Origin of the sequence: Actibacterium ureilyticum (assembly GCF_002285435.1) — a bacterium.
GTDB lineage: Bacteria > Pseudomonadota > Alphaproteobacteria > Rhodobacterales > Rhodobacteraceae > Actibacterium_C > Actibacterium_C ureilyticum.
The window spans coordinates 223478-670487 of the sequence record NZ_NSBT01000037.1; the positions used below are offsets into that span (position 1 = coordinate 223478).

The 447010-nt window shown below is 65.4% G+C and carries 463 protein-coding genes, 6 tRNA genes, 1 other RNA gene, 1 pseudogene and 1 riboswitch (2 of these 472 cut by a window edge); of the genes and pseudogenes, 202 read left to right on the forward strand and 269 right to left on the reverse strand.

From position 1 onward, the window contains the following. From CLM60_RS13955 to dusB, 4 genes are all read right to left on the reverse strand, one after another. A protein-coding gene (locus CLM60_RS13955; protein WP_095590707.1) for a sensor histidine kinase NtrY-like crosses the window boundary here: on the reverse strand, positions 1-365 show its beginning. 1894 nt of this gene lie to the left of the window's left edge; the window shows 365 of its 2259 coding nt (coding positions 1-365); it begins with the start codon at positions 363-365; its stop codon lies beyond the left edge, outside the window. Between the two features lie 96 nt (positions 366-461). After that, complete coding sequence (locus tag CLM60_RS13960) at positions 462-1835, reverse strand: response regulator (RefSeq protein WP_095589746.1); 1374 nt, start codon at positions 1833-1835, stop codon at positions 462-464. Then, complete coding sequence (locus CLM60_RS13965; protein WP_095589747.1) at positions 1835-2914, reverse strand: two-component system sensor histidine kinase NtrB; 1080 nt, start codon at positions 2912-2914, stop codon at positions 1835-1837. The genes CLM60_RS13960 and CLM60_RS13965 overlap by 1 nt, the downstream gene beginning before the upstream one ends. Beyond that, entirely contained in the window at positions 2911-3906 is a 996-nt protein-coding gene (gene dusB, locus CLM60_RS13970; RefSeq protein ID WP_095589748.1) for a tRNA dihydrouridine synthase DusB, read from the reverse strand. The genes CLM60_RS13965 and dusB overlap by 4 nt, the downstream gene beginning before the upstream one ends. 185 nt (positions 3907-4091) lie before the next feature. Between dusB and CLM60_RS13975 the strand changes: the two genes are divergently transcribed. The 4 genes from CLM60_RS13975 (at position 4092) to CLM60_RS13990 (ending at position 7555) form a co-directional block, all read left to right on the forward strand. Continuing rightward, a complete protein-coding gene (locus CLM60_RS13975; protein WP_095589749.1) occupies positions 4092-5243 on the forward strand; it encodes a bifunctional 2-C-methyl-D-erythritol 4-phosphate cytidylyltransferase/2-C-methyl-D-erythritol 2,4-cyclodiphosphate synthase in 1152 nt (383 codons plus the stop codon). Beyond that, the gene (locus CLM60_RS13980; RefSeq protein ID WP_095589750.1) at positions 5240-5734 is read left to right on the forward strand and encodes a phosphatidylglycerophosphatase A family protein; all 495 of its coding nucleotides are present in this window, start codon (positions 5240-5242) and stop codon (positions 5732-5734) included. The genes CLM60_RS13975 and CLM60_RS13980 overlap by 4 nt, the downstream gene beginning before the upstream one ends. Continuing rightward, the gene (locus tag CLM60_RS13985; RefSeq protein ID WP_095589751.1) at positions 5731-6204 is read left to right on the forward strand and encodes a CinA family protein; all 474 of its coding nucleotides are present in this window, start codon (positions 5731-5733) and stop codon (positions 6202-6204) included. Before CLM60_RS13980 ends, CLM60_RS13985 begins: the two co-directional genes overlap by 4 nt. A gap of 172 nt (positions 6205-6376) precedes the next feature. Then, a complete protein-coding gene (locus tag CLM60_RS13990; protein WP_095589752.1) occupies positions 6377-7555 on the forward strand; it encodes an ammonium transporter in 1179 nt (392 codons plus the stop codon). Between the two features lie 43 nt (positions 7556-7598). Here CLM60_RS13990 and CLM60_RS13995 read toward each other — a convergent pair whose 3' ends face one another. Both CLM60_RS13995 and CLM60_RS14000 read right to left on the reverse strand, forming a co-directional pair. Next, positions 7599-8912, reverse strand: a complete 1314-nt coding sequence (locus CLM60_RS13995; protein ID WP_095589753.1) for an MmgE/PrpD family protein — start codon at positions 8910-8912, stop codon at positions 7599-7601. Between the two features lie 19 nt (positions 8913-8931). Beyond that, positions 8932-9381, reverse strand: a complete 450-nt coding sequence (locus tag CLM60_RS14000) for a type II toxin-antitoxin system RatA family toxin (protein WP_095589754.1) — start codon at positions 9379-9381, stop codon at positions 8932-8934. Positions 9382-9450: 69 nt separating this feature from the next. Here CLM60_RS14000 and hpt point away from each other — a divergent pair, with 69 nt between their 5' ends. Together hpt and CLM60_RS14010 are read left to right on the forward strand one after the other, a co-directional pair. Further along, the gene (hpt, locus tag CLM60_RS14005) at positions 9451-10008 is read left to right on the forward strand and encodes a hypoxanthine phosphoribosyltransferase (protein WP_095589755.1); all 558 of its coding nucleotides are present in this window, start codon (positions 9451-9453) and stop codon (positions 10006-10008) included. Between the two features lie 76 nt (positions 10009-10084). Next, complete coding sequence (locus tag CLM60_RS14010) at positions 10085-10948, forward strand: hypothetical protein (RefSeq protein WP_141246526.1); 864 nt, start codon at positions 10085-10087, stop codon at positions 10946-10948. 35 nt (positions 10949-10983) lie between these two features. On the opposite strand, the gene CLM60_RS14015 is transcribed toward CLM60_RS14010, so the two are convergent. The 3 genes from CLM60_RS14015 to CLM60_RS14025 form a co-directional block, all read right to left on the reverse strand. Continuing rightward, on the reverse strand, positions 10984-11535 hold the full coding sequence (locus CLM60_RS14015) for a regulator (protein ID WP_095589757.1): 552 nt from the start codon (positions 11533-11535) through the stop codon (positions 10984-10986). A gap of 174 nt (positions 11536-11709) precedes the next feature. Beyond that, positions 11710-12660 carry a lipoyl synthase gene (lipA, locus tag CLM60_RS14020; RefSeq protein WP_095589758.1) on the reverse strand — a complete coding sequence of 317 codons (951 nt, stop codon included), beginning with the start codon at positions 12658-12660 and terminating at the stop codon, positions 11710-11712. 109 nt (positions 12661-12769) lie between these two features. Beyond that, entirely contained in the window at positions 12770-13378 is a 609-nt protein-coding gene (locus CLM60_RS14025; protein WP_176473884.1) for a Hint domain-containing protein, read from the reverse strand. Positions 13379-13916: 538 nt separating this feature from the next. Between CLM60_RS14025 and CLM60_RS14030 the strand changes: the two genes are divergently transcribed. Together CLM60_RS14030 and CLM60_RS14035 are read left to right on the forward strand one after the other, a co-directional pair. Next, on the forward strand, positions 13917-14465 hold the full coding sequence (locus CLM60_RS14030) for a peroxiredoxin (protein WP_095589760.1): 549 nt from the start codon (positions 13917-13919) through the stop codon (positions 14463-14465). Between the two features lie 119 nt (positions 14466-14584). Beyond that, a complete protein-coding gene (locus CLM60_RS14035) occupies positions 14585-15301 on the forward strand; it encodes a VIT1/CCC1 transporter family protein (protein ID WP_095589761.1) in 717 nt (238 codons plus the stop codon). 12 nt (positions 15302-15313) lie between these two features. Here CLM60_RS14035 and CLM60_RS14040 read toward each other — a convergent pair whose 3' ends face one another. Beyond that, positions 15314-16426, reverse strand: a complete 1113-nt coding sequence (locus CLM60_RS14040; RefSeq protein WP_176473885.1) for a DUF6456 domain-containing protein — start codon at positions 16424-16426, stop codon at positions 15314-15316. Positions 16427-16666: 240 nt separating this feature from the next. Here CLM60_RS14040 and CLM60_RS14045 point away from each other — a divergent pair, with 240 nt between their 5' ends. Then, positions 16667-16969, forward strand: coding sequence for a DUF6477 family protein (locus CLM60_RS14045; RefSeq protein ID WP_095589762.1), 303 nt, complete (start codon positions 16667-16669; stop codon positions 16967-16969). A 27-nt stretch (positions 16970-16996) separates the two neighbouring features. Here the strand turns inward: CLM60_RS14045 and CLM60_RS14050 are convergent, their stop codons facing one another. After that, positions 16997-18535 carry a trimethylamine methyltransferase family protein gene (locus tag CLM60_RS14050; RefSeq protein ID WP_095589763.1) on the reverse strand — a complete coding sequence of 513 codons (1539 nt, stop codon included), beginning with the start codon at positions 18533-18535 and terminating at the stop codon, positions 16997-16999. A 276-nt stretch (positions 18536-18811) separates the two neighbouring features. On the opposite strand from CLM60_RS14050, the gene CLM60_RS14055 reads away from it, so the two are divergent. The 12 genes from CLM60_RS14055 to CLM60_RS14110 all read left to right on the forward strand — a co-directional run bounded on the left by CLM60_RS14055 (position 18812) and on the right by CLM60_RS14110 (position 30169). Then, on the forward strand, positions 18812-20086 hold the full coding sequence (locus CLM60_RS14055; protein ID WP_176473886.1) for an OmpP1/FadL family transporter: 1275 nt from the start codon (positions 18812-18814) through the stop codon (positions 20084-20086). 98 nt (positions 20087-20184) lie between these two features. Continuing rightward, the gene (locus CLM60_RS14060; RefSeq protein WP_095589765.1) at positions 20185-21405 is read left to right on the forward strand and encodes an MFS transporter; all 1221 of its coding nucleotides are present in this window, start codon (positions 20185-20187) and stop codon (positions 21403-21405) included. 39 nt (positions 21406-21444) lie between these two features. After that, complete coding sequence (gene guaA / locus CLM60_RS14065; RefSeq protein WP_095590709.1) at positions 21445-23010, forward strand: glutamine-hydrolyzing GMP synthase; 1566 nt, start codon at positions 21445-21447, stop codon at positions 23008-23010. Continuing rightward, positions 23007-23294, forward strand: coding sequence for a putative quinol monooxygenase (locus CLM60_RS14070; protein ID WP_095589766.1), 288 nt, complete (start codon positions 23007-23009; stop codon positions 23292-23294). The genes guaA and CLM60_RS14070 overlap by 4 nt, the downstream gene beginning before the upstream one ends. Next, entirely contained in the window at positions 23284-23646 is a 363-nt protein-coding gene (locus CLM60_RS14075; RefSeq protein WP_141246527.1) for a hypothetical protein, read from the forward strand. Before CLM60_RS14070 ends, CLM60_RS14075 begins: the two co-directional genes overlap by 11 nt. Further along, complete coding sequence (locus tag CLM60_RS14080) at positions 23646-24503, forward strand: DMT family transporter (RefSeq protein ID WP_095589768.1); 858 nt, start codon at positions 23646-23648, stop codon at positions 24501-24503. The genes CLM60_RS14075 and CLM60_RS14080 overlap by 1 nt, the downstream gene beginning before the upstream one ends. 124 nt (positions 24504-24627) lie before the next feature. After that, positions 24628-25752, forward strand: a complete 1125-nt coding sequence (locus tag CLM60_RS14085; protein ID WP_095589769.1) for an OmpP1/FadL family transporter — start codon at positions 24628-24630, stop codon at positions 25750-25752. Between the two features lie 128 nt (positions 25753-25880). Continuing rightward, on the forward strand, positions 25881-26741 hold the full coding sequence (locus CLM60_RS14090; protein WP_095589770.1) for an ATPase: 861 nt from the start codon (positions 25881-25883) through the stop codon (positions 26739-26741). A gap of 44 nt (positions 26742-26785) precedes the next feature. Beyond that, positions 26786-27709, forward strand: a complete 924-nt coding sequence (metA, locus tag CLM60_RS14095) for a homoserine O-acetyltransferase MetA (protein ID WP_095589771.1) — start codon at positions 26786-26788, stop codon at positions 27707-27709. Between the two features lie 7 nt (positions 27710-27716). Further along, complete coding sequence (locus CLM60_RS14100; RefSeq protein ID WP_342745127.1) at positions 27717-28646, forward strand: alpha/beta fold hydrolase; 930 nt, start codon at positions 27717-27719, stop codon at positions 28644-28646. A 43-nt stretch (positions 28647-28689) separates the two neighbouring features. Next, positions 28690-29559, forward strand: a complete 870-nt coding sequence (gene ppk2, locus CLM60_RS14105; RefSeq protein WP_095589772.1) for a polyphosphate kinase 2 — start codon at positions 28690-28692, stop codon at positions 29557-29559. Then, positions 29552-30169, forward strand: coding sequence for a TetR/AcrR family transcriptional regulator (locus CLM60_RS14110; protein ID WP_095589773.1), 618 nt, complete (start codon positions 29552-29554; stop codon positions 30167-30169). The genes ppk2 (CLM60_RS14105) and CLM60_RS14110 overlap by 8 nt, the downstream gene beginning before the upstream one ends. 77 nt (positions 30170-30246) lie before the next feature. Here the strand turns inward: CLM60_RS14110 and CLM60_RS14115 are convergent, their stop codons facing one another. From CLM60_RS14115 to pdxH, 8 genes are all read right to left on the reverse strand, one after another. Next, entirely contained in the window at positions 30247-31335 is a 1089-nt protein-coding gene (locus CLM60_RS14115) for an ABC transporter ATP-binding protein (RefSeq protein WP_245848419.1), read from the reverse strand. Beyond that, complete coding sequence (locus CLM60_RS14120; RefSeq protein WP_095589774.1) at positions 31332-32138, reverse strand: ABC transporter permease; 807 nt, start codon at positions 32136-32138, stop codon at positions 31332-31334. The genes CLM60_RS14115 and CLM60_RS14120 overlap by 4 nt, the downstream gene beginning before the upstream one ends. Next, positions 32135-33022 carry an ABC transporter permease gene (locus tag CLM60_RS14125; protein ID WP_095589775.1) on the reverse strand — a complete coding sequence of 296 codons (888 nt, stop codon included), beginning with the start codon at positions 33020-33022 and terminating at the stop codon, positions 32135-32137. Before CLM60_RS14125 ends, CLM60_RS14120 begins: the two co-directional genes overlap by 4 nt. A 247-nt stretch (positions 33023-33269) precedes the next feature. Then, positions 33270-36956, reverse strand: coding sequence for a vitamin B12-dependent ribonucleotide reductase (locus CLM60_RS14130; protein ID WP_095589776.1), 3687 nt, complete (start codon positions 36954-36956; stop codon positions 33270-33272). 586 nt (positions 36957-37542) lie between these two features. After that, positions 37543-37619 (reverse strand) — tRNA-Pro (locus CLM60_RS14135). A gap of 66 nt (positions 37620-37685) precedes the next feature. Next, complete coding sequence (locus CLM60_RS14140) at positions 37686-38183, reverse strand: DUF192 domain-containing protein (protein ID WP_095589777.1); 498 nt, start codon at positions 38181-38183, stop codon at positions 37686-37688. After that, a complete protein-coding gene (locus CLM60_RS14145) occupies positions 38156-38689 on the reverse strand; it encodes a cold-shock protein (RefSeq protein WP_095589778.1) in 534 nt (177 codons plus the stop codon). The genes CLM60_RS14140 and CLM60_RS14145 overlap by 28 nt, the downstream gene beginning before the upstream one ends. Positions 38690-38812: 123 nt before the next feature. Then, the gene (gene pdxH / locus CLM60_RS14150; protein WP_095589779.1) at positions 38813-39418 is read right to left on the reverse strand and encodes a pyridoxamine 5'-phosphate oxidase; all 606 of its coding nucleotides are present in this window, start codon (positions 39416-39418) and stop codon (positions 38813-38815) included. A gap of 174 nt (positions 39419-39592) precedes the next feature. Here pdxH and fabI point away from each other — a divergent pair, with 174 nt between their 5' ends. From fabI to trpE, 5 genes are all read left to right on the forward strand, one after another. After that, positions 39593-40399: an enoyl-ACP reductase FabI gene (fabI, locus tag CLM60_RS14155; protein ID WP_095589780.1), complete on the forward strand. Its 807-nt coding sequence runs from the start codon at positions 39593-39595 to the stop codon at positions 40397-40399. Between the two features lie 25 nt (positions 40400-40424). Then, entirely contained in the window at positions 40425-40931 is a 507-nt protein-coding gene (gpt, locus tag CLM60_RS14160) for a xanthine phosphoribosyltransferase (RefSeq protein WP_095589781.1), read from the forward strand. Positions 40932-40991: 60 nt separating this feature from the next. Then, on the forward strand, positions 40992-42167 hold the full coding sequence (locus tag CLM60_RS14165; protein ID WP_095589782.1) for an aminotransferase: 1176 nt from the start codon (positions 40992-40994) through the stop codon (positions 42165-42167). A 67-nt stretch (positions 42168-42234) separates the two neighbouring features. Continuing rightward, a complete protein-coding gene (locus CLM60_RS14170) occupies positions 42235-44076 on the forward strand; it encodes a peptidylprolyl isomerase (protein WP_095589783.1) in 1842 nt (613 codons plus the stop codon). Positions 44077-44083: 7 nt separating this feature from the next. After that, positions 44084-45601 (forward strand): anthranilate synthase component I, encoded by a 1518-nt coding sequence (gene trpE, locus CLM60_RS14175; RefSeq protein WP_095589784.1) that lies wholly within the window; start codon positions 44084-44086, stop codon positions 45599-45601. Here the strand turns inward: trpE and CLM60_RS14180 are convergent. After that, positions 45598-46074 carry a DUF1203 domain-containing protein gene (locus tag CLM60_RS14180; RefSeq protein WP_095589785.1) on the reverse strand — a complete coding sequence of 159 codons (477 nt, stop codon included), beginning with the start codon at positions 46072-46074 and terminating at the stop codon, positions 45598-45600. The genes trpE and CLM60_RS14180 overlap by 4 nt on opposite strands. Positions 46075-46253: 179 nt before the next feature. Between CLM60_RS14180 and CLM60_RS14185 the strand changes: the two genes are divergently transcribed. Further along, positions 46254-46781 (forward strand): carboxymuconolactone decarboxylase family protein, encoded by a 528-nt coding sequence (locus CLM60_RS14185; RefSeq protein ID WP_095589786.1) that lies wholly within the window; start codon positions 46254-46256, stop codon positions 46779-46781. Here CLM60_RS14185 and CLM60_RS14190 read toward each other — a convergent pair. Further along, positions 46778-47167: a carboxymuconolactone decarboxylase family protein gene (locus tag CLM60_RS14190; protein WP_095589787.1), complete on the reverse strand. Its 390-nt coding sequence runs from the start codon at positions 47165-47167 to the stop codon at positions 46778-46780. The genes CLM60_RS14185 and CLM60_RS14190 overlap by 4 nt on opposite strands. Next, entirely contained in the window at positions 47164-47922 is a 759-nt protein-coding gene (locus tag CLM60_RS14195) for an SDR family NAD(P)-dependent oxidoreductase (protein ID WP_095589788.1), read from the reverse strand. Before CLM60_RS14195 ends, CLM60_RS14190 begins: the two co-directional genes overlap by 4 nt. A gap of 101 nt (positions 47923-48023) precedes the next feature. Between CLM60_RS14195 and CLM60_RS14200 the strand changes: the two genes are divergently transcribed. Then, positions 48024-48914, forward strand: a complete 891-nt coding sequence (locus CLM60_RS14200) for a LysR family transcriptional regulator (RefSeq protein ID WP_095589789.1) — start codon at positions 48024-48026, stop codon at positions 48912-48914. Positions 48915-48925: 11 nt separating this feature from the next. On the opposite strand, the gene CLM60_RS14205 is transcribed toward CLM60_RS14200, so the two are convergent. After that, positions 48926-50758: a divergent polysaccharide deacetylase family protein gene (locus CLM60_RS14205; RefSeq protein ID WP_095589790.1), complete on the reverse strand. Its 1833-nt coding sequence runs from the start codon at positions 50756-50758 to the stop codon at positions 48926-48928. Positions 50759-50899: 141 nt separating this feature from the next. Here CLM60_RS14205 and CLM60_RS14210 point away from each other — a divergent pair, with 141 nt between their 5' ends. Genes CLM60_RS14210 through lexA form a run of 7 tightly spaced genes read left to right on the forward strand, consistent with a single transcriptional unit; the run spans position 50900 to position 56409 of the window. After that, positions 50900-51481: an aminodeoxychorismate/anthranilate synthase component II gene (locus tag CLM60_RS14210; RefSeq protein WP_095589791.1), complete on the forward strand. Its 582-nt coding sequence runs from the start codon at positions 50900-50902 to the stop codon at positions 51479-51481. Then, complete coding sequence (trpD, locus tag CLM60_RS14215) at positions 51478-52503, forward strand: anthranilate phosphoribosyltransferase (protein ID WP_095589792.1); 1026 nt, start codon at positions 51478-51480, stop codon at positions 52501-52503. Before CLM60_RS14210 ends, trpD begins: the two co-directional genes overlap by 4 nt. Then, complete coding sequence (locus CLM60_RS14220) at positions 52503-53171, forward strand: uracil-DNA glycosylase (protein ID WP_095589793.1); 669 nt, start codon at positions 52503-52505, stop codon at positions 53169-53171. Before trpD ends, CLM60_RS14220 begins: the two co-directional genes overlap by 1 nt. Further along, on the forward strand, positions 53168-53980 hold the full coding sequence (trpC, locus tag CLM60_RS14225; protein WP_095589794.1) for an indole-3-glycerol phosphate synthase TrpC: 813 nt from the start codon (positions 53168-53170) through the stop codon (positions 53978-53980). The genes CLM60_RS14220 and trpC overlap by 4 nt, the downstream gene beginning before the upstream one ends. Beyond that, positions 53980-54459, forward strand: coding sequence for a cyclic pyranopterin monophosphate synthase MoaC (moaC, locus tag CLM60_RS14230; protein WP_095589795.1), 480 nt, complete (start codon positions 53980-53982; stop codon positions 54457-54459). The genes trpC and moaC overlap by 1 nt, the downstream gene beginning before the upstream one ends. After that, on the forward strand, positions 54456-55661 hold the full coding sequence (locus CLM60_RS14235) for a molybdopterin molybdotransferase MoeA (RefSeq protein WP_095589796.1): 1206 nt from the start codon (positions 54456-54458) through the stop codon (positions 55659-55661). Before moaC ends, CLM60_RS14235 begins: the two co-directional genes overlap by 4 nt. Positions 55662-55719: 58 nt before the next feature. After that, entirely contained in the window at positions 55720-56409 is a 690-nt protein-coding gene (gene lexA / locus CLM60_RS14240) for a transcriptional repressor LexA (RefSeq protein ID WP_095589797.1), read from the forward strand. Here lexA and CLM60_RS14245 read toward each other — a convergent pair. Then, on the reverse strand, positions 56403-58430 hold the full coding sequence (locus CLM60_RS14245) for a ComEC/Rec2 family competence protein (protein WP_095589798.1): 2028 nt from the start codon (positions 58428-58430) through the stop codon (positions 56403-56405). The two genes, lexA and CLM60_RS14245, sit on opposite strands and share 7 nt — an antisense overlap. Positions 58431-58507: 77 nt before the next feature. Here CLM60_RS14245 and gltX point away from each other — a divergent pair, with 77 nt between their 5' ends. The 3 genes from gltX to CLM60_RS14260 all read left to right on the forward strand — a co-directional run bounded on the left by gltX (position 58508) and on the right by CLM60_RS14260 (position 62532). Further along, positions 58508-59911, forward strand: coding sequence for a glutamate--tRNA ligase (gene gltX, locus CLM60_RS14250; RefSeq protein ID WP_095589799.1), 1404 nt, complete (start codon positions 58508-58510; stop codon positions 59909-59911). Positions 59912-59998: 87 nt separating this feature from the next. Beyond that, positions 59999-61294, forward strand: a complete 1296-nt coding sequence (gltA, locus tag CLM60_RS14255; protein WP_095589800.1) for a citrate synthase — start codon at positions 59999-60001, stop codon at positions 61292-61294. A gap of 182 nt (positions 61295-61476) precedes the next feature. Next, positions 61477-62532 carry a Hint domain-containing protein gene (locus CLM60_RS14260; RefSeq protein ID WP_095589801.1) on the forward strand — a complete coding sequence of 352 codons (1056 nt, stop codon included), beginning with the start codon at positions 61477-61479 and terminating at the stop codon, positions 62530-62532. Here the strand turns inward: CLM60_RS14260 and CLM60_RS14265 are convergent. The 12 genes from CLM60_RS14265 to CLM60_RS14320 all read right to left on the reverse strand — a co-directional run bounded on the left by CLM60_RS14265 (position 62529) and on the right by CLM60_RS14320 (position 74806). Next, positions 62529-63305 (reverse strand): enoyl-CoA hydratase-related protein, encoded by a 777-nt coding sequence (locus CLM60_RS14265; protein ID WP_095589802.1) that lies wholly within the window; start codon positions 63303-63305, stop codon positions 62529-62531. The genes CLM60_RS14260 and CLM60_RS14265 overlap by 4 nt on opposite strands. A 73-nt stretch (positions 63306-63378) precedes the next feature. Next, entirely contained in the window at positions 63379-63834 is a 456-nt protein-coding gene (locus CLM60_RS14270) for a cytochrome c-type biogenesis protein (protein WP_095589803.1), read from the reverse strand. Positions 63835-63837: 3 nt separating this feature from the next. Then, complete coding sequence (locus CLM60_RS14275; RefSeq protein ID WP_095589804.1) at positions 63838-65814, reverse strand: heme lyase CcmF/NrfE family subunit; 1977 nt, start codon at positions 65812-65814, stop codon at positions 63838-63840. Between the two features lie 86 nt (positions 65815-65900). After that, positions 65901-66080 (reverse strand): hypothetical protein, encoded by a 180-nt coding sequence (locus CLM60_RS14280; protein WP_095589805.1) that lies wholly within the window; start codon positions 66078-66080, stop codon positions 65901-65903. Then, on the reverse strand, positions 66077-66610 hold the full coding sequence (locus tag CLM60_RS14285; protein WP_095589806.1) for a holin family protein: 534 nt from the start codon (positions 66608-66610) through the stop codon (positions 66077-66079). Before CLM60_RS14285 ends, CLM60_RS14280 begins: the two co-directional genes overlap by 4 nt. Further along, on the reverse strand, positions 66601-67212 hold the full coding sequence (locus CLM60_RS14290; protein WP_095589807.1) for a holin-associated N-acetylmuramidase: 612 nt from the start codon (positions 67210-67212) through the stop codon (positions 66601-66603). Before CLM60_RS14290 ends, CLM60_RS14285 begins: the two co-directional genes overlap by 10 nt. Before the next feature lie 66 nt (positions 67213-67278). Further along, positions 67279-67725: a cytochrome c maturation protein CcmE gene (gene ccmE / locus CLM60_RS14295; protein ID WP_095589808.1), complete on the reverse strand. Its 447-nt coding sequence runs from the start codon at positions 67723-67725 to the stop codon at positions 67279-67281. Between the two features lie 82 nt (positions 67726-67807). Next, the gene (argC, locus tag CLM60_RS14300; RefSeq protein WP_095589809.1) at positions 67808-68836 is read right to left on the reverse strand and encodes an N-acetyl-gamma-glutamyl-phosphate reductase; all 1029 of its coding nucleotides are present in this window, start codon (positions 68834-68836) and stop codon (positions 67808-67810) included. A gap of 69 nt (positions 68837-68905) precedes the next feature. Beyond that, positions 68906-69496, reverse strand: a complete 591-nt coding sequence (locus CLM60_RS14305) for a hypothetical protein (RefSeq protein ID WP_095589810.1) — start codon at positions 69494-69496, stop codon at positions 68906-68908. A gap of 111 nt (positions 69497-69607) precedes the next feature. Then, positions 69608-70420, reverse strand: a complete 813-nt coding sequence (locus CLM60_RS14310) for a glutamate racemase (RefSeq protein ID WP_095589811.1) — start codon at positions 70418-70420, stop codon at positions 69608-69610. Further along, entirely contained in the window at positions 70420-71295 is an 876-nt protein-coding gene (locus CLM60_RS14315) for a lysophospholipid acyltransferase family protein (RefSeq protein ID WP_095589812.1), read from the reverse strand. Before CLM60_RS14315 ends, CLM60_RS14310 begins: the two co-directional genes overlap by 1 nt. A gap of 109 nt (positions 71296-71404) precedes the next feature. Continuing rightward, complete coding sequence (locus tag CLM60_RS14320; RefSeq protein WP_095589813.1) at positions 71405-74806, reverse strand: indolepyruvate ferredoxin oxidoreductase family protein; 3402 nt, start codon at positions 74804-74806, stop codon at positions 71405-71407. A gap of 157 nt (positions 74807-74963) precedes the next feature. Here CLM60_RS14320 and CLM60_RS14325 point away from each other — a divergent pair, with 157 nt between their 5' ends. From CLM60_RS14325 to CLM60_RS14365, 9 genes are all read left to right on the forward strand, one after another. Then, positions 74964-75869, forward strand: a complete 906-nt coding sequence (locus CLM60_RS14325; protein WP_095590712.1) for a LysR family transcriptional regulator — start codon at positions 74964-74966, stop codon at positions 75867-75869. Positions 75870-76148: 279 nt separating this feature from the next. Then, on the forward strand, positions 76149-78317 hold the full coding sequence (gene purL, locus CLM60_RS14330; RefSeq protein ID WP_095589814.1) for a phosphoribosylformylglycinamidine synthase subunit PurL: 2169 nt from the start codon (positions 76149-76151) through the stop codon (positions 78315-78317). Between the two features lie 68 nt (positions 78318-78385). Further along, the gene (locus tag CLM60_RS14335; RefSeq protein WP_095589815.1) at positions 78386-78622 is read left to right on the forward strand and encodes a BolA family protein; all 237 of its coding nucleotides are present in this window, start codon (positions 78386-78388) and stop codon (positions 78620-78622) included. Between the two features lie 243 nt (positions 78623-78865). Next, entirely contained in the window at positions 78866-79204 is a 339-nt protein-coding gene (locus CLM60_RS14340; protein WP_095589816.1) for a hypothetical protein, read from the forward strand. 164 nt (positions 79205-79368) lie between these two features. Then, complete coding sequence (gene grxD / locus CLM60_RS14345) at positions 79369-79731, forward strand: Grx4 family monothiol glutaredoxin (protein WP_095589817.1); 363 nt, start codon at positions 79369-79371, stop codon at positions 79729-79731. A gap of 101 nt (positions 79732-79832) precedes the next feature. Beyond that, on the forward strand, positions 79833-80381 hold the full coding sequence (locus CLM60_RS14350) for a hypothetical protein (RefSeq protein WP_095589818.1): 549 nt from the start codon (positions 79833-79835) through the stop codon (positions 80379-80381). Positions 80382-80463: 82 nt separating this feature from the next. After that, a complete protein-coding gene (locus tag CLM60_RS14355) occupies positions 80464-80889 on the forward strand; it encodes a MerR family transcriptional regulator (protein ID WP_095589819.1) in 426 nt (141 codons plus the stop codon). Beyond that, positions 80876-81238 (forward strand): carboxymuconolactone decarboxylase family protein, encoded by a 363-nt coding sequence (locus CLM60_RS14360; RefSeq protein ID WP_245848421.1) that lies wholly within the window; start codon positions 80876-80878, stop codon positions 81236-81238. Before CLM60_RS14355 ends, CLM60_RS14360 begins: the two co-directional genes overlap by 14 nt. Positions 81239-81322: 84 nt before the next feature. Beyond that, entirely contained in the window at positions 81323-81733 is a 411-nt protein-coding gene (locus CLM60_RS14365; protein WP_095589821.1) for a hypothetical protein, read from the forward strand. Positions 81734-81737: 4 nt separating this feature from the next. Here the strand turns inward: CLM60_RS14365 and CLM60_RS14370 are convergent, their stop codons facing one another. Further along, positions 81738-82121 carry a cell division protein ZapA gene (locus CLM60_RS14370; protein ID WP_095589822.1) on the reverse strand — a complete coding sequence of 128 codons (384 nt, stop codon included), beginning with the start codon at positions 82119-82121 and terminating at the stop codon, positions 81738-81740. Next, the gene (locus tag CLM60_RS14375; protein ID WP_095589823.1) at positions 82114-82608 is read right to left on the reverse strand and encodes a hypothetical protein; all 495 of its coding nucleotides are present in this window, start codon (positions 82606-82608) and stop codon (positions 82114-82116) included. The genes CLM60_RS14370 and CLM60_RS14375 overlap by 8 nt, the downstream gene beginning before the upstream one ends. Positions 82609-82846: 238 nt before the next feature. Here CLM60_RS14375 and tkt point away from each other — a divergent pair, with 238 nt between their 5' ends. Next, on the forward strand, positions 82847-84862 hold the full coding sequence (gene tkt, locus CLM60_RS14380) for a transketolase (RefSeq protein WP_095590713.1): 2016 nt from the start codon (positions 82847-82849) through the stop codon (positions 84860-84862). 47 nt (positions 84863-84909) lie between these two features. Here tkt and CLM60_RS14385 read toward each other — a convergent pair whose 3' ends face one another. After that, positions 84910-85317, reverse strand: coding sequence for a RidA family protein (locus CLM60_RS14385; protein WP_095589824.1), 408 nt, complete (start codon positions 85315-85317; stop codon positions 84910-84912). A gap of 75 nt (positions 85318-85392) precedes the next feature. On the opposite strand from CLM60_RS14385, the gene CLM60_RS14390 reads away from it, so the two are divergent. After that, positions 85393-85959 carry a TetR/AcrR family transcriptional regulator gene (locus tag CLM60_RS14390; RefSeq protein WP_095589825.1) on the forward strand — a complete coding sequence of 189 codons (567 nt, stop codon included), beginning with the start codon at positions 85393-85395 and terminating at the stop codon, positions 85957-85959. 22 nt (positions 85960-85981) lie between these two features. Here the strand turns inward: CLM60_RS14390 and CLM60_RS14395 are convergent, their stop codons facing one another. Continuing rightward, positions 85982-87220 (reverse strand): cytochrome P450, encoded by a 1239-nt coding sequence (locus tag CLM60_RS14395; protein ID WP_176473887.1) that lies wholly within the window; start codon positions 87218-87220, stop codon positions 85982-85984. A gap of 313 nt (positions 87221-87533) precedes the next feature. Between CLM60_RS14395 and gap (CLM60_RS14400) the strand changes: the two genes are divergently transcribed. The 4 genes from gap (CLM60_RS14400) to CLM60_RS14415 all read left to right on the forward strand — a co-directional run bounded on the left by gap (CLM60_RS14400) (position 87534) and on the right by CLM60_RS14415 (position 91998). Continuing rightward, a complete protein-coding gene (gap, locus tag CLM60_RS14400) occupies positions 87534-88538 on the forward strand; it encodes a type I glyceraldehyde-3-phosphate dehydrogenase (protein ID WP_095589827.1) in 1005 nt (334 codons plus the stop codon). Between the two features lie 124 nt (positions 88539-88662). Then, on the forward strand, positions 88663-88806 hold the full coding sequence (locus tag CLM60_RS20975; protein ID WP_095589828.1) for a hypothetical protein: 144 nt from the start codon (positions 88663-88665) through the stop codon (positions 88804-88806). A 70-nt stretch (positions 88807-88876) separates the two neighbouring features. Next, positions 88877-89878 (forward strand): type I glyceraldehyde-3-phosphate dehydrogenase, encoded by a 1002-nt coding sequence (gene gap / locus CLM60_RS14410; RefSeq protein ID WP_095589829.1) that lies wholly within the window; start codon positions 88877-88879, stop codon positions 89876-89878. 131 nt (positions 89879-90009) lie between these two features. Next, a complete protein-coding gene (locus CLM60_RS14415; protein WP_095589830.1) occupies positions 90010-91998 on the forward strand; it encodes an acyltransferase family protein in 1989 nt (662 codons plus the stop codon). Here CLM60_RS14415 and coaD read toward each other — a convergent pair. From coaD to CLM60_RS14430, 3 genes are all read right to left on the reverse strand, one after another. Then, positions 91983-92474 (reverse strand): pantetheine-phosphate adenylyltransferase, encoded by a 492-nt coding sequence (coaD, locus tag CLM60_RS14420; RefSeq protein ID WP_095589831.1) that lies wholly within the window; start codon positions 92472-92474, stop codon positions 91983-91985. The two genes, CLM60_RS14415 and coaD, sit on opposite strands and share 16 nt — an antisense overlap. A 99-nt stretch (positions 92475-92573) precedes the next feature. Then, positions 92574-93008: a CBS domain-containing protein gene (locus CLM60_RS14425; RefSeq protein WP_095589832.1), complete on the reverse strand. Its 435-nt coding sequence runs from the start codon at positions 93006-93008 to the stop codon at positions 92574-92576. A gap of 49 nt (positions 93009-93057) precedes the next feature. Continuing rightward, entirely contained in the window at positions 93058-93951 is an 894-nt protein-coding gene (locus tag CLM60_RS14430; protein ID WP_095589833.1) for a LysR family transcriptional regulator, read from the reverse strand. Between the two features lie 101 nt (positions 93952-94052). Here CLM60_RS14430 and CLM60_RS14435 point away from each other — a divergent pair, with 101 nt between their 5' ends. After that, positions 94053-95552: a CoA-acylating methylmalonate-semialdehyde dehydrogenase gene (locus CLM60_RS14435; RefSeq protein WP_095590714.1), complete on the forward strand. Its 1500-nt coding sequence runs from the start codon at positions 94053-94055 to the stop codon at positions 95550-95552. On the opposite strand, the gene CLM60_RS14440 is transcribed toward CLM60_RS14435, so the two are convergent. Further along, positions 95553-96506: a glycosyltransferase gene (locus CLM60_RS14440; RefSeq protein ID WP_095589834.1), complete on the reverse strand. Its 954-nt coding sequence runs from the start codon at positions 96504-96506 to the stop codon at positions 95553-95555. A gap of 271 nt (positions 96507-96777) precedes the next feature. Here CLM60_RS14440 and CLM60_RS14445 point away from each other — a divergent pair, with 271 nt between their 5' ends. The 9 genes from CLM60_RS14445 to CLM60_RS14485 all read left to right on the forward strand — a co-directional run bounded on the left by CLM60_RS14445 (position 96778) and on the right by CLM60_RS14485 (position 103273). After that, entirely contained in the window at positions 96778-97197 is a 420-nt protein-coding gene (locus CLM60_RS14445; protein ID WP_095589835.1) for a hypothetical protein, read from the forward strand. An 85-nt stretch (positions 97198-97282) separates the two neighbouring features. After that, on the forward strand, positions 97283-98416 hold the full coding sequence (locus tag CLM60_RS14450) for a carboxylate-amine ligase (RefSeq protein WP_095589836.1): 1134 nt from the start codon (positions 97283-97285) through the stop codon (positions 98414-98416). Between the two features lie 78 nt (positions 98417-98494). Then, entirely contained in the window at positions 98495-99640 is a 1146-nt protein-coding gene (locus CLM60_RS14455; protein ID WP_095589837.1) for an acyl-CoA dehydrogenase family protein, read from the forward strand. Next, positions 99640-100683: an enoyl-CoA hydratase/isomerase family protein gene (locus CLM60_RS14460; protein WP_095589838.1), complete on the forward strand. Its 1044-nt coding sequence runs from the start codon at positions 99640-99642 to the stop codon at positions 100681-100683. The genes CLM60_RS14455 and CLM60_RS14460 overlap by 1 nt, the downstream gene beginning before the upstream one ends. Beyond that, positions 100680-101555, forward strand: coding sequence for a 3-hydroxyisobutyrate dehydrogenase (mmsB, locus tag CLM60_RS14465; RefSeq protein ID WP_095589839.1), 876 nt, complete (start codon positions 100680-100682; stop codon positions 101553-101555). Before CLM60_RS14460 ends, mmsB begins: the two co-directional genes overlap by 4 nt. After that, positions 101552-101878 carry a hypothetical protein gene (locus tag CLM60_RS14470; protein ID WP_095589840.1) on the forward strand — a complete coding sequence of 109 codons (327 nt, stop codon included), beginning with the start codon at positions 101552-101554 and terminating at the stop codon, positions 101876-101878. The genes mmsB and CLM60_RS14470 overlap by 4 nt, the downstream gene beginning before the upstream one ends. Before the next feature lie 31 nt (positions 101879-101909). Continuing rightward, a complete protein-coding gene (locus CLM60_RS14475) occupies positions 101910-102569 on the forward strand; it encodes a Crp/Fnr family transcriptional regulator (protein ID WP_095589841.1) in 660 nt (219 codons plus the stop codon). An 81-nt stretch (positions 102570-102650) separates the two neighbouring features. After that, positions 102651-102854 (forward strand): YgaP family membrane protein, encoded by a 204-nt coding sequence (locus CLM60_RS14480; protein ID WP_095589842.1) that lies wholly within the window; start codon positions 102651-102653, stop codon positions 102852-102854. A gap of 92 nt (positions 102855-102946) precedes the next feature. Beyond that, complete coding sequence (locus tag CLM60_RS14485; RefSeq protein ID WP_245848424.1) at positions 102947-103273, forward strand: excinuclease ABC subunit A; 327 nt, start codon at positions 102947-102949, stop codon at positions 103271-103273. Between the two features lie 3 nt (positions 103274-103276). Here the strand turns inward: CLM60_RS14485 and CLM60_RS14490 are convergent, their stop codons facing one another. The 8 genes from CLM60_RS14490 to CLM60_RS14525 form a co-directional block, all read right to left on the reverse strand. Further along, the gene (locus CLM60_RS14490; protein ID WP_095589843.1) at positions 103277-103657 is read right to left on the reverse strand and encodes a hypothetical protein; all 381 of its coding nucleotides are present in this window, start codon (positions 103655-103657) and stop codon (positions 103277-103279) included. A 65-nt stretch (positions 103658-103722) separates the two neighbouring features. Continuing rightward, positions 103723-106581 carry an excinuclease ABC subunit UvrA gene (gene uvrA, locus CLM60_RS14495; protein WP_095589844.1) on the reverse strand — a complete coding sequence of 953 codons (2859 nt, stop codon included), beginning with the start codon at positions 106579-106581 and terminating at the stop codon, positions 103723-103725. An 87-nt stretch (positions 106582-106668) separates the two neighbouring features. Next, positions 106669-107841 carry an MFS transporter gene (locus tag CLM60_RS14500; protein ID WP_095589845.1) on the reverse strand — a complete coding sequence of 391 codons (1173 nt, stop codon included), beginning with the start codon at positions 107839-107841 and terminating at the stop codon, positions 106669-106671. 40 nt (positions 107842-107881) lie between these two features. After that, positions 107882-109276 carry a dihydrolipoyl dehydrogenase gene (gene lpdA / locus CLM60_RS14505; RefSeq protein ID WP_095589846.1) on the reverse strand — a complete coding sequence of 465 codons (1395 nt, stop codon included), beginning with the start codon at positions 109274-109276 and terminating at the stop codon, positions 107882-107884. A gap of 81 nt (positions 109277-109357) precedes the next feature. Further along, positions 109358-109936, reverse strand: a complete 579-nt coding sequence (locus CLM60_RS14510) for a DUF924 family protein (RefSeq protein WP_095589847.1) — start codon at positions 109934-109936, stop codon at positions 109358-109360. A 104-nt stretch (positions 109937-110040) separates the two neighbouring features. Then, entirely contained in the window at positions 110041-111297 is a 1257-nt protein-coding gene (locus tag CLM60_RS14515; protein WP_095589848.1) for an MFS transporter, read from the reverse strand. A 57-nt stretch (positions 111298-111354) separates the two neighbouring features. Further along, a complete protein-coding gene (gene queA, locus CLM60_RS14520) occupies positions 111355-112443 on the reverse strand; it encodes a tRNA preQ1(34) S-adenosylmethionine ribosyltransferase-isomerase QueA (RefSeq protein ID WP_095589849.1) in 1089 nt (362 codons plus the stop codon). After that, positions 112440-115715 carry a YhdP family protein gene (locus CLM60_RS14525; RefSeq protein ID WP_095589850.1) on the reverse strand — a complete coding sequence of 1092 codons (3276 nt, stop codon included), beginning with the start codon at positions 115713-115715 and terminating at the stop codon, positions 112440-112442. Before CLM60_RS14525 ends, queA begins: the two co-directional genes overlap by 4 nt. 103 nt (positions 115716-115818) lie before the next feature. Between CLM60_RS14525 and bcp the strand changes: the two genes are divergently transcribed. From bcp to CLM60_RS14555, 6 genes are all read left to right on the forward strand, one after another. Beyond that, complete coding sequence (gene bcp / locus CLM60_RS14530; protein ID WP_095589851.1) at positions 115819-116280, forward strand: thioredoxin-dependent thiol peroxidase; 462 nt, start codon at positions 115819-115821, stop codon at positions 116278-116280. Positions 116281-116382: 102 nt separating this feature from the next. Then, positions 116383-117204, forward strand: a complete 822-nt coding sequence (locus CLM60_RS14535) for a ferritin-like domain-containing protein (protein WP_095589852.1) — start codon at positions 116383-116385, stop codon at positions 117202-117204. A 203-nt stretch (positions 117205-117407) separates the two neighbouring features. Next, positions 117408-118724 (forward strand): M23 family metallopeptidase, encoded by a 1317-nt coding sequence (locus CLM60_RS14540; protein WP_095589853.1) that lies wholly within the window; start codon positions 117408-117410, stop codon positions 118722-118724. Then, positions 118714-119238 (forward strand): bactofilin family protein, encoded by a 525-nt coding sequence (locus tag CLM60_RS14545; protein WP_095589854.1) that lies wholly within the window; start codon positions 118714-118716, stop codon positions 119236-119238. The genes CLM60_RS14540 and CLM60_RS14545 overlap by 11 nt, the downstream gene beginning before the upstream one ends. 152 nt (positions 119239-119390) lie before the next feature. Beyond that, positions 119391-120035 (forward strand): MarC family protein, encoded by a 645-nt coding sequence (locus CLM60_RS14550; protein WP_095589855.1) that lies wholly within the window; start codon positions 119391-119393, stop codon positions 120033-120035. Positions 120036-120156: 121 nt separating this feature from the next. Continuing rightward, complete coding sequence (locus tag CLM60_RS14555) at positions 120157-120738, forward strand: LysE family translocator (protein ID WP_095589856.1); 582 nt, start codon at positions 120157-120159, stop codon at positions 120736-120738. On the opposite strand, the gene CLM60_RS14560 is transcribed toward CLM60_RS14555, so the two are convergent. Continuing rightward, on the reverse strand, positions 120735-121526 hold the full coding sequence (locus tag CLM60_RS14560) for a DUF2189 domain-containing protein (protein ID WP_095589857.1): 792 nt from the start codon (positions 121524-121526) through the stop codon (positions 120735-120737). The two genes, CLM60_RS14555 and CLM60_RS14560, sit on opposite strands and share 4 nt — an antisense overlap. A gap of 83 nt (positions 121527-121609) precedes the next feature. After that, a complete protein-coding gene (locus CLM60_RS14565; RefSeq protein ID WP_095589858.1) occupies positions 121610-123226 on the reverse strand; it encodes an acyl-CoA dehydrogenase family protein in 1617 nt (538 codons plus the stop codon). Positions 123227-123366: 140 nt separating this feature from the next. Between CLM60_RS14565 and CLM60_RS14570 the strand changes: the two genes are divergently transcribed. From CLM60_RS14570 to CLM60_RS14585, 4 genes are all read left to right on the forward strand, one after another. Next, positions 123367-123669 (forward strand): FtsB family cell division protein, encoded by a 303-nt coding sequence (locus CLM60_RS14570; protein WP_095589859.1) that lies wholly within the window; start codon positions 123367-123369, stop codon positions 123667-123669. Positions 123670-123774: 105 nt separating this feature from the next. Further along, positions 123775-124770, forward strand: coding sequence for a pyruvate dehydrogenase (acetyl-transferring) E1 component subunit alpha (pdhA, locus tag CLM60_RS14575; protein WP_095589860.1), 996 nt, complete (start codon positions 123775-123777; stop codon positions 124768-124770). Positions 124771-124783: 13 nt separating this feature from the next. Next, positions 124784-126148, forward strand: coding sequence for a pyruvate dehydrogenase complex E1 component subunit beta (locus CLM60_RS14580; protein WP_095589861.1), 1365 nt, complete (start codon positions 124784-124786; stop codon positions 126146-126148). Between the two features lie 12 nt (positions 126149-126160). Further along, on the forward strand, positions 126161-127450 hold the full coding sequence (locus CLM60_RS14585; protein WP_095589862.1) for a pyruvate dehydrogenase complex dihydrolipoamide acetyltransferase: 1290 nt from the start codon (positions 126161-126163) through the stop codon (positions 127448-127450). Between the two features lie 40 nt (positions 127451-127490). Here CLM60_RS14585 and cysE read toward each other — a convergent pair whose 3' ends face one another. The 19 genes from cysE to CLM60_RS20745 all read right to left on the reverse strand — a co-directional run bounded on the left by cysE (position 127491) and on the right by CLM60_RS20745 (position 142839). Beyond that, a complete protein-coding gene (gene cysE / locus CLM60_RS14590; RefSeq protein ID WP_095590716.1) occupies positions 127491-128297 on the reverse strand; it encodes a serine O-acetyltransferase in 807 nt (268 codons plus the stop codon). 214 nt (positions 128298-128511) lie between these two features. Next, complete coding sequence (locus CLM60_RS14595; protein WP_245848425.1) at positions 128512-128793, reverse strand: DUF7742 family protein; 282 nt, start codon at positions 128791-128793, stop codon at positions 128512-128514. 17 nt (positions 128794-128810) lie between these two features. Continuing rightward, positions 128811-132758 carry a baseplate multidomain protein megatron gene (locus CLM60_RS14600; RefSeq protein ID WP_095589864.1) on the reverse strand — a complete coding sequence of 1316 codons (3948 nt, stop codon included), beginning with the start codon at positions 132756-132758 and terminating at the stop codon, positions 128811-128813. A gap of 3 nt (positions 132759-132761) precedes the next feature. Further along, complete coding sequence (locus tag CLM60_RS14605) at positions 132762-133205, reverse strand: NlpC/P60 family protein (protein WP_095589865.1); 444 nt, start codon at positions 133203-133205, stop codon at positions 132762-132764. After that, a complete protein-coding gene (locus CLM60_RS14610; RefSeq protein ID WP_095589866.1) occupies positions 133202-134089 on the reverse strand; it encodes a DUF2163 domain-containing protein in 888 nt (295 codons plus the stop codon). The genes CLM60_RS14605 and CLM60_RS14610 overlap by 4 nt, the downstream gene beginning before the upstream one ends. Next, positions 134089-134721, reverse strand: coding sequence for a DUF2460 domain-containing protein (locus CLM60_RS14615; protein WP_095589867.1), 633 nt, complete (start codon positions 134719-134721; stop codon positions 134089-134091). Before CLM60_RS14615 ends, CLM60_RS14610 begins: the two co-directional genes overlap by 1 nt. Before the next feature lie 19 nt (positions 134722-134740). Next, positions 134741-135403 carry a phage tail tape measure protein gene (locus CLM60_RS14620; RefSeq protein WP_095589868.1) on the reverse strand — a complete coding sequence of 221 codons (663 nt, stop codon included), beginning with the start codon at positions 135401-135403 and terminating at the stop codon, positions 134741-134743. After that, positions 135400-135600: a rcc01693 family protein gene (locus CLM60_RS14625; protein WP_095589869.1), complete on the reverse strand. Its 201-nt coding sequence runs from the start codon at positions 135598-135600 to the stop codon at positions 135400-135402. The genes CLM60_RS14620 and CLM60_RS14625 overlap by 4 nt, the downstream gene beginning before the upstream one ends. Beyond that, positions 135587-135913 (reverse strand): gene transfer agent family protein, encoded by a 327-nt coding sequence (locus CLM60_RS14630; protein WP_095589870.1) that lies wholly within the window; start codon positions 135911-135913, stop codon positions 135587-135589. Before CLM60_RS14630 ends, CLM60_RS14625 begins: the two co-directional genes overlap by 14 nt. After that, a complete protein-coding gene (locus tag CLM60_RS14635) occupies positions 135913-136326 on the reverse strand; it encodes a phage major tail protein, TP901-1 family (RefSeq protein ID WP_036558676.1) in 414 nt (137 codons plus the stop codon). Before CLM60_RS14635 ends, CLM60_RS14630 begins: the two co-directional genes overlap by 1 nt. A gap of 23 nt (positions 136327-136349) precedes the next feature. Beyond that, complete coding sequence (locus CLM60_RS14640) at positions 136350-136760, reverse strand: DUF3168 domain-containing protein (protein WP_095589871.1); 411 nt, start codon at positions 136758-136760, stop codon at positions 136350-136352. Then, on the reverse strand, positions 136757-137098 hold the full coding sequence (locus CLM60_RS14645; protein WP_095589872.1) for a head-tail adaptor protein: 342 nt from the start codon (positions 137096-137098) through the stop codon (positions 136757-136759). The genes CLM60_RS14640 and CLM60_RS14645 overlap by 4 nt, the downstream gene beginning before the upstream one ends. After that, positions 137095-137694 carry a head-tail connector protein gene (locus tag CLM60_RS14650; RefSeq protein WP_095589873.1) on the reverse strand — a complete coding sequence of 200 codons (600 nt, stop codon included), beginning with the start codon at positions 137692-137694 and terminating at the stop codon, positions 137095-137097. The genes CLM60_RS14645 and CLM60_RS14650 overlap by 4 nt, the downstream gene beginning before the upstream one ends. Before the next feature lie 150 nt (positions 137695-137844). Next, positions 137845-139029 (reverse strand): phage major capsid protein, encoded by a 1185-nt coding sequence (locus tag CLM60_RS14655; RefSeq protein ID WP_095589874.1) that lies wholly within the window; start codon positions 139027-139029, stop codon positions 137845-137847. A 38-nt stretch (positions 139030-139067) separates the two neighbouring features. Continuing rightward, the gene (locus tag CLM60_RS14660; RefSeq protein WP_095589875.1) at positions 139068-139634 is read right to left on the reverse strand and encodes an HK97 family phage prohead protease; all 567 of its coding nucleotides are present in this window, start codon (positions 139632-139634) and stop codon (positions 139068-139070) included. Positions 139635-139647: 13 nt separating this feature from the next. Continuing rightward, a complete protein-coding gene (locus CLM60_RS14665) occupies positions 139648-139890 on the reverse strand; it encodes a GTA head formation protein, RCAP_rcc01685 family (RefSeq protein WP_095589876.1) in 243 nt (80 codons plus the stop codon). Next, positions 139887-141062 (reverse strand): phage portal protein, encoded by a 1176-nt coding sequence (locus CLM60_RS14670; RefSeq protein ID WP_095589877.1) that lies wholly within the window; start codon positions 141060-141062, stop codon positions 139887-139889. The genes CLM60_RS14665 and CLM60_RS14670 overlap by 4 nt, the downstream gene beginning before the upstream one ends. A gap of 153 nt (positions 141063-141215) precedes the next feature. Next, positions 141216-142562 carry a DNA-packaging protein gene (locus tag CLM60_RS14675; RefSeq protein WP_095590717.1) on the reverse strand — a complete coding sequence of 449 codons (1347 nt, stop codon included), beginning with the start codon at positions 142560-142562 and terminating at the stop codon, positions 141216-141218. Continuing rightward, entirely contained in the window at positions 142489-142839 is a 351-nt protein-coding gene (locus CLM60_RS20745) for a hypothetical protein (RefSeq protein ID WP_141246528.1), read from the reverse strand. Before CLM60_RS20745 ends, CLM60_RS14675 begins: the two co-directional genes overlap by 74 nt. A gap of 362 nt (positions 142840-143201) precedes the next feature. On the opposite strand from CLM60_RS20745, the gene CLM60_RS14680 reads away from it, so the two are divergent. Next, a complete protein-coding gene (locus CLM60_RS14680; protein ID WP_095589878.1) occupies positions 143202-143855 on the forward strand; it encodes a TrmH family RNA methyltransferase in 654 nt (217 codons plus the stop codon). Positions 143856-143930: 75 nt separating this feature from the next. Here the strand turns inward: CLM60_RS14680 and CLM60_RS14685 are convergent, their stop codons facing one another. From CLM60_RS14685 to fabF, 3 genes are read right to left on the reverse strand one after another with little or no spacing between them, the layout of a single operon-like run. Beyond that, entirely contained in the window at positions 143931-144485 is a 555-nt protein-coding gene (locus CLM60_RS14685) for a pseudouridine synthase (RefSeq protein ID WP_095589879.1), read from the reverse strand. 9 nt (positions 144486-144494) lie between these two features. Continuing rightward, the gene (gene mltG / locus CLM60_RS14690) at positions 144495-145649 is read right to left on the reverse strand and encodes an endolytic transglycosylase MltG (protein WP_095589880.1); all 1155 of its coding nucleotides are present in this window, start codon (positions 145647-145649) and stop codon (positions 144495-144497) included. After that, positions 145649-146911 carry a beta-ketoacyl-ACP synthase II gene (gene fabF, locus CLM60_RS14695; protein WP_095589881.1) on the reverse strand — a complete coding sequence of 421 codons (1263 nt, stop codon included), beginning with the start codon at positions 146909-146911 and terminating at the stop codon, positions 145649-145651. The genes mltG and fabF overlap by 1 nt, the downstream gene beginning before the upstream one ends. Positions 146912-147103: 192 nt before the next feature. On the opposite strand from fabF, the gene CLM60_RS14700 reads away from it, so the two are divergent. Next, positions 147104-147574 (forward strand): GNAT family protein, encoded by a 471-nt coding sequence (locus CLM60_RS14700; protein WP_095589882.1) that lies wholly within the window; start codon positions 147104-147106, stop codon positions 147572-147574. A gap of 6 nt (positions 147575-147580) precedes the next feature. On the opposite strand, the gene CLM60_RS14705 is transcribed toward CLM60_RS14700, so the two are convergent. The 4 genes from CLM60_RS14705 to fabD all read right to left on the reverse strand — a co-directional run bounded on the left by CLM60_RS14705 (position 147581) and on the right by fabD (position 150678). Further along, positions 147581-148324 carry a 1-(5-phosphoribosyl)-5-[(5-phosphoribosylamino)methylideneamino]imidazole-4-carboxamide isomerase gene (locus CLM60_RS14705; protein WP_095589883.1) on the reverse strand — a complete coding sequence of 248 codons (744 nt, stop codon included), beginning with the start codon at positions 148322-148324 and terminating at the stop codon, positions 147581-147583. A gap of 199 nt (positions 148325-148523) precedes the next feature. After that, positions 148524-148757, reverse strand: coding sequence for an acyl carrier protein (locus CLM60_RS14710; protein WP_050602116.1), 234 nt, complete (start codon positions 148755-148757; stop codon positions 148524-148526). A gap of 159 nt (positions 148758-148916) precedes the next feature. Beyond that, positions 148917-149654: a 3-oxoacyl-[acyl-carrier-protein] reductase gene (fabG, locus tag CLM60_RS14715; RefSeq protein WP_095589884.1), complete on the reverse strand. Its 738-nt coding sequence runs from the start codon at positions 149652-149654 to the stop codon at positions 148917-148919. A gap of 76 nt (positions 149655-149730) precedes the next feature. Continuing rightward, a complete protein-coding gene (gene fabD, locus CLM60_RS14720; protein WP_095589885.1) occupies positions 149731-150678 on the reverse strand; it encodes an ACP S-malonyltransferase in 948 nt (315 codons plus the stop codon). Positions 150679-150849: 171 nt separating this feature from the next. On the opposite strand from fabD, the gene CLM60_RS14725 reads away from it, so the two are divergent. Next, complete coding sequence (locus CLM60_RS14725; RefSeq protein ID WP_095589886.1) at positions 150850-152046, forward strand: cytochrome b/b6 domain-containing protein; 1197 nt, start codon at positions 150850-150852, stop codon at positions 152044-152046. Here the strand turns inward: CLM60_RS14725 and CLM60_RS14730 are convergent, their stop codons facing one another. After that, positions 152047-152946, reverse strand: coding sequence for a glycosyltransferase family 92 protein (locus CLM60_RS14730; protein ID WP_095590718.1), 900 nt, complete (start codon positions 152944-152946; stop codon positions 152047-152049). A 78-nt stretch (positions 152947-153024) separates the two neighbouring features. Next, complete coding sequence (locus CLM60_RS14735) at positions 153025-153597, reverse strand: YceI family protein (RefSeq protein WP_095589887.1); 573 nt, start codon at positions 153595-153597, stop codon at positions 153025-153027. Positions 153598-153857: 260 nt separating this feature from the next. Between CLM60_RS14735 and rpsF the strand changes: the two genes are divergently transcribed. From rpsF to rplI, 3 genes are read left to right on the forward strand one after another with little or no spacing between them, the layout of a single operon-like run. After that, positions 153858-154211, forward strand: a complete 354-nt coding sequence (rpsF, locus tag CLM60_RS14740) for a 30S ribosomal protein S6 (protein ID WP_036558643.1) — start codon at positions 153858-153860, stop codon at positions 154209-154211. Positions 154212-154240: 29 nt separating this feature from the next. Beyond that, complete coding sequence (gene rpsR, locus CLM60_RS14745; RefSeq protein ID WP_036558641.1) at positions 154241-154468, forward strand: 30S ribosomal protein S18; 228 nt, start codon at positions 154241-154243, stop codon at positions 154466-154468. 12 nt (positions 154469-154480) lie between these two features. After that, positions 154481-155098 (forward strand): 50S ribosomal protein L9, encoded by a 618-nt coding sequence (gene rplI, locus CLM60_RS14750; RefSeq protein ID WP_095589888.1) that lies wholly within the window; start codon positions 154481-154483, stop codon positions 155096-155098. Positions 155099-155170: 72 nt separating this feature from the next. Here rplI and CLM60_RS14755 read toward each other — a convergent pair whose 3' ends face one another. The 4 genes from CLM60_RS14755 to CLM60_RS14770 form a co-directional block, all read right to left on the reverse strand. Continuing rightward, entirely contained in the window at positions 155171-155779 is a 609-nt protein-coding gene (locus CLM60_RS14755) for a GNAT family N-acetyltransferase (protein WP_425427240.1), read from the reverse strand. 118 nt (positions 155780-155897) lie between these two features. Continuing rightward, positions 155898-157232 (reverse strand): trigger factor, encoded by a 1335-nt coding sequence (gene tig, locus CLM60_RS14760; RefSeq protein ID WP_095589890.1) that lies wholly within the window; start codon positions 157230-157232, stop codon positions 155898-155900. A gap of 122 nt (positions 157233-157354) precedes the next feature. Beyond that, positions 157355-158089: a hypothetical protein gene (locus tag CLM60_RS14765; RefSeq protein ID WP_141246529.1), complete on the reverse strand. Its 735-nt coding sequence runs from the start codon at positions 158087-158089 to the stop codon at positions 157355-157357. 115 nt (positions 158090-158204) lie between these two features. Beyond that, positions 158205-158289 (reverse strand) — tRNA-Leu (locus tag CLM60_RS14770). 132 nt (positions 158290-158421) lie between these two features. On the opposite strand from CLM60_RS14770, the gene CLM60_RS21230 reads away from it, so the two are divergent. After that, a complete protein-coding gene (locus CLM60_RS21230; protein ID WP_095589892.1) occupies positions 158422-158673 on the forward strand; it encodes a Hint domain-containing protein in 252 nt (83 codons plus the stop codon). On the opposite strand, the gene CLM60_RS14780 is transcribed toward CLM60_RS21230, so the two are convergent. Next, positions 158661-160370 carry an NAD(P)H-hydrate dehydratase gene (locus CLM60_RS14780; RefSeq protein WP_095589893.1) on the reverse strand — a complete coding sequence of 570 codons (1710 nt, stop codon included), beginning with the start codon at positions 160368-160370 and terminating at the stop codon, positions 158661-158663. The genes CLM60_RS21230 and CLM60_RS14780 overlap by 13 nt on opposite strands. A gap of 175 nt (positions 160371-160545) precedes the next feature. Here CLM60_RS14780 and CLM60_RS14785 point away from each other — a divergent pair, with 175 nt between their 5' ends. The 3 genes from CLM60_RS14785 to CLM60_RS14795 all read left to right on the forward strand — a co-directional run bounded on the left by CLM60_RS14785 (position 160546) and on the right by CLM60_RS14795 (position 163785). Continuing rightward, entirely contained in the window at positions 160546-160884 is a 339-nt protein-coding gene (locus CLM60_RS14785; protein WP_095589894.1) for a P-II family nitrogen regulator, read from the forward strand. A 77-nt stretch (positions 160885-160961) separates the two neighbouring features. Next, a complete protein-coding gene (gene glnA / locus CLM60_RS14790; protein WP_095589895.1) occupies positions 160962-162368 on the forward strand; it encodes a type I glutamate--ammonia ligase in 1407 nt (468 codons plus the stop codon). Positions 162369-162759: 391 nt separating this feature from the next. Beyond that, the gene (locus tag CLM60_RS14795; RefSeq protein ID WP_141246530.1) at positions 162760-163785 is read left to right on the forward strand and encodes a hypothetical protein; all 1026 of its coding nucleotides are present in this window, start codon (positions 162760-162762) and stop codon (positions 163783-163785) included. 57 nt (positions 163786-163842) lie between these two features. On the opposite strand, the gene CLM60_RS14800 is transcribed toward CLM60_RS14795, so the two are convergent. Continuing rightward, positions 163843-165051 (reverse strand): class I SAM-dependent methyltransferase, encoded by a 1209-nt coding sequence (locus CLM60_RS14800; protein WP_095589897.1) that lies wholly within the window; start codon positions 165049-165051, stop codon positions 163843-163845. Between the two features lie 95 nt (positions 165052-165146). Beyond that, the gene (locus tag CLM60_RS14805; RefSeq protein WP_095589898.1) at positions 165147-166004 is read right to left on the reverse strand and encodes an endonuclease/exonuclease/phosphatase family protein; all 858 of its coding nucleotides are present in this window, start codon (positions 166002-166004) and stop codon (positions 165147-165149) included. 133 nt (positions 166005-166137) lie between these two features. On the opposite strand from CLM60_RS14805, the gene CLM60_RS14810 reads away from it, so the two are divergent. Continuing rightward, complete coding sequence (locus CLM60_RS14810) at positions 166138-167394, forward strand: bifunctional alpha/beta hydrolase/OsmC family protein (protein WP_095589899.1); 1257 nt, start codon at positions 166138-166140, stop codon at positions 167392-167394. Positions 167395-167409: 15 nt separating this feature from the next. Here the strand turns inward: CLM60_RS14810 and CLM60_RS14815 are convergent, their stop codons facing one another. The 30 genes from CLM60_RS14815 to CLM60_RS14960 all read right to left on the reverse strand — a co-directional run bounded on the left by CLM60_RS14815 (position 167410) and on the right by CLM60_RS14960 (position 191869). Beyond that, positions 167410-167949 (reverse strand): VPLPA-CTERM sorting domain-containing protein, encoded by a 540-nt coding sequence (locus CLM60_RS14815; protein ID WP_095589900.1) that lies wholly within the window; start codon positions 167947-167949, stop codon positions 167410-167412. A gap of 61 nt (positions 167950-168010) precedes the next feature. Beyond that, positions 168011-169684, reverse strand: a complete 1674-nt coding sequence (locus CLM60_RS14820; protein ID WP_095589901.1) for a ribonuclease J — start codon at positions 169682-169684, stop codon at positions 168011-168013. Beyond that, a complete protein-coding gene (locus tag CLM60_RS14825; protein WP_095589902.1) occupies positions 169681-170460 on the reverse strand; it encodes a type III pantothenate kinase in 780 nt (259 codons plus the stop codon). The genes CLM60_RS14820 and CLM60_RS14825 overlap by 4 nt, the downstream gene beginning before the upstream one ends. Positions 170461-170471: 11 nt before the next feature. Beyond that, positions 170472-171227, reverse strand: coding sequence for a biotin--[acetyl-CoA-carboxylase] ligase (locus CLM60_RS14830; RefSeq protein WP_095589903.1), 756 nt, complete (start codon positions 171225-171227; stop codon positions 170472-170474). Beyond that, on the reverse strand, positions 171217-172662 hold the full coding sequence (gene nuoN / locus CLM60_RS14835; RefSeq protein ID WP_095589904.1) for an NADH-quinone oxidoreductase subunit NuoN: 1446 nt from the start codon (positions 172660-172662) through the stop codon (positions 171217-171219). The genes CLM60_RS14830 and nuoN overlap by 11 nt, the downstream gene beginning before the upstream one ends. Positions 172663-172672: 10 nt before the next feature. Beyond that, complete coding sequence (locus CLM60_RS14840) at positions 172673-174214, reverse strand: NADH-quinone oxidoreductase subunit M (protein ID WP_095589905.1); 1542 nt, start codon at positions 174212-174214, stop codon at positions 172673-172675. Position 174215: 1 nt separating this feature from the next. Then, positions 174216-176348: an NADH-quinone oxidoreductase subunit L gene (nuoL, locus tag CLM60_RS14845; protein ID WP_095589906.1), complete on the reverse strand. Its 2133-nt coding sequence runs from the start codon at positions 176346-176348 to the stop codon at positions 174216-174218. Between the two features lie 6 nt (positions 176349-176354). Then, the gene (gene nuoK / locus CLM60_RS14850) at positions 176355-176660 is read right to left on the reverse strand and encodes an NADH-quinone oxidoreductase subunit NuoK (RefSeq protein ID WP_095589907.1); all 306 of its coding nucleotides are present in this window, start codon (positions 176658-176660) and stop codon (positions 176355-176357) included. 36 nt (positions 176661-176696) lie between these two features. Further along, on the reverse strand, positions 176697-176894 hold the full coding sequence (locus tag CLM60_RS14855) for a hypothetical protein (protein WP_095589908.1): 198 nt from the start codon (positions 176892-176894) through the stop codon (positions 176697-176699). Further along, positions 176891-177163 (reverse strand): hypothetical protein, encoded by a 273-nt coding sequence (locus tag CLM60_RS14860; protein WP_095589909.1) that lies wholly within the window; start codon positions 177161-177163, stop codon positions 176891-176893. The genes CLM60_RS14855 and CLM60_RS14860 overlap by 4 nt, the downstream gene beginning before the upstream one ends. Further along, positions 177163-177777 (reverse strand): NADH-quinone oxidoreductase subunit J, encoded by a 615-nt coding sequence (locus CLM60_RS14865; RefSeq protein WP_095589910.1) that lies wholly within the window; start codon positions 177775-177777, stop codon positions 177163-177165. The genes CLM60_RS14860 and CLM60_RS14865 overlap by 1 nt, the downstream gene beginning before the upstream one ends. After that, a complete protein-coding gene (locus CLM60_RS14870; protein WP_095589911.1) occupies positions 177774-178184 on the reverse strand; it encodes a carboxymuconolactone decarboxylase family protein in 411 nt (136 codons plus the stop codon). The genes CLM60_RS14865 and CLM60_RS14870 overlap by 4 nt, the downstream gene beginning before the upstream one ends. 24 nt (positions 178185-178208) lie before the next feature. Further along, positions 178209-178703: an NADH-quinone oxidoreductase subunit NuoI gene (nuoI, locus tag CLM60_RS14875; protein ID WP_036558593.1), complete on the reverse strand. Its 495-nt coding sequence runs from the start codon at positions 178701-178703 to the stop codon at positions 178209-178211. Between the two features lie 3 nt (positions 178704-178706). Further along, the gene (gene nuoH, locus CLM60_RS14880) at positions 178707-179744 is read right to left on the reverse strand and encodes an NADH-quinone oxidoreductase subunit NuoH (RefSeq protein WP_095589912.1); all 1038 of its coding nucleotides are present in this window, start codon (positions 179742-179744) and stop codon (positions 178707-178709) included. 15 nt (positions 179745-179759) lie between these two features. Continuing rightward, entirely contained in the window at positions 179760-180182 is a 423-nt protein-coding gene (locus CLM60_RS14885; RefSeq protein ID WP_245848428.1) for a hypothetical protein, read from the reverse strand. Between the two features lie 5 nt (positions 180183-180187). Continuing rightward, positions 180188-182206 carry an NADH-quinone oxidoreductase subunit NuoG gene (gene nuoG / locus CLM60_RS14890; RefSeq protein WP_095589913.1) on the reverse strand — a complete coding sequence of 673 codons (2019 nt, stop codon included), beginning with the start codon at positions 182204-182206 and terminating at the stop codon, positions 180188-180190. A 3-nt stretch (positions 182207-182209) separates the two neighbouring features. Continuing rightward, complete coding sequence (locus tag CLM60_RS14895) at positions 182210-182620, reverse strand: DUF5333 domain-containing protein (RefSeq protein ID WP_095589914.1); 411 nt, start codon at positions 182618-182620, stop codon at positions 182210-182212. 121 nt (positions 182621-182741) lie between these two features. Then, on the reverse strand, positions 182742-183065 hold the full coding sequence (locus CLM60_RS14900; RefSeq protein ID WP_095589915.1) for a pentapeptide repeat-containing protein: 324 nt from the start codon (positions 183063-183065) through the stop codon (positions 182742-182744). Between the two features lie 251 nt (positions 183066-183316). Then, on the reverse strand, positions 183317-183811 hold the full coding sequence (locus CLM60_RS14905; protein WP_095589916.1) for a DUF3291 domain-containing protein: 495 nt from the start codon (positions 183809-183811) through the stop codon (positions 183317-183319). Further along, positions 183808-184203 carry a hypothetical protein gene (locus CLM60_RS14910; RefSeq protein WP_141246531.1) on the reverse strand — a complete coding sequence of 132 codons (396 nt, stop codon included), beginning with the start codon at positions 184201-184203 and terminating at the stop codon, positions 183808-183810. Before CLM60_RS14910 ends, CLM60_RS14905 begins: the two co-directional genes overlap by 4 nt. A 29-nt stretch (positions 184204-184232) precedes the next feature. Beyond that, on the reverse strand, positions 184233-184673 hold the full coding sequence (locus tag CLM60_RS14915) for a DUF5333 family protein (protein ID WP_141246532.1): 441 nt from the start codon (positions 184671-184673) through the stop codon (positions 184233-184235). Between the two features lie 19 nt (positions 184674-184692). Continuing rightward, positions 184693-185991, reverse strand: a complete 1299-nt coding sequence (gene nuoF, locus CLM60_RS14920) for an NADH-quinone oxidoreductase subunit NuoF (RefSeq protein ID WP_095589919.1) — start codon at positions 185989-185991, stop codon at positions 184693-184695. A gap of 10 nt (positions 185992-186001) precedes the next feature. Further along, a complete protein-coding gene (locus CLM60_RS14925; protein ID WP_095589920.1) occupies positions 186002-186232 on the reverse strand; it encodes a DUF5337 domain-containing protein in 231 nt (76 codons plus the stop codon). A 1-nt stretch (position 186233) separates the two neighbouring features. Then, complete coding sequence (locus CLM60_RS14930; protein WP_095589921.1) at positions 186234-186986, reverse strand: endonuclease; 753 nt, start codon at positions 186984-186986, stop codon at positions 186234-186236. Positions 186987-187021: 35 nt separating this feature from the next. Continuing rightward, on the reverse strand, positions 187022-188203 hold the full coding sequence (locus CLM60_RS14935) for an NADH-quinone oxidoreductase subunit E (RefSeq protein ID WP_095589922.1): 1182 nt from the start codon (positions 188201-188203) through the stop codon (positions 187022-187024). A gap of 88 nt (positions 188204-188291) precedes the next feature. Next, entirely contained in the window at positions 188292-189500 is a 1209-nt protein-coding gene (locus CLM60_RS14940; protein ID WP_095589923.1) for an NADH-quinone oxidoreductase subunit D, read from the reverse strand. Positions 189501-189504: 4 nt separating this feature from the next. After that, the gene (locus CLM60_RS14945; protein WP_095589924.1) at positions 189505-190365 is read right to left on the reverse strand and encodes a sulfotransferase; all 861 of its coding nucleotides are present in this window, start codon (positions 190363-190365) and stop codon (positions 189505-189507) included. A gap of 6 nt (positions 190366-190371) precedes the next feature. Next, positions 190372-190983: an NADH-quinone oxidoreductase subunit C gene (locus tag CLM60_RS14950; RefSeq protein WP_095589925.1), complete on the reverse strand. Its 612-nt coding sequence runs from the start codon at positions 190981-190983 to the stop codon at positions 190372-190374. Continuing rightward, positions 190980-191513 carry a NuoB/complex I 20 kDa subunit family protein gene (locus CLM60_RS14955; RefSeq protein WP_176473889.1) on the reverse strand — a complete coding sequence of 178 codons (534 nt, stop codon included), beginning with the start codon at positions 191511-191513 and terminating at the stop codon, positions 190980-190982. The genes CLM60_RS14950 and CLM60_RS14955 overlap by 4 nt, the downstream gene beginning before the upstream one ends. After that, a complete protein-coding gene (locus tag CLM60_RS14960) occupies positions 191504-191869 on the reverse strand; it encodes an NADH-quinone oxidoreductase subunit A (protein WP_095589927.1) in 366 nt (121 codons plus the stop codon). The genes CLM60_RS14955 and CLM60_RS14960 overlap by 10 nt, the downstream gene beginning before the upstream one ends. Before the next feature lie 63 nt (positions 191870-191932). On the opposite strand from CLM60_RS14960, the gene CLM60_RS14965 reads away from it, so the two are divergent. After that, the gene (locus tag CLM60_RS14965; RefSeq protein WP_141246533.1) at positions 191933-192445 is read left to right on the forward strand and encodes a coiled-coil domain-containing protein; all 513 of its coding nucleotides are present in this window, start codon (positions 191933-191935) and stop codon (positions 192443-192445) included. Between the two features lie 20 nt (positions 192446-192465). On the opposite strand, the gene CLM60_RS14970 is transcribed toward CLM60_RS14965, so the two are convergent. The 3 genes from CLM60_RS14970 to CLM60_RS14980 form a co-directional block, all read right to left on the reverse strand. After that, positions 192466-193134: a glutathione S-transferase family protein gene (locus CLM60_RS14970; RefSeq protein WP_095589929.1), complete on the reverse strand. Its 669-nt coding sequence runs from the start codon at positions 193132-193134 to the stop codon at positions 192466-192468. Between the two features lie 76 nt (positions 193135-193210). Then, positions 193211-194422: a DegT/DnrJ/EryC1/StrS family aminotransferase gene (locus CLM60_RS14975; protein ID WP_095589930.1), complete on the reverse strand. Its 1212-nt coding sequence runs from the start codon at positions 194420-194422 to the stop codon at positions 193211-193213. Between the two features lie 44 nt (positions 194423-194466). Continuing rightward, positions 194467-195132, reverse strand: coding sequence for an HAD-IA family hydrolase (locus CLM60_RS14980; RefSeq protein ID WP_095589931.1), 666 nt, complete (start codon positions 195130-195132; stop codon positions 194467-194469). 129 nt (positions 195133-195261) lie between these two features. On the opposite strand from CLM60_RS14980, the gene glmU reads away from it, so the two are divergent. The 4 genes from glmU to CLM60_RS15000 are packed head-to-tail and all read left to right on the forward strand — an operon-like array spanning position 195262 to position 199680. Continuing rightward, on the forward strand, positions 195262-196620 hold the full coding sequence (gene glmU, locus CLM60_RS14985; protein WP_095589932.1) for a bifunctional UDP-N-acetylglucosamine diphosphorylase/glucosamine-1-phosphate N-acetyltransferase GlmU: 1359 nt from the start codon (positions 195262-195264) through the stop codon (positions 196618-196620). After that, positions 196620-198443, forward strand: coding sequence for a glutamine--fructose-6-phosphate transaminase (isomerizing) (gene glmS / locus CLM60_RS14990; protein ID WP_095589933.1), 1824 nt, complete (start codon positions 196620-196622; stop codon positions 198441-198443). The genes glmU and glmS overlap by 1 nt, the downstream gene beginning before the upstream one ends. Beyond that, positions 198444-198995, forward strand: coding sequence for a pyridoxamine 5'-phosphate oxidase family protein (locus CLM60_RS14995; protein WP_095589934.1), 552 nt, complete (start codon positions 198444-198446; stop codon positions 198993-198995). After that, a complete protein-coding gene (locus CLM60_RS15000; RefSeq protein ID WP_095589935.1) occupies positions 198988-199680 on the forward strand; it encodes a DNA alkylation repair protein in 693 nt (230 codons plus the stop codon). Before CLM60_RS14995 ends, CLM60_RS15000 begins: the two co-directional genes overlap by 8 nt. Before the next feature lie 102 nt (positions 199681-199782). Here CLM60_RS15000 and CLM60_RS15005 read toward each other — a convergent pair whose 3' ends face one another. Both CLM60_RS15005 and CLM60_RS15010 read right to left on the reverse strand, forming a co-directional pair. Continuing rightward, positions 199783-201396 (reverse strand): AMP-binding protein, encoded by a 1614-nt coding sequence (locus tag CLM60_RS15005; RefSeq protein ID WP_095589936.1) that lies wholly within the window; start codon positions 201394-201396, stop codon positions 199783-199785. After that, positions 201386-201853, reverse strand: a complete 468-nt coding sequence (locus tag CLM60_RS15010; RefSeq protein WP_095589937.1) for a hypothetical protein — start codon at positions 201851-201853, stop codon at positions 201386-201388. The genes CLM60_RS15005 and CLM60_RS15010 overlap by 11 nt, the downstream gene beginning before the upstream one ends. A gap of 120 nt (positions 201854-201973) precedes the next feature. Between CLM60_RS15010 and moaA the strand changes: the two genes are divergently transcribed. Further along, entirely contained in the window at positions 201974-202981 is a 1008-nt protein-coding gene (moaA, locus tag CLM60_RS15015; RefSeq protein WP_095589938.1) for a GTP 3',8-cyclase MoaA, read from the forward strand. A gap of 6 nt (positions 202982-202987) precedes the next feature. On the opposite strand, the gene CLM60_RS15020 is transcribed toward moaA, so the two are convergent. The 3 genes from CLM60_RS15020 to argE all read right to left on the reverse strand — a co-directional run bounded on the left by CLM60_RS15020 (position 202988) and on the right by argE (position 205838). Beyond that, positions 202988-203419 carry a hypothetical protein gene (locus CLM60_RS15020; RefSeq protein WP_141246534.1) on the reverse strand — a complete coding sequence of 144 codons (432 nt, stop codon included), beginning with the start codon at positions 203417-203419 and terminating at the stop codon, positions 202988-202990. 81 nt (positions 203420-203500) lie between these two features. Further along, on the reverse strand, positions 203501-204667 hold the full coding sequence (locus tag CLM60_RS15025) for a M20 aminoacylase family protein (protein ID WP_095589940.1): 1167 nt from the start codon (positions 204665-204667) through the stop codon (positions 203501-203503). After that, on the reverse strand, positions 204657-205838 hold the full coding sequence (argE, locus tag CLM60_RS15030; protein WP_095589941.1) for an acetylornithine deacetylase: 1182 nt from the start codon (positions 205836-205838) through the stop codon (positions 204657-204659). Before argE ends, CLM60_RS15025 begins: the two co-directional genes overlap by 11 nt. A gap of 235 nt (positions 205839-206073) precedes the next feature. Here argE and CLM60_RS15035 point away from each other — a divergent pair, with 235 nt between their 5' ends. The 6 genes from CLM60_RS15035 (at position 206074) to CLM60_RS15060 (ending at position 213174) form a co-directional block, all read left to right on the forward strand. Beyond that, complete coding sequence (locus CLM60_RS15035; RefSeq protein WP_095589942.1) at positions 206074-207096, forward strand: ABC transporter ATP-binding protein; 1023 nt, start codon at positions 206074-206076, stop codon at positions 207094-207096. Further along, positions 207096-208157, forward strand: coding sequence for an ABC transporter ATP-binding protein (locus CLM60_RS15040; protein WP_095589943.1), 1062 nt, complete (start codon positions 207096-207098; stop codon positions 208155-208157). Before CLM60_RS15035 ends, CLM60_RS15040 begins: the two co-directional genes overlap by 1 nt. Before the next feature lies 1 nt (position 208158). Beyond that, positions 208159-209856: a peptide ABC transporter substrate-binding protein gene (locus CLM60_RS15045; protein WP_095589944.1), complete on the forward strand. Its 1698-nt coding sequence runs from the start codon at positions 208159-208161 to the stop codon at positions 209854-209856. 63 nt (positions 209857-209919) lie between these two features. Further along, positions 209920-210927, forward strand: coding sequence for an ABC transporter permease (locus tag CLM60_RS15050; RefSeq protein ID WP_095589945.1), 1008 nt, complete (start codon positions 209920-209922; stop codon positions 210925-210927). Continuing rightward, positions 210920-211846: an ABC transporter permease gene (locus CLM60_RS15055; protein WP_095589946.1), complete on the forward strand. Its 927-nt coding sequence runs from the start codon at positions 210920-210922 to the stop codon at positions 211844-211846. Before CLM60_RS15050 ends, CLM60_RS15055 begins: the two co-directional genes overlap by 8 nt. A 263-nt stretch (positions 211847-212109) precedes the next feature. Next, positions 212110-213174 carry a YeeE/YedE family protein gene (locus CLM60_RS15060; protein WP_095589947.1) on the forward strand — a complete coding sequence of 355 codons (1065 nt, stop codon included), beginning with the start codon at positions 212110-212112 and terminating at the stop codon, positions 213172-213174. Here CLM60_RS15060 and CLM60_RS15065 read toward each other — a convergent pair. Beyond that, a complete protein-coding gene (locus CLM60_RS15065) occupies positions 213110-214393 on the reverse strand; it encodes a DUF3422 family protein (RefSeq protein ID WP_095589948.1) in 1284 nt (427 codons plus the stop codon). The two genes, CLM60_RS15060 and CLM60_RS15065, sit on opposite strands and share 65 nt — an antisense overlap. 204 nt (positions 214394-214597) lie before the next feature. On the opposite strand from CLM60_RS15065, the gene CLM60_RS15070 reads away from it, so the two are divergent. The 5 genes from CLM60_RS15070 (at position 214598) to CLM60_RS15090 (ending at position 216746) form a co-directional block, all read left to right on the forward strand. Further along, positions 214598-215008 carry an EF-hand domain-containing protein gene (locus CLM60_RS15070; protein WP_176473890.1) on the forward strand — a complete coding sequence of 137 codons (411 nt, stop codon included), beginning with the start codon at positions 214598-214600 and terminating at the stop codon, positions 215006-215008. Between the two features lie 60 nt (positions 215009-215068). Continuing rightward, positions 215069-215371 carry a hypothetical protein gene (locus tag CLM60_RS15075; RefSeq protein ID WP_095589950.1) on the forward strand — a complete coding sequence of 101 codons (303 nt, stop codon included), beginning with the start codon at positions 215069-215071 and terminating at the stop codon, positions 215369-215371. 66 nt (positions 215372-215437) lie between these two features. After that, positions 215438-216028 carry an RNA polymerase sigma factor gene (locus CLM60_RS15080; protein ID WP_095589951.1) on the forward strand — a complete coding sequence of 197 codons (591 nt, stop codon included), beginning with the start codon at positions 215438-215440 and terminating at the stop codon, positions 216026-216028. Beyond that, complete coding sequence (locus CLM60_RS15085) at positions 216025-216333, forward strand: hypothetical protein (protein ID WP_095589952.1); 309 nt, start codon at positions 216025-216027, stop codon at positions 216331-216333. The genes CLM60_RS15080 and CLM60_RS15085 overlap by 4 nt, the downstream gene beginning before the upstream one ends. Then, positions 216333-216746: a periplasmic heavy metal sensor gene (locus tag CLM60_RS15090; RefSeq protein WP_095589953.1), complete on the forward strand. Its 414-nt coding sequence runs from the start codon at positions 216333-216335 to the stop codon at positions 216744-216746. The genes CLM60_RS15085 and CLM60_RS15090 overlap by 1 nt, the downstream gene beginning before the upstream one ends. Positions 216747-216749: 3 nt before the next feature. Here CLM60_RS15090 and CLM60_RS15095 read toward each other — a convergent pair whose 3' ends face one another. Then, on the reverse strand, positions 216750-217274 hold the full coding sequence (locus CLM60_RS15095) for a Crp/Fnr family transcriptional regulator (RefSeq protein ID WP_176473891.1): 525 nt from the start codon (positions 217272-217274) through the stop codon (positions 216750-216752). A 73-nt stretch (positions 217275-217347) separates the two neighbouring features. Here CLM60_RS15095 and CLM60_RS15100 point away from each other — a divergent pair, with 73 nt between their 5' ends. Then, positions 217348-217935 (forward strand): Spy/CpxP family protein refolding chaperone, encoded by a 588-nt coding sequence (locus tag CLM60_RS15100; RefSeq protein WP_141246535.1) that lies wholly within the window; start codon positions 217348-217350, stop codon positions 217933-217935. A gap of 71 nt (positions 217936-218006) precedes the next feature. Here CLM60_RS15100 and CLM60_RS15105 read toward each other — a convergent pair whose 3' ends face one another. From CLM60_RS15105 to CLM60_RS15115, 3 genes are all read right to left on the reverse strand, one after another. Continuing rightward, positions 218007-219449: an NAD(P)(+) transhydrogenase (Re/Si-specific) subunit beta gene (locus CLM60_RS15105; protein ID WP_095589955.1), complete on the reverse strand. Its 1443-nt coding sequence runs from the start codon at positions 219447-219449 to the stop codon at positions 218007-218009. Positions 219450-219462: 13 nt separating this feature from the next. Then, positions 219463-221034 carry a Re/Si-specific NAD(P)(+) transhydrogenase subunit alpha gene (locus CLM60_RS15110; protein ID WP_095589956.1) on the reverse strand — a complete coding sequence of 524 codons (1572 nt, stop codon included), beginning with the start codon at positions 221032-221034 and terminating at the stop codon, positions 219463-219465. A gap of 125 nt (positions 221035-221159) precedes the next feature. Further along, positions 221160-221603, reverse strand: coding sequence for a methyltransferase family protein (locus CLM60_RS15115; RefSeq protein ID WP_095590720.1), 444 nt, complete (start codon positions 221601-221603; stop codon positions 221160-221162). Between the two features lie 106 nt (positions 221604-221709). Between CLM60_RS15115 and CLM60_RS15120 the strand changes: the two genes are divergently transcribed. Both CLM60_RS15120 and CLM60_RS15125 read left to right on the forward strand, forming a co-directional pair. Next, on the forward strand, positions 221710-222207 hold the full coding sequence (locus CLM60_RS15120) for a GNAT family N-acetyltransferase (protein ID WP_176473892.1): 498 nt from the start codon (positions 221710-221712) through the stop codon (positions 222205-222207). A gap of 348 nt (positions 222208-222555) precedes the next feature. After that, positions 222556-225024, forward strand: a complete 2469-nt coding sequence (locus CLM60_RS15125; protein WP_141246536.1) for a Hint domain-containing protein — start codon at positions 222556-222558, stop codon at positions 225022-225024. Between the two features lie 9 nt (positions 225025-225033). On the opposite strand, the gene CLM60_RS15130 is transcribed toward CLM60_RS15125, so the two are convergent. From CLM60_RS15130 to CLM60_RS15140, 3 genes are all read right to left on the reverse strand, one after another. Continuing rightward, entirely contained in the window at positions 225034-225810 is a 777-nt protein-coding gene (locus tag CLM60_RS15130) for a gamma-glutamyl-gamma-aminobutyrate hydrolase family protein (protein WP_095589958.1), read from the reverse strand. Between the two features lie 117 nt (positions 225811-225927). Next, complete coding sequence (locus CLM60_RS15135) at positions 225928-226356, reverse strand: GlcG/HbpS family heme-binding protein (RefSeq protein ID WP_095589959.1); 429 nt, start codon at positions 226354-226356, stop codon at positions 225928-225930. 14 nt (positions 226357-226370) lie between these two features. Beyond that, entirely contained in the window at positions 226371-228530 is a 2160-nt protein-coding gene (locus CLM60_RS15140) for a malate synthase G (RefSeq protein ID WP_095589960.1), read from the reverse strand. 167 nt (positions 228531-228697) lie between these two features. Here CLM60_RS15140 and pepN point away from each other — a divergent pair, with 167 nt between their 5' ends. Both pepN and CLM60_RS15150 read left to right on the forward strand, forming a co-directional pair. Further along, on the forward strand, positions 228698-231250 hold the full coding sequence (pepN, locus tag CLM60_RS15145) for an aminopeptidase N (RefSeq protein ID WP_095589961.1): 2553 nt from the start codon (positions 228698-228700) through the stop codon (positions 231248-231250). A gap of 78 nt (positions 231251-231328) precedes the next feature. Continuing rightward, positions 231329-232204 carry a lysophospholipid acyltransferase family protein gene (locus tag CLM60_RS15150; protein WP_095589962.1) on the forward strand — a complete coding sequence of 292 codons (876 nt, stop codon included), beginning with the start codon at positions 231329-231331 and terminating at the stop codon, positions 232202-232204. A 1-nt stretch (position 232205) separates the two neighbouring features. Here CLM60_RS15150 and CLM60_RS15155 read toward each other — a convergent pair whose 3' ends face one another. Next, a complete protein-coding gene (locus tag CLM60_RS15155) occupies positions 232206-232805 on the reverse strand; it encodes a transglycosylase SLT domain-containing protein (RefSeq protein ID WP_095589963.1) in 600 nt (199 codons plus the stop codon). A 199-nt stretch (positions 232806-233004) separates the two neighbouring features. On the opposite strand from CLM60_RS15155, the gene CLM60_RS15160 reads away from it, so the two are divergent. Then, positions 233005-233532: a hypothetical protein gene (locus tag CLM60_RS15160; protein ID WP_095589964.1), complete on the forward strand. Its 528-nt coding sequence runs from the start codon at positions 233005-233007 to the stop codon at positions 233530-233532. A gap of 19 nt (positions 233533-233551) precedes the next feature. After that, positions 233552-233761, forward strand: coding sequence for a hypothetical protein (locus tag CLM60_RS15165; RefSeq protein ID WP_095589965.1), 210 nt, complete (start codon positions 233552-233554; stop codon positions 233759-233761). A 5-nt stretch (positions 233762-233766) separates the two neighbouring features. On the opposite strand, the gene CLM60_RS15170 is transcribed toward CLM60_RS15165, so the two are convergent. After that, a complete protein-coding gene (locus tag CLM60_RS15170) occupies positions 233767-234069 on the reverse strand; it encodes a winged helix-turn-helix transcriptional regulator (protein ID WP_217983299.1) in 303 nt (100 codons plus the stop codon). A 125-nt stretch (positions 234070-234194) separates the two neighbouring features. Between CLM60_RS15170 and CLM60_RS15175 the strand changes: the two genes are divergently transcribed. Next, a complete protein-coding gene (locus CLM60_RS15175; RefSeq protein WP_095589967.1) occupies positions 234195-234929 on the forward strand; it encodes a hypothetical protein in 735 nt (244 codons plus the stop codon). 51 nt (positions 234930-234980) lie between these two features. Here CLM60_RS15175 and CLM60_RS15180 read toward each other — a convergent pair whose 3' ends face one another. The 6 genes and pseudogenes from CLM60_RS15180 to CLM60_RS21415 form a co-directional block, all read right to left on the reverse strand. Next, entirely contained in the window at positions 234981-236060 is a 1080-nt protein-coding gene (locus CLM60_RS15180; RefSeq protein ID WP_095589968.1) for a glycosyltransferase, read from the reverse strand. Then, the gene (locus CLM60_RS15185; protein WP_095589969.1) at positions 236057-237064 is read right to left on the reverse strand and encodes a glycosyltransferase family 2 protein; all 1008 of its coding nucleotides are present in this window, start codon (positions 237062-237064) and stop codon (positions 236057-236059) included. The genes CLM60_RS15180 and CLM60_RS15185 overlap by 4 nt, the downstream gene beginning before the upstream one ends. 11 nt (positions 237065-237075) lie before the next feature. Then, entirely contained in the window at positions 237076-237999 is a 924-nt protein-coding gene (locus CLM60_RS15190; protein WP_095589970.1) for a glycosyltransferase family 2 protein, read from the reverse strand. Between the two features lie 275 nt (positions 238000-238274). Next, on the reverse strand, positions 238275-240788 hold the full coding sequence (locus tag CLM60_RS15195; RefSeq protein WP_095590722.1) for a hybrid sensor histidine kinase/response regulator: 2514 nt from the start codon (positions 240786-240788) through the stop codon (positions 238275-238277). 34 nt (positions 240789-240822) lie between these two features. After that, positions 240823-241341 carry a putative pterin-binding protein gene (locus CLM60_RS15200; RefSeq protein ID WP_245848429.1) on the reverse strand — a complete coding sequence of 173 codons (519 nt, stop codon included), beginning with the start codon at positions 241339-241341 and terminating at the stop codon, positions 240823-240825. Positions 241342-241416: 75 nt separating this feature from the next. Beyond that, a pseudogene (locus tag CLM60_RS21415) lies at positions 241417-242351 on the reverse strand (WecB/TagA/CpsF family glycosyltransferase). A 158-nt stretch (positions 242352-242509) separates the two neighbouring features. Between CLM60_RS21415 and CLM60_RS15210 the strand changes: the two are divergent. The 5 genes from CLM60_RS15210 to CLM60_RS15230 all read left to right on the forward strand — a co-directional run bounded on the left by CLM60_RS15210 (position 242510) and on the right by CLM60_RS15230 (position 248616). Beyond that, on the forward strand, positions 242510-243124 hold the full coding sequence (locus tag CLM60_RS15210; protein ID WP_095589971.1) for a response regulator transcription factor: 615 nt from the start codon (positions 242510-242512) through the stop codon (positions 243122-243124). A gap of 93 nt (positions 243125-243217) precedes the next feature. Continuing rightward, a complete protein-coding gene (gene gatB / locus CLM60_RS15215) occupies positions 243218-244732 on the forward strand; it encodes an Asp-tRNA(Asn)/Glu-tRNA(Gln) amidotransferase subunit GatB (RefSeq protein ID WP_095589972.1) in 1515 nt (504 codons plus the stop codon). Positions 244733-244874: 142 nt separating this feature from the next. Next, positions 244875-245912, forward strand: a complete 1038-nt coding sequence (locus CLM60_RS15220; RefSeq protein ID WP_095589973.1) for a VPS52 family protein — start codon at positions 244875-244877, stop codon at positions 245910-245912. 106 nt (positions 245913-246018) lie between these two features. Next, positions 246019-248025 (forward strand): acyltransferase family protein, encoded by a 2007-nt coding sequence (locus CLM60_RS15225; protein ID WP_095589974.1) that lies wholly within the window; start codon positions 246019-246021, stop codon positions 248023-248025. A gap of 123 nt (positions 248026-248148) precedes the next feature. Next, entirely contained in the window at positions 248149-248616 is a 468-nt protein-coding gene (locus CLM60_RS15230) for a DUF4177 domain-containing protein (protein ID WP_095590724.1), read from the forward strand. A gap of 3 nt (positions 248617-248619) precedes the next feature. Here the strand turns inward: CLM60_RS15230 and CLM60_RS15235 are convergent, their stop codons facing one another. Next, positions 248620-248877: a BolA family protein gene (locus CLM60_RS15235; RefSeq protein WP_095589975.1), complete on the reverse strand. Its 258-nt coding sequence runs from the start codon at positions 248875-248877 to the stop codon at positions 248620-248622. A 75-nt stretch (positions 248878-248952) separates the two neighbouring features. On the opposite strand from CLM60_RS15235, the gene CLM60_RS15240 reads away from it, so the two are divergent. Next, entirely contained in the window at positions 248953-249585 is a 633-nt protein-coding gene (locus CLM60_RS15240; protein ID WP_095589976.1) for a J domain-containing protein, read from the forward strand. A gap of 156 nt (positions 249586-249741) precedes the next feature. On the opposite strand, the gene msrB is transcribed toward CLM60_RS15240, so the two are convergent. Beyond that, on the reverse strand, positions 249742-250212 hold the full coding sequence (gene msrB, locus CLM60_RS15245; protein ID WP_095589977.1) for a peptide-methionine (R)-S-oxide reductase MsrB: 471 nt from the start codon (positions 250210-250212) through the stop codon (positions 249742-249744). A 228-nt stretch (positions 250213-250440) separates the two neighbouring features. Here msrB and cobS point away from each other — a divergent pair, with 228 nt between their 5' ends. The 7 genes from cobS to CLM60_RS15280 all read left to right on the forward strand — a co-directional run bounded on the left by cobS (position 250441) and on the right by CLM60_RS15280 (position 257430). Continuing rightward, positions 250441-251427 carry a cobaltochelatase subunit CobS gene (cobS, locus tag CLM60_RS15250; RefSeq protein ID WP_095589978.1) on the forward strand — a complete coding sequence of 329 codons (987 nt, stop codon included), beginning with the start codon at positions 250441-250443 and terminating at the stop codon, positions 251425-251427. A gap of 30 nt (positions 251428-251457) precedes the next feature. Next, positions 251458-252165: an aspartate/glutamate racemase family protein gene (locus CLM60_RS15255; protein ID WP_095589979.1), complete on the forward strand. Its 708-nt coding sequence runs from the start codon at positions 251458-251460 to the stop codon at positions 252163-252165. A 101-nt stretch (positions 252166-252266) separates the two neighbouring features. Continuing rightward, positions 252267-252668 carry a hypothetical protein gene (locus tag CLM60_RS15260; protein WP_141246537.1) on the forward strand — a complete coding sequence of 134 codons (402 nt, stop codon included), beginning with the start codon at positions 252267-252269 and terminating at the stop codon, positions 252666-252668. 65 nt (positions 252669-252733) lie between these two features. Beyond that, the gene (locus CLM60_RS15265) at positions 252734-253135 is read left to right on the forward strand and encodes a hypothetical protein (protein ID WP_141246538.1); all 402 of its coding nucleotides are present in this window, start codon (positions 252734-252736) and stop codon (positions 253133-253135) included. A 79-nt stretch (positions 253136-253214) separates the two neighbouring features. After that, positions 253215-255089, forward strand: coding sequence for a cobaltochelatase subunit CobT (cobT, locus tag CLM60_RS15270; protein ID WP_095589982.1), 1875 nt, complete (start codon positions 253215-253217; stop codon positions 255087-255089). An 85-nt stretch (positions 255090-255174) separates the two neighbouring features. Continuing rightward, positions 255175-257001, forward strand: a complete 1827-nt coding sequence (locus CLM60_RS15275) for an aminopeptidase P family protein (RefSeq protein ID WP_095590725.1) — start codon at positions 255175-255177, stop codon at positions 256999-257001. Between the two features lie 84 nt (positions 257002-257085). After that, positions 257086-257430, forward strand: coding sequence for a DUF427 domain-containing protein (locus CLM60_RS15280; protein ID WP_095589983.1), 345 nt, complete (start codon positions 257086-257088; stop codon positions 257428-257430). Positions 257431-257440: 10 nt separating this feature from the next. On the opposite strand, the gene CLM60_RS15285 is transcribed toward CLM60_RS15280, so the two are convergent. The 11 genes from CLM60_RS15285 to CLM60_RS15335 all read right to left on the reverse strand — a co-directional run bounded on the left by CLM60_RS15285 (position 257441) and on the right by CLM60_RS15335 (position 270831). Next, entirely contained in the window at positions 257441-259105 is a 1665-nt protein-coding gene (locus tag CLM60_RS15285; RefSeq protein WP_095590726.1) for a chloride channel protein, read from the reverse strand. A gap of 137 nt (positions 259106-259242) precedes the next feature. After that, positions 259243-260892 carry a DNA repair protein RecN gene (gene recN, locus CLM60_RS15290; protein ID WP_095589984.1) on the reverse strand — a complete coding sequence of 550 codons (1650 nt, stop codon included), beginning with the start codon at positions 260890-260892 and terminating at the stop codon, positions 259243-259245. 32 nt (positions 260893-260924) lie between these two features. Beyond that, on the reverse strand, positions 260925-261770 hold the full coding sequence (locus CLM60_RS15295) for an outer membrane protein assembly factor BamD (RefSeq protein ID WP_095589985.1): 846 nt from the start codon (positions 261768-261770) through the stop codon (positions 260925-260927). Positions 261771-261886: 116 nt separating this feature from the next. Continuing rightward, positions 261887-262810, reverse strand: coding sequence for a UDP-3-O-acyl-N-acetylglucosamine deacetylase (gene lpxC, locus CLM60_RS15300; RefSeq protein WP_095589986.1), 924 nt, complete (start codon positions 262808-262810; stop codon positions 261887-261889). Positions 262811-263030: 220 nt separating this feature from the next. Further along, positions 263031-264650 (reverse strand): cell division protein FtsZ, encoded by a 1620-nt coding sequence (gene ftsZ, locus CLM60_RS15305; RefSeq protein WP_095590727.1) that lies wholly within the window; start codon positions 264648-264650, stop codon positions 263031-263033. Positions 264651-264830: 180 nt separating this feature from the next. Further along, entirely contained in the window at positions 264831-266165 is a 1335-nt protein-coding gene (gene ftsA / locus CLM60_RS15310) for a cell division protein FtsA (protein ID WP_095589987.1), read from the reverse strand. Further along, positions 266162-267040 (reverse strand): cell division protein FtsQ/DivIB, encoded by an 879-nt coding sequence (locus CLM60_RS15315; protein WP_095589988.1) that lies wholly within the window; start codon positions 267038-267040, stop codon positions 266162-266164. The genes ftsA and CLM60_RS15315 overlap by 4 nt, the downstream gene beginning before the upstream one ends. After that, entirely contained in the window at positions 267028-267906 is an 879-nt protein-coding gene (locus CLM60_RS15320) for a D-alanine--D-alanine ligase (RefSeq protein WP_245848435.1), read from the reverse strand. The genes CLM60_RS15315 and CLM60_RS15320 overlap by 13 nt, the downstream gene beginning before the upstream one ends. 83 nt (positions 267907-267989) lie before the next feature. Beyond that, entirely contained in the window at positions 267990-268919 is a 930-nt protein-coding gene (murB, locus tag CLM60_RS15325) for a UDP-N-acetylmuramate dehydrogenase (RefSeq protein ID WP_095589990.1), read from the reverse strand. A gap of 167 nt (positions 268920-269086) precedes the next feature. Then, positions 269087-270316, reverse strand: a complete 1230-nt coding sequence (locus CLM60_RS15330) for a hypothetical protein (protein ID WP_176473894.1) — start codon at positions 270314-270316, stop codon at positions 269087-269089. 92 nt (positions 270317-270408) lie between these two features. After that, the gene (locus tag CLM60_RS15335; protein WP_095589992.1) at positions 270409-270831 is read right to left on the reverse strand and encodes a DNA-binding transcriptional response regulator; all 423 of its coding nucleotides are present in this window, start codon (positions 270829-270831) and stop codon (positions 270409-270411) included. Between the two features lie 169 nt (positions 270832-271000). Here CLM60_RS15335 and hisB point away from each other — a divergent pair, with 169 nt between their 5' ends. From hisB to hisH, 3 genes are all read left to right on the forward strand, one after another. Then, positions 271001-271588 (forward strand): imidazoleglycerol-phosphate dehydratase HisB, encoded by a 588-nt coding sequence (gene hisB / locus CLM60_RS15340; RefSeq protein ID WP_095589993.1) that lies wholly within the window; start codon positions 271001-271003, stop codon positions 271586-271588. Positions 271589-271654: 66 nt separating this feature from the next. Next, positions 271655-272668, forward strand: coding sequence for a GNAT family N-acetyltransferase (locus CLM60_RS15345; RefSeq protein WP_095589994.1), 1014 nt, complete (start codon positions 271655-271657; stop codon positions 272666-272668). A gap of 53 nt (positions 272669-272721) precedes the next feature. Beyond that, entirely contained in the window at positions 272722-273360 is a 639-nt protein-coding gene (hisH, locus tag CLM60_RS15350) for an imidazole glycerol phosphate synthase subunit HisH (RefSeq protein WP_095589995.1), read from the forward strand. A gap of 131 nt (positions 273361-273491) precedes the next feature. On the opposite strand, the gene CLM60_RS15355 is transcribed toward hisH, so the two are convergent. Then, on the reverse strand, positions 273492-273875 hold the full coding sequence (locus tag CLM60_RS15355) for a DUF2147 domain-containing protein (protein WP_095589996.1): 384 nt from the start codon (positions 273873-273875) through the stop codon (positions 273492-273494). 137 nt (positions 273876-274012) lie between these two features. Between CLM60_RS15355 and hisA the strand changes: the two genes are divergently transcribed. Further along, entirely contained in the window at positions 274013-274735 is a 723-nt protein-coding gene (hisA, locus tag CLM60_RS15360) for a 1-(5-phosphoribosyl)-5-[(5-phosphoribosylamino)methylideneamino]imidazole-4-carboxamide isomerase (protein ID WP_095589997.1), read from the forward strand. A 508-nt stretch (positions 274736-275243) separates the two neighbouring features. Here hisA and CLM60_RS15365 read toward each other — a convergent pair. Further along, positions 275244-275693: a DUF302 domain-containing protein gene (locus CLM60_RS15365; RefSeq protein WP_095589998.1), complete on the reverse strand. Its 450-nt coding sequence runs from the start codon at positions 275691-275693 to the stop codon at positions 275244-275246. Between the two features lie 121 nt (positions 275694-275814). Between CLM60_RS15365 and CLM60_RS15370 the strand changes: the two genes are divergently transcribed. The 4 genes from CLM60_RS15370 (at position 275815) to CLM60_RS15385 (ending at position 278924) form a co-directional block, all read left to right on the forward strand. Then, positions 275815-276921 (forward strand): hypothetical protein, encoded by a 1107-nt coding sequence (locus CLM60_RS15370; protein WP_141246539.1) that lies wholly within the window; start codon positions 275815-275817, stop codon positions 276919-276921. A 106-nt stretch (positions 276922-277027) separates the two neighbouring features. Then, positions 277028-277786 carry an imidazole glycerol phosphate synthase subunit HisF gene (hisF, locus tag CLM60_RS15375; RefSeq protein ID WP_095590000.1) on the forward strand — a complete coding sequence of 253 codons (759 nt, stop codon included), beginning with the start codon at positions 277028-277030 and terminating at the stop codon, positions 277784-277786. Continuing rightward, positions 277783-278613: a nucleotidyltransferase domain-containing protein gene (locus CLM60_RS15380; protein ID WP_176473895.1), complete on the forward strand. Its 831-nt coding sequence runs from the start codon at positions 277783-277785 to the stop codon at positions 278611-278613. Before hisF ends, CLM60_RS15380 begins: the two co-directional genes overlap by 4 nt. Next, positions 278610-278924 carry a phosphoribosyl-ATP diphosphatase gene (locus CLM60_RS15385; protein ID WP_095590002.1) on the forward strand — a complete coding sequence of 105 codons (315 nt, stop codon included), beginning with the start codon at positions 278610-278612 and terminating at the stop codon, positions 278922-278924. Before CLM60_RS15380 ends, CLM60_RS15385 begins: the two co-directional genes overlap by 4 nt. On the opposite strand, the gene CLM60_RS15390 is transcribed toward CLM60_RS15385, so the two are convergent. The 5 genes from CLM60_RS15390 to rlmB form a co-directional block, all read right to left on the reverse strand. After that, on the reverse strand, positions 278919-279521 hold the full coding sequence (locus CLM60_RS15390; protein WP_095590003.1) for a GNAT family N-acetyltransferase: 603 nt from the start codon (positions 279519-279521) through the stop codon (positions 278919-278921). The genes CLM60_RS15385 and CLM60_RS15390 overlap by 6 nt on opposite strands. 58 nt (positions 279522-279579) lie before the next feature. Continuing rightward, positions 279580-280059: a CoA-binding protein gene (locus CLM60_RS15395; RefSeq protein WP_095590004.1), complete on the reverse strand. Its 480-nt coding sequence runs from the start codon at positions 280057-280059 to the stop codon at positions 279580-279582. A 177-nt stretch (positions 280060-280236) separates the two neighbouring features. Then, on the reverse strand, positions 280237-280695 hold the full coding sequence (locus tag CLM60_RS15400) for a YHS domain-containing (seleno)protein (RefSeq protein WP_095590005.1): 459 nt from the start codon (positions 280693-280695) through the stop codon (positions 280237-280239). A 96-nt stretch (positions 280696-280791) separates the two neighbouring features. After that, a complete protein-coding gene (locus CLM60_RS15405; RefSeq protein WP_095590006.1) occupies positions 280792-281085 on the reverse strand; it encodes a hypothetical protein in 294 nt (97 codons plus the stop codon). After that, the gene (gene rlmB, locus CLM60_RS15410) at positions 281085-281879 is read right to left on the reverse strand and encodes a 23S rRNA (guanosine(2251)-2'-O)-methyltransferase RlmB (RefSeq protein ID WP_095590728.1); all 795 of its coding nucleotides are present in this window, start codon (positions 281877-281879) and stop codon (positions 281085-281087) included. Before rlmB ends, CLM60_RS15405 begins: the two co-directional genes overlap by 1 nt. Positions 281880-281992: 113 nt before the next feature. Here rlmB and CLM60_RS20980 point away from each other — a divergent pair. The 3 genes from CLM60_RS20980 to CLM60_RS15420 all read left to right on the forward strand — a co-directional run bounded on the left by CLM60_RS20980 (position 281993) and on the right by CLM60_RS15420 (position 284585). After that, positions 281993-282076, forward strand: a tRNA-Tyr gene (locus CLM60_RS20980). Positions 282077-282175: 99 nt separating this feature from the next. Beyond that, entirely contained in the window at positions 282176-283174 is a 999-nt protein-coding gene (locus tag CLM60_RS15415) for a hypothetical protein (RefSeq protein WP_095590007.1), read from the forward strand. A gap of 118 nt (positions 283175-283292) precedes the next feature. Beyond that, positions 283293-284585 (forward strand): O-acetylhomoserine aminocarboxypropyltransferase/cysteine synthase family protein, encoded by a 1293-nt coding sequence (locus tag CLM60_RS15420; RefSeq protein ID WP_095590008.1) that lies wholly within the window; start codon positions 283293-283295, stop codon positions 284583-284585. Between the two features lie 39 nt (positions 284586-284624). On the opposite strand, the gene CLM60_RS15425 is transcribed toward CLM60_RS15420, so the two are convergent. Beyond that, a complete protein-coding gene (locus CLM60_RS15425; protein WP_095590009.1) occupies positions 284625-285320 on the reverse strand; it encodes an SIMPL domain-containing protein in 696 nt (231 codons plus the stop codon). Positions 285321-285482: 162 nt separating this feature from the next. On the opposite strand from CLM60_RS15425, the gene CLM60_RS15430 reads away from it, so the two are divergent. Then, entirely contained in the window at positions 285483-288023 is a 2541-nt protein-coding gene (locus CLM60_RS15430) for a hypothetical protein (protein ID WP_095590010.1), read from the forward strand. A 182-nt stretch (positions 288024-288205) separates the two neighbouring features. Then, positions 288206-290152 (forward strand): monovalent cation:proton antiporter-2 (CPA2) family protein, encoded by a 1947-nt coding sequence (locus CLM60_RS15435; RefSeq protein ID WP_095590011.1) that lies wholly within the window; start codon positions 288206-288208, stop codon positions 290150-290152. A gap of 52 nt (positions 290153-290204) precedes the next feature. Here the strand turns inward: CLM60_RS15435 and CLM60_RS15440 are convergent, their stop codons facing one another. From CLM60_RS15440 to CLM60_RS15460, 5 genes are all read right to left on the reverse strand, one after another. Further along, positions 290205-290714, reverse strand: a complete 510-nt coding sequence (locus tag CLM60_RS15440) for a CarD family transcriptional regulator (protein WP_036558414.1) — start codon at positions 290712-290714, stop codon at positions 290205-290207. Positions 290715-291002: 288 nt separating this feature from the next. After that, positions 291003-291341 (reverse strand): ferredoxin FdxA, encoded by a 339-nt coding sequence (fdxA, locus tag CLM60_RS15445; RefSeq protein WP_095590012.1) that lies wholly within the window; start codon positions 291339-291341, stop codon positions 291003-291005. Positions 291342-291467: 126 nt separating this feature from the next. Further along, positions 291468-291770, reverse strand: coding sequence for a S4 domain-containing protein (locus tag CLM60_RS15450; protein ID WP_095590013.1), 303 nt, complete (start codon positions 291768-291770; stop codon positions 291468-291470). 1 nt (position 291771) lies between these two features. Beyond that, positions 291772-294570 (reverse strand): helicase-related protein, encoded by a 2799-nt coding sequence (locus CLM60_RS15455; RefSeq protein WP_095590014.1) that lies wholly within the window; start codon positions 294568-294570, stop codon positions 291772-291774. A 23-nt stretch (positions 294571-294593) separates the two neighbouring features. Beyond that, on the reverse strand, positions 294594-295154 hold the full coding sequence (locus CLM60_RS15460) for a tetratricopeptide repeat protein (protein ID WP_095590015.1): 561 nt from the start codon (positions 295152-295154) through the stop codon (positions 294594-294596). Between the two features lie 70 nt (positions 295155-295224). On the opposite strand from CLM60_RS15460, the gene CLM60_RS15465 reads away from it, so the two are divergent. Next, positions 295225-295515 carry an SCP2 sterol-binding domain-containing protein gene (locus tag CLM60_RS15465; RefSeq protein ID WP_095590016.1) on the forward strand — a complete coding sequence of 97 codons (291 nt, stop codon included), beginning with the start codon at positions 295225-295227 and terminating at the stop codon, positions 295513-295515. A gap of 6 nt (positions 295516-295521) precedes the next feature. After that, positions 295522-296484, forward strand: coding sequence for an alpha/beta fold hydrolase (locus CLM60_RS15470; protein ID WP_095590017.1), 963 nt, complete (start codon positions 295522-295524; stop codon positions 296482-296484). Here the strand turns inward: CLM60_RS15470 and CLM60_RS15475 are convergent, their stop codons facing one another. Further along, a complete protein-coding gene (locus CLM60_RS15475) occupies positions 296485-297312 on the reverse strand; it encodes a fumarylacetoacetate hydrolase family protein (RefSeq protein ID WP_095590018.1) in 828 nt (275 codons plus the stop codon). A gap of 120 nt (positions 297313-297432) precedes the next feature. On the opposite strand from CLM60_RS15475, the gene CLM60_RS15480 reads away from it, so the two are divergent. After that, the gene (locus CLM60_RS15480; protein WP_095590019.1) at positions 297433-299259 is read left to right on the forward strand and encodes a M3 family oligoendopeptidase; all 1827 of its coding nucleotides are present in this window, start codon (positions 297433-297435) and stop codon (positions 299257-299259) included. Between the two features lie 7 nt (positions 299260-299266). Then, positions 299267-299500, forward strand: coding sequence for a hypothetical protein (locus CLM60_RS15485; RefSeq protein WP_095590020.1), 234 nt, complete (start codon positions 299267-299269; stop codon positions 299498-299500). Between the two features lie 378 nt (positions 299501-299878). Here the strand turns inward: CLM60_RS15485 and CLM60_RS15490 are convergent, their stop codons facing one another. The 3 genes from CLM60_RS15490 to CLM60_RS15500 all read right to left on the reverse strand — a co-directional run bounded on the left by CLM60_RS15490 (position 299879) and on the right by CLM60_RS15500 (position 303047). Then, positions 299879-300844, reverse strand: coding sequence for a Gfo/Idh/MocA family protein (locus CLM60_RS15490; RefSeq protein WP_095590729.1), 966 nt, complete (start codon positions 300842-300844; stop codon positions 299879-299881). 121 nt (positions 300845-300965) lie between these two features. Continuing rightward, positions 300966-301862 (reverse strand): RNA polymerase sigma factor RpoH, encoded by an 897-nt coding sequence (gene rpoH / locus CLM60_RS15495; protein ID WP_095590021.1) that lies wholly within the window; start codon positions 301860-301862, stop codon positions 300966-300968. 156 nt (positions 301863-302018) lie between these two features. Beyond that, positions 302019-303047, reverse strand: a complete 1029-nt coding sequence (locus CLM60_RS15500; protein WP_095590022.1) for a pseudouridine synthase — start codon at positions 303045-303047, stop codon at positions 302019-302021. Here CLM60_RS15500 and CLM60_RS15505 point away from each other — a divergent pair. Next, positions 303046-303354 (forward strand): DUF6476 family protein, encoded by a 309-nt coding sequence (locus CLM60_RS15505; RefSeq protein ID WP_095590730.1) that lies wholly within the window; start codon positions 303046-303048, stop codon positions 303352-303354. The genes CLM60_RS15500 and CLM60_RS15505 overlap by 2 nt on opposite strands. Positions 303355-303417: 63 nt before the next feature. On the opposite strand, the gene CLM60_RS15510 is transcribed toward CLM60_RS15505, so the two are convergent. The 3 genes from CLM60_RS15510 to CLM60_RS15520 form a co-directional block, all read right to left on the reverse strand. Further along, positions 303418-304026 (reverse strand): CDP-alcohol phosphatidyltransferase family protein, encoded by a 609-nt coding sequence (locus CLM60_RS15510; RefSeq protein ID WP_095590023.1) that lies wholly within the window; start codon positions 304024-304026, stop codon positions 303418-303420. A gap of 92 nt (positions 304027-304118) precedes the next feature. Beyond that, positions 304119-304195, reverse strand: a tRNA-His gene (locus CLM60_RS15515). 54 nt (positions 304196-304249) lie between these two features. Then, positions 304250-304621 (reverse strand): GNAT family N-acetyltransferase, encoded by a 372-nt coding sequence (locus tag CLM60_RS15520; protein ID WP_342745130.1) that lies wholly within the window; start codon positions 304619-304621, stop codon positions 304250-304252. A 194-nt stretch (positions 304622-304815) separates the two neighbouring features. Between CLM60_RS15520 and CLM60_RS15525 the strand changes: the two genes are divergently transcribed. Then, a complete protein-coding gene (locus CLM60_RS15525) occupies positions 304816-305013 on the forward strand; it encodes a DUF6324 family protein (RefSeq protein WP_095590025.1) in 198 nt (65 codons plus the stop codon). An 11-nt stretch (positions 305014-305024) separates the two neighbouring features. Here the strand turns inward: CLM60_RS15525 and CLM60_RS15530 are convergent, their stop codons facing one another. After that, positions 305025-306632 (reverse strand): GMC family oxidoreductase, encoded by a 1608-nt coding sequence (locus CLM60_RS15530; RefSeq protein WP_095590026.1) that lies wholly within the window; start codon positions 306630-306632, stop codon positions 305025-305027. Between the two features lie 125 nt (positions 306633-306757). On the opposite strand from CLM60_RS15530, the gene CLM60_RS15535 reads away from it, so the two are divergent. Next, positions 306758-307738, forward strand: coding sequence for a LysR family transcriptional regulator (locus CLM60_RS15535; RefSeq protein WP_141246540.1), 981 nt, complete (start codon positions 306758-306760; stop codon positions 307736-307738). On the opposite strand, the gene CLM60_RS15540 is transcribed toward CLM60_RS15535, so the two are convergent. Further along, entirely contained in the window at positions 307650-308102 is a 453-nt protein-coding gene (locus tag CLM60_RS15540) for an MmcB family DNA repair protein (protein WP_095590028.1), read from the reverse strand. The genes CLM60_RS15535 and CLM60_RS15540 overlap by 89 nt on opposite strands. A 329-nt stretch (positions 308103-308431) precedes the next feature. On the opposite strand from CLM60_RS15540, the gene CLM60_RS15545 reads away from it, so the two are divergent. From CLM60_RS15545 to ssrS, 3 genes are all read left to right on the forward strand, one after another. Then, the gene (locus tag CLM60_RS15545; RefSeq protein ID WP_095590029.1) at positions 308432-308758 is read left to right on the forward strand and encodes an ArsR/SmtB family transcription factor; all 327 of its coding nucleotides are present in this window, start codon (positions 308432-308434) and stop codon (positions 308756-308758) included. Beyond that, positions 308751-309179, forward strand: coding sequence for an SRPBCC family protein (locus CLM60_RS15550; RefSeq protein WP_095590030.1), 429 nt, complete (start codon positions 308751-308753; stop codon positions 309177-309179). The genes CLM60_RS15545 and CLM60_RS15550 overlap by 8 nt, the downstream gene beginning before the upstream one ends. Positions 309180-309251: 72 nt before the next feature. Continuing rightward, positions 309252-309410, forward strand: a non-coding RNA gene (ssrS, locus tag CLM60_RS21420) — 6S RNA. A 22-nt stretch (positions 309411-309432) separates the two neighbouring features. On the opposite strand, the gene CLM60_RS15555 is transcribed toward ssrS, so the two are convergent. After that, entirely contained in the window at positions 309433-309744 is a 312-nt protein-coding gene (locus CLM60_RS15555; protein WP_095590031.1) for a hypothetical protein, read from the reverse strand. A gap of 78 nt (positions 309745-309822) precedes the next feature. Further along, a complete protein-coding gene (locus tag CLM60_RS15560) occupies positions 309823-310458 on the reverse strand; it encodes a DUF2238 domain-containing protein (protein ID WP_095590032.1) in 636 nt (211 codons plus the stop codon). 9 nt (positions 310459-310467) lie between these two features. Between CLM60_RS15560 and CLM60_RS15565 the strand changes: the two genes are divergently transcribed. Further along, complete coding sequence (locus CLM60_RS15565; protein ID WP_245848437.1) at positions 310468-311271, forward strand: endonuclease/exonuclease/phosphatase family protein; 804 nt, start codon at positions 310468-310470, stop codon at positions 311269-311271. Here the strand turns inward: CLM60_RS15565 and nusB are convergent. From nusB to CLM60_RS15590, 5 genes are read right to left on the reverse strand one after another with little or no spacing between them, the layout of a single operon-like run. Continuing rightward, a complete protein-coding gene (gene nusB / locus CLM60_RS15570; protein ID WP_245848438.1) occupies positions 311235-311702 on the reverse strand; it encodes a transcription antitermination factor NusB in 468 nt (155 codons plus the stop codon). The two genes, CLM60_RS15565 and nusB, sit on opposite strands and share 37 nt — an antisense overlap. After that, the gene (locus CLM60_RS15575) at positions 311699-312250 is read right to left on the reverse strand and encodes a 6,7-dimethyl-8-ribityllumazine synthase (protein ID WP_095590033.1); all 552 of its coding nucleotides are present in this window, start codon (positions 312248-312250) and stop codon (positions 311699-311701) included. Before CLM60_RS15575 ends, nusB begins: the two co-directional genes overlap by 4 nt. 1 nt (position 312251) lies before the next feature. Continuing rightward, a complete protein-coding gene (ribB, locus tag CLM60_RS15580; RefSeq protein ID WP_095590034.1) occupies positions 312252-313373 on the reverse strand; it encodes a 3,4-dihydroxy-2-butanone-4-phosphate synthase in 1122 nt (373 codons plus the stop codon). Then, positions 313370-313942 (reverse strand): hypothetical protein, encoded by a 573-nt coding sequence (locus CLM60_RS15585; RefSeq protein ID WP_095590035.1) that lies wholly within the window; start codon positions 313940-313942, stop codon positions 313370-313372. Before CLM60_RS15585 ends, ribB begins: the two co-directional genes overlap by 4 nt. Next, entirely contained in the window at positions 313939-314547 is a 609-nt protein-coding gene (locus tag CLM60_RS15590; RefSeq protein ID WP_095590036.1) for a riboflavin synthase, read from the reverse strand. Before CLM60_RS15590 ends, CLM60_RS15585 begins: the two co-directional genes overlap by 4 nt. Positions 314548-314688: 141 nt before the next feature. Here CLM60_RS15590 and CLM60_RS15595 point away from each other — a divergent pair, with 141 nt between their 5' ends. The 3 genes from CLM60_RS15595 (at position 314689) to CLM60_RS15605 (ending at position 319204) form a co-directional block, all read left to right on the forward strand. After that, positions 314689-315990, forward strand: a complete 1302-nt coding sequence (locus CLM60_RS15595; RefSeq protein WP_095590037.1) for a capsule biosynthesis protein — start codon at positions 314689-314691, stop codon at positions 315988-315990. 75 nt (positions 315991-316065) lie between these two features. Beyond that, positions 316066-317202, forward strand: coding sequence for a polysaccharide biosynthesis/export family protein (locus CLM60_RS15600; protein ID WP_095590038.1), 1137 nt, complete (start codon positions 316066-316068; stop codon positions 317200-317202). Positions 317203-317209: 7 nt separating this feature from the next. Then, positions 317210-319204 carry a capsular polysaccharide biosynthesis protein gene (locus CLM60_RS15605; protein WP_095590039.1) on the forward strand — a complete coding sequence of 665 codons (1995 nt, stop codon included), beginning with the start codon at positions 317210-317212 and terminating at the stop codon, positions 319202-319204. Between the two features lie 32 nt (positions 319205-319236). On the opposite strand, the gene CLM60_RS15610 is transcribed toward CLM60_RS15605, so the two are convergent. Next, entirely contained in the window at positions 319237-320130 is an 894-nt protein-coding gene (locus CLM60_RS15610) for an EamA family transporter (protein WP_095590733.1), read from the reverse strand. Between the two features lie 80 nt (positions 320131-320210). Here CLM60_RS15610 and CLM60_RS15615 point away from each other — a divergent pair, with 80 nt between their 5' ends. Then, positions 320211-320699 (forward strand): MarR family winged helix-turn-helix transcriptional regulator, encoded by a 489-nt coding sequence (locus tag CLM60_RS15615; RefSeq protein WP_095590040.1) that lies wholly within the window; start codon positions 320211-320213, stop codon positions 320697-320699. Between the two features lie 99 nt (positions 320700-320798). Here the strand turns inward: CLM60_RS15615 and ribD are convergent, their stop codons facing one another. From ribD to CLM60_RS21425, 4 genes are all read right to left on the reverse strand, one after another. Beyond that, positions 320799-321914, reverse strand: a complete 1116-nt coding sequence (gene ribD / locus CLM60_RS15620) for a bifunctional diaminohydroxyphosphoribosylaminopyrimidine deaminase/5-amino-6-(5-phosphoribosylamino)uracil reductase RibD (RefSeq protein ID WP_281256707.1) — start codon at positions 321912-321914, stop codon at positions 320799-320801. Next, entirely contained in the window at positions 321911-322378 is a 468-nt protein-coding gene (nrdR, locus tag CLM60_RS15625; RefSeq protein ID WP_095590041.1) for a transcriptional regulator NrdR, read from the reverse strand. Before nrdR ends, ribD begins: the two co-directional genes overlap by 4 nt. 118 nt (positions 322379-322496) lie before the next feature. After that, a complete protein-coding gene (locus CLM60_RS15630; protein WP_095590042.1) occupies positions 322497-322913 on the reverse strand; it encodes a secondary thiamine-phosphate synthase enzyme YjbQ in 417 nt (138 codons plus the stop codon). Beyond that, positions 322867-323124, reverse strand: coding sequence for a hypothetical protein (locus CLM60_RS21425; protein ID WP_095590043.1), 258 nt, complete (start codon positions 323122-323124; stop codon positions 322867-322869). The genes CLM60_RS15630 and CLM60_RS21425 overlap by 47 nt, the downstream gene beginning before the upstream one ends. Before the next feature lie 572 nt (positions 323125-323696). Between CLM60_RS21425 and CLM60_RS15640 the strand changes: the two genes are divergently transcribed. After that, entirely contained in the window at positions 323697-324719 is a 1023-nt protein-coding gene (locus CLM60_RS15640; protein WP_141246541.1) for a glycosyltransferase family 2 protein, read from the forward strand. A gap of 59 nt (positions 324720-324778) precedes the next feature. On the opposite strand, the gene rpoD is transcribed toward CLM60_RS15640, so the two are convergent. The 3 genes from rpoD to CLM60_RS15655 all read right to left on the reverse strand — a co-directional run bounded on the left by rpoD (position 324779) and on the right by CLM60_RS15655 (position 330523). Further along, positions 324779-326773, reverse strand: coding sequence for an RNA polymerase sigma factor RpoD (gene rpoD / locus CLM60_RS15645; protein ID WP_095590045.1), 1995 nt, complete (start codon positions 326771-326773; stop codon positions 324779-324781). 118 nt (positions 326774-326891) lie between these two features. Next, positions 326892-328847, reverse strand: a complete 1956-nt coding sequence (gene dnaG, locus CLM60_RS15650; RefSeq protein WP_095590046.1) for a DNA primase — start codon at positions 328845-328847, stop codon at positions 326892-326894. 245 nt (positions 328848-329092) lie between these two features. Beyond that, positions 329093-330523, reverse strand: coding sequence for a Glu/Leu/Phe/Val family dehydrogenase (locus CLM60_RS15655; protein ID WP_095590047.1), 1431 nt, complete (start codon positions 330521-330523; stop codon positions 329093-329095). 370 nt (positions 330524-330893) lie between these two features. Here CLM60_RS15655 and CLM60_RS15660 point away from each other — a divergent pair, with 370 nt between their 5' ends. Genes CLM60_RS15660 through CLM60_RS15670 form a run of 3 tightly spaced genes read left to right on the forward strand, consistent with a single transcriptional unit; the run spans position 330894 to position 333823 of the window. Then, entirely contained in the window at positions 330894-332663 is a 1770-nt protein-coding gene (locus CLM60_RS15660) for a TadE/TadG family type IV pilus assembly protein (RefSeq protein ID WP_176473897.1), read from the forward strand. Beyond that, a complete protein-coding gene (locus CLM60_RS15665) occupies positions 332660-333229 on the forward strand; it encodes a TadE/TadG family type IV pilus assembly protein (protein ID WP_176473898.1) in 570 nt (189 codons plus the stop codon). Before CLM60_RS15660 ends, CLM60_RS15665 begins: the two co-directional genes overlap by 4 nt. Positions 333230-333232: 3 nt before the next feature. After that, positions 333233-333823: a TadE/TadG family type IV pilus assembly protein gene (locus CLM60_RS15670; protein WP_095590050.1), complete on the forward strand. Its 591-nt coding sequence runs from the start codon at positions 333233-333235 to the stop codon at positions 333821-333823. 6 nt (positions 333824-333829) lie between these two features. Here CLM60_RS15670 and CLM60_RS15675 read toward each other — a convergent pair whose 3' ends face one another. Continuing rightward, positions 333830-334306 (reverse strand): hypothetical protein, encoded by a 477-nt coding sequence (locus CLM60_RS15675; protein ID WP_095590051.1) that lies wholly within the window; start codon positions 334304-334306, stop codon positions 333830-333832. A 148-nt stretch (positions 334307-334454) separates the two neighbouring features. Between CLM60_RS15675 and CLM60_RS15680 the strand changes: the two genes are divergently transcribed. After that, positions 334455-335366, forward strand: a complete 912-nt coding sequence (locus CLM60_RS15680) for a pirin family protein (RefSeq protein ID WP_095590052.1) — start codon at positions 334455-334457, stop codon at positions 335364-335366. Positions 335367-335377: 11 nt separating this feature from the next. Here the strand turns inward: CLM60_RS15680 and CLM60_RS15685 are convergent, their stop codons facing one another. Next, on the reverse strand, positions 335378-335965 hold the full coding sequence (locus CLM60_RS15685) for a TetR/AcrR family transcriptional regulator (RefSeq protein ID WP_095590053.1): 588 nt from the start codon (positions 335963-335965) through the stop codon (positions 335378-335380). 98 nt (positions 335966-336063) lie between these two features. On the opposite strand from CLM60_RS15685, the gene CLM60_RS15690 reads away from it, so the two are divergent. The 6 genes from CLM60_RS15690 (at position 336064) to CLM60_RS15715 (ending at position 341314) form a co-directional block, all read left to right on the forward strand. Then, a complete protein-coding gene (locus CLM60_RS15690) occupies positions 336064-336363 on the forward strand; it encodes a hypothetical protein (RefSeq protein ID WP_095590054.1) in 300 nt (99 codons plus the stop codon). Between the two features lie 82 nt (positions 336364-336445). Then, on the forward strand, positions 336446-337732 hold the full coding sequence (locus tag CLM60_RS15695) for a homoserine dehydrogenase (RefSeq protein ID WP_095590055.1): 1287 nt from the start codon (positions 336446-336448) through the stop codon (positions 337730-337732). Between the two features lie 93 nt (positions 337733-337825). Further along, positions 337826-338791: a class II fructose-bisphosphatase gene (glpX, locus tag CLM60_RS15700; protein WP_095590056.1), complete on the forward strand. Its 966-nt coding sequence runs from the start codon at positions 337826-337828 to the stop codon at positions 338789-338791. A gap of 40 nt (positions 338792-338831) precedes the next feature. Further along, positions 338832-339389: a cysteine hydrolase family protein gene (locus CLM60_RS15705; protein WP_095590057.1), complete on the forward strand. Its 558-nt coding sequence runs from the start codon at positions 338832-338834 to the stop codon at positions 339387-339389. Then, positions 339382-341124 (forward strand): single-stranded-DNA-specific exonuclease RecJ, encoded by a 1743-nt coding sequence (gene recJ / locus CLM60_RS15710; protein ID WP_095590058.1) that lies wholly within the window; start codon positions 339382-339384, stop codon positions 341122-341124. Before CLM60_RS15705 ends, recJ begins: the two co-directional genes overlap by 8 nt. A 115-nt stretch (positions 341125-341239) precedes the next feature. After that, positions 341240-341314: transfer RNA gene (locus tag CLM60_RS15715), tRNA-Glu, on the forward strand. Between the two features lie 152 nt (positions 341315-341466). Here CLM60_RS15715 and CLM60_RS15720 read toward each other — a convergent pair. Both CLM60_RS15720 and CLM60_RS15725 read right to left on the reverse strand, forming a co-directional pair. Beyond that, positions 341467-341542 (reverse strand) — tRNA-Thr (locus tag CLM60_RS15720). A gap of 53 nt (positions 341543-341595) precedes the next feature. After that, positions 341596-343245 (reverse strand): ABC transporter permease, encoded by a 1650-nt coding sequence (locus CLM60_RS15725; RefSeq protein WP_095590059.1) that lies wholly within the window; start codon positions 343243-343245, stop codon positions 341596-341598. Between the two features lie 103 nt (positions 343246-343348). Between CLM60_RS15725 and CLM60_RS15730 the strand changes: the two genes are divergently transcribed. Beyond that, positions 343349-344224 (forward strand): hypothetical protein, encoded by an 876-nt coding sequence (locus CLM60_RS15730; RefSeq protein WP_095590060.1) that lies wholly within the window; start codon positions 343349-343351, stop codon positions 344222-344224. A gap of 9 nt (positions 344225-344233) precedes the next feature. Here CLM60_RS15730 and CLM60_RS15735 read toward each other — a convergent pair whose 3' ends face one another. Beyond that, complete coding sequence (locus tag CLM60_RS15735) at positions 344234-344491, reverse strand: DUF2312 domain-containing protein (protein ID WP_095590061.1); 258 nt, start codon at positions 344489-344491, stop codon at positions 344234-344236. Between the two features lie 114 nt (positions 344492-344605). On the opposite strand from CLM60_RS15735, the gene CLM60_RS15740 reads away from it, so the two are divergent. Then, positions 344606-344833: a hypothetical protein gene (locus CLM60_RS15740; RefSeq protein ID WP_425427241.1), complete on the forward strand. Its 228-nt coding sequence runs from the start codon at positions 344606-344608 to the stop codon at positions 344831-344833. On the opposite strand, the gene CLM60_RS15745 is transcribed toward CLM60_RS15740, so the two are convergent. The 3 genes from CLM60_RS15745 to CLM60_RS15755 form a co-directional block, all read right to left on the reverse strand. Further along, a complete protein-coding gene (locus CLM60_RS15745; protein ID WP_176473899.1) occupies positions 344820-346880 on the reverse strand; it encodes an enoyl-CoA hydratase-related protein in 2061 nt (686 codons plus the stop codon). The two genes, CLM60_RS15740 and CLM60_RS15745, sit on opposite strands and share 14 nt — an antisense overlap. Positions 346881-347080: 200 nt before the next feature. Continuing rightward, positions 347081-347293, reverse strand: a complete 213-nt coding sequence (locus CLM60_RS15750) for a hypothetical protein (RefSeq protein ID WP_095590063.1) — start codon at positions 347291-347293, stop codon at positions 347081-347083. Between the two features lie 81 nt (positions 347294-347374). Further along, positions 347375-347692, reverse strand: coding sequence for a TraR/DksA family transcriptional regulator (locus CLM60_RS15755; RefSeq protein ID WP_095590064.1), 318 nt, complete (start codon positions 347690-347692; stop codon positions 347375-347377). A 152-nt stretch (positions 347693-347844) separates the two neighbouring features. On the opposite strand from CLM60_RS15755, the gene CLM60_RS15760 reads away from it, so the two are divergent. The 4 genes from CLM60_RS15760 to CLM60_RS15775 all read left to right on the forward strand — a co-directional run bounded on the left by CLM60_RS15760 (position 347845) and on the right by CLM60_RS15775 (position 350059). After that, entirely contained in the window at positions 347845-348711 is an 867-nt protein-coding gene (locus CLM60_RS15760; RefSeq protein WP_095590065.1) for an MBL fold metallo-hydrolase, read from the forward strand. Positions 348712-348773: 62 nt separating this feature from the next. Further along, positions 348774-349199 (forward strand): YeeE/YedE family protein, encoded by a 426-nt coding sequence (locus tag CLM60_RS15765; RefSeq protein WP_095590736.1) that lies wholly within the window; start codon positions 348774-348776, stop codon positions 349197-349199. Next, positions 349199-349621: a DUF6691 family protein gene (locus tag CLM60_RS15770; RefSeq protein WP_095590066.1), complete on the forward strand. Its 423-nt coding sequence runs from the start codon at positions 349199-349201 to the stop codon at positions 349619-349621. Before CLM60_RS15765 ends, CLM60_RS15770 begins: the two co-directional genes overlap by 1 nt. Positions 349622-349636: 15 nt before the next feature. Then, positions 349637-350059: a protein tyrosine phosphatase family protein gene (locus tag CLM60_RS15775; protein WP_095590067.1), complete on the forward strand. Its 423-nt coding sequence runs from the start codon at positions 349637-349639 to the stop codon at positions 350057-350059. Positions 350060-350295: 236 nt separating this feature from the next. Here the strand turns inward: CLM60_RS15775 and CLM60_RS15780 are convergent, their stop codons facing one another. The 5 genes from CLM60_RS15780 to CLM60_RS15800 all read right to left on the reverse strand — a co-directional run bounded on the left by CLM60_RS15780 (position 350296) and on the right by CLM60_RS15800 (position 356034). After that, the gene (locus CLM60_RS15780; RefSeq protein WP_141246542.1) at positions 350296-351225 is read right to left on the reverse strand and encodes a FliM/FliN family flagellar motor switch protein; all 930 of its coding nucleotides are present in this window, start codon (positions 351223-351225) and stop codon (positions 350296-350298) included. Positions 351226-351326: 101 nt separating this feature from the next. Beyond that, positions 351327-354017, reverse strand: coding sequence for an ATP-binding protein (locus tag CLM60_RS15785; RefSeq protein WP_176473931.1), 2691 nt, complete (start codon positions 354015-354017; stop codon positions 351327-351329). Beyond that, entirely contained in the window at positions 354017-354292 is a 276-nt protein-coding gene (locus tag CLM60_RS15790; RefSeq protein ID WP_095590070.1) for a hypothetical protein, read from the reverse strand. The genes CLM60_RS15785 and CLM60_RS15790 overlap by 1 nt, the downstream gene beginning before the upstream one ends. After that, on the reverse strand, positions 354289-354657 hold the full coding sequence (locus CLM60_RS15795) for a response regulator transcription factor (protein WP_095590737.1): 369 nt from the start codon (positions 354655-354657) through the stop codon (positions 354289-354291). The genes CLM60_RS15790 and CLM60_RS15795 overlap by 4 nt, the downstream gene beginning before the upstream one ends. A gap of 69 nt (positions 354658-354726) precedes the next feature. Then, on the reverse strand, positions 354727-356034 hold the full coding sequence (locus CLM60_RS15800; protein ID WP_095590071.1) for a helix-turn-helix transcriptional regulator: 1308 nt from the start codon (positions 356032-356034) through the stop codon (positions 354727-354729). Positions 356035-356256: 222 nt separating this feature from the next. Here CLM60_RS15800 and CLM60_RS15805 point away from each other — a divergent pair, with 222 nt between their 5' ends. The 5 genes from CLM60_RS15805 (at position 356257) to CLM60_RS15825 (ending at position 361505) form a co-directional block, all read left to right on the forward strand. After that, positions 356257-357603, forward strand: a complete 1347-nt coding sequence (locus CLM60_RS15805) for a substrate-binding protein (RefSeq protein ID WP_095590072.1) — start codon at positions 356257-356259, stop codon at positions 357601-357603. Between the two features lie 104 nt (positions 357604-357707). Then, a complete protein-coding gene (locus CLM60_RS15810; protein ID WP_095590073.1) occupies positions 357708-358757 on the forward strand; it encodes a branched-chain amino acid ABC transporter permease in 1050 nt (349 codons plus the stop codon). A 4-nt stretch (positions 358758-358761) separates the two neighbouring features. Then, the gene (locus CLM60_RS15815) at positions 358762-359970 is read left to right on the forward strand and encodes a branched-chain amino acid ABC transporter permease (RefSeq protein ID WP_095590074.1); all 1209 of its coding nucleotides are present in this window, start codon (positions 358762-358764) and stop codon (positions 359968-359970) included. A 13-nt stretch (positions 359971-359983) separates the two neighbouring features. After that, positions 359984-360739: an ABC transporter ATP-binding protein gene (locus CLM60_RS15820; RefSeq protein WP_036560381.1), complete on the forward strand. Its 756-nt coding sequence runs from the start codon at positions 359984-359986 to the stop codon at positions 360737-360739. A gap of 10 nt (positions 360740-360749) precedes the next feature. Then, positions 360750-361505, forward strand: coding sequence for an ABC transporter ATP-binding protein (locus CLM60_RS15825; RefSeq protein WP_095590075.1), 756 nt, complete (start codon positions 360750-360752; stop codon positions 361503-361505). Between the two features lie 81 nt (positions 361506-361586). Here the strand turns inward: CLM60_RS15825 and CLM60_RS20985 are convergent, their stop codons facing one another. From CLM60_RS20985 to aptA, 11 genes are all read right to left on the reverse strand, one after another. Continuing rightward, positions 361587-361739, reverse strand: coding sequence for a hypothetical protein (locus CLM60_RS20985; protein WP_176473900.1), 153 nt, complete (start codon positions 361737-361739; stop codon positions 361587-361589). A 150-nt stretch (positions 361740-361889) separates the two neighbouring features. Further along, a complete protein-coding gene (locus tag CLM60_RS15830; RefSeq protein WP_141246543.1) occupies positions 361890-362519 on the reverse strand; it encodes a VPLPA-CTERM sorting domain-containing protein in 630 nt (209 codons plus the stop codon). Between the two features lie 297 nt (positions 362520-362816). After that, positions 362817-363797: an ABC transporter substrate-binding protein gene (locus CLM60_RS15835; protein WP_095590738.1), complete on the reverse strand. Its 981-nt coding sequence runs from the start codon at positions 363795-363797 to the stop codon at positions 362817-362819. A 33-nt stretch (positions 363798-363830) separates the two neighbouring features. Continuing rightward, complete coding sequence (locus CLM60_RS15840; protein WP_095590077.1) at positions 363831-364676, reverse strand: ABC transporter permease; 846 nt, start codon at positions 364674-364676, stop codon at positions 363831-363833. Continuing rightward, positions 364673-365536 carry an ABC transporter permease gene (locus CLM60_RS15845; RefSeq protein WP_095590078.1) on the reverse strand — a complete coding sequence of 288 codons (864 nt, stop codon included), beginning with the start codon at positions 365534-365536 and terminating at the stop codon, positions 364673-364675. Before CLM60_RS15845 ends, CLM60_RS15840 begins: the two co-directional genes overlap by 4 nt. 226 nt (positions 365537-365762) lie before the next feature. Next, positions 365763-366206 carry a GNAT family N-acetyltransferase gene (locus tag CLM60_RS15850; protein ID WP_095590079.1) on the reverse strand — a complete coding sequence of 148 codons (444 nt, stop codon included), beginning with the start codon at positions 366204-366206 and terminating at the stop codon, positions 365763-365765. Next, the gene (locus CLM60_RS15855) at positions 366199-366981 is read right to left on the reverse strand and encodes an ABC transporter ATP-binding protein (protein WP_245848440.1); all 783 of its coding nucleotides are present in this window, start codon (positions 366979-366981) and stop codon (positions 366199-366201) included. The genes CLM60_RS15850 and CLM60_RS15855 overlap by 8 nt, the downstream gene beginning before the upstream one ends. A gap of 28 nt (positions 366982-367009) precedes the next feature. Continuing rightward, entirely contained in the window at positions 367010-368464 is a 1455-nt protein-coding gene (hydA, locus tag CLM60_RS15860; RefSeq protein WP_095590081.1) for a dihydropyrimidinase, read from the reverse strand. Positions 368465-368571: 107 nt separating this feature from the next. Next, positions 368572-369822, reverse strand: a complete 1251-nt coding sequence (locus CLM60_RS15865; protein WP_095590082.1) for a Zn-dependent hydrolase — start codon at positions 369820-369822, stop codon at positions 368572-368574. A 12-nt stretch (positions 369823-369834) separates the two neighbouring features. Next, positions 369835-370122: a cupin domain-containing protein gene (locus tag CLM60_RS15870; RefSeq protein WP_095590083.1), complete on the reverse strand. Its 288-nt coding sequence runs from the start codon at positions 370120-370122 to the stop codon at positions 369835-369837. Further along, positions 370119-371444, reverse strand: a complete 1326-nt coding sequence (aptA, locus tag CLM60_RS15875) for an omega-aminotransferase AptA (RefSeq protein WP_095590084.1) — start codon at positions 371442-371444, stop codon at positions 370119-370121. Before aptA ends, CLM60_RS15870 begins: the two co-directional genes overlap by 4 nt. A gap of 263 nt (positions 371445-371707) precedes the next feature. Here aptA and CLM60_RS15880 point away from each other — a divergent pair, with 263 nt between their 5' ends. Continuing rightward, on the forward strand, positions 371708-372322 hold the full coding sequence (locus tag CLM60_RS15880; protein ID WP_095590085.1) for a TetR family transcriptional regulator C-terminal domain-containing protein: 615 nt from the start codon (positions 371708-371710) through the stop codon (positions 372320-372322). Here CLM60_RS15880 and CLM60_RS15885 read toward each other — a convergent pair. Both CLM60_RS15885 and CLM60_RS15890 read right to left on the reverse strand, forming a co-directional pair. Next, positions 372319-372777: a carboxymuconolactone decarboxylase family protein gene (locus tag CLM60_RS15885; protein ID WP_095590086.1), complete on the reverse strand. Its 459-nt coding sequence runs from the start codon at positions 372775-372777 to the stop codon at positions 372319-372321. The genes CLM60_RS15880 and CLM60_RS15885 overlap by 4 nt on opposite strands. Before the next feature lie 29 nt (positions 372778-372806). After that, complete coding sequence (locus CLM60_RS15890; protein ID WP_095590087.1) at positions 372807-373304, reverse strand: RrF2 family transcriptional regulator; 498 nt, start codon at positions 373302-373304, stop codon at positions 372807-372809. Between the two features lie 171 nt (positions 373305-373475). Here CLM60_RS15890 and CLM60_RS15895 point away from each other — a divergent pair, with 171 nt between their 5' ends. Further along, positions 373476-373802 carry a hypothetical protein gene (locus CLM60_RS15895; RefSeq protein ID WP_095590088.1) on the forward strand — a complete coding sequence of 109 codons (327 nt, stop codon included), beginning with the start codon at positions 373476-373478 and terminating at the stop codon, positions 373800-373802. 18 nt (positions 373803-373820) lie between these two features. On the opposite strand, the gene CLM60_RS15900 is transcribed toward CLM60_RS15895, so the two are convergent. The 4 genes from CLM60_RS15900 to CLM60_RS15915 all read right to left on the reverse strand — a co-directional run bounded on the left by CLM60_RS15900 (position 373821) and on the right by CLM60_RS15915 (position 377803). Continuing rightward, positions 373821-374117: a hypothetical protein gene (locus tag CLM60_RS15900; protein ID WP_095590089.1), complete on the reverse strand. Its 297-nt coding sequence runs from the start codon at positions 374115-374117 to the stop codon at positions 373821-373823. A gap of 65 nt (positions 374118-374182) precedes the next feature. Further along, on the reverse strand, positions 374183-375487 hold the full coding sequence (gene preA / locus CLM60_RS15905; protein ID WP_095590090.1) for an NAD-dependent dihydropyrimidine dehydrogenase subunit PreA: 1305 nt from the start codon (positions 375485-375487) through the stop codon (positions 374183-374185). Between the two features lie 13 nt (positions 375488-375500). Next, on the reverse strand, positions 375501-376337 hold the full coding sequence (locus CLM60_RS15910; protein ID WP_176473902.1) for a class I SAM-dependent methyltransferase: 837 nt from the start codon (positions 376335-376337) through the stop codon (positions 375501-375503). Between the two features lie 116 nt (positions 376338-376453). Next, a complete protein-coding gene (locus tag CLM60_RS15915; RefSeq protein ID WP_176473903.1) occupies positions 376454-377803 on the reverse strand; it encodes an NAD(P)-dependent oxidoreductase in 1350 nt (449 codons plus the stop codon). A gap of 261 nt (positions 377804-378064) precedes the next feature. On the opposite strand from CLM60_RS15915, the gene accB reads away from it, so the two are divergent. The 3 genes from accB to aat are packed head-to-tail and all read left to right on the forward strand — an operon-like array spanning position 378065 to position 380577. Continuing rightward, positions 378065-378565, forward strand: coding sequence for an acetyl-CoA carboxylase biotin carboxyl carrier protein (gene accB, locus CLM60_RS15920; protein ID WP_095590092.1), 501 nt, complete (start codon positions 378065-378067; stop codon positions 378563-378565). A gap of 10 nt (positions 378566-378575) precedes the next feature. Then, complete coding sequence (accC, locus tag CLM60_RS15925; protein ID WP_095590093.1) at positions 378576-379928, forward strand: acetyl-CoA carboxylase biotin carboxylase subunit; 1353 nt, start codon at positions 378576-378578, stop codon at positions 379926-379928. Between the two features lie 4 nt (positions 379929-379932). Beyond that, positions 379933-380577 (forward strand): leucyl/phenylalanyl-tRNA--protein transferase, encoded by a 645-nt coding sequence (gene aat, locus CLM60_RS15930; protein WP_095590094.1) that lies wholly within the window; start codon positions 379933-379935, stop codon positions 380575-380577. Here the strand turns inward: aat and CLM60_RS15935 are convergent. The 6 genes from CLM60_RS15935 to CLM60_RS15960 form a co-directional block, all read right to left on the reverse strand. Beyond that, complete coding sequence (locus CLM60_RS15935) at positions 380541-380906, reverse strand: DUF2155 domain-containing protein (RefSeq protein ID WP_095590095.1); 366 nt, start codon at positions 380904-380906, stop codon at positions 380541-380543. The genes aat and CLM60_RS15935 overlap by 37 nt on opposite strands. Beyond that, a complete protein-coding gene (gene mlaD / locus CLM60_RS15940; RefSeq protein ID WP_095590096.1) occupies positions 380903-381370 on the reverse strand; it encodes an outer membrane lipid asymmetry maintenance protein MlaD in 468 nt (155 codons plus the stop codon). Before mlaD ends, CLM60_RS15935 begins: the two co-directional genes overlap by 4 nt. A 9-nt stretch (positions 381371-381379) precedes the next feature. Next, on the reverse strand, positions 381380-381763 hold the full coding sequence (locus CLM60_RS15945) for an NADH:ubiquinone oxidoreductase subunit NDUFA12 (protein ID WP_095590097.1): 384 nt from the start codon (positions 381761-381763) through the stop codon (positions 381380-381382). Between the two features lie 70 nt (positions 381764-381833). Beyond that, positions 381834-382217: a RidA family protein gene (locus CLM60_RS15950; protein ID WP_095590098.1), complete on the reverse strand. Its 384-nt coding sequence runs from the start codon at positions 382215-382217 to the stop codon at positions 381834-381836. 3 nt (positions 382218-382220) lie between these two features. After that, a complete protein-coding gene (gene clpX / locus CLM60_RS15955; protein ID WP_095590099.1) occupies positions 382221-383489 on the reverse strand; it encodes an ATP-dependent Clp protease ATP-binding subunit ClpX in 1269 nt (422 codons plus the stop codon). 135 nt (positions 383490-383624) lie between these two features. Then, positions 383625-384257, reverse strand: a complete 633-nt coding sequence (locus tag CLM60_RS15960; RefSeq protein WP_095590100.1) for an ATP-dependent Clp protease proteolytic subunit — start codon at positions 384255-384257, stop codon at positions 383625-383627. Positions 384258-384461: 204 nt separating this feature from the next. Here CLM60_RS15960 and CLM60_RS15965 point away from each other — a divergent pair, with 204 nt between their 5' ends. The 3 genes from CLM60_RS15965 to CLM60_RS15975 are packed head-to-tail and all read left to right on the forward strand — an operon-like array spanning position 384462 to position 387998. After that, a complete protein-coding gene (locus tag CLM60_RS15965; protein ID WP_095590101.1) occupies positions 384462-385664 on the forward strand; it encodes an ABC transporter substrate-binding protein in 1203 nt (400 codons plus the stop codon). Between the two features lie 4 nt (positions 385665-385668). After that, positions 385669-387354 (forward strand): ABC transporter permease, encoded by a 1686-nt coding sequence (locus CLM60_RS15970; protein WP_095590102.1) that lies wholly within the window; start codon positions 385669-385671, stop codon positions 387352-387354. Next, positions 387351-387998, forward strand: a complete 648-nt coding sequence (locus tag CLM60_RS15975; protein WP_245848441.1) for an ATP-binding cassette domain-containing protein — start codon at positions 387351-387353, stop codon at positions 387996-387998. Before CLM60_RS15970 ends, CLM60_RS15975 begins: the two co-directional genes overlap by 4 nt. Here the strand turns inward: CLM60_RS15975 and CLM60_RS15980 are convergent. The 4 genes from CLM60_RS15980 to thyX all read right to left on the reverse strand — a co-directional run bounded on the left by CLM60_RS15980 (position 387995) and on the right by thyX (position 390226). Beyond that, entirely contained in the window at positions 387995-388438 is a 444-nt protein-coding gene (locus CLM60_RS15980; protein ID WP_095590103.1) for an ion channel, read from the reverse strand. The genes CLM60_RS15975 and CLM60_RS15980 overlap by 4 nt on opposite strands. Before the next feature lie 67 nt (positions 388439-388505). Then, positions 388506-388988 (reverse strand): SRPBCC family protein, encoded by a 483-nt coding sequence (locus tag CLM60_RS15985; protein WP_095590104.1) that lies wholly within the window; start codon positions 388986-388988, stop codon positions 388506-388508. Between the two features lie 98 nt (positions 388989-389086). Continuing rightward, entirely contained in the window at positions 389087-389233 is a 147-nt protein-coding gene (locus CLM60_RS20990; protein WP_176473904.1) for a hypothetical protein, read from the reverse strand. 78 nt (positions 389234-389311) lie between these two features. After that, complete coding sequence (thyX, locus tag CLM60_RS15990; RefSeq protein WP_095590105.1) at positions 389312-390226, reverse strand: FAD-dependent thymidylate synthase; 915 nt, start codon at positions 390224-390226, stop codon at positions 389312-389314. A 200-nt stretch (positions 390227-390426) separates the two neighbouring features. On the opposite strand from thyX, the gene CLM60_RS15995 reads away from it, so the two are divergent. Then, on the forward strand, positions 390427-390855 hold the full coding sequence (locus CLM60_RS15995; RefSeq protein WP_095590106.1) for a VOC family protein: 429 nt from the start codon (positions 390427-390429) through the stop codon (positions 390853-390855). Beyond that, positions 390849-391604, forward strand: coding sequence for a DUF1194 domain-containing protein (locus CLM60_RS16000; protein WP_245848442.1), 756 nt, complete (start codon positions 390849-390851; stop codon positions 391602-391604). The genes CLM60_RS15995 and CLM60_RS16000 overlap by 7 nt, the downstream gene beginning before the upstream one ends. Positions 391605-391613: 9 nt before the next feature. Here CLM60_RS16000 and CLM60_RS16005 read toward each other — a convergent pair whose 3' ends face one another. From CLM60_RS16005 to CLM60_RS16015, 3 genes are all read right to left on the reverse strand, one after another. After that, positions 391614-392111 carry a MarR family winged helix-turn-helix transcriptional regulator gene (locus tag CLM60_RS16005; RefSeq protein ID WP_095590107.1) on the reverse strand — a complete coding sequence of 166 codons (498 nt, stop codon included), beginning with the start codon at positions 392109-392111 and terminating at the stop codon, positions 391614-391616. An 82-nt stretch (positions 392112-392193) separates the two neighbouring features. After that, positions 392194-392454, reverse strand: a complete 261-nt coding sequence (locus CLM60_RS16010; RefSeq protein WP_095590108.1) for an FAD assembly factor SdhE — start codon at positions 392452-392454, stop codon at positions 392194-392196. Continuing rightward, positions 392451-392858 (reverse strand): helix-turn-helix domain-containing protein, encoded by a 408-nt coding sequence (locus CLM60_RS16015; protein ID WP_095590109.1) that lies wholly within the window; start codon positions 392856-392858, stop codon positions 392451-392453. Before CLM60_RS16015 ends, CLM60_RS16010 begins: the two co-directional genes overlap by 4 nt. Positions 392859-392949: 91 nt before the next feature. Between CLM60_RS16015 and CLM60_RS16020 the strand changes: the two genes are divergently transcribed. The 3 genes from CLM60_RS16020 to CLM60_RS16030 are packed head-to-tail and all read left to right on the forward strand — an operon-like array spanning position 392950 to position 395267. Continuing rightward, entirely contained in the window at positions 392950-394152 is a 1203-nt protein-coding gene (locus tag CLM60_RS16020) for a pyridoxal phosphate-dependent aminotransferase (RefSeq protein ID WP_095590110.1), read from the forward strand. Between the two features lie 28 nt (positions 394153-394180). Further along, complete coding sequence (locus CLM60_RS16025; protein WP_095590111.1) at positions 394181-394825, forward strand: class I SAM-dependent methyltransferase; 645 nt, start codon at positions 394181-394183, stop codon at positions 394823-394825. Positions 394826-394877: 52 nt separating this feature from the next. Further along, the gene (locus CLM60_RS16030; protein WP_095590112.1) at positions 394878-395267 is read left to right on the forward strand and encodes a hypothetical protein; all 390 of its coding nucleotides are present in this window, start codon (positions 394878-394880) and stop codon (positions 395265-395267) included. Here CLM60_RS16030 and CLM60_RS16035 read toward each other — a convergent pair. Beyond that, positions 395264-396634 (reverse strand): MATE family efflux transporter, encoded by a 1371-nt coding sequence (locus tag CLM60_RS16035; protein WP_095590113.1) that lies wholly within the window; start codon positions 396632-396634, stop codon positions 395264-395266. The two genes, CLM60_RS16030 and CLM60_RS16035, sit on opposite strands and share 4 nt — an antisense overlap. Before the next feature lie 167 nt (positions 396635-396801). Here CLM60_RS16035 and CLM60_RS16040 point away from each other — a divergent pair, with 167 nt between their 5' ends. After that, a complete protein-coding gene (locus tag CLM60_RS16040; protein WP_095590742.1) occupies positions 396802-397503 on the forward strand; it encodes a DUF533 domain-containing protein in 702 nt (233 codons plus the stop codon). A 43-nt stretch (positions 397504-397546) separates the two neighbouring features. Here the strand turns inward: CLM60_RS16040 and ppk2 (CLM60_RS16045) are convergent, their stop codons facing one another. Beyond that, positions 397547-398524 carry a polyphosphate kinase 2 gene (ppk2, locus tag CLM60_RS16045; RefSeq protein WP_095590114.1) on the reverse strand — a complete coding sequence of 326 codons (978 nt, stop codon included), beginning with the start codon at positions 398522-398524 and terminating at the stop codon, positions 397547-397549. 186 nt (positions 398525-398710) lie between these two features. Between ppk2 (CLM60_RS16045) and parE the strand changes: the two genes are divergently transcribed. Both parE and CLM60_RS16055 read left to right on the forward strand, forming a co-directional pair. Then, on the forward strand, positions 398711-400669 hold the full coding sequence (gene parE, locus CLM60_RS16050) for a DNA topoisomerase IV subunit B (RefSeq protein WP_095590115.1): 1959 nt from the start codon (positions 398711-398713) through the stop codon (positions 400667-400669). After that, positions 400662-401384 carry a DUF4145 domain-containing protein gene (locus CLM60_RS16055; protein WP_095590116.1) on the forward strand — a complete coding sequence of 241 codons (723 nt, stop codon included), beginning with the start codon at positions 400662-400664 and terminating at the stop codon, positions 401382-401384. Before parE ends, CLM60_RS16055 begins: the two co-directional genes overlap by 8 nt. 110 nt (positions 401385-401494) lie before the next feature. Here the strand turns inward: CLM60_RS16055 and CLM60_RS16060 are convergent, their stop codons facing one another. Genes CLM60_RS16060 through CLM60_RS16070 form a run of 3 tightly spaced genes read right to left on the reverse strand, consistent with a single transcriptional unit; the run spans position 401495 to position 403526 of the window. After that, entirely contained in the window at positions 401495-402301 is an 807-nt protein-coding gene (locus CLM60_RS16060; RefSeq protein ID WP_095590117.1) for a metal ABC transporter permease, read from the reverse strand. After that, entirely contained in the window at positions 402298-403047 is a 750-nt protein-coding gene (locus tag CLM60_RS16065; RefSeq protein ID WP_095590118.1) for a metal ABC transporter ATP-binding protein, read from the reverse strand. The genes CLM60_RS16060 and CLM60_RS16065 overlap by 4 nt, the downstream gene beginning before the upstream one ends. Next, positions 403044-403526, reverse strand: a complete 483-nt coding sequence (locus tag CLM60_RS16070; protein ID WP_095590119.1) for a Fur family transcriptional regulator — start codon at positions 403524-403526, stop codon at positions 403044-403046. Before CLM60_RS16070 ends, CLM60_RS16065 begins: the two co-directional genes overlap by 4 nt. 91 nt (positions 403527-403617) lie before the next feature. Between CLM60_RS16070 and CLM60_RS16075 the strand changes: the two genes are divergently transcribed. Then, entirely contained in the window at positions 403618-404565 is a 948-nt protein-coding gene (locus tag CLM60_RS16075) for a zinc ABC transporter substrate-binding protein (RefSeq protein ID WP_095590120.1), read from the forward strand. A gap of 313 nt (positions 404566-404878) precedes the next feature. Here CLM60_RS16075 and CLM60_RS16080 read toward each other — a convergent pair whose 3' ends face one another. The 12 genes from CLM60_RS16080 to CLM60_RS16130 all read right to left on the reverse strand — a co-directional run bounded on the left by CLM60_RS16080 (position 404879) and on the right by CLM60_RS16130 (position 415280). Continuing rightward, entirely contained in the window at positions 404879-405295 is a 417-nt protein-coding gene (locus CLM60_RS16080; protein WP_095590121.1) for a globin family protein, read from the reverse strand. After that, positions 405295-405714, reverse strand: a complete 420-nt coding sequence (locus tag CLM60_RS16085; RefSeq protein WP_217983300.1) for a c-type cytochrome — start codon at positions 405712-405714, stop codon at positions 405295-405297. The genes CLM60_RS16080 and CLM60_RS16085 overlap by 1 nt, the downstream gene beginning before the upstream one ends. Positions 405715-405755: 41 nt before the next feature. Then, positions 405756-406325, reverse strand: coding sequence for a Tll0287-like domain-containing protein (locus tag CLM60_RS16090; protein ID WP_217983301.1), 570 nt, complete (start codon positions 406323-406325; stop codon positions 405756-405758). A 51-nt stretch (positions 406326-406376) separates the two neighbouring features. Further along, positions 406377-407852, reverse strand: coding sequence for a cytochrome c3 family protein (locus CLM60_RS16095; RefSeq protein ID WP_095590122.1), 1476 nt, complete (start codon positions 407850-407852; stop codon positions 406377-406379). A 12-nt stretch (positions 407853-407864) separates the two neighbouring features. Continuing rightward, entirely contained in the window at positions 407865-409811 is a 1947-nt protein-coding gene (locus tag CLM60_RS16100) for an FAD-dependent oxidoreductase (RefSeq protein ID WP_095590123.1), read from the reverse strand. A gap of 348 nt (positions 409812-410159) precedes the next feature. Next, on the reverse strand, positions 410160-410588 hold the full coding sequence (locus tag CLM60_RS16105) for an RrF2 family transcriptional regulator (protein ID WP_095590124.1): 429 nt from the start codon (positions 410586-410588) through the stop codon (positions 410160-410162). 171 nt (positions 410589-410759) lie between these two features. After that, positions 410760-410933, reverse strand: a complete 174-nt coding sequence (locus tag CLM60_RS20995; RefSeq protein ID WP_176473905.1) for a hypothetical protein — start codon at positions 410931-410933, stop codon at positions 410760-410762. Further along, a complete protein-coding gene (locus CLM60_RS16110; protein WP_095590125.1) occupies positions 410930-411388 on the reverse strand; it encodes a hypothetical protein in 459 nt (152 codons plus the stop codon). Before CLM60_RS16110 ends, CLM60_RS20995 begins: the two co-directional genes overlap by 4 nt. Further along, on the reverse strand, positions 411378-412622 hold the full coding sequence (locus tag CLM60_RS16115) for an agmatinase family protein (RefSeq protein ID WP_245848445.1): 1245 nt from the start codon (positions 412620-412622) through the stop codon (positions 411378-411380). The genes CLM60_RS16110 and CLM60_RS16115 overlap by 11 nt, the downstream gene beginning before the upstream one ends. Beyond that, positions 412603-413370 (reverse strand): ABC transporter ATP-binding protein, encoded by a 768-nt coding sequence (locus CLM60_RS16120; protein ID WP_095590127.1) that lies wholly within the window; start codon positions 413368-413370, stop codon positions 412603-412605. The genes CLM60_RS16115 and CLM60_RS16120 overlap by 20 nt, the downstream gene beginning before the upstream one ends. Continuing rightward, a complete protein-coding gene (locus CLM60_RS16125; protein ID WP_095590128.1) occupies positions 413367-414179 on the reverse strand; it encodes an ABC transporter permease in 813 nt (270 codons plus the stop codon). Before CLM60_RS16125 ends, CLM60_RS16120 begins: the two co-directional genes overlap by 4 nt. Positions 414180-414227: 48 nt before the next feature. Then, on the reverse strand, positions 414228-415280 hold the full coding sequence (locus CLM60_RS16130; protein ID WP_095590129.1) for a putative urea ABC transporter substrate-binding protein: 1053 nt from the start codon (positions 415278-415280) through the stop codon (positions 414228-414230). A 91-nt stretch (positions 415281-415371) separates the two neighbouring features. After that, positions 415372-415483, reverse strand: a riboswitch (guanidine-I (ykkC/yxkD leader). 240 nt (positions 415484-415723) lie between these two features. On the opposite strand from CLM60_RS16130, the gene CLM60_RS16135 reads away from it, so the two are divergent. After that, entirely contained in the window at positions 415724-416803 is a 1080-nt protein-coding gene (locus CLM60_RS16135; RefSeq protein WP_095590130.1) for a PLP-dependent cysteine synthase family protein, read from the forward strand. 22 nt (positions 416804-416825) lie between these two features. Here CLM60_RS16135 and CLM60_RS16140 read toward each other — a convergent pair whose 3' ends face one another. From CLM60_RS16140 to CLM60_RS16160, 5 genes are read right to left on the reverse strand one after another with little or no spacing between them, the layout of a single operon-like run. Further along, positions 416826-417377 (reverse strand): DUF3833 domain-containing protein, encoded by a 552-nt coding sequence (locus CLM60_RS16140; protein WP_095590131.1) that lies wholly within the window; start codon positions 417375-417377, stop codon positions 416826-416828. Beyond that, entirely contained in the window at positions 417374-418594 is a 1221-nt protein-coding gene (locus CLM60_RS16145) for an MFS transporter (protein ID WP_095590132.1), read from the reverse strand. The genes CLM60_RS16140 and CLM60_RS16145 overlap by 4 nt, the downstream gene beginning before the upstream one ends. After that, positions 418594-419091, reverse strand: a complete 498-nt coding sequence (locus CLM60_RS16150; RefSeq protein ID WP_095590133.1) for a hypothetical protein — start codon at positions 419089-419091, stop codon at positions 418594-418596. Before CLM60_RS16150 ends, CLM60_RS16145 begins: the two co-directional genes overlap by 1 nt. After that, entirely contained in the window at positions 419084-420241 is a 1158-nt protein-coding gene (locus CLM60_RS16155) for an SAM-dependent methyltransferase (RefSeq protein ID WP_095590134.1), read from the reverse strand. The genes CLM60_RS16150 and CLM60_RS16155 overlap by 8 nt, the downstream gene beginning before the upstream one ends. After that, positions 420180-421526, reverse strand: a complete 1347-nt coding sequence (locus CLM60_RS16160) for an NAD(P)/FAD-dependent oxidoreductase (RefSeq protein ID WP_095590135.1) — start codon at positions 421524-421526, stop codon at positions 420180-420182. Before CLM60_RS16160 ends, CLM60_RS16155 begins: the two co-directional genes overlap by 62 nt. Before the next feature lie 155 nt (positions 421527-421681). On the opposite strand from CLM60_RS16160, the gene CLM60_RS16165 reads away from it, so the two are divergent. Continuing rightward, positions 421682-422458 (forward strand): DUF1365 domain-containing protein, encoded by a 777-nt coding sequence (locus tag CLM60_RS16165; RefSeq protein ID WP_095590136.1) that lies wholly within the window; start codon positions 421682-421684, stop codon positions 422456-422458. Further along, positions 422455-423180, forward strand: a complete 726-nt coding sequence (locus tag CLM60_RS16170; RefSeq protein ID WP_095590137.1) for an SDR family NAD(P)-dependent oxidoreductase — start codon at positions 422455-422457, stop codon at positions 423178-423180. Before CLM60_RS16165 ends, CLM60_RS16170 begins: the two co-directional genes overlap by 4 nt. Positions 423181-423183: 3 nt before the next feature. Here the strand turns inward: CLM60_RS16170 and CLM60_RS16175 are convergent, their stop codons facing one another. The 5 genes from CLM60_RS16175 to CLM60_RS16195 all read right to left on the reverse strand — a co-directional run bounded on the left by CLM60_RS16175 (position 423184) and on the right by CLM60_RS16195 (position 428666). Beyond that, entirely contained in the window at positions 423184-423819 is a 636-nt protein-coding gene (locus CLM60_RS16175; RefSeq protein WP_095590138.1) for a ChrR family anti-sigma-E factor, read from the reverse strand. Next, entirely contained in the window at positions 423820-424335 is a 516-nt protein-coding gene (locus CLM60_RS16180) for a sigma-70 family RNA polymerase sigma factor (RefSeq protein ID WP_095590139.1), read from the reverse strand. 205 nt (positions 424336-424540) lie between these two features. Beyond that, the gene (locus tag CLM60_RS16185) at positions 424541-425110 is read right to left on the reverse strand and encodes a tetratricopeptide repeat protein (protein ID WP_095590140.1); all 570 of its coding nucleotides are present in this window, start codon (positions 425108-425110) and stop codon (positions 424541-424543) included. A 106-nt stretch (positions 425111-425216) separates the two neighbouring features. Continuing rightward, entirely contained in the window at positions 425217-426044 is an 828-nt protein-coding gene (locus CLM60_RS16190; RefSeq protein ID WP_176473906.1) for a winged helix-turn-helix domain-containing protein, read from the reverse strand. Positions 426045-426143: 99 nt separating this feature from the next. Continuing rightward, positions 426144-428666, reverse strand: coding sequence for an adenosylcobalamin-dependent ribonucleoside-diphosphate reductase (locus CLM60_RS16195; RefSeq protein ID WP_095590142.1), 2523 nt, complete (start codon positions 428664-428666; stop codon positions 426144-426146). 92 nt (positions 428667-428758) lie between these two features. Between CLM60_RS16195 and CLM60_RS16200 the strand changes: the two genes are divergently transcribed. Further along, positions 428759-429190 carry a DUF1489 family protein gene (locus CLM60_RS16200; RefSeq protein WP_095590143.1) on the forward strand — a complete coding sequence of 144 codons (432 nt, stop codon included), beginning with the start codon at positions 428759-428761 and terminating at the stop codon, positions 429188-429190. 63 nt (positions 429191-429253) lie between these two features. On the opposite strand, the gene hisG is transcribed toward CLM60_RS16200, so the two are convergent. Genes hisG through hisS form a run of 3 tightly spaced genes read right to left on the reverse strand, consistent with a single transcriptional unit; the run spans position 429254 to position 432521 of the window. Further along, positions 429254-429952, reverse strand: a complete 699-nt coding sequence (gene hisG / locus CLM60_RS16205) for an ATP phosphoribosyltransferase (protein ID WP_095590144.1) — start codon at positions 429950-429952, stop codon at positions 429254-429256. Continuing rightward, positions 429949-431052 carry an ATP phosphoribosyltransferase regulatory subunit gene (locus CLM60_RS16210; protein WP_095590145.1) on the reverse strand — a complete coding sequence of 368 codons (1104 nt, stop codon included), beginning with the start codon at positions 431050-431052 and terminating at the stop codon, positions 429949-429951. The genes hisG and CLM60_RS16210 overlap by 4 nt, the downstream gene beginning before the upstream one ends. Continuing rightward, positions 431049-432521: a histidine--tRNA ligase gene (gene hisS / locus CLM60_RS16215; RefSeq protein ID WP_095590146.1), complete on the reverse strand. Its 1473-nt coding sequence runs from the start codon at positions 432519-432521 to the stop codon at positions 431049-431051. The genes CLM60_RS16210 and hisS overlap by 4 nt, the downstream gene beginning before the upstream one ends. A 112-nt stretch (positions 432522-432633) precedes the next feature. Here hisS and CLM60_RS16220 point away from each other — a divergent pair, with 112 nt between their 5' ends. Both CLM60_RS16220 and CLM60_RS16225 read left to right on the forward strand, forming a co-directional pair. Then, positions 432634-432861 (forward strand): SlyX family protein, encoded by a 228-nt coding sequence (locus CLM60_RS16220; protein WP_245848446.1) that lies wholly within the window; start codon positions 432634-432636, stop codon positions 432859-432861. Between the two features lie 558 nt (positions 432862-433419). Continuing rightward, positions 433420-433776: a roadblock/LC7 domain-containing protein gene (locus tag CLM60_RS16225; RefSeq protein WP_095590148.1), complete on the forward strand. Its 357-nt coding sequence runs from the start codon at positions 433420-433422 to the stop codon at positions 433774-433776. Between the two features lie 125 nt (positions 433777-433901). Here the strand turns inward: CLM60_RS16225 and CLM60_RS21000 are convergent, their stop codons facing one another. The 3 genes from CLM60_RS21000 to CLM60_RS16235 form a co-directional block, all read right to left on the reverse strand. Then, a complete protein-coding gene (locus tag CLM60_RS21000; protein WP_176473907.1) occupies positions 433902-434057 on the reverse strand; it encodes a hypothetical protein in 156 nt (51 codons plus the stop codon). A 247-nt stretch (positions 434058-434304) separates the two neighbouring features. Continuing rightward, a complete protein-coding gene (dnaE, locus tag CLM60_RS16230; RefSeq protein WP_095590149.1) occupies positions 434305-437808 on the reverse strand; it encodes a DNA polymerase III subunit alpha in 3504 nt (1167 codons plus the stop codon). 51 nt (positions 437809-437859) lie between these two features. Next, entirely contained in the window at positions 437860-438258 is a 399-nt protein-coding gene (locus CLM60_RS16235; RefSeq protein ID WP_095590150.1) for a VOC family protein, read from the reverse strand. 222 nt (positions 438259-438480) lie between these two features. On the opposite strand from CLM60_RS16235, the gene xdhA reads away from it, so the two are divergent. The 7 genes from xdhA to CLM60_RS16270 form a co-directional block, all read left to right on the forward strand. Then, the gene (xdhA, locus tag CLM60_RS16240; protein ID WP_095590745.1) at positions 438481-439860 is read left to right on the forward strand and encodes a xanthine dehydrogenase small subunit; all 1380 of its coding nucleotides are present in this window, start codon (positions 438481-438483) and stop codon (positions 439858-439860) included. Beyond that, positions 439857-442157, forward strand: a complete 2301-nt coding sequence (xdhB, locus tag CLM60_RS16245) for a xanthine dehydrogenase molybdopterin binding subunit (RefSeq protein WP_095590151.1) — start codon at positions 439857-439859, stop codon at positions 442155-442157. Before xdhA ends, xdhB begins: the two co-directional genes overlap by 4 nt. Further along, positions 442154-443182, forward strand: a complete 1029-nt coding sequence (gene xdhC / locus CLM60_RS16250; protein WP_095590152.1) for a xanthine dehydrogenase accessory protein XdhC — start codon at positions 442154-442156, stop codon at positions 443180-443182. Before xdhB ends, xdhC begins: the two co-directional genes overlap by 4 nt. After that, complete coding sequence (locus CLM60_RS16255) at positions 443179-444699, forward strand: ABC transporter ATP-binding protein (protein ID WP_095590153.1); 1521 nt, start codon at positions 443179-443181, stop codon at positions 444697-444699. Before xdhC ends, CLM60_RS16255 begins: the two co-directional genes overlap by 4 nt. A gap of 105 nt (positions 444700-444804) precedes the next feature. After that, a complete protein-coding gene (locus CLM60_RS16260) occupies positions 444805-445890 on the forward strand; it encodes an ABC transporter permease (protein WP_095590154.1) in 1086 nt (361 codons plus the stop codon). A gap of 1 nt (position 445891) precedes the next feature. Continuing rightward, positions 445892-446824 carry an ABC transporter permease gene (locus CLM60_RS16265; protein ID WP_095590155.1) on the forward strand — a complete coding sequence of 311 codons (933 nt, stop codon included), beginning with the start codon at positions 445892-445894 and terminating at the stop codon, positions 446822-446824. Between the two features lie 51 nt (positions 446825-446875). After that, positions 446876-447010: the beginning of a BMP family ABC transporter substrate-binding protein gene (locus CLM60_RS16270; RefSeq protein WP_095590156.1), read on the forward strand. It continues 939 nt past the right edge of the window; 135 of the gene's 1074 nt are visible here — the first part of the coding sequence; it begins with the start codon at positions 446876-446878; its stop codon lies off the right edge, out of view.

Consider the following 447010-nt stretch of genomic DNA (forward strand, 5'->3'; position numbering starts at 1 on the left):
ACCGTCAGCCCGGCAAAGACCGCCACCAGCACCGCCGGCAACAGCGCCAGCAGCGCGAACACGCCGGTCAGCCGCAGGTGCAGCCGCGAGCCGGCGGATTTGCGGCGCCGGGCGGCAATCATGCGGGCGACGCGCTGGAACACCAGCGCCGCCACCACCAGAATATAGACAAGGTCGATCAGCAGGATCAGCCGCAACCCGAAGGTCGAGGCGCCCAGATCCAGCGGCCCCAGCAGACCGAAGGTGACGGCCGCCAGCACTGGCCCCAGGATCACAAGACCCAGGGTTGCCGTGTTCTGAACCCGTTTATGCCGGCTGAAAAGCGCCAGCCGCTCCCAGGTCGCGCTCGGCACTCGGCGTCGCACACCCACCCCTCAATCTGTGGCGCTTTTGCGCCTTACCGCCATATCTTGCGCCGCGATTCCCGGCCTGAGACCGAAGCGACACATATTGTTGCTGTTTTACATCAACTTTCGGCGGCGTGTCACGCGAATATCAAGGTCGGTGATCTTCTTGCGCAAAGTATTGCGGTTGATGCCCAGCAGGTCGGCGCATTTCGCCTGATTTCCGCCGGTGGCATCCAGCGCGATCTCGATCAGGGGCAGCTCGACCTCGCGCAGGATCCGGGCATAAAGCCCCGGCGGCGGCAACACCCCGCCATGCAGGTCGAAGTAACGCCGCAGGTGTTTCGCGACCGAGGCCGACAGCTTCTCGCCCTCGCCCCCGCCGACCAGCGGCTCGATCTCGGGCTGGCTGCCCAGAACGGCCTCGACCTCGGTCCTTGTGATGACCTCTTCGGCGCTGGTGACGATCAGGCGGCGGATGGTGTTTTCCAACTGCCGCACATTGCCCGGCCAGCTATAGGCGCGGATCAGGTCCATCGCCTCGTCCGCGAAGCGGCGCGGGGCCATGCCATCGCGTTCGGCACGGGCCAGGAAATGTTCGGCCAGCAGCGGGATGTCGTCCACCCGTTCGCGCAGCGACGGCACCGCCACGGTCACGCCGCTCAGGCGATAGAACAGGTCCTGCCGGAACGCGCCGTTTTCCATCCGGTTCATCAGGTCGGTCTGGCTGGTGGCCATGACGCGCGGGGCGCTCTGGCCCAGATTGTCCAGCATCCGCACGATTCGGGCCTGGGTTTCCAGATCCAGATCGCTGACCTCGTCAAACAGGATCGAGCCGCCGCGCGCCTTGGCGATCAGCGTGGCGGGGCCTTCCATCCCCTCCATGTCGCTGGCCACGGCGGTGACGAATGGCAGGTTGCGGCGGTCGGAAAAATCGTGGATCGCGCGCGCGATCAGCGATTTGCCGGTGCCGCTTTCGCCGGTGATCAGCACCGCCAGTTCGGTGTTCATCACCCGCGCGACCAGGCGATACAGCGCCTGCATCTGCGGGGTGCGCCCCACCAGCGGCAGGTCGTCGCCGCCCTCGGACGGGATGACCGGCTCGGGCCGGGCAATCGGCGCACGGCGCTTGGTTTCCAGCGCCCGCGCGGCGCGTTTCATCAGATCGGGCAGGTCAAAGGGCTTGGGCAGGTAATCATAGGCCTCGGCCTCGGCGGCCTGAATGGCGGTCATGATGGTGTTCTGCGCCGAGATCACGATCACCGGCAGGCCGGGCCGCTCGTCCGAGATCTTGGGCAGCGCGTCCAGCCCGTTGCCATCGGGCATAACCACGTCGGAAATCACCAGGTCGCCCTTGCCCTCTTCGACCCAGCGCATCAGCGTGGTCAGCGACGAGGTCGCGTGTACCTTGCAGCCCGCGCGCGTCAACGCCTGGGTCAGCACCGTGCGGATTGTGCGATCATCGTCTGCGACCAGTACGGTTCCATCCATCAGTTCTCATCCTCAGTGCTTTTGGGGGCGACGGGCAGGGAAATCCGGAACACGGTGCGCCCGGGCACCGAAACCACCGCGATCCAGCCGTCATGTTCGGAAATGATCTTGCTGACCAGCGCCAGGCCCAGCCCGGTGCCGTTTTCGCGCCCTGAAACGAACGGATCGAACACGTCGCCCGCGATATCGGGCGGCAGGCCGGGGCCGTCGTCGATGATCTCGATCTGCAGCGGCACCGGCAGGCCCGATCCATCGGGATGCCGGCGGCGCAGCGAATGATCGTAGAAGGTGTGAATGCGGATCGTCCCGCCGCCCTCGTCCGCCGCCTCGGAGGCGTTGCGCAGCAGGTTCAGAAACACCTGCAACAGCTGGTCGCCATCGGCCCATGTGGCGGGCAGCGAGGGGTCGTAATCCTCGACGATCTTCATATGCGCGCCATAGCCCACCAGCGCCGAGCGCCGCGCCCGGTCCAGCAGGTCATGGATATTGACCGCCTTGCGCAGCGGCGGGCGCAGGTTGCCGAATTGCTCGACCTGTTCCAGCAGCTTCACGATCCGGCGGCTTTCGGCGACGATCAGGTCGGTCAGTTCCTGGTCTTCCTTGTCCAGGTTCATCGACAGAAGCTGCGCCGCGCCGGTAATGCCCGCCAGCGGGTTCTTGATCTCGTGCGCCAGCATTTCCGCCATGCCGATGGCGGATTTCGCGGCGGCCTTGGAATTGTGGGTCCGGCCCAGCCGCCCGGCGATCTCGCGCGGGGTGATCAGCAGCAGAAGCTTGCCGGAATCGTCGCTCAGCGGGGCGATCTGCACGCTGCAATGCTGGGGCGGGCGCTCGCCGCTGCTGACATCGACATCGTTGATGAACAGCTCGGCGCTGTTCTGGCGCACGCGGGCAAAGGCCTCTTCCAGCGGCGCATCGACCGCCAGCTTGTCCCAGACCGGCTCGCCGCGCAGGCTGCGGATGGATTTGTTGGCGAAAAGCTCGGCCGCGGGGTTGATCTCGACGATCCGGTCGGCGGTGTCCAGGATGAAGGCCGGGATCGGCAACGAGGTCCAGATCGTGTCTTTCTGATAGCTCATGCCGCGGCCCTCGGGGCATCGCGCAGCAGCGCCGGGATCAGGCGCAGCACCTGGCGCGGATCGGTGGCGGTCAGCACGGCGCGGCGGTCGGATGCCGCCACCCCGGCGTCCTCAAGATACCAGCCCAGATGCTTGCGCGCGACGCGCAGCCCCAGTTGCGGTCCATAGAATGTCAACATTGCCTCGTAATGTGTTGAAATCACGTCGATCAGCGCCTCGCCCACCGGGGCGGCGGGGATCGGGTCCCCGGCCAGTTCCGCCGCGATCTGCGCCAGCGCCCAGGGCCGCCCCTGCGCGCCGCGCCCGACCATCACGCCCGCGGCGCCCGACTGTTGCAGCGCCCGCCGCGCGGTGGTCCCGTCGACGATATCGCCATTGGCAATGACCGGCACAGCCACCGCATCGCGCACCGCGCGGATCGCCGACCAGTCGGCCCGTCCCTTGTAGAACTGGCAGCGGGTCCGCCCGTGGATGGTGATCATCCGCACGCCCGCCGCCTCGGCGCGCCGCGCCAGTTCCGGCGCGTTGCGGCAATCGTCGTCCCAGCCCAGCCGCGTCTTCAGCGTGACCGGCACCGAAACCGCGCCCACCACCGCCTCGATCAGGGTCAGCGCGTGGTCCAGATCCCGCATCAGCGCCGAGCCCGAGGCACCGACCCCGCTGCTGCTGGTGACTTTCTTGGCCGGGCAGCCCATGTTGATGTCGATGATCCGCGCCCCGCGATCGGCGACCACGCGCGCGGCTTCGGCCATCCAGTGCGGGTCGCACCCGGCCAGCTGCACCGCCGTGTTGTCGCGGCCAAAGCCCAGTTCGGCCTTTTCGCGGGTGCCCGGGCGGGCCTGAACCATTTCCTGGCTGGCGATCATCTCGGACACGACCAGACCTGCGCCAAAGCCGCCGACCAAGTTGCGGAAGGGCAAATCGGTAATGCCCGCCAGCGGCGCCAAAAGCACCGGTGACGCCAGCGTTCGATCTGCCACCTTTAGGGTCACTTGCCTAATCCTTAAGCATTTCTGCAATTGCCTACGCGTGGGACGGTCGAAAGGCAATCACAACGGCAGACATAACAGGCGCGCAAACATTTTATGATGAATATTTAGGCACATCTGCGTGAAAAACTGCCCTATTGCCCTGCGCGCTGGCAATTCGTACATCGACACAAAACGGATCAGGGCGCATGACAACAGCAGCCATCATCGTTGCAGCGGGGCGCGGAACCCGTGCCGGGGGCGCGATTCCCAAGCAATTCCAGCCACTTCTGGGCACCAGCGTGTTGCAGCGCAGCGCCGATGCGATGCTGTCGCATCCGCGGATCGATACGGTCGTGGTCGTGATTCATCCCCAGGACGCCGCTCTTTTCGCCAGCGCCTGCCCGGATCTGGACCGGCGCGTCACCCTGACCACCGGCGCCGACAGCCGCGACGGGTCGGTCCGGGCCGGTCTGGCCGCCCTGCCCGAAGGCTGTGACCGGGTGCTGATCCATGACGGCGCGCGCCCGCTGGTCAGTGCCGCGCTGATCGACGCGGTGCTGGCGGGGCTGGCGGACCATGACGGTGCCGCCCCGGCCCTGGCCGTGACCGATGCGCTGTGGCGCGGCGCCGGGGGCCGGGTCACCGGCATGCAGCCGCGCGACGGGCTTTATCGCGCGCAAACGCCGCAGGGATTTCACCTGAACGCGATCCGCGCCGCCCATGAAGCCCATCCCGGTGGCGCCGCCGATGATGTCGAGGTCGCGCTGGCCGCCGGGCTTGACGTGGCGGTGGTCGAGGGCGAAGAGCAGAACATCAAGCTGACGCATCCGCAGGATTTCGACCGCGCGGCGCGGCTTTTGCAAAAGAACGGGGACAACGTGGATATTCGCACCGGAAACGGGTTTGACGTGCACGCGTTCGGGGATGGCGACCATGTCACCCTGTGCGGCGTGCAAATCCCGCATGCGCGCGGGCTCAAGGGACATTCGGACGCCGATGTGGGCATGCACGCGCTGACCGACGCGCTTTATGGCGCGCTGGCGCTGGGGGATATCGGGCGGCATTTCCCGCCCAGCGACCCGCAATGGAAAGGCGCCGACAGCCGGATCTTTCTGGATCACGCCGCGGCTTGCGCGCGCGACCGGGGCTATGCCATTTCGAACGCCGATGTCACGCTGATCTGCGAACAGCCCAAGATCGGCCCGCATGCGGTCGAAATGGCCGCCGTGCTGGCCGGGATCTGCGGCATCGACGCGGACCGGGTCAGCGTCAAGGCCACCACGTCCGAGCGGCTGGGCTTCACCGGCCGCGAGGAAGGCATCGCCGCCATCGCAACCGTCACATTGGTATCCGCATGACTCTGACACGCCTGATCGCAACCTTCATCGGCTCTGGCTATCTGAAACCGGCCTCGGGCACCTGGGGCACCCTGGCCGCCCTGCCCGTCGCCTGGGCGCTGGCCACGCTGGGCGGCGCGGGGCTGTTCACGCTGGCCACGGCGGCGGTCTTTGCGCTGGGCTGGTGGGCCACGGCGGCCGAAACCGCCGGCAAAGCCGATCACGACCCGTCCGAGATCGTGATTGACGAGGTCGCGGGCGTCTGGATCGCGCTGATGCCGGTGATCTGGGGCGCGACGATGCGGGGTGTCGATCTGATGGCGCTTTATCCCGGCTGGATCGCGGCCTTCCTGCTGTTCCGGCTGTTCGACATCTGGAAACCCGGCCCCATCGGCTGGGCCGACCGGCGCGGCGATGCGCTGGGGGTGATGCTGGACGATGTGATCGCGGGGGTGTTTGCCGCCATCGGCACCATCGCGCTGGCCGCGCTGGCCCACGGGGTGCTGATGTGACCGACGCGGCGCATGTCCTGGACCTGGCACGCCGGGCGGGCGTGATGATCACCACCGCCGAATCCTGCACCGGCGGGCTGATCGCGGGCGCATTGACCGAGGTTGCGGGATCGTCCGATGTGGTGGATCGCGGCTTCGTCACCTATTCCAACGCCGCCAAACAGGACATGCTGGGCGTGTCGCCCGCCACGCTGGACGCCCACGGCGCGGTCTCTGAACAGGTCGCGGCCGAAATGGCCACGGGCGCGCTCAGCCGGTCGCAAGCCGGGCTGGCGGTGTCCGTCACCGGTATCGCGGGCCCCGGCGGGTCCGCGCTGAAGCCCGAGGGGCGCGTGTGTTTCGGGCTGGCGCAAGCGGGGCAGCCGGTGCGGACCGAGACCGTGGATTTCGGCGCTTTGGGCCGGGCACAGGTGCGCCAGGCGACGGTGGCCCACGCGCTGGGGCTGTTGGCGGCGGCCCTGTCGGATTGAATCGCATTTTGATTACTTTTTGAACATACAGGCGCAATATGCGCGCATTTACTATGCAGATTGCACTATGCATAGGTTTTAATCGACTTGAATCCACTTTGCCTCTTTATTTTGCGCAAACCCACCGCTTGAAGCCCTTCCACAAAATCAAGAACCGGAAGGATGTGGGACAATGAATGGCGCAGATACCGCCTGGATCATCGTGGCAACGGCCCTTGTGCTGTTTATGACGCTGCCGGGGCTGGCCCTGTTTTACGGCGGGCTTGTCCGGGCGCGCAACGTGCTGAGCGTGTTTATGCAATGCTATGCCATTGCCTGTCTGATGAGCGTGCTGTGGCTGGTCGCGGGCTATTCCATCGCCTTTGGCGACGGCAACACGCTCTGGGGCGGGTTGGGCAAGATGTTCCTGTTGGACATCACCGCCGACAGCCTGTCGGGCACCTTGCCCGAGGTTCTGTTCTTCGCCTTTCAGATGACATTCGCCATCATCACGCCCGCGCTGATCGTCGGCGCCTATGTCGAACGCATCGGCTTTGGCTTCGTGCTGCTGTTTTCGGGGCTTTGGATGCTGCTGTGTTATGCCCCGGTGGTGCACTGGATCTGGGGCGGCGGGATGCTGGCCGATGGCGGCATCTTCGGCGAGACCGGCGTGCGCGATTTCGCGGGCGGCATCGTGGTGCATGAAACCGCCGGGATCGCGGCGCTGCTGATTGCCGTCTTCCTGGGCCCGCGCCAGCACCGCACCACGCCGCCGCACAACCCCGGCTACGTGATGATCGGCGCGGCAATGCTGTGGGTCGGCTGGTTCGGCTTCAACGGCGGCTCGCAACTGGCCGCCGATGGCGGGGCCGCGATGGCGCTGACCGTCACGCATATCTCGGCCGCGACGGCCTCGCTGACCTGGGCACTGTGGGAGAAGCTGAAATACGGCAAAGCCTCACTTGTGGGGATCGTCACCGGCACGATTGCGGGCCTGGCCTCGATCACCCCGGCCTCGGGCTTTGTCGGCCCGGTCGAGGCGCTGGTGATCGGCGCGATTGCCGGTGTGCTGTGCCAGGAGGCGGTGAATGTCATCCGCAACATGCTGAAGATCGACGATACGCTGGATGTCTTTGCCGTGCACGGTGTCGGCGGCATCTTCGGCACGATCATGATCGCCGTCTTCGGCGCCGGCACCTGGGCCGCGCAGCTGGGCGGGCTGGCTGTCGTGGGCGCTTATACCGTCGTCGTCACGCTGGTGCTGATCTTCGTGACCCGCGCCATCACCCCCCTGCGGGTATCGCCCGAGACCGAGGTCAACGGCCTGGACCTGGAGGTGCATGGCGAACGGGCTTACGACATCGTGTCGTAAGGCTGAAACAACGCGGGCCGTGCCACAAGGTGCGGCCCTTTTTCTATGCCTGATCGCCGCGCAGCAACGCCCCCAGCGCGGCCAGATCCGGCCCCGTCGCATCCGTGGTCACATCCCACAGCCGGGTCGCAATATCGTCGCCCAGCAACGCCCCGGCCTTGTGCCGCAGCTTGGCCGCGCGCACGTCCAGCGCCATGGGGGCGTTCAGGTCGTGGCGCGCCGTCAACACGCGGCCATCGACCAGGGTCAGGTCCACCTGCGCGGCGGTTTCGGCCAGACTGTCATCGGCCACCACCGTCACCTTGTCGCGCAAGGCGACAACGGTGGGATCAGCGCAAAGCGCGTCGGTGAAATTGGCGATCGCCCCGGTGTCATGGCCCAAGAGCGCCATTGCGGCGGTCATGCGATAGCTGAACTTGGCCTCCAACCCCGTTTCGGGGGCGGGGATGTTGCAGACGCTCAGCCAGCGCGGATGGGTGGTGACGGTCAGGCCGGTGATCGTCGCGGGATCGCAATCGAACTCCGCCAGAGCCTCGAGCATCGCGTGCGTGCCGTGGCAACAGGCGTGGAACTTGTGGCTGATGGTCTGGAACAGCCAGGCCGTGCCCAACCCGTCCAGCGCGCCCGCATCGGCCGCGCCCGCATGGGTGGGGCCAAAGCCCTGTGGCCCATCGATCCCGGCGGGGTTCGACACGAAACCGCGCGCGGCCAGCAAAGCGGCCTCGACCCCATTCGCGGCGGCGATCCCGGCGTTATAGGGTTTGCCCATGGTGCCGAATTGCGATTTCAGCCCCGCCGCGCGGGTCGACACCAGCCCAAGCGCCTGTGTCATCTGCCGCGCGTCACAGCCCAAGAGCCGCGCCGCCGCGATGGTGGCGCCAAAGGCACCCGCCGTGGCGGTCTGGTGAAACCCGGTCTGGTAATGCGCCCGGCCCAGCCAGACGCCCACACGGATCGATGCCTCGACCCCCAGCAGCGCGGCGGTCAGGAAATCGGTGCCGCTGGCGCGCGTGCCCTCGGCCACGGCCACGGCCAATGCCGCGGGGATCACCGCGACGGACGGGTGGCCGATATGGGCGAAATGCGTGTCGTCGTAATCCAGCGCATGGCTGGCCGCGCCGTTGACCAGCGCCGCGGCGCGGGCTGGCAGGCGGGTTGGGCTGCCGATCACGCTGGCCTCGGCCGTGCCGCCGTCTTCCAGCGCCAGACCGCGCGTGATCCGCGCCACCGGCTCGTCGCGCCCCGCGATGCCGCAGGCCGCCCAATCCAGCAGCGACAGGCGCATCATGTCAAAGGGGGCATCCCCGGCAACGGCCCCGATGCCGAACGCCGCCAGCTTTTGTGCCAATGCCGTCATGTGCCCCCCTTCCCGGCGCTCAGCCGTATAATGCCGCCGCGCGATCCTCGAACGCCTTGACGACACGCTGCATCGCCTCGCCAAAGACCACACCGATCACGCCCTGCAGGATGCGGTTCTTGAATTCGAAATCGACGAAGAAATCGACGGAACAGCCGCCCTCGGGCAGGTCGGCGAAGGTCCAGTGCGATTTGAGGTATTTGAACGGCCCGTCCAGATATTCGGTGTCGATCCGCCGGTCGGCGGGCCACAGCGTCACCCGGCTGCCGAACCGTTCGCGGAACACCTTGAACGAGATCACCAGGTCGGCCTCCATCACCTCGGCCCCGTCGGGGCGGGGTGTGCGGCTGCGGATGCGCGCGGCCGCCGTCCAGGGCAGGAAATCGGGATAAGACGCCACATCCGCCACAAGGTCATACATCTGCTGTGCCGTATAGGGCAGCGTTCGGCTTTCGGAATGGGTCGGCATGGCCCGTTTTTCTTGTTAAAGCTGGCCCCGAGGTTTCCGATATGGACGGCAAAATTTCAAGGGGGTCATATGCCGCAAATGCCTTATGTCATCGACGAGATGATCTCGGCCAAGACCATCGCCGCCCGGGTCGAGGCGCTGGCGCATGAGATACGCGCCGAATTTGCCGATACCGACAAGCTGGTCGTGGTGGGGCTGCTGCGCGGGTCTTTCGTGTTCATCGCCGATCTGGTGCGCGAGCTGGATTTGCCGGTCGAGGTCGATTTCCTGGAGGCATCGTCTTACGGCGACGGGATGGAAAGCACGCGCGAGGTGCGCATCCTGAAGGACCTGCGCGGCGCGATCGAGGGGCGCGATGTGCTGGTGGTCGAGGATATCGTCGACACCGGCTTCACCCTTGGCCATGTGATCCACATGCTTCAGGGGCGCAATCCCGCGCGGCTGCGGGTCTGTGCGCTGCTGGACAAGCCGTCGCGCCGCGAGGTGCCGGTCAAGGCCGACTGGACCGGGTTCGAGATACCGGATGAATTCGTCGTGGGCTATGGCATCGACTATGCCCAACGCAACCGCAACCTGCCCTTTATCGGCAAGGTGCGGTTTGTGGATGTGTCCGAAAAACCCCAGTGATCTCAAGGTGATCACAAGCCGGGGCTTGGCCTTTTCGCAGTTGCGGCATATGCTGGGCGGGAACAAAGGATCAACCATGACGCGTGCCGCCCCCCTGACACTGGCCCTTGGCCTGATTGCCCTGCCGTTGCGGGCCGAGCCGTTGCAGGGCGAGCTGCGGCTGGGCGCGGTCGATACCGATACCGGGACCGAGGCAACGGTGTTTGCCGATTTCGACTGGCAGTACCGGCTGGGATCGGGCGGGCTGGCCTTCGGCTCGTACGGTGTCTGGACCGAGGATACGCATCCCCACGAAACCTATGCCACGCTGTTTGTCGATCTGGGCGGCGGGCAGCTGTCTGCGGGCGTGCCGCGCCCGGCCTATGACCAATTCGCGGTGGCCGCGGTCGATCACGCCTTTCCCAGCCTGGGCATCAGCTTTGTCGGTTCCACCCGCAGCCACGCCACCGCCGTCGCCGCCGATGGCGCGGGCGTGCCGCTGGGGCTGATGTATCGCGCGGGCGCGGACGATCTGGGCTGGGCGGTATCGGCCCACGATATCGACCGGACCGACACGCAATTGCTGAGCTTCGGCGCCGGGTTCGCGGTTCAGGACTGGCAGTTTTCGGTCGCGACCGAATGGGTCGATGGCCCCGGCGACAGCGATCTGAACGCCAAGATCCAGGGCGGCACCGCCCTGGGATCAGCCTGGTTGAGCGCCAGCTATTTCACCGCCGGCGCACAGGACGCGCCGGATCTGGCCGAGCTGGCCGCGACCCTGCCGGTGAATGACCGGCTGTCAGCGACGCTGTTTTCCGTCCTGCCGACCGAGGATCTGGACGACAGCTATCTGGGCGCGGCGGCGCGCTACACCCTGGGCCGCCACGTCGTGCTGGACGCGGCCGCCGCCCATGGCGATGGCGACACCTGGCTTGGCGCCTCTGTCGGGTTGCAGTTCTGATCCCCTGACCCCGCGCCAGATGCCGCCGCACCGGATCAGCCGGGGACGATCGGCTGCACCGGTTCCTCTTGCGCCTGCATCAGGGCCTCGAACTCGGGCAGGCCCAGCGTGCCCAGCGTTTCGCCATTGGGGCCCAGGATTTCATAGATCAGACCGTTGGTGACCTTGTTGCTGAACCAGGCGATGCAATCCACGTCGCCGCCGCCTTCGGTATGGGGCGCGCCCCCGCCGGGTTTCTGCACGAAGCTGGCGGTCGGGCGAATCTCGGTCAGCGTGCCGTCGGCATCGTAAAGCCGCAGCTCGCCCTGAATGATGAAGGTGCTGTAATCGGCATGGTGCCTGTGCAGCGCGATGCGCTCATTGGCAGCGAACTTGAACAGCACGTCCACCACGTTCAGCGTCTTGTCCACGTTCAGGATGTGATACCACAGGTGATCGATCCCCTCGACCGTGTTCCATTTGACATTCGACTGGTCGAATGCAGCAGCGGCCTGGGAAGCGGCCCGGCTGGCATTGGCGCCCATGGCAACGGCGGCCACGGTGGTTCCGATGGTCGCCAACCCCTCGCGGCGTGTCAGTTTTGTCATCTTGTCCTCCTGTCAGGCTTGAATCGTTCGACGAAACGTCAAGCCGTGAAAAAGGAGCATACCCGCCCGGCGGATGTGCCAGTTTGTTGCAAGGAAAATGCAAGAAAACTGCAAAAAGCGCCGGATTTGGCACGCAGCCAACGGCGCGCGCGACAGATGCGTTGGGCGCGGCCCCTAGCCCAGCTTGGCCAGCCGCGCCTCGCGCAGCCGCGCGAAATCGTCGCCCGCGTGATAGGACGAGCGTGTCAGCGGCGTGGCCGAGACCATCAGGAAGCCCTTGCCGAACGCCGCTTTCTCATAGCTGGCGAATTCCTCGGGCGTGACGAACCGGTCGACCGCGTGGTGTTTCGGCGTCGGCTGCAGGTACTGGCCGATGGTCAGGAAATCGATATTGGCGGCGCGCATGTCGTCCATGACCTGCAGCACCGATTGCCGATCCTCGCCCAGCCCCACCATGATGCCCGATTTGGTGAACATCGTGGGGTCCAGCTCTTTGACCCGCTGCAACAGGCGCAGGCTGTGGAAATAGCGCGCGCCCGGGCGCACCTCGGGGTACAGGCCCGGGACGGTTTCCAGATTGTGGTTGAACACGTCAGGTTTCGCCGCGACCACGGTTTCCAGCGCGCTGTCGGCGCATTTCAGGAAATCAGGCGTCAGGATCTCGATCGTGGTGGTGGGGCTGCGGTGGCGCACGGCGCGGATGGTCTGGGCGAAATGCTCGGCCCCGCCATCGTCGACATCGTCGCGGTCAACGGATGTGATCACCACATGGTTCAGCCCCAGCTTCTGCACCGCATCGGCCACACGGCCCGGTTCGAACACGTCCAGCGCATCGGGGCGTCCGGTGGCGACGTTGCAGAAGGTACAGCCCCGGGTACAGATCTCGCCCATGATCATCATGGTGGCGTGGCCCTGGCTCCAGCATTCGCCGACATTGGGGCAGCCAGCTTCCTCGCAGACGGTGGTCAGCTTGTGCTCGCGCATGATCCGGTGGGTGTCGGCATAGCCCTGACCGCCCGGCGCCTTGACCCGGATCCAGGCCGGTTTCTTCGGCTGGACATTGTCGGGGCGATGCGCCTTTTCGGGGTGGCGCTGTCCGGGGATCTTCAGGTCGCGCGTGCTCATGCTGGGCCTCCTCCGCCTATGGGCTGGTTCTAGCGCGTTTGTGCGCCCGTTCCAAGCCGCCCCGCCGCAACCCGGCCCTGCGCCGGGTGCAGGACGGTGTCGCCGGCGCTCAGGCGGCCACAGATACCGGCGCGCGGACGGGCATTGCGGGCACGGGACGGGGTTCGGGATCCTGGGCATAGATGCCCCAGCGCGCGTCCCAGGCCCCGGCCGCCGGGCAATGCAGCAGCACGCCGGTATTGGCCCACAGGATCTCTTCCTCGGCAAAGCCCAGCTCGGTCAGTGCCAGCGCCGCGCGAGCCGGGCGCTGAGCCACGCCCGCACGGTCGCGCAGGTCGCGGGCGGCGATCAGCCGGTGTTCCTGTCCGCCATGGCGCGCGGCCTCGACCGGGCACAGAACGCCCTGCCCCGGCATCAGCACCAGGTCGCTACAGGCGCCCAGCGTGCCGCCAGCGATCCGCACCGGCAGGATCCCCGCCGTGATCAGCGCGTCGCGGGTGACGAAATGGCGGCGCACCGCCTGTACCTGGCGCAGACCGCCGTCGAAGCTGTGGATGCGGTCGCCCACGGTGATCGCATCGACCGGGCGCCAGCCGCTTTCGGTTTCCAGCAGCGTGCCGCCGGTCAGGCCGCGAAACGCGGTGGGCCGGTGCGGGGCGACGATGCGGGCGGCGTCGGTCTGAGCGGGGTCGAACTGAGCGGGATCTTGGTGGAACATCGGGTCTCTCCTCGGGTATGGGGTCATGTCGTCCTGTCCAATTGGGGCCCCTCAATTCTGCCCGATTTTTGTCATATCCGCGGCTCATAAATGGCACCTTTTCGCCACGAGAACCAATGCCGTGCACAACCTTTGATTTAGCCGTGCGCCGACAACTCAATTAAGATTCCATTTACCGAGATCGCCCGTTTCGGCACGATTTCAGGGGGATAGCCGCTCTTCGCGCCGGTCCGATTCGATTCGTCCGCGCCCGATTCGGCGCTTGAGCCGCCCCCGCCACGGTGGATGCGCCGTTAGCGATTGTGGCGCGCCGACGCGGGGCGGCCACAAAGATGAACGCCGCCGGGCGCCGCCCCCGGCCACGGGCGTGCCGAAACCTGTGGCCCCCTGCCCTGAATTTACGCAACGGCATGGCTTTTTGCCGCCGATCCGCGCCCGGGCGGATATTGGCGTTGAAGCGCTGTCTGGAATCGTTCTAAGCACGGATCAGATCATGCTGCCCCGCAGCAATCTCATTTCAGATCGACAGGAGAGTCCGATGAAAACAGGTCACAAGCTGCCCCAGGTCACGTTCCGCACCCGTGTCCGCGACGAAAGCATCGACGGCCCGAACCCCTTTCGCTGGCAGGACATGACGACCGACGATTATTTCGCCGGCAAGCGCGTGGTGCTGTTTTCGCTGCCGGGCGCGTTCACGCCGACCTGCTCGACCTATCAGCTGCCCGGGTTTGAAAACGGGTTTGCCGATTTCGCGGCCCAGGGCGTCGACGCGATCTATTGCATGTCGGTCAATGACAGCTTCGTCATGAACAAATGGGCCGAGGCGCAGGCGCTGGAAAACGTCAAGGTGATCCCCGATGGCGCGGGCGAATTCACCCGCCGCATGGGGATGCTGGTGCACAAGGACAATCTGGGCTTCGGGCTGCGCTCGTGGCGCTATGCCGCCGTGGTCAAGGATGGCGTGATCGAGGCGTGGTTCGAAGAGCCGGGCCTGGCCGACAACCACGCCGAAGACCCCTATGGCGTGTCCTCGCCCGAGACCGTGCTGAACTGGCTGGTCGAGGACGCACAGGGCGCCGCGGCCTGATATCGGGCGGCCACAGATCGGATTTCAGACGGGCGTCCGGGGATCGGGCGCCCGTTTTTTGATGCGCTTTCGCGGCGCGCGGGGCATAGTCGGGGCGCACACCGATCCGAAAGTCAGCCATGGCGCACAGCACGTTGAGCGGCCGCCTCGCCAGAACGCAACAATTCCTGAAACAGATCGTCTATGGCGGCAATGACGGCATCGTCACGACCTTTGCCGTCGTGTCGGGCTTTGCCGGGGCGTCGGCCGACGGGACCGCCCAGATCGGGGCGCTGGCGGTGCTGGTCTTCGGGCTGGCGAACCTGTTTGCCGATGGCGTGTCGATGGGGCTGGGCGAGTTTCTGTCGGCGCGATCGCAGCGCAAGCTTTATCAGGCGCGGCGCGGCGATCTTCAGGCGCGGGTCCGGCTGGACCCGGCCGAGGCCGCGCGCGATCTTGCCGCGCAGTTCGAACGGCGCGGCATGGCCCCCGCCGATGCCGCCCGGATCACCGCCTGCCTGCAAGGGGACGAAGGCGTGACCACCGAGCTGCTGATGCGATGGAGCGCCGACCAACCCGCCCCGGCGGACGGGCCTGCGGGAATGAACGGGCTGGTGACATTCCTGGCGTTCCTGCTGTTCGGGTCGATCCCGCTGGCACCCTATTTCATCCATGCCGACGGCTCGCATAATTTCGCGCTGTCGGTCGGGGCCACATTCGTCGCACTGACCGCGCTGGGCCTGTTGCGGTCGAACGCGACGGGCGAACCCGTCGCGCGCTCGGTCGGGGAAACCGTGGTGATCGGCGGGCTTTGCGCCGCGATCGCCTTCGGTGTCGGTCATCTGGTGGGGGGCTGAGGGGGGGGCACCCTAGCCGATCAGATCGCCCCCCATCCCGGCCTGGGCGTCGTAATGCGCCCGCAGCCGTTGCAGCGCGATCCGCAGCACGATCTTGCCCGACCGGGCCGACCAGCCCATGCGCTTTTCGGCGGTTTCCAGACCTTCGAGGAAGCAGCAGCAGCGCAGCACCACATCGCCCAGCCCCGGTCCCAGCTCGCGCAGCGCGCCGGCCACCCGGTCACGCGCAGCGCGCGGCCCCTCGGCCGGGCCGCTGCCGCCGAAGCTGCCCCGGTCGCCCGCCGTCAGGAACCGGTCCCAGTTCTGGGTCACGCGCGGCCCCATCTGGGCCAGCTCGAAATCCTCGCGCAGGCGCTCGCCCGCCGCGACCAGCTCCGGCGACAGGAAGGGGCGGCCATCCTTGTCCTTGCGCCGCGCCAGCAGCGCCAGCGGGCTTTCGGCCAGGTTATAGCGGATCTTCTGCGCCTTTTCGCCCGCGGCATCGGGGATTTCACGCGTCGCCCAGACACGGTGCTGATCGGCAAAGGGCATCGGCGCCTCGGCAAAGCCGGGCTGGCGGCCGGTGTCCTCGGCCAACAGACGTTTCAGCGCGCTGCGCCCCACCCCGGTGATGCGATAGGTGGCGATGCGCCCTGGCCGGTCGCACAGGATCCAGTCGTTCAACGCAAACGCCTCGGCCACCACCCGCTCGATTACCGCGATCCGCGTGGGCTGCGCGTCGCCGCTGTCCTTCAGCACCGCCGCCTTTTCCAGTTCGGGCGAGATCACAAGATAGGCGTTGGTTTCGCACAGGCGCCGCAGGATACGGCGGGCTTCACGGTTGACGGTGGCGTCATCGACCGGGGTGCGCAGCGGGCGCAGGGGAGCTGTCATGTCTTGGCTGTCCTCTTGTTGATTGATTGGCAGAAAAGCCGCCCCAAGCCGGGTCAGGGCGCTGTCGACCAGCGGATCGTCGCGGCGCTGTTCGCATCGCCGGATCTGCCGCAGGATGGTCGAGGGATGCAGGCCGCAGGCGCGCGCCAGGCTTCGGATCGTCTGGCCCGTTTCGGTATGGGCCAGATAGAATCTGACTGTATCGGGCACCCAGAGCGGCATCATCGCCGCCGTTGCAGATTGAGCCATCATGCCTTCCCTGGACACGAGATCCCCCGGTTGGTTGTCGCGCAGCGCCATCCCTTCCCTTGGATGAAGCGAATTCTACCTATGCGTGTATTTCTTACCGAGCCGTTAAAGGAACGGCCTTTGCGAAGAATTGAATCTTTTCGATAAACCCTTCTTAAACCGACGTTCGCCGGATCGCCGCCATCCGCAACACCCGCTCAGGTTGTTCAATATGGTCCCGACACATCAACCGGAGGCTGACCGATGACCGATACCCTGACCCTTGTGAAAGCACTGCGCCGTCCCCGGCTTCTGATCCGTGCCGCGCGGTACGGCATGACGGATTACCGCCGCGACCGCGATCTGCGGCGGCTTCTGCGGGGGGCGCGCCTGCCCAGCCCGTCCCAGGCGCTGGGCGCGTTGATCGAACAGGAGGCACGGCTGGAGGAAACCCGGCAATCGGGCGATGCGGCCTATTCGATCAGCCGCCATATCGAGCTGCTAATCGCCATGATGGCCGAGGCGCGGCTGATCCCGGTCAACCGCGACGGTCCGGCGGGCGCCTGAGCCCGCCGCCCAGGCCCCCGAACGCTGTCAGACCATCGTGTCCGGCAGCGTTTCCTTTTTGCGCGCGACATAGTCGGTCAGCGCCTCGTGCACGCCCGGATCCAGCGCGGGCTGCTGATAGTCGGCCATCATCCTGTCGACCCGGGCCGCGGCCAGCGTCACGGTATCGCGCGCGCCCTCTTCCTCCCAGGTCTCGAACGGTTTGTAGTCCAGAAGCTGGGTCCGCCAGAACGCATCCTTGAAATGCGCCTGGGTGTGGGCACAGCCCAGATAGTGACCGCCCGGCCCGACCTCGCGGATGGCATCCATCGCCTGGGCGTCGGTATCGACCGCGACCCCGCCCGCCATCTTGTGCAGCGTGCCCAGCTGGTCGGCATCCATCACGAATTTCTCGAAACTGGCGACCAGACCGCCCTCCAGCCAGCCACAGGCGTGCAGCATGAAGTTGACCCCGCCCAGAAGCGCCGCGTTCAGCGTGTTTGCGCTTTCATAGGCCGCCTGGGCATCGGGCAGTTTCGACCCGCACAGCCCCCCACCCGACCGGAACGGCAGCCCCATGCGCCGGGCCAGTTGCCCCGCACCATAAAGGATCTGGCTGGCCTCGGGCGTGCCGAAGGTGGGGGCGCCGGAATTCATGTCGATCGAGGCGACGAAGGCGCCAAAGATCACCGGCGCGCCGGGGCGGACCAGCTGGCTGTATGCGACACCGGCCAGCACCTCGGCCAGGACCTGCGTCAGCGTGCCCGCGACCGACACCGGCGCCATCGCCCCACCGACGATGAAGGGCGACACGATACAGGCCTGATTGGCGGCGGCATAGGCCTCGAGCGCGCCCATCATCACCGAATCGAAGGTGAGCGGCGAGTTGATGTTGACGAGCGAGGTCATGACCGTCCGGTCGTCCAGCCCGCCAAACAGGATCTCGGCCATCTCGATGGAATCGCGTGCGCGACTGGGTTCGGTGACCGACCCCATGAACGGTTTGTCGCTGAGCGTCATATGCGCCATCAGCATGTCCAGGTGCCGCTTGCTGACCGGCACATCGGTGGGTTCGCACACGGTGCCGCCGGAATGGTGCAGCCATTTCGACATGTAGCCCAGCTTCACGAATTTGCGGAAATCCTCCATCGTGGCATAGCGGCGGCCGCCAGCGGCATCGCGCACGAAGGGCGGGCCATAGACCGGCGCCAGCACCAGCGACTTGCCCCCGATCTCGACATTGCGGGCGGGATTGCGGGCGTGTTGGGTGAAACGGCCCGGCGTCGTGGCACACAGCTTTCGCGCCAGCCCGCGCGGGATATGCACCCGCTCGCCGCGCACATCGGCCCCGGCCGCGCGCCAGCGGTCCAGCGCGGCGGGGTTTTCGACAAAGGCCACGCCGATCTCTTCCAGGACGGTTTCGGCATTGGCCTCGATGATCTCGAGCGCCTCGTCGTTCAACAGCTCCAGGTTCGGGATCTGACGCTCGATGAAACGGGCGCTGTCGAACGACACCGCCCCACGCTCGGCCCGGCGGGCGCTGCCCCCGCCACCGCGTGCGCGACGTTTGCTGCGAACTTCTTCCATTTGCGGACCTCCGGGCTGCGGGGGCCTTGCCCCTCGATGCATCGGATATATCCCAGATCGCCGCGCCCGGCGGCTAAAAACCGGCCATCTTGGGGGGAAAGCGACATGCGCGGCACGCGGGGCGGCATCCAGAAATTTATTTATCAAATATCTGAATATGTAAATATGAAGGTCGGGACCGATCAAAAAACGGCCACGACCGCCGTCCCGAACACGAAAAAAGGTCAGGCCAACGGTGCCGGGAGGAAACGGGGCACCACCAAGGGAGAGAGATTCATGAAGATCGACAATCTGCGCCGCCGGGTTCCGGTGCGCGCCTGTGTGACGCTGTGCCTGGCGGTGGAGCTGGCCACCCCGGCGGCGGCCACGAACGGCTATATCGCCAACGGCTATGGCGGCGGATCCAAGGGCATGGCGGGCGCCGGTGTGGCGGTGCCCACGGGCGTTCTGGGCCTGGCGCAAAACCCCGCGATGGGCAACAAGATCGGCAATTCGGCGGGGTTCTGTCTGACCACATTCGCGCCCGACCGGGGCTTTACCGTCGATGGCGCGGGCGGGTTGCAGACCGGCACGCAGAAAAGCAAGAACGACATCTTCTTCATCCCCTGCGGCGGCGCGAATTTCCGGTTGAGCGACCGGGCGGCGCTGGGCCTGTTCATGTTCGGCAATGGCGGTATGAACACCGAATACGACACCAATGTCTTTGTCCCCGGCTATGGCCCCGCGGGCACCGCGCCCCTGGGCGTGAACCTGGAACAGGCGTTCTTTTCGGCCAATCTGAGCTATCAGGTGAACGACAAGCTGGCGGTCGGGTTTTCGCCCATCTATGCGCTGCAACGGTTCAGCGCCACGGGGTTCGAGAACTTCACCGGCTTTTCCGCCGATCCCGCCAACATGACCAACAATGGCGATGACTGGTCGAGCGGCTTCGGCTTCAACCTGGGGGTCCTTTACGAGCCCAATGCACAATGGAGCTTCGGCGCCGCCTATCGCTCCCGCATGCAGATGGAGGAGTTCGACAAATATTCCGGCCTCTTCGCCGAACAGGGCGGGTTCGACGTGCCCGCCGTGGCCACGATCGGCGCCGCCTATCGCCCGCCCAATACCCCGCGCCTGACCCTGACGGCAGGGGCGCAGCGCATTTTCTATGGCGATATCAAGGCGTTGGCCAACAGCTCGACATCGCTGGCAGCCCCCTTCGGCGCCGATGACGGGCCGGGATTCGGCTGGAAGGATGTGGATGTCCTTCGCGTCGCCGCGATCTATCAGGCCAACCCGCGCCTGACCCTGCGCGGCGGGCTGTCCTATGCGACCGAATTCACCGATGGCGAAAATGCGCTTTTGAACATCGTCGCGCCGGCCACGCCGCAATGGCATGCCTCGGTCGGGGCCAGTTACAAGCTGGACGACCATTGGGGGATCACCGCGTCCTATACCCATGCGTTCGAAAACAGCGTGAGGGGGACCAATCCAGCGCTGGCGCCGACGCAACCGGTCAAGATCCGCATGCGGCAGGACGAGCTTGCCATCGGCATGACCTATCGCTGGTGACCGCTGCCCCTCGCGCCCCTTGCGCGCGGGGGGATCGATGCTTGCCTTTGGCGGCCCAAGGGGTATCGCTGGTCGCGCAACAATGACGGACCCACACCATGCGCCAGACGCCCAAAACCCCTGTCACCCTCGGCGCCTGGCTGGCCTTTGCCGTGGCGACCGTGTTCTTCCTGTTCGAATTCGTCGCCCGCATCCTTCCCAGCCTGGCCACGGATGGCATCGGCACCTGGTACGGGCTGGGCAGCGCCGGGACCGGGACGCTCTCCAGCCTGTTTTTCTGGGTCTATGCGCCGATGCAGATCGCGGTGGGCGTGCTGCTGGACCGGTATGGCGCGCGGCGGCTGGTTCTGCCCGCGATTGCGGTCTGTGCGACGGGTGTCGCGCTGTTTGCGGCCAGCGATGCGGCGGTGATCGGCGGGCTGGCCCGGGCGCTGACGGGGTTGGGCGCGTCATTCGCCTTTGTCGGTGCGCTTTACGTGGTCAACCACCGCTTTGCGCCCACGCGCTTTGCGCTGCTGTCGGGGCTGGTCAATGCGGTTGGGATGCTGGGCACGGCCATCGGCGCGGTCTGGCTTTCGGGGCTGATCCAGGCCGAGGGCTGGCGCATGGTCTGTTTCCAGCTTGCGGGCGTCGGCGCGCTGATCTTCGGGCTGGCGGTGCTGTTCCTGCACGATGGCGATGACGCGCCCGAAACCGCGCCGGGCAGCCACCCGCTGCACACGCTGAAACCGCTGCTGCGCGATGGACGGGTCTGGCGCATCGCGCTGATGGGGGCGCTGTTTTACGTACCGGTCAATGTCTATGGCGGGCTCTGGGGCAAGGCGCAGCTGATGCATGACCGCGCGCTGGGCGACACCCAGGCCGAGCTGGCGGTGTCGATGCTGTTCTGGGGCATGGCATTGGGCAGCGTGGCGGCGGGCTGGCTGTCGGACCGGCTGGGCCACCGCAAATACATCGTGCTGGCCTGCACCCTGCTGACGGCGGCCACCTATGGCGCGGCGCTGTTCCTGCCGGGGCTGGGGCTGGTGCCGCTGGCGGGGCTGCTCTTTGCCGCCGGCACCTTCAACGGGGCGCAGATGCTGAGCTTTGCGATGGCGAAAGAGGGGCACCCGCCCACCGTTTCCGGCACGATCATCGCTTTCGTCAACATGATCGGCATCGCGGGCGCGCTGGTGTTCCAGCCGCTGCTGGGCGCGCTGATCGACGCGGCGGGCGGCGCGTTCGGCCCGGCGATGCTGACGATCCCGGCCTCGGGCCTGCTGGCGGCGCTGCTGACACTGACGATCCGCGAATACCGTCACCCCGATCATGTCGATTAGACCCTTGCGCCGCATCGCGTGCTTGCCTATTGGCTGGTTATGAACAGCCAGACCCATGACCGCCTTCTGATCATCGACTTCGGTTCCCAGGTGACGCAGCTGATCGCGCGCCGCCTGCGCGAGTTGAATGTCTATTGCGAAATTCACCCCTATCAGAACGTCACCGACGCCTTTCTGACCGACTTCGCGCCCCGCGCGATCATCTTCTCGGGCGGGCCGGATTCGGTGATGCGCGCGGGCTCGCCCCGCCCGCCGAAAGCGGCCTATGAACTGGGGGTGCCGATCCTGGGCATCTGCTATGGCCAGCAGGTGATGATGCACGATCTGGGCGGCAAGGTCGAAGCGGGCGAACACGCCACCGCGGAATTCGGCCGCGCCTATGTCACCGCGACCGAAACCCGGCCCGACCTGCTGACCGGCTGGTTCCTGGAAGGGCGCGAGCAGGTCTGGATGAGCCACGGCGACCATGTCTCTGAAATCGCACCGGGGTTTCAGGTTTACGGCACCTCGCCCGGCGCCCCCTTCGCGATCACAGGCGATCCGGCGCGGAACTTCTGGGCGGTGCAATTCCACCCCGAGGTGCACCACACCCCCAACGGCGCCACGCTTTATGAGAACTTCGTCCGCATGGCCGGGTTCAAGGGCGACTGGACCATGGGCGCCTATCGCGACGAGATGGTCGCCAAGATCAGGGAACAGGTCGGCGACAAGAAGGTGATCTGCGCCCTGTCCGGCGGCGTCGACAGCTCGGTCGCGGCGGCGCTGATCCACGAGGCGATCGGCGACCAGCTGACTTGCGTCTTCGTCGACCACGGCCTGCTGCGCAAGAACGAGGCGGACGAGGTCGTGGGCATGTTCCGCGACCACATGAACCTGTCGGTCATCCATGCCGACGAGGCCGATCTGTTCCTGGGCGAATTGGACGGCCAATCCGACCCCGAGACCAAGCGCAAGATCATCGGCCGGCTCTTCATCGACGTGTTCCAGAAATACGCCGACCAGATCGACGGCGCCGAATTCCTGGCCCAGGGCACGCTTTATCCCGATGTGATCGAAAGCGTGTCGTTCAGCGGCGGGCCGTCGGTCACGATCAAGTCGCACCACAATGTGGGCGGGTTGCCCGAGAAGATGGGCCTGAAACTGGTCGAGCCGCTGCGCGAACTGTTCAAGGACGAGGTGCGCGCGCTGGGCCACGAACTGGGCCTGCCCGACAGCTTCATCGGCCGCCACCCCTTCCCCGGCCCCGGCCTGGCGATCCGCTGCCCGGGCGAGATCACCCGCGAGAAGCTGGAGATCCTGCGCGAGGCCGACGCCGTCTATATCGACCAGATCCGCAAGCACGGGCTTTATGACGAGATCTGGCAGGCCTTCGTCGCGATCCTGCCCGTGCGCACCGTGGGCGTGATGGGCGACGGGCGGACCTATGACTATGCCTGCGCGCTGCGGGCGGTGACCTCGGTCGACGGGATGACGGCGGATTACTATCCGTTCAGCCACGAATTCCTGGGCGAAACCGCGACCCGCATCATCAACGAGGTCAAGGGCATCAACCGCGTGACCTATGACGTGACCAGCAAGCCGCCCGGCACCATCGAATGGGAATGACCGGCCCGCGCATCCGCCTGACCGGCCATATCGACGTGCCCGCCGACCGGCGCGCGGCGGTGATGGCAGCCCTGCCCGACCATATCCGCCTGACCCGCGCCGAACCCGGCTGTCTGGCCTTCGACGTGACGCCCGATCCGTCGGTGCCGGGGCGTCTGCTGGTGTCGGAGCTGTTCACCGACCAGACCGCGTTCGACGCGCATCAGGCCCGCGCCGGTGCCTCGGACTGGGCGCAGGTCACGGCCGGTATCCCGCGCCATTACAGCATCGATCATGTCACCTAGGGTGCTGGCACTGAGCGCGGCGCTGGTCGCGGGCATCGTGACCGGGGCCCAGGCGGCCTATATGTGCGTGGGTGCCTCGCCCCGGTTCCTGCTGTTCATCGACCACGGCGCGGCCCAGTTCGATTTCTATCCCGGCACCGCCTTTCGGGTCGATCCGCCCGCCGCGCGCATCCCCGCCGATACCGCCAGCGCCCACACCCTGACCTCGGGGCCGCACCGCATCCCGGTGATCCTGGCCCCGCGCGCCTGTCCGGTGCTGGGCGCGACCCTGCCGGTGACGGCGGAACTGGCCCTGCCGGGCATCGAAGGCCCCGAGATGATCGTCGGCTGCTGTTCGGTGATGGCACAGTAATGCGGCCCGACCGGCAGATGTTGCAGGCCATGGCCTGGATGATCGGCACGATCACCGCGTTTTCGGCCATGGCCGTCGCGGGCCGCGCCGTTCAGGTCGAGCTCGATACGTTCGAGCTGATGCTCTATCGCTCGCTGATCGGGCTGGGCATCGTGCTGGCGGCGGCCACGCTGCTGGGCCGGTTTCACCAGATCAGCCGCCGCCACCTGGGCACGCATCTGCTGCGCAATATCAGCCATTTCACCGGCCAGAATCTGTGGTTTTATGCGCTGACCGTGCTGCCGCTGGCGCAGGTCTTTGCGCTGGAATTCACCGCGCCGCTTTGGGTGACGCTGCTGGCGCCGCTGTTCCTGGCCGAGCGTTTGACCCCGCGCAAGCTGCTGGTGGTCGTGCTGGGCTTTGCGGGCATCCTGATCGTCACGCGTCCCGACCCCGGCCAGCTCAGCCCCGGCCTGTTTGCGGCGGCGGCGGCGGCGATCGGCTTTGCGGGCTCGGCGATCTTCACCAAGCGCCTGACGCGCAGCGAATCCGTTCTGTGCATTCTGTTCTGGCTGACCCTGATGCAGGCCACGCTGGGGCTGATTTGCGCCGGGTTCGACGGCCGGATCGGCTGGCCCACGATCCAGACCTGGCCCTGGCTTGCGGTGATCGGCGCGGCGGGGCTGACGGCGCATTTCTGCCTGACCAAGGCGCTGTCGCTGGCGCCCGCATCGGTGGTCATGCCGGTGGATTTCCTGCGCCTGCCGGTGATATCGGTTGTGGGTGCAATGGTTTACACCGAATCGCTGGACCTGTGGGTGCTGGTGGGCGGCGGCGTTATCCTTGGGGCCAATTTACTCAATCTTAAGGGAAAATAGGTCAAAAACGACACGCCACGGGCGAAAGGTTCCGCTACGACCTCTGACGTGGCGTCAATGATTGACGTAATAAAATGTCGGGCTGTAGCGTGCTTGAACAACATAAAACGTGATGGGACGAGAAATGACACGTGTTTTGGGAGGAGTGGCCGTTGCGGTGATCGCTGCAACGCCAGGATTGGCCGGTGGGATCGAAAGAACCACGCAATCCGCGCAGGTTCTGTTCGAAAAGGGCAACTATGCTGAGTTCAGCGTTGCCAGCGTGAAGCCCACGCTGGATGGCGAGGACGTGCTGGACAACGAGATCAGCAATGTGACCGACAGATACGGTCTGGCGTCGGCGGCGCTGAAGTTCAACATCAATGAAACGCTGGACGCGGCGATCATCTTCGACAAGCCCTTCGGTGCCGATGTCAAATACCGCTATGACGGTGTTCTGCCGTTTCAGCCGGCCCTGCTGGACGGGACCTCGGCCTATGCCAATACCAGCGCGATCACGGGTTTGTTGAAGTACAAGTTCAACGAGAATTTCAGCGCCTATGGCGGTATCCGCGCACAGCAGGCTTACGGCGAAATCACCCTTGGCGGTGCGGCCTATGGCCCGTTCAGCGGCTATAATGTCGAGCTGGATCGCGATCAGGCCTTTGGCTATGTCGCCGGTGTGGCCTATGAACGGCCCGATATCGCGATGCGGATCGCCTTCACCTACAATTCGGAAATCGAGCACAACATGGACACGACCGAGTCCGGTGCCTTGCCGTTCCTGAACGGGACATCGAAGACGAAGGTCAAGACACCGGAATCCTTCAACCTGGAATTCCAGAGCGGCATCGCCGCCGACACGCTGCTGTTCGGCTCGATCCGGCATGTGAAACACTCGCAATTCCGGTTGGACCCCGAACTCTTCGTCGCACAGGTCCCCGGTGGACTGATCGATCTGAACGACACCACGACCTATCGCCTGGGCATCGGACGCAAGTTCAACGAAAAATGGTCGGGTGCGATCACTTTGGCTTACGAGGACGCGGACGACAAGCTGGTCTCGCCGCTGGCGCCCTCGACCGGGTTCAAGCAGATCTCGATCGGCGCCACCTACAAGGCCACGCCGATGCTCGAACTGTCGGGCGGGATCAGCTATACCATGGTCGGTGACGCGAACCCCGAAACCGGCACCCCCGACACCGCACGGGCCGAGTTCGACAACAACGACGTGGTGGGCATCGGCTTCAAGGTCGCCTATCGGTTCTGAGCCACCTGCAACGCGATGAAAACGCCCGCCCCCCCTGGCGGGCGTTTTTCGTTGCGCCCCGTCGATTGCATTTGACCGGCTCAGCGGGGCTGGCTACCACACGGGTCGATACGGATCGAGGGCCCCACATGATTTACCAATCCGCCGCGGACTGGCAGGCCGCCACGCGCAAACGCATCCTGTTCTTCGGCATGTCCGGCCTGGGCAAGACGCATCTGTCGACCATGCTGCGCGCCAGCGGCGGGTGGTTCCACTATTCCATCGATTACCGCATCGGCACCCGCTACATGGGGGAATACATCGCCGATAATGCCAAGGCCGAGGCGATGAAGGTGCCGTTCCTGCGCGAGCTGCTGATGTCGGATTCGATCCATATCGGCTCGAATACCAGCTTTCACAACCTCACGCCGGTCTCCAGCTATCTGGGCAAGCCGGGCGATCCCACGCGCGGCGGGCTGCCATATGTCGAATATTGCCGCCGCCAGGACCAGTTCCGCCGGGCCGAGATCGCGGCGCTGATGGACACCGGCTATTTCATCGACCGGGCCGAGCGGCTCTATCACTATCCACATTTCATCTGCGACACCGGCGGGTCGATCTGCGAATGGGTCAACCCCGATGACGCCCAGGATCCCGTCCTGTCGGAATTGTCGCAACACACGCTGATGGTCTGGATCCAAGGGTCCGACGCGCACACGGCCGAGCTGATCCGGCGTTTCGACAAGGCGCCGAAGCCCATGGCCTATGACCCGGCCTTCCTGGATCAGGTCTGGCAGGCTTATCTGAAGGAATTCAACACGGTCGAGACCGAAGTTGATCCGGATGACTTCATCCGCTGGACCTATGCCCAGGCGCTGGCCCACCGCCAGCCGCGCTACGAAGCCATGGCGCGCAACTGGGGCGTGACCGTCACCGCCGAGGACGTGGCCCAGGTCCGCGACGCGGCGGATTTCGATGCGCTGATCGCCCGCGCCCTTGAGACCCGCTGAGTTTCCGCCTATCTGACGGGCCTGCCGCAACAGGAACCTGACCCATGCCGATCAAACTGCCCTCGACCCTGCCCGCCTTCGACGTTCTGACGCGCGAAGGGGTGATGGTCATGGGCGAAGGCCGGGCCGCGCGGCAGGATATCCGCCCCCTGCGCATCGGACTGTTGAACCTGATGCCCAAGAAGATCCAGACCGAGACCCAGTTCGCCCGGTTGATCGGCGCCACGCCGCTGCAGATCGAGCTGAGCCTGATCCGCATGAGCGGGCACGAGACCAAGAACACCGCCGCCGAGCACATGGAAGAGTTCTATCGCCCGTTTTCGGATGTCCGCGCCACGGGCGAGAAATTCGACGGGCTGATCGTGACCGGCGCGCCGATCGAACATTTGCCTTTCGATCAGGTGACTTACTGGGACGAGTTGAAAGACGTTTTCAACTGGACCCAGACCCATGTGCAGTCGACATTTGGCGTCTGCTGGGGCGGCATGGCGATGATCAACCATTTCCACGGCGTGCAGAAACACATGCTGGATCACAAGGCGTTCGGCTGTTTCCGGCATCAGAATCTGGCGCCGGCCTCGCCCTATTTGCGCGGGTTTTCCGACGATTGCGTGATCCCCGTCAGCCGCTGGACCGAAATGCGCCAGAGCGAGATCGACGCCGCCCCCGGCCTGCGCACCCTGCTGGGCAGCGCCGAGGTCGGCCCCTGCCTGGTCGAGGATCCGGGCCATCGCGCGCTCTATATCTTCAACCATTTCGAATATGACAGCGGCACGCTCAAGGAAGAATACGACCGGGATGTCGAAAACGGCACGTCGATCAACGTGCCGCAGAACTATTACCCCGGCGACGATCCCAGCAAAAATCCGATGAACCGCTGGCGAAGCCACGCGCATCTTCTATATGGCAACTGGATCAACGAAATTTACCAGAGCACGCCGTTTGAGATTGCGCAGATTGGGACTTAGCCTTGGCATGATGGCCCTCGCCCTGGGGGCGGTGGCCGGTGGCGTGCATCTGCGCGCCAATGCGCGAGAACGCGCGGCCGAACAGGAATTTCCGCCGCTGGGGCAGTTCGTGACCGTGGACGGGGTGCGGATCCACGCCGTCGTCACCGGCAGCGGCCCCGATCTGGTGCTGATCCACGGCGCCTCGGGCAACCTGCGCGATTTCACCTTCGATCTGGTGCCGCAACTGGCCCGGGATTTCCGCGTCATCGCCTTCGACCGCCCCGGCCTGGGGTGGAGCGACCCGGCCCCCGACGGTCACCTGCTGGCGCGCCAGGCCGACCTGTTGCACCGGGCCGCCGTGGCGCTCGGGGCCGACCGGCCGCTGGTGCTGGGCCAAAGCTATGGCGGGGCGGTGGCGCTGAACTGGGCGCTGACCCATCCCGACGCGGTTGCCGGGTTGATCACCGTTTCCGCGCCCAGCCACCCCTGGCCCACGGGGCTGCCGACGCTTTATCGCGTGACCAGCCACCCGCTGGGACAGGCGCTGGCGGTGCCGCTGATCACCGCGCTGGTGCCCGACAGTTACCTGCAGAACGCCGTCGATGGCGCGTTCGACCCCCAGGACCCGCCACAGGGCTATGCCAGCCATTTCGGCCCCGCCCTGTCCGCCCGCCGCCAGACCCTGCGCAGCAATGCCGACCAGCGCGCCGCGCTCAAGGATGAGATCCGCGCCATGAGCACCGATTACGGCCGCATCACGGTCCCGGTCGAAATGCTGCACGGCACCGCCGACGATGTGGTCGATTTCAACCTGCATGCGCTGCAATTGCTGCGTGATCTGCCCGATGCCCATCTGACCCGCCTGCCCGGCATCGGCCACATGCCGCATCACGCCGCCCAAGGTGCGGTGCTGGCGGCGATCCACCGCGCGGCCACCCGCGCCGGATTGCGCTGACCCGCCACTTCGCCCTACAGTCGGGACAAGCAAGGAGACGCAGATGAACCTGCCATTCGATGGGGCGATCAGTCAGTTTTTCGAAACCGAAGCACCCGAGGCCGTGCGCCAGGCGATCCGCGACGGCGGCAAGAAGGACATCCTGTCCGACAGCTATCCCTATGACCGGGCGATGGATACCGACGACTATGACGAGCAGATCGCCGCGTTGCAGGTCGAACTGGTCAAGATGCAGGCCGACATCAAGGAAACCGGCCGCCGCATGGCCGTGGTGTTCGAAGGCCGCGATGCGGCGGGAAAAGGCGGCACGATCAAACGCTTGCGCGAGAACCTTAATCCCCGGGTCGCGCGGGTTGTGGCGTTGTCGAAACCCTCGGACCGCGAGGCCAGCCAGTGGTATTTCCAGCGCTATGTCCAGCAGCTCCCCGCCGGCGGCGAATTGGCGATCTTCGACCGCTCCTGGTACAATCGCGGCGTGGTCGAGCATGTGTTCGGCTTCTGCACCCCCGATCAGCGCAAGCATTTCTTCCACCAGCTGCCCGAGTTCGAGGAGATGCTGGTCGACGAGGGGATCGAGCTGGTCAAGATCTGGCTGAATGTGGGCCGCGCCGAACAGCTGCGCCGCTTCCTGAAACGCGAAAAAGACCCGCTCAAGCAATGGAAACTCAGCTGGATCGATGTCGAGGGGCTGAAGAAGTGGGACGCCTATTCCGACGCGATCGCCGAAACCTTCGCCAAAAGCCACACCGAACACGCCCCCTGGACCGTGATCCGCTCCGATGACAAGAAACGCGCGCGCCTTGCCGCGCTGCGCACCGTGCTGGGCCGGATCGACTATGCCGGCAAATCGGCCAAGGCCGTGGGCACCCCCGACGCCAAGATCTGCGGAGGCCCCGAAATCTGGGATGCCTAAACGCGGTTATCATCATGGCAATCTGCGGCAGGCGCTGGTCGATGCCGCGCTGAAGCTGATCACGGAAAAGGGCCCCCAGGGCTTCACCATTTCCGAGGCCGCCAAGGCCGCGGGCGTGACCCCGGCGGCGGTTTACCGGCATTTCCAGGGGCGCGAGGATCTGCTGGCCGAAATCGCCCGCCAGGGATTCGAGATCTTCGCCGACCTGATGGAGCACGCCTATGACAAGGGCCAGCCATCAGCGCTGGCATCGTTCGAGGCGACAGGCCGCGCCTATCTGGCCTTTGCGCGCAAGTTCCCCGGTCACTATATGGCGATGTTCGAAGCGGGCCTGTCGATGAATGCCAACCCGGATCTGGCCCGCGCCGCCTCCCGCGCCACGGCGATCCTGGAAAAGGCCGCGGCCGAGCTCAGCCAACACATCCCGCCCGAACGGCGCCCGCCCCCGGCGATGTTTTCGGCCCATATCTGGGCGCTCAGCCATGGCGTGGTCGAACTCTACACCCGGGGCACCCCCGGCGCGCGCACCCCCTTCCCGCCCGAGGATCTGCTGGAATCGGGGATCGGCATCTATCTGCGCGGGCTGGGGCTGATCCCGCCCGATGGCTAGGGACGAGTCTTTGGCCTTCTTCTTGGTCCAAATACTCACGCGCGCAGCGCAAAATCCGCCGCGCGCAGCGCGGCGCCCTAGCGAAACAGCATGACCGAACCGGGGTTCCACACCACCCGCGCGGTGTCCCCCACGGCCAGCACGTCACGACCAAAGAGGTTCCGCATCGACAGCTGCACCGGCGTGTCGATCCCCGGCAGCGCGACGAAGTAATAGGTCATGTCGCCGTAATAGACGACCTCCTCGATCCGGCCCTCGACCACCTCGCCCTGCGCGCTCTGCCCCTCGTAAAGCAGCGTCATGGTCTCGGGGCGCAGGCCGGCCTCGGCCCCGTTACCGGACCCGCGGGTGATCTGGCCCGCGTCCAGCACCGCCCGGCCCAGCCCGGCGATGTCGACCGTCACGCCCGCGCCGCTTTCCTCCAGCACCTGCGCGGGCAGGAAGTTCATGATCCCGATGAAATCGGCGACCTTGCGGCTTGCGGGGCGTTTATAGATCACCTCGGGGTCGTCCAGCTGGGCGATCTCGCCCTCGAACATCACGGCGATCCGGTCGGACATGACCAGCGCCTCTTCCTGGTCATGGGTCACCAGGATGAAGGTGATGCCCACATGCCGTTGCAGCTTGATCAGCTCGACCTGCATCTGCTCGCGCATCTTGCGGTCCAGCGCGGAAAGCGGCTCGTCCAGCAACAGCACCTTGGGCTTCAGGATCAGCGCACGCGCCAGCGCCACCCGCTGCCGTTGCCCGCCCGACAGCGCATGCGCCGCGCGTTTGCCGTAACCGCCCAGCCCCACCATATCCAGCGCGTCCTCGACCAGCGTGCGCTTGGCCTGGGCGTTCAGATCGCCGCGCTTGCGCAGGCCAAAGCCCACGTTTTCGGCCACGCTCAGATGCGGAAAGATCGCATAGGACTGGAACACCATATTGGTCGGGCGCTTGTTGGCGGGCACGCGGTCCATGTCCTGGCCATCCAGCAGCACCGCGCCGGAACTGATCCCCTCGAACCCCGCGATGGTCCGCAACAGCGTGGTCTTGCCACAGCCCGATGGCCCCAGCAGGGAAAAGAACTCCCCCTGCCCGATCTGCGCCGTGATCCCGCGCAGCGCGTGATAGTCGCCATAGTATTTGTGTACATCGCGCAGCTCGATCAGGGGTCGGGTCACAGGAAACCTCCGGTGTCGTCGGCGCCGGTCCGGGCGATGCCCCGGCGGCGGAAATATTCGGCCGTTGTCAGCAGCAGGATCGACAGCGCCACAAGGATCGTCCCCAGCGCCATCACCACCGGGATCCTTTGCGGGAAGCGCAGCTGCGACCACAGGTATACCGGCAATGTGGGTTCGTTCCCGGTCAGGAAAAACGCGATGATGAATTCGTCCAGCGAGATCGTGAAGGCGATCAGCAGCGACGAGATGATGCCCGGCATGATCAGCGGCAGGGTGATCAACCGAAAGGTGGAAAACCGGGTCTCGCCCAGATCAAACGCGGCCTCTTCCAGCGACCGGTCCAGGTTCTGGAAGGACGAATTCAGGATCGCGATGGAAAACGGCGTGCAGATCAGCACATGGCCCAGGATCACCGTCATCGCGCTGAGGCCCAGCCCCAGTTGCAGCATCACCACCAGCAGCGACACCGCGACGATGATCTCGGGCAGCACCAGCGGCACCATGATCAGCCCCATGATCCCGCGCTTGGCCGGAAACTCGTACCGGGTCGCGGCGCGCGCGGCACACAGGCCCAGGGCGGTCGACACGATGGCGGTGGTCACGGCAATCATCAGGCTGTTCAGCACCGCGGTGTGCAGCGCGGGGATCGTCGTCAGCTCGACAAACCAGCGGGTCGTGAACCCCTGCAGCGGAAAGGCGATGATCGAGCCGTTGTTGAACGCAAAAAGCGGCAGCAGGATGATCGGCGCGTACAGGAACACCAGATAGAGCAGCGCATAGATCCGCAGCCAGCCCCCCCTCATTTCGGCCCCCGCAGGTAACGCCGGTTCAGCCCGACAAAGATCAGCGCGATGGTCGACACCATCACCATGGCAATCACCGCCAGCGCGGCACCCAGCGGCGCGTTGTTCAGTTTCAGGAACTGCGTCTGGATCATGTTGGCGATCATCAGCCCGTTCGGCCCGCCCACAAGGCGCGGCGTCACATAATCACCGATGGTCGGGATGAACACGATCAGCACGGCCGCCACCACGCCCGGCATCGCCAGCGGCAGCGTCACCCGCAGGAATGTGGTCACGCGGTTTTCGCCCAGATCCTGGCTCGCCTCCAGCAGCGAGCGGTCGATCTTTTCCAGCGCCACGAAAATCGGCAGGATCGCAAAGGGCGCATAGGCATGGGCCAGCGTGATCACCACCGCATTGGCGTTATACAGGATAAAGGTCAGCGGCTCGTCGATGAATCCCAGCCCCTGAAGCGAGGTGTTGAGCACCCCGTTGAAGCCCAGGATCACCTTCCACAGGAATACCCGGATCAGGTACGAGGTCCAGAACGGAATGGTGATCAGGAAAATCCAAAGCGATTTCCGCGACGGGCTGACATGGAAGGACACGAAATAGGCGATGGGAAAGGCCAGCACCACCGTCGTCAGCGTCACCGCGCCCGAGATCGTCAGCGACCGCAGCATCAGCTGGCGATACAGCGGCTCGCTCAGCGCCTCGGCATAGTTTTTCAGGGTAAAGGTCCGGTCGATTTCCAGATAGTTCTGGGTCCAGAAGCTGATCGCCAGCACCATCGCCACCGGCACCGCCAAAAGCAGGATGGCATAAAGCGCGGTGGGGCTGACCAGGATCAACCCGCTGGCCGCATCCGAGCGCCAAAACCGGCCCGTCCGATCCTGTCCTGCCATGCCCACCCCTGCTGTTCGCCGTTCCAGCATTAATGGAAATCCCGCCGCAGACAAGGGGGTCCGTTCCGGTGGACCACGGTCCGGGGCCAGATGCCTGAAATTTGCACAACCCCATATGCGGCAAAGAAAAAGGGGTGTCCGAAGACACCCCAGTTTCGCTGATAAGGCTCACTCTTTGTTTACCGCCCGGTTTGTTGCCTGCGGCCTTATCCGCGTCAGGGGCGAGCGCACCCGCCCCGTTGACTGTTCAGGAGCACCCAGAGGTCGCCCCGCATGTGTTGCACTTCATGCAGGTGCCGTTGCGCACCAGCGTGTAGTTGCCGCAATCGCCGCACGGGTCGCCCTCGTAGCCCTGCATCTTGGCCTTGGCGCGGGCGTCCATGGTGACGGTGCCGGTGGCCACGGCCGTGGTGACCTGCACCGTTTCGGCGGCGGTTTCGGGCACCAGCGTTTGCAGCGCGGCGGTGGCGTCGGTCCCGGTGGACAAGGCCGTGGCCCCCACGCCGCCGTTCAGCACCACCAGCTCCTGCGGCACGCGTTTGCGCAGATACCCGGTCGACGACACCTGTTTCAGCCACTCCAGCGACTGGCTCGCCGCGGCCTCGGACACGTCCGACACGTTGGGCTTGCCCTCTTCCTCGCCCCGGCCCAGCTCGTCGAACGATTGTCCGTCGGGCTTCACATGGGCCAGATCGGTGCGGTCCAGGTACGAAATCGCCAGCTCGCGGAAGATATAATCCAGGATCGAGGTCGCGTTCTTGATGCTGTCATTGCCCTGCACCATGCCCGCCGGTTCGAACCGGGTGAAGGTGAAGGCCTCGACAAACTCCTCCAGTGGCACACCGTATTGCAGACCGACCGACACCGCGATGGCGAAGTTGTTCATCATCGCCCGGAAGCCCGCGCCTTCCTTGTGCATGTCGATGAAGATCTCGCCCAGCGAGCCGTCCTTGTATTCGCCGGTGCGCAGGTACACCTTGTGCCCGCCGACGATGGCCTTCTGGGTATAGCCCTTGCGGCGCTCGGGCAGCTTCTCGCGGTGGCTGCGGACGATTTCCTTGACGATCACCTTCTCGACGATCTTCTCGGCCAGCACGGCGGCCTTTTCCTGCATCGAGCCGTTTTCGAGGATCTCTTCGGCCTCTTCATCGTCCTCGACCAGGGCGGTGGCCAGCGGCTGGCTCAGTTTTGATCCGTCGCGGTACAGCGCATTGGCCTTGATGCCCAGCTGCCAGGACAGCTCGTATGCGCTTTGGCAATCCTCGATCGTCGCGTCATTGGGCATGTTCACGGTTTTCGAGATCGCGCCCGAGATGAAGCTTTGCGCCGCGCCCATCATCTTGATGTGGCTGTCGACCGACAGGAAGCGCTTGCCCTTCTTGCCGCAGGGGTTGGCGCAATCGAAGACGTGGTAATGCTTGGGGTCCAGATGCGGCGCCCCTTCCAGCGTCATCGTCCCGCAGACATGGTCGTTCGCGGCTTCGATATCGGCCTTGCTGTAGCCCAGGTGCCGCAGCATGTCGAAGGTGGGGTCGTTCAGCTTTTCGGCCGGGATGCCCAGCACGTTCTGGCAAAACTCTTCGCCCAAGGTCCACTGGTTGAACACGAACCGGATGTCAAAGGCCGACGGCAGCGCCGCTTCGATCTTGTCCAGCTCGTTCTGGCCGAACCCATGCCCGACGAGCGAGGTGTGGTTGATCCCCGGCGCGTTGCCCAGCGTGCCGTGACCCACGGCATAGCCCACGATTTCCTCGATCTGCGCGCTGCCATAGCCCAGTTTTTCCAGGGCCGCGGGGACCGAGCGGTTGATGATCTTGAAATAGCCGCCCCCGGCCAGTTTCTTGAATTTCACCAGCGCGAAATCGGGTTCGATCCCGGTGGTGTCGCAATCCATCACCAGACCGATCGTGCCGGTCGGCGCGATCACGGTGGCCTGCGCGTTGCGATAGCCATGCTGTTCGCCCAGGCTCAGCGCCTCGTCCCAAGCGCCCATGGCAAGGTCGATCAGGCGGCTGTCGGGGCAATTGTCATGGTCCAGCGCCACCGGCTTCACGGCCAGTTTCTCGTACCCGTCGGTGTTGCCATAGGCCGCGTTGCGGTGGTTGCGGATCACGCGCAGCATGTGCTGGGCGTTCCGGTCATAGCTGGGGAAAGCGCCCAGTTCGCCCGCGATCTCGGCCGAGGTCGCATAGCTGACACCGGTCATCAGCGCGGTCAGCGCGCCGCCCATCGCCCGGCCCTGGTCGCTGTCATAGCCCAGGCCCATGTTCATCAGCAGACCGCCGATATTGGCATAGCCCAGACCAAGCGTGCGGAAGTCATAGGAAAGCTGCGCGATTTCCTTGGACGGGAATTGCGCCATCATCACGCTGATTTCCAGCGTCAGCGTCCACAGCCGGGTGGCGTGCATGTAATCGTCGGCCTGGAACTGCCCGTCCTTCCAGAAGGTCAGCAGGTTCATCGACGCCAGGTTACAGGCGGTGTCGTCCAGGAACATGTATTCCGAGCACGGGTTCGAGCCGCGGATCGGCCCGTCTTCGGGGCAGGTGTGCCAGGCGTTGACCGTGTCGTGATACTGGATGCCCGGATCGGCACAGGCCCAGGCGGCATGGCCGATCTGTTCCCACAGCTCGCGCGCCTTGATGGTCTTGGCGACCTTGCCGTCGATGCGGCGGATCAGCTCCCAATCGGCGTCGTCCTTGACCGCCTGCAGGAAGGCATCCGTCACCCGGACCGAGTTGTTCGAGTTCTGGCCCGACACGGTGCTATAGGCTTCACTGTCCCAGTCGGTGTCATAGGTCGGGAATTCGATGCTGGCATAGCCCTGCTTGGCGTAATCCAGCACGCGCTTCACGTAAGCCTCGGGGATCGAAAGCTTTTTCGCCGCACGGATCGCGGATTTCAGGCTGGGGTTCTTGGCCGGATCGACCGCATCCTCGCCCGAGCCGTCCCATTCGCGGATCGCCGCAAAGATCTGGTTCAGCTGCGCCTCGTGCATCTTGGACCCGGCGACAAGGCTGGCAACCTTCTGCTCTTCCTTGACCTTCCAGTTGATGAATTCCTCGATATCGGGGTGGTCGGCGTCGCAGATCACCATCTTGGCCGCGCGGCGCGTGGTGCCGCCCGACTTGATCGCGCCCGCCGCGCGGTCGCCGATCTTCAGAAAGCCCATCAGGCCGCTGGATTTGCCGCCACCCGACAGCGCCTCGCCCTCGGCGCGCAGCGACGAGAAGTTGGTGCCGGTGCCCGAGCCGTATTTGAACAGCCGCGCCTCGCGGACCCACAGGTCCATGATGCCGCCCTCGTTCACCAGATCATCGCTGACCGACTGGATGAAGCAGGCATGGGGCTGCGGATGTTCGTAAGCCGATTTCGATTTGACCAGCTTGCCGGTCTTGTAATCGACATAGAAGTGGCCCTGGCTGGGACCGTCGATGCCATAGGCCCAGTGCAGGCCGGTGTTGAACCATTGCGGGCTGTTCGGCGCCGCGCGCTGCGTCGCAAGCATATAGCGCATCTCGTCGAAATAGGCGCGCGCGTCTTCCTCGGCGGTGAAATAGCCACCTTTCCAGCCCCAATAGGCCCAGGCGCCGGCCAGACGGTCAAAGACCTGCTTGGCCGAGGTCTCGCCGCCAAAACGTTCGGCCTCGGGCAGCTTGGCCAGCGCCGCCTCGTCCGGCACCGACCGCCACAGGAATTCCGGGACGTCCTTTTCCTTGACCTTCTTCAGGCGGGCGGGAACGCCGGCCTTGCGGAAATATTTCTGGGCGATCACATCGGATGCGACCTGGCTCCAGCTGACCGGCACCTCGACATTGTCGAGCCCAAAGACCAGCGAGCCATCGGGATTGCGAATCTCCGACGCGGTCAGGGTGAATTCCAGCGCACCGTAAGCGCCGGTTTTTGCCTTGGTGAAATTACGTTCGATCTTCATTTTTTCTGCCCCGTCGCAAGACTTTTCTAATCCCGCGGGCCCCGACGACGTTACGCCTGACCCTAGTGTGTCGTGCCGGCGTGGAACGGACAGTCGACATTCGGCCGCGCTGCAAAGCAGCCCGTGGCCGGGTAATCCCGGTACCATTCGCGATGTCGTTGCCTTCCGCCCCAGCGGCGCCACTAGATATTGTGTCACGCCCACCGGCCAACACAAATTGGCGTAGAACGCGGGCTCAGGTCAACGGAAAAAGTTCACGGAAAGTGAAGTTTTTTTTCTTGACCGGATGGGGGCCATCTGTCGTCCGCGACACCCGCCCGATTCATCCACAGGGCTGTTGCAGATCCCACACAATGTGTGCCGGACGAGCCTGACCACTATATACAGCGGTTGGACCATGTTCATCCATCGAACGTGACTGGGCGCTGGCGAAGGTTGTCTATTCATTGCGTTCGACCCCCGAAGCCGTGGGACCGACAATCGGCAAGCCAATCAGACGGGCCACATCTGCTTGCGAACCACGCCATGAAATACCCTGGGCCGACCGTGATCCGACACGACGGATGTATTCGTTCAAACTGTTCGTTGGTCGGGACGGCAAGATTCGAACTTGCGACCTACGGTACCCAAAACCGTCGCGCTACCAGGCTGCGCTACGCCCCGTCGGGATGTTCCTAGCCGCAGGGCGCGGGAATGGAAAGAGCAAACACCGCGAATATGCCGCGCCGGTCAGTCGGCGCAGGGCCAGGCGGCGTCGGGGGCGGCAAAGGCCGGGTGGCGCATCACGCTGCCTTCGGCGATGCCCACCCGTTCGGCCAGACCGCCATTGATTTCCAGCACCGCGAACACGCCGTCCCCGCCGTCGATCGGGGTTTCGTCCAGCGGTACGGCGCGGTGATGTACCCTGCGCACGGTGCCGGTCGCGTCCAGAAAGATCATGTCCAGGGGGATCAGCGTGTTGCGCATCCAGAACGCCACGCGCTGCGGCCGGTCATAGACGAACAACATGCCGCTGCCGGATGGCATATGGGTGCGGTCCATCAGCCCGCGGGCGCGTTCGGTGGCGTCATCGGCGACCTCGACCGCAAACCGGGCCTGCCCCCAATCGCCCTTAAGTTGCGCAACGGCGGGATCGCAGGCTTGCGCCGCGCCCACACCGGCCGCGGCCAGCCACAACGCGGCCGCCGCGGCGCCATGCCTCAGCTTTCGGAAATCGCGGTTTCCCATGAACACACCATCGTCGCCATGCGCCCGCGCTTGCCATCGACCACACGCAGGCCCACGGCCTCGCCCGGTTGCAGATCGGCCAGCCCGGAGCGGCGCAGAACCTCGATATGGACAAAGACATCCTCGGAGCTGCCGAAGACATTGGCAAAGCCGAACCCCTTGGCCTTGTCGAACCATTTCACCCGCGCAGGTTCCAGCGGCGCGGCCGCCAGTTCGGCGGAATCGGCAGTGGCCAGATCGGCCAGCGGCGCCGACTCGTCGCTTTCGGGCGGGTCGATCCGCAGCACATGGGTCGCCTGAATACCGCGATCCGTCTGCTGGATACGCACTTCGATCCCTGCGGAATCCGCAACCGAGCTCTGACCGAAATTCCTCAGAACGTTTGCGTGCAAAAGAATGTCCGGTCCGCCCTCCTCGGCGACGACGAATCCAAATCCCTTTGCAGGATCGAACCACTTCACGCGCCCCGAAATCGTGCGCGTGCCTGTTTCTTCCTTCTCGCTCATCTTGTCGTCACACGTTTTTTGTTCTCTTTGCATCCCCAGCCCCACTTGTGACAGACGCCGCCGAGACTTCAAGCTTAATTTCGGCGTTTTTTATGCGTGTTTTCAATTCACGAAGCGCGAATATCACGGGTATAGGCGCTCGATGCTCCAATCGGTTTCAATATTTTCGCGCTGCCAGCGGAACCGGTCATGCAACCGGAACGCGCCATCAGCCCAGAACTCAATTTCCAGCGGCCTGAGGCGATAGCCCCCCCAAAACGGGGGGCGGGGCGGATGTGTGCCGTGCTGCGCCGTCACCGCCGCAACCTCGGCCATCAGGGCCCCGCGCGAGGACAGGGGCTGCGATTGCCGCGATGCCCAGGCCCCCAGACGGCTTTTCAGGGACCGGGATGCAAAATATGCGTCCGCCTGTGGTCCCTCTTCGCGTTCGGTCACCCCCCGCACGCGGATCTGCCGCCGCAGAGATTTCCAGTGTAGCACAAACGCCGCCTTGCCCGCGAACGCAATTTCCTGCGCCTTGCGGCTTTCGTAATTGGTATAGAAAACGAAGGCGTCGTCCTCGATTTCCTTCAGCAGGACCATGCGCACATTGGGCAGACCATCGGCATCGACCGTCGACAGCGCGATGGCGTTGGGGTCGTTGGGCTCTGTCGCCACGGCCTCGTCCAGCCACGACCGGGCCAACACAAAGGGGTCGTCCCCCGAAAACGGTGCATTCCTTGCGGACATGCGGGCTCTCCCACCAATTCAGCGCCTGCTTTTTGACCGGGCGGTCAAAACAATATGGGCCACCATAGGTCAAATGGAACGTAACGTCATCTGCTTCGGTGTCGATACCCTTGAAGCAACAAATCAATTGGCCTAAAGATCGACCACATTTTACCAGCGATCACGGGGCATCGGATGTCGGATAAATTCATGGATGGAAAACGCGGCCTGATCATGGGGCTTGCCAACGATAAATCCATCGCCTGGGGCATTGCGCAAGCCTGTGCCGCACAAGGGGCCGAGCTGGCTTTTTCCTATCAGGGGAAACAGCTTAAGAAGCGCGTGGTGCCGCTGGCCGAGCAGCTTGGCTCGGACATGGTCCTGCCCTGCGACGTGTCGGACATGGCGTCGGTCGATGCGCTGTTTGCCGAGCTGGAGGCCCGCTGGGGCAAGCTGGATTTCATCGTTCATGCCATCGGATTTTCCGACAAGGAAGAGCTGCGCGGCCGCTATGTCGACACCACGCGCGACAATTTCCTGATGACGATGGATATTTCGGTCTATTCCTTCACCGCCGTGGTGAACCGGGCCGAAAAGCTGATGGCCGAGGGCGGATCCTGCCTGACGCTGACCTATTACGGGGCCGAGCGCGTGATGCCGCATTACAACGTGATGGGCGTGGCCAAGGCAGGGCTTGAGGCGAGCGTGCGTTACCTGGCCGAGGATCTGGGCAAGAGCGGCATCCGTGTGAACGCGATCAGCGCCGGGCCGATCAAGACGCTGGCGGCATCGGGTATCGGCGATTTCCGCTACATCATGAAGTGGAACGAATACAACTCGCCCCTGCGGCGCAACGTGACCATCGACGATGTGGGCAAATCGGCGCTTTATCTGCTGTCGGACCTGGGCTCGGGCGTGACGGGCGAGGTGCTGCATGTGGATGCGGGGTATCACGTGGTGGGCATGAAGGCGGTGGATGCGCCCGACATCACCAAGGGCTGAGCCGTCCGGCAGAGAGGACAAGACCATGAGCGACACGCGCCTGCCCCATGAAAAGGGCTTTCACATCAGCTGGGACCAGATCCACCGCGACAGCCGCGCGCTGGCCTGGCGGCTGGACGGCCATGGCCCCGATGACGGCGCCTGGCGCGCGATTGTTGCCATCACCCGGGGCGGGATGGCGCCCGCGATGATCATCGCGCGCGAGCTGGATGTGCGGGTGATCGATACGATCAGCGTGAAATCCTATAATCATCAGGCGCAGATGGATGCCAAGGTGCTGAAGGCGCCGGATGCCGACATGATGGGCGACGGGACCGGCATTCTGGTGATCGACGATCTGGTGGACAGCGGCAAGACGCTGGAGCTGGTGCGCGAGCTGTACCCCAACGCCCATTTCGCCACCGTTTATGCCAAGCCCAAGGGGCGGCCGATGGTCGACACGTTCATCACCGAGGTCAGCCAGGACACCTGGATCTTTTTCCCGTGGGATATGGCGTTGCAATATGTCGAGCCCTATCGCGGTACCGACTGAGTGAGATCCGCGGGGGCCAGCCCCCGCACCCCCGGGATATTTGCACCAAGAAGAAAGCCCATGCAGCGTTTCAATCCCAATGTCCGTGACACGTTTGCGCCGCCCGTGATGGAAGCGCGGCGCTGGCTGGAGGGGGTGGATTTCCCCTCTGACCGGCCGCTGATCAATGTGAGTCAGGCCGCGCCGGTGGCGCCGCCGCCCGAGGGGTTGCGCGCCGAGCTGGCGCGGGTGGTGATGGAAGAGCCGCAGGCACATCTTTACGGGCCGGTGCTGGGTCTGCCCGCGTTGCGGGCGCAGCTGGCCGCGGATTGGAGCCGGATCTATGGCGGCGCGATCGCCGAGGCGCAGGTGGCGATCACCGCCGGCTGCAACCAGGCGTTCTGTGCCACGATGGCCACGCTGGCGGGGCCCGGCGATCAGGTGATCCTGCCGACGCCATGGTATTTCAACCACAAGATGTGGCTGGACATGACCGGGGTCCATGCGGTCCCCCTGCCCTGTGGCGCGGGCATGTTGCCCGACCCCGATGCGGCGGCGGCGCTGATCGGGCCGCGCACGCGGGCCATCGTGCTGGTCACGCCCAACAACCCCTGTGGCAGCGAATATCCCGCCGATCTGCTGGCGGCGTTCCGCGATCTGGCGCGGGCGCGCGGGATTGCGTTGATCGTGGACGAGACCTATCGCGATTTCCTGAGCCGCGATGGCGCGCCGCACGGGCTGTTTGCCGATCCCGACTGGGACGACACGCTGATCCATCTGTATTCCTTTTCCAAGGCCTATCGCCTGACCGGGCACCGGGTGGGCGCGATCGTGGCCAGCCCCGCGCGGCTGGCGCAGGTCGAGAAATTCCAGGACACGGTGCAGATCTGCACCGCGCAGACCGGGCAATATGCGGCGCTTTGGGGGATGCGGAACCTGGGCGACTGGCTGGCGGGCGAGCGGGGCGAGATCCTGGCGCGCCGGGCGGCGGTCGAACAGAACGCGGCGCGGCTGCCGGGCTGGACGCTGTTGGGTGTGGGGGCCTATTTCGCCTATTTCCAGCATCCGTTCGACATGGGATCGGACGCGCTGGCGCCCTGGCTGGTGCGGCAGGCCGGTGTTCTGCTGCTGCCGGGCACCATGTTCATGCCGGCGGGCGCGGCCGGTGGGGCGGGCCAATTGCGCGTGGCCTTTGCCAATATCGACCGCGACGGGATCGCGACCCTGATCGACCGGCTGGCCGCGGTCGCGCCATGACGCTTGCGGCCCCGCCGCCAAGCCACTACACATCCGCCCAATCAGAGGTTTGAGACAGGGCAACAGCATGGCGCGCTCGCTTGGCAAGAAAACCAGTGACATGGCGGTTTGGATCATCCTGATCCTGCTGATCATCGGGCTGGGGGGCTTCGGCATCAGCAATTTCGGCGGATCGGTGCGCAGCATCGGATCGGTGGGCGACGAGCCGATCAGCGTGGACGATTACGCCCGCGCCCTGCAATCGGAAATCGCGGCGCAGCAGCAGCGCTCCGGCGCGCCGTTTTCCTTTGCCCAGGCCCAGCAAAGCGGGCTGACCGGCGCGATCCAGCGCACCGTCATCGACCGCGCGACGCTGGACAATGAAACCGGCGATCTGGGCCTGTCGGTGGGCGATGAAGAGGTCCGGCGCGAGGTGTTGCAGGTCTCCGCCTTTCAAGGCATCGACGGCCAGTTCGACCGCGAGGCCTATCGCGCGACGCTGCAGCGCGCGGGCCAGACCGAGGCACAGTTCGAAGCCCAGCTGCGCAAGGATGTGGCGCGCAACCTGTTGCAGGGCGCGGTCCTGACCGGGGTGGCGACGCCCGATGCCTATACCGGGGCGCTTTACAGCTATTTCGCCGAACGCCGCAGCTATACCCTGATCGAGGTGACCGAGGACACGCTGGAGGCCCCCGTGGGCACGCCCGACGATGCCGCGCTGCAGGCGTTCTACGAGGCGAACCCGGCTGCGTTCACCACGCCCGAGACGCTGGACATCACCTATGCCTGGCTGACGCCCGACATGATCGTCGACACGGTCGAGGTCGAGGAGGACGCCCTGCGCGCGCTTTATGACGAGCGGATCGCCGATTACCAGCAGCCCGAGCGGCGCCTGGTCGAACGGCTGGTCTTTGCCACCACCGAGGACGCCGCCGCCGCCAAGGCGCGGCTGGATGCCGACGAGATCACGTTCGAGGATCTGGTGGCCGAACGCGGCCTGGCGCTGTCGGATATCGACCTGGGCGATGTGGCGGCCACGGATCTGGGCGCCGCGGGGGCGGCTGTCTTTGCGCTGGACGGTCCGGGCGTGACCGAACCGCAGGACACCGATCTGGGCCCGGCGCTGTTTCGGATGAACGCCATTCTGGCCGCCCGCGACGTTCCCTTTGACGAGGCGCGCGGCGAGTTGCAGGCCGAGGCCGCGCTGGACAAGGCGCGCCGGGTCATTTCCGACATGATGGGCGATGTGGATGACCGGCTGGCCGCGGGCGCCACGCTGGAAGAGCTGACCGACGAGACCGAACTGCGGCTGGACCAGATCGCCTGGCATCCGGATCTGGGCGACGGGATCGCGGGGTACGAGGCGTTCCGCGACGCCGCGGCCGCCGCCCAGCCGGGCGATTTCCCCGAACTGGTCGAGCTGGACGATGGCGGCATCTTCGCGATGCGGCTGAACGAAATCGTGGCCCCTGCCCTGCAGGCGCTGGCCGACATGCGCGACACCGCGATCGAGGGCTGGCAGCAACAGGAGCTGACACGCGCCCTGACCGAACGGGCCGAGGCGCTGAAGGCGCAACTGGACGGCGGCGCCGACCTGGCCACGCTGGAGGTCGACCACGAAACCATGACCGACCTGACCCGTGGCGCGGTGACCCCGCAGGCCCTGTCCGATCCGCTGTTTGCGCTGGACCCCGGCGACAGCACCATCGTGACCGACAGCGGGCGGATCTATCTGGCGCGTCTGGACGCGGTATCGCCGCCCGATGACGACGACCCGATCTCGCAATTCCTGCAACAGCAGATCGAACAGCAGACGGCGCAGGCGCTGAGCCAGGATGTGCTGGATTACTATGTCCAGTACCTGCGCCAGAACGCAGGCCTGACGCTGGATCAGGCGGCGATCAACGCCGTGCACGCGCAATTCCAATAGGCCCCGAATGGCACGTATCATCCCCTCTTTCGACGCCTTTGCCGACGGGTACAACGCGGGGCGCAACCAGCTGATCTATGCCCGGCTGGCGGCCGATCTGGACACGCCGGTCAGCCTGATGCTGAAGCTGGCGGCGGCGCGCAAGGACAGCTTCATCCTGGAATCGGTGACCGGGGGCGAGGTGCGCGGGCGCTATTCCATGGTGGGGATGAACCCCGACCTGATCTGGGAATGTCGCGGCACCACCAGCCGCCTGAACCGCCAGGCACAGATCGACCCGGACGCGTTCGAGGCGCTGGACGGCGCGCCGCTGGACACGCTGCGGGCGCTGCTGGCCGAATGCCATATCGACACGATGCCCGACGATCTGCCCGCCAGCGCGGCAGGGCTGTTCGGCTATCTGGGCTATGACATGATCCGGCTGGTCGAACACCTGCCAGATGTGAACCCCGATCCGCTGGGCCTGCCCGATGCGGTGCTGATGCGGCCCACGGTCGTGGCGGTGCTGGACGGGGTGAAGGGCGAGGTCACGCTGGTCTCGCCGGCCTGGGTGCGCGATGGCGTGTCGGCCAAGGCGGCCTATAACCAGGCGGCCGAGCGGGTGATGAACGCGCTGCGCGATCTGGACCGTGTGCCCCCCGATGCCAGCCGCGATCTGGGCGATCTGGCGCCGGTGGGCGAACCGGTGTCGAATTTCACCAAGGCGGGCTATATGGCCGCGGTCGAAAAGGCCAAGGAATATATCCGCGCGGGCGATATCTTTCAGGTGGTTCCGGCGCAGCGCTGGAAACAGGATTTCAAGCTGCCGCCGTTTTCGCTTTATCGCAGCCTGCGGCGCACCAACCCCTCGCCCTTCATGTTCTATTTCAATTTCGGCGGGTTTCAGGTGGTGGGCGCCAGCCCCGAGATTCTGGTCCGCCTGCGCGAGGGCGAGGTCACGATCCGCCCCATCGCCGGGACCCGCCCGCGCGGCAAGACACCGGAAGAGGACCGCGCGCTGGAGGCCGACCTGCTGGCCGACAAGAAGGAACTGGCCGAGCATCTGATGCTGCTGGATCTGGGCCGCAACGATGTGGGCCGCGTGGCCAAGATCGGCACCGTCCACCCGACCGAGAAATTCATCATCGAACGCTACAGCCACGTGATGCATATCGTCAGCAACGTGGTGGGCGAAATCGCGGATGGTCAGGATGCCCTGTCGGCGCTGCTGGCGGGTCTGCCCGCGGGCACCGTGTCGGGCGCGCCCAAGGTCCGCGCGATGGAGATCATCGACGAGTTGGAACCCGAGAAGCGCGGCGTCTATGGCGGCGGCGTGGGCTATTTCGCCGCCAATGGCGAGATGGACATGTGCATCGCCCTGCGCACCGCCGTCCTGAAGGACGAGGCGCTTTATATCCAGGCCGGCGGCGGCGTCGTCTATGACAGCGACCCCGAGGCCGAATATCAGGAAACCGTCAACAAATCCAAAGCCTTGCGCCGCGCGGCCGAGGATGCAGGCCTGTTCGGCGGCACCGGCAACGGCTAGCCCACCGCGGCGCGTGTCGCGCGCGCGGCGAAACAGCCCTGTTTGGCGTTGTGTATATCGACAAAGGCCACGCCGGGACCGGCCAGCATCGCCTCCAGCCTGTGACGCAGCCCGGCGCCGTCGGTGATATCGGCCTCTGCCATGAACCCTGCCATGTCGAAAGCGCGCAGCGACAGCACCCGCCGCGTCAGCACCTGCGGCAGCGCGCCGGGGCGCGGCGTGGCCCGGATCGCGCCCTTGCGGACAAAGATCGCATGCGTCGCGGCATAGGGCGAGGCGACATCCAGATGCCGGTAATTCGTCAGGATCAGCTCCTCGCCCACCGCCGCGTCCCGCAGGCTGACCCGACAGGGATAGCCGGGATCGGCATCGGCCCGAACCCGGCGCGCACCGCGTTCGGCCAGCGCCGCATCGGACAGATCGAAAAGCGCCGCAAAGGGCGCATAGTCAAGGGCGTGGATCTGGAATGTCATGGTCTGGCGGTCCTGTCTTGTGGGCCGTGACAGGATGCGCCGGGGCGCGCGGGCGGGCGACCCGGATCCTGCGGGATTGCCCGCGGGGCGGACAGGTTGTATCCGGCGGTGGGCCGCCCCGGCGCGGCCTGCCACAATCGCCCGCACCCGACACAGACATCACCGCACAGGCCCCGACCATGACCCCAGCCCCGCTTTCCGATGCCGATTGGCCCACCGAAATCGACGACCTGCGCGACGGGTTCGCGGGGGCGCTGAACGTCTATCGGACCATGGCGCATCACCCTGACCTGCTGCGCGCCTGGGCGCCGCTGCGCCAGCATCTGGTCCGCGACAGCGCGCTGGGGCCCGAACGGTCCGAGGTCGTGATCCTGCGCACCGGTCTGCGGCTGGGCTCGTCCTATGAATGGGCGCATCACGTGTCGCGCGCCCGTGCGCTGGGAATGTCCGATGACCGGATCGCCGCGCTGAAAACCATGCCCGAGGGCGAGGATGCCCTGCTGGCCCAGGCCGTCGACGCGATCCTGGACCACCACCGCCTGCCGCCGGATCTGGAACGCGCGCTGACCGCGGCCATCGGCACCCGGGCGGTGTTCGACCTGATCGCGACGGTGGGGTTCTATTCGGTGCTGGGCACGATCCTGATGACCTATGACGTGCCGATCGACCCCGCCATCGCGCGCGAGCTGGCGGAAAACCCGCTTTAGGGCGCGCCGAAGCCGGGATCCTCTGGCACCGCCAACAGGGTGTTCAGCGCGTTGATCGCGGCGGGCAGCCCGCCATAAAGCGCCATCTGCCAGATCGTCTCGGCGATCTCGCGGCGGGACAGACCGGCCTTCAGCGCGGCCTCGATATTGATGCGCAGCTGCGGCTCGGTCTGCCCGCCCAGAGCCGTCAGCGCGGCAATCGTCGCGACATAGCGCTGGCGCATGTCCAGCCCCGGACGCCCGTAGAACCGGCCATAGGCCATGTCGACCACCGTATCGGCCATGCCCGGCAACAGATGGTCATAGCGCGCTTGCAGCACCGCATGGACACCGGGGTTCAGCGCCTCGGCCAGATCGTGGCCGTCGGTTTCGTTGGGCCCGCTCATCGCAGCACCCCGCCCAGCGTAAAGCCGCCATCGACCACGATGTTCTGACCGGTGACAAAGCCCGCATCGTCCGACAAGAGCCACGCGGCGGTGCCCGCCACATCGCCGGGCTGGCCATTGCGGCGCAGCGGCGTGTGATCGGACAGCCGCCGCGACAGGTCGGTGTCCAGCACCTGCGCCGCCATCGGCGTCAGGATAACGCCGGGGCTGATCGCGTTCACCCGCTGGCCGCGCGGCCCGGCCTCGACCGCGAAGACCCGCGTTATGGCCGCAAGCCCCGCCTTGGTCGCGGCATAGGCGCCGGTGCCGGGCATCACCGCCCCGGCGGTCCAGGACGCATTGATCAGCGCCGCGCCCGCGCCCATCCGCGCCAGGCATTGCGCGACCGTCTGCTGGGTGCCGATCAGGTTCACCCGCACCAGTTCGTCGAACGCCTCAGGCGCGACTTCCGACAGCGGCGTGAACGCGCCCAGATGGCCCGCATTGGCAAAGACGCCGTGCAGCGCGCCGAATTCGGCCATCAACACGTCCAGCCCACGGGCAATCGCGGCTGGATCGGCGATATCGCAGGGATGCACCAGCGCCCGGCCGCCGGTGGCGGCAATCTCGTCTGCGACCTGCTGCAACGGTGCGGCCCGGCGGCCCCAAAGCGCCAGCGCCGCGCCCTCGCGCGCCAGACGCAGCGCCACCGCGCGCCCCATACCGCTGCCTGCGCCGGTCACCAGCACCACGCGGTCCTCAAATCGGTTGTTCATGCCATGCTCTCGTTTTGCTTGCGATGGCTGGCAGGGTAATGTCATAGATTTCGGGTGATAATCCGGTTATCCATTGGCTCTTTACAAAGGAATACTTTTGAATGGACCTGTTCACCGCCATGCGCACCTTTGTCACCGTCGCCCAGGACGGGTCGATGGCGGCGGCGGCGCGGCGGCTGAACGTGACCAGCGCGCTGGTGGGCCAACGGATCGCCGCGCTGGAGGATCACCTGCAATCGCGGCTGCTGAACCGCACCACGCGCCAGCACAGCCTGACCGAATTCGGCGCGAATTACCTGGAGCATTGCCGCGACATCCTGGAGCTGGTCGCCCGCTCGGAAGGCAGCGCCAGCGACCAGCTTGAGCGCCCGCAGGGGCTGTTGCGCATCGCCGCGCCGGTCAGCTTCGGGACCGAGGCGCTGATGCCCGCGCTGGGGGCGTTCACCCAACAGGCGCCCGAGGTCACGTTCGATCTGGTGCTGTCGGACAGCAACGAGGATCTGATCGCGGGCGGGTTCGACGCGGCCTTTCGGATCGGCGCGTTGCAGGACAGCACGCTGTTGCAGACCCGGCTGGCGCCCTATCGGATGGTGCTGTGCGCGGCGCCCGCGTATCTGGCGGCACAGGGGGCGCCCGGCCATCCCGCCGATCTGGACCGGCACCGGGCGATCCTGTTTTCCCGCACCGGGCGCCGTCCCTGGCGGTTCAGCCGGGGCACGGAACGCCACAGCTGGGCGCCCCGCGCGGCGATCACCGTGAACGCCGGGCACGCGGTGCGGCGCGCGGTGCTGGCGGGGATGGGGATCGCGATGCTGCCACAGGTGCTGGCGCGCGACGGCCTGCGGGACGGCGCGTTGGTACCGCTCTTGCCGGAGTGGGATCTGCCGGAACAGCCGATGTCGCTGATCTATCACCGGGACCGGTACCGCCCGCAGCGTCTGGTCCGGTTCATCGCCTTCGCCAGATCGGCCTTTGGCGTGCCCCGGCCCTGATCGCCCGGGGGCTATCGCGTCAGCAGGGCCGAGATCGGGGCCAGGTTCATCTCGCCCCCCTTGCCCGCCAGCGCCCAGGTCAGCAGCGCCGACAGCGTGTCGGGCCGAGTGTGGCCCAGCACCGCCACCTGTCCCTGCTGACCGGCCTTGAACGCCGCGCGGTCCAGATAGCGGTGGATCGTGCCCGCATCCTCGCCCTTGGCATCCAGCACCCGGAACACCATCGCGTTTGGCACCCCTTGCGAGGTCGCGACCTGTTGCGCCGCGTTCAGCCCGCGTTCGAACGACACCAGCCCATGACCGGATTCGCCCGCGATCGCCACCATCTGACGCAGCATGGCGCGGTTGGTCTGGCCGCCCGCGATGCCGGGATCCATCACCGCCACGGCGTTCGGCACCCGGTTCAGATAGGTGGTCAGCGAGACCTCGACATCCTGCGCGGTGGCCCCATCGGGCAGACCGCCGGCCATCATGATCACCTCGTGCCCCGCCTGGCGATAGTCGCGCGCGGCGATGCTGGCGTCCTTTTGCGCGGCATCGACCACGAAGGTCACCGGAAAGGCCAGTTCGCGCAGCGCCTCGGGCGACAGGCGGGTGCCCGGCGCATCGATCAGGATGACCGAAAACAGCGGCTTGCCGTCGACCGGATCGAAGGGCACGGCGTTACGTGTCAGTGCCCGGCCGTCATCGGGCGCCGTATCGGCCCCGGTGCCACCCGGCAGGCTGCCCGGCGCGGCAGGCGCCGGCCCCTCGCCCCCGATGGTCGGCAGGCGGTTGACCCGCACCTTGGGCACGCTGATCTGGCGTCCCGGCACGGCCACGCGCAGCGCCCCGGTGGCGCGGTCTTCGCCCTCGGCCTCGGCCACGGGGGCTTCGGGCGCGGGCTCAGGCTCTGGCGTGGGGTCGGTGCCCGGGCGCACGACACGCGGCAGCGGCGCGGGCTCAGCCTCGGGCGCGGGTTGCGGATCGGTGCCGGGGCGCAGGACGCGCGGCTGCGGCGCCGGGTCGGTGGCAATCTCGGGGGCCGGCTGCGGTTCGGGGGCCGGCACCGGATCGGTCACGCGCGGCGTGGCGGGCGACGGATCGACCCCATCGCCAATCGGGGACGGTTCGCTGCCGGGACGGGCCAGCCGGGGCAGCGGCGTCGCGGGCTGCGCCGGATCGGGCAGCGGCTCGACCACCGGAACCGAGGGCGCGGCGGGCGCGGGCACGGCAGGCGCCGCGGGCAGGTCGGGCGCCGGAACCGGCAGCGGCGTGGCGGTGGGCGGCACCTCGGGCAGGGTTTCGGCGCGCGGGCGGTCGACACCGGCAGGCGGCGGCCCGGCGGGGCCGTCGGGCGCGGGCGGCAATCCGGCGATCACCATATCCTGCGCCGGTGGCTGTTCGGGCGCGCGCGGCGCTTCGGGCTGCAACACCGGCTGCGGCAGGGCGGCGGGCGCGGTCTCGGCCATTTCGGGATCGGCGGGCGCGGTGGGCTGTTCCGGCGGGCTGGCCTCGGGCGCGACGACGATGCGGGCGTGATCCTCGGGCAGTTGCGCGGCGTCGCCGCCTTCTGGCGCGGTGGTCTGCGGCAGCTCGACCGTTTCAACCACCGGCGGCGCGGCGGGATCGGGCGCGACGGTTTCGGGCGCGGCGGGTTCCGCCACGACCGGCGCGGGGTCGGTGGGCGCGGTCACTTCGGGCGCGGGTGCGGCCGGTTCCGGCGCGGGGATCTCGGCGGTGATCGCGGGTTCGGGCGGCAACATCGCGCGTTTGGGGGGCGGCGCCAATAACGACAGGATCCCTGCCCCAAACAGCGCCACGACCAGACCCAGAACGGCTCCACCCAATATGCCTCTGCCCATACTCGCCTCCGTCGGTTCGGCTTTTGCCGTTCTTATCCAACCGATAACCGTGCCCTTGGCCCTTGACCGCGGCACGCTGCTCTGAACATGTATACCCCGACCGTGGCTGCGGTTCACCCCCTATTCACGAAAGCGCCCAAAATGCTGTTGATGATCGATAACTATGACAGTTTTACCTATAATCTCGTCCACTACCTGGGCGAATTGGGCGCGCAAACCGAAGTCTGGCGCAATGACGCGCTGGATGTGCAGCAGGCGATGGCCCTGCGCCCCGAGGCGATCATCCTGTCCCCCGGCCCCGGCACGCCCGACGATTCCGGCATCTGCCCCGCGCTGGTCGAAGCCGCGGCCGAAACCGAAACCCCGCTTCTGGGCGTCTGCCTGGGCCACCAGACGATCGGCCAGGTCTTCGGCGGCAAGGTCAGCCGCGCGGGCGAGATCGTGCATGGCAAGATGGGCACGATGCACCATGACGGCACCGGGGTTTTCACCGGCCTGCCCTCGCCATTCGCGGCGACGCGCTATCATTCGCTGGTGGTGGAACGCGACAGCATTCCCGACGATCTGGTGGTCAACGCCTGGCTGGATAACGGGCTGGTGATGGGCATGCGGCACAAGACGCTGCCGATCCATGGGGTGCAGTTTCACCCTGAATCCATCGCCTCGGAACACGGGCACAAACTGTTGAAGAACTTTCTGGATCTGATGGCGGTCCCGGCATGAGCGACGCGCTGAAACCGCTGATCGCGGCCGCTGCCGACCGCCCCCTGACCCGGGACGAGGCCGAGGCCGCGTTCGACATCCTGTTCGAAGGCACCGCGACGCCCGCCCAGATCGGCGGGTTGCTGATGGCGCTGCGCACGCGGGGCGAAACGGTGGATGAGTTCGCCGCCGCGGCCAGCGTGATGCGCGCCCATTGCCACAAGGTCACAGCGCCCGAGGGCGCGATGGATATCGTCGGCACCGGCGGGTCGGGCAAGCCCACGCTGCAGATCTCGACCGCGACCGCCTTTACCGTGGCGGGCGCGGGTGTGCCGGTGGCCAAGCATGGCAATCGCAAGCTTTCCTCGAACTCGGGCGCGGCGGATGCGCTGGGGGTCAACGGCATTCAGGTGATGGTCGGCTCGGAAGTGGTTGAAAAGGCACTGAAAGAGGTCGGCATCGCCTTTATGATGGCGCCGATGCACCACCCGGCGATCAAACATGTGATGCCCGCGCGCCAAGAACTGGGCACGCGGACGATTTTCAACATTCTGGGGCCGCTCACGAACCCCGCGGGCGTCAAACGGCAACTGACCGGCGCGTTTTCGCGCAGCCTGATCCGGCCGATGGCCGAAACGCTGCGCACGCTGGGGTCCGAGGCCGCGTGGCTGGTCCACGGCTCGGACGGCACGGACGAGCTGACCATCACCGGCATCAGCTGGGTCGCCGCGCTGGAGGATGGCAAGATCCGAGAGTTCGAGCTGCACCCCGAGGAGGCCGGCCTGCCCGTCCACCCGTTCGAGGCGATCACCGGTGGCACGCCAGAGGAGAACGGCAAGGCGCTGGCCGCCGTTCTGGGCGGCGCAAAAGGCGCCTATCGCGATGCGGTGCTGCTGAACGCGGCGGGCGCGCTGATGGTGGCGGGCACCGTGGGCAACCTGAAAGACGGGGTTGCCGTGGCCGCTGACAGCATCGACAGCGGCGACGCGCTGGCCAAGCTCAAGGCGCTGGCCGCGCTGACCTCGGCCGCTGCGGCGGCCTGATGGCCGCGCCTGCGGATCTGGGCGGCTGGGCCGATCTGCCGTTCTTCACGCAGGATCTGCCGCGCATTCAGCGGGCTTTGGCCAACGATCCGCGTGACATCCTGCCGCCCAAGGATCAGATTTTCGCCGCGCTGCGCCTGACCCCGCCGGAGCAGACCCGCGTCGTGATCCTGGGCCAGGACCCGTACCCGACGCCCGGCCACGCCCATGGGCTGGCCTTTTCCGTGGAACCGGACGTGCGCCCCCTGCCCCGGTCATTGTCCAACATTTACAAAGAGATGCAGGATGATCTTGGCGCGACACCGCCCACTGGCGACCTGCGCGGCTGGGCGCGCCAGGGGGTGTTGCTGCTGAACACTGTGCTGACCGTGCCCGCGGGCGATGCCAACGGGCACAAGGCCCTGGGCTGGCAAGAGCTGGCCCATCAGGTGCTGGCGCGTGCCTCGCAGCACCCCACGGCGTTCATTCTGTGGGGCAAACAGGCGCAAGCGCTTGAAATCCACATCGAAACAGGCGATCACCTGATCCTGAAAACCGCCCATCCCTCGCCCCTGTCGGCGCGGCGCGGCTTTTTCGGCTCGCGCCCGTTTTCGACGGTGAACACCTGGCTGCGGGCGCGCGGCGCGCCGGGGATCGACTGGACGGTCACAGCAAAGGAGCCGGCATGAGCGCCACCATTCTGGACAAGATCAAGACCTATAAGCTGGAAGAGGTCGCCGCCGCCAAGGCCGCGCTGCCCCTTGACGCGCTGGAGGCCGAAGCGGCCGAGGCCAGCCCCGTGCGCGGCTTTGCCGAGGCGCTGTTTACCGCCGCCCGCACTGGTTATGGCCTGATCGCCGAGATCAAGAAGGCCAGCCCGTCCAAGGGGCTGATCCGCCCCGATTTCGACCCGCCCGCGCTGGCCAAAGCCTATGAAGAGGGCGGCGCCACCTGTCTGAGCGTGCTGACCGACACACCGTCGTTCCAGGGCGCGCCCGAGTTCCTGACCCAGGCCCGCGCGGCGGTCGACCTGCCCGCGCTGCGCAAGGATTTCCTCTATGACACCTATCAGGTGGCCGAGGCCCGCGCCTGGGGCGCCGATTGCATCCTGATCATCATGGCCAGTGTCTCGGACGCCCAGGCGGTCGAATTGGAAGACGCCGCGCTCCGCTGGGGCATGGATGTGCTGATCGAGGTGCACAACGCCGAAGAGCTGGAACGCGCCCTGCTTCTGAAATCCCCCCTGATCGGCATAAACAACCGTGATCTCAATACGTTCGAGACCTCTCTTGACGTGACCAAGACGCTGGCCCGGCAGATCCCCGAGGATCGGTTGATCGTGTCGGAAAGTGGGCTTTTCACGCCCGAGGATCTGGCGCAAATGGCGATGTATGGGGCGCGCTGTTTCCTGATCGGCGAAAGCCTGATGCGGCAGGACGATGTGGCGGGGGCGACGCGGGCGCTGCTGTCCAATCCGCCGGTTGGTGGGGGGATGTGATGGCAGAGCTTACGCATTTCGACGATCAGGGCCATGCGCATATGGTCGATGTGTCGGGCAAGCCCGTGACCGACCGGATCGCCACCGCCGAAGGCTGCGTGAGGATGACGCCGGAAACACTTGATCTGATTGTGGAAAACCGCGCCAAGAAAGGCGACGTTCTGGGCGTGGCCCGGCTGGCGGGGATCATGGGCGCCAAGAAGACCGCCGAGCTGATCCCGCTGTGTCACCCGCTGCCGATCACCAAGGTGACGGTCGACCTGACCCCCGATGCGGCCCTGCCCGGCATCCGCATCACCGCGACGGTCAAGACCAGCGGCCAGACCGGGGTCGAGATGGAGGCGCTGACCGCCGTCACCACCGCCGCGCTGACCGTCTATGACATGGTCAAGGCCGCCGACAAGGCGATGGAGATCACCGATATCCGCCTGATGCTGAAGGATGGTGGCAAGTCGGGCCGGTACGAGGCGCGCACATGATCTCGGTTGCCGAGGCGCTGGAACAGGTTCTGGCGCTGGCAACCCCGCTGGGGTCCGAAACCGTGCCGCTGACTGACGCCGCCGGCCGCGTACTGGCCGCCCCGGTCAGCGCCGCACGCGACCAGCCACCCTTCGATGCGTCGGCTATGGATGGCTATGCCGTGAACGGGGTCGAGGCCGAACCGCATGCCCAGTTTCAGGTCATCGGCACCTCGGCCGCCGGTCACGGGTTCGACGGCACGGTCGGCCCCGGTCAGGCGGTGCGCATCTTCACCGGCGCGCCGCTGCCTGCGGGCACCGACCGGGTGGTGATCCAAGAGGATGTGAGCCGCAGCGGCGCGTTGATCACCCTGTCGCCCCAGCTGGATGCCGGGCCGCATGTGCGGCCAGCGGGCAATGATTTCCGCGCGGGCTTCACCATGGACCCGCCGCGTTTGCTGAACGCTTTCGACGTGACGCTGCTGGCGGCGATGAACATCGCGCAGGTGCCGGTGGTGCGCAAGCCGCAGGTCGCGCTGATCGCCACCGGCGACGAGCTGGTGATGCCGGGCGAGGACCCCGCGCGCGATCAGATCATCGCCTCGAACTCCTTCGGACTGAAGGCGCTGTTCGAACAGGCGGGCGCGCATGTGCGGCTGTTGCCGATTGCGGCGGACCGTCCGGCGGCGCTGAAAACCGCGTTCGATCTGGCGGCGGGCGCCGATCTGGTGGTGACCACCGGCGGCGCGTCGGTCGGGGATCACGACATCGTGGCCGAGGTCGCCGCCGAGCTGGGGATGGAGCCCGCTTTCTATAAGGTCGCGATGCGCCCCGGCAAGCCGCTGATGGCGGGGCGGCTGGGCGATGCGGCCATGGTGGGACTTCCGGGAAACCCCGTCTCCTCAATGGTTTGTGGGATTGTTTTCATCTTGCCGATGCTGCGCAAGATGCGGCATCTGGGCACGGCCCGCGCCCCGCGCGCGCAGGCCCCGCTGGCGGTCGACATGCCCGCCAACGGCCCGCGCGAACATTACATGCGGGCGCAGCTGCGCGACGATGGCCTGCACCCGATGACCAGCCAAGACAGCGCGTTGCTGTCGGTGCTGGCACAGGCCGATGTCCTGCTGATCCGCCCGCCCCAGGACTGGGCGCGCCGGGCCGGGGAAATCGTGGAATACCTGCCACTTGCGGGCTGGCTTGACACAAAACAGGAACATGCGTAGAACATAAAAGAACATGCCCCCAGTGCAATCGGGGCGGACCCGAGCGAGGGAGAGCAGAATGTTAACACGCAAGCAACTGGATTTGCTGAAATTTATCGACAAGCGGCTGCAAGCCGACGGCGTCCCCCCGTCTTTTGACGAGATGAAAGAGGCGCTGGATCTGCGGTCGAAATCCGGCATTCACCGCCTGATCACCGCCTTGGAAGAGCGCGGCTTCATCCGCCGCCTGCCGCATCGCGCGCGGGCGATTGAAATCCTGAAGATGCCCGATGGCAGCGACCGTGGCGGGTTCACCCCCCGCGTGATCGACGGCGACGCGCCGCCCCCGCCGCCGGGCAACGCGCTGCCGGTCGAGGCCGTGCACGCGATGGAGCTGCCCGTCATGGGCCGCATCGCCGCGGGCACCCCGATCGAGGCGATCTCGCAAGTGTCGCACAATGTCGCGGTGCCGGGCTCGATGCTGGCCGGGCGCGGGCATCACTATGCGCTTGAGGTCAAGGGCGATTCGATGATCGACGCGGGCATCAACGATGGCGATGTGGTGGTGATCCGCGAACAGACCACGGCCGAGAATGGCGAGATCGTCGTCGCCCTGGTCGAGGGGCACGAGGCGACGCTGAAACGGTTCCGGCGCAAGGGCGAGATGATCGCACTGGAGGCGGCAAACCCCGCCTATGAAACCCGCGTGCTGCCGAGCGACAAGGTCAAGGTGCAGGGCCGGCTGGTCGGTCTGATCCGCAATTACTGAGACCAGAGCCGCCCGCCACCGGCGGGTTTGGCATGCACGAATTCGGGGCCATCGGGCGTGTCATAGACCGCGATGGCCCCGGTCTTTTCCAGCGCCTTGCGGTCCAGAATGGCGCAGCCTGCGGGCGCCGGGTCCTCCAGCACGCGGGGCAGAATCACCCAGCCCTCGGCGCAGGCTTGCGGCAATTTCTCGGCCCAGCCGCGCCCGGAAACCAGCGTGAACGCCGCGCCCGAAACCATTGTTTTCAAGCTACCTTTGCTGCCCGAAAGGCCCGGGCGCTGAAACGCCGCGTCCTGCATCGCGCGGTCGCCGTCATTTTCCAGCCAGCTGCGGGCGGTGAACCCCTCGCCCTTGGGTTTGGTCATCACCCGGCCCGCATCGGTCAAAACGCCCATCAACCCGCCGCTCTCGGCGATCAGCAGCGCCGGGCGTTCGGTCATGGCCCAAAGCACAAAGGCCAAAGCCGCCGGGATCAGCCCCGCGAACCGCGCGCGCCCCTGCCACAGGATCACGAACAGCGCCCCCAGCGCCAGCAGCGGCACCACCGGCGCCATCGGCTGCATCACCGGCCAGACCGAGCCGTCCAGCCCCGCCACCACATGCGCCACCTTCAGGATCCAGGCGATGCCCCAGCGCATCACCTCGAGCGGCATCCAGGCCAGCCCGAAGGGCGCCAGCAGCACCGCCACCAGCGCCGCGGGGATCACCATCAGCCCCATCAGTGGCACGGTCAGCAGGTTCGCCATCAGCCCGTATTGCGCGACCTGGTTGAAATGCGCCGCCGCAAAGGGCGCGGTCGCCGCCCCGGCCACCGCTGACGAGGCCAGCACCGCCACAACCGGTTGCAACACGCGCGGGGCGCGCCAGCGGTCGGGCCATCGCCGCAGCGCCCCGAAGACCGCCACCAGCGCCGTGGTCGCGGCGAATGACATCTGGAACCCCGGCTGGGTCAGGCTTTCGGGCGCGATCACCAGGATCAGCGTCGCCGCCAGCGCCACCGCGCGCAGCGTGATCGCCCGGCGGTCCAGCAGCACGGCGCAGAACATGACCGCCACCATGATGAACGCCCGTTCCGTCGCCACGCTGGCACCCGACAGCACCAGATAGACGGCGCCGCCCGCCAAAGCGCCGACAGCGGCCAGCTTCTTGCCCGACACCCGCAGCGCCAGCCACGGGATCAGCGCCACCAGAAACCGCAGCGCGGCAAAGACCGTGCCGGTCAACAGGCCCATATGCAGCCCCGAGATCGCCAGCAGATGCGCCAGGTTGGAATCGCGCAGATCCTGTAGCGGTGCGCGGGCGATGGCCGACCGGTCCCCGGTCAGGATCGCGGCGGCAAAGGCGCCCTCGTCCCCCGGCATCGCGTCCCGGATCGCGCGCGACAGTGACAGGCGCGCCCGATAGACCCACAGCGCCGCGCTGCCCGGTTCGGGCGGCGCCCAGACCACCATCGGCACGCGGGTATAGCCCACGCCGCCGATGCGGTCGAACCAGGCGCGGCGGCGAAAATCGAAGCCCCCCGGCTCGGACGGGGCGGGCGGCGGCGACAGATGGGTGGTCAGCAGCACGACCGTGCCCGGCACGGGCTCTGCCGGTTCGCCATGCAGCGACACCCGGATGCGCGCGGGCGTGCGATCAGCCGCCATCCCCTCGATCCAGACCCGGTCGAGCGTCAGGCGCGGCGCGTCCGAGATCGAGCGATCCAGCGCCACCACACGCCCCTGCACGGCGCCATAAAAGCGATAATCCAGCACCGGCGCGCCCACCAGATGCGCCCGCCCCGCCGCCAGCAGCGTGCCAAGCGCGATCAGGGCCAGCGCGCCCGCGATCGGGCCGGTCTCCTCTGGTCCCCAGCGGACCAGCGCCAGGCACAGCGCCGCAACGGCCCCCAGGCCGCCCAGCAACAGCCCGCCCGGTTCGGCCGGCCACGCGAAATAGGCGCCGATCCCGATGGCCAGCGCCACCGGCACCCAGCAGAACAGATGCCCCCGCTGCGCCTGGACCGCGTTCAGCACCTGCATCCCTTGTCCTTATCCGCCCGATTGCTTAATCAGGCCCTAACGCTATCTCTCACATGGTTTCCAGAAGGTTAACGCGCATGTCCGACGCACCGGTTGTCACACGCTTTGCCCCCTCGCCCACGGGGTTCCTGCATATCGGAGGGGCGCGCACGGCGCTGTTCAACTGGCTTTATGCGCGCGGGCGCGGCGGCAAGTTCCTGTTGCGGATCGAGGATACGGACCGCGAACGCTCCACCCCCGAAGCGACGGCGGCGATCCTGAAGGGGCTGGACTGGCTGGGGCTGGACTACGACGGCGAGGCGATCAGCCAGTTCGACCGCGCCGACCGCCATGCCGCCGTTGCGCATCAGCTTCTGGCCGAGGGCAAGGCGTATAAGTGTTTCTCGACCCAGGAGGAAATCGCCGCCTTCCGCGAGGCCGCGCGGGCGGAGGGCAAGTCGACCCTGTTCCGCAGCCCCTGGCGCGATGCCGATCCCGCGACCCATCCCGACGCGCCCTTCGTAGTTCGGATCAAGGCGCCCCAGGACGGCGCGACGGTGATCGCCGACCAGGTGCAGGGCGACGTGACGATCCGCAACGATCAGCTGGATGACATGATCCTGTTACGTTCCGATGGCACGCCCGTCTACATGCTGGCCGTTGTTGTCGATGACCATGACATGGGTGTGACCCATGTGATCCGCGGGGATGATCACCTGAACAATGCCGCGCGGCAGATGATGATCTATGGTGCGATGGGATGGGACGTGCCGGTCTGGGCGCATATCCCGCTGATCCACGGCCCCGATGGCAAGAAACTGTCCAAGCGCCACGGCGCGCTGGGGGTCGAGGAATATCAGGCGATGGGCTATCCCGCGCCCGGCATGCGCAATTACCTGGCCCGTCTGGGCTGGAGCCATGGCGATGACGAGTTCTTTACCGACGAACAGGCGCAGGCGTGGTTCGATTTCAACGGGATCGGCAAATCGCCCGCCCGGTTCGACTTCAAGAAGCTGGAAAACCTGTCGGGCCAGCACATCGCCGTGATGGACGATGCTGCGCTGCTGCAAGAGGTCACGGGCTATCTTCAGGCCCGCGGCGACACGCCGCTGTCGCCGGAACAGAATGACGGGTTGCTGAAGGCGATGTCGGTGCTGAAACAGGGCAGCCGGACCTATGGCCAACTGCTTGACAAGGCTTGGTTTATCCTGGGTTCGCGCCCCTTTGCCCCGGACGAGAAAGCGGCCAAGGCGCTGGATACAGTATCCCTTGGTATACTGAAGCAATTGACGCCGCAGTTGCAAAATGCTAGCTGGTCTCGCGAAGTGCTGGAGACGGTGGTTTCGGACGTGGCAGAGGCCAACGACCTGAAGCTGGGCAAGCTGGCCCAACCCCTGCGCGCCGCACTGGCCGGGCGGATGGTATCGCCCAGCGTTTTCGACATGATGCTGATCCTGGGGCGGGAGGAGACGCTTGCCCGGATCGCAGATACACAGGGCTGAGGGGCCCGGTTTCGGTCCCTTTTTTGCCGCCACGATACCGACCGGCGCCCGTCCGCGTGCCGGTCTTTCAAACAGAGAGGGATCTATATGGCTGACAGCAATAAGACTGCCACGCTGAGCTTTGGCGACAAAACACTGGAACTTCCGATCCTCAGCCCGACGGCCGGTCCTGACGTGATCGACATCTCGAAACTCTATGGCCAGGGCGGCGTCTTCACCCACGATCCGGGCTTCACCTCGACCTCGGCCTGTGAATCGACCATCACCTATATCGACGGCGACAAGGGCGAGCTGCTGCATCGCGGCTATCCGATCGACCAGCTGGCCGCGAAATCCCATTACCTGGAGGTCTGCTTCCTGCTGCTTTACGGTCATCTGCCGACCGCGGCCGAGCTGGAGAAGTTCGAGACCACCATCACCCACCACACCATGCTGCACGAGCAGATGGTGAATTTCTTCCGCGGGTTCCGCCGTGACGCGCCGCCGATGGCGATCATGGTGGGTGTCGTGGGGGCGATGTCGGCCTTCTATCACGACAGCACCGATATTTCCGATCCGCGCCAGCGCGAGATCGCCAGCCACCGCCTGATCGCCAAGATGCCGACCATCGCGGCCTGGGCGTTCAAGTATTCGGTGGGCCAGCCCTTCGTCTATCCGCGCAACGATCTGGATTACGCGTCGAACTTCCTGCGGATGTGCTTTGCCGTCCCGGCCGAGGAATATCAGGTCGACCCGATCCTGGCCCGCGCGATGGACCGGATCTTTACCCTGCATGCGGATCACGAACAAAACGCGTCGACTTCGACCGTGCGGCTGGCCTCAAGCTCGGGGGCAAACCCGTTTGCCTGTATCGCCGCCGGCATCGCCTGCCTGTGGGGGCCGTCGCATGGTGGCGCCAACCAGGCCTGTCTGGAGATGCTGCGCGAGATCGGCACCGTCGACCGGATCCCCGAATTCATCGCCCGTGCCAAGGACAAGAACGATCCGTTCCGCCTGATGGGCTTCGGCCACCGGGTCTACAAGAATTTCGACCCGCGCGCGACCGTGATGAAGCAATCCGCGGACGAGGTTCTGGATCTGCTGGGCGTGGAAGACAACCCCACCCTGCAGGTCGCGAAAGAGCTGGAAGCCGCCGCGCTGGCCGATCCCTATTTCGCCGAGAAGAAGCTGTTCCCGAACGTGGATTTCTATTCGGGCATCATCCTCGAGGCGATGGGCTTCCCGACCTCGATGTTCACGCCGATCTTCGCGCTTTCGCGCACCGTGGGCTGGGTCAGCCAGTGGAAAGAGCAGCTGGCCGATCCGGCGCTGAAAATCGGCCGCCCGCGCCAGCTTTATACCGGCGCGACGCTGCGCGATTATGTGGATGTCGAAGACCGGTAAACCCGGGCTTACAAAACCGAATACAGGCCGCCCCCACCGGGCGGCCTTTGTCGTTTCGCGCCTGACATCGTAATTTTTCCCTTGGCGCCAGCGAAACCCGCTATGATGGCGCGACCTGATATCCTGTTCACGCGCCCGGTCGGCCATGACGGCCCCGGGGCGGCAGTTTGGGGGATCCGCGTTTGGCTGGGGAAACCTTCCTTCTGTCCGGCGACCAGATCGCGACCTATACCTCGTCGACCGTCACCTTTCCCGGCGGGTTGTCGACGATACAGTTGAACGGCCTGTCGCCGCTGGGCGACGCCGACAGCCGGTTTTTCCTGATCCGCGTGACCGGCGACACGCCCGAGGCCGCCAATGGCCAGTTCTTCGCGGTCTATCCGGCGGTCGATGACGGCAGCGGCAATCTGGTGCCCGGGGCAGCACCCGTGGTGTCGGCCAATTTCGCGACGCCGGATGCCTATACCGATACCGGCGCGGGGGATGATTACATCATCTTCGGCCTGTTCGGCGGCACGCAATTCGCCGTCAACCTGAACGGCTTCGACGGGGCGACGGAATTCGTCGCGGTGCAGGGCCAGGATCTTGGCGGCAGCGATGCCGATGGCGAGCTGGACATGACCGAGGTCGCCGCCGCCAATCCCGATCTGGTGGTCTGCTTCGTGCGCGGCACCCTGATCGACACGCCCGCCGGGCCGCGCCGGGTCGAGGATCTGTCGGTGGGCACGCTGGTCGACACGCTGGATCACGGGCCGCGCCCGATCTGCTGGATCGCGGGGCGGCAGATCCCGCTGGGCGGCGCCAACCCCGCGCTGCGCCCGGTCCGGATCGGCGCGGACGCCATGGGGCCGGGCGTGCCCGACCGGGACGTTCTGCTGTCACCGGCCCATCGCGTGATGGTCCGCAGCGGGCTGTGCGATCTTTATTTCGGACAGTGCGAGGTCTTTGTGCCCGCGCGCTTTTTGCTGGGCCGCGCCGGGATCACGGTCGCGGACGGGCTGGCGCAGGTGGAATACTGGCACTTCATGTTCGACCGGCACGAGATCGTGCGCGCCTCGGGCCTGCCGGTGGAAAGCTTCTTTCCCGGGACGGTCGGCGCATCGCACCTGTCGCGGGCCGCGCGGGCCGAGCTTTACGCGATCTTCCCCGAACTGCGCCACCGCGACTGGCAGCGGTTCGGCACCACCGCGCGCAAGACCCTGAAACGGTTCGAAGCCGCGCTGCTGCCGCGCCGCTAGCGCCCCTCGTAACGGGCCTTGCGCTTTTCCTGGAACGCCACCACGCCCTCGCGGAAATCGCGGGTGTCGCCGCATTTGCCCTGCATCCGGGCCTCGAGCGCGAGCTGCGCGTCGTAGCTGTTGTCGTGGCTGGCGCGCAGGGCCTCTTTCAGGTGGCGATAGGCCACGGTGGGGCCTTGCGCCAGATGCGCGGCCCGGGCGCGCCAGTGGCTATCGAAATCGGCGTCCGGCACGGCCTCCCAGATCATGCCCCATTGCGCGGCCTGCGTCGCGCTGACCGGCTCGGCGAACAGCGACGCGGCCATGGCGCGGGCCATGCCCACCTGGCGCGGCAGCCAGTATGTGCCGCCCGCATCGGGGATCAGGCCGATCCGCGTGAACGCCTGCAGAAAGATCGCGCTTTCCGCCGCGATCACCACATCCGCCGCCAGCGCCAGGTTCGCCCCCGCCCCCGCCGCCGCGCCATTCACAGCGGCCACGGTCGGGATCGCACAATCGTTCAGCTTGCGCAGCATGGGCGTGTATTCGTCGCGCAGGGTGCGTTCCAGATCCAGGCTGGCGGCCGAACTGTCCGAACCCAGATCCTGACCCGAGCAGAACGCCCGCCCTGCCCCGGTCAGCACCAGCGCGCGGGCGTGCCCCTCGGCCGTCTTGAAGCCGTGCAGGATCTCGGCTCGCATCTGGGCGTTCAGCGCGTTCATCACATCGGGCCGGTTCAGGGTCAGAACCGCCAGATCGTCCGTGATCTCAAGGGTGATCGTCTGATAGTCCATGCCCGCTCCTCGACCTTGCTGAACTGTTCGGTATGTTATGGGATCGGCGGGCGCGGAAAAGCAAGACGCGGGGTCACTGCCCCATGATTTCTTTCAGCCGCGCCTGTTCTTCCTCGGACAGGGCCTGGGGCGTGGTCTGGGGCGCGTTGCGACGGCCCCGGATAAAGGCGATGCCGATCCCCAGCCCGATCACCAGAAACGCCGGCCCCGCCAGCCACAGCAAAAGGTTGGCGCCATCCGCACGCGGGTTCAGCAGTACATATTCCCCATAGCGGTCGACGATATAGTCGATGGCGGCATCGTCGCTGTCGCCCGCCACCAGCCGTTCGCGCAGCAAAAGCCGCAGGTCACGCGCCAGCTCGGCATTGGATTCGTCGATGCTTTCGTTGCGGCAGACCAGACAGCGCAGGCCCTTGGACAGCTCGCGCGCGCGGGCTTCCAGCGCGGGGTCGTCCAGCACCTCGTTCGGCTCGACCGCCAGCGCGGGCGGCGCCAGCAGAAGGGTCAGGATCAGCAACAATCGTTTCATGGTCTACTCCGCCGGGACCGCATCTGCCTTGGGCTGGCGCGCCGCCCCCGCGGCCATACGATAGCGCCGGTCCGACAGGCTGAGCAAGCCACCAAGCGCCATGATGATCGTGCCCGCCCAGATCCAGTTGGCAAAGGGCTTGATATAGGTCCGCACGGCCCAGCCGCCGTTTTCCTGCGGATCGCCGATGACAAGATAGATGTCGCGCAGAAAGCCGTTATCGATCCCGGCTTCGGTCGTGGGCATGCCCGCCACGGGATAGATCCGCTTTTCGGGGTGCAGCTGCGCCACTTGCCGATCACCGCGCCAGACGGTCATGGTGGCCATGGTCGACAGGTAATTCGGCCCGTTGACGCGATCGACCGCGTCCAGCTGGATGCCGTAGCCCGCGACCTCGAACCGTTCGCCGATATCGGCCACGCGAATATCCTCGACCTCCCACGCCAGCAGGCCCGCGATGCCGAAGATCGCGACGCCCAGCCCGGCATGGGCCACGGCCTTGCCCCAGTCGGCGCGCGGCAGGCGCATCAACCGGCCCAGGCGCGCCCCGATGGCACCCCGGCCCGACCGGATCCACAGATCCGTCGCCGCGCCCGCGACCAGCCAAGTGCCTAGGAACAGCCCCACCGGACCAAGCGCCGAGCGCCCGGTCTGCATCGCCCAGACCAGCGCCGCCAGCGACAGCGCCAGCGCGAACGGCACCCGCAGCTGTTTCAGCGCCCGGCCCAGCCGCGCGCGTTTCCACGGCAGGATCGCCCCCACCGGCAGGATCAGCGCCAGCACCACCATGAAGGGCGTGAAGGCCATGTTGAAAAAGGGCGGCCCCACCGACAATTTGCGACCCAGAGCCAATTCAGCAACAAGCGGCCAGATTGTCCCGAAAAAGACGACAATCGCCGCCACCGCCAGCAGGATGTTGTTGAACACCAGCGCGGATTCGCGGCTGACCATGCCAAAGACGCCCTTGGCCTGCATCACGCCCGCGCGGGCGGCAAAGAGCGTCAGCGCCCCCCCCATGAAGACCGCCAGAATCGCCAGGATAAACACCCCGCGTTCGGGATCGTTGGCAAAGGCATGCACCGATGTGATGACGCCCGAGCGCACGATAAACGTCCCGATCAGCGAAAAGCCGAAGGCCATGATCGCCAGCAGGATGGTCCAGCTTTTCAAGGATTCGCGTTTTTCCACCACGATGGCCGAGTGCAGCAGCGCGGCGGCGATCAGCCAGGGCATGAAGGACGCGTTTTCCACCGGATCCCAGAACCAGAAGCCGCCCCAGCCCAGCTCGTAATAGGCCCACCAGGACCCCAGCCCGATGCCTATGGACAAGAACAGCCAGGCCGCCAGCGTCCAGGGCCGCACCCAGCGGCCCCAGGCGGCGTCGACCCGCCCTTCGAGCAGCGCCGCGACGGCGAAGGAGAAACAGATCGAAAGCCCGACATAGCCCAGATACAGGAACGGCGGGTGAAAGGCCAAACCGGGATCCTGCAGCAGCGGGTTCAGGTCGCGCCCGTCAAAGGGCGGGATCTGCAACCGCTCGAACGGGTTCGAGGTGAACAGGATGAACGCCAGAAAGGCCACGGAAATCGACGCCTGCACCCCCAGGACCCGCGCCCGCAGGCTGGGCGGCAGGTTGCCCCCGAACCACGCGGCCATCGCACCGAAAAGCGCCAGGATCAGCACCCACAGTAGCATCGAGCCTTCGTGATTCCCCCACACGCCCGAGATTTTATACAGCATCGGCTTGGCGGTATGCGAATTGGCCACCACCAGCCCGACCGAGAAATCCGAGGTCACGAACGCATAGGTCAGCGCAACGAAACTGTAGCACAGCAACAGAAATTGCAGCGACGCGGCGGGTTCGGCCACCGACATCCAGCCCGGCCAGCCCTTGTGGGCGCCAATCAGGGGAATCACCGTCTGCGCGATGGCAACGGCGAAGGCGAGGATCAGGGCAAAGTGGCCAAGTTCGACTATCATGGCGCCGATATTAGGGCGATTGCAGGCCAAGGCCAATGGCCAAAGCCTGCGCCACGGCGCCACGGGGGGGCACATTCGCGCGCGGCTCAGGTGCCCAGCCCCAGCATGGTAAAGGCCGCGCCGGAACTCAGCACCGCCAGCGCCAGCCAATCGGCCTGGCGCCGGGTCAGCCGGCGCGCCCCGGCCAGTTCGAACTGGTGCAGCGACGTGGCCATGCCCAGCAGCGCCGCCAACGCCGCCAGATGGGCCAGAACGGCGGGGCTCATTTCGCGGCCCTCCAATCGTCCAGCGCGGGGTTGGGGCCGGACAAAAGCCGGTCCTGCGCGCCGGTTTCCAGCGCCTGAAGCGCGCGGATATTGCCCGTCACCTGCGGCGCGCGCGCCATGGTATCGGCGATGGATTGCTGAAACGCCTGGCCCTTGGCCTGATGCCGCGCGCCGAAATAGAAGCTGATGATCGCGCCCAGCAGCCACCAGAGCGGTTCGGGCACCAGCGCGATGCCCTGCATCCGGGCGGCAAACCAGATCGGATCGACCATCGCCGCGATGAACAGCCCCAGCGTTCCCAGCGCCAGCATCGGGCGCGGCAGCCGGTTCAGCCCGTCGATCATCCGGTCGAACAGCCCCGGCCGGGGGCCAGCGAATTCGGCCGCGAACTGGTCCAGCACCGCGCCGCGCAGCGCCGCATCGCGGTCGGCCCCGGCCTCGGCGTTTTCGCGAAAGACCTCGGCCGTTTCGCGCACCACGTTCCGCCCGGTGCCGAACAGCAGCGTGGCAAGCCCCCCGATCAGCCCCATGACGCCACCCGTGCCGCATGTTCCGCCGCGCTGAGGTGAAAGCGGGCCGAAATGAACTCCTCGGCCCGAGTGATCCAGCCGCCCTTGCCGCCATCGCGTTTGCGGGCGTATTTGCGGCTGGCCGGGCGGCGGTCCGCCAGGGCGTAATAGTAATTGCGCCGCGCAATGCCATAGGCATCGGCGATATGGTCGCGCGCCAGATCGGTCGCGGCCTGTGTCGCGGCGATGGTCTGCGGGCCGATCACCCCGTCGACCGTCACCCCCTGCCCCATATCGACCAGCAGCCGTTGCAGGATGCGCACCGCATTGGCGCCCGCATTCACATACATGTCGAACACGCTGGCCTGCAGCACCTGCGGCAGCGCGTCGATGCGCGGCTTGCGGAAATAGTGATCGATGAAGATCTCGACCGCCTGCGCCCGGCTCAGGCGGCGCACATCGGCGGTCGTCACCCGGCCATCCCCGGTCAGGTCCAGCCCCAGCCGTTTCATGGTGTGGATGGTAACACCGTATTTCGTCGCCCCGCCCGGATCGTCGGGGTCGTTTACAAAGCCACCCTCGCGGGTGACGATCTGTGTGGCAATGTCGTGTATATCTGGCATGGTTTTCCCCAGCCGCCCATCAGTGGGCGCAGGGGGAATTCCACGCAGATTTGGTTAAGAACGGGCTTAGCTACCGCTCGGTTCCTGATAGATGCCCTGCTCCTTCAGCGCGTCCACGACCTCTTTCGGCATATAGCTTTCGTCATGTTTGGCCAGGATTTCCGAGGCTTCGAACGTGCCGTTCACATAGCGCCCGGTGCCGATCATGCCCTGGTTTTCCTCGAACAGGTCGGGCAGCACGCCGGTAAAGGCCACGGGAATGCTGGCCCCGCCATCGGTCACGCGAAAGGTCACGGTTTCGCCCTGTCCGCGCAGCAGCGTGCCTTCCTCGACCAGACCGCCGATGCGAAACACCTCGTTCGGGGCGGGCGGTTCCTCGGCCACCTGGCTGGGCGAGCGGAAGAAGTTGATGCCGTCGCGCATAGCATAGCCGATCAGCGCGGTCGACACCGCCAGCGCGACAAAAGCCACGATGATGATCTGGATCCGACGTTGTTTCTTCAGGCCCCGCATGGCTGCCTCCTCCTGGGTCGCTTGGCGGACTTTAGCGCATTCCGGAACGCGGTGCCATCGGCCCGGCGCAAATGCCGCAGGGTCATGGATAGACCGGCGCCAGCATCAGCCCCGCGCCCTCGTCCAGCCCCAGCATCAGGTTGGCGTTCTGCACCGCCTGGCCGGACGAGCCCTTGGTCAGGTTGTCCAGCGCCGCCACCACGATGGCCCGCCCCGCGATCCGGTCGCCCGTGACGCCGACATGACAGAAATTCGAGCCGCGCACATGTTTCGACGCGGGCAGCTCGCCAAACGGCAGCACCTGCAGGAACGGCTCGGCCGCATAGGCGTTTTTCAGCGTTTCGTGAATGGTTTGTGCGTCGCCCCTGACATAGACCGTCGCCAGGATGCCGCGGTTTGCGGGCAGCAGATGCGGCGTGAACTGTACCTGCACGGGCCGCCCGGCATGGGCCGAAAACTCCTGGTCGAACTCGCCCAGATGCCGGTGCGTGCCGCCCGCGGCATAGGCATGATACCCCTCGCTCAGCTCCGCATGCAGCAGGTTTTCCCGCAACGCCCGGCCCGAACCCGACACGGCGGCCTTCAGGTCGATCACGATCTCGTCAAGGTCGATCACCCCCGCCCGCACCAGCGGCACCAGCGCATATTGCCCCGTGGCCGCGTTGCAGCCGGTTCCGGCGACGAAATGCGCGGCGCGGATGTCGTCGCGGTAGAACTCGGTCAGGCCATAGACGAATTCGCGCTGCAGATCGGGCGCGTCATGCGGCTTGCCATACCATTTTCCGTATGCCGCCGGATCGCGCAGCCGGAAATCGGCGGACAGATCGACCACCTTGGTGTTGCGCGGCAGATGCGGGATGACCTGTTGGCTGGTGACATGCGGCAGGGCGCAAAAGGTCAGGTCGATCCCCGAAAAATCCACCGCGTCGATCTTTTGCAGCACCGGCAGGTCCAGGTGCCGCAGATGCGGAAAGACCTGCGCCATAGCCTGACCGGCCTTGCGGTCGGCCGACAGGGCGGCGATTTCCATGCCGGGATGGGTGGCGATCAGGCGGACAAGCTCGGCCCCGGTATAGCCCGACGCCCCCAGAATCGCGATGCGATGTGCCATACGGCCCCCAATCCATGCTGCGGGCCCGGGATTGCCCGGGCCACGGTCACAAATATCGGGCCGATGCGATCAGCGCTTGCGGCGCGCGGCGAACAGGCCCGCTGCGGCAAGGACGCTGCCCAGAAGCAGCCCACCGGCCGGCAAGGGAACCGGCGACGGCGGGTTGGTGCCAGAGCTGACGCTAGCAGGCAGGCCGATGCCATACGAGATATCGCTGCCATAGGTGAAATAGAGACCCAGGTAAAGATCGCCGACAAAGCTGTCGGGCAGCGACAGGTCGACGCTGGCGGTTTCGGCGCCATAGCCCAGGTGGAACGTGCCCGCGGTCAGACCGTCCCAGGCATAATCGAACGGCGTCAGGCTATAAAGGATCGAGCCCCCCGCCGAATAGGAATAGCCGATGCCCGCAGGCGCGGCGAAATTGAAGCTGAGCGTCTGCGCGCCGGTGTCCAGCCCGCTGAAGGCGAACAGGTCGAACGCCCCGCTGGCGCCGGTGCCGGTCACGGTGCTGACGCCGCTGTCGATGACGGTGGGCGTCATGAAATTGCTGCTGAATTCGCCACCGGCGATATCGGCCTCGCTGACCGTTGCGGCCTGAACCGCCCCCGCCAGGGCCATGCCGGCAACCAGACCGGCGAACACCTTCCCAAAACCAAACATGCGTTCACTCTCCACACAGGAACCCTCTTGCCGCGTTATATGGCGATCAAACGGGGCGGAAACAGGGCCGCAATTGTGACGCGACGCCGCGTCACTTGCCTTAATTGGCCCTCAGGCGGCGTGAAAGTCGATCCGGCGCTTCAGGAATTGGGTGGCCTTGTTCGACACGGTCGACGGATCGCCCGTGGTCAGGTTCATCGACACCTTGCCCGGCCCCACCATTTCGGGGTGGCGGTCCAGGTAATCGGCCAGGCTGTCGGCGACCAGATCGGCCTGGGAATAGACCGTCACATCCGCCCCCAGCGCATCCTGAAAGATGTTTTGCATCAACGGGTAATGGGTGCAGCCCAGGATCGCGGCCTCGGGGTGCGGCATCCGGCGTTTCAGCGCCTCGACATGGGACCGGACCAGCGCCTCGGCCAGGATCTCGTCGCCCTGCTCGATCGCGTCGACGACCCCGCCGCAGGGCTGTGCCTCGACATCCACCCCGACCGCACGGAACGCCAGTTCGCGCTGGAACGCGCGGCTGGAGACCGTGGCGGGCGTGGCGAACAGCGCCACATGCTTGACCGCAACCTCGCGCGGGGGGGAATTGTCGCCCCAGTTGCGTTCGGTCAGCGCCTCGATCAGCGGGACGAAGACGCCCAGCACGCGCTTGTCCTCGGGCAGCCAGCTTTCCTGCATCCGCCGCAGCGCCGCCGCGCTGGCCGTGTTGCAGGCCAGGATCACCAGATCGCAGCCCGCCGCCCACAGCCGTTCGACCCCCGCCGTGGTCAGGTCGAAAATGTCATCGGCATCGCGCACGCCATAGGGCGTATGCGCGTTGTCACCGAAATAGACGAACGGAACATCGGGCAACCGCTTGGTCACCGCATCCCAGACGGTCAAGCCGCCCAGACCGGAATCGAATATGCCAACGGCCATTATGCTTTGTGCTTCTCTTCGAATTCGAAGCCGTAATCATACGACTTCATCGGGGTTGGGGACAGGTCATAAGTCGACCGGCGCAGGAAATCCATCATTGCTTTGGGGTTGCCCGCATGGGCGTCCAGCCGCTCCTGCGGGATCGGGTCGCCCACGACCACGCGGACGGGTTCGTCCACGCGGGCCTTGAATTCCTTGATCAGCAGCGCCAGCCGCAGGGTCGAATGCACATGGCTGACCAGCTGGAACAGCCGCGAATTGTGCCCGTCGAAATAAAGCGGCACCACGGTGGCTTGCGATTTCGCGACCATCCGCGCGGTGAAGCTGCGCCAGCCGGGGTCCATCGGCGGCGCGAACGGCGTCAGCGCGGTCGACACGGTGCCGCCGGGAAAGATCCCCACCGCCCCGCCCCGGCCCAGATAGTCCAGCGCCGTCTTGCGGGTTTCGATATTCACCCGCTGCGCCTCGCGCGTTTCATCGAAACTGATCGGCAGGATGATGCGGTCCAGTTCCTCGGCCTTGCGGAAAACCTGATGCGCCATGATGCGGAAATCGCCGCGCACGCAGCTCAGGATATGACCCATCATCAACCCGTCGAGGATGCCATAGGGGTGGTTCGCGATCAGGATCAGCGGCCCGTTGGCGGGGATGTTCGACAGGTTGCCGCCAACGATGTCCAGGCTCAGCCCATAGCGTTCGACCATCACCTGCCAGAAATCGCGGCCCGCGGCCACCTCGTCCTCATAGCCCGCCGCGCGGCGGATCAGCCGCAGCCGCCCGGTGGCGTTTTCCAGCACCCGGATCAGCGCGCGCCCGCCCTTGGTCTGTGCCGAATGCGCATAGCTGATCTCTCTGGTGGCGTGATGCGATCCCATCCGCTTTGCCCTTGCTGACCTTTCGGTTCTGCGGTGTCGCATAGCCTGTCCGCACCGCATTGCACAGAAAATATGACACGCCAATCACAGGAACGTAACACCCCGCCCCCTATTGCGCCGCCTGTTTCTGCGCCGGACCGGCGGTGTCGAACGCGGTCAGGATCTGCGCGCGCGTCTTCTCGGCCCGGGCGGCATTGGCGGCCTTGACCGGGCCGAAGCCGCGGATCTGCAACGGCAGCTCGGCCAAGGCAACGGCGGGGTCCAGCCGGTCGGGGGTCAGGTCGCGCAGGATGCGGGTCATGTCCCCCTCGTACTGCGTGATCAGGGCGCGTTCCATCCGCCGCTCTTCGGTGCGCCCGAACGGGTCGAACGGGGTGCCGCGCAGGAATTTGAGGCGCGCCAGCACGCCAAAGAGCCGCCGCGTGCCGGGGCCGAAGGCGCGTTTGGCGGGGCGGCCATTCGGGCCGGTCTTCGACAGAAGCGGCGGCGCCAGATGATAGCGCAGGGTGACATCGCCATCGAATTCGGCGCGCGCCTTGACCTCGGTCTCCAGGTGCAGGCGCGCGACCTCGTATTCATCCTTATACGCCAGCAGCTTGTGATAGCCCCTGGCCACCGCCTCTTTCAGGCGCGGGTCGTCGCACCGGTCGACCAGCTTGCGATACCGCTTGGCCACCCGCCCGGATTGATAGCGTTTCAGGTGATCGGCGCGGAACGCAACTTTCTGCTCCAGCGTCTTGGGAATATTGGTGATTTTCGGCGTGGCGATCCGCGCAGCCTCGTCCGCGTTCAGCACCGCCCAGCGGCCGATTTCAAAGGCTTGCGTGTTGCGGTTCGTGGCGGTGCCGTTCAGTTCGATGGCACGCAAAAGCGCCGCCTCGCTCAGCGGGATCAGCCCCATCTGCCACGCCGCGCCCAGCATCAGCATGTTGGAGAAAATCGTGTCGCCCAACACCGCCTTGGCCAGGTTCGAGGCATCGAAAAGCTGCAGCTTTTCCTGCAGACGCGCGTGCAGGGCCAATTCCAGCCGGTCGCCGGGGATGCGAAAGGCGGTGTTGCGGGTGAAGTCGCCGGTGATGATCTCGTGGTTGTTGACCACCGCCCCAGTGCGCCCCGTGGTCATCAGGCCCAGTGTCTTGGCCCCCGCCGTCACCACCAGATCGCCGCCGATCACCGCGTCGGCCTCGCCCGTCGCCACGCGGATCGCGCTGATGTCTTCGGGCTTCTCGGCGATCCGGCAGTGGATATGCACCGCGCCGCCCTTCTGGGCCAAGCCCGCCATCTCCATCAGGCCCGCGCCCTTGCCGTCCAGATGGGCGGCCATGGCCAGCACAGCGCCCACGGTCACCACGCCCGTGCCGCCCACGCCGGTGATCACGACATTGTGCGTGCCGGTGATCGCGGGCAGCTTCGGCGCGGGCAAGGGGCCAGTGTCGATCTGCACCGTCGCCTCCTTGCGAATCTGGCCGCCCTGGACCGTCACGAAAGACGGGCAGAACCCGTTCAGGCAGCTGTAATCCTTGTTGCAGCTGGATTGATCAATCGCGCGCTTGCGGCCCAGTTCGGTTTCCAGCGGCACGATCGACACACAGTTCGACTGCACCCCGCAATCGCCGCAGCCCTCGCAGATATCGGTGTTGATAAAAACGCGGGTGTCAGGGTCGGGAAACGCCCCGCGCTTGCGCCGGCGGCGTTTTTCGGCCGCGCAGGTTTGCACATAAACAATGGCGCTGACACCGCTGATCTGACTGAATTTTTCCTGAACCTGGGGCAGTTCGGCGCGCTCATGCCGCGTGACCTCGGACGGGAACAGCGACAGGTCTGGCTTTTCCTTGTCGTCATAGACCAGCGCCACATGTTTCACGCCCATGGCCAGCAACTCGCGGCAGATCTGTTGCGGCGACAGGTCCCCCTCGTTCGGTTGGCCGCCGGTCATCGCCACGGCGTCGTTATAAAGGATCTTGTAGGTGATGTTGGTGCCCGCGGCCAAGGCGAAGCGGATCGCCAGTACACCCGAATGGTTATAGGTCCCGTCGCCCAGGTTCTGGAACACATGCGGGCGTGTCGAAAACGGCGCCTCGCCCACCCAATTCGCGCCTTCGCCACCCATCTGGGTGAAGCCCACGGTTTCGCGGTCCATCCACTGCACCATGTAGTGACAGCCGATCCCGGCATAGGCGCGCGAGCCGTCGGGCACGCGGGTGCTGGTATTATGCGGACAGCCCGAACAGAAATAGGGCAGCCGCGCCGCGATATCCGGTGCGTTATCGGCTTTCTGAGCGTAATCAATACGTTCCAGCCCGGCCTTCACAGCATCGGTGCCGCGGCCCTCCTCGATCAGGATCGCGCCCAGCTTCTGCGCGATCATCATCGGGTCCAGCGCCATCCGCGTCGGGAACAGCTCTTCGCCATTCTTGCGCCAGCCATAGACGCGGCGGCCCCGGCGGTCGTCAAAGATCGCCTCTTTGACCTGCACCTCGATCAGCTTGCGCTTCTCCTCGACCACCACGATCAGATCCAGACCCTCGGCCCAGTCGTGGAAGCTGGTCATGTCCAGCGGCCAGACCTGCCCGATCTTATAGGTGGTGAGGCCCAGCCGTTTGGCCTCGTCGGCATCGATGCCCAGCAATTGCAGCGCATGCACCAGATCCAGCCAGTTCTTGCCCGCCGCGACAAAGCCGATCTTGGCCCCTGCCTCGCCCCAGACCCGCTTGTCGATTTTGTTCGCGCGCGCAAAGGCTTCGGCGGCGAACCTTTTGTAATCGATCATCCGCGCCTCCTGCGCCACGGGCGTATCGGCCAGACGGATGTTCAATCCGCCCTCGGGCATCTGGAACGGCGGCGCGACAAAGCGCATCCGGTCGGGGCGGCCATCGACGACGGCCGTCGCCTCGACCGTGTCCTTCATCGTCTTCAGCCCGACCCAGACCCCGGCAAAGCGCGACAGGGCATAGCCGTAATGGCCGTAATCCAGAATCTCCTGCACGCCGGCGGGCGACAGGATCGGCATATAGGCATCGACCATCGCCCAGTCGGACTGGTGCAGCGTGGTCGAGCTTTCGCCCGTGTGGTCGTCGCCCATCGCCATCAGCACCCCGCCATGGGGTGAGGTCCCGGCCATGTTGGCGTGGCGCATCACGTCGCCCGACCGGTCCACCCCCGGCCCCTTGCCGTACCACAGGCCGAAAACGCCGTCATGGCGCCCCTCGCCCCGCAGTTCGGCCTGTTGCGTGCCCCAATGGGCGGTGGCGGCCAGATCCTCGTTCAGCCCGGGCTGGAACCGCACCTGCGCCGCGCTCAACAGGCTCTCAGTTCGCACCATCTGCTGGTCGACCGCCCCCAGCGGCGAACCGCGATAGCCGCAGACGAACCCGGCGGTGTTCAACCCCACCTGTCGGTCGCGCCAGGCCTGCGCCAGCATCAGCCGCACAAGCGCCTGTGTGCCATTCAGAAGAACCGGTGATTTCGACAGATCGAAACGGTCTGCGAGACTGACATCCTGCCTGCTCATTGTGCACCTCCCGTCGCGGAATAAGCATAGCATGATTTTAGGTCACGATTGCTGACCCACAAACAGAAAAATGCAGCGGAACGAATTGATTTTCCCCGCGACGCGCGGCTACTTAAGCGTTTCAAAATATGGCTTTGTAGGCTACGAGTATTTCACCATGGACTGGGACAAGCTCAGAATATTTCACGCGGTTGCCGATGCGGGCAGCCTGACACATGCGGGCGATACCCTGCATCTGTCGCAATCGGCCGTGTCGCGGCAGATACGGGCGCTTGAGGAATCACTTAACACCACCCTGTTCCACCGCCATGCGCGCGGACTGATTCTGACCGAACAGGGCGAATTGCTGTTCGATGCCACCCTGGCGATGAACAAGCGCTTGGACGCCGCCGCCGCCCGCATCCGCGACAGCAAAGAGGAGGTGTTCGGCGAGCTGCGCGTGACCACCACCATCGCCTTCGGCCTGCTGTGGCTGGTGCCGCGCCTGCCCAAGCTTTACGAGCAGTACCCGGACCTGAAAATCGACCTGATGCTGGAAGAGCGGGTGCTGGACCTGCCGATGCGCGAGGCCGACGTGGCCATCCGCATGAAGGAACCCAGCCAGGCCGACCTGATCCGCAAGCGGCTGATGTCGGTCACGATGGGGCTTTATGCGGCGCCCGAATACCTGGCCGAACACGGCACGCCCCAAACCTTGGACGATTTGCAGAACCACCGCCTGATCTGTCAGAACACCACCTCGGCCCAGGTCAGCGCGGGCGCGGCGCTGGTCGAACAGATCCTGGCCAACGACATCCCGTCGACCCTGATGGTGAACAATTACTTCGGCGTGTTGCAGGCGGTGCTGCACAAGCTGGGCGTCGGCGTGCTGCCCGATTACCTGCAGCTCGACTTCCCCGATATCGTGCGAATCCTGCCAGATATCGAAAGCTCGGATGTGCCGGTCTTCCTCGCCTATCCCGAAGAGCTGCGTCATTCGAAGCGGATTGCAGCGTTCCGGGACTTTGTCGTGGAAGAGTTGTTTGAGCAACGAAAACGCCAGAAAGATCAGCCGGATTCCTGAGCTTTGCCCATTCAAATGGCGCATTTTGAATGTGAGATATGCGCAACACACATAGCGGCCATGCTGCACGCGCGGCATTTTTTTCTTGAACCAACGCCACACGCACCATAAGTGGGCTTTGAAGGCAGCGGTTCAGACACCGTTGTTCTTTACCTCCCTGTTGGACTTGGCCGAGCTTTGCTCGGCCTTTTTTTTGGCCCTTTCCCCGTCTGCGGCCCTTCCCCCCGGCACGTCCATCGCATATGACCACCTTGGATTTTTGGGTCAGGGAAAGACGCGATGACGGAGCCGCAGATCACCGAGGATATCATCGAGGCACACGGGCTGAAGCCCGAGGAATACGCCGAAATTCTGCGGCTGCTGAATCGCGACCCCACCTTTACCGAGCTTGGCATCTTTTCGGCCATGTGGAACGAACACTGTTCCTATAAGTCGTCAAAGAAGTGGCTGCGCACCCTGCCCACCGACGGCCCTCAGGTGATCTGTGGCCCGGGCGAAAACGCGGGCATCGTCGATATCGGCGACGGTCAGGCGGTGGTCTTCAAGATGGAGAGCCACAACCACCCCAGCTATATCGAGCCCTATCAGGGCGCGGCGACCGGTGTGGGCGGCATCCTGCGCGACGTGTTCACCATGGGCGCGCGCCCGATTGCGGCGATGAACGCTCTGTCCTTCGGCGAGACCGCCCACCCCAAAACAAGGCAGCTTGTGCATGGCGTGGTCGAAGGCATCGGCGGCTATGGCAACTGTTTCGGCGTCCCCACCGTGGGGGGCGAGGTGCGGTTCCACCCCGCCTATAACGGCAACTGTCTTGTGAACGCCTTTGCCGCCGGGTTGGCCGATACCGACAAGATCTTTTACTCCGCCGCGTCGGGAGTCGGCATGCCGGTGGTTTACCTCGGCGCAAAAACCGGCCGCGACGGTGTGGGCGGGGCCACCATGGCCAGCGCCGAGTTCGATGACACGATCGAGGAAAAGCGCCCCACCGTGCAGGTGGGCGACCCCTTCACTGAAAAGCGCCTGATGGAGGCGACGCTGGAGCTGATGGCCACCGGCGCCGTGATCTCGATCCAGGACATGGGCGCGGCGGGCCTGACCTGTTCGGCCGTGGAAATGGGCGACAAGGGGGGCCTGGGCATCCGGCTGAACCTGGATGCGGTGCCCCAGCGCGAAACCCACATGACCGCCTATGAAATGATGCTGTCGGAATCCCAGGAACGGATGCTGATGGTGCTTAAGCCGGAAAAAGAGGCCGAGGCGCGCGCGGTCTTCGACAAATGGGACCTGGATTTCGCCATCGTGGGCGAAACCATCCCCGAGGACCGCTTTGTCATCATGCATCAGGGCGAATGCTGGGCCGACCTGCCGCTGTCGAAGCTGAGCTCGTCCGCGCCGGAATACGACCGCCCCTGGGTCCCGACCGCCGAGGCCCCGGCGATGGAGGACGTGCCGGGCATCGACCCCATCGACGGGCTCAAGGCGCTGCTGGCTGCGCCCAACTATGCCTCCAAGCACTGGGTCTATGAACAATATGACACGCAAGTCATGGCCGACACGATCCGCACGCCGGGTCTGGGCGCGGGCGTGGTGCGGGTGCATGGCACCGACAAGGCGCTGGCCTTCACCAGCGACGTGACGCCGCGCTATGTGCGTGCCAACCCTGTCGAGGGCGGCAAGCAGGCCGTCGCCGAAGCCTATCGCAACCTGACGGCCGTCGGCGCCCTGCCCCTGGCCACGACCGACAACCTGAATTTCGGCAACCCCGAAAAGCCCGAGATCATGGGCCAGTTCGTCGGCGCGATCCAGGGCATCGGCGCCGCCGTGGCCGCGCTGGACATGCCCATCGTGTCGGGCAACGTGTCGCTTTACAACGAAACCGATGGTCAGGCGATCCTGCCCACCCCCACCATCGGGGCCGTGGGGCTGATCGACCATCTGGACCACCTGATCGCGGGCACCGCGCGCGACGGGCATGTGGCGCTGGTCATCGGGGAAACCGCCGGGCATCTGGGCCAATCGGCCCTGCTGGCCGAGGTGTTCAACCGCGAAGACGGCGACGCGCCGCATGTCGATCTGGACGCCGAAAAGCGCAATGGCGATTTCATCCGCGCCAACCGCGACACGATCAAGGCCTGCACCGACCTGTCCGATGGCGGGCTGGCGATGGCCGCGTTCGAAATGGCCCAGGCCGCCGGTGTCGGCGTCACGCTGGATGCGGGCGACACGCCCACGCTCTTTGGCGAGGATCAGGCGCGCTATCTGGTGGCCTGCAACTTCGACCAGGCCGAGGCGCTGATGGTCGCCGCCGGTCAGGCCGGGGTGCCCATCGCCAGCGTCGGCCGGTTCGGCGGCGACACGGTGCGCATGGGCGAAACTGAGGCCCCGCTGGACGAGCTGACGGCAATCTATCGCAGCGGCTTCATCACCGCCGTGGACGGCCCCGCCTGAGCGCGCGCCACGCTTGAAGCGCCCAAGGCGGCGTATTACGTTGGGACAAAGACAAAGGACCATCGCCCATGCCCATGCAAGCCCATGAAATCGAGGCCCTGATCCGCGAAAGCTTCCCCGACGCCCAGATCACGGTGGCGGGCGACGATGGCGTGCACATGTCCGCCATGGTCGTCGACGAAAGCTTTCGCGGCATGAACCGGGTGCAGCAGCAACGCGCCGTCTATGCCGCGCTCAAAGGCAAGATGGACGGCGCGAATGGCGAGTTGCACGCGCTGGCCCTGACCACCAAGGCGCCGGAATAAGGAAATGGACGGGGTGTTTCTTACCCTTCTCCTTTTTTTGCCCGCAATTCTCGTCGCACTGCTCGCGCGAAGTCGTGCCAAGCACGAAAACAAGGGACAGCGCGGCACGGAACCGGGTCAGGGCGACCAACTTATTGACACCGGATATCATTCCGGCGGTTTCGGTGGCGGTCACGGAAGCGTCACGCGCGTCACTCGGGATCCGCATGAATACACCAGGGCGATGTCTCCAAAGGGCAAGAGATGAACTTTTGGGTCGTTCCTCTGGTCCTTGTCGGTTTGCTCGTCACCGGCGCCATCGCCTTAGAGGCGTGGCTGAAACGCGGGCGGCACCGGCCATTCTCCGGTCAGCAGCCGGACCGCAGCGACGCACAGAAAGCCTTGGGGCTTGAAGCCACCGACACCGACGGGTTCAACCGCGCCATGCGCAAGAACGCCGGTCTGGCCACGGTGACCGGCGCGCAAAAGGGCAGTTGGCTGCGCTTTCACGAGGCCAGCGACCCCGACCCGTTCGACGATGCGGGCTATGCCGAAACCTATCACCGGAAATTCGGCCCCAAGCGGGACGGAAATCGGGATTGAAAAACAGCCCACCGATATCAGATAAAGGACAAAAGCCGTGCGGGGGCGCAGTCGGCACGGGGATTGCTTCGACAACCCCATGAGAACACGCGCGGCCAGGGGCAACCGCCCGACGCCGCAACAGACCGAAACCGGCGGCCACCGCCAGCCAGAGGAAAAGACAGATGACCGACACAGCCACCCAGATCCAGGACATGATCGACGCCAATGACGTGGTGCTTTACATGAAGGGCACCAAGGAAATGCCGCAATGCGGGTTCTCCAGCCGCGTGGCGGGGGTTCTGAACTTCATGGGCGTGGATTTCACCGATATCAACGTGCTGGCCGATGACGCGATCCGCCAGGGCATCAAGGATTTCAGCGACTGGCCGACCGTCCCGCAGCTTTACGTCAAGGGCGAGTTCGTCGGCGGTTGCGACATCATCACCGAAATGACCCTGTCGGGCGAGCTGGACCAGCTGTTCGACGACAAGGGCGTCGGCTATTCCAAGGAAGCCGCCGACAAGATCCGCGAAGCCAACGCCTGAGCCGCCTTGCCGCGCACCGTGATACAGACGCCGCCCCTGTCCGACAGGGGCGGCTTTTTCATGGCACCTCGCGCCCTTTCGGCGCCAAGCGGGCCGGGCCGATGACGGCCCCCGGCCCCGGTTTCGACATCCGGCAATCGGTGCGGCGCCGCAATGCGACGCGTCTGGCGATCGTGCCGCTGATCGCCGGGGCGCAGATCTGGCTGGGCCTGTGGCTGATCCCGGCGGGCACGCGCCTGTCGCTTGAGCCTGCGGATATCGGCACCTGGACCGTCTGGTCGGTGGCCGGCGCGCTTCTGGTGCTGGCCGGTTTCTGGGCGCTGCTGGGGCTGTTGGTCTTTGCCATCCGCGCGCGATCCTCGGGCGGGGCATGGCATTTCCGCCTGACCGACACCGATCTGCTGTGGCAGGTCCCACGCCACGCCCATGGCCCCGAGGAGGGCTTTGCCGCCCGTCTGGACCAGATCGCGGCGCTGGAGCTTCGGATCATCCGCCGCGACGAAGCGCCCGACCGCCGCGAATACTGGATCCGCTTTCACGACCGCGCGCCGATCCGGCTGCGGGACCATTCGGGCGTCAGCCTGTCCTGGCTGGCCGACCGGATCCACCAGGCGGGCGTGCCCGTTCACGAAACGGTGCAAGACGGCTGAGCACGCGCCCGGATTTACGCCTTGACTTAGAGCATGCTCGAACCCCTAGGGTCGGAAGCGTCCTGACAAGAAACGGGCTGTCATGAAAATCGGCGAACTTGCAAAACGCAGCGGGCTGTCGGCCCACACGATCCGGTATTACGAACGGATCGGGCTGTTGCCGGTGGCCGATCGCGATGCGGGCGGGCGGCGGGATTACGACGCGGATATCCTTGTGTGGATCGCGTTCCTGCACCGGCTGAAGACCACCGGCATGCCGATCCGCGACATGCGCCGCTATGCCGATCTGCGGGCAAAGGGGGACCATACCGCCCCTGCCCGCCAGCAGCTGCTGCGGGCGCATCGCGAGAATGTACGCGCGCATATCGCCGACCTGCAGGCCGCGCTTCTTGTCCTGGATACCAAGATCGACACCTATGTCGCAGCGGAAAAAAGGACGCAAAACCATGACGATAGAGACGCAAGAAACCCGGCTGGAGCGCGGACAGCGCGCCTTGGCCGCGATTGACGGACAGGCCGGGCAGGATGTGATCGACGCGCTGGCCGGGATCGCGCCGGATTTCGCCACCTATCTGTTCGAATTTCCCTTTGGCGATATCTATTCGCGGCCCGGATTGTCCCTGCGCGATCGTGAAATCGCGACCATTGCCGCGCTGGCAGCCATGGGCACGGCGCAGCCCCAGCTCAAGGTGCATGTCACCGCCGGGCTGAACGTGGGCCTTACCCAAGCCGAAATCACCGAGATCCTGATGCAGATGGCTGTCTATGCCGGGTTTCCCGCCGCGCTGAACGGCCTGTTCGCCGCCAAGGAGGTCTTTGCCGAACGGGCCGCGGCAACCGCGCAAGACGGGGCATAGGAACCCGTCCGCGCCCGCAGCAGCAGCCCAATTTTCGTCGCTTTCGCCCTGCACTGTCCAATCACGCAGCAGCAGGAGGCGCGCGTGAGCGACAAAACGATCGAGATCTATTACGACATCGCCGATATCCCCGGCCTTTCGGACCGCAGCGATTTCAGCGCGCAAGCGCTCGATTTCCGCAACGCCGCGATGGACCATATCGAAGCGGCCCTTATAGCGGCCGATGCCGGTGACTGGCAAGGCGCCGAAATCGGCGCGGGCGAGGTCAATTTCGGCTTTTCGGTCGACGATTTCGATCAGGCCGAAGCGGTGGTGCGCCAGGCGGTTGCCGGCACACGGTTCGAAAACATCCGCGAGATTGTCCGCCACGCGTTTACCGAGGAAGAGCTGGCCAGCCTGGAAGCCGCGACCGCCGATATCAAACCCCTGGGGTTTTTCGGCCTGATCGGGCTTTTGCTGTTCAAACGCATGCCGAAACGGTTTCGGAACGGCTAGGCGCTTAACCGGCGGCTTTCTCTTCCATCTCGGCGGCCATGGATTCGGCGCGGGCGGCGATTTCGGCCAGGCTGTCGCTGACCGATGCGGGGATGACCGGCACCTCGACCCGTTGCGGGTTGGCGCGGGCCTGTTCCAGCTCGGCGGTGGCCTGTTTCAGCGCGGTCTCGGTCGCCTGAAGGCGCTCTTCCAGACCGGCGGTCTTGTCGGCCAGCATCAGCCCGGCCATCAGCAGCATCCGCGCCTCGGGCAGGCGCCCGATCTGCCCCTGAAGGGCGGTCGCCTCGATATCCAGCAGGCCCGCGGCGGAGCTCAGAAAGCTTTCCTCGCCGGGCTGGCACGAGACTTCGAAATTGCGGCCCCCGATCGAGATCCGGACATCAGGCACTGGCGCTCTCCTCTTGTGTCAGGGTGGTCAATTCACCGATGATCGCGTCCAGCTCGGCCCGGTCGCCGTCGCGCAGGGCGCGCATCGCCTCAAGCTCGGCCGCAACGCCGTCATTGATCAGCCCCGCATCGCCCAGCCCCTCGGCATTGGCGGCACGCAGGGCGGCGTTGTTCTCGCGCAGCCGGGCGTTGACGATGCGCAGCCGGGCCAGCTCCTGATCGGCGCTGTCGGCCCGCGCGGTCAGCTTCGACACCCGCAGTTCCAGTTGCGTCACCTGATTTTCCTGACGCTCACGGATGGCGCGCACGCGATCCTCGAGCTGGGCATTGGCGCTGCGTTCGGTGTCCAGCGCCTCGCGCAGGGTTGCCAGTTCGTCGGGGTCGATCTGGGCGCCCGATGGCACCCCCGCGCCAAGGGTTTCCGCCGCCTGCCGGATCCGTTCCAGCGCGGCGTTGATCCGCTGCTCGAAATCCTGGATATCACTCATGTGCCCGCACCCAATCTTCACTTTATCGCATCTTCGTGACGTCCGCCGCGGAGGCGTGCCCGAATCGAGCCGACGTCATTGGACTGTCATCTTACCCAATGGATTTCGGAAATGCGCCCCCAATTGGTGGTTGCGCTAACGCAGGCGGCGGAATCAGACCGTTCGCGCCCTTGCACTTGTCTGAGACATCGTTATCACAGCGCACGAAATCACCCTCTGCGAAAAGGACGTGACAATCGTGGACATTTCAGCCCTGCGCGACGCTTACCCCGACCATTGGCAGAAGGCCTGCGCGATCCGTGCGCTGACGCTGGATGCCATCGCCGCGGCGAATTCCGGCCATTCCGGGATGCCGATGGGCATGGCCGATGTGGCGACCGTCCTGTTCGAAAAGCACCTGAAATTCGATGCCGCCAACCCCGCGTGGCCCGACCGTGACCGGTTCATCCTGTCGGCGGGTCACGGCTCGATGCTGCTGTATTCGCTGCTGTACCTGACCGGCAACCCCGACATTACACTGGAAGAGATCAAGCGCTTCCGCCAGAAGGGCGCGAAAACCGCCGGCCACCCGGAGAACTTCCTGGCCGCAGGCATCGAAACCACGACCGGCCCGCTGGGTCAGGGCATTGCCAATGCCGTGGGTTTCGCCATGGCCGAAGAAATCCTGCGCGCACAATACGGCAAGAAGGTCGTCGATCACCACACCTATGTCATCGCCGGGGACGGCTGCCTGATGGAGGGCGTCAGCCAGGAAGCCATCGGCCTGGCCGGGCGGCACGAGCTGAGCAAGCTGATCGTGCTGTGGGACAACAACAACATCACCATCGACGGCACCGTCGACATTGCCGACCGCACCGATCAGGTGGAACGGTTCAAGGCCTCGGGCTGGTTCGTGCTGGAATGCGACGGCCATGACCCGGAAGATATCGACCGTGCGCTCACCGCGGCCAAAGAGTCGAAACACCCCACCATGATCGCCTGCAAGACGCATATCGCGCTGGGGTCGGCGGCACAGGACACGCCAAAGGGCCACGGCGCCCTGACCGATCCGCAGGTCGTGGCCGATGCCAAGACCGCCTATGGCTGGGACCACGCGGCGTTCGACATCCCCGCCGCGCTGAAATCCGAATGGGAAGCCATCGGCAGCCGGGGCGCCACCGCGCGCACCGAATGGGAAACCCGCTTTGCCGCGCTGTCGGCCAACAAGCAGGCCGAGTTCAACCGCGCCCTGGCGCGCGAGGTGCCCAAGAAGCTGTCGGCCCGCATCAAGGCGCTGAAGAAACAGATCAGCGACGAGGCGCCCAAGGTCGCCACCCGCAAATCCAGCGAAATGGTGCTGGAGGTCGTGAACCCGATCATGAGCGAAACCGTCGGCGGCTCGGCCGACCTGACGGGGTCGAACAACACCAAGACCGGCGATCTGGGCGTGTTCCTGCCCGAAAACCGCAAGGGCCGGTACATCCACTATGGCATCCGCGAACACGGCATGGCGGCGGCGATGAACGGTATGGCGCTGCATGGTGGCATCCGCCCCTATGGCGGGACGTTCATGGCGTTTACCGATTATGCCCGCCCGTCGATGCGGCTGGCCGCACTGATGAAGATCCCGACCGTGTTCGTCATGACCCATGACAGCATCGGGTTGGGCGAGGATGGCCCGACCCACCAGCCGGTAGAACATGTCGCCATCAGCCGCGCCACACCGAACACCATGGTCTTCCGCCCCGCCGACACCGTGGAAACCGCCGAGGCGTGGGAGATCGCCCTGACCGCCACATCCACCCCGTCGGTGCTGGCCCTGTCGCGCCAGAACCTGCCGACCGTCCGGACCGAGCACAAGACCAAGAACCTGACCGCCCAGGGCGGTTATGTTCTGGCCGAGGCCGAGGGCAAGCGTCAGGCGATCCTGATGGCCACCGGGTCCGAGGTCGAGATCGCGCTGAAAGCCCGCGAGTTGTTGCAGGCCGAAGGGATCGGCACCCGCGTCGTGTCCATGCCCTGTTTCGAGCTTTTCGCCGAACAGGATGCGTCCTATCGCAAGCGCGTCCTGCCCGCGGGTCCCGTCCGCGTCGCGGTCGAGGCCGGCATCCGCATGGGCTGGGACCAGTGGCTGCTGGGCGAGCGCGGGCGCGAGGCCAAGGCAGGCTTTGTCGGCATGGACAGCTTCGGCGCCTCGGCCCCGGCAGAGGTCCTGTACGAGCATTTCGGCATCACCGCCGAAGCGGTCGCCGAAAAGGTCAAATCGCTGCTCTGATACGATATCGCAGGGGCCGATGGCCCCTGCCCCTTCGGTCTGGCCGATCAGCCGGGCAAGCGCACCGTCACCTCAAACTCGACCCTGTATTCGGGGGCGGCCAGCGCGGCCACGCCGATACCGGTGATACAGGGCATGGCGCCATCCAGAACCTCGATCAGCGGCGGCATCGCCTGTTGCAGGCTCTCGTCGTTCAGATCGGTCATGTAGCAGCGCATGATGGCGATGTCGTTCGGCGTGGCCCCCAGCGCCGCCAGCGCGGCCCGGATATTGCGCCCGGCCACACGCACCTGCGCCGCGACACCCTCGGGCACCGTACCGCTTTCGGGATCAAGCCCCACCTGCCCCGACACGAAAGCCATCCGTCCCGGTTCAACAACCGATATCTGAGAATAGCCCATCTGGGTCGAGTCCGGCATCGTGGCGGGGTTCAAACGTGTGACGTAAGATGACATGACCTTTCCTTTGAAATAGCCGAAACACAGATCTTATGTAGAACACATCTCTACATATGTATAGGGTCCGAAACCATGACAGCAAATGACCGCCGCACCGCCATCCTGAACGCGATCCTCCAGCTTCTGGCCGATGCGGGGCTTGATGGCGTGACCCACCGCGCCGTCGACAAGGCGGCGGGCCTGCCACAGGGGTCGACGACCTATTACTTTCCCAAAAAGGCCGACCTGCTGGTTGCGGCGGCCGATCACCTTGCCACGCTGCTGGCAAAGGATTGCGACGAGCTGCAGATCGGCTTTGCCGACCGGGTCGCGAAACAGGATATCGACGCGGCCATCGACTATGTCGGGGAGGAACTGACGATCTATGCGGCAACCGCCCGGCACCTGTTCCTGGCCCGGATGGAGCTGACGCTGGCCGCCGCCCGCCGCCCCGAGCTGACCGGTGCGGGCGAGCGCCTGAACGCGGCGGCCCGCAAGCCCATCGCGTTCTTTCTGACGCTGATCGCCGCCGACCGCTCGGCCGATCAGATCGACACCTGTGCGGGGCTGATCGACGGCATCACGCTGATGCATGTGACGGGTCAGGGCCCGAAACCGACGCTTGCACAGGTGCGGGCCGTGTTCGACGCCGTGCTTTGACCGGGATGGTGAAAGTACAGCTTTAAAAGCACGACCGGCGCGTTTCGGCGCGGGCCGGGATGCGAACGATCATCGGGGTGGAGCGCCGGATGCCGCTGACCCCCAGCATCCGGGGCGCCTCGATCAGTTCGATATCGGGCGCCGCATCCATCAGGGCCGCCAACCCTTCTTCCAGCTCGATCCGGGCCAGCATCTCGCCCAGACAGCGATGCGCGCCACCGCCAAAAACCAGATGCGGTCTGGCGCGGTCTTTGCGGTGCAGATCGAACCGCTTGGGGTTGGCCACGCGGCCCTCGTCGCGCATCGCGGACAGGGTCGACAAGGCAACCACCTGCCCGGCCCCGACCTTGTGCCCGTCCACCTTTATCGCAGCGGGTGCGAAACGCGGCAGCGACCCCACCGGCGGCTCGATCCGAAGCGCCTCGTCAATCGCGGCGGGGATCAGGCTGCGGTCGGCCAGCACGTCGTCCCACAATGGCCGGTCCTGCAACAGGCGCCCCACGGTCATGTTCAGCGCCGACCGGGTCGTATCGCTGCCCGCCAGTATGATGCCCATAACCTGGTAAATCAGCACCTCGGGCGGCAATGCCCGCGCGCTTTCGTCGGTGGCCAGCATCGACAGGAAATCATCGCGCGGATCGGCCCGGCGCCGGTCCAGCGCATCGGCAACAAAGGCGAAAAGCGCCCCGGCGGCGGCGTCGATCTCGTCATGCTGGTCGATGGCATAGGGCACCATCAGCGACCGGCTCAGGGAATAGACCTGGCCGGCGAACCAGGCGCTTTGATCGACCGGCAGGCCCAGGACGGTGGCGATCACCTCGGCCGGCAAGCGCGCGGCCCCTGTCGCCAGAAAATCGAAAGCCACGCCGCGCGGCAGATCGGCCATGATGGCATCCGCGACTTCGCGGACCAAGGCCCGTTTGGATTTTACGACGGGATGGGCAAATGTCCGGGCAAAAGCGCCGCGCAGATGCTGGTGGTCCGCCCCGTTGGTCATCAGCATGAAGCTTTCCAGAAAAGCGCGACAACGCCCCGGCGGGATGCCCATTGCGGTGGCATATTGCGCGCCGGGCAGCTGAAGCAGCCCGGGATCCGTCGACAGGCGCTGGACCGCTGCGGCGCGCAGCACCATCACCCGCGCGGGATCGGTGCGCAGAACCGGTGTCTGGCGGCGCGCGTCGTCCAACGCTGCAAGCGGCGCGGTGGCAAGCTCTTCAGCAGAAAGAAGGGGCAGCCCGTCAGGGCCGATGGGCAATGTCATGTCTGTCTCCAAATCAATTGCGCTGAAATCCAACATGCTGACGCTTGAGGCACCGGATTTATTCGCGCCCATCGCAACGGAATCAGCCCACCGCCGCGCCGACCGGCCACGGAAACAATTCGCATACGTTAGCGCTCACCTGTCGCGATGACGCCACGGCATTGTGCATCCGCAGCATGTGTTTGCGTTAACATATTGGGAAATCACTGCTTTTGCCTTCCCCTTTCCGGTGGGGACCCTGTATAGAACCCCCATATTGCAGCGCGATCAGCAGGCCCGCCCGCGTGCCTGAGTGGAGATGGAGTAGGTGACGATGACCATTACAGTTGGCATTAACGGATTTGGCCGGATCGGCCGGTGTACCTTGGCCCATATCGCGGAAAGCGCGCGCAACGACGTGCAGGTGGTCAAGGTCAACGCGACCGGCCCGCTGGAAACCTCGGCCCACCTGCTGCGCTATGACAGCGTGCATGGCCGCTTTGCCGGGGACGTCAAGATCGACGGCAACACCATGGATCTGGGCCGTGGCCCGATGGAGATGTTTTCGACCTACGATCCGCAGGAGCTGGACTGGGACGGCTGCGACGTCGTGCTGGAATGCACCGGCCAGTTCAACGATGGCGAAAAGGCCAATGTCCACCTGGAACGCGGCGCGAAAAAGGTCCTGATCTCGGCGCCCGCCAAGAACGTGCAGAAAACCATCGTCTATGGCGTGAACCACCGCGAACTGAACGAAGCGCATAACATGGTGTCGAACGGGTCCTGCACCACCAATGGCCTGGCGCCGCTGGCCAAGGTGCTGAACGACGCGATCGGGATCGAGCGCGGCGTGATGACCACCATCCACAGCTATACCGGCGACCAGCCGACGCTGGACCGCCGCCACAAGGATCTGTACCGCGCCCGCGCCGCCGCCATGGCGATGATCCCCACCAGCACCGGCGCGGCCAAGGCATTGGGCGAGGTTCTGCCGGAACTGAGCGGCAAGCTCGATGGCACCGCCCTGCGCGTGCCGACGCCGAACGTGTCGGCCGTGGACCTGACTTTCGAGGCCAGCAAGGACGTGACCGTGGCCGATGTGAACGAGATCGTGCGCGAGGCCGCAAACGGCCATATGGGCGCGGTTCTGGCCTATGACCCGGAACCCAAGGTCTCGATCGACTTCAACCACACCACCCATTCGTCGATCTTCGCCCCCGACCAGACCAAGGTCGTCGGCGGTCGCACCGTGCGCGTGCTGGCCTGGTACGACAACGAATGGGGCTTCTCGTGCCGGATGGCCGATGTGGCCGCCGCGATGGGGCGTCTGCTGCGCTGATTAACGCCCCATTGGCAATTCGATGCTAAAACGCCCGCCACATCCGGCGGGCGTTTCGCGTTCGCCCTTGCCCCGCCCTGCCCGGACAGACTAAGCCCGGAACACGTCAATTGGGATCGGCCCCATGAGCAACCGCCTTGCCTTCCTCATCGTGCTTCTGATCGCTGCGGCGATCACCGCCGACGTGATCCTGCACGATGGGGAATACACCCTGTACCTGGCCCGCAAGCTGGCCGACCTGATCGAGTATCTCGCCTTTTGGCGCTAGCTGCGGGTTGACCTTTGCGCCGAAATGGTGATGTTAGCGATAACATTCCTTAATCAGGTGGGAGGACGCCATGTCCGTCAAAGTCGCGATCAACGGGTTCGGCCGGATCGGCCGCAACGTGCTGCGGGCCATCGTCGAATCCGGGCGCACCGATATCGAGGTCGTCGCGATCAACGACCTGGGGCCGGTCGAGACAAATGCGCATCTGCTGCGGTTCGACAGCGTGCATGGCCGCTTCCCGGCTGAGGTCACCACGACCGACAAAACCATCGATGTGGGCCGCGGCCCGATCGACGTGACCGCGATCCGCAACCCCGCCGACCTGCCGTGGAAACATGTCGATGTGGTGATGGAATGCACCGGCATCTTCACCTCGAAAGAGGCGTGCCAGGCGCATCTGGACAACGGCTCTAGCCGGGTGCTGATCTCGGCCCCCGGCAAGGACGCGGACAAGACCATCGTCTATGGCGTCAATCACGACACGCTAACGGGCGATGACATCGTGGTATCGAACGCGTCCTGCACCACCAATTGCCTGGCCCCGGTGGCCAAGGTGCTGAACGACGCGGTGGGGATCACCCGCGGCTTCATGACCACGATCCACAGCTATACCGGCGACCAGCCGACGCTGGACACGATGCACAAGGATCTTTACCGCGCGCGTGCCGCCGCGATGAGCATGATCCCCACCTCGACCGGGGCGGCCCGCGCCGTGGGGCTGGTCCTGCCCGAGATGAACGGGAAACTGGACGGCGTGGCGATCCGGGTGCCCACGCCCAACGTGTCGGTTGTCGACCTGACATTCGAGGCCGGCCGCGACACCACGCCCGAGGAAATCAACGCCGCCATCCACGCCGCCGCCAGCGGCCCGCTGAACGGCATCCTGGGCGTGACCGACGACAAGCTTGTCAGCATGGATTTCAACCACGACCCGCACAGTTCGATCTTTGCCACCGACCAGACCAAGGTGATCGACGGCAACATGGTCCGCGTCCTGAGCTGGTACGACAACGAATGGGGCTTTTCCAACCGCATGTCCGACACGGCGGTGGAAATGGCCAAATATCTCTAATCCGCTGGTCCACAACCCCGACAGGTCACGCACCGCCGCACGCCCCCTAGGGCTGCGGCGGTTTTCTTTTGCAACGCCATGCCGCGCCTGTTATCCGGCGGCAACTTCTGGGCAGAGGGGCAGAGCAAAACATGCACGCGGAAGCGGCCTACCGGAACGATATCGACGGTCTGCGAGCGATTGCGGTATCCATCATCGTGCTGTTTCACATGGGCGTCACCGCTTTGGGCGGCGGCTATGTCGGGGTCGATGTATTCTTTGTCATCAGCGGCTATCTGATCACCGGTCAGATCCTGCGCGATCTGCAACGGGGCGGGTTTTCCTTCGGCACATTCTACATGCGGCGGCTGCGGCGGCTGGCGCCCAGCCTGCTGGTGGTGCTGTTCGCCACGCTTCTGGCCGGGTTCTTCCTGCTGGGGCCGGATCATTACGAGCGGCTGGGCCGATCGACCGTCGCGGCGCTGTTTTCGGTGTCGAACATCTTCTTCTGGACCGAGGCCGGCTATTTCGACGAGGCCGCGATCAACAAGCCGCTGCTGCACCTGTGGTCACTGGCGGTCGAGGAGCAGTTCTATCTGGTCTGGCCTGTCCTGCTGGTGATCCTGGCGCGTCTGGGCCGGCTGACGGCGGTGCCGGCGGTTCTGTTCGGGCTGGGCGCGATCAGCCTTGTGGCGTCTGAACTGTTGCTGGATGACGATCCCAGCGCGGTCTTTTTCCTGACACCGTTCCGGCTGGCGGAATTCGCCCTGGGGGCGGCGCTGGCGGCCCGGACCAAACCGGTTTTCCAGACCGCCAAAGCGGGCAACGTCGCCTCGGTCGCGGGGCTGGGGCTGATCGTACTCAGCGCTCTGGTCCTGAACGACGACACCCGCTTTCCGGGCATCCATTCGATGTTCCCCTGTCTCGGCTCGGCGCTTTTGATTGCCAGCGGTCCGGCGGGGGTCGTCAATCGCACGCTGCTCAGCCTGGGCGCCATGCGATATGTCGGCAAGACCAGCTATTCGGTCTATCTGGCACATTGGCCGTTGCTGGTCTTCTATGCCTATTATCACAATGCCCCCGATACCCTGGTCGAGGTCGCGGGGCTGAGCCTGGCCGCCCTGGCTGCGGGCGCGTTTCTGTATCACGTCGTCGAGACGCCGTTTCGCCGCCGTGGGGCCGCGGGTTTCCGGATCTCGGGACCGTGGCTGCGCCGGGCGGTCCTCGCGGTATTCCTGCCAACGCTGGTGATCGGGATCCATGTGGCCCAGAACAAGGGCTATCGCTGGCGCCTGACTGAAGATATCCAGAAGATCAATCGCATGCTTGAAATAGCAGAAGACGAGCGTGAAATCGCGATCCGCCGTCCAAGATGCCACTTCGGTGGAAACGAGATCGCGATCTATTTGGAATCCTTTGAAGACTGTCTTCCCAAGGATCGCAGCCACATGGTGGTTGTTATGGGCGACAGCCATGCGGCGGATATCTATACTGGTCTGGTGCGACTGTCACCAGGCACCCGTTTCGTACAACTGACTGGTGCGGGGTGCAGTGTCGGGCGCAGGGAAAGCTTTCAGAATCGTTGTGTGCCGCTGATGGAAAAATCAATGGCCTGGATCCGCGAGAACGCCGGCAATATCGACGCGATCCTCTATACCCACCGCGCCGCTCGCCTGTTTCGGGGAGACGCGGGCGACTGGGTCGGCATGGGGCTGAATCCGGATGTACCCGACAGGGTTCGCAGGTTCTTCGACACACTGACATCCATCGGACCGCAGGTGATCTATCTGGCGCCGCGCCCCGAAATCTTTCCCAAGATCCAGGTGATGGTGGCCCGCAGCATGACCGTCGATCAGTTGCACGAACAGTTGCGCGGGTTCGACCGGCACCTGTTCGCCGAACTGGACCGGTCGCTGAGCGCCGCGATGCAGGGCAGCAAGGCACGCTACATCTCGTCCCATGACGCGATGTGCGCGGGCAATGATTGCATGGTCCTGGATGACCGGGGCTTGCCGATCTTCGTGGACAGTTCACATCTGAGCCCGTACGGCGCGGCCTATTTCCTGCGGCACCTGTTCGAACGCCATCCCGACCTGCCCGCCCTTCTGAACCTGTCGCTGGAGGATCAGGCCGCGCTGTAACGCGCCAGCAGCGCCGCCTTGACATCCGGGGTGACGAAATGGGTCACGTCGCCGCCAAGCCGGGCGATTTCCTTGACCAGTTTCGACGCGATGGCCTGGCGGCGGGCGTCGGCCATCAGGAAGACGGTCTCGACGCTGGAATCCAGCGCGCGGTTCATGCCGACCATCTGGAATTCGTATTCGAAATCGGCCACCGCGCGCAGGCCGCGCACGATCAGCTGGGCGCCCACGTCATGGGCGCAGTCGATCAGCAGGTTCTCGAACGGGTGCACGACGATCTCGGCATCCACCTTCAGCCGCGCGCATTCGGCCTCGAGCATGGCGACGCGTTCCTCGAGCGAGAACAACGGCCCCTTGTCGCGGTTGATCGCCACCCCGATCACCAGCCGGTCGACCAGCGCCGCCGCGCGTTCGATGATGTCGATATGTCCCAAGGTCACCGGATCGAAGGTGCCGGGATAAAGCGCTATTCGCATGGATGTCCCTCGTGCCTGCAAGCAATCGCGCTATCGCTAGCGCGCCGCGCGCCGTTGCGCAACATTATTGCGCAGCCGATTCGCTTTGCCGCCTGCGGCTCAATGGCCCATGATCATGCCTTCCAGCGCGTCCTTTTCCATCGCCAGTTGCGCCAGCCGGGCCTTCACGACATCCCCGATTGAAATCAGGCCGACCATCTTGCCGTCCTCGACGACGGGCATGTGGCGGAAGCGGCCATCGCTCATCTTCTGCAGGACATCGACGGTGTCGTCGCTGGGCGAACAGGACACGATCGCCTTTGTCATAAGGGCATCGACGCTGTCGGACATGCAGCCCGGCCCCCGCCGGCCCAGCTCGCGCACGATGTCACGCTCGGACAGGATACCGTCCAGCGCGGTCCCATCCGAGGACACCACGATCGAGCCGATCCGCTTTTCCGACAGCAGCGTCGCGGCCTCGGCAACCGACGCGGTGGCGGGAATGGTGATCACGCCCTGTTCTGCCTTGTCTTTCAAAATCTGATGCACACGCATGAAATCCTCCTCGTTCTGAAACCAGCGTCACTCAGGCTGCGACATTCTGTCAAGACAACCCTTCGAGGCGGTGGATTTCCGTGCGGAAACGCTCTCCTAGGGCAGTTGCGAACCGGTCGAGCCGCGTGACCTTGCGGTCGTCGCGGTGGCGGATCAGATAGAAACAGCGTTTCAGCGAAAACCGGTCGGGCAGGATGCGGCGCACATTGGGCGCCGATGGCAGGGTGAAATCGTGGATGATCCCCACCCCGCCCCCCTGCCGGACCCAGTTGAACTGGACCGAGACCGAGTTCGAGGCCAGCGCGACCTGCCGGCTTCCCGTCTCGGCCAGATAGTCCAGCTCCTTGTCGAAGATCATGTCGGGGATATAACCCACCATGCGGTGCTGGCTCAGGTCGTCCAGCGACCGGATCGGCGGGTGACGGTCCAGATAATCGGCAGAGGCCGCCAGATGCAGGCGGTAATCGCTGAGCTTCTGCACGGTCAGCCGGTCGCCGGTTTCGGGGCGGCTGACGCTGATGGCCAGGTCGGCCTCGCGCTTCGACAGGTTGAAGACGCGCGGCAGGGCGACCAGCTGGATCTCCAGCCCCGGGTTTTCGTCGCAGATCGCGGCGCAGACCTGCGGCAGCACGTAATTGGCCGCCCCGTCCGGCGCGCCGATCCGCACCGTCCCGGTCAGGCGCCCCGCCTGGCCCTGCACCTCTTCCAGACCCAGGGAAAAGGCCTGTTCGGCCTGTTCGGCCCGCGCCTGCAACCGCTCGCCATCCGGCGTGGGCACGTAACCTTGCGGCGATTTCACGAACAAGCGCGCGCCCAGCTGCTCCTCCAGCCGGGTGACACGACGCCCCACGGTGGCCGGGTCCATCTTCAACACCCGCCCCGCCCCGGTCAGGCTTTCGGCGCGCGCAACCTCAAGCAAGATGCGCAGATCGTCCCAATGCATGGCTTACCTTTGCGTTTTTGCAAAATGACATTGGCAAATTGTCTGTTTTACCCAGAATATTGCAAGACTATTCTGCCGCCGAAAACTTCGAGGAGGATCCGATGGAAGACCTGTCCCATTTCGTGAACGGCACGCATGTCAAAGGCGCGTCGGGGCGTTACGCCGATGTGTTCAACCCCGCCACGGGCGAGGTTCAGGCCCGCGTGCCGCTGGCCAGCAAGGACGAGGTCGACGCGATCATCGCCAAGGCCGCCGAAGCGCAACCCGCCTGGGCCGCGACCAACCCGCAGCGCCGCGCGCGGGTGCTGATGGAATTCGTCCGCCTGCTGAACCGCGACATGGACAAGCTGGCCGAGGCGCTGAGCCGCGAGCATGGCAAGACCCTTCCCGACGCGAAGGGCGACGTGCAGCGCGGGCTTGAGGTCGTGGAATTCTGCATCGGCGCGCCGCATCTGCTGAAGGGGGAATTCACCGACAGCGCGGGCCCCGGCATCGACATGTATTCCATGCGCCAGGCGCTGGGTGTGGTGGCGGGCATCACGCCCTTCAACTTCCCGGCGATGATCCCGATGTGGAAATTCGCCCCCGCCATCGCCTGTGGCAACGCCTTTATCCTGAAGCCCAGCGAGCGCGACCCGTCTGTGCCGCTGATGCTGGCCGAGCTGATGAAGGAAGCCGGCCTGCCCGATGGTATCCTGCAAGTCGTCAATGGCGACAAGGAAGCGGTCGACGCGATCCTGGACAACGACACGGTTCAGGCGGTGGGCTTTGTCGGCTCGACCCCGATCGCCAGCTATATCTATTCGCGCGCCACGGCCAACGGCAAACGCTGCCAGTGCTTCGGCGGCGCCAAGAACCACATGATCATCATGCCCGATGCCGATATGGATCAGGCCGCCGATGCGCTGATCGGGGCCGGTTACGGTGCGGCGGGCGAACGCTGCATGGCGATCTCGGTTGCCGTTCCGGTGGGCGATGCCACCGCCGACGCGCTGGTCGAAAAGCTGGTCCCGCGGATCGAAAAGCTGAAGGTCGGCCCCTATACCGCCGGTGACGATGTGGATTACGGCCCCGTTGTGACCGCAGCGGCCAAGGAGAACATCCTGCGGCTGGTGCAGTCGGGTGTCGATCAGGGCGCCGAGCTGGTCGTCGATGGCCGCAACTTCAACCTGCAAGGCTACGAAGACGGCTTTTTCGTCGGCCCGCACCTCTTTGACCGCGTGACCCGCGACATGGACATCTACAAGACCGAGATCTTCGGCCCTGTCCTGTCTCAAGTGCGCGCGCAAACCTATGAAGAGGCGCTGTCCTACGCCATGGACCACGAATACGGCAACGGCACCGCGATCTTCACCCGCGACGGCGACACCGCCCGCGATTTCGCCAGCCGGATCAATATCGGCATGGTGGGCATCAACGTGCCGATCCCGGTGCCGCTGGCCTATCACACCTTTGGCGGGTGGAAGAAATCGGGCTTTGGCGACCTGAACCAGCACGGGCCGGACGCCTTCCGGTTCTATACCCGGACCAAGACCGTCACCTCTCGCTGGCCCTCGGGCCTGAAAGAGGGCGGCGAGTTCCACTTCAAACAGATGGACTGATCAGCCGTCGACGTGAAAAGCCTCGGCTTCCGGCGCGTAGTGGCGATTGCCCTCTCCGCGCCGGGCCTTCCACAGCCCGTGCATCGCACCGGCCTTCATCGCCAGCCGCATCAGCGCGCGCGGCCCCTGCACCAACAGCCCGAAGGGCAAGGTCAGCACCCGCATCAGCACATTGGGCAGTTTCTTAATCGGCCGTTTCGACGGCAGCGGGTTGCGGCGGTAATTCTGCGCGGTCTGCGCGCTGACCCGGCTGAACAGGTATTTCGCCGTCAGGCGGCGGTTGGGCCAGCGATCTTCGACAAAGGCATCCGACGCCCAACCCTTTGACAGCCCGGCCCGCGTGGCCATGATGGAAAACATCGTGTCCGATCCGCCGGAATAGCGCAGCCCTTCGTCGAACCACAGATCGCGCGCCTCGGCCGCGCGCAGATCCAGCATCCAGTTATGGGTGTAAAGATCGACCGCCTCGAGATCGCCCTGCGCCGCCAGCCGCGCCCGCTCGCAGGCGCGCTTGTCCGCGCGTTGCTGCAACAGGGTCAGCGCGGATTGGTTCCAGCGGTTCAACCGGTCCTCGGCCGCGGCGATCCGCTGCGGCCCGCCGGTCAGGTCGTGATCGCGCGCCACCGCCCACATCTTGACCAGCCAGTCGGGCGGGCAATATTCGTCATCATCGACAAAGCCCAGATGGGTGCCGCCCATCGCACGCGCCGCGCGCATCGCCCGGTTGCGGGCAAAGGGAATGCCCAGCGACGGCTCCAGGATATATTCGGCCTGTTCGCCCAGGATCGATTGCACCAGATCGGCGCTGCGCGGTTCGGAATCGTTTTCGACCACCAGAAACCGCAGCTGCACGTCTTCGGGCACATCCAGCGCGCGCCAGCTGCGCAGCAGATGCCCCAGCATCTCGCGTCTGCGCCGCGTACACACCGCCATAACTATTACGTGACTTTCCATATCCCGCGCTTACTTTGAAGTTGTGACCAAGGTCAAACAACCTGTGCGATCGGGATCAAAGAAAAGCAGATTGTTGCGCGCATCCCAGATCACCCTGCAGGCATCTTCGACCACGGCCGTCCCTCCTCCGACAGTGTGATCAGCCTAGCAAATTCCCCCGTCGGTTTCCAGATCCCGCAACGCACCCGCCCCGCCCGGCACAGGTTTGACTTGCGCAAAGGACGCCTATGCCGGTATCTGGCCCGAACGCATTTTCAGGAGTTCCCAGGCCATGGCGCTGACCTTTCAGATCATGCCACAGCGCGGGTTGGTCTATGTCCGTTATACCGGGCATCTGCTGTTCAAGGACACGGTCGCCGCCGTGGCCCAATACGCCGCCCATCCCGATGCCCATCCCGGCCAGAAACAGCTGGTGGATCTGGCGGCTGTCACCGGCTATCAGCGCGATTTCACCAAGCTGATGCAGATCCAGGCCAGCAAGGCCGAGATCTTTACCGGCGGGCGCAGCGAAACCCTGATCGTCTATTACGCGCCGACCGATCTGTCGCTGGAACTGGCACGCATCGTCGAACGCTCCTGGACCGATGCGCCGGGGGTGGTCGTGTCGATCCAGACGACGCAGGAGGCCGCCCTGTCGATCCTGGGACAGCCCGAGACCAGCTTTGCCGCGCTGCTGAAACAACAGGTCTGACAGGCCCCGCGCCCCAAACCCCTTGCCGCGATTGCCCGGTTCGGTCGAATATGGGCGCGACAGGCACTGGCAGGGATGGGCAGGCATGGTGACAACGGAACCGGATTTCACCCTGGGCGTGGAAGAGGAATATCTTCTGGTCGACCCCGAAACCTGTGCCCTGGCCCATGCGCCCGATGCGCTGATGTCGGCCTGCACGACAGAGCTTGAGGGGCAGTTCAGCCCCGAATTCCTGCAATGCCAGGTCGAAATCGGCACCCGCGTCTGCGCCGATATTTCCCAAGCCCGGCAGGATCTGACCAACCTGCGCCGCACCGTGGCCCGGATCGCGGGCGAATACGGTCTGGCCCCCATCGCCGCGTCCTGCCACCCGTTCGGCGACTGGAAGAAACAGCACCACACCGACCGCGACCGCTATAACGCGCTGCACAAGGATCTGGCCGGCGTGGCGCGGCGGATGCTGATCTGTGGCATGCATGTGCATGTGGGCATCCCCGATCCCGAACAGCGGATCGACCTGATGAACCAGATGACCTATTTCCTGCCGCATCTGCTGGCGCTCAGCACCTCCTCGCCCTTCTGGCAGGGCGAGGATACGGGGCTGGCCTCGTACCGGCTGACGGTTTTCGACAACCTGCCGCGCACCGGGTTGCCGCCCCGCCCCACCGGCTGGGACGATTACCAAAGCATGGTCAACGTGCTGACCGGCATGAAGCTGATCGAGGACAGCTCGAAAATCTGGTGGGACCTGCGCCCCTCGGCCCGGTTCCCGACGCTGGAAACCCGGATCTGCGATGTCTCGCCCCGGCTGGAACACACCCTGTCGCTGGCCGCCGCGATCCAGTGCATCACCCGGATGCTGTGGCGCCTGTCGCGGCAGAATCAGCGCTGGCGGATCTATGACCGGTTCCTGCTGTCGGAAAACCGCTGGCGCGCGCAACGCTATGGGCTGGGCGAAGGGCTGATCGATTTCGGCGCCGGACAGATCGTGCCGATGACCGATCTGATCGAAGAGTTGATCGCGCTTGTCAGCCAGGATGCCGATGCGCTGAATTGCCAGCCCGAACTGGCAGGCCTGCGCGATATCCTGGCCCAGGGCACCAGTTCCGACCGCCAGCGTCAGGTGCACGGTGCCGCGCTCAAGGCCGGCGCAACCGGGCGCGAGGCGCTGAATGCCGTCGTGCATCACCTGATATCGGAATTTACGCGGGATCTGTGATCTTTCCCGCTTGCAAAACTCTCGCAACAATCGAAAATTAAACACACGTTCAATTGTCGCCGCGAATGGGAGGCCCTGATGGATTTCGCACCGACCGAGGAACAAACCGCCATCTTCGACATGGCACGGGATTTCGGCACGGCCGAGATCGCCCCGCATGCCCGCGCCTGGGAACAGGCGGGCGATATCCCCAAGGACCTGTGGCCCAAACTGGCCGAGCTGGGCTTTGGCGGGCTTTACGTGCGCGAGGAATCGGGCGGCGCGGGCCTGTCGCGTCTGGACGCCACCATGGTGTTCGAGGCGCTGTCGATGGCCTGTCCGTCGGTCGCGGCGTTCCTGTCGATCCACAACATGTGCGCGGCGATGCTGGACAAGTTCGGCGATGACGCGATCAAGGACCGCTTCCTGGGCCCCGCCATCGCCATGGAACAGGTCTTTGCCTATTGCCTGACCGAACCGGGCTCGGGCTCGGACGCCGCGGCGCTGAAGACCAAGGCCCTGCGCAGCAATGACGGCTATGCCCTGACGGGCACCAAAGCCTTCATCTCGGGCGGGGGCTATGCGGATGCCTATATCGTCATGTGCCGCACGGGCGAGGACGGCCCGCGCGGCGTGTCGGCGCTGGTGGTCGAGGATGGCGCGCCGGGGCTGTCCTTTGGCGGGCTCGAGGACAAGATGGGCTGGCGCTCCCAACCCACGCGGCAGGTCCAGATGGACGCGTGCAAGGTGCCCGCCGGGAACCTGCTGGGCGAGGAAGGATCGGGCTTCAAATACGCGATGATGGGTCTGGATGGCGGGCGGCTGAACATCAGCGCCTGCTCCCTTGGGGCTGCACAGGCCGCGCTGAACGCCACGCTGGATTACATGGGCGAGCGCAAGGCCTTCGGCAAACCCATCGACCAGTTCCAGGCGCTGCAATTCCGCCTGGCGGATATGGAGATCGAGCTTCAGGCCGCCCGCACCTTCCTGCGTCAGGCCGCTTGGAAGCTGGACACCCGCGCGCCCGATGCCACCAAATACTGCGCGATGGCCAAGAAATTCGTGACCGAGGCCGGCAGCCGCATTGTCGATCAATGCCTGCAACTGCATGGTGGCTATGGCTATCTGGCCGATTACGGGATCGAGAAACTGGTCCGCGATCTGCGGGTGCACCAGATCCTGGAAGGCACGAACGAGATCATGCGGCTGATTGTGGCCCGGCAGATGCTGGCGGAGCGGGGGTAATGAGCGACATCGACATCCGCATCACCGGCCGCGCGGGGCGGATCACGCTGAACCGGCCCAAGGCGCTGAATGCGCTGACCTATGACATGAGCCTGGCGATCGAGGGTGCGCTGGACGCCTGGGCCAGCGATGACCGGGTGGCGTTGATCGTGATCGACGCGGTGGGGGATCGGGCGTTCTGTGCCGGGGGCGACATTCAGGAAATGTACGACACCGGCATCGCGGGCGATTTCGACTATGGCCGGAAATTCTGGCGCGACGAATACCGCATGAACGCCAAAATGTTCAATTTTCCCAAGCCGGTGGCGAGCTTTCTTCAGGGCTTCACCATGGGCGGCGGCGTGGGCGTGGGCTGTCACGGCTCGCACCGGGTCGTGGGCGAGAGCAGCCAGATTTCCATGCCCGAATGCGGCATCGGGCTGGTGCCGGATGTGGGCGGCTCGTTGATCCTGGCGCGGGCGCCGGGGCGGCTGGGCGAATACCTGGGCACCACCGCCGCGCGGCTTGGCGCGGCGGATGCGATCCATGCGGGCTTTGCCGATTACTTCGTGCCGCAGGCCGACTGGCCCGCCCTGATCGCCCGGCTGGAACAGACCGGCGATTGGCAGGAGATTGACCCCGCCGCAAAACCCGCCCCCGATGGCACGCTGGCATCAGCACAGGCCGATATCGACCGTCATTTCGCGGGCGAGACCCTGGGCGATATCGTCCGGTCCCTGCGCCATGACGACAGCGAATTCGCGCAAGGCGCGCTGAAGGCGCTGGGGCGGTCTGCGCCGCTGTCGGCGGCCTGTACGGTCGAGATGATCCACCGCCTGCGGGGTCGCGACCGGATCGAACCGGCGCTGGAGCTGGAATACCGCTTTACCCATCGCGCGATGGAACATGGCGATTTCCTCGAAGGGATCCGCGCCGCGATCATCGACAAGGACCGCAACCCGCGCTGGCAGCATACCGATATCGAACAGGTGCCCGGCGCAGATGTGACCAGGATGCTAATGCCGCTGGGGGAAGCGGCCTTGAAATTGGAGGAACAGGCATGAAAATCGGATTTATCGGGCTGGGCAACATGGGCGGGCCGATGGCGGCCAATCTGGTCGCGGCGGGGCATGATGTGACGGGCTTCGACCTGTCCGCCCCCTGCCCCGACGGCGTTGCGAAAGCTGACAGCGCAGCCGCCGCAGCCACGGGCGCCGATGTGGTCATCACCATGCTGCCCAATGGCGCGATCCTGCGCGCGGTCGCGGACGAGGTCATCCCCGCCATGACCAAGGGCGCGGTGCTGTGCGATTGTTCGACCGTCGATGTGGACAGCGCCCGCGCCGTCGCGGATCAGGCCGACGCCGCGGGCCTGGGCGCGCTGGATGCGCCAGTGTCGGGCGGCGTCGGCGGGGCGACCGCCGGGACGCTGACCTTCATGGTGGGCGGCGGCGCGGATGCCTTTGCCACCGTCCAGCCGCTCTTTAACATCATGGGGCAAAAGGCTGTGCATTGCGGCGCTGCGGGCGCGGGCCAGTCGGCCAAGATCTGCAACAACATGATCCTGGGCGTCACCATGATCGCCACATGCGAGGCTTTCGCGCTGGCCGACAAGCTGGGCCTGGCCCGCGACAAGATGTTTGATGTGGTCAGCACCTCTTCGGGCTATAGCTGGACCATGAACGCCTATTGCCCCGCCCCCGGCGTCGGCCCGACCTCGCCCGCCGACAATGGCTATCAGCCCGGTTTTGCGGCCGAGTTGATGCTGAAGGACCTGCGCCTGAGCCAACAGGCCGCGGAATCGGTCGATGCCGACACGCCCATGGGACAGGCCGCCGCCGCGCTTTACGCGGCCTTTGTCGAGGCCGAGGACGGCAAGGGCCGCGATTTCAGCGCCATGCTGCCCCGGTTCGAAAAGCGCGGGCGTGGCGGATGACGGACAAGGGCGGGCTTCAGGCGCGGTGGAAGATCATCGACGGCGCGCAGCTGGATGCGTTGCGCGACCGCTTCGACGCCGCTGCCGAACGCTATCGCCAGTGCGGCCACGCCGACCCGCAGCGCCCCCCGTGGATGCAGTTTCCCGATCTTGAACCCGACTCGCTGGGATGGCGGATGGGCACGGGCGAAACCTATCTGATTGCGTTCCGGCGCTGGTACGCGGCCCTGGACGCGGGCGCACAGCAGGATTACAGCGCCCAGTTCCCCGCCCCGCCGGAATGGAGCGGGCTTTACGAGAGCATCGTGAAATGGGGCGGCTGAGGCGCCCCGCAACCCCGGGCGGGCGCGGCTGATGGGGTGGGCCCGGACCGCCTTGCCCGGGCTTGATCCCGGCACCCTGTCGCGGCTGGACGCCCTGCCGCCGATGCACCTGCCCAAGGGTCAGATCCTGTTCAACCCCGGCGAGGCCGCGCGCGGTTTCGCCATCGTCCTGAACGGCCGGGTCGAGGTGTTCCTGACCGGCCCCACCGGGCGCGACATCCTGCTGTACGCGGTCGAACCCGGCCAGTCCTGTGTGCAATCGACGCTGGGCCTGCTGGGGGGCGAGGATTATACGGGCGAGGCGATCACCGCCACCGAATGCGATCTGGTGCTGGTGCCCAAGGATACCTTTCTGGCGCTGATGGATGGCTCGGCCCCGTTCCGGCATTTCGTCTTCGGCGCCTTCGCGGGCCGGATGCAGGGGATGATGGCGCTGCTGGAACGCGTGGCCTTTCAAAAGGTCGAAAGCCGGCTGGCGCGCGCCCTGCTGGACCGCGCCATTGGCGACCGGGTCGAAGCCACACATCAGGAGCTGGCCACCATCATCGGCAGCGCGCGCGAGGTGATCTCGCGCCGGTTGGAGGCCTTGTCGAAACGCGGGCTGGTGCGCTTGGATCGCGGGGTCGTCACCCTGACCGACCGGCCCGGGCTGGCGCGGCTTGCGGAAATCGACGCGCCTTCGGTGACCTAGTCACAGACCGCCGCCGCCTGGTGCGCGATACTGCACCCGAACCGCCCGATTCCGGGCGGGGTGCACTATCGGAGAACGCATATGCTCAAGAAAAACGTTGGCGGCATCGACCGCGCCCTGCGCATCATCGTCGGTCTGGCCCTGATCGCGGCCTTTTTCATCGTCGATGGCCCCTATAAGTGGCTGTATCTGATCGGCATCGTGCCGCTGGTCACCGGGCTGATGTCGACCTGCCCGCTTTATTCGATCTTCGGGCTGAACACCTGTCCGATGAAGAAATCCTGATCGGCGGATCGCCGCCGCCCACCGGGCGCGGCACTGGACGCAGGCGCGCGGCGCCCCCACCTGTTCCCTGAAGGAACAGGAAGGAGGGTCGCATGATCCGTCTGAAACATCTGACCGCCGCCGCGCTGCTGACCCTGGCGCCCGCCGCCGCAATGGCGGGGGCCGGGAAATCCGCGGGCCACTGCCCGCCCGGCCTGGCCAAGAAAAGCCCGCATTGCGTGCCGCCCGGTCAGGCAAAAAAACATGATGGCCGGCACGGTTATATCGACGACCGCTATACCCGCGTGCGCTATCCCGGCCGTCACGGGCTGGACCCCGATCAAACCTATTACCGGCTGGGCGATAATGTGGTGCGGATCGACCGTGACACGGGCGAGATCCTGGATGTGATCGGCGCCATCGCCCAGGTGCTGGACTGACCCCTAACGGCGCAGGTCCAGCCCAAGCGCATCTGAAAGCTTGCCGCAATACTGTGCCCAGTCGCGGAAATCGCGGCTGAGCACGAAAAGCCGCCCCTTGGCATCCCAATGGCCGACCTTTTCCTGCGCAAGGGTCAGGATATGCCCCTCGGGCGCGGGGATCCCGTCGCGGCGCGCCAGCAGGATCGCCGCCGCCGTCATCTGTTCGGCGGCGTGACCCAAGGCCCGGGCTTTCGGGCCATCGCCCCCCGACCCCATCCGCGCGCCCATTGTGTAAAGCGCGGCGCAATCCATCAGGCTTTCATGGATCGGCTGCCCCGCCACCGCAGGCCGCCCCGCGCCAAGGGCCATCGCCACGATCAGAATCGCTGCAAGCTTTCGCATAGTGCCTGTCATCCGCCAATCACGGCGGACAGCATGGCGGCACATTCAGGCAGAAATAGGGTCGCCTATTCCGCCGCCACGCGCTTGGCGTTCAGGATCTCGGCCAGATAGCGGCCGGTATGGCTGCGCGGTTCCTTGGCCACGTCCTCGGGTGTGCCGATCGCCACGATCTCGCCCCCGCCATCGCCACCTTCGGGGCCGATATCGATGATCCAGTCGGCGGTCTTGATCACATCAAGATTGTGTTCGATCACCACCACCGAATTGCCCTGCTCGACCAGCTCGTGCAGCACTTCGAGCAGCTTGCGCACATCCTCGAAATGCAGGCCCGTCGTGGGTTCGTCGAGGATATAGAGCGTGCGGCCCGTGGCGCGTTTCGACAGCTCTTTCGACAGCTTCACGCGCTGTGCCTCACCGCCCGACAGGGTCGTGGCCTGTTGGCCGACCTTGATATAGCCCAGCCCCACGCGCATCAGCGCATCCATCTTGTCGCGGATCGACGGGACGGCCTTGAAGAACTCCTGCGCGTCCTCGACCGTCATATCAAGAACATCGGCGATACTCTTGCCTTTCCAGCGAATTTCCAGCGTTTCGCGGTTATAGCGCGCGCCTTTGCAGGTCTCGCAGGTGACATAGACATCGGGCAGGAAATGCATCTCGATCTTGATGACCCCGTCGCCCTGACAGGCCTCGCACCGGCCGCCCTTGACGTTGAAGGAAAACCGCCCCGGCTTGTAGCCACGCGCCTTGGCCTCGGGCAGGCCCGCGAACCAGTCGCGGATGGGCGTGAAGGCCCCGGTATAGGTCGCGGGGTTCGAGCGCGGGGTACGCCCGATGGGGCGCTGGTCGATATCGATGACCTTGTCCAGATGCTCCAGCCCCTTGATGGTTTCGCATGGCGCGGGCGTCTGGCGCGCGCCATTGAGCCGCATGCTGGCGGTCTTGAACAGGGTTTCGATGGTCAGCGTGGATTTGCCCCCGCCCGACACGCCGGTCACACAGACGAACTTGCCCAGCGGGAATTCGGCGGTCACGTTCTTCAAGTTGTTGCCCGTGGCTTTCTTGACCACGACCGACTTGCCCTTGCCCTTGCGCCGGGTGGCGGGCACCGCGATTTCGCGCGTGCCGCTCAGGTATTGCCCGGTCAGCGAGGCGGGATCGCCGGTGATCTGTTCCGGCGTGCCATGCGCCACGACCTGTCCGCCATGCACACCGGCGCCGGGGCCGATGTCGAAAACATAATCGGCCTCGCGGATCGCTTCCTCGTCATGTTCCACCACGATCACGGTGTTGCCCTGATCGCGCAGGTTCTTCAGCGTGGTCAGAAGCCGGCCGTTGTCGCGCTGGTGCAAGCCGATGGACGGTTCGTCCAGCACGTAAAGCACCCCGGTCAGTCCGCTGCCGATCTGGCTGGCCAGACGGATACGCTGGCTTTCGCCGCCGCTTAATGTGCCGGATGAACGTGACAGCGTAAGATATTCCAATCCCACGTTATTCAGGAATCCAAGGCGTTCCCGGATTTCCTTCAGGATGGCGCGGGCGATCTCGTTCTTCTGGGCGCTCAGGCTCTCGGGCGCGGCCTCGATCCAGGCCAGCGCCTCGCGGATGGATTTCTGCACCACATCGCCCACATGCAGCCCGCCGATCTTGACCGCCAGCGCCTCGGGGCGCAGGCGATAGCCGTGGCAGGTGCCGCAAGGGCGGTTGTTCTGGTATTTCTCGAACTTCTCGCGGATCCAGCTTGAATCGGTTTCGCGGAAGCGGCGTTCCATATTGGGGATCACGCCCTCGAACGTGCGTTCGATGTCGAAGACACGGCCGCCCTCGTCAAAGCGGAACAGGATCTCTTCCTCGCCCGAGCCATACAGCAACACCTGACGCGCAAAGGCCGGCAGGTCCTTCCACCGCGCTTTCAGGTCGAATTCGTAATGCTTGGCCATCGCCGCAAGCGCTTGCTTGAAATAGGGCGTGCCGCCTTCGGGCCAATGCGCGGCGGCCAGATCGGTCAGTTTCAGCGTCTGGTCGGGCACCACCAGCCGTTCGTCAAAGAACAGCTCGACCCCCAGCCCGTCGCAATCCGGGCAGGCCCCGAAGGGCGCGTTGAACGAAAACAGGCGCGGTTCGATCTCGGGGATGGTGAAGCCGCTGACGGGACAGGCGAAGTTTTCCGAAAACGTGATGCGCTCAGGCTCGCCCTCGCGCGGGGCGGTTTCCAGAATGGCGATCCCGTCGGCCAGATCCAGTGCGGTGCGGAAACTGTCGGCCAGCCGGGTTTCCAGCCCCTCCTTGATCACGATCCGGTCGACCACAACGTCGATATCGTGGCGGAATTTCTTGTCCAGCGTCGGCGGGGTGTCCAGATCGTGGAATTCGCCGTCGACCTTGACCCGCTGGAACCCCTGCTTGCGCAGTTCCAGCATTTCCTTGCGGTATTCGCCCTTGCGGTCGCGCACGATGGGCGCCAGCAGATAGGCGCGCGTGCCCTCCTCCATCGCCATCACGCGGTCGACCATATCCTGCACCTGCTGCGCCTCAATCGGCTTGCCGGTGGCGGGGCTATAGGGCGTGCCAGCGCGGGCGAAGAGCAGCCGCAGGTAATCATAGATCTCGGTCACCGTGCCGACGGTCGAACGCGGGTTCTTGCTGGTCGTCTTCTGTTCGATGGAAATCGCAGGGCTCAGGCCGCTGATGTGGTCGACATCGGGCTTTTCCATCATGTCCAGAAATTGCCGGGCATAGGCCGACAGGCTTTCGACATAGCGCCGCTGCCCTTCGGCATAGATCGTATCGAACGCCAGGCTGGATTTGCCCGACCCCGACAGGCCGGTGATCACCACCAGCTGATCGCGCGGAATATCCACATCGATGCCCTTGAGGTTATGCTCGCGCGCGCCGCGCACCTCGATATTCTTCAGCTCGGCCATGACCCACCTTTGAACGAATTCCTAACAAATAGTGGACAGCGGGCGAGTCTCCAACCGAAAAAGCGGAACAAAACGGGAATATGCAATTTATCCCGTGGCCGCTTGCGCGCGCAGCCGCGCCAGCCACAGTTGCACGGCAATCGCGCAGCCATAGATCGCCAGAATGGCCAGCAACACCGCGTTCAGCCCGCCCGCCAGCAGCAGCGCCGCCAGAACCGGCGTGCCCAGCAGGTTGCCCAGATTGCCCATCTGCGCCATCGCCCCGTTGGCGCGGGCGCGGGTTTCGACCGTATCGTTCAGCTGGGGCACCATGGCAAAGCCCGCCCCCTGGATCAGGCCCCAGACCATCGCCAGCACCAGAAACGGCCAGGCCGCGCCGGGCATCAGCCCGATCAGCCCCAGCACGATCAGCGCGGCGGCGAAGCCCGCAATCAGAACGCGTTCGGCCGGAATGCGCTGCAACAGCGCGACGCCCAGCGTCAGCGAGGTGCCGATGCTGACAAGCGGCATCGCCCCGATCAGGCCTGCAGCCCGCCCTTCGCCCACGATCTGCGACAGCAGGGTCAGGATCGCCACGAAGGTGAAGGTATAGCAAAGCCACCCCAGCGCGGCGGCATTGGTCCGGGGGGAGCGATAGATCGCCGCCAGATCGGTCAGAACTCGCGACAGGCGCGGCGGCACCGCCGCCCCGGCCCGGTCGCGCGGCAGCATAAGCCACAGCGCCGCCGCCACGGCCAGACACCCCCCGGCATGGATCGCATAAAGCGGCGCGGGACCGGCGGCGCGGATCAGCGGGATACCGGCCCAGGCAAAGACGGCATAGGCGACGCCGAAAAAGCAGCTCCAGAGTGTCATCGCGGCGGCTTGGTGGCGGGGCGCGGTGACTTGGGCGATCAGCGTGGGTGCGGCCACGACAATGGCCAGGTGAGAGACCCCTTCGACCACCCGCGACAGCAGGAAAAGGCCGAAACCGGGCAAGGCGGCCTGTATCAGCGACACCGCAGCCCCCAGCAACAGCGCGGCCAGCAGCACCAGGCGAAAGCCCAGCCACCCCACCAGCGCCCCGGCGGTCGCGCCAAGTACGACCCCCAGCAAAGAGATCAGCGACAAAGCATAGCCCAACGCCGCCCCCGCCTGCGGATAGATATCCGCCAGCGCGCCGTAACTGACGCTGATCTTGGCGAACTGCCCGGCGGCGCACAGCCCCGCCGCCCAAAGCGTCAGGACCAGCAACAGCGCTGTTTCGGAACGATCAGACATGGGTGCAGGATCCTTTGGCGCGAAGGCCGCGCGCGGCCCCTTACATATGGATCACGCGGCCATAGGCGTCCAGCACGGATTCGTGCATCATCTCGGACAGGGTGGGATGCGGGAAGACGGTGTTCATCAGGTCCTCTTCCGTCGTTTCCAGCTGCCGACCGACGACATAGCCCTGGATCAGCTCCGTCACCTCGGCGCCCACCATATGCGCGCCCAGAAGCTCGCCGGTTTTGGCGTCGAAGACGGTCTTGATCATCCCCTCAGGCTCGCCCAGGGCAATCGCCTTGCCATTGCCGATAAAGGGGAAGCGGCCGACCTTGATGTCGTACCCCGCCTCTTTCGCCTTGGCCTCGGTCAGGCCGACACTGGCGACCTGCGGGTGGCAATAGGTGCAGCCGGCGATGCTTTCGGGCTTCACCGGGTGCGGATGGCCGCCGGCGATCAGCTCGGCCACCATCACGCCCTCGTGGCTGGCCTTGTGCGCAAGCCAGGGCGCGCCCGCGATGTCGCCGATGGCATAAAGCCCGTCGACCCCGGTCCGGCAAAATTCGTCCGTCACCACATGGGTGCGGTCGATCTTGACGCCCAGTTCCTCCAGCCCCAGCCCTTCGACATTGCCGACAATGCCAACGGCGGAAATCACGGTGTCGAACTCGTGCTTTTCAACCTTGCCGCCGATTTCGATATGGGCGGTGACCTTGCCCTTGGCACGGTCGAGCTGCTTGACCATCGCCTGTTCCATGATCGTCATGCCCTGCTTGACGAATTGTTTCTTGGCAAAGGCGCTGATCTCGGCGTCTTCCACGGGCAGGACGCGGTCCATCACCTCGACCACGGTCGTGTCGGCGCCCAGCGTGTTGAAGAAGCTGGCGAATTCGATGCCGATGGCGCCCGAGCCGATGACCAGCAGCTTTTTCGGCATCCGGGGCGGTTGCAGCGCGTGCTTGTATGTCCAGACCAGATCGCCATCGGCCTCCAGCCCCGGCAGCTCGCGTGCCCGCGCGCCGGTGGCCAGAACGATGTGCTTGGCGGTCAGATCCTCGGTGCCCTTGTCGGTCTTTACGCTGACCTTGCCCTTGGCGGGGATCGTGGCCGCGCCCATCACCACGGTGATCTTGTTCTTCTTCATCAGGTGGCCGATCCCGCCCGACAGCTGCCCCGCCACCCCGCGCGAGCGTTTGACGACCGCGTCCAGATCAAAGCCGATCTTGTCGGCGCTCAGGCCGAAATCCTTGGCCCGCTCCATCAGGTGGAACACCTCGGCCGAGCGCAGCAGCGCCTTGGTCGGGATACAGCCCCAGTTCAGACAGATGCCGCCCAGATGTTCGCGCTCCACCACCGCGACGGACAGGCCCAGCTGCGCCGCCCGGATCGCCGCGACATAGCCGCCGGGACCGGCCCCGATCACGATCACGTCGAATGATTTGCCCGCCATGCGCTGTCCTCCATCTGTCGCTGATGGCAGGCTAGACCGCCGGGCGGGCTTCTTCAATGACCGACCTTCAGCAGGACGCCATCAGGCGGCGGCGCGCAGTTCCTCGACCACGCGGCCATAGCCGCCATTGTCGATGAAATCGGTTTCTGCCGCGCTGTTGCTGCGGTCCAGGGCGGCGTTGCGATAGGGGAAGCGGCCGAACTGGCGGATGACCTCGCGATGCGCCTTGGCATGCAGCAGGTTATCGGCGCCGGTTTCGGGCATCCGGGTCAGCATCAGCCGCACGCAGCGTTCCTGATCCATCAGACATTCCGAATGCATCAGCGGCAGATAGAAGAACTGGCGTTCGGGTTCGGCAACGCGCATGTCATGCCCGGCATCGATGGCCTGTTTGGCAAAGGCCCGCGCCTGTTTGTCGGTGTCGAACGCCTGACCGCTGCCGCGATACATGTTGCGCGGGAACTGGTCGGTCAGGATCAGATAGGCCAGCGCGGTGTCGGGCAGCGTGAGCCATTCGTGAAAGCCGCCATCGCGGGCGATCTGCCACGGGGCGTCGAAACGGTCGCGAATGCGCGCGTCCAGCTTCGGATCGGTGGCATACCAGCCCTTCGGGCCGACCTCGTCGATCCAGAATGCGGTGATTTCCTCGGGGTTACACAAATGACCTTCTCCCTCACTCATAACCAGCTCCCCAGCCTGCCCAAGTGTCTCTGGACCCCAGCTAACCCGCAAGAAGTTACACCTGCAACCCGCTGAATCCGTGTCTAATGCTCAATATTTGTTTCATCCTGGGCATCAATGAAATATTCCTGTGCGGCTTCGACCGCCACGGGCGAGGCCGACGGCATGACCGGCGCATAGGAACCGGTTTCATGCGACGACGGCGCCGGGCGCTGGGTCGTGCGATAGGCCGCATAGGCCGCCAGCGCCAGCATCAGCAACCCGATGAACAGCCAATAGCCCCCCGGCCCCATGGTCGACATCAGCCAGCCGGTGACGATGGGACCGGCAATCGCACCCAGCCCGTTGATGAAGATCAGCCCGCCCGAGGCCGCGGCCATGTCCTCGACCTCGAGGAAATCATTGGTGTGGGCAATCAGCAGCGCATAAAGCGGGTTGGCCGCCCCGCCCATCAGGAACGCCACGCCCAGCAGGACCGTAAAGGCCGACCCCGACCAGATCCCCACCAGCGACGCCACGCCCCCCATCGCGGCCACCGCCATGACCAGCGCGCGGCGGTCCATCCGGTCCGAGAGCCAGCCGATGGGATATTGCAGCACCAGCGCGCCGACATAGATCATCGCGATGAAGATCGAGATCTGCGCCAGCTCCATCCCCGCCTGTGTGGCGTAAACGGCGGCCATGCCGAACTGGGCCGAAAAGACGCCCCCCAACAGGAAAGAGCCCACGCATCCCAGCGGCGAGTTGTGAAACAGCTCGCGCAGGCTCATCGGCTTGGTCATGTCAAACGCGGGCGTGGGCGAGACCGACAGCAGGATCGGCGCGAACGACACCGAAACCAGCACCGAGGGCACGATGAACAGGATGAAGCCCGACGGATCGCCCAGCACCAGCAGGCCTTGCGCCGCGATGATGCCGACCATCTGCACGATCATGTAAAGCGACAGGGTCTGGCCACGGGTTTCATTGGTGGCCGAATTGTTCAGCCAGCTTTCGGTGGTGACATAAACGCCCGAGAAGCAGAACCCGATCAGCACCCGCAGCACCGCCCAGGCCCAGGGGTTGGCAATCGACGGATAGAGGATCAGCACCGCCGAGATCAGCGATCCCAGCGCCGCAAAGACCCGCACATGCCCCACCCGCCGGATCAGTTCCGGCGTCGCGCGCGAACCGCCCAGAAAGCCCAGGAAATACGCCGCCATGATCAGCGACATCTGGAATGTCGAGAACCCCTCGATCGGGCCGCGCACACCCAGCAGCGTGCCCTGCAGGCCGTTGCCCACCATCAACAACATCAGGCCCAGCAACAGGGGCCAGGAATGCAAGAATACACGCAGCATATCAGATCGCTTCTTTCTTTACCCGGGCAGGCTACCCGATCACGGACCGCCTGTAGATCATGAAAGCGACGTCTTCATGTCGCTCGTGTCCGGCGCATCGGGCAGCAAAAGCGACGCGTCGCCATAGCTGAAGAACCGGTACCCCGCCGCGATGGCATGGGCATAGATCGCCCGGATCGCCCCCACCCCCATCAGCGCCGAGACCAGCATCATCAGTGTCGATTTCGGCAGGTGGAAATTGGTCATCAGCCCATCCGCCACGCGGAACCGGTAGCCGGGGGTGATGAAGATATCGGTCTCGCCGCGCCAGGGATGCATGGTGCCATCGGGGGTGGCGGCGCTTTCGATCAGCCGCAGCGCGGTGGTGCCCACCGGGATCACGCGGCCCCCGGCGGCGCGGGTGGCGTTGATCTGGGCGGCGGCGTCCTCGGTCACCTCGCCCCATTCGGCGTGCATCTTGTGCTGGCTCACATCGTCGACCTTGACCGGCAGAAAGGTGCCCGCGCCCACATGCAGCGTGACCTCGGTGAACGCCACGCCCCGGTCGCGCAGCGCCTGCAACAGCGCATCGTCGAAATGAAGCGAGGCCGTGGGCGCCGCAACAGCGCCGGAATGGCGGGCAAAGACGGTCTGGTAATCGGTCTTGTCGCGGGCATCCGCCGCGCGCCGCCCGGCGATATAGGGCGGCAGCGGCATCGCGCCCGCCTGCGCCAGCGCGGCATCGAAATCGTCGCCCGTCAGGTTGAAGGCCAGCGTCACATCGGTTTCGGATTTCGCCACGACCCGCGCCGAAAGCCCCGCGTCGAACGTGACCTCTTCGCCCTCTTTCAGCTTGCGCAGCGGCTTGGCCAGCGCCTGCCACTGGCCGCCGGGGCGCGGCTCCAGCAGGGTCAGCTCGATCCCGGCCTCGACCACGCCCTGCGCGGTCTCGCGCCGGCGTTTGCCCGCCAGCCGCGCCGGGATCACCTTGGTGTTGTTCAGCACCAGCCGGTCGCCCGGCCCCAGCAGGTCGGGCAGGTCATGCACATGCAGGTCGCGGATCGCGCCCCCTTCGGCCACCAGCATCCGCGCGGAACTGCGCGGGCTGACGGGCCGGGTGGCGATCAGATCCTCGGGCAGGTCGAAATCGAAATCGGACAGCTTCAATTGGCCAGCTCCGGCGGCGGGCGGCGAAAGATCTCGCGGAACATGCCGGGCGTCAGGATCGACAGCGGATTGACCCGCACGCGCGGTGTCTTGGCCGGGCCGGACAGGGAATAGTTGAAGCCGAACAGCCCCTCGCCCTTGCGGGTGAAGATGCTGCCGATGCCGTTCAGCAAATAGATCGGAGAGATCACGCCCTGCATGTCCAGCCGGTTGCCCCGCATATCATAGATCCCGGCCAACGAGATCCCCAACGAGGGGCCGACCGCGCTGCCCCTCTTGATCTGCAACGCGCCCGGGGTCAAGCGGAAGTCGCTTTCCACATCGCTGAAGACCAGCCCCTCGCCATCCAGCAGCTCCAGAATGCCCACCACGCTGATCGCGGTCAGCAATTCGGCCAGCACCGGCGTGCCCTTGACCCGCGTGCGCTTGATCGACAGCGTGCCATCGTAATCGCCCTTTGGCCCGCGCGGCTGCAACACCATGTCCAGCGTGCCGCCATTGGCCTTGGCAAAGACCCCGGCGGCGCGCAGCGCCTCGCCCGCGTCATTCGACAGAACCCGGATCGCGGTGCCGTTGCGCGCGGGCGCCAGCGTCGCCTGGATCGGCGCGCGGCCGTTCAGCCGGCCGGTGAAGCGCCCGCCCGGACCGCCTGTGCGCGACAGCTGCCCCCGCACCCGGGTCAGCGACATGGTGTCGGAAATCACTAGCCGGTCCAGCGCCACGTCGATGGGCGGGCCGCCGGTGCCGCCGCCCGTGCCGGTACCCTGCGGCTGGCGGCGCAGATCGACCAGCCCGCCGCGCAGCGCGATGGCGGGCGCGTTGCCCGCCCCGCGCCCGGTCAGGGTGACCGGCGCATCCAGCCAGCCGTTCAGGCGCACCCGGTCGAATTCCGCGCTTTGCAACTGGCCGCCCTGCCCCAGCGTCACCCGGCCCGAGGTCTCCAGCCCGCCCGCATCGATGGTGAGCGCGTCGATCCGGGGCGGCGACGACAGCGCGCCGGTCACGCGCAGATCGCCCGTGGACTGGCGCGATTTGGACCAGCCCAGCCCCGGCATCGACAGGCCCAGGCCCGCCAGATCGGAATTCAGGCTGAATTCCGGCGGCGCGTCGCGCGCCAGGTCGATGGTCACAGCCCCGCGCCCCGCGCCCGACAGGGTCCCGCTGGGCAGGCCGATATTGAACGCATCGGCAAACCGCTGCGACAGCTCGATGGTCCCGGCCACGCGCGATTTTCCCTGCGCCTCGGGACCCAGCGCTTGGGTCCAGCGCCCGGTGAAGGGCACCCCGTCCAGGCTGGCCGCGCCGCCGATCTCGACCCTATCGTTATCGGCCACCAGGCTCAGCTCTTCGGCGCGCAGCACCCGGCCCGGCACCAGCACCGTGCTGTGCACATCGTTCATCGTGCCCTGAACGTCGAACGTGACCTCTTCGGTCTTCAGCTCTTTCTTCAGGACCAGCGCCAGCCGGGTTTCGGTCTGGGCCCGGGCGCTGGCCAGGTCGATTGGCTGGCCCGCGCGGCTCATGATGCTGAGCGGGGCCAGATCCAGCACCGACAGGATGTCCTTCAGCGTGCTGTCGGTGCGCAGGGTGAATTCCGCCGGGGGCCGCTTGATCCCCAGATCGGGCACATGCATCACCGACCCGGCCATCTGCACCCGCCCCCCGGCGGGCGCCGTCACATGGCCGCTTTCGACCACCAGGGTAAAGGCGTTGTCGCTGATCGTGGCATAGCCGAAGCCGTTTTCGATGGGCGGCATGGTCTTCAGGAACCGCACCCGCGCGTCGCGAAACTCGTGGCTGAGCGAGGCGACGGGCGGCTGGTCGGGCCGCAGCCGGACGGCGGCACGCACATCGAAGAACTTGCCCGACAGCACGTTGTTGGCGATCCAGCGCCGCGTCCCCGGCACCAGATCGACGGGCCAGAGCGCCAGCAGCCGGTCATCGGTGATCTCGTCCAGCGACAGGTCGGCATCGACCTGCCAGCCCTTGGCATCGGCGGTGACCCGGCCCGACCCGCGATAATCCACGCCCGCCGCATCGGTCAGCACCACCTGCCCGATCTGCGCGGTGAACGGGTCCAGCGCGACCTTGAAATCCACCGCGCCGCCGACAAAGCGGGCGGGTTCGGCAAACAGCCCCTCGGGGTCCAGCAGCACCTCGCCGAAGCGGAACTGGGTGACCAGGCTGCTGGGCCAGCCCGCCACGTGATCGCGCAGATATGCATGGCCATCGGCCCTGAGCCGCAGACCGGCGGTGTCGACCTCGATCTCGTCGAAGGTGATCTTGTCGCCGCCCGGATCGTAGGAGAAATAGCTTTTGCCGCGATTGAAGCGGATCGGCGCGACGCCCTCGACCGGCCGCAGCGAGCCGCCGCCGACCTCGAGCGCGGCGGAAAGCGGCGCCAGACCGCCATCGGCGGTGGTGCCGCTGCGCACGGCGCCGGAAATCGGCGCGTCGATCACCGCCAGAAAGGCAAGACCGGGCGATTGCGTGGCGATGTCGGCGGCGGGCATGTCGCTGAAATTGGCCGAGAAGCGCGCGCTGTTCGATCCCTTGTCCGAGACGAAATTCACCGCCACCTCGGACGGGACGCCCTGATCGTTCTGCAGCGAGAAGAACACCCGCAGCTCGATCTGTTCGTCGGTCTGGTCCAGTGTCATCAGCCCATCGCTGACCTGCCATTTGCGGCCCGAACGGGCATCTTCATAGCTGAGCGCCAGCCGCTCGACCGAGATCCCCTCGACCGCTTCCAGCACGGGCGCGGTAAAGGCGTCGTCGAACTGCTCCAGCGCCTCGACCATGGTGGTGGCGCCGGTACCGTTCACCGGCACATCCCCCAGCGCCATGTCCAGCGAGCCGTCAGCGGCGCGGCGCAGGAACAGATGCGCATCCGTCAGCTCCAGCCGCCGCAGCATCACCTGGCGCTGTTGCAGCAGCGGGCGGGCGGCGATGGTGGCGTTCAGCTCGGGCAGTTGCGCCACCGTGCGGCCGCGCGCATCCGACAGGGCGACCTGGCGCAGGTGGATCTGTGGCACGCCCTGGCGCGACACGAACAGATCCGCCCCGGCGATGTCGACCGCCGCGGGCGCGATCATTGCGTTCAGCCGGGTTTCCAGCCGCTCGGTGACCCAATCGGGCAGCTGCACCATTCGCCCGGTAAAGGCCAGCGCCGCCACCCCCGCGGCCAGCACCAGCAGGAAGATCGCTATCCCCAGAAAGATCGCCGCGCGCCGGACATGACGGCGCCGGGGTTTGGAAACGGTTTCGCTCATCTCTCGCCTTTGCGGCGGCCTCTTGCCTCTTACGGCGGCGGCTTTATTTTCCGTCGCATCATTTATGACATGCACTCTAGCGCGAACGAAGGATCACAACCAGATGCCAGATATCGGTGACACCGCCCCGGATTTCACCCTGCCCCGCGATGGCGGCGACACGGTCACGCTGTCGGCGCTGCGCCCCGCGCCGGTGGTGCTGTATTTCTATCCCAAGGACGACACGCCGGGCTGCACCAAGGAGGCGATCGCCTTTACCGAACAGCTGGCCGAGTTCGAGGCCGCGGGCGCGCGGGTCTTCGGCATTTCCAAGGACCCCGTGGCAAAGCACGAGAAGTTCCGCGCCAAGCACGATTTGGCGGTGCCGCTTCTGTCGGATGCCGAGGGCGATGTGTGCGAGCAGTTCGGCGTCTGGGGGGAAAAGAACATGTATGGCAAGAAATACATGGGGATCGAGCGGGCGACCTTTCTGATCGGCGGTGACGGGCGGATCGCGCAGGTCTGGCGCAAGGTCAAGGTGCCGGGCCATGCCGACGCGGTCCTGGAGGCGGTGCGCGGGCTGTAAGCGCGCGCCGGAGTATTTTTGGAGCAATGAAGGGGGCGCGGGTTTACCTGCCCCCTGCTGTCGGGCCATATCCGTGGCGATGACGATAGCAGGATATGCCCCATGCCCCAGACCCTGACAGAAATGGCCGTTGCGGTTCTGACCACCGCCGATGGCCGCGCCAAGACCGCCCTGTCGCGGACCCATGCGGCGGCGTGGTTTGCCGCGCGTGACGCGGGCGATCCGATCCCGGTGGGGGTGGCCGCACCCCCGCTGCGGCCAGCGCGGCCCGAAAAGCCCGACCTTCTGGATCCGCGCGACGTGCCCAAGCGCAAGCCGGGCAGCCCGGCGGGGCGCATCGCGCTGCTGCATGCGGTGGCGCATATCGAGCTGAACGCCGTCGATCTGCACTGGGATCTGATCGCGCGGTTCGGGGAGGTGCCGATGCCGATGGGGTTTTACGACGACTGGGTGCGGGCGGCGGACGAGGAATCCAAGCATTTCAACCTGGTATCCGATTGCCTGGAGGCGTCGGGCAGCCATTACGGCGCCCTGCCCGCCCATGCCGGAATGTGGCGCGCGGCCGAGGATACGGTGGACGATCTGATGGGGCGGCTGGCGGTGGTGCCGATGGTGCTGGAGGCGCGCGGCCTGGATGTGACGCCGGGCATGATCGAGATCTTTCGCAAGGCCGGTGATGACGCCGCAGTTGCCGCGCTGGAGGTGATCTATGGCGAGGAGGTGGGCCATGTCGCCTATGGCTCCAAATGGTTCCACTTCCTGTGCGGGCGGCATGACCTGGACCCCAAGGAGGTGTTCCACGATCTGGTGCGCCGCTATTTCCACGGCGCGCTGAAGCCCCCCTTCAACGAGGAAAAGCGGGCCGAGGCCGGTCTGCCGCCGGATTTCTATTGGCCGCTGGCCGAGGGCAGCAACCTGCGGTGATCGGCCGCGGATCGGGGACCAGGGCGCCGTTCGGGGGGTGAAAGTCGGCGAAAATCCGCCACTTACCCGCCCCGACCGGCGGGGCGGCGCTGTTGGGTGCTCAAAAATGTTGCAGCGTTTTTGCCGACTGGCTAAGCAGCTTAGGACCCCGCGGCCGGACACCGCGCGGGTGCGGTGGAGATAAAAAAGGCTTGGGGCACAGGATGCAATCGCAGAACCGATTGAACGCCAGACTTGAACGCATGCTGCCCGAGCAGCGGCTTTACCTGCGCAGCGATACCGCGACCCGATTTATCCGCCTGAAACCCCACACCCAACTGATTGCCCTGGCCGGATCGGCCGTCGTGGTGGCCTGGGCCATCGTTGCGGCGGCGATCGTGCTGATGGACAGTATCGGGTCGGGCAACCTGCGCGAGCAGGCCGCGCGCGAACAGCTTTTGTACGAAACCCGGCTGAACGCGATGGCCGAGGAGCGCGATCTGCGGTCGCACGAGGCCGCCGCCGCGCAGGACCGGTTCAACGACGCGCTGGCCGAGGTTTCGGCGATGCAGTCGAAGCTTCTGGCCTCGGAAGAGCGCCGCAAGGAGCTGGAAACCGGCATCCGCGTGATCCAGTCCACCCTGCGCGACACGATGAAGGATCGCGATGTGGCCCGCGCCGGGGAAAGCCGCGCGCGCACCGAGCTGGCCGAGGTGACGGGCACGACCCGCACCCGGAACGGACAGGTCGACGACCTGACCGAGACCGTGACCTTCCTGTCGGATGCGCTGAACCTGACCGCGACCGAACGCGACACCGTGGCCGCCGATGCCGCCGCCGCGATCGAGCTGGTCGAGACCATGGATTACGAGCGGCGCCTGATGCAGGACCGCAACGACAAGATCTTCGAGAAGCTGGAAGAGGCGCTGACCGTGTCGGTCGAGCCGCTGGACAAGATGTTCCGCGCCGCCGGCCTGCCGCCTGACAGCCTGATCGCGCAGGTGCGCAACGGCTATTCCGGCCAGGGCGGCCCGCTGACGCCGCTGTCGTTTTCCACCAAGGGCGAGGATCCGACCGCCGACGAGCTGCGCGCCAACGACATCCTGAAGGGTCTGGACCGGATGAACCTGTACCGGATCGCCGCCCAGAAGGCGCCGTTCGACGTGCCGGTGAAATCGGCCTTTCGCTTTACCAGCGGATTCGGGCCGCGCTGGGGCCGGATGCATAACGGCACCGATTTCGCCGCCAGCCACGGCACCCCGATCTATTCGACCGCCGATGGCGTGGTGGTGCATGCGGACTGGTCGTCGGGCTATGGCCGGCTGATCAAGATCAAGCATGATTTCGGCATCGAAACGCGTTATGCGCACCTGTCGCAAATCCGGGTCAAGGTGGGGCAAAGGGTCTCGCGCGGGGAACGGATTGGTGATATGGGAAACTCTGGCCGTTCCACCGGAACGCATCTACACTACGAAGTGCGGGTGGGGGGAAAGCCCGTCAATCCGATGACCTATATCAAGGCAGCAAGAGATGTTTTCTAAAAGCAGGATCAACGAACCCGGACCCAAGCAGGCAGGCGACGCCGAACAAACCGGCGCCCCGGAGAGCAGCCTGCCGCCCGTGGCCCCCAAAAGCGACCTGGGCATGAGCACCCCGCCCAAGGCAAAGCCGCCGGCATCGGTGCTGTCGTCCGACCTGACCATCACCGGCAATCTCAAGACATCCGGCGACATTCAGGTCGAAGGCGTGATCGAAGGCGACATCCGCGCCCATCTTCTGACCGTGGGCGAAGGCGCCACGATCAAGGGCGAGGTTGTGGCAGACGATGTCGTCATCAATGGCCGCATCATCGGCCGCGTGCGCGGGCTGAAGGTGCGCCTGACATCGACCGCGCGGGTCGAAGGCGACATCATCCACAAGACCATCGCGATTGAATCCGGCGCCCATTTCGAAGGCTCGGTTCAGCGCCAGGACGACCCGCTGAGCACCGGCGGCGCCCGCCCTGCCGCGCCCAAGCCTGCGGCGCCCGCGCCCTCGGCCGCGCCGAAGGCCTGATCGCAAGACCGACCTCAATCGGGTCGAACGCTTCGGGGCATCGCATCTGCGGTGCCCTTTCGTTTCAGCATTGCCGACCCGTTTACAGCATCGAAAACAAGGCCGCTTCGGCTTGAAACGGCGGCACAACACATAAACCGGATGGTTCAAACGTGGATCCAAGCAGCCTGCTGCGTGAGCTGATCACGCTTCTTGTCGTCATTGACCCGGTTGGTTCGATCCCCGTTTTCCTTTTCGCGGTCAGCAGCGTTCCAAAACATCTGCATCGCCGTTTCGCCATTCGCGCCGTCGCGATCGCCGCGCTTGTTCTGATGGCCTTTTTGCTGGGCGGGCAGTTTCTGCTGGAGACGCTGGGCCTGCGTCTGGGATCGTTCCAGATCGCGGGCGGCATCGTCCTGTTCCTGTTTGCGATGACGATGATCTTCGGCAATTCCAAACCCGCCACCGAGATCGAAGAGGCCGAACGCGATCACCTTGCGGGGGCGGTTTTTCCCATGGCGATCCCGTCCATCGCCTCGCCCGGTGCCATGCTGGCCATCGTCGTCCTGACCGACAATCATCGCCAATCCATCGCCGAACAGGCGATGACCGCCGCGCTTCTGGGGGTCGTGCTGGTGCTGACACTGGTCCTTCTGTTGGCCGCGACGCTGATCCACAGGTGGATCGGAAACACCGGCGCCAGCGTGATCAGCCGCGTCATGGGGATCATCCTGGCGACAATCGCGGTCGATTCCGTCCTGGGTGGGTTCGAGGCATTGGGGGTCTTCGACCTGTCCGCCGGAATGCCCGACCCCTGAGGGCAAGACGGCGCCGCCCACCTTGGGCCGCGCCATCAACGCTTTTCAATTGCGCAGGTTCCGGATCGCGTGGCGCGGTGATCCGGCGCAGGATCGGGCATCTTCACACCCCGAGGTCCCGATGCCCGAGCTGATCCTGTTCCTGTTCCCGCTGGCCTATAGCCCCGGTCCCGGCAACCTGTTCTTTGCCGCCACCGGCGCGCGGTTCGGGCTGCGGGCGGCGGTGCCGGCATTGGCGGGGTATCATGTGGCGACATTTGCGGTCACGCTGGCCATCGGGCTGGGTTTTGACGGGTTGCTGCGGCTGATGCCGGTGTTGGCGCCGGTGCTGCGGGTGGCGGGGGCGGCCTATTTGCTGTGGCTGGCATTGGGCATGTTGCGGGCGGGGTTTTCGGCCACGACGCGACAGGGCAACCCGGCGGGCTGGTCGGCAGGGGCGTTGCTGTTGCTGCTGAACCCCAAGGCCTACGTCATCATGACGCTGATGTTCGCGCGCTTCCTGCCCCAGGCGACGGGCCCGGCGCCGGTTTTGTGGATCAGCGCGCTGTTCACCCTGAACAACCTTGTGGCTTTCGTGCTGTGGGCGGCGGCGGGGGATGTGCTGTTGCGGCCGTTGCAGACGGCGCGCAACGCCCGGCGGATGAACCTGGTGTTCGGCGCGCTGCTGGCCGGTGTCGCACTGTGGCTGCTGATCCCGGGCTAGGCGCCCTGCCCCGGCGCGACCAGCGCGCGGCGATACATGTGCCAGGTGGCATGGCCCAGCACCGGCAGCACCACCAGCAGGCCCAGAAACAGCGGCACCATCGCCCAGAAGACCAGCGTGGCGATCACGACGGCCCAGATCAGCATGACGGCCAGGTTGCGCTTCACCGTTTCGAAACTCAGCAGCATGGCGGTGACGAAGTCGATTTCCTTGTCCAGCAACAGCGGCAGGCTGACCACCGTCAGGCAGAACAGCACAAAGGCAAAGACCGCCCCCACCACCAGTTCGACCGCGATCATGGTCAGCCCGTTGGCGGTCAGGAACGCATCGAACGAGGACGAGATATTGGTCAGCACGCTGAGCCCCATGAAAAGCGCAAAGATCATATGCGCCAGAAAGGTCCAGAACAGGAAATAGATCACGATGATCGCGCCCATCCACGGGATCTGGCGGTCCTTTTCGGCGATGACGACGCCCAGAACCTCGCGCCAGATCAGCGGCGTGCCGGTTTCCAGCCGATGGCTGACCTCATAGAGGCCCACGGCGGCAAAGGGCGCAAACAGCGGAAAGCCCAGCGACATGACCAGCGTCCAGGTCACTGTCCCCGCGCCAAAGGCCACCATGCCGATCCCGAGCAGCACGTAAAAGGCGCTGAAGAACAGCCCGAAGGCCGGGGCGCGGCGGAAATCGCGCCAGCCGGCGGCCAGGGCCGCCCGGATGTCGCGAAGCTTCAGCGTTGCGATGTCGGGACGTGGCGAGGGCGCCAGGGCGGTCATGGTGTCGGTCATCGGGGTCCTCCTGCGTGCGCCTCCTCAAACGCAGGGGAATTAGAGTACAGGCGACGCGCGCGGGGCAAGGAAAATCTTGACCCCTAGACCGCGTGCGGGTCGGCCCAGGACAGGATGCCCGCCACGTCCAGACCGTCGACCGCGCCCGTGACGGCGCCCCGCTGGCCCGCCAGCCGGGTCCGCAGATAGCCCTGCGCCACCGCGTCGGGCGCGCTGCGCAACAGCACCGCGCCGGTCAGAAGCTGTGCCAGCTCGGCCACGTACCAGCGCGCCAGGTCCGGGTCGGGCGGCGCGGGCCAGCGGGCGCGGTGATCGGCCAGCGCCCGGTCAAAGAACGCGTCGCCGCCGCGCGCGGCCTCCAGTTCCGCGTTCAGGCTGTGCGCGGCATCGGCATCGCGATCCAGGCTGCGCAGGATGTCCAGGCAGATGACATTGCCCGACCCCTCCCAGATGGAATTCAGCGGCGCCTCGCGATAGAGCATCGGCAGCGGCGTATCCTCGACATAGCCCATGCCCCCCAGCGCCTCCATGCATTCATAGATGACATTGGGGGCGCGCTTGTTCGACAGGAACTTGGCCAGTGCCACAGCCACGCGGGCAAAGCCGCGCTCTGGCGGCGTGGTGCCATCGAAGGCCGCCGCCACCCGCAGACCCAGCGCCAGCGCACCGGCCCAGTCCAGCACCAGATCGGCCAGCACCGCACGCATCAGCGGCTGGTCGATCAGCGCGCGCTGGAACACCCGGCGGCCCCGGCACCACCACAGCGCCTCGTCCAGCGCGGCCTTCATCAGCCCCGCGGGCGCCAGCGCGGTGTCCAGCCGGGTGTGATGCACCATCTCGATGATCGTGCGGATGCCCGCGCCCTCGTCCCCCAGCCTGTGGGCCAGCGCGCCGTGATATTCGATCTCGGCCGAGGCATTGGCGTGGTTGCCCAGCTTGTCCTTCAGCCGCATCAGATGGATGGGGTTGCGCGTGTCCCCCGGCAACCAGCGCGGCACCAGGAAACAGGTCAGACCGCCCGGCGCCTGGGCCAGTGTCAGGAACCCGTCCGACATCGGGGCCGAGCAGAACCATTTGTGCCCCTCCAGCCGGTATGTATCCCCGGTGGGCCGGGCCAGCGTCATGTTGCTGCGCACGTCCGAGCCGCCCTGTTTTTCGGTCATCGCCATGCCCAGCGTCGCGGCGCGCTTGTCGGCCAGCGGCGCGATTGCGGGATCGTGCGCCAGCGCGGTCAGCTTCGGGCGCCATTCGGCCCTCAGCCCCGCATCCGCCGCAAGCGCGGGCACGGCGGCATAGGTCATGGTCATCGGACAGCAAACACCCGGTTCGACCTGGCTGAACAGATAGACCTGCGCGGCATGGGTCACATGGCTGCCCCCGGTCCAAGGCCCGGCGGCATAGCCCGCGCCCAGCCCCAGCGCCAGCAGATCGTGATAGGCGGGGTGAAACCGCACCTCGTCCAGCCGCCGCCCGCCCCGGTCGAACAGGTGCAGCTCGGGGCGGTTGCGGGCGGCCTGGCGCGCCATGTCGCGGGTCGCCGCCTGCCCCAGCCGGGCCGCCAGCGGGCGCAGCGCCCCGGGGTCACCGCCGAACCGCAGGCACAGCGCCCGAAGCCCCGGATCGCCCTGCCACAGGTCCCGGTCGCCCGGCGGTTCGGGCTGGTTCAGGACCTGACCGTTTCCGTTCGGAATATCCGCCATCGCCGCTGCCCCTCCACCCGGCAAAGATCCGCGATTTGCAGCGATAATATGCGGTTTTCACCATTTTGGGGATTCCCTTTGCGAATCACCTGTGGCAAGGTCCTTTCACCGCCCGTCAGAGGCGGACAAAGAGGCAGACCATGAGCAAACCCCGTACCCGTCCCGCCCTGGGTTCCGTGCTGTTTTTCGCACTGTCCCTGTGCCTGGGCACCTATTTCACCTTTGCCGCCGTGCAGGGAGATTACGGGCTGTTCCGCCGCGTCCAGATCGAGGCCGAGAAGAAGGCGCTGCTGGCCGAACATGCCGCGCTTCGGGCGCAGCTCGATGACATGCGCAACCGCACCCGGCGGCTGTCGGACGATTACCTGGACCTGGACCTGCTGGACGAACAGGCGCGCAGCGTGCTGGGTCTGATCCGCGCGGACGAAATCGTCATTCGCTGACCCGCTTTCGCGAATTCCGGGCCGGATTCCGCGAAACCTGCCCGGCTTGTGTTTGACTGTCTTAGTTTAATGCTAAACTATGGGGGGACAGTCAGGGAGGACCGCATGGCCGCGCGCAAGACCACACCCAAACCCAACACATCGAAGGAAGAGCTTCTGGCGTTCTATCGCGAGATGCTGCTGATCCGCCGGTTCGAGGAAAAGGCCGGCCAGCTTTACGGCATGGGCCTGATCGGCGGGTTCTGTCACCTTTATATCGGGCAAGAGGCCGTGGTCGTCGGCCTTGAGGCCGCGGCCGAGGATGGCGACAAGCGCGTCACCTCCTATCGCGATCACGGGCACATGCTGGCCTGCGGGATGGACCCCAAGGGCGTGATGGCCGAGCTGACCGGGCGCGAGGGCGGCTATTCCAAGGGTAAGGGCGGCTCGATGCACATGTTTTCCAAGGAAAAGCATTTCTATGGCGGGCATGGCATCGTCGGCGCGCAGGTGCCCATCGGGGCGGGGCTGGCCTTTGCCGACAAGTACAAGGGCAACGGCCGCGTGACCTTCACCTATTTCGGCGACGGCGCGGCGAACCAGGGCCAGGTCTATGAGACATTCAACATGGCCGCGCTTTGGGATCTGCCGGTGATCTTCGTGATCGAGAACAACCAATATGCCATGGGCACGTCGATGCAGCGCTCGACCTCGACCCCCGATATCCACACCCGGGGCGAGGCGTTCGGCATCCCCGGCGAAGAGGTCGACGGGATGGACGTGCTGGCGGTCAAGGAAGCCGGCGAAAAGGCGGTGAAACACTGCCGCGCGGGCAAGGGCCCCTATATTCTGGAAGTGAAGACATACCGGTATCGCGGCCATTCGATGTCGGACCCGGCCAAGTACCGCACCCGCGAAGAGGTCCAGAAGGTGCGCGAGGAACGCGACGCCATCGAACATGTCCGCGAGATGCTGCTGACCGGCAAACACGCGACCGAGGACGAGCTGAAAGCCATCGACAAGGACATCAAGGCCGTCGTGAACGAGGCGGCCGAGTTCTCGAAGGACAGCCCCGAGCCGTCGGTCGACGAGCTTTACACCGATATCTACGCCGAGGCCTGAGGGAGGAACGACCATGGCAACCGAAATACTGATGCCCGCCCTCTCGCCCACGATGGAGGAAGGCACGCTGGCCAAATGGCTGGTGGCCGAGGGCGACACTGTATCGTCCGGCGATATCCTGGCCGAGATCGAGACCGACAAGGCCACGATGGAATTCGAAGCGGTGGATGAGGGGATCGTCGGCAAGCTCCTGGTGGCCGAGGGCACCGCGGGCGTGAAGGTCAACACCCCCATCGCCATGCTGGTCGAGGAAGGCGAGGATGCCGATGCGGCCCCCGCCAGCGCCCCGGCCGCGCCGGACCCCGCCCCGGTTCAGGCCCAGGCCCCTGCCCCCAGCGCACCGGCCGCGCCCGTCACGTCGACCCCGGCAGCGCCCGATTACCCCGAGGGGACCGAGATGAAATCGACCACCGTGCGCGAGGCGTTGCGCGATGCGATGGCCGAGGAAATGCGCCGCGACGAGGCGGTCTATCTGATGGGGGAAGAGGTCGCCGAATACCAGGGCGCCTATAAGGTCAGCCAGGGGTTGCTGGACGAATTCGGCGCCAAACGCGTGATCGACACGCCGATCACCGAACATGGCTTCACCGGCATCGCGGTCGGCGCGGCCTTTGGCGGGCTGCGGCCCATCGTCGAATTCATGACCTTCAACTTCGCGATGCAGGCGATCGACCAGATCATCAACTCGGCCGCCAAGACGCTTTACATGTCCGGCGGTCAGATGGGCGCGCCGATGGTGTTCCGCGGGCCCAACGGTGCCGCCGCCCGCGTCGGCGCCCAGCACAGCCAGGACTATGCCGCCTGGTATGCGCACATTCCGGGGCTGAAGGTGGTGCAGCCCTATTCGGCCGCCGACGCCAAGGGGCTGCTGAAATCGGCGATCCGCGACCCCAACCCGGTGATTTTCCTGGAGAACGAGATCCTCTATGGCCGCAGCTTCGACGTGCCGGTGCTCGACGATTTCACCATCCCCTTCGGCAAGGCCCGGATCTGGCGCGAGGGCACGGATGTGACCATCGTCAGCTTCGGCATCGGGATGCAATATGCGCTCGAAGCCGCTGACAAGCTGGCCGAGGACGGCATCAGCGCCGAGGTGATCGACCTCCGCACCCTGCGCCCGATCGACTATGACACGGTGGTGAATTCGGTGATGAAGACCAACCGCTGCGTGACGGTCGAGGAAGGCTTCCCGGTCTGTTCCATCGGCAACCACCTGAGTGCCGAAATCATGACCCGCGCCTTCGATTGCCTCGACGCGCCGGTCCTGAACTGCGCGGGCAAGGACGTGCCGATGCCCTATGCCGCGAACCTGGAAAAGCTGGCGCTGGTGACCACGAAAGAGGTCATCGATGCCGTCAAAGCCGTGACCTATCGGTAAGGGAGAAACGCGATGCCCACGGAAATCCTGATGCCCGCGCTGTCCCCCACGATGGAGGAAGGCACGCTCGCGAAATGGCTGGTCAAGGAAGGGGACGAGGTCTCCTCTGGCGACCTGCTGGCCGAGATCGAGACCGACAAGGCCACGATGGAATTCGAAGCCGTCGATGAAGGCGTGATCGGCAAACTGCTGGTCGCCGAGGGCACGCCATCGGTCAAGGTCAACACGCCGATTGCGGTGCTGCTGGACGATGGCGAAAGCGCCGACGATATCGCTGCGAGCCCGTCCGAGGCGCCCAAGGCCGCCCCTGCGGCCGCCGCGGTTGCCGAGGCGTCCCCCCAAGGGGCCGCCGAGAAAACCGCCCCCCCGGCCCCGAAATCGGATGGAAGCCGCATCTTCGCCAGCCCCCTCGCCCGCCGGATCGCGGCGGACAAGGGGCTGGATCTGTCGCAGATCACCGGATCCGGCCCGCGCGGCCGGATCGTCAAGGCCGATGTCGAGGGCGCGACCGCCGCGCCCAAACCGGCAGCGGCCCCCACCCCAGCCGCGGCGGCACCTGCCGCCCCCACGGGCCCGGCAACCGACACGATCCTGAAGATATACGAGGGGCGCGACTATCAGGACGTCGCGCTCGACGGGATGCGCAAGACCATCGCCGCCCGCCTGACCGAAGCCAAGCAGACCATCCCGCATTTCTATCTGCGCCGCGACATTCGGCTGGATGCGTTGCTGGCTTTCCGCAGCCAGCTGAACAAGCAACTGGAATCGCGCGGTGTGAAACTGTCGGTCAACGACTTCATCATCAAGGCCTGCGCGCTGGCGCTGCAACGGGTACCCGACGCCAATGCCGTCTGGGCCGGGGACCGGATCCTGAAACTGAAACCCTCTGACGTGGCCGTCGCCGTCGCCATCGAGGGCGGGCTTTTCACCCCGGTGCTGCAGGACGCGGAAAACAAATCTCTGTCGGCGCTCTCGGCCGAGATGAAAGACCTCGCCGCCCGCGCCCGCGACCGCAAGCTTGCCCCGCATGAATACCAGGGCGGCAGCTTCGCGATCTCGAACCTGGGCATGTTCGGCATCGACAATTTCGACGCGGTCATCAACCCGCCTCACGGCGCGATCCTGGCGGTCGGCGCGGGGGTGAAGAAACCGGTGGTCAACGAAGATGGCGCGGTGGCGGTGGCGACCGTGATGTCGGTCACGCTAAGCGTGGATCACCGGGTGATCGACGGCGCGCTGGGGGCAAAGCTGTTGCAGGCCATCGTCGACAATCTGGAAAACCCGATGGCGATGCTGGCCTGACCGAAAGCGCTGGCCCGGTCAACCGGGCCAGCCGCCGGGATCACTTCCCGGAAATCACGTGGTCCATCATGACCGACGGCTGATCGCACCCGGCCTCGCCCACGATCTTGGCCGGAACGCCCGCCACGGTCGAACAGGGCGGCACATCGCGCAGCACGACCGAGCCTGCGGCCACGCGGCTGCAATGGCCCACCTTGATATTGCCCAGAACCTTGGCCCCGGCGCCGATCAGGACACCGTCGCCGATCTTGGGGTGGCGGTCTTCCTCTTCCTTGCCGGTCCCGCCCAGCGTGACCGAATGCAGCATCGACACATTGTCGCCCACCACGGCGGTTTCGCCCACCACGATGGAATGCGCGTGGTCGATCATCAGCCCCTTGCCGATACGCGCGGCGGGATGGATATCGACCCCGAACTGCTCGGAAATCCGCATCTGCACGAAATAGGCCATGTCGAACCGGCCTTGACCAAACAGCCAATGCCCGATGCGATAGGCCTGCACCGCCTGAAATCCCTTGAAATACATCAGCGGCTGTACATAGCGGTGGCAGGCCGGGTCGCGCTCGAACACCGCCGTCAGGTCGGCGCGGGCCGCCTCGCCCAGACCGGGGTCGTTGACATAGGCCTCGTCCGCGATCTCGCGCAGGATCTGCTCGGACATCTCGCCCGATGCCAGCTTCAGCGCAAACCGATGCGCCAGCGCCCGCTCAAGGGTCGGGTGATGCAGGATGCTGGAATGCACCAGGCCGCCCAAAAGCGGCTCCTGCTTCACGATATACTCCGCCTCGGCACAGATCCGGTTCCAGACCGGATCGATTTCCGCCAGCTTCGCACGCGTTTCGGCCATGGTGTATCCCTCCATTTGGCGCCTTCGTTATACCAGATAGAGAGGCCGGGCCAAATACAACCCTTTGATGGGGATGTTCAGGAAATGGAATGAGTCCGAAATATCGCAGCCGGGATCCTTCTTTTTCAGGGCCTTCGCCCCGGACATGCGCCGATGGCACCGCAAATCGCACCCGTCAAAAAGCCGTGAACCGGCCCCCGGGCCCCGCCAGCCGTCAGGCCCGCACGCCTTTGTGCCAGTCGATCAGCGCCTCGAACACATCGGCCAGACAGGCGCAATATTCCGTATCGCCCAGCGCCGGTTCCGGCGGCAGCGGCTGCATCCGGGCCACGGCCATCAGCGATCCGTTGCCCCAAAGCGGGTGCGCGACCCCGTGGCGCAACCGGTACCGGTCGGCGGCCTCGGCCCGGGCGAACAGGCGTCGGATCGCGGCCCGGCGCGCGCCGGTTGGCAGGGTCAGCACCGCCCGCGCGGCGCTGACCACATCCCCGTGCATGACTGGCCGCATGCGGATCAGGCCAGTGTCAGGGCGGTGAACGGCCCCGCACCGAACTGATCGGACAGCTGCGCCACCTCGACCGTCACGCCCGGCCCGTCCAGCGCCCGCTGCGCGGCGCCATAAGTCCAGTTGGGTGCGCTGAGAAAGGTCTCGAACAACACCGCCCCGCCCGGCGCCCGGACACGCAGCTGATAGAGCTCGCTGCCCTCGCCCAACGGCACCTCGACCCCCGACCAGCTGTCACCGTCGATCCGCGTGCGCCGGATCCAGGTGACCAGCGCGTCGCCATTGGCCTGCTCCCGCGCCCGCAGATGCACCGGCGACAGCGGTCTGAGGCCGATACCCTTGAACGCCTCGACCCGGTGGACAAAAGACGGATCGTCATAACCCCGCCCCTCGGTCCCGATCCGGTAGTGCCGCGCCAGATCGCGGGTGGCGATGTTCAGATCCAGCTGTTCTGGCACCCCGTCCATCAGCACGAAAAGGCTGCCTTCGGGCCACTCCGCCGGGATCGACACGTCGCTGCCCGCCTGCCCCCGCAGCCGAAACCTCAGCTCATAGGTATCGGGATCGACCAGCTGCGCCTCGGCGAACTGGAACAGTTCCCAATTGTCGCTACTGCCATCGCCGATGGCGGCCACATTGGCCCCGTTCAGGACCTGCGCCATATCCGCCGACGACAAGGCGCCGGAAAACAGCCGCACCCGCAACGCTGGCCCACGATCCCAAAGAGCGGGCCGCGCGGCGGGCAGAACGCTCTCGGTCACCCCGATGGTCGCCTCGTCATAAAGCGTGGTGTTCACGGCATAGCCCGCATCCTCGGGCGCGGAATAGACCGCCACCGCCCCCGGCCAGGGGTTCGCCGTCACCGCCAGATGAGGCGCATGCGGGCTCTCTTCCCCGGTCAGCAGCGGCAGGTCCATGAACACCGGATAGACCGGCACCGGCGGCACAAACGCCTGCAGGCTGGCCGGCGTCGATGTCGCGTCCGAGGGGACATAGACACCCGGCTCGACCCGCACCGCCTCGACCCGGCGGGATTCGCCCTGATCGATCCGGTCGATGCGGTACTGCCCATCGGGCAGCGTCACCACATCCCCCGCCCCGATATCCAGCCGCGACAATGGCAGCGCAAAATTCGCCCGGTCCCGCGCGACCCGCGATTCCGCCAGCCAGCGCTCGGTCGTGGCCCGCCCCTCGGCCTGGGTCATCACCAGTGGGAATTCCGAGGCTGCGACGGATTGGCTTTCCTCATCGGGAAAGATCGACTCCGCCGCCCGCGCCTCGTAATCGCCCTCGGCCTCGACGAATGTCAGCCGTACGCGCCCCGCGGTTTCCGCCTCGGGCGCGCGGACATGTTCGATCCGCCCGTCCTGATCGGCCTCCAGCACCAGGGCCTCGGGGTCGATCGCACCCAGCTCGCGCCCGTCGCGATTGCGGAACACGATCTTGCCGTCCCGCTCGATCGCGTCAAAGCCAAAGGCCAGCATCAGCGGCTGCAAGGCCGCGCGCGCGCCGTCCAGATCCTCGACCGTATAGCCGCGCACCGCACCATAAAGCTGGGTGACATCCACATCCGTCACCCCGCTGCGCGCACAGATCTCGGCCACCACAGCCGCCAGCGCCTGGCTGCCCACACGCCCGTTCAGCCAATGCCCCCGGTCATAGTTCTCGCCATCCGACCACAGGCCGGTATTGGCCGGGAAATGCGGGAAAGGCCGCGTGTCCCAGGCCCAGGCATGGGCGCGCGACATATCCAGCATCGGCCCGCCGTAAACGTCCGAAACCGGGTTGCGCGCCGGGTCCTCCCAATAGTCGATCATCGCGCGCAGATACTGCGCCTGGATCAGATCGTCCCGCACGCCGCTGGAAAAATGCGGCACGCTGGATTCCGAACTTTTGGGATCCAGGAACTTGTTGGGCTGGTTGGTGCCCTTGTCGACGGCGGCACAGCCGAATTCGGTGAACCAGAACGGCTTGGATTGCGGCTGCCAGACGGTGGATGCGGGCTGCCGGACACCGCCGATCCGCTCGTGATGCGGGTTCTGCCACCAGCTGCGCAGATCCTTATAGCGATAAATCCAGTCCTCGCCATGCGCGCCGTCGGTGATGGGGGCGCGGCGCTGGCTCTCGCGCGCCTCGGGCGTGGGATAGTACCAGTCATACCCCTCGCCGCCCTCGATATTGGATTGCAGGTAATCCTGGGCATAGATCGCACCCCAATGGGCATCCGCATGATCGGCCCCATCCCGCCAGTCGGATGCGGGCATGTAATTGTCGATGCCGATGAAATCGATCTCGGGATGCGCCCAAAGCGGGTCCAGGTGGAAATAGACATCCCCCGACCCGTCCTGCGGGTGATAGCCGAAATATTCCGACCAGTCAGCGGCATAGCCGATCTTGACCCCCGGCCCCAGAATGGTGCGCACATCGACGGCCAGCTGCTTCAGCGCCTCGACCGCCGGAAACCCCGCCGCGCCGCGCAGCTGCGTCAACCCACGCATTTCCGACCCGATACAGAACGCATCCACGCCACCCGCCAGCGCACACAGATGCGCGTAATGCAGGATGAACCGGCGATAGGACCATTCATGCGGCCCGCTATACGCCACCGACACCGCGTCAAAGGACCCCGCCCACGGAATTTTCACGCCGGTTTCCGTGACCGGGCTGAAATCCGACACCGACGCCAGACCAAAGAAATCGGCCACCTCGATCTCGGCCTGCAAGCTTTGATCCGGCGATCCGGCCACGCCCGGCGCCAGCGATCCGGTGATCCGCCCCCGCCAAGGCAAGGCGGGCTGCTCGGCCGCCCCGGTATAGGGGTTGGTCAGCCCGTTGCCCGCCACCTGATCCATCAGGATGAAGGGATAGAACACGACCTCCTTGCCGGCGTCCCGCAGCGCGGCAATGGCCTCGATCACGGCGGCATCGGCGGGCGTGCCGCCATATTGCTTGACCCCGTTGACCGTCGCCACCTGATCGGCGCTGTCGCGGTCCAACCCCGACACACGCCAGGGCATCGGCGCCCCGTCCAGCAGTTTCTGCTCGACCTTGGGTTTCAACTGGCACGTCCCGCAACGCAGATCGTCGCCGAACCAGCTGGCCACCAGCAGCGTGGATTGCGCATTGGGCAATTCCTGGCCCAGCACCTCCAGCGAGGTCGCGAAATCGGTCTTGCCGCTGGGCGAATTCACATTGGCGCTCTGGTTGTGGCCCGCGCCATTGGCGTAATGCACCCGCGTCGTGGCCAGCGCATATTCGCCGCTGCCCGGGATCAGCGCCACGCCCTTGACCAGACCTTGCAGACTTTGTCCCCCCGGCACATCGGCCTGAGCAGGGCGCACCACCTCGAACGACAACTGCGGCACCCGGTTGCCGAACCGGCGCAGTTGCAGGTTCTCGATCACCACATAGGCCAGCCCGCGATAGGCCGGCACATTGCCCGCCCCCTCGATCGCCTCGATCTTGGCGTCGGGCAGCTGGTCCTGGGCGCCGGTATAGACCCGCATGGTCAGGGTGTCGGGTTCGATCTCGATCCCGTCGGCCCAGATCCGGCCGATCCGCGCGATCTCGCCCTCGCACAAGGCAATCGCCAGGCTGACCGAATAGGAAAACGTGGTGGTCTTGGTCTTGGGCGCGCTGCCCTTGCCGCCGGCGGAACTGGTCGTCGTCCTGCGCCGCTCGCGAAAGCGCGAGGCCCAGATCACCTGACCGCCGACCCGCGTCCGGCCATAGATCTGGCCAACCGTGCTGCCCTCGCTGGCGCCCACGATCCGGAACCGCTCGACCTTGCCGGTTTCAACCGCCTGCGAGCCGCCCCCCAGCAGGCTCTGATCGATCACCCGGCCCAGCGTCGCACCGACCGCGCGCCCGATCACGACGCTCGACAGGCCCAGCGCGGTCCCGCCAATGGCCGACCCCGCCGCCGCGCCCACCGCGGAAAGAACAATCGTTGCCATGTCTCAGCCCCTTTCCGGAAATTCAAACCGCGCCACGATCCGGCGCGCCCAAGGGGCGCTCAGCGGGCTTTCCAGCACCGCATGCTCGGAATAGGCATGGATAAAGCTTGCCTCGGCGCCCACGCGCCCCTGAATGCCCAGATGCTTGGCCACCGCCCCGCTGCGCATCCGGAACAGCAACACATCACCCGGCGCGGCCCGATCCAGCGGCTTGGCGCGCAGATGCCGCGCGGCGGCTTGCCACAGGGTTTCCTCGCCCTGCGGTTCGGACCAATCGTCGGTATAGGGCGGCACCAGTTCCGGCTCGGCCCCATGCACCGCGCGCCACACGCCCCGGATCAGGCCCAGACAATCGGTGCCCGCCCCGCGCACCGCCCCCTGATGGCGATAGGGCGTGCCGATCCAGCGCCGCGCCTCGGCCACCACGGCCAGTGACACCGCTCTCATCCCTGCAGGCTCCCGCCATTGTTGCGCCGTCCGCGCACCGGATAGCTGACCAGCCAATCCTCGCCGGGGATGTGCGGAAAGCCCTGAAAATTCAGAAAGTTGTTGAACTTCACCTTGCAGGTCTCCGACCGCTTGTCGCAGCCCGCGACCAGCTTGATCCGGTCCCCCGGCGCGACCTCTGCGCGCAGCGAATGCCACAGCTCGATCATCCGGGCCCCACCGCCTTCGCGGTCGTTCTTGACCAGCCCGGCCAGCCCGGCAGCAGCGCCGTCCAGAACCTCCAGCCGGCCGTTCTCGAACCAGCGCGCATCGAACCCCCCGATCTGCGCGAAGCGGAACACCCGCGCCTCCTCGACCGTTTCCACGCTCAGCTCGGTGCTATAGCCGGGCGTATCCAGATCGAACCGGCAACCGCCATCGCCCAGGATCGCCGAACAGGGCTTTTGATAGACCCGCCCCTGTGCCTGGTTCAGCGCCTCGGCCAACCCGCGCAGCTCGGCCTGAAACGCGCCGCCGCTGCGGGTGATCTCGCCGATGGTGCCCTGAAACTGCAACGCGCGCTGTTCCGGCGCGGTCCAGTTCACCAGCCAGGCCCGCACCTGCGCCCCGTCATAGCGGCCCGCCTGGATGTCCTCCTCGGTCACCGCCACGGCGCTCAGCGCGCCCAGCGCCTCGGTATTGTCCACCGACAGGCCCGTGCTCTGGCTCAGCACCTTGGCCGTCATGCCGGTATCCGCGCGATAGGTCAGCCCGTCAAAGCGCAGATCCAGATCGTGATCGGTGAACCCCATGACCCAGCCGTCCTTGCGCGTCAGGTCCCAGGCCCGGCACAGCGTCGTGACCCCCTGCAACAGATGCGCCTGCAATTCCTGTGTCACCGCCATCAGACCCGCACCTCCACCACCGGCACACGTGGCACATCGCCTGCCTTGAAGCTCGAGACCGAGGTCTGGATCAGGTCGGTGTCGAACCGCACCGGAACGTCGAACTCGTACCCGGCGCTGACCACCGCATCGATATCGGGGATATCGGTCAGGGTGACGATGCCGGTCGCCAGGTCGATCTGGTAATGGACACCGTCCTGCAATTCGTCGCCATCGACCCCGATCCGCACCGATCCCGCGACCGGCTTCTTGATCGGCCGGACGTAATGTTCCCCACCCGAGGCATAGGTCTTGATCAACTGGAACGCCCGCGCCTGACCGTCCCCGATGGCGATCAGCTGATCGTCAAAGGCCACATCGCGCGATGGCAGGCCGGATTTGTAATCCGACCAGTCCTTCCACCGGAACCCGTTCAACTGGCCCCGGCGGGCCTCGAAAAACGCGATCAGCGCCTCGACATCGTCCAGCGACCGCAGACCGACACCCGCGTCATAGCGGCGGCGCGCGTGTTCCCAGGGCGTGTTGCGTTCCTCGAACCCGTTGGCCAGCGTCACGATCTCGGTGCGGCGCTCTGGGCCGCCCACCGATCCGAAACTCAGGCTGGCCGGAAATCTGACCTCGTGAAATCCCATGGCTCCCTCCTTACCTTGTTCAGCTGTTGCGCTGGCCACGGCTCAGCAGGCGGTTCATATCCGCCGCGATCTGGCTCTGGCTGCGCTGGAACCCCCGCACATCCGGGGTCGAAATATTCATGGTCAGGTTGACCGGCTGGCGCCCGCCCTCGGCGCGCACCCCCAACCGGCCGTCGCTGCCCCGGCTCAGGGGCATGATCGCCTCTGGCCCTGCCTCACCCATCAGGCCGGTGCCGCCCCGCATCGGGAAATAGGTGGCCTGGCTGACGATCCCGCCATTGGCGAAGGGCATCACGCGGCCTTGGGTGAAACTGCCGCCCTTGGCAAAAGGCACGGCGGCCTGCACCAGCCCCTCGATCCCGCTGGCGAACAGCCCGCCCAACTGGTTCTGCACCGGCTTGATCGCGGCGTTATAGGCCGCGTCCGAAATCGACTGCGCCACCTGCCGCATCGCATCCGACAGGCGCATGCCGTCGAACACCAGCCCGTCGAACGCGCCCCGCAGCCCGCTGCCAATGGCGCGCGACAGGCTGCCCACCTGCCCGCTGGTCAGCGTCAGGCTTTCCCGCATCCGGACCAGTTCCACGTCAAAGGCCGCCGCCATGCTGCGCGTGTCGCCCAGGCTTTGCTGCAGCGCGTCGATATCGTCGGACAGCCCGTCCAGCTCCAACCGTTCCGTCATGTCTCAGACCTTTCTTGCAAATCGGGGAAAGCGCGCGCCAGCTCTTCCAACCGCGCGCGCGACAGCGGGGCGGCATCGCCCCCCGCCCCCAGCATCATCGCCAGCTCGGCCGGGGTCAGCGCCCAGAACTGCGCCGGGGTCAGCCGCAGGCCCGACAGACCCGCCCGCATCAGGGCGGGCCAGTCAAACCGCGCCATCGCCCGGCACCGTGAACGCGCGTGCCAGCAGCGTCGCGGCCACCCGCGCGGCCTCGACCGGGCCGCCGGCGATCTCGGCCCGCGCCAGATCGCCCGCGCTGCCCTGCCAGCCACCACCGCGCAGCCCCGCCAGCAACAGCGCCAGCATGTCGCGCGTGGCGTAGTGCCCGGTCTCGAACCGCTCGATCAGCGCCACCAGGCTGTCGGCCTGCAACTCGGCCTCCAGCTCGGCCAGCGCGCCCAGCGTCAGCTTCAGCACATGGCGCGTGCCATCCAGCACCAGCGCCACCTCGCCCGCATAGGGGTTCACCATCAAAGCGCCGTGAACGCCAGCGCCCCGGCCGAGGCCAGGCTCAGCTCATACGTGGCCTCGCCGTTATAGCTGCCCGCATATTCGATGCCGGTGATCTGGAACGGCCCCTCGACAATGCCGAAATCGGGGATCACCACCTGGAAATCCGGCGTTTCGCCGTCGAAAAAGATCTGCCGCGCGCGCTCGTCGGTATTGGCGTCCTTGAACACGCCCGATCCCGAAAGCCCGGCGGATTTCACGCCCGCGCCGCCCAGCAGCTCGCGCCAGCCACCGGCGCTTTCCAGGCTGGTCACATCCACCGTTTCGGCGTTGAAATTGATCCGCGTGGCGCGCAGCCCCGCGATGGTCTCGAATTGCCCGCCACCAGTCAGGTCGAGCTTGATCAGAAGGTCCTTGCCGTTTTGGGCCGTCATTTGGGTCACTCCGAAGGAAATTGTCAGGAATCGCAGACGCGGGCGCGGAAGCTCAGATCGATGCGCCGGATATCGGCATTCTCGATCCGGCGGGCCCGCGCCCGGTCAAAGTTCAGGCTGACCAGCTGGCCCCGCGTCAGGCTCAGATCGGCATCGACCAGCGCGTCCGATACCGCGCCCGCCACCGCCTTGGCCTGCTGGAACCCCGCCGCGTCGGTCACCACGCTGACGGTAAAGACATGCTCGGCCCCGCCGCCGGTCACATCCGACCGGTCGCGCGCATCCTCGGGGCCAAGGCTGACGTAAAGCGACGGCACCGCGCCCGGCGGCACCGTGTCATAGATCGCGCCATCCACCAGCGCGTCCAGCGGCGCGTCGGCCACCAGGCGCTGGAACACCGCCGCCTGCAAAGCGGCAGAAACCGCATAGCTCATGCGCTCACCTCCTCTTCGGCGAAACAGGTCAGATAGTGTCCACGCGCGTCGCGCTCGGTCACCGCCAGGATGCGAAACAGCCGGTCCCCCTCGCGGAAGCGTTGCTCGGGGCGCGGGCGCGATGCGGCCCCCGCCGGGGCGCCACGCACCACGATGCGATAGGGCACCCGGCTCAGCGTCAGCTGGTTGCCGCTGCGCTCGCGCCCCGATCCGGGCGTGACAGCCGCCCAAAGCGTGCCGACCAGCGCCCAGGTCTCGGTGAAACCGCCCGCGCCATCGGGGGTGCGCTGCGGCGCCTCAAGCTGCAACCGCCGGTTCAGGACGGGCGCGCCGCTCATGCCAGCCCCCCGCCCAGGATCCGCACCGTGCGCCAGCGTTCGACCAGCGCGCTCACGCCAAAGGGCATCGCGCGCTCGCCATGGGCGGCCTCATGGCGGTATTCGTGATAATGCGCCGCCAACAGGAACACCGCCTGCGCCAGATCGGCGGGCACGGTCGACCAATCGGCGCCGAAGCCCGCGGTAAAGCCGGCCACGGCATGACCACCCAGCGGGATCGTCGGCAGAACACCACCGCCCGCCACAAGATGCGGGCGATGCGTGTCGGGCTCCAGCCGATAGGCGCCGGGATCGATCACCGTGGCATTGCCGTCGCGATCCGTCACCGTCAGCGCCCCGATCAGGCTGACCGGCGCCACCGGCAGCGCCTGCCGGTCGCCACCGCGCCACGCGGTCAGGCGCCAGGTGAAATCGCGCTCCAGCAACACCTTGCCGGTGCGCGCCTCGACCGCCGCCATCGCCGCCCGCAGCAGCGCCTCCAGCAACGCATCCTCGGCCCCGTCATCGGCAAACCCCGTGCCCAGCCGCAAATGCTCCTTGAATTGGCTCACCGGCAGCGCCGCCGCGGGCACTGTGGTCTGCTCGATCAACATCATCTGAAAACTCCGATTATCGCCCTCCCCAAGGGAAAGTCAGGCGCGCGCCACCCGCATTGCTCGGACGGAGGGAGCAGCTAGACAACGCAAGGATGAAACCCGGCGCGCGCCCGTGGGCCGGTCCACCGGACCGACCCTTCGCAAAGCCCCTTACGAGACCGCGAATTTCAACAGCTTGATCGCGGCAAAGTCGCTGACGTCACCGCCCACGCGCTTGGTGGCATAGAACAGGACATGCGGCTTGGCGCTGAACGGATCGCGCAGCACGCGCAGGTCCGGGCGCTCGGCCACGGTGTAACCGGCGGCAAAGTCACCAAAGGCAATCGCATCCGCACCGCTGGCGATATCGGGCATGTCCTCGGCGATCAGCACCGGATAGCCCAGCAGACGCGCGGGCTCACCGGCGGCCAGACCGTCCGACCACAGGAAGCGGCCATCGGCATCCTTCATCTTGCGCACCGCACCGGCGGTTTTACTGTTCATGACAAAGGTCGCGTTGGCGCGGTACTGCGCCCCCAGCGCATAGACCAGGTCCAAGATCGCGTCCGACGGGTTCACCGCGTCGAAATCACCGTCCGTGCCGGTGGCGATGTAACCGATATTGCCCCAGGCCCAGCTGGCCTCCGCGATCTGGGCGTGGGTCAGGATACCCGTGGGCTTGTCGATCCCGTCGCCATTGACAAAGGCCGACGCCTCGGCGCGCAGGAACTTGTCCGAAATCCGCTCGGCCAGCCAGCCCTCGACATCGAATGCGCTGTCATCCAGCAGACGCTGGCTTGCCTTGGGCATCGCGCTCAGCTCGTGCAGCGGGATCGACACACGGTCGATCGACGGCGTGCCGGTCTCGACGGTGTTGCTGGCCTCGTTGGCCCAGCCCGAGCCGATATCGGTGTGGTCGATCAGCACGTCATAGGACGTGGCCTCGACCGTGACGACCTGCGCGATCGAGCGGATCGAGGCGGTCGATTTCAGCACGCTCTTGATCGCTTCCGAGGTCTGCGGATCGACCAGGAAACCGCCATCGGTGTTGACGGCGGTGCTCAGCGCCTTGCCTTCCAGCTCCAGCCCGCGCAGCGCGTCATCGTCGCCGGTGCGCAGATAGGCGGCAAACGCCTTCTGATGCGGCGCCTCGACCTCGGCTGCGGTGGAAAGGGCGGGACGCCCGGTGATAAGAGATTTGCGATCCAGCATGGTCAGTCGCTCTTCCTGTTTTTTGAGTTTCGAATGCATGTTGTCCTGAAAGCCCTTGAATTCGTTCACAAAGGCCCGCAGGGCAGCGGTCACCTCCACCGCGGGCGTGCCTGCCGCCCCGGCGCCGGTCTCGGTCTTGCTCATGTACTGATCCTGTTTCAGTTGGCTCTTGTGGCAGCGCGTCAGGTGTCGCCCGCCAGTTCACGGGCAGCGCCTGCAAAGGCCTCTGCCAACTCACGCAAAAGCAGGGCATCCCCGGCGTCATCCGCCTTGGCCCCCACCCGCGCCTCGGGCAGCATCGGAAAGGTCACAAGCGACACTTCCCAAAGCTCCAGCTCCGACAACAGGCGGCGGCCGCCCGTGTCCTTTTCGGCCCGCTTCGTGCGGTAACCGATCGACAACCCGTCAATCGCACCCGCCGCGATCAGCGCCGCCGCCTCGCGGCCCCGGGCGACGTCGCACAGGATGCGGCCCTTCACGTACAGGCCCCGGTCATCCTCGCGCACCTCGTCCCAGATCCCGATGGGCTGGGCCGGATCGTGCTGCCACAGCATCTTCACGCTGCGCCCCGCCGCCGCCAGCCGCGCCAGCGACCGGCCATAGGCCCCGGGCTGCACCACATCGCCGCCCTGGTCGGTCTTGCCGAACAGCGACGCATAGCCCTCGATCTGGGTCCCGTCGGTGACGGTCAGCACCGCCTCGGCCTGGCAGAACTTGCGCTCCAGCCCCGGCCCCGGAAATTCACTCATCCCACAATCCCTTTCATTGTGCATTGCTCAGGACCGACGCCACGCCCTGCGCCAGCACCACGGCGACCACGCCGTAAACCGCCAGCCACAGCCGCTTCTCGACCCGCTCCATCACCAGCTCGATCTTGCCCAGCCGGTATTCCAGCGCGCTCCACCGCTCCTCGGCGACGCGCTCATTGGCGTCGATCCGGGCGTTGGCCACCTCGAACGGCGCATACAGGTACCGCGACCCGCTGCGTTCAGGCTCTGCGTTCATGCGTCATCCGCCAGCTTGGGCAGCCCCAGCAGCGCGCGCTTTTCCGCATCGGTCAGGAACCCCGCCTCGCTGATGCGCCGCCACTGCGTCTCACGCTCGGCCGCCAGCGCCGGCAGCTGGTCCAGATCGGGCTTCAGCCCCACGACTTCGCCGCCATAGGCCGCCAGCCAGTCCGACAGCGCCGCCGCCACCCGCGTGGCCAGCGGCAACACCGTCAGGCGATAGAACGCCCGATGCGCCTCCTGGTAATTGGCATAGGTCGCGTCACCCGGGATCCCCAACAGCATCGGCGGCACCCCGAATGCCAGCGCGATCTCGCGCGCGGCGGCCTCCTTGGTCTTCTGGAACTCCATGTCGCTGGGCGAAAAGCCCATGGGTTTCCAATCCAGACCCCCTTCCAGCAACATCGGCCGCCCCGCATTGGCCGCCCCCTGGTGGTACGACAGCATCTCGTCCTGAAGCCGGGCATATTGCTCCTCGCTCATCGCGCCCTGCCCGTCGGCCCCGCGATAGACGATCGCCCCCGATGGCCGCGCCGCGTTGTCCAGCAACGATTTCGACCACCGGCTGGCCGCGTTATGCACATCCACCGCCGTGGCGGCGGCCTGCATCGGGCTCAGCCCGTAATGGTCGTCCTGCGGATGAAACGTCTTGATATGCAGCACCGGCGCCACCAGCCCGGTCATGTCGAACCGGTGCTTGCGCCCGCCCACACTGTACTCATAGGCCACCGGCCACCCGTCGGCGCCGGGGATCAGGCTCATCCGGTCGGCCCGCAACACATGCAGCTCCACCGGCAGACCCGCCTCACCCGGCACCGCCTCGACATACCCGTTGCCCGACAGCAGGATCTGCCCGAAAAGCGCCTCCAGCAACTCCGCCTGCCCCTGCGCCGGGTTCGGCCGCCGCATCAGATCGACCAGCGGATGAATCTCGTAACGCCGCTCGACATCCTGACAGATCAGCGGCACCGCCGCCGCCGCCTCGGCAATCATCTTGACACAGCGAAACCCCACCGGATTGCGCGCAAACCCCGCCTTGGTCAGCGACGGCACATCGCGCGGGCTCCAGGCCACGCGCCCACCCCCGTGATAGGCGATCACCGGTCCGGTCGCGCTGGCCTTGGTTTCGGGCACCGCCGCCTCTGCGCGCCGGAACATGTTGAATACCATCGTGAAAGCTCCTCAATCGCCCCATTCGACCCGGCACGCCAACAGCCCCCGCCCCGATGCCCGGAGCAGGCCCCGGCCCGCCGCATTTCCCCAAGAAACGCCCCCTTCTTCTTGGCGGAAATATCCCCGCCGGAGGCATGAAATCCGCGCAGGCTACAGCCTGCGCACCCGCGGCCGCATCCATTGCGTCGCCGGTTCGATCATCAGCGCATGCAGCGCCCAGACCAGCGCATCCACCCGGTCCGGGCTGCCGCGCCCCTCGAACCCCTGCGCCGTCATCCGGCACATCTGGTCCTCCAGCGCCGACAGCCCGCGTATGTGGCGCACCCGGCCCTGTTCATAAAGCGCCGCGATCGGCTCGGCCCGCGCCGCCTTGCCACGTGTGGCCCGCACCGCGCGATAGGGCACCAGCGGATCGACCTGCCGCAGCACGGTCTCCACCAGATCGCCGCCCTGGTTGACCTCGGCCACCAGCCGCTCGGCCCCGTGGCGGGCCATCGCCGCCAGCGCCGCCTCGGCCCACCCTTGGGGCGAGGCTCCGGCCACGCTCGCATCCTCCAGAACGAAGGCGCGCCAATCCTGCGGCGGGCCCTGCATCTGTGCGCCGACTACAACAATGCCGCATTCATCCGATGTATTGTTTCCGGTGACCGGCGGATCCACCGCCACCACCACCCGATCCAACTCGGGCACATCCGCGACCCGCGCGGCCTCCAGCCCCGCCAGCGTCCACAACGCGCCCTCGGCATCCTCCAGCAACACCCCGTCCAGCTCCTGCCGGCCTAGCCGGGTGCCCGCATAGCGGCTGCGTACCTCGTCCAGGAACGACGCCGCCAGATAAGCCCGGTTCGCCTCGGTCGGGGCATGGGTCACGACCGTCGACGGGTTGCCCAGGATCGTCTTCAGAACCGGCACGTTGCGCGGCGTCGTGGTCACGCATTGCCGCGGCGCGGGTCCCAGCCGCAGCCCGAATTGCAACATGTCCCAGGCCTCTTCGGCCTTTTTCCACTTGGCCAGCTCATCGACCCAGGCCGCATCGAATTGCGGCCCCCGCAGGCTTTCGGGCTCATGCGCCGAAAACACCTGCGCCACCGCGCCATTGGGCCAGACCAGCCGTTTGCGTGTCGCTTCCCATTTCGGGCGGCGGTCGGGTGGCGAACAGGCCATGATCCCGCTGTCGCCGAACACCATCACCTCGCGCACTTGGTCAATGGTCTCGCCCACCAGCGCCACCCGCCGCGACCGCCCCACATCCAGCGGGCGCGCGCCCTCAACCTCGGCGCGCACCCATTCGGCCCCGGCGCGGGTCTTGCCCGCGCCGCGCCCGCCCATGATCACCCAGGTCCGCCACTCCGCGCCCTCGGGCGGCAACTGATGCGGCAGCGCCCAGAACTCGAACAGGTAAGGCAACGCCAGCAGCGCGCTCTCACTCAGCCCCGCCAGGAACGCGTCCTGCTCCTCCGGCGCCGCGCAGGCAAGCCAGTCTGCGCCGGATCTCATCTCGTGCCGCGTCCAGGTCGAGCGCATAGTCATTGATGATTCCGGCATCCGCTCTGATACGTTTTTCAACACGTGCCCTTTCATCGAATGCGGTCTGGGCGGCTTTGTTGAGGTCACTCAACGCCCCCTTCAGATCCCGTGCCCGGGCCGACCGGCCCGTTTCGACATCGGCGATGATCTCGGTCAATGCCCGGATCGTGCGCCGATAATGCTCTTCGGCCTCCGCAAGAACCTCTTGCGCGGCCAGTTCACCCCCCAGGGGAGAAATCATTGTCATATGGTGTCTTGCCCGCCTCTCATGCACCCGCACGAGCAGAAACAGAAAAGCGACCTCGGGGGATGTCCCCTTGGCCGCTTGCCCACTTCTTCTAGCTTGCCCAAAGGTATACCCCGGACCGTTCGGAAGGTCAAGAAGTTTATTATTAACAAATGGTTACGTGGTGCGCGCGCAAGGTTTTGTTAAGATCTGCAAAACGCCCATTCAGACCAACCAGATGGATCAAAGCCCGAATAGAAGTCGGCTTTGCGGGACTTTACGCCGTTCGCAGCAACCGCACCAATGGCGGCTGTACGGTTCACGGATCGTTTCGTTGTGCCCCACGACCTTGTCCGTAGACCGTATCGACGTATAGTGCCGATATGGAAGACGAAGCTCCAAAGAAACAAAAAGCGTCAGTCCGGAAGCGCGCGAATGCAATCAAAGATTTTCGCTGCAAGAACCTGATTGCAGTAATCGAAGACCCTGTTGACGTCAAAAACATTGGAACCGTAATTCGAAACGTAAACGCGCTTGGAGTCGAAAAGGCCTACGTCGTTGATCCACGCAAAGCACTGCCAGAAGACTGGCAGGATATGCGTGAGCGAAAATCGTTGTCGTCTACTTCCGTTTCGGCGGTGAAATGGACTTTCGTGAAACGCTTCGACAGCACCGAAGACTGTATGGATCACCTTGAAAGAAACGGTTTTGTGTCTGTGGTGACCTCTCCCCATGTAAAAGGAAAAACCAACGTCTTCCTTCATGAAGGTGACTTCACCAAGCACACGAAGCTTGCTGTCTGGTTTGGCAACGAAAAGCGCGGAATCAGTGAAGCTGCAGTCAACCGCAGTGAAATGTGCGTGGCGGTGCCGATGTTCGGCATGATCGAAAGCCTGAACCTCGGCACAAGCTCAGGCATAGTTCTTTATGAAGTCGCAAAGCAACGACGCGAGTATCAAAGCCGGTACAGACGGGCCAGGCACAAGGGTAAGCGAGCAAATCCTCTCCCAACTGTAATGCCACGCGACGTAGACTAACGGTTGTGCATTAGACGGGGCGCATTAGAGAAAGAGCAGACGTTCGTACGATCTACAGCATCGGTCAGAATGGGCTCAAACCCTCCCTTCCCGCCATTCCCCCGTCTTGATCCCCTCGATCGTCCAGGCCCCTACACCGTAACGGATCAGCCGCAACGTCGGGTGCCCCACCGCCGCCGTCATGCGGCGCACCTGGCGGTTGCGGCCTTCGGTGATGCGGATCTCCAGCCAGCTGTCGGGGATGTTTTTGCGCACGCGGATGGGCGGGTTGCGCGCCCACAGGCCCGCGGGTTCGGCCATCTGCCGCACCTTGGCGGGGCGGGTCATGCCGTCTTTCAGCTCGACGCCCTGCCGCAACCGCTCCAACGTGGCGTCATTCGGCACGCCCTCGACCTGCACCCAATAGGTTTTTTCCATTTTGAAACGGGGACTTGCGATGCGATTTTGAAGCTTTCCATCGTCGGTCAGCACCAACAGCCCCTCGCTGTCGCGATCCAGCCGCCCGGCGGCATAGACGCCGGGCACGTCGATGAATTCCGACAGGGTCCGCGCTTTGCTGCCCTGCGTCCCCTTGTCGGTGAATTGCGACAACACGTCGAAGGGCTTGTTGAACAGGATCACGCGGGCCATGTCAGGTCCCTATTGATTGGCGCGCTCGGCCTCGATCTCGCGCCATTTCGCGACATTGGCGTTGTGCTCTTCCAGCGTCACGGCAAAGGCATGGCCACCGGTCCCGTCCGCCACGAAATAGATGAAGGGCGTGTCATCGGGGTTCAGCGCGGCCTCGATCGCGGCGCGGCCCGGATTGGCGATGGGCGCGGGCGGCAAACCGTCAATAACATAAGTATTATAAGGGGTTTCACGGCGAAGTTCACTTTGACGCAGTCCGCGCCCAAGCGCGCCCTGACCATTGGTGATGCCATAGATCACCGTCGGGTCTGTTTGCAGCCGGATCCCCTGGTTCAACCGGTTCACGAAGACGCTGGCGACCTGGCGCCGTTCCTCTGGGACGCCGGTTTCCTTTTCGACGATGGATGCCAGCACCATCGCCTCTTCGGGGTTCTCCAGCGGCAGGCCATCGGCGCGTTCGGCCCACAGCTCGGCCAGCCAGGCTGTGCGTTTTTCCTGCATCTGGGCGATCAATTCGGCCCGGTCGGCGCCCTTGGGCACCTCATAGCTGTCGGGCGCCAGGCTGCCCTCGGTCGGGACCTCGGCGATCTCGCCGGTCAGGAAATCGGCCTGTTTCAGCTCCTCGACCACCTGCCAGCTCGTGACCCCCTCGGCCAGGGTCACGCGGAACCGCACATCGGCCTCGTCGGCATAGGTGGCGTATTCCGCCGGCACCGCGTCGACACCGGGCGCATAGGCCAGCTTTTCGACATAGCGGTTGGTGTCGGGGTCCAGCTCGCGCACTTGAACTTCGGCCGTCAAGATACCGATTCTAAAGTTGATTTCCGTGCCACAGGTCGACCGCCCACCACGGGTGATAGCATCGGTGATCTGCTCCATCGACGCACCCGGCGGGATCAGGAAACTGCCCGCCTTCAGCGCCTGTGTGCGGTCGGTGTAATCGGCGCCCGCGCGGAAGATCGCGGCGCTGCTGATCGCGCCCTGACCCGACAGGTCATCGGCCACGCGCCGCATGTTACTGCCGGGCTTGACCCGCAGGCAGATCGCCTGTTCCAGCGGCCCTTCGGCGGTGTATTGCGACTTGCCCCAGATGACCGCGCCGCCCGCGACCAGCATCAGCACGATCAGGATCGTCAGCGCGTTCGAGGCGATGTTCCGCCACATCAGCTGTCCACCCGTCCCAGCACCAACGAAGCATTGGTGCCCCCGAACCCGAACGAGTTCGACAGCGCCACGTTGATGTCGCGTTTCACCGCCTTGTTCGGCGCCAGGTCCAGCTTGGAAGCGACCGCCGGGTCGTCCAGGTTGATCGTCGGCGGCGCCACCTGGTCGCGCAGCGCCAGGATGGAAAAGATCGCCTCGACCGCGCCCGCGGCCCCCAGCAGGTGCCCGATGGACGATTTGGTCGACGACATGGTGGCCTTGCCCGCCGCATCGCCCATCATCCGTTCCACCGCGGCCAGCTCGATCACATCGGCCATGGTCGATGTGCCATGCGCGTTGATGTAGTCTACCGCCGCCGGTTCGATGCCCGCCCGCCCCAGCGCCATGCGCATGGACCGTTCGGCGCCGTCGCCATCCTCGGACGGGGCGGTGATGTGATAGGCATCGCCCGACAGGCCATAGCCCAGAACCTCGGCATAGATCTTGGCGCCGCGCGCCTTGGCGTGCTCGTATTCCTCCAGCACGACAACGCCCGCGCCCTCGCCCATCACGAACCCGTCGCGGTCGGCGTCATAGGGGCGGCTGGCGCGTTCAGGCTCGTTCCCGCGCTTGGTGGAAAGCGCCTTGCAGGCGTTGAACCCCGCGATCCCGATTTCCGAGATCGGGCTTTCGGCACCACCGGCCAGCATCACATCGGCATCGCCCCACTGGATCAGCCGCGCGGCATCGCCGATGGCATGGGCGCCGGTCGAACAGGCGGTCACCACCGCGTGGTTCGGCCCCTTGAACCCGTATTTGATGCTGACCTGGCCCGAGACCAGGTTGATCAGCGCCCCGGGAATGAAGAAGGGAGAGACACGGCGCGGCCCGCGTTCCTTGATCAGAACGGCGGTATCGGCGATCGAGTTCAGCCCGCCGATGCCCGACCCGATCATCACGCCGGTGCGGATCTGCCCCTCGCGGTCCTCGGGCATCCAGCCCGAATCCTTCACCGCCTGATCGGCGGCGGCAACACCATAAAGGATGAAATCGTCGACCTTGCGGCGCTCTTTCGGGGCCATCCAGCCATCGGGGTTGAACGTCCCGTCGCTGCCATCGCCCATCGGCACTTCGCAGGCATAGGTGGTGGTGACATTGGCGGTATCGAACCGGGTGATCGCGCCCGCGCCCGATTGCCCGTCCAGCAGCCGGCGCCAGGTTTCCTCGACCCCGCAAGCCAACGGAGACACCATCCCCAATCCGGTGACGACGACACGACGCATGTTTGTTCCTCACTGCTCGATCATGTTCCGCCCCTGATACCTTGGTTTTGCGCATAGGGGCAAGAGCACCCGACCCACGCCCTGCGCGGGGGCTTGCCGATCCCTGCGCACCGAAATGTGAGGGCGCGTGCACTGGCCGCCCCCGGCCATCGCGGTTAGGGTCGCGCGTCCCGCAACCCCCAGACGGTCCCCATGTCCCAGATCACCTTTGCCCGCCTTGGCGATATCGCCCCGCAAACCCTGTGCGATCACATGAACGACCCGCGCGTGGCAGCGCATCTGCCGCTGCTGACGCGGCGCTGGGATCTGGGTGACGCCCGCGCCTTTGTCGCCGCGAAAGAGGCCTGCTGGCAGCGCGACGGGCTGGGCCATTGGGCGTTTCTGTGCGGCCCGACCTATCTGGGCTGGGGCGGGTTCCAGAAGGAAGGGCCGGATTGGGATTTCGGGCTGGTGCTGCATCCTGATCGGTTCGGGATGGGGCCGCGCATCCTGCGGCAGGCGCTGGCCTTTGCGCGGGACGATGCGCGAATTGCGCAGGTCATGTTCCTGTTGCCGCCCAGCCGCCGCCATCTGGGCGCGTTGGACCGACTGGGCGCGCAGCCCCGCGGCCGCGTCACCCATGACGGCGCCGAGTTTCTGAAATTCACCCTGGAAACCGGCTGAGCCCGCTCAGACAAAGGGCGCGACGGGTTCGGGTTCGGCGCGCGCCGCGCTCAATGCGGCGTCCAGCGTCAGCGTCCGGTTGACCAACGCCCGCCCGACCACCGCCCCGGCGATGTTGGGGATGTATTTCAGCCGCGCGATATCGTCGATGCCGCGCACCACGCCGCTGGCGATAACCGGCGTCCGCGTGCGCGCCGCCAGCCCAGAAATCGCACCCAGCGTGCCGTCGGATTCCCCCATATCGGCGTCGATATCGGTGATCTTGATCGCGGCCAGCGGCACACCGTCGAAGGCGGCGATCAGATCCTCGGCCCGGATCGCCGATGGCGTGCGCCAGCCCTCGCTCATCACCCGGCCCGCGCGGATATCGACCGACACCACGATCTGGTCGGGAAAGCGCCGTGCCAGCGCGGCCACCAGGTCGGGTTCGTGCAGCGCCAGCGTGCCGACCACGACGCGCCCCGCCCCCATGTCCAGCCAATGGGCGATCTTCTCGCGCCCGCGCATCCCGCCGGCCAGCTGCACCGGAATGCCGGCCGAGCGGATGATCGCGATGATCAGGTCGTAATTGTCCCGCCCGCCCTGCAGCCCGTCGAAATCCGTCAGCTGCATCCATTCCGCGCCGTGCTGGGCAAATTCGCGCGCCGTCAGCACCGGATCGACATCCCACACGACCGGCGTGTCCAGCCGCCCCTTGTGCAGGCTGACACATTGCCCGCCCAGCATTTCGATTGTCGGATACAGGATCATCGGCCCCTCCTGCCCGGGGTGCGCGCGCTGTGTGGTGTCGTTGGCGGCGCATGCGGGCGAAACTGCGATTCCCCTGACAGTTTACCCTAGGTCAGCGGATTGCGCAGGTCCAAAGCCCGCACCGGCAAGGATCCGCCCCCCGGAATGCGAAACGGCGCCCGTCGGGGCGCCGTCCGCTGATCTTGATGGCCGTCCCGGATCAGGACGCTTCAGAGATGAACTTCACCGCGTCGCCAAAGGTCTGGATAGTCTCGGCGGCGTCATCGGGGATCTCGATGCCGAATTCTTCTTCGAAAGCCATGACCAGTTCGACGGTGTCCAGGCTGTCTGCACCCAGGTCGTCAATGAAAGATGCGTTTTCGACAACCTTGTCTTCTTCAACACCCAGGTGCTCGACAACGATCTTCTTCACGCGATCTGCGACGTCGCTCATATCTTTTCCTCATTCCGTCTCGGGCCCTGTGACCCGGTTCTTTCTTTTGATCCTGAAGGACCGCTCAATCAGCAGATCACGCAAGCGTGGCTGCACAAACTGCGCCGCCTATAGCACATCGTTTACGCTAGGCAAACGCTTTCCGGGGCCTGCCCCGGCTCAGAACATGGACATCCCGCCATTCACATGCAAGGTCGCGCCGGTGACATAGGCGGCTTCCTGACTGGCCAGGTACACGACCGCGGCGCCGATCTCGTCGGCATCGCCCATCCGGCCCGCGGGCACCTTGACCAACAGCTTGTCCTTCTGGTCATCGGTCAGCTTGTCGGTCATGGCCGTGGTGATGAAGCCGGGCGCGACGCAGTTCACGGTGATCCCGCGGCTGGCGATTTCCTGGGCCAGCGATTTCGACATCGCCACCATGCCCGCCTTGGACGCGGCGTAATTCGCCTGGCCCGGGTTGCCCGTGGCCCCCACGATCGAGCTGATATTCACGATCCGGCCCCAGCGCGCCTTGGCCATACCGCGCAGCACGCCCCGGCACAGCCGCATCGTGGCGGTCAGGTTCACGTCCAGCACGCTTTGCCAGTCGTCATCGCTCATGCGCATGAACAGCCCGTCGCGGGTGATGCCCGCGTTGTTCACCAGGATATCGACCGATCCCATCGCCTCGGCCGCCTGTTTCGGCAGCGCCTCGACCGCGTCTGGATCGGACAGGTTGCAGGGCAGCACATGCACCCGTTCGCCCAGGTCGTCGGCCAGCGCCTGAAGCGGTTCGGTCCGCGTGCCCGACAGGGCCACGGTCGCGCCCTGCCCGTGCAGCGCGCGTGCAATCGCCCCGCCAATACCGCCCGAGGCGCCGGTCAACAGCACCGTCTTTCCGGTCAGATCAAACATGAAAACTCCTTTTTCACTGGGTTCCCCCGTCCGGCCGTCTTCGGCCGGCCCCCTTCCAGTTTCGTGTCGTGTCGTGTCAGCCCGCCAGCGACGCCGCGGCCGCGGCCACGTCATCGGGGGTGCCGACGGTCCGGCAGGTGGCGGACCGGTCGATGCGCCGGATCATGCCCGACAGCGCCTTGCCCGCGCCGATCTCCCAGAACTCGGTCACACCCTTATCCAGCATCCATTGCACGGATTCGCGCCAGCGGACCGAATGGGTCACCTGTTCGACCAGCAAAGAGCGGATGGTTTCGGGATTGCTGACATCATGGGCCAGCACATTCGCCACCAGCCGCACGCTGGGATTTTCGATATCCACATCGTCCAGCGCCTCGGCCATCACCCGCGCGGCGGGGGCCATCAGCTTGCAGTGGAACGGCGCCGACACCGGCAGCATCACCGCGCGTTTCGCGCCCGCTTCCTGTGCCAGTTCGATCGCGTGCTGCACCGCCCCGGTCGCGCCCGACACCACGACCTGTCCCGGGTCGTTGTCATTGGCCGCCTGACAGACCGCGCCCGTGGCCTTGGCCGCGCGCTGCGCCAGATCGTTCACCGTCTTGAAATCCAGACCCAGCAGCGCCGCCATGGCGCCCTGGCCCACCGGCACGGCGTCCTGCATGGCCTTGCCACGAATGCGCAGCAGCCGCGCGGTATCGGCGACCGAAATCGCCCCCGCCGCCGCCAGCGCGGAATATTCCCCCAGCGAATGCCCCGCCACATAGGTCGCCGCCGTCACCGGCACGCCCTCGGCCTCCAAAGCGCGCATCGCGGCAAGCGAGGTCGCCATCAGCGCCGGTTGGGCGTTCTGCGTCAGGGTCAGGGTTTCGATATCGCCATCCCAGATCAGCGCGCTCAGCCGTTCGCCCAGGGCGTCGTCCACCTCGTCGAACACCGCTTGCGCGGCGGGATAGGCCTCGGCCAGGGCCTTGCCCATCCCGATGGTCTGCGCCCCCTGTCCCGGAAATACGAATGCCCGTGTCATGCTGCCCCCTCCTGGCGCTCTATTCGATGTGGCGCAGGTCTAGACGCTCTGACCGCACATCACAAGGGCGTGCCGGTGGTCCGCATCGCTGCACCGATCCTGTGCGGGTCCACCCTGTTCATATCGCGGCGGCCTGATTACTGTCTCGCGAAATCGAACGGAGAGAGCGCAATGGCCCTTGGGAACAGCTTCACAAGTTACGGCAGCCTGACCAAAACCCTGCACTGGTTGACCGCGCTGCTGATCCTGACGGCATTTCCGCTGGGGCTGATCGCCGACAACCTCGCCTATGACACCTCCGATCAGCTTCGGCAGAAGGCGCTTGTGTTCTCACTGCACAAGACCGTCGGGATCACCGCGTTCTTCGTGGCGCTGGTGCGGATCCTCTGGGCGCTGGGTCAGAAGAAGCCGGGGCTGCTGAACGCCGAGCACAGGCTGGAATCCTTCGCCGCCGAGCTGATGCACTGGATGCTCTACGTCTCGATGCTGATCGTGCCGCTGTCGGGCTGGCTGCACCATGCCGCGACCGAAGGCTATGCGCCGGTTTTTCTGCCCTTTGGCGACACCCTTCCCTTTGTGCCGAAATCGCCGGCGGTGGCCGAATTCTTCGCGGGCTGGCATTTCGTCTTTACCAAGGTGCTGGCCGTGTCGGTGCTGCTGCACATCGCGGGCGCGGTGAAACATGCGGTGATCGACCGCGACGGCACGCTGCGGCGGATGTGGTTCGGTGCGCCGGTTGGCGCCGTCCCGCCCGCACAAAGCCACAGCCGCAGCCCGCTTTGGGTGGCCGCCGCGCTTTATGCGGTGGCAATCAGCGCGGGTTCGGCCATCGGGCTGTCCCATGACGACACCCGCCCGACCGGCGCGCTGGCTGCGGTCGAGACCGACTGGCAGGTGGTGACCGGAGATCTGGCGATCACCGTCCTGCAGAATGACGCGCCCATCACGGGCCGGTTCGCCAACTGGACCGCCGCCATCCGGTTTGACGAAACCCCGGTCGACGGCGTGCATGGCGATGTCACGGTGACCATCGACATCGGGTCGCTGTCGCTGGGCACCATCACCAATCAGGCGCTGGCGGCGGATTTCTTCGATGCCGCCACCTTTCCCACCGCGACATTCACCGCGACCCTGCGCAGCGCCCAGACCGGCTATCTGGCCGATGGCGTGCTGTCCCTGCGCGGGTTCGAGGTGCCGGTGCAGATGCCCTTCGACCTGCAGATCGACGGCGACACGGCCGATATGACCGGCCAGATCACGCTGGACCGGCGGGACTATGAGATGGGCAAAGGCTATGCGGATGAAAGCACCGTGGGCTTCGGCGTTGACGTGACCGTGGCGCTGACCGCCCGGCGGGCCGAGGGCTGATCAGCCCGCCGCGATGCGCGCCAGAAAATCGGTGGCGGTGTGGTCTTCGACCTCTGCCGCCTCGATATTGGCGACGTTGCGGCGCACGCGGGCGGCATGGCGGGCGGCATCGACCGACTGGTTCGACCCGCGCGCGATCTTGGCCGCCAGCTCCTGTTCCGACCGGGTATAATAGTGGTTCAGCTGAATCGCGTCGGCGGCATAGAACGCCGCGCTGGCCCGGGCCGAGATGTTGAACATCTGCCCCCGGTCGTTCCAGGTGACGCGCTGGTGGTCGGTTTCCATCTGATGCACCTTGATGCCCGTCACCCGGGCCGGATCGACGATCACCTTGAAATTCGTCACCCCGCGCGCCCCGCTCATCGGATCGGCCGCCCGGCGGGTATAGTTCGCCAGCACCCCGCCCTGGGGCGGCACGTCATGGCCGTTGCGGCCGAAATTGTGCCAGGGCAATGAGATATTGTGGCATTTTTCAAGCCCCGCCAGCGCCTTGGGCAGGCTGTCGGCGGCTTTCGGCACCAGGAACTCGTCGGCGTCGATACAGGCCATCCAGCGATAGCGCGGCCCGAAATTGCGGATCGCATGGGCATAGGCCAGCACCTGATTGTGGATCTCGCGCCCCGTGCGGGCATCGCGCAGCTTCTGGTTCCAGGGCAGCACGGTCAGCCCGTCGGGCGGCAGCGCCCCTTCGAGCATGCCGATCGTGGCGTCGGTGCTGCCATTATCATAGGCGATGACATGCGCCACGCCCGCCCGGTGGTGGAAACGCGCCCATTCGGCGATGTGGCGTTCCTCGTCCCGGACGATCAGAACGATGGCCAGCCCCGCCCGGTCGCTTGCGGGTTTGGGCGGGTCGATCGCCAGCTTGGTGATCGGTTTTTGCGAAAACAGCCTGATCATGGGGCCCATCCTGTTGCCGGGCCCCAGACTTAGCGGGTTGTGACCGGCCAGATCAAGCGTGCCGGTCACCAGAAGGGATCAGTCGGCCTTCATCGCCTCGATCGAGATCGTCACCGCGACCTCGTCCGACACATAGGGGGCGAATTTGCCCAGCCCGTAATCGCTGCGCAGCAACGTGGTGGTGGCGTTGAACCCGGCCCAGGGCTTGCCCTCCATCGGGTGGTCGCCCGTCTGGTTCAGAACCGCGTCCAGCACGACCGGCTTGGTCACGCCGTTCAGCGTCAGATCGCCGGTGATCAGCGCGGTGGTGTCGCCCGTCACCTCGATCCCGGTCGAGGTGAAGGTCACCATCTCGTCCTCGGTCGCGTCGAAGAAATCGGCCGACATGAAATGGGTGAACCGCTCTTCCCAGCCGGTCAGCATCGACATGGCGGGCATCGCGACCGTCACGCTCGAGGCCGCGGGATCGGCGGCGTCGAACATGATTTCGCCCTCGAAGCCCGAGAACATGCCCCAGGTGGTCGAAAAGCCCAGGTGCTGATAGGAAAACAGGATCTGGCTGTGGCTGGAATCCAGCACGTATTTCTCGGCCTCGGCAAAGGCGGGCATGGCGGCCAGCGCGACGGCGGCGGCAAGAAGGGTCGATTTCATGTTGGACTCCGGTTGATTGCGTTGCCCCTTGATGTCTGTCGAACCGGCCCCGCGGCAATCCGAAGCTTCTCAACAGAATGTGTTCGGGAACGAACAGCGCCGACGGCCAAGGGCGCGCTGGTGCTTGCATCACCGGCCCGGACATGTATAAGGCCCCATCCTTCCGCATCGAAACGCAACCGGTGCAGCCTCTCGTGAGCGGGGCGCGGAGGGTGGATTGCCCGCTCTATGAAGTGCACTTGTACATGAACGGAGATCACATGCCGCTTTACGAGCATGTCTTTATCGCGCGTCAGGACCTTTCCAACGCGCAGGCCGAGGGCCTTGTCGAACATTTTGGCGCCGTACTGGCTGACAACGGCGGCAAAGTCGTCGACAGCGAATACTGGGGCGTCAAGACGATGGCCTACAAGATCAACAAGAACCGCAAGGGCCACTATGCCTTCCTGAAGACCGATGCCCCCTCGGGCGCGGTGCAGGAAATGGAACGCCTGATGCGGCTGCATGACGACGTGATGCGCGTTCTGACCATCAAGGTCGACGATCACGCCGAGGGCCCGTCGGTTCAGATGCAGAAGCGCGACGAACGCGGCGACCGCCGCGAGCGCCGTTGATCGCCCGCTTTAGGAAAGGATTGTAAACCATGGCTGCAAAACCATTTTTCCGCCGTCGCAAGACTTGCCCCTTCTCGGGCGACAACGCGCCGAAGATCGACTACAAGGACACCCGCCTGCTGCAGCGCTATATCAGCGAGCGCGGCAAGATCGTCCCCAGCCGCATCACCGCCGTTTCGGCCAAGAAACAGCGTGAGCTGGCCCGTGCAATCAAGCGCGCCCGCTTCCTGGCGCTGCTGCCCTACGCCGTGAAGTAAGGAGAAAGCACAATGCAAGTTATCCTTCTGGAACGTGTGGCCAAGCTGGGCCAGATGGGCGACGTGGTTGCCGTCAAAGACGGCTACGCCCGCAACTTCCTGCTGCCGCAAGGCAAGGCGCTGCGCGCCTCGGAAGCCAATATCGCCCAGTTCGAGGACCAGAAAGCGCAGCTGGAAGCGCGCAACCTGGAAACCAAGAAAGAGGCCGAGGATCTGGCCGCCAAGCTGGACGGTCAGCAGTTCATCGTGATTCGCTCGGCCTCTGAGGCCGGCGCGCTTTACGGCTCGGTCACCCCGCGTGACGCCGCCGATGCCGCGACCGAAGCGGGCTTCACCGTTGATCGCAAGCAGGTCATCCTGACCGCCCCGATCAAGGAGCTGGGCCTGCACGACATGACCGTGCGCCTGCACCCCGAGGTTGACGCCACCATCCAGGTGAACGTCGCCCGCTCGGCTGAAGAGGCCGAGCTGCAGGCATCGGGCAAGTCGATCCAGGAACTGGCCGCCGAAGCCGAAGCCGAAGCGGAATTCGAGATCGCCGAGCTGTTCGACGATATCGGCGCCGCGACCTCGGAAGACGATGATCTGGCAGAGGCCGTCGAAGAGGCCGAGGCCGAAGACGAGGATTGATCCCCGTCACAGACGCATTGAAAAGCCGCGCAGGGTCACCCGCGCGGCTTTTTCTTTGCCCTGCCCCCGCTGTCAGCGCAAGATCGGCACCTGCGGCGCGGCATCGTCCGGCAGCGTCCCGCCAAGCCGCGGATCGGGCGCGATCTCGATCTGGCGGCGGGTGGGCGTAAAGCCGCTGCGGATATAAAATCCCAGCGCGGCGGGGTGATCCAGCGTGCAGGTATGGACGTGAAACCGGCGGATCGGGCGGGCCCAGGCGCGGGCGATGGCGTGGGTCATCAGCCCCCGCCCTGCCCCGGTGCCGATCAACTCGGGCGCGACGCCGAAAAACGCCAGCTCGCATTCCCCTGGCACGCGAAAGTCCAGTTCCAGAAGCGCCAGATCTTGGCCGTCCCGCCGAAGGGTATAGACCTCTACATCCGGGTCCTTCAGGATCACCGCCAGCGCCGCCTCGGCCATTGCCAGGCGCGAGAACCATAGCCAGTCCTGCGCCCCCACCCGGGCATAAAGCGCGCGGTACCAATCGGTGCCGGGCGCCTGTATCCGGTGAAACGACAGTCCCGGCAGGTCGGGCGCCGGGCGCGGCGCGGGGGGCGCGCGCATCTCCAGATGCGTCACCACGGCGGCCACACAGCCCGCCGGTACATCGTGAAACCCCTCGCTCAGCATCCCTGCCCCCATCTTGTCGCCCGGCCACTTGACCCGCACACGCGGCCGGGCGCAACCGCCCGCGCAAAAGAAAACCGCCCCGGACAGACCGGGGCGGTTTCCCTTGAACGGTAAAGACGGGTGAAACGTCTTATTCTTCTTCCAGCGCCTCGACGGCCTTTTGCAGGTCGTCCTTGCTGACCTCTTTCTCGGTCACTTCGGCCAGTTCGAAGACATAGTCGATGACCTTGTCCTCGAAGATCGGCGCGCGCAGCTGCTGTTGCATCTGCGGGTTCTGCTGGACGAATTCGAAGAACTGGCGTTCCTGGCCCGGATACTGACGCGCCTGGCCCATAATGGCTTGGGTCATCTCGGCATCGGTCACTTCGATCTCGTTCTTCTGACCCAGCTCGGCCAGCAGCAGGCCCAGACGCACGCGGCGTTCGGCCAGCTTGGTGTGCTCGTCGGTGGTCTCGATCTCGGGGTGGTTATGATCGTGGACCTCGGGGTTTTCCTCGTGCCACAGCTGATGCGCGATCTGCTTGGCCTCGGCGTCCACCAGGCTGGGGGGCAGATCGAAACTGACCTTCTGATCCAGAACGTCCAGCAGGGCGCGTTTCATCACCGCGCGCGAGGCACCGGCATATTCCGCTTCCAGACGCTCGGCGACCTGCGCCTTCAGCGCGGCCAGATCGTCGGCGCCGAATTTCTTGGCCAGCTCGTCGTCGATCTCGGCGGGTTTGGGTTCCTTGACCTCTTTCACGGTGCATTCGAACACCGCGTCCTTGCCGGCCAGGTTGGCCGCGCCGTATTCGGCGGGGAAGGACACCTTGACCTCGACCTCTTCACCGGCTTTCGCGCCGACCAGCTGCTCCTCGAACCCGGGGATGAAGCTGCCCGAGCCCAGCACCAGCGGGTAATCCTCGGCCGCGCCGCCCTCGAAGGCTTCGCCATCGACCTTGCCCAGGAAGTCGATCACGACCTGGTCGCCGTCCTTGGCTTTCGTGCCCTTCTTGCGGTCGACGAAATTCTGCGCGGTCTCGGCCAGGCTGGACAGCGCCTCGTCGATATCGGCATCGGCGGCCTTCACGACCAGCTTCTCCAGCGTGACGCCCTTCATGTCCAGCTCGGGGATCGCGGGCAGCGCCTCATAGGTCATGTCGACGACCACATCGTCGCCCTCTTTCCAGTCTTCGCCGGCCTGCATCTTCACATCGGGCTGCAGCGCGGGGCGGTCGCCGCTGTCCTCGAAATGCTTGCTCATGGCGCCGTCGACGGCTTCCTGCATCGCCTCGCCCAACAGGCGCTGGCCGTACTGCTTCTTCAGCAGCGCCATCGGCACCTTGCCCTTGCGGAAACCCTTCATTTCGATCTCGGGCTGGGCCTCGGTCAGTTTCTCGTTGACCTTCTCTTCCAGCTCGGCGGCGGTGACGGTGATCTGATAGCCCCGCTTCAGGCCTTCGTTCAGGGTCTCGGTGACCTGCATGTGATCGTCCTTCTCACGTCTCTGTCGGGCCGCCCCCGGCAGCCTGATCCCAAATCAAGCGCCCTTCTATTGACGCGCGCGCGCATGCGCAAGGCGAATCCGCAAGCGCGAATGCCGGTTGATCAGAAGAGTTTCTTGAAGAAGGCCGATGCGTCCTCCATCAGCAAACGCAGTTTCCGGTCGCCCGCCACCTTCAGCGCCGATTTCGCGCGCTTGTGCTGGACCCGGATTTCCTTCTGATGCGCGGCGGCGGCGGTTTTCAACCGGCCAAAGGCGATCGCGATCCCCTGGGGGTGTTTTTCGATCCCCGCCTCCATGATCTTCAGGATCTCGCCGCCGACCTCACTCCGCGCCTCGGGGATCGCGGCAAAGGCGGCTTTCAGCGCCTTCATCGTGCTGCTGATCACGCCCTGCATCTGCATGTAGTTCTTCTGGTTCAGCTCGCATTTCGCGATCACCATCTGCATATAGCTGTCGCGCTCGCGCAGGTCGCGTTCGTAACGGGTCAGCGTCTTGATATAGGCATCCAGCTCTTTCTCGAACCCGGGCGTATTGGGGCCGCTGGACCGGGCGATCTTCTCCATCCTCTTGCGCGTTTCCAGCGACGGGTCGGGGATTTCGGGGAAGCCCGCCTTGATGGTCTCGTTCACCTCCTTGTGGACGCCCGACAGGAATTTCTTCAGCGGCGCATAGACCTTGGAGCTGACACCCGCCACCTTGCGCAGCGCGTCGATATCGCGCGGGTCGGACTCTGCCAGTTTCTTGACCTTCAGCGTGTTGTCCAACACGTCCTTCGCGCCGGACAGGTATTTATAGCTCTTGTTCAATGTCTCAAGCCTGCTCAGCGCATCCGCCATGGCCATCTCCGTTCCTGAAATTGATCGATCGAAATATGACCCAGACCTAGCAAGGCGGGGCAAACCGGCCAACGGTCGCGCACCCGCTGCGCCAGAATTACACATCAAGGAAAAGTGGTGCGGGTGGAGGGACTTGAACCCCCACGCCTTGCGGCGCCAGAACCTAAATCTGGTGCGTCTACCAATTTCGCCACACCCGCATCAGCGGCGCTTCTAGCAAAGCCCGCGCCGGGATGCGAGAGCGAAAGCGCCGTCAATTCAGCAATTCCTCAACCAAATTCCGCCACATTCCCCGCCCTTACTGTCCCGCGTGACGAAGAAGGAGGATCGGGATGCGTCCGACCCCGCAACATGACACGGGCACCCTGGCGATCGGCACGATGGTGATGACGCTGGACGGTGCGCTGCCGGTCGAATACCTGACCCCGGGCGACCGGATCGTCACCCGTGCGGGCCTGCGCATCCTGCGGCAGATCGACACCCCCGCCCCGCACCGGTTCGCCCTGTTCTTCGACCAGCCCCAGGTCATCTATGCCGATGGCCGCCAGATCCACAGCGACACCGGCGCGCCCTATCTGGCCTGAAGCCCCAGCCCCCTGAAAACCGCTGGCAGCTGTTCCGGCAAATCCTCGGCGATCAGGCCGGGGCCAAAGGTCAACGCGCATTCCACATGCAGCCAGGCGGCGGTCTCGGCGGCCTGCGTCGGGCCAAAGCCCCGCGCCAGCAGCCCGGTGATGAACCCCGCCAGCACATCGCCCGACCCGGCAGTGGCCAGCCACGGCGCGGAGCGTTCGTAAAGCGCGGCATTGACCGAGCAGCGCCCATCGGGCTGGGCAATCACCGTATCGGCGCCCTTGAACAGCACCACGCAGCCCGCGCGTTTCGCGGCTTCGCGCGTCGCATCGACCTTCGAGAACGCCGGCCCCTTGGTCGCGGGCGCGTTCAGCTTTTCGGCGATATCGGGGAAAAACCGCGCGAATTCGCCCGCATGCGGGGTCAGGACGCAATGTTCATGCAACATGGCAAACAGCGCGGCGGGGGCGTCCGAGAAAGCGGTCAGCGCATCCGCATCCAGCACAACCGCCCGCCCCTCGCCCGCCAAGGCCACCGGCACCAATCCCCGCGCCCGGTCCAGCCCCAGCCCCGGCCCCAGACAAAGCGCATTGATCCGGTCATCCTTCAATGTCTCGGCCAGCGCCGTCGCATCCTCCACCCCGCGCAGCATGATCGCCGTCAACTGCGCGGCACTCTCGGCCAAAGCCTCACCCGGGCTGCCCACCGTCACCAGCCCCGCCCCGATCCGAAGCGCTGCCCGCGCGGCGAGCCGGGCGGCACCGGTTTTGCCAAGCCCGCCGGACAGGATCAGGGCATGGCCGTGGGTGTATTTGTGCGAACCACCCTCAGCGTATCCCTTATCTAGATCGCTTTTGGGACCCGAAACTCCGGGTTCGTGCCACCACCTTTGTGTGAGCTTGGTCAACACGGTTCCGTCAAACTTACTGATATTGTTCTGCGGGCCTGGCCAGACGCCCAAGACACGCAACGCGGACTTACTTGGCAACCCTATGTCGCGAACCAATAGTTTTCCGCACAACTGCGCCCCTTCCGCAGAAAAGTGGCCGCATTTTGCGAACTGAAAGGTAACTGTAAGACGCGCTTCGATCTGTGGATGATCGCCCGATGTCGTCTCAGGAAGCAGCGCGCGTCCACTATCAGCACAACATCCGGATGGAATGTCGATGCTTACTGTTCTCTCGACAAGGTCCAGCTCATTTGTCTTCTGCGCAATCTCAACATCAATTGCGCGTGACAGTCCGGTACCGAAAACAGCGTCGATACCGAGATCATAACGGTTCTTCCATGGATTAAATTCGGCAAGACCCCGAACCTCCCCCATCTCCCCCCACCGCTCATAATTCACGCGCGCATCGGGCGGCAGCTTCCTGGGGTCGCCATAAAGGAACACCTTCACGTCCCAGCCCCGCTCACGCAACAACCGCGCGACGACGAACCCGTCGCCGCCATTATTGCCCGGCCCGCACAACACCACGGCCCGCCGCACCCAATCCTTTTCATTGCTCGACAAATACTCCGGGGGGTGCGGGGGGCTGGCCCCCCGCTCGGCCTGAGGCGCCTGCGCAAGCTCTGGCCATTCCTCGAAAATCGCGTCGACCACGCCCCGCCCGGCGCGTTCCATCAGCTCCAGCCCGGTCACGTCACCTGACTCGATTGCCGCCTTTTCAATGGCGCGCATTTGGGCAGATGTCAGAAGTTCGGTCACAGGCGCGCCCTCAAAATTCTCAAATCGCCCCTATTGACGGCATGTTGCACATTTTTTAATCACGATAACGGGAATCCCGCGGGCCGTTTCAACAGCGTTACCCTAGCCAATTGTTCCCGCCCGGGGAAAGTGTTCTCACACCGTCGAAACGCCAAATTTGGGGGAGTCTAATTCCGTGAAAAAAATCGAGGCGATCATCAAGCCGTTCAAGCTGGACGAGGTGAAGGAAGCGCTGCAGGATGTCGGCGTTCAGGGCCTGAGCGTGATCGAGGTGAAGGGCTATGGTCGGCAAAAGGGACATACGGAACTCTATCGTGGCGCGGAATATGTCGTGGACTTTCTTCCGAAAGTGAAAATCGAGGTCGTCCTGCCCGACGACCAGCTCGATGCCGCGATCGAGGCGATCGTCAATGCCGCCAAGACCGACAAGATCGGCGACGGCAAGATCTTCGTCAGCACCATTGAACAGGCGATCCGGATCCGAACCGGTGAATCGGGCGAAGACGCCCTGTAAGAACCTGAACCCCGCGGAGGGCCGGGACAGCTCCGGCGGGCCGCACCACGTTTTCTGAAAGAAGGGAAGACCAAGAGATGAGCAAAGACGCCGTTCTCAAGACCATCAAGGACGAAGAGATCGACTATGTCGACATCCGCTTCACCGATCCGCGCGGCAAGCTGCAGCACGTGACCGTGATGGCGGACCAGGTGGACGAAGATTTCCTGGAAGAAGGCTTCATGTTCGACGGCTCGTCGATCGCCGGCTGGAAATCGATCGATGAATCCGACATGAAACTGATGCCGGACACCAACAGCACCTATATCGACCCGTTCTATGCGGAAAAAACGCTGTGCATCCACTGCTCGGTCGTCGAACCCGACACCGGCGAGGCCTATGCCCGCGACCCGCGCGGCACCGCAGAAAAGGCCGAGGCCTATCTGAAATCCTCGGGCATCGGCGATGCGGCCTATTTCGGCCCCGAAGCCGAATTCTTCCTGTTCGATGACGTGCGCTTCTCGGTCGAGATGAACAAGGTCTCGTTCCAGGTGGACGCGCAGGACGCGGCGTGGAACTCGGACACCGAATATGAAATGGGCAACATGGGCCACCGCCCCGGCATCAAGGGCGGCTATTTCCCGGTGAACCCGATCGACGACGCACAGGACCTGCGGTCTGAAATGCTGTCGACGATGAAGCGCATCGGCATGAAGGTCGACAAGCACCACCACGAGGTGGCGTCGTGCCAGCACGAGCTGGGCCTGATCTTCGGCACGCTGACCACGCAGGCCGACGAGCTGCAGAAATACAAATACGTGATCCACAACGTGGCGCACGCCTATGGCAAATCGGCGACCTTCATGCCGAAGCCGATCTCGGGCGACAACGGCACCGGCATGCATGTGAACATGTCGATCTGGAAAGACGGCAAGCCGCTGTTTGCGGGCGACAAATATGCCGATCTGAGCGATGAGGCCCTGTGGTTCATCGGCGGCATCCTGAAGCACGCGAAAACGCTGAACGCCTTCACCAACCCGTCGACCAACAGCTACAAGCGTCTGATCCCGGGCTTCGAGGCCCCCGTCCTGCGCGCCTATTCGGCCCGCAACCGGTCGGGCTGCGTGCGGATCCCGTGGGCTGAATCGCCGAAAGCCAAACGTGTCGAGGCCCGCTTCCCCGACCCGTCGTCGAACCCCTATCTGTGCTTCTCCGCCCTGCTGATGGCCGGCCTGGACGGCATCAAGAACAAGATCGACCCGGGTGAAGCGTCGGACAAGGACCTGTACGACCTGCCGCCCGAAGAGCTGGCCGGCATCCCGACCGTCTGCGCATCGCTGCGCGAGGCGCTGGAAAGCCTGGAAGCCGATCACGAGTTCCTGCTGGCCGGTGACGTGTTCACCAAGGACCAGATCGAGGGCTACCTGGAGCTGAAGTGGGAAGAGGTCTATGCCTTCGAACACACGCCGCACCCGGTCGAATACAAGATGTACTATAGCTGCTGATCACCCGATCACGGTTTACAGACGATCTCAGGGGCGCCTTTTGGGCGCCCCTGTTTCATTCCCCTGGCGCGTCTGGCGCCATCAGGCGGAGCCACGCACAGGCATCGATTGTTTCCCATGCGGCACCCAAATCAGCCCCGGCCGCCGCGCCGCAACCGTTGAATCACCGCGACCACAGTGTTTCCATTTCGGAACCTCTGCCTGTTGATAAGCGGATTTCCGCTCAAAATTCGTGGACAATACGCGCAATTTTGCCAAACTGGGCCGATCTTGGCCGTTTGTTGTTTCTCAACCCCGGTCCAAAGGGTGAAAAACTTCTTGGTTGCCCAACTGTGTCCTTAATTGATTGCGATTGTCACTGTGTCGGAAATGATCCGTTATGGAGACGGCAATGACACTAACACATTCCTGCAGTGCGACGATCCTGTTCGACGCCATGCCGGTGATCGACTATGTCGAGCTGGTCAAACAGCTTCAGCGGCCGTTCAGGAATATCGCCCTTGAGTTCGACGAGATCGAGGTCGAGCGCCAGAGCCATGCCCGCTTTATCGGCAAGCGGATGTCGATGCAGATCCGCCATGACGAGACCACGGTCGAGCGGTTCCAGCTGATCGCCGCGAACCGCCCCGAGGGTGCGACCGCCAGCGCCGAGGCGCTGCATGACCGGCTGCACGATTACAAGGGATCACTGTGCATCCGGTTCACCGAAGGCACCGAAGGCGCCGCGGCCGACCGGATCCAGTTGCAGGCGCTCTATCATGTGGTGCGCCACCTGCTGCGTCATTACGATGCCACGCTGGTGCATTGGCACAAGACCAACATGCTGTTCACCAAGACCGAGTTCGAGAACCCCACCGGCACGCCCCAGACCGCGGCCCGGCGGGACCCGGTCAAACCGCGCCGTCCCCAGGCCGCGGCCACCCGCCGCAGCGCCCGCCCCGAGCTGACAACCGGCGCCTTCGCCGAAGGCCACATGCAGGTGGCGCAGACCATGAACCGGCTGGACGAAAGCTTTGTCCAGGCCCAGGCGACCGGCACCGACACGCCCCTGCCCGGCAATGCGACCAGCGCCCAGCAGGCCGCCAAAAGCTGGCGCGAGGTGTTTCCGCGGCTGGAGCCCAGCGAGGATACGCTGCGCAGCTCGCGTCAGGATATCTTTGCCAATGACCTGATCGTTGCCGGTGACGACCATGTCGAAGACGATTCCCAACCGGCCGATGTGATGGAACAGATGGTCGTCTATGTCATGAGCCTGACATTGATGGTGCTGATGTTCCCGGTCGGCTTCGCGGTGATGTTCTATAACATCGTCGCGGGTGAAAACATTCGCATGACCGCCCGCGCCATGGCCCTGACCGGGGTTGCCATGGGCCTGAACATGGCCGGTCTGATGCCTGCGCTATCCTCCCTCGTCTGAAAAGACGATCTCGTCGCGAGAGGAACCCCGGTCCGCATGGGCCGGGGTTTTCGCATGTCAGCCCGCCCCTTGCGCGTAAAGCAGCAGGCCCCAGTCGCCCAGCACATGCTCCAGCGGCGCCCAGGCGGCTTGGAACCCGACCGGGTCCAGCCCGGCCCCGGCGGCGATCCGCGACAGGCTGCGCCGCCCGTCGATGGCGGCGATCAGCGGCGCGGCGGATTTGGCCAGCGGCTCGTGGATTTGCAGGCTGCCCTGACGCATGCGGATCTGCCCCTTGGCCGCCACCGCCTGCGCCAGCTTGGCCGGTGCCGCGCCGCGCAGATGCGGCACCAGCGACAGGTCGCGGGGCCGCGCCCGCGCCTGGCCCGCCCGCGCCTGTGGCACGGCATAGGCGACATGGGTCTTGATCGTGCCGCGCAGCTTTTCGGCCACGGCCATCCGGGCGGGCGCGTCCAGCGTGTCGGGCACTTGCGCGCCCTTGGGCAGCAGCCGGTCCAGATCGTAAAGCGCGGGCTGCGTCAGCCCCGACAGCGCCAGCCCGGCGCGGTCCAGCGTGGCGATCAGCTCGTCGATGGCAAAGGGCCGGTCCTGACTGTGCAGCAGCAGGTCATAAAAGCCCGCGTCGCTTTGTTCATGGTCGACCAGATGCGGGTTGGTGCGGAACGGATGCCCCTGCGGCAGGCGCGACAGGATCGCCCTGGCCGCGCGCAACCGCTCGGGCGGTGCCTGATCCGCCAGCAGCGCGCCGAACGCCTGCTGCAGCGGATAGACCCCGCTGCGCCCCAGCGGCGCATAGACCATCAGCCCGATGCCGCCACCCGGCGCCAGCGCGGCGGCCAGCGCGTCGAACCCCGCCTGCGGATCGGGCAAATGGTGCAGCACCCCGCAGCAGTCGATATAGTCGAACGGGCCGTGATCGGCGGCGTCCAGCAGGCTGCCGGTGACAAAACTGATGCCGCTCAGACCCCGGACCCTTGCCCGTTCCTCGGCAATCCTGCGCGCGGCCTGCGACAGGTCGATATAGGTGATGTCATAGGGCCGGTTCAGCCGCGTCATGACCTGCGCCAGCTGGATCAGCCCATCGCCCGTGCCGCCCCCCGCCACCAGTGCGCGCAGCGGCCGCGACCAGTCGCGTTTGCCCGCAAAGACGAAATGGTCGATCTCCAGCGGGTGCGAGGGCGAGCCGCCAATCAGGCGCTTGCGCTCGTCCGCCGGATCGCGTTCGGGATAGGGATAGGCTTCGTACTGATCCTTGACCTGGGTCACGCTGGCGGAAATTCCTTGCTGGCAACGTGGGTGTTATACCCCGCCTGCCCGCCGCGGGCACCCCGAAACATGCCGCAGTGCAGCGCCCGCGCGGGTTACAGGCCGATTTCGGCCCAAAGCCCGGCGTGATCGGACCCCAGCCGGTCCAGCCGCTTGACCCGCCCGCCGCCGGGGGCCAGCACATGGTCGATCGGCAGCGGCAGACCGCCCAGCCAGCGCGTCGCGCGCACCGGTCCCGCCAGCTGCGTGCCGGATGCCCGGCGCAGCTCGGCCAAGGTGCGCGACCAGGGCACCATGTTGAAATCCCCCGCGATCACAAAGGGCCCGTCCTGCGCCGCCAGATCCGCCATCAGCCGGTCGCGCTGTGGCACCTGCCCATGCGGCCACGGCCAGTAGAGATGCACCGAATAGAGCCGGAACACCCCCTGCGGCGCCACCACCCGCGCCGAGGCGAACGACCGCCGTTCAGAGCAGCTGTCCGACCCCGGCCGAAACGGATAGCGCGACAGGATGGCAATGCCGTTCCAGCCCGAAAACGGGCACAAGACCTGATGCGGGTAATCGCGCGCCAGCATCTGCAACAGCGCGGCGTTCCGGTCCGACACCTCTTGAAGGGTCACGACATCGGGGCGGCGGGTGCGGATATCCTCGGCCAGTTGCTCGGCCGCGGTATTGGTGTGCAGCAGGTTGCGCTGATAGAGCCGCAGCGGCCCCGCCCCGACACGCGGGACCGAGGCCACGATCACCCCCACCATCGCCGCCGCCGCGAACAGCGCAGGCAGCGCGCCCCAGGGACCGCGCGGCCGCCAGATCAGCCACACCAGCAGCATCGCCGCCGCCACCGGCACGCGGAACACCGCCAGGCTGTCGCCCGCCGGGTGCAGCCCACCGCCGAACCCCGCCGCCAGAATGACGGCCAGCACGCCCAGCAACAGGTTGGCGATCACGGTCATCCACCGCTCCGATCAAAGGGGGGCACGGCTGTCACACTCTCTCACCTTAATGTGACGCGCCGGCTTCAGGGGTTGCCGCACAGTGAACACATCGCCACCCTTATCGCAATGCAGTTCCACGAAAGGGCGTCCCATGCCGATGGAAAAAGTCGAATTCGACGGGCATGCCGGCGACCTTTTGTCCGCGCGGCTGGACATGCCGTCCGGCCCGCATCTGGGCACGGCGCTGTTCGCGCATTGCTTCACCTGCGGCAAGGATATCCATGCCGCGCGGCGCATCGCGCAGCGGCTGGCGTCGATGGGCATCGCGGTGCTGCGGTTCGATTTCACCGGGCTGGGCCATTCGGCGGGCGAGTTCGGGAACACCACCTTTTCCACCAATGTGGACGATCTGCTGGCGGCGGCGGAATACCTGCGGCGCCGCGACATGGCGCCGGGGCTGCTGATCGGCCATTCGCTGGGCGGGGCGGCGGTGCTGAAGGCCGCGCCGCAGATCCCGTCGGCCCGCGCGGTGGTCACGCTGAACGCGCCATTCGATCCCGGCCATGTCACCCATAACTTCGCCGAGGCCCTGCCCGAGATCCGCGAGAAAGGCGCCGCCGACGTGGATCTGGGCGGGCGCCCGGTCCGGATCGGCGCGGCGTTCCTGGACGATATCTCGGCCGAGAATCTGGCCCCCGCCATCGCCCATCTGAAACCCGCGCTGCTGGTCATGCACGCGCCGCGCGACACGGTTGTGGGGATCGAAAACGCGACCCAGATCTTCGTCGCCGCCAGGCACCCCAAAAGCTTCGTCACGCTGGACAGCGCCGATCACCTGATTTCCGACCCGGCGGATGCGGAATACACCGCCGAGGTGATCGTGGCCTGGGCGCGGCGCTATCTGAAACTGACCCCGCCCGCGCCGCCCCCCGGCGCGCCCGAAGGCATCCTGCGCGTGTCCGAGGCCGACCCCGACGGGTTCCTGCAGGACATCCAGAACGGCCCGCATCACCACGTCCTAGCGGACGAGCCGCTGGCCTATGGCGGGACGAACCGGGGCCTGTCGCCCTATGGGTTCGTGGCCGCGGGGCTGGGGGCCTGCACGTCGATGACGATCCGCATGTATGCCCGGCGCAAGGGCTGGCCGCTGGCCCATGTCAGCGTCGATGTCAGCCACAACAAGGTCCACGCCCAGGATGCCGATGCCGGGGCCGCGCAGACGCGGATCGACCTGTTTCGGCGGGTCATCCACCTGAAGGGGGATCTGGACGCCGAGCAGCGCCAGCGCCTGCTGGAGATCGCCGATAAATGCCCCGTGCACCGCACGCTGGAGATGAGTTCGCAGGTCGAGACCGTGCTGGCCGATCAGGACCCCGCCGATGCGGTGGCCGTCACGACGGACGACTGACCGGGGACAAACCGCTCAGGCCCGTTTGCGCCGCACGAAAGCCAGGCCCGCCAATGCGCCGCACAGCAACGCGCCGCCCGCGGGAAGGGGTACCGGGGACAGCTCCACGCCGCGAAACACGCCAAGGTCATAGGATGAGATATTGGCGCCGCTGATGTTCAACGCCTGATCCACCGCCGTGATCCGCAGGAACACCGACGCCTGCCCTGCTGCCACGGCGGCGCCACCGGCGACGGGTGCGGAGAACGCGTCGACATCCGAAAACCGCCCCGTGAAGGTCAGGTTGAACAGATCGCTGCCGCCGCGAATGGTGCCCCCGGCAACCGACAGGCTGTTGCCCTGATCAAGCAGCGTTCCGCCCGGATCCGATCCCAGACCGCAAAGCGCCGGATCGGTGCAGGACATGCCGTATCTGTTGATGGTGAACGCGCCCAGGGCGCTGGTATCGACCTCGAAATCGACCGACTCGCCGATGGCAAGCGTTGCGGCCTGTGCGGACAGACCGCCGAAGATCATTCCGGCGGCGAGCGCCAATGCAGCGAAACCCTTGCGCATCTCTGTTCCTTTACAACATGTGACCGGCCCCCTAAGGCGCCGGAAAACTGGCAAAACCGGGCTAGGTCGACAGACGGCTGATCACGGTGATGACCTCGGGCTTGCGGCCGATTTCCTCCAGCGCGGTCTGGCGGGCGATGCGGCGCAACCCTTGTTCCAGCGCATCGTCATCGGCCAGCGTCTTGTCATCGGCGCGAGCCAGGAACTGGCCCAGATCGGCCTCGATCACATCGGCCAGCGCGGCCTTGGAACTGCCGGTTTCCGGCAGGCCCGAAAGCTCGACCCACGGCTCGCCCAGTGGCTCGTCTTCCTCGTCGATGATGGCGGTGATCACGATCAGCCCGTTCAGCGCCATGCGGATGCGGTCGCGCACCACCCCGTCCAGCGCGCCGATCTGCACCGACCCATCCAGATAGGTGCGCCCGGTCTCGATATATTCGGCCACGCGCGGGCGGTCGCCGGTCACGTCGACCATGGTGCCGTTGGGCGCGATGAGCGAGGGCGTGCCGGCCTCCTCGGCCAGGGCGGCATGGGCGCGCAGGTGGCGGTGTTCGCCATGCATCGGGATGATCATCTGTGGCTTGATCAGGCGGTGTACCTCGAGCAGATCGGGCCGGTTGGCATGGCCCGACACGTGGTACAGGTCCGCGCCGTCATCGACCACGTTCACGCCCTTTTCGGACAGCGCGTTCACGATCCGCAGTACGCCGCGTTCATTGCCCGGGATGGTTTTCGAGGAAAAGAGGAACATGTCCCCCTCTTTCAGCTCCAGCCCCATGTATTTGCCGCGCGCCAACTGCGCGCTGGCGGCGCGGCGTTCGCCCTGGCTGCCAGTGACGATCAGCATCAGGTTTTCGCGCGGGATGGCGCCCGCATCCTCGGGCGGGATCACGGTGGGGAAATCGGTCAGCACGCCGCTTTCGACGCCCGCCTCGATCATCCGGCGCATGGCACGGCCCATCAGGACGATGGAGCGCCCGGCGGCCTGTCCAGCCTCGGCCAGGGTTTTCAGCCGCGCGATGTTGGACGCGAATGTGGTGGCCACGACCATCGCCGGGGCGCTTTTGACAAGCTGCTGGATCGCGGGGCCAACGCTGGCCTCGGACCGGCCGGGCTGGGGCGAGAACACATTGGTGGAATCGCAGGTCAGCAGCTTGACGCCGGGTGCGGCGATCTCGGCCCACAGGTCGGGGTCGAACGGCTCGCCCACCACGGGCGTGCGGTCCAGCTTGAAATCGCCCGAATGCACGATCCGGCCCGCGGGCGTGTCGATCACCAGGCCAGAGCTCTCGGGCACCGAATGCGACACCGGCAGGAAGGATACCGAAAACGGACCCGCCTGCACCTTTTGCGGATAGCGGTCGACGATCTGCACCTGTGCGGGGTCCAGACCGCGCTCTTCCATCTTGCGGGCGGCGTGGTTGCCGGTGAAGGCGCGGGTATAGACCGGCGCCTTGAGCCGGGGCCAGCCGAGCGACAGCGCGCCGATGTGATCCTCGTGCGCGTGGGTGATGAAAATCGCCTCGAGCCGGTCGGCGCGTTCGGCCAGCCATGCGATATCGGCATAGATCAGATCGACCCCCGGCGTGCCATCCATATCGGGAAAGGTCACGCCCAGATCGACCAGGATCAGCCGCTCGTCCCCCTCGGGGCCATAGCCATAGACATAGGCGTTCATGCCAATTTCGCCCGCCCCGCCCAAAGGCAGGTAAATCAGCCGGTTCTTGCTGCTCATATCGCGCCGTTTTCCTTGTTATAGGCATGGATCACGGTCAGGCCATGCATGGTCAGGTCATCTTCGATCGTGTCGAACAACACATCGCCCGTCGCGAAGAGCGGCGCAAGGCCGCCGGTGCCGATCACCTTCATCGGCGCGTCATATTCGGCACGAATCCGGTCGGTGATGCCCTGGATCAGCCCGACATAGCCCCAGAAGACGCCGGATTGAATGCAATTGACGGTGTTGGTGCCGATCACCTGATCGGGTTTCGTCACATCGACATGCGGCAGCGCCGCCGCGCCCTGGTGCAGCGCCTCGAGGCTGAGGTTCACGCCCGGCGCGATCACCCCGCCGACATAGGCACCATCGGCGGCCACCACGTCGAAATTCGTGGCCGTGCCGAAATCGACCACGACCACATCGCCGCCATGCCGGTCAAAGGCGCCCGCCGCATTGGCCAGCCGGTCCGGCCCCACGCCGGTGCCCGGGTCCACGCGCGGCGGCACCGGCAACAGGCAATCGGGCCGCCCCACCACAAGCGGGCGGCAATCGAAGAACCGGTCGGTGAAGACGCGTAGGTTGAACACCACGCGCGGCACGGTGGATGAGATGATGACCTCGGTGATGTCGGCCTCGATCCCGTAATGCTTCACCAGCGTCGAATACCAGGTGAAATAGGCATCCGCCGTGCGCGCATGGTGGGTCGATGTGCGCAGCGTGCACAGAAAGCGCGTGCCGTCCCAGATCGAGAAGACCGTATTGGTGTTGCCGCAGTCGATACACAGAAGCATGGGCCGCTCCGTCAGAAGAACACATCGGCCGCGGCGATCCGGCGCGGCCCCTTGGGGGTTGATAGGACGAGCTGGCCGGTGGCGTCCACCGTTTCGAAGGTGCCCGTGGTCTCGTCCGTGCCGGTGCGGGCGGTGATGACCTCGCCCAGGCGGGCGGCGCGGGCCAGCCAGGCCTCGCGGATCGGGGCGAAACCGAAGGTGGTCAATTGCCGCTCGTATGCGGCAAAGGCGGGTGCCAGCAGGGCGATGAATTCGCCCGGGGTCACGCTGGCGCCGGTTTCATCCATCAGGCTGACCGGGGTCAGCGCATGAGGTTCGACCTGATCGGGGCGCGGCGCGTGCATCAGGTTGACGCCGATCCCGATCGCCAGGTGATCGGGTACGCCCCCTGCCCCCACGGATTCCAGCAAGATGCCCGCGACCTTGCCGCCGTTCAGCAGCACGTCATTGGGCCATTTCAGGGCAAAGGCCTCGGGCCGTCCGCTGGCCGCGACGAAGGCGTCATACAGCGCCAGCGACGCGACAAAGGACCGAAGCGCTACCTGATCGGCCCCGGCCTGGGGCCGCATCACCAGCGTGGCGTTGAAATTGCCCGCGGGCGTTGCCCAGGGCCGCCCGCGCCGTCCGCGCGCGGCGGTCTGGGCGTCGGCCACGATCCAGGTGGGCCCGGCCAGCGTGGGCGCGCGGCGCGCGGCCTCGGAACTGGTGCTGTCGACCGTTTCCAGATGGATCAGGTCATAGCCCGTGGGCCAGGGTTCAGTTGACAAGGGTATCGGCCGCTGCCGCCGCCAGGCCTTCGACGCCGAACAGGTTCACCACACCGGCGACCATGACAAAGGCCGACAGCATCAGAAAGCCCCACAGGACCACATTGCTGCTGCGGTCCAGCGTGGCATCGGTTTCCTCGCCGAAATACATGAAGAAGACGACGCGCAGGTAATAGAACGCGCCGATCACCGACGCGACCACACCCGCAACCGCCAGCCAGGACATGCCCGCATCCACAGCGGCCTTCAGCACATAGAACTTGCCGAAGAAGCCCACCAGCGGCGGCACGCCCGCCAGGCTGAACAGCAGCACCAGCATCGCCAGCGCCTTGAGCGGTTCGGATTTCGAATACATGTTCAGCGCGTCGATATCGGTCACGGGGCGACCGTCACGCTCCATGCTCAGGATGAAGGCGAAGACGCCGATATTCATCGCCACATAGATGGTCATGTATATCAGCATCGCCTGCACGCCGCCGGCGGTGCCCGCCGCCAGCCCCATCAGGGCAAAGCCCATATGCGCGATCGACGAATAGGCCATCAGGCGTTTGATATTGCGCTGGCCGATCGCGGCGACCGAGCCCAGGAACATCGACAGCACCGACAGAAGCGCGATCACCTGCCCCCAATCGGCGGTGGCGGCGCCAAAGGCGTCATGCACCAGCCGGGCGAACAGACCCATCGCGGCCATTTTCGGCGCGGTGGCGAAGAACGCGGTGACGGGCGTGGGCGAGCCTTCATAGACATCGGGCGTCCACATGTGGAACGGCACGGCTGAGACCTTGAACGCCAGCCCGGTGATCATGAAGACCAGACCGAACAGCAGCCCGATGGACAGGCCATGTTCGCCGGTCGCCGCCTCGATAATGCCGGAAAACAGCGTTGTGCCCGCATAGCCATAGGTCAGCGAAGCGCCATAGAGCAGCAGGCCCGAGGACAGCGCGCCCAGCACGAAGTATTTCAGGCCGGCCTCGGTCGATTTGGCGCTGTCGCGGCGCAGGCTGGCCACGACGTAAAGCGCCAGCGATTGCAGTTCCAGCCCCATGTAAAGCGCCATCAGGTCGCCCGCGCTGACCATCATCATCATGCCCACGGCGGCCAGCGTCACCAGGATCGGGTATTCGAACCGCAGCAGATCGCGCTTGGCCATGAACTCCTGCCCCATGACCAGCACGGCGGCGGCCGACAGCAGGATCACCACCTTGGCAAACCGCGCGAAGGCGTCTTCGACAAACGCCCCGCCAAAGGCGGTTTGCGTGCCATTGCCGGACGTTCCGACCCACAGGCCCACGATCACGAAGACCGCCGCGGTCACCCAGACCAGCAGCCCGGCGGTCTTGTCCTTGCCGGTATAGACCGCCGCGATCAGCGCGATCATCGCATAGACCGCCAGGACGATCTCGGGCAGGACGGTGGAGATATCGGCAGAGATCATCGTGGTCCCCTTAGTGTTGGGCGATCTGGACGGCCGCACCGCTGTCCAGCAGCGCCGTCTGATAGTTGGAAACAAGGGCCTCGACCGATGGGCCGATGACATCGGTCACCAGCGACGGGTAAACGCCCAGAAGCAGGGTCATGACGATCAGCGGCGCAAAGATCGCGCGCTCGCGCCCGGTCATGTCGGTGATCGTCTTCAGGCTTTCCTTGATCAGCTGGCCAAAGACCACCCGGCGATACAGCCACAGCGCATAGCCCGCGCTGAGGATCACACCCGTGGTGGCCACGGCGGCGACCCAGGTATTGACCTGGAAGACACCCATCAGCGTCAGGAATTCACCCACGAACCCGGATGTGCCCGGCAGGCCCACATTGGCCATGGTGAACAGCATGAAGACCAGCGCATAGGCGGGCATCCGGTTCACAAGCCCGCCATAGGCGTCGATCTCGCGCGTGTGCATGCGGTCATAGATGACGCCGACGCACAGGAACAGCGCGCCCGACACGAAGCCGTGGCTGATCATCTGAAAGATCGCGCCATCGATCCCCTGCTGGTTGGCGGCAAAGATGCCCATGGTCACGTAGCCCATGTGGGCGACCGAGCTATAGGCGATCAGCTTCTTCATATCCTCCTGCGCCAGCGCGACGAGCGAGGTATAGACGATGGCAATCGCCGACATCCACAGCACCAGCGGCGCCAGCAGGTCGGACGCCACCGGGAACATCGGCAGCGAAAACCGCAGGAAGCCGTAACCGCCCATCTTCAGCAGGATCGCGGCCAGCACGACCGAACCGGCGGTCGGCGCCTGAACGTGCGCGTCGGGCAGCCAGGTGTGGACCGGCCACATCGGCATCTTGACCGCGAAGCTGGCAAAAAACGCCAGCCACAGCAGCGTCTGCAACCCGCCTGCGATCTGCCAGCCCATCAGGGTGATCGGCCCGGTCGAAAACTCATGCGTCAGCAGAACGGCGATATCGGTGGTGCCCGCATCGCGATACATCGCGATCATCGCCACCAGCATCAGCACCGAGCCCAGGAAGGTGTACAGGAAGAACTTGAACGCGGCATAGATCCGGTTCTGCCCGCCCCAGATGCCGATGATCAGGAACATCGGGATCAGGCCCGCTTCGAAGAACAGATAGAACAGCACCAGATCCAGCGCACAGAAGACGCCCAGCATCAGGGTTTCCAGCACCAGGAACGCGATCATGTATTCCTTGACCCGGTGTTCCACATGCCAGCAGGACGCGATGGTAATGGGCATCAGGAAGGTCGTGAGCATCACGAACAGGATCGAGATCCCGTCGACACCCATCTTGTATTTCATCCCCATCAGCCAGTCGCGTTCCTCGACGAACTGGAAGCCGGTATCGGCGGGGTCGAACTGTGCCAGCAGCAGCAGCGACACCAGGAAGGTGACCGTCGTGCTGATCAGCGCCACCCATTTCGCATTGCGCTGCGCCGCCGCGTCTTCGCCCCGCAGGAAGAAGGCCAGCACCAGCGCCGCGATCAGCGGAATGAAGGTGATGAGGGACAGGAGGTTCTCCATGTTATTCAGCTCCTCCGCTGATCGTCATCCAGGTGACCAGAACGGCAATGCCGATCACCATGGCAAAGGCATAGTGGAACAGATAGCCCGACTGGGCGCGCCCCGCGAGGCGTGTGAAGAACGGGATGATCCCCATGGCGATCCCGTTGATCGAGCCGTCGATGACATTGCCGTCGCCGCGCTTCCACAGGAAGGCGCCCAGGAATTTCGCGGGCCGCACGAACAGGAACTCGTACGCCTCGTCGAAATACCATTTGTTCAGCAGGAACAGGTACAGCGGGCGCTGGTTCTCGGCCAGCTTCTTGGGCAGCGCCGGGTTCACGATATAGAACCAATAGGCGAAGACCAGACCGATCACCATGGCGATGAAGGGGCTGACCTTGACCCATTTCGGGGCGTGGTGGGCCTCGTCCATCACGTGGTTGTCGGGATGCATGAAGATCGCGCCAACCGGGGCCGTGCCGTGTTGCATCTCGGCCTCGGCGCCGTGATCGGCCTCGGCCATCGTCGCGGCGTGGTCGCCCTCGGCGCCATGGGTGTCGGCGGCGGCCGCTTCGGTGGCATGACCCTCCTCGGCCGCGTGATCGGTGGCCTCGGCGTGATGCGTCGGAATGCCGAAGAATCTGTTCACCTGGTTATGGTCGCCAAAGAACGAGCCGTACCAGATCATGCCCGAGAACACCGCCCCCAGCGCCAGAACGCCCAGCGGGATCAGCATGACCTTGGGGCTTTCATGGGCGTGGTCATGGGTGTGCTTGTCGCCCCGCGCCTTGCCATAGAAGGTCAGGAACATCAGCCGCCAGGAATAGAAGCTGGTGAACAGCGCCGCGATGACCAGCGCCCAGAAGGCGAAGCCGCCCGCGGTCCCGGCATAGGCGCTTTCGATGATCGCATCCTTCGACAGGAAGCCCGCAAAGCCGATGGTGGTCAGCGGAATGCCGACACCGGTGATTGCCAGCGTGCCGATCATCATCGCCCAGAAGGTATAGGGGATCTTCTTGCGCAGCGCGCCATAGTTGCGCATGTCCTGCTCGTGATGCATCGCGTGGATGACCGAGCCCGCGCCCAGAAACAGCATCGCCTTGAAGAAGGCGTGGGTGAACAGGTGGAACATCGCCGCCGAATAGACGCCGACGCCCGCCGCCACGAACATATAGCCCAGCTGCGAACAGGTCGAATAGGCGATGACGCGCTTGATATCGTTCTGCACCAGACCCACGGTCGCGGCAAAGAACGCGGTCGCGGCCCCCAGGAAGGTGATAAAGGCCGTCGCCTCGGGCGCGTATTCGTAAAGCGGCGACATGCGGCAGACCAGGAAGACACCCGCCGTCACCATGGTCGCGGCGTGGATCAGCGCCGATACCGGCGTCGGGCCTTCCATCGCGTCGGGCAGCCAGGTGTGCAGGAACAGCTGCGCCGATTTGCCCATCGCACCGACGAACAGCAGGAACCCGAGCAGGTTCGCGGCGTTCCAGTCGGTCCACAGGAACCGCAGCTGCGTTTCCGCCAGCGCCGGAGCGGCGGCGAACACGTCGTCCATCACCACGCTGTCGGTCAGGTAAAACAGGCCGAAGATGCCCAGGGCAAAGCCGAAATCGCCGACACGGTTGACGATGAACGCCTTCATCGCGGCGGCATTGGCGCTGGGTTTCTTCCAGTAGAAGCCGATCAGCAGGTACGAGGCGACGCCCACGCCCTCCCATCCGAAGAACATCTGTACCAGGTTGTCGGAGGTGACCAGCGCCAGCATGGCGAAGGTGAAGAAGGACAGATAAGCGAAGAAGCGCGGCTTGTATATCTCGCCCTCTTCCCATTGCGGGTCATGGGCCATGTAGCCAAAGGAATACAGGTGCACCAGCGCCGACACGGTGGTCACCACGATCAGCATGATCGCGGTCAGCCGGTCCAGCCGGATCGCCCAGTCGACCGACAGGCTGCCGGACTGGATGAATTCCAGGATCGGGATGTGCTGCGTCTGGCCGTCAAAGGACAGGAACACGATCCAGGACAGGAAACAGGCCAGGAACAACAGACCCGTGGCCACCCATTGGGCCGCGGTCTCGCCGATCAGCTTCCAGCCGAAACCGCACAGGATGGCGCCGATCAGCGGGGCAAAGAGGATGATGCTGGTCATGGAAACTTAGCCCTTCATCACGTTGACGTCTTCCACGGCGATGGTGCCGCGGGTGCGGAAGAAACAGACCAGGATCGCCAGGCCGATCGCGGCCTCGGCCGCGGCGACGGTCAGGACGAACATGGTGAACACCTGTCCGACCAGATCGCCCAGAAAGCTGGAGAAGGCCACAAGGTTGATATTGACCGCCAGCAGCATCAGCTCGATGGACATCAGGATGACGATCACGTTCTTCCGGTTCAGGAAGATGCCGAAGATCCCGATCACGAACAGCGCCGCCGCCACTGTCAGGTAATGTTCAAGTCCAACCATCTTGTCCCTCCGGCCTTGGTTCAAGCCTGTCTTCGTTCATTTCGCCCGCCGCACCCGGGCCACCGCCAGGCGGGGCTGTGCCGCAAGCGCCTCGATCCGGCGCCGCAACCCGGCGGGCAGCAGCGGCAGCAACCGCCCCAGCAGCCAGGCGCCGAACACGATCTTCAGCGCCCAGAACCCGGCATAGGCAGCCACGCCCCAGGGCGAGAGCAGAAAGGCGAGAACCTCGTTCACAACCCCTGTCCCGGTTTCATGCGTTTCACGTCCATCAGCTCAACTTCGTTTCCTACGGAATCCATGCCCTGACAAAAACTCCGCACCGCTTCCGCGCGAAAATCATTACCGTGGCCCTGATCCACACCGTTCCACGTCGCATAGATCGCCGAAGCCAGACCCGGAAGCATCGGCCCTTGCAGCTCTTGCGGCCAATTCGGCATTCCGGGCAAATTCGGCCCCGAAAGCAGAACCCCCGCCAATGCGAACATGAGAACGAAGCGTCGCATTACAGCCCCTGCCCCGGTTTCACGTCTTTCAGTTCCATCGCCTTCGCCGGATCGCGGTAAATCTGTGCCAGCACGTCCTGACGCTTGATGTCAGTGCGGTGGCGCAGGGTCAGGACGATCGCGCCGATCATCGCCACCAGCAGGATCAGGCCCGCGGCCTGGAACAGATAGATGTAATCGTCATAGATCAGCGCACCCAGCGCCTGGGTGTTGTGGGTCTGCTCCAGCGCCGGGGCAACGGCGGCGCGCGCGCCCTCGGCCCCGTCGGCGAAATGCCAGTTGCCGAACACCATGCCCAGCTGCATCAGCAGGATCACCCCGATCAGCCCCGCGATGGGGATGTATTTGGCCATCTCGGCCTTCAGCTCGGCGAAATCGACATCCAGCATCATGACCACGAACAGGAACAGCACCGCGACCGCGCCCACATAGACGATGACCAGCAGCATGGCGACGAATTCCGCCCCCAGCAGCACGAACAGCCCGGCCGAGGACAAAAAGGCCAGGATCAGCCATAGCACCGAATGGACCGGGTTGCGCGAGACCACAACGAAAAGCCCCGCCGTCACCACGACGATGGCAAAGCAGTAGAATGTGATATCGGCCACGCTCATGCGTCGTCTCCTTCGGTCATTTCCTGAAAGACGCTTTGCGCCAGGTTCAGGGCCTTGGTCATTGCCGGGATCCCGCCCAGCATCGACATCTGATAGATCACTTCGGCGATCTCCTGCTGGGTCGCGCCGGCTTCGAGCGCGTGGCGCACGGTCAGCTTGAATTGCGGTTCGGCCTGGGCGCCCAGAACGGTCAGCCCCGCCAGCACCACCAGCAACCGCGTCTTGGCATCCAGTCCGTCCTTGTTGAAGGTCGTCCCCCACATCATGTCCATGAAATCCTTGGGCATGGTGGGCATCAGCTTGTCGAAGCCGCTGACCTGAAAGCTTTCCAGCGCAGGATTGAACGCCCGCGCCATGCGGTGGCTTTGTTCCATCATCTGCTCGAAAAGTTTGGCGAGGTCGTTCATCGGATCGATCTTGGCTGAGGGGGCTTAGCGATAGGGCGCGTCGAGCTCCAGGTTGCGGGCGATCTCGGCCTCCCAGCGTTCGCCATTGGCAAGGAGTTTTTCCTTGTCATAGAACAGCTCTTCGCGGGTTTCGGTCGAGAATTCGAAATTCGGGCCTTCGACGATGGCATCCACCGGGCAGGCTTCCTGGCAGAAGCCGCAATAGATGCATTTGGTCATGTCGATGTCATAGCGCGTGGTGCGGCGGCTGCCATCCTCGCGCGGTTCGGCGTCGATGGTGATGGCCTGGGCGGGGCAGATCGCCTCGCACAGTTTGCAGGCGATGCAGCGTTCCTCGCCGTTCGGATACCGGCGCAGGGCATGTTCGCCCCGGAAGCGCGGGGAAAGCGGGCCCTTTTCATGCGGATAGTTCAGCGTGGCCTTGGGCGCGAAGAAATACTTCAGCCCCAGCTTCAGCCCGCCGAAGAAATCGGCCAGCAGGAAGTATTTTCCGGCGCGGGTCCAGTCGATTTGAGTCATGGATCAGCCTCCAATCATCCAGCGGGCATAGGCGCCGCCGAAAAGTTCGAATTTCGCGAAGAAGGCCACCACGACCACCCAGATCAGCGACATCGGCAGGAAGACCTTCCAGCCCAGGCGCATCAGCTGGTCATAGCGGTAGCGCGGCGTGATCGCCTTGACCATCGCGAAGAGGAAGAAGAAGAACGCCATCTTGCCGACCATCCACAGCACACCGTCGGGGATGCCCGGGATCGGCGACAGCCAGCCACCGAAGAACAGCAGCGTGGTCAGCGCGCACATCAGGAAGATCGCGATATATTCACCCGCCATGAACAGCAGGAAGGGCGTGGCGGAATATTCCACCTGATAGCCCGCCACCAGCTCCGATTCCGCTTCCGGAAGGTCGAAGGGCGGGCGATTGGTTTCGGCAAGTGCCGAGATGAAGAACAGGAAGACCATCGGGAAATGCGGCAGCCAGTACCAGTTGAACAGGCCATAGCTGCCATCCTGCGCCGCCACGATGGCGCTGAAATTCATCGAACCCGTGGACAGGATCACGCCGATGATGATCAGGCCGATGGAAACCTCATAGGAGATCATCTGCGCCGCCGACCGCAGCGAGCCCAAGAACGGGTATTTCGAGTTCGAGGCCCAGCCGCCCATGATGACGCCGTAAACCTCGAGCGAGCCGATGGCCATCACATACAGGATCGCGACGTTCAGATCGGCCAGAACCCAGCCGTCGTTGAACGGGATCACCGCCCAGGCGATCATCGCCAGGGTAAAGGACAAAAGCGGCGCCAGCAGGAACACGAACTTGTCGGAACCGGCGGGAATGACGACCTCTTTCACCACGTATTTCAGCGCGTCGGCCACCGATTGCAGCAGTCCGAAGGCGCCCACGATATTGGGGCCGCGCCGCATCTGGACCGCGGCCCAGATCTTGCGGTCGCCATAGACCAGGAACAGCAGCGAGATCATCACAAAGGCAATGACCAGAAGGCTTTGCGCCGCGATCAAGACAAAGGTTCCAAAGCCCGTATTCAGAAAATCAGCCATATCTTCCCTATGCCCTTAGACCGTCGGTATGCCCTCTGCGGCGCAGGTCGCCACCTGTGCGCGTGCGTCGATTGTCCTGATGCCGCGCGGCAGCGTCCGCGAGATGGTGTAAACAGCATCTGCACGCCAAACGCCAGAGTCTTCCGTCACATTCGTGCGAATATGGCGTGCAAAACCGTATCCGCGCTGCAAACTGTGCCCGGCCACCGCGCAATCGGCATAACGCCCCGCCGCTTCGCGTGCGGCGATGCCTTTCAGATGCGCGCCGTCCAGCGACACGAAGATGTTGATAAGATCATCGTCCAGCACCTTTGCCGCGGACCCCAGATAGGTCAGGGTCGGCTGTTCGGCATCGGCCGGGGCGGTGGCCTGGGCACAGCCCGACAGCCCCGTTCCCAGTGCCAGCGCGACGACGATATGGCCCCCCCGGCCCGACATCGGCCTTACTCGGCGGCCATCGGTGCGGTTTCGCGCGCCTTGGCGGCGGCGCTGAGCTCAGCCATCAGGGCCGAGGCCCGGGCGATGGGGTTGGTCAGATAGAAATCCCGGACCGCGTTGCGGAAATCGGCCTTGGGCAGCGGCCGCAGCGGCAGCGGGTTCCAGGCGTTTTCCGGCACGCTGTCGATCTGCAGCAGATGCGGCACCGCGTCGGCCAGCGCCTGGCGCAGCTGGGCGATGCTGTCGAACGGCAGCGTCGCACCCAGTTCGGCGCTGAGCGCCCGCAGGATGGCCCAGTTTTCCTTGGCCTCGCCCGGCGGGAATGCCGCGCGCAGCGCCAGCTGGGGCCGGCCCTCGGTGTTCACGAACAGGCCCTGTTCCTCGGTATAGGCGGCAGCGGGCAGGATCAGGTCGGCGCGATGCGCGCCCCGGTCGCCATGGCTGCCCTGATAGATCACGAAGGGACCGTCGGCGATCTCGACCTCGTCCGCGCCCAGGTTATAGATCACCTCGGCCCCGTCGATGGCGGCATCCATCCCGCCCTCGGTCACCGCGCCCACATCCAGCGCGCCCACGCGCGACGCGGCGGTGTGCAGGACAAGAAGCTTGCTGTTGGTTTTCTCGGCGATCGACATCGCGGCGGCCAGAACGGCGGCGCCATCGGCCTCGCGCAGGGCGCCCTGCCCCACGATCACCACCGACGGCGTCTCGCGGACCTCGTTGAACTTGCGGTTGGCCAGCTCGGCCAGCGCGTTCCGGTCGGTGCCCATATGGACATAATCATAGGTCAGATCGGCCTTTTCACCGATCAGCGCAACATTGGCTCCGCCGGCCCAAGCCTTGCGGATGCGCGCGTTCAGCACCGGCGCCTCGTCGCGCGGGTTGGTGCCGATCAGCATGATGTATTCGGCGGTGTCGATATCCTCGACCGTCGCGGTCCCGGCATAGGCCGAGCGGTTGTCGGCCGGCAGCTTGACGCCATCGGTGCGGCATTCGACCGAACCGCCCTGTCCCTCAACCAGTTGTTTCAGCGCGTAAACCGCCTCTACCGGGGCCAGATCGCCCACCAGACCGGCGATTTTCTTGCCCTTGATCGCGGTGGCGGCGGCGGCCAGCGCCTCGGGCCAGGTGGCCGGGCGCAGCTTGCCATTTTCGCGGATATAGGGCCGGTCCAGACGCTGACGCCGCAGCCCGTCCCAGACGAAGCGCGTCTTGTCGGAGATCCATTCCTCGTTCACGCCGTCATGGTTGCGCGGCAGGATGCGTTTGACCTCACGCCCTTTGGTGTCGACGCGGATGTTCGACCCCAGCGCGTCCATCACGTCGATGGTTTCGGTCTTTGTCAGCTCCCACGGACGGGCGGTAAAGGCATAGGGCTTGCTGGTCAGCGCGCCCACCGGGCACAGGTCGATGATGTTGCCCTGCAGGTTGCTGTCCAGCGTGCTGCCCAGATAGCTGGTGATCTCGGCATCCTCGCCCCGGCCGGTCTGGCCCATCACGGTCAGGCCCGCGACCTCGGTCGTGAAGCGCACGCAGCGGGTGCAGGAAATGCAGCGGGTCATCGTGGTGGCCACCAGCGGCCCCAGGTCCAGATCCTCGGACGCGCGCTTGGGTTCGCGATAGCGGCTGAAATCGACGCCATAGGCCATCGCCTGGTCCTGCAGGTCGCATTCGCCGCCCTGGTCGCAGATCGGGCAATCCAGCGGGTGGTTGATCAGCAGGAATTCCATCACCCCTTCGCGGGCCTTCTTGACCATCGGGCTGTTGGTCTTGACCACCGGCGGCTGGCCTTCGGGGCCCGGGCGCAGGTCCCGCACCTGCATCGCGCAGGATGCGGCGGGTTTCGGCGGGCCGCCCACGACCTCGACAAGACACATCCGGCAGTTGCCGGCAATCGACAGACGTTCGTGATAGCAGAAGCGCGGCACCTCGATCCCGGCCTGCTCGCAGGCCTGCAGAAGGGTCATCGCCGGATCGACCTCTACTTCCGTGTCGTCGATAATGATCTTGCGAAGGTCGGACATGGGCTATTTGCTCCTCAGCAGCACTCCGATTTGGCTGTTCCGGTCTATTTCGCTGCGGCCCGCAACGCAATAGCTATCGGGCCGGGAAAGCGTAACTCCTTGCGATTGCAGCCACTCGCGCGCCGCCCCCTCGACCCGCGCCTTTTCACGCTTGTCGGTCACAAAGGCCTCGATCTCGGCGTCGGAATAGCCCGCATCGTTGGCGATCTTCTTCAGGCTGCGCATATAGCCATAGGCCGTGATCATCCGGGCCGAGATCGTCGGGCATTTCTTGCGGATCATGTCGGCGATGGCGATCGTGGTCAGCCCGTCATTGATCTGCTTGTGGTCGCGCAGCCCGTCGGCCCGGGCCAGTCCCGGCCCGGCGCCCAGCACCAAGATCAGGGCAAGTGTCATCGAAAACAGCGGTCGCATCACGCAGCACTCCATCGGTTGAACATACCGGACGGACCCGCACAGATGCGGATCCCTCCACGGCGCCAATCAAGGGATGCGGCCGCTGCTATGCAATAACACAACGCGCAGCCACCTGAAATCAGGCGGCTTTTTCCCTGTGCTTGGCGGCTTTCTGCGCCTGATAGGCGGCAAAGAGCTGTGCCACCGACACGCCGTTGATCGTCATGCCCGACAGTTGCGCGCCTTCGATCCGGGCATTGGACAGGTTCACGCCCTTGAACACCGCATCCGACATGTTACCGCCCATGACGCTGCATTGCGACAGGTTGCAGTTTTCGATGATCGACGCGGACAGGTTCACATCCTCCATCACCGAGCCGGACAGATTCGCGCTGCTGATCTGCGCCCCGGCCAGCAGCGCATTCTCGATCGTGAGCGCGTCGCGCTTTTCACGTATCTCCATAAAAGCCCCCTTCCCAAAGGACGTCTGAGTGCCGGGCACGCCCGAACCGGACCCGCAACCGGCGATGTCAGCCCCCCAAGTCTTGCGGCATCGCCTTTCGGTCGGGGCTTCCCCACCCCGCCGCCATGCCGTGACCCCGGGGCCGCGCGGCTGACGCCACGACCCCGGCCCGACAAGCCTAGCCAGTTCGCCCCGGCCTGCGCCAGTCCGGAGTGTCGGTTCGCTGAATTTTTCCGCAGGATTTGCGCGGGTTACGCGGCGGCACCCTGACCGCAATTGCGGGTTTTCCACATCTGGGCCTGGGGCAGATGCGCCCAGCCAAAGGCATGATCGCTGTCGCCATGGGCGCGCAGATGCTCAAGCCGCGCCAACGCCTCGTCCAGTGTGGGTTCGTGGCCCGCAGGCACCCACCACATGACGAAATGCATGTCGCCAAGGATTTCGAACCACTCCTGCCGCCGGTCATAGAATTGCCGGTGCACCGTCTGCCAGACGAATTTCTCCAAGGACGCCACGTCTTCCCAGACGGTCAGGTTGGCCACGAATTGCGGGTCATCGCCGATGCTGTTTTCGGTGTTACCAGTGCCCGGCTCACCCGAGCCTTCCATCATCCAGACAAAGCCCGGCATCCGCTTGCCCATGCCATTGATCCGGTCCAGCGCCCCCATGAACTCCGCCACACGCGGATCGTCCGTGGGCGCGATCAGACGACCGACATTGAGTTCTGCGAGGTGGTACTGTGTCATTCCTCTACCCTCTTCAGCATGCGACCAATCCCGGTCTGGCTGTCGATTTCGTCGCGGCCCGCCGCACACAAAACCGCACGATCCAAGAAAACGCGGTCACCATGACGCTCCGCGAATTCGGCATTCAATGGCTCATAGTCCTGCATTGAAAAGCGAACCCCCAGCCAATCGGTCACGCTTTTGCCCATACGGTAGAACGCACCGTCCAGTTTCAGAAAATAGATCCGACGGCCGTTCTCATCAAACGCCAGATCGTCGCAGTTCTGGGCCAGCTTGCGCGCCATTGAGTGATCGAAATCAGAACGCAGCGCAAGTTCCAGCGCCTTGGTGTCCATATCCTCTGCGGTCGCTGAGGGCGCCATAAGGCATAGGGCGATGAACATGCTCTTCATCTTTGACGCCTCTCCAATCGCGAAGCGCGTCAGCCCCGCTTGCGCAGATAGCGACCCACGCGCGTCCCCTGCCGGATCTCCGCATAACCTGCCCCGCAATAGGTCGCCGGTTCATCAACGATGATGCCCATTTTCTGGATATAGGCAAAAACCTCTGACTGCATGCGCTTCTTGGGCAGGTTCGCCTGCATGGCATCGAAATCGCGATCTTCGTAACCCTGCGCATCCAGCTTCCGGAACAATGCGACGCGATCCTTGTTGACCACCGGGTTTGCGGTCGACAGGTTGCTACAGTTCCTTGCGATGACATTCGCGGTCGCCGCATCAAAGGCCAATCGATACATTTCTTCGGGCATCTCACGATAGGGGGCCCGCGATGTTTCGACCGGTCGATCCGCCGTGCTGGTCTGACAGGCGGCCAAGGCAGCCAACAAGACGCAGCCGGTCATCACACGCGCAAACATACTCATTCCACACGTCCCTTGCGGCTTATTCCGCCGCGATCGCACTCATCTTGCCGGTCTTCTGCGCCTTGATGCGGTCCTCGATCTCCTCGCGGAAGTTCTTGATCAGGCCCTGGATCGGCCAGGCCGCCGCGTCGCCCAGGGCGCAGATCGTGTGGCCCTCGACCTGTTTGGTCACATCGAACAGCATGTCGATTTCCTCGACCTCGGCCTCGCCGCGCACCAGGCGGTCCATGACGCGCATCATCCAGCCGGTGCCTTCGCGGCAGGGCGTGCACTGGCCGCAGCTTTCGTGCTTGTAGAATTTCGAAAGCCGCCAGATCGCCTTGATGATGTCGGTCTGCTTGTCCATCACGATCACCGCCGCCGTGCCCAGGCCCGAGCCCAGATCGTTGCGCAGGTAATCGAAATCCATCACCGCGTCGCGCATGTTCTCGCCCCGCACGCAAGGCACGGACGACCCGCCCGGGATCACCGCCAGCAAGTTGTCCCAGCCGCCGCGAATGCCGCCGCAATGCTTTTCGATCAACTCCTCGAAGCTGATCGACATCGCCTCTTCGACCACACAGGGGTTGTTCACATGCCCCGAGATCCCGAAGAGCTTGGTGCCCGAGTTGTTGGGGCGGCCAAAGCTGGTGAACCAGTCCGGGCCACGGCGCAGGATCGTGGGCACGACGGCGATGGATTCCACGTTGTTCACCGTGGTCGGGCAGCCATAAAGCCCCGCCCCCGCCGGGAAGGGCGGCTTCATGCGCGGCATGCCCTTCTTCCCCTCGAGGCTTTCCAGCAGCGCGGTTTCCTCGCCGCAGATATAGGCGCCCGCGCCGTGATGCAGGAACAGTTCGAAATCCCAGCCCGAACCGGCGGCGTTCTTGCCCAGAAGACCGGCGTCATAGGCCTCGTCAATCGCGGCTTGCAGCGCCTCGCGCTCGCGGATGAACTCGCCCCGGATATAGATATAGCAGGCATGCGCGCCCATGGCGAAGCTGGCGATCAGCGCCCCTTCGATCAGGGTGTGCGGATCGTGGCGCATGATCTCGCGGTCCTTGCAGGTGCCCGGCTCGGATTCGTCGGCATTGATCACCAGATAGGACGGGCGCCCATCGCTTTCCTTGGGCATGAACGACCATTTCAGCCCCGTGGGGAAGCCCGCCCCGCCGCGCCCGCGCAGGCCGCTGGCCTTCATCTGGTCGACGATCCAGTCACGCCCCTTGGCGATGATGCCGGCGGTGCCGTCCCAATGGCCACGGGCCTTGGCACCGGCCAGCGTGCGCTCGTGCATCCCGTAGAGATTGGTAAAGATCCGATCCTGATCTTTCAGCATGTGACGTTCCTCAGTTTGTCCGGCTCTTGCGCCAGATTTGATAGCTTACCGCCAGCGCCCACACAAAGGCCGCCAGCGCAATCAGATAAAACAGCATCTCGAACCGGATCGGCAGACCCAGGATATTGGTCAGCCACGGCGCGATGATGGCGATCAGGCCACCGGCCATGATGACCACCGCCACCAGCCGCCCCTGCCGCGCGATCGCCGCGTCGCGTTGATGCCGCCCGGGTCCCGTCACCTTAGTACACGCCGCCCTTGTCGACCTTTTTCGAGAATTCGGTCTCGCCGCCGGTGGCCAGCAGCTTGGCCTGTTCGACCCAGTTGTCGCGGCTCACCCGGCCCTTGAACCCCTTGAGGTTGGCATCGACCCAGGCGACCTCGTCCCCGGTCCATCCGGCGATCTGGTCGAAATGATAGAAGCCCAACGAGAACAGAAGCTGTTCCAGTTTCGGACCGACACCCTTGATCTTTTTCAGATCGTCGGCGGTGCCGCCGCGCGGGCCGTCCAGCGCCGCGGGGCGCGTGCCCTCGCCCGTGCCCTCGACCACGCCGTCGCCGTCATAATCCTCGCCCTGCGGGGCGGCTTTGGTCGCGGCGTTCTCTGCCGCGATGGGGGCTGCGGGCTTGGGCGGTGCGGCGGGTTCGGGGGCGGCCGTTTCGGTGGTGGGTTGTTCGGCCGTGATCGGCTTGGCCGATTTCGGTTCGGCCGGTTCTGCGGCGGGCTTTGCCGCCGGCGCGGGTGTCGCGGGTGCCGCTGCGGGTGCAGGCGCCGGTGCCGGGGCAGCTGCGGGCCGGCCCGCCGCGACGGTCGCCCCGCACAGCAGCCAGACCAGGAAGAAACCGATCAGAATGGCGGCGATGATGCCCACGAAAGCCGAGGCGAGGAAGGAATACCCGCCGATCAGCATGACCAAGAACACGACCGCACCAGAAATCGCGGCCCAGATCCAGCATTTGCTGCGACAGGCAGATCCGTTCGACGTTGCACTCATAGTCACTTATCCCTCTGATGGTGATCTGTTGAACCCTAGTATACGTCACCCTTCTTAACGCGTTCGGCGAATTCTGTCTTGCCGCCTTTTGCCAGCACCTTGGCCTGATCGACCCAGTTGTCGCGGCTGACACGCCCCTTGAACCCTTTCAGGTTCTGATCGACCCAGGCCACCTCGTCCCCGGTCCAGGCGGCGATCTGGTCGAAATGATAGAACCCCAACGAGAACAGAAGCTGTTCCAGCTTCGGCCCCACCCCCTTGATCAGCTTCAGATCGTCGGCCTGGCCGTCGCGGGCGGCGTCCAGCGTGGCGGGCTTGGTGCCGGGGCCCTCGGCCGGTTCGTCTTTGGCTTTGGGCTTCGGCTTGGGCTTGGCGGCCTTTTTCTCGGCCTCGGCCTTGGGGTCGGATTTGGGCTTGGCCACCGATTTCGGCGCGGGCTCCTGCGCGACCTTCTTGGCGGGCGCGGAACTGACCGACGGGGCTGCGGGCGCTTCGGCCAGCGCGCCGCTTTGCGGGGTCCAGGGCGCGCGCAGTGGCACCTCGGTCCCGTCGATGCGCTTGACGGTCTCGCCGATATCCACCGCCATCTGGGCCGAGGCGTTGTATTGCGTGCGCCCGCTGTCATATTCGGTCAGGCTGGTCAGCCCGGATTTCGGCTCGGCGGCATAACGTCCGTTCTGCGGGCCGGGCACGGGCACCGACCCTGCGGCCAGCGCGTCCAGGATCTCGGCCAGCTTCTCGGCGGTCAGATCCTCGTAATAATCCTTGCCGATCTGCGCCATCGGGGCGTTGGTGCAGGCGCCCAGACATTCGACCTCTTCCCAGCTGAACTTGCCATCCGCCGACAGCGCGTGCGGCTGATCTGCGATCTTCTCGCGGCAGACACCGATCAGGTCCTCGGCCCCGCAGATCATGCAGGACGTGGTACCGCAGATCTGAATATGTGCAACCGAACCAACCGGTTGCAGCTGGAACATGAAGTAGAATGTCGCAACCTCGAGCGCCCGGATATAGGCCATGCCCAGCATGTCCGCGACGGTTTCGATGGCGGCGCGGGACAGCCAGCCCTCCTGCTCCTGCGCGCGCCACAACAGCGGAATGATCGCGCTGGCCTGGCGGCCCTCGGGGTATTTGGTGATCTGCGCCTTGGCCCAGGCCAGGTTGTCCGGCGTGAAGGCAAAGCTTTCAGGTTGTTCGGGGTGCAGACGGCGCAGCATTAGTGGAAGTCCCTTGTCGGAGTGGTCTCACGCAACCGATCAAAGCAGCAGGCGCGGATCGTGAAGTTTCGGACATGTCGCGGAAAGATCACCGGTCGATCTCCCCGAACACCACGTCCATCGTGCCGATGATCGCCGCGACGTCGGCCAGTTGGTGCCCGCCCGCGACGTGATCCATCGCCTGCAGGTGCAGGAAGCCCGGCGCGCGCAGCTTGGCGCGATAGGGTTTGTTCGACCCATCCGACACCATATAGACGCCAAATTCGCCCTTGGGCGCTTCGACGGCGGCATAGACCTCGCCCGCGGGCACGTGGAAGCCCTCTGTATAGAGTTTGAAGTGATGGATCAGCGCCTCCATCGAGGTTTTCATCTCCCCTCGTTTCGGCGGTGTCAGCTTGCCGCGCGCCAGAACGTCGCCCGGCTCGGCCCGCAGCTTGGCGCAGGCCTGCTGGATGATCTTCACCGACTCGCGCATCTCGGCCATCCGGCACAGATAGCGGTCATAACAATCGCCATTCTTGCCTACCGGGATCTGGAAGTCGAATTCGTCATAGCATTCATAGGGTTGCGCGCGCCGCAGGTCCCAGGCCAGGCCCGAACCGCGCACCATCACGCCGGAAAAGCCCCATTGCTGGATGTCCTCTTCGGTCACCACGCCGATATCGCAGTTGCGCTGTTTGAAGATGCGGTTTTCCGTCAGCAGGTCGTCGATATCGTTCAGGTAACGCGGGAATTCCTCGGCCCATTGGTCGATATCGTCGATCAGCTGCGGCGGCAGGTCCTGATGCACCCCGCCCGGGCGGAAATAGGCCGCGTGCAGACGCGCGCCACAGGCCCGCTCATAGAACACCATCAGCTTTTCGCGTTCCTCGAACCCCCAAAGCGGCGGGGTCAGCGCGCCCACATCCATCGCCTGGGTGGTGACGTTCAGCAGGTGGTTCAGTACCCGGCCGATCTCGGAATACAGCACCCGGATCAGGCTGGCACGGCGCGGCACCCGGGTGCCGGTCAGCTTTTCAATGGCCAGGCACCAGGCATGTTCCTGGTTCATCGGCGCCACGTAATCCAGCCGGTCCAGATAAGGCAGGTTCTGCAGATAGGTACGGCTTTCCATCAGCTTCTCGGTCCCGCGATGCAGCAGGCCGATATGCGGGTCGCAACGCTCGACGATTTCGCCGTCCAGCTCAAGCACCAGGCGCAAAACGCCATGTGCCGCAGGGTGTTGCGGGCCGAAGTTGATGTTGAAATTGCGAATCTTCTGTTCGCCGGTCTGTGCGTCGTTAAAGCCGCCGTCCATCAGGTCACACTCCTACAGTGTTTGCTTCCCAGGCCGCGGGAAGGCGACCCATCCGGGCCGCGACAAAATCATATTGCGGCTTCAGCCAAGCCGCCGCCTCGGCGCGTTGCACCGCATTCATCTCGACCGGGACACCCACATGGGCGGCCCGTGTCAGGTCCGCGCTCCGGGCGCCGATGCCCAGGAACGCGCACAGCTTGTCCAGCACCGCGCCCGAGAACAGATCCTCGGAAAACGCCAGGAACACTTGCCTGGGGTCCAGCGCGCGGTCGATCCGGCCCAGCACGGCGCGATAGTCGCCCCGCGCGGCGATGTGATCCTCGGCCCCCGACAGCACCCGCCCCAGCAGCGCCCCGGCCAGACCCGCGATGTCGCGGGCCGACGGGCTGCGCCGCCGCGCGATCATGCGCACATGGCTCCAGAGCCGCTCCACCGGGTCGCGCATCAGGTAAATGAACCGCACCTGTGCCGCCATCCCGGCCATCTGCCGCAACCGCCCCTCGGACAGCAGGGCATAGGCGGGCGTCATGTCCCCGACCAAGCGCTCCTGTTTCCGGCCCGCGTTCAAATAGGCCAGATAGGCGTCATCGTTTCCACTTTCGACCAGATCCGCCAGCGCCGCCAGATCCGCCATGCGGGCCGCGCGTGTCGCGCCATCCCCGCCCCGGCGCCCGGCCAGTTCCGCGTGCCGCGACCGCAGCGCCTTGGCGCGTCCGGCACGATTGCCGAAATCCAGCGTGTCGAAGTAGTGCAATTCCTTGACGCTGCGCAGATGGCAATCGGGATGGCCCGCCAGATAGCGGTAGAGCCAGCTGGTCCCCGCCTTGGTCGCCCCCATACCGAACATCAGCACCGCGTCCCCCATACCGCCTCAGCCCTTGGCCTCGTCGGCCTTGTCATCGCCGGGCAGGATATATTCGGCCCCTTCCCAGGGCGACATGAAGTCGAACTGGCGGTATTCCTGAACCAGGCTGACGGGCTCATAGACAACGCGCTTCTGCGCCTCGTCGTACCGCACCTCGGTATAGCCGGTGGTCGGGAAATCCTTGCGCAGCGGGAAGCCGCGAAAGCCATAGTCGGTCAGGATCCGGCGCAGGTCCGGGTGACCGACGAACAGGATGCCGAACATGTCGAACACTTCCCGCTCGAACCAGTTGGCGCTGGGATGCACCGCCACGATGGACGGGATCGCCTCGTCCTCGCGCACGGCGCATTTCACGCGGATGCGCTGGTTCTGGTACATCGACAGGTAATGATAGACCACATCGAACCGCGCATCCCGCGCCGGGTGATCCACGGCGGTGATGTCGACCAGCGTCGAAAACTTGCAGGTCGCGTCGGATTTCAGAAATTCGGTGAACGCCAGAAGCGAGGACGGCGCGATCTCCACCGTCAGCTCGTCCAGCGCAATCGACCAGGACAGCACGCAATCGGGGCGTTTCAGCTCGATATGGGTGCCGAGTTCTTGCAGGGCTTCGGTCATCGTACAATCGTCCCCGTGCGGCGGATCTTGCGTTGCAGCTGCAGGATGCCATAGACCAGCGCCTCGGCCGTGGGCGGGCAGCCCGGCACATAGACATCGACCGGCACAATGCGGTCGCAGCCACGCACCACCGAATAGCTGTAATGATAATAACCCCCGCCATTGGCGCAGGACCCCATCGAGATCACATAGCGCGGCTCGGGCATCTGGTCATAGACCTTGCGCAGCGCCGGCGCCATCTTGTTCGTCAGCGTACCGGCCACGATCATCAGGTCCGACTGGCGCGGCGAGGCGCGCGGCGCGGTGCCGAACCGTTCCAGGTCATAGCGCGGCATCGAGGTGTGCATCATCTCGACCGCGCAGCAGGCCAGGCCGAAGGTCATCCAGTGCAGCGACCCGGTGCGGGCCCAGTTGATGATGTCCTCGGTCGAGGTCAGCAGGAACCCCTTGTCCTGCAATTCCTTGTTCAGCGCCTGGGTCGCAACCTCGCGGTCGCCCTGGGCGGTGTTGGCCCCTGTCATCACTCCCATTCCAGGGCCCCTTTCTTCCACTCATAGGCAAAGCCGATGGTCAGCACGCCCAGGAAAACCATCATCGACCAGAAGCCCACCGTGCCCAGTGTCCCGAACGACACAGCCCAGGGGAACAGGAAGGCGATTTCAAGGTCGAAGATGATGAACAGGATCGACACCAGATAGAACCGGACATCGAATTTCATCCGCGCGTCGTCGAAGGCGTTGAACCCGCATTCATAGGCCGACACTTTTTCCGGATCGGGATTGCGGACGGCCAGGACAACGGCGGCGAGGATCAGGACAAGGCCCAGCGCGACGGCAAGGCCGAGAAATACGAGGATCGGGAGATACTCTCTCAGCAGTTCTTCCACGGGAACGGCTCTCCTTCAGATGGCTGAAACGGGTTTACTCCCGCCACCGGGGCGGGTCAACCAATGCAAGACGCGAAACCGCCCCCGGGCGGACGTTTTCGACCCTGCACCGAAGATAGCGCACGGATCGGCCCCGACAATGCGCTCTGCCCGGGCATTTTCCCATTGATTGCAGGGCGTTTTGTGAAACCATGTCCCGCATTGATAGATCACATTCTGGAGAAGATTATGGGAAAAGATCCCGACCGGCGTATCGACGAATTGGAAAAGCGCATGACGCGCAATGTGGCTGAACTGAACAAGATTAATCAGCGCACACATGATGAAATCATGAAACTGGACAAACGCGTGAAAACCCAGGAAAGCCGTGAATCAAAAAACGTCGGAGATCTGAACAAGGTCAACCAGCGCACACATGACGAGATCCGGCAGACGCAAAAGCAGCTGAAGGCGCTGAATGATCGGGTCACAAAGGCGGTTCAAGAGCTGAACAAAATCAACCAGCGCGCCCATGACGAGATCATCGCCTTGGGCAAAACGGTACGCGATCTGGAAAAACGCATCTCAACCAAGTGAACAGCGCCCACGGGCCGGTCTTACTCCCGTTCGGGCATTGGCCAAGGCGCGTAGAAATCGCGTGAAAACAGCTTGTCATCGCGCGGCCCAGGCAGCGACGCCTGAAGCCCCGGGCGCGCGGTGATCTGGCCATACCATGCCTGCAAGGCCGGGAACGCATCCGCCCGCGCGAAATGCAGCGCCATGTACATCGCCTGCCCCACCGCCACGTCGGCGGCCGAAAACCGGTCATCGGCCAGATGGGCGCTGTCCTGCAACCGGGCCTCCAGCGCGGCATAGCATTTTTCCAGCCGCTTCACTTCGATCTTCATGATGACGGGGCTGCGCATGTGATCCTCGTACAGCACCTCGTGCTGCTGGTTCAGGGCGGCGCTGTGCTGGCTCAGGGTTTCGGCGAAGTGCAGCCAAGACAGCCAGGCCCTGCGCGCCGGGTCGCCGGGCGCCCGACCCAGCCCGGCCTGCGGGAACCGCTCGCACAGATATTCGATCATCGCGCCGCTTTCGAACATCACATCGCCGTCGATTTCCAGCGCCGGCACCCGCCCCGCCGGGCTGAGTGCCAGGAAATCCGGCTGCCGCAGTGTCGCGTCAAACGGATAGACCTTCAGCTCGAACGGCACGCCCAGCTCGTGCAGCAACCACAGCACCCGCATCGAGCGGCTTTCGTGACAATGGTGCAGTCTGATCATGTGCTCCTCCCTCTCTCACCTGGCGCCCACGGCCGCCCGCCCGGCGGGCGGCGCAAAAGGCGTGCGCCGCAGGCGCTCAATCTGACAGCGCGGCGGCCTGCCACAGGCTTGACACCTCGGCCCGGATGATCCGCGCGATCAGCGCCACGTCGTCCTCGCTGAAACTCAGCGGCAGGCGCAGATCCATCAGCCCCGCCATCACCGCATCGGTGCGCGGCAGCGTCGGGGGGGCGGCGTAATGCCAGCTGGCATAGGTCGAGGTATAGCCGCGCGGCACCGGCGCGCCGAACCATTTCAGCTCGACCCCGCGCGCGGCGCAGCGCTCGACCAGCGCGCCGATCCGCTCGGCATCCCAATCGGGCAGCAGGAACTGATAGGACGAGCCGACGAACCGTTCGCCGCCCGGGCGCGTCACCTGCCGCAGGCCGGGGCAATCGGCCAACCCATCTTCCATCCCCCGGTACAGCCGGTTCCAGCGCGCCACCTGCCCGTCCAGATCGCGCAGCTGCGGGCGCAGGATCGCGGCGCGCAAATTGTCCATCCTGCCCGAGATATTGGGCACCTCCAGCCGCAACTCCTCGAACGCCTCGGGCCGCGGCGCGGCGTCGTGCCGGTCATAGAGCATATAGGACCCCGAAAGCAGCACCGCCCGCGCCATCAGGTTCGCATCGTCGGTGATCAGCAAGCCGCCCTCGCCCGAGTTCACATGTTTATAGGTCTGGGTCGAATAGCAGCCAATCAGCCCATGCCGCCCCGAGGGCACGCCGTTCCAGCTGGCCCCCATCGTATGCGCGCAATCCTCGATCACCTGCACGCCGGCGGCATCGCAGATCGCCATCAGCGCATCCATGTCGCAGATATGCCCGCGCATATGGCTCAGCAGCAGGACACGCGCACCGCTGGCGGCGATCTGTTCGGCCAGATGATCCAGGTCGATCACCAGATCCGGCGTCACCTCGACAAAGACCGGCACGGCGCCGATGCTGGCAATCGCGCCCGGCACCGGGGCCAGCGTAAAGGCATTGGTCAGCACCTTGTCGCCCGGCCCCACACCCGCCGCGCGCATCGCACAGCCCAACGCATAACCGCCAGAAGCCACCGCCAGGCAATAGCGCGCGCCGGTCAGGGCGGCGAATTCGACCTCCAACGCGGCGGTTTCCGATTGCTCGCCCGGCGCGGTGTTGTACCGATGCAGCCGCCCGTGCTGCATCACGGCCAAGGCCGCGTCGATGCTGGCCTGCGGCAGGGGCTCCTGCTGGGTGAAATTGCCTGTGAACCGCTCTGACATCGGACCTCCGTTTGGCACAAAGTGCGCCGGTCACCGGACGCGGGTCAAGCCAGCAGGCGCGCCGCCAGCCCCGGCAGCGCGTCGAAATGATCCAGCAACGCCTCGGGCGCCAGATCGGCCACCCCGCGCCCGTCGGGGCCGAAGGTCACCAGCGCACAGGGCACCCCGGCGGCACGCGCGGTTTCGCGGTCGGTCACCGTGTCGCCCACCAGCATGGAGCGGTTGGCCTGCCCCCCCGCCCCCTCGACCGCGGCTAGATAGGGGCGCGGGTCGGGCTTGCGCACCGGCAGCGTATCGGCCCCGATCAGGGCTGCGAACAGGTCGCGCACGCCCAGCCGCTGCAACAGGGTTTCGGCCAGCCCCTCGGGCTTGTTGGTGCAGATGCCGACCGCCATGCCATCGGCGCGCAGCGCCTCGACCGCCGCGACGGCGCCGGGGTAAAGCGTGGTATAGCGGTCGATATGCACGCCATAGTGATCCAGCAGCAGCGGGTATTGCGCATCCACATCCGTTTCCGACCAGTCCGGCTGCACACGTTCAAACCCCAGCCGCAGCATCGCCCGCCCGCCCCGGAACGCGGTCGCCTGATCGGCGGCGGGGTCCAGCGGCGCGTCCAGCCCCAGCCCCTCGAAACAGGCATTGGCCGCCGCGATCAGATCGCCGCTGGTATCGGCCAAGGTTCCATCCAGATCGAAGATCACCGTGCGCATACCGTCACCTTTTGGCAAGTTTCCGCCACACGATGTAACGTAGCGAAACGCCTTTTGAATTGCCCTGCTCTTGCGATGACGGTTTAGCCGGGTAAAAGGTGCAGCAACAGATAAAAAGGGGCAGAGCGCATGGAAACCGCGCTGATTGTGCTGGCAGCCGGGCAAGGCACCCGCATGAATTCCGACTTGCCGAAGGTGCTGCATCCGATTGCCGGTGCGCCGTTGCTGGTGCATGCGCTGGATGCGGGCGCCGTGCTGGATCCCACGCGCACCGTTGTGGTCGCGGGGCACGGCGCGGATGCCGTGACACGCGCGGCACAGGATCACGATGCCGAAATCACCGTGGTGCGCCAGGACGAACAGCTGGGCACCGCCCATGCGGTGGCCCAGGCGCGCGACGCTTTGGCGGGGTTCACCGGCGATGCGATCGTGCTTTACGGCGACACCCCCTTCATCAGCGCCGACACGCTGACCGCCCTGGCCGAGGCGCGGCGCAGCCATGATGTGGTCGTGCTGGGGTTTCAGGCCGCCGATCCCGGGCGCTATGGCCGGCTGGTGACGGCGGGCGATACGCTGGAACGGATTGTCGAATTCAAGGACGCGACCGAGGATGAACGCGCCATCACCCTGTGCAACAGCGGGGTCGTGGCCGCCGATTGCGCCACGCTGTTTTCGCTGATCGACGCGGTGGGCAACGACAACGCATCGGGCGAATACTATCTGACCGATATCGTCGGTCTGGCCCGCGACCGGGGGCTGACGGCGGGCTTCGTCACCTGCCCCGAGGCCGAGACGCTGGGCATCAACACCCGCGCCGAACTGGCCGCGGCCGAGGCCGCGTTTCAGGCCCGCGCCCGGGCTGAGGCGCTGGAAAACGGCGTCACGCTGGCCGCGCCCGACACGGTGCATTTCGCCCATGACACGGTGGTGGGCCGCGATACGGTGATCGAACCGAACGTGGTCTTTGGCCCCGGCGTGACGGTGGAATCGGGTGCCCATATCCGCGCCTTCTCGCATCTCGAAGGGTGCCATGTGTCGCGCGGCGCCATCGTGGGCCCCTATGCCCGGCTGCGCCCCGGCGTCGAACTGGCCGAGGATGTGCGCATCGGCAATTTCGTCGAGATCAAGAACGCCACGCTGGATGCGGGCGCCAAGGTGAACCACCTGTCCTATATCGGCGATGCGACGGTGGGCGAGGCCGCGAATATCGGCGCGGGCACGGTCACCTGCAATTATGACGGTGTGTTCAAGCACCGGACGGAAATCGGCGCGCGGGCCTTCATCGGCTCGGACACGATGCTGGTCGCGCCGGTGAAGATCGGCGCCGAGGCGATGACCGCCAGCGGGTCGGTCATCACCATGGATGTGCCCGATGGCGCGTTGGCCGTGGGCCGCGCCCGGCAAGAGGTCAAACCCGGCCTGGCCCGGCGGCTTTTCGACAAGCTGCGCGCGCAAAAGGCCAAGCAACAACAGAAAGCGGCAGAGTAATGTGTGGTATCGTCGGGGTTCTGGGCACGCATGAAGTGTCGCCCATCATTGTCGAGGCGCTGAAGCGGCTGGAATATCGCGGCTATGACAGCGCGGGCATCGCCACCATCAACGACGGTCATCTGGACCGCCGCCGCGCGGTGGGCAAGCTGATCAACCTGTCCGACCTGCTGGTGCATGACCCCCTGCCCGGCAAATCTGGCATCGGCCACACCCGCTGGGCCACCCATGGTGCGCCCTCGGTCACCAATGCGCACCCGCATCGCGCGGGGTCCGTGGCCATGGTGCATAACGGCATCATCGAGAACTTCCGCGAGCTGCGCGACGATCTGATCGCCAAGGGCGTCGTGTTCGAGACCGAAACCGACAGCGAAATCGTTCCCAAGCTGACCCAGCACCTGATGGATGGCGGCATGGGCCCGATCGAGGCCGCGACCAAGACACTGAGCTATCTGGAGGGCGCGTTTGCCCTGTGTTTCCTGTTCGATGGCGAGGATGACCTGATCTTTGCCGCGCGCAAGGGCTCGCCGCTGGCCATCGGCCATGGCGAGGGCGAGATGTTCGTGGGCTCGGACGCCATCGCGCTGGCGCCGATGACGGACAAGATCACCTATCTTGAGGAAGGCGACAGCGCCGTCGTGACCCGCGCGGGCGTACAGATCTTCGACAGCAGCGGACGGCTGGCCAACCGCCCGGTCAAGGCCATCAAGATGGACAATGCCCGCGTCGAGAAAGCCGGGCACAAGCATTTCATGGCCAAGGAAATCGCCGAGCAGCCCGTGGTGATGGGCGATGCGATCACGCATTACCTGAAAGGCGCGCCGCCGCAGATCGCCCTGCCCGATGCGGGGCTGGACCTGACGGCGTTCGACCGGGTGACGATGGTGGCCTGCGGCACCGCGCATCTGGCCTGTCTGACCGCGAAATACTGGCTGGAGCGGCTTTCGGGCCTGCCGGTCGAGGTCGATGTCGCCAGCGAGTTCCGCTATCGCGAGCCGCCGATCCCGGCGCGCACGCTGGCGATCTTTGTCAGCCAGTCGGGCGAAACCGCCGACACGCTGGCCGCGCTGCGGTTCTGTCAGGGCAAGGCTGACAAGATCGTGGCGGTGGTCAATGTCCCCGAAAGCTCGATCGCGCGGGAAAGCGACCTGGTGCTGCCGATCCATGCGGGCATCGAGATTGGCGTGGCATCAACCAAGGCGTTCACCTGTCAGCTGAGCGTGCTGGTCATGCTGGCGCTGAAGGCGGCGCTGGAACGCGGCCACATGCCGGTCGAGGCCGTGCAGACCCACCTGACCACCCTGCGCAGCCTGCCGGGGATGATGAACGCCGCGCTGACCCTGAGCGACGATATCCAGGCCATCGCCACCAAACTGGCCGAGGCGCGCGATGTGCTGTTCCTGGGCCGGGGGCCGATGTATCCCCTGGCGCTGGAAGGGGCACTGAAACTCAAGGAAATCAGCTATATACACGCCGAAGGTTACGCATCGGGCGAACTGAAGCACGGCCCCATCGCGCTGGTCGACAAACAGGTGCCGGTGATCGTGATGGCCCCGCGTGACGCGCTGTTCGACAAGACCGTGTCGAACATGCAGGAGGTCATGGCCCGCGGCGGCAAGGTGGTGCTGATCACCGATTCCGACGGCGCGCGGCTGGCCGGGGACGGCACCTGGAAGACGCTGATCATGCCGATGGTGCCGGACCTGTTCGCGCCTATCCTCTATGCGGTTCCGGCGCAGCTTCTGGCCTATCACACCGCCGTGGCCAAGGGCACGGATGTGGACCAGCCCCGCAACCTGGCGAAATCGGTGACGGTGGAATAGATGGCCAAGCAATTCGACGCATTCGACGACGCGCATCGGGATTTCATCGCCGAACAGCCGGTCTTCTTCGTCGGCACCGCCGCGCCCGATGGCCGGGTGAACGTGTCGCCCAAGGGGATGGACAGCCTGCGCGTGCTGGGGCCGAACCGGCTGATCTGGCTGAATGTGACCGGCAGCGGGAACGAGACCGCCGGGCATCTGAAGGCGCTGAACCGGATGACGCTCATGTGGTGTTCGTTCGGCACACGCCCGCTGATCCTGCGCGCCTATGGCACCGCGCGGACGGTTCACCCGCGCGATGCGGATTTCGATGCGCTGGCGGCCGAGCTGCCCGCCCTGCCCGGCACGCGCCAGATTTTCGATATGAATGTCGAGATGGTGCAGACCTCCTGCGGCTATGCGGTGCCGTTCATGACCCATGACAAGGAACGCCCCGTCCTGCGCCAATGGGCCGAGGGCAAGGGGCCCGAGGGGCTGCAAACCCATTGGCGGGACAAGAACCAGACCACCATCGACGGCCTGCCCACGGGCATCGTGTCGGACGATGGCTGAGACCCCGGAAAGCGCCGCGGCGGCGCTGGAGATCCTGCGCGGGCGGGCCGATGCCGAGACAGCCGAGAGCAAGGCCGCCTATCACAAGCAGACGCGGCCGGTTCTGGGCGTGCCGAACCCGGTGCTGAACGATCTGACGACATCCTGGCGGCAGGCGCTGAGCGTCGACCAGCGCGTCGCCCTGGCGGGCGCGTTGTGGGACAGCGACGTGTTCGAGGCACGGATCGCGGCGGCGAAGCTGTTGACCCAGGCGCGGATGCGGCCCGATGCGGCGGCGTGGGAACTGATCCAGAGCTGGGTGTCCGATTTCGACAGCTGGGCGATTGCCGATCATGTCTGTGCCGCCGCGCAGAAACGGCTGGTGGCCGATCCCGCGCGGCTGGATGCGGTCGCGGACTGGACGCAATCGGATCACATGTGGACCCGCCGCGCGGCGCTGGTCATCACGCTGCCCTGGACGAAACAGAACCATCCCAAGCGCGCCGATCTGGCGATCCGCGACCGGGTGCTGGGCTGGGCCGCCGGGTATGTGGACGATCCCGACTGGTTCATCCAGAAGGCCGTCGCCTGGTGGCTGCGCGATCTGTCGAAACACGATCCCGACCGGGTGCGGGCCTTTCTGGCCGCGCACGGCGACCGGATGAAGCCCTTTGCGGTGAAAGAGGCGGGCAAGTATCTGGGCTGATCCGGGTTGGCCCTGCGCCTGCGGGACCGGCGGGAGCGAGGGGCCAGCCCCTCGCGCTCCCCGGAGTATTTGTGGAACAATGAAGGGGGGCTGGAGGTCGTGTCAGGTGGGTGTATCGCGTAGGGCGCGGCGCAGGATCTTGCCCGTGGCGGTCAGCGGCAGGCTGTCATGGGCGTGAAACCGGCGCGGGGCGACATGGGGGCTGACCCGTTCCGACACGCGGGCGCGCAGGCGCTCGGTCAGGGCGTCGTCGAGCGGCACACCGTCGCGCAGCACCAGATGCGCCACCACAATCTCGGTCCGGACCGGGTCGGGCGCGCCCACCACGGCGGCCATGACCACATCCGGGTCGGCGGTCAGGCAATCCTCGATCTCCGTCGGGCCGATGCGGTAGCCGGCCGAGGTGATGATATCATCGTCGCGCGCCACGAAGCGATAGCGCCCCGCCGCGTCCTGCACTGCCAGATCGCCGGTGCGCAGCCAGCCGCCGCGCATTTTCTCTGCGGTCTTGTCGGGCTGGTTCCAATAGCGCAGGAACATCACCGGGTGGCCCGCGCGGACGCAGACCTCGCCCACCGCACCGGTCGCAACCGGCGTGTCATTGCCCCCCATCAGCGTGACATCGGCTCCCGGGATCGGCAGGCCCATGAAGCCGGGTTCGGCATCCATCAGGCCGGGGACCGAGCAGATGAAGATATTGCATTCGGTCTGGCCATAAATCTCGCTGATCTCCACCCCCAGCGTTTCGCGGCCCCATTGCAGCAGGTCCGCGCCCAAAGCCTCGCCGCCCGAGCTGAGGCTGCGGATATCGACGCCCGCAGGCACCGGCACCTGGCGCATCAGTTTCAGCGCGGTGGGCGGCAGGAACAGGTTGCGGATCTTCAGCCGCGCGATCAGGTCCCAGGCGGCGGCGGGGTCGAATTTGCGCATCCGCTGCGCCACCAGCGGCACGCCGTAATAGAGGCAGGGCATGGCCAGATCCATCAGCCCACCGATCCAGGCCCAGTCGGCGGGGGTCCAGCCCCGGTCGCCGCGTTGCGGGAAATGGCGGTGGTGCAGCTCGATCGACGGCAGGTGGCCCAGCAGGAAGCGATGGGCGTGCAGCGCGCCCTTGGGGTTGCCGGTGGTGCCCGAGGTATAGATCATCACCGCCGGATCGTCGGCGGCGGTGTCCACGGGCTGTTCCAACGGCGGGGCGGCGGCGATCTGTGCCCAGAAGTCGCCATCGATGGACTGGACGCCGCGCAGATCCGGCAGATCGGCGCGCAGGGCGGAGAGCTTTTCCGCGCCATCGGTATCCGTCACCGCCAGCACCGCGCCGCTGTCGGCCAGACGAAAGCGCAGCGCATCGGCGCCAAAGAGCGAAAAGAGCGGCAGCACAATCGCCCCCAGCTTCAGCGCCGCGAAATGCGCGATCAGCACCGCTGGCCCCTGCGGCAGCAGAACCGCCACCCGGTCGCCCCGCCCTACGCCCGCGCGGGCAAAGACGGTGGCCAGCCGGTCAGAGGCGTCTTTCAGCGCGCCATAGGTCCAGTCCCGGTCGCCCGCGCCCGCGTCGATCAGGGCCACGCGGTCGGGATCAATCGCGGCCCAGCCGTCGCAACAGGCACGGGCGATGTTGAAACGCGCGGGGATATCCCAGTCAAAGCCGTCGCGCGTGGCCTGCCAATTGCCGCGCCATGTCACCAGCCGCTGGCCCGGCGTGTCAGAGGCCATAGACCCGCAGTTCCGGCAGCCCGGTCAGCGACACGCCCAGCGTGCGCAGCGCGGCGAGCGAGGTCTGGCCATCGGTGTCGGACGCCGCATCCAGCGGGCGCAGCTCGACCCGGACGGTGGCGCCGGTGGCGGGATCCTCCAACCGGCCGGGGCGCGGGGCGCTGACCAGCCCGGTCTTGACCCAGAAGCCGGGATCGGTCGGGTTGCCCAGCGTGGCGACAACGGTGCCCAGCCGCGCCTCGGCCGCGGCAACGGGAGCGGCGGCGGCTTCGCGTTCGGCGGCGGTGGTGGTGTCGAACTGTTCCACGGTCACGGCGCTGGCGGGGGGCGGCGGGGCCTGTGGCAGCGGGGCGGCCGCCGGGGTGTCGGGCGGGGCCTGTTCCCCCGGGGTCGGGGCCACGCAGCCCGACAGCAACGCCAGGCAACAGGCCGCGATGCCGGTTTGCGCCATGTTCATGCGGTGTCCTCCTTGGGGCCCGACCGGGGCCGCGCCGGGCAAGCCTAGCCCTGCGTCCGCGCGCATTCAACGCGATTGATGCCCCTTGCCGCCCCGCTGCGCGGGTTCTAGGTTAGTCGCATGACACCGCAACTGATCGACCCTTTCGCCCGCGCCATCACCTATCTGCGCGTTTCGGTCACCGACCGCTGCGATTTCCGCTGTGTGTATTGCATGGCCGAAAACATGACCTTTCTGCCCAAGAAGGATCTGCTGACGCTGGAGGAGCTGGACCGGATGTGTTCGACCTTTGTCGGGCTGGGGGTGGAAAAGCTGCGCATCACCGGGGGCGAGCCGCTGGTGCGCAAGGGGATCATGACGTTTTTCCAGTCGATGACGCGGCATCTGGACAGTGGCGCGCTGAAAGAGCTGACGCTGACCACCAACGGCTCGCAGCTGGCGCGGTTTGCCGACGATCTGTACGCTGCGGGGGTGCGGCGGGTGAACGTGTCGCTGGACACGCTGGACGACGAGAAATTCGCCCGCGTGACCCGCTGGGGCCGTCTGCCGCAGGTGATGAAGGGCATCGATGCCGCGCAGCGGGCCGGGCTGCGGATCAAGATCAACGCCGTCGCGCTGAAGGGCTTCAACGAGGACGAGCTGTTCACCCTGACCGAATGGTGCGCCAGCCGCGACATGGACCTGACCTGGATCGAGGTCATGCCGATGGGCGATCTGGGCAACGAGGACCGGGTGGGCCAGTACTGGTCGCTGAAGGATGTGCGCGCGCAGCTGGCGCAGAACTATACCCTGACGGATCTGGCGGAACGCACGGGCGGGCCCGCGCGTTATGTGCAGCTGAACGAAACCGGGCAGAAGGTCGGCTTCATCACGCCGCTTTCGCATAATTTCTGCGAAAGCTGCAACCGCGTGCGCATGACCTGCACCGGCGAGCTGTACATGTGCCTGGGGCAAGAGGACATGGCCGACCTGCGCCCTGCCCTGCGGAACTATCCCAAGGACGACAAGCCTCTGGTCGAGGCGATCCACAACGCCATCGGGCTGAAGCCCAAGGGGCATGATTTCGACTATTCCCGCCAGCGCGCCGATGGTCAGGTCAGCCGCCACATGAGCCACACGGGCGGCTGAGCCGGATCAGAACCGCCGCGGGCGATTGTCGTAGTCGACACGGAATTCGTCGAACTTACGGGGATAGTCGGCGCCGGTGGCCACGCAATTGGCCTGTGCCCCGATCAGCGGCTCATTCTTCTTGATCCGGTTCATGAAACTGAAATTCTTGACCACGACCCGCCCGTTCACCGTCAACGTCGCCCCGCGCAGGACGCTGCGGGTCTGGCGGTAATTGCCGGTGTCCAGATACTGGACCGCCCCGCAGATCAGCATCTTGCCATTCTCGTGGAACGGGGCAAGACGGTAAAGCGCGCCTTTGGAGCCGCTGCCACCACGCCAGTTGAGTTCGAATTCCGGCCAGTTATCGGCCACCTTGCGCTGCGCGACCACATCCGCCGCCTGCGCCGCACCGGCCGACACGGCCAGCGCCAGAACCATGACCCAAGTCTTGCGCATGATCCCCTCCTTCACAATTACATTACCCAAACACTGACCTTGCTGGGGGAGCAACCGCCGATTGTCAAAACCGCCCCGACGTCACGCGGCGGGCATGCGCATCTCTGCGATTTCGGCCCACCACGAGCTGCCCGCGGGAATGGCGTCGTCGTTGAAATTGTATTCCGGGTGATGGACCATCGCGGTGTCGCCATTGCCCATGAAGATATAGGCGCCGGGGCGTTCGTTCAGCATGAAGCTGAAATCCTCGGCCCCCATCATCGGGGCGGTGTCGGTTTCCACGTTGCCCGACACCTTGCGCGCCACATCGGCCACGAAATCGGTCTGTTCCGGGGCGTTCACGGTCACCGGATAGCCGCGCAGATATTCGAATTCGACCGTCGCGCCAAAGGCCGCCGCGGTGCCGGTCACCAGCTGTTCCAGCCGCGCGATCACCTGTTCCTGCACATCGGTGTCCATCGTGCGCACGGTGCCGCGCAGAAAGACCTTTTGCGGGATCACGTTATGGGCGGTGGTATCGGTCTGGAAGCTGCAGACCGATACCACGACCTCTTTCAGCGGGTCGATATTGCGCGACGCGATGGTCTGCAACGCCAGCACCACGTGGCTGGCCACCACGGTGGTGTCGATGCAATCATGCGGCTTGGCGGCATGGCCGCCCTTGCCGGTGATCGTCACCTCGAATTCATCCGCCGCCGCCATAATGGGGCCGGGACGGATCGCGAACTGGCCCACCGGGATGCCGGGCATGTTGTGCAGCCCGTACACCTCCTGAATGCCGAAGCGGTCCATCAGCCCGTCATCGCACATTTCCTTGCCGCCGGCGCCGCCCTCTTCGGCGGGCTGAAAGATCACCACCACGGTGCCGTCGAAATTGCGGGTCTCGGCCAGGTATTTCGCGCCCCCCAGCAGCATCGCGGTATGCCCGTCATGGCCGCAGGCGTGCATCTTGCCCGGGTTGGTCGAGGCATAGTCGACCCCCGTCGCCTCGGTGATGGGCAGCGCATCCATATCGGCGCGCAGCCCGATCACCTTGCCCGAGGCGGTGGACTTGCCCCGGATCACCCCCACGACGCCGGTGCGGCCGACCCCCTCGACCACCTCGTCACATCCGAATTCCCTGAGCAGCTCCGCCACCCGCCCCGAGGTCCGGTGCGTGTCATACTGCAATTCGGGATGGGCATGGAAATCCTGTCGCCAGGCGGCGATTTCGGGCTGCATTTCGGCAATGCGGTTCTTAACGGGCATGGGGGGCCTCCTTCAGGTGGGTCAGCAGGCGGGCCATGAAATCCTGTCCGGCCTGAAACTGTTCGGTGGTGATGAATTCATTGGGTTTATGCGCCTGGGCGATGTCGCCCGGGCCGCAGACGACGGCGGAATAGCCGCGTTCCTGAAACTGTCCGGCCTCGGTCGCATAGCTGACGACATGGGTCTCATTGTCGCCGGTCAGCGCCCGCGCCAGCGGTCCGGCGGTGCCGTCACCCTCGGGCACAAGGGGCGGAACCGCGATATAGCGCGTGTTGTCGATGCCCGCGTCGGGGTGGCGCGCGCGCATCCGCTCGGCGACCGCATCGACCTGCGCCTGATAGGCGGCCTGCCAGTCGGCGGGATCCTCGCCCGGGACGACCCGGAAATCCAGCCCGAAGGTGCAGTCGGTCGCGGTGATGTTATGGGCGGTGCCGCCCTGGATCTGACCCACATGGACCGTGGTCCAGGGCGGATCGAAAAGCGCCGCGTCGCCCTGTGGCGCCCGCGCGCTGTTTTCGGCGTTCATCCGGTTGGCCCAGCCGATCAGGTCGGCCGATTCCATCACCGCGCTGACCCCGGTGTGGAGGATCGAAGAATGCACCGCGACCCCGTGCAGATGGGTGCGAAAGCCCAGCATGCCCTTGTGGCCGGTCACGACCTTCATCATCGACGGCTCGCCCACGATCACGGTATCGGCACGCGGCAGATCGCCCGCACGCATGTGGTCGATCATCATCGGCGCGCCCAGGCAGCCGATCTCCTCGTCATGCGACAGGGCCAGCTGCAAGGGGCGTTCGACGCCCGCCAGATGCGCCTCGACCAAAGCCCAGATCGCCAGCGCGTCGAAGCCCTTCATGTCGCAGGTGCCGCGCCCGTAAAGCCGCCCGTCACGTTCGGTCACGGTGAAGGGATCGCTGTCCCAGCGCTGTCCGTCGACGGGCACGACATCGGTGTGCCCCGACAGAACGACGCCGCCATCGCGGCCCGGTCCGACGTGTGCATAGAGGCTGGCCTTGCCCCCCGCGGGATCGGTCACCCGCACGACATCGATCCCGAAACCGTCCAGATAATCGGCCACCCAATCGACCAGATCCAGGTTGCCATCCTGGCTGACCGTTGGGAAAGACACAAGCTTTTCAATAAGTTGTCGCGCAGATCGTCGGGCGGGCATCCGCAAATTCTCCTGTACGCCGGGCACAGGTTGGGCGGCTTTGCAGGCAGCGTCAAGCGCGATCACCCACAATTTAATTCCTGAGAGGAAAAAACTTTGATGAAGACCCGTAATCGCCGAAGACGGCCTTGCCCCAGCGGTCAATCGTGCTAACAATTTCCGAAACGGGCGGATCGCGGAAGGAAATTCCGCCGATCACGTACCGCAAAGAACAATATAAAAGCGGGGAGCTTTCATGCCCGACGGGGCTGCGCCTGTCCTTGATGTCAGGGACCTGAAGACCGTGTTTCACACTCGGTCCGGAGAGGTCCATGCCGTGAACGCCGTCAGTTTCGCCCTGAAGCCGGGCGAGCTGCTGGGGGTGGTCGGCGAAAGCGGCTCGGGCAAATCGGTGACGATGATGTCGCTGATCGGCCTGCTGCCCACACCCCCGGCCGAGCTGCGCGGCGGTCAGGTCCTGTTCGATGGCGAAGATCTGTTGAAAGTGCCCGACAAGCGGCTGCGCGCCTTGCGGGGCAAGCGGATCGGCTTCGTGTTTCAGGATCCCATGACCTCGCTCAACCCCGTGTTCACGGTGGGGTTCCAGATCATGGAGCCGCTGCGCAAGCATATGGGCATGACCAAGGACCAGGCCCGCAAGCGGGCGCAGGAATTGCTGGAGCTGGTGGGCATTCCCGATGCCGCGCGGCGGTTGAAGGATTTCCCGCACCAGTTTTCCGGCGGGATGCGCCAGCGGGTGATGATTGCCATCGCGCTGGCCTGTGACCCCGATGTACTGATCGCCGACGAGCCCACCACCGCGCTGGACGTGACGATCCAGGCGCAGATCCTGGAGCTGATGAAAGAACTGCGCGAACGGCTGGGCATGGCGGTGATCTGGATCACCCATGATCTGGGCGTCATTGCCGAGATCGCCGACCGCGTGCTGGTGATGTATGGCGGTCAGGTGGTCGAACAGGCCCCGGTGGCCGAGCTGTTCGGCAACCCCCAGCACCCCTATACCCGCGCGCTGTTGCAGACCGTACCCAGCCTGACCGGCGCGCGCGAGGAGCGGCTGCACGTTATCGAGGGGCAGCCGCCGATCCTGCGCGCGGCGCCGCAATCCTGCCCGTTCCGCGACCGTTGCACCCATGCCTTCGACCGCTGCGCCCGCGAAAACCCGGCGCGACGACCGGTCGGCCCGGGCCATGACGCGGCCTGTTTCTGGGACGCCCCCGCCAACCGCCCCCATCACGAACCAAAGGCCGCGATCCCCTGATGCTGGATATGTCCGACGCCCGCAAACTGGTCGAAATACGTGGATTGAAGATGCATTTCCCGATCTTCTCGGGGCTGCTCAGACGCCAGAGCGGTGCGGTCAAGGCGGTCGACGATGTGAGCTTCACGATCTACGAGGGCGAGACACTGGGCCTGGTGGGTGAAAGCGGCTGTGGCAAGTCGACCTGCGGGCGGGCGGTGCTGCGGCTTTACGATGTGACCGAAGGCTCGATCCGCATCGACGGGGTCGAGATCGCGCAGGCCGATCCGGCCCAACTGCGCGGCCTGCGCCCGACCATGCAGATGGTGTTCCAGGACCCGCAGGCCAGCCTGAACCCGCGCATGACCCTGGCCAGCATCATCGGCGAGCCGCTGGACGAACACACCAAGCTGGGCAAGGCCGAGAAGCTGAACCGCGTCTATGAGCTGATGGATGCGGTCGGGCTGAACCGGGCTTTCGCGCATCGCTATCCGCACGAGTTTTCCGGCGGCCAGCGGCAGCGGATCGGGATCGCCCGGGCGCTGGCGCTGCAGCCCAAGTTCATCGTCTGCGACGAACCCATCGCGGCGCTGGACGTGTCGATCCAGGCGCAGGTGGTGAACCTGCTTGAGAAACTGCAGGACGAATTCGGCCTGACATATCTGTTCATCAGCCACGATCTGAGCATGGTGCGCCATATCGCCGACCGGGTGGCGGTGATGTATCTGGGCAAGATCGTGGAAACCGCCCCGCGCGAGGCGCTTTATGCGGCCCCTGCCCATCCCTATACCCGTGCGCTTTTGTCGGCGGTGCCCGAACCCGACCCGCGGCGCGAGGCGCGCAAGGACCGGATCATCCTGAAGGGCGATGTCCCCTCGCCCGCGAACCCGCCCAAGGGCTGCAATTTCTGCACCCGCTGCCCCGAAGTGATGGAGATCTGCCGCGAAGCAGAGCCCGACACGTTCGAGGTCACACCGGGCCAATTCGTGGCCTGTCACCTTTATGCCCAGACGAATTCCGAACAGACCGCCGGTCAAGCGGCGGCGACCGAGGCACATAAGAGCATCCAACAAGGAGATTGACATGCGATTCAGAACTGCCCTTTTGGGGGCTGTGGCGTTGACCGCGCTGACCGGGGCCGCTTCTGCGGAACGCGGCTCGGACGGCCAGGTGAACATCATCTATTGGCAAGCCCCATCGATCCTGAACCCGTTCCTGTCGGGCGGCACGAAAGAGGTCGAAAGCGCCTCGCTCGTGATCGAGCCGCTGGTGCGTTTCGACGAGACCGGCGAGATGGTGCCGTGGCTGGCCGAAAGCATCCCCACCGTGGAAAACGGCGGCGTGGCCGAGGACCTGACCAAGATCACCTGGACCCTGAAGGAAGGCGTTCTGTGGTCGGACGGCACGCCGCTGACGGCCGAGGACGCGGTCTTTACCTGGGAATACTGCACCCACCCCGAAGGCGGCTGCGCGCAGTCGTCCTATTTCGACGGGGTGTCGTCGGTAGTGGCCGTGGATGACCGCACGATCGAGGTGAATTTCGCCGCGCCGAAGCCCTTCCCCTATACCGCGTTCGTGGGCTCGGAAAGCCCGATCATCCAGAAGGCGCAATTCGCCGACTGTCTGGGCGCCAAGGCCCCCGAATGCACCGAAGCGAATTTCGCCCCCATCGGCACCGGCCCCTTCGTGGTGACCGATTTCCGGCCCAATGACGTGGTCCAGTTTGCCGCCAACGAAAACTTCCGCGAGGCCGGCAAGCCCGCCTTTGCCACCGTGCTGTTCAAGGGCGGCGGCGATGCCACCGCAGCGGCGCGGTCGGTGATGGAAACCGGCGAGTTCGACTATGCCTGGAACCTGCAGATCGACCCCAATGTGCTGTCGTCGATGGAGGCCAAGGGCCTGGGCAAGGTGGTGACGGCGTTCGCGACCTCGGTCGAGCGGATCCATGTGAACCAGACCGATCCGAACCCGTCGCTGGGCGCCGAGCGCGCGACGTTGGCGCATCCGCACCCGTTCCTGACCGACCCGACGATCGGCCAGGCGCTGTCGATGGCGATCGACCGGTCGCTGATCGCGGATGTGGGCTATGGCGCGGGCGGTCAGCCGACCTGTAACGTGCTGCCGGCCCCGGCGGCCTATGCCTCGACCGCGAATGACGGCTGTCTGGTGCAGGATATCGAGGGCGCCAAGAAGCTTCTGGACGATGCAGGCTGGGTCCCCGGCCCCGATGGCGTGCGGGTCAAGGATGGCGTGCGGCTGTCGCTAACCTATCAGACATCGACCAACGCGGTGCGTCAGGACACGCAGGCGCTGGTGAAACAGTGGTGGTCGGAAATCGGCGTGGAAACCGAGCTGCGCAATATCGACGCCTCGGTCTTCTTCGGCGGCGATCCGGGCAGCCCGGACACGTTCCAGAAGTTCTATGCCGATGTCGAGATGTACACCAACAACTTCGCCGGTGTGGATCCCGAGGCCTATATGGCCAACTGGCGCTGTTCGGAAATCCCCAGCCCCGAAACCCAGTGGCAGGGATCGAACATGCAGCGTTTCTGTTCCGAGGAATATGACGCGCTGGTCGACAAGATGTCGCAAACCGCCAATCTGGAAGAGCGCGGCGCGCTGGCCAAGCAGATGAACGATATGCTGATGCAGTCCTATTCGATCATCCCGCTGATCCACCGCGGCAACCCGTCGGCCCATGCCGTCACGCTGGAAGGCGTGCGCATGAACGACTGGGACAGCGAGATCTGGAACATCAAGGACTGGTCGCGCGCCAAGTGACCGAACACCCGGGCGGCCTGTTGCGGGCCGCCCGAGCCTTCGGCCCAACCGGGGAATTCGTGCATGTTCACCTATACCGTGCGGCGGTTGCTACTGGCGATACCGACCCTGCTGTTCATATCGCTGATCATCTTCCTGCTGCTGGATCTGGCGCCGGGCGATCCGACGGCGCAATTGCCGCTGACGATCCCGCCCGAGGTGCGCGAGAAGATCCGCGAAAGCCTGGGCCTGGGCCAGCCGGTCTATGTGCGCTACCTGCTGTGGCTGAAACAGTTTCTGGTGGCCGAGCCGTTGCATGTGTTCGACACGATGTTCGGCACCGGCTTTGCCGACGGGATGCAGCGCGTGATCTCGTGGCAGACGCGCAGCCCGGTGGCCGATATCATCGCCCAGCGGATGCCGCAGACGCTGTGGGTTGTGGGCCTGTCCTATGTCATCGGGACGCTCATCGCGCTGCCCATCGGCATCATCTCGGCCTATCGCCAATACAGCTGGTTCGATCAGATCGGCGCGCTGGTGTCGATGATCGGCTATTCGGTGCCGACCTTTTTCACCGGTGTGCTGCTGATCGTGGTCTTTGCGGTGAACCTGGGGTGGTTCCCGTCGATCTATGACACGACCCATGTGGTCGACAGCTGGGACGCTTTCGTGTTTCAAGTGCGCCAGATGGCGATGCCGGTCTTCGTGCTGGCGCTGTACAATGCCGCGCAGATCAGCCGGTTCATGCGTGCGTCCATGCTGGACAACCTGGCGCAGGATTACGTCCGCACCGCCCGCGCCAAGGGTATGAGCGAGAAGGTCGTCGTGCTGCTGCATGTGCTGCGCAATTCGATGATCCCGGTCGTGACCGTGATCGCGCTGGGGGTGCCCACGATCTTTGGCGGGGCGATCATCACCGAACAGGTGTTCAAGGTGAACGGGCTGGGCCAGCTTCTGATCACCGCGATCTATGCCAATGACATCCCGATGGTGCAGACGCTGACCTTCATCTTTGCGGTGCTGATCGTGCTGTTCAACCTGATTGCCGACGTCCTGTACGGGATGCTGGACCCGAGGATCCGCTATGACTGAGCCGACCGCCGCCGCCCCCCTGTCCGACCCGGCCAACCGCCCGCCCCGCAACCAGTGGTGGGATGTGCTGGACCAGTTCCGCACCCATCGCGGCGCGCTGATCGGGGCCATCGTGTTCATCGTAATGGTCGCCACCGTGCTGCTGGGGCCGTGGGTCTGGTCCATCGACCCCACCTATATCGATATTCGCGCCCGCAATCAGGGGCCGACATTCGCCCATCCGCTGGGCACCGACCAGCTGGGTCGCGACATGCTGGCGCGCATGATGGCGGGCGGCAAGGTGTCCATCGCCGTGGGCTTCACCGCGATGCTGCTCAGCCTGTTTCTGGGCACGCTGATCGGGTTGCTGGCGGGGTATTTCAAGAACCTCGACGGGCCGCTGATGCGGTTTACCGACCTGTTCCTGGCCCTGCCCCTGCTGCCGCTGCTGCTGGTCATGGTCATGCTGTTCCGCGAGGCGCTGTCGGCACGGTTCGGCCCCGAAACCGGGGTGTTCATCCTGATCGTGGTGGCCATCGGCATCACCAGCTGGATGCAGACCGCGCGGATCGTGCGGGGCGACGTTCTGGCGCTGAAGGAACGTGAGTTTGTGCTGGCGGCGCGGTCCATCGGCACGCCTTCGCGCCGGATGATCCTGCGCCATATCCTGCCCAATGTGATGTCGCCGGTCATGGTGTCTGCCACGCTGGGCATCGCCAATGCGATCATCACCGAAAGCGCGCTGTCCTTTCTGGGCCTGGGCTTTCCGCCCGATTTCCCGACCTGGGGGCGGCTGCTGTTCGACGCGGTCGATTACCTGCAGCAATATCCCAGCCGGGTGATCTGGCCGGGGCTGGCGATCTCGCTGACGGTGCTGAGTGTCAATTACATGGGCGACGGGTTGCGCGATGCGCTGGATCCGCGCATTCGGGGGCGCTGAGCTTTCTTGGCCCGGCGGCGGCAAACCGCGCCGGTTCGGACCGCCACAGGGCGGCCAAGGCAAATAAAACCGAATATACGCCCGCCCCCCGCCCCGGCAGACCGTGACGCCGGGAATCCGGCCCCGGCCATATGGTTTTTCCGCAACCCGCCGGGCTGGCGGAATTATATTCCGCTTATCAAATTATATTCGGCCATTCACATGCTTGATTTCCTGAATAACAGCGGTATTTCGGACGAAATTCCCGCTGCCGGAGAAATCCCATGTTCGAGAGCCTTGGTTTCGAAACCCTGACCGCCCCGCAAGCCGCCATCTGGTTCGGCCTGATGCTGGGCGTGGCCTTTGGTGCATTGGCCGAGGTGACGCGGTTCTGTTTCCGCCGGGGCATCGTGGGCCCCGCGGCCGAACGCCGCCCTGCTTTGGGCGTGTGGCTGACCGCGCTGGCCGCCGCCGTTCTGGGCACCCAAGGGGCCGTCGCCATGGGCTGGATCGGGTTTGACGATCACCGCTTCATGGCCGCCGATCTGCCCTGGCTGGCCCTGATCGTGGGCGGGCTGCTGTTCGGGGCGGGCATGGTCCTGACACGCGGCTGTGCCTCGCGCCTGACCGTGCTGGCAGGGTCGGGCAACCTGCGCGCGCTGTTGGTGCTGGTGGTCTTTGCCGTCACGGCGCACGCGATGCTGAAGGGCGTTCTGGCCCCCATCCGCACCACGCTGGGCGCGGTAACGCTGGCGCTGGAAACCGTCGCCCTGCCCGCGCTGGCCGCGCCGGTGATCGCTCTGGCGGCGCTGATCTATGCCGCGCGCTCCGGTGCGCGGCCCCTGCTGTTGGGCGCGGCCGCTCTGCTGGGCTTGCTGGTGCCGCTGGGCTGGGTCGGGACGGGCTTTGTCCTCTATGACGATTTCGACCCGATTGCGCAGGAATCGCTGTCCTTCACCCTGCCCGCCGCCGAGACCCTGTTCTGGGCCGTGGCCGCAACATCCATCCCCGCGAAGTTCGGCGTGGGCCTGCTGGGCGGTGTGATCGCCGGGGCGGCGGCGCTGTCGCTGATCAGCGGGCGCTTTCGCTGGCAAAGCTTCGAAAGCCCGCGCCAGACCGGCCGCTACCTGAGCGGCGCGGTGCTGATGGGGATCGGCGGCGTGCTGGCCGGTGGCTGCACCGTGGGCGCGGGCCTGTCGGGTGTGCCGACGCTGGCGGTGTCGACCATCCTGGCGCTGGTGGCCATTGCGGCGGGTGGCATCGCCACCGACCGGCTGCTGCGGATCAGTGAAACGAATTCCGGATCCGCCGCACCATCAGCCAAACCAGCAGCACAACCGGCAGCGTGATCAGCGCGGTCAGCTCGCCCTTGCTGACGCCCAGGATCTTGGTCAGCGGATAGAACAGGTACGACGCCAGCGACACGGCGTAATAGCTGATCGCGACGACCGACAGACCCTCGACCGTGTGTTGCAGGCGCAATTGCAGATCGGCGCGCCGGTCCATGCTTTCCAGCAGCTTCTGGTTCTGGGCCGAGCGTGCCACATCGACCTGCGTCCGAAGCAGCTCGCCCGCGCGGGTGGCGCGTTCGATCATGCTGTTCAGCCGCGAGGTGGTGGATTTCACCACCCGCATCGACGGGTCAAACCGGCGCATCATGAACTCGCGGAAAGTCTGGCGCCCGCCAAAGCGTTCCTCGCGCAGGACCTCGATCCGCTGATGCACCAGCGCCTCATAGGCGCCGGTGGAGCTGAACCGGAACGCCGATTGCGCCAGCATGTCCTCCAGCTCGCCCGAGATTTGCAGCAGCTCGTGCAGGGTCTCGTCCGCCGGGCGCTTTTCGGTGCCCATTTCGCCCACCAGCGACAGAAGCTTGCCGTCGATATCGCCCATCCGGCCCGACATGTTGCGCGCCCGTTCGAAGCCCAGCATCGACATCGCCTTGTAGATCTCGATCTCGCAGATCCGCTGGACCACCCGGCCGATCCGACGCCGCCCGGTGGTGGGCGCTACGAACAGGGCAAAGCGCATGTGGCCCGCGCTGTCGATCCGGAAATCCGAAGCCATGATCGCGCTGCGGTCCAGAACCCAGGAACAGGCCAGGCTTTCGGGCACAAACCAGTCCTGAAGGTGCTGCACGATTGCCTCGTCGCTTTCGCGCTGCTGTTCGATCCGGATCAGCGCCGATGTGATGCGCTGCCCCGGCAGCTCGGCCAGCCAGTCATCCGGGAAGACCTCGAACGCGCTGGGGTCAAAGGGCCGGTCGGCCACCCCATCGGCAAAGATCGTATAGGTCACGAATTCGGTGTGGCATTCCCATTTCAGGTGATACCGCCCCAGCGCGCCGAAATAATGCGTGGCGTCGGGCTGGGGGTGCTGCGCGCCGAACCGATCCAGCAGGTCGATCAGATGCGCACGGTCCAGCGCCCGGTCCCGGCTGGCCGCATCATGGGGCTGCTTGATCGCCAGATAGGCGGCATGGCACGGCGCGCTGAGCGCCGCAAACGGGCGCGCGTGCAGCTCGTTGGCCAGCGCATAGCGCAGCGGATGATCGGTGATGGGCACCATGATCGCGTCTCCAGTTTATCCACATCCACCCTGTAGCGCCCAGCATGTAACGAAGAAAATCCATCCATACCAGACATTTATCGGCATACATCCGTGCACCGTTTGCCATGCCCCACATGCCGCCCGAAATTTTTTCCGCCGCCGCGCGTAGGGACTGCCCGCCGCCTGCGTATCCCTGATATCGACAACAGATTGGAGCACATGATGCGACCGATACCAAGCCTGGCCCTGATCGCCCTGCTGAGCGCAGGCGCCGCCCAGGCCATGACCGAGGACACGTTTCACCGCCTGGATGCCGATGGCGATGGCGTGATCAGCCGCGAGGAATTCCTGGACCTGCGCCGGATGATGTTCGCCATGATCGACACCGACAGCAGCGGCACCCTGACCGATGCCGAAATCGCCGCCGCCCGCGAAAGCGCCAGCCGGAACATCCAGATGCGCGCCGACAAGCGGATCTGGGATCAGGATGCCAATGGCGATGGCGAACTCAGCCTAGCGGAATACACCGCCCAGACGCGCGGGTTCGACTTTGCCGACCGCAACGATGACGGCGCGCTGTCGCAGGACGAATTCAACCGCATCGCGCGGTTCCTGAAAAGCTTTCGTCCCTGATCGCCTGAACGACCCCAACCACTCCGGACCCTACTCTCCAACCCTTTGAAAGGACTTATCATGACCATGCTGAAATATATCGCCCTGACCCTGCCGCTGGCCTTGGCACAGCCCGTGATGGCGCAAAGCGTCACGATCACCAATGGCAATGGCGGCACCGTCCAGAAGGATCGCAGCTGTGACCGCAGCAGCGGCGTGGCCAACTGTTCCACCACCACGACCGGCACCAGTGCCAGCGGCCAGACCTATTCCAAAGAGCGGCTGCGCACGACCCAGGCCGGCAGCTCGACCACCACGGTGAACCGCACGGGCGCCGGCGGTCAGACCAACTCCCGCACCCGTTCGGTTCTGATCTCGCGCTGACGTCCTGGTGCCGCCTGCCGCTTCTCTTTGGCGGGCGGCACCATTAGGTTTCACGACAATGGCTGGATGCAAGGCGCGCGGGGAAACGTGACGGCGCAGGAACGGGCAGAGACGGCGCAGCGGCTGATGACGGCCCTGGCCCGGGGCGACCGGACGGCGCTGGCGCGTCTGATCGCGCTTTTTGGCGCGGGCGTGCGGGCCTATGCCGCCCAGGCGCTGGACAGCCCCGCCGATGCCGAGGATGTCGCGCAAGAGGTGTTTTTGCGGGTCTGGGCGCGGGCCGACCGCTATGATCCCACGCGCGGGGCGGTGTCGACCTGGATCTGGCGGATCGCGCTGAACCTGTGCATCGACCGCAACCGCCGTGGCGGGGTGCGCCGGTTCCTGGGGCTGGAGGCCGCGCCGGAGCTGGCCGATGACGACCCCCGCCCCGAGGCCCGGGTCGACAGCCGGCAGCGCCTGGACCGTGTGCGCGGCCAGATCGCCCGCCTGCCCGCGCGGCAACGCCAGGCGATCCTGCTGCGGGCCAGCGCCGAGATGAGCACCGCGCAGATCGCCGAGACCATGGGCATCGCCTCGGGCGCGGCGGAACAGCTTCTGGTACGGGCGCGCAAGACCCTGCGCCAGGCCATGGACCCCGGGGAGGAGACCGCATGACACGCAAGGATCGCAAGATGGAAGACGACGACGCCTTTGACCGCGCATTGACCGCGCTGCTGACGCCCGAGAGGGACACGGACACCGCCGAGATGTCGCGCGCCGTGCTCAGCCGGATCGCCGCGCGCACAACGCCGCGCCGCGCGCCCCTGGCCGAGGTGCTGACCGCCCCCGCCCCGCTGGGCGCGGGGTTTGCCGTGCTGCTGCTGGCGGCGGCGGGTGTGGGCTATGCGCTGGTGCCGGGGTGGGACGACCCGATGGGGCTGTTGATGATCGGCGATCTGCTGGTGACGGGGGGACTGTGATGGACACGCCGAAGAAACGCGACCGCGGGCGGATGGTGCTGATCGGGGTTCTGGCGCTGTCGCTGATGGGCAATGCGCTGACCCTGGGCGCGGTGCTGAAGCTGCGCGCGGTCCGGACCGAGCTGATCGGCCCCACCGCCGCCGCACCGGTCTTTCCCCGGGCCGAACGCCGGGCGCTGCGGGCGGCGCTGTCGGCGCGGGCCGACGATCTGCGGCCCCGGCTGCGGGCGCTGGTCGACGCGCGGGCCGATGTGGTGCGCGCGGGGCTTGCCCGGCCCTTTGACCGGGCTGCGGTCGACACCGCGATGGACGGGTTCCGCACCGAACTGGATGCCACGGTCGTGCTGTTGCAGACGGTCATCGGCGACAGCCTGCAGGCGCAGGCCGGACAGGATGTGCCGCCCGGCGACTAGCCGTCAGCCGCGCCGCCGGGCAAGCTCGCGGTAAAGCGCCTCGCGCGTGACGCCCAGGCTGTGTGCCAGATCCTGTATCTGCCCCCTGGGCGGCAGCGCCTCATTGTCGCTGAGCCAGGCATCCAGACGCTCGGCCACGGTGTTTAGCGACCGGATCTCGGACTGCATCCGGGCCGCCTGTAACGCGCGCGCCAATTGCGCGGCCCAGGCGCGCGCCGGACCGGTCGCGCCATGCACATGGTCCAGAAAGCGCGCCACCGGCAGCATCCGCAGCTGTGACCGGCCCCTGGCGGTGCCATCGCAATGATAGACGGCGGAATAGGCCGATGCCTCGGCCAGCACACCACCGGGACCGACGCGGGCCAGCATCAGGGGCGTTCCAGCCCGGGTGTGGCGGACCAGCGCGATCTGGCCGCCCGTGACCAGATACATCATCCGCACCGGATCGCCCGACCGGAAAACCGATTGCCCGGGCTCGAATGACTGCACCCGTCCGGTCCGGAATATCTGCGCGATCGCGTTCGGCATGATCGCAATCATATGCCCGGCGCCCCCGCCCTGCTAGGTCCGTTTCCAGCGATCAGGACAGGAGGACGGGATCATGCCCCCGAAACGCGCCGCGACCATTGCCGTGATCTGCGCCGTCATGCCAGCGCCCGCCCCGGCGCAAGAGCACCGCCACGGCCCCTATGCCGGGCTTGAGCAGCGCCAGATCAAAAGCCTGTCTGAACAGGACATCGCCGAGCTGCGCCGTGGCGGCGGTTGGGGTCTGGCCCTGCCGGCCGAGCTGAACGGCCTGCCGGGGCCAGCGCATCTGCTGGAACTGCGCGACGCGCTGGATCTGTCGACCGAACAGGTGCAAAGGATCACCGCCCTTCACGACGACATGCGCAAATCGGCCATTGTGGCGGGCGAACGGTTTATCGCCGCCGAGGCCGCGCTGAGCGCCGCGTTTACCGGTGACGCACCAGACGACGAGCAGCTGCGCGCCCTGATCGACGAGGCCGCCACGGCCCGCGCCGAGCTACGGTTCATCCACCTGTCGCGGCATCTGATCACCCCCGACATCCTCAGCCCGGACCAGATCAGCCGATACAACCAGCTGCGCGGCTATACCGACGCCCCCTGTGCCGAAGTGCCCCAAGGGCACGATCCCGATATGTGGCGGCGCCAAAACGGGTGCGACTGACGGCGGTATCTGCAGAAACGAAATGGCCCCGCACGAAGGCGGGGCCAGATCGGTGTTTCGGGTGACGGCGATCAGTCGATCATCGTCAGCAGCTTGTCCAGGCTGGCCTTTGCGTCGCCATAGAACATCCGCGTGTTTTCCTTGTAGAACAGCGGGTTTTCGATGCCCGAATACCCGGTGCCCTGCCCGCGTTTGGAGACGAAGACCTGCTTGGCCTTCCAGCATTCCAGCACCGGCATGCCGGCGATGGGGCTGTTGGGGTCTTCCTGGGCGGCGGGGTTCACGATGTCGTTCGAGCCGATGACGATCGCCACGTCGGTATCCGGGAAGTCCTCGTTGATCTCGTCCATCTCCAGCACGATGTCGTAAGGCACCTTGGCCTCGGCCAGCAGCACGTTCATGTGCCCGGGCAGACGGCCCGCAACCGGGTGGATGGCGAAACGCACGTTCTTGCCCTTGGCCCGCAGACGGCGGGTCAGCTCGGCCACGTTCTGCTGCGCCTGTGCCACCGCCATGCCGTAGCCGGGGATGATGATGACGCTGTCGGCCTCGTCCAGCGCCGCGGCCACGCCGTCGGCCTCGATCGCGATCTGCTCGCCCTCGACCTCCATCGCGGGGCCCGCGGTGCCGCCGAAGCCGCCCAGGATCACGCTGACGAAGCTGCGGTTCATCGCCTTGCACATGATGTAGGACAGGATCGCACCCGAGGAGCCCACAAGCGCGCCCACCACGATCAGCAGGTCATTGCCCAGGCTGAAACCGATGGCCGCCGCCGCCCAGCCGGAATAGCTGTTCAGCATCGACACCACCACCGGCATGTCGGCGCCGCCGATGCCCATGATCAGGTGATAGCCGATGAACAAAGCGGCCAGCGTCATCAGGAACAGAGGGAAGAACCCGCCCGAGTTGAAGTACCAGATCAGGCAGACCAGCGACAGGATCGCAGCACCTGCATTCAGCGCGTGGCCGCCCGGCAGCTTGGTCGCGGCCGAGGTCACCTTGCCCGACAGCTTGCCATAGGCAATGACCGACCCGGTAAAGGTGATGGCCCCGATGAAGATGCCCAGGAACAGCTCGACCCGCAGGATGTTGATCTCGACCGGGGCCTTCTTGGCGATCAGCTGGCCGAAGCTGCCCAGCTCCTTGACCGCATCGGCGCCAGCGGCGACCGCCGCGGCGGCATTGCCGATCTCGAAATGGGCGTTGAAGCCGACGAAGACCGCCGCCAGACCCACAAGCGCGTGCATGCCCGCGACCAGTTCCGGCATCTGGGTCATCTCGACCTTGGATGCCAGCTGATAGCCGATGACGCCGCCGCCCGCGATCAGCACGATCGACAGCAGCCACAGGCCCGAACCGGGGCCGATCAGCGTGGCGAAGACCGCCAGCGCCATGCCGACAATGCCGTACCACACGGCGCGCTTGGCGCTTTCCTGGCCCGACAGGCCCCCCAGCGACAGGATGAACAGAACAGCCGCGACAACATAGGCGGCAGTGGTGAAACCGAATTCCATTTGCCCGGCCTCCTTAGGATTTCTGGAACATGGCGAGCATGCGCCGGGTGACGAGGAAGCCGCCGAAGATGTTGATCCCGGCCATGAAGACGCTGAGCGCCGCCAGCAGGATCACCAGGAACGAGCCCGACCCGATCTGCATCAACGCGCCCAGGATGATGATCGACGAGATCGCGTTGGTCACGGCCATCAGCGGGGTGTGCAGGCTGTGGCTGACATTCCAGATCACCTGGAAGCCCACGAAGACCGCCAGCACGAAGACGATGAAATGCTGCATGAAGCTGGCCGGGGCCACCAGGCCCACGCCCAGCAGCAGCGCCGCGCCCACCGCCAGCAGGGTGACCTGCTGTTTGGTCTGCGCCTTGAACGCGGCCACCTCGGCGGCGCGTTTTTCTTCGGGCGTCAGCTCCTTGACCTCGGCCTTGGGCTTGGCCGCGATGGCCTGCACCTTGGGCGGCGGCGGCGGGAAGGTGATCTCGTGATCATAGGTCACGGTCGCGCCGCGGATCACGTCGTCTTCCATGTCGTGATTGATCTGGCCGTCCTTCTCGGGCGTCAGATCGGTCATCATGTGACGGATGTTGGTCGCATAAAGCGTCGAGGACTGCGCCGCCATCCGGCTGGGGAAGTCGGTATAGCCGATGATCGTGACGCCGTTGTCGGTCACGATCTTCTCGTCCTTGACCGTCAGCTTGCAGTTGCCGCCCTTTTCAGCGGCCAGGTCGACGATGACAGAGCCGGGCTTCATGGCCTTGACCATGTCCTCGGTCCACAGCTCCGGCGCCTCGCGGTTGGGGATCAGCGCGGTGGTGATCACGATGTCCATCTCGGGCGCCAGTTCGCGGAACTTGGCCAGCTGCGCCTCGCGGAATTCGGGGCTGGAGACAGAGGCATAGCCGCCGGTGGCCGCGCCGTCCTGCTGTTCTTCCTCGAAATCCAGATAGACGAATTCGGCGCCCATGCTCTCGACCTGTTCGGCCACTTCGGGCCGCACGTCGAAGGCATAGGTGACCGCGCCCAGGCTGGTCGAGGTGCCGATCGCGGCAAGCCCGGCCACACCGGCGCCCACCACCAGAACCTTGGCCGGGGGCACCTTGCCCGCGGCCGTGATCTGGCCGGTGAAGAAGCGGCCGAAATTGTTGCCCGCCTCGATCACCGCGCGGTAGCCCGCGATATTGGCCATGGACGAAAGCGCGTCCATCTTCTGGGCGCGGGAGATACGCGGCACCATTTCCATGGCGATCACATTGGCGCCCTTGGACTTGGCCAGCTCCATCCCCTCTTCGTTCCCGCCGGGATTGAAGAACGAGATCAGCGTCTGCCCCTCGCGCAGGCGCTTCATCTCGGTCGCGTCGGGCTGACGGACCTTGGTGACGATGTCACACTCTTTCCACAGCGCGGCGGCGGTCTTGATGACCTCGACCCCGGCTTTTTCGTAATCCGCGTCAGAGAACCCGGCAAGCTGCCCGGCCTTTGTCTCGATCGCGCATTCATAGCCAAGCTTCTGAAGCTGCAGCGCAGAATCAGGGGTCATCGCAACGCGCGCTTCCCCCTCGAATGTTTCTTTCGGTGCCCCGATTTTCACGTGTCGTTCCCTCTTTTTGCCCACAGGCCAAGTCGGCGGACGGCTTAGTTCCCGGATCTCATAGCATTGAGTAATAATGTTACTCAAGCAAGTTGGCAGATTTCACTTTGTGTCAATTGGTCGTATTAAAGCCAGCGCCGGACGCGGGCGCGATAGCGGTCGAATGCGGGACCAAAAGCGGCCTGAAGGCGCTGTTCCTCGGGACGGATAAACCGGTTTTGAATCAACCAGATAAAGCCCGGCACCAAAAGCAGCCCCGAAATCGCGCCCAGCCACAGGCACGCCCCCGTCAGGATCAGCGCATCGGCCAGATAGATGGGATTGCGCGTCAGCCGGTACAGCCCGGCGGTGATCATCGCGTCGGGTTGCCGCCCCGGAATGATGCTGGTGCGGTGGCGCGCGAACTGGATCGCGGCCAGAGCGGTCATCCAAAGCCCCACCGCGATCAGCCCCAGACCGGTAATGCGCATCCAGGGTCCGGCCCCGCCCAATGGCAGCCAGCGGACCTGTGCCCAGGCCAGAGCGATGAAAAGCGCCAGCCAGACAGGCGGCAGATCCAGTCGGCGCATGATTGCCCCCTTCTTCGCGGTCATTGCCACGGCGACTGCGGGCCCTTTCGCCCGCCCGGCGGACAAGCTAGCCTGCGCGCGCCATCAGAACACCCCGGGCCGCGCAATGACCCCAGCTTGGATTTCGACCCTTCGTCCGCCGACGCTGCGGCTGGCCCGTCCCGGTGACGGGGCGCCATGTTACGACGTGATGTATCGCGCTGTCCATCAGGGGGCGGTTGCGGCCTATTCCCCGGTCGAGCGTCAGGCCTGGATGCCCCACCCCACCGCGCCCAAGGGGTTTCAGGACCGCATCCTGGCGCAACATACGGTGGTGGCCTGCAAGCGTGGTGTGATCGGGTTCATGACGCTGGGCCATGACGGGCATCTGGACCTGGCCTATGTCGCGCCGGACTGGATGGGGCGCGGGGTCGGCGACCGGCTTTACACCGCGTTGCTGGATCACGCCGTTGCTCACGGCCTGTCGCCGCTCAGCACCGAGGCGAGCCTGCTGTTCCGCCCGTTCCTGGCGCGGCGGGGATGGACGACCCAGGCGCGGCAATCGGTGATCCGCAACGGTGTGGCGATCACGAATTTCCGGATGCAACTGACGGGCCATGTTTGAACCACATTCACCTGTCCTTTCGGGCAGGAACTGGCGGGTGCGATTTACCCGGTGTCAAAAAAACATCACAATGCGCGCGCGCAAGGAACGAAATCTCAACAAAAGCTGGCCCGTTTGATAACTTAGGGTTAAGGACGTCAAAGGTATATCTGTGCCTAATCAAAGTGAAGAATCGGGGCCCTGATGCGGGCTCCGGTGCATGCTGACCAACGTCGGGACCGGTCCTGTCTTCGGACAAGACCGCACGCGGTTACGGGCACGGGCGCCGGGGTACTATCTTGGTCTAATGTAAAAGCCAGGCGGGCAAGTGTATGTGTGCCACGCGGGCGAATGTTGGTGTGACGCGAAATGGCAACGATGGTATCGGGTCTTGGGGGCCCCGCAGGTTACGGTGAGAACGTTTTTTCTTCCTCCCCGAAAGCGGCAGGGGGGAATGACGACGGGTCCGTTGCGATCGACACAACATCCGTCTTCGGTCCGTCCGGCATCAATTTCTTCGGCACCGATTATACGACGATCTACCTGAACTCGAACGGGGTGATCTCGTTCGGCGCGCCCGAGACCAGCTTTCAGACCCCCGACTATACCGCCGAGACCACCCCGAACATCGCGGTGTTCTGGGCCGATGTGAACATCAACTCGGGCGGCGAGATCTATTGGGACATCGACCCGGCGGCGGGTACGATCACCATGACCTGGTTGGACGTGGCGCCCTATTCGGGGTCGGGCACGAACTCGTTCCAGGTCATCCTGACCGATACCGGCGGCGGCGGCTTTTCGGTCCAGTATATCTATGAGGATATTCAGTGGACCAATGGCGGCGGCAATTCGGCGGCGGCCGGGGTCACCGATGGCGGGTCCTATGACTATACGCTCGAAGGGTCGGGCGACCCCGCGCAGCTGATCAACTATGACACCAACGATTTCGACGGCGGCGACCCGGCGGGCAGCTTCGTGCTGGATTTCGCGGCCGGCGAACCGGTGATTCCCGATGGCACGGTCGAGGGGACATCGGGCGCCGATGTGATCGACGCCAGCTATGCCGGCGACCCCCAGGGCGAGGTCGTCGATGGCGGCGACGGCACAGGCGCCGCCGGGAACGAGGACGTGATCGACGCCGGCGCGGGCGATGACACGGTCCTCTCCGGGGACGAGGCCGACACCGTCTATGGCGGCGCGGGCAATGACAGCATTGACGGCGGCGCGGGCAACGACCTGCTTTATGGCGAGGGTGACAGCGACATCATCACCGGCGGCGACGGCAACGACACGATCTATGGCGATTTCGAAACGCCGCCGCCCGCCGCCACGAACGAGAATCTGCACTGGGCCGATCAGGGCGCGGACGAATCCAGCCTGACCGCCGGGTTCACACAAAACACCGGCTCGATCGATGTCACCGTCGATTTCACCGATGACGGCAATGCCGGTTCGGGCACCAACCCGGGGATCAGCGTCGAAAGCACGACGACGAACTATGTCGCCGGCGGCGAACCCTATGACCCGCAATCCTCGGCCCAGCTTTGGGGCGAAGGAACGGGCGACACCTCCACCACCAATGTCAGCTTCGCCGCCGCGAACGGTGTCGCGGTCGACGATCAGGTCGCGGACGTGTCGTTCCGGATCAACGACATCGATGCCGGGAACAATTCCTGGCTGGATGTTATTACCGTCAATGCCTTTGACATCGATGGCAACCCGGTGGCGGTGACGATCACACCCGCTGGCGACGACACCGTATCAGGCAACACGATCACAGCCGGACCCAGCCCCAACAACTACAATCAAGCCGAAGGTTCTGCGCTGGTCGAGATTGCCGGGCCCGTCGCGTATTTCGAGGTGATCTATCAAAACGCCGGCACCTCGGGCCAGGCGATCACCGTAACGGATGTCCATTTCACCACGATCCCATTGATTGAGGGGGACGATGTCATCGATGGCGGCATCGGCGCGGACGAGATCTTCGCCGGTGCCGGCGACGACACGATCACCGTGGCCGAAGGCGACACGGTCAGCGGCGGCGATGGCGACGATACGTTCCTGATCACCGACCTGGGCGAGGCCGGATCGGCCGCGATCAACATTGTCGGCGGCGAAGGCGACGAAACCGCCGGCGACACGCTGGATTTCCAGGGCCTGATCAACCAGGACGCCGTGACGATCACAAATGCCGATGACAACGCGGGCGGGCTGAGTGGCTTTGCGACGCTGTCGGACGGAACGGTCGTCAACTTCTCGGAAATCGAGACGCTGCTGATCTGCTTCACCGCGGGCACCGGCATTCTGACCCCGCAGGGACAGCGCCCGATCGAGGATCTGCGCCCCGGCGATCTGGTCCTGACCGCCGATCACGGGTTGCAGCCGATCCGCTGGATCGGACAGCGCACGGTTCCGGCGCAGGGCAACATGGCGCCCGTCCTGATCCGCGAGGGCGTGTTCAACAATGCGCGGGATCTGCTGGTTTCGCCCCAGCACCGGATGCTGATCCAGGGCTATCAGGCGCAGCTGATCACCGGCCAGTCCGAGGTGTTTGCCACCGCCAAGCACCTGATCGACGGCACCAATGTGCTGCGCCACGCGGGCGGCACGGTCACCTATGTCCACCTGATGTTCGACCGGCACGAGGTCATCTTTGCCGAAGGCGCCGCAACCGAAAGCTTCCATCCCGGTCAGGTCGGTCTGGACGCGGTTCTGGCCCCTGCGCGCGAGGAACTGTTCCGGATCTTTCCCGAATTGCGGTCGAATCCCAACGCCTATGGGCCGACCTCGCGCACCTGCCTGCGCCGGCCCGAGGCCCGCGCGCTGCTTGCGGCCTGAGCCGAGCCGTCAGGCCGATCGGCGGATCTGCGGCCGGTCGCCCGCCGCCCAATCTCGCACCGCCTGTCCGAACGCCTCGAACAGCGGGCGCGACACCGGATCGTTCGCGGCGCGGTATTCGGGGTGCCATTGCACCGACAGGGTGAAGCCCGGCGCATCCTGGATATAGATCGCCTCGGGCGTGTCATCGGGGGCCACCCCGTCGACCACCACCCGCGCGCCGGGCTTCTTGATCCCCTGCCCGTGCAGCGTGTTGGTCATCACCTCGCGCGCGCCGAACAGCCGGTGGAACGGGCCGCCTTCGGTAAAGCAGACCTTGTGGCGCAGCGCGAATTTCTCGGCCAGGGTGCCATCGGGGGGCATCCGGTGGTTCATCCGCCCCGGCAGATCGCGGATCTCGGGATAAAGCGTGCCGCCCATGGCGACGTTGACTTCCTGAAAGCCGCGGCAGATGCCCATGAACGGCTGGCCGCGTTCGACCAGCGCCCGGATCAGCGGCAGGGTGATCGCGTCGCGCGCCCGGTCGAAGGCGCCATGCGCCTCGGTCGCCTCTTCGCCGTATTCCTCGGGATGAACGTTCGGGCGCCCGCCGGTAAAGACGAAGCCCGCGCACAGATCCAGAAGCTCGGGCACGGTGACGAAACGCGGATCCGACGGGATCAGGATGGGCATCGCGCCCACCACCTCGGCCACGGCTTCGGAATTCATCGTGCCGCCGGCATGGGCCGGGTATTCGTCATTGATCAGGTATTGGTTGCCGATGATACCGACTACTGGGCGCGTCATCTTCCGCTCTCTGTTCTGTCCTATTGCAAGAATATAGACTTTCAGACCCGCGGGTAAGAGGTCACCGCGCGCACATCGCCTGTGCACGCGGTTCTGGCGGCAAATTGTGCAAAGCGGTCACGCCTCGCCGGTGAAACCGGCCGCTTCGATGCCCGCCAGCGCGGCGGCGGCGTCATTGTCGGACGTGTCGCCCGTGACCCCGACCGCGCCGATCACGACGCCCTTCTTGTCGCGCACCAGAACGCCGCCCGGCACCGGCACCACGCGCCCGCCGTAAACGCCATTCACCGCGGCCATGAAATAGGCCTGTCCCTCGGCCCGTGCCATCTGGGCCGCGCCGCCCATGCCCAGCATCACCGCGCCATAGGCCTTGGCCTCGGCGATCTTGAACCGGCCGGGGCTGGCGCCATCCTCGCGCTCGAACGCCAGCGGGTGGCCACCGGCATCCAGCACGATGGCCGACAGCGGTTTCAACTGCATTTCGTGGCCCTTTTCCAGCGCCTTGCGGATGATGGTGCGCGCCTTGCGCAGGGTGATTTCTGCCATGTCCGGAACCTTTCCTATCGGGTCGCCTTGGCCTGTTGACGCCGGGCATGCAGCACCGGCTCGGTATAGCCCGAGGGTTGTTCTGCCCCGCGAAAGACCAGATCGCAAGCGGCCTGGAACGCCACCCCGTCGAAATCGGGCGCCATCGGGCGATAGGCCGGGTCGCCCGCGTTCTGGCGGTCCACCACCTGGGCCATGTCGCGCATCGCGGCCATCACCTGCCGCTCGCTCACCACCCCGTGATGCAGCCAGTTGGCCAGCGCCTGCGAGCTGATCCGGCAGGTCGCGCGATCCTCCATCAGGCCCACGTCATGGATATCGGGCACCTTGGAGCACCCCACCCCCTGATCGACCCAGCGCACCACATAGCCCAGAATGCCCTGCGCGTTGTTGCGCAGCTCGGCCGTGACCTCGTCCGCAGACAGGTTGCGGCCATGGGGCAGCAGCGGCACGGTCAGCAGATCGGCCAGCGTACCGCGCGCGCCACCGGCGGCAATCGCGTCCTGGCGCGCCAGCACATCGACCGTGTGATAATGCGTGGCGTGCAGCGTCGCGGCGGTGGGCGACGGCACCCAGGCACAGGTGGCGCCCGATTGCGGATGGCCGATCTTGGCCTTCAGCATATCGGCCATCAGGTCGGGCATGGCCCACATGCCCTTGCCGATCTGCGCCTTGCCCTTCAGCCCACAGGCCAGCCCGATATCGACATTGCGATCCTCATACGCCGCGATCCAGGGGGCCGATTTCATCTCGCCCTTGGGGATCATCGGGCCGGCTTCCATCGCGGTGTGGATCTCGTCGCCCGTACGGTCCAGGAAGCCGGTATTGATAAAGGCCACGCGATGCTTCGCCACGCGGATACATTCACGCAGGTTGGCGCTGGTGCGGCGTTCCTCGTCCATGATGCCCAGCTTGACGGTGTATTGCGGCAGGCCAAGCGCATCCTCGACAAAGCTGAAGATGCGGTTGGCAAAGGCGACCTCGTCCGGCCCGTGCATCTTGGGCTTGACCACATAGACCGACCCGGTGGCCGAGTTGCGCGCGCCGGTGGTCTTTTTCAGGTCATGCATGGCGATCAGGGTGGTGATCATGGCGTCCATCAGCCCCTCGAACGCCTCATGCCCGTCGCGGTCCAGGATTGCGGGGTTGGTCATCAGGTGGCCGACATTCCGCACCAGCATCAGCGCCCTGCCCTTCACGTCGAAGGCGCTGCCGTCGGGCGCGGTAAAGCGGCGGTCGGGGTTCAGCGCGCGGGTGAAGGTGCGGTCGCCCTTGGTGACCTCTTCGGCCAGATCGCCTTTCATCAGGCCCAGCCAATTGCCATAGGCCAGCACCTTGTCCGAGCCATCGACACAGGCCACGGAATCCTCGCAATCCATGATCGCCGACAGGGCCGATTCCAGCCGGATATCGGAAATCCCCGCCGGGTCCTGTGCGCCCACATCGGTCGTGGGATCGATCACGATCTCGATCTTCAGATTGTTCTTTTGCAGCAGGACCGATTGCAATGTGGCGCCCGTGTCATGGCCCGCGAATTGCGACGGATCGGCCAGCCCGGTCTGCCCCATCGGCCCGTCGACCAGCAGCATCCCGTCCTGCACGCTCAGCGCTTTCACATCGGCCCAGCTGCCGCCAGCCAGCGGCGCCACGGCGTCCAGATGCGCCTTGGCCCAGGCGATCACGCGCCCGCCGCGTTCGGGGTCATAGCCGCCGCCCGCGGGCAGATCGCCCAAGGCATCGGTGCCGTAAAGTGCGTCGTAAAGCGAGCCCCAGCGCGCGTTCGCGGCGTTCAGCGCATAGCGTGCATTGGTGATCGGCACGACCAATTGGGGCCCCGGTTGCGCGGCAATCTCGGGGTCGGTCGCGGCGGTCTCAATCGTGAAATCCGGACCTTCAGGCACCAGATAGCCGATCTCGCGCAGGAACGCCTCGGTCTCTGCCGGGCTGGGGGCCGTGCCCTTGCGCGCGGCGTACCAGGCATTGATCTGCTCTTGCAGCCCCTCGCGCCGGTCCAGCAGCGCCCGGTTTTCCGGCCCGAAATCGTGGATCAGCTCCGACAGCGCCTGCCAGAACCGCCCGGCGTCGATCCTCGTTCCGGGCAAGGCGCGGTCTTCGATGAACGCGACCAGCACCGGGTCAATCTGCAAACCAAACTTTTCGATACGGTCAGTCATCGCGCGCGTCCCTTTCCAGCAAGCCTGAGCGTGATCCCTAGCGAAGAAATCCGCATTGGTAAACTTTTTTTACCGGTTCACCCATTCCGCCACCCCCTATGCCAGACCGCTTGCAGTCGCCGGGATTGCGGTTACTTCTTTTTATGGGAACTCAAAAGGAACATCCGATGCAAGCGGCGCCCGAAACCATCTTCCTCAAGGATTACACGCAAGCGGCCTATCTGGTCGAGGATGTGCACCTGACCTTTCGGCTGGACCCATCGGCCACGCGGGTGCTGGCGCGCATCCGGTTTGCGCCGAACCCTGCGGTCGCGGATCGACGCTTCTTCCTGCACGGCGAACAATTGAAGCTGATCTCGGCCCGCATCGACGGCGCGCCCGTCGCCCCCGATGTGACCCAGACCGGCCTGACCTGCGACGTACCCGACGCGCCCTTTACGTGGGAGGCCGAGGTTCAGATCGACCCCGCCGCCAACACCGCGCTGGAGGGGCTTTACATGTCGAACGGCATGTATTGCACCCAGTGCGAGGCCGAGGGCTTCCGCAAGATCACCTTCTACCCCGACCGGCCCGATGTGATGGCCCCCTTCACCGTCCGGGTCGCGGGGGACCTGCCCGTCCTGCTTTCGAACGGCAACCCCACAGGCAGCGGCGACGGCTGGGCCGAATGGCACGATCCGTGGCCCAAACCGGCCTATCTGTTCGCGCTGGTGGCGGGCGATCTGCGCGCCACATCGGACAGCTTCACCACCATGTCGGGCAAAAAGGTTGATCTGAACATCTGGGTCCGTCCCGGCGACGAGGGCAAGACCGCATTCGCCATGGACGCGCTGAAACGGTCGATGAAATGGGACGAGGATGTCTATGGCCGCGAATACGATCTGGACGTGTTCAACATCGTCGCGGTCGACGATTTCAACATGGGCGCGATGGAAAACAAGGGGCTGAACATCTTCAACAGCTCGGCCGTTCTGTGTTCGCCCGAGACCAGCACCGACGCCAATTTCGCCCGGATCGAGGCGATCATTGCGCATGAGTATTTCCACAATTGGACAGGAAACAGAATAACTTGCCGGGATTGGTTCCAGCTTTGCCTGAAGGAGGGGCTGACCGTGTTCCGCGATCAGCAATTCTCGGGCGACATGCGCGATCCGGCAGTCCAGCGGATCGAGGATGTGCTGGCCCTGCGCGCGCGGCAGTTCCGCGAGGATAACGGCCCGCTGGCCCATCCCGTGCGCCCCGACCGCTATGCCGAGATCAACAATTTCTATACCGCCACGGTCTATGAAAAGGGCGCCGAGCTGATCGGGATGTTGAAACGGCTGGTGGGGGATGACGGCTATGCCAAGGCGCTGGACCTATATTTCGACCGCCATGACGGCCAGGCCGCCACGATCGAGGATTGGCTGAAGGTGTTCGAGGATGCCACCGGCCGCGATCTGACCCAGTTCAAGCGCTGGTACGAACAGGCGGGCACGCCACGCGTCACGGTCGCGGACGAGTTTAAGGACGGCACCTATACCCTTCATTTCAAACAGATAACCAACCCCACGCCGAACCAGGACGTGAAGGCGCCGCAGGTGATCCCGATTGCCGTGGGCCTGCTGGGCCGGAATGGCGACGAGGTGCTGCCAACCCAGGTGCTGGAGATGACCGAGGGCGCCCAGAGCTTCCATTTCGAGGGGCTGGCCACCAAGCCCGTCCCGTCGATCCTGCGCGGGTTTTCCGCCCCGGTGATCCTGGAACGCGACCTCAGCGCCAGCGAGCGCGCCTTTCTGCTGGCCCATGACACGGACGCCTTCAACAAGTGGGAGGCCGGGCGCAGCCTGGCCAAGGATGTGCTGCTGCGGATGGTGACCGATGGCGTCGCGCCCGATCCCGATTATCTGGACGCGATCCGCACGGCGCTGCGCGATGATGGTCTGAACCCGGCCTTTCGCGCGCTGGTGCTGTCCCTGCCGGGCGAGGATGATCTGGCGCAGACCCTGTTCGATCACGGGCTGACCCCGGACCCGGCGGCGATTCACGCCGCGCGGGAGGGGCTGCGCGACGCGCTGGCCGCGCATTTGGCCGCCGATCTGGCCCCGCTTTACGACGCGATGGCCTGCCCCGGCCCGTTCCGCCCCGATGCGGTCGATGCGGGCAAGCGCAGCCTGCGGCTGGCGGCGCTGTCGCTGCTGACGCGGGTCGATGGCCCGGCCCGCGCACAGGCGCTGTACGACGCGGCCGACAACATGACCGAACAGCTGGGCGCGCTGTCCTGCCTGCTGGATGCGGGTGCAGGCGATGCCGCGTCACAGGCGTTCCGCGCGCAATGGCAGGGCGACCGGCTGGTGATGGACAAGTGGTTCGCGATGCAGGTCGTGCATGCCGCGCCCGAGACCGCCGCCGCGACCGCCGAGCGCCTGACGACAGACGACGCCTTCGATTGGAAAAACCCCAATCGTTTCAGGTCGGTATTCGGCGCCCTTACCATGAACGCGGCGGGGTTCCATCATGCCGATGGCGCGGGCTATGCCCTGTTGGCGGACTGGCTGATCCGGCTGGACGGCGCCAATCCGCAAACGGCGGCGCGCATGTCCACCGCGTTCGAAACTTGGCGCCGCTATGACGCCGACCGTCAGGAAATGATCCGCGCCGCCCTGCGCCGGATCGCCGATACCAAGGGGCTGAGCCGCGACATGTCGGAAATGGTGGGGCGCATGTTGGGCGGGGGCTGAGGGACGCTCGGCCAAGGCCCGCCGATCCCGGGGCGGATGCTGTCACGCCCCTGTCATTGATGTATGGTGACAAGAGCCATGAAAGACCGAATCGACCCTCTGATCGAAGAGCGTGCGCCCTGGCTTTTCGAGGATCACGCCTGGAGCGCGCCGTCGCGCCATGTGTTGGACAATCTGCTTGGCTACAAGCGCACCCTGGCCCTGGGCCAGGTGATCCGGGACCACCCCGCGCATGTGATCATGGATGAAATGGCGCGCCTTCTGGCGCAGGATGTGGAACTGTCGGGGCTGGAGAACATCCCGCGATCCGGTCCCGCGCTGGTGGTGGCCAACCACCCCACCGGGATCGCCGACGGCATCATGCTGTGGAATGGCCTGCGCGAGATCCGGCCCGACATGTTCTTTTACGCCAATCACGACATCCTGCGCGTCCTGCCGCAGATGGAGGCGATGATTGCCCCGGTCGAATGGCGCAAGGAAAAGCGCAGCCACGGCAAGACGCGCGAAACCATGGCCTATACCCGCAAGGCGATGGAGGCCGGGCGGCTGGGGGTCATCTTCCCCTCGGGCCGGCTGGCGAAACGGCGGGGACTGAAGCTGCACGAGCGGCCCTGGATGGCCTCGGCCGCGATGATCGCGCGGAAATTCGACCTGCCGGTGGTGCCGATCAACATCCGGGCGCGCAATTCGGTGCTGTTCTATCTGTTCGACCTGATCCACCCCACCCTGCGCGACATCACGCTGTTCTATGAAACGCTGAACAAGGATCGCCAGCCCTATCGGATGACAGTGGGCCAGCCGATTTCCGCCTCGGCCCTGCCCGCGAAATCCGAGGACGGGATCGAGATGCTGCGCGCCGCGACACTGGCGCTTGGCGGGCGCTATGCGCCCACGGTGTCGCTGGTCGACAACAGCCGCAAGCCCAGCTGGGTGCGGTCGATGCAGACCGGGTGATTTACTGACAATAAGGTTGCTTGCGGGTCCAGCCGGCCATTTCCTTGCGCTTGGACGCCACGGCAAACGGCCCCCAATCGGCGGCCACACCGCCGCCGCCGCGCGCCACCACGCCGTCGCGGGTGACGGTGCGCGACCAGATGCGGATCGCGCAGGACAGGTTCGCCGGTCCCTTTTGCAGATCCTCGCCGGTGCGCGCCTGACAGCCATAGCCGCGCGCCGTCGCGGGCGAGATCTGTACCAGCCCGAACCAGCGCCCGCCGCCGCCCACGGCCTGAGGGTTCCAGGTGCTTTCGTGCTTGGCCAGCGCCGACAGCAGCCCGGTCCAGAACGCGCGCCGGTCCGCCGGTTCGGCATTGGCATAGCCCGGGCACCAGGCGTTGATATCGGCGGGCACGGTCTGGGCCAGAACGGCGCCATGGGTCGACAGGGCGCGCATGCTGGCGCGGGTCCAAAGCTCGGCCTGGGGTTTGTGGTCCCAGCGCATGACGGGCTGTTCGCGGCGGGATTCCAGCGCGACGGCCTGTTCCTGGCCACAAGCGCTGAGCAAAAGCCCCCCGATCAGGCACAGGGCAAGGCGATGGGAACGGGCGGATCGCATGTCAAAGCTCCGACTGGCGTGTCGATTCACCCTGCTGTGCGCGCGGGGTTTGCGCAAGCGCCCCGATGCCACCCCTGCCCCGATGGGCGGCGCACCGCGCATCGGCCCGCGCCGTTTGTGCCCCGCGCGGCCCAAATTCTGCCCGATTGCGCGGATAGCGACGGGTCAGATACGACTTCACAAAAAGGAAGCAGCGCTGATGCCTATTCTCGCCGCCGTGATCGCCATTCCGGGGGCTGCCTATTTCTGGATGCACCGCGCCCGCAACGCGGCGGAAATGACCCAAGAGCTGGGCGGCATGGCCTCGGACGTGATGTCCGCCGCACGGCGGTTCGGGTTCCGCCGCCGCCACGACCAGCACCCGGTCGACAGCCTGGAGGACAGCCATGTCGCCATCGCGGGCGCGGCGCTGGCCTTTCTGGAAATCGGCGGCCTGCCCACGCGCGAACAGCACGACGCGCTGAACCGGTCGCTGCAATCGCATCTGGGCATTCCGATGAAATCGGCGGAAGAGGCGCTGATCCTGGGCCGCTGGCTGATAAACGAATGCGGCGGGGCCAGCGCCGCGCTGACCCGTCTGTCCAAACGGCTGAGCAAGCTGGACCGCAATAGTTTCGAACCCCTGATGGCGGTGATGAAGGACGTGGCCGCCCATGCGGGGGGCGATCTGACCGATCTTCAACGCGACGCGCTGGCCGAAATCGCGCGGGTGTTCCGGATCGGATAACTGGAACACTTTCGATTTGATGAAGAAGCTCTTCATCACTTCGAAATTGGCGATAACTTGCGTTGCGAGCTTTGTCTATTTGGCAATGTTCGGCGACGTGCTTGAACCGGAACCGAGCGTCGCTTCAGCTATTGCGCTGGGAATTTGCGGGCTGTCATTCGGGTTGCTTCTTCACCTGCGACTTTACAGCTTCCTGCGGTGGGTTCTGGGCGAGCTGAAAGACGAATAGCCCCCTTATTTGACCTTTGGTGGCAAATCCGGCGTCTGCGCCATCCCCCAATCGTAAAGCGCATCCATGACCGGTGCCAGCGCACGGCCCTTGTCGGTCAGCGCGTATTCGGCCCGGGGCGGGTGGGTGGAATACATCGAGCGGACTAGGATGCCCGCCTCTTCCAGCTTTTTCAGGCGCGCCGACAGGGTGTTGGGCGAAAGTCCCAACTGATCTTGCAAATCACTGAACCGGCGGCTGCCCTCCAGAAAGAACTCGCGCACGATCAGGAAAGACCACTGGTCGCCCATTTCGTTTGTAGCCCGCATGATCGGGCAATTCGCGCGTGTGATCGACCTCATACCCTGAATATAGCCAAAAAATCCGGAATGTGAACTTGCTATAATAAATATAGCTACTACTCTAAGTGTATCTTTAACATCCGGAGGATCCCATGTTCCACAATTTCATCCATGCCTATGTCCTGTTCTTCGCGGTGCTTTTGCCCGGGATTACCATTGGACTGGTGGCACTGAACGCCCAGGCTGCGGGGCTTGGCCCGTCGCGCGCGATCCGCGCTGTGATCGTCACGGCAGGGGTCTTTGGCCTGTGGTATGCGGTGGCCAGCATGGTCACCCGGTCTGGCCTGATGATGCCGCCGCCCACCATCACCGATCCGCCCTATGTCATGATGTTCATGCTTGGCGGCGCGGGTACGTTGTGGGCGCTGGCGCGGCTGACGGCCACAGGCCGGGCAATCAGCGATGAGGCCAGCCACGCGCAACTGATCGGCTTCCAGATCCCGCGCATCATGGGGGGTGTGTTCCTGATCGGTTGGGCGCTGGGAGAGATCCCATGGCAATTCGCCCTGCCCGCAGGCCTGGGCGATATCTGGGCCGGGATCGCGGGATACACCGCGATGCGGGCCGCCGCGCGGGGCGACGCGGATGCCGAAGCGAAGATCCAGCGGGCCAACGTTATCGGGCTGGCCGATTTCGTGGTGGCGGTGCTGACCGGGCTGATGACGTCCGAGGGGTTCCTGCACCTGATGTCGCACGATGCGCCCAACATCATCAACGCCGATCCGTTGGGTCTGTTTCCGGGCTTTTTCGTGGCGATTTTCCTGGCCTTTCACGCGGTGTCGCTATCGCGGCTGCGGCGGGGAAGCATTGCCGCGCAGCGGGCCTAGGATCGGGGGCAAGGGGCCTGTCGGTACCGGCCTTGTGGTCCAGGGAACAGGTCAAAGAAAAGCCGTCACAGGCCCCTTGCCCGCCGCGATCCCCTGCGGCTCGTGTGGCGGGGCGGCAAGGTCGTCGGTGTTGCGCGCAGGGCGTGCCCGGCGGGCCAGCAGGTCATCAATCACCCCCTGCCAGGCGCGGGCGAAGTCGGCCTCGACCAGGCTCAGGGTGCCGCGTGGCGCGGGCGGTGGCGGGGCGTTCATCAGCTGCCGCAGCGCCCGGGCCCAATCCGCCACCGATCCCCCCGGCACCATGGCCACCCCCGGCCCGGCGTGATCGCTCAGGCCATCCACCGCCGCCAGCGCCAACGGGCGCCGCGCCGCCCGCGCCTCGAGCGCGACAAGGCCATAGGCCTCCCACCGCGAGGGCATGGCGACCGCATCGACCGAGGCCATGGCGCTGGCCGGTGTCTTGACCAGCCCGTGAAAGCCGATCCGGGCGTCCCCGGCGGCCATGGCGTGCAGCCGCGCGGCCTCGGGGCCCGCGCCGAACAGGGTCAACCGCGCCTGCGGGTCGGTGATCAGCCGAAAGGCCGGGATCAGGATGTCGAAGCCCTTTTGCCGGTCGAGCCGCCCGATGGCGCCGATATGCCTGCCCCCGCCCGACGGGGGCCGCATGGCGCGAAAGGCCGACAGGTCGACGGCGGACCGGATCATCCGCAGCGCGCCGGGTGGCACCAGCCCCTGCGCCCGCAGCCAATCGGCCTGGGCGGGGCTGACGGCGACCACGGCGTCGAACTGGGCATAACCGGTGCGCAGCATGGTCAGGAAGCGCCGCCGCGCGGGCACGTTCTGTGTCGCGAAAGCGGGGGTATAGCTGTGTTCGACATGCACCATCGGCATCCCCGCATGACGGTGCCGAAAAGCCACCAGCCGGAGCAGCCCGCGCCAGCCCAGCGCCAGGTGCGACACGGCGATATCGGCCTGAACCCGCGGCAGCGCCCCGCCGCGCGAGACCGAGCGGACAACATGGCATCCCCCGACGGCCAGGCGCGGGCAGCTGGCCAGATGGCCAAGCACCCGCATCACCCCGCCGGGCGTGGTGTCGTCGATCAGGTGCAGGATCGTGGGCAGGCGGGTCATGGCGTTCTTTCCGGCATGTGGCGGGCAGCCAGACGGCGCAGCGCCGCCGCCCAATCCAGCGGCGCGCGGCCGAACCGCTGCAACGCGCGGGCGGCCAGCCAGGTGGTCAGGGTCTTGAGCGGCTCCTCGACCAACGGCGCGCGCGAGGCCGCCAGCGCCTGCGCGGCCAGACGACAGGCCGCCGCCGCATCGCCATTGCGTACCGACCGACGCGCCAGATAGCGCAGCTGATAGGCCCGCGCGGCATCGGTATGGGTGGCAAAGAAGGCCGGCGCAAGCGGGCGCAGCTTGACCACCATCCGTTCCCAGGACTGCATCTGGCGGTCGGTATCGGCCGACAGCGCGTCACGGTGGATCCGGTAACAGGTCAACAGCCCCGGCACGCCCTCGATCCGCCAGTCGGTGCACAGCGCGAAACGCAGCCAGCATTCGATATCCTCGGACTGGCGAAAGGTCTCGTCGAAGATCCAGTCGCGCTGGAATTCGATCCGGGGCCGCCAGGCGATCGCGTCCAGCGCGGCGCGGCGGAACACAGGGGCCGAGCCGTTGCCGACCGGGTTGCGCTTGAACACATGGCGCGGGGTGATCCCCGCCAAGCGGGGCCGTTGCGCGTGGCCCGTGGCGCGGCCCTGTGCGTCGATCAGAAGCGACCCCGAAAAGCTGAGCCCGACGGCGGGCGCGGTGGCGAAATGGGCGATATGGGTCTGCAGCTTGGCCGGGTGCCACAGGTCGTCTGCGTCGCAGAACCCGATATAGGCGCCGGTCGCCTGGGCGATGCCGCTGTTGCGCGCCCCCGCCAGGCCGCGATTGGGCTGCTTGACCAGCCGGATGCGCGGGTCGGCATCGGCGGCGTGGGCGACGATCGCGGCGGTCTCGTCGGTCGAGCCGTCATCGACCACCACCACCTCGAGATCGCGGCAGGTCTGGCCCTGCAGCGACCGCAGCGTGTCCGGCAGGGTTGCGGCGGCGTTGAAGGCGGGAACGACGATGGAGGCAAGGGGCATTCCGGACCTCCTCAGTGGGAAAACAGGCTTCGCCGGACCGCCGCGGGCAACACCTGCGCCAACAGCGCGCCCAGCGCCGTCGCCGCCCCGCGCCGCGGCGGACAGAGAAACGACCGCGCATCGCGCGACAGGCCGCGACGGGTCATGTCCCAGGCGATCCGGGGCGCCAGGTTCAGTCGCAGCGCCCGCCGCGCGAGATAGCGGTAATGCAGCGCCTCTTCCGCCGGGCGGACGGTCACGCCAAAGCTCTGGGCGGTCAGCAGCGCGCGATCACGGGCCGCGATCATCGCCGTCAGGTCCGAGGACAGCCCGCTGCCCGAGGTGCGATAGCAGACATGCAGATGGTTCACGCCGCACAGCCGATAGCCCTGTCCGATCAGCCGGATCTGCCAATCCAGATCCTCGTTATGCAGCAGATCGGCGTCGAACCCGCCTGTCGCCTCGAACACCGCGCGCGCCACGGTCAGGTTCGACAACGTGCAGACCGGGTTTTCGCCCAGCAGCATGCGGATGCTGATTTCGCCCTCGGGCACGGTCGACCTGGTGCGGATCTTGTGCGGCTGGTTCTGGAAAAAGCCGATCTGGCCGAACACGGCCTCGACCTCGCCCTCGGCGAACCGCTGGGCGACGCTGGTCAGCTTGCCGGGCGCCCAGACATCATCGGCATCGCAAAACGCCACATAGGTGCCGCTGGCACAATCGATGGCGCCGAAATTCCGCGCCGCGCTGGGACCCTTGCCGGGGTTGGGCACCACACGGATGCGGTGATCGGCCCGCGCAAAGCGCCGGGCCAGCGCCACCGTGCCGTCGGTCGAACCGTCGTCGACGACAATCGCCTCCCAGTCGCGGCAGGTCTGGACCTGCACCCCGCGCAGGGTCTGGGTCAGGGTCTTTTCGGCGTTCAGGGCCGGGATGACGACGGAAAACTTGGTCATGGGCGCGCTCTGTGCTGGTCGTGGGGAAAGATCGCGTCCACCGACCGGCCCGCGCGCCCGTTGCGGGCTGTCAGGGGGGCAAAAAGGATAGCTGGGGTGCGGGTCACTGTGGGTCTCCAATCTCTGACCCAGAGCTAGCCTGTCGGCCCCTGCCCTGTCGCCCGCGCGGCGGGACGGGCGAGGCACACATTGGGGGTGGGACCTATCCTGTCGACTAGGATCTCTATGCGCGCAGGCCCGGTGCCCTATCCCGCGCGGATGGCGGGACGTGCCGGTCAGGCGATCCGCGGCGCCGGGGCCTCGTGCCAGGCGACGCGGGCGTCGGCAATGGCGCGGGCCAGACGGTCGTGGTCGCCCGCCTCGGCCGCGGCCTCGACATGCAGCAGCGCGGTGCGCAGATCGGGCTGTCCGAAGGCGGCGGCGCTGCCCGCGATCTGGTGGCAGCGGTCGGCAATCGCCGCCATGTCGCCGGGCGCCCCGGCCAACCAGTCGAAAAGCGCGGCCGCCTCGGCCAGATAGCGGTCCTTGAGCGCGGCGATCGGGTCGGCGGGGGCCCGTGGCGGTGGCGGGGCTTTGGCGGCGGGGGCCGAAACCGGGGGCGTTGCCGGGGCGGCCGCATCCGGGCCGCAGAGCCGGTTCAGCAGCATCACCAGCTCGTCAGGGTCCAGCGGCTTGCCCAGAAAGGCCGACATCCCCCCCGACAGGAAGCGGTCCTTGGCCTCGGGCAGGACATTGGCGGAAAACGCCACGATGGGGATATCGGCGTTCGGTCCGCCCCCTTCGCGGATGGCGCGGGTCGCGGCCAGACCGTCCATGACCGGCATGCGGATATCCATCAGCACCAGGTCGAACCGCTGGTGCTGGGCGATATCCACCGCCTGCAACCCGTTTTGCGCGGCGGTCACCTTGTGGCCCATGCCGCCCAGCAGATCCTGCGCCAGATGCAGGTTGATCTCGTTATCCTCGGCCACCAGGATCCGCAGCCCGCGCAGCGCAGCCGTGTCCGGCGCGTGGCTGTCGGTCGCGTCGGTGGCGCTGGCGGGCACGACCGGAATGCGGAACCAGAACACGCTGCCCTCGTCCAGGGTGCTTTCGACGCCGATCTCGCCGCCCATGGCGGTCACGAAACGCTTGGCGATGCCCAGACCCAGCCCGGTGCCGCCCAGATCCGATTTGAGCGGCTTGGCGAGGGATTCGAAATCGTCGAAGACCCGCGAAAGATCGGCCTCGGCAATGCCGATCCCGGTGTCGATGATGCGGAACTCGACCGCCGCCGCGCCATCGGCGCCGACCTGTTCCAGCTCGATCGCGATCCGACCGTCGGTGGTGAACTTGATGGCGTTGCCCAGCAGGTTCAGGATCACCTGTTGCAGGCGCGAGGAATCCACCTCGACCCAGGTGGCGGGGGGGCCGGTCCAGCTCCATTCCACGATATTGCCATGCGCTTCGGCCGCGCCCAGCTGGGAATCCACGATATCCTGCACAAGCCGCCCCAGATGCACCGCCTGGCCTTGGGTTTCGGTCATCCCGCTTTCGAACCGCGCGATATCCAGAACCGCATCCACGTGCGACATCAGCAACTTGCCGGAGATCCCCATATGGCGCACGAAGCGTTCCTGTTCGCTGTCCAGCCGGGTCTTGCGCAGCAGCGACAGGTTGCCCAGAACCCCGTTCAGCGGCGTGCGGATCTCGTGCGTCATCATCGCCAGGAACTCGGCCTTGGCCTTTTCACCGGCCAACGCGCTGTCGCGTGCCTCGACCAGTTCGGCCTCGTCCTTTACCCGCTGCGAGATGTCGCGGAGGAAGCCGATGATGATCTGCCCGCTTTCGGTATCGGCCATTTCCAGCGCCAGCTCGACCGGGAAGACCTCGCCGTTCTTGCGCTGCGCTTCCAGTTCGACCCGGCCCATGCCCACCACATGACGCTCGCCCGTCAGGGCAAAGCGGCGCATGCCCGCCTCGTGCGCATCGCGCAGATGGTCGGGGATCAGGATATCGCCGAGGGTCCTGCCGATCACATCCTCGCGCCGATAGCCGAAGATCCGTTCCGACACGCTGTTGAAATCCAGGATCCGCCCCTGCAGGTCCGACACAACCAGCGCATCCAGCGACGCTTCCAGGATCGTATCCATCCGCGACAGGGCCGAGGTGAGCTCTCGCCCGCGGCGCTTGGCGACCCGGCCCGCGATCTGGGCGTGGCGCATCAGGATGACCAGCGCGACGACCAGCGTGGTGGTCAGAAAGGCCATGCGCAGCAGCGTGACCGCAATCGACCGGCGGCGCGCATCGGATTGCTCGGCAAAGACCAGCAGGCCGGAATTGGCGATCCGCCGCACATCGCCGCGCGATGCATCGGCCCCCTCGGCAAGCGTTTCCAGCCCCGCCCGCAGCGCGGCGGGGTCGCCATCGATCAGCGGGATCATCGCATCCAGGCGGGATTTCACCAGGTTCAGCGCGCTGCCGAATTCCGGCAGATCGCGCAGCGGCGCGTAAAGGGCGCCGGTCGAAAGGGTCGACATCCGGCTGTAGAAGATATCGAATTCGCGCCGCACCGCCTCGAGGTCGGGAACGTGATTTTCCCGCGCCAGGTCCAGCGCGTGCTGGAATTCCAGGAATTCGACCTCGGCCTGGGACAGGGTCCATTGCACATTGTCGGAATTGGCCGAGCTGAGCAGCCGCAGGTCGCGCACGATCTCGACCGCCAGAAACGCGATTGTGGCCACGCAAAGCGCGGCCACCAGCACAAGGATGACAGATCCCCGGCGCCTGAGATTTCGCAATCCGGACATGTCACGGTCTTCGGTTTCGGGCGACATCTGGGGCTTACTGCTTCACGTCGATCCTGTCGAGTTGCCAGATGCTGCGCGAATAGATCACCTCGGACCGGAACTTGTTGGACGCGGCATAGGGATAGATCACCCAAAGCGGCCCCTTTTCGCGGCGGTGCATGGCGTTGCCGTTCAGCGCATAGGCCACGATCGGCCCGTCATCGGTCGCGTCCGAGACCGGGATTTCCACCGCGTAATCGTTGATCGCCACGGCAGCCAGCGTTTCGCCCTGGGCGCCCACATGCTCCAGCAGCGTGTTCAGGCGCACACCGACGAAGACCTGCTCGCCCTCGGTCCAGATCGTGTCGGTGACGATCTCGCTGGCATCCAGCGCCTGCAGCATCTCAAGGTCGAACTGCGCGGCGTCGGGGGCGTTGGTCTGGGTGATGTTTCCGGTAACAGTCAGAATGACCTCGCCCGTGGGGGCCGGCAGGCCTTCGGCCCGGGCCGCGTGTCCGGTCAGGGTCATCAGTGTCGCCATAACGGCAACACACAGGGTTTTCAGTCGGTACATGATCGTCTCCTCGATACGCAGGCACATCATAGGCCAAACCGGCGATCTTGGGCACGGGGTTTCGGGATGGGCACCCTATCCGTTCGGATAGGGTCGCGCGGCGCGGGTGTTCGGGGCCGGGCTGGCACCGCGCCCCTGACGCCGCGCATGCAGGGCCGCGCGCACCATGAAGGCCACATTGCCCAGCAGATACCGGCGCGCCAGGCGGCGCGGCTCCATCGCCAGGCGCCAGACCCATTCCATCCGCGCCTTGCGCACCCAAAGCGGCGCGCGCCGGACCGTACCGGCCAGGAAATCGAACAGCCCGCCCACGCCCAGGATCAGCCCCGCCGACAGGTGACGGGCATTGCGGTCGATCCACAGCTCTTGCAGCGGCGCACCCATGGCCACCAGGACGATGTCGGCGCCCGAGCCGTTGATCGCCCGCAGCACAGCACCGGTATCGCGCGCACCGTCATAGCCGTCGCGGGTCCCGCAATCCGCAGGCCGGGGATCTTCCGCGCCAAAGCGCGCCCCGCCGCCGCCGCCGTGCCCGGCCGCGCCCCGAACAGATAGACCGATTTGCCCTGCGCCGCCGCTGCGCGCAGCAGCGCGGGGGTGAAATCGGTGCCGTTCAGGTTCTGCGTCAGCCCGCCCCCGGTCATCCGCGCCGCAAGCTCGATCCCGATCCCGTCGGGCAGCACCGCATCGGCCCGCTCCAGCGCCGCGGCGTAACCGGCATTGCCCGCGCACAGGTTGGCGCAATGGGCGTTCAGGAAAAAGACCGTCCGCGCGCCACCGGCCAGCAGCCAGTCCGCCGTGCGCCGGGTGGATGCATCGACCACCGGCACCCCCATCACGCGGCGGGTGGGAATGGGCGGCGGGATGGCAAAGCGCTGTGCGAATGCGGTTGCGGGGTCGTGTTTCATGTCGGGGCCTTTCGGGGTCGATCCTGTACCCCTATGGGTGCCCCGCCCCGCCGCCGCGGCGCAATTCCGCCAACGGACAGCCCCGCGCCCATATCGCGCCATCCACGCCCCGCTGAGCACCCGGCGCGCCCGCCGGTCCCCTGCCGCTATACGGGCGTATAGGCCGCCATGTCCGTTCGCGCGGCGCGATCGGGCCCACAGGCGCTTAACAAGTCAGGGATTAGCTGCTTAGATGGGACAACCGGATATGGTGAGTAGTGATGAGAATTTTGATTGCCGACGATCACGATCTGTTGCGCGATACGCTTGTGGCGTTCCTGGGGGCGGACGGGTCCATCGAAACGGCGGCCGCCGCCAGTTTCCCCGAAGCCTGTGACCAGATCCGCAGCGACGGTCCCTTCAACCTGGTGCTGCTGGATTTCAAGATGCCCGGCATGAACGGGCTGGACAGCCTGCGCGAGGCCATCGCGATGGAGGGCGGCCAGCGGGTCGCGCTGATCTCGGGCGAGGCCACGCGCGAGATCGCCGAACAGGCGCTGGAAATGGGCGCGGCGGGCTTCATCCCCAAGACGCTGCCGGCGAAATCGCTGGTCAACGCGGTGAAATTCATGGCTATGGGCGAACAATACGCGCCCATCGACTTCATGACCGCCCCAGAAGAGGCCGACGAGCACCCGCTGGCCAAGCGCCTGACCCCGCGCGAGATGGACGTGCTGCGCGGGTTGTCGACGGGCAAGTCGAACAAGGAAATCGCCCGCGACCTGGATCTGACCGAACCGACGATCAAGCTGCACATGAAAACGCTCTATCGCAAGCTGGGGGTCAACAACCGCACCCAGGCCGCGATCACGGCGCGGGATTCGGGCCTGTTCTGACGCGGGCGCAGGTGCTCGTTGGCGCGAAGCGGCTCTTGCCCCCTTCGCGCCCCTGCCCTAGAACACGGATCAATCCCGTGAAGGACAGACACGATGCTTGACCACCTTGCCTATGAAGCCCCCAAACCCAAAGTGATCGCAGGCGCCACCGGCGACTGGGAACTGGTCATCGGGTTGGAGGTGCACGCCCAGGTGGCCAGCAAGGCCAAGCTGTTTTCCGGCGCCTCGACCACCTTCGGGGCCGAGCCCAATTCCAACGTCGCCTTTGTGGACGCCGCCATGCCCGGCATGCTGCCCGTCATCAACGAGGGCTGCGTCGCGCTGGCGGTGAAAACCGGGCTAGGGCTGAAGGCGGAAATCAACCTGTTTTCGGCCTTTGACCGCAAGAACTATTTCTATCCCGACCTGCCGCAGGGCTATCAGATTTCGCAGCTTTACCACCCGATTGTTGGCGAAGGCGAAGTGATCGTCGATATGGGCCCCGGCGTGGCCCGGCGGGTGCGGATCGAACGCATCCACCTGGAACAGGACGCGGGCAAGTCGATCCACGACATGGACCCGCATATGTCCTTTGTCGACCTGAACCGCACCGGCGTCGCGCTCATGGAAATCGTCAGCCGCCCCGACATCCGTGGCCCGGAAGAGGCCGCGGCCTATGTCGGCAAGCTGCGCCAGATCCTGCGTTACTTGGGCACCTGCGATGGCAACATGCAGAACGGCAACCTGCGCGCCGACGTGAACGTCAGCGTCTGCCGCCCGGGGGATTACGAGAAATACCAGGAGACCCAGGATTTCAGCCATCTGGGCACGCGGTGCGAGATCAAGAACATGAACTCCATGCGGTTCATTCAGCAGGCCATCGAATACGAGGCCCGTCGCCAGATCGCGATCCTGGAAGACGGCGGTTCGGTCGATCAGGAAACCCGCCTGTTCGACCCCGACAAGGGCGAAACCCGCACCATGCGCAGCAAGGAAGAGGCGCATGATTACCGCTATTTCCCCTGCCCCGACCTGCTGCCGCTGGAAATCGAACAGGGCTGGGTCGACGACATCGCCGCCACCCTGCCCGAGCTGCCGGACGAGAAAAAAGCGCGGTTCGTCAATGATTTCGGCATGACCGAATACGATGCCGACGTGCTGACCGCCGAGGCCGAAAACGCCGCCTATTTCGAAGCCGTGGCCGAAGGCCGCGACGGCAAGCTGGCCGCCAACTGGGTTATCAACGAGCTGTTCGGCCGCCTGAAACGGGAAGACCACGGCATCACCGAAAGCCCGGTCAACCCCGCGCAGTTGGGCGGCATCCTGGACCTGATCGCCAAGGGCGACATCTCGGGCAAGATCGCCAAGGATTTGTTCGAGATCGTCTATACCGAAGGCGGCGACCCGGCCGAGATCGTGGAAGCGCGTGGCATGAAGCAGGTCACCGATACCGGCGCGATCGAGACCGCCGTCGAACAGGTGATCGCCGACAACCCCGCCCAGGTCGAAAAGGCCAAGCAGAACCCGAAACTGGCGGGCTGGTTCGTGGGTCAGGTGATGAAAGCCACCGGCGGCAAGGCCAACCCCAAGGCCGTCAACGAAATCGTGGCGGCGAAGCTGGGCCTTTAGGGTCACCCACTTTCTGAATGGATCAAGGCGCGCAGGCCAACCCTGCGCGCCTTTGCTTTTGCTCGGGCGGGCGGGATGTGCTGTATTTTCGAGCCCGTCAGCGCTAGGATGCGGCATTTCATTGACGTTCGGGATTTTTCCAATGGCCCATTCGGAACACACGCCGCTACAGGCGCTCAGCCTTAACCTGCAGGACATGATAGATGCCGTTGGCAGCGCGGACAGCGACATCAAAAGCCTGCAGCAACTGCTTGGGGATCTTAAGAAAACACTTGGGTACCCGGCCAAGATGGAGGGCGATCTGACCAAGATCCACGGCCCCCTGACCACCGTTCAGAAACTGGCGAATGATATTTCGTTCCTGCCCGAGATCGGCCCGCCCGCAGGTGCGATGGCCAGGGCCATTCACCCGTTCGTGCTGCCCAGCCCGCCCGGCGGTCTGATCGGCGAAGCGCGCAGTTTCCTGTCGCAGATCGACAAGGCGCTTGGCGACCTCAAGGCCGGGCTGGATAGGATCAAGGCCCCTGTCGACACAGTTCAGGGCCAGTTCGACGCGGTTCTGGACAAGCTGCACGCGTTCAAGGCCGGGGTCGATGACCTGATACGCAGACACGGGCACGGGCGGCAGGTGAACAACTGCGCCCAGGCGCTGAACGCTATCATCGACACGGTGAAAATCGACCTGTCCAAGGCCATGGGCGCCATCGAAAGCCACCTGTCGGCGTTTTTCAAGGTCAGTTCGGCGATCGACGGGGCGCTGCAGGGCATCGGCAGTTTTCTCGGCGCCATCAATGCCGTCGTGCAAGAGGTCACGACCTCCGCCGCCTTTCGCCAGATGAACACGGCGCTGCACAAGATCGACGCCCGGATCGACGAACTGCGGCACAAGTGGGATGTGATCGTCAAAGGCATCCTGCACAGCATGGGGCTGGACCTGAACGCGCTCGAAAACGGGATGGTGCGGTTCGAACATCGGATCGAACATTTCGTGATGAAAAGCGTGAACGACACACTGCACCGGGCCGAAAGCGCCATCGCCAACGAATTGGAACACATCCCCGGCGTGGATCAGTTTGTATCCGGTCTGGAAACGCTGCGTGATAGGGCCGATGAATTACGCCGGAAACTGGAAACCGGCCTGGGCGCGGAATGCACCCAGGTTCTGACCGCGGGCGGCTAAGGGGCATTATGGCCCCGGCTTCTCTGCGCTGCGGCGATCTCTCTTGAAAATCACCCGCCCCGTTGCTAGCATCGCCAAGGTTTTGAAAAGTATGTTGGATTAACGGATGGCGCGCTCTTTTTATCGTGCGGATATCGACGGTCTGCGCACCGTCGCGGTGTTGCCCGTTCTGTTCCACCATGCCGAGTTCTCCTGGATCAGCGGCGGCTATATCGGGGTCGATATCTTCTTTGTGATCAGCGGGTTTCTGATCACCTCGATCCTGATGACTGAAATCCGCGAGGGGCGGTTTTCGATCCTGAATTTCTACGAACGCCGCGCCCGTCGCATCCTGCCGGCCCTGTCGGCGGTTCTGGTATTCTGCATCCCCTTCGCGCTGGCGCTGATGACGCCCGAAGAGTTCAAGGATTTCTCGCAAAGCCTGATCGCGACGCTTCTGTTCGTGTCGAACGTCCTGTTCTGGCTGGAAACCGGCTATTTCCACCCCGATGCCGAGGAAAAGCCGCTGCTGCACACCTGGAGCCTGGCGATCGAGGAGCAGTATTACATTTTCCTGCCGGTCTTCCTGTTCCTGATGTGGCGATACCAGCGGCGCTATCTGCTGCTCAGCATCGTGGCGATTGCGCTGGCCAGCCTGGCTTTCAGCGAATGGGCCTGGCGCAATATCCCGACCGCGAATTTCTATCTGATCTTCTCGCGCGCGTGGGAGCTGTTCGCAGGGTCGATCTGCGCGCTGATCGCGGCGAAGGTCGGTGCGGGCGGGCAGAATACCGGGCGGGCCAACCTGTTATCGCTGGCCGGTCTGGGGATGATCGCCGTGGCGCTCTTCGGCTTTGAAGACGCGACGCCCTTTCCGTCGATTTTCGCGGTGCTGCCGGTGCTGGGCGTGGCGCTGATCCTGCTCTATTCCCGGCAAGGCTCGATCACCTTTGCACTGCTGTCGCTGGCGCCCATCGTGTTCATCGGCAAGATCAGCTACAGCCTGTATCTGTGGCACCAACCGCTTTTCGCCTTTGCCCGCATCCAATCGACCGGCGAGCTGACCGACACGATCTATCTGGTGCTGATCGGCGCGACCTTCGTGCTGGCGGTGCTGAGCTATTATTTCATCGAAACGCCCTTCCGCACGCCCAACCCGCGTCTGCTGGTGACGCGCCGGTCGGTGTTCCTTGGATCGGCGCTGGTCACGCTGGCCATCGGGGCCTTCGGTGCCTGGGGGCAGTTGACCAAGGGGCGCGAGACACTGTGGCTCGCCTATTCCGACCCGACCACGGTCAGGGTCTATCAGATGGTGAGATCGATCAAACAGGACAAATACAACCTGATCGACGATGGCGATTGCCGGGTCATCGCGGGCGAGTTGGACGCGGCCTTGCAACAGCGCATCCGGGCGTGTCACGCAAAATACGGCCCCGGCATCCTGTTGATCGGCGACAGCATCGCGGGCGACCTGTTCGGCGCCGCCGTCACCAACAGCAACGCGCCCTTCCTGATCGGTCTGGGCAAGGGCGGCTGCACCTTCCACACCGAAGCGGACCGCCCCGAATGCCGCATCCAGGACTATCTTTCGTTCCTCGAAGCCGAACCGGGGCTGTTCCGCCTGGCGGTCTATAACCAGCTGGGCACCTTCCTGCTGCTGAACGAGGACGGCGAGAGCGAGGGCGAGTATTTCGTCATCGACACCGACCCCGCCGTGGTCGGTCAATACACGATCAACCAGCCCGCCCTGGCCAAGACCATCGCCGGCCTGACCCGGCTGGCCGATCTGGTCGACACCGTTTGGCTGGGCCCCCGGATCGAGCCGCAGATCGACATGGGTTTCGTCCTGAAAAAGGGCTGCAATTTCGACTATACGCTGAAACAGGATCAAACGGCCCCGTTCCGGATGCTGGATGATGCGCTGTCACAGGCGGTGGCCAAGGCCGCCCATCCCCGCCTGTCCTATATGCCCGCCGAAGAGATGCTGCAGTTCGACGTGGGCCGGGATTTCATCACCTGCGATGCGTTCTATTGGGCCGATGGCGTCCATTGGAGCGCGGCGGGCGAACGCCATTTCGGCGCCCGGCTGGGCCCGCTGTTCAACGATGCCTTTGCCCGCGCCCCGGCCCGCTAACCCAAGGCAAGCGACCTGTTGCGCCGCTGCCCCGCTGGCGCAAATTGCGCAAGGGCGTACAGCTTTTTGGACATGTCCACCGCGAATCGGATAATGTGCAACTTCGCCAACCAGGGGGAAGCGATGCCGCGTTTCGAGTACAAAGTCATTCCCGCGCCCGTCAAGGCCGCGCGGACCAAGGGCGTCAAGGGCACCGACAACCGGTTCGCCCATGTCCTGATGGAACTGATGAACGAACAGGGCGCCGAGGGCTGGGAATATCAGCGCACCGACACCCTGCCCTGCGAGGAACGCAGCGGCCTGACCGGCAAGACCACGACTTTCCGCAACATGCTGGTCTTCCGCCGCAGCCTGGCCGATCCCGCCCCTGAAACCGCCGCTGTTCCGGCGACAGAGGCCCCGGCGGTCGACCCGAAACCCGAACCGGTCGTCGCACAGCGCACGCCCGAGGACATGGCCGCCGCGGCCGTCGCCTCGCTGACCGCCGACGCGCCCGAGGGCAAGGCCCCCGCCGTCGCCCGCCCCGCCGAAGGCAGCGCGCCCGATCTCGGACCCGCCAAGCGCCCCGGCGAAGACGTCGCCGCCGAATAGCCGCTAGGCGTCCAGATCCAGCGCCAGCGCATGGATCCGCCCGATCAGATCGGCCCCCAGCGCCACATGCACGGCCCGATGCCGCGCGATCCGGCTTTGCCCCGCCAGCGCCGCGCTGCGCATCCGCACGCGGAAATGGCTCTCGCCGCCCTCCTGATAGCCCGCATGCCCGATGTGCATTTCGCTTTCATCCACGACCTCCAGCAGATCGGGCGCAAAGGCCTGCTCAAGTTTTTGGCGTATTTCGTCCACAACGGCCATTTTTCGTATCTCACCCCTTCAATCCTGATCCCAAAGGTCTAAACTCTCATGTCCGAGTCGGATAGGTGACGAATTATGACGAAGAACGATCCCTTCGGATTCGACATTTCGGTGTCGGCTGACAAAAAGAAACGCACGCGTGGAAAACGCGGCATGTCGGGGGCGTTCGAGACCTCGAAACGTGTGTGCGAACATCCCGGCTGTCAGGAGGCGGGCCAATACCGCGCGCCGAAATCGCCGGACCACCTGGATGAGTTTCTGTGGTTCTGCAAGGACCACGTGCGCGAATACAATCTGAAATGGAATTTCTTCAACGGCAGCACGCCCGAGGAAATGGAAGAGCAGATGGACAAGGACCGCGTCTGGGGACGCGAGACCAAGCCATTCGGCAAGCAATCCGAGGAACAGCGCGCCTGGGCCCGGCTGGGCGTCGACGACCCGCATCAGGTGCTGGGCGAAAACGCCACGCGCAACCCGGGAAAGTCGATCACCGGCACCCGCCGGCTGCCCCCCACCGAACGCAAGGCGCTGGATATCCTGGAAGCCAAGGATCACTGGACCAAGGCCGAGATCCGCAAACAGTACAAATCCCTGGTCAAGGACCTGCACCCCGACATGAATGGCGGCAATCGCCAGGACGAGGACCGCTTGCAGGAGGTCGTCTGGGCCTGGGATCAGATCAAGGACAGCCGCAGCTTCCAGAATTGAGCCGGGCGCCCCGTTCCGGGGCGCGATCTTTCATGCCTCCGGCGGGAGTATTTGACGAGCAATGAAAGGGGTCCCTTTCATCTTGCTCCAAATATCTCGGGGTTTGGGGCAGCGCCCCAATCACACCCATGTCTTGCGCCGCAGGCGCGCCTTTGATCAGGCGGCCACGAATTTCAGGCTGACGCCGTTGATGCAATGCCGCTTGCCGGTGGGTTCGGGCCCGTCGTCGAAGACATGGCCCAGATGCGATCCGCAGCGGCGGCAATGCAGCTCGGTGCGTACCACCAGCAACTTGCGGTCGGGTTTTGTGGCGACCGCGTTCGGCAGCGCCTGCCAGAAGCTGGGCCAGCCGGTACCGCTGTCATATTTGTGCCGCGAGGCATAGAGCGGCAGGTCGCAGCCCCGGCAAAGATACGTGCCCGCGTCATAAAGCTTGTCCAGCGGCGATGTCCCGGCGCGTTCGGTGCCCTCTTGCCGCATCACCTTGTATTCCAGCGGCGTCAGCATCGCGCGCCACTCTGCCTCGGTCCGGGTGATTTCGAACCCGGCGCCCGTGGCGCGGGTCAGGCCGGCGGCGGCGGCCCCGGCCAGGGCGGTTCCGGCGAACAGAAAGCTGCGGCGGTTCATGGCGGACCTCACATCGATGTCAGATCATCGGTACTGCCCGCAAGGCGCCAAGTACAGGCAACGCACGGCAATGTGATGGCGCCGTGACCGGGCGCGGCGTCGTGGGGACCTATCCGGCCCGACCTTGGTCGTAGGGCCGCAGTTTCTGGGATTGTCCCCTTGCAGCCCCGGGCGGAATGCTGCACCACTGACAAGGATAGGACAGACCCGAGTTGAAGGACGGCCAAGATGGCGGATGGCAAGATCGAATTGCAGGCAAAACCCACCGAAGAGATCTCGGTTCGCGAGGTTTTCGGGATCGACAGCGACATGGTGGTCAAGGGCTTTGCCGAGCGGACCGATCGCGTGCCCGATCTGGACAGCACCTATAAATTCGATCCCGACACCACGCTGGCCATTCTGGCGGGTTTTTCCCACAACCGCCGCGTGATGATCCAGGGCTATCACGGCACCGGCAAATCGACCCATATCGAACAGGTCGCCAGCCGGTTGAACTGGCCCTGCGTGCGGGTGAACCTGGACAGCCATATCAGCCGGATCGACCTGATCGGCAAGGACGCGATCAAGCTGCGCGACGGCAAGCAGGTGACCGAGTTCCAGGAAGGCATCCTGCCCTGGGCGCTGCGCAACCCCACCGCGATCGTCTTCGACGAATACGATGCGGGCCGCGCCGATGTCATGTTCGTGATCCAGCGCGTGCTGGAGGTTGACGGCAAGCTGACCCTGCTGGACCAGAATGAGGTGATCACCCCCCACCCGTATTTCCGGCTGTTCGCCACCGCAAACACCGTGGGTCTGGGCGACACCACCGGCCTTTATCACGGTACGCAACAGATCAACCAGGGCCAGATGGACCGCTGGTCGCTGGTGGCCACGCTGAACTACCTCAGCCACGACGCCGAAACCAATATCGTGCTGGCCAAGAACCCGACCTATAACACCGAAAAGGGCCGCAAGATCATCAGCCAGATGGTCACCGTGGCCGATCTGAGCCGCACCGCGTTCATGAATGGCGATCTGTCCACGGTGATGAGCCCCCGGACCGTGATTGCCTGGGCGCAGAATGCCGGGATCTTCCGCGATGTGGGCTATGCGTTCCGCCTGACCTTCCTCAACAAATGCGACGAGTTGGAGCGCCAGACGGTGGCCGAGTTCTATCAGCGCTGCTTTGACGAGGAACTGCCGGAAAGCGCTGCCAGCATGAGCCTGGGGTAAACGGGCCGTGCCGATCCGTCATCCGCAGGAATGAGCGGCAGGCCGCTTCATATCGGCCTGATCGGCGGCATCGGCGTGGCCGCGACCGTTGTCTATTACCAGCGCCTGACCCGGGCGGTTGCGGCGTTGGGTGGGCGGCTGGAGCTGACCATCGTGCATGCCGATGTGCAGGAACTGATCCGCAAAAATCTGGCCGATGACCGGGCGGCGCAGGCCGCCGTTTATGCACCGCTGATCGACCGGCTGCGCGCGGCGGGCTGCGATTGCGCGGCGATCACCTCGCTGGGCGGGCATTTCTGTTTCGATGAAACCGTTGCGCTGTCGTCGCTGCCGCTTGTGTCGGCGGTCACGCCGCTGGATGCCTATTTCGCGGCGCAAGGGCTTGATTGCGTGGGCCTTCTGGGCACGCGCGTGGTGATGCGCACCCGGCTTTATGGCCAATTGACCCGCACCCGCGCCGTGGCGCTGGACGACCGGATCGAAACGCTGGGCCAGACCTATCAGGACATGGCGGTGACCGGGACCTGTACGCCCGAACAGCGGGCGCTGTTTCTGGATGCGGGCGCGCGGATGGTCACGGACCACGGCGCGCAGGCCATTGTGCTGGCGGGGACCGATCTGAACCTGGCCTTCGACAGTCAAACCCCGGGATACAGGGTGATCGACGCGCTGGATGTGCATGTGGATATCCTGGCGCGATTGGCGGCGGGGCGGATCGGTCTGACGGATATCGAGTAAAGCAAATGCCTGTGCATTGGGTATTTAATCAATATCTAATGTATATACATTTATCTTGACTTAACCACAGCCTGTCATAACCTTGTGACATGACACACACAGTGACCCGCACCCTTTGCGGCATGGTCCTGTTGATTGTGACGACGCATGCCGCATCTGCCCTGCCCGGCTCGCCCCAGCAACGGGCCGAGATGTTCGCCACCTGCGCCGGGCGGCTACAGGCGATGGCGACCCGCCAGCGGGCCGACCGGGACCCGGACGCCAACCAGACCGAACGCTTCAGCGCCGATTTCCTGATGCTGCTAGAGGCGACCCTGCCCGCCGCGATTGCCGATGGCCTGACGCCGCAACAGGCGGTGACCTGGCGGTCCAGCGGCTGGGTCGAGGTCGCCTATCTGCTGGCCGACCGGTATTACAGCCACGATCCAACACGCATCGACCGCGCGACGCAGCGCCTGTCAGAGCGGCTGTCGCATTGCCGGGACCTGATCCTGCCGGGGTGAGGGTTTTTTTATTTCGGCGTATTATTAATCCTATTTTTGCCATTATCGCCCTTATAATGGGCGATATGAAAACTTTGATCCTGTGCATCCTGCTTCTGATGCCGCTTGGCGGACATGCGGGGGGCCTGCCGGCCTCGGCCGCAGAGCGTTTGCGGGTCTTTGCCGATTGCGCCGGGCGGCTGTCGGCACTGGAGGAACAGCAGCGCCTGTTCGATGGCGCCGCGTCGGAACGGACGGCCCGGCTGAAAACCGTTTTCGACGATCTGATCACCGCGACCCTGCCCGATGCGCGACAGACCGGCATTTCGGGGCGTACCGCCCTGCATTGGCAGGTCAGCGCCAAGCTGGCACAGGCGGCGCTGCTGCAATCGGCGGTGTTCGGCGACCGGCCCGCCCGCTCGGCGCGGGACCGCGCGCTGGCCGACCGGTATCTGGCCAGCTGTCACCGCCTGATCCTGGGCGTGTGATTTCAGACCTTCGGCCTATGGCCAAGCGGAGCCGGACCCTCTAGGTTGCGGGTCAGGGTAATCGCAGGTCCGCAGGCGCATGAAACAATCCGACAATCCGGCAGATCCGTTCAAGAAGGCATTGGCCGAGGCCACCAAGGTCATGGCCGACGATCCGGAGCTGAGCGTCAACTATTCCGTCGATCCGCCGGGCATGAATGACGACACCGTCCGCCTGCCGCAGGTCAGCCGCCGGATGACCCGGGACGAGGTGCTGCTGGCGCGCGGCACGGCGGATGCCTTTGCCCTGCGGCGCCGGTTTCACGATGCCAAGCTGCACCAGCGCTATGCCCCTGCGGGCGACATGGCGCGGGACCTGTACGAGGCGATGGAATCGGCCCGGTGCGAGGCCGTGGGCGCCCGCCACATGCCCGGCACCGCAGGCAATATCGACACGATGATCGCCGCCGATGCCGAACGGCGCGGCTTTGCCCAGATCACCGCTGCCTCGGACGCGCCCTTGGCGACGGCTGCGGGGTATCTGATCCGGCATCTGGCCACGGGCCGCGACCTGCCCGGGGGCGCGCAGAACGTGATGGAGCTGTGGCGCGGGTTCATCGAGGAACAGGCCGGCGGCACGCTGGAGGGGCTGGAAGACACGCTGAACGATCAGGCGGCCTTTGCCAGGTTCGCTCGCCAGGTGATCGACGATCTGGGCTATGGCGACCAGCTGGGCGAGGATCCCGACAGCGAGGAAGACGACAGCACCGAGGAAAGCCAGGAAGAGCAGGACGACGATCAGCCCGACAGCACCGGCAGCGATGACGAGGACAGCTCGGACGATGCCGATGCCAGCCCCGAGCAGGACCAGGAGCAATCCCAGGACATGGCCGAGGCGCAGGTCAGCATGGATGATCTGGCCGATCAGGAAATGTCCGAGGAAACCGAGCTGCCCGAGGGCGACGCGCCGCTGGAGCCGCCCCCGCCCCCGCCGCATTCCGATGCCGATCCGAATTACGTGGTTTTCGCGACCGAGTTCGACGAAGAGGTCCGGGCCGAGGATCTGGCCGAACCGGCGGAGCTGGAGCGGCTGCGGGCCTATCTCGATCAGCAGCTCGAGCCGCTGAAGGGCGCGGTAAGCCGTCTGGCCAACAAGCTGCAGCGCCGGTTGCAGGCACAGCAGAACCGCAGCTGGGAATTCGACCTTGAGGAAGGCATCTTGGATGCGGGCCGTCTGGCGCGGGTCGTGGCCAACCCCACCACGCCCCTGAGCTTCAAGGTCGAGAAGGATACCGAGTTTCGCGACACGGTGGTGACGCTGTTGCTGGACAATTCCGGCTCGATGCGCGGGCGGCCGATTTCGATCGCGGCGATCTGCGCCGATGTTCTGGCCCGCACGCTGGAGCGCTGCAGCGTCAAGGTCGAAATCCTGGGCTTTACCACCCGCGCCTGGAAGGGCGGGCAGAGCCGCGAGAAATGGCTGGCCGAGGGGCGCGCGCAGCAGCCCGGGCGCCTGAACGACCTGCGCCATATCATCTATAAGCCCGCCGATGCGCCGATGCGGCGGACGCGCAGCAATCTGGGCCTGATGATGAAAGAGGGGCTTTTGAAGGAAAACATCGATGGCGAGGCTCTGGAATGGGCGCATCGCCGCATGGTCGGCCGCCCCGAGGCGCGCAAGATCCTGATGGTGATTTCCGATGGTGCGCCGGTGGATGACAGCACCCTGTCGGTGAATCCCGCGAATTACCTGGAAAAGCACCTGCGCGACGTAATCGCCATGGTCGAGAAGAAGAAGGCGGTCGAGCTGATCGCCATCGGTATCGGCCATGACGTGACCCGCTATTACGACCGGGCGGTGACGATCACGGATGTGGAGCAGCTGGCGGGCGCGATGACCGAACAACTGGCCAGCCTGTTCGACAGCGATCCGCGCGCACGGGCGCGGGTGATGGGGATCAAGAAGGCCTCGTGATCCATGCGCCTTCGGGCGACGTTTGCGCATGGACTTTCTTGCCTTCGGCGAGGATATTTTCGCCAAGAAGAATGGAGGCCCGCCCATGTTCCAGACATTCGACAGCCCGACCTCGCCCACGACCGGGGCGCCGCGCGTTGCGGAGTTGCGCGCGCAGATGGCAGCGGCGGGGCTGGATGGGTTCCTGGTGCCGCGTGCGGACATGTTCCAGGGCGAATATGTGGCCGATTGCGATGCGCGGCTGGCCTGGCTGACGGGGTTTACCGGCTCGGCCGGGTTTGCTGCCGTGTTGGCGGGGCGCGCGGGTGTGTTCATCGATGGCCGCTATCGCGTGCAGGTCAAGGCGCAGGTCGATCTGCAGGAGTTCACGCCGGTCGACTGGCCCGAGACCAAGCTGGCCGATTGGCTGAAAGAGGCGCTGCCCGATGGCGGTGTGGTGGGGTTCGATCCCTGGCTGCATACGGTACGCGAGGTCGAGGCGCTGGAACAGGCGCTGGCGGGCAGCGGGATCACCTTGCAGCGCAGCGCCAACCTGGTCGATGCGATCTGGGCGGACCGGCCCGCGCGCCCGCGCAACCCGGTGCGGGTTCAGCCCGACGATCTGGCCGGGGAAGCGCATGCCGCGAAACGCCGCCGGCTGGCCGCCGGGCTGGCGGCGGCGGGCCGCCGGAGGGCGATCCTGACCCAGCCGGATTCGATCTGTTGGCTGCTGAACATCCGTGGCGCCGATATCCCGCGCAACCCGGTTGTACAGGCGATGGCGGTTCTGGACTGGACCGATCAGGTGCAGCTTTTCACCGATGCGCCGCTGGAGGACGATCTGCGGGCGCATCTGGGCCCCGAGGTGTCGACCCATCCGCTGGACCGGCTGCTGGATCACCTGTCCGAGGCCGAGCAGCGTACGTTCCAGATCGACCCGGCCACCTGTCCGGTGGCGATTCTGGACCATCTGGCGGCGCTGGGATCGGATGACGGCAAGGGCATCGGTGTCACCCGGGGTGACGATCCCTGCGCGTTGCCCAAAGCCTGCAAGAACGCGGTCGAGATCGCGGGGGCCCGCGCGGCGCATCTGCGTGACGGGGCGGCGATGTGCGAATTCCTGGCCTGGCTGGACCTGACGGCACCGGGTGGCGATCTGACCGAGATCGACGTGGTGACCGAGCTGGAGGTCTGTCGCCGCGCCACCAATGCGTTGCAGGAGATCAGCTTCGACACCATCGCGGGCGCCGGTCCCAATGGCGCCATCGTGCATTACCGGGTGACGCAGGACACCAACCGCCGCGTGACCCCCGGCACGCTGCTGCTGGTGGACAGCGGCGGGCAGTATCTGGACGGCACCACCGACATTACCCGCACCATCGCCGTCGGCGCCCCCCCGCCCGAGGCGGCCGAGTGTTTCACCCGCGTGCTGAAGGGAATGATCAAGATCTCGATGGCGCGGTTCCCCAAGGGGATCGCGGGGCGCGATCTGGATGCGCTGGCGCGCTATAACCTGTGGCTGGCGGGGCAGGATTACGATCATGGCACGGGCCACGGCGTGGGGTCCTATCTGTCGGTGCATGAGGGGCCGCAGCGCCTTTCGCGGGTGTCGGATGTGCCGCTGCAACCGGGCATGATCCTGTCGAACGAGCCGGGCTATTACCGCGAAGGGGCCTTTGGCATCCGGATCGAGAACCTGATCGTGGTCGAACCGGCGCCGGATCTGCCGGGGGGCGACACGGGCCGCGCGATGCTGCAATTCGAAACGCTGACCTTTGTGCCCATCGACCAGCGGCTGATCCTGCCAGAGCTGCTGAATGTCGACGAACTGGCCTGGCTGAACGCCTATCACGCCGAGGTGGCCGAGAAGATCGGGCCGCGCCTGTCGGCGGGGGCGCGCGACTGGCTGCGGGCGGCGACCGCGCCCTTGTGACCCTTGGGCGCAGGGGACGAACCGACATGGTAATGTCACATCAGGAACGCTAGTATCCGCCGGCAACGGAAGGGGAGACGACAAATGACAGGCAACATCACCATGCGCAAGGCGGACGGTGTCTGGGTTGTGCGCGCCGGTGGCGCGGTTCTGGGCGAAAGCCGGGACGCGATCGAATTGAGCGAAGGCGACCTGCCGCCGGTGATCTATTTCCCCCGTGACGACATCGCGATGGCGTTTCTGGATGAAAGCGCCACCCGCACCACATGCCCGCACAAGGGCGAGGCCTCGTATTTCTCGATCCAGACCAAGAGCGAGACGCTGAACGACGCGGCGTGGTCCTATGAGGATCCGATCGCGGGGGCCGAGCGGATCAAGGGGCATCTGGCCTTTTACACCAGCGGCAAGGTGGCGGTCGAACAGCTGTAACCAACGGGGATCAGGAATGTTCCTCGGCCGCGGTTTCGGCCAGCGCGCGTGAAAACGCGCGCAGCGCATCCACATGGAACAGCGCGCCCACCAGAACCGGATCGCCGCCCTCGGCGGTCCGGCTGATCACCGGAATGAACCGGTGGCCCCATTCGTCGAATGTCGGCATCACATCTTCCAGCGTGGCGGACTGGCGCACCATGATGCCCTGATCCATCATCGACCGACAGGCCTCTTCCGAGGCCGCGCGGGGATGTTGCAGGTTGCGCATCAGCCCACCGGCCGAATATTGCGCCAGCAGGTAAACCTGTGGCCCCTTGGCCATGTGGATGCCGCGCTTTTCCAGCTGTGTCAGGAAGAACGAGCGGTCGACCAGCCGGCTGGCAATCGCGGTCGACAGCGACACCGCCACCATCACCGCCAGCCCGGTCTGCCAGTCGCCGGTCAGTTCGAAAACGATCAGCGTGGTCGAGATCGGCGCGCCCAGCACGGCGGCGGCCACCGCCCCCATTCCCGCCAGCGCATAGATGGTTTCCGACCCAGACACATGCGGGAAGATCGCGGTGGCCACGATGCCAAAGGCCAGCCCCAGCAGCGCCCCCATCATCAACGAGGGCGAGAAGATGCCGCCGCCCATGCGGCCCGCCATGGTGATCGCCACCGCCACGGCCTTGAGCACCGCGAAGACCACCAGCTCGTGCAGCCCCAGCGCCCCGGTCAGCGCCGCAGATGTGGTTTCATAACCCACGCCGATGATGTGCGGAAACCCGATGGCCAGCGCGCCCAGCATCAGCCCCGAGATGCCCGGGCGCAGCCAGCGGGGCATGCCGGTCGCGGCCTCGACCCGGTTGCCGACCCCTTCGGCCAGGAAAACCGCGCGCATCAGGGCAACCGCGACAAAGCCCGACAGTATGCCCAGCAACAGAAAGGCCGGCAATTCGACATAGAAGACCAGCGAGCCCTCGGCCGGCAGGGTGAATTCCGTTACATTGCCGAACTCCAGCCGGTTGATCACCGTGCCCGCCACGCTGGCGATCACGATGGGGGCAAAGGCATGGACGGCAAAGTGGCGCAGCACGACTTCCAGCGCGAAGAGCGCCCCGGCAATCGGCGCGTTGAACGAGGCCGAAACCGCCGCCGCCACCGCGCAACCCAACAGGTCGCGCCCGGTCAGCCCGTCGGCATGGATGCGGTCCGACACCCAGGTCGACACCACGGCGGCCAGGTGCACCACCGGCCCCTCGCGCCCGGTCGAGCCGCCGGAGGACAGCGTGATCAGCGAAGCCAGCGCCGAGGCCAGCCCGGCCTTGGTTTCCACCCGCCCGTTGTTCAGCGCCGATCCCTCGATCACATCGGCCACCGACCGCACCCGGGCGTCCGGCGTGAACCGGTGCAGGATCTGCCCCACCACCAGCCCGCCGATCACCGGCGTGATCAGCACCAGATACCAGGGCAGCGTTTCGGCGAAACTGTGCAACAGGCGCGGGTCGGCCACGCCATAGATCGTGCTTTCCAGCGCCTCGATCGCCTTGCGGAACCCCAGCGCGACAAAGCCCGCGACAACCCCGATCAACAGGGCGATGAACCAGAATTGCAGCTGTGACGGACCGGCCTCTTTCAACAGGGCCCAGTTGTCAGCGATCCGCGTGCGGGCGTCGTTCATCCCGTTGCGCATCAGATCTGAAAACTGCTGGTTCACGCCGGTTTCGTTCCCTGCATCCGGGGTGCCACGATCCCGGGAACGCACCCCAATTTCCCTTATATCTTTTGTTCTTAGGGCAATTCGCCCAACGCTCCAACCCCTGTGGCGGCTTAACCCGCCAAGAGCGCGCGCGCGGCCTCGCGGGCGGCGTCGGTGACCGTGTCGCCCGCCAGCATGCGCGCAATTTCATCGATCCGCGCATCGGCGTCCAGCGCGGTGACCTGCGACAGGGTCACACCGCCCTTGACCCGTTTGGCCACGCGCCAGTGATGCGCGCCGCGTGCTGCGACCTGTGGCGCGTGGGTCACCACCAGCACCTGCGCGCCATCGGCCAGGGCGGCCAGGCGGCGGCCCACCGCATCGGCGGTCGCGCCCCCCACCCCGCGGTCTATCTCGTCGAAGATCATCGTCAGCCCGGTATCGCCGCCGGTCAAACAGACCTTGAGCGCCAGCAGGAACCGGCTGAGCTCCCCGCCCGAGGCGATCTTGTTCAGCGGTCCCGCCGGGGCGCCGGGATTGGTGGCCACGGTGAAGGTGACGGCATCCTGCCCCTCGGGGCCCGGCTCGGCCTCGGTGATCCGGGTGGTAAAGACCGCGCGTTCCATCTTCAGCGGGGCCAGTTCGCCGGCCATGGACTTGTCCAGCTTGCGGGCGGATTTGCGCCGCGCCTCGGTCAGGGCGTCGGCCGCCGTGGCATAGGCCGCTTCGGCCCCCGACAGCGCCTTTTGCAGCCCCGCAATATCACCCGCCCCGGCATCCAGCGCCGCCAGCTTGTCGCGCAGCCCATCGGCAAACCCGCCCAGATCGTCGGGCAGAACCCCGTGTTTGCGCGACAGGCCGCGAATGGCGAAAAGCCGTTCCTCGACCAGTTCCAGCTCGGCGGGATCGAAGCTCAGCGCGTCCAGGAACCGTTCGACGCCCTGCTGCGCCTCGCCCAGTTCGGCCAGGGTGCGGCCCAGGGCCTCTATCGGGGCTTCCAGCGCGCCATCCGCGCTTTCGGCAGCGTCCTCCAGCCAGCGCTGCGCGTCGCCGATCATCCCCTCGGCCCCATCCGACCCCAGCGCGGCAAAGGCACGGGTGATATCCTCGCGGATGCGGTCGGCGCCCTGCATCATGCGGCGCTTTGTGTCCAGCTCGGCCTCTTCGCCCGGCTGCGGGTCCAGCTTGTCCAGCTCGCCCACCGCATGGCGCAGGAATTCCTCTTCGTCGCGTATCTCGGCCAGGCGCGCCTCGGCCCCCGCCAGTGCCGCACGCGCATCGGCCACCGCGCGCCAGGCGGTGCGGGTCGCGGTGACCTTGGCGGCAAGCCCGCCGAAATCGTCCAGCAACAACCGGTGGCCGCGCGGGTTCAAAAGACCGCGATCATCCTGCTGGCCCTGCAATTCCACCAGCGTGTCGGACAGGGCGCGCAGCACCTCGCCGCTGACCCGGCGGTCGTTGACCCAGGCCGTCTTGCGCCCGTCGGCGGTGTTCACCCGGCGCAGGATCAGCTCGTCCTCGACCGGCAGCCCGGCCTCGTCCAGAACAGCGCGGGCCGGGTGGCCTTGGGGCAGGTCGAACACCGCCTGAACCTCGCCCTGTTCGGCGCCCGCGCGCACCAGTTCGGCGCGGCCCCGCCAGCCCAGCACGAACCCCAGCGAGTCCAACAGAATGGATTTGCCCGCCCCGGTTTCCCCGGTCAGCACGTTCAGACCCGGCTGGAAGTCCAAAACCAGCCGGTCGATGATCAGCATGTCCCGAATATCCAGCGCGCGCAGCATGGACCGCCCCCGGTTCTACCCCGCGGCCCGCATCACAGCCATTCGCCCTTGACCATCTGGCGATAGACCGTCCGCAGCCAGCTTGTGCCCTTGGCCTCGGGCGCCAGCCCCTGCCCGGTCAGCAGTTCGAAGGCATCCTGATACCAATCGGTCGACTGGAAATTGTGCCCCAGAATCGCCCCGGCGGTCTGTGCCTCGTCGGTCAGGCCCAGCGACAGGTACCCCTCGATCAGACGATACAGCGCCTCGGCGGTGTGGGTCGTGGTCTGGAAATCCTCGACCACCACGCGGAACCGGTTGATCGCCGCCGCGTAATGCCCGCGTTTCAGGTAATAGCGCCCGATCTCCATCTCTTTCGCGGCCAGGTGGTTGAAGGCCAGGTCGAATTTCAGGATCGAGCTTTGGGTGTATTCGCTGTCGGGATAGCGTTCGATGACCGTCCGCAGCGCCTGCAACGCCTGGAACGTCAGGCCCTGGTCGCGCCCCACCAGATCGATCTGGTCGTAATAGCTGAGCGCCAGCAGATACTGCGCATAGGCCGCATCCTCGTCCGCCGGGTAAAAGTCGATATAGCGCTGCGCGCTGGTGCGGCTGTTTTCGTAATCCCGCGCGCGGTGATAGGAATAGGCCTGCATGATCAGCGCCCGCTTGGCCCATTCCGAATAGGGGTACAGCCGCTCGACCTCGCCAAACAGCTCGGCCGCGTCCTCGGCGTTGCGCTTGCGGCCGCCTTCCAGCTCGGCCTCGGCCTGGGCATAGATCTCTTCCGGGCCGAAACTTTCCAGCGGACGCTCGCGCGAGCCGCCACCACAGCCGGTCAAGGCCACAACCAAAAGCGCCGTTCCCAGAAGCTGAGTACGCGAACCGATCTTGCTCATAAAGCGCCCTACCCCACGATTTCTTCCGCACGATCATTCGTCATGCCGCACAGTGCTGCGCTTGTCCTAGCACAGAAAAATCCGGTGCAAAACGCCTTTGAAAGGATTTCCGACGCTTACGCCGTCAGGGCCAGATCGGCATGGCGCAGGCCCGCACCGGGCAGCAAACGCGCCACATCCGCGTCGCAGGTGACGACGCGATAAGCCTCGGGGTTGGCAAAGAGCGCCCGCAGCAGTTTGTTGGTCAGCGCGTGGCCCGCGCGGTGGCCTTCGTACCGGCCCAGGATCGGCGCACCGGCCAGCGCCAGATCGCCCAGGGCGTCCAGCATCTTGTGGCGCACGGGTTCGTCCGCGTGGCGCAGCCCGCCACCGGATTCGACCAGATCGCCATCGAAGACAACCGCGTTCTCACCGGGCACACCGCCCAGAGCGAGGCCGTTTGCCTGCATCGTGTCGACATCGGCGCGACGGCAGAAGGTGCGGCTGTCGCTGAGTTCGCGCACGAAGGCACCGTTGGCCATGTTCAGGGTTTTCTGCTGGCGGCCGATCGCGGCCTCTTCGAAATCGATCTGGAAATCGATTTCCAGCGTGTCACCGGGGCTGAGCCGGGCCCAGGCCGCGCCTTCGCGCACCTCGACCGGTTTCAGGATGCGGATCGCCCGCGACGGTGCGTCCAGCATCTGAATGCCCGCGGCCAGAAAGGCGTCGACGAATTGCGCGGAACTGCCGTCCAGGATCGGAACCTCGGGGCCGTCGATCTCGATCAGCGCGTTCTGCAGGCCACAGCCCGCCAGCGCCGCCATAAGATGTTCGACAGTCGACACCGAAATTCCGGCCTCGTTCACCAGCTTGGTGCACAGCGGCGAGCGTTCGACACAATCCCACCGGGCGGGGATCAGGACATCGCCATCCGCCAGATCGGTCCGGCGGAACCAGATGCCGTATTCGGCCGACGCGGGGTGCACGGTTGCGCAAACACGGGCGCCGGAATGCAATCCGACCCCCTTGAACGAGACTTTGTTTTTCAGCGTTGTCTGCAATCGACCACCTGTTCGGCAACTTCCGGTTTACCCCGGCAGATCTGACCTAATCGGCGGGCGAAAAGACCTCAACTCAATCTTTGCAACGTCCTGAAACAATGCAACAAACGGGTCGGCGGGATATCGCCGCCCCATGAAGACACCCACCCTAACCCGCTGTTTCCAAACGCAAAAAAGGCCGGAAAAACCGGCCTTTTCGCGTATTGCTGCTGTGCAGAATTTAGTTCGCCTGACGCCGCAGGAAGGCCGGGATCTCGATCCGTTCCTGTTCGGGATCACTCTCCAGATCCTCGTCATAGGACTGCACCGGGGGCTGACGGCGCGCCGGTGCGGCGGGCTGTTCGGCCTGTTCGGGATGCGGGCTGCCGGCCATCCGGTTGATCAGCGAACCGATGCCGAACCGTGCCTTGTCGCCACCCGCAGCGGCGGCCGGGCGGGCACCCAGACCCGGGGCCTGGGGTGCGCCTGCGGCGGGGGCCTGCGGACGCGGTGCCTTGGACACGGCGGCCTGCAGACGCGCCATCGCCTCGGGCGAGGGCGTGCCGGGCGCCGGGGCGCGGGGCGCGACAAATCCTGCCTCGGCCTGCGTGTCGAAGCCGGGTTCGGGGCGCTGTGCCTCTTGCGGGCGATAGGCCGGCGGCGGCAGGTCGTCGTCCTGCTGGGCCGTCGGGGCCTGGAACCGGCGCTCGGCGGGTTGTTCGGTCTCCATCCGGCCGAACAGGCCCGGTTCGGGCTGCGGCTCGGGCGTGGTGGCGGCTGCCACGGCGGGCTGCTCGGGGTGCAGATCCTCGGCCACATGCTCGACCGCCTCTTCCGGCGATTGCAGCGGCTCGGCCAGCGACCGGCGCGGCACCGGGATGTCGGCGGCGCCAATGGCGGCGTCGATGCCGGTGGCCACGACGCTGACGCGCATCGTGCCTTCCATCGCGGTGTCCAGCGTGCTGCCGACGATGATGTTGGCATCGGCGTCCACTTCCTCGCGGATGCGGTTGGCGGCCTCGTCCAGTTCGAACAGGGTCAGGTCGTGGCTGCCGGTGATGTTGATCAGCACGCCCTTGGCGCCTTTCAGGCTGATCTCGTCCAGCAGCGGGTTGGCGATGGCCTTTTCGGCGGCCTGGATCGCGCGATCCTCGCCCGAGGCCTCGCCCGTGCCCATCATCGCCTTGCCCATCTCGTCCATCACGGCGCGCACATCGGCGAAGTCCAGGTTGATCAGGCCCGGCCGCACCATCAGGTCGGTCACGCCCTTCACACCCTGGTACAGCACATCGTCTGCCATGCTGAACGCTTCGGTAAAGGTGGTCTTTTCATTCGCCAGCCGGAACAGGTTCTGGTTGGGGATGATGATCAGCGTATCGACGACCTTTTGCAGCGCGTCCACGCCATCCTCGGCCTGGCGCATCCGCTTGGCGCCCTCGAACTGAAAGGGCTTGGTCACCACGCCCACGGTCAGCACGCCCAGTTCGCGCGCCGCCTGTGCGATGATCGGGGCCGCGCCGGTGCCGGTGCCGCCGCCCATGCCGGCGGTGATGAAGCACATGTGCGAGCCCGCCAGGTGATCCACGATCTGCTCGATGGTTTCTTCCGCCGCCGCGGCACCGACCGACGGGCGCGCACCCGCGCCCAGCCCTTCGGTGACCTTGATGCCCATCTGGATCTTGGCCGGGGCATTGGATTGCTGCAGCGCCTGGGCATCGGTGTTCGCGGCCACGAACTCCACCCCTTCCAGCTGCTTTTCAATCATGTTGTTGACGGCATTACCGCCAGCGCCACCCACCCCGAATACGGTGATCCGCGGTTTGAGCTCAGTATGCTCGGGCATCATAAGGTTCAATGTCATCGATCTGTCCGCCTGCTTGATCTTTATATCGGTCATTCCACGCCGCTCCGCGGGCAATTTCGCCCGATTCTATCACCGAGGGCCAGCCCCGGACACCAAAAAAACGCCAAATGACCACAAAATATTGGACTGCTGCTGTGGTTATAAGCGGTATGTCGCCTAAAACACATCATCTTGCGGTCACCAGTTGTCCTTGAACCAACGCACCGCCCGTTTCAGCGACCGCGCCGGATACCGTTCCGCGGGAATATCGAAGTCCCACCATTCGTCTTGCGGGTGCGCCGCAAACAGGCACATCCCCACGACCGAGGCGAACCCCGCCCCCGTCGCCGCCTGCGGCAGCCCCTGCACGCGCAGCGGACGGCCCAGGCGCACCTGCTGTCCCAGGATGCGGCTGGCCAGCCCGTCCAGGCCGGGGATCTGGCTGCCGCCGCCGGTCAGAACGATCTTCTGGCTGGGCAGATGGTCGAACCCCGCCGCGTCCAGACGGGCGCGCACGTCTTCCAGAATCTCTTCGACCCGGGGGCGCATGATCCCGATCAGCTCTGCCCGGCTGATCTGGCGCCGGTCGTGATCGTAATCGCCGGTGTCGCCGCCGATCTCGATCATCTCGCGGTCATCCATGCCCGTGGCCACGACCCCGCCATAGAATGTCTTGATGCGTTCGGCGGTGGCCTGCGACACGCCCAGCCCCTTGGAAATGTCCTGGGTCACGTGATCGCCGCCCATGCGGAGGCTGTCGGCATAGATCATGTGTTTCTTGATGAAGATCGACATGCCGGTCGCCCCGCCGCCCAGGTCGATACAGGCCGCGCCCAGCTCCTGTTCGTCCTCGACCAGCGCCGACAGCGCCGACACATAGGCCGAGCTGGCCACACCGGCCAGTTCCAGGTCGCAACGCTTGATGCAGTAAAGCAGGTTCTGCAGCGCCGTCGCCTCGACCGTCAGCAGGTGCATGTCGACCGCCAGCCGGTTGCCGATCTGGCCGCGCGGGTCAATCAGACCGGTGCGGTGGTCCAGCGCGAAATTGACCGGCTGGGCGTGCAGCACCTCGCGCCCTGCCCCGATATCGGGCATGTCGCAGGCGGCCATCACGCGCGCCACATCATGTTCGCTGACGGTGCTGTCCTCAAGCTCGACCGCGCCGTCCAGCCCATAGGACCGGGGCGCCGCGCCGCTGAGGCAGGCGATGACGTGATCGACCCGCACATTGGCCATCTTCTGTGCCGCCTGCACGGCGGTGCGGATGGCGCGCTCGGTCTCGTTCATCGCGCCGATCTCGCCGAAGCTGACCCCGCGCGAGCGTGTGGTTGCCGCCCCGATCACCCGGAACATCGACTGCCCGGCCAGGGAACCGATGCCCTCGGCCTCGGCAAAGCCATCGGGGCCGTCGAATTTCAGCACCAGACAGGCCACTTTCGACGTGCCGATATCCAGCACCGCCACAACCCCGCGATCCATCGCCTGTTTGCGGATGCGCCGCATGGCGCGTTGCGACTGGTAAAGGTCGGTCATCCGTCACTATCCCTTGTTTCCAATTCCCTGATGCGCCGCAGCTCTTCCAGCGCGTCCGGCGCCATGCGCAGCGTCGGGCGGGCGCTGTTGCGCATGTCGATCGCGACCAGATCGCGGTCCAGCATTTCCTCGGCCTGGTCCAGCGCGATCACCCGGCGCAATGCCGCCACCGGGTCGCGCTCGGGCAGCAGAATGCGCTGATCGCGGTCCAGCACCACGTCCCAGCGCCGCTCGCCCATGCGCACAACGGCCAACAGCCGGTGCTTCAGCGGGCGCGCGACCTCGAACAGCTGCAATGCCTCGACCACTTGCGTTTCGGCCCCGTCGCCGATGATCAGCGGCAGATCGGGCCGCGCCGCGCGTGCCTCAAGCGGGGCCACCCGGTTGCCGCGTTCGTCCAGCAATTCCAGCCCCTGCCGCCCGCGCCAGACCACAGCCGGCATCCGCTCCCGGACCGAGATCTGAAGGATCCCGCCGGGGCGCACATGCACATCGGCCTTGGCCACCGCATCCAGCCCCGCAACCGTTTCGTGCAGCGCCGGCAGGTCCAGATCGAAGGAGCTGATCGGGAAATCCAGCGGCACGACCTCGCGGATATCCTCGGCCAGATCGTCCGAGGCCCCATCGATCGCCATCAGCTTGACCATGAATTCCGGCCGCGCCTCGATCGAGCTGCGCATGTCGGCAATCGCCAGCCCCAGCGCATCGCGCCGGTCGGTATCGCCCAGGTACCACATCACCGTGAAGATCAGCACAAAGGCCGGCAGCCCGGTGCGCAGCAGCTTGCGGAACAGCGGCGTCAGCCACAGCCGGTTCAGCCGATAGCTCAGGCGGCTGGGCGCGGGATCGCGGCGCGGCGGGGTCACCTGTTGCATGACGCGTCCTCTACCATCCAGGCGCAGAGCGCGGGGAAATCGTGCCCACAGATCGCGGCCTGTTCAGGCGCCAGCGATGTGGGGGTCATGCCGGGCTGGGTGTTGGTTTCCAGCAGGATCAGGCCATCCAGCCCCCGCGCCGCATCCCAGCGGAAATCGGTCCGCGACACGCCCCGGCAGCCCAGCGCCCGATGCGCCCGCAGGGCATAGTCCAGACAGGCCGCGAAAATCTCGTCGGGGATATCGGCGGGCACCACGTGGCGCGAGCCGCCCTCTTTGTACTTGGCGTCGTAATCGTACCAGCCATCGGTCAGGATATCGGTCACGGTCAGCGCCCGGTCGCCCATCACGGTCGTCGTCAGCTCGCGCCCCGGCACGAACTGTTCGACCATCACCACTTCGGGCATGTCCTCGGACAGCTGCGGCGGGCCATTCGCGGCCTCGTTCACCAGATAGACCCCGACGCTGGACCCCTCGTTATACGGCTTGACCACATAGGGCGGCGTCATCACATGCGCCGCGCGCACCGCATCGCGCCCGGCCAGCACGCTGTCGGCCACCGGCAGCCCGGCGGCGCGAAAGGCGGTCTTGGTCCGCTCCTTGTCCATCGCCAGGGCCGAGGCCAGAACGCCGGAATGGGTATAGGGGATCCGCAGCCATTCCAGCATCCCCTGCACGCAGCCATCCTCGCCCCAGCGGCCATGCAGGGCGTTGAACACGACATCGGGTTGGATTTCGATCAGGCGCGCGCACAGGTCCGGCCCCGCATCCACGGAAACCACGTCATACCCTGCCTGTCCCAACGCGGCGGCACATTCACGTCCCGAAGACAGCGACACCTCGCGCTCGGCCGAGGGTCCGCCCATCAGTACCACCACTTTGGGGGTTGCCCTGCTCGACATACCCGCCACTCATGTGCTTGCGGGACCTTTTGCGGCCCCATTTTTGATTATTTCGACGCGTCTGCCTCTCCGACGCGCATGATCTCCCATTCTAGACGTATTCCGCTGTTTTGGAAGACCTTATTTCGCACCTCTTCGCCCAAACCTTCCAGGTCGGCGGCGGTTGCAGTCCCGGTGTTGATCAGGAAGTTCGAATGTTTCTCGGACATCTGCGCGCCGCCCAGCGTGGCACCACGCATGCCCGCGTCGTCGATGACCTTCCACGCCTTCAGATCATGCACGTCATCGGCGCGGCCGGTCGAGCTGAACCCGGCGGGATTGCGAAAGGTCGATCCGGCGCTGCGGTCCTTGGTGGGTTGGGTCGCGTCGCGCTTGGCCAGCTGGTCGGCCATGCGCGCCTCCAGCACCTCCGGGTCGCCCGGCTCGCCTTGGAATGTCGCGCTGACTAGGACCCAGCCTTCGGGCAGGTCGGTCTGGCGATAGCGGAACTTCAGGTCGTCCGCGGTCAGCGTTACAACGCGCCCGTCCCGCGTGATCGCGCGGGCCGAGACGAAATGATCGGCGGTATAGCTGCCGTAACAGCCTGCGTTCATGCGCACCGCCCCGCCGATTGCGCCGGGGATGGTCCGCAGAAAGGTCAGGTCAACGCCCGCCGCCGCCGCCTTGCGCGCCACATGCGCATCCAGCGCCGCCGCACCGGCGGTCACACGGGTGCCGTCGATCTCGATCCCGTTGAAGCCCCGCCCCAGCCGGATCACCACCGCCCGCAAGCCCCCGTCCCGCACGATCAGGTTGCTGCCCACGCCCATGGGAAAGACCGGCACGCCGGGATCGAGCGCGGCCAAGAAATCGGCCAGATCCCCCTCATCCGCGGGCTGAAAGAGCCAATCGGCCGGCCCACCCACACGCAGCCAGGTCAGGTCGTTCAACGGACGATCCGGGGTCAGAACCCCACGGGGATTGGGCATATCTTTCATAGGAGCTTGCTAGCGCGCGGGCGGCGGCGGGGCAATAGCCCAAGGCAAAGGGCAGCGCCCGAACCGAGGGGTGGGCGAAAAGCGCCCGCCCCGTGGGGGCGGTTCGGGCGCTGCCCGGCGATGCCGCCGGGCGAAGCGAGCCTTAGACTCGATCAACGATGGAAACATCACTTCAGGTTCGGAAGCACCTCGCGCGCGAACTGTATCAACTCCTGCCCCAAGGGCGTGGCCGACCCCGCTATGGCAATGGCTGCGGGCACGGCCCACTTGCCGACCCCTTTGCCCAGTTCCTTGCTGGCTTCCGATACCATTAAATCAGCCTTGTGCGCACAATAACGCAGAATGGCTTCGGCTGCGGCGATCAACGCGCGCCCGGCACGCTCCAATCGGCCTGGTGAAGGTTTCGCCTCATCCAATGCCTCAATCGCTTCACGGGTCGCTGCGCCCAGCTCCTCGATGTCGCGGCCCAACGCAATGTCGTCCGCAATCATCTCCGGGGGCTGATTGTGTCCGCGCGCTATGAACTGATCGTGCCCTGCTCTGGCTTCCTCCAACTGACTTTCAAGCGCGACAAGCGCGGAACGGAGGCGGTGTTTTTCTTCAATGGCGTGGATTCGCTCTGCAACGACCTCTGGGCCGGCGTCCCAAATCGCAGCGTTCACTAACGCGATTTCTTCCAACACACGCCAATCCGGTTCTCGTCCAGCCAGCGCGTCATCATACCACTTGATCCAGAAGGACCAATCTTGGGGCACGCCCCCAGGTGCGGCTTCGTCTATACCCCCGTTTGGAAGGACGTTCTTTAGGTCAGCCCACAAAGTCTCAAAAGGATTTTTCTGATTTTGCCACAGCGGCTCTTGGGCCAGATTTCCAGATGCCGCCAAAACGACGGCGTCGGCAGCGGGGCTGACGGAGGAGCGGATCGCGGAGTTGAAGCGGGCGGCGTCGAGCGCGCTGGCACTGGCAGCGTGGGAGGTGTGGCGGACAGCGTCAGCGGCGGAGCGGACGGGGGCGTTGCCGGGATGGACAGCGGCGTGGGCGGCAACGGCAGCATGGGCGGAAGCATCTGAGCGGGCGGCGGCGAGAGCCTTGGAAGTGGCGAGGGTGGCGGCGGCGGCAGCGTGGGCGGAAGCGCTACTATCAGTGGTCAGCCTCTTAGCCGCTACCCCGGATATCAAAAGCGCACGCAATATCGGCAGCGCTGTCAAATCACGTTTGCGCAGCCGTGCATCACGCACGACCGGATCCCAGAAAACCGGCAAAACACGCATCGCTGAGCGCCACGCGATCCAAGCTGCCGCTTGCTGACGACTCAATCCTCCGGGGCCGTTTTTCTCCGGCCAGTCGTCCAAAAACGCCGTAAGATCCTCTGGCGACTTGATATTCGACGCATCCATCATATCCGCAACAGTTGCGCAGGCGCGCATCCATGACAAGCCCCGCGATCAACAGGCGTAGGGTGGGTTTTCCAACCCACCGCCCCCTCGGCTCAGGCGGGCACCCCCGCCCCCACCCGGCGCCGCGAGACGAAGACCGGCATCTCCGGCCGTACGGGCATTGGACAGGCGGCCATCGCGCATTTGGCGGCCAGCGCGGGGCGGCAGTCCTCTCCCACAAGCGCGCGCAGGGCGGGGATCAGGTCGAACAGCTCGTCCGTTTCCGCCCCTGCCCGGTCGGACAGGATCACGCAGGCCACGTCGGGGCGATAGAACTCGGCCGCCAGCGCCGCCGACAGGCTGCCGCGCCCGTCGATGCGGTCGCGCAGGATCAGCAGGCGTGTCTGGCCCAGCCGCAGATGGGCCAGCGCCTCGTCCACCGCAAAGGCGCAGGTCACGTCATAACCCGCCGCCCGCAGCTGATTGGCCAAAGCCGATTGAAAGACCGGATAATCGTCGAGGATCAGAACCTGCATGCGCCGCTTTCGTCCTTTCTGGCTGAATGTTCGCATTCCGTTCCCACCCTTACCGCGTGATTTCTTAAAATTTGCTGAAACAGCACAGGGTTTCGGCCCGCGCGCCGCGCCCCCTTGGCGGGACGCGGGCGGTGGCCTATAGCTGCGGCGGAACAAAGGAACAGCGATCATGCGCACAGCCAGCATCAGCCGCAACACCGCCGAGACGCAGATCTCGGTCACCGTCAACCTGGACGGGACGGGCCAGTACGACAACCAGACCGGCGTGGGGTTCTTCGACCACATGCTGGACCAGCTGGCGCGGCATTCGCTGATCGACATGGAAATCCGCGCCAAGGGCGATCTGCATATCGACGATCACCACACGGTCGAGGATACCGGCATCGCCCTGGGTCAGGCATTGGCGCAGGCTCTGGGCGACAAGACGGGCATCCGGCGCTATGGCGCGTGCCTGTTGCCGATGGACGATGCGCTGGTGCGTGCCGCGCTGGATCTGTCGGCGCGGCCCTTCCTGGTGTGGAATGTCGAGCTGCCGACGCCCAAGATCGGCAGCTTCGATACCGAACTGGTGCGCGAGTTCTTTCAGGCGCTCAGCACCCATGGCGGCATCACCTTGCATGTGGACCAGATCCACGGGTTCAACAGCCACCACATTGCCGAGGCCGCGTTCAAGGCCGTGGCGCGCGCGCTGCGCGAGGCGGTCGAGACCGACCCGCGCAAGGCCGACGCGATCCCGTCGACCAAGGGCGCGCTGTAACGCTTGCGCCTGTGCGCGGGCGGTGAAATGCGCTAGAACGGTCCCCATGCGTTAAAGGGGGCCGTCATGCCCGATATTCGCCCGGCCGCACCGCCCGACATCCCCGCCATGTCCGACCTGCTGTTGCGGGCTGCGCACGCGCGCGCCGAACGCCAGCCCGGCCTGTGGCGGGTCGTTCCGGATGCCGATACGACGATTACCGCGACGCTCCTGGCGGCGTTGCAGGACAAGGCGCCATCCTTTCGTCAGCAATGGCTGGTGGCCGAAACCGGGGGCCGGATCGTCGGGCTGACGCACAGCATCCTGCTGCCAGTGCCGCCGATCTATGCCGGGCGCTGGGGCGCGCCGGGGTTGATCATGGAAAACAGCACCATAGCGCCCGACGCACCGCGCGGGCTGGCGCAACAGCTGCTGAAAGCGGCCGAGGACGACCTGCGGGCAGCAGGCGCGCAGCTGCTGATCGGCGCTGCGGCCACGGGCTGGCCATGGGCGGCGGAATATGCGGCGCGGGGCTATGCGCCGCTGACGCTCTATTACGCCAGGGAAGGCCTGGCCGCAGAGCCGACCGATGCAACGGTGCGCCAGGCGGCAGAGGGCGACCTGCCCGGCATCGTCGCATCCAGCGCGCAGAACCGGAAGATCCTGTTCGATCTGGACCCATTCTGGGAGCCGCACATCGAGGCGGACCCAAGGTTCGAAAGCTGGATGCGGCGCAGCCTGACCCTGACGGATCGAGACATGTTCGTGTCCGCCCCGGGCGGGCGAATCTCGGGCTATGCCATCGCGCAACCGGCCACCGCGCTGCATGTGCCGGCGGGCCATGCGGCGGGCGGGCTCGGCTTCATCGATGATTACTTTCACACCGATTTCGCCGTACAGGACGGGCTGGAAAACGGCGCCGCCGGTGCGACCGCCCTTCTGCGCGCCGCCGAAGCCGCCCTGGCTGCCCGCGACAACAGCGCGGCGCTGGTCGTGTGCCCCGCAGCCTGGACCGCAAAACGCGCGCATCTGCAACAGGCCGGGTACAGCGCCGCGCTGAGCTGGCACATCAAGCGCCCGACACCCCCGCCACAGGCTTGACCCCGCAGCCAATTCGGGCCAAGTCCGGACCGAACCACCAAAGGACGCAACCGATGCTGACGGCGATCGTCGATTATGAATCCGGCAACCTGCATTCGGCCGAAAAGGCGTTTCAGCGGGTGGCGGCGGAAACCGGTGCGGGCACGGTCACCGTGACCTCGGACCCCGATGTGGTGCGCCGGGCCGACCGGATCGTGCTGCCGGGCGACGGGGCCTTTCCCGCCTGCCGGCGCGAGCTCTTCGATCACCGTGGCCTGTTCGAGGCGATAGAAGAGGCCGTCATCACCGGCGGGCGCCCCTTTCTGGGCATCTGTATCGGGATGCAGATGATGGCCACGCGCGGGCTGGAATATTCCGAAACGCCCGGCTTCGACTGGATCGGCGGCACGGTGGACCGCATCCACCCCGCCGACCCGGCGCTGAAAGTGCCGCATATGGGCTGGAACGATCTGGTCATCGACACACCGCACCCTGTCCTGTCAGGGCTGGATACGGGCGAGCATGCCTATTTCGTCCACTCCTATCACTTCCTGGTCGACGATCCTGCGCATCTGCTGGCCCATTGCGACTATGGCACCAAGATCACCGCCATCGTGGGGCGCGACACGATCGTCGGCACCCAGTTCCACCCGGAAAAGAGCCAGGCCGCGGGGCTGCGGCTGATCGGCAATTTCCTGACCTGGACGCCCTGAAGTTTTCTTGCGAGGCGCTGCCTCGCGCTCCGGAGTATTTATCGAACAATGAACGGCAAATTCATTGCTCTTCAAATACTCCGGGGGAGTCGCCCGAACGGGCGACGGGGGCAGCGCCCCCCTGGCAGAGGTTACTTCACCCGGCTCCAGGTCTGTTTCTTGCACAGCGGCCCGACACAGCCTGACACGTTCAGCGTGTCGCCCGACAGCGCCATCTTCGATTTATAGACCTTGCCGGTCGAGGGCTGCCAGATCTTGCCGCCCGCGTATTTGCCGCCGCCTGCGGCCTGCATGTCCCAGACCAGCGGCTTGCCGATATTGGGCGATTTGTATTCGCCCTGCCCGTTGAAGGTACGCGCGATCTTGCCACAGATCGCCGGGCCGCAATTGGCAAATGTGATGTGGGCATAGGATCCGTCGTCGACCTGCGTCTTCCAGGTGCCCAGAACCGGATCGGCCATGGCCGGACCGGCCAGCGCCAGCGCGATGACCGCGCCTGCAATCGAAGCTTTCATGACGTCCTCCCTTTCGCGTCGGGTAAAGGGTGGCCCGCTGACCGCACGTCTGGCAAGCCTGACGTGGGGTCGCGGGGCCGTTGCATTCCCCGCCCATTGGTGCAACACAGCGCCGAACCAGCAGTCCGGAGGCCCCCATGATCCTGTACCCCGCCATCGACCTGAAAGACGGCCAATGCGTGCGCCTTTACAAGGGCGAGATGGATCAGGCGACCGTGTTCAACGACGATCCCGCCGCGCAGGCGCGCGCGTTCCAGGATGCGGGCTGCGAATGGCTGCATCTTGTCGATCTGAACGGCGCCTTTGCGGGCGCGCCGGTCAATGCCGCCGCGGTCGAGGGGATCCTGGCCGCCACATCCGTACCCGCGCAATTGGGCGGCGGTATCCGCGACATGGCGACCATCGAGGCCTGGCTGTCCAAGGGGTTGCAGCGCGTTATCCTGGGCACCGTGGCGGTGGAAAACCCCGATCTGGTGCGTGAAGCGGCGCGCGCCTTTCCCGGCCATGTGGCTGTGGGCATCGACGCCCGCGACGGGCGCGTGGCGACCAAGGGCTGGGCCGAGGAAACCGATGTACTGGTCACCGACCTGGCGCGCAGCTTCGAGGACGCGGGCGTGGCCGCCATCATCTATACCGACATCAACCGCGACGGCGCGATGCAGGGCCCCAATGTGCGCGCGACCGCCGATCTGGCCAATGCGGTCGCGATCCCGGTGATCGCCTCGGGCGGGGTCAGCTCGCTGGACGATCTGCGCGCGCTGAAAGCCTGTGGCGCGCCGCTGGACGGGGCGATCTCGGGCCGGGCGCTTTACGACGGGGCGATCGACCTGGCCGAGGCGTTGCAGGTCCTGAAGGCCTGATCCCCCCGCAAATTCTCATGAAAAAACCGCAGGTCCCTGCTGGAAGGGGACCTGCGGCTGCGTATCGCGGTCACGCAAAGCGCGTGTGTGCGATCAAGGGCCGGGCCGCACCAGTTCCAACTTGGGGGTCCGGGGAATTGGCACGGCCCGGTGGGTGGTTGACCTGAAGTGTGAGTGGATAGGAACGGATCAGGTCAACGGCGGTCTCAGAAAAGACAGAAGATCAACAGCGTCCAAAGAGCGGCCCCAGTGAGCAGGGAGGGCCCGATCCAGGAAGCATTCTGCTGGTCCTGCATCCACCGATCCGGGAGGGACGGATCGGCTCTGGATGCAGAACCCGATACGTCGCGATACTGAGCTGCGCTGCCTTCCATGTCTTTTCGCCTCTAGCCGTTTTGTGGTCTTCATGCATTTGTTCTAGCATGTGTTTTCAGACCGCGCCGCAGCGTCGAGGGATAGGGAAAGGGCCTGCTCGGACAGGCCCCTATCCGTTCGGATAGGGGCGCGCCTAGCCCCCGGCCGCCGCCGCCGTCAGCTTGCCCAGCGCACCGGTCATCATCTTCACCACCTCGGCATCGGCGGGCACGTCAAGATCCGCGAACATGTCGCCGGGATCCTCATAGGCCAGCCAGACCTGACCGTCGCCATCGGCATAGACCAGCACCTTGAGCGGCAGGAAAAGCCCCGCCAGCGGATCGGCCTGCATCGCGGGCGTGCCGAGCTTGGGGTTGCCGAAGATCAGAAGCTGGCTGTCGGCCAGATCCATCCCCACACCCCGCGCCCCACCGGCATGATCAACGCGGGCAAACACCGTCGCCCCCGCACCCGTCACGGCGGCTTGCAACGCGTCCATGGTCGATGCGACATCTTGAGCAGAGGGCACCTGCATCAGATCGGGTTCTGCGGATGAAGGCGACGCCGCCAGTCCCAGCAAGGCCGCCACAAACAGAGCTTTCATATCTTCCTCCTGTTGACAGATACGTGACCAACCAACTGGCATCCGCAGATATTTGTCGATAAACAATGCCGTGAAATGCAAGAACGGGCGCAATCCCGAGCGGACAAAGGACTCCCGGAAAGTGACAACCAAGCGACTGATCATGCATATCGGGCATCCGAAAACAGGATCCACGACGCTGCAGGACGCGCTGAAAGCGGCCTCCAAGACGCTCAGGAAGAACGGCGTTTTCTATCCGCTGATCGGCGCGGACAACAATCACAAGCGATTGCAACCCTATCTTAACGCGCTGTCGGGTACCGAAACCAAATCGGCTGACAGCGCCAGAAACTTGGGTACGCCGGAAGAATCCCAATCCCATTGGGAACGCATTTTCACCGATATGTGCGCCGAAGATATCGAGACCGTGATCCTCAGCTACGAAGGGTTCTATAGCGCTCTGAATTCCAAACGAGTTCAGTTTTCCGCCCCGTTTTTGAATGAGCATTTCGGCGAAATAGATGTCTGCGGGTATGTGCGCGATCCATCCGGCCACTTTCTGTCTGCCGCGCAACAAGGCACCAAGCACGGGCGCAATTTTCCAGTCTTCCCGTGCAGTTTTCGGCGCAATACGCTTGAAGCAGCGGCAGGGGCCGGTTTCCATCGGCTCGTCGTCCGGCCGTTCGACAGGCGCGAACTGATCGGTGAGAGCATCGTTACAGACTTTGCCCACCATTGCCTTCCCAAAGAGCTTCAAACTGTCGTTCAGGACCCTCCGCCATCGAACACCTCCATTTCGGCCGAGGCGATGATGCTGTTGCAAAAGCTCCATCGCGGCGATGACAGCCTTCCGTTCGATATCGCCGCGCTCGCACCTTTGGCCCCTCTGCCCTATCGCGTGATCGAGGCGGTGGATCGCCACACCCCGGGTCAGAACCGGCCCGTGCTCCTGCCCCAGGCGCGGCAGCTTGCCTTCGACATGGCCGATGACCTCGACTGGCTGGCCGATACCCACGCGATCCGTTTTCCCAATCGCCCCGATCGCGTCCATGAACCGGCCGCCGCGCAAGAGCGGCTGTCGCGCCTGACAGACGTGGCCCAGATCTGCCCCGTCGATCAGGACCGCTACCAGCTGCTTTGTCAGAATGTGCACCAGGTGGTGCGCCCCCGCCGCAACTTTTTCGGGCGCCCGAAGAACCCGAGCCTGAAGGCGCGCATTGCAAAATACCTGCCCGCGCGCAACTCCTGACCCTGCCTTCTTCTTGGTCCAAATACTTAATCTTTGTCCGGGGGCCCGCCCCCGGACAGTCGCTTGCCACTTGCGCATGGCCCGCCGGACAGGATAACTGGCGCCCATGTTGAAAACCCGCATCATCCCGTGTCTGGACGTGGCCGATGGCCGTGTGGTCAAGGGCGTGAATTTCGTCGATCTGGTGGATGCCGGCGACCCGGTCGAGGCGGCCAAGGCCTATGACGCCGCGGGCGCGGACGAGCTGTGTTTCCTCGATATCCACGCCACCCATGAAAACCGCGGCACCATGTTCGATCTGGTCCGGCGCACGGCCGAGCAGTGCTTCATGCCGCTCACCGTCGGCGGCGGCGTGCGCACGGTCGAAGACGTGCGCGCCCTCCTGCTGGCGGGCGCCGACAAGGTCAGCTTCAATTCCGCCGCCGTGGCCAATCCCGATGTGGTGCGCGCGGCCGCCGATCAGTTCGGCAGCCAATGCATCGTGGTGGCCATCGACGCCAAGACCGTCTCCCCCGGCAAGTGGGAGATCTTTACCCATGGCGGGCGCAAACCCACCGGGATCGACGCGGTCGAATTCGCCAGGCTGGTGGTCGAAAAAGGCGCGGGCGAGATCCTGTTGACCAGCATGGACCGCGACGGCACCCGCGCGGGGTTCAACCTGCCGCTGACCCGCGCCATTTCCGATGCGGTCGACGTGCCGGTGATCGCCAGCGGTGGCGTCGGCAACCTCGATCACCTGGTCGAAGGCGTGACCAAGGGCGGCGCCAGCGCGGTGCTGGCGGCCTCGATCTTTCATTTCGGCGAATACACGATCGGCGAGGCCAAGGCGCATATGGCGGAGGCGGGCATTCCCGTAAGGCTGTGACCCCCCCCGTCAGCGATACCTATCGCCGCACGATCCGCGACCAGTTGACCGCCATCGCCCGCGAAGAAAACGCGACGATCCTGTTTGCGATTGAATCGGGCAGCCGCGCCTGGGGATTTCATTCCCCCGACAGCGATTACGACGTGCGTTTCATCTATACCCGGCCCATCGACTGGCATCTGAGTGTGGTACCGGGGCGCGATGTGATCGAACGCCCGATCTCGGACGAACTGGATCTGTCGGGCTGGGACCTGCGCAAGACGCTGGCGCTGATCCTGGGGTCGAACGCGGTGGCGCTGGAATGGCTGCAATCGCCGATCACCTATATCGAAGCACCCGGCTTTCGTGATGCGATGACGGCCTTCGCCCGGCAGAGCCTGCGCCGCGTCCCGGTGATGTGGCATTATCGGCGCCTGGCCGAGCGCCAGATGGAACGACAGACCAACCCCGATGGCAGCCTGCGGCTCAAACGGTATTTCTATACGATCCGCCCGATCCTTGCCCTGCGTTGGCTGCGGCTTCGTCCCGATGCTGCAACGCCGCCGATGGATATGGCCCGGCTTATGGCAGAATGCGACCTGCCGGAGGATGTGCACGCCGCCATCCTGAACCTGATCGAACAGAAAAAGGCGCTGAGCGAGGCCGGCATTCTGATGCAGCCACCCGCGCTTACCGACCAGTTGATCGCGGATGAATTGCAGCAGGCGGTGAACGAGCTTGCCACCGCGACCGAAGATCACCGCCCGGATACACGCGACCAGGCCGACGCGCTGTTGGCCGAATGGACGCGCAAATACGACCCGACCGCAAAGGAGTTCGCCCCATGACAGCGCTGGACCGCCTGGCCGCCACCATCGCGGCCCGCAAGGGGGCCGATCCCGAAAGCTCGTGGACGGCCAAGCTGCTGGCCAAGGGCCCCGAGAAATGCGCCGAGAAATTCGGGGAAGAGGCCATCGAGGCGATCATCGAGGCCGTCAAGGGCGACCGCGACCGCCTGACATCCGAGGCCGCCGATGTGCTCTATCACCTGCTGGTCATGCTGGCGGCGCGCGACGTGACGCTGGACGATGTGCTGGCCGAGCTGGAACGCCGCGAGGGGACCAGCGGCATCGCCGAGAAACAGGCGCGCGGCTCATAGTTCGCAATACATCACGTCGGACCGGCGAAACCCATAGATCCAGTGCAGCGGCCAGATATCCTCGACCCGCGCGACCTGGAACCCCTGCCGCAGGTAAAGCGCCCGCGCCTTTGGGTTGGTGTCGACCACGTTCAGCTGGATACGCAGACAATTCAGACCCCGCGCGCGGATCTTGACCGCGTCCAGCAGGGCGCTGCCGATCCCGTGACCCCGCCAGGACGCATCAACGCAGATCCCGTCCATCATCATCACGCCCGGTTCCAGCTCGCGCTCGAAAACCGACAGAAGCGCCCCCCGCCAGACCCCGCCGAACCGGCCATAGACCTTGTGCAAATCGTGCAACCCGCCCGACACGAACGCGCCTTGCCGGGTCTTGTACCCCGCCAGGCCGATCACCTGCCCCGTCCGGTCCAGCGCGACGATGGCATGTTCCGGCGAGATCTGCATTTTCAGGAAGACAAGCGCCCGGTGCCGCGGCCACATCGGCAGGTGCAGCTTGCGGCGAAAGGCCTGCCAGAACAACGCGGCGGCAGCGTCCCGCTGGGCCGCGGTCAGGCCTTCGCGGATCACAAAGGGCTTTGTTTCCGAAACATCCATAAGAAATCAGGTCTTGCAATATGTCGCAGGATACCCAATTTCGGCCGTTTCAACAAGCTTACGACAATCTCGACGAGATCACGCCGGTGGCGAAACCGCCCATGCGCAACTCGCCGAAAAGCCGCTGATATTCGATTTTCGGGCAACGGTTCTGGATCACGGTGATGCCCCGCCCTTCGGCCAGGCTGGCGGCCTGGGGATGTTCCACGCCAATCTGCATCCAGATGGTTTTCAGCTCTGGCAGCTCGGCCAGCGCCTGTTCGACGATCGGGGGCACGTGTTCGGACCGGCGAAAGATGTCCACCATGTCGACCCGCGCGTCCTTCGGGATCGCGGCCAGATCGGGATAGACCGTTTCCCCCAACAGGGTCTGGCCCGCATGGCCGGGGTTGACCCGGATCACGCGATACCCCTTTAGCCCCAGATAGCGCGCCACGTAATAGCTGGGCCGCACCGGGTTGGTCGATACGCCCACCACGGCGATCACCTTGGTCGACCGCAACAGTTTGCGCAGCATGTCATCGGAATGATCTGTCATGTCCCGGACCTAGCCACAAAAAAGCGCCCGGGCCAAGAGGTCCGGGCGCAAGTCACGGAACGAGGGACAGTGAATGGAAGCGCGGCAGTTCCGGTGCCGCCTTCCTGTTAAACAGATAGGAAGCCCGACCCGGCATTTCCAGTGATGGTAAAATACCTGTGATCGGATTTCCGCCGCTCATTCGCCCAGAACGGTGGGCCAGTTGGCGTCGGCCTTGGAAATATTGCCCGGAACATCCTCGGACCAGATGCCCTGCACGGTCTTGTTCAGGTTCAGGTACAGCTTGCCGTCGACCACCCGCCAGGCGTCGGGCGATGTGGTGGCGGTGCCGCCCAGCGACACGGCATAGGCGCAATAGCCGCCATATTGTGGGGCATAGGCGGTCGGGTCAGCCTCGAACGCGGATTTGTTCTCGGCGCTGGAAAACCGCCAGGTGGCGCCGTTCCAGTCGACCGTGTGATCGGCGCTGCCCTCGACCGGGGCGGATTGGGTGAAATAGGCGACGGGGTCATAGCCGTTGATGGCAACGCCATCGGTGGCAAAGATCTCCGGCTCCGCCGCGCGGGCGGGCAGGCTCAGCGCCAGGACGATCGGGGTGGCGGCGACGGCGGCAATCAGGGTGCGACGGTTCAGCATGGACGTTCCTTTCTGCATGCAGGTCCGCAGAAGATGCGTCTTCGCAGGCGGTCTGAACATCCCGTGTCGCGCAGGCGTGATCGCCCGTGAAAGCGTTCAGTCGAACAGGTCCTCCAGATCGTCGAAAAACTCGGCAATCTCGTGCATCACATGGCGCAGCCCGCGCCGTTTCCGGGGGCGGCGCACCGGGCGGTCGGGGCGTGCGGGCCGGATGGGGCGCGCGGGCACCGGGTCGGGGCGCGGCTCGGCCAGCTTGAGCATCTTCAGCCTGTGCAGCGGCGCGCCGCAGCTGGCACAGGCCAGCTCATGCCGGTCCTTGCCGCGCAGCACCAGCGCGGCCCGGGTCCCGCAATAGCAGCAGGTGGCGATCTTGGTGACCGGCCCGCCCATCAGCCGCCCTGCCCCGCGCGCCCCGCCGCATAAAGCGATACCGCCGCCGCGTTCGACACGTTGAGCGATCCGAAATCGCTGGCAAAGGGGATCTTCACCAGCCGGTCACAGGTCTCGCGCGTGCGCTCGCGCAGGCCCGGCCCCTCGGCCCCCAGCACCAGGCCCAGCGGCTGATCGCCCGCCTCGGCCAGCGCGGTGGCCAGATCGATCTCCGCTTCGCCGTCCAGCCCCAGCAGGACATAGCCCATCTTGCGCAGCTCCAGCATCGCGTCGCCCAGATTGCCCACCCGCAGATAGGGCTGGCGTTCCAGCGCGCCCGATGCGGTCTTGGCCAGCGCCCCGGTTTCGGGCGCCGAATGACGGCGCGGGGCGATGACCGCGCGGGCGCCGAACACCTCGGCCGAGCGCAGAATCGCGCCCACGTTATGCGGATCGCTGACCCGGTCCAGCAGCACCACGACCGGCGCCGGGGCGCCGGGCTCTGCCGCGCACCGCTCGCGCAGCCCGCCCCAGTTCAGCGGCTTGACCTCCAATGCCGCGCCCTGGTGCACCGATCCGGGATCGAGCGGAACCGGGAAGCGGCGCGGATCGGCGACCTCGGGCTCGATGCCCGAGTCGGCGATTGCCCCCGCCAGCTTGTCGGCGGCGTTTTTCGTCACCACCAGCCGCAGCTTTTCGCGCGCGGGATTCATCAGCGCATCGCGCACCGCGTGCAGCCCGAAAAGCCACACGGTTTCAACCGCCGCCGCGCGTTTCGCGCGCTCTTTCTCGACGATCCATGTGGGTTTTTTCATCGGTCGGACCCCTTGCGCCAGTTCGGCGCGGACCATGCGCGCAAGACCGTCCGGGCGCAAGGGATTTTCCTGTTGACGCCCCCCCACACGACCGATAGACACCGCGCTACGTTGGGCGACAGGCCGCAAGGTGTGGCAGGGGACTGTAACTCCCTCGCGGAGACGCACGCCTGGTTCGATTCCAGGGTCGCCCACCAACTCCCCCCCCCCCTTTCCGCAGGCATCTTGCAAGCATCTGTCGCCGCGCCGCGCGGCGGGCTATAGTGCGGCGAAAATCAACCAACGGGCAGCAGCGCATGGCCACCGGCGCGGGGCAGAGTTTCAATATCGTCATCATCGGCCAGGCCGGCCGGCTGCAATACGAAGCCGCGCTGTTCGCGGCCTCGCTCAGGCAATCCGATCCGGGATTCGCAGGCCGTCTGCTGGTGGCCGAGCCGCAGCCGGGGCCGAAATGGCCGAAAGATCCGCGCATGGACAACCCCGACATCCGGGCGCTGCTGGGCGATCTGGGGGCCGAGATCGTCCCGTTCGAGAACCGCCATTTCGGCGCGGATTACCCGCAAGGCAACAAGATCGAGGCGCTGGCCGCCCTGCCCGAAGGCGCGCCATTCGTCTTTTTCGACAGCGACACGCTGATCACCGGGCCGCTGAGTGAAATCCCGTTCGATTTCAACCGCCCCAGCGCGTCGATGCGGCGCGAGGGGACCTGGCCGCAGATCGAGCTCTATGGTCCCGGCTACGCGGAAATCTGGCGGTCGCTCTACGACAAGTTCGGGCTGGCGTTTGACCCCAGCCTGGATCTGTCGCAGCCCGACGAATATTGGCAGCGCTACCTTTATTTCAACGCGGGCTGGTTTTTTGGCCCCTGCCCCGTGGCCTTTGGCGCCCGGTTCACCGAATACGCCACCGCGATCCGCGACGACCCGCCCGAGGCGCTGGTCTGTCAGGAGCTTTTCCCCTGGCTCGACCAGATCGCGCTGCCGCTGGTGATCAGCGCCTTTGGTGGTGGACGGCCCGGGCCGGAGCTGTCGGGGCTGGATGGCGATGTCAGCTGTCACTGGCGCATCCTGCCGCTGATGTATGCGCGCGAATCCGACCGGGTGATCGAGGTTCTGGAAACCGTCACCGCGCCCAACCGGATCAAGAAGGTGCTGAAGCAATACGACCCCTTCAAGCGGATGATCTATCAAAAACGCGGCCAGAAGGTGCGCGCGCTGTTTGATCGCGATGCCTTGCCCCGCCGCGAGCAGGCGATCCGCAACCGCATCAAATCCGAAGGGTTCTGGATGCGCTAGGCGCCGGGGGCTGCGCGCCCCCGGACCCCCGCGAGGTATTTTCGCCAAGATGAAGGGGCGTTGTGGGGGCGTGGGCTTTGCCCTAGGCTCTGGCCAGTTATTTCAAAGGGAGGGTGCCATGAGCGATGGCCCAGGCTATGGTTTCGACACGTTGCAGGTGCATGCGGGCGCGCGGCCCGATCCAACCACCGGTGCGCGGCAGACGCCGATTTACCAATCAACCGCTTTCGTCTTTCGCGATGCCGATCATGCGGCCGCATTGTTCAATCTGCAGGAGGTCGGCTTCATCTATTCCCGGCTGACCAACCCCACGGTGGCGGTCTTGCAGGAGCGCATTGCGACGCTGGAGGGCGGGGTTGGCGCGGTGTGCTGTTCGTCGGGCCATGCGGCGCAGATCATGGCGCTGTTTCCGCTGATGGGTCCGGGGCGGAACGTCGTCGCCTCGAGCCGGCTTTATGGCGGGACGATCACCCAGTTCAGCCAGACGATCAAACGCTTCGGCTGGTCGGCGAAATTTGTCGATTTCGACGATCTGGACGCGGTCAAGGCGGCCATCGACGACGATACGCGCGCGGTTTTCTGCGAATCCATCGCCAATCCGGGCGGCTATATCACCGACATTCCGGCGGTGGCTGCGGTTGCCGACGCGGCGGGCGTGCCCCTGATTGCCGACAACACATCGGCCACGCCCTACCTGTGCCGCCCGATCGAGCTGGGCGCGACTCTGGTGGTGCATTCCACGACCAAATACCTGACCGGCAATGGCACGGTCACGGGCGGTGCGGTGGTGGATTCGGGGCGTTTCGACTGGCGGGCCAGCGACAAGTTCCCGTCGCTGAGCGCGCCCGAGCCCGCCTATCACGGGATGACCTTTGCCGAGACTTTCGGCCCGCTGGCCTTTACCTTTCACAGCATTGCGGTGGGGCTGCGCGATCTGGGCATGACGATGAACCCGCAGGGCGCGCATTATACGCTGATGGGGATCGAAACGCTGTCCTTGCGGATGCAGCGCCATGTGGAAAACGCGGTCAAGGTGGCAAGCTGGCTGGAGAACGACCCGCGCGTGGATTTCGTGACCTATGCCGGGCTGCCCTCGTCGCCCTATCACGACCGGATCGCCAGCGTGTGTCCCAAGGGCGCGGGCGGGCTGTTCACCTTTGCGCTGAAGGGCGGGTACGAGGCCTGCGTGCGCTTCGTCGACGCGGTGGAGCTGTTCAGCCATGTCGCGAACCTGGGCGATGCGCGGTCGCTGGTGATCCATTCGGCCTCGACCACGCACCGGCAGCTGACGCCCGAGCAGCAGAAGGCCGCGGGCGCCGCGCCGAATGTGGTGCGGGTGTCGATCGGGATCGAGGACGCCGATGACCTGATCGCCGATCTGGATCAGGCGCTGGCCAAGGCCACGGCCTGAGGGATTGCGGGGCGCCCTTGTCGGGGGCGCCCCATCGCGTCAGTCGGCGATGGCATAGACCAGCGTGACCTGGGCGTTCAGACCGACCTCTCCCTGGGCCACGGGGACCGAGGCGCGGGCCATTTCCATCACCTCGAGCTGGACGGGCTGTACCGCGCCGCCGTTTTCGCGGATCTGTTGCAGCGGCCCCAGCGTGACGCCCGCGGCTTCGGCGTAAAGCGCGGCCTTGTGGCGGGCATTCGCGACCGCATTGCGCCGGGCCTCGTCCGTCAGCGGATCGGGGTCCTGCAGGCCGAATTGCAGGCCGCGAAAGCTGTTGGCGCCGGCCTGAAGCACCGCGTCCAGCACGCTGCCCAGGCTGTCCAGATCGCGCACCCGAACGCTGACCGTGTTGCGGGCCACAAAACCCACCACGGCGGGCGGCTGTCCGGTCTGGGCGCGGTTGTGGTCCCATTGCGGATCCAGCGCCAGATCGCTGGTCTGCATGTCGCGGCTGGCAACGCCCGCCTCGGCCAGGGTGTTCAGCATCGCCGCCGTCGCGTCCGAGGTCGCCGCCATCGCCGCCTGGGCGGTGCGGGCCTGATGCACGACGCCCAGCGTGATCGTCGCCATGTCGGGCGCGGCCTGAACCTGTCCCTGGCCGGTCACCGTGATGGTGCGCGGCGGTGTCGTTTCGGCCAGCCCCGCCAGGGCCGAGCTCAGCAGCAGCGCAAGCGCCAGAATAAGGGGTCGCATCGGAATCCTTCCTGTGTTCGTTTCAACCGGACCTTAAACTTTGACGTGACAGAAAGGGAAATCCTTGGCAGGTGTTCTCTTGCCCGGCGAAATCCTGCTATAATTGCGGCAAAACTTGTCAGGCACCTGCGCCGGCCCGTCCGGCCCGTTAAGAAGTAGGTCATGAAACCGCGTTTTGCCCTGAATCTGTCTCTCGATGGTATCGGACTGCTGCATCGCGCCAAACGGGGGTGGAACCTCGTGGGCGAAGCATCGCTGGACGATGCCGACCTGTCCCAGACCCTGCATATGCTGCGGGAAACCGCCAGCGCGCTGGAAGCCGGCGGGGTGCGCAGCAAGCTGATCATTCCCGACAGTCAGATCCTGTACACCACCCTGCCCCCCGCGCCCGCGGGCGTTCCGGTCGACGACCACATCCGCAAGGGGCTGGAGGGGCTGACGCCCTATGATGTCAGCGATCTGGTCTATGACTGGACCGACGGGGCGGACGGGATTCGCCTGGCGGTGGTCGCGCGCGAGACGTTGGGCGAGGCCGAGGGCTTTGCCGCCGAACACCGGTTCAACCCGGTCAGTTTCGTGGCCCGCCCGCAAGAGGGCCAGTTCCCGGGCGAGCCGTTCTTTGGTCCGACCGCGCTGGCCGAAACCCTGATCGACAGCGCCGAGACATTGGAGCCCGACACCGAGGCGGTGGCGATCCATGGCCGCAGCACCCTGCCCAAGACGATGCCGGAACCGGACGCGCCCGTGGTGGCACCGGCGCTGGCGCTGGCCGCCACGGATCTGGTCGACCCGGAACCGCAGGATGAAGCGGCGCCCGCAGAGGTGGACACGCCCGAGCCGGCGCACACCCCCGATCTGGCGCCCCCGCCCGATCTGGCGGCCGCACCAGAACCGGCAGATGCGCCGGATCCGGCCCCGGTTGTCGCGCCCGTCCTTGCCGCCCCGCCTGTCCCGCCGACACCCCCCGCCCCGACCGAGACTTCGGCGCTGGCCCTGGCGGTGCAGGACGACCCGATCGTGTCCGACCCCGAGGCCGAGGCCGCCTTGCGCGCCGCACTGTCCGATCCCGAAGACACCGACGAAACCGTCGCGGCCGATCCCGTCGACATTCCCGCCGAACTGGCCCACCTGCCGCTGCCCACCGATCCGGGCGGCGCCAGCGCGCCGGGGATGCTGGATGTTCTGGCCAGCAAATCCGAACGGCTTCAGGCGCTGGAAACCGGGCGCGAGATGACCCCGCCGCAGCCGCTGCTGGTGTCCCCGGCCGCACCAGAAACCGGCGCCCCGCGCGCGCCCCATGTGCCGCCCGCCCCCGCCGCCATCGCCGAACCGTCGGTCTTTGGCGGATCCGCGACACCGGTCACGACCGGGGGCAAGGGTGGCGTGCTGGGCTGGGTTCTGGCGATGATCGTCCTGCTGATGATCGCGGCGGCGGCGCTGTGGGCGGTGCTGGGCCTGGGCGGCGACACGGTCGAGGCGCCCGATGGCGACATCACCCAGATCCAGACCACCGCCCTGTCGCCGCAGGGCCCCGAGACACCGGTCCTGCCCGGCGATCCGGCAGGCGCCGCGCCGCAAGCCCCGCGCCCGGCCGAGATCCGCGCGCCCGACCCGGTGGCCGAGACACCGGCGCCGGAACCGCAAGCCCCTGTCGAGCAGTCAGAGACGCCCGCGCCCGCCGCCGAACCGGCCGCGCCGCCCGCCAATGACGCTCTGGACACCGCAGAACCCGCCCAGCCGGGGGCCGAGGATTTCCCGCAGGTCGAGCTTTCGGCGCTGGACAGCGGCCGCATCACCGGCGATCTGGCCGCCCCGCCGCAGCGCCCCGACACAGAGCGTGCCTTTGTCCCGCCCCTGCCCGATCCGGTGGAACCCACGGCCGAGGGCGCGCTGTCCTATCGCGGCGTGCTGGTCTATGCCGGGCGCCCGCCGGGGGTGGTCGCGCCGCGCCCGCAAACCGCCGCACCGGCCACCGCGCCCGAAGCGCCGCAGGATGCCGCGCCGGTGGAACAGCCCAACCCGCAACTGGCGCGGTTCCGTCCGGTTGCGCGCCCCGCCGGGACCGCCCCCGCCGATGCCGCGCCGGACGATGCCCCCGAAACCGCACCGGTAACCGAGGCCGCGCCGCAGCCCGACACCGCGCCCGAGGATGCGACCCGGAACGGGAATATCGGCGGCATCAACTGGGCCGCGCTGCAACAGTTCCGCCCCCAAAGCCGCCCCGCCGCAACCCCGGCGGCGCTGGCGCTGGTGGCGCCCGACGCGCCCACGACCGAAACCGTCCAGGAAGACCCCGCCGCCCCGGTCTCGCGCCTGGCGCTGGCGGCCTCGCCCATGCCCGTGGCACGGCCGCGCAACTTCTCTCAGGCGGTGCAGCGCGCCCTGAAACAGGTCCAGCCCGAGGTCCCGCTGGCCAAACCCGTGCCCGCCGCCGCCGCGCTGACGCCGCGCAATCCCACGGTCAAATCCGTGGCCAACCAAGCGACCGAGGCGAACGCGATCCGGCTGAACCGGCTGAACCTGATCGGGGTCTATGGCTCGACCAGCGACCGCCGCGCGCTAGTGCGGCTGCCATCGGGCCGATACGTCAAGCTGAAGATCGGCGACCGGCTGGATGGCGGCAAGGTGGCGGCGATCGACGAGCGCGAGCTGCACTATATCAAGGGCGGCCGCAGCATCGTGCTGAGCATGCCCAAGGGCTGACAACCCCGCGCCTGAACAGGTTTTGCGCAAACCACCGCAGCACCGCCGGTTTTTCGCAAATTCCCGCGAAAAACTTGCGCCCGGCGCCGGTGGGCAACTGTTCAGCGCCCCCCGCGATGCACTAGATTGAAGATCAGGGAGGGCGGCTGGAACCGCTCTGACAAGACCAGAGGGCGACCCGCATGGCGGAATTCTTGTTACAGGCGACCATCTATCTGACCGCGGCGGTGATCGCGGTGCCGTTAGCGGCGCGCCTGGGGCTTGGGTCGGTGCTGGGCTATCTGCTGGCGGGCATCGCCATCGGACCGGTTTTGAACCTGGTGGGCGGCGGCGAAGAGATGGCCGACCTGCAGCATTTCGCCGAATTCGGCGTGGTGATGATGCTGTTCCTGATCGGGCTGGAGCTGGACCCGCGGGCGCTTTGGAACATGCGCAACCGGCTGCTGGGGCTGGGGGGCATGCAGATCGTCGCCACCACCGGGCTGGTGATGTTCGGGGCGATGCAGCTGGGGCTGCAAACGCCGACCGCGCTGGCCGTGGGGCTGGTGCTGGCGCTTTCGTCGACCGCGATCGTGTTGCAAACGCTGAGCGAAAAGAACCTGATGCGCACCCCCGGCGGGCGGTCCAGCTTTTCGGTGCTGCTGACACAGGATATCGCGGTGATCCCGATGCTGGCGCTGCTGCCGCTTCTGGCGGTGGGGGCCAGCCCGTCACTGGGTCCGGACGGGTCCGTGCAGCGCCCCGCCACCCTGGCCGAGGGGGCCGAACATGACGCGCTGTCGCTGGTGCAGGGGCTGCCGGGCTGGGCGGTCACGCTGATCACGCTGGGCGCTGTCGCGGCGATCATCGTGGGCGGTCATTACCTGTTCCGGCCGCTCTTTCGGTTCATCCACGCCTCGCGCCTGCGCGAGATGTTCACCGCCGTTGCCCTGTTGATCGTGGTGGGGATCGCGATCCTGATGATCATGGTCGGCGTGTCGCCCGCGCTGGGGACATTCCTGGCCGGTGTGGTGCTGGCCAATTCCGAATTCCGGCATGAGCTGGAGGCCAGTATCGAGCCGTTCAAGGGCCTGTTGCTGGGCCTGTTTTTCATGACGGTCGGCGCCAGCATGAATTTCGCGCTGCTGTTTGCCAACCCGATGCCGATCATCGGCCTGACCCTGGCGCTGATGCTGATCAAGGGGCTGGTGCTGCTGGCGCTGACATTCGCGTTCCGGCTGCGGGGGCGCGACCGCTGGCTGTTCACGCTGGGGCTGGCGCAGGCCGGGGAGTTCGGTTTCGTGCTGATCAGCTTTGCCTTGCAGACCCACGTCTTCGATGCCGGGCTGGGACAGCGACTGTTGCTGATCGTGGCGCTGTCGATGCTGCTGACGCCGCTGGCGTTCATCTTCTACGAGATCATGTCGAAACGGCTGAAGGAAAGCCAGGCCAGCGGCGACACCCCCGATGCCGATGAGATCGACGAGCAGCATTCGATCATCATCGCCGGGATCGGGCGCTTCGGGCAGGTCACGAACCGGATGCTGCAAATGTCGGGCTATCGCGCAACGGTGCTGGATCACGACCTGAAAACCGTGCAGCTGATGCGGACCTTCGGGATCAAGAGCTTCTACGGCGACCCCACCCGCCCCGAGCTGTTGCATGCCGCCGGGTTGAAAGAGGCCAAGGTGCTGGTGGCCACGCTGGACGACAAGGATGCCAATACCCGGCTGGTGCGCTTTGCCCGGCTGGAACGGCCCGACCTGCATATCGTGGCGCGGGCGCGCGACCGGATCCATGTCTATGAGCTGTACCGCGCCGGGGCGGACGATATCGTGCGCGAGATGTTCGACAGCTCGTTGCGGGCGGCGCGCTATGTGCTGGAGAATGTGGGCCTGTCGGATTTCGAGGCCAACGAGATGGAGGTCGCCTTTTACAAGCACGACCGGAAATCCCTGCGCGAACTGGCCGAGCTGTGGGACCCCGACATTCCGCTGGACCAGAACGAGCCCTATATGGAACGGGCCCGGGCGATGAACAAGGAACTGGAAACCGCGCTGGCCTCGCAGGATGCCAAGACCGAGGCCGAGCCGCCCGCGCCCGAGGCGACCGCCCCCGACCTGCCGATCCCCAAGGCCGCAAACGAATGAAAACCGCGGCCCAGGTGGGCCGCGGCTTTGCGTTTCAGGTTTTCAGGTTGGATCAGGCCGCGCGCGAAACCAGCACGTCATCGACATGCTGCTGCGCCTTGACCTCGTCCAGGCCGCTGACGGCGGCCACTTCGCGCGTCAGGCGTTCCAGCGCCGCTTCGTACAGCTGACGTTCGGAATAGCTCTGCTCGCGCTGATCATCCGTGCGGTGCAGGTCGCGCACCACTTCGGCGATCGAGATCAGGTCGCCGGAATTGATCTTCTGTTCGTATTCCTGGGCCCGGCGCGACCACATCGCGCGCTTGACCTTCGCCTTGCCCTTCAGCGTGGTCATCGCCTTGTCGACGATATCGGGCGAGGACAGGGACCGCATTCCAACCTCTTCGGCCTTGTTCGTCGGCACGCGCAAGGTCATCTTGTCCTTCTCGAACGAGATCACGAACAGTTCCAGCGCGATGCCGGCGATTTCCTGTTCTTCGATCGAGACGATCTGCCCCACACCATGGGCCGGGTACACAACATAGTCGTTCGGACGGAATTCGGTTTTCTTCGTCTTGCTCATGCAGTCGCTTCCTCTAGAGGCACGCTAGCGGCACAGATATCCTGTCGATCGGAGTAGCACTCTCGGCCCCACACGGAAATCTGGCGCTAAAAAGCCACACCGCAGGCGTTCAACCATGCGCGTGACCGTCAGTTTCACATTTGTTTATCACCATAACATAGCAAAAAACGGCACCATTTTAAAGCACCGCGCCACGGAACGGTGCGTTCTCCCTTAATTATCAGGGAAAATTTGCCGTTTCTGCGGGATCGAACCGGTCGGTTCAGCCCGTTCGGGGCACCGAATCGCTCAGCCGCCCTCGCCCGGCGCTTCCGAGAAGTACTTGTCCAGCTTGCCGGTCTCGCCATCGCGGTCCTCGGCCTCGGGGAGCGGATCCTTCTTGGACACGATCACCGGCCACAGCTCGGAATACTTGCGGTTGAATTCGACCCATTTTTCCATGTCCGGTTCGGTATCGGGCCGGATCGCATCGGCGGGGCATTCGGGTTCGCAGACGCCGCAATCGATGCATTCGTCCGGGTGAATGACCAGCATGTTCTCGCCCTCGTAGAAACAATCGACGGGGCAGACCTCGACACAATCGGTGTATTTGCAGGCGATGCAGTTATCGAGAACGACATAAGTCATTTGCAGATCTCTCTTCTTCGGACTTCTGGCTTGCTAGACCAGCCGTCTGGATCATTCAAGCATGGCGATGGCGAAAAGGGTAATCTGACGCAGCGCGTGGTCCACAGGCCAGCCCCCGACCACGGATCAGCCGCCAGCCGGAACGCTGTCCTGCGCGGGCGCCAGATCCTCGTACAGCGTTTGCGCCTCGGTCGCGGGGCCACGGCGGGTGCCGGGCGCCAGGATGCGGATCACGCGAATCCCGCCGCCCTGCGGAAAGGTCAGCGTGTCGCCGGGGCCGACCCGGTGGGCGGTCTTGCGCACCTTGTCGGCATTCACCCGGACATGCCCGCCCGCGACCAGCCGCGCCGCCACCGCGCGCGATTTGCAGAAACGCGCCTGCCACAGCCATTTGTCCAGCCGGATCTGCGGGCGCGTCTGCTGGGTCATGTCAGCTTTTGTCTTTCAGCCCCATCAGCGCCGCCGCAAAGGGATTGTCGGGGTCGATCGGCTTGTCCTTTTTCGGCGGGCGCGCCTCGAAGGACTTGGACCGCCCCCCGCCCTGCTGGCCCTGCGGGCGCTTGCCCTTGGGCTTGCCACGCCCCTTGTTGCCCTGCGGCCGGTCCTGTTGCGGACGGCCACCGCCGCGCCGCTTGGGCGCCCAGGTAAAGGTATAGAAGACCTCGACCTCGGGGCCGGTTTCGGCGGGGGCTTCGGCATCTGTGGCCTCGGCGGTGTCCGGTTCCGCAGCCGGAGCTTCGGCCGCGGTATCTGCCACGGCCGCTTCGGGACCGGCGGCGACCGTTTCAGCGGCCTCTGCCGGGGGTGTGTCCGTGGCGGGTGCCTCGGCCGCGGGCGCAGGCGCGGGCTGGCGGACCTTTTCGCGCTCGCCCTTTTCGGCGTTATAGCCCAGCCCCTGCATCAGGTCGGCAAACTGTTCCAGCGTCATGCCGGTGATCGACAGCATGTCGGCGGTCGCCTCGAACCCGGCGCGGCTGTCCTTGCCGCGCAGCAGGTCGGCCAGCCGTTCCAGCATGTCGATGCGGATCGCGCGGGTGCCGGCGGCGCGATAGCCCGACAGGCGGTGGTAGTCCTGGGGGCCGTCCTTGGTCGCGGGGATCGTCACCAGACCCGGCGGCGGGCTTTCGGGGAATTCGTCCAGCCCGTTGGCCAGCGACCACAGCACCAGCCGCAGCCGCGTCGGCGCGGGTTTCAGCAGCAGCGGCATGAAGATCGTGAACTGACCGAAGCGGATACCGTGCTTGCGCAGCAGCCCGCGCGCGTCCTGGTCCAGATCCTTGACCTCTTGCGTGACCTGATCGCGGGGCAGCACGCCCAGCGCCTCGATCATCCGGAAGCCGAAGCCACGGGCCAGCCCGGTCAGGGTCTCGTCCTTTTGCAGCGCCAGCAGCGGCTCGAACAGCGCGGCGATCTTGCGGTCGATGAAATGCTGCAACCGGCGGGCCACCTTGTCGGCCACGTCGGCGCCGGCCTCTTCGTCGACAAAGGCCTCGACCTGCGGCTTCAGGATATCGCCCCCGGCCACCAGCTTGCCCACGGCCATGTCGCCCCACATCAACCCGCCCTGTTCGGTAAAGTCGATCTCGGTATCCGGCGCGTTATAGAACCGGTCGGCGCGCAGGTGGAATTCCGGCGCCAGCGCAGCCAGGCTGGCCTGGCGCAGCGTCTTCGCCTCTTCGGGTGTGGCGCTGTTGTCCTGGCGGAAACGAAACCCTTCAAGCCGACCGACGAATTCGCCCTCGACCATCACTTCACCTTTGTCGTTCACGTCGGCCACCAGGCCCTCCTTCTGCTTCAACCGGCGCAACAGGACACTGGTGCGCCGGTCTACAAATCGTTTGGTCAGCGCCGCGTGCAGCGCATCCGATAAGCGATCTTCTACCGCGCGGGTCGCCCCACGCCAATGGGATTCGTCCGCAACCCAGCCTTTGCGTTGCGCGACATAGGTCCATGTGCGGATAAACGCCAATCGTTTCGACAATGTGTCGATTTCGCCATCGGTTCGATCAATCCGCCGCACCTGACGCGCCAGCCAGTCGTCGGGCACCCGGCCATCGGATTGCAAAAACTCGAAGATCCGCCCCAGAAGCGCGCTGTGTTCGGCATGGCTGATGCCGCGGAAATCGGGGATCCGGCACACATCCCAAAGCAGGCGCACATCGGCGGGCGCGTTCAGCCGGTCGCGGATTTCCGGCAGGTCGGCCAGCGCCTTCAGCGCCAGCAGATCGTCAGCCTCTCGCGCGCGGGAGAGCCACGGATCGCCGGTCAGCTCCTGCAAAGACCGGATCAGATGATCGGCGCTGGCGAATTCCAGCGCGGCGTTGCGCCATTGCAGCTTCTTGATCGGGGTGAAGCGGTGATTGACGATGGCGTCGACCACGCCCTCGTCCAGCTTGGGCGCTTCGCCCGTTACGCCGAAACTGCCGGGCTGGGTGTGGCGCCCGGCGCGGCCCGCGATCTGGGCCAGCTCGTTCGGGGCCAGCTGCCGCATCCGCCGCCCGTCGAATTTCCGCAGCCCAGAAAACGCGACATGCCGGATATCCAGGTTCAGCCCCATGCCGATGGCGTCCGTGGCCACCAGGTATTCGACATCGCCGTTCTGGTACATGTCGACCTGGGCGTTGCGCGTGCGCGGCGACAGCGCCCCCATCACCACCGCACAGCCGCCCTTCTGGCGGCGGATCAGCTCGGCCATGGCATAGACGTTTTCGACCGAGAACCCGACAATCGCGCTGCGGGGGGGCATGCGGCTGATCTTTTTCGACCCGGCATAAGTCAGGTCCGAGAATCGCTCGCGCCGCAGGAACTGCGCGCCGGGCACCAGCTCGGCAATTGCGCTGCGCATGGTGTCGGCACCCAGAAACAGGGTTTCGTGCAGCCCGCGCGCCTGCAACAGGCGGTCGGTGAACACATGGCCGCGTTCGGGATCGGCGCATAGCTGGATTTCATCCACGGCCAGGAAATCGGCGCCGATCTCGGTCGGCATCGCCTCGACCGTGCAGACCCAGTATTGCACCCGGTCGGGCACGATCCGTTCCTCGCCCGTGACCAGCGCCACCACCGACGGGCCGCGCTGCGCGACGATGCGGTCATAGACCTCGCGCGCGAGCAGCCGCAGCGGCAGGCCGATCACCCCGGTGCGGTGGGCCAGCATGCGTTCGATTGCGTAATGGGTCTTGCCGGTATTGGTCGGGCCCAGAACGGCCGTGACCCGGGCCTGCGCGCGCATGTCGGTGAACTTTCCGCTTGGTGTCAGATCTGATCGCCAGACACGGCCCGTTCGAGCCGCTTCACCGCATCTTGTAATTCCGGTTTGTGGGGATGTACAGCCGCGGCCGCCTGATACGCGCCCAGCGCGCGGTCCTCCTCGCCGATCTCTTCCAGGATCGTGCCCAGCCCCGAAAGCGCGCCGAAATGGCGCGGGTTCAGCGTCAGGACGGTGCGGATATCGGCCAGCGAGGGGCCATAGAATCCCATCCGGTAATAGGCGGTGGCGCGGGCGTTGAACCCTTCGGCGAAATCGGGCGCGTGATCGGTCAGCGCGGTCAGGTGTTCGACCGCGCGCGGGAAATCGCCCGATTCCATCGCCGCGCGTCCGCGTTCCAGCAACAGGTCCATCGCCGCCGAGCCCGATTTCGACCATTCCAGCCAGATCTCGTCCTCGATCACCTGCCAGTTCGGCAGATTGTCCTGCGCCAGCAGGTCGAACAGGTCGTCGACGCGTTTCTCGTCGGCCTGCACGGCGCCGGAAAGACAGCATATGGCGAAAATTGCCGCCACGATACGATTGTGAATGTTGGCCACTGCGCTCATAACACCTAGAAGTGTAATCCATTGGCGGGAAAAAGCGATACACCGCCTTTCACATTTTGGAGGATGTCTCATGAGTGACGTGATCGATGCCGCTGTGGCCGCGCTGAGCGAGAAACTGGATGGCGGGCTGGACGGCGGCACCGCGAAATTCCAGATCGAGGGCGAAGGCGGGATCATCATCGACGGCGACGGCGTGCGCGCGGGCGAGGACGAGGCCGATGTCACCCTGACCGCCGATGCCGAGACGTTCAAATCCATGCTGGACGGCTCGCTGAACCCCACCGCCGCCTTCATGACCGGTAAGCTCAGCGTCGATGGCGACATGGGGCTGGCGATGAAACTGGGCGCCGCCCTGGGCTGAGCCCCGATGGAAACCGCACCGCTTTACAGCGACCTTGCCGACGGCCCCGATGACGGGGCCGCCTTCTGGCTGCGCGCACAGGACGGGGTGCGGATCCGCATCGGCGTCTGGGGTACGGGCGACCGGGGCACGGTTCTGCTGTTTCCCGGACGCACCGAATATATCGAGAAATACGGCCGCGCGGCGCGCGATCTGCGCCAGCGCGGCTTTGCGACCGTGGCCATCGATTGGCGCGGTCAGGGGCTGGCCGACCGGCTGTTGCCCGACCCGGCGGTGGGCCATGTAGGCGCCTTTGCCGATTACCAGCTGGACGTGGCCGCCGTGATGGCCGCCCGGCCCGGTTTGGCCCTGCCGCAGCCGCTGTTCCTGATCGGTCATTCGATGGGCGGCTGCATCGGGCTGCGCGCGGCGATGAACGGGCTACCGGTGCGGGCGGTCAGCTTCAGCGGGCCGATGTGGGGCATACGCATGCATCCCGCGACCCGGCCCGCCGCCTGGGCGCTGACCTGTGCCGCGCGGGTGCTGGGGATGGGCGCGCGCTATGTGCCCGGGACCACGGGCCAGGACAGCTATGTCGCCACAGCGCCCTTCGATGGCAACGAACTGACCACCGACCCCGAGATGTTCGCCTATATGCGCGGGCATCTGGCGGCGCGGCCCGAACTGGCCCTGGGCGGGCCCAGCCTGCATTGGGTGAACGAGGCGCTGCGCGAAATGAAGGCGCTGGAGCGTCTGCGATCGCCCGCGCTGCCCTGCCTGACCGCGCTTGGCACCGACGAGACCATCGTGTCGCCCGCCGCCATTCACCGTCGCATGGCGCGTTGGCCCGGCGGCACGCTGGATCTGATCGACACCGCCCGGCACGAGGTGATGATGGAGGCCCCGGCGATCCGCGCCCGTTACTTCGACGCGGTGGCCGCGCTGTTCGGCGACGCCCCGGCGATCCCGCACCAAGCCGTCAGCGCCTGATCAATCCGCCACCACAAGCTGGCGCTGGGTGCCCAGGCCCGCCACGCGCAATTCCATCACGTCGCCATCGGTCAGATAGCGCGGCGGCGACAGGCCCATACCCACGCCCGGCGGCGTGCCGGTGGCGATGATATCGCCGGGATGCAGCGACATCATCTGGCTGAGATAGCTGATCACATGCGCCACGCCAAAGATCATGCGCCCGGTATTGCCGGCCTGCATCAGCGTGCCGTTCAGCGTCAGCGACAGGTCCAGATCCTGCGGATCGGCGATCTCGTCCGGCGTCACCAGCCACGGCCCCACCGGCGCGAAACTGTCGCAGCTTTTGCCCTTGGTCCACTGCCCGCCCCGGTCCAGCTGAAACCCGCGTTCGGACACGTCGTTCACGATGGTATAGCCCGCGACATGGTCCAGCGCCTCGGCCTCGGACAGGTATTTTCCGGGCTTGCCGATCACCACGCCCAGTTCGACCTCCCAATCCCCGCGCACCGATCCGCGCGGCAGATGCACCCGGTCATTGGGTCCGGTCAGCGCGGATGTGGCCTTCATGAACACGATGGGCTCTTCGGGGATCGGCATCCCGGTCTCGGCCGCGTGATCGGAATAGTTCAGCCCGATACAGACGATCTTGCCCACCCCCGCCACCGGCACACCCAATCGCGGCGTGCCATCGACCCGCGGCAGGGTTTCGGGATCGACCCGCGGCAGATCGGCCAGCACCGCACCGGCCAGATCCGGCACCACCCCCGACAGATCGCGGATATGGCCCGCCGCATCCAGAACCCCGGGCCGTTCCTGCCCGGCCTTGCCGAAACGTATGAATTTCATGCGCTTGCCTTCCCTTTGTCGCGTCACAGATCATCATCCACGGCGCGGGGCGTCAACTGACACCTTGAAGCCCCGCCCCCGGGACGCTTAAGTCAGGTCAAACAGACAAAGAGGATGCTCATGCGTTTTTCCGCCCCCCGCCCCGTTTTCGATGCCGCCGCGACCGGCGCAGGATCGTTGGGCGATCTGCCCGACTGGGACCTGAGCGACCTGTACCCGGCCGAAGACGCGCCGGAACTGGCACGCGACATGGACTGGCTGGAAAGCGCCTGCGCCGATTTCGCCGACGATTATCAGGGGCGGCTGGCGGATCTGGATGCCGCCGGCCTTCTGGATTGCGTCAAACGCTATGAGAAGATCGAGAATGTCGCCGGCCGCGTCATGTCCTTCGCGGGCCTGCGCTATTACCAGAACACCACCGATGGCGGGCGGGCCAAGTTCTTCAGCGACTGTCAGGACAAGATCACCGGCTTCACCACGCCGCTGGTTTTCTATGCGCTGGAAATCAACCGTATCCCCGATGACCGGATCGACGACCATTTCGCCGCGAACGCCGATCTGGCGCGCTACAAGCCCGTCTTCGACCGGCTGCGCGCCATGCGCCCCTATCAGCTTTCGGACGAGCTGGAACAGTTCCTGCACGATCAGTCCGTCGTGGGCGCCGCCGCCTGGAACAAGCTGTTCGACGAGACCATGGCAGGCCTGGAATTCACCATCGATGGCGAGGTTCTGGGGATCGAGGCGACACTGAACTTCCTGACCGACACCGACCGCGACAAGCGCGAAGCGGCAGCGCGCGAGCTGGCCCGTGTCCTGACCGAGAACGTCAAGCTCTTCGCCCGCGTCCACAACACGCTGGCCAAGGAAAAACAGGTCGAGGACAAGTGGCGCAAGATGCCCACGCCGCAGACCGGGCGGCACCTGTCGAACCATGTCGAACCCGACGTGGTCGAGGCGCTGCGCAACGCGGTGGTGGCGGCCTATCCCAAGCTGTCGCACCGGTATTACGCGCTGAAAGCGAAATGGCTGGGGCTGGACAAGCTGCAAAGCTGGGACCGCAACGCCCCCCTGCCCGAAAGCGATGATGCGGTCGTCGACTGGGCCCAGGCGCGCGACACCGTGCTGTCGGCCTATGCCGATTTCGACCCGGAAATGGCCAAGCTGGCCGAGCCCTTCTTCGACAAGGGCTGGATCGACGCGGGCGTGAAACCCGGCAAGGCGCCTGGCGCCTTCGCTCATCCGACCGTCACCAACGTCCACCCCTATGTGATGCTGAACTATCTGGGCAAGCCGCGCGACGTGATGACCCTAGCGCACGAGCTGGGCCATGGCGTGCACCAGGTTCTGGCCGCGGGTCAGGGCGAGCTTCTGGCATCGACCCCGCTGACGCTGGCCGAAACCGCGTCGGTCTTTGGCGAGATGCTGACCTTCCGCAAGCTTCTGGACGCGACCGAGACACAGGCCCAGCGCAAAGCGATGCTGGCGCAGAAGGTCGAGGATATGATCAACACCGTCGTGCGGCAGATCGCGTTTTACGATTTCGAATGCAAGCTGCACGCGGCCCGCGCGGCGGGCGAGCTGACACCCGAACAGATCGGCGAAATCTGGATGGAGGTCACGACCGAAAGCCTGGGCCCGGCCTTTGAATACGGCATTGAGGGGTTCGAGAATTTCTGGGCCTATATCCCGCATTTCGTGCATTCGCCCTTCTATGTCTATGCCTATGCCTTCGGCGACGGGTTGGTGAACGCGCTCTATGCGGTCTACGAAGAGGGCGATCCGGGCTTCCAGCAGAAGTATTTCGAGATGCTGAAAGCCGGCGGCTCGAAACATCACAAAGAGCTTCTGGCGCCCTTCGGGCTGGATGCCAGCGACCCAAAATTCTGGGACAAGGGGCTTGGCATGATCTCGGGTATGATCGACGAGCTGGAGGCGATGGAGGGCTGAGGACCCGATGGCTCGCCGCCGCCCGCTGCTGCCCTATAAGCTGCGCAAGCGGTTGGTCCGGTTCCGCGAAAAGGTCCGCCGTCACGTGCCCCCCGGCCTGCGCTTCATCCTGGGTCTGACGCTGATCTTTGGCGGTATCCTGGGTTTTCTGCCGATACTGGGGTTCTGGATGATCCCACTGGGCCTGATGATCGCCGCGCTGGATCTGAAATGGATCCGGCGCTGGTGGCGACGCGGCTAGACTATTTCAGCTGACTGTCCTTCGAGCCGCGCCGGTGAATGCCGGGGCGCGGCGCCCAGCCAACTGAGGCAGCGGAGTTCCTGGCCCTCTACTTGTGGGGCGAATGGCCGGAGTGCGGACAAATCGGTCATTGGCTTGCAGCCGCGTGGTGCCCGACCGCGGGGGGGCGTCGATCCGGTTGAGCGGTGCACTTTATGGTGCCAAACACGTCTTCACTCAAAGGTCAGCGCGCCGGTGAAAGGCGCCCGCCCGGGGGGCGGTCGGGCGCCGCGCGGCGGGGCTGACGCCCCTTGATTCCGCGCAAAAGCGCGTATGACCTTTGTCCGGTAAAGGCTCTAACCAGCCATTCTCTGCACCCCAAGTTGGCCCTTCCCCGGTCTAACCAGCCGCTGCGAAGGCCCGGTCGATCACCGCCTGCGTGCCTCGGGCATCCTCCAGCCGCCAGGGATAGGGATCGCCCGTGCGCAGGCTGTGGCAGAAGGCTTCGACCTGGTTCACATAGTGATTGGCCGCCGGAAAGCGTTCCTCGCGGATGGCCAGCCCCGGCTGGTGCAGTTCGATCCGCGCCTGACCGAAGACCTGCGGGTTGAACGGCGCAGTCAGACGCAACAGCCCCGCATCGCCGTGAAAGTTCATCTCTTGCCGGGGGTGCATCCGCATCGACACCATGCAGTTATAGCTGAACCCCGGAAACCGCGCGATCACGCGCGAGGTCACATCGACCCCGTTTTCCCAAGCGATGTCGGCCTCGACCGTTTCAGGCTCCTGCCCGGTGGCAAAACGCGCCGAACCCAGCGTATAGACCCCGATATCGGGCAGAGCCCCGCCCCCGGTTTCCGGCTTGTTGCGGATATTGCCGGTATCGGCCCGGTTGTCATAGCTGAACGTGCCATCCACATGGATCAGGTTGCCGATCGCCCCGTCGGCGATCAGGTGCTTCGCGCGCTGCCATTGCGGGTGATGCACGATCATATACGCCTCGGCCGCCAGCAGCCCGGTTTCATCGCGCAGCGCGATCAGCGCGTCGATCTGATCGGCCTGCATCGCAATCGGCTTTTCACACAGCACATGTTTGCCCGCCCGCAGCGCTTTTTGCGTCCATTCCACATGCAGATGGTTCGGCAAGGGGATGTACAGCGCGTCAATTTCGGGTGCCGCCAACAGATCGTCATAGCTGGAATAGACTTGAATATCGGGGCAGAACGCGCTGAACCCATTGGCTTTTTCCGCGCTGGACGTGGCCAGCGCCGCCAGCCGCGCCCCCCGGGCCATATTGATCGCCGGCGCCATATGCTCGCGCGCGAATTTCGCCGCCCCCAGGATCCCCCAATTCACCACATCCATCGCCATCCTCCTGCCGTTGCCCATAGCCTAGCGGCAAAGGCCGGCGGGCAAAACGCCAAAAGAAAACCCCGGCAGGAAACTCCCTGCCGGGGCATTTTCACGTGTGACGGGGGCTGGCGGATCAGACCGTGCTCAGCACACCCTGGGACCGCGCCAGTTCCTTCATCCGCTTTTGCAGCTTCTCGAACGCCCGCACCTCGATCTGGCGGATGCGCTCGCGGCTGACATCGTATTGGCCGGACAGTTCCTCCAGCGTGACGGCCTGCTCTTGCAGACGGCGCTGGATCAGGATGTCCTTCTCGCGCTCGTTCAGCACGTCCATCGCCTCCATCAGCATCTCGCGGCGGTTTTCCAGCTCGTCCTTCTCGGCATAGGCCTCGGCCTGGTTGGCGTCCTCGTCTTCCAGCCAGTCCTGCCATTGCGCGCTGCCGTCATCATCGCTGCCGACCGTGGCGTTCAGCGACGCATCGCCGCCCGACAGCCGCCGGTTCATCGAGATCACCTCATCCTCGGTCACGTTCAGATCATGCGCGATCTTTTCCACGTGCTCGGGGCGCAGGTCACCCTCTTCCAGCGCGCCGATGCGCGCCTTGGCCTTGCGCAGGTTGAAAAACAGCTTCTTCTGCGCGCTGGTTGTGCCCAGTTTCACCAGGCTCCACGACCGCAGGATGTATTCCTGAATGCTGGCGCGGATCCACCACATGGCATAGGTCGCCAGACGGAACCCCTTTTCCGGGTCGAACCGCTTCACGGCCTGCATCAGGCCCACATTGGCTTCCGAGATCACCTCGGCCTGCGGCAGGCCATAGCCGCGATAGCCCATGGCGATCTTGGCGGCCAGGCGCAGGTGGCTGGTGACCATCTTGTGGGCCGCTTCGCTGTCTTCGCGTTCGACCCAGGCCTTGGCCAGCATGTATTCCTCTTCGGGTTCCAGCAGGGGAAACTTGCGGATCTCCTGCAGATAGCGGTTCAACCCCTGTTCGGGGCTGGGCGCCGGCAGATTTGCATAATTGCTCATTTATGTCCTCGTGGTCCCTGTGACTTACATCAAAGATAGGGATCTGAACCGCTCGGTTCAAGTTTTCGCCCTACCTCCGTTATGCACGGGACATGTGCAGAAATCTGTCACTTTTCCATGAATCTGTCAGCATTTCACGCCCTTGTGCACAGTGTTTCAACCCCGCAAAGCCGCGATCAGTTCCGCCATATCTGCCGGTAAATCGGCCTGAAACGCCATTTTTTCACCGGAAACCGGGTGAATGAAGCCCAAAGTCGCCGCATGCAGCGCCTGGCGCGGGAAATCGGCGGCGGCCTGCGCGCCTGTCGCCCCCAGCGCCTTTTCCGACAGTTTGCGCCGCCCGCCATAGACCGGATCGCCCACCAGCCCGAACCCGGCATAGGCCATGTGCACCCGGATCTGATGCGTGCGCCCGGTTTCCAGCCAGCAATCGACCAGCGCCGCCACCCCAGGTGTGCCAAAGGCTTCGACGACACGCGCCCGCGTCACCGCATGACGCCCGCCCGCCCAGACCACCGCCTGTTTCTGCCGATCCGTGCGATGGCGCGCCAGCTGCGTGGTGATCTTCAGGATATTGCCGCCCTCGAACCCAACCCCGCGCAACCCCACCAGACGCGGATCGCCCGCATCGGGCACACCATGCACCACGGCGCGGTAATGACGCTCGACGCTGTGCGCCTCGAACTGCGCCGCCAGGCCGGTATGCGCCTGGTCGGTCTTGGCCGCGACCAGCAGCCCGCTTGTGTCCTTGTCGATCCGGTGCACGATGCCCGGCCGCTTCTCGCCCCCGATGCCCGACAGGCTGTCGCCGCAATGGTGCAGCAACGCATTGACCAGCGTGCCGCCCGGACTGCCCGGCGCGGGGTGCACCACCATGCCCACCGGCTTGTTGATGACGATCAGCGCGTCATCCTCGTAAACCACATCCAGCGGGATCGCCTCGGGCCGGGTTTCGACCTCCTCGGCCTCCGCAAAGCTCAGCTCCAGCACATCGCCCTCGGCCACGGCGGCGCGCGGATTGTCCAGCACAACGCCCGCCCGCGACACGCCCCCCGCCGCGATCAGCTTGACCAGGCGCGAGCGTGACAGCCCCGCCCCCTCTGGCACGTCGCGCGAAAGCGCCTTATCAAGACGGCCGGGGGGATTGGCCCCGATAACCACCGAAAGGCGGCGGATGATGGACATGGACGATGCCTCTGCTGATGTGGCCGAACCGGCGAACCTGCGCTTTCTGCGCCGGCTGGTGACGGTCCTGACCGCGGTGATGATCCTGGGCGTTGTAATTCTGATCGGCCTGCTTGTCATCCGCCTGAACACACCGCGCAGCCTGCCCCTGCCCGCGGAAATCGCCCTGCCCGACGGCGCCACGGCCACGGCGTTTACCCGCGGCCCGGACTGGCTGGCCGTGGTGACCGCCGATGACCGTATCCTGATCCTGGATGCCGCCACCGGCGCCCTGCGGCAAGAGGTGCAGATCACCCGCCCCGACTAGGGCGCCCGGCCCTTTCATTGCTCCATAAATACTCACGGCGCAACCGCGCCACAAAGCACCGCGTCAGCCGGGAAACACCCGCCGCGCCAACAGCACCCGCGATCCGGCGGTCAGGAAACATACCCCCCCAAACCCCCAGGCCAGCGGCGCAAACCACGCGGGCCACAGGCAGAGCGCCACGAAAAACGCGATGGTCTCGGTCCCCTCCAGCAAGCCGCCGGTGAAATAAAGCGATTTCACACCGCGCGCATCGGTCGACATCTGTTTCTTTTCCGCCAGGATCGCAAAGCCTAGGAAGCTGGCCCCATTGGCATAGAAACTGGCCAGCAGGAACGCGCCCGCCGCCCCGTTTGCGGATGGGGCGAGCCAGACAAAGCCCAGCGGGATCGCGCCGTAAAAGACGAAATCGCAGGTGATATCCAGATAGCCGCCGAAATCGGTCTTGTGGCTGGCGCGTGCCACGGCGCCGTCCAGCCCGTCGGCCAACCGGCTGGCCAGCAGCGGCAGCAAAGCCCAGCCCGGCGCCCCCAGCGCGATCGCGCCAGCGGCCATCAAACCCAGAACCAGCCCCGCCAGGGTCACCGCATCGGCACCGATTCCCGCCGCGGCGACATGGCGCCCCAGCCGGTCCAGCGGCGGATCGATCAGTTTCCGGGCGACCCCGTCCAGCATGCGCACCTCACTTGTAAGCCGGATGATTTGCGCCCGGTCCGGGGGCAAAGGCAAGCCGCCTCACGCCGATGTGTTGGTGTTGTGTCGGATGATGGTACCACCTCCCCGGCTCGAACGGGGGACCTCCTGATCCACAATCAGGCGCTCTAACCAACTGAGCTAAGGCGGCACTGGCAGGGGATTTAGCGCCGCGCGCCGGTGAATGCAAGGGCCAGATCGCCGGTTAAAGGTCGATCTGCCAATTCTGTTCGACCAGCGGCTGGCCGAAATTATGGACCGCGCGGGAATCGGTCAGCCGAAACCCGTGCCCGCGATAAAGCGCACAGGCCGCGCGGTGGCTTTCATGGGTCCACAACACCAACCGGTCATAGCCGCGCGCCCAGGCATAGTCGGTACACAGGGTCAACAGACGGTGGCCCAGCCCCAGCCCGCGCGCCGCCGGCACCAGCAGAAACAGCCGCAGCTTCGCCTCGCCCGGGGTCGCGCCCCGGACGCAGAAGATCGAGCCAAGCCGCTCTGCCCCGCGATGCGCGATCCAGGCGCGCTCGCAGTCCGGATCGCGGTTGCGGATGAAATCGGCCAGGATCTCGGCCACCAGCGCCTCGAAACTGGCGTCGAACCCGTCATTTGCGGCATAAAGCTCGGCATGCTGCTGGATCAGCCAGCCCGCATCGCCACATCCGTTGTCATGGCGCCATCAAATGCGCCCCGCCCGGCGTCGTCAAGGATGCTTGCCTTGCGCAGGCCAAAGCCCTATGTCGATTGCTCGAACGACAAGGGGCCAGCACCATGGGCATCGACAAGGAAAGCGACATCTCCGCCAATCTGCAGATCGGGCCGACCAGCATCGGCATGGTGCGGATCTATATCGAGGCCGACGGCGTCGAGCTGCCGATGGATTTCGACCCCGAAGAGGCCGAGGAAATCGCCGAGGAAATCCGCGCCGCCGCTGCCCGCGCCCGCGCGATGACCACCAAGAAGGGCTAAGCGCGGCCCCGTTACCCCGCCGACCTGCCCCGGATCATATCCGCCGCCTTTTCCGCGATCATGATAGTCGGTGCATTGGTGTTGCCCGATGTGATGCGCGGCATGACCGAGGCATCGACAACCCGCAGCCCCCCGATCCCATTGACCCTCAACGCCCCGTCGACCACCGCGCCGGGATCTGTGCCCATGCGCGCCGTACCGACGGGGTGAAAGATCGTCGACGCGATCTGGCCCGCCCCTTCGATCAGTTCTGGCTCGGTCCGGTATTGCGGGCCGGGCTTGAATTCCTGCGGGTTGAATGGCGCCAGCGCGGGCTGCGCCATGATCCGCCGCGTCAGCCGAATGGCATGGGCCGCGACCGCACGGTCGCGCGCGGCCGACAGGTAATTGGGTTGGATTTGCGGCGGGCGCATCGGATCGGCCGAGGTGATGCGCACATGCCCCCGGCTGTCGGGGCGCAGGTCGCAGACGCTGGCGGTGATGGCCGGGAAATCATGCGGCGGCTCGCCAAAGGCATCCAGCGTGACCGGCTGCACGTGGTATTCCAGATCCGGCGTCGCGACATCGGGGGTCGACCGGGCAAAGGCCCCAAGCTGGCTGGGCGCCATCGACATCGGGCCGGACCGGGTCAGCAGGTATTCCAGCCCGATCCGCGCCTTGCCCATCAGCGAATTGGCCATCGTGTTCAGGGTGCGGGCGTTTTCCACCCGATAGGCACAGCGGATCTGCAGGTGATCCTGCAGGTTGCCGCCGACCTCGGGCTGGTCCAGCACCACGTCCAGCCCCAGCCCGCGCAGATGCGCCGCCGGGCCGATCCCGGACAGTTGCAGGAGTTGCGGCGACCCGACCGCGCCGGAGGACAGAATGACCTCGGCCCTGGCCGTCGCCTGTGCCGGCAAGTCGTGACGACGAAACCGGATGCCGGTGGCGCGGCGGCCATCGAACAGGATCCGCTCGGCCTGGGCATGGGTCAGGACCGTCAGGTTCGACCGCCGCCGGGCCGGGCGCAGAAAGCCCTTGGCCGTGCTCCACCGCCAGCCATTGCGCTGGTTGACCTTGAAATAGCCGACACCGGAATTGTCGCCGCGATTGAAATCGGGGGTTTCGGGGATGCCCGCCTCGACCGCCGCGGCCTTCCAGGCGTCCAGAATGTCCCAATGCAGGCGCTGCCCCTCGACCCGCCATTCGCCGCCCGCGCCATGAGCGTCATCCGCACCGGCATAGTAATCCTCGGACTTGCGGAAATAGGGCAGCACATCCGCCCAGCCCCAGCCGTCCAGCCCCATCTGGCGCCAGCCATCGTAATCCGCCGCCTGCCCGCGCAGGTAAAGCATGCCGTTGATCGACGAACAACCGCCCAGCACCCGGCCCCGGGGATAAAGCAGCGACCGCCCGCCCAACCCGTCGCAGGCCTGTGTCCGGTAGCCCCAATCGGTGCGCGGATTGCCGATGCAGTACAGATAACCCACCGGGATGTGGATCCAGTGATAGGCATCGCTGCCGCCCGCCTCCAGCAGCAGAACGCGCGTGCCGGGGTCCTCGCTCAGCCGGTTGGCCAGCACACATCCCGCGCTGCCGGCGCCGACGATGATGTAGTCGAATTGCCCGTGATCATGCATGCCGCGCCGCCTCCTCCGGTTTGTGGCAGGGCCATATAACGCGGGCCGCGCACCCGGCGGGGGTAACGAATTTGCACACCCCTTGCCCGTTTTCGTGCATAACGGCCCCGACAAAGGGGGCGCCCGTGACCGAATCTTCGCTGGACTGGAACGATGTCCGCTTCTTTCTGGAAACCGCGCGCGCCGGGCGGATAAGCCGCGCGGGCAAGCGGCTGGGCGTCAGCCACACCACCGTGGCCCGCCACATCGCCCGGATCGAGTCCGCGCTGCGCAACCGCCTGTTCGAGCCGGGAAGCGACGGGCTGACCCCGACCGAGGCCGGGCGCGCCCTGATCCCCCTGGCCGAAGAGATGGAGGCGCGCGCCGTCGCGATCCGCGACCTGCTGCAACGGCCCGGCGGGCTGCGCGGGCGGGTCCGGGTCGGCGCGCCCGACGGGTTCGGCAATGCGGTTCTGTCGCGCATGTTGCCGGAGCTCTGCGCGCAAGAACCCGATCTGACGCTGGAACTGGTGCCGGTGCCTGCGATGCACAAGCTGTGGAACCGCGAGGTCGACATCGCCGTCAGCCTGGAACGCCCCGAGACCGGGCGGGTGGTCATGCAGCGCCTGACCGACTACGACCTGCGCCTTTATGCGGCGCCCGGGTTCATCGACCGGCACGGGCGGCCCGACGCCCGCGCGGATCTGGCCGCCCTGCCCTTTGTCGGCTATGTCGATGCGCTGCTTTACACGCGCGAGCTGGATTTCAACCGCCTGATCCACCCCGATATCGTGACCCGGTACAAGGCCGCGACCGTTCAGGCGCAGCTGGATGCGGTGCGCGCCGGTGCGGGCCTGGGGGTGCTGCCCTGTTTCATGGCCGCGCAAAGCGGGCTGGTGCCGGTTCTGCCGGATACGGTCGCGTTTCGCCGCGCCTATTGGCTGCTTTACAGCGAGGACGAGCGCGACAACCCGCGCATTCGCCGCGTGGCCGGGTTCATCCGCGCCGCGACACAGGATCGCGCGGCGCTGTTCCGTTTCACCCCTGACGCAACAGGCCGCCCGGCTCGGGATCCCGCAGCGCCTGAAGGCGCAGCGCGGCGTGGCGGGCGAATTTCCGGGTCATGACCTTGCGCCGCGCGGCGGGCAGCTTGTCCTCGGGGCCCATGCGCAGGATCTCGGCGTCATAGGCATCGGCAATGATCAGACCGGTTTCCATCGGCAACAGCTCGGACGGGAAATCGGCATCCACTGCCCAGAAGAACCGGTCGCACCAGTCCAGATAGCCCTGCCATTTGCTGTCGGACATATAGTCGGCCCGGCTGGATTTGCATTCCACCACCCAGATTTCGCCCCTGGGACCCAGCGCCATGACATCGACACGCAGCCCGGTCGCAGGCACCAGTTCCTCGACCGTCACGAAGTCGTGGCTGCGCAGATGGCGGCAGACGCCACGGGCCAGAAGCTGTCCGGGTTGAAGCAGATCGTCCATGGGGCGAATATGAACAATAGGTGAACATCTGGCAAGGTGGGATTGCGGGTGCCTTGGTCCAAAGTGCCGCGGCCGACCCTGGGTGGGCGCGCCACACCGGTTGTGGTCTGCGGTTTATCCCAAAGCCCCGAACGCGGTTTGAACGGCAAAAGAGGTCGCCAATGCGCCCTCCCGGGGGGAGGGTCGGGCGCGGCACGGGTTGGCCACCCGTGCCGGGTACTGGCGGCGGGCGCGACGCATAAAACCGACCCCATTGCGAATCCACTTGACATGATACCTTTGGGTATCACACAAAAGAGATACCAAAAGGTATCCAATAAGGCCCGCACATGACCGCCCTGACCCAGGATTGCTTCCGCGCCCTTGCCGATCCGACCCGCCGCGAAATCCTGTCGCTGCTGTCGCGACAGGACATGACCATCGCCCAGGTGGCCGGGCATTTCGACATGACCCGCGCGGCGGTGAAAAAGCACCTGACCGTGCTGGAACAGGCCGGCCTGATCCAAACCCATGCCGAAGGGCGCGAACGGATCAACAGCTTTGCGCCACAGGGCCTGCGCCCGGCGGTCGACTGGCTGGGGCATTTCGATGCCTTCTGGGATGACCGCCTGACTGCCCTCAAATCCGCCATTGAACAGGACCAGACCGATGCATGACACCGCGACACGGACCGACACGACCATCCGCAAATCCATCTTTCTGCCCGCCGACAAGCCCACTGTCTGGCGCTATCTGACCGATGCCGAATGGCTTGCCCGCTGGTTCCACCCCGCCGACAGGGATCTGGCACCGGGGCAGGATTACCTGCTGACAAACCAGGCGGATGGCGACCGCATGTGCTGGGGCACGGTCGACGAGATGCGCCCGCATGACTATATGCGCTGGTCCTTCACCGTGGGGCCGCTGGACGGGCGGATGAGCTGCGTGGAATGGCGGCTGGAGGACGCCCCCGGCGGCACAAGGCTCAGCCTGGAACATAGCGGCCTGCCCGAGGATTCCGAAGGCTTCGGCCTGGTGCTGGCGCTGGACAAGGGCTGGCACGGGTTTCTGGGCAATCTGCGCCAGATCACGGGCTGAACCGCAAATCGAAGAAATGCGGTCAGCCGCCCCCTTGCAACACCGCCCGGCGCGCCCTAGTTAAGCCCTTGGCGGGTACTGCCCTTCGCGTCACTTATGGCAAAATTCCGGTGGCCTTAAACACTTCCGAGGGAGCTGGCTCTGTTCGGATCCTGGTCCGGTTACCCGGCGCCCACCTGTACACACAGGTCCTCGGGAATGCTTTGCCCCGACGGTCGCGGTGGTCCCGCCACATTTCCCTGATCTGCGGGTGTCAGCCCCGGTCGCTCCGCACCGGGATCAGTGCAGGTTCGACCACGGGCTCGGCCACAAGCCGCTGCGACTTGCCGCCCGAGCCATCGCTGTCCTCGCCCATCCGCATGATCGAAATCCCGAACTGCACGCCGGAAAAGACGATCCCGTTGAACATGAACAGCATGAAAAGCGCCAGATAGCCCATCGGCGACGACGTCACCAGATGCGCCAAGTTGGCCACATTGGTCCACAGCAGCAACGCAACGAACCCCGCCGACAGGGCGAAGCCGATCAATGTCTGACGAATGTAAAGCGATACGAGTTTGGGCATGGCAAATATCCTTGTATGCTTGCGCATAACCTAGGCCGCATCCCCGCGCATTTCCAATGCCCGATTGTCGCAGCCCCGTCAGCGGAAGCGGCGGAAAAGGCGGCGGTTGGCGGCCACGAAATCCGCCAGAAGCGCCGATGGGCCGCCCAGTTCGCGCCCCTTGAGATAGAAAAACCCAACGACCGCCCCCGCGCAGGCCCCGATCATGTCGACGATCAGATCCCACATCGTGTCGATCAACCCGCTTTTCTGCATGTTCAGGCCAAAGCTCTGGTCCATCGCGAACTCGAACACCTCCCACACCGCGCCGATGCTGACAGCAAAGGCGAATGCGATCAGCGACAGCGCCCAGGCGGGGGCGGCGTAACGGTCGCCCTCGAACAGGAACAGTGCGAACAGCACCCCGATCAGGCCGAACCCCATCGCGGACCCGCCATGCAGAACGACATCCCACCACCAGTATCGCTCATAGAAATCAAAGACTTCACCCAGAAAGATCGTGGAGAACACGAAGACCGTGATCAGCGCGAAAAAGCTCAGCGGCAGATGCACGCCGAACCGCCGCACCAGCACGCCGGGCGCCAGCGACAAAAACAGCGTGGCGACCGACACAAAGGCCAGCGACCAGCGGCCGGTGACCAACGCCACAAGCATCGCAACGGCCAGCACCGCCCAGATCAGTTTCACCACGATGGGCTGCTCTCGCAGGATCATGGGGCCAATATGGACCCCGCGCGGCCCCGCGACAATGGCAGCGTTGGCATCCGTGCCGCCCGCCCCCATATCTGGGGGATGACAGATCAACCGCTGCGCGTGGCCAGCTATAACATCCGCAAATGTATCGGGCTGGACCGGCGCCGCCGCCCGGACCGGATCGCTGAAGTGATCGCCGGGCTGGGCGCCGATATCGTCGCCTTGCAAGAGGCCGACCGCCGCCTGGGCGCGCGGCCCGCCGCGCTGACGCCTGCGCATCTGGATGGCAGCGGGCTGCAGGCGCTGCCGATTGCCCGCAACGGTGTCAGCCTGGGCTGGCACGGCAATGCCATTCTGGTGCGGCGGGGGATTGCGATGACGGATCTGCACCGGCTGGATCTGCCGGGGCTGGAGCCGCGCGGCGCGGTGATTGCCGATCTGGCCGGGCCCGGCGGGCCGTTGCGCGTGGTGGCGACCCATCTGGGCCTGACCCGGCGGCACCGTCGCCAGCAACTGGATCGGATCACGGGCGTGGTGAACGGCCTGTCGCCGCTGCCGACGATCATCCTGGGGGATTTCAACGAATGGGCGTCCCTGCGCGGGCTGGAGCCGCTATCGGCGGGCTATACCGTGCTGGCGCCGGGCCACAGCTTTCACGCCGCGCGGCCCATCGCCCCGCTGGACCGGATCGCGCATTGCGCGCAGCTAACCCTGACCGATGCGGGGGTGGTGGAAACCCCGCTCAGCGCGCGGGCGTCGGACCACCTGCCGATCTGGGCGGAGATCCGGCTGACGGATCAGAACGCCTCGGGCTTGGCCTCGCGCGCCATGTGATCCAGCACGGCGTTGACGAATTTCGGCTCGCGCCCCTCGGGGAAGAACGCCTTGGCCACGTCGACATATTCGGTGATCACCACCTTGGGCGGCGCCTTGTCGTCCAGCAGCTCGGCCCCCGCCGCACGAAACAGCGCCCGCAGCGTGGGGTCGATCCGGTCGATGGGCCATTTCGCCACCAGCGCGCGGTCGGTCATCTGGTCGATCCTGGCTTGCAGGTTGACGGCCGTGTCCAGCACCCGGCGGAACAGGTTCACATCGCCCTCGGCCATCTCGTCGCCGTCGTAATCGGCGCCGAAACGATGGGTCTCGAACTCGTCACGGACCGCATCGACGGTCTGGCCGGAATGCTCCATCTGAAACAGCGCCTGCACCGCATAAAGCCGCGAGGCCGATTTCATCTGGCGTTTGTCTTTGGTGTTGGCGCTCATGCCGTGGCCGGTCCTTCGTTGTCGCCCGCAATGCGGAAACTTTCCGAGGCGGGTTTGAACCCCACCCCCTTGGTTGCGCCGCCCCATTTACGCGCCAGCGCGATCAGGTGCAATGCCGCCTCGGCCGCGCCGCCGCCCTTGTTCTGGCCCTGTGCATCGGCGCGCACCACGGCCTGATCGCGGTTTTCCACGGTCAGGATGCCATTGCCCAGGCATGCGCCCTGCAATCCCAACAGGGTCAGCCCGCGCGAGCTGTCGTTGCAGACGGTCTCGTAATGGGTGGTTTCCCCCCGGATCACGCAGCCCAGCGCGACATAGCCGTCATAGTTCGACATCCGGTGCGCCAGCGCGATGGCCGACGGGATTTCCAGCGCGCCCGGCACCTCGACCGTTTCATGGGTGCCGCCGGCGGCCTCGATCGCCGCACGGGCGCCCGCCAGCAGGTTGTCGGCGATGTCCTTGTAATAGGGCGCCACGACGATCAGCAGCTTGACCGGCTTGTCGAAGCGCGGCGTGGGCAGGGTGTGATGGGTTTCCGATCCGGCCATGTTACTTTCCTGGAATGGGTTTGGTGCCGACGATGCTCAGGCCATAGCCGTCCAGCCCGACAATCTTGGGTTGGGGCGAGTTCGTCAGCAAGATCAGTTCATGCAGGCCCAGCGACGACAGGATCTGCGCGCCCAGCCCGTATTGCCGCAGCTTGGTGGGCGACACGCCATCCTCGGGCTGCAGCTTCATCTCGACATCGCGCAACAACACGACCACGCCGCGCCCCTCGGCCTCGACCAGGCGCATCGCGTCGCGGAATTCATCCGCGCGGCCCGGCCCGCCGGTGCCGATCACGTCCAGCATCGGGTTCAGCGCATGCATCCGCACCAGCACCGGCTCGGGCGTGGTGACATCGCCCTTGGTCAGGACGATATGTTCCGACCCTTGGGTTTCGTCGGTATAGATGCGCATCATCCAGTCGCCGCCGAACTCTGAAGTAATGGCCGTAACCGATTGTTCTCGAACCAAATTATCGTGACGACGACGATAGGCGATCAGGTCGCTGATCGTGCCGATCTTCAGCCCGTGTTTCTGAGAGAACGCCACCAGATCGGGCAGCCGCGCCATGCTGCCATCTTCGTTCATGATCTCGCAAATCACGCCCGACGGGTTCAGACCGGCCAGGCGCGACACGTCCACCGCTGCCTCGGTATGGCCCGCGCGGACCAGCACGCCGCCATCGCGGGCGCGCAGCGGAAAGATATGGCCCGGCGTGGCGATATCGGCCGCGCCCTTGCCCCGGTCGATGGCCACCGCCACGGTGCGTGCGCGGTCATGGGCGGAAATGCCGGTGGTCACACCCTCGCGCGCCTCGATCGACACGGTAAAGGCGGTTTCGTGGCGCGACGAGTTATAGGACGCCATCAGCGGCAGGCCCAGCGCGTCGATCCGCTCGCCCGGCAGGCTCAGGCAGATCAGCCCGCGCCCGTGGGTGGCCATGAAGTTGATCGCCTCGGGCGTGGCCATCTGCGCGGGGATCACCAGATCGCCCTCGTTCTCGCGGTCCTCGTGGTCGATCAGGATGAACATCCGCCCGTTGCGGGCATCGTTGATGATCTCCTCGACCGACGAGATCGCGTCGCGCCAGTTTTCCTCGACCGGGCCGGGTTTTTCAAAGCTCATCTGGCCGCTCCTGCAAAGAAGGTTTCAGCGGGCACGTAACCCGCCAGCCGGCCCGCCTGGGCCCATGTGCGTTCCAATGCGGTGTCGCCCACCAGCAGCACCGCGCTGGCCGGGGCCTGTGCCAGCCGTGTGGCATGGGCGATGCGGGTGCGGGTGGCGTCCCAGCCGTGGATAAAGAGCGGCGCGGGGCTTGCGCCCTCCAGCACCGCATCATGCGCTTGGGCCACCAGATCCGCGTCCAGCGGCGGCTGCACCACCGCGATGCGGGCGCAATTGCGCATGACCGAAAGCTGTTCCCGGCGGTCTTCGGGCATATGCAGGTTGCGGTTCAGCATCCTGAGCGCATTGGTGGAAAACAGGAACCCGATCACGTCGCGGCCCGTCCCGGCGCGGATCCCGGCATAGGTCTTGTAGTCCAGCCCCAGTTCACGCGCGCGGTTGATCCGCAGGCGCACAACCTCGATCGGCAGTTTCGGCATCAGCTCGGCCCGCGCCTTGCCCCAGGCGTGGCGGCGCCAGCCGAAGCCCGGCTCCATCGTGGGTCCCTGATTGTGGCCGATACCGCTCATGCGTTCCAATCCTGCAGGCGCGCGACATAGCGCGCCAGCGTGTCGATCTCAAGGTTCACGGCATCCCCCACCGCAACGTCACCCCAGGTGGTGACCTGCTTGGTATGGGGGATGAAATTGACCCCGAAATCGCGGCCATTCACTTCGTTCACGGTCAGCGAGGTGCCATTGAGCGCCACCGAGCCCTTGGGCGCCACGAACCGCGCCAGATCCTCGGGCGCGCGGAAGGTGACGCGCGTGCTGTCGCCCTCGTCCGCCATCGCCACGACCTGGGCCACGCCATCGACATGGCCCGACACGATATGCCCGCCCAGCTCGTCGCCCACTTTCAGCGCGCGTTCCAGGTTGATCCGCTTGCCGACCGACCAGCCGTTGCGGCCGATATTGGTCTTGGACACGGTCTCGGCCGAGATATCGACATCGAACCATGTCCCCTGCCCGTCTGCCCCGAAATCCGTGACAGTCAGGCAGACGCCGTTGCACGCGATCGACGCGCCCAGCGCGATGCTGTCCGCGTCATAGCCCGTGCCGATCCGCGCGGTCAGATCGCCGCGCTGATCCAGTTTCCGAACGGTCCCGATATCGGTGATGATCCCAGTGAACATGGCAATGATCCTTTCGATTTCTGACCTAGCCCGTGGCGCGACCAAGGGCAACCCGCAGCACCCCTGCACAAGGCCGCAGGGCGGCGCCCCAAAATTGCCCTGTTGGCCTGCGACGGTACATGGATGTAAACCGGCCCCAGAATGACACAGACCACCGACCGACGTTTTTTGTTCCTGCAAGGCCCGCATGGGCCGTTCTTCGACCGCGCGGGCGCCATGCTGCGCCGGGCGGGGGCGCGGACCCTGCGGGTGGGGTTCAACCGGGGCGATGCGGCGTTCTGGTCCGACCGGGACAGCTATCGCGCCTATACCGGCACGCCAGAGGATTGGCCGGGCTGGTGCGACGCGCTGATGGCCGATGCCGGGGTGACCGATCTGGTGGTCTATGGCGACACGCGCCCGATCCACGCTGCCGCCATAGCCCTGGCCCGGGCGCGCGGGCTGACCGTGCATGTGTTCGAGGAAGGCTATCTGCGCCCCTATTGGGTGAGCTACGAGCGTGACGGGGCAAATGGCCATTCCCGGCTGATGGATCTGAGCGTCGCGCAGATGCGCGCCGCCCTGCCCGCCAGCGACCACACCCACACTGCCGCCCCCGCGACCTGGGGCGCGCTGCGCCAGCATGTGTTTTACGGCGCGCTTTACCATTTCCACGTTCTGGCGCGGAACGGTCCCTATGCGCATTTCCGTCCGCACCGGGCGCTTAGCGTGCGGCAGGAGTTCCGCCTGCATCTGCGCCGGCTGCTGTGGATGCCGGCGCGACGGGTGGGCCGGTTCGTGGCAACGCGCCGGATCCGGCGGGGCGGCTATCCCTATCATCTGGTGCTGTTGCAACTGGCCCATGACACCAGCTTTCTGGACCATAGCCCCTTTGGCGACATGTCGGAATTCATCGACCTGTGCATCAGCGCCTTTGCCCGTGGCGCGCCCGCCCATCACCATCTGGTGTTCAAATCCCACCCGCTGGAGGACGACCGCTTTCCGCTAAGCCGCGCGATTCGCCACGCCGCACGGCGCCACGGGATCGCCACGCGGGTGCATCTGGTTTCGGGCGGGAAACTGGCGCGGCTGCTGGACGAGGCGCAAAGCGCGGTGACCGTGAATTCCACCGCCGGGCAACAGGTGCTGTGGCGCGGGCTGCCGCTCAAGGCCTTCGGGCGCGCGGTCTATGACAAGCCGGAATTCGTCTCGGCCCAACCGCTGGAGGCCTTTTTCGCCGACCCCCAGCCGCCGGACCGCCAGGCCTATGTCGACTATCGTCGCTTTCTGGTCGAAACCTCGCAGGTGCCCGGCAGCTTCTATTCCCGGCGCGGGCGGCAGCAGCTGCTGCGCCGGATCGCCGATCTGATGCTGGCCGCGCGCGATCCTTATGACGCGGTGCTGAACCCCGACGCGGCACAGAGGCAACAGTCCGTCAGGTTGCGAATTGCACCGGATCGGTGAAACTTTCCTTTCAACACCACCCCCGATAGATTATCCCGACATGATCGGCATCAATGCAGGTCAGGGAGCTGGACAGTGAACCTTATCTTATCTCGTGTCGTCCGGGCGGTATCGCTCTGTGTGGTTGCCGGATCGCTGGCCGCCTGCGGATTGCCGCGCTCGGGCCCCAACAAATCCGAGATCTATTCCGGTTCGGTCCAGAAACAGGGCAATGCCTTTGTCGTCGGTGTGAATGACCGCGTGACCCGCGCGACCGCCGTTGCGCCGGGCCTGGGCTTTTCAGCCGGGTTCCGCAACGCCAGCGTGCTGGGGTCCGACACGATCAATCCCGGCGACACGCTGGGCCTGACGATCTATGAAAACGTCGATGACGGGCTGCTGTCGAACCAAGGCGTGAATGCCAGCGTTCTGGAGGAGGTTCAGGTCGACGGCGCGGGCTATATCTTTATCCCCTATGCCGGTCGCATCCGCGCGGCGGGCAATTCGCCCGAACGGCTGCGCCAGATCATCACCGAGAAACTGGACACCCAGACCCCCGATCCGCAGGTGATCGTGCGCCGTCTGGCCGGGGACGGGGCCACCGTTTCGGTCGCGGGCACCATCGCCCAACAGGGTGTCTTCCCGATCGAACGCCCCACCCGCACGCTCAGCTCGATGCTGGCGGCGGCGGGCGGCATCACGATCTCGCCCGAGATCGCCCAGGTCACCGTGATCCGCGGTGGCCATCGCGGCAAGATCTGGTTCCAGGATCTTTACGTCAATCCCGGTGCCGATATCGCCCTGCGCGGCGGCGACCGCATCCTGGTCGAGGAAGACAGCCGCGCCTTTACCGCGCTTGGCGCCACCGGCGCGCAAAGCCGGGTTCAGTTCGAAACCCAGACCCTGTCGGCGCTGGAAGCCATCGCCCAGGTCGGCGGGCTGAGCACCAATCTGGCCGATCCCAAGGGTGTGTTCATCCTGCGCGATGAACCCTCGGCCGTTGCCAACAGCGTGCTGGGCCGCAGCGACCTGCAGGGCGATCAGCGCATGGTCTATGTGCTGGACCTGACCGAGCCCAACGGCATGTTCATGGCCCGCGATTTCGTGATCCGCGACGGCGACACCGTTTATGTGACCGAAGCGCCGTTCGTCCAATGGTCGAAGACTCTGGGCGCAATCACCGGCTCGCTGACCGCCGCGAATTCTGTGGAACAGCTGTCCACTGGGAACTGAGGCCGGCATGACCGGCCCCGGCGCCCCGGCGCAGCGGCTTTTCGTCTATAATGGCGGTTTTCTGACCCAGACGCGTATCCGGCGCATTCTGGAACTGGCGGGCTATCAGATCCGGCTGGGCGCGCCGGGGCCGGATGACCTTGTGGGCGTCTGGGGGCAATCCGCCACAGCGCCCAGGGGCGAGGCCGTGGCCGATTGGCGCGACACCCCGGTTCTGCGGGTCGAGGATGCGTTCCTGCGCTCGGTCCTGCCGGGGCGCGACGGTGCGCCGCCGCTGGGGCTGCTGCTGGACCGGTCGGGCGTGCATTTCGATCCCGCCCGCCCGTCCGATCTGGAAACCCTGCTGGCCACCCATCCGCTGGACGATCACGCGCTGCTGGAACGCGCGCGCGTGGCCGCCACCCGGCTGCGCGATCTGCACCTGTCGAAATACTGCAATTTCGACCCGGCCCTGCCGGTGCCCGATCCGGGCTATGTGCTGGTGATCGACCAGACGCAGGGCGATGCCTCGGTCACCGCCAGCGGCGCGACGCTGGCCACGTTCCGCGAGATGCTGGCCTTTGCCGAGATCGAAAACCCCGGCGCGCGCATCCTGATCAAGACCCATCCCGAAACCCGTGGCGGCCACCGCCCGGGCTATTTCACCGCCGAACAGGTGGCCGGGCGCGCCACGCTGATCGACGATCCGGTCTCGCCCTGGGCGCTGATGGAAGGCGCGGTCGCGGTCTATACCGTGTCCTCGCAGCTGGGATTCGAGGCGATCATGGCGGGCCACAAGCCGCGCGTCTTTGGCCAGCCGTTCTATGGCGGCTGGGGTCTGACGCAGGACGAAAACCCGGTGCCGCGCCGCGAACGCACCCTGACCCGCGCCCAGCTTTTCGCCGCCGCGATGATCCTGGCGCCCACCTGGTACGACCCCTGCCGCGACCGGCTGTGTACCTTGGAACAGGTGATCGACCAGCTTGCGGCCCAGACCCGCGCCTGGCGCGAAGATCGCACCGGCTGGCAGGCCAGCGGTATGCGCCTGTGGAAGCGCCCGCATATCCAGAAATTCTTCGGCGCGGTCGCGCCCGTGCGCTTTGCCGATACACCGCCACAGGACAACCGCCGCCAGATGGTCTGGGCCAGCCGGGCCGAGGTGGCTCACGATGCCGTGCGGGTCGAGGATGGCTTCCTGCGCTCGCGCGGGTTGGGCGCGGCGCTCACCCCGCCGCTGTCGCTCGTGTGTGACGATCTGGGGATTTATTACGACCCGACCCGCGAAAGCCGGTTGGAGCAGCTGATCACCGCCGCCGCCAACCTGCGCCCCGATCAGATCCGCCGGGCCGAGCGGCTGATCGCGCGGGTCACGGATGCAGGCCTGTCGAAATACAATCAGGGCACCCCGCCGCCCGAGCTACCCGAAGGGCGGCGGATATTGGTACCGGGACAGGTCGAGGACGATGCCTCGATCCGCCTTGGCTGTGGCGATATCCGCACCAATCTGGCCCTGCTGGAGCGGGTCCGCGCGGAAAACCCCGATGCGCTGGTGATCTATAAACCCCATCCGGATGTCGTGGCGGGCCTGCGCCCCGGGGCGGTGGCCCCCGACGCGGCATTGGCCCATGCCGATCTGATCGTGACCGGCACCGATCCCGCCGCCCTGCTGCCCCAGGTCGATGCGATCTGGACCCTGACCTCGCTTCTGGGGTTCGAGGCGCTGTTGCGCGGTCGGACCGTCACCTGTCTGGGGATGCCGTTCTATGCCGGCTGGGGGCTGACCCGCGATCTTATGCCCGCGCCCGACCGGCGACAGGCCCGGCCCGGCCTGGCCGGTCTGGTCCATGCCACGCTGATCGGCTATCCGCGCTATTTCGACCCGATCAGCGGCCAGCCCTGCCCGGTCGAGGTCGTGGTCGACCGTCTGGCCAGCGGCACCGACCTGCCCCGCGCGCCGGGGTTGCGGGTATTGTCGAAGCTACAGGGGCTTTTCGCCGGGGCCGCGCCTTTCTGGCGGGGATAGCGTGCAGAGAAGGGCTGGTTTGAGCGCATTATTCATGATTTCTGCACCGCGGCCAAAGTCGGCTTTGTCGATACTGGCTTCGATCTCAGCGCGTATTGACCAACGAACACGCTCAGGAGGACGACAATCACTCCAATGCTTTGCGGAACACTCAGTGTTTCATTGAGAAAGAACCAACCGAGCAAAGCCGCACTCATTGGACTTAAAAGGCCCAGTATCGAAGCCGCAGTTGGTTGGATGATACGGATGCCGCGCAACCAAATAATGTATGTCAGGGCCGCGCCGATAAAGCCCAGATAGGCTAGTCCCAAGACGTTCGTTCCGCTGATGGTCGACCAATTTGTTGGCGCAAAAAGTGCGAAGGGCACTAAGAGCAAACCGCCAGCCGTCAATTGCCAACTCGTAAAGGTCAGAGCGCTGACTGGCGGCTGCCATTTTCGGCTCAGCACGCTGCCGAAGGCCATGGACGCAGACCCAGCAATACCGGCAACAACCCCCCACATATCCAGCTTTGCTGCGGGTGTAAGGACGAGGAGTGCGACCCCGACAACGCCCGCAGCGACTGCAAACAGTGAAAGCACTTTGACTGGTGATCCAAGCAAGAAACGAGATGCGAAGATAACCACAAACGGCTGCAATGCCCCCATCACGGCTGCGACGCCCCCGGGCAAACGATAAGCGGCAAAGAAAAGCAGCGACCAAAATATCGCGAAATTTAACGCACCCAAAACGAACATCTTCCAGACCCAGTGACCATGAGGGACTTGGCGAACCAGACACAGTAATAGCAGGCCTGCTGGCAGAGCGCGCAGGACGGACACGGTCAGCGGATCAAGGTTGGGCAAGAACTGTGTGGTGACGATGTAACTGCTCCCCCACACAAGCGGGGCCAGTGCCGTGAGGGCGAGGTCATAGGGGCGGGACATGGGGGTCTCCAATTTATCTTGATGTAGAGATAAATGCATTTAACTTGACGTCAAGATAAAAACCTATTCTGTGTTTCAGCATGTTCGATATTGAAGACATCAGAGCGCAATGGGCCAAACAGCGGCCAGATATAGACACAGGGCCAATGGGCTTGATTGGCAGGGTGGTCAGATTGTCGACGCTTTACAGCGAACAGATGGGCAAGACCTTTGCAAAACACGGGCTGACCGCAGCGAGTTTTGATGTGTTGGCCACGCTCCTAAGGTCGGGACCGCCCCATGCGTTGTCGCCGAACCAACTACTGGCGACGATGATGGTAACGTCAGGCACAATGACTAACCGCATTGACCAACTTGAAAAGGATGGTTTCGTGGCGCGTGTGCCGAACCCTCAGGACAAGCGCAGTGTCCATGTGAAGCTCACAGCGAGCGGGATCAGGAAGATTGATGCCGCCGTGTCAGATCACGTCGTTGTTCAGAAACGACTGGTCGAAGGGCTGTCCGAATTGGATCAGTCTGAGCTGAACACCATACTGGACAAATGCCTTTCGTCCTTCGCGGATAGGTAAAAAGCAGACATTACTAGCTCTTCATCGAACGGCAACAAAGTCCCGCGAAGCGGCCTTTTGGCCACATCACTTCCAAGCCTAGCCGCGTAGGGTGGGTTTTCAACCCACCGCCCCGGACCGCTCCCACCGGTGCAACACGTCATTGCCGATGGCGCGCGCCTCGACCAGGTGGAACCGGTGCGCATCCGCCAGCCGTTCCAGCCCCATCACCCCCAGCGCGGGCGTGCCTTCGGCGCCGATGGCCAGCCCGGCGGTAAAGCCCACCAGCTCGTCCACCAGCCCCGCGTTCAGAAGCGAGGCCGCGAACGCCCCGCCCCCCTCGCAGAAGACCCGGGTCAGGCCGGTTTCGCCCAACGCGCGCAGCATCGCGGCGGGCTCGATCTGGCGCGTGGTGCCGGTGTCCACCGGGATCAGCCGCGCGCCCAGCTCGGCCCAGGCCGCGCAACGCTCTGCCGGGGCATCCGGCCCGTGCAACAGCCAGACCGGCACATCGCGCGCGGTGCGGGCCAGCTTGCCATCAAGCGGCAGGTCCAGCCGACGGCTGCAAACGATCCGCACCGGTTGCCGCGCCACGCCGATATCGCGCACGGTCAGCGACGGATCATCGGCCCGCGCCGTTCCCGCGCCAACCATCACCGCATCGTGCCGCGCACGCAGCGCATGCACGTATCGCCGTGCCTCGGGGCCCGTGATCCACTGACTTTCGCCGGTGGCCAGCGCAATGCGCCCGTCAAAGGATCCCGCCAGTTTCAGGGTGACCATCGGGCGCCCGGCACGGCGGGCCAACAGAAAGCCGCGATGGGCGCGCTCGGCCCGGTCGGCCAGAACACCGGTCTCGACCGCAATGCCCGCCGCGCGCAACATCGCGTGTCCGCCGCCATCGACACGCGGATCGGGGTCCTGCAATGCGGTGACCACCCGCGCCACACCCGCTGCGATCAGCGCCGAGGCACAAGGCGGCGTCTGGCCGGTATGGGCGCAAGGCTCCAGCGTGACATAGGCGGTGGCGCCGCGCGCGGCCTCAGCGGCCTTGGCCAGCGCGACGACCTCGGCATGAGGACGCCCGCCGGGCTGGGTCCAGCCGCGCCCGACGATCCGGCCATCCCGCACGATCACGCAGCCCACCGCCGGGTTGGGCCAGCATTGCCCCATCCCGCGCGCGCCCAGCGACAGCGCAAGCGCCATGAACCGGGCATCCTGGCCTTTCTGGCTCACTCTTCCGGCGGGGTGGGCGGACGCAGCTCGTGGACGAAATCCTCGAAATCGTCTGCGGCCTGGAAGTTCTTGTAAACGCTGGCAAACCGCACATAGGCCACGGTGTCGATCCGCGCCAGCGCCTCCATCACGATCTCGCCGATGGTCTTCGACGGGATGTCGGTTTCGCCCATGCTTTCCAGCCGCCGCACGATGCCCGAAATCATCTGGTCCATCCGTTCGGGGTCGACGGGGCGTTTCTGCAACGCGATGCGGATCGAGCGTTCAAGCTTGTCGCGGTCGAAATCCTCGCGCCGGCCATTGGATTTGACCACCACCAGATCGCGCAGCTGCACCCGTTCATAGGTGGTGAACCGTCCGCCGCAGGCCGGGCAGAACCGCCGCCGCCGGATTGCGACGTGATCCTCGGCCGGGCGCGAATCCTTCACCTGTGTGTCGATATTTCCGCAAAACGGACAGCGCATGACCTCTCCCTCGGCCTCTTACCCCAGTTATCCACAGCCACTATATGGCGCCCGCGAGGGATTGGGTAGACGGAAATTGACACCACCAGATGCAGATTGCGGCCCTCCGTTGCGCCGGTCACCGCAGAAGATGCGCCGCCACCTGACGCTGATGCGGGGCATCGCGATGTTCGAACAGATAGATCCCCTGCCACGTGCCCAGCACGGGCCGCCCGTCCGCCACGGGCACCTGCAGGCTGACCGGCAGCAGCGCGGCCTTGATATGGGCGGGCATGTCGTCCGGCCCCTCGTAGGTGTGGGTCAGATAGGACATGGATGGATCGGTCGTGGGCGGCACCAGCCGTTGAAAGAAATTGCGCAGATCCGTCCGCACCTCGGGGTCGGCGTTTTCCTGGATCAGCAGGCTGCACGAGGTATGGCGCACGAAGAGCGTCAACAGCCCATCGCCGCCCTGCCCGGCCACCCAGGCCGTCACCTCGCGGGTGAATTCATAAAGACCCTGCCCCCGGGTCGCGATGGTGAAACTGCGCTGCACCGGTCCCGTCAAAGCCCCTCGGGATCCCAGAAATAGGGCAGGATCCGCATGCAGGCCGACGCGCCGTCTGCCGCGCGGAAACTGTCGCCCGGGCGCGCCACGCTGCGCTGATAATCCCCGCGCAACCCCTCGGCGGCATCCAGCGTTTCGGCGCCGGGGCGGATGGTGAACAGCACGCCGCGTTCTCCCGCCCCCCTGGGCCGCACGACATAGATGCGCGTGGCCGGGTCCTGGCCCAGCGTCGTCTTCACATAGTCGCCCGCCGAACACATGAATTCTTCGGTCCAGTCACCGGGCCGCGCGATCACCTCGAACGTGCCGGGGCTTTCGGAATGGCCGACGATCCGGTTGCCGATCGGGCTGCGGTCATCGGGCAGGATATCGGGCAAGGGGCGCGGGGCGGTCACGCAGGCGCCCAGCGTCAGCGCCACGCCCAACAGGCCAAGTCCGGAATGCGTTTTGTGTTTCATGAGCCATCCTTGCATAGGGGACCGCAAAAGTGTCTGTGACACATCGATGCTGCGCTGTACCAGCGCGCGGCCGGGTTTTCGGCCACCAGCACGGAACGTCGCGCATGCAAGCATACAGGCCCCAACCCCGGATCGCGATGGCGAAACGTCGGTGCAGCTACCCTTTACACCCATGCCGCTATCCACCCCGGATCCACCGCCGTGGTCGACAACGCAATGAACAACATGTGTGCTGCACAGACCTTGTCGAATTCCACAGGTGCGTTAATGAATATCGGGCCACCCTGCCGGAACATCACTGGAAGTCAAGAAATTGGAGATCGCATTGCCTGCCTTGAACGGGATTGTCGGGATCGCGACGATCAAGAACGAGGCCGACATCATCGAACCGATGATCCGACATAACCTGCGCTTTCTCGACAGCCTTGTGGTTGTCGACAATTGCAGCAGCGACCAAAGCCTGGCCACCGTTCTTGCCATGCGCGAAGAGTTTCCAGGGCGGCTGATCGTGCGGCGGGACGCCCGCATGGGGCATGTGCAGCGGCAGATCTTGAATGATCTGGCCATCGAACTGGCGGCGCAGGGTGACATCGCTTGCCTTGTTCCGCTGGATGCGGACGAGCTGATCCGCGCCGACCGTTCACTGTTCCGGCAAACGCTGCTGCAGGAAATCCGACCGGTGCGCATGCCATGGGTGACCTATGTGCCGACCCCCTTGGATGAGCAGGACGAGAAGAACCCCATCTGCAGGATCACGCGCCGGCGTCAGCAAGAGCCGAAGCAATGGTTCAAAACGACCTTTCCGATCCATCTTGTCGGCCAGGCAGAGCTGAGCCCCGGCAATCACCGACTGATTGGGAAAGGCCATACGCCAATGCGTCTGCGCGGATTTCGGCCCAGACCGCCGAAACCGGATCTGGCAGCGCGCACGGTCGCGGGGCTAAGCCTTGCGCATTATCCCGTGCGCAGCAGGGAACAGCTTTTCACAAAGGTCGTGATCGGTGCGTTGAACATGCGCCTGCGCACAGGTGGAAAGACGCGTGAAGGTTTCCATTGGCACGAGGCGGCAAGGACGTTCATTGAAAATCGCGGCATGAGCGATGCGGAATTCTATGACACCGCCCGGCGCTATGCGGTCACTTACCCTGTTGCCCTGGTCGAGGACCCGCTGGATTTGCACGATGCGGATCGACCCCTGCGCTTCCCGGTCGAGGATCAGGCGCAGCTCGTGCTCAAGCTGCTGGGGTTCGCGCAGGAATGTGTCGATGCCTTTGGCACGCCCCCTCGCGGCGTCCGTCAAAGATGGACCAAGGGGCGGCGGCACCCGGCAGCTTGAGGTTCAGGGCTGCAAGGCGCGCCATACAAACGAAAACGGCGCCCGCAGGCGCCGTCCCATCACTGATCCAGGAAGCTGCGCAGCTTGCGCGAGCGGCTGGGGTGTTTGAGTTTCCGCAGCGCCTTGGCTTCGATCTGGCGGATACGTTCGCGGGTCACGCTGAACTGCTGGCCGACTTCCTCCAGCGTATGGTCGGTGTTCATGCCGATGCCGAAGCGCATCCTCAGTACCCGTTCCTCGCGCGGGGTCAGGCTGGCCAGAACGCGGGTCGTGGTGTCCTTCAGGTTCTCCTGAATGGCCGAATCCAGCGGCAGGACGGCGTTCTTGTCCTCGATGAAATCGCCGAGCTGGCTGTCTTCTTCGTCGCCGATCGGGGTTTCCAGCGAAATCGGTTCCTTGGCGATCTTCATCACCTTGCGGACCTTTTCCAGCGGCATCTGCAGCTTTTCGGCCAGTTCCTCGGGCGTGGGTTCGCGGCCGATCTCGTGCAGCATCTGGCGGCCGGTGCGGACCAGCTTGTTGATCGTCTCGATCATGTGGACCGGGATACGGATCGTGCGGGCCTGGTCGGCAATCGACCGGGTGATGGCCTGACGAATCCACCAGGTCGCATAGGTCGAGAATTTATAGCCGCGGCGGTATTCGAATTTATCGACCGCCTTCATCAGGCCAATGTTGCCTTCCTGGATCAGGTCCAGGAATTGCAGGCCGCGATTGGTGTATTTCTTGGCGATCGAGATCACCAGGCGCAGGTTGGCCTCGACCATTTCCTTCTTGGCCTGGCGCGCCTCTTTCTCGCCCTTCTGGACCTGCTGGACGATGCGGCGGAATTCGCTGATGTCGACGCCGACATATTGGCCGACGCGGGCCATCTCGCCGCGCAGTTCCTCGACCTTGCTGCCCGAGCGTTCGCAGAACGCCTGCCAGCCGCGACCGGCTTTCTCGTTCATCCGCTCCATCCAGGCGGGGTCCAGTTCGGACCCGCGATAGGCGTCGATGAATTCGCGGCGGTTGATGCGGGCTTGGTCGGCCAGTTTCACCATCGACCCGTCGATCTGCATGATCTTGCGGTTGATGCCGTAAAGCTGGTCGATCAGCGCCTCGATCCGGTTGTTGTGCAGGTGCAGCTCGTTCACCAGCAGCACGATCTCGGACCGCAGCTTCTGATACGCGGCCTCTTCCTTGACCGAGAAACTGTTATCCTCGTTCAGGGTGGCCGACATGCGCATGTCCTGCATGTCCGACAGCTTGGCATAGTCGCGCGCGATCAGGTCGAGCGTTTCCAGAACCTGCGGCTTCAGCGCGGCTTCCATCGCCGCAAGCGACATGTTGGCCTGTTCGTCGTCATCCTCGTCGTCATCGTCGCTGGCAATCGGGTTGCCGTCGGCGTCCAGCTCGGGCTGGTCGTCCTTTTTCTGCGCGGTGGCAGAGGCATCGACATTCAGATTGCCGACAACGGGTTCGCTTTCTTCGCCATCGTCGTCCATCGACTGGCCGAACGTGGTTTCCAGGTCGATCACGTCGCGCAGCAGGATGTCTTCGTTCAGAAGCTCGTCGCGCCAGATCGTGATCGCCTGAAAGGTCAGCGGGCTTTCGCAGAGCCCCAGGATCATGGTGTTGCGCCCGGCCTCGATCCGCTTGGCGATGGCGATCTCGCCCTCGCGGCTCAGCAGTTCGACCGATCCCATCTCGCGCAGGTACATGCGCACCGGGTCATCGGTGCGGTCCAGCTTCTCGGTCTCGGTTTGGGCGACGGCCACCTCGCGCGAGGTCGAGGTTTCGACAACCTCGGTCGAGCCCTTGGAATCGTCGTCCTCGGCCTCTTCCTCCTCGATGATGTTGATGCCCATCTCGGACAGCATCGACATCACATCCTCGATCTGCTCGGACGACACCTGATCGGGCGGCAGAACCTGGTTCAGCTGATCATAGGTGATATAGCCACGCTCGCGCGCCTCGGCGATCATCTTCTTGACCGCCGCCTGGCTCATATCAAGCGAATGCTCCTGGTCCTGGTCGTCCTGTTTGCGATCATCGGTGTCTTTTGCAGCCATGCCATGCTCCTTGCAGGGGCGCTGATTCGCTTTGTGATGTGATTCGAATCAATAACCCGAATCAGCGCGATGCACACCCGTTTAGCCTTAACTTTGTTATTACCCCGTCACCGGAACGTCACGATGCATCCGGTTCCTTTGTTCCATACCCGATCTGGGCCAGCAGGCTTTCGAACGCCCCACGTTCGTCGCGGCTGATCCGCGCGCCATTCGGCCCGATATCGTATTCACCCCGATCCTCGTTGTCGGATTTGCCCGCCCGGTTGCGTGCCTCGGCCGCCTGGCCCAGCCGCCAGGTCAGGCCTTCGTCGGCCAGCCCGTCCATATCCTGAAGCGCGTCTTCGATTTCCTGTGCCGCGCCGCGCGTCGCTGTCAGCTTGGCCACTTCCTCGGCCAGACACAGCGCGGCTTTCTCGGCATCCTGCGGGTTGGCGACGGATGGACAAATCTGGACATGGCGCAGTGCGAACAGGTTTTCAAGGGGCGCGGGCCCGATGGTGCCGGAAATCGCGGCCCGCAGCGCGGCGGGGTCGGTTTCATCGGCATGGGTCAGCAGCGCGCCCTGCAACCGGCGATGATCGTCGCTGGTGCAATCCAGCCGTTCCAGCGCATCCAGCGCCCCGTGCAACAGGCCGGGATGGGTGATCAGCGTGGCCAGGATCACCGCCTCGTGCAGGTAATCCTCGAACCCCTGCCCGGCCGATACCAGCGCCGAGGATTTGGTGGCCGACAGCGCAGGCTGCGGCGCTTTGCGGCCGCGCCAGGGTTTGCGCGCGCCCCCTTCGCGCCGGGGATTGAAGAGCTGCCAGCGCAGGTTCTTGATCTCGTCCCCGTAATGCCGCTTGATCGACGGGTCCTTGATCCGGCCGATGACCGCGCGCAGGTCCTTGTCCAGCGCGGCCTTGCGTTCGGGGCTGTCGAAGGATTTGCCCTCGGTCTCGCGCTGCCACAGCAGCTGAACCATCGGCTGGGCCTGCTCCAGCAGCTTGTCCATCGCGCCGGCGCCGCCGGTGCGGATCACATCGTCCGGGTCCTGCCCCTGCGGCATCAGCGCAAAGCGCAGGCTGTGCCCGGCTTCCAAAAGCGGCAGCGCCAGGTCGATCACCCGCAGCGCGGCGCGTATCCCCGCCGCATCGCCATCCAGCGCAATGACCGGCTCGGGGTCGATCCGCCAGGCCAGCCGCAGCTGATCCTCGGTGATCGCGGTGCCCAGCGGCGCGACCGCCGCGCCGAACCCCGCATCAGACAGCGCGATCACGTCCATATACCCCTCGGCCAGGATCAGCGTCTTGCCCTTGCCCGCGGCCTCGCGCGCGGGACCGTGGTTGTAAAGCGTATGGCCCTTGTCGAACAAAAGCGTCTCGGGCGAGTTCAGGTATTTCGCCTTGTCCTCGGGGTCCATCGCGCGGCCGCCAAAAGCGATCGCCCGGCCCCGCGCATCACGGATCGGGAACATGATCCGGTCGCGGAACGTGTCATAGGGCTTGCCGCCCTTGCTGCTGGGCTTGGCCAGCCCCGCGTCCAGGATCATGTCCTCGGCCACGCCCTTGCCGCGCAGATGGTCCCAAAGCCCCTGCCAGCCATCGGGGGCAAAGCCGATTTCCCAGCGGTCCAGCCGCGCGCCGGTCATGCCCCGCCCGGCCAGATAGTCGCGCGCCGCCGCGCCCCCGGCGGTCTTCAGTTGCAGGCGGAAGAACTGCACCGCCTGTTCCATCACCGCGATCAGCTCGCTGCGGCGGTCGGCGCGTTCCTGGGCCTTGGGGTCGCGGGCGGGCATCTGCATGCCAGCCTCGGTCGCCAGGATCTCGACCGCCTCCATGAAGCTCACATTCTCGGTCTCGCGCACAAAGGAAATCGCGTCACCCTTGGCGTGGCACCCGAAGCAATAGTAATAGCCCTTGCGGTCGTCGACGTGGAAACTGGCGGTCTTTTCCTGATGGAACGGGCACGGCGCCCACATGTCGCCCTTGCCCTGGTTCGATTTGCGCGGATCCCACATGACCTTGCGCCCGACAACCTGGCTCAGGCTCAGGCGGGTGCGCAGTTCATCCAAGAATCCGGGGGGCAGGCTCATGTCTCTTCATATCGGTCGCGGGCCAAGCCTGTCCAGAACCCCACCGCCAAAGCCGCGCGAATTTCGTCAATTCACGCCACCGGCATCACCACAGGCGCAACCGCGCGGGCCGCATGGCCCGCGCCCGGCCCAACCGAAAGCCGTGCATGCACATGCACCGCTTTCGGGCGGGAGCCCCCGGCACATGGGGCAAAACGGTTCCGGGCGGGCGGTTGGCCGACGCCCCGAACGCGGCGCGCGGGCGTCTAGAGCCCCTTCGCGCGATAGCTGTCGGCCACCCGGCCGATCGCCACGATATAGGCCGCCGTCCGCAGATCCTCGACATCGTCGCGCCGGTGCCAGGTTTCGCTCATCGACTGATAGGCGATCCGCATCGTGTCATCGAGGCCCGAGCGCACCAGTTCCAGCTCGTCCGCCCCGCGCAGGTATTTTTCCTTGAAGTTCGGGGTCATCGACCAGGCATCGCCCAGATGCTCGTCCAGCCGCTGCAACTCGTCCACGATCAGTTGGTGGCGCGCCTCTTCCTGGCGGCGCTGCATCCGGCCGAACCGGATATGACTCAGGTTCTTGACCCATTCGAAATAGGACACCGTGACGCCGCCCGCGTTGGCATACATGTCGGGGATGATCACGACGCCCATCTTGCGCAGAACCTCGTCGGCGCCTGCCGTGACGGGGCCATTGGCGGCCTCGATGATCAGGGGCGCCTTGATCCGCGCGGCGTTTTCCAGGTTGATCACCCCTTCGATGGCGGCCGGGATCAGGATATCGCAATCCTCCTCCAGCAGCTTGGCGCCATCGGGGACGAAACTGCCTTCGGGGCAACCCTGCACGCCGCCATTCTGCGCCACCCAGTCGCGTACCGCGTCGACATCCATGCCCTTGGGGTTCACCAACCCGCCATCGCGCTCGACGATTCCGGTGATCTTCGCGCCGTCCTCGGTGCTCAGGAAATGCGCGGCGTGATAGCCCACATTGCCCAGCCCCTGCACGATCACGCGCTTGCCGTCCAACTTGCCCGACAGCCCCGTCCTGGCCACATCGTCGGGATGGCGAAAGAACTCGCGCAGCGCGTATTGCACGCCGCGGCCCGTCGCCTCGACCCGGCCCTGGATACCGCCCGCATGGGCCGGTTTGCCGGTGACACAGGCATTGGCGTTGATATCGGTGGTATTCATCCGCCGGTACTGATCGGCAATCCAGGCCATCTCGCGCTCGCCCGTGCCCATGTCGGGGGCGGGCACGTTCTGGCTGGGGTGTATCAGGTCGCGCTTGGCCAGCTCGTATGCAAAGCGGCGCGTGATCTGTTCCAGCTCGTGCTCTTCATATTCGCGCGGGTCGATCCGCAATCCGCCCTTGGACCCGCCAAAAGGCGTTTCCACCAACGCGCATTTATAGGTCATCAGCGCGGCCAGCGCCTCGACCTCGTCTTGGTTCACGCCCATCGCAAAGCGGATGCCGCCCTTGACCGGTTCCATATGTTCCGAATGCACGCTGCGATAGCCGGTGAAGGTCTGGATGCTGCCGCGCAATCGGACCCCGAACCGCACCGTATAGGTCGCGTTGCAGACCTTGATCTTTTCCTCCAGCCCCGGCGGCAGGTCCATCAGACGGACCGCCCTGTCGAACATCAGATCGACGGACTCGCGAAAACTCGGCTCAATGACACCAGTCATGGCTTTCTCCCTCCTGAAGACGAGTCGGTTGACATTGTTCTTGACGACTCGATCCTAACAAAAGCTTGGCGCGGTTGGCTGTCGCCGTCCATGACATTCGCGCCCTGCCCACGCAGGGCCCAAAACGCGGCGATTGTTTCTGAGCAGTAACCAATCCGGAAATAAGCGCAATTCTGACGCGACTTACCATTATTTCCCCCCGTCTTCTGCCCTAATACTGCCTAAATTACCGATCAGTTTAAGCTCCAGTTAATTCTATCGCGCGGAATCTGCTTGCGCGTGCAGCGTCTGTTTGGGGACGGCGCGGGGACAAAGGGTTGGTACTATGCGGCGTATGACTGGGCGTGAGCCCCGGAAGATTTCTTTTGCCATGGCGCGGGATCGTGCGCGGGCCTCGGTTGCGGGTTTTCATAGCGACGAACGCGGTGCGCTGATCGTGTTTGGCCTGGTGCTGCTGATCATGATGTTCATGATCGCGGGTCTCGCCATCGACGTCATCCGGCTGGAGGTGACCCGCACCCGCATCCAGAACACGCTGGACCGCGCCGTTCTGGCCGCCGCCGACCTTCAGAACGCCGAAGACGCCAAGGAAGTGGTAAACGACTATTTCAAGAAGGCTGATCTGGGCCAGTACATGAGCGACGACCAGATCGACGTCGATTACTCGCAGAACGGCTCGCAGCTGACCTATCGGATGGTCGAGGCGACATCACAGGCCAATGTGAAAACGATGTTCATGCACATGATGGGCATCGAAACCCTGGTCGCGGCAGGCAAATCCGTGGCGGAAGAAGGCATCTCGGAAACCGAAGTATCGCTTGTGGTGGACGTGTCCGGCTCGATGGATTGGGACGCGCATGACGAAGATGACAGAGTGATCGGAACAAAGATCGAGATCCTGCAGGAAGCCGCAAAGGATTTCGTCTACTTCCTGCAATGCGACAGCGCCTCGGAACGTCCCGATCTGCTGGAAAACTACAGCTCCGAAGACTGCACGGTCACGCCGGACAAGGTGTCGATTTCGCTGATCCCCTATTCGGAACAGGTGGTCGCCGGGTCGCGCATGTTCGAGGAAATGGTGACGACCGCCGATCACAACTATGCCCATTGCCTGGAATTCACGCCCGAAGAGTTCGAAACGGCCACGATCATCGCGACCGATCCGAACAACCCCGCCAGACAGGCCGGTTATTTCCGCGACTATCCCAGCGGCTGGAATTATGGCGAGAACTGGAACTGCCGCCCGGAAAACTGGCGCCAGATCCGGCCCTTCATGGATGATTACGGCGTCGCGGCCACGCGGATCGACCAGCTCGAGGCCGGCGGCAGTACCTCGATCGACTATGGCGTGAAATGGGGTGCGGCGATGCTGCATGAAAGCTTCCGCCCCGTGATCGCGGGCCTGGCAGAGACCAGCGACAACGGCAGCGCGGCGATCGTGAACCCTGCCTTTGCGTCGCGCCCCTATGGCGCACAGCCGATGAACGCGATCAAGGCGCTGGTTCTGATGACCGACGGTGTGAACGACGTGCAGCGCATGCTGAAAGACGGCTATCGCTCTGGCCCCTCGGCCTTCTGGCGGAATGTCGACAACCCGAACGATGCCAGCGACACGGTCCAGACCGAGCGGCTGTCCGTCTATCATCAGCAGCGCGACGACAACGGTCAGGATCCCTATTACTACCCGCATGACGGCAGCTGGAATGCCGTGCCCTATGGCGATGCCGCAGGCTATGAGACCACGCGCGTGCGCAGATGTAACCGTTACGGCTGCTGGTACGAGAACCAGACCGAATGGGTCGAGCAGCCGGGCGTTGCCGAAAACATCCCCTTCCCGGTGCTGTGGAAGGACTATGACATCGACAGCACCTATAACAACAGCAACTATTCCTGGCTGGGCGACCCGCTGGTGGCCTATGCGAATGCCGAAAAGGTAGAGCACACCAAGGACGTCTGCGAAGCCGCGAAAAACAACGGCATCGTGGTCTATACCATCGGGCTGGAGGTCGAAGACGGCCTGGATGTGCTGAAGGAATGCGCCACCACCGAAGGGCATTTCTTCAAGGCAACTGGCGAAAACCTGAGCGACGTGTTCTTCGCGATCGCAAGCTCGATCGACAAGCTAAGGCTGACCCAATGATCCCTGTGCTGACCCCGGCAGCCCGCAGATTGCGGCGCCTGCACCGTGACGAGGGCGGGATCGCGGCGCTGGAATTTGCGATCCTGCTGCCGATCTTCATCACGCTGTTCGTGTCGGCTTTCGAGCTGGCGATGTGGATGAACCGCCAGGTGATGCTGGATCGCGCCGTCGACCTGACCGTGCGGGATCTGCGTCTGGGCACATGGCCGAACCTGAGCGGGGAGAACGGCGTCGGTATCCTGAAGGAATCGATCTGCAGCCGGGTGGGCGATTTCGTGCCCGATTGCGAGAACCAGATCCTGCTGGAACTGTACCCGATGCCGAAACCCGACTGGCCCCTGCCCGATCCGGCCGCGCGCTGCGTCGACCGGGGCAGCGCCGAGAAACCGATCGTGAATTTCAACGACGGGCCGGAAAACGAAATGATGCTGGTACGCGCCTGTGTGATGATCGACCCGTTCTTCCCGGGCACCGGTCTGGCGCTTTATCTGCAGGACAATATCGGTGACGGGTTCGCGATGGTGTCGACATCGGCCTATGTGAACGAACCGCGGCCGGGGAGCTGATCCATGACCAATGTCTTTACCCGCATCCTGCGCCGTTTCGCCAAAGAGGAAAAGGGAACCCTGACCGTCGAGGCGGTGATGATCCTGCCGATCCTGGTCTGGTGGTGGGTGGCCAGCCTGGTGTTCTTCGACGCCTATCAGGCGCTGAACGTCAACCAGAAGGCGGCCTATACTGTCAGCGACATGATCAGCCGGGAAATGGGCGACGAGCCGGTGAACGCCACCTATATGGACGGAATGGGCGCCGTGTTCGGGTATCTGACCGCCGGGCATGGCACCAATTCCGCGATCCGCGTGACCGAGATCTATTGCGAGGACGATTGCGATCTGGACAACCCCAACCGCGTGATCCGCACCGACTGGTCCTATTCGACCGACAGCCGCCCTGCCCTGGATGACGATACGATCGTGAATTTCGAGGATCAGATTCCGATCATGACCAAGCAGGACCGCGCGATCATGGTCGAGACCTTCATGGACTATACCTCGGCCTTCAATGTGGGCCTGGATGACGGGAACTATCAGAACCTGGTGGTCACGCGCCTGCGCTTTGCGCCAAAGCTGTGCTGGAACGCCTGCGACGAGAACAGCTGATCCGGCTCAGGACCCGTCGCGTTCGGCCAGCCGCGCGATCAGAATCTCTGACATGAACTTGGTCTGGGCGGCCACCGTAACGCCGCCCACGCCCACCCGCCGGCCCAGCCGCCACCACAGCCCCGGCGCCCAGGCCGATTTGCCCCCGGATTTCAGCCGCACCACGAAGCCGTTCGACGGCTTCATCGCGAACACACCCCGATCCACGCCCGTGATCTGATCCATCGGCGCCAGAACCGTACCGTCGCTGCTGACCAGCCCCGCCTCGGTCAGGATGACCGAGGCCAGCGTCGCGCGGCGGAACGTTTCGGCCTGCCACAGCACCACGCCCCCGAAGCCCAGCAGGAACAGCTGCCAGAGCCGTTCGGCCGGCGGCTGGGCCAGCGCGATATAGATCACCCCGCCCCCCAGCAACAACAGCACCGACAGCCCGAACAGGCGGCGGATCTTCGACGGGGACACGGTGGCAAGCGGTTCGGTCATTGTGGCTCCATGATGGTGGCGCATCCTTACAGCGCTTGCCGCGAAAGTGCGAGGGGGGCTTTGCATCTGTGTGTTTGCGCGCCATCCCTGCGCGTTGCCCTGCCCCACGGGCGACCCTAGATAAGGTCGGAACCAAGGGAGATCGCGCATGTCCATCCGACCGATCCGCGAGCAATCGCACGCCATTCCGACGCTTGAAGGCGCCGGTGTCAAACTGCACCGCGCCTTCGGCTTTCAGGATCCGACCGATCTGGATCCGTTCCTGCTGTTCGACGATTTCCGCAATGAACGCCCCGAGGATTTCCTGCGCGGATTTCCCTGGCATCCCCATCGCGGGATCGAAACCATCACCTATGTCCTGAGCGGCACGGTGGAACACGGGGATTCGCTGGGCAACCAGGGCGTTCTGGGCGCGGGCGATGTGCAATGGATGACCGCCGGGTCGGGCATCCTGCATCAGGAGATGCCGCAGGGCAACGCCCAGGGGCAGATGCACGGCTTCCAGCTGTGGGCGAACCTGCCCGCGGCACAGAAGATGACCGCGCCGCGTTACCAGGACGTGACCGGCAACGACATCCCCGAAATCATCGACGATGACGGCACGCGGGTGAAAGTGATCGTCGGCACGTTCTGGGGCCAGACCGGCCCGGTGGACGGCATTGCCGCCGATCCGCAATATCTGGACATCTATGTCCCGCCGGGGGTAAAAAAGTCATTTCCCGTCGACACTTACAAGCGCGCCTTCGCCTATGTCTTCGACGGTGCGGGGCAGTTTGCCGATGCCTCGAACCCCACTGGCGTGCTGCTGGAGAAAGAGGTCATGGGCCAGGAGGTCAACATCCGCGACATGTCGGGCAACCGCACCCTGATCCGGTTCGGCACCGGCGATACGGTCACGGTTCAGGCCGGGCCCGAAGGCATCCGGTTCCTGCTGATCTCGGGCGCGCCGATCCAGGAACCCGTGGCTTGGCACGGCCCCATCGTGATGAACACCCAGGCCGAGCTGCGCCAGGCCATGGCCGAACTGCGCAACGGCACCTTCATCCGTCCCGCGCACTGAAAACCGACGCGTCAGGCGCCCGCCGCCTGACGCACCATATCCCAATAGATATCCGCGACCTGCCCCCGGCCCAGCCGCCCGTCGTCGCGGTACCAGGTCGACACCCCATTCAGCATCGCCAGAATCGCCATCGTCGCCAGCCGCAGATCGGGCAGCCGGAACACCCCCGCCTGCTGTCCGTCGCGCAGGATCGCACCCAGAGCGGCCTCGTATTCCGTGCGCAGCCCCTCGACCCGGTCATAGTTTTCGGGGCTGAGGTTCCGCAGCTCCATATTGGCGATGAACATGGTTTCGGGCCGGTCGAAATGGAACCGCACGTGAAACCGCGCGAACGCCTCCAGCGCGTCCAGCGGCCCGGTGCCTTTGGGGGTCGCGCGCCAGCCCGCCAAAGCCTCCTCCAGATGCGTGCTCAGGATCTGAAACAGCAGATCCTGCTTGTTGGGGGTATAGGAATAAAGCGCGCCCGCCTGCACGCCGACCTCGGTCGCGATCTGGCGCATCGACACGGCCGCATAGCCGTGGCGCGCGAACAGCCGCTGGGCCGCCGCGCGGACCAGCGGGCCGGTGACCTCGGACGATGATCCCGCTTTGCGCGCCATGACGGCCAGCCTAGCCCAATCGCCCCCCCGTGCAAGCGGTGACTTGCGGATGACCGGACCGACGCCCTATGGTGCGCACAGGTTGCGGAAAGGGTGACATGGCGATGCGGCATTGGGCGATGATCCTGGCGTTGGGGCTTTTGCCCGGCTGCGCCGACTTCCCCGAGGTGGAGGCCGCATTGGCGGCCGAGGGCACGCCCAGCGCGTTCCCGGCGCTGTTGCCCATGGACACGCTTCTGGACCGCGCCGACAGCGTGACCATATCCGCCGATATCGGCGCGGGCGTGTCGGACCGGGTGGCCGCATTGCGCCGCAAGGCCGACCGGCTGCGCGGCCCGGTGCTCAGCCGCAGCGAACGCCGCCGCCTGCAACAGGCCGCCGCCCGCCACGCGCAATAGCGCCCCCCGCGCGTTGCATGCCCCGGCACAACGCGCTAACAGTCCCGCGATCAAGGCTCTCAAACAGGTTCGGAGACCCCCTATGAGCACCCCTTTGCGCCTGGGCATCGCCGGGCTTGGCACCGTCGGTGCCGGCGTTGTGAAAATCATCCAACAGCGGGCCAACCTGCTGGCACAGCGCACCGGGCGGCCGGTGGTGATCAGCGCGGTATCGGCGCGCAGCCGGGACAAGGACCGTGGCGTCGACCTGAGCGGCTTTGCGTGGGAGGACGACCCCGTCGCGCTGGCCACCCGTGACGATGTGGACGTGTTCGTCGAACTGATGGGCGGCAGCGACGGCCCCGCCAAGGCCGCCACCGAAGCCGCGCTGGCCGCGGGCAAGGATGTGGTCACCGCCAACAAGGCGATGCTGGCCCATCACGGCCAGGCCATCGCCGAACAGGCCGAAGCCGCAGGTTGCGTCGTCCGGTTCGAAGCCGCCGTCGCGGGCGGCATCCCGGTGGTCAAGGCCCTGACCGAGGGGCTGGCCGGCAACCAGATCACCCGTGTCATGGGGGTGATGAACGGCACCTGCAACTATATCCTGACGCGGATGGAAAACGCGGGCCTGCCCTATGACGAGGTGTTCGAGGAAGCCCGCGCCTTGGGCTACCTCGAGGCCGACCCGAATCTCGATGTGGGCGGGATCGACGCCGGGCACAAGCTGTCGCTGCTGTCGGCCATCGCCTTTGGCGCCCAGGTCGATTTCGACGGGGTCGAGCTGGAGGGGATCGGTCAGATCACCATCGAAGACATCCGTCAGGCCGCCGATATGGGCTTTCGCATCAAGCTGCTGGGCGTGGCGCAGCTGACCGGCCGGGGGCTGGAACAGCGCATGACGCCCTGCCTTGTGCCCGCGCTCAGTCCGCTGGGCCAGCTTGAAGGCGGCACCAACATGGTCGTGCTGGAAGGCGACAGCGTGGGCCAGATCGTCCTGCGCGGCGCCGGTGCGGGCGAAGGTCCGACCGCCAGCGCGGTGATGTCGGATGTGCTGGACATCGCGCGCGGCATCCGCGTGACGACCTTTGGCCAGCCCGCCGCGACGCTGGACCGGATCAAACCCGCCCGGGCCACCGCCGCCGCGCCCTATTACCTGCGCATGGCGCTGGTCGACAAACCCGGCGCCATGGCCAAGGTGGCCAAGGTTCTGGGCGACAGCGGCATCTCGATCGACCGGATGCGCCAATACGGCCATGACGAACCCACAGCCCCCGTGCTGTTCGTCACCCACAAGACCACGCGCGACGCGCTGGATCACGCCATCACGGGCCTGGCCGAGACCGGCGTGGTGGTCGGCGATCCCGTCGCGCTGCGGATCGAAGCGCTCTAGGATCGTCTTCCCTTGTCCTGACACCTGTTAAAAGGCTAGGAAGGCAGGGACGGCTCCGGCCGCTTGGTTTGCCCTCAGATACAGGAATTTAACATGTCTCACCCTGTCGATTTCAACGACCGCATGCTGTCGCTGGGCCTGGCCCGCGTGTCCGAGGCCGCCGCGATGGCCTCGGCCAAGCTGGTCGGCCGCGGCGATGAAAAGGCCGCCGATCAGGCCGCCGTCAACGCCATGCGCGACCAGCTGAACATGCTGGACATTCAGGGTGTTGTCGTCATCGGCGAGGGCGAGCGCGACGAGGCGCCGATGCTGTATATCGGCGAAGAAGTCGGCGCCGGCGGCGGTCCCGCCGTCGATATCGCGCTGGACCCGCTTGAAGGCACGACGCTGACGGCCAAGGACATGCCGAACGCGCTGACCGTGATCGCCATGGCCCCGCGCGGCACACTGCTGCATGCACCGGATGTTTACATGGACAAGCTGGCCATCGGGCCGGGCTATCCCACCGATGTCGTGTCGCTGGACATGACGCCCAAGGAACGCGTGGCGGCACTGGCCAAGGCGCGCGGCTGCAAGGACAGCGACATCACCATCTGCGTGCTGGAACGCCCCCGGCACGAGGACATGATCGCCGAGCTGCGCAGCACCGGCGCCGCGATCCGCCTGATCACCGATGGCGACGTGGCCGGGGTGATCCACTGTGCCGAGGCCGACATCACCGGCATCGACATGTATATGGGCTCGGGCGGCGCGCCCGAGGGGGTTCTGGCCGCCGCGGCCCTGAAATGCATGGGCGGCCAGATGTGGGGCCGTCTGCTGTTCCGCAACGATGACGAACGCGGCCGCGCGGCCAAGGCCGGCATCACCGATCTGGACCGCGTCTATTCCCGCGACGAGCTGGTGACCGCTGACGTGATCTTTGCCGCCACCGGCGTGACCGATGGTTCGATCGTGTCGGGGATCAAGCGCGAACCCACGCATCTGACCACCGAAACGATCCTGATGCGGTCGAAAACCGGATCGGTGCGGCGGATGATCTATCGCAACCCGATCAAGTGACGGGCGGGCACACAGAACACAGCCGGATCGGGGCGCGCGCATGACGACCGCCCTGATCCTGATCGACATCCAGACCGGGTTCGACAGCCCCGCCCTGGGCCCCCGCAACAACCCGTGGGCCGAGGATAACGCCGCGCGGCTTCTGGCCCATGGGCGCAAGACGGGGTGGGAGATCTGCCATGTCTTTCACAATTCCACCGATCCGGACTCGCCCCTGCGCGGCGACGGGACCGCGTTCAAGCCGCAGGTGACCCCGAAACCGGGCGAGCAGGTGTTCGAGAAATCGGTCAACGCCGCCTTCATCGGCACGCCGCTTCTGCCGCATCTGCGCGCCATCGGCGCAAGCCAGCTGGTGATCTGTGGCCTGACCACGCCGCATTGCGTGTCCACGACCACGCGGATGGCGGGCAACCTGGGCTTTCTGTCCTTCGTGATCCACGACGCCTGTGCCGCCTTTGCCGCGAATGCCGATACCGGCTGGGCCGGGCCGGATGCCCCCGCCCTGTCGCCCGAGGTGATGCATTACGTCGCGCTGTCGCATCTGCATGGCGAATTCGCCGCCGTGCGCAGCACTGCCGACATGATCGCCCGTGGCTGACTTCCTGAATGTCGCCTGCTCGCTGACCGGGCGGCGCTGGGTCGGCCCCGCGCCCGAGGTCGAGCGCCAGGCCGAACATATCGCCCAGACAACCACCCTGCCCCTGCCGCTGTGCCGGGTGTTGGCGCGACGCGGCGTACCGCCCGAGGGCGCCGAGGCGTTCCTGGCCCCCACCCTGCGCGACCTGCTGCCCGACCCGCGGTCGCTGCGCGATATGGAAGCCGCCGCCGCGCGCTTCCTGGCGGCCCTTGACCGGCGCGAGCGGATCGCGGTCTTTGCCGATTACGATGTCGATGGCGGCGCCTCGGCCGCGCAATTGCTGGTGTGGCTGCGCAGCATGGGCCATGACGCCACGCTTTATATCCCCGACCGGATTGACGAGGGGTACGGCCCCAACGTGCCCGCCATGCAGGCGCTGGCCCGCGATCACGGCCTGATCGTCTGCGTCGATTGCGGCACGCTCAGCCACGAGCCCATCGCCGCCGCGACCGGTGCGGATGTGATCGTGCTGGACCACCACCTGGGCGCCGAAACCCTGCCGCCCGCGCTGGCCGTGGTGAACCCCAACCGCCAGGACGAGAGCGGCGACCTGGCGCATCTGTGCGCCGCTGCCGTCGTCTTCCTGATGCTGGTCGAGGTCGGGCGCCAGATACGCGAGGCCGGGCGCAAGGGGCCCGACCTGATGGCGCTGCTGGATCTGGTGGCGCTGGCCACGGTGGCCGATGTTGCGCCGCTGATCGGTGTGAACCGCGCGCTGGTCCGCCAGGGGCTGGCGGTGATGGCCAAGCGCGCCCGCCCGGGGCTTGTGGCGCTGTCGGATCAGGCACGGGTCAACACTGCGCCCACGCCCTATCACCTGGGCTTCGTTCTGGGGCCGCGCGTGAATGCCGGGGGCCGGATCGGCGCGGCCGATCTGGGCGCGCGCCTGCTGGCCACCGCCGATGCGTCCGAGGCCGCCGCGCTGGCCGAGCGGCTGGATCACCTGAACACCGAACGGCGCGAGATCGAAAACGCCGTGCGCATCGCCGCGCTGGAACAGGCCGAGGCGCGGGGCCTGGACGCCCCGCTGGTCTGGGCCGCAGGCGAAGGCTGGCACCCCGGTGTCGTGGGCATCGTCGCTGCCCGCCTGAAAGAGGCCACCAACCGCCCCGCCGTGGTGATCGGGCTGGAGGGCGACGAGGGCAAGGGCTCGGGCCGCTCGGTCTCGGGCGTGGATCTGGGCGCGTCGATCCAGCGGCTGGCGGCCGAGGGGCTGCTGCTGAAAGGCGGCGGGCACAAGATGGCCGCCGGGCTGACCGTGGCCCGCGACGGGCTGGAACCCGCGATGGCGCGGCTGAGCGCGCTGCTGGCAAAACAGGGCGCGGGCGATGCCGGGCCTGCCGACCTGCGGCTGGACGGGATCCTGATGGCCGCCGCCGCGACCCCCGAACTGATCGACCGGATCGAGGCGGCGGGCCCCTTCGGCGCGGGCGCCCCTGCCCCGCGCTTCGCCTTTCCAGACCAGCGCATCCTGTTCGCCAAACGCGTGGGCGAGACGCATCTGAAAATCACCTTCGGCGACGGCATCGGCCCGCGGCTCGAGGCGATCGCCTTCGGCGCCTTCGATTCCCCGCTGGGCCCGGCGCTTTCGGACCATGGCGGCGCACGGTTCCATCTGGCTGGCCGGCTGGAGCTGAATCACTGGGGCGGACGCCAGACCCCGCAACTGCGTCTGGAAGACGCCGCGCCCTGTTGAACAAGGGCCTTTTCGCGCGTTCGAAAAACATTTCGAAGGAATGTCGTTTTTTCGAAATTTCCCTCTTGCGCAGGGTCGGCAATTTCCCTAGTTAACGCGTCACGCAAAGCGCGCTGGCCCGTTCGTCTATCGGTTAGGACGCCAGGTTTTCAACCTGGAAAGAGGGGTTCGATTCCCCTACGGGCTGCCACGCGGCGTGATCTTCACCAACACTCCAGAACGACCAGTCACGGTGCAACAGCGCCGATCATCGGCACGCGTCACAGCCCGACGGATCATGACGCGCCCCAACACGCACGCGTCGAAGGACGCTCTTGTCAAACGGCATATCTGGATTGGGAATGGTGCCCCCACACGGACTCGAACCGCGGACCTACTGATTACAAATCAGTTGCTCTACCAGCTGAGCTATAGGGGCAACGCGCCTGATTTAGCCGCAGCTTTGGGCGCGCGCAAGGGGCGAAATCACCCTCAGGCGCGGTTTGCGCGGGCCAGGAACAGGACCGACACCAGACCCACGCCGCAGATCAACAGCGCCGAGGGCGCGGCGTTGGCGATATCCTCGAGCGATGCCGCCTCGTAGGTGCGGGTGGCCAGCGTGTTGAAGTTGAAGGGCCGCAAGAGCAGCGTGGCGGGCAGTTCCTTGACGCAATCGACGAAGACCAGCAGCAGCGCCGTGCCGGTCGAGGCGCGGATCAGCGGCAGATAGACGCTGGTCAGCGTGCCGCGCGCGCTTTGGCCCAGCGACCGCGCCGCCATCGGCAGGCTGGGCGCAATCCGGCCCATGGCGGCATCGACCGCGCCCTGGCTGATGGCAAAGAAGCGCACGATATAGGCATAGACGATCGCGATGGCCGAGCCGGTCAGGATCAGCCCCGGATCGTGGCCGGTGACGCGTTCGATCAGGTCGGCCACCGCGTGATCGGCGGCGGCCAGCGGGATCAGCATGCCGATCCCCAGCACCGCGCCCGGCGCGGCGTATCCCAGCGTGGTCACGGGCAACAGCTGCTTGGGCAGCGCCCGCCCGGTCAGCCGCACCGCATAGACCAGGAACAGCGCGCCGATCACCGTCAGCACCGCCGCCGCCCCGCCCACGGCCAGCGTATTGCCCAGCGCGCGCAACAGATCGGGGTTCAGCCAGCCCTCGCGCGCGTCCAGCGCGTGGCTCAGGATCACGCCAACCGGCAGGACGAAACCGATGGCAAACGGGATCAGGCACAGCACCGTCGCGGCCAGCGCCCCCACCCCGTTCAGCGGCGTCGGCGCGACGCTGCGCATCTGGCGGCCGGTGGCGTGGAACCGCAGCTTGCGTCGGCTGACCTTTTCCAGCGCCATCAGCACCAGGATCAGGATCAGCACGACCGAGGCGATCTGTGCCGCCCCGCCCGCGTTGCGGCTTTCCAGCCAGACCGAAAAGATGCCGGTGGTCAGCGTCTGCACGGCGAAATAGTCGACCACGCCGAAATCGTTCACCGTTTCCATCATCGCAATGGCCGCGCCCGCGGCGATGGCCGGTCGCGCCAGCGGCAGACCCACGGCAAAGAACCGGCGCGCATGGCCCGCGCCCAAGGCGCGCGCGACCTCGATCATGCTGCCCGATTGTTCGCGGAAAGCCGCACGCGACAGCAGATAGACATAGGGGTAAAGCGCCGCCGTCAGCACCAGCACCGCCGCGCCGCGCGACCGGATCTCGGGGAACCAATAGTCGCGCGCGCTCTGCCAGCCGAAAAGCCCGCGCAACCCGGTCTGAACCGGACCCGCATATTCCAGGAAATCCACCAGCGCATAAGCGCCCACATAGGCCGGGATCGCCAGCGGCAGCAGCAGCAGCCATTCCAGCCAGCGCGACAGCGGAAACCGATACATCGTGATCAGCCAGGCCGCCCCGGCGCCCACCGCCGCCGACAGCACCCCCACCGACACCATCAGCACCAGCGAATTGGTGAAATAACGCGGTAGCGTCGTGGCCAGCAGATGCGGCCAGATATTCGCAACCGGGTTCAGCGCCATCCAGATCACCGCCACCACCGGCAGGATCACCAGCGCCGCGATCAGCGCCGCGCCCATCGACCAGGGGTCGATCGAGGCGCCGGACAGGGGCCGCCATCTATTCTGAGTCATTCTCTCGGCCATGCAGATCAGCTAGCGGAAAGCCGTTTCCCTGTCCAGATTTACGCGTATAAAAGCCCACAGGCAGACAGATACAGGGGAGGAGCTTCGGCAGATGCATGTCGTCTATCACATCGGGGCGCATTGCACGGACGAGGACCGGCTGCTGAAATGCCTGTTGAAGAACAAGGGCGACCTGGCCCAGGCCGGCATCGCGGTGCCCGGGCCCAGCCGCTATCGCACGCTGATCCGCGAGGCGCTGCTGGAGCTGCGGGGCAAGCCCGCCGCGCCCGAGATGCAGCGCGACATCCTGGCCGAGATCCTGGACGAGGACAGCGCCGACCGGCTGGTGCTGTCGAACCGGTCGTTCCTGTCGGCGCCGACGCGGGTTCTGGCGCAGCACATGCTGTACCCGCAGGCGGGCGAGAAGACCGCCTGGCTGGCCAATGTCCTGCCCGATCACAGCTGTGAATTCCACCTGGCGCTGCGAAATCCCGCGACCTTCGTTCCGGCGCTGTTCAAACGCACGCGCGAAACCGATTTCAACAGCTTCATCGCCGGGGCCGATCCGGCGGCGCTGCGCTGGTCGGACATGGTGCGGCGGATCCGGGGGGCCTGTCCGCAGGCGCGGCTGACCGTCTGGTGCAACGAGGATACGCCGCTGATCTGGACCGAGATCCTGGCCGGGCTGACGGGGTTGTCCACCCAGCATCCGTTGCAGGGCAGCGACGATTTCCTGGCCACGCTGATGTCGGCATCGGGCATGACGCGCATGCGGCGCTATCTGGACACGCACCCGCCGAAATCGGATCTTCAGCGGCGGCGCATCCTGGCGGCCTTTCTGGACAAGTTCGCCCTGAGCGACGCGCTGGAAGAGGAACTGGACGTGCCCGGCTGGACGGTCGCGCTGGTGGATGAGCTGAGCGACCGCTATGACGAGGATTGTTACCGGATCGAGGCGATGGAGGACGTGACCTTCATCGCGCCCTGATCCGCGCGGTCACATGCCCAGCGCTTCCTTGTACATCTCCAGCACCGCTTCTTCCTCGGCGATGTCGTCCTTGTCGCGCTTGCGCAGCGCGATGACCTTGCGCATCACCTTGGTGTCATAGCCACGCCCCTTGGCCTCGGCCATCACCTCTTTCTGCTGCTCGGCGATGTCCTTCTTCTCGGCCTCCAGCCGCTCGAGCCGTTCAATGAACTGGCGCAATTCGTTGGCGGTGACGCGATAGCTGCTTTCGGTAACGGAATCGTCCATGACTGCCTCTTGTGAACCGGTAGGAGCGCTTCGGATACAAGGCCCCCCGCCCCGCCGCAAGCCCCTGCCCTTGCGCAGCGGGCCACAATCGACTAGGCGCGGGGAAACCTGCCGATGGAGGAACCGATGGATGGGCTGATCTGGACCGGTGCGGCGGTGTCCCTGTTGGGGATGGCCGGGCTGATCTATTGCATCGTGAGTGCCGCGCGCGCCAAGCGCGCAGGCCTGGATGACGACGCGATGCGCGCCCGGCTGAAGAAGCTGGTGGCGCTGAACATGGCGGCGCTGCTGGTGTCGGCGCTGGGGCTGATGCTGGTGATCGTGGGCATCATGCTGGGCTGAGCGCACGCACCGGCCACTGCGCGTCGGTGAAGTGGCGGCCATTCTTGACCATCTCGGCCAGAAGCGGCGCGGGCGCCCAGAATTCGGGATCCTCGTCCGTCCATCCGCCGAGCGCGCGTTGCAGCGTCATCAGCCCGGTCTGGTCGGCCTGAAACAGCGGCCCCCCGCGCCAGCGTGCCAGACCCAGACCATCGGTCGCGGCCAGATCCACATCGCCCGGAACGGTGGCCAGACCGCGTTCCAGCAGCCTGGCGCCGGTATTGGCCATCGCGGCCATGACGCGGCGGACGATCTCGGCATCCGGGAAATTGCGCCGCGGGATCGCCAGATCGGCCGACAGCGCGGTCAACCGATCCAGCACCAGCTGGTCCGGCAGCGGCGCGTCGCCCTCGTACCGGTAATATCCCTGTCCGGCATTGCGGCCCAGCCGGCCGTCGTCCATCAGCGCCTGTCCGATCAGCCCCGGACCGCCGCCCGCACGGTCCAGCCCCTGGGCATCGATCCGTTCATAGGGACCTTCGGCAAACCCGTAGCCGCGCAGCGCCTTATCCACCTGATAGGGCGAGGCACCCTGCACTAGCAGCTGATCGGCAGCGTTCAACGCCGCGCCGGCCAGCCGGTCGCACAGGCTGCGCCGGTCGTCGGGACGGCGCAGCACGCTGATGCCCAACCGGCGGCCAAGCTGGTGCAACCTGTCCAGCAGCGCGGGGTCCGAGCCCGGCCCGGCATAGAGTTCCATCAGACGCGCGACCAGCGGGTCGTCGGCAAAGCTGACCCGCATCAGCCGCCCCGCCGCCGGACAGGTCGCCGCCAGCGTCGCCACCTGATGCCCCTGCCCCAGCACCACCAGCGGCGCGTCCTTTGCCGCGGCCTCGGCCACCGGATGCAGCGCCTTTTGCGCCGCGTCGGCCCCGCTGGGCAGCGGCACGAAAACCGCATCCGCCGATGCCAGCGCCGACAGGCCCGTCGTCAGTTCCAGCCGTGCGATCCGCTTGGCCAGCGCCTGTTCGGACACGCGCCCCTCGGCCTCGGCCAGATGATAGAGCCGCACGATCATTTCCTGCGCCCCGGCGCGCCCGGCCTCGGTCGGGGCGGCCAGTGTCACCGGCAGACCCGCATCCAGCAGCCGCACCGCCAGCTTGGCCGCGACCTCGCCGCTGCCCGCAATCGCCGCACGGCGCACCGGATCAGCGGGCTGCGGCCGGGTGTCCTGTTCCGCGCGGCGCAGATGCCCCAGCGCCCGCGCCGATGCGCTGCTGGCCACATCCTCGGCAGTGGCCCGTTCGAACCGCAAGCCGATCTCGAACGGCATCATGAAGGCCGCCTCGACGCAATCGACCATGCGCGGCCCGGCCTCGATCGGGTTGGCGGCCTGGCGGGTGCGAAAGCGGCGGATCACATCGGCATTGGCGGCATAGTCGCGGAACCGGTCGGTCATCGCCGCGACCGGGCGCGGGTCGGCCTGATCCGACGCGATCAGGTCGCGCAGGAATTCCAGCGCCGCGGTTTCCACCGTCTGGCTGACCGCCGCGTCGATCAGGCCGATCCGGTCGGCCTCGACCGCGATCAGGGGCTTGCCCGCCAGCAGGATTTCCAGCGCCGCCTGCACGCCCACAAGGCGCGGCAGCCGCTGGGTCGCCCCGGCAACGGGCAAGAGCCCCGACAGGATCCCGGGAAACAGCAGATGCGCGTGATGATCGGCAATCCGGTAATGGGCCGCCAGCGCCAGTTCCAGCCCCGCGCCCGAGGCCAGACCGGAAATGGCCGCGATCACCGGAACCGGCGCGGCTTCGATCCGGGCGCACAGATCGCCCAGCGCCGCCGCATCAGCCACCGGATAGGGGGTTTCGCTCAGCAGACCCAGCGCAAAGCTGTGGCTGTCCGACCGCAGGATCACCCCGGCCAGATCGGTGCGCCCGGCCAGATCATCCCACGCTGCGGCCAGATCCCCGCGGAGCGCCCCCGCCGCCGTCCCCTTGCGCGGGGGATCGAGCGTCACAAGCGCAATGCCATCATCCGTCACCGTGACCTGGACCGTTGCTGTCATTCCCCCATGCCTCCTGGTGCCGGGCGCGGCTGCCTGTCCCTGCCGCCGCCCTGTCATCTGCCGCTAGATATATCAATGGATACTACTATTAGTGGCGGCAACGGGAAAGACATCAAATCATGGGAATCGCTTCGGTCAGTGGCCAAATAACAGGCACCCGGCGCCACAGGCACCGGGTGCGGCCGACATATGCGGCGTCGTCAGATCGGCATGTTGTCGAACATGTCGTCCGCGTCGTTCTGATCAAGCTGCTCTTCCAGCCGCAGCAGGTCATCCGGCACCGGCAGGCCCAGCCCGCGCATCTCGGCGATCTTCTCGCGCAGTTCTTCCTGCAGGACATGCCGGTCCTCGGGCCGTTTCTCGATCTCTTGCAGCAACAGTGCGATGCCGGCTTTCAGGTCTTCAAATGCCATTCATACCTCCCAGGTGTGGCGCCCCGAAACCGATCGGGGCTTGTGATGAATTCAACCGCTGGCTTCCCTGTCGGATCCCGTTCATTTGGCGCAATTGCGGCAGAACGGCGTTGCGGGCAACAGATCCAGACGCTCCTGCGAGATCTCGGCCCCGCAGGTCACACAATATCCATAGCTGTTTTCGGCGATCCTGGCCAGCGCGGCGCGAATCCCCTCGATCTCGGCCAGGCCAGAGGTTCCCATGCCTTCCAGCACCTCGTCCTCTTCGCGTTCGACCGCCAGCTCTTCCCAGTCCTTCGACTGATGCGCGTCCAGCTCGGCCTCGATCCCATGCAGGCGCCGGTCCAGCTCGGCCAGGCGCTTTTTCAGCGTCGCTTCCCGCTCGGCTATCGAAATCATGGCGCTGCCTCCTCTTTTCCTGTTCATACCGGTGATATGCTACTGTTTGCGCGCAGGCCCGCCTTGACACACGTCAATATGATGCAGCAGACCTTGAAACACATGCAGCAAACCGCATATGTTGTCTTGACAGAAAAAAGGGAGACACCCCCATGTCGCCAGAAGTACAGGCTTTCTTCGACGAAGCCACCAACACCGTGTCATATGTGGTGCGCGATCCCAGCAGCCAGAAATGCGCCGTCATCGACAGCGTGCTGGATTTCGATTACGCCTCGGGGCACACCGACACGCGCTCGGCCGATGCCATCATCGCCTGGGTGCGCGAAAAGGGCTACCAGGTGGAATGGATCCTGGAAACCCATGTCCATGCCGACCACCTGTCCGCCGCGCCCTATATCCAGGAACATCTGGGCGGCAAGATCGGCATCGGCGAGAAGATCACCGTGGTGCAGAACACCTTTGGCAAGGTTTTCAACGAAGGCACCCGTTTCCAGCGCGATGGCAGCCAGTTCGACAAGCTGTTCAGCGAAGGCGACAGCTTCCACATCGGGCAATTGCGCGGTGACGTGCTGCACACGCCGGGCCATACGCCCGCCTGCCTGACCTATGTGATCGACGACGCGGCCTTTGTGGGCGACACGCTGTTCATGCCCGATTTCGGCACCGCGCGCTGCGACTTCCCCGGCGGCTCGGCCGATACGATGTTCGCCTCGGTCCAGAAGATCCTGGCGCTGCCGGACGAGACCCGGATCTTTGTCGGCCACGACTACAAGGCGCCGGGCCGCGACGAATATGCCTGGGAAACCACCGTGGGCGCGCAAAAGGCGCTGAACATCCATGTGGGCGCCGGCAAATCGCGCGAGGATTTCGTCAAGATGCGGACCGAACGCGACGCCACGCTGGGCATGCCCCGGCTGATCATCCCGTCCCTGCAGGTGAACATGCGGGCCGGACAGATGCCCGAACCCGAGGATGACGGCGACGTCTATCTGAAAGTGCCGGTAAACAAGCTGGGCTGACCGCCCTTGAAACACAAGACCGGGGCCGCGAACGCCCCGAACCAGGGAAACGCGCATAAATGATTGAACAGGATTGGATCTGGGGCTTCGCCGGGGGCCTTGTCATCGGGCTTGCCGGGGCGGTCTATCTGCTGGTGAATGGCCGCATCATGGGGGCCAGCGGCATTCTGGGCGGGCTGATTGACGGCTCGGGCCGCAACAGCCTGATGGAGCGGCTGGCCTTCGTCGCCGGTGTGGTGCTGGCCCCCATCCCGCTGGTGCCGCTTTATCAAACGGTCGACACCCATGTCACCGGCAACCTGGCCGCCATCGTCGCCGCCGGGCTGATGGTGGGCCTGGGCACGCGGCTGGCCAATGGCTGCACCTCGGGGCACGGGGTTTGCGGCATCTCGCGCCTGTCGCCGCGCGGCATTGTCGCGACGATCATCTATATCATGGCCGGCGGCTTGTCGGTCATCTTGTTCAAACATCTGCTGGGGGTGGTGTGATGCGTAACCTGACCGCTTTGATTTCCGGGTCCCTGTTCGGGATCGGCTTGTTGATCTCGGGGATGACGGACACCACCAAGGTGCAGGGCTGGCTGGACATCTTCGGCCAGTGGGACCCGACGCTGGCCTTTGTCATGGGCGGCGCGATCATTCCGATGGCCATCGCCTGGGCGCTGACGCGCAATCGCCAGCCGGTGCTGGGCGGCAGTTTTCCCGCCGCGGTGAAGCCGCGCGTGGGGCATGACCTGATCGTGGGGTCGGTGCTGTTCGGTGTGGGCTGGGGCCTTGTGGGGCTTTGCCCTGGCCCGGCGCTGGCCTCGCTCAGCTATGGCGGGATCGGCGGGATTGTCTTCCTTCTGGCGATGATTGCGGGTATGTGGGCCGCAGTGCCCGTGCGGGCGCGCCTGTTGCCGGCCAGTTGAAGGGAACCGCATCCGATGGATATCCGCTATTTGTCCGACCGTTTCGCGGTCTCGCCCCAGGTTCTGCCGGAACATATGGCCACGCTTGCCGACAAGGGCTTTACCGCCGTGATCTGCAACCGTCCCGATGACGAGGTCGAGCCGGACCTGCAATGCGACGCGATGGCCAAGGCGGCCGAAGCCGCGGGCCTGAGCTTTCACCGCATTCCGGTCGGCCGCGACGGGCTGAACCCCGAGATGTTCGCGCAAACCGCCAAGATCATCGAGGACAGCACCGGTCCTGTCTTTGCCTATTGCCGGTCGGGCACGCGGTCCAGCTATGTCTGGGCGCTGACCATGGCGCCCGACATGGCCCCCGATGCGATCATCGCGGCGGCGGCGCAGGCGGGCTATGACCTGCGCGAGCTGCGCCCGCAGTTGCAGATGATGCAGGGCTGAGCGCCCCCAAACACGCGGCGGCCACCCCGATCCGGTGGCCCCGCACCCGGGCAAAAGCCGCCAGTTGACCGGCGGCTGTGATCCCGCCAGAAACCTCCACTTTTTTATGCCCTCTGTACTGACGGAGAAAGCCTGCCGCCATGGGGCGATAGGCCTCGCAAGTCGCGAGCGCCACCGGGTCGCAAGGGCCTGTGACGGTCGCCCTGCCCCATCCCATTGCCGGCCTTACGCCACCCTCAGCTCGCGCCGGGGTCGGCGGCGGTCGGCACCGTCTCATCGGGCGGTGTGGTCAGGGCCGGTGTGGGCGGCGGGCTCAGACCGTCGGCCTGTACCGCGCTGTGCAGCTTCAGCGCGCGCTGTCCGTTCGATTGCCCCAAGCGGCCCACCGCCAGAACCTTGCCGCCCCCGGCGCGCAGCTGCACCGCGTTCAGCGCGGATCCCGCGACCGGCACAAGATCGCCGGGCTTCCACCGGGCGACGGCGGCCAGCGGCAGACGCTGCCGATCCAGAACCGCCTGCACCTTCAGGCCCGATCCCAACAGCCCCTGTTTCAGGCGCAGCGACCATTCGGCGCCGTCGTCGCGCGCCGCCCCGTCCGTCCGCCCCGCGCCGGGCGCAGGCAGCAGCAGACGGAAATCGCCGGGACGCGCGCCATCGGCAAAGGCCAGCTTGACCTCGATCCCCGGCATGTCGCCGTCGGGCAGTGCGAATTGAAACAGCCGGGGATCGGCGATCCGGCGCGACACGCGATAGCCATCGGCCCAACCGGCCTGGGCCACGCCCGACAGTCGCTGCGCGATCTGCACCAGCAGGGCATTCACGAAATCGCCCAAAAGCGCGCTATCGATATCGGTCACGTCGCGCGGTTCGGGCGCACGCGCGCCAATATCGCCGGTCAGGCGCATCTCCAACAGCGCCGCCCACAGCCCGGGGTCCAGGAGTGCCGCGCCAGTGCGGCCGCCCGGACCATCCAGCACCAGCATCAGCGCCCCCTGCGGCACCCGGCCCGCCCAATCGGCCACCGGCTCGCGCCCCTCGATCACGTCATCGACGCGGGTGGGCTGGCCGAACTGATCCTGCACGCAGCGCAGCACGGCGGTTTCCACCGCACGGCCCACGGTCATCGCCAGTTGCGCGGCAGGTGGCGCCACAAGCCGCCGGATCACGGAGTGTTTGCTGTCGCCCAAAACGTGGCTGGTCCCTTTGCCGAGTCGTCCTGATGCCAATCTGCGCCAGCAGGGTTTACAAAAGGTTGCCGCCCGCGTGTTCAGGCGGCCTGTGCTTCGGCGACCGGCAATGTCACCCGGAACGCCGCGCCGCCCTGGCCGGGCAGATAGTCGATGGAACCGCCCAGATTGGCCATGATCTCGCGGCAGATGGCCAGACCCAGACCTGCCCCGCCGGCCGAGCTTTGATCGCTGAGGCGCGAGAATTTCTCGAAGATGATGGTCTGGCTTTTCTTGGGAATGCCGCTGCCATTGTCGACGAAATCCAGCACCACCTCGCCCGTCTGCCGCCGGGCACGGATGGTCAGCACCGGCTCGTCCGCGTCACAGTATTTATAGGCGTTGGCGATCAGGTTGATGAACACCTGGCTCAGCCGGTCGGTATCGGTGTGCAGCATCACGTTTTCGGCCAGCCGGTCGCGTTCGATGCGCATCCGCCCGGCCTCGCCCAAGGACGCGGTCGCCGCAATCGCCCGGTCGACCAGATCGCGCAGATTGCCGGTCTGTTCGTTCAGCGTGACCTGCCCGCGTTCCAGCACGCTCAGGTCCAGCAGATCGTCCAGCAGCCGGGTCAGGCGGATCGCCTCGTCATGGATGATCGAGGAATATTTCGCCTGTTCCTCGGTCGACAGGCCGTCGACATCCATCAGGATTTCCGAAAACGCCCGGATCGAGGTCATGGGCGTGCGCAGCTCGTGGCTGATCTGGCTGAGAAACGCGTCCTTTTGTACCGACAGTTCGGTCAGCTTCTCGTTCGCCTCCTGCAACTGGCGGGCGGTGCGCGACAGCTCTTCGGACTGGCTTTCCAGCTTTTGCTGGTATTCCAGCATCTGCGCGGTCTCGTCCGCGACGGCCATCAGATCCTCGACCGACACGGACGACCGCCCGACGATCTGGCTGACCATCGCATGGGCCGTGGCGCCGCCGACGGAACCGGACAGCTCGCGCTCCAGATGCTCCAGGAATTCGGGGGTCGTGTCGGGCAGATAGCCCATCTTGCCCTGGCGTTCCGCCGCTTTCTGGAACAGCGCCTGCGCCTCTTCGGGGCCGATGATGCGTTGGGCCATCATCAGCAGATCCTCGGCCTCGGCCGCGCCATGGGCCCAGCTGTGCGCGGCGCGCGAGTGTTCGAAGACGTTGACGAATTGCGCCCCCTGCAGCCGTTCCAGCGGCGAAGGAAACCCGAAGAGCGACACCCCGAAAAACGCCGCACTGTTCAGCACCATGCTCCAGAACACCGCATGCACCACCGGGTCCATGCCCGTCACGCCGAACAGCGCCTGTGGCCGCAGGATCGAGATCCCCCAGGGGCCGTTCGCCAGCAGATCGGCGCTGAACACCGCGCCGGGGCCGAAGCTGGGCAAAAACAGCGTATAGGCCCAGACCGCGAAGCCGATGATCAGCCCCGACGCCGCCCCGCGCAGGTTCGCGCCGCGCCAGAAGATCCCGCCCAGCAGCGCCGGCAGCACCTGCGCAACCCCGGTGAAGGAAATCAGGCCGATTGCCGCCAGCGCCTCGGTCCCGCCGGTCAGGCGATAGTACAGATAGCCCAGCACCAGCACGCCCGCGATCGACAGCCGCCGCGCGGTCAGCACGACCTTGCGCACATCGCCCGACATTGTCGCCGTTTTACCGTCGCCGAAATACAGCCACAGCGGCATCACGATATGGTTCGACACCATGGTGCTGAGCGCGATGGCCGCCACGATGACCATCGACGTGGCCGAGGAAAACCCGCCCAGGAAAGACAGCGCCGCCAGCCCCTCGCGCCCCTGGCTGAGCGGGATGGTCAGCACGAACAGGTCGGGGTTCGACCCGTCCGGCAGGGTCGTCAGACCGATCACCGCGATGGGCAGCACAAACAGGCTCATCAGGCACAGATACAGCGGAAAAGCCCAGGAGGCCGTGGCCAGATGATCCTCGTCGGCGTTTTCCACCACCAGAACCTGGAACATCCGCGGCAGCGTCATGATTGCGGCTGCCGACAGGAAGGTCAGCCCGACCCAGCGCCCGGCGCGGAACTGCGTCTCGCCCAGCTCACTTTCGGCGATGCGGGTCAGCATCTCGCCCACGCCACCCGCGACCCCCCAGACGACGAAGATGCCCACCGCCAGCAGCGCCACCAGCTTGACGATGGCCTCCAGCGCAATCGCGGTGACCACGCCGTGATGGCGTTCATTGGCGTCCAGGTTGCGGGTGCCGAACAGCACGGTGAACAGCGCCAGCCCCGCCGCGATCCAGAGCGCGGTGGCGTTCAGATCCGGCAACGCCCAGCCCGATGTCCCTTCGCGCGCGAAGACGGCAAAGGACAGCGTGACCGATTGCAGTTGCAGCGCGATATAGGGCGTGGTGCCCACCACCGCCATCAGCGTCACGATCACGCCCAGCGCGTTCGACTTGCCATAGCGGGACGAGATCAGGTCCGCGATCGACGTGATGCGCTGCGTCCGGCCGATCCGCACCAGCTTGCGCAGCGCCCACCACCAGCCGATGAAGACGATGGTCGGCCCGGTATAGATCGCCATGTATTCCAGCCCCGACCGCGCCGCGTAGCCCACCGCGCCGTAAAACGTCCAGGCGGTGCAATAGACCGACAGCGACAAGGTATAGACCAGCGGCGAGCGCAGCCAGCTGACCTTGCCCGCGCTGGCCCGGCGTTCGGCGACAAAGGCCACGATGAACAACCCGGCCACATAGACCAGGCAGATCATCACCAGTATGTTGAACGGGATCACGTCGGGTCCCCGTTGGCATCCCCATCCGCCCCGTCACGCGCGCGGTAGCGCAACAGGCGCGCCAGGATGCCCGCGGCCAGGATCAGCCCGAACCAGCTGACAAACAGATAGACCAGCTGCACCGCGGTCCGGGTTTCCCCCTGCGGGCCGCCCAGAAGCGGCAGCAGGAACAGGAACATGCCCAGCACGGGCAACAACCGTGCGGAATCGCGCACCCGCCGCCGGCGATAGCTTTGCCGCGCCAGAAAGGTCGGGTTGCGCGGCGGCTTCACCCGCCCGTCAGTTCCCGCACCGAGGCGAGAACATCCGTGTTCGAAAACGGCTTGGTCATGAACCGGTTGACGCCGATCTGTTCGGCCAGCTCGCGGTCGCGCACCTGTCCCTTGGCCGTCAGCATCAGCACCGGCAGATGCGCGGTCGTGTCGGTGGTGCGGATCTCGCGCAGGATATCGAAGCCCGAACGGCCCGGCAGCATCACATCCAGGATTACCACATCCGGCATCGTGTCGCGGACCGCGTCATAGGCGGTCTCGCCATCCGAATGGGTCTGAACCGTCCAGCCATCGCGCAACAGGATAAACCGTATCGCCTCGATGATGTTCGGCTCATCCTCGATCAGAAGGACAGTCTTGCCCATCTGCATTCCCCCCTGGTTGGTCGTTTATTATTATGTGTTCCCGAAACTATTGCCAAGATATCCCCCCTGTCAAAACCCATCGCTCAGGATCGACGGCTCGCGCCGGGCGATGCAGTCGCCCAACGGACAGATCCGGCAGCTGGTGCCCACCGGCATCGCCTGCTCGCGCAGCGACAGGCCCGGATCGGCCAGGATCATCATCGACGCCTCGAGCACCGGCGGGCGGGTGAAATCCGATTGCGGCAGCGGCTGGCAGATCGCATAGGTCAGGAACCGGTGCGGCGTGCGGCCCGCGGTTTCGACCACCGACCGGATCGGCACCGACGGGCGCGACAGCGCCTGATAGAGCGGCCACAGCGGACAGGCCGCGCCGAACCGGGGCAGCGAGAACCCCTCGACCGGTTTGCGGAAGGTCAGCGTGCCCGACCCGTCGCACACCACCAGCCCGATGGAAAATCCGACGTCTTCCTTGGGCAGCGTGGCCAGCCGCCGGAACACCGCCGCCAATTCGGCGTCGAACTCCGCCGCCAGAACGGCCGGGTTCCAGCCACAGCGCGCGGCGGCATCCAGAAACTCGGCCGCCGGCATGCGCAGCGCGTCCTGCCGATAGCGTTTGAGATAGCTGCGCGCAAGTTCGCGCGCGGGCACCGATGTCAGCTCGGTCGCGTCCTTGACCAGCTGCTGCACCCGTGGCGCCCGCGCCCGTTCCAGCGGCGCCACGTGATGGCCGGTCTTGCGCAGAAACGCCTCGACCTCTTCCTGCGGGGACGAGATCATCTCGGCATCGCCGGTGGTCTCGTCCAGGTAATTGACCAGCGCCTGCGCGCCATGGGCCAGGCGCTGGCTCTCGTCGAAGATGTTGCGGTGGAACCGTTCCTGCCATTCGGGGTCGATATCGTCGGTATCGGCCAGGATCGCGGCGGTCGACCGGATCGCGGTCACCGTCGACAGGACCTCGTGCAGCGAGGCCGCCAGATGCGGGTCATGCGCCATGCGGTCGGTCAAAAGCTCGACCGTGCGCTCCAGATCGGCAATGCGCCGCGACTGGTCCGACAAGAGCGCCGCCCAGCCGGGAAAGCGGCCGACGAATTCCTCGATCCGGGTCATTTCCTCCTTGGCGCCGTTATGGGCCACCGCCGCCTCGCGCAGCGCCTCAAGCTGTGCGGCCTCGGCCCCCTCGGTCAGGGCCGAGGGTTCGACGCTGAGCCGACGCGCCAGATCAAGCAGCAATTTCCCGCCGATTCTGCGCCGGTTATGTTCGATCAGGTTCAGATAGGACGGCGAAATTCCCACGCCGCGCGCCACATCCGACTGCCGAAGCCCCAATACGAGTCGCCTTTCGCGAATTCTGGTTCCGGTAAGCGTGTTGCGCGGCATCTTGAATTTATCGCTCCATTACAAGGGCTTTCTGCGGGCGCGCGTAAATTACTTTACACCGCAACCTGTCAAGCTGTGCATATGTTTACTAAAAAACCTTTTGGCGTAAAGCAGTTGTTGATAAATTTTACAACCCTGCCCGATACTTGAACCACCTTGTAAAAGGTCTGGCCCCGCTGCTGAGGAGAGGCGTGGTCACTATCACAATTTGGGAGGATATCCATGTCTGAAACGACAGTGTCTCGTCGTGGCATGCTCAAAACCGGCGTGGCCGCCGGTGCGGGCGTTGCTCTGCCGACGATCTTTACGGCCTCGTCCGCCGCCGCCTATACCAACGAACCGACCGGCAGCACCGTGACCCTGGGCTTCAACGTGCCCCAGACCGGCCCCTATGCCGACGAGGGCGCCGACGAGCTGCGCGCCTATGAACTGGCGGTCGAACACCTGAACGGTGGCGGCGATGGCGGCATGATGGGCACCTTCAGCTCGAAGGCGCTTCAGGGCAATGGCATCCTGGGCAAGAAGGTCGAATTCGTGACCGGCGACACCCAGACGAAGTCGGACGCCGCCCGCGCATCGGCCAAGTCGATGATCGAAAAGGACGGCGCGGTGATGATCACCGGCGGGTCGTCCTCGGGCGTGGCGATTGCCGTGCAGGGCCTGTGCCAGGAAGCGGGCGTGATCTTCATGGCCGGTCTGACGCATTCCAACGACACCACCGGCAAGGACAAGAAAGCCAACGGCTTCCGCCACTTCTTCAACGGCTATATGTCGGGTGCCGCGCTGGCGCCGGTTCTGAAGTCGCTCTATGGCGATGACCGCAAGGCCTATCACCTGACCGCCGACTATACCTGGGGCTGGACGCAGCAGGAATCCATCGCCGCGGCGACCGAGGCGCTTGGCTGGGAAACCGTCAACAACGTGCTGACCCCGCTGGCCGCGACGGACTTCTCGTCCTATATCGCGCCGGTCCTAAACTCGGGCGCGGACGTGCTGGTTCTGAACCACTACGGCGGCAACATGGTGAACTCGCTGACCAACGCGGTGCAGTTCGGCCTGCGCGAAAAGGAAGTGAACGGCAAGAACTTCGAAATCGTGGTTCCGCTGTTCTCGCGCCTGATGGCACGCGGTGCGGGCGAGAACATCAAGAACATCGTGGGTTCGACCAACTGGCACTGGTCGCTGCAGGATGAGGGTTCGAAAGCCTTCGTCAAATCCTTCGGCACCAAATACGGCTTCCCGCCCAGCCAGGCCGCGCACACCGTGTACTGCCAGACCCTGCTTTATGCAGACGCCTGCGAACGCGCCGGAACCTTCAACCCCTGTGGCGTTGCCGAGGCCCTGGAAGGCTTCGAATTCGACGGTCTGGGCAACGGGCCGACGCTCTATCGCGCCGAGGACCACCAGTGCTTCAAGGACGTGCTGGTCGTGAAGGGCAAGGAAAACCCGACCTCGGAATTCGACCTGCTGGAAGTGGTCGAAGTCACCCCGGCGGCTCAGGTCACCTATGAGCCCGATCACCCGATGTTTGCCGGCGGCAACCTGGGCGAATGCAACCCGGGCGCCTGATTTCGGCCTGACATCATCCGGTCGCGCCGCGCGCGCGGCCGGAACCTTTGCCGTCCGGGCCCCGCCCGGAGACCGGCCACCAATTCCAGGAACAGGTGGGGAAGATGGACGCGATCCTTCTGCAGATTCTCAACGGCCTCGACAAGGGATCGGCCTATGCGCTGATCGCCCTGGGGCTGACACTTATTTTCGGCACGCTGGGCGTCGTGAACTTCGCCCATGGCGCGCTGTTCATGATCGGCGCCTTCTGTGCCGTGACGCTGAACAAGATCCTGACGCTGTCGCGCGAGATCGTCGATGAAACCCGGACCGACTTTCTGGGCAACCCGCTGAAGGTCAAGGTCCCTTATGTCGAAGGTTGGTTCGGCCCCGAACTGGGGGCTGCGATCATCGACTGGTCGGTGCCGCTGGCGATCCTGTTCGCGATCCCGGTGATGATTGCCATCGGCTATGTGATGGAACGCGGGCTGATCAAGCATTTCTACAAGCGTCCCCATGCCGACCAGATCCTGGTGACCTTCGGCCTGGCGATCGTCCTGCAAGAGGTGATCAAGTATTTCTATGGCGCCAACCCGATCCCGACCGGCGCCCCCGACGCGTTCCGGGGCAGCTTCGATTTCGGCGTGCTGCTGGGGTTCGATCCCAATGTGATCATCTACCCCTATTGGCGGCTTGTGTACTTCGTCTTTGCCGCCATCGTGATCGGCGCGGTCTTTGCGTTCCTGCAATTCACCACCTTCGGGATGGTGGTACGCGCGGGCATGGCCGACCGGGAAACCGTGGGCCTGCTGGGCATCAATATCGACCGCCGCTTCACCATCATGTTCGGCATCGCCGCCGCCGTGGCGGGGCTTGCGGGGGTGATGTACACGCCGATCAATTCACCCAATTACCACATGGGCATGGATTTCCTGGTCCTGTCCTTCGTCGTGGTGGTCGTGGGCGGCATGGGCAGCCTGCCCGGCGCTGTGGCCGCGGGGTTCCTGCTGGGCGTTCTGGAAAGCTTTGCCTCCTATTCGCCGATCAAGAACTTCTTCGAGACCTATCTGTTCCTGCCGTCGATCGACCAGATCATCATCTACCTTGTTGCAATCATCATCCTGCTGACCCGTCCGCGTGGACTGATGGGCCGCAAAGGCGTGATGGAGGACTGACCCCATGTTCGGACTGAATTCCAAAGACACCCGCCTGCTGCTGATCGTGGCCGCCCTGTGCCTGTTCGCGCCCTTCCTGCTGAACCCCTTCCCCGAAGGGTCCGAGCTGGCGCAGTTCAACGCGGGCTATCCCGACCTGATGCAGCGTTTCGTGATCTTCGGCATCTTTGCCATCGGCTTCAACATCCTGTTTGGCCTGACCGGCTATCTGTCCTTCGGCCATGCCGCCTTTCTGGGCGTCGGCTCATATTCGGCGGTGTGGATGTTCAAGCTTCTGGGCTATAACGTGTTGCCCGGCATCGTGCTGAGCGTGATCGTCGCGGGGCTCTTCAGCCTGCTGATCGGCTTCATCTCGTTGCGGCGGTCGGGGATCTATTTCTCGATCCTGACGCTGGCCTTCGCACAGATGTCGTTTGCCATGGCCTATTCGGTGCTGACACCGATCACCAATGGCGAAACCGGCCTTCAGGTCTATACCGACGATCCGCAATTCCTGATGGGGGCAAACTCGCCCAACGTGCCGCACCTGTTCGGGCTGCAGATGAACGCGACCTATAAGATGGAGCTGGGCGCCTGGCTGTTCCAGTTCAACGCGGGCTATTACCTGTGCGCGATTATCATGCTGGTGATGTTCTATCTGGCGGTGCGCATCTTCCGCTCGCCCTTCGGCATCATGCTGCGCGCGGTCAAGACCAATCAGAACCGGATGAACTTCACCGGGCTGAACTCGCGCCCCTATACGCTGGCGGCCTTCGTCATCTCGGGGATGTATGCCGGTCTGGCCGGTGGCCTGATGGCGTCGATGGACCCGCTGGCCGGGGCCGAACGGATGCAGTGGACCGCCTCGGGCGAGGTCGTTCTGATGACCATCCTGGGCGGCGCGGGCACACTGATCGGCCCGGTGCTGGGCGCGGGCTTCATCAAGTATTTCGAGAACATCTTCTCGAAGATCAACGACAGCGTCCTGCATGGCTGGTTCGCGTTCCTGCCCGACGGGCTCGAGGATTTCGTCGTCGCGATCCTGCACCCCTTCGTCGGCAAGGGCTGGCACCTGACCTTGGGCATCCTGTTCATGCTGGTGGTGATCTTCCTGCCCGGCGGCCTGATCGAGGGCGGCCAGCGTGTGGCACGGCTGTTCCGCCGCAAGAAGCAGACGCCCGATGGCAAGGACCCCGAGCATCACCCGAAACCCGCGCCCCATGTGGCCGAATAAGGAGAGCTGACAGATGGCAATTCTGGAAGTCAAAGACGTGGGCAAGCGGTTCGGGGGGCTACAGGCGCTTGGCGATGTGAACCTCAGCGTGGCGGAGAACACCTGCCACGCGATCATCGGCCCCAACGGCGCGGGCAAGTCCACCCTGCTGAACTGTCTGATCGGCAAGCTGATCCCGGATACCGGCAGCGTCATGTTCGACGGCAAGTCGGTGCTGGGCCGCAAACCGCACGAGATCAACCAGATGGGCATTTCCCGCGTGTTCCAGACGCCCGAGATCTTCGGCGATCTGACGGTGCTGGAAAACATGATGATCCCGATCTTCGCCGAACGCGACGGGGCGTTTGCCCTGAACCCCCTGAAGATGGCGGACAAGCAGGCCGACGTGATCGAACGGGCCGAGGCGATGCTGGAGGACATGAACATGGCCGACAAGCGCCACATGCATGCCGCCGCCATGTCGCGCGGTGACAAGCGGCGGCTGGAAATCGGCATGTGCCTGTCGCAACAGCCCCGCCTGTTGCTGCTGGACGAACCCACCGCCGGCATGGCGCGGGCCGACACCAACAATACCATCGACCTGCTGAAACAGATCAAGGACGAGCGCGACATCACCATCGCCATCATCGAACACGACATGCATGTGGTGTTCAGCTTGGCGGATCGGATCACCGTTCTGGCCCAGGGCACCCCCCTGGTCGAGGACACACCCGACAAGATCAAGGGCCATCCGAAGGTCCGCGAAGCCTATCTGGGCGAAAGCGCGTGAGGAAAGACTGATGAACGTCAAACCCGATTTCAGCAAGAACGCCAATGCCGCACAGACCGCCCCGGCCTTTCTGTCGGTCTGGGACATGCACGCCTATTATGGCGAAAGCTATATCGTGCAGGGCATCAACTTCAACGTCCACGAGGGCGAGATCCTGGCGCTGCTGGGCCGCAACGGGGCGGGCAAGACCTCGACCCTGCGCGCGATTGCCCGGCTGGGCGATCCGCAGGTCACCCATGGCGAAATCTGGCTGGACCACCAGCCGCTGCACAACATGGCCAGCCACGAGGCCGCGGTTGCGGGCTTGGGTCTGGTGCCCGAAGACCGCCGGATCATCCCCGGCCTGACGGTCGAGGAAAACCTGCAACTGGCGCAGATCGTGGAGCCGATCGGCTGGTCGCTGGACCGGCTTTACGACCTGTTCCCCCGCCTGGGCGAACGCCGCAAGCAAGAGGGCGTGACCCTGTCGGGCGGCGAGCAGCAGATGCTGGCCATCGCCCGCGCGCTGGCACGCGACATCAAGGTGCTGTTGCTGGACGAACCCTATGAAGGGCTGGCGCCGGTGATCGTGGACGAGATCGAAAAGACCCTCATCCACATCAAGGAACAGGGCATGACCACGGTCATCGTCGAACAGAACGCGGTGCGCGCGCTGGAACTGGCCGACCGGTCGGTCATTCTGGACACCGGCACCATCGTCTTCGACGGGCTGGCATCCGAGGTTCTGGAAAACGAGGAACTGCGCGCCGAATATCTGGCGATCTAAGGCGGCCTTGATATCCCACCGCGAAAGCCCGGCCATCACGGCCGGGCTTTTTCATGACCCCTGCCCCGCCTCGGGCCGGTGTCAGCAGCCCGGCGGCGGCGTCGGATCGACCCGGCTCAACTCGGACACGCCCGGCTCGCATTCGCCGATCTGCTCTTCGATCTCGTCCGCGCATCCGGCCAGACCAGCCGCCAGAACCACGATCACCATGAAACGCTGAAATACCGAAACCATCTGAACCCTCCTGCAAAAGTTTCCGCAGGCAAAGTGTCGCACACCCGTCGGGTTGCGGCCTTGACCGGGATCAAGCGCGGGCGGGCCCTGCAACGACAAAGGGCTGGCGCGATGCACCAGCCCTTGCTCAGATGAAATGTCGGGGTCGCTTTACGACTTGCGGCGACGATACAGACCCAGGACACCCAGGGCACCGATCAGCGCCAGGCCGGTGGCCGGCAGCGGAACCGCGGTGATCCGCAGGCCGGTGAACTGACGCCCGGCGGTGCTGTCCCAGAAGCTGATCGATGTCAGCCCGGTCTTGCCCAGCGGCAGTTCGGCATCGGCCAGAACCGCGCTCAGGTCGTTGGGATCGCTGAAGGTCGGCAGGCCATAGACGAAGTCCATCGCGTTATGCAGCACGAAGGTGTTCGTGGCGCTTGCGCTGGTTTCGATCGAGTCGATCTTCAGGCTCTGCCCGTCGTTGCGTGCAACGACCGAAAGGCCATCGGCCAGCGTCAGCGTGGTGCCCGAGGTCGCGCCGACCAGCTTGATCGTCGCGGTCGGATCCGCAAACATGCCGGTGTTGACGTAAGCCGCCGTATCCAGCGCCGAGTCGTCGATGCTGATCTCGACCTTCACGCGCTCGCCGGACAGGAACTGGTTGAAGTCGAAGGTATTGGTGTTGTTGGACGTCCCCGTCACCGCGCCGATGAAGAACGACGTCGTGACCGTGGCCGCGCTGGCAGCCGTACCGGCCATTGCGATGGCGGCGCCTGCGATAAGGTTTCTTACAAACATATTAAGCCTCGTCTGAGCTCAAGGTTAATTTCCTGACCCCATCCTGCGCGGATGACGTACCATTTCAATAAAAATCAGGGACATACCCGTGGCGCAACCTTAATTACCACATTTCCGCCACAATTGAGGCTCGAACCGCCCCGAAATGTGGCATCGCTGCCTTATTTGGCCGTTTTTGAACCGCATTCCTGCATATTTCTGCGGCAAAGCAGAAACGCGCCGCTGCAGTGCAACATTGATTCGTGGCAACGGCGCAGGGATTCCCGCGCCGTTCCTTGTTTCATTGCCGGTTCGCATTTACTGCAGCGCGGCATCGGTGATGGCATGGGTCCAGGCGCCATCGGGCGTTTCCTTGATCACGCCGCCGGACATCACGATCTCGACCGTGCGGTCATAGGCGGCGGGGTCCAGCGCGCCGTTCGATCCGGCGGTCAGCTTGGCGATCTCGCCCATCATCCGCTTCTGGTGGGTTTCGGTCTGCGCGCCGGTCTCGTCATATTCCAGCACGATCTCGGCCGCCTCGTCGGGGTTGGCCTCGGCATATTTCCAGCCCTTCATGCTGGCGCGCACGAAGCGGGTCAGCTTGTCGGCTTCGGCCGGGTCGGCCAGCATCTCCTCGGTGGTGTAAAGCCCGTCTTCCAGGGTCGAGATCCCCTCGTCCTCGTATTTGAACACCACCAGATCGTCGGGGCTCAGGCCCGCATCGATCACCTGCCAGTATTCGTTATAGGTCATGGTCGTCGCGCATTCGACCTGCTTTTGCAGCAGCGGATCGACGTTGAAGTTGATCTTCTGGATCGTCACGCCGCCCTCGGACCCGTCGGTCGGGATGCCCAGCTTGCCCATCCAGGTGAACAGCGGAATCTCGTTGCCGAAGAACCAAGTGCCCAGCGTGTGGCCCGGGAATTCCGCCGGGCTGGTGATGCCGTGTTCCTTCAGACAGGTCAGCATCAACCCCGAAGACGCGAAGGGCTGCGCGATGTTCACAATGGGCGCCCCCTGCTCGCGCGCGGCCAGGGCCGAGGGCATCCAGTCGACCATCACATCGGCCCCGCCGCCCAGCAGAACCTGCACCGGCGCGATATCCGGCCCGCCCGGCTTGATGGTGACATCCAGATCCTCGTCGCCATAGAACCCTTTTTCCAGCGCGACGTAATAGCCCGCGAATTGCGCCTGGGTCACCCACTTCAGCTGCAGCGTCATATCGTCGGCTGCCTGGGCGCCACAGGCAAGCAGCGAAAACGCCCCCGCCAATGTCGTTGTCAGTCGCTTGTTCATCATGAACCTCCTTGTTGTTATGCGGGCTGTTGATCAGCCGCGTTGCGAGGGGTGCCAAAAGGTCACCCCCTTCTCGATCGCGGCGACGGCCCCGTAAAAGGCCGACCCCGCCAAGGCCGCGACCGCGATCTCGGCCCAGACCATATCCAGGCCCAGGCGTCCGACCTCGGTCGAAATGCGAAACCCCATCCCCTGGATGGGCGAGCCGAAGAACTCGGCCACGATGGCACCGATCAGCGCCAGCGTGGTCGAGATCTTGAGTCCGTTGAAAATGAACGGCATCGCCGCCGGCAGGCGCAGCTTGAACAGGCTCTGCCAATAGCCGGCGGAATAGGTCTTCATCAGGTCGCGCTGCATCGCCGTGGTGTCGGCCAGCCCCTGTACCGTGTTGACCAGCATCGGAAAGAACACCATCACCACGACCACGGCGGCCTTCGACTGCCAGTCGACCCCGAACCACATCACCAGGATCGGCGCGGTCCCGATGATCGGCAGGGCGGCCACGAAATTGCCCACCGGCAGCAGCCCGCGTTGCAAGAACGGCGACCGGTCGATGGCAATCGCCGTCAGGAACGCCGTCCCGCAGCCGATGACATAACCGCTGAGCGCGCCCTTGACCGCCGTTTGCACGAAATCCACCCACAGGATGCCCGGCGACGCCCCGATCCGCGCCGCAATCGCCGACGGCGGCGGCAGGATCACGCCCGGCACCTGAAGCCCGCGCACCAGAAGCTCCCACACCACCAACAGGGTCAGACCGAAAATCGCCGGCACCGCCAGCCGCGCCCACCGGGTCCGGTTCAGCGGCGATCCGGCAATGCGGGCATTCACCCACCACGCCCCCAGCCAGATCGCGATTGCCAAAGCCACCAGGATCATCGCGCCATCCCCATGCGTTTCAACGTCACCCGCTGGATCAGCCCGACAATCCCCACCAGCGCCGCCGCCACGATGGCCGCGGCGAACAGCGCCGACCAGATCTGGATCGTCTGCCCGTAATAGCTGCCCGACAGCATCCGCGCGCCCAGGCCCCGGATCGCCCCGGTCGGCAGCTCGCCCACGATGGCCCCCACCAGGCTGGCCGCCACACCGATCTTCAGCGACGTGAACAGATAGGGCATCGAGGCCGGCAGCCGCAGCTTCCAGAACACCTGCCCCGCACTGGCGCTATAGGTGCGCATCAGGTCCAGCTGCATCGCATCGGGGCTGCGCAACCCCTTGACCATGCCCACCACCACCGGAAAGAACGACAGATAGGCGCTGATGAACGCCTTGGGCAACAGCCCCTGCACCCCAACCGAATTCAGCACCACGATGATCATCGGCGCAATCGCTAGGATCGGGATCGTCTGGCTGGCAATCGCCCAGGGCATAACGCTCATGTCCATGGCCCGGTTGTGCACGATCCCCACCGCCAGCAGAATCCCCAACCCCGTGCCAATGCCAAAGCCCAGCAGCGTCGCCGAAAGCGTGATCCAGCCGTGAAAGACCAGGCTGCGCTTGCTGGTGATCTTCTTGCCGACCGTGGTATCCCACAGCTCGGCCACCACCTGATGCGGCGCCGGCAGGCGCGGGCGATCCTGCGACCAGGTATCCGCCACCAGCGCCGATACGCTCAACTCGGTCCCCGCCCGCGCCGCCTGATCCCGCGCCCATTGCGCATTCATGAAAATCGCCGCCGCGTACCAGATCGCCACGATGGCAGCGATGACGGTCAGGATCGGTACCAGCGTCCTCATGATGCGCCCGCCCCCTTCATTGCTCCCGGAATACTCCCGCCGGAGGCACTAAATCTTTCAGCGCATCGCCCGGCCACTCTGTCGCGCCGTGAGTATTTTAAGAACAATGAAAGGTTTATGTTCGCATCCTGACCCCACGGTACAGGCTGGAGAGCCGATGACCGTGAGCGATGAAAGCCCCCTGACCCCTCGTGGCAGGGGGCGGCGTTCCAAGCCGCGCCCAACATCATGCAGCCACCTCCCGCCGCCATTCCATCCGCAGCTCCGGCAGGCCGTCATCGCCCTCGGCGATTTGCTCCACGGGAACGAACCCTTCGCGCCGATAGAACCGATGTGCTCTGGTATTTGGGCCATGCGTGTGCAGACAGGCAAAGTCGCGCCCGCATTTCACACGATCGACCAGAGCCTTACCCAGCCCCCGCCCGCGTGCGGCAGTATAGAGGCCGATAATCCGTGCGGTTTCCGGATCGAAGGACAGGTAGCCGGCGACCGGCTTGCCCACCACATAGATCTCGCGCATCGGCAGCGCCTCGGCGAACATCTCCTCGAAATCCGCCAAGGTGAAGCGCTTCGGCATCCAATCCGTCTGCTGCACCCAGTCATGCACGATGCGGGCGCAGGCGGGCATGTCTTCGGGCCCGGCCCGGCGGGTAACCAGCGCCTCAGTCATAGGCATGCCCCGCCCGCAGCCCCTCGCGCACCCGATGCGCGATTTCCAGGAATTCCGGCGTGTCGCGGATATCCAGCGGGCGCTCTTTCGGCAGCGGGCTGTCGATCACATCGGTGATCCGGCCCGGGCGCGGGCTCATCACCACGATCTTGGTCGACAGATACACCGCCTCGGGGATCGAATGGGTGACGAAGCCGATAGTCTTTTCGGTGCGCGCCCACAGCGCCAAAAGCTGCTCGTTCAGGTGATCGCGCACGATCTCGTCCAGCGCGCCGAAAGGTTCGTCCATCAGCAGGATATCGGCATTAAAGGCCAGCGCGCGCGCGATGCTGGCGCGCTGTTGCATCCCACCCGACAGCTGCCATGGGAATTTCTTACCAAATCCAGCAAGATCAACCAGTTCCAGAACATTCTTCACGCGGCTTTCCTGATCGGCCCTGGAAAACCCCATGATCTCCAGCGGCAGCTTGATATTGCCCGCAATCGTGCGCCACGGGTACAAACCCGCCGCCTGGAACACATAGCCATAGGCGCGCGCCTGACGTGCCGCATCCGGCGACATCCCATTGACGGTGATCTGCCCGCCGGTGGCCTGTTCCAAGCCCGCGATGACCCGCAGAAAGGTGGTCTTACCGCAGCCTGACGGCCCGATGAAACTGACGAAATCGCCCTTGTCGATGGTCAGGTCGACACCTTTCAGCGCATGGACCGGGCCGTCATTGGTCTGAAATGTCAGATCGAGGTTTTTTGCCTCGATTACAGGCGCTTGCGTCACGCTCTTGATCCCCTTTTTCAACTTTCGATCACACACCCGTCGCCGGAATGCCCGTGCGCTCCACCGGGCGGGGCGCGGTCAGTTCCTTCCACGTGCTCAGCGCCGTGTTCACCGTGGCATTGGGCGCGCGCTTGACGAACTTGCCATGCCCCTCCTGCGTGCGGATCTCACCGTCATAAACCGCGACCTGTCCGCGTGTCAGCGTAAACCGCGGCAGGCCCTTTACATGGTGGCCTTCGAACACGTTGTAGTCGATGGCCGACTGCTGCGCGCTGGCGGTTATGGTCTTTTCCTTGGCCGGATCCCAGACCACGATATCCGCATCCGCGCCCACAAGGATCGCGCCCTTTTTCGGATAGCAATTCAATATCTTGGCGATGTTTGTTGATGTAACGGCCACGAATTCATTCGGCGTCAGGCGCCCCGTGGCGACCCCTTGGGTCCAAAGCATCGGCAGGCGATCCTCCAACCCGCCGGTGCCGTTGGGGATCTTGGAAAAATCACCCACCCCATAGCGCTTCTGTTCGGTGGTAAAGGCGCAGTGATCGGTCGCCACGACCGACAATGAGCCCGACTGCAAACCCGCCCACAGGCTGTCTTGATGCTTCTTGTCGCGGAAGGGCGGCGACATCACCCGGCGCGCGGCATGGTCCCAATCGGGATGGAAATACTCGCTTTCATCCAGCGTCAGATGCTGGATCAGCGGCTCGCCCCAGACGCGCTTGCCCTGCTGCTTGGCGCGCCGGATCGCCTCATGCGCCTCTTCGCAGGACGTATGCACCACGTAAAGCGGCACACCCGCCATGTCGGCGATCATGATGGCGCGGTTGGTGGCCTCGCCCTCGACCTGGGTCGGCCGGCTATAGGCATGCGCCTCGGGCCCGATGTTCCCCTCGGCCAGCAGCTTGGCGGTCAGCTCGGCCACCACGTCGCCGTTTTCGGCATGGACCAGCGCGGTGGCGCCCAGTTCGGCCAGCCGCTGGAAAGACGCATACATCTCGTCATCATTCACCATCAGCGCGCCCTTATAGGCCATGAAATGCTTGAAGGTGTTGATGCCGCGCTCCTTGACCACGGCCTCCATCTCGTTGAAGACCTGCTCGCCCCACCATGTGACGGCCATGTGAAAGCTGTAATCGCAATTGGCGCGCGTCGATTTGTTGTCCCACATCTGCAGCGCGTCCAGCAGGCCCTGTTCCGGGCTGGGCAGCGCGAAATCGATGACCATCGTGGTGCCGCCCGACAACGCCGCGCGGGTGCCGCTTTCGAAATCGTCACTGGAATAGGTGCCCATGAAGGGCATCTCCAGATGCGTATGCGGGTCGATCCCGCCCGGCATCACATAGCAACCGGTGGCGTCCAGAACCTCGTCGCCCTTCAGGTCGGGGCCGATTTCGATGATCTGCCCCCCCTCGACCAGCACATCGGCCTTATAGGTCAGGTCGGCGGTCACGATGGTGCCGTTCTTGATGACTGTGCTCATGGTTCAACTCCCTCTTCGATACCAGATGCGCCCGAAGACGCGCCCCTGATTCATTGTTCTTCAAATACTCCGGGGGTCCGGGGGCAGCGCCCCCGGCCTACCCCGGCTCACCCCACCACCTCGGCGGTTTCCAGAACCGCATGCAGCAACACATCGGTGCCCGCGGCGGCCCATTCGGGGCTGATCTCTTCGGCCTCGTTATGGCTCAGCCCGTCGACGCAGGGGCACATGATCATCGAGGTCGGCGCGACATCGTTGATCCAGCAGGCGTCATGCCCCGCGCCCGAGACGATATCCATGTGGCTATAGCCCAGCCGCTCGGCCGCGTTGCGCACCGCGGTGACACAGGCTTCGTCAAAGGCGGGCGGATCGAACTGGCCCGAGATCTCCCAACTCAGCTCGGTGCCGATCTCGGTGCAAAGCGCCGGCGCCTTTTCGGAAAATTCCGCCATCATGGCGTCGATCACCTCCTGCAGGTGGCTGCGGAAATCGACGGTGAAGACGACCTTGCCGGGGATGATGTTGCGGCTGTTGGGATAGACATCGATATGGCCGATGGCGCCCACGGCGTTGGGCTGGTGCTTCATCGCGATCTCGTGCACCAGCTCGGTGATCCGCGCCAGCCCCCGGCCCGCGTTCAGGCGCATATGCATTGGCGTGGAACCGGTGTGGCTTTCCTTGCCCGTCACCGTGCATTCGATCCAGCGCAGCCCCTGCCCGTGGGTCACGACGCCGATATCCTTGCCCTCGGCCTCCAGGATCGGGCCCTGTTCGATGTGCAGCTCGAACATGGCGTGCATCTTGCGCGCGCCGACCTCCTCGTCGCCGACCCAGCCGATGCGCTTCAGCTCGTCGCCAAAGCGCTTGCCCTCGGCATCGACGCGGTCATAGGCCCAGTCCTGCGTGTGGCGTCCGGTGAACACGCCCGAGGCCAGCATCGCCGGCGCAAAGCGCGTGCCTTCCTCGTTCGTCCAGTTGGCGACGACAATCGGGTGCCGGGTTTTGATGCCCAGGTCGTTCATCGACCGGACCACTTCCAGCCCGCCCAGAACGCCCAGCACACCGTCGTATTTGCCGCCCGTGGGCTGGGTATCCAGGTGGCTGCCCATATAGACCGGCAGCGCATCGGGGTCCGTGCCCGCCCGGGTGGCGAACATGTTGCCCATCGTGTCGACCCCCATGGTCATGCCCGCATCCTCGCACCATTTGCGGAACAGCGCGCGGCCCTCGGCATCTTCGTCCGTCAGGGTCTGGCGGTTGTTGCCACCGGCGATGCCGGGGCCGATCTTGGCCATCTCCATCAGGCTGTCCCACAGGCGGGACGGGTTGATGCGCAGGTTCTCTCCGGGGGCGGGCATTGGGGGGTCTCCCTATTTCAGTTCCACTTCGACGAAGGCCATCGGCTGGTCCCCGTCATTCACGACATTATGTTCGATACCCGCCTGCCGGGCATAGGCCGCCCCCGCAGGCACGGTGGTGCGCCGGGTGTCGCCGTCCGGCATTTGCAGCAGCATGTGGCAATCGGTGATCGCGGTGATGACGTAATCGAACCCGTGGCGATGCCAGCCCGTTTCCGCACCGGGGGCAAAGTCGAACCGCGTCACACGCACGCGGTCATCGTCGATCAATTGGGTTGCAACCGCCTCCGGCCGTGTCATTCCGCCCCTTTCAGAACTTCGCGCAGGGTGCCGACCAGCTGGTCGATATGGGATTTCTCGAAGATCAGCGGCGGCGACATGGCGATCGTGTCCCCGGTAAAGCGCAGCAGCACGCCCTTTTCATAGGCCGCCAGGAACACATCGAACGCCCGCTTGCCCGGCGCATCCGGGATCGGTTCCAGCTCGACCGCGCCGACCAGCCCCATATTGCGGATGTCGATCACGTTCGGGCAGTCGCGCAGCCCGTGCAGGGCGTCCTCGAAATAAGGGGCCAGCGCGGCGGCGCGTTCGAAAAGCGCCTCTTCGCGATAGAGCTCCAGCGTGGCCAGACCCGCGGCCGAGGCCAGCGGGTGCCCCGAATAGGTATAGCCGTGGAAAAGCTCGATCATGTGCTCGGGGCCATGCATGAAGGCGTCGTGGATCTGCGAGGTGACCAGAACCGCCCCCATCGGCACCGTGCCGCCGGTCAGGCCCTTGGCGGTGGTGATCAGATCGGGCGTCACGCCGAAATACTCGGTGGCAAAGCTGGCGCCCAGACGGCCAAAGCCGGTGATCACCTCGTCAAAGATCAGCAGGATGCCGTGACGGGTACAGATCTCGCGCAGCTTTTCCAGATAGCCCTTGGGCGGCAGCAGCACACCGGCCGAGCCCGCCATCGGCTCGACGATCACGGCGGCGATGGTTTCCGGCCCGTGCAACTGGGCGATCCGTTCCAGCTCGTCGGCCAGATGGGCCCCATGTTCGGGCTGGCCACGGGTAAAGGCGTTTTCCGTCAGGTGGGTGTGCGGCAGATGGTCGACCCCGTTCAGCAGCGTGCCGAACATGCGGCGGTTGTTGACCAGACCGCCGACCGATATGCCGCCGAAGCCCACCCCGTGATAGCCCTTTTCGCGGCCGATCAGACGGGTGCGCTGCCCCTGCCCCTTGGCCCGGTGATAGGCCAGCGCGATCTTCAGCGCGGTATCGACGCTTTCGGACCCGGAATTGGTGAAAAAGACGTGCTGGAACGGCTCGGGCGCCATGTCGCGCACGGCGCTGGCCAGTTCGAACGCCTTGGGGTGGTTCATCTGGAAACCGGGGGCATAGTCCAGCTCTCCCGCCTGCTGGCGGATCGCCTCGACGATCTTGGGGCGGTTGTGCCCCGCGTTGCAGCACCACAGCCCCGCCGTGCCGTCCAGGATCTGGCGCCCGTCCTGCGCGGTATAGAAAACGCCATCGGCCGATACCAGCATGCGCGGGGCCTGCTTGAACTGCCGGTTCGCGGTGAAGGGCATCCAATAGGCCGACAGGTCATTGGGAACGGAATTGCGATCAAGGGCCATGGGCACCCCCCGGAAAGTTGCGGTTCAGACTGGATTTGCCCAGCGGCCCCGGCTAGTTTTACCAAATGGTCAGGATCACGCTAACAGAGCAACAATGGCAGTCAAGGATATCCCGGCGCATGTCGTCAAGCCGATCCAGACCCCGCGCAGAAAAGGGGCATCGCCCCGCCTGTTGCGCGCGCGCATTGGGCAAGTCGATAATAGCATGATTTTCGCGCTTCCCGTTGGACAAACCGTCGCTTGATTCAGTAGAACCCGCCGCCATGACACAACCGAAACCACAGACCCGCATTCAGAAGAAAAACACCACGGCAATTCTGGACGCGGCGCTGGAGGTGTTTTCGCAACACGGCTATCGCGGCGCCACGCTGGACCAGATCGCGCGCGCCGCCGATCTGTCCAAGCCCAACCTGCTGTATTACTTCCCGTCGAAAGAGGCGATCCATGTCGCGCTTCTGTCGGGGCTGATGGACACCTGGCTGGACCCGCTGCGGGCGCTGGACCCCGATGGCAAACCGGTGGACGAGATCATCGGCTATGTGCATCGCAAGCTGCAGATCAGCCGCGCCTATCCGCGCGAAAGCCGGCTGTTTGCCAATGAGATCATCCAGGGCGCCCCGCGCATCCACGAGGTTCTGGGCGGCGAGCTGAAGACGCTGGTCGACGAAAAGGCCCGAGTCCTGCAGGGCTGGATGGATGCGGGCCAGATCGCGCCCGCCGATCCGCATCACCTGATCTTCTCGATCTGGGCGCTGACCCAGCATTACGCCGATTTCGATGTGCAGGTGCGCGCCATCCTGGGCCCGGATACCGGGCGCAATTTCGACGGCGCGCAGGCCTATCTGGACGTGCTGTTCAACAAGCTGCTGGCGCCCTAGGCGGCCACGGCGCCAGGCGCGGCATGGACGGACCGGAACGCCACCGACAGGCGGTTCCAGCTGTTGATCATAACCACAACTGCGGTCAGCTTGATGATCTGGTCGTCGGGGAAATGCTGCCGGGTTTCGGCCCACAGCGCATCGTCGGGGCCTTGGGCGCCCAGGCGGGTGACCGCCTCGGTCCAGGCCAGCGCGGCCCGTTCGCGCGAGGTATACAGGAAGCTGTCCCGCCAGGCCGATGTCAGATACAGGCGCTGTTCGGTCTCGCCGTCCTTGCGGGCCTCGCGCGTGTGCATGTCGACGCAAAAGGCGCAGCCGTTCAGTTGCGAGGCGCGCAGCTTCACCAGATGCAGCAGGCTGGGTTCCAACCCTGCCGCTTCGATCTGGTCGTTCAGGGCCAGGAATCCTTGCATCAGCTGCGGGGCGTCTTTCCAGGCGTTCACTCTGGCTTCCATGAGATCTCTCCGTCTATTGGTGGTCGGTTTCAGCCCTGCTGCCGCAAGTTCTCTTTCAAAAACGCCGCGCCCCGGGCCAGGACGCAGTCGGCGGCGTGGTCCATATGTTCCCGGACCAGTTCGCTGATCGGGGTCCGGGCCAACGCATCGCGATAGGCCCGTTCGGCGCGCAGCATCGCCACGCTGATCCCGCACGGGTCGGGAAAGGCCGTGGCATCGGGCGGGTTCGGCCCCGCGCGGCGGATCTCGCGGCAGCGAAAGGCGGGCGCGCCCCCTTCGACCGCCAGCACGATGTCCAGCAACGTGATCCGGTCCGCCGCACGGGCCAGCCGATAGCCGCCCTTCGGCCCCGAGACAGACACCAGCACATCGGCGGCGACCAAAGCCTTGAGATGTTTCAGCAAATAGCTGGCCGAGACACCGTGAAACCGCGCCAGATCCGCCCCCGACAGCACGGCATCCTGCGGAATGCTCGCCAGAAGTGTCACACAGTGGATCGCCGCTTCGACCCCATCGCTCATCTTCATGTCGCGCCCTCTTTTATCTGGATACAGATTATCGTGGATATTTTTTATCCGCAATTGATTCGACATCCGGGACACGGAAAATTCATCTCAAATTGCGATCTTAAATCGCTGTTCAGATCCGTTGGCGAAATCTAAACAGGTCTGGTGGGGGCATTTTGCCGGGAATAGGGCATGATCACACTTTCGGACACCCGCTGGCAGGCCGTCCTGCCGCTCAGATCGGTGGATATTCAGCTTCCCGATCTGCCCAAGACACAACGCATCGCCGCCACCAGCGACGGCGGGCAGATGAATGGCGAATTCGACGCCGCGTTTTCGGATGGCAGCCTGACCCGCGCGCCCTTCGATCCCGATGCGCCGACCGGTCCACCGCCCGCGTTCGAGGCCAACGTGCTGGAGGCGCGGTATGAAACCTGGGCGCGGCCGGATTTCGACCTGACGGACCACCCGCCGCAGGATGCCGAAACCACCGCGCCGCAGATCGACCGGCGCCGCTGATCCGGGATGCGGGCGGGATCAATCGCCGCCCGGATCACGTTCGGCCCAGATGCGATAGCGGCGGGTCACCTCGGATTCCAGGATCTTGAAGGCCAGCCAACTGGCCAGCGCGACCGCCCCGCCCAGCCCCAGCCACGCCATCTGCACCAGCGCGCCCGCGCGGATCGCCAGCCAGCCGTGTTCGCGGATGAAATAGACATTCGCCATGGCCAGCGAAAACAGGTTTACGGTGACAAAGGCGAAGATCACCACCGCCGCCCCGGCGGCGGCCAGAACCAGCAGCACTGGCCAGCGGGTGATGTTCAGAAACTGCATCCGGCGGCACCCCTTCCCTGCGGGCAAGGGTGCCGTCCCGGTCATGCCGCGGTCAAGTCACGATGTCATTCCGCCGCCTGCGCCGACGGGTTGTTGGGGTGCATCGTCCAGTTGGCGTAATCGTCCTGCACCGGTTTGCCGGTGCGCGGATCGGTCTCGCCCGTGGGCAGTTCGCGCATGGTGATGCAGCCCTCGACCGGGCAGACATTCACACACAGGTTGCAGGCCACGCATTCCTCGTCCTTGACGGTAAAGGTCCGGTCGGCGGACATCGCGATGGCCTGGTGGCTGGTATCCTCGCACGCCGCATAGCAGCGTCCGCATTTGATACAGGCGTCCTGGTCGATTTCGGCCTTGGTGATGAAATTCAGGTTCAGATACTGCCAGTCGGTCACGTTGGGCGTGGCCAGGCCGGTGACCTCGGCCACGGATTTATAGCCCTTGTCGTCCATCCATTGCGACAGGCCCGCCGCCATTTCCTGTACCACCTTGAAGCCATAGGTCATGGCCGCGGTGCAAACCTGGACATTGCCCGCCCCCAGCGCCAGGAATTCTGCCGCATCGCGCCATGTGGTCACCCCGCCGATGCCGGAAATCGGCAGCCCGGCGGTTTCCGGGTCGCGCGCGATCTCGGCCACCATGTTCAGCGCGATGGGTTTCACCGCCGGGCCGCAATAGCCGCCATGGCTGCCCTTGCCATCAATCGACGGCTCGGGCGACATCGTGTCCAGATTGACCGAGGTGATCGAGCTGACCGTGTTGATCAGGCTGACCGCATCCGCCCCACCGTTATGCGCCGCCCGCGCCGGATAGCGGATATCGGTGATGTTGGGGGTCAGCTTCACGATCACCGGCTTGTCGTAATATTCCTTGCACCAGCGGGTGACCATTTCGATATATTCCGGCACCTGCCCCACGGCGCTGCCCATGCCGCGTTCGCTCATCCCGTGCGGGCAGCCGAAGTTCAGCTCGATCCCGTCGGCGCCGGTTTCCGCTACACGCGGCAGGATCGCCTTCCACGCGGCTTCCTCGCACGGCACCATGATCGACGCGATCAGCGCGCGGTCGGGATAGTCCGCCTTGACCCGCGCCATTTCCTCGAGGTTGGTTTCCAGCGGGCGGTCGGTGATCAGCTCGATATTGTTCAGCCCCAACAGCCGCCGGTCCGCACCCCAGACCGCGCCGTAACGCGGCCCGTTCACATTGACCACGGGCGGGCCTTCGGCGCCCAGCGTCTTCCAGACGACGCCGCCCCAGCCGGCCTCGAACGCGCGGCGGACATTGTATTCCTTGTCCGTCGGCGGCGCGCTGGCCAGCCAGAACGGGTTGGGCGATGTGATGCCGGCGAATTCGGTTGTCAGGTCGGCCATGCTGGGTCCTTTCCTAGCGGGTCAGACGAAAGATCATTTCGGTCGGGGCGACGCGCCCGGCCTTGAGGTTTGCGACATAGTTCTTCAGCTTCAGCGGTGCGCTGTCGCCCATCATCAGGTGAATGCCCAGCGGCGGCGGCCCGTCGCGTTCGACAGCGGCGAAGACCTTGGCAAAGAAATCTTCGGCGAATGCGCTGCGGTCGCGGCTGCCGGTCAGGGCAAACCCCGCCTGGGCGGCGGCGGTTTCGTATTCATCCGCATCCGCCAGGAACGAGGTTTCGGGACGTTCCGCCCAAGGCAGCGGCAGGGTCAGCGGCGTCTTCGCCGCGCCCTTCATCACGTCGAACAGCGCAAAGGTGCCCCCGGGGCGCAGGACGCGCGCGACCTCGTGCAGCAGGGCGCGCTTGTCTTCGATATTCATGCCCACATGCATCATCACCGCCACGTCGAACGCGTCATTCGCCAGCGGCAGTTGCAGCGCGCTGCCCACTTGGTGCGTCACCCGGTCCGAAAGCCCCACCAGCCGGTTCAGCGCATTGGCGGTGTCGACGAATTCCGGCGTCAGGTCGACGCCCGTCACCCTGGCCCCGAACCGGTCGGCCACATAGCGCGAGGTGCCGCCGATCCCCGCCCCCACATCCAGCACCGCCATGTCGGGCGTGATATGCACCTGATCCAGCAGCGCCTCGGTCGCGGCGACGCCGCCGGTGTGAAATTCGTCGCCCGGTTTCAGGTCGGCGGGCCGGGCCCGGGCGGGGTCGATGCCCATCTGCCCCAGCGCGCCCAGAATGCGGTCGTAAAGCGCACCGGTGGTGTAATGTGCGGCCACTGCGGCCTCCGTCCGGTTCATGACGGACCTCCAATGATTTGATGAATAAATACGCGTCATCGTATCATCAAATCAGTGCAGCGGGCATACCCCGGCGGGGGTATGCGGCGCGTGTTCCGGTCCCCGGCGGTCATGGCTCAGACCATCAGCTGGGCGTGGATGTCTTCGGCGGCATCGCGCCCTTCGGCCACCGCCGTCACCGTCAGATCGTCGCCGCCCGACGCGCAATCGCCCCCGGCCCAGACATTGGGCAGGCTGGTGCGCCCCGGGCCGGTCACGGCGATCTTGCGCCCGCACAGATCCAGCCCCTGCGGCGCGCCATCCAGCGACTGGCCGATGGCCTTGAACAGCTGGTCGGCCTTCAGGCGGAAGGTCTGGCCGGTTTCGCGCAAACCGTCGGGGGTTTCTTCGGTATAGCGGAACTCGATCGCCTCGAGCGCATCCTTGCCGATGAACCGGACCGGCACCGCGCCGGTGATGATGCGCACGCCCTTGCTGGCGGCGTGGTCCTGCTCGTGTTCGCTGGCGCTCATCCGCTCGCGGCCCCGGCGATAGACCATGGTGACATGTTCCGCGCCCAGCAGCTTGGACTGCACCGCCGCATCGACCGCCGTCATGCCGCCGCCGATCACCACCACGTCGCGGCCCACGGCGATCTTTGACAGATCACCGGCTTGGCGCAGTTCCGAAATGAAATCAACGGCATCACGGATATGGGTCGTTTCCTCGCCATCGATGCGCAGGGCGTTCACCCCCGCCAGTCCGATGGCCAGAAACACCGCGTCGAACGTGCCCCGCAGCGTATCCAGATGCAGGTCGCGCCCCAGCGCCTTGCCGGTTTCGATGGTGATGCCGCCAATGCCCATCAGCCATGCGACCTCGGCCTGGGCGAAATCGTTCACCGTCTTATAGGCGGCGATGCCGTATTCGTTCAGCCCGCCGGGTTTCGCCCGCGCGTCGTAAAGCACCACGTCATGGCCATGCATCGCCAGCCGGTGCGCACAGGACAACCCCGCCGGCCCCGCGCCGACAATGGCGATCCGCTTGCCGGTTTCCGGCGCGCGGGCAAAGGGATGCCCCCCCGCCGCCATCAGCGCATCGGTGGCAAAGCGTTGCAGGCGCCCGATCTCGACCGGCTTGCCCTCGGCCACCTCGCGCACGCAGACCTCCTCGCACAGCTGTTCGGTCGGACAGACCCGCGCGCACATGCCGCCCAGGATGTTCTGTTCCAGGATCGTCCGCGCCGCCGCCTTGGGCTGACCGGTCTGGATCTCGCGGATGAACAGCGGGATGTCGATGGTGGTGGGACAGGCCGTCATGCAGGGCGCGTCGTGACAGAAATAGCACCGGTCGGCGGCCACGGCGGCCTCGTGCGCGTCAAAAGGCGGCGCCTTGTCAGAGAAATTGTCGTGATAGTCGTCGGGCGAAAGTCGTCCGGGGACGACGCCGGGGGTCAAATGGCTGTTGCGCACGGGGCCTCCGTTCATTGCATGGCTTTGACGGGTTCAGCCTGCCACGGGTCCTATTTTTTATCAAACGGTAAATTTTAAATCCCCCGCAAGCCCCCGATCTTGCCGGTTTGCGGGGCAATCCCGACCCGATTTGCCCAATTTCGCGCCTGTCTGCATCGGGATTTCGGGGCTGGGGCCGTCAACTCGCGCTTTTATCTGTTTCTGCGGTCGCGTATAACAGCCGCCAAGTACAGGCGCCCCTGCCCCAACGGCAGGCAATAAACATTCGAGGACGGTATGACAAAACACCCCCATGACGCGGATGTGGCTTTTATCAAGGCCCTTGCGGAACTGCTCCAGGAAAACGAGCTGACCGAGCTGGAAGTCATGCGTGAATACGCCGAAAGCGACAGCCTGAACGTCCGCGTCAGCCGCCAGCAACCCGCGATGGCCATGCCCGCCATGGCCCCGCAACAGGCGGTTTCGATCCCGGCGCCCGCCGCCGCCCCGGCAGCCGCGCCTGCCGAAGCCGCCCCGGCGGCATCGGACGATCCCGCCCAGCATCCCGGCGCGGTGACCTCGCCCATGGTGGGCACCGTCTATCTGCAGCCCGAACCGGGCGCGAGTTCCTTTGTCAGCGTGGGTGCCACCGTGACCGAGGGGCAGACCCTGCTGATCATCGAGGCGATGAAAACCATGAACCAGATCCCCGCCCCGCGCGCGGGCACGGTCAAGCGTATCCTGGTCGAAGACGGCAGCCCGGTCGAATTCGGCGCGCCGTTGATGATCATCGAATAAGGCCTCGCCGATGTTCGAGAAAATCCTGATTGCCAATCGCGGTGAAATCGCGCTGCGCGTGATCCGCGCCTGTCGCGAGATGGGGATCAAGTCGGTCGCGGTGCATTCCACCGCCGACAGCGACGCGATGCATGTGCGCATGGCAGACGAGGCCGTCTGTATCGGCCCGCCGCCGGGCACCGACAGCTATCTGTCGATCCCTGCCATCATTTCCGCCTGCGAGATCACCGGCGCCGACGCGATCCATCCCGGCTATGGCTTCCTGTCGGAAAACGCCAGCTTCGTGCAGATCGTCGAGGATCACGACATCACCTTCATCGGCCCGACGGCCGAACATATCCGCGTGATGGGCGACAAGATCACCGCCAAGGAAACGATGAAGAAGCTGGGCGTGCCCTGCGTGCCCGGCTCGGACGGTGGGGTGCCGGATCTGGAAACCGCGCGCAAGGTCGCGGCTGAGATCGGCTATCCCGTCATCATCAAGGCCACCGCCGGCGGTGGCGGGCGCGGCATGAAGCTGGCCAAATCCGCCGACGAGTTGGACGAGGCGTTCCAGACCGCGCGCGCCGAGGGCAAGGCCGCCTTTGGCAACCCCGAGGTCTATATCGAGAAATACCTGGGCAAGCCCCGCCATATCGAGATCCAGGTCTTCGGCGACGGTAAGGGCAACGCGGTGCATCTGGGCGAGCGGGACTGTTCGCTGCAACGCCGCCACCAGAAAGTGTTCGAAGAGGCCCCCGGCCCCGCGATCGACGCCGAAACCCGCGCGCGCATCGGCAAGACCTGTGCCGAGGCGGTGGCGCGGATCAACTATATCGGCGCGGGCACCATCGAATTCCTGTACGAGGATGGCGAGTTCTATTTCATCGAGATGAACACCCGCCTGCAGGTGGAACATCCGGTGACCGAGGCGATCTTCGGCGTCGATCTGGTGCGCGAACAGATCCGCGTCGCCGAAGGCATGCCGATGTCGTTCACCCAGGACGATCTGGCGCTGAACGGCCACGCGATCGAGGTGCGGATCAACGCCGAAAAACTGCCGAATTTCAGCCCCTGCCCCGGAACGATCAGCGCCTTTCACGCGCCGGGCGGGCTGGGCGTTCGGATGGATTCGGCGATCTATGACGGCTATCGCATCCCGCCCTATTACGACAGCCTGATCGGCAAGCTGATCGTCCATGGCCGCGACCGCCCCGAGGCATTGGCCCGGCTGTCGCGTGCATTGGGCGAACTGATCGTCGACGGGATCGACACCACCCTGCCGCTGTTTCACGCCCTGCTGGCCGAGCCGGACATCCTGTCCGGCGATTATGACATCCACTGGCTGGAGAAATGGCTGAAGGCCCAGGCCGACACGGCCTGAGCCCATGCGGCGGCCCGAGCTGACCCCGGATCTGCTGTTACAGGCCTATGCCACGGGTCTGTTTCCGATGGCGCAATCCCGCGATGACCCGCGGATCCACTGGATGGATCCGCGCAATCGCGGGGTGTTTCCGCTGCACGGGTTCCATATCTCGCGCAGCCTGCGCCGGGCGATGCTGCGCGGCGATTACCAGATCCGCACCGACACCGCCTTTGCCGATGTGGTGGCGGGCTGCGCCAGCCGGGACGAGACCTGGATCAACGACACGATCTTTCAGCTTTACAACGATCTGCACCGCATGGGCGTCGCCCACTCGCTCGAGGTCTGGTCCGGCGCGGATCTGATCGGCGGGGTCTATGGCGTGGCGCTTGGCGGGGCGTATTTCGGGGAAAGCATGTTCTCGCGCCGGACCAACGCGTCCAAGATCGCGCTGGCCTTTCTGGTGGACCGGCTCAATGTGGGCGGGTTCCGGCTGTTCGACACGCAATATCTGACGGCGCATCTGGCCAGCCTTGGCGCGATCGAGGTGCCGCGCAGCACCTATCGGGTGAACCTGGCGCAGGCGTTACAGGCCAAGGCCGATTTCAACCGTCAGGGCCCCGCGCCCGCCCCTCAGGACGTGATACAGCGCATCACCCAGACGTCATAGCGCGGGTGATCCAGCGCGTTCAGCGCCGGGCTGGAGGCAATCATCCAGCCATTGAACAGCACGGTCGCCTCGCGCGCATCGCGCAGCGTGACATGTGCAAAAGCATCGCCGGCGGCGTTGCCTTGGGGGTACCGGCATTCGTCCAGCGCGATGTCCAGCAGCCCGTGCTTGGTCTGCTGGCCGGCGCGCAATTCAATATCGGTGACGATCCCGGTGGATTTGTCCAGCGCGCGCAGCACCGCGCCGGGGGCCGTCGTCGCGGCCTCTTGCGCGGGCGCCATGCCCGCCCCGCCCAGCAGCGTGGCCAGCGCCAGCACCAGCGCCCTCATTGCGGATCGCCCTCTTCTTCATCGCCGCCCGAGACGAATTTCATCAGCAGCGAAATCAGGCTGACAGAGCCTTGGGTATCCTCGATCTCGCCGCCCGGTTCCAGGTTGAACGGCGACCCGCCGGGCACGATCTCGATGAAATTGCCGCCCAGCAGCCCCTCGGACGAGATCAGGATCGCGCTGTCATCGGGCAGTTCGATCCCCTCGTCGATGGTAAAGCGCGCATCCGCGCGAAAGGTCTGCGGGTTCAGGTCCAGCCCGGTGATCGTGCCGACCTTGACCCCCGCCAGACGCACATCGGTGCCCACGGCGATGCCCTGAACCGACCGGAAACTGGCGGTAAGCTCATATTTGCCGCCGGTGCCGGTGCCCAGCCCCGCGACATTGCTGGCATAGATCAGGAAACCGACCGCGACCGCCAGGACCGCGGCGCCGACTGTGACCTCTGTTGCATTCTCGGACATATGGGCGGCCTATTCGGGTTGCCAGGCCTCGTAATCCTGGCGGCTGGCGGGTTCGGGGCGACGGATCGAGCCCGACGGCGCATAGGCCATCGCGGTGCCGGTCAGGTTTTCCTGATGCGGCTTTTCCCACGATTTGTGGGTCAGGGGTTTGTCGCCCGGGCGTTCGTCGAACGTATGGTGCAGCCAGCCATGCCAATCGGGGCTGATCCGGCTGGCCTCGACCTCGCCGTTATAGATCACCCAACGGCGCTTGCCGTCGCGAGTCTCGTAAAAGCTGTTGCCCTGATCGTCTTCGCCCACCTTGACGCCCTTGCGCCAGGTGTACAGCTGGGTGCCCAGGGTCTGGCCATTCCACCAGGTGACGGCGCGCAGCAAAGTGTTGATGATGCCCATGAACCCCTCCGGGAAAACTTCTCTTTCATATGGACCAAGCGCGCGGCAAGGTCCAGTGCCAAGGCATGGCTCAGGCGGGCGCCCGCGCGGTCACTTCGATCTCGATCTTCATCTCGGGGACGATCAGCCCGGCCTGGATCATGGTGGCGGCAGGCGGGTTGTCCCCGAACGCGGCCCGCAAGAGCGGCCAGCAGGGTTCGAAATCGGCCCGGTCCGGCAGGATGTAGTTCACGCGCAGCGCTTGGGTGAAATCCGATCCGGCCGCTTTCAACGCCTTTTCGATGGTCGCCAGCGTGTTGCGGCATTGATCCACCACATCGGTGGGGATCACGCCGGTTTCCGGGTCCGCCCCGGTACAGCCCGACACATGCACCAGCCCGTCGGCCACGACCGCGCGGGCATAGCCCACCTTCGGTTCGAACGGCGAGCCGGTGGTGATACGGCGGATTGCCATGGATCAGCTGGCGCTGGCGCCTTCCTGCTGCGCATCGGAATAGATCATCAGCGGCGCGGCCTCGGCATGGGTCACGGCCTCTTCGTTGACGACAACCTCTTCGACGCTGCTCATGCCAGGCAGATCGAACATGGTATCCAGCAGGATATCCTCCATGATCGACCGCAGCCCCCGCGCGCCGGTCTTCCGCTCGATCGCGCGCTTGGCGATCGACCGCAGCGCGTCATCGGTGAAGGTCAGCTTGGTGTCCTCAAGCTCGAACAGGCGCTGATACTGCTTGACCAGCGCGTTCTTCGGCGCGGTCAGGATGGTGACCAGCGCGTCCTCGTCCAGATCCTCGAGCGTGGCGATCACCGGCAGACGGCCGACGAATTCCGGGATCAGGCCGAATTTCAGCAGATCTTCGGGCTCCAGCGACTGGAACACCTCGCCCACGCCGCGCGAATCCTCGTCCTTGACGTCGGCACCAAAGCCGATTGCCGACCCCTTGCCGCGTTGGGCGATGATCTTTTCCAGACCGGCAAAGGCCCCGCCGCAGATGAACAGGATATTGGTGGTGTCCACCTGCAGGAATTCCTGCTGCGGATGCTTGCGGCCACCTTGCGGCGGCACGCTGGCCACGGTGCCTTCCATGATCTTCAGAAGCGCCTGCTGCACCCCCTCGCCCGAGACATCGCGGGTGATGCTGGGGTTGTCGGATTTGCGGGTGATCTTGTCGACCTCGTCGATATAGACGATGCCGCGCTGCGCGCGTTCGACATTGTATTCGCTGGCCTGCAGCAGCTTCAGGATGATGTTTTCCACATCCTCGCCCACGTAACCGGCCTCGGTCAACGTGGTGGCATCGGCCATGGTAAAGGGCACATCCAGGATCCGCGCCAGCGTCTGCGCCAGCAGCGTCTTGCCGCAGCCCGTCGGGCCGATCAGCAGGATGTTGGATTTCGCCAGCTCGATATCGCCGGACTTCTGAACATGGTTCAGGCGCTTGTAGTGGTTGTGAACCGCCACCGACAGCACGCGCTTGGCGTGGGCCTGGCCGATCACGTAATCGTCCAGAACCTCGCAAATCTCTTTCGGGGTGGGCACCCCTTCGGAGGATTTCAGGCCCGAGCTCTTGGTCTCTTCGCGGATGATATCCATGCACAACTCGACGCATTCATCGCAGATGAACACTGTCGGGCCGGCAATCAGCTTGCGAACCTCGTGTTGGCTTTTGCCGCAGAACGAGCAGTAAAGCGTGTTCTTCGAGTCGCTGCCTGAATTCGTTGCCATATCATCCTCGTAGGCTTGATCCGGCGAAAATTCCGCCGGCTACTATCCGTTATTTGCCCCCGAAACAGCCTAGGGCAGAGCATTTCCGGGTACAACGCCTAAAATCAGCCGATGTACCATTTCCCGCCCATGTGATCAGGACGTTTCGTCATCCCCGGCCACGCGGTTTTCGACGATCTCGTCGATCAGGCCCCAATCCTTGGCCTGGGTCGGATCCATGAAGTTGTCACGCTCCAGCGCATCGACGACCGCCTTCATCTTCTGGCCGGTATGTTTGACATAGATCTCGTTCAGGCGGTCCTTGAGCTTCTGGGTTTCCTGCGCGTGGATCATGATATCGGTCGCCTGACCCTGATACCCGCCCGAGGGCTGGTGCACCATGATCCGGCTGTTGGGCAGCGAAAAGCGCATGCCCGGCGCGCCCGCGGCCAGCAGAAGCGAGCCCATCGACGCCGCCTGCCCCACGACAAGCGTACTGACCTTGGGCTTGATGTACTGCATCGTGTCATAGATCGACAGACCACTGGTGACGACGCCACCGGGGCTGTTGATATACATGCTGATTTCCTTGGTCGGATTCTCGGCCTCAAGGTGCAGAAGCTGCGCCACGATCAGCGACGACATCCCGTCATGCACCGGGCCGGTCACGAAAACGATCCGCTCTTTCAGCAGGCGCGAAAAGATATCATAGGCCCGTTCGCCGCGGCTGGTCTGTTCGACGACCATCGGGACAAGGGTATTCATATAAGTCTCAAACGGGTCGTTCATGCCAGCTGCCTCATTCTGTGTCGGGCCATCCTTGCCCGGTAATACCTGCAAGAGTCTTAGTTCCGCGCCCGGACCCCTGCAAGGGCCGTTCAGAGAATTCCTAAAACTGCGCCTATTCCTTACACGGAAGATTTATGAACCGACCATTTCGCAAGCAGGCCGGAATTGGCATAACGGGCTGAGACAACTGAAAGGATTCCGCCGATGATCCGCTGGCTTGCCGCAGCACTTCCCCTGATTTCCACGCCGCTCTGGGCCGATCCCGACCCCGCGGATTGGGAGGCGGTGCTGGACGCCGCGCAGGGTCAGACCGTCTATTGGAACGCCTGGGGCGGGTCGACCACCACCAACGATTTCATCGCCTGGGCCGGTGCGCGCATCGCCGAGGATCACGGCGTGACGCTGGAACATGTGAAACTGTCCGACACCGCCGACGCGGTCAGCCGGGTGCTGGCGGAAAAAACGGCGGGCAAGGGCAGCGGCGGCGCGGTCGACCTGATCTGGATCAACGGCGCGAATTTCGCCGCGATGAAGGAAAACGGGCTGCTCTACGGTCCCTGGGCCGAAAGCCTGCCCAATTGGGGGCTGGTCGACGTGGCCGGAAAACCCGCCGTGATCAATGACTTCACCGTGCCGACCGATGGCTTGGAAAGCCCCTGGGCGATGGCGCAGGTGGTGTTTTACTATGACACCGCCCGCCTGCCCGAGCCGCCGAAAACCATGCGCGCCCTGGGCGACTGGCTGGCCGATCATCCGGGCCGCTTCACCTATCCGCAGCCGCCCGATTTCCTGGGCGCGACCTTCATGAAACAGGCACTTTACGGCATGATCGACGATCCCGCCGTTCTGCAACAGCCCGTCGATCAGGTGGACTATGCCACGCTGACCGCGCCGCTCTGGGCGTTCATGGATGAGCTGACGCCGAATCTCTGGCGGTCGGGCCGCGCCTATCCCCAGACCGGGCCGCGCCAGATCCAGATGATGGCCGATGGCGAGATCGACCTGGCGATTTCCTTCAGCCCGGGCGAAGCATCGACCGCCATCGCCAATGGCGAGCTGCCCGATACCGTGCGCAGCTTCGTGATGGACGGCGGCACCATCGGCAATGCCAGCTTCGTCGCCATCCCCTATAACGCCAATGCCAAGGCGGGCGCGATGGTGCTGGCCAATTTCCTGCTCTCGCCCGAGGCGCAGGCCCGCGCGCAGGACCCCAATGTGCTGGGCTATGGCACGGTGCTGGCCATGGACAAGCTGGCCGACGCCGACCGCGCCCGGTTCGACACGCTGGAGCTGGGCATTGCCACGCTCAGCCCCGCCGATCTGGGCCCCGCCCTGCCCGAGCCGCATCCCAGCTGGATGACCCGGATCGAGAAGGACTGGACCGACCGCTACGGTGTCGCGCAATAACCCGATGGGATTGCGCCATGCACCGGCCTTGACCGTGGCGCTGATGCTGGGACCGGTGCTGGCGGGGCTGCTGGGCACGCTGGCCCCGGCCTTTGGCTATTTCCCGGCGCTGGGGCGCAGCGGGTTCAGTCTGGATCCCTTCCGCCAACTGGCCGACTGGCCGGGGCTGGGCGCAGCGATGCGCCTGTCGGTGACGACCGGGCTGGCCGCCACCGCCCTGTCGCTGGGGCTGACCGCGCTGATCCTGGCCGCATGGCACGGCACGCGCGGGTTTCGCTGGATGGAACGGGCGCTGTCGCCGCTTTTGTCGGTGCCGCATGCGGCGGCGGCCTTTGGCATCGCGTTCCTGATCGCGCCCTCGGGCTGGATCGCCCGCGCGCTGTCCCCCTGGGCCACGGGCTGGAACACCCCGCCAGACCTGCTGATCCTGCAAGACCCCTGGGGCATCGCCATGACCCTGGGGCTGGTGGTGAAAGAGCTGCCCTTCCTGCTGCTCATGAGCCTGGCCGCCCTGCCGCAACTGCGCCCGCAGGACAGCCTGCGCGTCGCGCAATCTCTGGACTATGGCCGGGTGCGCGGCTGGATGCTGACCGTCTTTCCCCGGCTTTACGGGCTGATCCGCCTGCCCGTCTATGCGGTGCTGGCCTATTCGATGACGGTGGTGGATGTGGCGATCATCCTTGGCCCCAACACCCCGCCGCCGCTGTCGGTGCAGATCGTGCGCTGGATGAACGACCCCGATCTGCAACTGCGCCTGCCCGCCGCCGCCGCCGCGCTGGTGCAGCTGGGGCTGGTGGCGGCTGCCCTGCTGCTGTGGCGCGGGGCCGAGGCGGCGATCGCCCGTGCCGGGCAGCGCCTGGCGGGTCTGGGCGCGCGCGGCACCGGCGACCGCCCCTGGCAGCTTGCGGCCCTGGGCGCGGCGGGTCTGTCGGTTCTGCTGGTGCTGTTGGGGCTGGCGGGCCTTGGCCTGTGGTCGGTCGCAGGGTTCTGGCGCTTTCCCGACGCCCTGCCCGACGCGATCACGCTGAACACGTGGATGCGCCACGGCGGCGGCGCCCTGCCCGTTCTGGCCACCACGCTGCTGGTCGCGCTCTGGGCCACCGCAATTGCGCTGATCCTGACCCTGGCCTGCCTGGAGGCCGAGCGCCGCCTCGGCCTGCGGATGGGGCGGCTGGGCAGCCTGATGCTGTACCTGCCGCTTCTGGTGCCGCAGATTGCCTTCCTGCCCGGGTTGCAGACCCTGGCGCTGATCACCGGCGCCGATCTCAGCCTGACCAGCGTCGTGCTGGCGCATACGGTCTTCGTGATCCCGTATGTTTTTCTGTCGCTCGGCGATCCCTATCGCCGGATGGACCCGCGGTTCGACCGGGTGGCGGCGGCGCTGGGGGCCACGGATCGCCGGTCGTTCTGGCATCTGCGCCTGCCGCTGATGCTGGGGCCGGTCCTGACCGCAGCGGCCATCGGCATCGCGGTGTCGGTGGGGCAATACCTGCCCACGCTGCTGATCGGCGCGGGGCGGATCCAAACCCTGACGACCGAGGCCGTGGCGCTGGCCGCCGGCGGCAACCGGCGGATCATCGGGATCTATGCGCTGCTGCAAACCGGCACGGTGATCGCGGGCTTTGCGCTGGCGCTGATCCTGCCGCGCCTGATCTGGGCCCGGCGGCGCGATATGCGGGGGGCGGTATGAGCAACCATCAGATGCGGATCGAGCGGGTGGCGGTCTTTGCCCATGGCGCGCCGCTGGTCGCGCTGGATGCCACGATTGCGGGGGGCGAGGTTCTGACGGTCATGGGGCCATCCGGCGTGGGCAAATCCACTCTGTTGGCCGCGATCACCGGCACGCTGCCGCCGGGGTTTCACATGACCGGACGGGTGGTGCTGAACGGCGTGGACGTGACCGACCAGCCGCCGCGCGCGCGGCGGATCGGCATCCTGTTCCAGGACGACCTGCTGTTCCCACACCTGTCGGTGGCGGGCAATCTGGCCTTTGGCCTGCGCCCCGGCAAGGGCAATGCGCGGGCGCGGCGGGCGCTGATCGACACCGCGCTGGACGATATCGGCCTGACCGGCTTCGGCGACCGCGACCCCGCCACCCTGTCGGGCGGGCAAAAGGCCCGCGTGGCGTTGATGCGCATGCTGCTGTCGGACCCCGCCGCACTGCTGCTGGACGAGGCGTTCTCGCGCCTGGATGCCGACCGACGCGCGCAGATCCGCGATCTGGTCTTTACCCGCGCGCGGCAGCGGAACCTGCCGGTGCTGATGGTGACCCACGACGCCGAAGACGCCCGCGCGGCTGGTGGGCCGGTGATCGACCTCCACCCACCCAGCTAGCCGGTGTCGCCGCCGCCCCGCACCTGGTCCGAGCGTACGCGGCGCAGCACCTCGACCAGCATCCCGGTGTAAAGCCCCATGTTCATCAGCCCGTTGGCCGCAGTCATCCCGCCCAGGATGCGCCATTCCAGCGGCAGGATGATGTCGCCATAGCCCAATGTGGTAAACGCAACGATGCTGAAATAGGTGGCATGTTCGATATCGTTGAAGACCCCCAGCATCAGGAACGCAATCGCCCAGGTCCAGACCGCCAAGGTCATGATCCCCAGGATCGCCACCACCGTGATCATCAAAAGCAGCGTCAGCTTGGGCGTGTGCGGACGCCGGACGGTCCAGGGCTCGATCCGGGTGACAAAGCTTTCCATGACCCAGAAACCGCCCGCCCCGGTCAGGACGGTGATCAGGATCACGATGGTGCCAAGAAATATCTGATGCAGCATGGTGCGCCGACCCTAGCCCGCATTCACAGGCGGGTGAAGCGCCGCATTGCCGCGCGGGTCCGGCGCCTTAGGCTTCGCCGCCGGTCGCCGGGGCCGTTTCGGCGGACGAGGATCCCTCGACAACCTCTTGAAAATTGGCAAAGAACTTGTCGACCATCTTCTTGGCGAACCCGTCGATGATGCGGCTGCCCAGCTGGGCCAGCTTGCCGCCCACCTTGGCATCGACGACATAGGTCAGGCGCGTGCCCTCGGGGCCGGGCGCCAGCGACACGTTCGCGCCGCCCTTGGCAAAGCCCGCGGCACCGCCCTTGCCCTCGCCGCTGATGGTGCAGCTTTGGCCCGCCACCACGTCCGACAGCGCCACATTGCCGCGAAAGGTCGCCTTGACCGGGCCGACCTTCTGCACGACCACGGCCTCGAACCCGTCCTCGACCGAGCCGGTCAATTCCTGACAGCCGGGGATGCACTGGGCCAGAACCTCGGCCGAGGTCAGCCCCGCCCACACCGCGTCGGGCGTGGCCTTGATCTCGCGTGTTTCTTCCAGGTTCATCGGATGGATCCTCCCGCTGCGCACCGTTCCGGCCCTGACTGCCACGCTAGAGCATCCGCAGGGTCCGGTCCATCATCCGATGGTCGAAGTCGCGCGGCTCAATCGGGATCGCGCCGGGCCACGGGCGCCCGCCGGGGCGGGATCACGCCCAGCCGCAGCAGCGCGCGCACCTCGTCGGGCGACAGGGGGAAGATCGGTTGGCTCAGGTGTTCTGCGCCATTCTGAGAGGGGGCAGCATGTTCCATGACCCCGATATAGGCACGGCACATCGCCAGACACAGGGGGAGTTTGCCGGATACGTTCCCCGCATGGTTGTGGCCCGCTCAGGTGCCCGGCGTCAGAACCCCCTGAAACTCCCGCCATTCGCCCTTGGACATGCCGGAGTTTTCCTGGCTGACCTTTTCGCCCGCCAGCATCCGGCGGATGCAGTCCAGCGCGGTGGCCGACAGGTTGGCGCCGCCCATGCGGTAATCCTCGAACGCCTTGCAGGCAAACGGCACCCAGTCGCGGACGATGTCGCACATGATCTCGGCATAGACGCGGATTTCATACTGCGCATGAGGATCGGCCCGCAAGCGCAAGAAATGAAACAGATTATGCAGATCGACCTTCCAATACCACTGGGTATAGATATTGGCCGGCAGGTTCATCCGCGCCAGTTCGCGCGCCAGCCCCTGCTGGCCGTCCTGGCTGATCATCGCCTCGTAATTGTCATAGGCCCGGGCGCTGTCGGCCTTCAGGATTTCCAGCACCCGCGCGGCCTCGGGGCCATCCAGCGTGTCGCCGCGGCCCTGGTTGTTCACCGTCGATTGGGCCGCGATATGTTCCGGCGCGGGGATGTAGAATTCCCGGTCCAGGATCGAATAGCGGGCGGAATATTCGTTCACATTGGCGGTGCGGTGGCGGATCCATTGCCGTGCGACGAAAACGGGCAGTTTCACATGCAGCTTGATCTCGCACATCTCGAACGGGGTCGAGTGCCAGTGCCGCATCAGGTACCGGATCAGGCCTTCGTCATTGGAAACCGATTTCGTGCCCTTGCCATAGCTCACGCGCGCGGCCTGACAGATCGCGGAATCGTCGCCCATATAGTCGATGACGCGGACAAACCCGTGGTCCAGAACCGGGTGCGCCTTGTACAGATGCGCCTCCATCCCGTCGCTGACAGCGCGCAGGGTCTGTTGCGGCGCGGCGCGTAGGGCATCGATTTCGGCGGTCTGTTCCGGGGTCAGCGGCATCGGGGTTCCTTGCAGCAAGCGTGAGTCGGCTGAGACTATATCTGGTGGGCCGCAGGCAGGGAACAGGCATATGGGGTGTGCCTTGGAGTTTTTTCCGACCCAACCGCCCGCGCATGGCACCGCCCCGAAAGCAGGGGTGGTCAGCGGGGCCATCGCGGCCATATTGTGATGAAGACCCCACCGAAGGAAAAGGAACGGACATGTCTTTGCGTTATCTGCACACGATGGTCCGGGTGAAGAACCTGGAAGAGTCCATGGCGTTTTACGAATTGCTGGGCCTGAAACAGACCCGCCGCATGGACAGCGACGCGGGCCGGTTTTCGCTGATCTTCATGGCCCCGCCGGGACAGGAGGAGTGCCCGGTCGAGCTGACCTGGAACTGGGATGGCGACGAAGGGCTGCCGTCGGACAGCCGGCATTTCGGGCATCTGGCCTACGAGGTCGAGGATATCTATGCCATGTGCCAGCACCTGCAGGACAATGGCGTCACGATCAACCGGCCGCCGCGTGACGGGCGCATGGCCTTTGTGCGCAGCCCCGACAATATCTCGGTCGAGCTGTTGCAGGCGGGCGATGCGCTGGCACCGGCCGAACCCTGGGCCAGCATGGAAAACACGGGCCATTGGTAGGGCGCGCGCCCTGCCCCGGCGCCAAGGCGCTGGCGGTCTGTCTGGCGGCGCTGTGTCCCACGGCGGCGCCTGGCCAGACCGCCTGCCGCCAGGCGCTGGCGATCGGGCTGGACGTGTCGGGGTCGGTCGACCGGGTCGAGTACCGGCTGCAACTGGGCGGGCTGGCCAATGCGCTGATGCATCCCGATGTGCGCAAGGCGCTGCTGGCGATGCCATCCGCCCCGGTCCGGTTGCTGATCTTCGAATGGAGCGGGGCCGAGGATCAGCATGTCCTGCTGCCCTGGACCGAGATCACCACCGATGCCGATCTGGCCGCCATCAACGCCATCCTGCAACGCAGCACCCGGCTGGCCACCGCGCATACCACCGCCATCGGCTCGGCGATCGAGATGGGCGCGGCGCAGCTGTCGGCGCAGGGCGCGTGCTGGAAACGCACGCTGGATCTGACGGGGGACGGCAAATCCAATGCCGGACCGCGTCCGCGCGCGGCACAGCTTGGCCCCGGTTCGGACATCACGGTCAATGCGCTGGTGATCGGCACCGTCGCGGATCCGCTGACCGGCGACCGGGCGGGCGAACTGGCCGATCTGGTCGCCTATTTCCAGGCCGAGGTGATCCGCGGGCCCGATGCCTTTACCGAAACCGCCACACAGTTTCGCGATTTCGAACAGGCGATGGTGCGCAAGCTGCTGAAAGAGCTGCAGGGCCTGTCGGTGTCCCGCAACACCGCCGAAAAGGCCCCCGGCTGACATCGCCGGTCAATAGATATAGCGGATCTGGTCGCTCCAGTACCGTTCCATCCGGCGCAGCCCCATCGTGATTTCGTCCAGCCCGTGTTCGCCGACGACGCCCTTGGCCTTCAGCCCCTCGGCGTGGCGTTCGAACAGCTCGGCCACGATATCGCGCACCTCGCGGCCCCGGGCGGTCAGCCGCACCCGGACCGACCGGCGGTCGATCTCGCACCGCTGATGGTGCATGAAGCCCTTTTCGACCAGCTTCTTGAGGTTATAGGACACGTTCGACCCCTGGTAATAGCCGCGGCTTTTCAGCTCGCCCGCCGTCACCTCGTTATCGCCGATGTTGAACAGCAGCAGCGCCTGGACCGAATTGATCTCCAGCAGCCCCACGCGTTCGAACTCGTCCTTGATGACGTCCAGCAGCAAACGGTGCAACCGTTCCACCAGCGACAACGCCTCGAGATAGCCGGTGATGAACCCCTGCGCTGCGGGGGCCGGCATCGGCGATTGAATGCTCATCTTCTCAACTCCTTCCGTCACAAGACGAGAACAGGAGTAGAACAAAACCCGCGAAGATTTCGTTAATGCCATTCGAATTGGATTAAACTGCGCCGAATTCCCGGGCGATCCGCGCAATCATCGGGGCGTGTTCCGCGGGCGCCGCGCCCTGCCCCGACACCCATTGATACAGGTCATGATCGTTTTCCTCCATCAGCGCCTCGAGCGCATCCAGATCGGCCGTGCTCAGGCTGGTCAGGTGCTTGTCGGCGAACCCGCCCAGGATCAGATCCATTTCCTTGATCCCGCGCCGCCAGCAGCGGATTTTCAGACGTTTCAGACGTGCCTCGTCAACCTGGGTCATTCCGCGGGCTCCTGCACCAGATCCGACAGACGGGTTTCCAGCCGCTGCATCCGCTGGGCCAGCGTCTGAAACTGATCGCTGATCCGGCCCATTTCGGCCAACAGCGCGCGCGCCTCGGCCTGCAGGGGCTGGGGGTCGGTCGGGCCGTCCAGCCCGTCGCCCTCGCCATTGATCAGCCACATGATCGAGACATTGAGCACCCCCGCCAGCATCTGCAGCTTGTTGGCGCGCGGCTCGTTCAGGTCCTCTTCCCAGGCGCGCAGCGTCTTCAGCTTGATGCCCAGCCTGCGCGCCAGTTCGGCCTGGCTCAGGCCCATCGCGTCACGCGCGCCCGCGACACGGTCGCCAAAGGTCGCCTGTTCTTCGGAATACCAATTTTCGGGGTCGGTCTGGTCGTCCTGCATGCTGTCTCCTTCCGGCTGTCCAAAGCCGCTTGAACCGGGTTTGTGCGCACCCTATGAGAGATTGAGGCAAATTACAAAACCGGAGGCATCTATGTCTTTCCTGTCCACGACCCTGGCCCGCGTGAAACCGTCACCCACCATCGCCGTGACCAACAAGGCGCGCGAGTTGAAGGCCGCGGGCAAGGATGTGATCGGTCTGGGCGCGGGCGAGCCGGATTTCGACACGCCGCAGAACATCAAGGACGCCGCCAAGGCCGCGATCGATGCCGGCAAGACGAAATACACCGCCGTCGATGGCATCCCCGAGCTGAAGGACGCGATCTGTGCCAAGCTGAAGCGCGACAACGGGCTGGACTATACCCCCGCGCAGATCAGCGTCGCCACCGGCGGCAAGCAGATCCTGTATAATGCGCTGATGGCCACGCTGAACCCGGGCGACGAAGTGATCATCCCCGCGCCCTATTGGGTCAGCTATCCCGATATGGTGCTGTTGGCGGGCGGCGAACCCGTGGCCGTCGAATGCGGGATCGAAAACAGCTTCAAGATGACGCCCGAACAGCTTGAGGCCGCGATCACGCCCAAGACCAAGTGGCTGATCTTCAACTCGCCCAGCAACCCCACCGGGGCGGGCTATACCTGGGACGAGCTGAAGGCGCTGACCGATGTGCTGATGCGCCATCCGCAGGTCTGGGTGATGACCGACGATATGTACGAGCACCTGTGCTATGACGATTTCACCTTCTGCACGCCCGCCGAGGTCGAGCCGGGGCTTTATGACCGCACGCTGACCTGTAATGGCGTGTCCAAGGCCTATGCCATGACCGGCTGGCGCATCGGCTATGCCGCGGGCCCGGTCGAGCTGATCGGCGCCATGCGCAAGGTACAGTCGCAAAGCACGTCGAACCCCTGTTCGGTCAGCCAATGGGCCGCGGTCGAGGCGCTGAACGGCACGCAGGATTACATCCCCGAGAACAACAAGATCTTCGTGCGCCGCCGCGACATGGTCGTGCAGATGCTGAACGAAGCCGACGGCATCGTCTGCCCCGTGCCCGAGGGCGCGTTCTATGTCTATCCGTCCATCGCGGGGTGCATCGGCAAGACGACCCCGGCGGGCGTCAAGATCACCGATGACGAGGTCTTCGCCACCGCCCTGCTGGAGGAAAAAGGCGTGGCCGTGGTGTTCGGCGCGGCCTTTGGCCTGTCGCCGAATTTCCGGGTCAGCTATGCGACGTCGGACGAGGCGCTGCATCAGGCCTGCACCCGCATCCAGGATTTCTGCGCCAGCCTGAGCTGACACGCCCCCGCAGCGGGAGGACCGTCAGATGCGCCAGCAACCGCGCCCGCCATGGGCATTCTGGGACAGGATCGCGCGCAAGTATGCCGGGCGCAAGATCGCGAACCCCGAGAATTATCAGGCGACCCTGACGCGCACGCGGTCCTATCTGGGTCCCGAAGACAAGGTGCTGGAACTGGGCGCGGGCACCGCGTCGACCGCGCTGCTGCTGGCGCCGGGGGTGGGTCAGTACACGGCCAGCGATTTCTCGGCCGAGATGGTGAAGATCGGTCAGGAAAAGCTGGCCGCCGATCCCTGTCCCAACCTGCGGATCGTGCAGGGGGCGCCGGGCGACGCGGCGCTGGGGGACGGGCCCTATGATGCGGTTCTGGCGTTCAACCTGCTGCATCTGATCCCCGACCTGCCCGCCGCGCTGGAAGACAGCGCGCGCCGCCTGCGTCCCGGCGGGCTTCTGATCAGCAAGACGATCTGTATCGGCCACGCCCTGCACATGCGGCTGCTGATCGCGGTGGTGCGGCGGATCTTCGGTGTGGCCTTTGTCGCGCGCCTCACGCCGCACGAGCTTGAGGCGCAGATCACCGCCGCCGGGTTTCAGGTGATCGAATCCGCCAGCTATCCCGCCGGTGGGCGCAGCCGCTATATCGTCGCGCGGCGTGGCGACGGCGATCTTTGACAGCGTGATCCGCGCCGCCTAGGTTGCCCCAAAGGCAACAAGGGACCGCCCGATGACCGACCTTCCCGACTATTACTTCCGGGTGCGCGAAAACGGCGCCGCGGTGTTCAAGCTGGACACCGAAAACCGCCAGCGGCGGCTGGACATGACGCAGATCGCGGTGCTGAACATCCGCAATGGCGAGGTCAAGCCGCAGGGCAACACCACCCTGTCCGATGCCGACCGACAGGCCATCGACGCCTGGATGGAGGACCGCCGCGCCGAACTGGCCCGGCGCGATATCGACGACATCCTGCGCACGGTCGATCACCTGAACCTGACCACGCATTGGGCGCAAAGCCGGGCCACCGACGCACAGCTGGATCAGGTGACGGACCGGCTTCTGCTCGCAATGCACGATCTGCGCACGGTGCTGGTGCGCAAGAAGGCCGACCGGCTTTAGGGGCCGTCCGCGCCCTCGATCCGGCTGGCACGGCGCCAGAACCGCCCCGACAAAAGCACGGCCGACGCCAGCAGGCCCAGAACGATCCCCCACCAGACCCCCGGCCCGCCCAACCCCATGGGAAAGGCCAGCACATAGCTGGCCGGCAGGCCGATGCCCCAATAGCTGACGCCCGCGATCAGCATCGGCACGGTGGTGTCCTGCACCCCGCGCAACAGGCCCAGCGCCATCACCTGCGCCGCATCGGCCAGCTGGAACACCCCGCCGATCATCAGCAGTACCGCCCCGATGCGCACGATATCGGCGCGCTGGGGGTTGTCTGGGTCCAGAAACAGCCCGATCAGAACCTCGGGCACCGCTAGGAATACCCCCGCCGCGATCAGCGCCAGCACCAGCGAGATCAGCGTCGCGGTCAGCGCCCCGCCCCGCAGCCAGGCCTGATCGCCCTTGCCCCGCGCGCGCCCGGCCCGGATCGTGGCGGCCTGCGACAGGCCCAGATGCACCAGGAACGTGGCCGAGGCGATCTGGATCGCAATGCCATGGGCGGCCAGGTCGTTCACCCCGATCCAGCCGAACATGAAGGCGGCGGCGGAAAACAGACCCACCTCGGCCAAAAGGGTCAGGCTGATCGGCAGGCCCAGCCGGAACACCCCGCGCAGCGCATCCGGGTCGGGTTTCCACAGCCGGTGGAACAGCGCGTATTTGCGGATGGCCCGTGCCCAGCCGGTATGGGCCAGGAACGCCGCCATGATCAGCAGGTTCGCCAGGAGCGAGGCCAGCGCGCAACCCTGGATGCCCAGCTCTGGCGCGCCCAGCTTGCCAAAGATCAGCACCCAGTTCAGCGCCGCATTCGCCGCCGCCCCCAGGATGGTGATCCAGAAGATGAAGCGCGTGCGCTCCAGCGCCGACAGAAAGCTGCGCAACACCATCGCGGTCAAGGCGGGCAGCAGCTGGAACCCGACGATCCGAAGATAGATCTGTGCCTGATCCGACAGCGCAGCCTCCTGCCCCAGCGCGCGCAGAACCGGCGCCGAAAACCATGTCAGCGGCAGGATCAGCACCGCGAACCCGGCGCAGATCCACAGCGCCATGCGCGTGACGCGGCGCATTTCGGGCTCGTATCCCTTGGCGGCGGCCTCGGCGACCAGCGGGGTCACCGCATGGGCAAAGCCGCTGCCGAAGATGAACAGGACAAAGAACGCCGAACTGCCCAGCACGACAGCCGCCAGCGCATCGACGCCGTACCAGCCCATCATGATCACATCGACCACGCCCACGCTGAATTGCGCCAGCAGGCTGCCCGCCAGGGGCAGGCCCAGCCGCAGCGTTTCCGTGACATGCCGGCGATATGCAGAGCGCGTGGTCATCTTTCCGCTCTATGGTAGGATACGGTCGGGGTCCAGTGGCATGCCGCCACACGCGCGCGCCCCGCATTTAAAAATGTGCAGCGGCCGCGGGAAGTTCGGCCGCAGTTTCCCCTGAACGCATTGGTTCAGATACATTACGTTGAAATTCGATTGAACGGAGGGAAATGATGAGCCTGATGAAAACTCTTGCCAAGGTCGCCATCGGTGTCGCCGTGGCCAAAGGCGTATCAAGCATGACCAAGAAGGCCGGTTCCGGCAGCGTGCTGGGGCAGCGGACCAGCCGCAGCGGCGGCGGGATCGAAGATCTGCTTGGCTCGGTCCTGTCGGGCCGTGGCGCCGCCACGACGACGGGCGGTGCGGCGGGCGGCCTGGGTGGGCTGCTGGAAAGCCTGTCGCAGGCCTCGCGCCCGACGGATGCGCGCAGCACCACGCCGTCCAGCGGCAGCCTGGGCGATCTGCTGAACCAGTCGCTGGACCGTTTCGGCGAGCCGGAAACCACACCCTCGCGCCACCACGAGGAACAGGCCGGGCTGATGCTGAAGGCGATGCTTCAGGCCGCGAAATCCGACGGCAAGATCGACGCCGCGGAAAAGGAAAAGCTGCTGGGCCATCTGGGCACCGACATCACCCCGCAGGAGATACAGTACGTCAACGACCTGCTGGCCGAACCGGTGGATGTCGACGCGCTGGCCAAGGCCACGCCGCGCGGCATGGAAAGTCAGATCTATCTGATGTCGGTGATGGGCATTGATCTGGATAACCGGAACGAGGCGCAGTACCTGCACCAGCTGGCCAGCGCCCTGGGGATCGACCAGGCGTCGGTCAACCACATCCACGACCAGCTTGGCGCGCCCGCGCTTTACAGCTGAGCAAACGCGATGCGCCGCCCTCCAACGGGCGGCGCATGCCGCATCACGCCCCCGGCGACTGGCTGCGCCGCATATCGGGATGCAGCGACGATCCCAGTATGTGATCCGACCGGTGCACCACATGCCCCGCATGCCCCACGATCAGTGGGTCCGGCGCATGGGCGATCTTCAGATCCTTGCCCGGATAATCCAGCGAATTCAGGAAATGCAGCATGCAGTTCAGCCGCGCGCGTTTCTTGTCGTTCGACTTGACGATCGTCCAGGGCGCGTCGGCGGTGTCGGTATAGAAGAACATCGCCTCTTTCGCCTCGGTATAATCCTCCCATTTGTCCAGCGACGCCTTGTCGATCGGGCTGAGCTTCCAGCGTTTCAGCGGGTCGGTCTCGCGCGCTTGGAACCGCGCGCGCTGTTCGTCCTGGGTGACCGAGAACCAGTATTTGTAAAGCCGGATACCCGACCGGACCAGCATCCGCTCCAGCTCGGGCGTCTGGCGCATGAATTCCAGGTAGTCGGTGGGGGTACAGAACCCCATCACCCGCTCCACCCCGGCGCGGTTGTACCACGACCGGTCATACAGGACGATTTCCCCCGCCGTGGGCAGATGTTCGACATAACGTTGAAAGAACCACTGGCCGCGTTCCTCGTCCGTGGGTTTGTTCAACGCCACAACCCGGGCCGAGCGCGGGTTCAGATGCTCGGTAAAGCGCTTGATCGTGCCGCCCTTGCCCGCCGCATCGCGGCCCTCGAACAGCATCACGAATTTCTGCCCCGTCTCCTGCGCCCACAGCTGCACCTTCAGCAGCTCGGCCTGCAGATGCGCCTTTTGCGTCTCGTAGCTGCGCCGCGACAGTTTCTTGTCATAGGGATAGACGCCGTTTTCAAACGCATGCGCGATGGATTCCGGGCTGGCCTTGGGCGCGGCTGGCCGGCGCGGGGCGCGGGCGGCGCCATTCGGCGCGGCGGGTTTGGCGGCGGCGGGTTTCGGGGCGGCTTGGTCGGGGCTCTGGACGGCTGGGGGCATCTCGCATTTCTCCTTTTTTCGCACCGCCTCCCCCTAGACCCGATGCGCATTTGTCGCCTTGACCGACATCAAACCGTTACACAGAGCCTTGCCGCTGCGGCCCTTGGGACACACCAGATGTTGCGCCACGTGGCCCCGAATGCTCTAATGCCGGAAATCAAAAGATCCTAAGAATCGAGCACCTGCATGCCAGACGACCTGATGTCCGGAACCGGCCCCGACGACTATGATGCCTCCGATATCGAGGTCCTTGAGGGCCTTGAACCCGTCCGCCAGCGGCCGGGCATGTATATCGGCGGCACCGATGAACGCGCCCTGCACCACATGGTGGCCGAGATCCTGGACAACTCGATGGACGAGGCCGTGGCCGGTCACGCCAACCGGATCGAGGTGACGCTGCATGCCGATTATTCGGTCACCGTCACCGATAATGGCCGTGGCATCCCGATCGACCCGCACCCGAAATTCCCCGGCAAATCCGCTTTGGAGGTCATCCTGTGCACCCTGCACGCGGGCGGCAAATTCTCGGGCAAGGCGTATCAGACATCGGGCGGCCTGCACGGCGTGGGCTCGTCGGTGGTGAACGCGCTGTCGGACGTGCTGATCGTGCAGGTCGCGCGCAACCGCGAGCTGTTCGAACAGCGGTTCTCGCGCGGCATCCCGCAGGGGCCGGTGGAAAAGCTGGGCGCGGCGCCCAACCGGCGCGGCACATCCGTTACCTTCCACGCCGATGAACAGATCTTCGGCAAGCACCGGTTCAAGCCCAAGCGCCTGCACGCGATGGTGCGGTCCAAGGCCTATCTGTTCTCGGGCGTCGAGATCCGCTGGAAGTCCGAGATCGACGATGGCGAAACCCCGGTCGAGGTGACCTATCACTTCCCCGGCGGGCTCAAGGATTTTCTGACCGAAACGCTGGCGGGTGCGACCACCTATGCCGAGGCGCCCTTTGCCGGCAAGGTCGAGTTCGCCGACAAGTTCAACGCGCCGGGTTACGTGGAATGGGCGATCAACTGGACCCCCTCGCGCGACGGGTTCATCCAGTCATACTGTAACACCGTCCCCACGCCCGAGGGCGGCACCCATGTCGCCGGTTTCTGGGCCGCGATCCTGAAGGGGATCAAGGCCTATGGCGAACGGGTCGGCAACAAGAAGGCCGCCCAGATCACCCGCGACGACCTGTTGGCGGGCGGCGCGGCGCTGGTCAGTTGCTTCATCGCCGATCCGTCCTTTGTCGGTCAGACCAAGGACCGCCTGTCGACCGAGGCCGCGCAGAAGATGGTCGAAGGCGCCGTGCGCGACCATTTCGACAACTGGCTGGCCGCCGATACGAAATCGGCGGGCGCGATCCTGGATTTCCTGGTGCTGCGGGCCGAGGAACGCCTGCGCCGCAAGCAGGAAAAGGAAACCGCACGCAAGACCGCCACGAAAAAGCTGCGCCTGCCGGGCAAGCTGGTCGACTGCACCCAGCAGCAGCGCGACGGCACAGAGCTGTTCCTGGTCGAGGGGGACTCGGCCGGCGGTTCGGGCAAGGGCGCGCGCGATCGCAAGACGCAAGCCATGCTGCCCCTGCGCGGCAAGATCCTGAACGTGCTGGGCGCGGCCAGTTCGAAACTGGGCAGCAATGCCGAAATCAGCGATATCTGCCAGGCGCTTGGCGTCGGCATGGGCACGAAATTCAACATCGACGATCTGCGCTATGACAAGGTCATCATCATGACCGACGCCGATGTCGACGGGGCGCATATCGCCTCGCTTCTGATGACGTTCTTCTTTTCCCAGATGCGGCCGCTGATCGACCACGGGCACCTCTATCTGGCCTGCCCGCCGCTGTTCTGCCTGAAACAGGGGCCGAAGCGGGTTTACTGCCTGAACGAGTCTGAGAAAGACGAATGGCTGGAAAAGGGTCTGGGCGGCAAGGGCAAGATCGACGTGTCCCGCTTCAAGGGCCTGGGCGAGATGAACGCCAAGGAGCTGAAGGAAACCACCATGGACCCGGCCACCCGCCGCCTGATCCGCGTCACCATCGACGAGGACGAACCCGGCGAAACCGGCGACCTGGTGGACCGGCTGATGGGGAAAAAACCCGAGCTGCGGTTCCAGTACATCCAGGAGAACGCGCGGTTTGTTGAGGAGTTGGATGTCTAGCAAACGCCGCATACTTGATAGGCTCCCGCTAACCAAGGCTCCTTGCCCTCGTTGCAAACTGGAGCAAAACATTGTTGTGAAGCACTGCCTAGAAGAAGAAATTTCGCATGAAAACACGCTTCTTCCGACGCTTGTGAAGCGCTTCGCGTTATTGGAATGTGCGGGATGCAACACGCTTTTTCAGGCGTTAGGGACCGAACGCAAAGGTCCATTGTCAATTTCAATTTCGCCTGCAAAAAATCTCGAAAGTATAGAAAGCACGCTTCACTGGGAGTTCTTCCCTGAGCCTCAATGGCGTGAACTCCCTAAATGGATGTCTCAAGTTTTTGCGCAAAAATACGAAGCGCTCTATGGCCTGCTTGTAGACACATATGGCGCGGCAAACCGCGACGCAAATATACTTTGCGCCATGGGGGTCCGTACTTGTTTTGATATTGTCGGCGAGCTTCTAGGAATTGATCCTGAATTGTCATTCTCCGACAAAATTGAGGCGCTACGCAGGGAAGGTCATATTTCGCCTAGAGAGAAGAAAGTCTTAAAAATACTTGTAGATACTGGCTCAGCGGCAGCGCATCGCGGTTGGGAGCCTGATCGAAACGATCTAAGTGCCTTGCTTGATGCTCTGGAAACTTTTCTCCATCATTCCATTATTCTTCCTCAGGACTTAGATCAGCTTTCCGTGAAAATACCTGCTCGAAAAACACTCCAAGACTAGACCCCCATTAAACCAGCGGGACGGCGCTGGCGCGGCGGCCTGCGGCCTTGATTCCGCGCCGGGGCATTGCACGGGCCATGTAGGGTGGGTTTTCAACCCACCACGCCGCCCTACCCCGCCGTCTGCCCCTTGAGCGCCGCGCCGGCACTGATCAGCGCAAACAGCACCGCCGCCACACAAACAATCGTCGGCCCCGTGGGCGTGTCGAACTGGAACGACAGCCGCAGCCCCGCCAGGACCGACAGCGCGCCGATCCCCGCCGCGATACCCGCCATGCGCTCGGGCGTGCGGGCAAAGGGGCGCGCGGCGGCGGCGGGGATGATCAGCATCGCCGCGATCAGCAGCACACCCACCACCTTGATCGCGACCGCCACCACAAGCGCCAGCGCGATGGTCAGCACATATTGCTCGCGCCGGGGGTTGATCCCGGCGGCATGGGCCAGATCGGGGCTGAGCGTGGCGGTCAGCAAAGCCTGCCACCGCCAGACCAGCAACCCGATCACCATCCCCGCGCCGCCCCAGATCACCGCCAGATCGCCCCGGCTGACCGCCAGGATATCACCGAACAGATAGGCCATAAGGTCGATCCGCACGCCCTGCAACAGCGACACCGCGACAAGGCCAAAAGCAATCGCGGAATGCGCCATCACCCCCAGCAGCGTGTCCATTGTGTGGGCCCGCCCGCTCAACGCCGTGACGGTGGTGGCCATCAGCAGCGACACCGCCAGCACGCCGCCAAAGACCGACGTGTCGAACACCAGCGCCAGCGCCACGCCCAGGATCGCCGCATGCGCCGTCGCGTCGCCGAAATAGGCCATCCGCCGCCACACCACGAAACAGCCCAGCGGCGCGGCGGACAACGCCACGCCCAGCCCGGCCAGCGCCGAGCGGATCAGGAAATCGTCCAGGAATGTCATTCCGCGGCCTCGTGGCTGTGATCTTCGCAGGTGCCGTGATCGTGGCTGTGATTGTGGTCGTGCCGGTAAAGCGCCAGCGCGCCCTGTGTGCCGGTGCCGAACAGGGCGCGGTATTCCTCGGCCTGGGCCACGTGTTCGGGGGTCCCGTGGCAGCAGACATGGCCGTTCAGACAGATCACCCGGTCCGAAGCCGCCATGACCACATGCAGCTCGTGGCTGACCATCAGAACGGCACAGCCCAGGTCGCGGCGCAGGGTTTCGATCTGGCGATAGAAGGCCGCGGAACCGGGCTGGTCCAGCCCCTGCGTCGCCTCGTCCAGGATCAGCAGTTGCGGGTCGTTCATCAGCGCCCGCGCCAGCAGCACGCGCTGGAACTGGCCGCCCGACAGCCCCGCCATCGGCCGCCCGGCCAGATCGCCCGCCCCCGCCTGATCCAGCGCGGCCCGCCATGTGGCGCGGGACACCCGGTGCGGCAGGTTCAGGAACCGTTCGACGGTGATCGGCAGGGTCGGATCGATATGCAGCTTTTGCGGGACGTAACCCACGCGCAAACCGGCCGCGCGGGTGATCTGACCCCCGGTCGGTTTCTGCGCCCCGATGATCGCCCGCAGCAGTGTCGATTTCCCCGACCCGTTGGGGCCGACGATGGTGACGATCTCGGCCGTGTCGACGCTCAGGTCGACATGCGACAGGACGGGGTTGCCGCCCAGCCGCACCGACAGGTCGCGAATCGTAATCAGGTTCATGTGGCCTCGGCCCCGGCGCAGTTGGGGCAGATGCCCAGCGCCTCGATCATCATGCGGTCGATCTGAAAACCGGTATCGCTGACCGTTTCGGTCATCGCCTTCAGCGCGGCGTCCGACGATGCCTCGGCCACCGAATCGCATTTGCGGCAGATCAGAAAGGCGGGCTTGTGCCGCGCCCCGGGATGGGCACAGGCGATAAAGGCATTCAGACGCTCGATCTTGTGCGCGAACCCGTTGCCGACCAGGAAATCCAGCGCGCGATAGGCCACGGGCGGCTGGGCGCCCATACCTTCGGCCCGAAGCTTGTCCAGGATTTCATAGGCGCCCATCGCGCGGTGTTCCTGCAGCAGGATTTCCAGCACCCGGCGGCGCTGGGGCGTGAATTGCAGACCGTCGCGGCGGCACGTGGCCTCGACCGCGGCCAGGCCTTCTTCGATACAGGCGTGATGGTCGTGTTTGGAAAAGCCGATGGTTTCCATCTGTGGGCCTCGTCGGTGAATTTTGCTGTTGATATGATATAACAACCGATATATCAAGCGCCGCTATGTTATATAATTACATAGGTGCTCCATGCTGCGCTTCCTGACAATCGCGGTCGGACTGGCCGCCGCGCCCGCCCTGGCCGAGGTTCCGAATGTCGCCACCGACATCCTGCCCGTTCATTCCCTGACATCGCGGGTGATGGCGGGTCTGGGGACGCCGGACCTGATCGTGCCGCCCGGCGCTTCGCCGCACGGCCATGCCATGCGCCCGTCCGAGGCGCATGCGCTGGAAAAGGCCGCTGTCGTCTTCTGGATCGGCGAGGCGCTGACGCCCTGGATGGCGCAGCCGGTCAAGACCCTGGCCGGGGATGCCACGGTGGTCGAATTGCTGGACGATCCGCACACCCATGTGCTGGCCTTCCGCGAGGGCGCGACGTTCGAACATCACGACCATGATGAAGACGACCACCACGCGGATGAGCATGGCGACGACCACGACGACCATGCCGAGGATGACCACCACGACGGCGATCCGCATGCCTGGCTCGACCCCGAAAACGGCAAGGCGTGGCTGGGCGTCATTGCCGAGACGCTAAGCGCACAAGACCCCGACAACGCCGAAACCTATCGCGCCAATGCCGCCGAGGGCATGGCCGAGATCGACGCCGTCATCGCCAAGCTCGACGATTGGCTGACGCCGGTGCGGGACCGCCCCTTCATCGTCTTCCACGACGCCTATCACTATTTCGAAAGCCGGTTCGGCCTGGCGGCGGCGGGGTCGATCTCGCTTGGTGATGCGTCGGATCCCAGCCCCGCCCGGATCGTCGAAATCCGCGACAAGGTGCGCCAGATGCAGGCGGGCTGCGTGTTTTCCGAACCGCAATTCAACGCGGGCCTGGTCGCCACGGTGTTCGAGGGGACCGAAGCCCGCACCGCCGTGCTGGACCCGCTGGGCACGCTGATCGCGCCCGGACCGCGCCACTATCCCGAAACGCTCGAGGCGCTGGGGCAGACCTTTGCGGCCTGCCTGAACTAGGGTCAGGACCCATTAATCCTGCACCGCTGGTTTGGCAGGTTTTTCGTCTGACAACGCGCAGAGCCGCAGGAATAGTGGTTCTATTTCAAGGCTCTGAAAAGTAGGCAGGCGGAAAACCCGCCAAATCCGAAGGACGCCAAATCCGCTTCATCTCAGCGGCTCGGGCCGCTTGAAAAGAGAACCACTCTTCCCTGCGCGTCCCAAACCCCTGATATTTCGCGGATTTAGCGCCAGCGGCGCGGGATTAATGGGTCAGGACCCTAAGCAAACCGATGCCGCAGGGGCCATGCCGCCCCTGCGGATCGCGGCGCCATCAGGCGGCATCGGCTTGCTGCGCCTCGATCATCACGCCAGCCAGCGTGGTATAGGTCTCGGTCCAGGCGGCTTCCAGCTCGGGCGTGAATTCGTCGCCCAGGCCCTTGCCCAGCGTGAAAAGCAGCGCCGCGCCCACGTAATCGTAATGCTCGGCTGTCACGTCATAGCCGTTGTGGCGGCGGCCCAGATCCTGCACCGCGGGCAGGATCTCGTCCAGCTTGGTCAGGCCGTTGACGGCAATCGCCAGCATCTGCATCAACTTCTTCTTCTGTTCGGACATGTCCTCGGGGAACAGCCCGCGCACCTGCGGGGCGATTTCGAACAGCCGGTCATAGAAGATATCGGCGGCCGTATCGGCGATCGGCAGGACCTTTTTGAAGCTGCCTTGAACCATGTCGATTTGTTCGGGTGTCATCAGTCACTATCCTTGTTGGTTTCCAGAAAGGCGCGGGCCTGCGTTTCTCCGCCGCTGGCCCAGACCATGAACGCCACCGCCTGCGCGATCTCGGCGTCCGTCAAATCGGGATTGCCGCCACGCGGCGGCATTTCGGCATAGGTCTTGCCGATGAACCCCTGCGTGGCGTGTTCGACCAAGACCGGCAGCCCCTGCGCAATGCGCGGCGCCCATTTCCCGGTCGATGTGATCTTGGGCGCGCCGGTCGCCTTATTCCCGCCATGGCAGGCCATGCAGGTGCCCTCCCACACCGACCGCCCGGCCAGAAGGCGCGGGTCGGTTGGAACGGGCAACCTGTCCAGGGTGACAAAGCCGTCAAGCCCCCGGGGCGACAGCACGTCGCCCAGGGTCACGTCGGCCTGTCCCTGCATCGGTGCCATGGCAAGCCCCAAGCTTGCCAAGACGAAACCGGCGCGTCGCATCAGCCGTCCATCGGGATGCGAATGACGACGCCGCCCATGACATCGCCACCTTCGAAGTCGGTCTTGGGCGAGTCCTTGTGCTCGTTATGGCACTGGGTGCAGGCCTCGGCCACGGCGACATCGGGGTAGAAGGCGGTGAAATAGGTCACGCCGCCCAGCTCTTCCTCGCCATAGAAATTCTCGCCGGGGTTATCCGCGATGTATTCCAGACCCTCTTTTTCCAGATCGGTCGACGGCGCGTTCTGCTTGTTGATCGGCCACAGCGACAGCAGCGAGTACGAAAACGCATCGGTTTCCTCGGCCACCATCTCGGCGCCGAAGCGGAACATCTGCGCGGGCAGGACCAGCGCCTTGTCATCCTCGAAATGCTCCGAGGCCTTGATGACCCCCTCTTTCACCGCCAGCCGGTTCACGATCATGCGGGTATAGACGGTGCGGTCCGAACTCATGACCAGATGCAACAGGTCCGACACCTGTTGGTATTCCATCTCGGCCTTGGCGGCGGTGCCCCCCATCGCCATCGCGCCACACAGCATTGCGGCTTTGATTTTTGTCAGTTTCTTCATCATAACTATCTCTCCTGTTGCGTTATGAGTGACGGGATGCGTGGGAACGCCGGATCATTGGTTGGCGCCTTTTTCAGGCGTTTCCACGCGTTTGAGCGCCCAATCGATGCTTTCGATGTGGCGGGAAGGTTGTCCTGAGAAATTGTTCGCGATCAGCGCCGGGTCGGCCAGCGCGTCGATCGCAAAACCCAGCCCGTGACAGGACATGCAGACGGGCCGGATCATCTTTTCATTCGGGCGCAGGGTGTCGTTCTGATTGTGGTTGGTCAGCGCGAAGCCCTTCTTTTCCTCTTGCGGCATGTGGCAGGTGGCGCAGGTCACGCCGCTGCCGGCGGGGCCGTCGCCCGCTTGTTCGGCCAGCCACAGGTCGTGATGCGGGCTGCCCTCATACGCGCGGCTGTGATCGTCGTCGTGACAGGTCAGACAGGCGCCGATGGCGGCAAAATCGGGTTCCTCGCGATGCGGCTTGTGACAGGCGGTGCATTCCATCCCCTGCCCGTGCGCATCGTCGCGCAGCTCGACGCGGGCCTCGTCCGTGGTCATGGCGGCGGGCGGCACGGGGTCGCCCAGATAGGTTTCAAGCGCCGTGATCAGCCCTTCGGGCGCGTCCTTCCAGCCCAGCGCCTTCAGCTGCTTTTTCGCGTCGCGGGGCTTCGAGATCTTGGCGTGCCCGCGCATCCCGTGGCGCCCGCCGGAAAAGGATTTGGCCTGCGGCTTGTGGCAATCGCTGCACACGCCCTGATCGGGGTGATCGGTCCAGGCGATGTCCTCCTCGGGCGCGTGACAGCCCGAACAGGTCACATCGGCGGCGGCATGGGCGCTTGCGGCCCAATCCTGCGCGATCTGGTCGTCCAGGCTGTTTGCGGGCGCATCCACCGCCGCCAGATAGGCCGCGATCTCATCGGCGCTTCCCGCGCGCGGCGGTGCGGGCAGCGCGGCGACCGGGATCACCGCGTGATCGGCCAGCCACGGGTCCTGCCCGTGCTTGACCAGGAAGTCTTCGTAAAGCGCGCGGTTGTCGTGATAGTTGTGGCAACCCGACGAGGCGCAGGTGTCGAATGTCAGATCCGCGTGGCTCTCGCGGTCCTTGCGGATGTCCTGTTCGCCCTCGGAATGGCAGGCGACGCAATAATCCCCCTGCAGCGTCAGCATCATCGGCAGCGTCACCTCGGGCTGGTGCTCCGAATGGCAGGTCGTGCAGAACCGGCCGTCGACCTTTTCCCAATAGGACGCCATGCGCGGATTGGTGAATTTCTTTTTCGGGTGGCTGTCGTCGGCGGCCTTCAGCTCGTCCTTGTGGCAGGTTTCGCAGGTCTTGTTGATGTCCTTGCGCAGCTTGGCCTGCGACGCGAAGGGTTTCGAGGTGTGGCAGGTCTCGCACGCGATTTCCAGCTGGTGATGCGCGCCCGCGGTCTGACCGGGCAGCAGCACCGAGCGGTCGCCGCCGATGTAAAGCTTGGCAAAAACCGTGCCCGCCCCCATCAGGGTCAGACCGATCCACAGGATCCACAGGGCGGTGTTACGTTTCATGGTCCGCCCCCCTCAGAACGCATAGCTGGCCAGCACATGCGCCGCCAGAAGCAGCGGCAAGGGCCAGATTGCGATGATATGCACCCAGGTCGGGATGCGGCGGACGGGTTTGCGGGCGGTGCCGATGCGGCGCGCGCGCAAGCTGTGATCGCCGCCGGTGGCCAGCCCCGCCAGCGCGCCCATGACCAGCGTCAGGGTAAAGACCACGAACAGCGCCAGGTTCAGGTTCGCACCGGGGCGCAGCCCGGTATGCGCGACCAGCCCAAGTGCCGCCAGACCGCCAATCGCCAGATGCACCATCCGCCACCAGTCATAGCTGCCCAGCCGGTCCATGAACCGCAGCCGCTTGCGCAGCCCGATGATCATGGCGGCCACGGTCAGCCCCAACAGGATGAACCCGGTCCATTGCTTGACGATATTGTCGCGCCACAGCCAGACGGTCAGGCTGTCGGCGTCGAAGCTTTGCGGGAACGGAATGCGCGGCAGCGCCGCCAGCGCCAGCGCCACCAGCCCCGCGATCAGCGACAGGCCCAGCAGCCCGCGAAACAGCCGCACCGGCTTGGGCGGGCCACCGGCGCTGACCAGTTCCTCCAGCAGCGGCACGCAGCTGCCACAGACATTGCCCGCGCCCGTGGCCGCGCCAAGCGCCTGTGGCGTGGTGGCCCCGGCGGCGATCGCATCGCGCAGCCGCCCGCAGGTGACACCGGTGCAATTGCAGACCGTCGCCGCATCGGGCAGCGTGGTCACGTCATCATCCGCATCGGGCCAGATCACCCCGTGACGGCGGAACCGGCGGATCATCCACGGATAGATCAGCGTGCCCTGCTGCACCGCGTTCTGCACCCGGCTGGCCTGTTCCCAGCCGCCCACGGCAATCGCGCCCACAACGCGCGCGTTCTGGATGAACAACCGCCGGTAAAGCCCTGTTTCTTCCCAGATATGGCTGGTCACGCCGGGGCGCACCTCCAGCTGTTCGACCTCGCCGACCGAGAAGACTTCGGCCCCGATCACCTTAAGCTTGGTCGCGGGGATCGAGCCGTCATATTGCGCACCCTGGCCCAGAATGTCGGCCACCGCGACATCGGCCTGTTCAAAGCCCGGGCCGACCAGCCCGTGGACCAGACCGTCGTGTTCGGCGCATTCGCCGATCGCATAGATATCGGGATCGAGGCTGCGCATCCGGCTGTCGACGACAATCCCGCGCCCGATGGGCAATTGCGCGGCGCGGGCCAGGTCGATATTGGCGCGCACCCCGGTACAGATGATGACCGTATCACAGGGCAGCACGCTGCCATCGGCCAGCCGCACCTCCTCTACCCGTGCGTCACCCGCGATCTCGCGCACGGCAACGCCAGTGCGCACCGTGACGCCGATCTCCTCGATCCGCGCGGCCAGAAGCGCCCCGCCCCCGGCATCCAGCTGGCGCGGCATGATCCGGCCCTCATGCTCGATCACGGTGACCTCGGCCTGGCGGCGCTGCATCCCGCGCGCGGCTTCCAGCCCCAGCAGCCCGCCGCCGATCACCACGACCCGCCGCGCGCTGATGCTGCGCGCCATCAGGGCCGAGGCATCGGCCGCCGTGCGGAACGTATAGACCCCGGTCAGGTCATGTCCGGGAATGTTGGGCACAAAGGCGTTCGATCCGGTGGCGATCACCAGCTTGGAAAACGGCCAGATCTGCCCGTCGGCGGTGCGCACCACGCGGCTCTTGCGGTCGATCTCGGTCGCGCGCAGCCCGGTATGCACCGCCAGGTTCGGGGTCTGCCCCGCGGTTTGCGGCACGGCGATCTCGCCGAATTGCACGTCGCCGGACAGAAGCGGCGTCAGCTTGACCCGGTTATAGGGCTGATAGGCCTCGAGCGACAGCAGCGTGACCTGGCGCCCGGCCTCGGCCAGCAACGCGGCGGCCCGCGCGCCGACCGGCCCGCCGCCGATCACGACAATGTCTGGCTCTGGCATCCCCAACGCCGCTGGCTGGGGGCTAACAGCAGTGTTCACGTCTGAATCCCTTCGGTGCGACCGCGTGCCCCCGCGAACGGGAACCGGGCCGACAGGCTCGTAAGTATCAGGAAATCAGGAACGCCATTGCCCCCGGGGGACCCGGCACCGTTGCCGGGCTTTTGGTAAACCTAGCCGGTTTTCTGCGGCTGCGAAGGAATTCTTGGCACCGATCGGGCTTTTGGGGGCACCCGCACGGCAAAAGATGCGTGGAGTGGCGGAATTAACATTCCTTTGGAATGAATGATTAAAATGCCAGCACTCTGTGTAAGCCGAGGCCGGGCCGCGCGTGATTCGCGTGCGCCACGATCAGCCTGGTTGCGGCACCGATAAAAGCGCCGTGATCCCGGGCGTGTTGTCCTGCACATCCTGCAGGCTGTATTTGCCCAGCACGCCGAAAAACGCCGCGCGGGCCTCTTTCATGATGCAGATCAGGCTGCATTGCGGCGCGATCAGGCAATGGGCGCAATCGACAAGCGGTTGGTTGCCCTCGGTAAAGGCCACAAGCGCGCCGATGCTGATCTGGTCGGCCGGACGCGCCAGCCGCACCCCGCCGGACCGCCCCCGCACCGATGTGAAGAACCCCGCATTCACCAGATCGGTCACCAGCTTCATCACGTTGCCGCGCGGCAGGTCATAGGTCTCGGCGATCTCGCCCACGGATACCAGCCGGTCGCGATGCACCGCCAGATAAAGGCCGATGCGCAGCGCATAGTCGGAATAGCGGGTCAGTTTCATCGCGGCGGCCTTACATCAATTCCGTGCCGACATGGGGGCCCGGACGATGGCTGTAAAGGCAATGCCGCCGCGCGGGCGCCGGGGAAACCGGCACTGCCTGAATTTGTGACAGGGTTCGTCCCCGCCTTCCCAAAATTGATCCACTGGCAAGACGGGGCGCGCGCGTGCCCCTTAGCGGCGGGCGTAAAGATAGGCCGCCGCGCCCAGCACAACCACCACCGGGATCGCCAGCAGCAATTCCGAGCCGTGCGGATGCGCATGGACCGGCAGCGCATGATCGGTATGGGCCAGCGCGGGCAGCGCCCCGGCGATCAGGGCCATTGCGGATGTGTAAAGCGGTTTCATTCTTCCAACTCCTTCTTCTTCGTCATCAGGAACTCCCGGATATCCAGGCTGTTTTTCTCGTCCATGGAAACATAGATCAACGCCATATTCGTGCGCTCGCGGATCATCTGGCCGGGAAACGGCAGATAGCTGAGCTCGCGCGCCCCGAACGAGGGCGAGGCGGTGCCGACCTGCCATTCCGTTTTCAGCTCGACATCCACCAGCTTCAGCGCGTTTGGCCCGCCAACGCCCGGCCGTTCGAACGGCACACCGGCCAACCGGAGATAGGCCGCCTTGTCCGCCGCCTGCACGAAGCCGTCGATGAACTGCGTCGCCAGCACCTGCAGATCGGCGGCGTCGTCATGGTCGTGCATGTGGCTGTGCAGGTGATCGCCATGGGCATGGTTGTGGCCATGCCCATGCGCGTGATCATGGTCGTGGTGGTGATGATGGTGGTGCGGGTGATCATGTGGCATTGGACCACCTCCGCCCTTCGAATTCGCCATGCGGGATCGTCACCGGCTTGTCGATATGGCGTTTATGCGCGCCCATCTTGCCCGCCGCGACCATCGAGCCCAGCACATCCACAATGACACGCGTGCCCATCAGCGCGGTGATATCGGACGTGTCATAGGGCGGCGAAACCTCGACCAGTTCCATCCCGCAGATGCCCTCAGCCGCGACCTTGCTGGCCAGCGCCAGCGCCTCGCGCGGCAGGAACCCGCCCGGTTCGGGCCAGCCGGTGCCGGGCACGAAACCGCAATCGATGCTGTCGATGTCGAAGGACATGTAGACCATATCGACCCCGTCCCACGCCATTTCCAGCGCCATCTCGGCGGTCTTGTCGATGCCCATACGCTCCATGTCGGACATGGTGATGATGTTGGTTTCACGCTCGCGCGCGACCTTCACCGCCTCGCGCGGGACCTGCCAGCCGCCGATGCCCACCTGCACCAGGTTCTTGGCCGGCACATTCGGCAGATTTGTGGAATGGAACCAAGGGGTTGTGTGCATCCGTTCATCCAGATCTTTCTCCTGGATATCGGCGTGACGGTCGAAATGCACGATCCCGATCTTCTTGGACGTACATTCGGCGATGCCCCGCACGCAAGGAAACCCGATGGAGTGGTCGCCACCGATCATGATCGGCAGGGAACCGCTTGAAAACACGTGGGAAACCGCGCGACTGATCTGGTCGAAGCTTTTCTCGATATTCGCCGGAATCGTAAACACGTCGCCCGCGTCGCACAGCGTCATCTGTTCGCGCAGGTCGACCGCCATTTCATAGTTATAGGGCGTGTAAAGCGCGCTGATCTTGCGCACGCCCTGCGGCCCGAACCGTGTGCCGGGGCGATAGGTCGTGCCGCCGTCGAACGGGATGCCCAGCACGGTCGCGTCGTAATCGCCGACCTCGGTCACGTCCTCGGCATAGGGCGCTTTCAGGAAGGTGTTGATGCCCGCGTAATGCGGCAGCTCGCCCCGGGCGAAGGTGGGGATGGATTTATCCTCGATGCTGTCGGCGCCGGTCAGCCCCATGCGCAGCGCCCAGCGGCGCTCTTCGTCCCAGCGGCCCTCGGGCAGGTCGGCCTCGGCCTTCATGGATCGCCAGCCCTGCAGGCGGGTCAGGTCGGGGTGGTGCTGGCGGGCCTCGGGCCTGGCCATATCGGCAGGGTGGCGCGAGCGCCTGCGCTCAGGCGGGGTGAAGAACATGGGTATCCTCCTGGATGGTTTGGAACGGGATGCCGCCATTGCGGGCATCGAAATCGTAAGTGATCGTCGCGCCATAGGCGTTGGGGTCGGTCGGGTCCCAGCGGGGCTTGTCGAAAACCAGCACCCGGTCGCCCAGCTTGAAGCCCTCTTCCAGATCATGGGTGACCATGAAAACGGTCATGCCGGTTTCCGCGCGCAGTTCGGTCAGGAAATCATGCATCGACAGCCGCGTGCCGGGGTCGAGCGCGCCAAAGGGTTCGTCCAGCAGCAGCACGCGCGGCTTGGCGGTCAGCGCCTGCCCGATGGCCAGACGCTGCTGCATCCCGCCCGACAGCGTCGCGGGGTATTGATCGGCGACATGGTCCAGCCCGATCCGGGCCAGCGTTTCATCGGCACGGGCCAGCGCGGCTTTGCGCTCGGCGCCAAAGAACCGGCCCCACGGGCGGCGGAAACAGGCACCCGCGACGATATTTTCGCGCACTGTCATGTGGGGAAAGACGGAATAGCGCTGGAACACCACACCGCGATCCAGCCCCGGTTCCTGCGCGGGGGGCTGGCCGTCGATACGGATCTCGCCCCGTGTCGGGGTTTCCTGTGCCAAAAGAAGCCGCAAAAAGGTGGATTTGCCACAGCCCGACGCGCCGACGATCGAGATAAACTCGCCCTCGTCCACCGTGACATTCACCCGCTCGATGATCGGGCGGTTGCCATAGGACTGGAACACATTGTCGACGGTGACGAAGCTCATAGCGTCGCCTCGGTCCAGGGGAAGGCTTTGCGCGACAGCCAGCGCAGCGCCAGGTCCATGACAAAGGCCAGCGCGGTGATCCAGATCACATAGGTCAGGATCACATCCATCGCGAGGTATCGGCGCACCAGAAAGATGCGATAGCCCAGCCCCTGATCGGCGGCAATCGCCTCGGCCGCGATCAGGAACAGCCAGGCCGGGCCCAGCGACAGGCGCACCGCCTGGATCAGGCGCGGCAGCAATTGCGGCAGCGCCACGCGCAGGGCGATCACCCAGCTGGAGGCGCCCAGGGTTTCGGCCTTGACGATCATCTCGCGCGGGATTTCCAGCACCCGGCCCGACAGGTCGCGGATCAGGAAGGGCAGGATGCCGATGACGATCAGCACGACCTTGGACAGCTCGCCCAGGCCAAAGACGATGAACAGAATGGGCAACAACGCCAGCGGCGGGATCATCGACAGCACCGCGACAAACCCCGCAAGCCCCGCGCGCACATGCGGCAGCAACCCTATCAGCAACCCGATCACGGTCGCGACCAGCGCGGATATCCCCACCCCCAGCAGCAGCCGTTGCAGGCTGGCCCAGGTGTCTTTCCAGAACAGGATCTGGCCCGAGCGTTTGTCGGGTTCCGTCAACAGCCGCTCGGCGGTCGCCAGGATGGTCGACGGCGCGGGCAGCAGCTTGTCCGACGGGTTGGCCGACAACCGGATGTCCGACCCGATGGCATAGGCGATCAGGACCAGCACGAAGGGCAAGGCGGTCAGGAAAGCCGCCAGCGCCACACCCGGTTTTCGGTTGATCAGTCGCATGCAAATGCCCCCGCGCGTCACCCCCGGCCCAAAGGCCGGGGGGCCGGATCACAGCGCGCCGTCGGCGGCCATTTTCATGTAGGTGGTGTCATAGCGGAACTTGACGTTCCCCGCGTCGCCCGTGGTCGACCCGTCGGGATAGGCCACACCGACGAAATCGGCGCTGGGGGCGCCTTCGCCCAGGATGCCCTTGTCGAACAGGAACTCGGCCACGTTGACCATCGTGGTGGGCAGCTCGGCGCTTTCGGTGAACGCGACGGCGGCCGCCGGGTCAAAGAACATCTCGGTCGAATCCAACTGCGCCTTGTAGCCTGCCAGATCGGTGCCCGAAGCCTCGGCCATCGCGGTCAGCGCGCCCTCGTCGCCCGCTGCCATCAGCGCCATCAGCTCGTACCAGGCGCCCGCGACGGCCTTGCCGAAATCGGGATTGTCGGCCAGCGTTTCGGTGTTGACCACCATCATGTCGATGATCTCGCCCGGGATATCAGCGCTGTCGAACAGCTTGTTGGCGCCGGGGATCTCCAGGATTGACGACACAAGCGGGTTCCAGGTCACCACCGCCTGCACGTCATTGGTGCTGTATGCGGCGATCATGTCGGCGTCGGAGGTGTTGATGACGCCGTCCAGATCGGCCTCACTCAACCCCACGCTGTCCAGCCCCCGCGCCAGCAGGTAATGGCTGACCGACAACTCGACCAGGTTCACCGGCTTGCCCGCCAGGCTGGTCAGGTCCCCCTCGCCCTTCAGGATCACGGCGTCATTGCCGTTGGAATAATCCCCCACGATCAGCGCGGTGGTGTCCACACCGCCGCCCGACGGGATGCTGAGCGTGTCCATATTGGTGGCCGACACGCCATCGAACGCCCCGGCGGTGTATTGGTTGATGGATTCGATGTAATCGTTGATCTGCACGATCTCGACATCGATGCCGTATTTGTCGGCCCATTTATCCATGATGCCGCTGTCTTCCAGATAGCCCCAGGGCATCCAGCCGACATAGATCGACCAGGCCAGTTTGAATTCGGTCTTTTGCTCGGCCCATGCCGGCGCGCCCATTGTGGCGGCCAGAATGGCGGCGGAAAGGATGGTGGTTTTCTGCATTGCGTCAGCTCCCCGTATCTGTTCCGCCAAAGGATTTTTGCCGGTCCGCTGGCGGAACAAAGAGAACAGGCGCGGACGAACCGACGCAGTACTCTCCCGGGATTTTGGCCCGCCGTGTACCAGCGCGGAGTTTGCCGCGCGGGCGGCACTTCTCGGACCAGACACCGCTATGGGAAGCGGACGGAACCCTAAGTGCCCTGCGGGATCAGGTTAACAATGCCGGCGGGCGCAGGGGTAAGGCGGCACGGTGGTCATTTGCGGCGGTCGGCACAAATTGCCCGCTTTGTGGGCGCAATTCGACTCACATGCCCACATACTATGCGCACGCCTGCCCACAAATCCCGCACCATACCGCCAGTCGCCGTTTGCACCGATGCTGGCGGCGCGCGTATGATCCGCGTCAGGAACGCCGCCGGACAGGCCCGCGCAAAGGGGAAATCACGATGACCGAAGACAACGCCATTCGCCGCACCACGGGACGCGGGCAGCTATACGGCTCGATCCTGGACACGGTGGGCAACACCCCCGCGATCCGGATCAACAACCTGGCCCCGGACGGGGTCGAGATCTATGTGAAGGCCGAATTCTTCAACCCCGCGGCCTCGGTCAAGGACCGGCTGGCGCTGAACATCATCGAGGCCGCCGAGCGTAGTGGCGCCCTGAAACCCGGCCAGACCGTGGTCGAGGCGACATCGGGCAATACCGGGATCGGGCTGGCGATGGTCTGCGCGCAAAAGGGGTATCCGCTGGTGATCACGATGGCCGAAAGCTTCTCGGTCGAGCGGCGCAAGCTGATGCGGCTGCTGGGGGCCAAGGTGGTGCTGACCCCGCGCGCCGAAAAGGGATTCGGCATGTACCGCAAGGCCGTCGAACTGGCCGAGGCAAATGGCTGGTTCCTGGCCAGCCAGTTCGAAACCGATGCCAATGCCGACATCCATGAAAACACCACGGCCCAGGAAATTCTGGGCGATTTCGCGGGGCAGCGGCTGGATTATGTCGTTACCGGCTATGGCACCGGCGGCACCGTGACGGGCATCGGGCGGGTGCTGCGCCGCAAACGGCCCGACACCAAGATCATCCTGACCGAGCCCGCCAATGCCCAGCTTGTCGGCAGCGGCATCGCCCAGGAACGCGGCCCCGGCGGCATGCCCGCCGTCAGCCACAGCGCGTTCGAACCGCACCCGATCCAGGGCTGGACCCCGGATTTCATCCCCCATGTCCTGCAAGAGGGGCTGGATCGCGGCTTTTACGACGACCTGATCCCGGTCGCGGGCGCCGATGGCATCGCCTGGGCGCGCAAACTGGCCAGTGGCGAGGGGATTCTGACCGGCATTTCCGGCGGTTCGACCTTTGCGGTGGCGCAACAGTTGGCCAAGACCGCGCCCGAAGGGTCGGTCATCCTGTGCATGCTGCCCGATACCGGCGAGCGGTACCTGTCCACCCCGCTGTTCGAGGATATCGTCGAGGAGATGAGCGACGAGGAACGCGCGATCTCGGCCTCGACCCCCGGCTATCAGATGTGAGTGCGCCCGCGTCTGGCCCCGCTTAGGGCGCCGTGACGCGCATGGTGGCCACAAGCTCGGCCACCTTCAGGCCGAATTTGCGCATCTCGGACTTGTTCATGATCGTGCCATTGCCGGTCAGATAGAGCCAGTCGGTGGCGGTCAGGGTATGACCGCCCGCTTCCTGCGGCAGCACGATCTGATAGGTCATGCGCACCGTCGCACCCGACACCACGCCTTGGGCGGTACCGACGATATCGTCGGCCGTGGCGGTAAAGGTGTTGTCGGGGCCCAGCGTCAGATACCATTTGCGCTGCTGCGTGCGGCCGTTGGAATAGGTGAAATTCTCGGTCAGCGTGCCGGTGTCGCCATTCCATTCCCCCACCATCTCGGCCACGAAAGAGCTGGTCATGCGCCCCCTTGGGCCATAGATCACGCCCTCGGACAGGATACGGCCCGACAGGTGTTCGGTCAGGGAAAAGGCCGGGCCGGTCGTGGCGTAATCCGCCGGGCTTTGGGCGCGAAAGCTGAACAGCATGGTCTTTGCGATCCATCCCAACAGCACAAGAACCAGCACAATGGTCAGGATCTTCATCTTTGCATGTCCTCTTTCGGAAGCGCCAGCACAAGCGCGATGGCGCACAGCTTCAGGATACAGGGCAGCACGGCATAGCTGAGATTCAGCGCGCGCAAAGCGCCCGCGTCGTTGACCTGACCGGGGGTGAAGCCGTTGCGCTCCAGCACCGGCAGGACCGTAAAGGCCGCCAGTGCCAGACCCAGCTTGCCCGCAAAGGACCAGATGCCAAAGGCCGCGCCCGCATTCAGCCCCGCCCGCGTCAGCGCGACGGAAAACATCGCCGGCAGGATCACCATATCCGCCCCCAGCGCCACGCCCGAGGCAACGCAGATCGCGGCGAACCCCGCCATGTTGCCCGCCGCCAGAAAGGCGGCACCGACAAAGCCCAGGATCGCCAGCGGCATCGCGATCAGCAGGCTGGCGCGTGGACCGATCCGCTGGCTGACACGCGCCCAGACCGGCACGCTCAGCCCCGCCGACAGGAAGAACAGCACCAGAAACCCGCCCGAGGCGCCGACCAGTCCCAGCCGGTCCTCGACAAAGAACAGGAACAGGGTCGAGGTGATGGCCACAGGCAGGCTGTTGACAAAGGCGATCAGCAACAGCCGCAGCCCTTGGGCATGCGCCAGCCCCGACAGGGTCAGCCCCTGCCCCGGGATCGGCATGCGCCGCCAGATCGGGCGGGTGACGGCCCATGTCAGCACCGCCAGCGCGCCCAGAAACAGCCCGAAGGCCGGGTATCCCTGCCCGCCTGCCCCCAGCGCCACGAACAGCGCGGGCGCCAGCGCCGCCAGGATCACACCGCCCAGCATGCCCCCTTCGCGATAGGCCGCCAGCGTCATCAGCGCGTCGGGCGTCGGGGTCCGGGCCAGCGTCGCGCTGCGGCCGTAAAGCAGGATCATTCCCAGGCTATAGGCTGAAAACAGCAGCACCAGCACCGCCACCAGCGCCGCAACCGATCCCGGCCCCAGCGTGAACAGAATGGGAAAGCTGACCGCCAGCCCGCCCGCCGCCAGTGCCGCGAACAGCGGTTGCGCCATGGGCCAACGGTCGATGGCCCAGCCGATGGCCGGGTCCTGCACCAGATCAATCAGCCGGATGCCCAGCAGGATCGTACCGATCGCCCCCAGACCCAGGCCCAGATTGACCGCCGCGAAACGCGGCAGGTGAATGTAAAGCGGAATGCCCGCCGCGGCCAGCATCAGCGCATAGAGGCTGACCCGCGGATAGGTCATCACAGGCCCTGCAGCTTGCGGGTAAAGGCGCGCGAACGCGTGCGCTCGCCCAGAAAAATCGCCATGAAATCGCGGGTGATGCGGGGATGCGCCAGGGTGCAGGTGGGCACGCCATTGCGCCAGAACCGCACCGCATCGGCGCCGCGCGTCACCGCAAGATACCGGTCGCCGCGCGCCACGTCCTGAAAGCAGCGCTCCAGCTGGTCGCGCACCGGCGGGGCGGCGCCCAGGCGGTCCATCTCGACCAGGGTCGAGTCCACCAGATCGCGCTGGCTCAACCCCTTGCGATAGCGCAGTTCCAGCGCGAAATCCTGCTGCCAGTCGAAGGGCTGCCCGCCCGGGGTGTAAAGCCGCGCCTCGTAAAGCGGGACGCCCAGGAACCGGAACACCGCCGATCCGCGCAACTCCGCCCCGGGCAGGACCGCGCCGATATTGGCCGCCCAAAGCCCGCCCGGCGCCAACAGGCAGACCAACAGCAAGAGCAGACGCCTACGCATGGGCCAGCTCCACCTGCACCACATCGGTCTGGCCCACCCCGAACGAGGCGGCGCAGATTTCCAGATAATATTGCCAGTTGCGGAAGAACGCCTCGCCATAGCCCAGCTTGGCGATCCTGTCTTTCTGCGCGGTGAGCCGTTCGGCCCAGATCCGGCAGGTGCGGGCGTAGTCCTGACCGAAGGCGAAGCTGTCGCGCACGCTCAACCCCGCCTGCGCGGCCTGCTGGGCGATCACGCTGTCCGAAAGCAGCATGCCGCCGGGAAAGACATATTGGCGGATGTAGTCGGACGAGCTGCGATAGCTTTCGAAAAACGCGTCGCGCACGGTGATCGCCTGCAACAGCACGCGGCCGCCATCGGCGAGGCTGCGTTTCAACGTCGCGAAGTAATCCGGCCAGTACCGTGCGCCCACGGCCTCGATCATCTCGATCGACACGATATTGTCATAGCGTTCGGTGACATCGCGGTAATCCCGCAGCTGGATATCCGCCCGCCCGTCAAGGCGGCTGTCGGCATAGCTGTGCTGATTGCGCGAGATGGTGATGCCGGTCACATCGCGCCCCTCTTCCGCGGCGTGTTCGGCGAACCCGCCCCAGCCGCAGCCGATTTCCAGAACGCGCTCTCCATCCGACAGGCGCGACAGAACGCGGGCGTTCTTGCGGGTTTGCGCCTGGGCCAGATCGTCGCCATCGGCGGCGAACAGACCCGAGGAATAGGTCATGCCGGGATCGAGCCACAGGTGATAGAATTCGTTGCCCACATCGTAATGCGCCCGGATGTTGCGCCGCGCCCCGCGCCGGGAATTGGCGCGCAGGATGGTATCGACCATCCGGAACCTGGCCTGGTTCAGCGGGCTGGGCCGGTCATAGGTCTGAAGCTGCTCGCGATTCAGAAGCGCCAGCCGCGTCAGCCCCTCGACCGAGGGCGTGCTCCACAGCCCCTGGACATAGGCCTCGCCCAGCCCCACCTGCCCATGCGCCGCCAGCGCCGAAACCGCCGACCAGTCGTGAATGACCATCTCGGCCTCGGGGCCGGTATGGCCAAAGCGGTAGAGCGCCCCGTCGGGGGTGTGCAGCGTCAGGCGGCCGTCATGCAGACGCTCGCAGGTCGCAAGAAACTTCGATTTCAGCGCCTTGTTCGTTACCTGCATCGGCGGGCTCCCTTACGTCATTGTCGGTCTTGTTGATCGCGCGGACGACGCGCATCGCGCTGGCGATCCCGTCCTCGTGAAAGCCATTGCGGCAATAGGCGCCCGCGAACCAGGTGCGGTTCCGGCCCTGCATCGCCTGGATCTGTTCCTGCGCGGCAATCGCGGCACGGTCGAAGATCGGATGCGCGAAATCCACGGTGTCATAGATCATGTGCGGCGGGATTTCCGTGGTGGGGTTCAGCGTGACGAACAGCGGATCATCCTCGGGGATGTTCTGCAGCCGGTTCATCCAATAGGTCACGCCGATGCGACCCGCCTGCGACCGATAGGTCCAGCTGGACCAGCAGCCCCGGCGGCGCGGCATCTGCGACGGGTCGCAATGCAGCACCGCGCGGTTCGTCTGATAGCGCATCGCGCCCAGCGCGGCGGCCTCGTCGGGGCGGGCATTGCCGCCCAGCAGCGCCAGCGCCTGATCCGAATGACAGGCCATGATCACATCGTCGAACGTATCGACCTGGCCGTTGGCATCGCGGATCGTCACCCCGCCCGCCTGTCGCGTGACCGCTGCCACGGCCGTGCCCTTGCGAAGCTTGCACATCCGCGCGACCAGCGCCGCCTCGAGCCGCCGGACATATTCGATGCTGCCGCCGTCAACGGTCCACCACTGATGCGTGCCGATCCCCGCCAGAAGCGCGTGGTTGCGCAGGAACCGCACCAGCGACCGCGCCGGAAACTGGTCGATCTGATCGGTCGGGGTCGACCAGATCGCCCCGCACATCGGCAACAGGTAGTTCTGCTTGAACCAGCGGCCCAGGCCCAGCTCGTCGACCAGCTCGCCGATGGTCTTGCCGTCATCCACCGCCGCGGCCTCGGCCCTGCGGCCAAAGCGCAGGATATCGGCGATCATCTTGTAATATTGCGGGCGCAGCACGTTGCGCCGCTGGGCCACGATGCTTTGCAGCCGGTTCAGCCCGTATTCCACCCGCCCGACATCAATGCTGACGCCGAAGCTCATCTCGCTTTTCGCAACAGGCACGTCCAGATCGCGAAAGAGCCGTGTCAGGTTGGGATAGGTGGCATAGTTGAAGACGATGAAGCCTGTATCGACCGGCTGATCGCCCCGCCGCCCGGCCATGACGGTGCGCGCGTGCCCGCCCAGCCGCGGCGCGGCCTCGAACAAGGTCACATCATGTCCCGGCGCCAGGTAATAGGCCGCGGACATCCCCGATATGCCCCCACCGATGATGGCGATCTTCTTTCGGGGCTGCGGCGTCTGATCAAGCATGGTCACTCCGGAACTAGGGATTGCTGGGTAATACGCCATCGCGCGGGGCATGGATCAAAAAACTTTTTCCCCACAGGCGGCTAGCCACCGCACCGGCATCGCGAAATCGCAAAGGGCCGGTTGATCCGTTTCGGGTTTCGGGGCGTATTAGCCCCATGCGACTTGAACATATCCAGGGCCGAACCTTTCATGCCCGGCGCGGCGCGCTGAAGAACGCCTTTCATTACGGTGTGGATTATGTGCTGTGGGCGCCGGATCAGGGCGAAACGCCCCGGCTCTTTTCGCACAACCGCTTCAACCTGTGGTTCATCCGCGACCGCCACCATGGGGGCCCGCGCGGGGACGGCCATGGCGTGGACTGGTTCCGCCAGGTGCTGAGCGAACGGGATTTTCCGCTGGACGGCACGCGGCTGGTCCTGCTGACGCAGCCCAGCTTTCTGGGGCTGCACTTCAACCCGGTCAGCTTCTGGATCGCCCTGCGCGATGACCGCCCCTGCGCCTTCGTGGCCGAGGTCAACAACACCTTCGGCGACCGGCATTGCTATTTCTGCGCCCACCCCGATTTCCGTCCCATCGCCGCGCGTGACACGATCACGGCCGAAAAGCTGATGCATGTGTCCCCGTTTCAGGATGTGGCGGGGCAATATACGTTCAACCTGGACTGGTCGGCGACGAAGATCGCCCTGCGCATCGCGTATGAAAACGGCGATCAGGGCGTGCTGGCCACGCTGACGGGCGCGCGGCGGGCGGCCAGCGACGGCGCGCTTCTGTGGGCAGCGCTGCGGCGGCCGTTCGGTGCGGCGCGGGTGGTGGCGCTGATCCATTGGCAGGCACTGAAGCTGTGGCGCAAACGCGCGCCCTTCCGGCCCAAGCCCACTCCGCCTCAGACGCTGATCTCGGACAACCTGCCCGACGGAGAGGCCCGGACATGATCGATCCCGCGAACAAGACCTATTGGTTGATCGGCGCCAGCGAGGGGCTGGGCCGCGAACTGGCCAAGCGGCTGCATGCGGCAGGCGCGCGGCTGATCCTGTCGGCCCGCAACGCCCGGCGGCTGGACAGCCTGGCCGACGCGCTGCCCGGCAGCCGCACCCTGCCCTTCGACATCACCGATGGCGCGGCGGTCCGGCAGGCGGCCATCGACGCGGGCGCCATCGACGGCGTGGTTCTGAACGCGGCCACATACGAGCCGATGCGCAGCACCGACTGGGACGACGATGCCGCCCTGCGGATGTGCGAAACGAATTTCATCGGGCCGATGCGGGTGCTAGGACAGGTCATGCCCGATTTCGTCGAACGGGACGCGGGCGATATCACCCTGATCGGCTCGCTGGCGGGCTATCGCGGCTTGCCCGCCTCGATCGGATATGGCCCCAGCAAGGCCGCGATCGTCAGCCTGGCCGAGACCATGCGCCACGATCTGCGGGGCACGGGCGTGACGGTGCGGGTGGTCAATCCGGGCTTTATCGACACCCGGCTGACGCAAAAGAACAGCTTCAGGATGCCGATGCTGATGTCACCCGAACAGGCCGCCCGACGGGTCGAACGCGCGATGCGGTCGCGCCGGTTCCGCACCGATTTCCCGGCCCCGTTTTCCTGGGCGATCAAGGGGGTTGCCCTGTTGCCCGACCTGCTGGTCTATCGCGGGAAATAGCGCTCAGATCCGGAACAGCGGCTGCAACAGTCGCGGGACAAAGGCGTGAAACCGCAGCGGCGCATCGGTGGCGGCCAGACAGATACAGGGATCGCCCGCATCGGCGATGGGGGTGTGATCCAGGCTTTCATCGGCGATTTCGACATCGCCGACGCCGAACCGGCCGACCTCGTCGCTGAAACTGCCCTGCAGGACCAGCGTCATTTCCAACCCGTTATGACCGTGATCGGGCACCGCCTGTCCCGGCGGGATGTAAAGCAGCCGCGCGGATCCGTCCTGATCGGCCGACAGCAGAACCTGTTTCACCCCCATGCCCAGCCGTTTCCAGCGCGGCGGCGCGCCCTTCAGCGCGGCCATCACCGGCCCGGGCAGCGGTCCCGCGCGCCTGTATTCCGGCGCGGGGCTGTGGGGCGCATCCAGCTGCGCCAGAACCGACGCCTTCAGATCGGGCGACGCCGCGACGGCGCGGGTCCCTTCTAGGATCGCGCCGCCCACCGCCTGATGCGCCTCGAGCGCGGCACGGCAGTCGTCACAGATCGACACATGGCTGGCCACGACCAGCGCAAAGGGCTGGGCCAGGTTGCCACTGGCATAGGCCGCCAGCATGGCGTCGGGGATATGATGGGTGATTGCGGTCATTCAGCGCATGCCCTTCAATTCATGTCTCAGCCGCTCCAGCCCAAGTCGGATGCGCGATTTGATCGTGCCCAGCGGCAGGCCGGTTTGGGTGCTGATCTCTTGATGAGTCATCTCGCCCAGATAGGCTTTCTCGATCATCTCGCGCTGGTCGTCCCGCAGGCGCGACAGCGCCTGTTTCAGAACCGTCGTCTCCTGCTCCAGCGCATAGATCTGCGCCGCGTCATCCTCGACCTCTGGCTCGGCCTTCAGCGCCTCGGGCACCGGGCGGCCTTCCTTGCGGGCCACGTCGATCTGCCGGTTGCGCGCGATCTGATAGATCCAGGCCGAAACCTGCGCCCGGTGCGGATCGAACATCTCGGCCTTGCGCCAGATGGTCAGCATCACGTCCTGCACAACCTCTTCGGCCTGCTGGCCCGAGGCGCCCGAACGCATGATGAACCCTTTCAGCCGCGGCGCGAAATGATCGAACAGCGCGGCAAAGGCCGCACGATCGCGATTGTCGCGGACGGCCAGCATCCACTTGGTCTGTTGCGATATTTCCGTTGTCTTCGGCGCCACTGTCGGCCAATTCCCCCCGCGACCTGCGGTACTGCGATCTTTAGACCGCATTATTTCGACGTCCAGCGCAACCATAAACCGTCTACGCAGGCGCAGACGGTTTGGATCACCGGATCGGTGAAATTTCGGGATCAGGCCGCGAAAATCATGCGCGGGTCGCCGGTCAGTACAGCAATTCGCGGTATTTCCAGCTGTCGGCGTCGGGCGTCACGCTTTCCAGATCGTAATCATTGTCGATCAGATGCTGCGCGCGCGGCTGGCCCAGCGCGGCGGCGCTTTCGATCATCTGGCGGCCCTTTTCTTCGTCGCGCTCGACACCGCGCCCGCGCAACAGGTCCAGGCCATAGTTGAACATGCCCACCTCGCTGCCGGCCTCGGCGGCGCGGCGGTCCCATTCGGCGGCGGCCTTCGGGTCCTCGGGGCCGGCCAGACCGTTATCGGCCATCCAGGACAGCCAGGTCATCGCCTGCGGGCTTTCGTGGCGGTTGACCGCCCCCTCGAACAGGCGCTTGGCCTCGTCATGCAGGCCCGCCTTGGCCGCGCCATAGCCCAGCGCGTATTCCATCGGGTGCGCCTCGTCATGCTTGAGCCGGTCGAGCGCGCCGCGCAACGACAGCTCTTCGGGGTTGTGGGTGCCGTCGGCGTCCGAGCGCATGCTGCGGTCATCGGCCCAGGCCGCCACCCCGGACACCAGGAATACGATCAGGGGCAAGGCGAAATGCGTGGCTTTCATCGGGTCCTCCCATCGGGTGCAATGCCATGAACATGCGGCCACCCTGCCCCACTATGCCAGACCGGTGGTCAGATACCTGCAAGAAATTCGCAAGAAATTTGCAAGATCACCCGTTATAGCGATAGCCGTGCCCATGCACGGTCTCGATCACCTCGGGGCGTTCGCGCGCGGGGTCAAGCTTGCGGCGCAGGGTCAGGATATGTTGTTCCAGCGCCCGGCTGTTGGGGGCATAGTCGCGCCCCCAGCCCGCATCGTAAAGCACGTCCTTGCTCAGAACCGTGCCCGCATTGTCGCGAAACAGCGCGATCAGCTTCAGGTCCCGCGCCGTCAGCGTGCTTTTGCGGTCCCCCACCTGCGCGGCCATGCGGTCAGGGTCGATGAGCGCATGGCCAAAGCGGAACCCCTGGGGCGCGGGCGCCATGACCTGCCGCTTGCGGCGCACGGCCCACAGCATCGCGCCCGCCCCGGCACACAGCCCCAAGGCGACCAGCGCCCAGGGCCGATCGCGCCGCGCCAGCAGGTCCTGCAACGACACACCCGGTATCCCCATCTCGGCCAACAGGGCCGGGCCATCGACCAACAGACAGCGATCCGCGCCACAGCGATAGAACAGATCGCTGCCGCGCGCGACCACGTCCCAGGCGGGCAGCTCCGGCTCGGCCCGCAGCGCGTTCAGACGGTCCAGATCCGACAGGATACGTTCTTCGCTGACATGGATCAGCCCGCCACCGGGCGGAAAGATGCGCTGCCCCTCGGCATCCCAGATCACCATGCCCTGGAGCGTCGGGTCGGACGACACCCGAAACCGCAGCGCCATCGGATCCTCGCCCGCCCAGGCCTGCAACCGGCGATCAAGAAAGGCGTCAATCTCAGGCCGGCCAGTGGCAGCCAGGAAAACCACGGCGCAGGTGACCAGAAGATATCGGATCAGCATCGCGCACGCCTCCCGCATCATCGCCCTGCAAACCGGATCAGGGACCGTTAAACTATGCGCGGGCCCGGTCTGGCAAACTGGCCAAAGGTCGTAGGAGCATCAGCCGCATTTGGAATAGCCGCAATCGGCGCAGGTCATGCACCCCTCGACCATCCGCATTTCATAGGACCCGCAGGACGAACAGGCTTTGCCGCGCGGCTTGTCGCCCACCGCCAGCGCCTCGTAATGCGGGTCGGTTTTCAGGCCCATGCCCTCGCCCGCGATGAAGCCAATATTGACCAGGTGGCGCTCGATCACGCCCCCGATGGCCGCCAGAATCGACGGAATATATTTGCCCTGCATCCAGGCCCCGCCGCGCGGGTCGAATACGGCTTTCAACTCCTCGACCACAAAGCTCACATCGCCCCCGCGCCGGAACACGGCCGAGATCATCCGCGTCAGCGCGACGGTCCAGGCGAAATGCTCCATGTTCTTGGAGTTGATGAAGACCTCGAACGGCCTGCGGTGGCCATTGATGATGATGTCGTTGATGGTGATATAGATCGCGTGCTCGCTATCGGGCCATTTCAGCTTATAGGTATGCCCCTCAAGCGATTGCGGCCGGTCCAGCGGGTCGGACATGTAGATCACGTCGCCATGGGGCGTGGCGGGTTCCTGTCCGGCGGTTGCGATGACTTCGGGTGCTGCGCCATGAGTATTTTCGCCAAGAAGAAGCGAGGAAGTCGCGACATCCAAAGCAGCGGCGATTTTCTGGAGCGTATCGACCGTTGGGGATTTCGACTTGCCCTTCAAGATGTCGTAGACGGCGGTCGCGTTCAGCCCCGCCATTTCCGCAACTTTTTTTGCGTTCGTGTCGCGCATTTTCATCGCGGATTCGATGCGGGCGGCGATGCTGTCGCCGGCAATCCTGGCCTCTTCCTTCGCCCCCTCGCTCACGCTCAACACCGACCCAGTCACCTCGTTCGGGCGATAGGTCGTGCAGCCCTTACAGCCGCTCTCATAGGCGTCCATATAGACGTCCTTGAACGCCTCGAACCCGATATCCTCGGGGCAGTTGATCGTCTTCGAGATACTGCTGTCGACCCATTTCTGCGCCGCCGCCTGCATCCGCACGTGATCGGCGGGCGCCAGCGTCTGGGCGTTCACGAAATGATCGGGCAGCTCCGCGTCGCCCATCTTGTCGCGCCACATCTGTACCGCATAATCCACGACCTCTTCCTCGGTCCGGCTGCCATCCTTCTGCAACACCTTGCGGGTATAGGCATAGGCAAAGACCGGCTCGATCCCGCTCGACACGTTGCCAGCATACAGGCTGATCGTCCCGGTGGGCGCGATCGAGGTCAGCAGCGCGTTGCGCACCCCGTGTTCGGCAATCGCCGCGCGCACGTCGTCGTCCATCTGCATCATATGCCCGGTGGCAAGGTATTTCTCCGCGTCGAACAGCGGGAACGCCCCCTTTTCCTTCGCCATCTGCGCCGAGGCCAGATACGCGGCGCGCGCGATCCGGTGCAACCAGCGCTCGGTCTGACGCGCCGCCTCCTCCGAGCCATAGCGCAGCCCGACCATCAGCAGCGCATCGGCCAGCCCGGTGACGCCCAGCCCGATCCGGCGCTTGTTGGCGGCCTCCTCGGCCTGCTGCGGCAGGGGGAAGCGGCTGGCATCCACCACATTGTCCATCATCCGCACGGCGGTCGCCACCAGCTCGGCCAGCGCCGCCTCGTCCAGATCGGCGCCCTGCTCGAACGGCCGGTCCACCAAACGCGCCAGGTTGATCGACCCCAGCAGGCAGGCGCCATAGGGCGGCAGGGGCTGCTCGCCACAGGGATTGGTCGCCGCAATGGTCTCACAATAGGACAGGTTGTTCATCGCGTTGATCCGGTCGATGAAGATCACCCCCGGCTCGGCATAATCATAGGTCGCGCGCATGATCTTGTTCCACAGATCGCGCGCCTGCACGGTGTGATAGACCGTGCCATCGAACACCAGGTCCCAGCTGCCATCGGCCTTCACCGCCTCCATAAAGGCATCCGTTACCAGGACCGAGACATTGAAATTCCTGAGCCGCGCGGGGTCGGATTTGGCGGTGATGAAATCCTCGACATCCGGGTGATCGCAGCGCATCGTGGCCATCATCGCGCCGCGGCGGCTGCCCGCCGACATGATGGTGCGGCACATCGCGTCCCACACATCCATGAATGACAGCGGCCCCGAGGCGTCAGCGGCCACGCCCTTCACACCCGCGCCCTTGGGCCGGATCGTGCTGAAGTCATAGCCGATCCCGCCGCCCTGCTGCATCGTGAGCGCGGCCTCTTTCAGCATGTCGAAAATCCCGCCCATGCTGTCAGGGATCGTGCCCATGACGAAACAATTGAACAGCGTCACGGACCGGTCGGTGCCCGCACCCGCCGTGATCCGGCCCGCGGGCAGGAACTTGAAATCCTCCAGCGCGGCATAGAACCGGTCTTCCCACACCGCAGGCTCGGCCTCGACCGCCGCCAGCGCCCGCGCGATCCGGCGCCAGGTATCCTCGACCCCCAGATCGAGGGGCGTACCATCGGCCTCTTTCAGCCGGTATTTCATATCCCAGATCTGCTCGGCAATCGGCGCGGCAAAGCGTGTCATCGACGGGTCCCCTAAAACTGGCAGGCATCCACAATAGTTTGAAGCGCGCCTGAAATCCACTACTATATCTACCCGAAACTGGGGGCGAGTCTGTGGATAAACCTGTGAATCTGGTCAAACTCTGCGTCGGTGCCGACAGCATCGCCGCGCTGCAAGGCTGGCGCGCGGCGCGCAAGGCCGACGATCCGAACTGGACCTGCCGACACGTCACCCGCCTGTGGCCCAAGCGCGAGGCCGAATTACTGAACGGCGGCTCACTCTACTGGGTGTTCAAGGGCGTGATCCTGGCCCGCCAGCGCATCCTGCGCCTGGACGAAGTGATTGGCGAAGACGGCATCCGCCGCTGCGGCATCGTCCTGGACGAGGCGATCATCCGCACCGAACCCCAACCCCGCCGCGCCTTCCAGGGCTGGCGCTACCTGGCGGCTGAGGACGCCCCGCGCGACCTGCCCCAGGGCCGCGAACAAGACGAGGCCCTGCCCAGCACCCTCGCCACCGCTTTGGCCGAAATCGGCCTGCGCTGATCCGCCCCTTCTTTTTGGTGAAAATACTCCGGGGGGTCCGGGGGCAGCGCCCCCGGCCTACCCTCACAGGTCCAGCTGCAACCGATCCGCCAGCGCATCGAAACTGGCGCGCATCCCGTCGCACCACCCTTCGCGGCGCGACCGGAACAGGGTGGCCTGGCTTTGATGCACCAAACCATCGAACAGGATCTTCAGGTGGTTGGCCCGCAGCGTTTCCCCGGTCGAGGTGATGTCGGCAATCGCCTCGGCGGTCAGGTTCTTGACCGTGCCTTCGGTCGCGCCCTGGCTGTCGACCAGCTGGTAATCCGCCACGCCGGCCTCGCGCAGGAAATCGCGCACCAGCCGGTGATACTTGGTGGCAATCCGCAGCCGGAACCCGTGCGCGCGCCGGAATGCCGCCGCCGCCGCGTCCAGATCGTCCAGCGTGTCGACATCGACCCAGCATTTGGGCACCGCGATGATCAGGTCGGCATGGCCGAACCCCATCGGCTCCAGCACCCGCAGCCGGCTGTCCCAATCGGCGATCTTCTCGCGCACCAGATCCGAGCCGGTCACGCCCAGCTGGATCCGCCCCGCCGCCAGCTCGTGCGGGATCTCGCCCGCCGACAGCAGCACCAGCTCGACCCCATCGACCCCGTCGACGGCGCCCGCATATTCCCGGTCCGACCCGGTCCGGCGCAGCTGCACGTTGCGCGCCGCGAACCAGTCGAAGGTCTTTTCCATCAGCCGCCCCTTGGACGGCACGCCCAGTTTCAGCGTCATGTCCGCCCCTCCGTCAGGGTCAGCACCAGCTCGGGCCGGATCACGCCGCCCACCGCCGGGATGCCGTCGCCCTGCCCCAGCACCCGGGTCAGCGCGTCATAGCGCCCGCCGGTCGCCACGGGCGGCAGATCGGGCCGCCCATCGGCATAGAAGCCGAACACGAACCCGTCGTAATATTCCAGCGTTGTCCGGCCATAGCTGGCCTCGAAATCAAGCGCCGCGACATCGATCCCGGCCTTGGCCAGCGCGTCGAGCCGCGCCTCCATGCGCGCGACAGCCGCGCCCAGCGCGGGCATGTCGACAGCGATGTCGCGCAGCACCTCCAGCGCATTGGTCGAGGTTTCACGCAGCGACAGGATGTGGTCCAGGATATCGACCTGCGCGGCCGAAATCGGCGGCTCGGCGGCGTCGGCCTGCAACGCGGCGATCCGCTCGGCGACCTCGGCCCGGCTGCGCAGCCCGATCTCGGGGCCGCCCTTGTCCAGCAGCGCCTCGACCCCGCCCGCCGCGGCCTTCAGCAGCTTGGCACGGCTTTCCGGCATACGCTTGCGCCCGCCGAACCGGTCCAGCAGCGCACGAAACCGGCGCGGCCGCCACAGGTGGCGTTTCAGCGCGGCCTTGCGGCGTTCGGTGGTCTGCAACCCCTCGACCGCGGCCAGCAGGATGCCGATATCCCCGGTCGCCGCATGCAGCCCATAAGGCGCCAGGATCTGTGCGAACAGGGCAAAGACATGCGCCTCGGCCACCACCGGGGTCTCGCGGTCAAAAACCTCGTAGCCCACCTGCAGGTACTCCGCCGCGCGCTGGCGCTCGTGCTCCTGTTTCCGGAACACTTCGCCCAGATAGGTATAGCGCGCGGGATCCGCGCCGTGGTCCATGTGCATCTGCACCACCGGTACGGTGAAATCCGGGCGCAGCATCATCTCGCCCCTGAGTGGGTCGCTGGTGACATAGGCGCGGGCGCGGATATCCTCGCCATACAGGTCCAGCAGCGTTTCCGCCGGCAGCAGGATATCGGTCTCCACCGGCGTCGCGCCATCGGCGACAAAGGCCTGCTGCAACCGGTCGGCGCAGGCGCGGATCGCGGCCTTGGGCGTCATTCCTGATCCGCCAGGATGCGGGCCACCTCGGCCACCAGATCGGCGCGCGCGATCTCGAACTGGCTGGGGCGTTCCTTCCATTCCTCAAGCGTTGCGTTCTCGGCGATCTTGGCGCCCAGGATCAGGTCCTTGATCTGCACCACGCCCTTGTCGAACTCGTCACTGCCCGCGATCACCGCCACGGGCGAGCCGCGCTTGTCGGCGTATTTCAACTGGTTGCCGAAATTCTTCGGGTTGCCCAGATACATCTCGGCCCGGATACCGGCGGCGCGCAATTCGCCCACCATCGCCTGATAATCGGCCAGCCGCGCGCGGTCCATCACGGTCACCACGACGGGGCCCTGCATCTCGCCCCCGGCGCGGCCCTTGGCACGCAAGGCCGCCAGCAGCCGGTCAACGCCGATCGACACGCCGGTCGCGGGCACCGCCTGTCCGGTGAAGCGCTTGACCAGATCGTCATAGCGCCCGCCCCCGGCAACAGACCCGAACTGGCGCGGGCGGCCCTTTTCATCGGTGATCTCGAAGCTCAGCTCGGCCTCGAACACCGGGCCGGTGTAATAGCCCAGGCCACGGACGACGCTGGGGTCGATCACGATCCGGTCGGGGCCGTAGCCTTGGGCGGCCAGAAGGGCCGCGATCTGTTCCAGCTCGTCCACGCCCTCGGCCCCCATTTGCGAGCCACCCACGGCGGCGCGCAGATTGGCCAGCGTGGTTTCGGTGCCATCGGCTTTCGATGTCAGGAAGGCGATCACCGGCTCGGCCTGTTCCGGCGCCAGCCCGACACCGTCGATATAGGCGCCCGAGGCGTCCAGCCGCCCCTTGCCCAGCAACTCGCGCACACCGGCCTCGCCCACCTTGTCGAACTTGTCGATGGTGCGCAGGACCGCATCGCGGGTGGCGTCGTCGGACAGCCCCATGGTTTCCAGCACACCGTTCAGAACCTTGCGGTTGTTCACCCGCACGATGTAATCGCCGCGCGGGATGCCCACGGCCTCCAGCGTGTCGGCCAGCATGGCGCAGATCTCGGCATCCGCCGCAACGGACGCCGACCCCACCGTATCCGCATCGCATTGATAAAACTGCCGGAACCGCCCCGGCCCCGGCTTTTCGTTGCGCCAGACAGGCCCCATCGCATAGCGGCGATAGGGGCTGGGCAGGTCGTTGCGGTATTGCGCGGCGACCCGCGCCAGCGGCGCCGTCAGGTCATAGCGCAGCGCCAGCCAGTCGGCCTCGTCCTCTTGCCAGGCAAAGACGCCTTCGTTCGGGCGGTCGACATCGGGCAGGAACTTGCCCAGCGCCTCGACCGTTTCAACGGCCGAGGTTTCCAGCGGATCGAACCCATAGCGATGATAGACCGCCGCGATGGCATCCAGCATCGCCTTGCGTTCGGTCACATCGGCCCCGAAATAGTCGCGGAAGCCTTTCGGAGTTTCCGCCTTGGGGCGCTTGGGTTTCTTGTCCTTGGCCATTGCCGCTTTCCCTGCATCTGGGTTCGCGCGGGGCATAGCGGATGGCGCGGCGCGGGGCAAGGCGGGCTGGCCAATTCCCCGCCCGGCGCGCTATGTACGCCATGACGCAATCATGGCGCGGAGCACACAGGGCATGGACGACAAGATCATCGCATTGGAAGAGCGGATCGCGCATCTGAGCACGATGCTGGACGAGATGTCGGACGAGATGGCCCGCCAGGGACGCGAGATCGACGTGCTGACGCGGCGGGTGGCGATGCTGATGCAGCGCGAGGCCGAGCGTGAGGCCGATCACGGCGGCACGATCCCGCTGGCCGACCAGAAGCCGCCGCACTGGTAACAGCGCGACGGCCCCGGCCCTGAGGCGTCTCGGCCCACGGGGGGACATGGGGGCCGAATGCGGGTCAGGCGGCGGCGCAACACACGCGCCGCACTGCCGGTTCTGGTCAGGCACATGGGCCGACACCGCCCTGGAGGAAGCAGCGCCAGCCTGTGATCAATCTGGGGAAGGCGGGGCCGAATGGGAAGCCCGCGCCCCCTCACCCCCGTTCACAGAACCCGGCGCGGATGTGAAGCTGGCCCCCTTGAAACACGTCTGGCAGGTGATCGCGGGTTGGACCGCAGAATCGGCGGCGACATACGACGTTTGGGTTAACAAACCGTGCATCTTTGTCGCACCCGACGACATCAAATTGTGTTGAATTGACCCTAAATATGGCGAAAATGCCATAATTGAAATTTCAGCAGCTTGCGAAAGCGTTTAGAATCAAAATCTTACGATGAAACCCATGAAAATCAGCTGTCTGCAATTTCCCAACATTTCGGATGTTCCTGCCCGATTTTGGTCCAATACCGGGAGCATTCGAAAGGCTTCTGGCACTTAAATGGAAATTTGGTAATGAATACAGATATCTCGAAACTGACCGAGATCGACGGCTTTATCGGCGCCTGCTTGGTCGATAGCGACTCGGGCCTGATGCTGGCGTCCGAATCCGGCAACGGCAATCTCGACCTGGAAACAGCCGGCGCCGCCAACATGGAAGTGGTGCGCGCGAAGAACGCTGCGATGAAAGCCCTGGGCCTGGACGACCATATTGAGGATGTCCTGATCTCGCTGGGAACGCAGTACCACCTGATCCGTCCGCTGGCGTCGAACCCCGAAGTGTTCGTTTATGTCGCCCTGGATCGTGCGAAGTCCAACCTGGGCATGGCGCGTCTGGCGGTCAAGAATGTCGAGTCCGCGATCAAGCTTTGATCGTTCAAAACGCCCGGCCATCTGCTGCACACGGATGACCGGGCAAACCCACTACGCGGTTTGGGATCGACATCCCGGTCCTGTGGCACTTTTACAGGATCGGGACGCGTTATCGCATAGGAGGCTTATTTTTCAGGAAGATTGTCATAGGTGGGTTTGTAACCCTTGGTCTCGTACTGATCACGCGGAATGCCGATGGGTTTTCCCACGCCTTTGTCGATAAAGGCGAACTCCAGTCCATTTGCGGCCTTGGTACGATAAACGCCGGTTGCCTCACTCATACGATTTCCTCTCGCTTACGATTTACAGTGTGGCGAAATGATCCGGAAAATAAGGCGAAAATTTGAACGACAAACGGCATTCTATCGGTCATATCCGGGCAGATGTTTAACGAAAATGCGTCAAAAACCCTGTTCGACGTAATATAATTTCGACGCGAGCGGCTATTTCGCCGGCAGAAGGGGTGCGGCTAAGTCGCTCTGCACTCTGGGAAAATCCCGATCCGCGGGCCGGGGAATTCCGCGCGGATCAGAACTCGTCGACCTGCAATACTCCGGGCAGCGATTTTAGCGCGCCCTTGATCTGGGGATTGACCGGGAATTCGTCGGGCAGCGCGACATCGACCTCGCCCGGCAACGCGGGGTCCATCAGGCACAGATGCACCGGCCCCCGCCCCCGCAGCCCGCTTTCGCCCAGCGCGCGCTGCAACAGGCCGGTCACCGATCGCACCGCGTCGGCCTCGGTCACGAAGATCTTGAGGCCCGCACCACCGGCATCGGCCACCACCGTGTCGATGGGCACCACGCCCCGCGCCAACAGCTTGACCTGCTCGCCCTCCCACGTGGCCTCGACCGTCAGGACGACGTTCGATCCGGCCTCCAGGTGGTCGCGCGAGGCCTCGAGCACATCGGAAAACAGCGTGACCTCGTATAACCCCGTGGGATCGGACAGCTGGGCAAAGGCAAAGCGGTTGCCGCGCGCGGATTTACGCTCCTGCCGCCCGGCGACCGAGCCTGCCATCTTGGCGATCATCGGCCCGCCCTGCACGCGCTTGCTGACCTCTTCCAGCGTCATGACCTTGGACCGTTTCAGCGCGGGCATATAATCGTCCAGCGGGTGGCCCGACAAATAGAAACCGATGGCTTTATGTTCCTCGGCCAGTTTTTCGTTCGGCAGCCAATCCTCGATCGGGCTCATGCGCGGTTCGGGCAGGTCATCGCCCGCCTCGCCAAAGAGCGACACCTGGTTCGACGCGCGCTGTTCGTGGATCGCGGCGGAATAGTTCACCAGCCCGTCCAGACTGTCAAAGACCCGGCGCCGGTTGGTGTCCAGCTGATCGAAGGCACCCGCGCGGGCCAGCATCTCCAGCGGGCGTTTGCCCACCCGTTTCAGGTCCACCCGGCGGGCGAAATCGTAAAGCGTCGCAAAGGGCTTGTCGCCCCGCCCCTCGACCACCAGCCCCATCGCATCGGCGCCCACATTCTTCAGCGCGCCCAGGCCATAGACGACCTTGCCCTCCGCGACGCTGAACTTCGCCATGCTGCGATTGACGCAAGGCGGCACGATCTCGATCTCAAGGCCCCGGCGGACCTCCTCGGCATAGGTCGCCAGCTTGTCGGTCAGGTGGATATCGCAGTTCATGACGCTGGCCATGAACTCGACCGGGTGGTTCGCCTTCAGCCAGGCGGTCTGATAGCTGACCACGGCATAGGCCGCCGCGTGCGATTTGTTGAAGCCGTAATTGGCGAATTTCTCCAGCAGGTCAAAGACTTCCGAGGCCTTTTTTTTATCCACCCCGTTCTCGGCCGCGCCCTTTTCGAATTTCGGGCGCTCGGCGTCCATCGCCTCTTTGATCTTCTTGCCCATGGCCCGGCGCAGCAGGTCCGCGCCGCCAAGCGAATAGCCCGCCATGACCTGTGCGATCTGCATCACCTGTTCCTGATAGACGATGATGCCTTGGGTTTCCTCAAGGATATGGTCGATCAGCGGGTGAACGGATTCGCGTTCCTTCTGGCCGTTCTTCACCTGGCAATAGGTGGGGATGTTCTCCATGGGCCCGGGACGATAAAGCGCCACCAGCGCCACGATATCCTCGATACAGGTGGGCTTCATCTGGCGCAGCGCGTCCATCATGCCCGAGCTTTCCACCTGGAACACCGCGACCGTCTTGGCGCTGGCATACAGGTCGTATGACGGCTTGTCGTCCAGCGGGATCGCGTTGATCTGATTCTCGGCCCCCTCGGCGGGTTCATAAAGCTGCGTGCCGTCCGGCGCGATATGCAGGTCGCGCCCCTGCCCGTGGATCAGGTCCACCGCACCCTGAATGACCGTGAGCGTCTTCAGGCCCAGAAAGTCGAATTTGACCAGCCCGGCCTGTTCCACCCACTTCATGTTGAACTGGGTGGCCGGCATGTCCGAGCGCGGATCCTGGTAAAGCGGCACCAGCTCGTCCAGCGGGCGGTCGCCGATCACCACACCGGCGGCGTGGGTGGAGGCATTGCGCAAGAGCCCCTCGACCTGCTGGCCATAGGTGAGCAGGCGGTCCACCACCTCCTCGGCCCTCGCATCCTCGCGCAGGCGCGGCTCGTCGATCAGCGCCTGCTGGATCGACACGGGCTTCACGCCCTCGACCGGGATCAGCTTGCTCAGCCGGTCCACCTGGCCATAGGGCATCTGCAACACCCGGCCCACATCGCGCACGGCGGCCTTGGACAGAAGCGCGCCGAAGGTGATGATCTGGCCCACCTTGTCGCGGCCGTATTTCTCTTGGACATAGCGGATCACCTCTTCCCGGCGGTCCATGCAGAAATCGATGTCGAAGTCGGGCATGCTGACCCGTTCGGGGTTCAGGAACCGTTCGAACAGCAGGCTGTAGCGCAGCGGGTCCAGGTCGGTGATCGTCAGTGCATAGGCCACCAGCGACCCCGCGCCCGACCCCCGCCCCGGCCCCACCGGGATATCGTTGTCCTTGCCCCACTGGATGAAGTCCGCAACGATCAGGAAATAGCCCGGGAAGCCCATGGATTCGATGATATCCAGCTCGAAATCCAGCCGTTCCTGATATTTCTCGGGCGTGACCGCATGCGGGATCACCGCCAGACGGGCCTGTAGCCCCTCATTCGCCTGACGGCGCAGCTCGGCAACCTCGTCATCGGCGAATTTCGGCAGGATCGGATCGCGCCGATAGGTCGCGAAGGCACAGCGCCGGGCGATTTCCACCGTGTTTTCAATCGCCTCGGGCAGGTCGGCAAACAGCGCCGCCATTTCCTCGGGCGATTTGAAATAATGCTGTGGGGTCAGGCGGCGGCGCGGTTCCTGCTGGTCGACATAGGCGCCTTCGGCGATACAGATCAGCGCGTCATGCGCCTCGTACATATCGGCCGTCGGGAAATAGACATCGTTCGTCGCGACCAGCGGCAGGCCCATGTCATAGGCCATTTCGACATGCCCGCGCTCGGTCAGCCGCTCGGCCTCGGGCGGGGCGCTGTCATCGCTGGGATGGCGTTGCAGCTCGATATAAAGCCGGTCGGGGAAATCGCCGGCCAGCCGTTTGACAAGCGCCTCGGCCTTGGCGCGTTGACCGGCCTGCAACAGCCGCCCGACGGGGCCGTCCGGCCCGCCGCTCAGGCAGATCAGTCCGCCGGAATGGGCCGAAAGCTCGTCCAGCGTCACATGCGGCAGGCTGCCATCCCCGCGCAGATACAGGCACGAGTTCAGCTTCATCAGGTTCTCGTACCCGGCCTCGGACTGCGCCAGCAGGACCAACGGCGCGGGCGGGCGCGCCTTTTCGCCCGGCGCGGCGGCCTCGAATTCCAGATCGACCTGACAGCCGACAATGGGCTGGATGCCCGAGCCCGTAGCGCCCACGGAAAATTCCAGCGCGGCGAACATGTTGTTGGTATCGGTCAGCGCCACGGCGGGCATACCGGCATCGGTGCACAGGCCGGGCAGCTTCTTGACCCGGATCGCGCCTTCCAGCAGCGAATATTCGGAATGCAGGCGCAGGTGGATGAATCGGGGATCACGGGTCATGGCGCCACGATAGGGCCAAGCCGCGCGGACGTGAAGCGGCCATCTTGCCGATCAGGCGGTGTCCGGCCCCCGGTTCGAAAAATCCCAGGCGCGGGGTTCCAGAAATTCGATCCGGTTGCCAAACGGATCATCGGCATAGAACCGGTCGAAATCCGGCAGGCTGTCATCCCAGGCGACCTTGGTCCCCGCCTGTTCCAGCCGCGCGGCCAGCGCCGACAGGCTTGTCACCGCCAGCGCCGGGTGGGCCTTTTGCGCCGGGCGGAAATCAGCCTCGACCCCCAGATGCAGGCGCAGCGTTCCGGCCTCGAACCAGACGCCGCCACGGGGCTGCAATGCCTCGGGCTTGGGAATCTCGGGCACCCCCAGAAGCCCGCCGTAAAACGCGCGCGCCTGATCCTCGCCGCCCTGGGGCATGGCAAGCTGAACGTGATGGATCGACAAAACGGTCATCTCCGGGCCTTTCTTTGCCGGTTCTGCGCGCCATTGTGCCACAAATTGCACATTTTACGAATTAACCAAAAACACCTTCGCACGGGGCGGTGAAATCAGGGCTTGCCAGACCGGGTGCATCGCGCCCAATCTTGTTCCCCGGAACGGCCCCCGCTTTACGTCGCATCGGGCGGGGCGCGCGACCTTGCGTCGCGTCGAACAGAAAGCGGCACTGGAATGCGCATGGACCGGATCAGCTTTCTGTTGAATGGAGAGCGCGTATGTCTCGACAATGTCTCGCCCGTGACAACCCTGCTGGACTGGCTGCGCGAGGGGCGCGGGCTGACCGGCACGAAAGAGGGCTGTAACGAGGGCGATTGCGGCGCCTGCACGGTGATGGTCAGCGATGCCGATGGCACGCGGGCGCTGAACGCCTGTATCCTGTTCCTGCCGCAACTGCACGGCAAGGCGGTGCGCACGGTCGAAGGGCTGCGCGGCCCGGACGGTGCGCTGCACCCGGTGCAACAGGCGATGGTGGATCACCACGGCTCGCAATGCGGCTTCTGCACACCGGGTTTCGTGATGTCGATGGCGGTGGCGCATCGCAACGGCCAGACCGACTACGATGACCGGCTGGCGGGGAACCTCTGCCGCTGTACGGGTTATGCCCCGATCATCCGCGCCGCGCAGGCCGTCGCCGATCACCCCGCGCCGGGCTGGATGGATGCGGACCTGGCGGCGCTGGACGCCGCCGCGAGCGACGAGGGCGCCCCGGCCCTGCCGGGGTCGTCCGAGGAGCTCGCCCGCCTTTACGCCGCAACCCCCGACGCCACGCTGGTGGCCGGGGCGACGGATGTGGGGCTGTGGGTGACCAAGGGGTTGCGCGACATCGCGCCGGTGATCTTCCTGCACCGCTGCACCGACCTGCAACGGATCGAAGAGACCGACACCGGTCTGCGCATCGGCGCGGGCGTCACCATCGCGCGGCTGCGCGTGGCGATGGCCGACCGGCATCCGGGCTTTGCCGAAATGCTGCGCCGCTATGGCTCGGCCCAGGTGCGGGCGGCGGCGACGATTGGCGGCAATATCGCCAACGGCTCGCCCATCGGCGACGGCCCGCCCGCGCTGATCGCGCTGGATGCGCGACTGGTGCTGCGCAAGGGCGATACGCGGCGCGAGATCGCGTTGCAGGATTTCTTCCTCGATTACGGCAAACAGGACCGCGACCCTGGCGAGTTCGTGGAAACCGTGATCGTGCCGAAACAACCCGACAGCCTGCGTTGCTTCAAACTGTCGAAAAGGTTCGATCAGGACATTTCTGCGGTCTGTGGATGCTTTAACCTGACCGTTCAGGACGGAAAAGTGCAAGCCGCCCGGATCGCCTTTGGCGGTATGGCGGGCATCCCGAAACGCGCGACTGCGGTCGAGGAGACGTTGATCGGACGCCCCTGGACCGAGGCCACGGTGCGCGCCGCGATCCCGGCCTTTGCGACAGATTTCACACCTCTCAGCGATATGCGCGCCAGCGCCGATTACCGGCTGCGCGCGGCGGAAAACATGCTGTGGCGCTGTTTCCATCAGGATCAGGGCACCGCCACGAATGTGCTGGAGCTCACCCCATGAGCGTGGCCCGCTCTCTGCCCCATGATGCCGCCGCGCTGCATGTGACGGGCACCGCGCGCTATGTCGATGACATCCCCGCGCCGGCGGGCTGCCTGCACCTGGCCTTCGGCCTGTCGAACATCGCCCATGGAACGCTGACCGCGCTGGACCTGTCTGCGGTCCGCGCCACGCCGGGTGTGGTGGCGGTATTCGGTCCGGACGATCTGAGCCCGATGCCCGATTGCTCGCCCTCGGCCCATGACGAGCCGCTTTTGGGCGGGCCCGCGATCAGCTATCTGGGCCAGCCGATCTTTCTGGTGGTGGCCGACAGCCATCTGGCCGCGCGCAAAGCCGCGCGGCTGGGCCAGGCCAGCTATGACGAAAAGCCCGCCCTGTTGACCATCGACGCGGCGCTGGCCGCGAACAGCCGGTTCGAGGATGGCCCGCGCATCTGGGAAAAGGGCGACGCCGCCAGCGCCATCGCCGCCGCCCCTCATGTGGTCGAGGGCGTGATGGAGATCGGCGGGCAGGAGCATTTCTATCTGGAAGGCCAGGCCGCGCTGGCCCTGCCGCAGGAAGGCGGCGACATGGTGGTGCAGTCCTCGACCCAGCACCCGACCGAGATCCAGCACAAGGTCGCCGATGCGTTGGGCGTGCCCATGCATGCCGTGCGCGTGGAAACCCGGCGGATGGGCGGCGGGTTCGGCGGCAAGGAAAGCCAGGGCAACGCGCTGGCCATCGCCTGTGCGCTGGCCGCGCGGGCGACCGGGCGGCCCTGCAAGATGCGCTATGATCGCGATGACGACATGGTCATCACCGGCAAGCGCCATGATTTCAGCATCGCCTATCGCGCCGGGTTTGATGATGAGGGCCGTGTGGCGGGGGTGGAATTCGTGCAATACGCCCGTTGCGGCTGGGCGCAGGACCTGTCGCTGCCCGTAGCGGACCGCGCGATGCTGCATGCCGACAATGCCTATGAGCTGCCCACAGCCCGGATCGAAAGCCACCGGCTGAAGACCCACACCCAAAGCGCCACGGCCTTTCGCGGCTTTGGCGGGCCGCAGGGCATGGTGGGGATCGAGCGCGTGATGGATCACATCGCCCATCATTTGGGGCAGGACCCGTTGGCGGTGCGGCGCCGGAACTTTTATGCCTCCGGCGGGGATATTTCAGCCAAGAAGAAAGCCGCAGGCACGACGCCTTATGGCATGGCGGTCGAGGATTTCGAGCTGCACGAGATGGTGGCGGCGCTTGAGGGTTCGTCGGATTATGCCGCGCGGCGGGCGGCGGTGGCGGACTGGAACGCCGCCAATCCGGTGTTGAAGAAGGGGCTGGCGCTGACGCCGGTGAAGTTCGGGATCTCGTTTACCCTGACGCATTTGAACCAGGCGGGCGCGTTGGTACATGTCTATCAGGACGGATCGATCCACCTGAACCATGGCGGGACCGAGATGGGACAGGGCCTGTTCCAGAAGGTCGCGCAGGTCGCCGCCAGCAGTTTCGGTGTACCAATGGCGGCGGTGAAGATCACCGCGACCGATACCGGCAAGGTGCCCAACACCTCGGCCACCGCAGCCTCGTCGGGGTCGGACCTGAACGGGATGGCGGTGAAGGTGGCGTGTGACACGATCCGCGACCGGATCGCCGCGCATCTGGCCGAAACGCATCAGACCGTGCCAAGGCGGGTGCATTTCGCCGATGGCCGGGTGTTCGTGGGCGACGCGGATCTGAGTTTCGCCGAGGCCGCGCGTAGCGCGTATGAGGCACGGATCAGCCTGTCGGCGACCGGGTTCTACAAGACGCCCAAGCTGGACTGGGACCGGATCGCCGGACGGGGGCGGCCGTTCTTCTATTTCGCCTATGGCGCGGCGGTGACCGAGGTCGTGCTGGACACGCTGACCGGCGAAAACCGCATGCTGCGCTGTGACATCCTGCACGATGCGGGCGCCTCGCTGAACCCGGCGCTGGATATCGGCCAGGTCGAGGGCGGGTTCGTGCAGGGCGCCGGCTGGCTGACGACCGAGGAACTGGTCTGGGATGACAGCGGGCGGCTCAGGACCCATGCGCCGTCGACCTACAAGATCCCGGCCTGTTCGGATCGGCCGGCGGTATTCAACGTGGCGCTGTGGGATGGCGAGAACAGCGAGGAGACGATTTACCGGTCCAAGGCGGTGGGCGAGCCGCCCCTGATTCTGGGCATATCGGCCCTGATGGCGCTGAGCGATGCTGTGGCGGCCTGTGGCGCGCCCTATCCCGCGCTGGATGCGCCCGCGACGCCCGAACGGCTGCTGGCAGCGATCGACCGGGTGCGGGCATGAGTTTCGACCTGCAGGAATTGCGCCGGGCGGTCGCGGCCCATGGGATTGTCGCACGCGTGGTCGTCGCGGCCACCGCGGGTTCTGTCCCGCGCGAGGTTGGCGCGGCGATGCTGGTCTGGCCCGGCGGGCAGTCGGGCACCATTGGCGGCGGGGCGCTGGAATATCAGGCGGCCGGCACCGCGCGCGGCTGGCTTTCGGGCGCAATCGCCGCGCCGCAGGCGCGGCTTGGCCCAACCGGGGCGGCGGCATCGCAGATGCGGCCGCGCCGGGCGGGAGCGCCCTTGGCCCGACTGACGCGCCACCCGCTGGGGCCGCAACTGGGCCAGTGCTGTGGCGGGGCGGTGTCTCTGCTGACCGAATTTTTCGATCACGCCGCGCTCCCCTTGCCCGACGATACCGCCTTCGCCCGGGCGGTTGCCGCCGACGCCCCTGCGGCGCCGCCGCTGAAAGTCGCGCGCATCACCGCGCAGGCGCGCAACGGCACCGCGCCCGCCCGTGCCAGCTTGATCGATGGCTGGTTCGTCGAACCCATCCGCCGTCCGCAGCGCCCGGTATGGATACATGGCGCGGGGCATGTCGGGCGCGCGCTGGTGGAAACCTTGGCCCCCCTGCCCGATCTTGCACTTACCTGGACGGATATCTCCGCCGCGCGTTTTCCCGCGCCGCTGCCGCAGGGCGTCACACAACTGATCGCGGCCAACCCCGCCGATCTGATCCCGCACGCACCCAGCGACGCCGAACACCTGATCCTGACCTATTCTCACGCGCTGGATCTGGAACTGTGCCACCGCGTCCTGTCCCAAGGCTTCGGCTTTTGCGGGCTGATCGGGTCTGCCACCAAATGGGCCCGGTTCCGGAACCGGCTGCGGCAGCTTGGCCATGCAGATGCCCAAATTGCACGCATCTGCTGTCCGATCGGGCAACCTTCGCTGGGGAAACACCCGCAAGCCATTGCGATCGGGGTCGCGGCCACGCTACTACAGCAGGGCAAAACGACAGAAGCCGCAAAGGACGCCCGGGGGTGACGGAATTGCTTGCAGTCGAGGGGCTGACCAAGGCCTATCCCGGCGTCGTGGCCAATGACGGCGTGTCCTTCCGCGTGGCCGCGGGCGAGGTCCATGCCCTGCTGGGGGAAAACGGCGCGGGCAAATCCACGCTGGTCAAGATGATCTATGGGCTGGTCAAGCCCGACAGCGGTGCGATGCGGCTGCACGGGGCGGCATTCGAACCGGCAGAGCCTCGGTCGGCGCGGGCTGCGGGCGTGGCGATGGTGTTCCAGCATTTCTCGCTCTTCGACGCGCTTGATGTGGCCGAGAACATCGCGCTTGGCATGGAAAGTCCGCCGCCTATGAGCCAGCTGGCGCAGCGGATCCGCGACGTGTCCGACACCTATGGCCTGCCGCTGGACCCCGACCGCGTGGTGGGCGACCTGAGCGCGGGCGAACGGCAGCGGGTCGAGATCATTCGCTGCCTGCTGCAGAACCCCAAGCTGCTGATCATGGATGAACCGACCAGCGTGCTGACCCCGCAGGAAGTCGAGATCCTGTTCGAAACCCTGCGCAAGCTCTCGGCCGAGGGGACGGCGATCCTTTATATCAGCCACAAGCTGGAAGAAATCCGCAGCCTCTGCGACGCCGCCACGATCCTGCGCGGCGGCGAGGTCGTGGCAACCTGCGATCCGCGCGCGCAGACGGCGGCCGAACTGGCCGAGATGATGGTGGGCAGCAAACTGACCCCGCCCAGCCGCGCGCCGCATGATCAGGGCGCGGTGGTGCTGGATGTGGCCGGGCTGACGCTGCCATCGGCCACACCCTTCGGCACCAGCCTGCGCGACATCAGCTTCCAGGTACATGCGGGCGAGGTTCTGGGCATCGGCGGCGTCGCGGGTAACGGACAGGACGAGCTGCTGTCGGCCCTGTCGGGCGAGGCGCGGACCGACGCCGGCACCGTGCGGCTGAGCGGCACCCCCATTGGCCAGCTTGGCCCCAATGCGCGTCGCCGCATCGCCGTGCTGGCCGCGCCTGAGGAACGGCTGGGCCATGCCGCCGCCCCGGATATGAGCCTGACGGAAAACGCGCTTTTGACCGGGGCGATCCGCCAGGGGCTGACGGCGCGCGGCTTCCTGAACTGGCCCGCCGCCCGCGGCTTTGCCGAAGACATCATCAGCCGCTTCGACGTCCGCACCCCCGGCCCCGGCACCGCCGCGCGCGCCTTGTCGGGCGGCAACCTGCAGAAATTCGTGATCGGGCGCGAGGTGCTGCAGCGCCCCGATCTGCTGGTGGTGAACCAGCCCACCTGGGGCGTCGATGCCGCAGCCGCCGCCGCCATCCGGCAGGCGCTGCTGGATCTGGCCGCGCGGGGTACCGCCATCGTTGTAATCAGCCAGGACCTGGACGAGCTGATGGAAATCTCGGACCGGTTCGCCGCCCTGAACGAGGGCCGCCTGTCGTCCCCCCGCCCGATGCGCGGGCTGGGGATGGAGGAGATCGGCCTGTTGATGGGCGGCGCCCATGACATGGAGGTCGCGCATGCCGATGCCTGAGCGCCCTTACGCCTTCGGCGAGAGTATTTGTCACCAAGAAGAAGACCTGACCTTCTTCTTGGCAAAAATACTCGAAATCCCCCCATTGCGGCCAGGAGCGGCGGCATGATCCGGCTGGAAAAGCGCCCCACACCGTCCCGCGCCTGGGCCGCGGCCACGCCGGTTCTGGCGGTGTTGGCGACGATGATTGCAGGTGGGCTGCTGTTCGCGGCCCTGGGCAAGGATCCGTTTGCGGCCATTCGCATCATTTTCTGGGATCCGCTGTTTCACGAACAATTCGCCGCCTATTCCCGGCCGCAGCTTCTGGTGAAGGCCGGGCCGCTCATTCTGATCGCCATCGGGCTGTCGCTGGGGTTCCGCGCCGGGATCTGGAACATCGGGGCCGAGGGGCAATATATCATGGGGGCCATTTGCGGGGCTGGCGCGGGGTTGGCGTTTTACCCATCCGAAAGCATCCTGATCTTTCCGCTGATGGTTCTGGCGGGCGCGCTAGGCGGCTGGGCCTGGGCGATGATCCCCGCGATCCTGAAAACGAAATTCGGTGCGAACGAAATCCTGGTGTCGCTGATGCTGGTCTATGTGGCCGAGAATGTGCTGGCCTCGGTCTCGTCCGGGTTGTTGCGCAACCCCGAGGGCCACGGTTTCCCGGGCAGCCGCAACCTGCAGCAATGGGGCGCGTCGGCGAACCCCGAGCTGATCGCAGGATCGGGCATGCATTGGGGGGTGGTCGCGGCGTTCATCGCGGTGATTTTCACCTATGTCCTGCTGACCCGGCATATCCTGGGGTTCCAGATCCGGCTGACCGGCGAAAGCCCGCGTGCGGCGCGGTTCGCGGGCGTAAATCCCGCGCGGCTGATCCTGATCTGCCTTGGCCTTTCGGGCGCGCTGGCCGGGCTGGCGGGCTTGTTCGAGGTGACGGGCCCCGCGGGCCAGATCAGCATCGATTTCGGCTCGGGTTATGGTTTCACCGCGATCATCGTGGCGTTTCTGGGCCGGTTGCATCCGGTGGGCATCCTGCTGGCGGGGCTGCTGATGGCGCTGACCTATATCGGGGGCGAGCTGGCGCAGCTGATGCTGGGGCTGCCCTCGGCCGCGATCCAGCTGTTCCAGGGGATGCTGCTGTTCTTCCTGCTGGCGATGGATGTGCTGTCGAATTTCCGCATCCGGCTGGGCAAGGCAGAGGTGGCGTAAGATGGACCTGTCCTCGATCAACCCGGTCTTCCTGATCGCCTCGCTCATGGTGGCGGCGACGCCGATCCTGTTGGCGGCCATTGGCGAGATGGTGGTGGAGAAGGCCGGTGTGCTGAACCTGGGCGTCGAGGGGATGATGATCACCGGCGCCGTCTGCGGGTTCATCATCGCGGTGGAAACCGGCAGCCCCGCGCTTGGCTTCGTCTGTGCCGCGCTTGGCGGCGCGGTTTTATCGCTGCTCTTCGGGGTGCTGACACAATACCTGATGTCGAACCAGGTGGCGACGGGCTTGGGCCTGACGCTGTTCGGGCTGGGGCTATCGGCGCTGATGGGCCAGGGCTATGTCGGGATCAAGGCGCCGCCCGTGCCGCGTCTGGACCTGCCGGTGCTGTCGGACCTGCCGGTGGTGGGGCCGATCCTGTTTTCCCATGACGCAATGGTTTACCTGTCGGTCGCGCTGGTCGCGGCGGTCTGGGCGGTGCTGAAATACAGCCGCGCGGGTCTGATCCTGCGGGCGGTGGGGGAAAACCACGATGCCGCCCATGCGCTGGGATACAAGGTCATTCGCATCCGCCTGTTGGCGATCATGTTCGGCGGCGCCTGCGCGGGGCTGGGCGGCGCTTATCTGTCCCTGATCCGCGTGCCGCAATGGACCGAAGGCATGACCGCCGGCGCGGGCTGGATCGCGCTGGCCATCGTCGTCTTTGCCAGCTGGAAAGCGGGCCGGGTTTTGCTGGGAGCGTATCTGTTTGGCGGCATCACCGTGTTGCAGCTGAACCTGCAGGCGGCAGGCGTTGCGATCCCGGTCGAATACCTGTCGATGTCGCCTTACCTGATCACCATCCTTGTGCTGGTCATCATGTCCGCCGACCGCAGCCGTGCGGCGCTGAACGCGCCCGGCTCGCTTGGCCGCGTCTTCCACGCCACGAGCTGAGGCGTTAAACCTTAACCGGGCCCAGGCCCGCACAACAGGAGAGTAGAAAACATGAAGCGCAGAACACTGCTTGCCGCGACCGCGCTGGCCATCGGGTTTGGCGGGGCAGCCTTTGCCCAGGACAAGACCAAGGTCGGGTTCGTCTATGTCGGCCCCATCGGCGATGGCGGCTGGACCTATGAACAT

Excerpts from the sequence above, each read along its gene's own strand:
- CLM60_RS16180 (WP_095590139.1), bottom strand. The coding sequence starts at position 424,335 with ATGCTGGCCGTCCGCGACAATCGCGATCGTGCGGCCTTTGCCGCGCTG.
- CLM60_RS15170 (WP_217983299.1), bottom strand. The coding sequence starts at position 234,069 with ATGCGGGCTACAAACGAAATGGGCGACCAGTGGTCTTTCCTGATCGTG.
- CLM60_RS15655 (WP_095590047.1), bottom strand. The coding sequence starts at position 330,523 with ATGACTGGTGTCATTGAGCCGAGTTTTCGCGAGTCCGTCGATCTGATG.
- CLM60_RS15775 (WP_095590067.1), top strand. The coding sequence starts at position 349,637 with ATGGATATCCGCTATTTGTCCGACCGTTTCGCGGTCTCGCCCCAGGTT.
- grxD (WP_095589817.1), top strand. The coding sequence starts at position 79,369 with ATGACCGACACAGCCACCCAGATCCAGGACATGATCGACGCCAATGAC.
- CLM60_RS15130 (WP_095589958.1), bottom strand. The coding sequence starts at position 225,810 with ATGACGCGCCCAGTAGTCGGTATCATCGGCAACCAATACCTGATCAAT.
- CLM60_RS15395 (WP_095590004.1), bottom strand. The coding sequence starts at position 280,059 with ATGACAGATCATTCCGATGACATGCTGCGCAAACTGTTGCGGTCGACC.
- CLM60_RS14680 (WP_095589878.1), top strand. The coding sequence starts at position 143,202 with ATGGAAGACGAAGCTCCAAAGAAACAAAAAGCGTCAGTCCGGAAGCGC.
- CLM60_RS15755 (WP_095590064.1), bottom strand. The coding sequence starts at position 347,692 with ATGATTTCGATAGCCGAGCGGGAAGCGACGCTGAAAAAGCGCCTGGCC.
- CLM60_RS20745 (WP_141246528.1), bottom strand. The coding sequence starts at position 142,839 with ATGACAATGATTTCTCCCCTGGGGGGTGAACTGGCCGCGCAAGAGGTT.
- CLM60_RS15685 (WP_095590053.1), bottom strand. The coding sequence starts at position 335,965 with ATGGCGCGCAAAGCGGGATCATCGTCCGAGGTCACCGGCCCGCTGGTC.
- CLM60_RS16040 (WP_095590742.1), top strand. The coding sequence starts at position 396,802 with ATGAGCCTGATGAAAACTCTTGCCAAGGTCGCCATCGGTGTCGCCGTG.
- CLM60_RS13990 (WP_095589752.1), top strand. The coding sequence starts at position 6,377 with ATGAATGGCGCAGATACCGCCTGGATCATCGTGGCAACGGCCCTTGTG.
- hisG (WP_095590144.1), bottom strand. The coding sequence starts at position 429,952 with ATGACGCTGAAACTGGGCGTGCCGTCCAAGGGGCGGCTGATGGAAAAG.
- CLM60_RS14685 (WP_095589879.1), bottom strand. The coding sequence starts at position 144,485 with ATGGCCCGCGTGATCCTGTTCAACAAGCCCTTCGACGTGTTGTCGCAA.
- CLM60_RS15665 (WP_176473898.1), top strand. The coding sequence starts at position 332,660 with ATGATCCCTGTGCTGACCCCGGCAGCCCGCAGATTGCGGCGCCTGCAC.
- lipA (WP_095589758.1), bottom strand. The coding sequence starts at position 12,660 with ATGAGCACGCGCGACCTGAAGATCCCCGGACAGCGCCACCCCGAAAAG.
- CLM60_RS14350 (WP_095589818.1), top strand. The coding sequence starts at position 79,833 with ATGACGGCCCCCGGCCCCGGTTTCGACATCCGGCAATCGGTGCGGCGC.
- CLM60_RS14180 (WP_095589785.1), bottom strand. The coding sequence starts at position 46,074 with ATGACATTCCAGATCCACGCCCTTGACTATGCGCCCTTTGCGGCGCTT.
- CLM60_RS15210 (WP_095589971.1), top strand. The coding sequence starts at position 242,510 with ATGAGAATTTTGATTGCCGACGATCACGATCTGTTGCGCGATACGCTT.
- CLM60_RS16155 (WP_095590134.1), bottom strand. The coding sequence starts at position 420,241 with ATGCAGGTAACGAACAAGGCGCTGAAATCGAAGTTTCTTGCGACCTGC.
- CLM60_RS15750 (WP_095590063.1), bottom strand. The coding sequence starts at position 347,293 with ATGGCATTTGAAGACCTGAAAGCCGGCATCGCACTGTTGCTGCAAGAG.
- CLM60_RS14535 (WP_095589852.1), top strand. The coding sequence starts at position 116,383 with ATGCCCCAGACCCTGACAGAAATGGCCGTTGCGGTTCTGACCACCGCC.
- CLM60_RS15810 (WP_095590073.1), top strand. The coding sequence starts at position 357,708 with ATGGACGCGATCCTTCTGCAGATTCTCAACGGCCTCGACAAGGGATCG.
- CLM60_RS14810 (WP_095589899.1), top strand. The coding sequence starts at position 166,138 with ATGCCGATGGAAAAAGTCGAATTCGACGGGCATGCCGGCGACCTTTTG.
- CLM60_RS20975 (WP_095589828.1), top strand. The coding sequence starts at position 88,663 with ATGAGCAACCGCCTTGCCTTCCTCATCGTGCTTCTGATCGCTGCGGCG.
- xdhB (WP_095590151.1), top strand. The coding sequence starts at position 439,857 with ATGAGCGTGGCCCGCTCTCTGCCCCATGATGCCGCCGCGCTGCATGTG.
- hisF (WP_095590000.1), top strand. The coding sequence starts at position 277,028 with ATGTTGAAAACCCGCATCATCCCGTGTCTGGACGTGGCCGATGGCCGT.
- CLM60_RS14140 (WP_095589777.1), bottom strand. The coding sequence starts at position 38,183 with ATGGGAAACCGCGATTTCCGAAAGCTGAGGCATGGCGCCGCGGCGGCC.
- uvrA (WP_095589844.1), bottom strand. The coding sequence starts at position 106,581 with ATGGCCGAGCTGAAGAATATCGAGGTGCGCGGCGCGCGCGAGCATAAC.
- CLM60_RS15460 (WP_095590015.1), bottom strand. The coding sequence starts at position 295,154 with ATGAGCGCAGTGGCCAACATTCACAATCGTATCGTGGCGGCAATTTTC.
- guaA (WP_095590709.1), top strand. The coding sequence starts at position 21,445 with ATGAACAGCCAGACCCATGACCGCCTTCTGATCATCGACTTCGGTTCC.
- hisB (WP_095589993.1), top strand. The coding sequence starts at position 271,001 with ATGCGCACAGCCAGCATCAGCCGCAACACCGCCGAGACGCAGATCTCG.
- CLM60_RS14470 (WP_095589840.1), top strand. The coding sequence starts at position 101,552 with ATGACGGACAAGGGCGGGCTTCAGGCGCGGTGGAAGATCATCGACGGC.
- CLM60_RS15280 (WP_095589983.1), top strand. The coding sequence starts at position 257,086 with ATGACAGGCAACATCACCATGCGCAAGGCGGACGGTGTCTGGGTTGTG.
- CLM60_RS15835 (WP_095590738.1), bottom strand. The coding sequence starts at position 363,797 with ATGAACAAGCGACTGACAACGACATTGGCGGGGGCGTTTTCGCTGCTT.
- CLM60_RS16005 (WP_095590107.1), bottom strand. The coding sequence starts at position 392,111 with ATGAGCATTCAATCGCCGATGCCGGCCCCCGCAGCGCAGGGGTTCATC.
- CLM60_RS15405 (WP_095590006.1), bottom strand. The coding sequence starts at position 281,085 with ATGGGCGGGCCGGTCACCAAGATCGCCACCTGCTGCTATTGCGGGACC.
- CLM60_RS15060 (WP_095589947.1), top strand. The coding sequence starts at position 212,110 with ATGTTCGAGAGCCTTGGTTTCGAAACCCTGACCGCCCCGCAAGCCGCC.
- CLM60_RS15900 (WP_095590089.1), bottom strand. The coding sequence starts at position 374,117 with ATGCAGTTTCTGAACATCACCCGCTGGCCAGTGCTGCTGGTTCTGGCC.
- argE (WP_095589941.1), bottom strand. The coding sequence starts at position 205,838 with ATGCCCGCCCGACGATCTGCGCGACAACTTATTGAAAAGCTTGTGTCT.
- mmsB (WP_095589839.1), top strand. The coding sequence starts at position 100,680 with ATGAAAATCGGATTTATCGGGCTGGGCAACATGGGCGGGCCGATGGCG.
- CLM60_RS16190 (WP_176473906.1), bottom strand. The coding sequence starts at position 426,044 with ATGCTGATCCGATATCTTCTGGTCACCTGCGCCGTGGTTTTCCTGGCT.
- CLM60_RS14185 (WP_095589786.1), top strand. The coding sequence starts at position 46,254 with ATGACCCCAGCCCCGCTTTCCGATGCCGATTGGCCCACCGAAATCGAC.
- murB (WP_095589990.1), bottom strand. The coding sequence starts at position 268,919 with ATGAAAGATATGCCCAATCCCCGTGGGGTTCTGACCCCGGATCGTCCG.
- CLM60_RS15595 (WP_095590037.1), top strand. The coding sequence starts at position 314,689 with ATGACACAGACCACCGACCGACGTTTTTTGTTCCTGCAAGGCCCGCAT.
- CLM60_RS14820 (WP_095589901.1), bottom strand. The coding sequence starts at position 169,684 with ATGAGCAGCAAGAACCGGCTGATTTACCTGCCTTTGGGCGGGGCGGGC.
- CLM60_RS15295 (WP_095589985.1), bottom strand. The coding sequence starts at position 261,770 with ATGAGCAAGATCGGTTCGCGTACTCAGCTTCTGGGAACGGCGCTTTTG.
- lpdA (WP_095589846.1), bottom strand. The coding sequence starts at position 109,276 with ATGGCGGGCAAATCATTCGACGTGATCGTGATCGGGGCCGGTCCCGGC.
- CLM60_RS14275 (WP_095589804.1), bottom strand. The coding sequence starts at position 65,814 with ATGATAGTCGAACTTGGCCACTTTGCCCTGATCCTCGCCTTCGCCGTT.
- CLM60_RS13965 (WP_095589747.1), bottom strand. The coding sequence starts at position 2,914 with ATGAGCTATCAGAAAGACACGATCTGGACCTCGTTGCCGATCCCGGCC.
- CLM60_RS15985 (WP_095590104.1), bottom strand. The coding sequence starts at position 388,988 with ATGAACCTGGAAGAAACACGCGAGATCAAGGCCACGCCCGACGCGGTG.
- CLM60_RS15945 (WP_095590097.1), bottom strand. The coding sequence starts at position 381,763 with ATGGGCATCATCAACACTTTGCTGCGCGCCGTCACCTGGTGGAATGGC.
- CLM60_RS14945 (WP_095589924.1), bottom strand. The coding sequence starts at position 190,365 with ATGGGGGACGCGGTGCTGATGTTCGGTATGGGGGCGACCAAGGCGGGG.
- CLM60_RS15980 (WP_095590103.1), bottom strand. The coding sequence starts at position 388,438 with ATGCTGCATCAGATATTTCTTGGCACCATCGTGATCCTGATCACCGTC.
- CLM60_RS14585 (WP_095589862.1), top strand. The coding sequence starts at position 126,161 with ATGCCCACGGAAATCCTGATGCCCGCGCTGTCCCCCACGATGGAGGAA.
- CLM60_RS16125 (WP_095590128.1), bottom strand. The coding sequence starts at position 414,179 with ATGCGACTGATCAACCGAAAACCGGGTGTGGCGCTGGCGGCTTTCCTG.
- CLM60_RS14940 (WP_095589923.1), bottom strand. The coding sequence starts at position 189,500 with ATGGACGGCGGCTTTAACGACGCACAGACCGGCGAACAGAAGATTCGC.
- CLM60_RS15425 (WP_095590009.1), bottom strand. The coding sequence starts at position 285,320 with ATGCGACCCCTTATTCTGGCGCTTGCGCTGCTGCTGAGCTCGGCCCTG.
- dnaE (WP_095590149.1), bottom strand. The coding sequence starts at position 437,808 with ATGACCCGTGATCCCCGATTCATCCACCTGCGCCTGCATTCCGAATAT.
- CLM60_RS15075 (WP_095589950.1), top strand. The coding sequence starts at position 215,069 with ATGACCATGCTGAAATATATCGCCCTGACCCTGCCGCTGGCCTTGGCA.
- CLM60_RS16115 (WP_245848445.1), bottom strand. The coding sequence starts at position 412,622 with ATGTTCTTCACCCCGCCTGAGCGCAGGCGCTCGCGCCACCCTGCCGAT.
- CLM60_RS14580 (WP_095589861.1), top strand. The coding sequence starts at position 124,784 with ATGGCAACCGAAATACTGATGCCCGCCCTCTCGCCCACGATGGAGGAA.
- CLM60_RS15335 (WP_095589992.1), bottom strand. The coding sequence starts at position 270,831 with ATGCAGGTTCTGATCCTCGACGATTATCCGGTCTTTCAATCGGCTTTG.
- gpt (WP_095589781.1), top strand. The coding sequence starts at position 40,425 with ATGAGCGACACGCGCCTGCCCCATGAAAAGGGCTTTCACATCAGCTGG.
- CLM60_RS14045 (WP_095589762.1), top strand. The coding sequence starts at position 16,667 with ATGACCGATACCCTGACCCTTGTGAAAGCACTGCGCCGTCCCCGGCTT.
- CLM60_RS14600 (WP_095589864.1), bottom strand. The coding sequence starts at position 132,758 with ATGGCAACGATTGTTCTTTCCGCGGTGGGCGCGGCGGCGGGGTCGGCC.
- glnA (WP_095589895.1), top strand. The coding sequence starts at position 160,962 with ATGAGCAAAGACGCCGTTCTCAAGACCATCAAGGACGAAGAGATCGAC.
- CLM60_RS15240 (WP_095589976.1), top strand. The coding sequence starts at position 248,953 with ATGACGAAGAACGATCCCTTCGGATTCGACATTTCGGTGTCGGCTGAC.
- CLM60_RS16105 (WP_095590124.1), bottom strand. The coding sequence starts at position 410,588 with ATGAAACTGACCCGCTATTCCGACTATGCGCTGCGCATCGGCCTTTAT.
- CLM60_RS15555 (WP_095590031.1), bottom strand. The coding sequence starts at position 309,744 with ATGCCCAAACTCGTATCGCTTTACATTCGTCAGACATTGATCGGCTTC.
- CLM60_RS16100 (WP_095590123.1), bottom strand. The coding sequence starts at position 409,811 with ATGCCAGAGCCAGACATTGTCGTGATCGGCGGCGGGCCGGTCGGCGCG.
- fabI (WP_095589780.1), top strand. The coding sequence starts at position 39,593 with ATGTCGGATAAATTCATGGATGGAAAACGCGGCCTGATCATGGGGCTT.
- CLM60_RS15545 (WP_095590029.1), top strand. The coding sequence starts at position 308,432 with ATGACCGCCCTGACCCAGGATTGCTTCCGCGCCCTTGCCGATCCGACC.
- rpsF (WP_036558643.1), top strand. The coding sequence starts at position 153,858 with ATGCCGCTTTACGAGCATGTCTTTATCGCGCGTCAGGACCTTTCCAAC.
- CLM60_RS16165 (WP_095590136.1), top strand. The coding sequence starts at position 421,682 with ATGCGACTTGAACATATCCAGGGCCGAACCTTTCATGCCCGGCGCGGC.
- CLM60_RS15690 (WP_095590054.1), top strand. The coding sequence starts at position 336,064 with ATGGCGATGCGGCATTGGGCGATGATCCTGGCGTTGGGGCTTTTGCCC.
- CLM60_RS15010 (WP_095589937.1), bottom strand. The coding sequence starts at position 201,853 with ATGAACATGGCGCAAACCGGCATCGCGGCCTGTTGCCTGGCGTTGCTG.
- CLM60_RS15490 (WP_095590729.1), bottom strand. The coding sequence starts at position 300,844 with ATGGATGTGGTGAATTGGGGGATCCTGGGGGCGGCGAAATTCGCGCGC.
- glmU (WP_095589932.1), top strand. The coding sequence starts at position 195,262 with ATGGAAACCGCGCTGATTGTGCTGGCAGCCGGGCAAGGCACCCGCATG.
- CLM60_RS15225 (WP_095589974.1), top strand. The coding sequence starts at position 246,019 with ATGGCGCGCTCTTTTTATCGTGCGGATATCGACGGTCTGCGCACCGTC.
- CLM60_RS15880 (WP_095590085.1), top strand. The coding sequence starts at position 371,708 with ATGACACAACCGAAACCACAGACCCGCATTCAGAAGAAAAACACCACG.
- CLM60_RS16140 (WP_095590131.1), bottom strand. The coding sequence starts at position 417,377 with ATGAAGATCCTGACCATTGTGCTGGTTCTTGTGCTGTTGGGATGGATC.
- CLM60_RS15415 (WP_095590007.1), top strand. The coding sequence starts at position 282,176 with ATGGCCACCGGCGCGGGGCAGAGTTTCAATATCGTCATCATCGGCCAG.
- CLM60_RS15055 (WP_095589946.1), top strand. The coding sequence starts at position 210,920 with ATGACTGAGCCGACCGCCGCCGCCCCCCTGTCCGACCCGGCCAACCGC.
- CLM60_RS15830 (WP_141246543.1), bottom strand. The coding sequence starts at position 362,519 with ATGTTTGTAAGAAACCTTATCGCAGGCGCCGCCATCGCAATGGCCGGT.
- CLM60_RS15420 (WP_095590008.1), top strand. The coding sequence starts at position 283,293 with ATGAGCGATGGCCCAGGCTATGGTTTCGACACGTTGCAGGTGCATGCG.
- CLM60_RS16220 (WP_245848446.1), top strand. The coding sequence starts at position 432,634 with ATGGCGCGGAGCACACAGGGCATGGACGACAAGATCATCGCATTGGAA.
- CLM60_RS14865 (WP_095589910.1), bottom strand. The coding sequence starts at position 177,777 with ATGAGCGTGGCCGATATCACATTCTACTGCTTTGCCATCGTCGTGGTG.
- fdxA (WP_095590012.1), bottom strand. The coding sequence starts at position 291,341 with ATGACTTATGTCGTTCTCGATAACTGCATCGCCTGCAAATACACCGAT.
- CLM60_RS15760 (WP_095590065.1), top strand. The coding sequence starts at position 347,845 with ATGTCGCCAGAAGTACAGGCTTTCTTCGACGAAGCCACCAACACCGTG.
- CLM60_RS14765 (WP_141246529.1), bottom strand. The coding sequence starts at position 158,089 with ATGGCGGATGCGCTGAGCAGGCTTGAGACATTGAACAAGAGCTATAAA.
- CLM60_RS15080 (WP_095589951.1), top strand. The coding sequence starts at position 215,438 with ATGCAAGGCGCGCGGGGAAACGTGACGGCGCAGGAACGGGCAGAGACG.
- CLM60_RS15680 (WP_095590052.1), top strand. The coding sequence starts at position 334,455 with ATGTCCATCCGACCGATCCGCGAGCAATCGCACGCCATTCCGACGCTT.
- CLM60_RS15675 (WP_095590051.1), bottom strand. The coding sequence starts at position 334,306 with ATGACCGAACCGCTTGCCACCGTGTCCCCGTCGAAGATCCGCCGCCTG.
- cobT (WP_095589982.1), top strand. The coding sequence starts at position 253,215 with ATGAAACAATCCGACAATCCGGCAGATCCGTTCAAGAAGGCATTGGCC.
- CLM60_RS14805 (WP_095589898.1), bottom strand. The coding sequence starts at position 166,004 with ATGACCGTGATCGCCAACCTGTTGCTGGGCGTGCTGGCCGTCATTCTG.
- CLM60_RS14235 (WP_095589796.1), top strand. The coding sequence starts at position 54,456 with ATGATCTCGGTTGCCGAGGCGCTGGAACAGGTTCTGGCGCTGGCAACC.
- rpoH (WP_095590021.1), bottom strand. The coding sequence starts at position 301,862 with ATGAGCAATTATGCAAATCTGCCGGCGCCCAGCCCCGAACAGGGGTTG.
- nuoG (WP_095589913.1), bottom strand. The coding sequence starts at position 182,206 with ATGTCCGACCTTCGCAAGATCATTATCGACGACACGGAAGTAGAGGTC.
- CLM60_RS16130 (WP_095590129.1), bottom strand. The coding sequence starts at position 415,280 with ATGCAGAAAACCACCATCCTTTCCGCCGCCATTCTGGCCGCCACAATG.
- CLM60_RS21425 (WP_095590043.1), bottom strand. The coding sequence starts at position 323,124 with ATGTCGTGCGGCCCAGGGGGGCGGGAGAACGCGGCGTGCTGTTCACCA.
- CLM60_RS14170 (WP_095589783.1), top strand. The coding sequence starts at position 42,235 with ATGGCGCGCTCGCTTGGCAAGAAAACCAGTGACATGGCGGTTTGGATC.
- CLM60_RS14915 (WP_141246532.1), bottom strand. The coding sequence starts at position 184,673 with ATGAGTATGTTTGCGCGTGTGATGACCGGCTGCGTCTTGTTGGCTGCC.
- CLM60_RS14315 (WP_095589812.1), bottom strand. The coding sequence starts at position 71,295 with ATGGGATCGCATCACGCCACCAGAGAGATCAGCTATGCGCATTCGGCA.
- CLM60_RS15585 (WP_095590035.1), bottom strand. The coding sequence starts at position 313,942 with ATGAGCGGTATCGGCCACAATCAGGGACCCACGATGGAGCCGGGCTTC.
- trpD (WP_095589792.1), top strand. The coding sequence starts at position 51,478 with ATGAGCGACGCGCTGAAACCGCTGATCGCGGCCGCTGCCGACCGCCCC.
- CLM60_RS16145 (WP_095590132.1), bottom strand. The coding sequence starts at position 418,594 with ATGACCTATCCGCGGGTCAGCCTCTATGCGCTGATGCTGGCCGCGGCG.
- CLM60_RS14325 (WP_095590712.1), top strand. The coding sequence starts at position 74,964 with ATGGACTGGGACAAGCTCAGAATATTTCACGCGGTTGCCGATGCGGGC.
- CLM60_RS14555 (WP_095589856.1), top strand. The coding sequence starts at position 120,157 with ATGCCCGAGCTGATCCTGTTCCTGTTCCCGCTGGCCTATAGCCCCGGT.
- CLM60_RS15850 (WP_095590079.1), bottom strand. The coding sequence starts at position 366,206 with ATGACTGAGGCGCTGGTTACCCGCCGGGCCGGGCCCGAAGACATGCCC.
- CLM60_RS15605 (WP_095590039.1), top strand. The coding sequence starts at position 317,210 with ATGACCGGCCCCGGCGCCCCGGCGCAGCGGCTTTTCGTCTATAATGGC.
- trpC (WP_095589794.1), top strand. The coding sequence starts at position 53,168 with ATGAGCGCCACCATTCTGGACAAGATCAAGACCTATAAGCTGGAAGAG.
- xdhA (WP_095590745.1), top strand. The coding sequence starts at position 438,481 with ATGGACCGGATCAGCTTTCTGTTGAATGGAGAGCGCGTATGTCTCGAC.
- CLM60_RS15735 (WP_095590061.1), bottom strand. The coding sequence starts at position 344,491 with ATGGACGATTCCGTTACCGAAAGCAGCTATCGCGTCACCGCCAACGAA.
- CLM60_RS15550 (WP_095590030.1), top strand. The coding sequence starts at position 308,751 with ATGCATGACACCGCGACACGGACCGACACGACCATCCGCAAATCCATC.
- CLM60_RS15120 (WP_176473892.1), top strand. The coding sequence starts at position 221,710 with ATGACCCCAGCTTGGATTTCGACCCTTCGTCCGCCGACGCTGCGGCTG.
- clpX (WP_095590099.1), bottom strand. The coding sequence starts at position 383,489 with ATGGCAACGAATTCAGGCAGCGACTCGAAGAACACGCTTTACTGCTCG.
- CLM60_RS16025 (WP_095590111.1), top strand. The coding sequence starts at position 394,181 with ATGCGCCAGCAACCGCGCCCGCCATGGGCATTCTGGGACAGGATCGCG.
- glmS (WP_095589933.1), top strand. The coding sequence starts at position 196,620 with ATGTGTGGTATCGTCGGGGTTCTGGGCACGCATGAAGTGTCGCCCATC.
- CLM60_RS14070 (WP_095589766.1), top strand. The coding sequence starts at position 23,007 with ATGACCGGCCCGCGCATCCGCCTGACCGGCCATATCGACGTGCCCGCC.
- CLM60_RS14610 (WP_095589866.1), bottom strand. The coding sequence starts at position 134,089 with ATGGCGGTGACACAGGAATTGCAGGCGCATCTGTTGCAGGGGGTCACG.
- CLM60_RS14130 (WP_095589776.1), bottom strand. The coding sequence starts at position 36,956 with ATGAAGATCGAACGTAATTTCACCAAGGCAAAAACCGGCGCTTACGGT.
- CLM60_RS14075 (WP_141246527.1), top strand. The coding sequence starts at position 23,284 with ATGTCACCTAGGGTGCTGGCACTGAGCGCGGCGCTGGTCGCGGGCATC.
- CLM60_RS15865 (WP_095590082.1), bottom strand. The coding sequence starts at position 369,822 with ATGCCCGCCCCCGGAGAGAACCTGCGCATCAACCCGTCCCGCCTGTGG.
- CLM60_RS14975 (WP_095589930.1), bottom strand. The coding sequence starts at position 194,422 with ATGTCAGAGCGGTTCACAGGCAATTTCACCCAGCAGGAGCCCCTGCCG.
- nrdR (WP_095590041.1), bottom strand. The coding sequence starts at position 322,378 with ATGCGCTGTCCGTTTTGCGGAAATATCGACACACAGGTGAAGGATTCG.
- CLM60_RS14640 (WP_095589871.1), bottom strand. The coding sequence starts at position 136,760 with ATGAGCTATGCGGTTTCTGCCGCTTTGCAGGCGGCGGTGTTCCAGCGC.
- ppk2 (WP_095589772.1), top strand. The coding sequence starts at position 28,690 with ATGAACCTGCCATTCGATGGGGCGATCAGTCAGTTTTTCGAAACCGAA.
- CLM60_RS14540 (WP_095589853.1), top strand. The coding sequence starts at position 117,408 with ATGCAATCGCAGAACCGATTGAACGCCAGACTTGAACGCATGCTGCCC.
- CLM60_RS15175 (WP_095589967.1), top strand. The coding sequence starts at position 234,195 with ATGTTCCACAATTTCATCCATGCCTATGTCCTGTTCTTCGCGGTGCTT.
- CLM60_RS14795 (WP_141246530.1), top strand. The coding sequence starts at position 162,760 with ATGACACTAACACATTCCTGCAGTGCGACGATCCTGTTCGACGCCATG.
- CLM60_RS15500 (WP_095590022.1), bottom strand. The coding sequence starts at position 303,047 with ATGTCCATCATCCGCCGCCTTTCGGTGGTTATCGGGGCCAATCCCCCC.
- CLM60_RS15575 (WP_095590033.1), bottom strand. The coding sequence starts at position 312,250 with ATGGCCGGATCGGAAACCCATCACACCCTGCCCACGCCGCGCTTCGAC.
- CLM60_RS20995 (WP_176473905.1), bottom strand. The coding sequence starts at position 410,933 with ATGAAACCGCTTTACACATCCGCAATGGCCCTGATCGCCGGGGCGCTG.
- CLM60_RS16160 (WP_095590135.1), bottom strand. The coding sequence starts at position 421,526 with ATGCTTGATCAGACGCCGCAGCCCCGAAAGAAGATCGCCATCATCGGT.
- CLM60_RS14895 (WP_095589914.1), bottom strand. The coding sequence starts at position 182,620 with ATGCGACCGCTGTTTTCGATGACACTTGCCCTGATCTTGGTGCTGGGC.
- purL (WP_095589814.1), top strand. The coding sequence starts at position 76,149 with ATGACGGAGCCGCAGATCACCGAGGATATCATCGAGGCACACGGGCTG.
- bcp (WP_095589851.1), top strand. The coding sequence starts at position 115,819 with ATGCCAGATATCGGTGACACCGCCCCGGATTTCACCCTGCCCCGCGAT.
- CLM60_RS15330 (WP_176473894.1), bottom strand. The coding sequence starts at position 270,316 with ATGGATGCGTCGAATATCAAGTCGCCAGAGGATCTTACGGCGTTTTTG.
- CLM60_RS16120 (WP_095590127.1), bottom strand. The coding sequence starts at position 413,370 with ATGAGCTTCGTCACCGTCGACAATGTGTTCCAGTCCTATGGCAACCGC.
- ribB (WP_095590034.1), bottom strand. The coding sequence starts at position 313,373 with ATGAGCTTTGAAAAACCCGGCCCGGTCGAGGAAAACTGGCGCGACGCG.
- CLM60_RS15970 (WP_095590102.1), top strand. The coding sequence starts at position 385,669 with ATGGGATTGCGCCATGCACCGGCCTTGACCGTGGCGCTGATGCTGGGA.
- CLM60_RS14735 (WP_095589887.1), bottom strand. The coding sequence starts at position 153,597 with ATGAAATCGACCCTTCTTGCCGCCGCCGTCGCGCTGGCCGCCATGCCC.
- argC (WP_095589809.1), bottom strand. The coding sequence starts at position 68,836 with ATGGCACATCGCATCGCGATTCTGGGGGCGTCGGGCTATACCGGGGCC.
- CLM60_RS14665 (WP_095589876.1), bottom strand. The coding sequence starts at position 139,890 with ATGAACGCAGAGCCTGAACGCAGCGGGTCGCGGTACCTGTATGCGCCG.
- CLM60_RS15915 (WP_176473903.1), bottom strand. The coding sequence starts at position 377,803 with ATGAACGGAGGCCCCGTGCGCAACAGCCATTTGACCCCCGGCGTCGTC.
- CLM60_RS16260 (WP_095590154.1), top strand. The coding sequence starts at position 444,805 with ATGATCCGGCTGGAAAAGCGCCCCACACCGTCCCGCGCCTGGGCCGCG.
- CLM60_RS16265 (WP_095590155.1), top strand. The coding sequence starts at position 445,892 with ATGGACCTGTCCTCGATCAACCCGGTCTTCCTGATCGCCTCGCTCATG.
- CLM60_RS15540 (WP_095590028.1), bottom strand. The coding sequence starts at position 308,102 with ATGGACGATCTGCTTCAACCCGGACAGCTTCTGGCCCGTGGCGTCTGC.
- CLM60_RS15910 (WP_176473902.1), bottom strand. The coding sequence starts at position 376,337 with ATGAACCGGACGGAGGCCGCAGTGGCCGCACATTACACCACCGGTGCG.
- CLM60_RS14725 (WP_095589886.1), top strand. The coding sequence starts at position 150,850 with ATGGCCCTTGGGAACAGCTTCACAAGTTACGGCAGCCTGACCAAAACC.
- CLM60_RS16065 (WP_095590118.1), bottom strand. The coding sequence starts at position 403,047 with ATGAACCTGATTACGATTCGCGACCTGTCGGTGCGGCTGGGCGGCAAC.
- CLM60_RS14730 (WP_095590718.1), bottom strand. The coding sequence starts at position 152,946 with ATGATCAGGCTGTTTTCGCAAAAACCGATCACCAAGCTGGCGATCGAC.
- CLM60_RS14430 (WP_095589833.1), bottom strand. The coding sequence starts at position 93,951 with ATGCATTGGGACGATCTGCGCATCTTGCTTGAGGTTGCGCGCGCCGAA.
- CLM60_RS15820 (WP_036560381.1), top strand. The coding sequence starts at position 359,984 with ATGGCAATTCTGGAAGTCAAAGACGTGGGCAAGCGGTTCGGGGGGCTA.
- CLM60_RS15845 (WP_095590078.1), bottom strand. The coding sequence starts at position 365,536 with ATGAGGACGCTGGTACCGATCCTGACCGTCATCGCTGCCATCGTGGCG.
- CLM60_RS14700 (WP_095589882.1), top strand. The coding sequence starts at position 147,104 with ATGTCCCAGATCACCTTTGCCCGCCTTGGCGATATCGCCCCGCAAACC.
- CLM60_RS14340 (WP_095589816.1), top strand. The coding sequence starts at position 78,866 with ATGAACTTTTGGGTCGTTCCTCTGGTCCTTGTCGGTTTGCTCGTCACC.
- CLM60_RS14755 (WP_425427240.1), bottom strand. The coding sequence starts at position 155,779 with ATGGGGGCAGGGATGCTGAGCGAGGGGTTTCACGATGTACCGGCGGGC.
- CLM60_RS14125 (WP_095589775.1), bottom strand. The coding sequence starts at position 33,022 with ATGGCAGGACAGGATCGGACGGGCCGGTTTTGGCGCTCGGATGCGGCC.
- CLM60_RS15440 (WP_036558414.1), bottom strand. The coding sequence starts at position 290,714 with ATGAGCAAGACGAAGAAAACCGAATTCCGTCCGAACGACTATGTTGTG.
- CLM60_RS14290 (WP_095589807.1), bottom strand. The coding sequence starts at position 67,212 with ATGCCAGATATACACGACATTGCCACACAGATCGTCACCCGCGAGGGT.
- CLM60_RS14870 (WP_095589911.1), bottom strand. The coding sequence starts at position 178,184 with ATGAACGACCTCGCCAAACTTTTCGAGCAGATGATGGAACAAAGCCAC.
- CLM60_RS16170 (WP_095590137.1), top strand. The coding sequence starts at position 422,455 with ATGATCGATCCCGCGAACAAGACCTATTGGTTGATCGGCGCCAGCGAG.
- ccmE (WP_095589808.1), bottom strand. The coding sequence starts at position 67,725 with ATGCGGGGCCTGAAGAAACAACGTCGGATCCAGATCATCATCGTGGCT.
- nuoL (WP_095589906.1), bottom strand. The coding sequence starts at position 176,348 with ATGACCAGCATCATCCTCTTTGCCCCGCTGATCGGCGCCATCCTGTGC.
- CLM60_RS14995 (WP_095589934.1), top strand. The coding sequence starts at position 198,444 with ATGGCCAAGCAATTCGACGCATTCGACGACGCGCATCGGGATTTCATC.
- CLM60_RS15895 (WP_095590088.1), top strand. The coding sequence starts at position 373,476 with ATGATCACACTTTCGGACACCCGCTGGCAGGCCGTCCTGCCGCTCAGA.
- CLM60_RS16210 (WP_095590145.1), bottom strand. The coding sequence starts at position 431,052 with ATGACGCCCAAGGCCGCGATCCGCGCCTGCGCCGACCGGTTGCAGCAG.
- CLM60_RS15180 (WP_095589968.1), bottom strand. The coding sequence starts at position 236,060 with ATGACCCGCCTGCCCACGATCCTGCACCTGATCGACGACACCACGCCC.
- CLM60_RS16150 (WP_095590133.1), bottom strand. The coding sequence starts at position 419,091 with ATGCGTAGGCGTCTGCTCTTGCTGTTGGTCTGCCTGTTGGCGCCGGGC.
- CLM60_RS14455 (WP_095589837.1), top strand. The coding sequence starts at position 98,495 with ATGGATTTCGCACCGACCGAGGAACAAACCGCCATCTTCGACATGGCA.
- CLM60_RS14120 (WP_095589774.1), bottom strand. The coding sequence starts at position 32,138 with ATGAGGGGGGGCTGGCTGCGGATCTATGCGCTGCTCTATCTGGTGTTC.
- CLM60_RS15795 (WP_095590737.1), bottom strand. The coding sequence starts at position 354,657 with ATGGGCAAGACTGTCCTTCTGATCGAGGATGAGCCGAACATCATCGAG.
- mltG (WP_095589880.1), bottom strand. The coding sequence starts at position 145,649 with ATGTGGCGGAACATCGCCTCGAACGCGCTGACGATCCTGATCGTGCTG.
- cobS (WP_095589978.1), top strand. The coding sequence starts at position 250,441 with ATGGCGGATGGCAAGATCGAATTGCAGGCAAAACCCACCGAAGAGATC.
- CLM60_RS13980 (WP_095589750.1), top strand. The coding sequence starts at position 5,240 with ATGACTCTGACACGCCTGATCGCAACCTTCATCGGCTCTGGCTATCTG.
- hisS (WP_095590146.1), bottom strand. The coding sequence starts at position 432,521 with ATGGCCAAGGACAAGAAACCCAAGCGCCCCAAGGCGGAAACTCCGAAA.
- CLM60_RS14565 (WP_095589858.1), bottom strand. The coding sequence starts at position 123,226 with ATGGCGGATATTCCGAACGGAAACGGTCAGGTCCTGAACCAGCCCGAA.
- CLM60_RS15400 (WP_095590005.1), bottom strand. The coding sequence starts at position 280,695 with ATGCTGAACCGTCGCACCCTGATTGCCGCCGTCGCCGCCACCCCGATC.
- CLM60_RS13975 (WP_095589749.1), top strand. The coding sequence starts at position 4,092 with ATGACAACAGCAGCCATCATCGTTGCAGCGGGGCGCGGAACCCGTGCC.
- CLM60_RS15950 (WP_095590098.1), bottom strand. The coding sequence starts at position 382,217 with ATGGCAATCCGCCGTATCACCACCGGCTCGCCGTTCGAACCGAAGGTG.
- CLM60_RS14645 (WP_095589872.1), bottom strand. The coding sequence starts at position 137,098 with ATGAGCGGCGCGCCCGTCCTGAACCGGCGGTTGCAGCTTGAGGCGCCG.
- mlaD (WP_095590096.1), bottom strand. The coding sequence starts at position 381,370 with ATGTCCGAGAATGCAACAGAGGTCACAGTCGGCGCCGCGGTCCTGGCG.
- accC (WP_095590093.1), top strand. The coding sequence starts at position 378,576 with ATGTTCGAGAAAATCCTGATTGCCAATCGCGGTGAAATCGCGCTGCGC.
- nuoF (WP_095589919.1), bottom strand. The coding sequence starts at position 185,991 with ATGCTGAAAGATCAGGATCGGATCTTTACCAATCTCTACGGGATGCAC.
- CLM60_RS14245 (WP_095589798.1), bottom strand. The coding sequence starts at position 58,430 with ATGCAGGTGCTGAACGCGGTCCAGGCGCAGCGGGGGCATCTGTTCTGC.
- CLM60_RS16175 (WP_095590138.1), bottom strand. The coding sequence starts at position 423,819 with ATGACCGCAATCACCCATCATATCCCCGACGCCATGCTGGCGGCCTAT.
- CLM60_RS15090 (WP_095589953.1), top strand. The coding sequence starts at position 216,333 with ATGGACACGCCGAAGAAACGCGACCGCGGGCGGATGGTGCTGATCGGG.
- CLM60_RS15085 (WP_095589952.1), top strand. The coding sequence starts at position 216,025 with ATGACACGCAAGGATCGCAAGATGGAAGACGACGACGCCTTTGACCGC.
- CLM60_RS15525 (WP_095590025.1), top strand. The coding sequence starts at position 304,816 with ATGGGCATCGACAAGGAAAGCGACATCTCCGCCAATCTGCAGATCGGG.
- CLM60_RS14480 (WP_095589842.1), top strand. The coding sequence starts at position 102,651 with ATGCTCAAGAAAAACGTTGGCGGCATCGACCGCGCCCTGCGCATCATC.
- CLM60_RS16185 (WP_095590140.1), bottom strand. The coding sequence starts at position 425,110 with ATGAAAGCCACGCATTTCGCCTTGCCCCTGATCGTATTCCTGGTGTCC.
- CLM60_RS14210 (WP_095589791.1), top strand. The coding sequence starts at position 50,900 with ATGCTGTTGATGATCGATAACTATGACAGTTTTACCTATAATCTCGTC.
- CLM60_RS14675 (WP_095590717.1), bottom strand. The coding sequence starts at position 142,562 with ATGAGATCCGGCGCAGACTGGCTTGCCTGCGCGGCGCCGGAGGAGCAG.
- CLM60_RS14900 (WP_095589915.1), bottom strand. The coding sequence starts at position 183,065 with ATGGAGATACGTGAAAAGCGCGACGCGCTCACGATCGAGAATGCGCTG.
- cysE (WP_095590716.1), bottom strand. The coding sequence starts at position 128,297 with ATGGCCGAAACGCGTGCGAAGCTGGCGGAAATCGATCCGGTCTGGAAC.
- coaD (WP_095589831.1), bottom strand. The coding sequence starts at position 92,474 with ATGCGAATAGCGCTTTATCCCGGCACCTTCGATCCGGTGACCTTGGGA.
- glpX (WP_095590056.1), top strand. The coding sequence starts at position 337,826 with ATGTCTCACCCTGTCGATTTCAACGACCGCATGCTGTCGCTGGGCCTG.
- CLM60_RS14015 (WP_095589757.1), bottom strand. The coding sequence starts at position 11,535 with ATGACAAAACTGACACGCCGCGAGGGGTTGGCGACCATCGGAACCACC.
- fabF (WP_095589881.1), bottom strand. The coding sequence starts at position 146,911 with ATGCGTCGTGTCGTCGTCACCGGATTGGGGATGGTGTCTCCGTTGGCT.
- CLM60_RS15935 (WP_095590095.1), bottom strand. The coding sequence starts at position 380,906 with ATGAGGGCGCTGGTGCTGGCGCTGGCCACGCTGCTGGGCGGGGCGGGC.
- CLM60_RS14460 (WP_095589838.1), top strand. The coding sequence starts at position 99,640 with ATGAGCGACATCGACATCCGCATCACCGGCCGCGCGGGGCGGATCACG.
- CLM60_RS15430 (WP_095590010.1), top strand. The coding sequence starts at position 285,483 with ATGAAACCGCGTTTTGCCCTGAATCTGTCTCTCGATGGTATCGGACTG.
- CLM60_RS14110 (WP_095589773.1), top strand. The coding sequence starts at position 29,552 with ATGCCTAAACGCGGTTATCATCATGGCAATCTGCGGCAGGCGCTGGTC.
- CLM60_RS15195 (WP_095590722.1), bottom strand. The coding sequence starts at position 240,788 with ATGTCCGGATTGCGAAATCTCAGGCGCCGGGGATCTGTCATCCTTGTG.
- CLM60_RS15315 (WP_095589988.1), bottom strand. The coding sequence starts at position 267,040 with ATGCAACAGGTGACCCCGCCGCGCCGCGATCCCGCGCCCAGCCGCCTG.
- fabG (WP_095589884.1), bottom strand. The coding sequence starts at position 149,654 with ATGTTTGATCTGACCGGAAAGACGGTGCTGTTGACCGGCGCCTCGGGC.
- rpoD (WP_095590045.1), bottom strand. The coding sequence starts at position 326,773 with ATGGCTGCAAAAGACACCGATGATCGCAAACAGGACGACCAGGACCAG.
- CLM60_RS14205 (WP_095589790.1), bottom strand. The coding sequence starts at position 50,758 with ATGGGCAGAGGCATATTGGGTGGAGCCGTTCTGGGTCTGGTCGTGGCG.
- CLM60_RS14595 (WP_245848425.1), bottom strand. The coding sequence starts at position 128,793 with ATGCACGGGGATGTGGTCAGCGCCGCGCGGGCGGTGCTGACCCTGCCA.
- CLM60_RS15190 (WP_095589970.1), bottom strand. The coding sequence starts at position 237,999 with ATGACCAAGTTTTCCGTCGTCATCCCGGCCCTGAACGCCGAAAAGACC.
- CLM60_RS16095 (WP_095590122.1), bottom strand. The coding sequence starts at position 407,852 with ATGAAACGTAACACCGCCCTGTGGATCCTGTGGATCGGTCTGACCCTG.
- CLM60_RS14620 (WP_095589868.1), bottom strand. The coding sequence starts at position 135,403 with ATGACGGAACGGTTGGAGCTGGACGGGCTGTCCGACGATATCGACGCG.
- dnaG (WP_095590046.1), bottom strand. The coding sequence starts at position 328,847 with ATGAGCCTGCCCCCCGGATTCTTGGATGAACTGCGCACCCGCCTGAGC.
- CLM60_RS14040 (WP_176473885.1), bottom strand. The coding sequence starts at position 16,426 with ATGATGGCTCAATCTGCAACGGCGGCGATGATGCCGCTCTGGGTGCCC.
- fabD (WP_095589885.1), bottom strand. The coding sequence starts at position 150,678 with ATGACACGGGCATTCGTATTTCCGGGACAGGGGGCGCAGACCATCGGG.
- pepN (WP_095589961.1), top strand. The coding sequence starts at position 228,698 with ATGCAAGCGGCGCCCGAAACCATCTTCCTCAAGGATTACACGCAAGCG.
- CLM60_RS15695 (WP_095590055.1), top strand. The coding sequence starts at position 336,446 with ATGAGCACCCCTTTGCGCCTGGGCATCGCCGGGCTTGGCACCGTCGGT.
- CLM60_RS15510 (WP_095590023.1), bottom strand. The coding sequence starts at position 304,026 with ATGCTGGACGGGGTCGCCCGGAAACTGATCGATCCGCCGCTGGACCGG.
- CLM60_RS15115 (WP_095590720.1), bottom strand. The coding sequence starts at position 221,603 with ATGCGCCGACTGGATCTGCCGCCTGTCTGGCTGGCGCTTTTCATCGCT.
- CLM60_RS15095 (WP_176473891.1), bottom strand. The coding sequence starts at position 217,274 with ATGCCGAACGCGATCGCGCAGATATTCCGGACCGGACGGGTGCAGTCA.
- CLM60_RS15560 (WP_095590032.1), bottom strand. The coding sequence starts at position 310,458 with ATGATCCTGCGAGAGCAGCCCATCGTGGTGAAACTGATCTGGGCGGTG.
- CLM60_RS16035 (WP_095590113.1), bottom strand. The coding sequence starts at position 396,634 with ATGACCACGCGCTCTGCATATCGCCGGCATGTCACGGAAACGCTGCGG.
- CLM60_RS15155 (WP_095589963.1), bottom strand. The coding sequence starts at position 232,805 with ATGCGATCCGCCCGTTCCCATCGCCTTGCCCTGTGCCTGATCGGGGGG.
- hydA (WP_095590081.1), bottom strand. The coding sequence starts at position 368,464 with ATGAGCACAGTCATCAAGAACGGCACCATCGTGACCGCCGACCTGACC.
- gap (WP_095589829.1), top strand. The coding sequence starts at position 88,877 with ATGTCCGTCAAAGTCGCGATCAACGGGTTCGGCCGGATCGGCCGCAAC.
- CLM60_RS15615 (WP_095590040.1), top strand. The coding sequence starts at position 320,211 with ATGTTCGATATTGAAGACATCAGAGCGCAATGGGCCAAACAGCGGCCA.
- CLM60_RS14090 (WP_095589770.1), top strand. The coding sequence starts at position 25,881 with ATGATTTACCAATCCGCCGCGGACTGGCAGGCCGCCACGCGCAAACGC.
- CLM60_RS15070 (WP_176473890.1), top strand. The coding sequence starts at position 214,598 with ATGCGACCGATACCAAGCCTGGCCCTGATCGCCCTGCTGAGCGCAGGC.
- CLM60_RS15230 (WP_095590724.1), top strand. The coding sequence starts at position 248,149 with ATGCCGCGTTTCGAGTACAAAGTCATTCCCGCGCCCGTCAAGGCCGCG.
- CLM60_RS15020 (WP_141246534.1), bottom strand. The coding sequence starts at position 203,419 with ATGCGCAAGACTTGGGTCATGGTTCTGGCGCTGGCCGTGTCGGCCGGT.
- CLM60_RS14655 (WP_095589874.1), bottom strand. The coding sequence starts at position 139,029 with ATGAGCAAGACCGAGACCGGCGCCGGGGCGGCAGGCACGCCCGCGGTG.
- CLM60_RS15770 (WP_095590066.1), top strand. The coding sequence starts at position 349,199 with ATGCGTAACCTGACCGCTTTGATTTCCGGGTCCCTGTTCGGGATCGGC.
- hpt (WP_095589755.1), top strand. The coding sequence starts at position 9,451 with ATGCCGCAAATGCCTTATGTCATCGACGAGATGATCTCGGCCAAGACC.
- CLM60_RS20990 (WP_176473904.1), bottom strand. The coding sequence starts at position 389,233 with ATGGAACATGCTGCCCCCTCTCAGAATGGCGCAGAACACCTGAGCCAA.
- CLM60_RS14825 (WP_095589902.1), bottom strand. The coding sequence starts at position 170,460 with ATGCTTCTGTGTATCGACTGCGGCAACACCAATACGGTCTTCTCGATC.
- trpE (WP_095589784.1), top strand. The coding sequence starts at position 44,084 with ATGGCACGTATCATCCCCTCTTTCGACGCCTTTGCCGACGGGTACAAC.
- CLM60_RS15885 (WP_095590086.1), bottom strand. The coding sequence starts at position 372,777 with ATGGAAGCCAGAGTGAACGCCTGGAAAGACGCCCCGCAGCTGATGCAA.
- pdxH (WP_095589779.1), bottom strand. The coding sequence starts at position 39,418 with ATGTCCGCAAGGAATGCACCGTTTTCGGGGGACGACCCCTTTGTGTTG.
- CLM60_RS15185 (WP_095589969.1), bottom strand. The coding sequence starts at position 237,064 with ATGCCCCTTGCCTCCATCGTCGTTCCCGCCTTCAACGCCGCCGCAACC.
- CLM60_RS14280 (WP_095589805.1), bottom strand. The coding sequence starts at position 66,080 with ATGAGCCCCGCCGTTCTGGCCCATCTGGCGGCGTTGGCGGCGCTGCTG.
- tig (WP_095589890.1), bottom strand. The coding sequence starts at position 157,232 with ATGCAGGTCACCGAGACCCTGAACGAAGGCCTGAAGCGGGGCTATCAG.
- CLM60_RS14500 (WP_095589845.1), bottom strand. The coding sequence starts at position 107,841 with ATGTCTGATCGTTCCGAAACAGCGCTGTTGCTGGTCCTGACGCTTTGG.
- CLM60_RS14220 (WP_095589793.1), top strand. The coding sequence starts at position 52,503 with ATGGCCGCGCCTGCGGATCTGGGCGGCTGGGCCGATCTGCCGTTCTTC.
- CLM60_RS16225 (WP_095590148.1), top strand. The coding sequence starts at position 433,420 with ATGAATACAGATATCTCGAAACTGACCGAGATCGACGGCTTTATCGGC.
- CLM60_RS16070 (WP_095590119.1), bottom strand. The coding sequence starts at position 403,526 with ATGGAAACCATCGGCTTTTCCAAACACGACCATCACGCCTGTATCGAA.
- CLM60_RS15670 (WP_095590050.1), top strand. The coding sequence starts at position 333,233 with ATGACCAATGTCTTTACCCGCATCCTGCGCCGTTTCGCCAAAGAGGAA.
- CLM60_RS14930 (WP_095589921.1), bottom strand. The coding sequence starts at position 186,986 with ATGAGTGCAACGTCGAACGGATCTGCCTGTCGCAGCAAATGCTGGATC.
- gltX (WP_095589799.1), top strand. The coding sequence starts at position 58,508 with ATGTCCGACGCACCGGTTGTCACACGCTTTGCCCCCTCGCCCACGGGG.
- CLM60_RS15745 (WP_176473899.1), bottom strand. The coding sequence starts at position 346,880 with ATGACAGCAACGGTCCAGGTCACGGTGACGGATGATGGCATTGCGCTT.
- CLM60_RS15035 (WP_095589942.1), top strand. The coding sequence starts at position 206,074 with ATGCCCGACGGGGCTGCGCCTGTCCTTGATGTCAGGGACCTGAAGACC.
- CLM60_RS14445 (WP_095589835.1), top strand. The coding sequence starts at position 96,778 with ATGGCGCTGACCTTTCAGATCATGCCACAGCGCGGGTTGGTCTATGTC.
- CLM60_RS16195 (WP_095590142.1), bottom strand. The coding sequence starts at position 428,666 with ATGACACGCTTTGCCGCGCCGATTGCCGAGCAGATCTGGGATATGAAA.
- CLM60_RS15100 (WP_141246535.1), top strand. The coding sequence starts at position 217,348 with ATGCCCCCGAAACGCGCCGCGACCATTGCCGTGATCTGCGCCGTCATG.
- CLM60_RS15150 (WP_095589962.1), top strand. The coding sequence starts at position 231,329 with ATGAAAGACCGAATCGACCCTCTGATCGAAGAGCGTGCGCCCTGGCTT.
- CLM60_RS15255 (WP_095589979.1), top strand. The coding sequence starts at position 251,458 with ATGAGCGGCAGGCCGCTTCATATCGGCCTGATCGGCGGCATCGGCGTG.
- CLM60_RS15000 (WP_095589935.1), top strand. The coding sequence starts at position 198,988 with ATGGCTGAGACCCCGGAAAGCGCCGCGGCGGCGCTGGAGATCCTGCGC.
- CLM60_RS15355 (WP_095589996.1), bottom strand. The coding sequence starts at position 273,875 with ATGAAAGCTTCGATTGCAGGCGCGGTCATCGCGCTGGCGCTGGCCGGT.
- CLM60_RS14935 (WP_095589922.1), bottom strand. The coding sequence starts at position 188,203 with ATGCTGCGCCGTCTGCACCCCGAACAACCTGAAAGCTTTGCCTTCACG.
- CLM60_RS14415 (WP_095589830.1), top strand. The coding sequence starts at position 90,010 with ATGCACGCGGAAGCGGCCTACCGGAACGATATCGACGGTCTGCGAGCG.
- CLM60_RS15590 (WP_095590036.1), bottom strand. The coding sequence starts at position 314,547 with ATGTTCACTGGGATCATCACCGATATCGGGACCGTTCGGAAACTGGAT.
- CLM60_RS16235 (WP_095590150.1), bottom strand. The coding sequence starts at position 438,258 with ATGACCGTTTTGTCGATCCATCACGTTCAGCTTGCCATGCCCCAGGGC.
- CLM60_RS15200 (WP_245848429.1), bottom strand. The coding sequence starts at position 241,341 with ATGTACCGACTGAAAACCCTGTGTGTTGCCGTTATGGCGACACTGATG.
- CLM60_RS15870 (WP_095590083.1), bottom strand. The coding sequence starts at position 370,122 with ATGACACGGCCGGAGGCGGTTGCAACCCAATTGATCGACGATGACCGC.
- CLM60_RS14440 (WP_095589834.1), bottom strand. The coding sequence starts at position 96,506 with ATGGAAAGTCACGTAATAGTTATGGCGGTGTGTACGCGGCGCAGACGC.
- gltA (WP_095589800.1), top strand. The coding sequence starts at position 59,999 with ATGGCTGACAGCAATAAGACTGCCACGCTGAGCTTTGGCGACAAAACA.
- CLM60_RS16075 (WP_095590120.1), top strand. The coding sequence starts at position 403,618 with ATGCTGCGCTTCCTGACAATCGCGGTCGGACTGGCCGCCGCGCCCGCC.
- CLM60_RS14355 (WP_095589819.1), top strand. The coding sequence starts at position 80,464 with ATGAAAATCGGCGAACTTGCAAAACGCAGCGGGCTGTCGGCCCACACG.
- CLM60_RS14190 (WP_095589787.1), bottom strand. The coding sequence starts at position 47,167 with ATGAGCGGGCCCAACGAAACCGACGGCCACGATCTGGCCGAGGCGCTG.
- CLM60_RS14375 (WP_095589823.1), bottom strand. The coding sequence starts at position 82,608 with ATGAGTGATATCCAGGATTTCGAGCAGCGGATCAACGCCGCGCTGGAA.
- CLM60_RS14390 (WP_095589825.1), top strand. The coding sequence starts at position 85,393 with ATGACAGCAAATGACCGCCGCACCGCCATCCTGAACGCGATCCTCCAG.
- CLM60_RS16010 (WP_095590108.1), bottom strand. The coding sequence starts at position 392,454 with ATGACCCAGGTTGACGAGGCACGTCTGAAACGTCTGAAAATCCGCTGC.
- CLM60_RS15610 (WP_095590733.1), bottom strand. The coding sequence starts at position 320,130 with ATGTCCCGCCCCTATGACCTCGCCCTCACGGCACTGGCCCCGCTTGTG.
- CLM60_RS16060 (WP_095590117.1), bottom strand. The coding sequence starts at position 402,301 with ATGACATTCCTGGACGATTTCCTGATCCGCTCGGCGCTGGCCGGGCTG.
- CLM60_RS14545 (WP_095589854.1), top strand. The coding sequence starts at position 118,714 with ATGTTTTCTAAAAGCAGGATCAACGAACCCGGACCCAAGCAGGCAGGC.
- CLM60_RS15165 (WP_095589965.1), top strand. The coding sequence starts at position 233,552 with ATGAAGAAGCTCTTCATCACTTCGAAATTGGCGATAACTTGCGTTGCG.
- CLM60_RS14165 (WP_095589782.1), top strand. The coding sequence starts at position 40,992 with ATGCAGCGTTTCAATCCCAATGTCCGTGACACGTTTGCGCCGCCCGTG.
- CLM60_RS15455 (WP_095590014.1), bottom strand. The coding sequence starts at position 294,570 with ATGCGCGCGCAGGCCCGGGTCACGGCCGTTCTGGGCCCGACCAATACC.
- CLM60_RS15065 (WP_095589948.1), bottom strand. The coding sequence starts at position 214,393 with ATGGTGCCCATCACCGATCATCCGCTGCGCTATGCGCTGGCCAACGAG.
- CLM60_RS14335 (WP_095589815.1), top strand. The coding sequence starts at position 78,386 with ATGCCCATGCAAGCCCATGAAATCGAGGCCCTGATCCGCGAAAGCTTC.
- CLM60_RS14320 (WP_095589813.1), bottom strand. The coding sequence starts at position 74,806 with ATGAGCAGGCAGGATGTCAGTCTCGCAGACCGTTTCGATCTGTCGAAA.
- xdhC (WP_095590152.1), top strand. The coding sequence starts at position 442,154 with ATGAGTTTCGACCTGCAGGAATTGCGCCGGGCGGTCGCGGCCCATGGG.
- CLM60_RS14630 (WP_095589870.1), bottom strand. The coding sequence starts at position 135,913 with ATGGTGAACCCCTATGCGGGCGAGGTGGCGCTGGTGCTGGATGGCACG.
- CLM60_RS15285 (WP_095590726.1), bottom strand. The coding sequence starts at position 259,105 with ATGCGCAACGGGATGAACGACGCCCGCACGCGGATCGCTGACAACTGG.
- CLM60_RS15265 (WP_141246538.1), top strand. The coding sequence starts at position 252,734 with ATGAAAACTTTGATCCTGTGCATCCTGCTTCTGATGCCGCTTGGCGGA.
- CLM60_RS14080 (WP_095589768.1), top strand. The coding sequence starts at position 23,646 with ATGCGGCCCGACCGGCAGATGTTGCAGGCCATGGCCTGGATGATCGGC.
- CLM60_RS14385 (WP_095589824.1), bottom strand. The coding sequence starts at position 85,317 with ATGTCATCTTACGTCACACGTTTGAACCCCGCCACGATGCCGGACTCG.
- moaC (WP_095589795.1), top strand. The coding sequence starts at position 53,980 with ATGGCAGAGCTTACGCATTTCGACGATCAGGGCCATGCGCATATGGTC.
- CLM60_RS15565 (WP_245848437.1), top strand. The coding sequence starts at position 310,468 with ATGGACCCCGCGCGGCCCCGCGACAATGGCAGCGTTGGCATCCGTGCC.
- CLM60_RS14060 (WP_095589765.1), top strand. The coding sequence starts at position 20,185 with ATGCGCCAGACGCCCAAAACCCCTGTCACCCTCGGCGCCTGGCTGGCC.
- CLM60_RS13995 (WP_095589753.1), bottom strand. The coding sequence starts at position 8,912 with ATGACGGCATTGGCACAAAAGCTGGCGGCGTTCGGCATCGGGGCCGTT.
- CLM60_RS15040 (WP_095589943.1), top strand. The coding sequence starts at position 207,096 with ATGCTGGATATGTCCGACGCCCGCAAACTGGTCGAAATACGTGGATTG.
- thyX (WP_095590105.1), bottom strand. The coding sequence starts at position 390,226 with ATGCCGCTGACCCCGGAACAGACCGCCGAAATCGATGCCCTACGCGCC.
- CLM60_RS15105 (WP_095589955.1), bottom strand. The coding sequence starts at position 219,449 with ATGGAATTCGGTTTCACCACTGCCGCCTATGTTGTCGCGGCTGTTCTG.
- CLM60_RS15390 (WP_095590003.1), bottom strand. The coding sequence starts at position 279,521 with ATGGATGTTTCGGAAACAAAGCCCTTTGTGATCCGCGAAGGCCTGACC.
- CLM60_RS14285 (WP_095589806.1), bottom strand. The coding sequence starts at position 66,610 with ATGGGGCTGATCGGGGGGCTTGCCACGCTGCTGTTCGGCACCGGGCGG.
- CLM60_RS14905 (WP_095589916.1), bottom strand. The coding sequence starts at position 183,811 with ATGACACAGTACCACCTCGCAGAACTCAATGTCGGTCGTCTGATCGCG.
- CLM60_RS15320 (WP_245848435.1), bottom strand. The coding sequence starts at position 267,906 with ATGGGCGGACCCTCGGCCGAGCGCGAGGTGTCGCTGTCTTCGGGACGT.
- hisH (WP_095589995.1), top strand. The coding sequence starts at position 272,722 with ATGCTGACGGCGATCGTCGATTATGAATCCGGCAACCTGCATTCGGCC.
- CLM60_RS15705 (WP_095590057.1), top strand. The coding sequence starts at position 338,832 with ATGACGACCGCCCTGATCCTGATCGACATCCAGACCGGGTTCGACAGC.
- CLM60_RS14570 (WP_095589859.1), top strand. The coding sequence starts at position 123,367 with ATGAGCAAACCCCGTACCCGTCCCGCCCTGGGTTCCGTGCTGTTTTTC.
- CLM60_RS15530 (WP_095590026.1), bottom strand. The coding sequence starts at position 306,632 with ATGCATGATCACGGGCAATTCGACTACATCATCGTCGGCGCCGGCAGC.
- CLM60_RS14425 (WP_095589832.1), bottom strand. The coding sequence starts at position 93,008 with ATGCGTGTGCATCAGATTTTGAAAGACAAGGCAGAACAGGGCGTGATC.
- CLM60_RS14265 (WP_095589802.1), bottom strand. The coding sequence starts at position 63,305 with ATGGACTATCAGACGATCACCCTTGAGATCACGGACGATCTGGCGGTT.
- CLM60_RS14485 (WP_245848424.1), top strand. The coding sequence starts at position 102,947 with ATGATCCGTCTGAAACATCTGACCGCCGCCGCGCTGCTGACCCTGGCG.
- CLM60_RS21230 (WP_095589892.1), top strand. The coding sequence starts at position 158,422 with ATGCGTCCGACCCCGCAACATGACACGGGCACCCTGGCGATCGGCACG.
- CLM60_RS14885 (WP_245848428.1), bottom strand. The coding sequence starts at position 180,182 with ATGTCGGGCCGGGGGGGCCATATCGTCGTCGCGCTGGCACTGGGAACG.
- CLM60_RS14910 (WP_141246531.1), bottom strand. The coding sequence starts at position 184,203 with ATGAAGAGCATGTTCATCGCCCTATGCCTTATGGCGCCCTCAGCGACC.
- CLM60_RS14435 (WP_095590714.1), top strand. The coding sequence starts at position 94,053 with ATGGAAGACCTGTCCCATTTCGTGAACGGCACGCATGTCAAAGGCGCG.
- CLM60_RS15740 (WP_425427241.1), top strand. The coding sequence starts at position 344,606 with ATGGAGGAACCGATGGATGGGCTGATCTGGACCGGTGCGGCGGTGTCC.
- gap (WP_095589827.1), top strand. The coding sequence starts at position 87,534 with ATGACCATTACAGTTGGCATTAACGGATTTGGCCGGATCGGCCGGTGT.
- CLM60_RS14085 (WP_095589769.1), top strand. The coding sequence starts at position 24,628 with ATGACACGTGTTTTGGGAGGAGTGGCCGTTGCGGTGATCGCTGCAACG.
- CLM60_RS14860 (WP_095589909.1), bottom strand. The coding sequence starts at position 177,163 with ATGCGACGCTTCGTTCTCATGTTCGCATTGGCGGGGGTTCTGCTTTCG.
- CLM60_RS14000 (WP_095589754.1), bottom strand. The coding sequence starts at position 9,381 with ATGCCGACCCATTCCGAAAGCCGAACGCTGCCCTATACGGCACAGCAG.
- CLM60_RS14195 (WP_095589788.1), bottom strand. The coding sequence starts at position 47,922 with ATGAACAACCGATTTGAGGACCGCGTGGTGCTGGTGACCGGCGCAGGC.
- rlmB (WP_095590728.1), bottom strand. The coding sequence starts at position 281,879 with ATGAAAAAACCCACATGGATCGTCGAGAAAGAGCGCGCGAAACGCGCG.
- aptA (WP_095590084.1), bottom strand. The coding sequence starts at position 371,444 with ATGGCCCTTGATCGCAATTCCGTTCCCAATGACCTGTCGGCCTATTGG.
- CLM60_RS15825 (WP_095590075.1), top strand. The coding sequence starts at position 360,750 with ATGAACGTCAAACCCGATTTCAGCAAGAACGCCAATGCCGCACAGACC.
- CLM60_RS14395 (WP_176473887.1), bottom strand. The coding sequence starts at position 87,220 with ATGACATTGCCCATCGGCCCTGACGGGCTGCCCCTTCTTTCTGCTGAA.
- accB (WP_095590092.1), top strand. The coding sequence starts at position 378,065 with ATGACAAAACACCCCCATGACGCGGATGTGGCTTTTATCAAGGCCCTT.
- CLM60_RS16015 (WP_095590109.1), bottom strand. The coding sequence starts at position 392,858 with ATGCAGGACGACCAGACCGACCCCGAAAATTGGTATTCCGAAGAACAG.
- CLM60_RS14625 (WP_095589869.1), bottom strand. The coding sequence starts at position 135,600 with ATGGCGCGGTTTGACTGGCCCGCCCTGATGCGGGCGGGTCTGTCGGGC.
- nuoH (WP_095589912.1), bottom strand. The coding sequence starts at position 179,744 with ATGGCTGATTTTCTGAATACGGGCTTTGGAACCTTTGTCTTGATCGCG.
- CLM60_RS15435 (WP_095590011.1), top strand. The coding sequence starts at position 288,206 with ATGGCGGAATTCTTGTTACAGGCGACCATCTATCTGACCGCGGCGGTG.
- CLM60_RS16055 (WP_095590116.1), top strand. The coding sequence starts at position 400,662 with ATGTCTAGCAAACGCCGCATACTTGATAGGCTCCCGCTAACCAAGGCT.
- CLM60_RS14815 (WP_095589900.1), bottom strand. The coding sequence starts at position 167,949 with ATGCGCAAGGGTTTCGCTGCATTGGCGCTCGCCGCCGGAATGATCTTC.
- CLM60_RS15995 (WP_095590106.1), top strand. The coding sequence starts at position 390,427 with ATGTCTTTGCGTTATCTGCACACGATGGTCCGGGTGAAGAACCTGGAA.
- CLM60_RS14515 (WP_095589848.1), bottom strand. The coding sequence starts at position 111,297 with ATGCTGCGTGTATTCTTGCATTCCTGGCCCCTGTTGCTGGGCCTGATG.
- ppk2 (WP_095590114.1), bottom strand. The coding sequence starts at position 398,524 with ATGCCCCCAGCCGTCCAGAGCCCCGACCAAGCCGCCCCGAAACCCGCC.
- CLM60_RS14025 (WP_176473884.1), bottom strand. The coding sequence starts at position 13,378 with ATGTTCCACCAAGATCCCGCTCAGTTCGACCCCGCTCAGACCGACGCC.
- CLM60_RS15465 (WP_095590016.1), top strand. The coding sequence starts at position 295,225 with ATGAGTGACGTGATCGATGCCGCTGTGGCCGCGCTGAGCGAGAAACTG.
- CLM60_RS14980 (WP_095589931.1), bottom strand. The coding sequence starts at position 195,132 with ATGCGCACGGTGATCTTCGATCTGGATGGAACCTTGGCCGATACCAGC.
- nusB (WP_245848438.1), bottom strand. The coding sequence starts at position 311,702 with ATGAGCGCCAACACCAAAGACAAACGCCAGATGAAATCGGCCTCGCGG.
- nuoN (WP_095589904.1), bottom strand. The coding sequence starts at position 172,662 with ATGATCTCTGCCGATATCTCCACCGTCCTGCCCGAGATCGTCCTGGCG.
- CLM60_RS16080 (WP_095590121.1), bottom strand. The coding sequence starts at position 405,295 with ATGACACCCGAACAAATCGACATGGTTCAAGGCAGCTTCAAAAAGGTC.
- CLM60_RS14560 (WP_095589857.1), bottom strand. The coding sequence starts at position 121,526 with ATGACCGACACCATGACCGCCCTGGCGCCCTCGCCACGTCCCGACATC.
- ftsA (WP_095589987.1), bottom strand. The coding sequence starts at position 266,165 with ATGACCGACCTTTACCAGTCGCAACGCGCCATGCGGCGCATCCGCAAA.
- CLM60_RS14450 (WP_095589836.1), top strand. The coding sequence starts at position 97,283 with ATGGTGACAACGGAACCGGATTTCACCCTGGGCGTGGAAGAGGAATAT.
- CLM60_RS15345 (WP_095589994.1), top strand. The coding sequence starts at position 271,655 with ATGCCCGATATTCGCCCGGCCGCACCGCCCGACATCCCCGCCATGTCC.
- CLM60_RS14525 (WP_095589850.1), bottom strand. The coding sequence starts at position 115,715 with ATGAGCGAAACCGTTTCCAAACCCCGGCGCCGTCATGTCCGGCGCGCG.
- nuoI (WP_036558593.1), bottom strand. The coding sequence starts at position 178,703 with ATGACTCAAATCGACTGGACCCGCGCCGGAAAATACTTCCTGCTGGCC.
- CLM60_RS13960 (WP_095589746.1), bottom strand. The coding sequence starts at position 1,835 with ATGGATGGAACCGTACTGGTCGCAGACGATGATCGCACAATCCGCACG.
- CLM60_RS14840 (WP_095589905.1), bottom strand. The coding sequence starts at position 174,214 with ATGGAGAACCTCCTGTCCCTCATCACCTTCATTCCGCTGATCGCGGCG.
- CLM60_RS14305 (WP_095589810.1), bottom strand. The coding sequence starts at position 69,496 with ATGTTTGGTTTTGGGAAGGTGTTCGCCGGTCTGGTTGCCGGCATGGCC.
- CLM60_RS14710 (WP_050602116.1), bottom strand. The coding sequence starts at position 148,757 with ATGAGCGACGTCGCAGATCGCGTGAAGAAGATCGTTGTCGAGCACCTG.
- CLM60_RS16030 (WP_095590112.1), top strand. The coding sequence starts at position 394,878 with ATGACCGACCTTCCCGACTATTACTTCCGGGTGCGCGAAAACGGCGCC.
- CLM60_RS14055 (WP_176473886.1), top strand. The coding sequence starts at position 18,812 with ATGAAGATCGACAATCTGCGCCGCCGGGTTCCGGTGCGCGCCTGTGTG.
- CLM60_RS14705 (WP_095589883.1), bottom strand. The coding sequence starts at position 148,324 with ATGATCCTGTATCCGACAATCGAAATGCTGGGCGGGCAATGTGTCAGC.
- CLM60_RS14660 (WP_095589875.1), bottom strand. The coding sequence starts at position 139,634 with ATGAGTGAATTTCCGGGGCCGGGGCTGGAGCGCAAGTTCTGCCAGGCC.
- CLM60_RS15050 (WP_095589945.1), top strand. The coding sequence starts at position 209,920 with ATGTTCACCTATACCGTGCGGCGGTTGCTACTGGCGATACCGACCCTG.
- CLM60_RS15800 (WP_095590071.1), bottom strand. The coding sequence starts at position 356,034 with ATGCCGCGCAACACGCTTACCGGAACCAGAATTCGCGAAAGGCGACTC.
- CLM60_RS15805 (WP_095590072.1), top strand. The coding sequence starts at position 356,257 with ATGTCTGAAACGACAGTGTCTCGTCGTGGCATGCTCAAAACCGGCGTG.
- CLM60_RS15045 (WP_095589944.1), top strand. The coding sequence starts at position 208,159 with ATGCGATTCAGAACTGCCCTTTTGGGGGCTGTGGCGTTGACCGCGCTG.
- moaA (WP_095589938.1), top strand. The coding sequence starts at position 201,974 with ATGACACCGCAACTGATCGACCCTTTCGCCCGCGCCATCACCTATCTG.
- CLM60_RS15480 (WP_095590019.1), top strand. The coding sequence starts at position 297,433 with ATGCGTTTTTCCGCCCCCCGCCCCGTTTTCGATGCCGCCGCGACCGGC.
- CLM60_RS15365 (WP_095589998.1), bottom strand. The coding sequence starts at position 275,693 with ATGAAAGCTCTGTTTGTGGCGGCCTTGCTGGGACTGGCGGCGTCGCCT.
- CLM60_RS14635 (WP_036558676.1), bottom strand. The coding sequence starts at position 136,326 with ATGACGGCCCAAAACGGCAAGGACCTTCTGATCAAGCTCGACCTGACT.
- CLM60_RS15965 (WP_095590101.1), top strand. The coding sequence starts at position 384,462 with ATGATCCGCTGGCTTGCCGCAGCACTTCCCCTGATTTCCACGCCGCTC.
- CLM60_RS14605 (WP_095589865.1), bottom strand. The coding sequence starts at position 133,205 with ATGAGAGCGGTGTCACTGGCCGTGGTGGCCGAGGCGCGGCGCTGGATC.
- CLM60_RS21000 (WP_176473907.1), bottom strand. The coding sequence starts at position 434,057 with ATGAGTGAGGCAACCGGCGTTTATCGTACCAAGGCCGCAAATGGACTG.
- CLM60_RS15235 (WP_095589975.1), bottom strand. The coding sequence starts at position 248,877 with ATGGCCGTTGTGGACGAAATACGCCAAAAACTTGAGCAGGCCTTTGCG.
- CLM60_RS15890 (WP_095590087.1), bottom strand. The coding sequence starts at position 373,304 with ATGAAGATGAGCGATGGGGTCGAAGCGGCGATCCACTGTGTGACACTT.
- CLM60_RS14310 (WP_095589811.1), bottom strand. The coding sequence starts at position 70,420 with ATGGCCGTTGGCATATTCGATTCCGGTCTGGGCGGCTTGACCGTCTGG.
- CLM60_RS15025 (WP_095589940.1), bottom strand. The coding sequence starts at position 204,667 with ATGCCCGTTAAGAACCGCATTGCCGAAATGCAGCCCGAAATCGCCGCC.
- recN (WP_095589984.1), bottom strand. The coding sequence starts at position 260,892 with ATGCTGCGCGCGCTGGATATTCGGGACATGCTGATCATCGACCGGCTG.
- CLM60_RS14970 (WP_095589929.1), bottom strand. The coding sequence starts at position 193,134 with ATGATCAGACTGCACCATTGTCACGAAAGCCGCTCGATGCGGGTGCTG.
- CLM60_RS15275 (WP_095590725.1), top strand. The coding sequence starts at position 255,175 with ATGTTCCAGACATTCGACAGCCCGACCTCGCCCACGACCGGGGCGCCG.
- CLM60_RS15385 (WP_095590002.1), top strand. The coding sequence starts at position 278,610 with ATGACAGCGCTGGACCGCCTGGCCGCCACCATCGCGGCCCGCAAGGGG.
- CLM60_RS15485 (WP_095590020.1), top strand. The coding sequence starts at position 299,267 with ATGGCTCGCCGCCGCCCGCTGCTGCCCTATAAGCTGCGCAAGCGGTTG.
- CLM60_RS14950 (WP_095589925.1), bottom strand. The coding sequence starts at position 190,983 with ATGACCGAAGCCCTGCAAGAACTCGGCACCCATATCGAGCTGAAACGC.
- nuoK (WP_095589907.1), bottom strand. The coding sequence starts at position 176,660 with ATGGTTGGACTTGAACATTACCTGACAGTGGCGGCGGCGCTGTTCGTG.
- CLM60_RS15140 (WP_095589960.1), bottom strand. The coding sequence starts at position 228,530 with ATGACTGACCGTATCGAAAAGTTTGGTTTGCAGATTGACCCGGTGCTG.
- CLM60_RS15005 (WP_095589936.1), bottom strand. The coding sequence starts at position 201,396 with ATGGCCTCTGACACGCCGGGCCAGCGGCTGGTGACATGGCGCGGCAAT.
- CLM60_RS14650 (WP_095589873.1), bottom strand. The coding sequence starts at position 137,694 with ATGATGTTGATCGAGCAGACCACAGTGCCCGCGGCGGCGCTGCCGGTG.
- CLM60_RS14615 (WP_095589867.1), bottom strand. The coding sequence starts at position 134,721 with ATGGGATTTCACGAGGTCAGATTTCCGGCCAGCCTGAGTTTCGGATCG.
- CLM60_RS14145 (WP_095589778.1), bottom strand. The coding sequence starts at position 38,689 with ATGAGCGAGAAGGAAGAAACAGGCACGCGCACGATTTCGGGGCGCGTG.
- ftsZ (WP_095590727.1), bottom strand. The coding sequence starts at position 264,650 with ATGACATTGAACCTTATGATGCCCGAGCATACTGAGCTCAAACCGCGG.
- CLM60_RS14030 (WP_095589760.1), top strand. The coding sequence starts at position 13,917 with ATGAAAACAGGTCACAAGCTGCCCCAGGTCACGTTCCGCACCCGTGTC.
- CLM60_RS15960 (WP_095590100.1), bottom strand. The coding sequence starts at position 384,257 with ATGAACGACCCGTTTGAGACTTATATGAATACCCTTGTCCCGATGGTC.
- parE (WP_095590115.1), top strand. The coding sequence starts at position 398,711 with ATGCCAGACGACCTGATGTCCGGAACCGGCCCCGACGACTATGATGCC.
- lexA (WP_095589797.1), top strand. The coding sequence starts at position 55,720 with ATGTTAACACGCAAGCAACTGGATTTGCTGAAATTTATCGACAAGCGG.
- CLM60_RS14955 (WP_176473889.1), bottom strand. The coding sequence starts at position 191,513 with ATGGGAGTGATGACAGGGGCCAACACCGCCCAGGGCGACCGCGAGGTT.
- CLM60_RS16020 (WP_095590110.1), top strand. The coding sequence starts at position 392,950 with ATGTCTTTCCTGTCCACGACCCTGGCCCGCGTGAAACCGTCACCCACC.
- CLM60_RS15975 (WP_245848441.1), top strand. The coding sequence starts at position 387,351 with ATGAGCAACCATCAGATGCGGATCGAGCGGGTGGCGGTCTTTGCCCAT.
- CLM60_RS15470 (WP_095590017.1), top strand. The coding sequence starts at position 295,522 with ATGGAAACCGCACCGCTTTACAGCGACCTTGCCGACGGCCCCGATGAC.
- CLM60_RS14010 (WP_141246526.1), top strand. The coding sequence starts at position 10,085 with ATGACGCGTGCCGCCCCCCTGACACTGGCCCTTGGCCTGATTGCCCTG.
- CLM60_RS15815 (WP_095590074.1), top strand. The coding sequence starts at position 358,762 with ATGTTCGGACTGAATTCCAAAGACACCCGCCTGCTGCTGATCGTGGCC.
- CLM60_RS15660 (WP_176473897.1), top strand. The coding sequence starts at position 330,894 with ATGGCGCGGGATCGTGCGCGGGCCTCGGTTGCGGGTTTTCATAGCGAC.
- CLM60_RS15125 (WP_141246536.1), top strand. The coding sequence starts at position 222,556 with ATGGCAACGATGGTATCGGGTCTTGGGGGCCCCGCAGGTTACGGTGAG.
- CLM60_RS14270 (WP_095589803.1), bottom strand. The coding sequence starts at position 63,834 with ATGAAACGATTGTTGCTGATCCTGACCCTTCTGCTGGCGCCGCCCGCG.
- msrB (WP_095589977.1), bottom strand. The coding sequence starts at position 250,212 with ATGAACCGCCGCAGCTTTCTGTTCGCCGGAACCGCCCTGGCCGGGGCC.
- CLM60_RS14050 (WP_095589763.1), bottom strand. The coding sequence starts at position 18,535 with ATGGAAGAAGTTCGCAGCAAACGTCGCGCACGCGGTGGCGGGGGCAGC.
- rpsR (WP_036558641.1), top strand. The coding sequence starts at position 154,241 with ATGGCTGCAAAACCATTTTTCCGCCGTCGCAAGACTTGCCCCTTCTCG.
- CLM60_RS15840 (WP_095590077.1), bottom strand. The coding sequence starts at position 364,676 with ATGATCCTGGTGGCTTTGGCAATCGCGATCTGGCTGGGGGCGTGGTGG.
- rplI (WP_095589888.1), top strand. The coding sequence starts at position 154,481 with ATGCAAGTTATCCTTCTGGAACGTGTGGCCAAGCTGGGCCAGATGGGC.
- CLM60_RS16110 (WP_095590125.1), bottom strand. The coding sequence starts at position 411,388 with ATGCCACATGATCACCCGCACCACCATCATCACCACCACGACCATGAT.
- CLM60_RS15475 (WP_095590018.1), bottom strand. The coding sequence starts at position 297,312 with ATGAAATTCATACGTTTCGGCAAGGCCGGGCAGGAACGGCCCGGGGTT.
- CLM60_RS15505 (WP_095590730.1), top strand. The coding sequence starts at position 303,046 with ATGGACGATGCCTCTGCTGATGTGGCCGAACCGGCGAACCTGCGCTTT.
- CLM60_RS15220 (WP_095589973.1), top strand. The coding sequence starts at position 244,875 with ATGGCCCATTCGGAACACACGCCGCTACAGGCGCTCAGCCTTAACCTG.
- CLM60_RS16135 (WP_095590130.1), top strand. The coding sequence starts at position 415,724 with ATGACCGAAGACAACGCCATTCGCCGCACCACGGGACGCGGGCAGCTA.
- CLM60_RS14490 (WP_095589843.1), bottom strand. The coding sequence starts at position 103,657 with ATGCGAAAGCTTGCAGCGATTCTGATCGTGGCGATGGCCCTTGGCGCG.
- CLM60_RS16090 (WP_217983301.1), bottom strand. The coding sequence starts at position 406,325 with ATGATGAAGAAACTGACAAAAATCAAAGCCGCAATGCTGTGTGGCGCG.
- CLM60_RS15135 (WP_095589959.1), bottom strand. The coding sequence starts at position 226,356 with ATGGCAGAAATCACCCTGCGCAAGGCGCGCACCATCATCCGCAAGGCG.
- pdhA (WP_095589860.1), top strand. The coding sequence starts at position 123,775 with ATGGCCGCGCGCAAGACCACACCCAAACCCAACACATCGAAGGAAGAG.
- CLM60_RS14670 (WP_095589877.1), bottom strand. The coding sequence starts at position 141,062 with ATGGTATTCAACATGTTCCGGCGCGCAGAGGCGGCGGTGCCCGAAACC.
- gatB (WP_095589972.1), top strand. The coding sequence starts at position 243,218 with ATGCTTGACCACCTTGCCTATGAAGCCCCCAAACCCAAAGTGATCGCA.
- CLM60_RS14965 (WP_141246533.1), top strand. The coding sequence starts at position 191,933 with ATGCAAGACGCGAAACCGCCCCCGGGCGGACGTTTTCGACCCTGCACC.
- CLM60_RS15450 (WP_095590013.1), bottom strand. The coding sequence starts at position 291,770 with ATGACCCAGCAGACGCGCCCGCAGATCCGGCTGGACAAATGGCTGTGG.
- CLM60_RS16085 (WP_217983300.1), bottom strand. The coding sequence starts at position 405,714 with ATGGCACCGATGCAGGGACAGGCCGACGTGACCCTGGGCGACGTGCTG.
- CLM60_RS20985 (WP_176473900.1), bottom strand. The coding sequence starts at position 361,739 with ATGGTTTCGGTATTTCAGCGTTTCATGGTGATCGTGGTTCTGGCGGCT.
- aat (WP_095590094.1), top strand. The coding sequence starts at position 379,933 with ATGCGGCGGCCCGAGCTGACCCCGGATCTGCTGTTACAGGCCTATGCC.
- hisA (WP_095589997.1), top strand. The coding sequence starts at position 274,013 with ATGATCCTGTACCCCGCCATCGACCTGAAAGACGGCCAATGCGTGCGC.
- CLM60_RS14035 (WP_095589761.1), top strand. The coding sequence starts at position 14,585 with ATGGCGCACAGCACGTTGAGCGGCCGCCTCGCCAGAACGCAACAATTC.
- CLM60_RS14475 (WP_095589841.1), top strand. The coding sequence starts at position 101,910 with ATGGGGTGGGCCCGGACCGCCTTGCCCGGGCTTGATCCCGGCACCCTG.
- metA (WP_095589771.1), top strand. The coding sequence starts at position 26,786 with ATGCCGATCAAACTGCCCTCGACCCTGCCCGCCTTCGACGTTCTGACG.
- CLM60_RS14100 (WP_342745127.1), top strand. The coding sequence starts at position 27,717 with ATGATGGCCCTCGCCCTGGGGGCGGTGGCCGGTGGCGTGCATCTGCGC.
- CLM60_RS14200 (WP_095589789.1), top strand. The coding sequence starts at position 48,024 with ATGGACCTGTTCACCGCCATGCGCACCTTTGTCACCGTCGCCCAGGAC.
- CLM60_RS15730 (WP_095590060.1), top strand. The coding sequence starts at position 343,349 with ATGCATGTCGTCTATCACATCGGGGCGCATTGCACGGACGAGGACCGG.
- CLM60_RS15160 (WP_095589964.1), top strand. The coding sequence starts at position 233,005 with ATGCCTATTCTCGCCGCCGTGATCGCCATTCCGGGGGCTGCCTATTTC.
- CLM60_RS15725 (WP_095590059.1), bottom strand. The coding sequence starts at position 343,245 with ATGACTCAGAATAGATGGCGGCCCCTGTCCGGCGCCTCGATCGACCCC.
- preA (WP_095590090.1), bottom strand. The coding sequence starts at position 375,487 with ATGGCCGACCTGACAACCGAATTCGCCGGCATCACATCGCCCAACCCG.